Annotated in this window: 349 protein-coding genes, 5 tRNA genes, 1 other RNA gene and 7 pseudogenes (1 of these 362 running past the window's edge); 178 read left to right on the top strand and 184 right to left on the bottom strand. The window is 35.4% G+C overall.

Features of this window, described 5'->3' with window-relative positions; genetic code table 11:
* A partial coding sequence (locus tag QWY91_RS18980) for an AIR synthase related protein (protein ID WP_290237042.1) occupies positions 1 to 545 on the bottom strand: 545 nt, incomplete at its 3' end.
* A 192-nt stretch (positions 546 to 737) separates the two neighbouring features.
* Positions 738 to 2,924: a glutamine synthetase III family protein gene (locus QWY91_RS18975; RefSeq protein WP_290230537.1), complete on the bottom strand. Its 2,187-nt coding sequence runs from the start codon at positions 2,922 to 2,924 to the stop codon at positions 738 to 740.
* A gap of 224 nt (positions 2,925 to 3,148) precedes the next feature.
* Here QWY91_RS18975 and QWY91_RS18970 point away from each other — a divergent pair, with 224 nt between their 5' ends.
* Complete coding sequence (locus QWY91_RS18970; RefSeq protein WP_290230535.1) at positions 3,149 to 4,159, top strand: glutamine synthetase beta-grasp domain-containing protein; 1,011 nt, start codon at positions 3,149 to 3,151, stop codon at positions 4,157 to 4,159.
* 245 nt (positions 4,160 to 4,404) lie between these two features.
* Here QWY91_RS18970 and QWY91_RS18965 read toward each other — a convergent pair whose 3' ends face one another.
* Positions 4,405 to 5,352: a calcium/sodium antiporter gene (locus QWY91_RS18965; protein WP_290230533.1), complete on the bottom strand. Its 948-nt coding sequence runs from the start codon at positions 5,350 to 5,352 to the stop codon at positions 4,405 to 4,407.
* A 112-nt stretch (positions 5,353 to 5,464) separates the two neighbouring features.
* Here QWY91_RS18965 and QWY91_RS18960 point away from each other — a divergent pair, with 112 nt between their 5' ends.
* From QWY91_RS18960 to QWY91_RS18940, 5 genes are all read left to right on the top strand, one after another.
* On the top strand, positions 5,465 to 6,460 hold the full coding sequence (locus QWY91_RS18960) for a carboxypeptidase-like regulatory domain-containing protein (RefSeq protein ID WP_290230531.1): 996 nt from the start codon (positions 5,465 to 5,467) through the stop codon (positions 6,458 to 6,460).
* Between the two features lie 79 nt (positions 6,461 to 6,539).
* Positions 6,540 to 6,905 carry a BlaI/MecI/CopY family transcriptional regulator gene (locus QWY91_RS18955; RefSeq protein WP_290230530.1) on the top strand — a complete coding sequence of 122 codons (366 nt, stop codon included), beginning with the start codon at positions 6,540 to 6,542 and terminating at the stop codon, positions 6,903 to 6,905.
* A gap of 470 nt (positions 6,906 to 7,375) precedes the next feature.
* Positions 7,376 to 7,726: a hypothetical protein gene (locus tag QWY91_RS18950; RefSeq protein ID WP_290230528.1), complete on the top strand. Its 351-nt coding sequence runs from the start codon at positions 7,376 to 7,378 to the stop codon at positions 7,724 to 7,726.
* A 17-nt stretch (positions 7,727 to 7,743) separates the two neighbouring features.
* Positions 7,744 to 9,873: a M56 family metallopeptidase gene (locus tag QWY91_RS18945; RefSeq protein ID WP_290230526.1), complete on the top strand. Its 2,130-nt coding sequence runs from the start codon at positions 7,744 to 7,746 to the stop codon at positions 9,871 to 9,873.
* 71 nt (positions 9,874 to 9,944) lie between these two features.
* On the top strand, positions 9,945 to 10,097 hold the full coding sequence (locus QWY91_RS18940) for an SsrA-binding protein (protein WP_290230524.1): 153 nt from the start codon (positions 9,945 to 9,947) through the stop codon (positions 10,095 to 10,097).
* Here QWY91_RS18940 and QWY91_RS18935 read toward each other — a convergent pair.
* The 4 genes from QWY91_RS18935 to QWY91_RS18920 all read right to left on the bottom strand — a co-directional run bounded on the left by QWY91_RS18935 (position 10,094) and on the right by QWY91_RS18920 (position 14,151).
* On the bottom strand, positions 10,094 to 10,750 hold the full coding sequence (locus tag QWY91_RS18935) for a response regulator (protein ID WP_290230522.1): 657 nt from the start codon (positions 10,748 to 10,750) through the stop codon (positions 10,094 to 10,096). The two genes, QWY91_RS18940 and QWY91_RS18935, sit on opposite strands and share 4 nt — an antisense overlap.
* Positions 10,735 to 12,762, bottom strand: coding sequence for a tetratricopeptide repeat-containing sensor histidine kinase (locus QWY91_RS18930; protein ID WP_290230520.1), 2,028 nt, complete (start codon positions 12,760 to 12,762; stop codon positions 10,735 to 10,737). The genes QWY91_RS18935 and QWY91_RS18930 overlap by 16 nt, the downstream gene beginning before the upstream one ends.
* 148 nt (positions 12,763 to 12,910) lie before the next feature.
* Positions 12,911 to 13,099 (bottom strand): hypothetical protein, encoded by a 189-nt coding sequence (locus QWY91_RS18925; protein WP_290230519.1) that lies wholly within the window; start codon positions 13,097 to 13,099, stop codon positions 12,911 to 12,913.
* 200 nt (positions 13,100 to 13,299) lie between these two features.
* Positions 13,300 to 14,151 (bottom strand): M57 family metalloprotease, encoded by an 852-nt coding sequence (locus QWY91_RS18920; RefSeq protein WP_290230517.1) that lies wholly within the window; start codon positions 14,149 to 14,151, stop codon positions 13,300 to 13,302.
* A gap of 194 nt (positions 14,152 to 14,345) precedes the next feature.
* Here QWY91_RS18920 and QWY91_RS18915 point away from each other — a divergent pair, with 194 nt between their 5' ends.
* The gene (locus tag QWY91_RS18915) at positions 14,346 to 15,572 is read left to right on the top strand and encodes an MFS transporter (RefSeq protein ID WP_290230516.1); all 1,227 of its coding nucleotides are present in this window, start codon (positions 14,346 to 14,348) and stop codon (positions 15,570 to 15,572) included.
* 64 nt (positions 15,573 to 15,636) lie between these two features.
* Here the strand turns inward: QWY91_RS18915 and QWY91_RS18910 are convergent.
* From QWY91_RS18910 to QWY91_RS18880, 7 genes and pseudogenes are all read right to left on the bottom strand, one after another.
* Positions 15,637 to 17,738, bottom strand: a pseudogene (locus QWY91_RS18910) (protein-disulfide reductase DsbD family protein).
* 20 nt (positions 17,739 to 17,758) lie between these two features.
* The gene (locus QWY91_RS18905; RefSeq protein WP_290237041.1) at positions 17,759 to 18,904 is read right to left on the bottom strand and encodes an alpha/beta hydrolase family protein; all 1,146 of its coding nucleotides are present in this window, start codon (positions 18,902 to 18,904) and stop codon (positions 17,759 to 17,761) included.
* A gap of 41 nt (positions 18,905 to 18,945) precedes the next feature.
* Positions 18,946 to 19,164, bottom strand: coding sequence for a hypothetical protein (locus QWY91_RS18900; protein WP_290237040.1), 219 nt, complete (start codon positions 19,162 to 19,164; stop codon positions 18,946 to 18,948).
* 6 nt (positions 19,165 to 19,170) lie between these two features.
* The gene (locus QWY91_RS18895; RefSeq protein WP_290230509.1) at positions 19,171 to 21,150 is read right to left on the bottom strand and encodes a TlpA disulfide reductase family protein; all 1,980 of its coding nucleotides are present in this window, start codon (positions 21,148 to 21,150) and stop codon (positions 19,171 to 19,173) included.
* Between the two features lie 51 nt (positions 21,151 to 21,201).
* Positions 21,202 to 22,617, bottom strand: coding sequence for a RagB/SusD family nutrient uptake outer membrane protein (locus QWY91_RS18890; RefSeq protein ID WP_290230506.1), 1,416 nt, complete (start codon positions 22,615 to 22,617; stop codon positions 21,202 to 21,204).
* A gap of 9 nt (positions 22,618 to 22,626) precedes the next feature.
* A complete protein-coding gene (locus QWY91_RS18885) occupies positions 22,627 to 26,175 on the bottom strand; it encodes a SusC/RagA family TonB-linked outer membrane protein (protein ID WP_290230505.1) in 3,549 nt (1,182 codons plus the stop codon).
* 93 nt (positions 26,176 to 26,268) lie between these two features.
* Positions 26,269 to 27,402: a FecR family protein gene (locus tag QWY91_RS18880; RefSeq protein ID WP_290230503.1), complete on the bottom strand. Its 1,134-nt coding sequence runs from the start codon at positions 27,400 to 27,402 to the stop codon at positions 26,269 to 26,271.
* A gap of 100 nt (positions 27,403 to 27,502) precedes the next feature.
* Here QWY91_RS18880 and QWY91_RS18875 point away from each other — a divergent pair, with 100 nt between their 5' ends.
* Positions 27,503 to 28,069: an RNA polymerase sigma-70 factor gene (locus QWY91_RS18875; protein ID WP_290230501.1), complete on the top strand. Its 567-nt coding sequence runs from the start codon at positions 27,503 to 27,505 to the stop codon at positions 28,067 to 28,069.
* A 126-nt stretch (positions 28,070 to 28,195) separates the two neighbouring features.
* Here QWY91_RS18875 and QWY91_RS18870 read toward each other — a convergent pair whose 3' ends face one another.
* The 8 genes from QWY91_RS18870 to QWY91_RS18835 all read right to left on the bottom strand — a co-directional run bounded on the left by QWY91_RS18870 (position 28,196) and on the right by QWY91_RS18835 (position 39,845).
* Positions 28,196 to 28,636: a DoxX family protein gene (locus QWY91_RS18870; RefSeq protein ID WP_290230499.1), complete on the bottom strand. Its 441-nt coding sequence runs from the start codon at positions 28,634 to 28,636 to the stop codon at positions 28,196 to 28,198.
* A 115-nt stretch (positions 28,637 to 28,751) separates the two neighbouring features.
* Positions 28,752 to 29,951 (bottom strand): redoxin domain-containing protein, encoded by a 1,200-nt coding sequence (locus QWY91_RS18865; protein WP_290230498.1) that lies wholly within the window; start codon positions 29,949 to 29,951, stop codon positions 28,752 to 28,754.
* 104 nt (positions 29,952 to 30,055) lie between these two features.
* Entirely contained in the window at positions 30,056 to 31,564 is a 1,509-nt protein-coding gene (locus QWY91_RS18860; protein ID WP_290230496.1) for a RagB/SusD family nutrient uptake outer membrane protein, read from the bottom strand.
* Positions 31,565 to 31,607: 43 nt separating this feature from the next.
* Positions 31,608 to 35,021, bottom strand: a complete 3,414-nt coding sequence (locus QWY91_RS18855; protein ID WP_290230494.1) for a SusC/RagA family TonB-linked outer membrane protein — start codon at positions 35,019 to 35,021, stop codon at positions 31,608 to 31,610.
* Between the two features lie 164 nt (positions 35,022 to 35,185).
* Complete coding sequence (locus QWY91_RS18850; RefSeq protein WP_290230492.1) at positions 35,186 to 36,331, bottom strand: FecR family protein; 1,146 nt, start codon at positions 36,329 to 36,331, stop codon at positions 35,186 to 35,188.
* Positions 36,332 to 36,505: 174 nt separating this feature from the next.
* A complete protein-coding gene (locus QWY91_RS18845; protein ID WP_290230490.1) occupies positions 36,506 to 37,060 on the bottom strand; it encodes an RNA polymerase sigma-70 factor in 555 nt (184 codons plus the stop codon).
* 406 nt (positions 37,061 to 37,466) lie between these two features.
* The gene (locus QWY91_RS18840; RefSeq protein WP_290230487.1) at positions 37,467 to 38,327 is read right to left on the bottom strand and encodes a glycerophosphodiester phosphodiesterase family protein; all 861 of its coding nucleotides are present in this window, start codon (positions 38,325 to 38,327) and stop codon (positions 37,467 to 37,469) included.
* 126 nt (positions 38,328 to 38,453) lie between these two features.
* Complete coding sequence (locus tag QWY91_RS18835) at positions 38,454 to 39,845, bottom strand: purple acid phosphatase family protein (protein ID WP_290237039.1); 1,392 nt, start codon at positions 39,843 to 39,845, stop codon at positions 38,454 to 38,456.
* A 507-nt stretch (positions 39,846 to 40,352) separates the two neighbouring features.
* On the opposite strand from QWY91_RS18835, the gene QWY91_RS18830 reads away from it, so the two are divergent.
* Positions 40,353 to 41,201 carry an AraC family transcriptional regulator gene (locus QWY91_RS18830; protein ID WP_290237038.1) on the top strand — a complete coding sequence of 283 codons (849 nt, stop codon included), beginning with the start codon at positions 40,353 to 40,355 and terminating at the stop codon, positions 41,199 to 41,201.
* Positions 41,202 to 41,262: 61 nt separating this feature from the next.
* Here QWY91_RS18830 and QWY91_RS18825 read toward each other — a convergent pair whose 3' ends face one another.
* Positions 41,263 to 42,225 carry a metallophosphoesterase family protein gene (locus QWY91_RS18825; protein ID WP_290237037.1) on the bottom strand — a complete coding sequence of 321 codons (963 nt, stop codon included), beginning with the start codon at positions 42,223 to 42,225 and terminating at the stop codon, positions 41,263 to 41,265.
* Between the two features lie 519 nt (positions 42,226 to 42,744).
* Between QWY91_RS18825 and QWY91_RS18820 the strand changes: the two genes are divergently transcribed.
* The gene (locus QWY91_RS18820; RefSeq protein ID WP_290237036.1) at positions 42,745 to 44,988 is read left to right on the top strand and encodes a ligand-binding sensor domain-containing protein; all 2,244 of its coding nucleotides are present in this window, start codon (positions 42,745 to 42,747) and stop codon (positions 44,986 to 44,988) included.
* Positions 44,989 to 45,272: 284 nt separating this feature from the next.
* Here the strand turns inward: QWY91_RS18820 and QWY91_RS18815 are convergent, their stop codons facing one another.
* The 3 genes from QWY91_RS18815 to QWY91_RS18805 form a co-directional block, all read right to left on the bottom strand.
* The gene (locus tag QWY91_RS18815) at positions 45,273 to 45,530 is read right to left on the bottom strand and encodes a hypothetical protein (protein WP_290237035.1); all 258 of its coding nucleotides are present in this window, start codon (positions 45,528 to 45,530) and stop codon (positions 45,273 to 45,275) included.
* Between the two features lie 246 nt (positions 45,531 to 45,776).
* The gene (locus QWY91_RS18810; RefSeq protein ID WP_290237034.1) at positions 45,777 to 47,465 is read right to left on the bottom strand and encodes a SusD/RagB family nutrient-binding outer membrane lipoprotein; all 1,689 of its coding nucleotides are present in this window, start codon (positions 47,463 to 47,465) and stop codon (positions 45,777 to 45,779) included.
* A 16-nt stretch (positions 47,466 to 47,481) separates the two neighbouring features.
* Complete coding sequence (locus QWY91_RS18805) at positions 47,482 to 50,841, bottom strand: SusC/RagA family TonB-linked outer membrane protein (RefSeq protein WP_290237033.1); 3,360 nt, start codon at positions 50,839 to 50,841, stop codon at positions 47,482 to 47,484.
* A gap of 739 nt (positions 50,842 to 51,580) precedes the next feature.
* Between QWY91_RS18805 and QWY91_RS18800 the strand changes: the two genes are divergently transcribed.
* The 14 genes and pseudogenes from QWY91_RS18800 to QWY91_RS18740 all read left to right on the top strand — a co-directional run bounded on the left by QWY91_RS18800 (position 51,581) and on the right by QWY91_RS18740 (position 65,961).
* Positions 51,581 to 53,089 (top strand): sodium:solute symporter family protein, encoded by a 1,509-nt coding sequence (locus QWY91_RS18800; RefSeq protein WP_290237032.1) that lies wholly within the window; start codon positions 51,581 to 51,583, stop codon positions 53,087 to 53,089.
* Position 53,090: 1 nt separating this feature from the next.
* Positions 53,091 to 53,306, top strand: coding sequence for a hypothetical protein (locus QWY91_RS18795; protein WP_290237031.1), 216 nt, complete (start codon positions 53,091 to 53,093; stop codon positions 53,304 to 53,306).
* A 17-nt stretch (positions 53,307 to 53,323) separates the two neighbouring features.
* Complete coding sequence (locus tag QWY91_RS18790; RefSeq protein WP_290237030.1) at positions 53,324 to 53,566, top strand: hypothetical protein; 243 nt, start codon at positions 53,324 to 53,326, stop codon at positions 53,564 to 53,566.
* A complete protein-coding gene (locus QWY91_RS18785) occupies positions 53,553 to 56,171 on the top strand; it encodes a glycoside hydrolase family 2 protein (RefSeq protein ID WP_290237029.1) in 2,619 nt (872 codons plus the stop codon). The genes QWY91_RS18790 and QWY91_RS18785 overlap by 14 nt, the downstream gene beginning before the upstream one ends.
* Positions 56,152 to 57,438, top strand: a complete 1,287-nt coding sequence (locus tag QWY91_RS18780; RefSeq protein ID WP_290237028.1) for a DegT/DnrJ/EryC1/StrS family aminotransferase — start codon at positions 56,152 to 56,154, stop codon at positions 57,436 to 57,438. Before QWY91_RS18785 ends, QWY91_RS18780 begins: the two co-directional genes overlap by 20 nt.
* Before the next feature lie 184 nt (positions 57,439 to 57,622).
* Positions 57,623 to 58,627: a Gfo/Idh/MocA family protein gene (locus tag QWY91_RS18775; protein WP_290237027.1), complete on the top strand. Its 1,005-nt coding sequence runs from the start codon at positions 57,623 to 57,625 to the stop codon at positions 58,625 to 58,627.
* Positions 58,628 to 58,630: 3 nt separating this feature from the next.
* A complete protein-coding gene (locus tag QWY91_RS18770; protein WP_290237026.1) occupies positions 58,631 to 59,596 on the top strand; it encodes an ROK family protein in 966 nt (321 codons plus the stop codon).
* A 98-nt stretch (positions 59,597 to 59,694) separates the two neighbouring features.
* Complete coding sequence (locus QWY91_RS18765) at positions 59,695 to 60,234, top strand: glutathione peroxidase (protein WP_290237025.1); 540 nt, start codon at positions 59,695 to 59,697, stop codon at positions 60,232 to 60,234.
* A 390-nt stretch (positions 60,235 to 60,624) separates the two neighbouring features.
* On the top strand, positions 60,625 to 61,428 hold the full coding sequence (blaOXA, locus tag QWY91_RS18760; protein ID WP_290237024.1) for a class D beta-lactamase: 804 nt from the start codon (positions 60,625 to 60,627) through the stop codon (positions 61,426 to 61,428).
* Between the two features lie 28 nt (positions 61,429 to 61,456).
* Positions 61,457 to 61,677 (top strand): annotated as a pseudogene (locus QWY91_RS19410) (transposase); the annotation flags it as partial.
* A 437-nt stretch (positions 61,678 to 62,114) separates the two neighbouring features.
* Positions 62,115 to 63,266, top strand: coding sequence for a hypothetical protein (locus tag QWY91_RS18755; protein ID WP_290237023.1), 1,152 nt, complete (start codon positions 62,115 to 62,117; stop codon positions 63,264 to 63,266).
* A 131-nt stretch (positions 63,267 to 63,397) separates the two neighbouring features.
* Entirely contained in the window at positions 63,398 to 63,808 is a 411-nt protein-coding gene (locus QWY91_RS18750; protein WP_290237022.1) for a Fur family transcriptional regulator, read from the top strand.
* Between the two features lie 97 nt (positions 63,809 to 63,905).
* Complete coding sequence (locus QWY91_RS18745; protein WP_290237021.1) at positions 63,906 to 65,099, top strand: GTP-binding protein; 1,194 nt, start codon at positions 63,906 to 63,908, stop codon at positions 65,097 to 65,099.
* Positions 65,100 to 65,151: 52 nt separating this feature from the next.
* A complete protein-coding gene (locus tag QWY91_RS18740; RefSeq protein WP_290237020.1) occupies positions 65,152 to 65,961 on the top strand; it encodes a hypothetical protein in 810 nt (269 codons plus the stop codon).
* A 205-nt stretch (positions 65,962 to 66,166) separates the two neighbouring features.
* Here QWY91_RS18740 and QWY91_RS18735 read toward each other — a convergent pair.
* Positions 66,167 to 67,578 (bottom strand): annotated as a pseudogene (locus QWY91_RS18735) (alkaline phosphatase).
* Between the two features lie 1,203 nt (positions 67,579 to 68,781).
* Between QWY91_RS18735 and QWY91_RS18730 the strand changes: the two are divergent.
* From QWY91_RS18730 to QWY91_RS18705, 6 genes are all read left to right on the top strand, one after another.
* Positions 68,782 to 69,921: an efflux RND transporter periplasmic adaptor subunit gene (locus QWY91_RS18730; RefSeq protein ID WP_290237019.1), complete on the top strand. Its 1,140-nt coding sequence runs from the start codon at positions 68,782 to 68,784 to the stop codon at positions 69,919 to 69,921.
* A 13-nt stretch (positions 69,922 to 69,934) separates the two neighbouring features.
* Positions 69,935 to 73,063, top strand: a complete 3,129-nt coding sequence (locus QWY91_RS18725; RefSeq protein WP_290237018.1) for an efflux RND transporter permease subunit — start codon at positions 69,935 to 69,937, stop codon at positions 73,061 to 73,063.
* A gap of 3 nt (positions 73,064 to 73,066) precedes the next feature.
* Positions 73,067 to 74,470 carry an efflux transporter outer membrane subunit gene (locus QWY91_RS18720; protein ID WP_290237017.1) on the top strand — a complete coding sequence of 468 codons (1,404 nt, stop codon included), beginning with the start codon at positions 73,067 to 73,069 and terminating at the stop codon, positions 74,468 to 74,470.
* Entirely contained in the window at positions 74,471 to 75,568 is a 1,098-nt protein-coding gene (locus QWY91_RS18715; RefSeq protein ID WP_290237016.1) for a sensor histidine kinase, read from the top strand.
* Positions 75,569 to 75,623: 55 nt separating this feature from the next.
* On the top strand, positions 75,624 to 75,998 hold the full coding sequence (locus tag QWY91_RS18710) for a DoxX family protein (protein ID WP_290237015.1): 375 nt from the start codon (positions 75,624 to 75,626) through the stop codon (positions 75,996 to 75,998).
* 204 nt (positions 75,999 to 76,202) lie between these two features.
* On the top strand, positions 76,203 to 76,958 hold the full coding sequence (locus tag QWY91_RS18705; RefSeq protein WP_290237014.1) for a LytR/AlgR family response regulator transcription factor: 756 nt from the start codon (positions 76,203 to 76,205) through the stop codon (positions 76,956 to 76,958).
* A gap of 364 nt (positions 76,959 to 77,322) precedes the next feature.
* Here QWY91_RS18705 and QWY91_RS18700 read toward each other — a convergent pair whose 3' ends face one another.
* The 5 genes from QWY91_RS18700 to ric form a co-directional block, all read right to left on the bottom strand.
* Positions 77,323 to 77,967 carry a tetratricopeptide repeat protein gene (locus tag QWY91_RS18700; RefSeq protein WP_290237013.1) on the bottom strand — a complete coding sequence of 215 codons (645 nt, stop codon included), beginning with the start codon at positions 77,965 to 77,967 and terminating at the stop codon, positions 77,323 to 77,325.
* A gap of 828 nt (positions 77,968 to 78,795) precedes the next feature.
* The gene (locus tag QWY91_RS18695) at positions 78,796 to 79,392 is read right to left on the bottom strand and encodes a Crp/Fnr family transcriptional regulator (RefSeq protein ID WP_249601812.1); all 597 of its coding nucleotides are present in this window, start codon (positions 79,390 to 79,392) and stop codon (positions 78,796 to 78,798) included.
* Positions 79,393 to 79,438: 46 nt separating this feature from the next.
* Positions 79,439 to 80,662, bottom strand: coding sequence for a hypothetical protein (locus QWY91_RS18690; RefSeq protein WP_290237012.1), 1,224 nt, complete (start codon positions 80,660 to 80,662; stop codon positions 79,439 to 79,441).
* 81 nt (positions 80,663 to 80,743) lie between these two features.
* Complete coding sequence (locus tag QWY91_RS18685; protein ID WP_290237011.1) at positions 80,744 to 83,002, bottom strand: nitric-oxide reductase large subunit; 2,259 nt, start codon at positions 83,000 to 83,002, stop codon at positions 80,744 to 80,746.
* A gap of 83 nt (positions 83,003 to 83,085) precedes the next feature.
* Entirely contained in the window at positions 83,086 to 83,814 is a 729-nt protein-coding gene (gene ric, locus QWY91_RS18680; RefSeq protein ID WP_290237010.1) for an iron-sulfur cluster repair di-iron protein, read from the bottom strand.
* Between the two features lie 406 nt (positions 83,815 to 84,220).
* Here ric and QWY91_RS18675 point away from each other — a divergent pair.
* Positions 84,221 to 84,447: pseudogene (locus QWY91_RS18675) on the top strand (IS3-like element ISLbl1 family transposase); the annotation flags it as partial.
* A 107-nt stretch (positions 84,448 to 84,554) separates the two neighbouring features.
* Here QWY91_RS18675 and QWY91_RS18670 read toward each other — a convergent pair.
* The 8 genes and pseudogenes from QWY91_RS18670 to QWY91_RS18635 all read right to left on the bottom strand — a co-directional run.
* The gene (locus QWY91_RS18670) at positions 84,555 to 85,337 is read right to left on the bottom strand and encodes an ABC transporter permease (RefSeq protein WP_249601816.1); all 783 of its coding nucleotides are present in this window, start codon (positions 85,335 to 85,337) and stop codon (positions 84,555 to 84,557) included.
* Complete coding sequence (locus QWY91_RS18665; protein WP_290237009.1) at positions 85,330 to 86,037, bottom strand: ABC transporter ATP-binding protein; 708 nt, start codon at positions 86,035 to 86,037, stop codon at positions 85,330 to 85,332. The genes QWY91_RS18670 and QWY91_RS18665 overlap by 8 nt, the downstream gene beginning before the upstream one ends.
* Positions 86,034 to 87,302, bottom strand: a complete 1,269-nt coding sequence (locus QWY91_RS18660; protein WP_290237008.1) for a nitrous oxide reductase family maturation protein NosD — start codon at positions 87,300 to 87,302, stop codon at positions 86,034 to 86,036. The genes QWY91_RS18665 and QWY91_RS18660 overlap by 4 nt, the downstream gene beginning before the upstream one ends.
* Positions 87,295 to 87,705: a nitrous oxide reductase accessory protein NosL gene (locus QWY91_RS18655; protein ID WP_290237007.1), complete on the bottom strand. Its 411-nt coding sequence runs from the start codon at positions 87,703 to 87,705 to the stop codon at positions 87,295 to 87,297. The genes QWY91_RS18660 and QWY91_RS18655 overlap by 8 nt, the downstream gene beginning before the upstream one ends.
* 5 nt (positions 87,706 to 87,710) lie before the next feature.
* A complete protein-coding gene (locus tag QWY91_RS18650) occupies positions 87,711 to 88,316 on the bottom strand; it encodes a hypothetical protein (protein WP_290237006.1) in 606 nt (201 codons plus the stop codon).
* A gap of 75 nt (positions 88,317 to 88,391) precedes the next feature.
* Complete coding sequence (gene nosZ, locus QWY91_RS18645) at positions 88,392 to 90,359, bottom strand: Sec-dependent nitrous-oxide reductase (RefSeq protein WP_290237005.1); 1,968 nt, start codon at positions 90,357 to 90,359, stop codon at positions 88,392 to 88,394.
* 109 nt (positions 90,360 to 90,468) lie between these two features.
* Positions 90,469 to 90,981 carry a c-type cytochrome gene (locus QWY91_RS18640; RefSeq protein ID WP_290237004.1) on the bottom strand — a complete coding sequence of 171 codons (513 nt, stop codon included), beginning with the start codon at positions 90,979 to 90,981 and terminating at the stop codon, positions 90,469 to 90,471.
* A 353-nt stretch (positions 90,982 to 91,334) separates the two neighbouring features.
* Positions 91,335 to 91,594, bottom strand: a pseudogene (locus QWY91_RS18635) (methionine synthase); the annotation flags it as partial.
* A gap of 6 nt (positions 91,595 to 91,600) precedes the next feature.
* Between QWY91_RS18635 and QWY91_RS18630 the strand changes: the two are divergent.
* The 7 genes from QWY91_RS18630 to QWY91_RS18600 all read left to right on the top strand — a co-directional run bounded on the left by QWY91_RS18630 (position 91,601) and on the right by QWY91_RS18600 (position 101,205).
* Positions 91,601 to 91,900, top strand: coding sequence for an Lrp/AsnC family transcriptional regulator (locus QWY91_RS18630; protein ID WP_290237003.1), 300 nt, complete (start codon positions 91,601 to 91,603; stop codon positions 91,898 to 91,900).
* Between the two features lie 1,509 nt (positions 91,901 to 93,409).
* A complete protein-coding gene (locus QWY91_RS18625; RefSeq protein WP_290237002.1) occupies positions 93,410 to 94,015 on the top strand; it encodes a TetR/AcrR family transcriptional regulator in 606 nt (201 codons plus the stop codon).
* 119 nt (positions 94,016 to 94,134) lie between these two features.
* Entirely contained in the window at positions 94,135 to 95,484 is a 1,350-nt protein-coding gene (locus QWY91_RS18620; RefSeq protein ID WP_290237001.1) for a TolC family protein, read from the top strand.
* A gap of 7 nt (positions 95,485 to 95,491) precedes the next feature.
* Positions 95,492 to 96,556: an efflux RND transporter periplasmic adaptor subunit gene (locus tag QWY91_RS18615; protein ID WP_290237000.1), complete on the top strand. Its 1,065-nt coding sequence runs from the start codon at positions 95,492 to 95,494 to the stop codon at positions 96,554 to 96,556.
* Between the two features lie 7 nt (positions 96,557 to 96,563).
* A complete protein-coding gene (locus QWY91_RS18610) occupies positions 96,564 to 99,695 on the top strand; it encodes an efflux RND transporter permease subunit (RefSeq protein ID WP_290236999.1) in 3,132 nt (1,043 codons plus the stop codon).
* 59 nt (positions 99,696 to 99,754) lie between these two features.
* Positions 99,755 to 100,816, top strand: a complete 1,062-nt coding sequence (locus tag QWY91_RS18605; RefSeq protein WP_290236998.1) for an adenylate/guanylate cyclase domain-containing protein — start codon at positions 99,755 to 99,757, stop codon at positions 100,814 to 100,816.
* Between the two features lie 2 nt (positions 100,817 to 100,818).
* A complete protein-coding gene (locus tag QWY91_RS18600; protein ID WP_290236997.1) occupies positions 100,819 to 101,205 on the top strand; it encodes a hypothetical protein in 387 nt (128 codons plus the stop codon).
* Between the two features lie 207 nt (positions 101,206 to 101,412).
* Here QWY91_RS18600 and QWY91_RS18595 read toward each other — a convergent pair whose 3' ends face one another.
* The gene (locus tag QWY91_RS18595) at positions 101,413 to 101,931 is read right to left on the bottom strand and encodes a nitroreductase family protein (protein ID WP_290236996.1); all 519 of its coding nucleotides are present in this window, start codon (positions 101,929 to 101,931) and stop codon (positions 101,413 to 101,415) included.
* 101 nt (positions 101,932 to 102,032) lie between these two features.
* On the opposite strand from QWY91_RS18595, the gene QWY91_RS18590 reads away from it, so the two are divergent.
* Positions 102,033 to 102,386: a winged helix-turn-helix transcriptional regulator gene (locus tag QWY91_RS18590; protein ID WP_290236995.1), complete on the top strand. Its 354-nt coding sequence runs from the start codon at positions 102,033 to 102,035 to the stop codon at positions 102,384 to 102,386.
* Positions 102,387 to 102,460: 74 nt separating this feature from the next.
* Here the strand turns inward: QWY91_RS18590 and QWY91_RS18585 are convergent, their stop codons facing one another.
* The 5 genes from QWY91_RS18585 to QWY91_RS18565 form a co-directional block, all read right to left on the bottom strand.
* Positions 102,461 to 103,342: an aldo/keto reductase gene (locus QWY91_RS18585; protein WP_290236994.1), complete on the bottom strand. Its 882-nt coding sequence runs from the start codon at positions 103,340 to 103,342 to the stop codon at positions 102,461 to 102,463.
* 80 nt (positions 103,343 to 103,422) lie between these two features.
* Positions 103,423 to 103,983 carry a Crp/Fnr family transcriptional regulator gene (locus QWY91_RS18580; protein ID WP_290236993.1) on the bottom strand — a complete coding sequence of 187 codons (561 nt, stop codon included), beginning with the start codon at positions 103,981 to 103,983 and terminating at the stop codon, positions 103,423 to 103,425.
* Positions 103,984 to 104,176: 193 nt separating this feature from the next.
* Positions 104,177 to 105,259 carry an alkene reductase gene (locus tag QWY91_RS18575; protein WP_290236992.1) on the bottom strand — a complete coding sequence of 361 codons (1,083 nt, stop codon included), beginning with the start codon at positions 105,257 to 105,259 and terminating at the stop codon, positions 104,177 to 104,179.
* A 104-nt stretch (positions 105,260 to 105,363) separates the two neighbouring features.
* Complete coding sequence (locus tag QWY91_RS18570; protein WP_290236991.1) at positions 105,364 to 106,116, bottom strand: pirin family protein; 753 nt, start codon at positions 106,114 to 106,116, stop codon at positions 105,364 to 105,366.
* A 53-nt stretch (positions 106,117 to 106,169) separates the two neighbouring features.
* A complete protein-coding gene (locus tag QWY91_RS18565) occupies positions 106,170 to 107,114 on the bottom strand; it encodes an NAD(P)-dependent alcohol dehydrogenase (RefSeq protein WP_290236990.1) in 945 nt (314 codons plus the stop codon).
* Positions 107,115 to 107,312: 198 nt separating this feature from the next.
* Here QWY91_RS18565 and QWY91_RS18560 point away from each other — a divergent pair, with 198 nt between their 5' ends.
* Together QWY91_RS18560 and QWY91_RS18555 are read left to right on the top strand one after the other, a co-directional pair.
* Positions 107,313 to 107,759 carry a Crp/Fnr family transcriptional regulator gene (locus tag QWY91_RS18560; RefSeq protein ID WP_353958657.1) on the top strand — a complete coding sequence of 149 codons (447 nt, stop codon included), beginning with the start codon at positions 107,313 to 107,315 and terminating at the stop codon, positions 107,757 to 107,759.
* 190 nt (positions 107,760 to 107,949) lie between these two features.
* Entirely contained in the window at positions 107,950 to 108,753 is an 804-nt protein-coding gene (locus tag QWY91_RS18555; RefSeq protein ID WP_290236989.1) for an SDR family oxidoreductase, read from the top strand.
* Positions 108,754 to 108,825: 72 nt separating this feature from the next.
* Here the strand turns inward: QWY91_RS18555 and QWY91_RS18550 are convergent, their stop codons facing one another.
* The gene (locus tag QWY91_RS18550; protein ID WP_290236988.1) at positions 108,826 to 109,704 is read right to left on the bottom strand and encodes an IS982 family transposase; all 879 of its coding nucleotides are present in this window, start codon (positions 109,702 to 109,704) and stop codon (positions 108,826 to 108,828) included.
* A 162-nt stretch (positions 109,705 to 109,866) separates the two neighbouring features.
* Complete coding sequence (locus tag QWY91_RS18545; protein WP_290236987.1) at positions 109,867 to 110,592, bottom strand: helix-turn-helix domain-containing protein; 726 nt, start codon at positions 110,590 to 110,592, stop codon at positions 109,867 to 109,869.
* 289 nt (positions 110,593 to 110,881) lie between these two features.
* Between QWY91_RS18545 and QWY91_RS18540 the strand changes: the two genes are divergently transcribed.
* Complete coding sequence (locus tag QWY91_RS18540; RefSeq protein ID WP_290236986.1) at positions 110,882 to 111,835, top strand: bifunctional helix-turn-helix transcriptional regulator/GNAT family N-acetyltransferase; 954 nt, start codon at positions 110,882 to 110,884, stop codon at positions 111,833 to 111,835.
* 6 nt (positions 111,836 to 111,841) lie between these two features.
* Complete coding sequence (locus QWY91_RS18535; protein ID WP_290236985.1) at positions 111,842 to 112,255, top strand: DUF2000 domain-containing protein; 414 nt, start codon at positions 111,842 to 111,844, stop codon at positions 112,253 to 112,255.
* A 526-nt stretch (positions 112,256 to 112,781) separates the two neighbouring features.
* Here QWY91_RS18535 and QWY91_RS18530 read toward each other — a convergent pair.
* Both QWY91_RS18530 and QWY91_RS18525 read right to left on the bottom strand, forming a co-directional pair.
* Positions 112,782 to 113,573, bottom strand: a complete 792-nt coding sequence (locus QWY91_RS18530) for an SDR family NAD(P)-dependent oxidoreductase (RefSeq protein ID WP_290236984.1) — start codon at positions 113,571 to 113,573, stop codon at positions 112,782 to 112,784.
* 51 nt (positions 113,574 to 113,624) lie between these two features.
* Positions 113,625 to 114,206, bottom strand: a complete 582-nt coding sequence (locus tag QWY91_RS18525; RefSeq protein ID WP_290236983.1) for a TetR/AcrR family transcriptional regulator — start codon at positions 114,204 to 114,206, stop codon at positions 113,625 to 113,627.
* A gap of 156 nt (positions 114,207 to 114,362) precedes the next feature.
* Here QWY91_RS18525 and QWY91_RS18520 point away from each other — a divergent pair, with 156 nt between their 5' ends.
* A complete protein-coding gene (locus QWY91_RS18520) occupies positions 114,363 to 115,103 on the top strand; it encodes an SDR family oxidoreductase (protein ID WP_290236982.1) in 741 nt (246 codons plus the stop codon).
* A gap of 17 nt (positions 115,104 to 115,120) precedes the next feature.
* Entirely contained in the window at positions 115,121 to 116,035 is a 915-nt protein-coding gene (locus QWY91_RS18515; RefSeq protein ID WP_290236981.1) for a helix-turn-helix domain-containing protein, read from the top strand.
* Between the two features lie 80 nt (positions 116,036 to 116,115).
* Here the strand turns inward: QWY91_RS18515 and QWY91_RS18510 are convergent, their stop codons facing one another.
* The gene (locus tag QWY91_RS18510) at positions 116,116 to 116,976 is read right to left on the bottom strand and encodes an alpha/beta fold hydrolase (RefSeq protein WP_290236980.1); all 861 of its coding nucleotides are present in this window, start codon (positions 116,974 to 116,976) and stop codon (positions 116,116 to 116,118) included.
* Between the two features lie 64 nt (positions 116,977 to 117,040).
* A complete protein-coding gene (locus QWY91_RS18505) occupies positions 117,041 to 117,601 on the bottom strand; it encodes a TetR/AcrR family transcriptional regulator (RefSeq protein ID WP_290236979.1) in 561 nt (186 codons plus the stop codon).
* 582 nt (positions 117,602 to 118,183) lie between these two features.
* Here QWY91_RS18505 and QWY91_RS18500 point away from each other — a divergent pair.
* The 6 genes and pseudogenes from QWY91_RS18500 (at position 118,184) to QWY91_RS18475 (ending at position 122,640) form a co-directional block, all read left to right on the top strand.
* Positions 118,184 to 118,522: a single-stranded DNA-binding protein gene (locus QWY91_RS18500; protein ID WP_290236978.1), complete on the top strand. Its 339-nt coding sequence runs from the start codon at positions 118,184 to 118,186 to the stop codon at positions 118,520 to 118,522.
* 77 nt (positions 118,523 to 118,599) lie between these two features.
* The gene (locus QWY91_RS18495; protein ID WP_290236977.1) at positions 118,600 to 119,049 is read left to right on the top strand and encodes a JAB domain-containing protein; all 450 of its coding nucleotides are present in this window, start codon (positions 118,600 to 118,602) and stop codon (positions 119,047 to 119,049) included.
* 15 nt (positions 119,050 to 119,064) lie between these two features.
* A complete protein-coding gene (locus QWY91_RS18490) occupies positions 119,065 to 119,262 on the top strand; it encodes a hypothetical protein (protein ID WP_290237131.1) in 198 nt (65 codons plus the stop codon).
* A 373-nt stretch (positions 119,263 to 119,635) separates the two neighbouring features.
* The gene (locus QWY91_RS18485) at positions 119,636 to 120,211 is read left to right on the top strand and encodes a BfmA/BtgA family mobilization protein (protein WP_290236976.1); all 576 of its coding nucleotides are present in this window, start codon (positions 119,636 to 119,638) and stop codon (positions 120,209 to 120,211) included.
* A pseudogene (mobB, locus tag QWY91_RS18480) lies at positions 120,174 to 121,207 on the top strand (MobB family relaxase). Before QWY91_RS18485 ends, mobB begins: the two are co-directional and overlap by 38 nt.
* Positions 121,204 to 122,640 carry a type IV secretory system conjugative DNA transfer family protein gene (locus QWY91_RS18475; RefSeq protein ID WP_290236975.1) on the top strand — a complete coding sequence of 479 codons (1,437 nt, stop codon included), beginning with the start codon at positions 121,204 to 121,206 and terminating at the stop codon, positions 122,638 to 122,640. The pseudogene mobB and the gene QWY91_RS18475 overlap by 4 nt, the downstream one beginning before the upstream one ends.
* 211 nt (positions 122,641 to 122,851) lie before the next feature.
* On the opposite strand, the gene QWY91_RS18470 is transcribed toward QWY91_RS18475, so the two are convergent.
* A complete protein-coding gene (locus QWY91_RS18470; RefSeq protein ID WP_290236974.1) occupies positions 122,852 to 123,184 on the bottom strand; it encodes a YegP family protein in 333 nt (110 codons plus the stop codon).
* Positions 123,185 to 123,602: 418 nt separating this feature from the next.
* On the opposite strand from QWY91_RS18470, the gene QWY91_RS18465 reads away from it, so the two are divergent.
* Positions 123,603 to 125,615, top strand: a complete 2,013-nt coding sequence (locus QWY91_RS18465) for a sensor histidine kinase (protein WP_290236973.1) — start codon at positions 123,603 to 123,605, stop codon at positions 125,613 to 125,615.
* 94 nt (positions 125,616 to 125,709) lie between these two features.
* Here the strand turns inward: QWY91_RS18465 and QWY91_RS18460 are convergent, their stop codons facing one another.
* The 9 genes from QWY91_RS18460 to QWY91_RS18420 all read right to left on the bottom strand — a co-directional run bounded on the left by QWY91_RS18460 (position 125,710) and on the right by QWY91_RS18420 (position 132,064).
* A complete protein-coding gene (locus QWY91_RS18460; RefSeq protein ID WP_290236972.1) occupies positions 125,710 to 126,279 on the bottom strand; it encodes a hypothetical protein in 570 nt (189 codons plus the stop codon).
* Between the two features lie 227 nt (positions 126,280 to 126,506).
* Complete coding sequence (locus QWY91_RS18455; protein WP_290236971.1) at positions 126,507 to 127,100, bottom strand: HEAT repeat domain-containing protein; 594 nt, start codon at positions 127,098 to 127,100, stop codon at positions 126,507 to 126,509.
* A 253-nt stretch (positions 127,101 to 127,353) separates the two neighbouring features.
* Positions 127,354 to 127,500, bottom strand: coding sequence for a hypothetical protein (locus QWY91_RS18450; protein WP_290236970.1), 147 nt, complete (start codon positions 127,498 to 127,500; stop codon positions 127,354 to 127,356).
* Between the two features lie 30 nt (positions 127,501 to 127,530).
* Positions 127,531 to 127,740 (bottom strand): hypothetical protein, encoded by a 210-nt coding sequence (locus tag QWY91_RS18445; protein ID WP_290236969.1) that lies wholly within the window; start codon positions 127,738 to 127,740, stop codon positions 127,531 to 127,533.
* Entirely contained in the window at positions 127,737 to 128,312 is a 576-nt protein-coding gene (locus tag QWY91_RS18440; protein ID WP_290236968.1) for an NAD(P)H-dependent oxidoreductase, read from the bottom strand. The genes QWY91_RS18445 and QWY91_RS18440 overlap by 4 nt, the downstream gene beginning before the upstream one ends.
* 70 nt (positions 128,313 to 128,382) lie before the next feature.
* A complete protein-coding gene (locus QWY91_RS18435) occupies positions 128,383 to 129,204 on the bottom strand; it encodes a helix-turn-helix domain-containing protein (RefSeq protein ID WP_290236967.1) in 822 nt (273 codons plus the stop codon).
* 51 nt (positions 129,205 to 129,255) lie between these two features.
* Positions 129,256 to 130,233 carry a helix-turn-helix domain-containing protein gene (locus QWY91_RS18430; protein ID WP_290236966.1) on the bottom strand — a complete coding sequence of 326 codons (978 nt, stop codon included), beginning with the start codon at positions 130,231 to 130,233 and terminating at the stop codon, positions 129,256 to 129,258.
* Positions 130,169 to 131,041, bottom strand: a complete 873-nt coding sequence (locus QWY91_RS18425; RefSeq protein ID WP_290236965.1) for an SDR family NAD(P)-dependent oxidoreductase — start codon at positions 131,039 to 131,041, stop codon at positions 130,169 to 130,171. Before QWY91_RS18425 ends, QWY91_RS18430 begins: the two co-directional genes overlap by 65 nt.
* A 279-nt stretch (positions 131,042 to 131,320) precedes the next feature.
* On the bottom strand, positions 131,321 to 132,064 hold the full coding sequence (locus QWY91_RS18420) for an SDR family oxidoreductase (protein ID WP_290236964.1): 744 nt from the start codon (positions 132,062 to 132,064) through the stop codon (positions 131,321 to 131,323).
* Between the two features lie 109 nt (positions 132,065 to 132,173).
* On the opposite strand from QWY91_RS18420, the gene QWY91_RS18415 reads away from it, so the two are divergent.
* Positions 132,174 to 132,530 (top strand): winged helix-turn-helix transcriptional regulator, encoded by a 357-nt coding sequence (locus tag QWY91_RS18415; protein ID WP_290236963.1) that lies wholly within the window; start codon positions 132,174 to 132,176, stop codon positions 132,528 to 132,530.
* Positions 132,531 to 133,068: 538 nt separating this feature from the next.
* Here QWY91_RS18415 and QWY91_RS18410 read toward each other — a convergent pair.
* The 5 genes from QWY91_RS18410 to QWY91_RS18390 form a co-directional block, all read right to left on the bottom strand.
* Positions 133,069 to 133,800, bottom strand: coding sequence for an NAD-dependent epimerase/dehydratase family protein (locus QWY91_RS18410; RefSeq protein ID WP_290236962.1), 732 nt, complete (start codon positions 133,798 to 133,800; stop codon positions 133,069 to 133,071).
* A gap of 43 nt (positions 133,801 to 133,843) precedes the next feature.
* Complete coding sequence (locus tag QWY91_RS18405) at positions 133,844 to 134,269, bottom strand: ArsR/SmtB family transcription factor (RefSeq protein ID WP_290236961.1); 426 nt, start codon at positions 134,267 to 134,269, stop codon at positions 133,844 to 133,846.
* A gap of 147 nt (positions 134,270 to 134,416) precedes the next feature.
* A complete protein-coding gene (locus QWY91_RS18400) occupies positions 134,417 to 134,638 on the bottom strand; it encodes a hypothetical protein (RefSeq protein ID WP_290236960.1) in 222 nt (73 codons plus the stop codon).
* Between the two features lie 67 nt (positions 134,639 to 134,705).
* Positions 134,706 to 134,984, bottom strand: a complete 279-nt coding sequence (locus tag QWY91_RS18395) for a type II toxin-antitoxin system RelE/ParE family toxin (protein WP_290236959.1) — start codon at positions 134,982 to 134,984, stop codon at positions 134,706 to 134,708.
* Positions 134,985 to 134,986: 2 nt separating this feature from the next.
* On the bottom strand, positions 134,987 to 135,226 hold the full coding sequence (locus QWY91_RS18390; RefSeq protein ID WP_290236958.1) for a hypothetical protein: 240 nt from the start codon (positions 135,224 to 135,226) through the stop codon (positions 134,987 to 134,989).
* 454 nt (positions 135,227 to 135,680) lie between these two features.
* Between QWY91_RS18390 and QWY91_RS18385 the strand changes: the two genes are divergently transcribed.
* Complete coding sequence (locus QWY91_RS18385) at positions 135,681 to 136,172, top strand: hypothetical protein (RefSeq protein ID WP_290236957.1); 492 nt, start codon at positions 135,681 to 135,683, stop codon at positions 136,170 to 136,172.
* 273 nt (positions 136,173 to 136,445) lie between these two features.
* Here the strand turns inward: QWY91_RS18385 and tnpC are convergent, their stop codons facing one another.
* The 3 genes from tnpC to tnpA form a co-directional block, all read right to left on the bottom strand.
* Positions 136,446 to 137,996, bottom strand: coding sequence for an IS66 family transposase (gene tnpC, locus QWY91_RS18380; protein ID WP_290233132.1), 1,551 nt, complete (start codon positions 137,994 to 137,996; stop codon positions 136,446 to 136,448).
* A 75-nt stretch (positions 137,997 to 138,071) separates the two neighbouring features.
* Positions 138,072 to 138,413 carry an IS66 family insertion sequence element accessory protein TnpB gene (gene tnpB / locus QWY91_RS18375; RefSeq protein WP_290232202.1) on the bottom strand — a complete coding sequence of 114 codons (342 nt, stop codon included), beginning with the start codon at positions 138,411 to 138,413 and terminating at the stop codon, positions 138,072 to 138,074.
* Positions 138,413 to 138,691: an IS66 family insertion sequence element accessory protein TnpA gene (gene tnpA / locus QWY91_RS18370; RefSeq protein ID WP_290233135.1), complete on the bottom strand. Its 279-nt coding sequence runs from the start codon at positions 138,689 to 138,691 to the stop codon at positions 138,413 to 138,415. The genes tnpB and tnpA overlap by 1 nt, the downstream gene beginning before the upstream one ends.
* Positions 138,692 to 139,386: 695 nt before the next feature.
* Between tnpA and QWY91_RS18365 the strand changes: the two genes are divergently transcribed.
* The gene (locus QWY91_RS18365) at positions 139,387 to 140,352 is read left to right on the top strand and encodes an IS110 family RNA-guided transposase (protein ID WP_290236956.1); all 966 of its coding nucleotides are present in this window, start codon (positions 139,387 to 139,389) and stop codon (positions 140,350 to 140,352) included.
* Positions 140,353 to 140,364: 12 nt separating this feature from the next.
* Here the strand turns inward: QWY91_RS18365 and QWY91_RS18360 are convergent, their stop codons facing one another.
* The 3 genes from QWY91_RS18360 to QWY91_RS18350 form a co-directional block, all read right to left on the bottom strand.
* A complete protein-coding gene (locus QWY91_RS18360) occupies positions 140,365 to 140,664 on the bottom strand; it encodes a hypothetical protein (protein ID WP_290236955.1) in 300 nt (99 codons plus the stop codon).
* 6 nt (positions 140,665 to 140,670) lie between these two features.
* Positions 140,671 to 141,234 (bottom strand): hypothetical protein, encoded by a 564-nt coding sequence (locus QWY91_RS18355; RefSeq protein WP_290236954.1) that lies wholly within the window; start codon positions 141,232 to 141,234, stop codon positions 140,671 to 140,673.
* Positions 141,235 to 141,458: 224 nt separating this feature from the next.
* Positions 141,459 to 142,253: a cation efflux transmembrane domain-containing protein gene (locus QWY91_RS18350; protein ID WP_290236953.1), complete on the bottom strand. Its 795-nt coding sequence runs from the start codon at positions 142,251 to 142,253 to the stop codon at positions 141,459 to 141,461.
* Between the two features lie 191 nt (positions 142,254 to 142,444).
* On the opposite strand from QWY91_RS18350, the gene QWY91_RS18345 reads away from it, so the two are divergent.
* The gene (locus QWY91_RS18345; RefSeq protein ID WP_290236952.1) at positions 142,445 to 143,986 is read left to right on the top strand and encodes an IS1182 family transposase; all 1,542 of its coding nucleotides are present in this window, start codon (positions 142,445 to 142,447) and stop codon (positions 143,984 to 143,986) included.
* Between the two features lie 94 nt (positions 143,987 to 144,080).
* Here the strand turns inward: QWY91_RS18345 and QWY91_RS18340 are convergent, their stop codons facing one another.
* Together QWY91_RS18340 and xerA are read right to left on the bottom strand one after the other, a co-directional pair.
* Entirely contained in the window at positions 144,081 to 145,115 is a 1,035-nt protein-coding gene (locus QWY91_RS18340) for a phospholipase D-like domain-containing protein (protein WP_290236951.1), read from the bottom strand.
* 62 nt (positions 145,116 to 145,177) lie between these two features.
* Positions 145,178 to 146,269 (bottom strand): annotated as a pseudogene (xerA, locus tag QWY91_RS18335) (site-specific tyrosine recombinase/integron integrase).
* A gap of 102 nt (positions 146,270 to 146,371) precedes the next feature.
* Between xerA and QWY91_RS18330 the strand changes: the two are divergent.
* On the top strand, positions 146,372 to 146,740 hold the full coding sequence (locus QWY91_RS18330; RefSeq protein WP_249603631.1) for a hypothetical protein: 369 nt from the start codon (positions 146,372 to 146,374) through the stop codon (positions 146,738 to 146,740).
* 111 nt (positions 146,741 to 146,851) lie between these two features.
* The gene (locus QWY91_RS18325) at positions 146,852 to 147,091 is read left to right on the top strand and encodes a hypothetical protein (protein ID WP_290236950.1); all 240 of its coding nucleotides are present in this window, start codon (positions 146,852 to 146,854) and stop codon (positions 147,089 to 147,091) included.
* A gap of 15 nt (positions 147,092 to 147,106) precedes the next feature.
* Here the strand turns inward: QWY91_RS18325 and QWY91_RS18320 are convergent, their stop codons facing one another.
* Positions 147,107 to 147,364, bottom strand: coding sequence for a helix-turn-helix domain-containing protein (locus QWY91_RS18320; RefSeq protein ID WP_290236949.1), 258 nt, complete (start codon positions 147,362 to 147,364; stop codon positions 147,107 to 147,109).
* Between the two features lie 1,147 nt (positions 147,365 to 148,511).
* Between QWY91_RS18320 and QWY91_RS18315 the strand changes: the two genes are divergently transcribed.
* Genes QWY91_RS18315 through QWY91_RS18305 form a run of 3 tightly spaced genes read left to right on the top strand, consistent with a single transcriptional unit; the run spans position 148,512 to position 155,780 of the window.
* Positions 148,512 to 151,508 (top strand): SusC/RagA family TonB-linked outer membrane protein, encoded by a 2,997-nt coding sequence (locus QWY91_RS18315; RefSeq protein WP_290236948.1) that lies wholly within the window; start codon positions 148,512 to 148,514, stop codon positions 151,506 to 151,508.
* A gap of 11 nt (positions 151,509 to 151,519) precedes the next feature.
* Entirely contained in the window at positions 151,520 to 152,905 is a 1,386-nt protein-coding gene (locus QWY91_RS18310) for a RagB/SusD family nutrient uptake outer membrane protein (RefSeq protein ID WP_290236947.1), read from the top strand.
* Positions 152,906 to 152,915: 10 nt separating this feature from the next.
* Positions 152,916 to 155,780, top strand: coding sequence for a M16 family metallopeptidase (locus tag QWY91_RS18305; protein WP_290236946.1), 2,865 nt, complete (start codon positions 152,916 to 152,918; stop codon positions 155,778 to 155,780).
* Positions 155,781 to 155,840: 60 nt separating this feature from the next.
* On the opposite strand, the gene QWY91_RS18300 is transcribed toward QWY91_RS18305, so the two are convergent.
* The 4 genes from QWY91_RS18300 to QWY91_RS18285 all read right to left on the bottom strand — a co-directional run bounded on the left by QWY91_RS18300 (position 155,841) and on the right by QWY91_RS18285 (position 158,062).
* Complete coding sequence (locus tag QWY91_RS18300; protein ID WP_290236945.1) at positions 155,841 to 156,107, bottom strand: DUF6520 family protein; 267 nt, start codon at positions 156,105 to 156,107, stop codon at positions 155,841 to 155,843.
* 86 nt (positions 156,108 to 156,193) lie between these two features.
* A complete protein-coding gene (locus tag QWY91_RS18295) occupies positions 156,194 to 156,655 on the bottom strand; it encodes a MauE/DoxX family redox-associated membrane protein (RefSeq protein WP_290236944.1) in 462 nt (153 codons plus the stop codon).
* Positions 156,656 to 156,756: 101 nt separating this feature from the next.
* Positions 156,757 to 157,674 carry a helix-turn-helix domain-containing protein gene (locus tag QWY91_RS18290; RefSeq protein WP_290236943.1) on the bottom strand — a complete coding sequence of 306 codons (918 nt, stop codon included), beginning with the start codon at positions 157,672 to 157,674 and terminating at the stop codon, positions 156,757 to 156,759.
* Between the two features lie 19 nt (positions 157,675 to 157,693).
* A complete protein-coding gene (locus tag QWY91_RS18285; protein ID WP_290236942.1) occupies positions 157,694 to 158,062 on the bottom strand; it encodes a DUF7793 family protein in 369 nt (122 codons plus the stop codon).
* Positions 158,063 to 158,275: 213 nt separating this feature from the next.
* Here QWY91_RS18285 and QWY91_RS18280 point away from each other — a divergent pair, with 213 nt between their 5' ends.
* The 17 genes from QWY91_RS18280 (at position 158,276) to QWY91_RS18200 (ending at position 174,848) form a co-directional block, all read left to right on the top strand.
* Positions 158,276 to 160,690 (top strand): aminotransferase class I/II-fold pyridoxal phosphate-dependent enzyme, encoded by a 2,415-nt coding sequence (locus tag QWY91_RS18280; RefSeq protein WP_290236941.1) that lies wholly within the window; start codon positions 158,276 to 158,278, stop codon positions 160,688 to 160,690.
* Between the two features lie 106 nt (positions 160,691 to 160,796).
* Positions 160,797 to 161,630, top strand: a complete 834-nt coding sequence (locus tag QWY91_RS18275) for an RteC domain-containing protein (protein ID WP_290236940.1) — start codon at positions 160,797 to 160,799, stop codon at positions 161,628 to 161,630.
* 267 nt (positions 161,631 to 161,897) lie between these two features.
* Positions 161,898 to 162,176: a helix-turn-helix domain-containing protein gene (locus QWY91_RS18270; RefSeq protein ID WP_290236939.1), complete on the top strand. Its 279-nt coding sequence runs from the start codon at positions 161,898 to 161,900 to the stop codon at positions 162,174 to 162,176.
* Positions 162,176 to 162,715 carry a hypothetical protein gene (locus QWY91_RS18265; protein ID WP_290236938.1) on the top strand — a complete coding sequence of 180 codons (540 nt, stop codon included), beginning with the start codon at positions 162,176 to 162,178 and terminating at the stop codon, positions 162,713 to 162,715. The genes QWY91_RS18270 and QWY91_RS18265 overlap by 1 nt, the downstream gene beginning before the upstream one ends.
* Positions 162,712 to 163,380, top strand: a complete 669-nt coding sequence (locus tag QWY91_RS18260) for a P-loop NTPase family protein (RefSeq protein ID WP_290236937.1) — start codon at positions 162,712 to 162,714, stop codon at positions 163,378 to 163,380. The genes QWY91_RS18265 and QWY91_RS18260 overlap by 4 nt, the downstream gene beginning before the upstream one ends.
* Positions 163,381 to 163,750: 370 nt before the next feature.
* Positions 163,751 to 164,707 (top strand): nucleotidyltransferase family protein, encoded by a 957-nt coding sequence (locus tag QWY91_RS18255; protein ID WP_290236936.1) that lies wholly within the window; start codon positions 163,751 to 163,753, stop codon positions 164,705 to 164,707.
* Positions 164,707 to 166,374 carry a ThiF family adenylyltransferase gene (locus QWY91_RS18250; protein ID WP_290236935.1) on the top strand — a complete coding sequence of 556 codons (1,668 nt, stop codon included), beginning with the start codon at positions 164,707 to 164,709 and terminating at the stop codon, positions 166,372 to 166,374. Before QWY91_RS18255 ends, QWY91_RS18250 begins: the two co-directional genes overlap by 1 nt.
* On the top strand, positions 166,371 to 166,838 hold the full coding sequence (locus QWY91_RS18245) for a Mov34/MPN/PAD-1 family protein (RefSeq protein WP_290236934.1): 468 nt from the start codon (positions 166,371 to 166,373) through the stop codon (positions 166,836 to 166,838). Before QWY91_RS18250 ends, QWY91_RS18245 begins: the two co-directional genes overlap by 4 nt.
* 1 nt (position 166,839) lies before the next feature.
* Positions 166,840 to 167,655 (top strand): DUF6602 domain-containing protein, encoded by an 816-nt coding sequence (locus tag QWY91_RS18240; RefSeq protein WP_290236933.1) that lies wholly within the window; start codon positions 166,840 to 166,842, stop codon positions 167,653 to 167,655.
* Between the two features lie 293 nt (positions 167,656 to 167,948).
* Positions 167,949 to 168,236 (top strand): hypothetical protein, encoded by a 288-nt coding sequence (locus QWY91_RS18235; protein ID WP_290236932.1) that lies wholly within the window; start codon positions 167,949 to 167,951, stop codon positions 168,234 to 168,236.
* Positions 168,237 to 168,268: 32 nt separating this feature from the next.
* Positions 168,269 to 168,553 (top strand): hypothetical protein, encoded by a 285-nt coding sequence (locus QWY91_RS18230; RefSeq protein ID WP_290236931.1) that lies wholly within the window; start codon positions 168,269 to 168,271, stop codon positions 168,551 to 168,553.
* A complete protein-coding gene (locus QWY91_RS18225; RefSeq protein ID WP_290237130.1) occupies positions 168,540 to 170,945 on the top strand; it encodes a TraG family conjugative transposon ATPase in 2,406 nt (801 codons plus the stop codon). Before QWY91_RS18230 ends, QWY91_RS18225 begins: the two co-directional genes overlap by 14 nt.
* A gap of 17 nt (positions 170,946 to 170,962) precedes the next feature.
* A complete protein-coding gene (locus QWY91_RS18220) occupies positions 170,963 to 171,559 on the top strand; it encodes a TrbJ/VirB5 family protein (RefSeq protein ID WP_386270441.1) in 597 nt (198 codons plus the stop codon).
* 17 nt (positions 171,560 to 171,576) lie between these two features.
* The gene (locus QWY91_RS18215) at positions 171,577 to 172,425 is read left to right on the top strand and encodes a hypothetical protein (protein WP_290236930.1); all 849 of its coding nucleotides are present in this window, start codon (positions 171,577 to 171,579) and stop codon (positions 172,423 to 172,425) included.
* 31 nt (positions 172,426 to 172,456) lie between these two features.
* Positions 172,457 to 173,068, top strand: a complete 612-nt coding sequence (locus tag QWY91_RS18210) for a conjugal transfer protein TraK (RefSeq protein ID WP_290236929.1) — start codon at positions 172,457 to 172,459, stop codon at positions 173,066 to 173,068.
* Between the two features lie 23 nt (positions 173,069 to 173,091).
* Positions 173,092 to 174,036, top strand: coding sequence for a conjugative transposon protein TraM (gene traM / locus QWY91_RS18205; protein ID WP_290236928.1), 945 nt, complete (start codon positions 173,092 to 173,094; stop codon positions 174,034 to 174,036).
* A gap of 11 nt (positions 174,037 to 174,047) precedes the next feature.
* Positions 174,048 to 174,848 carry a DUF4138 domain-containing protein gene (locus QWY91_RS18200; protein ID WP_290236927.1) on the top strand — a complete coding sequence of 267 codons (801 nt, stop codon included), beginning with the start codon at positions 174,048 to 174,050 and terminating at the stop codon, positions 174,846 to 174,848.
* 131 nt (positions 174,849 to 174,979) lie between these two features.
* Here QWY91_RS18200 and QWY91_RS18195 read toward each other — a convergent pair whose 3' ends face one another.
* The 7 genes from QWY91_RS18195 to QWY91_RS18165 all read right to left on the bottom strand — a co-directional run bounded on the left by QWY91_RS18195 (position 174,980) and on the right by QWY91_RS18165 (position 180,320).
* Positions 174,980 to 176,206, bottom strand: a complete 1,227-nt coding sequence (locus tag QWY91_RS18195; RefSeq protein ID WP_290236926.1) for a site-specific integrase — start codon at positions 176,204 to 176,206, stop codon at positions 174,980 to 174,982.
* 224 nt (positions 176,207 to 176,430) lie between these two features.
* Positions 176,431 to 176,504: transfer RNA gene (locus QWY91_RS18190), tRNA-Arg, on the bottom strand.
* A gap of 103 nt (positions 176,505 to 176,607) precedes the next feature.
* The gene (locus tag QWY91_RS18185; RefSeq protein ID WP_290236925.1) at positions 176,608 to 176,877 is read right to left on the bottom strand and encodes an ATP-dependent Clp protease adaptor ClpS; all 270 of its coding nucleotides are present in this window, start codon (positions 176,875 to 176,877) and stop codon (positions 176,608 to 176,610) included.
* A gap of 56 nt (positions 176,878 to 176,933) precedes the next feature.
* Positions 176,934 to 177,767, bottom strand: coding sequence for a 50S ribosomal protein L11 methyltransferase (prmA, locus tag QWY91_RS18180; RefSeq protein WP_290236924.1), 834 nt, complete (start codon positions 177,765 to 177,767; stop codon positions 176,934 to 176,936).
* Positions 177,768 to 177,769: 2 nt separating this feature from the next.
* Complete coding sequence (tpiA, locus tag QWY91_RS18175) at positions 177,770 to 178,522, bottom strand: triose-phosphate isomerase (protein WP_290236923.1); 753 nt, start codon at positions 178,520 to 178,522, stop codon at positions 177,770 to 177,772.
* Positions 178,523 to 178,652: 130 nt separating this feature from the next.
* Complete coding sequence (locus QWY91_RS18170) at positions 178,653 to 179,747, bottom strand: BT_3928 family protein (RefSeq protein WP_290236922.1); 1,095 nt, start codon at positions 179,745 to 179,747, stop codon at positions 178,653 to 178,655.
* A gap of 24 nt (positions 179,748 to 179,771) precedes the next feature.
* Entirely contained in the window at positions 179,772 to 180,320 is a 549-nt protein-coding gene (locus QWY91_RS18165; protein ID WP_290237128.1) for a DUF1599 domain-containing protein, read from the bottom strand.
* Positions 180,321 to 180,410: 90 nt separating this feature from the next.
* Here QWY91_RS18165 and folP point away from each other — a divergent pair, with 90 nt between their 5' ends.
* Entirely contained in the window at positions 180,411 to 181,235 is an 825-nt protein-coding gene (gene folP, locus QWY91_RS18160; RefSeq protein WP_290236921.1) for a dihydropteroate synthase, read from the top strand.
* A 36-nt stretch (positions 181,236 to 181,271) separates the two neighbouring features.
* Positions 181,272 to 182,051 (top strand): diadenylate cyclase CdaA, encoded by a 780-nt coding sequence (cdaA, locus tag QWY91_RS18155; protein WP_290236920.1) that lies wholly within the window; start codon positions 181,272 to 181,274, stop codon positions 182,049 to 182,051.
* 219 nt (positions 182,052 to 182,270) lie between these two features.
* On the opposite strand, the gene QWY91_RS18150 is transcribed toward cdaA, so the two are convergent.
* From QWY91_RS18150 to truA, 4 genes are all read right to left on the bottom strand, one after another.
* The gene (locus QWY91_RS18150) at positions 182,271 to 183,149 is read right to left on the bottom strand and encodes a hypothetical protein (protein ID WP_290236919.1); all 879 of its coding nucleotides are present in this window, start codon (positions 183,147 to 183,149) and stop codon (positions 182,271 to 182,273) included.
* Between the two features lie 10 nt (positions 183,150 to 183,159).
* The gene (locus QWY91_RS18145; protein WP_290236918.1) at positions 183,160 to 184,038 is read right to left on the bottom strand and encodes a hypothetical protein; all 879 of its coding nucleotides are present in this window, start codon (positions 184,036 to 184,038) and stop codon (positions 183,160 to 183,162) included.
* A 62-nt stretch (positions 184,039 to 184,100) separates the two neighbouring features.
* Positions 184,101 to 185,873, bottom strand: coding sequence for an ABC transporter ATP-binding protein (locus QWY91_RS18140; RefSeq protein ID WP_290236917.1), 1,773 nt, complete (start codon positions 185,871 to 185,873; stop codon positions 184,101 to 184,103).
* Complete coding sequence (gene truA, locus QWY91_RS18135) at positions 185,863 to 186,615, bottom strand: tRNA pseudouridine(38-40) synthase TruA (RefSeq protein ID WP_290236916.1); 753 nt, start codon at positions 186,613 to 186,615, stop codon at positions 185,863 to 185,865. The genes QWY91_RS18140 and truA overlap by 11 nt, the downstream gene beginning before the upstream one ends.
* 102 nt (positions 186,616 to 186,717) lie before the next feature.
* Between truA and QWY91_RS18130 the strand changes: the two genes are divergently transcribed.
* Entirely contained in the window at positions 186,718 to 187,215 is a 498-nt protein-coding gene (locus QWY91_RS18130) for a metallophosphoesterase family protein (protein ID WP_290236915.1), read from the top strand.
* 193 nt (positions 187,216 to 187,408) lie between these two features.
* On the opposite strand, the gene QWY91_RS18125 is transcribed toward QWY91_RS18130, so the two are convergent.
* The gene (locus tag QWY91_RS18125; protein ID WP_290236914.1) at positions 187,409 to 187,819 is read right to left on the bottom strand and encodes a DUF4293 domain-containing protein; all 411 of its coding nucleotides are present in this window, start codon (positions 187,817 to 187,819) and stop codon (positions 187,409 to 187,411) included.
* Between the two features lie 192 nt (positions 187,820 to 188,011).
* On the opposite strand from QWY91_RS18125, the gene rho reads away from it, so the two are divergent.
* From rho to QWY91_RS18110, 3 genes are all read left to right on the top strand, one after another.
* The gene (rho, locus tag QWY91_RS18120; protein WP_290236913.1) at positions 188,012 to 189,694 is read left to right on the top strand and encodes a transcription termination factor Rho; all 1,683 of its coding nucleotides are present in this window, start codon (positions 188,012 to 188,014) and stop codon (positions 189,692 to 189,694) included.
* A gap of 118 nt (positions 189,695 to 189,812) precedes the next feature.
* Positions 189,813 to 190,526, top strand: a complete 714-nt coding sequence (locus QWY91_RS18115; protein WP_290236912.1) for a response regulator transcription factor — start codon at positions 189,813 to 189,815, stop codon at positions 190,524 to 190,526.
* Entirely contained in the window at positions 190,510 to 191,868 is a 1,359-nt protein-coding gene (locus tag QWY91_RS18110; RefSeq protein ID WP_290236911.1) for a HAMP domain-containing sensor histidine kinase, read from the top strand. The genes QWY91_RS18115 and QWY91_RS18110 overlap by 17 nt, the downstream gene beginning before the upstream one ends.
* A 376-nt stretch (positions 191,869 to 192,244) precedes the next feature.
* On the opposite strand, the gene QWY91_RS18105 is transcribed toward QWY91_RS18110, so the two are convergent.
* Positions 192,245 to 192,317, bottom strand: a tRNA-Gly gene (locus QWY91_RS18105).
* Positions 192,318 to 192,366: 49 nt separating this feature from the next.
* Positions 192,367 to 192,795 carry a GNAT family N-acetyltransferase gene (locus tag QWY91_RS18100; RefSeq protein ID WP_290236910.1) on the bottom strand — a complete coding sequence of 143 codons (429 nt, stop codon included), beginning with the start codon at positions 192,793 to 192,795 and terminating at the stop codon, positions 192,367 to 192,369.
* Between the two features lie 65 nt (positions 192,796 to 192,860).
* On the opposite strand from QWY91_RS18100, the gene QWY91_RS18095 reads away from it, so the two are divergent.
* Positions 192,861 to 193,409: a ClpP family protease gene (locus QWY91_RS18095; protein ID WP_290236909.1), complete on the top strand. Its 549-nt coding sequence runs from the start codon at positions 192,861 to 192,863 to the stop codon at positions 193,407 to 193,409.
* Positions 193,410 to 193,413: 4 nt separating this feature from the next.
* Complete coding sequence (locus tag QWY91_RS18090; protein ID WP_290236908.1) at positions 193,414 to 193,701, top strand: GNAT family N-acetyltransferase; 288 nt, start codon at positions 193,414 to 193,416, stop codon at positions 193,699 to 193,701.
* 56 nt (positions 193,702 to 193,757) lie between these two features.
* Here the strand turns inward: QWY91_RS18090 and QWY91_RS18085 are convergent, their stop codons facing one another.
* Complete coding sequence (locus QWY91_RS18085; RefSeq protein ID WP_290236907.1) at positions 193,758 to 194,519, bottom strand: murein L,D-transpeptidase catalytic domain family protein; 762 nt, start codon at positions 194,517 to 194,519, stop codon at positions 193,758 to 193,760.
* Between the two features lie 379 nt (positions 194,520 to 194,898).
* Between QWY91_RS18085 and gpmI the strand changes: the two genes are divergently transcribed.
* The 6 genes from gpmI to QWY91_RS18055 all read left to right on the top strand — a co-directional run bounded on the left by gpmI (position 194,899) and on the right by QWY91_RS18055 (position 199,665).
* Positions 194,899 to 196,419, top strand: a complete 1,521-nt coding sequence (gene gpmI, locus QWY91_RS18080) for a 2,3-bisphosphoglycerate-independent phosphoglycerate mutase (RefSeq protein ID WP_290236906.1) — start codon at positions 194,899 to 194,901, stop codon at positions 196,417 to 196,419.
* A gap of 10 nt (positions 196,420 to 196,429) precedes the next feature.
* On the top strand, positions 196,430 to 196,978 hold the full coding sequence (locus tag QWY91_RS18075) for a thioredoxin family protein (RefSeq protein ID WP_290236905.1): 549 nt from the start codon (positions 196,430 to 196,432) through the stop codon (positions 196,976 to 196,978).
* A 55-nt stretch (positions 196,979 to 197,033) separates the two neighbouring features.
* A complete protein-coding gene (locus QWY91_RS18070; RefSeq protein ID WP_290236904.1) occupies positions 197,034 to 197,444 on the top strand; it encodes a BT0820 family HAD-type phosphatase in 411 nt (136 codons plus the stop codon).
* A gap of 12 nt (positions 197,445 to 197,456) precedes the next feature.
* Complete coding sequence (gene map / locus QWY91_RS18065) at positions 197,457 to 198,272, top strand: type I methionyl aminopeptidase (RefSeq protein WP_290236903.1); 816 nt, start codon at positions 197,457 to 197,459, stop codon at positions 198,270 to 198,272.
* Positions 198,265 to 198,831, top strand: a complete 567-nt coding sequence (locus QWY91_RS18060) for an HNH endonuclease signature motif containing protein (RefSeq protein ID WP_270060593.1) — start codon at positions 198,265 to 198,267, stop codon at positions 198,829 to 198,831. The genes map and QWY91_RS18060 overlap by 8 nt, the downstream gene beginning before the upstream one ends.
* Positions 198,832 to 198,897: 66 nt before the next feature.
* Positions 198,898 to 199,665, top strand: coding sequence for a methyltransferase domain-containing protein (locus QWY91_RS18055; RefSeq protein ID WP_290236902.1), 768 nt, complete (start codon positions 198,898 to 198,900; stop codon positions 199,663 to 199,665).
* On the opposite strand, the gene QWY91_RS18050 is transcribed toward QWY91_RS18055, so the two are convergent.
* The 8 genes from QWY91_RS18050 to QWY91_RS18015 form a co-directional block, all read right to left on the bottom strand.
* Positions 199,662 to 200,690: an FAD:protein FMN transferase gene (locus QWY91_RS18050; protein ID WP_353958656.1), complete on the bottom strand. Its 1,029-nt coding sequence runs from the start codon at positions 200,688 to 200,690 to the stop codon at positions 199,662 to 199,664. The genes QWY91_RS18055 and QWY91_RS18050 overlap by 4 nt on opposite strands.
* Complete coding sequence (locus QWY91_RS18045; protein ID WP_290236901.1) at positions 200,668 to 201,027, bottom strand: DUF8840 domain-containing protein; 360 nt, start codon at positions 201,025 to 201,027, stop codon at positions 200,668 to 200,670. Before QWY91_RS18045 ends, QWY91_RS18050 begins: the two co-directional genes overlap by 23 nt.
* 95 nt (positions 201,028 to 201,122) lie before the next feature.
* Entirely contained in the window at positions 201,123 to 202,409 is a 1,287-nt protein-coding gene (gene nqrF / locus QWY91_RS18040) for an NADH:ubiquinone reductase (Na(+)-transporting) subunit F (protein ID WP_290236900.1), read from the bottom strand.
* A 16-nt stretch (positions 202,410 to 202,425) separates the two neighbouring features.
* Positions 202,426 to 203,040, bottom strand: a complete 615-nt coding sequence (gene nqrE / locus QWY91_RS18035) for an NADH:ubiquinone reductase (Na(+)-transporting) subunit E (protein ID WP_290236899.1) — start codon at positions 203,038 to 203,040, stop codon at positions 202,426 to 202,428.
* Positions 203,041 to 203,064: 24 nt separating this feature from the next.
* The gene (locus tag QWY91_RS18030) at positions 203,065 to 203,823 is read right to left on the bottom strand and encodes an NADH:ubiquinone reductase (Na(+)-transporting) subunit D (protein ID WP_290236898.1); all 759 of its coding nucleotides are present in this window, start codon (positions 203,821 to 203,823) and stop codon (positions 203,065 to 203,067) included.
* A gap of 2 nt (positions 203,824 to 203,825) precedes the next feature.
* Positions 203,826 to 204,569: a Na(+)-translocating NADH-quinone reductase subunit C gene (locus QWY91_RS18025; protein ID WP_290236897.1), complete on the bottom strand. Its 744-nt coding sequence runs from the start codon at positions 204,567 to 204,569 to the stop codon at positions 203,826 to 203,828.
* Positions 204,570 to 204,571: 2 nt separating this feature from the next.
* Complete coding sequence (locus QWY91_RS18020) at positions 204,572 to 205,762, bottom strand: NADH:ubiquinone reductase (Na(+)-transporting) subunit B (protein WP_290236896.1); 1,191 nt, start codon at positions 205,760 to 205,762, stop codon at positions 204,572 to 204,574.
* An 11-nt stretch (positions 205,763 to 205,773) separates the two neighbouring features.
* The gene (locus QWY91_RS18015) at positions 205,774 to 207,120 is read right to left on the bottom strand and encodes a Na(+)-translocating NADH-quinone reductase subunit A (RefSeq protein WP_290236895.1); all 1,347 of its coding nucleotides are present in this window, start codon (positions 207,118 to 207,120) and stop codon (positions 205,774 to 205,776) included.
* A 167-nt stretch (positions 207,121 to 207,287) separates the two neighbouring features.
* Between QWY91_RS18015 and QWY91_RS18010 the strand changes: the two genes are divergently transcribed.
* Genes QWY91_RS18010 through apaG form a run of 3 tightly spaced genes read left to right on the top strand, consistent with a single transcriptional unit; the run spans position 207,288 to position 210,047 of the window.
* Positions 207,288 to 208,541 (top strand): type IX secretion system plug protein, encoded by a 1,254-nt coding sequence (locus tag QWY91_RS18010; RefSeq protein WP_290236894.1) that lies wholly within the window; start codon positions 207,288 to 207,290, stop codon positions 208,539 to 208,541.
* A gap of 17 nt (positions 208,542 to 208,558) precedes the next feature.
* On the top strand, positions 208,559 to 209,653 hold the full coding sequence (locus QWY91_RS18005) for a DUF3667 domain-containing protein (protein ID WP_290236893.1): 1,095 nt from the start codon (positions 208,559 to 208,561) through the stop codon (positions 209,651 to 209,653).
* Positions 209,654 to 209,660: 7 nt separating this feature from the next.
* On the top strand, positions 209,661 to 210,047 hold the full coding sequence (gene apaG / locus QWY91_RS18000; protein WP_290236892.1) for a Co2+/Mg2+ efflux facilitator ApaG/CorD: 387 nt from the start codon (positions 209,661 to 209,663) through the stop codon (positions 210,045 to 210,047).
* Here apaG and QWY91_RS17995 read toward each other — a convergent pair.
* Positions 210,039 to 210,758 (bottom strand): NRDE family protein, encoded by a 720-nt coding sequence (locus QWY91_RS17995; RefSeq protein WP_290236891.1) that lies wholly within the window; start codon positions 210,756 to 210,758, stop codon positions 210,039 to 210,041. The genes apaG and QWY91_RS17995 overlap by 9 nt on opposite strands.
* 138 nt (positions 210,759 to 210,896) lie before the next feature.
* Here QWY91_RS17995 and pruA point away from each other — a divergent pair, with 138 nt between their 5' ends.
* Both pruA and QWY91_RS17985 read left to right on the top strand, forming a co-directional pair.
* Positions 210,897 to 212,525, top strand: coding sequence for an L-glutamate gamma-semialdehyde dehydrogenase (gene pruA, locus QWY91_RS17990; RefSeq protein ID WP_290236890.1), 1,629 nt, complete (start codon positions 210,897 to 210,899; stop codon positions 212,523 to 212,525).
* A gap of 292 nt (positions 212,526 to 212,817) precedes the next feature.
* Positions 212,818 to 221,268, top strand: a complete 8,451-nt coding sequence (locus QWY91_RS17985; RefSeq protein WP_290236889.1) for a DUF8693 domain-containing protein — start codon at positions 212,818 to 212,820, stop codon at positions 221,266 to 221,268.
* 84 nt (positions 221,269 to 221,352) lie between these two features.
* Here QWY91_RS17985 and rsmG read toward each other — a convergent pair whose 3' ends face one another.
* Positions 221,353 to 221,982, bottom strand: coding sequence for a 16S rRNA (guanine(527)-N(7))-methyltransferase RsmG (gene rsmG / locus QWY91_RS17980; RefSeq protein WP_290236888.1), 630 nt, complete (start codon positions 221,980 to 221,982; stop codon positions 221,353 to 221,355).
* Between the two features lie 103 nt (positions 221,983 to 222,085).
* Between rsmG and QWY91_RS17975 the strand changes: the two genes are divergently transcribed.
* Complete coding sequence (locus QWY91_RS17975) at positions 222,086 to 223,192, top strand: fatty acid desaturase family protein (RefSeq protein WP_290236887.1); 1,107 nt, start codon at positions 222,086 to 222,088, stop codon at positions 223,190 to 223,192.
* A 25-nt stretch (positions 223,193 to 223,217) separates the two neighbouring features.
* Complete coding sequence (locus QWY91_RS17970) at positions 223,218 to 224,408, top strand: pyridoxal phosphate-dependent aminotransferase (RefSeq protein WP_290236886.1); 1,191 nt, start codon at positions 223,218 to 223,220, stop codon at positions 224,406 to 224,408.
* 81 nt (positions 224,409 to 224,489) lie between these two features.
* Here QWY91_RS17970 and QWY91_RS17965 read toward each other — a convergent pair whose 3' ends face one another.
* Together QWY91_RS17965 and trkA are read right to left on the bottom strand one after the other, a co-directional pair.
* Positions 224,490 to 225,986: a TrkH family potassium uptake protein gene (locus QWY91_RS17965; protein ID WP_290236885.1), complete on the bottom strand. Its 1,497-nt coding sequence runs from the start codon at positions 225,984 to 225,986 to the stop codon at positions 224,490 to 224,492.
* Complete coding sequence (gene trkA / locus QWY91_RS17960) at positions 225,986 to 227,335, bottom strand: Trk system potassium transporter TrkA (RefSeq protein WP_290236884.1); 1,350 nt, start codon at positions 227,333 to 227,335, stop codon at positions 225,986 to 225,988. Before trkA ends, QWY91_RS17965 begins: the two co-directional genes overlap by 1 nt.
* A gap of 138 nt (positions 227,336 to 227,473) precedes the next feature.
* Between trkA and ubiE the strand changes: the two genes are divergently transcribed.
* Both ubiE and porT read left to right on the top strand, forming a co-directional pair.
* The gene (gene ubiE, locus QWY91_RS17955) at positions 227,474 to 228,205 is read left to right on the top strand and encodes a bifunctional demethylmenaquinone methyltransferase/2-methoxy-6-polyprenyl-1,4-benzoquinol methylase UbiE (protein ID WP_290236883.1); all 732 of its coding nucleotides are present in this window, start codon (positions 227,474 to 227,476) and stop codon (positions 228,203 to 228,205) included.
* Between the two features lie 4 nt (positions 228,206 to 228,209).
* Positions 228,210 to 228,929: a type IX secretion/gliding motility protein PorT/SprT gene (porT, locus tag QWY91_RS17950; protein WP_290236882.1), complete on the top strand. Its 720-nt coding sequence runs from the start codon at positions 228,210 to 228,212 to the stop codon at positions 228,927 to 228,929.
* A gap of 34 nt (positions 228,930 to 228,963) precedes the next feature.
* Here the strand turns inward: porT and QWY91_RS17945 are convergent, their stop codons facing one another.
* Positions 228,964 to 229,686 (bottom strand): TrmH family RNA methyltransferase, encoded by a 723-nt coding sequence (locus tag QWY91_RS17945; protein ID WP_290236881.1) that lies wholly within the window; start codon positions 229,684 to 229,686, stop codon positions 228,964 to 228,966.
* 38 nt (positions 229,687 to 229,724) lie between these two features.
* Between QWY91_RS17945 and tamL the strand changes: the two genes are divergently transcribed.
* From tamL to QWY91_RS17915, 6 genes are all read left to right on the top strand, one after another.
* Positions 229,725 to 232,292: a translocation and assembly module lipoprotein TamL gene (gene tamL, locus QWY91_RS17940; RefSeq protein WP_290236880.1), complete on the top strand. Its 2,568-nt coding sequence runs from the start codon at positions 229,725 to 229,727 to the stop codon at positions 232,290 to 232,292.
* Positions 232,293 to 232,337: 45 nt separating this feature from the next.
* Positions 232,338 to 233,405 (top strand): class II fructose-bisphosphate aldolase, encoded by a 1,068-nt coding sequence (gene fbaA / locus QWY91_RS17935; protein ID WP_290236879.1) that lies wholly within the window; start codon positions 232,338 to 232,340, stop codon positions 233,403 to 233,405.
* Between the two features lie 119 nt (positions 233,406 to 233,524).
* Entirely contained in the window at positions 233,525 to 234,388 is an 864-nt protein-coding gene (accD, locus tag QWY91_RS17930) for an acetyl-CoA carboxylase, carboxyltransferase subunit beta (protein ID WP_290236878.1), read from the top strand.
* Positions 234,389 to 234,500: 112 nt separating this feature from the next.
* Entirely contained in the window at positions 234,501 to 234,770 is a 270-nt protein-coding gene (gene rpsO / locus QWY91_RS17925; RefSeq protein ID WP_290236877.1) for a 30S ribosomal protein S15, read from the top strand.
* Positions 234,771 to 235,011: 241 nt separating this feature from the next.
* The gene (locus QWY91_RS17920) at positions 235,012 to 237,207 is read left to right on the top strand and encodes a polyribonucleotide nucleotidyltransferase (protein WP_290236876.1); all 2,196 of its coding nucleotides are present in this window, start codon (positions 235,012 to 235,014) and stop codon (positions 237,205 to 237,207) included.
* A gap of 291 nt (positions 237,208 to 237,498) precedes the next feature.
* Positions 237,499 to 238,362 (top strand): sigma-70 family RNA polymerase sigma factor, encoded by an 864-nt coding sequence (locus QWY91_RS17915; protein ID WP_013070425.1) that lies wholly within the window; start codon positions 237,499 to 237,501, stop codon positions 238,360 to 238,362.
* Between the two features lie 268 nt (positions 238,363 to 238,630).
* On the opposite strand, the gene QWY91_RS17910 is transcribed toward QWY91_RS17915, so the two are convergent.
* From QWY91_RS17910 to padC, 3 genes are all read right to left on the bottom strand, one after another.
* A complete protein-coding gene (locus QWY91_RS17910) occupies positions 238,631 to 239,398 on the bottom strand; it encodes an SDR family NAD(P)-dependent oxidoreductase (protein WP_290236875.1) in 768 nt (255 codons plus the stop codon).
* A gap of 26 nt (positions 239,399 to 239,424) precedes the next feature.
* Positions 239,425 to 240,291 (bottom strand): MBL fold metallo-hydrolase, encoded by an 867-nt coding sequence (locus tag QWY91_RS17905; protein ID WP_290236874.1) that lies wholly within the window; start codon positions 240,289 to 240,291, stop codon positions 239,425 to 239,427.
* 67 nt (positions 240,292 to 240,358) lie between these two features.
* Entirely contained in the window at positions 240,359 to 240,871 is a 513-nt protein-coding gene (gene padC, locus QWY91_RS17900; RefSeq protein ID WP_290236873.1) for a phenolic acid decarboxylase, read from the bottom strand.
* 102 nt (positions 240,872 to 240,973) lie between these two features.
* Here padC and QWY91_RS17895 point away from each other — a divergent pair, with 102 nt between their 5' ends.
* Positions 240,974 to 241,747 carry an AraC family transcriptional regulator gene (locus QWY91_RS17895; RefSeq protein WP_290236872.1) on the top strand — a complete coding sequence of 258 codons (774 nt, stop codon included), beginning with the start codon at positions 240,974 to 240,976 and terminating at the stop codon, positions 241,745 to 241,747.
* A 358-nt stretch (positions 241,748 to 242,105) separates the two neighbouring features.
* Positions 242,106 to 242,519 (top strand): BLUF domain-containing protein, encoded by a 414-nt coding sequence (locus tag QWY91_RS17890; RefSeq protein WP_290236871.1) that lies wholly within the window; start codon positions 242,106 to 242,108, stop codon positions 242,517 to 242,519.
* Here the strand turns inward: QWY91_RS17890 and lplA are convergent.
* A complete protein-coding gene (gene lplA / locus QWY91_RS17885; RefSeq protein WP_290236870.1) occupies positions 242,516 to 243,514 on the bottom strand; it encodes a lipoate--protein ligase in 999 nt (332 codons plus the stop codon). The two genes, QWY91_RS17890 and lplA, sit on opposite strands and share 4 nt — an antisense overlap.
* Positions 243,515 to 243,645: 131 nt before the next feature.
* Between lplA and rpe the strand changes: the two genes are divergently transcribed.
* Positions 243,646 to 244,308: a ribulose-phosphate 3-epimerase gene (gene rpe / locus QWY91_RS17880; protein WP_290236869.1), complete on the top strand. Its 663-nt coding sequence runs from the start codon at positions 243,646 to 243,648 to the stop codon at positions 244,306 to 244,308.
* Positions 244,295 to 245,269 (top strand): YpdA family putative bacillithiol disulfide reductase, encoded by a 975-nt coding sequence (locus QWY91_RS17875; RefSeq protein ID WP_290236868.1) that lies wholly within the window; start codon positions 244,295 to 244,297, stop codon positions 245,267 to 245,269. Before rpe ends, QWY91_RS17875 begins: the two co-directional genes overlap by 14 nt.
* 80 nt (positions 245,270 to 245,349) lie before the next feature.
* Here QWY91_RS17875 and QWY91_RS17870 read toward each other — a convergent pair whose 3' ends face one another.
* Positions 245,350 to 245,706 (bottom strand): hypothetical protein, encoded by a 357-nt coding sequence (locus QWY91_RS17870; RefSeq protein ID WP_290236867.1) that lies wholly within the window; start codon positions 245,704 to 245,706, stop codon positions 245,350 to 245,352.
* A 272-nt stretch (positions 245,707 to 245,978) separates the two neighbouring features.
* Here QWY91_RS17870 and QWY91_RS17865 point away from each other — a divergent pair, with 272 nt between their 5' ends.
* On the top strand, positions 245,979 to 247,301 hold the full coding sequence (locus QWY91_RS17865; protein ID WP_290236866.1) for a sugar porter family MFS transporter: 1,323 nt from the start codon (positions 245,979 to 245,981) through the stop codon (positions 247,299 to 247,301).
* Position 247,302: 1 nt separating this feature from the next.
* Here the strand turns inward: QWY91_RS17865 and QWY91_RS17860 are convergent, their stop codons facing one another.
* The 10 genes from QWY91_RS17860 to QWY91_RS17815 all read right to left on the bottom strand — a co-directional run bounded on the left by QWY91_RS17860 (position 247,303) and on the right by QWY91_RS17815 (position 260,393).
* Positions 247,303 to 248,271: a glycoside hydrolase family 43 protein gene (locus QWY91_RS17860; protein WP_290236865.1), complete on the bottom strand. Its 969-nt coding sequence runs from the start codon at positions 248,269 to 248,271 to the stop codon at positions 247,303 to 247,305.
* Between the two features lie 5 nt (positions 248,272 to 248,276).
* A complete protein-coding gene (locus QWY91_RS17855; RefSeq protein ID WP_290236864.1) occupies positions 248,277 to 249,281 on the bottom strand; it encodes a glycoside hydrolase family 43 protein in 1,005 nt (334 codons plus the stop codon).
* A gap of 3 nt (positions 249,282 to 249,284) precedes the next feature.
* Positions 249,285 to 250,370 (bottom strand): glycoside hydrolase family 43 protein, encoded by a 1,086-nt coding sequence (locus tag QWY91_RS17850; RefSeq protein ID WP_290236863.1) that lies wholly within the window; start codon positions 250,368 to 250,370, stop codon positions 249,285 to 249,287.
* An 86-nt stretch (positions 250,371 to 250,456) separates the two neighbouring features.
* Positions 250,457 to 251,593, bottom strand: coding sequence for a glycoside hydrolase family 43 protein (locus tag QWY91_RS17845; protein WP_290236862.1), 1,137 nt, complete (start codon positions 251,591 to 251,593; stop codon positions 250,457 to 250,459).
* 9 nt (positions 251,594 to 251,602) lie between these two features.
* The gene (locus QWY91_RS17840; RefSeq protein ID WP_290236861.1) at positions 251,603 to 252,829 is read right to left on the bottom strand and encodes a DUF2264 domain-containing protein; all 1,227 of its coding nucleotides are present in this window, start codon (positions 252,827 to 252,829) and stop codon (positions 251,603 to 251,605) included.
* Complete coding sequence (locus QWY91_RS17835) at positions 252,741 to 253,679, bottom strand: glycoside hydrolase family 16 protein (protein WP_290236860.1); 939 nt, start codon at positions 253,677 to 253,679, stop codon at positions 252,741 to 252,743. The genes QWY91_RS17840 and QWY91_RS17835 overlap by 89 nt, the downstream gene beginning before the upstream one ends.
* A gap of 92 nt (positions 253,680 to 253,771) precedes the next feature.
* Positions 253,772 to 256,939, bottom strand: a complete 3,168-nt coding sequence (gene lacZ / locus QWY91_RS17830) for a beta-galactosidase, LacZ type (RefSeq protein ID WP_290236859.1) — start codon at positions 256,937 to 256,939, stop codon at positions 253,772 to 253,774.
* 30 nt (positions 256,940 to 256,969) lie between these two features.
* A complete protein-coding gene (locus tag QWY91_RS17825; RefSeq protein WP_290236858.1) occupies positions 256,970 to 258,217 on the bottom strand; it encodes a glycoside hydrolase family 88 protein in 1,248 nt (415 codons plus the stop codon).
* Between the two features lie 12 nt (positions 258,218 to 258,229).
* On the bottom strand, positions 258,230 to 259,537 hold the full coding sequence (locus tag QWY91_RS17820; RefSeq protein ID WP_290236857.1) for a BNR repeat-containing protein: 1,308 nt from the start codon (positions 259,535 to 259,537) through the stop codon (positions 258,230 to 258,232).
* A 262-nt stretch (positions 259,538 to 259,799) separates the two neighbouring features.
* Positions 259,800 to 260,393, bottom strand: coding sequence for a RagB/SusD family nutrient uptake outer membrane protein (locus tag QWY91_RS17815; protein ID WP_290236856.1), 594 nt, complete (start codon positions 260,391 to 260,393; stop codon positions 259,800 to 259,802).
* Between the two features lie 8 nt (positions 260,394 to 260,401).
* On the opposite strand from QWY91_RS17815, the gene QWY91_RS17810 reads away from it, so the two are divergent.
* From QWY91_RS17810 to QWY91_RS17800, 3 genes are all read left to right on the top strand, one after another.
* Entirely contained in the window at positions 260,402 to 261,193 is a 792-nt protein-coding gene (locus tag QWY91_RS17810; protein ID WP_290236855.1) for a response regulator, read from the top strand.
* Positions 261,194 to 261,220: 27 nt separating this feature from the next.
* Positions 261,221 to 262,405 (top strand): BT3233 family polysaccharide utilization protein, encoded by a 1,185-nt coding sequence (locus QWY91_RS17805; RefSeq protein WP_290236854.1) that lies wholly within the window; start codon positions 261,221 to 261,223, stop codon positions 262,403 to 262,405.
* Between the two features lie 95 nt (positions 262,406 to 262,500).
* Positions 262,501 to 263,394: an alpha/beta hydrolase gene (locus tag QWY91_RS17800; RefSeq protein ID WP_290236853.1), complete on the top strand. Its 894-nt coding sequence runs from the start codon at positions 262,501 to 262,503 to the stop codon at positions 263,392 to 263,394.
* 47 nt (positions 263,395 to 263,441) lie between these two features.
* On the opposite strand, the gene QWY91_RS17795 is transcribed toward QWY91_RS17800, so the two are convergent.
* The 6 genes from QWY91_RS17795 to tgt form a co-directional block, all read right to left on the bottom strand.
* The gene (locus tag QWY91_RS17795; RefSeq protein WP_290236852.1) at positions 263,442 to 263,864 is read right to left on the bottom strand and encodes a secondary thiamine-phosphate synthase enzyme YjbQ; all 423 of its coding nucleotides are present in this window, start codon (positions 263,862 to 263,864) and stop codon (positions 263,442 to 263,444) included.
* Between the two features lie 47 nt (positions 263,865 to 263,911).
* The gene (locus QWY91_RS17790) at positions 263,912 to 265,159 is read right to left on the bottom strand and encodes an asparagine synthetase B (protein ID WP_290236851.1); all 1,248 of its coding nucleotides are present in this window, start codon (positions 265,157 to 265,159) and stop codon (positions 263,912 to 263,914) included.
* Positions 265,160 to 265,205: 46 nt separating this feature from the next.
* Positions 265,206 to 266,762, bottom strand: coding sequence for a replicative DNA helicase (gene dnaB, locus QWY91_RS17785; protein WP_290236850.1), 1,557 nt, complete (start codon positions 266,760 to 266,762; stop codon positions 265,206 to 265,208).
* Positions 266,763 to 266,930: 168 nt separating this feature from the next.
* Complete coding sequence (locus tag QWY91_RS17780) at positions 266,931 to 267,884, bottom strand: acetyl-CoA carboxylase carboxyltransferase subunit alpha (RefSeq protein WP_290236849.1); 954 nt, start codon at positions 267,882 to 267,884, stop codon at positions 266,931 to 266,933.
* Between the two features lie 85 nt (positions 267,885 to 267,969).
* Positions 267,970 to 269,046, bottom strand: a complete 1,077-nt coding sequence (locus QWY91_RS17775) for an LptF/LptG family permease (protein WP_290236848.1) — start codon at positions 269,044 to 269,046, stop codon at positions 267,970 to 267,972.
* Between the two features lie 12 nt (positions 269,047 to 269,058).
* A complete protein-coding gene (gene tgt, locus QWY91_RS17770; protein WP_290236847.1) occupies positions 269,059 to 270,189 on the bottom strand; it encodes a tRNA guanosine(34) transglycosylase Tgt in 1,131 nt (376 codons plus the stop codon).
* Between the two features lie 174 nt (positions 270,190 to 270,363).
* Between tgt and QWY91_RS17765 the strand changes: the two genes are divergently transcribed.
* From QWY91_RS17765 to QWY91_RS17755, 3 genes are all read left to right on the top strand, one after another.
* Positions 270,364 to 271,209: a transketolase gene (locus QWY91_RS17765; protein WP_290236846.1), complete on the top strand. Its 846-nt coding sequence runs from the start codon at positions 270,364 to 270,366 to the stop codon at positions 271,207 to 271,209.
* A 25-nt stretch (positions 271,210 to 271,234) separates the two neighbouring features.
* Complete coding sequence (locus QWY91_RS17760) at positions 271,235 to 272,188, top strand: transketolase family protein (protein ID WP_290236845.1); 954 nt, start codon at positions 271,235 to 271,237, stop codon at positions 272,186 to 272,188.
* A gap of 220 nt (positions 272,189 to 272,408) precedes the next feature.
* Complete coding sequence (locus QWY91_RS17755; protein WP_290236844.1) at positions 272,409 to 273,002, top strand: outer membrane beta-barrel protein; 594 nt, start codon at positions 272,409 to 272,411, stop codon at positions 273,000 to 273,002.
* A 65-nt stretch (positions 273,003 to 273,067) separates the two neighbouring features.
* Here QWY91_RS17755 and QWY91_RS17750 read toward each other — a convergent pair whose 3' ends face one another.
* The gene (locus tag QWY91_RS17750; protein WP_290236843.1) at positions 273,068 to 274,072 is read right to left on the bottom strand and encodes an FKBP-type peptidyl-prolyl cis-trans isomerase; all 1,005 of its coding nucleotides are present in this window, start codon (positions 274,070 to 274,072) and stop codon (positions 273,068 to 273,070) included.
* Positions 274,073 to 274,153: 81 nt separating this feature from the next.
* On the opposite strand from QWY91_RS17750, the gene QWY91_RS17745 reads away from it, so the two are divergent.
* Positions 274,154 to 274,552, top strand: a complete 399-nt coding sequence (locus QWY91_RS17745) for an RNA-binding S4 domain-containing protein (RefSeq protein WP_290236842.1) — start codon at positions 274,154 to 274,156, stop codon at positions 274,550 to 274,552.
* 11 nt (positions 274,553 to 274,563) lie between these two features.
* Complete coding sequence (locus QWY91_RS17740; RefSeq protein ID WP_290236841.1) at positions 274,564 to 275,064, top strand: phosphoribosyltransferase family protein; 501 nt, start codon at positions 274,564 to 274,566, stop codon at positions 275,062 to 275,064.
* Here the strand turns inward: QWY91_RS17740 and QWY91_RS17735 are convergent.
* Entirely contained in the window at positions 275,061 to 275,582 is a 522-nt protein-coding gene (locus QWY91_RS17735) for a shikimate kinase (RefSeq protein ID WP_290236840.1), read from the bottom strand. The genes QWY91_RS17740 and QWY91_RS17735 overlap by 4 nt on opposite strands.
* A 126-nt stretch (positions 275,583 to 275,708) precedes the next feature.
* Here QWY91_RS17735 and QWY91_RS17730 point away from each other — a divergent pair.
* The 9 genes from QWY91_RS17730 (at position 275,709) to QWY91_RS17690 (ending at position 282,021) form a co-directional block, all read left to right on the top strand.
* Positions 275,709 to 275,781 (top strand) — tRNA-Lys (locus tag QWY91_RS17730).
* Positions 275,782 to 275,814: 33 nt separating this feature from the next.
* Positions 275,815 to 275,887, top strand: a tRNA-Lys gene (locus QWY91_RS17725).
* Between the two features lie 65 nt (positions 275,888 to 275,952).
* A tRNA-Leu gene (locus QWY91_RS17720) sits at positions 275,953 to 276,036 on the top strand.
* A gap of 256 nt (positions 276,037 to 276,292) precedes the next feature.
* Positions 276,293 to 277,054: a DUF481 domain-containing protein gene (locus tag QWY91_RS17715; protein ID WP_290236839.1), complete on the top strand. Its 762-nt coding sequence runs from the start codon at positions 276,293 to 276,295 to the stop codon at positions 277,052 to 277,054.
* A gap of 140 nt (positions 277,055 to 277,194) precedes the next feature.
* A complete protein-coding gene (locus QWY91_RS17710) occupies positions 277,195 to 278,088 on the top strand; it encodes a MerR family transcriptional regulator (RefSeq protein WP_290236838.1) in 894 nt (297 codons plus the stop codon).
* Between the two features lies 1 nt (position 278,089).
* A complete protein-coding gene (gene crtID, locus QWY91_RS17705; protein ID WP_290236837.1) occupies positions 278,090 to 279,553 on the top strand; it encodes a bifunctional phytoene desaturase/3,4-desaturase in 1,464 nt (487 codons plus the stop codon).
* Between the two features lie 4 nt (positions 279,554 to 279,557).
* Positions 279,558 to 280,397 (top strand): phytoene/squalene synthase family protein, encoded by an 840-nt coding sequence (locus QWY91_RS17700; protein WP_290236836.1) that lies wholly within the window; start codon positions 279,558 to 279,560, stop codon positions 280,395 to 280,397.
* A gap of 16 nt (positions 280,398 to 280,413) precedes the next feature.
* Positions 280,414 to 280,869, top strand: a complete 456-nt coding sequence (locus QWY91_RS17695) for a sterol desaturase family protein (RefSeq protein WP_290236835.1) — start codon at positions 280,414 to 280,416, stop codon at positions 280,867 to 280,869.
* Positions 280,870 to 280,878: 9 nt separating this feature from the next.
* Positions 280,879 to 282,021: a lycopene cyclase family protein gene (locus QWY91_RS17690; protein WP_290236834.1), complete on the top strand. Its 1,143-nt coding sequence runs from the start codon at positions 280,879 to 280,881 to the stop codon at positions 282,019 to 282,021.
* Here QWY91_RS17690 and QWY91_RS17685 read toward each other — a convergent pair.
* The 5 genes from QWY91_RS17685 to QWY91_RS17665 form a co-directional block, all read right to left on the bottom strand.
* Entirely contained in the window at positions 282,018 to 282,581 is a 564-nt protein-coding gene (locus tag QWY91_RS17685; protein ID WP_290236833.1) for a TlpA family protein disulfide reductase, read from the bottom strand. The genes QWY91_RS17690 and QWY91_RS17685 overlap by 4 nt on opposite strands.
* An 84-nt stretch (positions 282,582 to 282,665) precedes the next feature.
* A complete protein-coding gene (locus QWY91_RS17680) occupies positions 282,666 to 284,933 on the bottom strand; it encodes an aconitate hydratase (RefSeq protein WP_290236832.1) in 2,268 nt (755 codons plus the stop codon).
* Between the two features lie 388 nt (positions 284,934 to 285,321).
* Positions 285,322 to 286,275 carry an AAA family ATPase gene (locus QWY91_RS17675; RefSeq protein ID WP_290236831.1) on the bottom strand — a complete coding sequence of 318 codons (954 nt, stop codon included), beginning with the start codon at positions 286,273 to 286,275 and terminating at the stop codon, positions 285,322 to 285,324.
* 13 nt (positions 286,276 to 286,288) lie between these two features.
* A complete protein-coding gene (locus QWY91_RS17670; protein WP_290236830.1) occupies positions 286,289 to 287,740 on the bottom strand; it encodes a peptidylprolyl isomerase in 1,452 nt (483 codons plus the stop codon).
* Positions 287,703 to 288,563 carry a peptidyl-prolyl cis-trans isomerase gene (locus QWY91_RS17665; protein ID WP_290236828.1) on the bottom strand — a complete coding sequence of 287 codons (861 nt, stop codon included), beginning with the start codon at positions 288,561 to 288,563 and terminating at the stop codon, positions 287,703 to 287,705. Before QWY91_RS17665 ends, QWY91_RS17670 begins: the two co-directional genes overlap by 38 nt.
* A 251-nt stretch (positions 288,564 to 288,814) precedes the next feature.
* Here QWY91_RS17665 and QWY91_RS17660 point away from each other — a divergent pair, with 251 nt between their 5' ends.
* Entirely contained in the window at positions 288,815 to 289,372 is a 558-nt protein-coding gene (locus tag QWY91_RS17660) for an OmpH/Skp family outer membrane protein (RefSeq protein WP_290236827.1), read from the top strand.
* 68 nt (positions 289,373 to 289,440) lie between these two features.
* Here QWY91_RS17660 and guaB read toward each other — a convergent pair whose 3' ends face one another.
* The 5 genes from guaB to QWY91_RS17635 form a co-directional block, all read right to left on the bottom strand.
* Positions 289,441 to 290,913 carry an IMP dehydrogenase gene (gene guaB / locus QWY91_RS17655; RefSeq protein ID WP_290237126.1) on the bottom strand — a complete coding sequence of 491 codons (1,473 nt, stop codon included), beginning with the start codon at positions 290,911 to 290,913 and terminating at the stop codon, positions 289,441 to 289,443.
* A 75-nt stretch (positions 290,914 to 290,988) separates the two neighbouring features.
* Positions 290,989 to 292,800: a tetratricopeptide repeat-containing sensor histidine kinase gene (locus QWY91_RS17650; RefSeq protein ID WP_290236826.1), complete on the bottom strand. Its 1,812-nt coding sequence runs from the start codon at positions 292,798 to 292,800 to the stop codon at positions 290,989 to 290,991.
* 132 nt (positions 292,801 to 292,932) lie between these two features.
* Positions 292,933 to 293,796 (bottom strand): hydroxymethylglutaryl-CoA lyase, encoded by an 864-nt coding sequence (locus tag QWY91_RS17645; protein ID WP_290236825.1) that lies wholly within the window; start codon positions 293,794 to 293,796, stop codon positions 292,933 to 292,935.
* Positions 293,797 to 293,905: 109 nt separating this feature from the next.
* The gene (locus QWY91_RS17640) at positions 293,906 to 294,520 is read right to left on the bottom strand and encodes a LysE family translocator (protein WP_290236824.1); all 615 of its coding nucleotides are present in this window, start codon (positions 294,518 to 294,520) and stop codon (positions 293,906 to 293,908) included.
* Positions 294,521 to 294,557: 37 nt separating this feature from the next.
* Entirely contained in the window at positions 294,558 to 295,586 is a 1,029-nt protein-coding gene (locus QWY91_RS17635) for a quinone-dependent dihydroorotate dehydrogenase (RefSeq protein ID WP_290236823.1), read from the bottom strand.
* Between the two features lie 239 nt (positions 295,587 to 295,825).
* Here QWY91_RS17635 and pepT point away from each other — a divergent pair, with 239 nt between their 5' ends.
* Positions 295,826 to 297,061 (top strand): peptidase T, encoded by a 1,236-nt coding sequence (pepT, locus tag QWY91_RS17630; RefSeq protein ID WP_290236821.1) that lies wholly within the window; start codon positions 295,826 to 295,828, stop codon positions 297,059 to 297,061.
* Between the two features lie 114 nt (positions 297,062 to 297,175).
* On the opposite strand, the gene yajC is transcribed toward pepT, so the two are convergent.
* The 4 genes from yajC to QWY91_RS17610 all read right to left on the bottom strand — a co-directional run bounded on the left by yajC (position 297,176) and on the right by QWY91_RS17610 (position 300,145).
* Positions 297,176 to 297,484 carry a preprotein translocase subunit YajC gene (gene yajC / locus QWY91_RS17625; protein ID WP_290236820.1) on the bottom strand — a complete coding sequence of 103 codons (309 nt, stop codon included), beginning with the start codon at positions 297,482 to 297,484 and terminating at the stop codon, positions 297,176 to 297,178.
* Positions 297,485 to 297,502: 18 nt separating this feature from the next.
* Positions 297,503 to 297,970, bottom strand: a complete 468-nt coding sequence (locus tag QWY91_RS17620; protein ID WP_290236818.1) for a DUF1573 domain-containing protein — start codon at positions 297,968 to 297,970, stop codon at positions 297,503 to 297,505.
* Positions 297,971 to 298,012: 42 nt separating this feature from the next.
* Complete coding sequence (locus QWY91_RS17615) at positions 298,013 to 298,957, bottom strand: transcription antitermination protein NusB (RefSeq protein ID WP_290236817.1); 945 nt, start codon at positions 298,955 to 298,957, stop codon at positions 298,013 to 298,015.
* A gap of 84 nt (positions 298,958 to 299,041) precedes the next feature.
* Positions 299,042 to 300,145 carry a Glu/Leu/Phe/Val family dehydrogenase gene (locus QWY91_RS17610; RefSeq protein WP_290236815.1) on the bottom strand — a complete coding sequence of 368 codons (1,104 nt, stop codon included), beginning with the start codon at positions 300,143 to 300,145 and terminating at the stop codon, positions 299,042 to 299,044.
* Positions 300,146 to 300,283: 138 nt separating this feature from the next.
* Here QWY91_RS17610 and QWY91_RS17605 point away from each other — a divergent pair, with 138 nt between their 5' ends.
* The 5 genes from QWY91_RS17605 to QWY91_RS17585 all read left to right on the top strand — a co-directional run bounded on the left by QWY91_RS17605 (position 300,284) and on the right by QWY91_RS17585 (position 307,804).
* Positions 300,284 to 302,041, top strand: coding sequence for an ABC transporter ATP-binding protein (locus QWY91_RS17605; protein ID WP_290236813.1), 1,758 nt, complete (start codon positions 300,284 to 300,286; stop codon positions 302,039 to 302,041).
* 76 nt (positions 302,042 to 302,117) lie between these two features.
* A complete protein-coding gene (locus tag QWY91_RS17600; protein WP_290236812.1) occupies positions 302,118 to 302,495 on the top strand; it encodes a PUR family DNA/RNA-binding protein in 378 nt (125 codons plus the stop codon).
* A gap of 78 nt (positions 302,496 to 302,573) precedes the next feature.
* Complete coding sequence (locus tag QWY91_RS17595; RefSeq protein WP_290236811.1) at positions 302,574 to 305,093, top strand: M14 family metallopeptidase; 2,520 nt, start codon at positions 302,574 to 302,576, stop codon at positions 305,091 to 305,093.
* 232 nt (positions 305,094 to 305,325) lie between these two features.
* Positions 305,326 to 307,089 carry a TrkH family potassium uptake protein gene (locus tag QWY91_RS17590; RefSeq protein WP_290236810.1) on the top strand — a complete coding sequence of 588 codons (1,764 nt, stop codon included), beginning with the start codon at positions 305,326 to 305,328 and terminating at the stop codon, positions 307,087 to 307,089.
* A gap of 7 nt (positions 307,090 to 307,096) precedes the next feature.
* Entirely contained in the window at positions 307,097 to 307,804 is a 708-nt protein-coding gene (locus tag QWY91_RS17585; protein WP_290236809.1) for a potassium channel family protein, read from the top strand.
* A gap of 6 nt (positions 307,805 to 307,810) precedes the next feature.
* Here the strand turns inward: QWY91_RS17585 and QWY91_RS17580 are convergent, their stop codons facing one another.
* Positions 307,811 to 308,146, bottom strand: coding sequence for a tRNA-binding protein (locus tag QWY91_RS17580; RefSeq protein ID WP_290236808.1), 336 nt, complete (start codon positions 308,144 to 308,146; stop codon positions 307,811 to 307,813).
* A gap of 67 nt (positions 308,147 to 308,213) precedes the next feature.
* Between QWY91_RS17580 and QWY91_RS17575 the strand changes: the two genes are divergently transcribed.
* A complete protein-coding gene (locus tag QWY91_RS17575; RefSeq protein ID WP_290236807.1) occupies positions 308,214 to 308,774 on the top strand; it encodes a thioredoxin family protein in 561 nt (186 codons plus the stop codon).
* Between the two features lie 150 nt (positions 308,775 to 308,924).
* Complete coding sequence (locus tag QWY91_RS17570; RefSeq protein ID WP_290236806.1) at positions 308,925 to 309,566, top strand: peroxiredoxin; 642 nt, start codon at positions 308,925 to 308,927, stop codon at positions 309,564 to 309,566.
* A gap of 66 nt (positions 309,567 to 309,632) precedes the next feature.
* Here the strand turns inward: QWY91_RS17570 and QWY91_RS17565 are convergent, their stop codons facing one another.
* From QWY91_RS17565 to QWY91_RS17545, 5 genes are all read right to left on the bottom strand, one after another.
* Entirely contained in the window at positions 309,633 to 310,565 is a 933-nt protein-coding gene (locus QWY91_RS17565; RefSeq protein ID WP_290236805.1) for a peptidylprolyl isomerase, read from the bottom strand.
* A 44-nt stretch (positions 310,566 to 310,609) separates the two neighbouring features.
* Positions 310,610 to 312,235 (bottom strand): amidohydrolase, encoded by a 1,626-nt coding sequence (locus QWY91_RS17560; RefSeq protein ID WP_290236804.1) that lies wholly within the window; start codon positions 312,233 to 312,235, stop codon positions 310,610 to 310,612.
* Positions 312,236 to 312,330: 95 nt separating this feature from the next.
* Positions 312,331 to 313,455 (bottom strand): hypothetical protein, encoded by a 1,125-nt coding sequence (locus QWY91_RS17555; RefSeq protein ID WP_290236803.1) that lies wholly within the window; start codon positions 313,453 to 313,455, stop codon positions 312,331 to 312,333.
* A 219-nt stretch (positions 313,456 to 313,674) separates the two neighbouring features.
* The gene (locus QWY91_RS17550; protein ID WP_290236802.1) at positions 313,675 to 315,408 is read right to left on the bottom strand and encodes a TonB-dependent receptor; all 1,734 of its coding nucleotides are present in this window, start codon (positions 315,406 to 315,408) and stop codon (positions 313,675 to 313,677) included.
* A gap of 33 nt (positions 315,409 to 315,441) precedes the next feature.
* A complete protein-coding gene (locus tag QWY91_RS17545; RefSeq protein ID WP_290236801.1) occupies positions 315,442 to 318,465 on the bottom strand; it encodes a tetratricopeptide repeat protein in 3,024 nt (1,007 codons plus the stop codon).
* Between the two features lie 253 nt (positions 318,466 to 318,718).
* Between QWY91_RS17545 and QWY91_RS17540 the strand changes: the two genes are divergently transcribed.
* Positions 318,719 to 319,402, top strand: coding sequence for a cell division ATP-binding protein FtsE (locus QWY91_RS17540; protein ID WP_290236800.1), 684 nt, complete (start codon positions 318,719 to 318,721; stop codon positions 319,400 to 319,402).
* 253 nt (positions 319,403 to 319,655) lie between these two features.
* Here the strand turns inward: QWY91_RS17540 and QWY91_RS17535 are convergent, their stop codons facing one another.
* From QWY91_RS17535 to QWY91_RS17490, 10 genes are all read right to left on the bottom strand, one after another.
* On the bottom strand, positions 319,656 to 320,663 hold the full coding sequence (locus QWY91_RS17535; RefSeq protein WP_290236799.1) for a transporter family protein: 1,008 nt from the start codon (positions 320,661 to 320,663) through the stop codon (positions 319,656 to 319,658).
* Positions 320,641 to 321,699, bottom strand: coding sequence for a cytochrome-c peroxidase (locus QWY91_RS17530; RefSeq protein WP_290236798.1), 1,059 nt, complete (start codon positions 321,697 to 321,699; stop codon positions 320,641 to 320,643). Before QWY91_RS17530 ends, QWY91_RS17535 begins: the two co-directional genes overlap by 23 nt.
* Positions 321,692 to 322,489, bottom strand: a complete 798-nt coding sequence (locus QWY91_RS17525; protein WP_290236797.1) for an MbnP family protein — start codon at positions 322,487 to 322,489, stop codon at positions 321,692 to 321,694. Before QWY91_RS17525 ends, QWY91_RS17530 begins: the two co-directional genes overlap by 8 nt.
* Before the next feature lie 32 nt (positions 322,490 to 322,521).
* Complete coding sequence (locus QWY91_RS17520) at positions 322,522 to 323,577, bottom strand: cytochrome-c peroxidase (protein WP_290236796.1); 1,056 nt, start codon at positions 323,575 to 323,577, stop codon at positions 322,522 to 322,524.
* Positions 323,578 to 323,680: 103 nt separating this feature from the next.
* The gene (locus QWY91_RS17515) at positions 323,681 to 324,484 is read right to left on the bottom strand and encodes an MbnP family protein (RefSeq protein ID WP_290236795.1); all 804 of its coding nucleotides are present in this window, start codon (positions 324,482 to 324,484) and stop codon (positions 323,681 to 323,683) included.
* A 125-nt stretch (positions 324,485 to 324,609) separates the two neighbouring features.
* Positions 324,610 to 324,981: a hypothetical protein gene (locus QWY91_RS17510; protein WP_290236794.1), complete on the bottom strand. Its 372-nt coding sequence runs from the start codon at positions 324,979 to 324,981 to the stop codon at positions 324,610 to 324,612.
* 21 nt (positions 324,982 to 325,002) lie between these two features.
* Complete coding sequence (locus tag QWY91_RS17505) at positions 325,003 to 325,440, bottom strand: hypothetical protein (RefSeq protein WP_290236792.1); 438 nt, start codon at positions 325,438 to 325,440, stop codon at positions 325,003 to 325,005.
* Between the two features lie 65 nt (positions 325,441 to 325,505).
* Entirely contained in the window at positions 325,506 to 325,841 is a 336-nt protein-coding gene (locus QWY91_RS17500) for a hypothetical protein (RefSeq protein WP_290236791.1), read from the bottom strand.
* 276 nt (positions 325,842 to 326,117) lie between these two features.
* A complete protein-coding gene (typA, locus tag QWY91_RS17495) occupies positions 326,118 to 327,920 on the bottom strand; it encodes a translational GTPase TypA (RefSeq protein ID WP_290236790.1) in 1,803 nt (600 codons plus the stop codon).
* A 118-nt stretch (positions 327,921 to 328,038) separates the two neighbouring features.
* Entirely contained in the window at positions 328,039 to 328,230 is a 192-nt protein-coding gene (locus tag QWY91_RS17490; RefSeq protein WP_290236789.1) for a hypothetical protein, read from the bottom strand.
* Positions 328,231 to 328,316: 86 nt separating this feature from the next.
* On the opposite strand from QWY91_RS17490, the gene kdsA reads away from it, so the two are divergent.
* From kdsA to QWY91_RS17435, 11 genes are all read left to right on the top strand, one after another.
* Positions 328,317 to 329,135, top strand: coding sequence for a 3-deoxy-8-phosphooctulonate synthase (gene kdsA, locus QWY91_RS17485; RefSeq protein WP_290236787.1), 819 nt, complete (start codon positions 328,317 to 328,319; stop codon positions 329,133 to 329,135).
* A gap of 234 nt (positions 329,136 to 329,369) precedes the next feature.
* On the top strand, positions 329,370 to 331,289 hold the full coding sequence (locus QWY91_RS17480) for a TlpA disulfide reductase family protein (RefSeq protein ID WP_290236786.1): 1,920 nt from the start codon (positions 329,370 to 329,372) through the stop codon (positions 331,287 to 331,289).
* A gap of 149 nt (positions 331,290 to 331,438) precedes the next feature.
* On the top strand, positions 331,439 to 332,602 hold the full coding sequence (locus QWY91_RS17475; protein WP_290236785.1) for a porin: 1,164 nt from the start codon (positions 331,439 to 331,441) through the stop codon (positions 332,600 to 332,602).
* 208 nt (positions 332,603 to 332,810) lie between these two features.
* Positions 332,811 to 333,896, top strand: a complete 1,086-nt coding sequence (locus QWY91_RS17470; protein ID WP_290236784.1) for a putative porin — start codon at positions 332,811 to 332,813, stop codon at positions 333,894 to 333,896.
* A gap of 17 nt (positions 333,897 to 333,913) precedes the next feature.
* On the top strand, positions 333,914 to 335,539 hold the full coding sequence (locus tag QWY91_RS17465; protein ID WP_290236783.1) for a BCCT family transporter: 1,626 nt from the start codon (positions 333,914 to 333,916) through the stop codon (positions 335,537 to 335,539).
* Positions 335,532 to 336,389 carry a universal stress protein gene (locus QWY91_RS17460; RefSeq protein WP_290236782.1) on the top strand — a complete coding sequence of 286 codons (858 nt, stop codon included), beginning with the start codon at positions 335,532 to 335,534 and terminating at the stop codon, positions 336,387 to 336,389. Before QWY91_RS17465 ends, QWY91_RS17460 begins: the two co-directional genes overlap by 8 nt.
* A gap of 200 nt (positions 336,390 to 336,589) precedes the next feature.
* Entirely contained in the window at positions 336,590 to 337,192 is a 603-nt protein-coding gene (locus tag QWY91_RS17455; RefSeq protein WP_290236781.1) for a hypothetical protein, read from the top strand.
* Between the two features lie 22 nt (positions 337,193 to 337,214).
* Positions 337,215 to 337,520: a winged helix-turn-helix domain-containing protein gene (locus tag QWY91_RS17450; RefSeq protein ID WP_290236780.1), complete on the top strand. Its 306-nt coding sequence runs from the start codon at positions 337,215 to 337,217 to the stop codon at positions 337,518 to 337,520.
* Between the two features lie 172 nt (positions 337,521 to 337,692).
* A complete protein-coding gene (locus QWY91_RS17445; RefSeq protein WP_290236779.1) occupies positions 337,693 to 338,466 on the top strand; it encodes an oxygenase MpaB family protein in 774 nt (257 codons plus the stop codon).
* A gap of 53 nt (positions 338,467 to 338,519) precedes the next feature.
* A complete protein-coding gene (locus tag QWY91_RS17440; protein ID WP_290236778.1) occupies positions 338,520 to 338,996 on the top strand; it encodes a Coq4 family protein in 477 nt (158 codons plus the stop codon).
* 106 nt (positions 338,997 to 339,102) lie between these two features.
* Positions 339,103 to 339,444: a hypothetical protein gene (locus QWY91_RS17435; RefSeq protein WP_290236777.1), complete on the top strand. Its 342-nt coding sequence runs from the start codon at positions 339,103 to 339,105 to the stop codon at positions 339,442 to 339,444.
* 69 nt (positions 339,445 to 339,513) lie between these two features.
* On the opposite strand, the gene QWY91_RS17430 is transcribed toward QWY91_RS17435, so the two are convergent.
* From QWY91_RS17430 to QWY91_RS17420, 3 genes are all read right to left on the bottom strand, one after another.
* Positions 339,514 to 340,338: an endonuclease/exonuclease/phosphatase family protein gene (locus tag QWY91_RS17430; protein WP_290236776.1), complete on the bottom strand. Its 825-nt coding sequence runs from the start codon at positions 340,336 to 340,338 to the stop codon at positions 339,514 to 339,516.
* 157 nt (positions 340,339 to 340,495) lie between these two features.
* A complete protein-coding gene (locus QWY91_RS17425; RefSeq protein WP_290236775.1) occupies positions 340,496 to 342,520 on the bottom strand; it encodes a M13 family metallopeptidase in 2,025 nt (674 codons plus the stop codon).
* 66 nt (positions 342,521 to 342,586) lie between these two features.
* Positions 342,587 to 343,786 (bottom strand): NAD(P)-dependent oxidoreductase, encoded by a 1,200-nt coding sequence (locus QWY91_RS17420; RefSeq protein ID WP_290236774.1) that lies wholly within the window; start codon positions 343,784 to 343,786, stop codon positions 342,587 to 342,589.
* 432 nt (positions 343,787 to 344,218) lie between these two features.
* Between QWY91_RS17420 and ssrA the strand changes: the two genes are divergently transcribed.
* Positions 344,219 to 344,620: a transfer-messenger RNA gene (ssrA, locus tag QWY91_RS17415) on the top strand.
* A gap of 64 nt (positions 344,621 to 344,684) precedes the next feature.
* Here the strand turns inward: ssrA and QWY91_RS17410 are convergent.
* From QWY91_RS17410 to QWY91_RS17375, 8 genes are all read right to left on the bottom strand, one after another.
* On the bottom strand, positions 344,685 to 345,704 hold the full coding sequence (locus QWY91_RS17410) for a family 43 glycosylhydrolase (RefSeq protein ID WP_290236773.1): 1,020 nt from the start codon (positions 345,702 to 345,704) through the stop codon (positions 344,685 to 344,687).
* Between the two features lie 81 nt (positions 345,705 to 345,785).
* Positions 345,786 to 349,892, bottom strand: a complete 4,107-nt coding sequence (locus QWY91_RS17405) for a hybrid sensor histidine kinase/response regulator transcription factor (protein WP_290236772.1) — start codon at positions 349,890 to 349,892, stop codon at positions 345,786 to 345,788.
* The gene (locus QWY91_RS17400; RefSeq protein ID WP_290236771.1) at positions 349,852 to 352,773 is read right to left on the bottom strand and encodes a glycosyl hydrolase 115 family protein; all 2,922 of its coding nucleotides are present in this window, start codon (positions 352,771 to 352,773) and stop codon (positions 349,852 to 349,854) included. The genes QWY91_RS17405 and QWY91_RS17400 overlap by 41 nt, the downstream gene beginning before the upstream one ends.
* Positions 352,774 to 352,822: 49 nt before the next feature.
* Positions 352,823 to 353,890, bottom strand: a complete 1,068-nt coding sequence (locus tag QWY91_RS17395) for an acyltransferase family protein (RefSeq protein ID WP_290236770.1) — start codon at positions 353,888 to 353,890, stop codon at positions 352,823 to 352,825.
* Positions 353,891 to 353,967: 77 nt separating this feature from the next.
* On the bottom strand, positions 353,968 to 356,196 hold the full coding sequence (locus tag QWY91_RS17390) for an alpha-N-acetylglucosaminidase (protein ID WP_290236769.1): 2,229 nt from the start codon (positions 356,194 to 356,196) through the stop codon (positions 353,968 to 353,970).
* A 128-nt stretch (positions 356,197 to 356,324) separates the two neighbouring features.
* Positions 356,325 to 358,634: a GH92 family glycosyl hydrolase gene (locus QWY91_RS17385; RefSeq protein WP_290236768.1), complete on the bottom strand. Its 2,310-nt coding sequence runs from the start codon at positions 358,632 to 358,634 to the stop codon at positions 356,325 to 356,327.
* Positions 358,635 to 358,740: 106 nt separating this feature from the next.
* On the bottom strand, positions 358,741 to 360,372 hold the full coding sequence (locus tag QWY91_RS17380) for a RagB/SusD family nutrient uptake outer membrane protein (protein ID WP_290236767.1): 1,632 nt from the start codon (positions 360,370 to 360,372) through the stop codon (positions 358,741 to 358,743).
* Between the two features lie 17 nt (positions 360,373 to 360,389).
* Entirely contained in the window at positions 360,390 to 363,449 is a 3,060-nt protein-coding gene (locus QWY91_RS17375) for a SusC/RagA family TonB-linked outer membrane protein (RefSeq protein ID WP_290236766.1), read from the bottom strand.
* A gap of 590 nt (positions 363,450 to 364,039) precedes the next feature.
* Here QWY91_RS17375 and QWY91_RS17370 point away from each other — a divergent pair.
* From QWY91_RS17370 to QWY91_RS17305, 14 genes are all read left to right on the top strand, one after another.
* Positions 364,040 to 365,536, top strand: a complete 1,497-nt coding sequence (locus QWY91_RS17370) for a GFO_1087 family putative carboxy terminal peptidase (RefSeq protein WP_290236765.1) — start codon at positions 364,040 to 364,042, stop codon at positions 365,534 to 365,536.
* 185 nt (positions 365,537 to 365,721) lie between these two features.
* Positions 365,722 to 366,438 carry an energy transducer TonB gene (locus tag QWY91_RS17365; protein ID WP_290236764.1) on the top strand — a complete coding sequence of 239 codons (717 nt, stop codon included), beginning with the start codon at positions 365,722 to 365,724 and terminating at the stop codon, positions 366,436 to 366,438.
* A gap of 144 nt (positions 366,439 to 366,582) precedes the next feature.
* Positions 366,583 to 367,005 (top strand): hypothetical protein, encoded by a 423-nt coding sequence (locus tag QWY91_RS17360; protein ID WP_290236763.1) that lies wholly within the window; start codon positions 366,583 to 366,585, stop codon positions 367,003 to 367,005.
* 89 nt (positions 367,006 to 367,094) lie between these two features.
* Positions 367,095 to 367,718, top strand: a complete 624-nt coding sequence (locus QWY91_RS17355) for a TetR family transcriptional regulator (protein WP_290236762.1) — start codon at positions 367,095 to 367,097, stop codon at positions 367,716 to 367,718.
* A complete protein-coding gene (locus tag QWY91_RS17350; protein WP_290236761.1) occupies positions 367,708 to 369,036 on the top strand; it encodes a TolC family protein in 1,329 nt (442 codons plus the stop codon). Before QWY91_RS17355 ends, QWY91_RS17350 begins: the two co-directional genes overlap by 11 nt.
* A 14-nt stretch (positions 369,037 to 369,050) precedes the next feature.
* Positions 369,051 to 370,133, top strand: a complete 1,083-nt coding sequence (locus QWY91_RS17345) for an HlyD family secretion protein (RefSeq protein WP_290236760.1) — start codon at positions 369,051 to 369,053, stop codon at positions 370,131 to 370,133.
* A gap of 3 nt (positions 370,134 to 370,136) precedes the next feature.
* A complete protein-coding gene (locus tag QWY91_RS17340; RefSeq protein ID WP_290236759.1) occupies positions 370,137 to 371,732 on the top strand; it encodes an MDR family MFS transporter in 1,596 nt (531 codons plus the stop codon).
* A 195-nt stretch (positions 371,733 to 371,927) separates the two neighbouring features.
* Positions 371,928 to 372,341, top strand: coding sequence for a response regulator (locus tag QWY91_RS17335; RefSeq protein WP_290236758.1), 414 nt, complete (start codon positions 371,928 to 371,930; stop codon positions 372,339 to 372,341).
* 4 nt (positions 372,342 to 372,345) lie between these two features.
* Complete coding sequence (locus tag QWY91_RS17330; protein WP_290236757.1) at positions 372,346 to 372,906, top strand: heme NO-binding domain-containing protein; 561 nt, start codon at positions 372,346 to 372,348, stop codon at positions 372,904 to 372,906.
* Positions 372,884 to 375,253, top strand: a complete 2,370-nt coding sequence (locus QWY91_RS17325; RefSeq protein WP_290236756.1) for a PAS domain S-box protein — start codon at positions 372,884 to 372,886, stop codon at positions 375,251 to 375,253. The genes QWY91_RS17330 and QWY91_RS17325 overlap by 23 nt, the downstream gene beginning before the upstream one ends.
* Positions 375,250 to 376,389, top strand: coding sequence for an FIST signal transduction protein (locus QWY91_RS17320; protein WP_290236755.1), 1,140 nt, complete (start codon positions 375,250 to 375,252; stop codon positions 376,387 to 376,389). The genes QWY91_RS17325 and QWY91_RS17320 overlap by 4 nt, the downstream gene beginning before the upstream one ends.
* A 1-nt stretch (position 376,390) precedes the next feature.
* Positions 376,391 to 377,461, top strand: coding sequence for a sensor histidine kinase (locus tag QWY91_RS17315; protein WP_290236754.1), 1,071 nt, complete (start codon positions 376,391 to 376,393; stop codon positions 377,459 to 377,461).
* A complete protein-coding gene (locus QWY91_RS17310; RefSeq protein ID WP_290236753.1) occupies positions 377,445 to 377,771 on the top strand; it encodes an Hpt domain-containing protein in 327 nt (108 codons plus the stop codon). The genes QWY91_RS17315 and QWY91_RS17310 overlap by 17 nt, the downstream gene beginning before the upstream one ends.
* Positions 377,772 to 377,781: 10 nt before the next feature.
* Positions 377,782 to 378,492 carry a LytR/AlgR family response regulator transcription factor gene (locus QWY91_RS17305; protein WP_290236752.1) on the top strand — a complete coding sequence of 237 codons (711 nt, stop codon included), beginning with the start codon at positions 377,782 to 377,784 and terminating at the stop codon, positions 378,490 to 378,492.
* Between the two features lie 516 nt (positions 378,493 to 379,008).
* Here the strand turns inward: QWY91_RS17305 and QWY91_RS17300 are convergent.
* The 7 genes from QWY91_RS17300 to QWY91_RS17270 form a co-directional block, all read right to left on the bottom strand.
* The gene (locus QWY91_RS17300) at positions 379,009 to 379,425 is read right to left on the bottom strand and encodes a hypothetical protein (protein ID WP_290236751.1); all 417 of its coding nucleotides are present in this window, start codon (positions 379,423 to 379,425) and stop codon (positions 379,009 to 379,011) included.
* A 190-nt stretch (positions 379,426 to 379,615) separates the two neighbouring features.
* On the bottom strand, positions 379,616 to 380,464 hold the full coding sequence (locus QWY91_RS17295; RefSeq protein ID WP_290236750.1) for an exonuclease domain-containing protein: 849 nt from the start codon (positions 380,462 to 380,464) through the stop codon (positions 379,616 to 379,618).
* Positions 380,461 to 382,899: an NAD-dependent DNA ligase LigA gene (ligA, locus tag QWY91_RS17290; RefSeq protein ID WP_290236749.1), complete on the bottom strand. Its 2,439-nt coding sequence runs from the start codon at positions 382,897 to 382,899 to the stop codon at positions 380,461 to 380,463. The genes QWY91_RS17295 and ligA overlap by 4 nt, the downstream gene beginning before the upstream one ends.
* A 12-nt stretch (positions 382,900 to 382,911) precedes the next feature.
* Positions 382,912 to 383,580: a VOC family protein gene (locus QWY91_RS17285; RefSeq protein WP_290236748.1), complete on the bottom strand. Its 669-nt coding sequence runs from the start codon at positions 383,578 to 383,580 to the stop codon at positions 382,912 to 382,914.
* A gap of 1 nt (position 383,581) precedes the next feature.
* Positions 383,582 to 384,190, bottom strand: a complete 609-nt coding sequence (locus tag QWY91_RS17280) for an LOG family protein (protein WP_290236747.1) — start codon at positions 384,188 to 384,190, stop codon at positions 383,582 to 383,584.
* An 11-nt stretch (positions 384,191 to 384,201) separates the two neighbouring features.
* Positions 384,202 to 385,053, bottom strand: coding sequence for a peptide chain release factor N(5)-glutamine methyltransferase (prmC, locus tag QWY91_RS17275; RefSeq protein ID WP_290236746.1), 852 nt, complete (start codon positions 385,051 to 385,053; stop codon positions 384,202 to 384,204).
* 215 nt (positions 385,054 to 385,268) lie between these two features.
* Positions 385,269 to 385,754, bottom strand: coding sequence for a GNAT family N-acetyltransferase (locus QWY91_RS17270; RefSeq protein ID WP_290236745.1), 486 nt, complete (start codon positions 385,752 to 385,754; stop codon positions 385,269 to 385,271).
* A 29-nt stretch (positions 385,755 to 385,783) separates the two neighbouring features.
* Here QWY91_RS17270 and ribD point away from each other — a divergent pair, with 29 nt between their 5' ends.
* The 3 genes from ribD to QWY91_RS17255 are packed head-to-tail and all read left to right on the top strand — an operon-like array spanning position 385,784 to position 388,079.
* Complete coding sequence (gene ribD, locus QWY91_RS17265; RefSeq protein ID WP_290237125.1) at positions 385,784 to 386,824, top strand: bifunctional diaminohydroxyphosphoribosylaminopyrimidine deaminase/5-amino-6-(5-phosphoribosylamino)uracil reductase RibD; 1,041 nt, start codon at positions 385,784 to 385,786, stop codon at positions 386,822 to 386,824.
* A complete protein-coding gene (locus tag QWY91_RS17260) occupies positions 386,817 to 387,428 on the top strand; it encodes an HAD family hydrolase (protein WP_290236744.1) in 612 nt (203 codons plus the stop codon). The genes ribD and QWY91_RS17260 overlap by 8 nt, the downstream gene beginning before the upstream one ends.
* Before the next feature lie 33 nt (positions 387,429 to 387,461).
* A complete protein-coding gene (locus QWY91_RS17255) occupies positions 387,462 to 388,079 on the top strand; it encodes an IMPACT family protein (RefSeq protein ID WP_290236743.1) in 618 nt (205 codons plus the stop codon).
* Positions 388,080 to 388,425: 346 nt separating this feature from the next.
* On the opposite strand, the gene QWY91_RS17250 is transcribed toward QWY91_RS17255, so the two are convergent.
* Positions 388,426 to 388,830, bottom strand: coding sequence for an acyl-CoA thioesterase (locus QWY91_RS17250; RefSeq protein ID WP_290236742.1), 405 nt, complete (start codon positions 388,828 to 388,830; stop codon positions 388,426 to 388,428).
* Positions 388,831 to 389,037: 207 nt separating this feature from the next.
* Between QWY91_RS17250 and dnaA the strand changes: the two genes are divergently transcribed.
* From dnaA to QWY91_RS17235, 3 genes are read left to right on the top strand one after another with little or no spacing between them, the layout of a single operon-like run.
* Complete coding sequence (gene dnaA, locus QWY91_RS17245) at positions 389,038 to 390,465, top strand: chromosomal replication initiator protein DnaA (protein ID WP_290237124.1); 1,428 nt, start codon at positions 389,038 to 389,040, stop codon at positions 390,463 to 390,465.
* 54 nt (positions 390,466 to 390,519) lie between these two features.
* Positions 390,520 to 390,990: a low molecular weight protein-tyrosine-phosphatase gene (locus QWY91_RS17240; protein ID WP_290236741.1), complete on the top strand. Its 471-nt coding sequence runs from the start codon at positions 390,520 to 390,522 to the stop codon at positions 390,988 to 390,990.
* Positions 390,990 to 391,715 carry an SAM-dependent methyltransferase gene (locus tag QWY91_RS17235; protein WP_290236740.1) on the top strand — a complete coding sequence of 242 codons (726 nt, stop codon included), beginning with the start codon at positions 390,990 to 390,992 and terminating at the stop codon, positions 391,713 to 391,715. Before QWY91_RS17240 ends, QWY91_RS17235 begins: the two co-directional genes overlap by 1 nt.
* 11 nt (positions 391,716 to 391,726) lie before the next feature.
* Here the strand turns inward: QWY91_RS17235 and QWY91_RS17230 are convergent, their stop codons facing one another.
* From QWY91_RS17230 to dapF, 4 genes are all read right to left on the bottom strand, one after another.
* On the bottom strand, positions 391,727 to 392,398 hold the full coding sequence (locus QWY91_RS17230; protein WP_290236739.1) for a peptidoglycan-binding protein LysM: 672 nt from the start codon (positions 392,396 to 392,398) through the stop codon (positions 391,727 to 391,729).
* Positions 392,399 to 392,611: 213 nt separating this feature from the next.
* Positions 392,612 to 393,655 carry an endolytic transglycosylase MltG gene (gene mltG, locus QWY91_RS17225; RefSeq protein ID WP_290236738.1) on the bottom strand — a complete coding sequence of 348 codons (1,044 nt, stop codon included), beginning with the start codon at positions 393,653 to 393,655 and terminating at the stop codon, positions 392,612 to 392,614.
* Complete coding sequence (locus tag QWY91_RS17220; protein ID WP_290236737.1) at positions 393,645 to 394,178, bottom strand: GNAT family N-acetyltransferase; 534 nt, start codon at positions 394,176 to 394,178, stop codon at positions 393,645 to 393,647. The genes mltG and QWY91_RS17220 overlap by 11 nt, the downstream gene beginning before the upstream one ends.
* Positions 394,172 to 394,963 carry a diaminopimelate epimerase gene (dapF, locus tag QWY91_RS17215; RefSeq protein ID WP_290236736.1) on the bottom strand — a complete coding sequence of 264 codons (792 nt, stop codon included), beginning with the start codon at positions 394,961 to 394,963 and terminating at the stop codon, positions 394,172 to 394,174. The genes QWY91_RS17220 and dapF overlap by 7 nt, the downstream gene beginning before the upstream one ends.
* A gap of 137 nt (positions 394,964 to 395,100) precedes the next feature.
* On the opposite strand from dapF, the gene QWY91_RS17210 reads away from it, so the two are divergent.
* The 7 genes from QWY91_RS17210 to QWY91_RS17180 form a co-directional block, all read left to right on the top strand.
* Positions 395,101 to 396,498: a S1C family serine protease gene (locus QWY91_RS17210; protein ID WP_290236735.1), complete on the top strand. Its 1,398-nt coding sequence runs from the start codon at positions 395,101 to 395,103 to the stop codon at positions 396,496 to 396,498.
* Between the two features lie 340 nt (positions 396,499 to 396,838).
* Positions 396,839 to 397,939, top strand: a complete 1,101-nt coding sequence (locus QWY91_RS17205; protein WP_290236734.1) for a DUF748 domain-containing protein — start codon at positions 396,839 to 396,841, stop codon at positions 397,937 to 397,939.
* Between the two features lie 130 nt (positions 397,940 to 398,069).
* The gene (locus QWY91_RS17200; RefSeq protein ID WP_290236733.1) at positions 398,070 to 398,660 is read left to right on the top strand and encodes a hypothetical protein; all 591 of its coding nucleotides are present in this window, start codon (positions 398,070 to 398,072) and stop codon (positions 398,658 to 398,660) included.
* A gap of 45 nt (positions 398,661 to 398,705) precedes the next feature.
* On the top strand, positions 398,706 to 399,386 hold the full coding sequence (trmD, locus tag QWY91_RS17195; RefSeq protein ID WP_290236732.1) for a tRNA (guanosine(37)-N1)-methyltransferase TrmD: 681 nt from the start codon (positions 398,706 to 398,708) through the stop codon (positions 399,384 to 399,386).
* A 117-nt stretch (positions 399,387 to 399,503) separates the two neighbouring features.
* Entirely contained in the window at positions 399,504 to 399,857 is a 354-nt protein-coding gene (gene rplS, locus QWY91_RS17190; RefSeq protein ID WP_290236731.1) for a 50S ribosomal protein L19, read from the top strand.
* A gap of 200 nt (positions 399,858 to 400,057) precedes the next feature.
* Complete coding sequence (locus tag QWY91_RS17185) at positions 400,058 to 402,280, top strand: NADP-dependent isocitrate dehydrogenase (protein WP_290236730.1); 2,223 nt, start codon at positions 400,058 to 400,060, stop codon at positions 402,278 to 402,280.
* A gap of 164 nt (positions 402,281 to 402,444) precedes the next feature.
* Positions 402,445 to 402,745 carry the start of a multidrug effflux MFS transporter gene (locus tag QWY91_RS17180; protein WP_290236729.1) on the top strand. The gene runs 932 nt beyond the window's last position, so only the first 301 of its 1,233 coding nucleotides appear in the window; its start codon is at positions 402,445 to 402,447; its stop codon lies beyond the right edge, outside the window.

Genomic DNA, 402,745 nt, shown 5'->3' with positions numbered 1-402,745 from the left:
TTCAATTTTTTATTGTCGATTACTTCACTGCGCTTCATTCTAGCAGTTACCGTAGAATCTACAATAATAGTTCTTACCAAATCTCCAACATCTGCAGTTTCCCCACCGGTAGAATGAATTTCTACACCAAATTCTTTAAGATCGGCAATCAATTCTTCAGTTCCGTTAATAATTGCTGAAATTACTTCTCCCGGAACCAAACTTTTATTTCTACCAATTGTAGAAGAAAGTAAGATTTTATTAGTTGCACCAACACAAAGTAAGTCGTCAATATTCATGATCAAGGCATCTTGTGCAATACCTTTCCAAACCGAAAGATCTCCGGTTTCTTTCCAGTACATGTAAGCTAGTGAAGATTTTGTACCTGCTCCGTCGGCGTGCATAATTACGCAGTAATCTTCATCACCAGTTAGGTAATCGGGAACTATTTTACAAAATGCTTTAGGAAAAAGTCCTTTATCTACATTTTTAATCGCGTTGTGCACATCTTCTTTACCTGCTGAAACACCACGCTGACTATACCTTTTACTTACGTCCTGACTCATGAATTTGGTTTAGACGTCAAAGATAATCAGTTTTAAATTCTTTAAGAAGTTTATAAAAAGAAAAAGCCCTGCGTTTCGCAGAGCTTTTATGATTAAGTTATCTAATCCTATCTAGTAAACCACCTATAGGCGATCCCATGAGACTTTTGCTAGATACTTATTGCAAGGCAAGCCTTATATTTTTATTCTCGATTATCGAGTAAATAACAACTCTCTATATTTAGTAAGTGGCCAGATTTCATTATCAACCAGTAATTCTAATTTATCGCAATGGTAGCGAATTTCATCAAAAAACGGTTTTACTTCGTGACAATAAGATTCTGCTTTCTTCTGAATATCTTCGTATTTGTTCGCTACTTTTCGAGCTTCGATCATAGCGCTCACTTTACTGTTAATTACTGCGATATGGTTAGAAACTTTTTCAACCAAGTCTAATTGTTCTTCAGCGTACTTTTTAAAATCTTCGCCGTAGATACTTTTTAAACCAGTAACGTTTTTAATCAAAACATTTTGGTATCTAATTGCGGTTGGGATTACATGATTTCTTGCAATATCACCTAGCACTCTGCCTTCGATCTGGATGCGCATTGCGTATTCTTCCAATTCGATTTCGTGGCGAGCTTCAACTTCTACAGTATTCATCACTCCTAATTCTTCATAAAGCTTAATCGCTTTTTTAGAAATTTGAGCTTTTAATGCTTCTGGAGTGTTTTTATTATTGCTTAAGCCACGTTTTTCAGCCTCTTTTTCCCAAGCTTCTCCGTAACCATCACCTTCAAATCTAATCTTTTTACTTTTCTTGATATACTCTCTAAGAACATTGAAGATAGCATCGTCTTTCTTCATTTTCTTATCCTTAATCAGCTTATCAACCTCAACTTTAAAGTCTTTTAACTGCTTAGCCATTATCGCATTAAGTACTGTCATAGGATTTGCACAGTTGGCAGTAGATCCTACGGCTCTAAATTCAAATTTATTACCTGTAAATGCGAAAGAAGAAGTACGGTTACGATCGGTGTTATCTAAAAGAATTTCTGGAATTTTCCCTACAACATTTAGTTTCAATTCTGTTTTTTCCTGCGGAGATAATTTCCCGGAAGTTACTTTTTCCAACTCATCCAAGACAGCCGTTAACTGACTACCAATAAATACTGAAATAATTGCTGGTGGTGCTTCGTTCGCTCCTAAACGGTGATCGTTAGATGCACTTGCAATAGAAGCTCTTAATAATTCTTCATTATCGCAAACTGCTTTGATCGTATTAATGAAGAAGGTTAAAAACTGAAGATTCTTCATAGGAGTTTTACCGGGAGATAAAAGATTAATGCCCGTATCAGTTCCTAAAGACCAGTTATTGTGTTTTCCACTTCCGTTTATTCCGGCAAATGGTTTTTCGTGCATTAACACCACAAAATGGTGACGCTCGGCAATCTTATTCATCACATCCATAATTAATGAATTATGATCTACCGCAAGGTTAGCTTCCTCAAAAATTGGTGCTAACTCAAATTGATTTGGAGCAACTTCGTTATGTCTGGTTTTCACCGGAATTCCTAAACGCATACACTCGATCTCCAAATCTCTCATATAGGCTAAGACACGTGATGGAATAGATCCAAAATAATGATCGTCTAATTGCTGCCCTTTTGCTGGAGAATGTCCTAAAAGTGTACGACCTGCTAATTGAATATCTGGTCGAGTCGCTGCTAAAGCTGAATCTACAAGAAAATATTCCTGCTCCCAACCTAAAGTAGCATTCACCTTAGAAACATTTTTATCGAAATATTTTGCAACATCTGTTGCCGCCTGGTCTACTGCTTGTAAAGCTCTAAGAAGTGGTGTTTTATAGTCTAAAGCCTCGCCCGTATACGAAACAAAAACTGTTGGAATACATAAAGTTGTTCCCCAAATAAATGCCGGTGAAGTAGGATCCCATGCGGTATATCCTCGAGCTTCAAAGGTATTTCTAATTCCACCGTTTGGAAAACTGGAAGCATCTGGCTCTTGCTGAACCAAAGATCCTCCGCCAAATTTTTCTATCGCTAGTCCATCACCTATAGTTTCAAAAAATGCATCATGCTTTTCAGCTGTTGCTCCTGTTAAAGGCTGAAACCAGTGCGTATAATGAGTAACTCCCTTATTAATAGACCATTCTTTCATTCCAGCAGAAATATGATCGGCTACTGTTCGGTTAATTTTCGCTCCGGTCTTCACAGCATCCATCACATTATTATATGCTTCTTTGGTTAAATACTGCTTCATAACCGACTCATTAAAGACATTACTTCCAAAAATCGCTGAGCGCCTTCCTGGCTCTTCGATATTTACAGATTTTCGGTTAAAGGTTTCTTCTATTGCCTTAAATCTAAGTGTTGACATGTTAAGCTATTATGATTAATAAAATATTACGATCAAATTTAAATATTTCTCACTACAACACCTTGAAAAACATTAAATAATGTTTACCCCCTAAAAATTAGGGGGTATTATTTACAAATTGAAAATTCTCAATAAATGCACCCTAAAAAAATATACATTTTATTCAAAAAATTATATTTTTGTTAACCTTAGACGTTCAATTTTATAAAAAAACGAATTAGATTATGACCAAATCAAAGTTGGAGTATATATGGCTTGATGGTAGTAAGCCAACTCAGAAGTTACGTGGTAAAACAAAAGTAGTAACTGATTTTTCAGGAAAGTTAGAAGATTGTGAGGTATGGTCTTTTGATGGTTCTTCTACAGGACAAGCTGAAGGAAATGCTTCTGACTGTTTATTAAAGCCAGTATTTATATGTCCAGATCCACAACGTAAAAATGGATTCTTAGTAATGTGCGAAGTACTTAATTCAGATAGTACACCTCACGAAACTAATGGAAGAGCTACTATAGACGATGAGGATGATGATTTCTGGTTTGGATTTGAACAAGAATACTTCCTTATTGATACTGAAACAGGTAAACCTTTAGGTTTCCCAGCTAATGGATATCCACGACCACAAGGACCTTATTACTGTTCTGTAGGTGCAAACAATGCCTATGGTAGATCTATCGTTGAGGAGCATTTAGATGTTTGCCTTGAAGCTGGATTAAACGTAGAAGGTATTAATGGTGAGGTTGCTGCCGGACAGTGGGAATATCAAATTTTCGCTAAAGGAGCTGCAGCTGCTGGTGACGAGATTTGGGTTGCAAGATATTTGTTAGAAAGAATAGGTGAGCAATACGGAATTGCAATTGATCTTCATCCAAAACCATTAGGCGATTTAGATTGGAATGGTAGTGGTATGCACGCCAACTTCTCTAACTCAACTTTAAGAAATGCTGGAAACCGTGAAACTTACGAGAAAATTTGTGAAGCTTTCCGTCCAGTTGTAAAAGAACACATCGACGTTTACGGTGCAGATAACCACATGCGTTTAACTGGTAAGCACGAAACTGCTTCTATCCACGACTTTAGCTACGGAATTTCTGATCGTGGAGCATCAATCCGTATTCCAATCGCAACTGTAGAGCGCGGATGGAAAGGATGGTTAGAAGATAGAAGGCCATCTTCTAATGGTGATCCTTATAAAATTGCAAGCCGTATTATTAAGACGGTTAAAAATGCAGAATAAATAACAGATTTAGGCTAGATTGTAATAATCTTAGATTAGGCGTTTCTTTCAGAAACGCCTTTTTTATTGCACTAATTTTATTAAATACTGAAATTAGGCTGTTTGAAACAATTTTTCAATAAAGGCCAAAAATTGAAACAGAAGTACTAAAATCTGCAATCAGATCACCAAATAAGAATCAAGATTGGTGATTCAGACGACTAATTTATGGCGTCTCATGCTCTATTTTCTATTATCAAAAGCTGTTACCTAAAAATAGTGATATAAAGAAATACCGAATATCCGGTTAGAATAACTAGGCCTTTAACTCTTCCAAATAGAAATTTCTTCGGAATAAAAGCCATGGGAACTAGTATGAAAGAAAAGGCAATCATCCAATAAATATCATTGCTCAAAACTTCCTGAGATTGCATCACGATCGGTTTAATTAAAGCAGTTATACCTAATACTGAAGCTATATTAAAAATATTGGAACCTATCAAATTACCAAAAGATAGGGCTTTCTCTTTCTTTAAGGCTGCTATTACCGATGCAGCAAGCTCGGGAATACTGGTACCTATAGCGATCATTGTTACAGAAATAATTCTTTCACTAACGCCTAAGTCTCTCGCCAACGCAACCGATCCATCTACTAATAATTCTGATCCTCCATACAAGGCCGCTCCGCCAATTACTAACCAGATAATAATCTTAAACCAGGAAGTGCCTTCTAGGCTTTCATCTACCTCTTCTACTACATTTTCCTTTACCTTTCTACTACGAATAATCAAGAAAAGTAGATAAATTAGTAGTCCAAGTACTAAAGCTCCACCTTCTAACCGGTCTATATCTTCCCCATTAAGTAAGAAGAAAAATAATGCAAATGAAAAGATCATCATCACCGGCCAATTAAACTTATAGAAGTCACTATCTACCGCAATGGGAGAAATAAGCGCTGTGATCCCTAAAACCAAACCAATATTAGCAATATTAGAGCCGATAATATTCCCTAAAGAAATATCTGAAAATCCTTCCATCGCTGCCTGCAAGCTCACTAATAATTCTGGTGCTGATGTCGCAAAAGAAACTACCGTTAGCCCAATGACCATACGAGAGATATTCATCTTAAAAGAAAGAGCGACAGATGATCTTACTAAAAACTCACCACCTACCACTAATAACACTAAACCAATTAGTATGTAAACAATATCCATACACTTTTTTGTGCTAATATAACTTAAACTTTAAAGCTATTCTATTAATGAAATACTGAATTAAAAACTACACATATAGTTTAAAAACTAAAAAAACCGTTATATTTAATTTATGAAACGACTTTTACTCTTAGCTATTTTATTTTCATTTCATATTCAGGCTCAGGAAGTGTATACTGGAAGAGTTCTAAATGCAAAAGATTCAACAGCTGTTCAGTCGGTTTCAATTTATTTTGACGGTACCAGTCTTGGTACTGTTAGCAATACGAAAGGTTACTTCAAAATCGAGAATTCATCTTCTAACATTTCACCATTAATTTTTAGATCCATCGGATTTAAAACAAGGACAGTACCTAATATTTCAGTTTTCAAGGATAAAAATTATCCAATTGTTTTTCTTGAAGAAAGTATGGATGAGCTGGGCACGGTAGTCCTGGAAACCGATCCCTGGTCTCGCAAAAGAAAACTTAATTACTTCCGCAGAGAATTTTTGGGGCATACAACTGCTGCGTTAAAATGTAAAATATTGAATGAAGATGCGATTAAACTTAAATATACCCCTTCACAAAACGAACTCATTGCGTATGCGAAAGAACCGCTAATAATTAAAAATAATCATCTGGGCTATTTTATAGAATATGAGCTTATAGATTTTACTATCAAATTTAGTACAGGAAGTTCTGGTCTTTATTTGATTGAATACACCTTTTATGAAGGAAGCAGCTTTTATAAAGAACAAAATGAGAAACCAAGAAGACGCCATTTAAAAAATCGTGAGGAAGCTTTTGAAGGATCCTTGCTTCAGTTTATGCGCTCCCTATCAAAGAGAAACCTTGCTCAAGATGATTTTAGAATTTTCTACGAGAGATTTGAAGTACCACAATATAAGTATTTCGATATTCAGCAGGCAGATCAATTTACAAAAGTGGCAATGACAAAAGACACGATTAGCATACTGCATAAAAACCAGCAATCTGGTCTTATATATAAAAGTCCGTTTTATATTGACAAATTTGGAAACTTCACTCCTACTCGAGCTTTCAATATTTCTGGCGCAATGGGACAGGCGAGAATGTCCTTATCCTTACCACTAAATTACGCGCTTTAAAATAATTACTACTTTTTTAGTTTGAAAACTATTTTTTTCGTTATATTTATCATCTACATATCTGAAGATAGACATCGACATGGAAAAGTTAACGAATAAAGAAGAAGAAATTATGCGGATTATATGGAAGCTCGAGGAAGCTTTCGTTAAAGAAATTATCCCGCATATTAAAGAACAAAAACTTCATTATAATACGGTTTCTACCATCGTAAGAAATCTTGAAGAAAAAAAATATGTTTCTTATAAAGCCTACGGTAAAACGCATCAATATTATCCAATTATTACCAAAGAAGCGTATAGGAAACAGTTTATGAATATCGCTACTAAACGTTTTTTTGACAATAGTTATAAAAGCATGGTTTCCTTTTTTGCTAAAGAAGAAAAAATTAGTGCTGAAGAATTGAGAGAAATTCTAGAAATTATTGAAAATAAAGAGAAGCAATAAAACGTGCAATTTTGGATTTACATATTGAAACATTTTCTAATCCTGGCGTTATTTTTTGCCAGATATGAACTGCTTCTCAAAAATTCTATAAATTATACTGAATTTCTTTTATCAATATATCTACTTATAAGTTTTGGGTTTCTAATACGATGCTGTGTTAAGCTATTTCAGTTGAAGTGGCTTATTGCTTCTGCAGAAATCATTTCAGAAATAAAAAAGATCAAGCATTTCTTCATCCTGAAATCAAAAATTAAAGTTGCAGAAAAGAAAATCAAAAATCACCAATATCAATTATTTTCTAAGCCATTTAAGACGTTAGAATTTCCAGTTTTATTACTCATCAATCAAGAAACCGAACTATCATGATTAATCAACATACATTCGCTAGATTACGATCTCTAAAACTAAGTTTTCTGCTTCCTCTTCTTAGCATAATGTTTTACAGTTGCAATGTCGATGAAATCGAAACTATGGAACAATCGTCCCAATATTCTTTCTATTTTGAAAATGATATTAGTAAAAAAGAGCTGCAAAACCGGGTAAAATTATTTAACCAATTTTATAGAGACTCGGTTATTATAAAGATCTCAGAAATCTCTTATCTTAATGGTCAATTAGATAGCTATACTATTAGTAGAAAATTTCCCGATGAGACTAATTTTAAAATTGGTGCTACTTTAGAAAATCAGGCTTATAAAGACAAACGCCCTAACCTTTTAAGCTTTAAGAATCAGAAAATTATTTTAAGAACCAGCAGCAATTTTCGATTTGAATTATCAAAAGATCTTAACGCCGGTATTTACAAGACAGAAGATAAATAAAATATAAACCAGTAAGCATGCAAGAATTAATTTTCCATCTTTTAAAATCTTCAGCTTTAATTGCTATTTTCTATTTGGCTTACTTTATTTTGCTGAAACAGGAAACAAGTTTTATGCAAAACCGTAAGTTTCTTTTAGTAGGTTTGGCGACTTCTTTAGTTTTACCACTTATTTATCTCACTCAGCAAGAATACATAGAATTGCCGTCCACCGAGATACCATATACTGTTATGAATGGCGATTTTCAGCAGGAAAACACGGTAATCGAAGAACCAACAGATTGGTGGCAAATTGGTTTTTATGTTTACTTATTTGGTGTTTCAGTAATGAGCTTACGATTTGCTTTTCAGATCTACAGCCTAAAGAAGGTTATTAATTCTGGATTCTTAAAAAAATACAAGAATTTAAAATTGGTGAGAACGACTAAGGATATTAAACCCTTTTCATTCTTTAATAATATCGTTTACAATCCTAAAAAACATCAACAAAAAGACCTAAAATTAATCCTGAAGCATGAGCAAATCCATGCAAGACAGTGGCATTCTTTGGATGTGATCTTCATTTCTATACTCTGTGTGGTATTTTGGTTTAATCCGTTTATCTGGTTATACAAAAAAGTTATCGTCCAAAACTTAGAATTTCTAGCCGATCAAGATGCAGTAGCTACAATAGCCAGCAAAAAAGAATACCAAAAAGCGCTAGTTATGGCAAGTGTTGGTATGCAGCCGGCCATGACTAATCAGTTTTATCAATCATTCATCAAAAAACGTATTATTATGCTTAACAAATCGAAAAAGAAAAACACCTCGTGGAAGACTATTTTAGTAATTCCATTTTTATGCCTATTCCTTTATAGTTTCAATTTAAAGAAAGAAAGTGTAGTGCTCAACTCTTCAAAGGGAAATAGATCTCAGTATACTGATACCGTAGATAATCCTGAAATCACGGGAATTGGAAGTTATACTGAAACTGAAAAAAATAACACTTACAAATCACCAAAACGATCAATTTCACTTGAGGATTTAGGTGAAAATGCCTTATATATTTTGGACAACCAAAATTATAAAAGAGATGAACTTGAAGGTAAAACTATAGTTTATAAATCTATCCAAGTGATAGCACCCGAAACTGCAGTAAAACAATTTGGTGAAAAAGGAAAAGATGGCGTAGTTAAACTTTCTAAAACCGAATTTATTGAAGATTTTCAAACCTATTTAAAAGATATAGATAAAAAACAGGAAGCAATCCAACTTAAGTTTTTGAAATTCTTAGATAAGAAAACACCTTCTATTATTACTCTAAATAAAGAAAAAAGTACTGAGAAGACGGTTGAAGAAAGTTCGAAAGATAAAGAGCGTAGTACGATTAATGGCAAAGGTAAAGTAGCGACTACTTCTTCTAATATTTTAAATGATACTCTTTATATTCTGAATGGAGTTCCACAGAAGAGCAATGCTTTTCTTAATGATATTGAGAAAAATGACATAGAAAACATCACTTATCTTGAAGGTAAGAAAGCTAGGGCTCTTTACGGAAGCCGAGTTTCTAAATACGGTGTTAAACTCTATACCACAAAAGTTCAGGATAATTCACTGATTATAAAAAATCAAAAACAAGCAGATTCTAGCCATATTATAATCTTAAGAAATAATCACTTAATTGATGGAAAACCATTATTGGTTATTAACGGAAAAGTTGAAGAGCAAAAAACTCTTGAAAACATCAAGCCAAATGATATCATTTTTATTAATGTTTTGAAAGATAAAAAAGCCTCAGAAAAGTATAAAAATGATCGTGCAGTTAATGGTGTTATTGAAGTTTACACTAAAACCTTTAAAGGTAAATTACCTCAAAAATCAACAACTTTCGTATATACTATTCATCCTAATGAAACAGATGCCGCCATTCAGAATATCATCAAAGCTATCCAAGAGACCTATGATATTGAAATTAATATTAAAAAATTGAAGCGTGATGATTCAGGAATTCTTACTAATGTAAAAATCAAAGCCAGACATAAAGGTGCTTCTTTTTGGAATGTGACGTATAGCGCTTCCAGTAGTGATTCGATTGATGAGTTTTATATGATAATGGATACTGAAAAAGACGATTTCAAGATTACGAGTGAGAAACCTAAAAAGAAATAAAAATTCTAAAAAACAGCTTCTTTTTTACTGAATATCAATATTTTAATATCTTTGATAGAAACTGACTAAGAATGAAAAAGAAGCTGTTTACATCATTAGCGAAATTGAATAAAAAAATACTGCCAAGTTATTCTAAGAAGCAATTAGACCTGGCTAATGCTAGTAAATTACAAATGGCTATTATTGGTTGGAAAACGTGGGTTACTAAAAATTCTTTAGATTAAAGAAAACCATATTCTTCTGCTTTGTCCAAAATTAATTTATCCCCTAATTCTTCTATTTCAAAAAGCTTCCTAATATTTCTTTTTCGCTTTTCAATAGCAGCTAAGGAAAGCGGAATATAATCGACCAGATTTTTTGTTTTGGTTCCTTTAGAAAGATAATATAAGATTTTCCTATCGTTTTCATCTAAGGTAATATCTCGTGTCATTTGGCTTCTAAACAATTCGCGTACCGTCTTACTGTAAAAAGGAATACCGTTGTTTATCGATAGAATTGCTGCGCACAGTTCTGTAGAACCTACATCGCTTTTGATCATGAAAGCCTCAGGATTTATGCTTTTTAGAATATTCTGAAGTCTATATTTCTCATTGAACATCGTAAGCACAACCAACTTAGAATGTGGTGTGATTTCGCGAAATTTCATCCCCAAATCTTCCCCAGAAATTATTCTACCATCCTTGGATGCAGGGATTTTAATATCCAATATGATAATATCGAAAAATTGTTCGGCATTACGCACTTGTAATAAAGCAGTATCCACATCGTTGGCGGTCTGCACGAGAATCTCGTGCTTACAGGATTGCAACGTGCTTTTATAACCTTCTATAATTATCGGGTGATCATCTACAATCAACACTTTTAAGCGGTTAGCCATATTTTACGATTTTGATTAATAGGTATCTGTATACTTATCGCTGTGCCTTCTTCACTAGACTTAAAGTTTATTTTACCATTTAGATTATTAATTCTGGATTTCATATTTTTTAATCCTATACCTTTTGGTGTCGCATCAATGTCAAAGCCTGTTCCGTCGTCTTTGATCATTGCAAAAAGATGCGTATCCTGATTTTTGAAGACTACAATAACTTTTTGAGCCTGGGCATATTTCGTTACGTTATAAGTAGACTCTTGCAGAACTCTAAACAAGTTAATTTTAATTTTGCTACTTACCTTATCCCATTCGATATTAGGGTCATTATTTAAAACCACTTCGTATTTTCCTATTATAGACTGCTCATTTAATAGCTCGTTAAGAATACTTATAAATCCAGATCGAGAATCGAATATATTGGCATCCAAATCATGAGAAATACTGCGAACCTCTTCCCCTAGCTTTTTCAATTCAGCAATATAATTTGATCTGGTTTCCACCGACTCGGTATCCACTTTGCTATTCAGACTACTTAATATTAACCGAATTCCGAATATTTTTCCAAGTATTCCGTCATGCAATTCCGCAGCAATACGTTTTTTCTCCTTTTGACGACCTTCCTCTAATTTGTTTTGCTGGTCGATAAGCAAATTGTAGATTTCTTCGTTAGATTGTTGCTGTTGTTTCTCTAATTTCAACTGTTTGTTTTTAATCTTTTGATGGCGTACTACAAATCCAAGTATTACAATAATCAGCAGAAATCCTGCACCTAAGATTATCCATTTTCGCTGTGCATTCAAATATTTGTTCTGCTCAATAAATTCATCGGTCTCATAACGTATTCGTGCGAATTGATTACGAGCAGCTCGCTCTTCTTTTTCTAAGCTATCTTTTAAGTGTATATATCGCTCAAGATGCGCATAACTGTTAGCCTTATCTAATCGTGCCTGTAATCTTAAAGATTCCATTAAACCTTGCATATGCTCCCTTCGCTGAGCTAATATTCTGCTTTTATCGGCATATTTTAATGCCTTATTTTTGTCAATACCTTCGTAATATTCGGCAAGATGCATACTAGAAAAAATAGCACCGTCTTCATCACCTATAGCTTCTCTTAGATGCAGTGCTTTAAAAAAGTCTTCAGGAATATGTTCTTTCTTTCCTATTTTAAATTCAGCAAATGCACGGTTATCGATAATTTTAGCATAAACCTGAGGTTCTTCTTTTTCTAATTCTGAAAATTCTAATGCTTCAGCATAAACATTTATCGCATCGTCAAATCGCCCCATGTTTTCATAAAGCACACCTATATTATTTAATGTTGAAGCTTTCTGGTAGGTATTATTGCCTAATTCCTGCTGAATCTCGTAGGCTTTTTTATGGTAGTCTAATGAATTTTCAAAATCATTCATTTGGTTGTAAGCCACCGCCAGATTATTATAACAGCGATAAATGTATTCTTTTGCATCCAAAGGCTTTAAAACTTTTAAAGCTCTAACCGTAGTTACTTCGCTTCCCACATAATCTTTAATATCAGATTGAAGAATCGCCATATTTATTAGCAATCTCCCTCCCAATACTGGCTTGTCGTTTTTTAAATAAAGTTCACTTGCCTCTTGATAGGCATCGTAACTTTGACGATATCCACCAATTTCTGAATAAAAATATCCACGATCCCAAAAAGCGCCGGCAAGCCCTAAACTATCTTTTAGTTGTGTTGCATAAGCTATAGCCTTGGAATTGGCTTCTAAAAATAAAGCGGAATCTATCGAAGCTGCGTAATAAGAAGCATGCAGGTAATTTTTCTTTTTAAGCGTATCATCATTAAGTTTTGAAGTCTGAATTAAATATGCTTTCAGTTTCTCCTTTCTAACTTCTAAATCTAGAGAATCCAGCTTAAAATCGTCTGAAATTTCGATAGCATCCTTAGAAAAGGACTCATCCTGTGACTGGTATAGATCACAGGATGAAAGCATTAAGACTAATAGTAAAAATAAAAAATAATTCTTCTTCAATATTCAGTTGTTTAGATGCCCAAACTCTGAATTAAAAAATATTAATGTTGTCTCGTATTGATATATAGATTTGGGCATCGATCAATTTAAGAATTTAATCATAAATTTCTCAAATTTATTTTTGTTTAGAAGATTAATCTTGCTCTTCTTATTCAGGCGGATCTCTTCTTTCCTGTTCATTTTCCTCTCTTCCAGAAGAATCAGCATAAGTATCGATATCTATTATTTCAGATTCTTCAAGTGTTTCGGCATTAGATACAGGTAGAGCTTCAGGTTCGCAAGAATAAGTGACTGCCATTAGCGTTCCCAAAATTAGAAGTGTAAATAAATTTTTCATGGATGATTGTTTAATGTATTATTAAAAAAGTGAAGACATTCTCTTACAAAAGGATATGCTTGCGAGAGACAGAAAGGATAAATAAGAACACCCGGCACTTAGACATACATGCCATATTAATAAGTAGGTTTGGAGATTCTAAGAAAGTTTTCTCGCCGGGTGACTTTGGGCTAATTACATTTAAAAATAATGCTCTGTGGTTAGTATAAATATTCTAGAGCCTTCTCGTCGTCACCACCAAAATTTCCACTTTCGTTGGCGCTAAAACATGCTAACATTACAGAGTTCGCATCATACCCCGTCTCGGTACCCGGGATATGCACCGCTCCGTCTGGATTTGCAGATTCACCACTTTGGCCACAGCTCTGTCTAGAAAACCAATCGGTATGGCGCAATCCTAAAGTGTGTCCAATTTCGTGAGTGATTACATGTTCGTTGGTTGATGTACTATAGCTTTCCATTCCTGAAAAAATCTGTACAAATTTGTATGGATTTCCGCCTGATGGAAAACCGGCTACTCCACCAGCCTGTCCATTGCTAGTTTTATAAACAACAATGTCTGAAGAACTATAATTAGTACCGAAACTAAGATTGAAGGTTAGACCAATACTTAAATCGTTATAATTCGCTACAGCTCTTTGTAATGCCTGTTGCATTTTGTTGGAAAGATTTTGTCCATAGCCTGTACCCGTATAACCAATAACATTGATGGTTCTGGGACTACTAACCAAATTGTAAGTACGATACTGCTTACTGGTAATATCTGCGGTGCTAAGCTTATCTAATTGATCGGCAGACATTGCAATATCATTTTCAATTAAATAAGTGGTTTCTGTAGCACCTCCAGGTAAAGTAAGTTCGAAAGTTTCAATATAATCTGAATTGAAATGTAAATTGTTTACCTTTTCTATTACCTCTTTAGGAATTTGTGATGAACTTGGAGCCTCATTATTCAGCAATTCTTGAGTCTCTGGTGCTGTTTCATCTTTTTGACAGGAAGTAAAAAGCAGTCCTGTCGCTGCCAAAACGAGTGGTAGTTTGTTTAATTCCATTTAAGTAGGTTTTAAATTATATCTCAAATTTAACCTACTAGTTTCCAGTTGTTTGAAATTTAACCGTAGAATAAGTAAGGGAAAACCGTAATATAATATTCTCCAGTTTATACTAAAACTGAAAGCAAAAGCACCAATTTTCGACTATACTTCAAAAATTTATAAATCCCCTACCCCGCCAACTTTTCTAACTAATGCACCTAAGACAAGCTTCTGAAAGACAAAAACAAATTGCAACGATAATTACCTTTTTCACCATTCCACTTTCTGGGTTTATGACAGATATTTATTTGCCATCATTTCCATCGATGGCCGAGAATTTATCGGTTTCAGAAAAAAGTATTCAGCTTACGCTTACTTGCTTCTTTTTAAGCTATGGTTTTGCGCAATTGTTCGTAGGAAGTTTATTGGACAGTCTTGGGCGCTACAAACCTGTGTTATTTTCATTAATTGCTCTAATTATTAGTAGCCTTGCTATTACATGGACAGATCAGGTTTGGGTTATTTGCTTTTGGCGAATCGTACAGGGATTAGGAACATCGTTTATCGTGGTCGCAAAGCGAGCTTATTTTGTAGACCTTTATGATGAAGTAAAACGAAAACATTTTTTAAGCTTTTTTACCATCGTATGGTCTTGCGGGCCGATAATTGCTCCTTTTCTTGGTGGTTATCTGGAAAGCTTGTTTGATTGGCAGGCAAATTTTTACTTTTTAGCGATATATGCCGCAATTCTATTTTTTGCTGAATTAATTTTTAGTGGAGAAACGATTAGAAATGTCAAGAAATTTAATCTGAAAAAAACATCAATGCTTTATGCCGTAATGCTGAAGAATAAGGCGTTTGTTTTAGGAATCTTGATTTTAGGATTAGCTTATTCAACCGTGATGGTATTTAATATCGCTGGCCCGTTTGTGGTAGAACATCATTTTGGATTTGATGCAGTAACTACGGGGTATTGTACGCTAATCTTAGGAATATCCTGGATGATTGGCGGAATTTTAAGTAAGACCTTTGCTAGCCAAAATTTTCCTCAGAAATTACGAATTTCAGCTTTCGCACAAATTGTGCTTTTACTCGTGTTTATAGCCGCGGCAACGCAATTAGATCATCTTTACCTTTTAATTGCTTTTGCTTTTGTGATCCATATCGTTTCTGGGTTTATTTTTACCAACTACTTTACCCAAAACATGATTTATTTCCCTAGCAATGCTGGTATCGCTGGTGGACTTATTGGTGGATTGCTCTATATTATTACATCAATCTCAAGTTTCGTAATATCTTCTTCAGGGGAAATCGCCACTACTTTCGATATGTCACTGCGTTACCTTGGCGTGGGAATTCCATTAATTTTGGTTATTTTTTACTCAACTTTTTTAATTCTGAAAAACAACAAAAGAAAGGGAATAGCAAAAAATCATTAAAAAAAAAGGGATCGAAGCTTAAAAGCAACGATCCCTTTTTTTATATCTAAAATCGATTATTCTTTTACTTATAATTCTCTAAACCTTCTTGTAGCCATCCCAAATAAGATTCTATATCTGGATCGTAAGCTGTTGGTTTATTCAAGTTATTCCCCTCATTATCGATTAACACGTAATAAGGTTGAGCATTTGCTTTATAATTTTTTATCTGAAAATCACTCCACTTATTCCCTATAGTTTCAATTTCTTTTCCTGTAGTTTCAGAAACATATTTTTCTTCTTCAGGCAATTCTTTTTTGTCATCAACATAAAGCGAAATAAGTACCACATCGTTTTTAAGGACTTGGCTAACCTGAGGATCTGGCCAAACGCGTTCTTCCATTTTACGGCAATTAACGCACGCATAACCTGTAAAATCCAACATCACCGTTTGTTCTGACTTTTTGCATAAGCCATTCCTTCTTCATAATCCTTAAACATAACGATGTCTAAAGGACCAAGCTCGGCATTTGGAGGAAGTTCTTCGGCTGGACCACTAATACTTCCTTTGCTATTTCCTACACCGTAAGGAGATTCGCTATACTGCATTGGTGGAGGGAAACCACTAATCCATTGTAATGGAGCACCCCAAAGACCAGGAATTAGATAAACTACAAAAGCTAAAGTTAATAATCCTAAAGTTAATCTTCCTACTGAAATATGTGGTAAAGGACTATCATGCGGCAATGTGATTTTCCCGAATAAGTATAATGCAAGTCCGGCAAAAACTGCAATCCAAATCGCTAAAAAGGTTTCTCTTTCTAACAGATGAAGTTGTAAAACCAAATCGGCATTACTTAAAAATTTAAATGCTAGTGCAAGCTCTAAAAATCCTAATACTACTTTTACTGTATTTAGCCATCCACCAGATTTGGGAAGCGAATTTAACCAACCTGGGAATGCTGCAAATAAAGCAAATGGCAATGCGATTGCAGTTGAAAATCCAAGCATTCCTACAATAGGTGCAATACCTCCTTTAGATGCTGCTTCTACAAGTAAAGTACCTACGATAGGTCCTGTACAGGAGAAAGAAACAATAGCTAATGCCAGCGCCATAAAAAAGATACCTACAATCCCACCTCGATCGGCTTGAGAATCAATTTTATTAGCCCAAGAATTTGGTAACATGATCTCGAAAGCTCCCAAAAATGAAAAAGCAAAAAAGATCAATAAAATGAAGAATATGACATTGAACCATACATTTGTAGAAAGGGCATTAAGCGCATCTGCTCCAAAAATCCCGGTTACTACAGAGCCTAAAATCACATAAATTATGATAATAAATAATCCATAGAAAATGGCATTTCTAATTCCCGAAGCACGACTTTTACTTTGTTTGGTAAAAAAGCTTACCGTCATAGGAATCATAGGGAAAACACATGGGGTAAGTAAAGCCGCAAAACCGCCTAGAAAACTTAATATAAAAATTGACCAAAGGCTTTCTGAATTTTCACTTTCTCCATCTACTTCTTCAGTTGTAATAGTATCTTCATTAGCATCTTCAGCGCTATTATCAGTTTTGGCAACAGCATCAACCATATCTCCAGACACCTGCGGACTAATATTTTCTTCAACGGATTCTTTATCTTGTTCTACAGATTTTTCGGAATCAGTAGTCTCTCCATCGGTATTTGGTTCTTCATCTAAATCTGCCGCGGAAGCAACTTCCGTATTATTCAATTTAGAAAATTTAAATACTACATTTTTCTGTGTAGGTGGCAAACAACTTTCGTCGTTACAAACCATAAATTCGACCGAACCTTTTATTTGAAAAGCACCTTGAGACTTGCGTTCTATAATTTGCTTAAAAGTGGCTTTATCTGAGAAATATTTGATTTCCATTTCAAAAATAGGATCGTCTATAACATGACCTTCAGGCTCGATAACTTCGCCTTTTAGAGCATAGTTATCATTAGATGAAAATTGAAATGAAGTAGGAATAGGACCACCAGAAGGTACATCTTGCGAATATAAATGCCAACCGGGTTCGATAAAAGCATTAATTATTAAGGCGTACTGATTTTCGTTTACTTTTTCAACAGAAGTTTCAAAAGATACAGGATCATAAATTTGCGCCTGTGAGAATGTTGAAAAAAATAGAAGGATACTGGCAATAACTATTTTCATTGAAGACTATTTAATTGAAATTACTTTGTTTGATAAACTTTATGTATCCACTTAGTGATATCTGCAAGAACTTCTGGCGCGAAAACTTCTTCAAGTTCGCTTTGTTCTGAAGCAATACAGGTATGACAGTGTTGATACATATGGTTTAGGTTTGGATAGATTTTCGATGCAAAATTAGTTGATTTTGATAGATATTTCTGGAATCCAGCGACATTTTCTTCGGCGGGCACCTGAATATCCTCTGCTCCATTTAAAACCATTACAGGAATTTCAATTTTGGGCAAATAATCTTTAGGATTATAACGAATCATGTATTGATACGCATCTTTTTTTGCTTCCTTGTGAAATCTATAAATCAAATTTTTTTCACGGCCATTGGCCAATCCCATACTTTTTAGTAAATCTTCATCTTTATCCTGCATCCAATTATTTACCGCTTGTTCTAACTGCAGCTTTAAACTATCCTCTTCTTGGAGATTATAAACCGTTTTAAATAAAAAATTATACAATTCCATGTGATGTTCTACCAGGGAATCTTCAATATTCATAGATTTTAGTATCGCGCTGTTCTGTAGATCCAGAATTTGTAGTCCGTTAACTCCCACGCCAGAGAGACTCAGCATAAATTCAAAATCCTTATTTCTGGAAGCAGCAATAGAAGCCACTACTCCGCCCTCACTATGACCAATTATTCCCAAAAAGGAATGATCTATTTTATCCTGAGATTTTATAAAAGACTTTGCAGCTTCAAGATCCTGGACAAAATCTTCAATTGTTGAATGCTCAAAATCTCCGGTAGTTTCTCCAATGCCGCGATCGTCCATTCTAAAAGAAGCTATTCCTTCTCTGGCTAAAGCATCCGCAAGCACTGTAAAAAACTGATGCCCGGCATAGGTGTAGTTCCGTTCTTGTTGTCCACTTCCATTCAGCAAAAAAACTAATGGATAATGCTTTTTATGTTTAGGTAGCACCAACGTTCCACTATAAGTTACATTTGTTTTCTCACTATAAAATGTTACTTCTTTATTAATGTAAGGTAATATTCCTTTGGGATGCTGCGGAAAAGTAAGCGACTGTAAACTATCTGTTGAAATTAACTTTACTTGATGGATCCCAGTGTAATCGATATAATTAGCTCGCAAAGAATCCTGACTCAAATCACCCAATATCGTCTCGATTTTGAGACTGATATTATAATTCTCGTTCACTAAAAAAAGAGAATCCCCCTTCTTTTCTTGTTGAAGGGGAGTTTTTTATACATATGTTCCGGACTACTTAAATAAAGTGAGTCTAAACCCTCTGAAATCGTTACTTTTTCTAACAAAATCCTTTTTGAATTGTACTGTCCTTGCCAAAGTTCCTGAGAATGACCAACAGCTGCAATAGAAAAGATTGAAAGGATTACAAGTTGCTTTATTTTAAGCATTAAGGTTTATTTTTCAGATTTCAAATATTCGATTATGATAGAAATTTCGTCTGCAAGCTCGCTTGGGCTTCCTGAGTAACCAGTAGATCGCCATCTTAATTTTCCATGTTGATCTATGATCATTTTTTGTGGAATTCCTGAAAATTCGAATGCTTTTGAATATTTAGCATAAGTATCGTCGAACTTACCTGATTCGGGATTTTTAGCGTCGTAAAGAATCTCGAAAGGATAATTGTTTTCCTCGATAAATTCTACTGTTTGCTTTTTATAATCTGAAATGTATTCCTGAGTATCTAGGAAGTAAAATTGTACATTTTTATCTTCAGAATATTTATCTACCGCCATCTTCATGCCGGGCATTGCTTTTTTACAAGGGGCACACCACGTAGCCCACATATCGATAATTACGATTTTTCCTTTTTGAGCAGACAACTTTACTGTTCCTCCTAAAGAGCTTTCCAGTTCAAAATCTTCAATAGGTTTATTAATTATTTCAGCAATCAATTCTTCTTTAAATTGATCTTGAGAATCGCCAGATTTAATAGCGCTTACGTAATCTTCAAAATTGGCGTTGCTCCCATTCTGTGCTAAAAAATCTTCCTTAAGTATAGAAAGCATTTGCGCTGTAGCATTATTACGCGAAAGGCTTTCTTTAATAAAATTAATCGCTGCTTCTTTATTACCCTGTCTTAGTAAATAATCTGCATAAAGCTCATTAAAATCTGTATTTTCATAAATATAGAATGATTTTACTTTTTCTAAATAATGATCTTCAGCTTCGTAATCTTTTAATTCATCAAGAATTTTAGCGTAGGTTAAATATTCTCGAGCAGATGCTTCCTGTGCTTTTTGTTTCCATTCCAGAATCGATAATTTCCCTTCGTATCTTTTAGGAATCTCTTTTTCTCGAACTTCTAATTCAGGTATGATTTTGCTTGCAATAGTATTTAAACTATCCACTGCTATAGACTCGTTATTATACGGAATACTTACAAAATGCCAGCTATAATCTACCAGATTATAAAAACCTGCATCTTTTAGATTGTCGAACACAAAGCTATAATTTCCGTTTTCTGTAATGTATCTATAAGCTATACTTCTGTATAATTTGTCGTAATACAAATCTTCAGTAAATGTAAAGACATCTTTAAAATCCTCTTTAGGAAAATTAGATTGAAATTCTTCAAATTCACGGATCTTTTTCTGAATATCACTTTCAGTAAACAAACGCTTCATCTCATTATCCCTTGCTAAAACTCCTTTAGGATATGTTTTCAGTAAAGCATCATTTACAGAATCAATAAAAGATTTATACTTTTCTGTATCTAATAACTGAAGTGATTTCTGAATTTTATATTGCTGAAGTTTAGTAAGATCCTGCTCTAAAATATGCTTAATTTCATTCTGAATTCGATTGCTATGATCACCTTCTTTCGAATCTTGCATTAATTTTAGTCCTTCGTAAAAATATAGATTTCGGCTTTCAGGAAATTTCTGTATTTCTTTATTGATCCACATTAATCCAATCTCGCTAGAGATATAAGCGCTATCGTCTACTATTGCAATACTTTCCTCTTGGAAAATTTTAGATCTTAAAATACCCCAGCTAGCATAAGAGCCCGGCTCTTTATCGAGTAACCAGGAATAAGTAGTTGTGCCACCTCTATCTACTAAAGTATCCGATTTAAAAACACAGCTTATAAGGGCTGTATTTTCAGGTAACGTAAAGGAGGTTTTCCAATGATTATCTTCGGTTTCCTGAAAAGTTAGATCGCTAGCCGACCATTGATGATCTGCATTTACATAGATCACCGCCTGAATGTCTTTAGCGTCTTTTAATACTGTATTCTCTGAGTTATAGTTTAACGCAACCTGATCTCCTGGATTAGGTAGTTTTGGACTTACAGAAAAAATTGGTTCGGTTTGCTGGGCATTTATAGTGAACTGCACTAATAGTATACCTAGCAATATTTTTATTTTTCGCATATTTTTATGAATCTAATTAAGTCCCCGGCTAATCCCGGGGACTATTATTTTTTATGGATTTTGCTCTAGGTTAGGCGCGTATTGGAATAAGGTTGAAGCAAAAGGAAATTGATATCTATCACCTCCCGGCTCTAACGTGTAGGTTTCATTTAAATACTCATGCTCTACTGTTCTGGCAAATCTTGGGTCTTTGTTTAGACGTTTTAAATCGAATAATCTAAATCCACCTTTTCCCATAAGTTCACGTCTTCTCTCTGCCAGAACTTTTATTAAAGCATCTTCAGGGTCACCAGCCCTTAAAGCGATATAATCTTCAGCTCTAAAACGCGCTTCTCTTAACGTATTTAATGCATCCATAGCAGCTTCTGTATTCCCAGCACGAGCTAGACATTCTGCTTTAATCAAATACATTTCTGGCACCGTTGGCCCGGCATTACGATTCTCTCCAGTTAACCTTGCTATACAGTAAGATCTTCCTTCTGTAATATCCCCATAAGTAAGCTCTTCGTTAGGTCTTGTATAAAGTTGATAACGCAAATCGGTGCTATCAAAACTATTCAACAAGTCGTCACTTAGAGATAACAATGTTGGTAGATAATTATAAGACCTCATCGTTTTTTTCGATAAAATAAGCTCTGGATCTTCTATTCGTCGTGGCCAGCTAAAATCTGGAGTTTCCGTATAATTCTCTAGATTTAGCAAGGTGTTTTGTAAAGCAAGGCTTTGCTCTGCATTTTCTAAAGCTTTGCTATAATCGCCCATATATAAATAGGTTCGCGCAAGCAATGCATGAGCACTGGATTTAGACGGAAAACCAACTTCTGTACCACTGCGAACTCCAGGTAAGCCTGAATTGGCTGCTGAGGTTAAATCTGTAATGATGCGATCGTAAACTTCCTGTACTGTCGCCCTTTTAATATCTTGATCTACGGTTGGTTCGATAAACATTGGAATTCCTAAATCTGTACTCGCCGTATTAGCATCATAAGCTTTTCCGAAAGTATTAACCAGGTTAAGAAATAAATAAGCCCTATGAACCATGGCTTCACCCTGCAAAGCATTTTTTTCCTGCTCTGCACCACTTGTGCTTTCTAAAACTTCAGTAATCACCACATTGGCGCTATAAAGTCCTTCGTACATCGCTTTTATCTCACTATCCATCTCACCAGTACGGTAAATGGAATCAGCAAAAATATAAGTATCCTTAAAGGGGCGATTGAACTCTGAATTTGCCGCATTAGTCTCAAAATATTGGGCATGATCATAACGCATAGAAATATCGTCTGTAGGTATATCTACCAGACTATAAGAGAGATCATAAATAGGAGTATTATTTAATAAATACCTGTAATTTTCGGTATCTTCTGGATATAATATTCCTTCTGTTCTTATATCGACATAATCATCACAACTCACTAAAGTTGTAGCTATTATAAATAAAAAGGTATATATATAATTTAGTTTCATAGTATCGAATTAAAAGTTAACATTTAAGCCTATAGAATACATCGCTGTAGGGGTAGGTCTTATTTGGTTTCCTGTTGTATATGGTAAGAAATCTGGATCTATATCATCGTTATTCGCGCGCCATAAAAGTCCTAGGTTACGAGCGGTGAATGATAATGAAGCTCCTCTAATAAAGCTTTCTGGTAAAACCTCAGAAAGGTCATAACTAAGAGATATTTCACGTAATCGAATATGATCTCCAGAGATTACCTTATCTTCACTTAACCTATATCTAGGATAAGAGTATCCTCCCAATCCTAAAACACCCGGTACACTGGTAGAATTTTCGTCTCCCGGTTCGCGCCATCTATCTGCAATATCTGTATTCAAATTGTAGCCGGTGAACTCATTGAAACGAGAAATATAATTATCAAAAGTAGGTTTGAATAGTTTATACCCCATCTTATAGGTCGCTAATACAAATAGTGAGAATTGCTTGTACTGTAATGTTGTATTTAAACTTCCATAATACCTAGGCGTGCTAGTTCCCATATATTTCATATCCTCGATATCGGTTAATAATTCATTAGAACCAACAATATCTCCATTGCGATCATAGACCTGAAAGGCTCCATTTTCATCTAATCCAGCAGAGCGAAATGCAAATACACTATTTAATGGATAGTCTACAATTGGCGGAGTACTTCCTGAACCATTTAGATATGTTGAATAATTTTCGAAACGAGAATCGGTTACTTCGTTCGTATTATAAGTAAAGATAAAATTAGAGCTAGCCGTAAAATTTTTAGATTGAATCCAAATACCGTTTAGGCTAAGATCTACCCCTTTCCCTTCTAAAGTTGAAGTATTTCTGGTAAGTGCGCGGTTGGGAACTCCATAAAATTCTGATACCGGGAATTCCTGAATTAAATCATCACTATTCTTTTTATAATATTCCAAACTACCTGAAATTCGATTATCCAACAATCCAAAATCAATACCAATATTTAATATTCCCGTTTTCTCCCATCTTAGTGAAGGATTTGCTGCTGCCGATACAAATGCGTAAGGTAATTGAGAAAGATTATAATCGGTATTAGCAATCGAAATTTTGGTAAAAGGGAATGTCGTTAAACTGATATTTCCGTTAAAACCATAGGAAGCTCTAAAACTCAGATTATTAATCGCTTCAACATTTTTTAAGAAAGATTCTTTACTGGCATTCCATTTAACACCAGTAGACCATAAAGGTGTTCTTCTATAACTTTTATCAACTCCAAAATTGTTATAATCATCCAGTCTAACACTACCAGAAACCACATATTTCTTTTTATATGTATAAGCTGCATTTCCGTAATACGATAAAAATCTTCTTCTTTGGTCGGTTAACTGATTGCCATAATTTAAAGTTGAGTTCCACCCTTCTACTGTAGTGTAATTTAGAGAGACTACATCTACCGAAGTTTGCGTTTTTTCGTTATAACCATATAAAGTTCCTGATGATACCTCTTCCCGAGTTTCTCTAAATTCTATACCAGCAATAGCATCAATTGAGTGATCTTTGAAACGTTCATTATAATTTAATTGTGCTCTAGTAGTCTGGCTTGTTAAAATATTTCTGTTTCTTCGATAAACTGAACCTAAAGGCAATCCTCTAGTAATAGTGTTAGTAGAAGGATCTAAATAAGTAGCATTGTTTATAAGGTTTCTGGTGTAATATGTATCTTCATTGTATAAGATTGGTCTGCTTCTGTTAGAACGTTCTATCAAATAAGTTCCCGATGCATTCAATCCTTTGAAAATTGGTAGAGAGATCTGGATATTAGCAGAATAGTTTTGCTCCTGAGCAGTTGAGTTTTTGTTTTCTAATTCATCTAAATAACTATATTCCCATGGTAGGTATCCAGCATCTTCAAAATCAGCTATTTGATCACGATAAAATTCACGAGCAAAACTAACATTATTACCATTTTCATCACGAAGTCTATCGTAAGGTAAATAAGAATAACGCTGCCCGGCTAATGGTTGCAAACCTATCCCGTTCTCATCAAAATTAAAAAAGGAACCTTTAAGGCTAGTGCTTACATCAGCATAATCAAACAGTTTAAAGTTTTGATTTATGGTAAACGTCATCTTATCACCCTCAGAACCTTTTCGCTGTGTCTTTTCATTCGAATAAGAAGCCGAAGTGAAATAACTGTAATTATTGCTACCTCCGCTTAGTGATAAATTATAGGTAGTAGCCGAAGCCTGCTGCATTAAGTATCTGGTTAATTGATTATAATTATTTCTTCCACGTAAATCATTTAAACGTGCTTCGCGCTCATCTAGACTTATATTTCCTCGTTTATATTCTAGCATACTTTCTACCCCATCACTTACAGGATAGGAACTAAAAAGGGCCCCTGACTGTGCAGGATCTGCAATAATATTTTTATCTACCAACTCCTGTTCTAAATCCAGCACCTGGCTAGAGTTCATTAAAGGAAGACCTGATATAGAAGGTTTTGTTGAGAAAGTATTGGTATGAGAAAAGTTAACCCTCATTTTTCCTTTAGTGCCTTTTTTTGTATCGATCACAATTACTCCATTTGCTGCTCTTGCTCCATAAATGGAAGCAGCGGCAGCATCTTTTAGAAATGTTATATTCTCGACATCAGCACTATTAATATTTTTTATATCCAGCTCGGTTGGGGCGCCATCGATAACAATAAGCGGACTTTTATTACCATCAATAGTCGACTGGCCTCTAATTTGAAAATTATAGCTGGTATTCCCCTCGGTTTCTCTTTCAAGATTGTCGTAAACAAATGTATTATCAGATTCTAAAATTTCGATTTGTAGACCAGGAACTCGCCCTTCCAACTGATGCATCACATTGTTTACCGGTACTTGTTGTAACTCTTCTCCGCTTATGGTAGAAAACGAACCTGTTGCACGCTCTTTATTGATTTTTTGATAACCGGTAGAAACCACCGTAACCTGATCTAAACCACTAATATCGGTTTCCAGCTTAATAGCTAAGTTTTTTTCGTTACCCAGCACATGTTCTTTGGTTTTAAAACCTATAAAACTAAAAACCAAAGTATCTCCGGTAACAGCCTGCATTCTGAACTTTCCATCTTCATCTGTAACAGATCCTACGCGAGAACCTTTTAACCAAACGGTAACTCCCATAATTGGGAAATTAGATTCGTCTTTTACCGTACCATCAATATAACGCTGTATATCGATACTACTAGTTTCAGGAGACGAAACTGGTTCTTTTTCTTTCAGAATAATTTGCTTTTTCTGAATGACAAAACTCACCGGTAAATTTTTGAACAGCTGCTTTAAAACATTAGTAATCTCTTCACTATCGCTATGAATATTGACCTGCCATTCTTCATTAATCACATCGTCTTTGTAAAAAAACTTATAATCACTTTGTTGTTTGATCTGTTCTATAACGTGGGTAACCTTAGCCCCATCCAGATCAATATTAAATTTTTGAGCAAGGGTTTCTAGTGCAGAAACCTGCAAAACACAAAACAAGGTTAAAATGAATGAAGCTTTCATCTTCAAATACTTTATTTTCATAATTTTGAATAACTTTTAATTGTTTGAGGAAATAGTTAATTGTTTGAGGGAATGTTGGCGCATTCCCTTTTTGTTTAAGCGCTAAGTCATCGTTTATTTTTTAATGGTTACTATATTATTTTTATAAGTATATTCGAAAAAGTCTACTGCTTTAAAGGCATCTAGTACATCCTCGATAGTTTCTGATTTGATATCGAAATCCCCGTTAAACCGTACGTCATTTAAATGGGCATTTTTATTAATAATTTGAACTCCGTAACTGCGCTCAATTTTCTTTTGAATTTCTGCAAAGGACTCGTTAATAAACAATAGACGATCGTCTACCCAAGCCATTTTATTAGCTACATTTACTTTTTCTACGCTCAGCACATCTGTATTTTGGCTAAGTATTCCGGCTTCACCTGGTTCTAGTTTAAAAACTTCATTGTCGTAATTTATCTGTACCGATCCTTCTGCCAGTGTAGTCGAAATTTGTTTAGATTGAGGATAGGCATCTACATTAAATCGTGTTCCCAAAACTTCTATATTCAGCATACCTGCCTCTACTATAAAAGGTTTTAAAGAATCTTTATGTACTTCGAAAACTGCCTCGCCGGTAATACTGACCTTTCGTAACTGTTCTGTTTTTGGAAAGTGAGAAGGAAATCGTAGTGAACTTTCAGAATTAAGATATACTTTCGTTCCATCTGATAACACTAATTGGATGCGCTTTCCTTTAGGTACATTAATCGTGTTATACGCTAACCTATTATTGTCTTTTTCGCTAGTATTTGGATTCTTTTTTACTTGTGATCCCAAATTTGAAACTTCTCCTTCTTCATTATATACGATCTGTTTAATTTGATAGTCTACGGTTATTTTTTCACCATTTTCATTCGTGATAATAATTTCTCCGGGCGCATAAGTAGTTTCTGCCGGATTAAAAAAGTAGAAGTATGCCGTACTGGAAGCTATAAGTGCAACAATAAAAATAGCTGCAAATTTCATCAAATTAGCACGCTGTTTTTTCGAATTTAGAGCAATTATTGGTTTTTTCAGATTTGATAAATTCGGAATTTCTTCTTGCTTTCGATAAAAAGATGAAATTAAATAGTCGGTCTGAACGCTCTTTATAAAATAATCGTTATTATCTTTACTATCTTTTACCCAATTTTCAAGCTCAGACAATTCTTCATCACTAATGCTTTTATTTTGAAATTTTGATATTAAATTATCAATATTACCCATCGTATATACACTATTTTACACATTAATGACGAAAAAAAATAAAGCTACCCTTAAAGAAAAATTAATTTTTTTTTAACCTTTATCGTTTCTTGCAGTAAATATGACTAATTCTGAATTGAATAATTTATGGGAAAAGGGGGATGAAAAGTCGTTCACCCTACTTTTCAATGAATTATACCAACCCCTGGTAGCCTATCTTTTACAGTATGCTGATAAGACTGCAGATGCCGAAGACATTGCTCAGAATACCTTTATTAAATTATGGGAAAAAAGAAATCAGATCAATTTAACAACTTCAGTAAAAAGTTATTTGTATACTTCAGCATATAATAGATTTGTTGATAATTTCAGAAAAGAAAAGAAAAACAAAAGCTACTTAGAGGGTCTAAAGCATCAAGCGCTTCAACTTTTAGTAGAAGAACCTGAAGAAGATTTTCAGAAAAAAATAAAACTGATTGAAAAGACCGTAAATGACCTTCCCGATCGATGCAAAATGATATTTAAAATGCATAAGCAAAAAGGCTATTCTTATAAAGAAGTTGCGGAAAAACTACAGATTTCTGTAAAAACTGTGGAAGCACAGATGAGTATTGCTCTTAAACGTATTAGGAAAGAATTTAAAGAGGAAACAGACCTATTGCTTATACTCTGTTTCGGAAGAATTTAATCAAAAAATGGCAAAGCTCAATTAAATAACATCCAGCAAAATAGCAGGCTCAATATCATAGTAGCTACTCCGCTGAATTTTTTATTTAAATCGTAGTGAATTAATGGATTTTGAGTTTAAAGTCTTCTAATTTTTAAGACACTTTTGAAAATCGCATTTCTCTATCAAATATTTGTCTGCACCGGTAGTCCATAATGCTCCATAAATTAAAACGGGTTGAAACAGTAATCGAACAAAACGTTTAGTGTCGCTATCTAAGCTAAATGCATCAATCTTATTTTGATATTGTGAAATATTGCCAGGAAAAATAAGTACATAGAAAAGCGCCAACATTAGACCGGTAGTTATCCTCTTTTCTTTCCATAAAATCATTAACAAGCCTAAAGTAATTTCTGTAATACCAGAACTAAGCACTGTCAAATCCATTGTTTTTTGGTCTGTTGGCAACCATCTTGGCACCTGTGCCTGAAATTCTTTTCGCTTAAAAGATAGATGAGCGATACCCGCAAAGACCATCGCAGATCCCATCAAAATTCGTAAAACACTTTTAACTCCTATCTTTCTCATACCTCTTTTTCATCTAAAAATACTTAGGATTTAAGGTATTAGCAATTATAGAGCAGGCTTTATCAAATCTTTGACAAAATTGTTAAGTTAAATGAAATAGAATATGATTCAATACTTACTCGTATAAATCTGCCAACTTCTTATCCAAAGCTTCCTCATCTGCTTTACTTCCGTCGTAACGCCCAACTATTTTTCCATCTGGATCTACTAATATCTTAGTCGGTAAAGAAGAAATATTGTATCCTTCTGTGATACCTTGATTGACTATTTTGAATCCTCCACTGGTGGTATCCACCTCCATCCCTCTTAAGATATGACGCCATACTCCTATTCTATCTTTTTTTACTGCTTTTAGCCATGCATCAGGATTTCTATCATCATCAGAAACACCTATTATTTCAAAACCTTTGTCATTATAATTATCGTATATCTTCAACAAATGCGGATTTCCTTTTCTACAGGGAATACACCACGAAGCCCAAAAATCTAATAATACATATTGTCCTTTAAAATCTTCTAATTTTAGAGGTTTGCCATCAATATCCACCTTACTAAAATTTTCAGCAGTTGCACCTACGATACCTTTTGACTTATCGTCGATTTGTTTTTTAATCACCGATCCAAGTTTTCTTTCTTTAAAGCTCTCTGGAAATTCATTATAAACTTTTCTGGCTTCTTCCTGAGTGAATTCCTCTATCATATAAAGTATATTTTCAAAGCTTATATACGATTTTGGATGTGTTGATATAAATTGTTTGACAAGCTCTTTTTCTTCTTCGAAATAAGGTTGAAGCTCACCTCTCAATTCGTCATCCTTCCATTTTAATTCTTCTTTTTTTTCAGGGTTTTTGGCTTTTTTTAGTCGCTCTCCATTAGCTGAATAAGCGCCAAGCTCATTTTTATATTTTAACCGCAGTTCCTTTTGCTTTTGCTGTAATGCTTCAGCGTCCTCCTGTGTTTGAGAACCTGTTAATTCAACACTTTCAAAATCACTGGTATTAAGTTGTAATTGCATACGAGTTGGTTCTATATAAATGCTGGCTTTATTATTACTTGAACGATAATTAGGCTGATCTGCAATATATGCTTCTAGTACATCATTCTCCAGACTGTTTCTGAAATTAAAATTTCCAGACTTTACATATAAAGTATCAACCTGAATTCCGCTCGGCTTTTTTGAAATAAGAAATAATTTTCCAGTCTCCATTCCTCGAACTTTACCAGAAATTTCATACTCACCAGGCTTTAATTTTATATCATCTCGACAAGCTATGAGTATCAGGATAACACAAAACAGTGCTATAAGCTTTTTCATTTCTAAGTGTTTTAAAATTTAATATTAGGTATTTCTGATTGCATAAGGATTATGGCAAATCACGGGTTTTAAAAGCCAGTGCATTATCCATACTTTTATTAAAATTAATCGTCATAACCTGGATTTTGAACAATCATATTCCCTCCTGCATCTATAGTCTCAGTTGGAATTGGTAAAATAAATTTTTCTGGATCTGTGGCTGATGCTTTAACATCAGATACCTGAAAACCTGAATTAAAACCATCGCTATAATCGTAGCGAATTAGATCGTACCATGTCTCCCCACCTTCTGAATACAACTCTGCTAATTTTTCATAACGAACAGCCGTAAGAAATTGATCTAAACTTATAGTTGTCGTATACTTCTCAAAACCGCCTTCACCAGTCGAAGTTGCCCCTGCCCTAAGTCGAATTGTATTTAATGCTTCCAAAGCTTCTGGTTTTACCATATTATTTGCTCTGGCATTTGCTTCGGCAAATATTAAATAAACTTCAGCCATACGCATATGGTAAATCATGTCATAATCTCCGTCTGTGAAATTTGAAGTGTATTTTGTTGAATAATATCCTCCATACGATGAGTTCGGAAAAAATATTTCTTCTGTTCGTTCTGAACCACCAATATTAATTGTCTGTCCATTAACATTCAACGATCCATTAACTGCATCTAAATAATCCTGAGTAATAGTGGCAAAAAAACCACTGTAATAAGATCCCATACCAATAGTAGCTGCAGGTTCCCCTCTTGTCCCAAATAAAATTTCTGAACTTTGAAATATTACGGATGATTCATGATCATCAAAAATAGATAAAAAAGTAGGTTCTAAACTGAAGTTACTATTGGAACTCTCAATTATTTCTTTTGCTACAATAGCCGCTTCGCTATAACGCTGCATATATAATAATACTCTAGCTTTTAATCCTTTTGCAAAGGTGCTATTAGTATAGCCTTTAGTTCTTAAACTAGGACCATTCTCAATACCATATTCCAAATCATTTAATATCGTTTCGTAAGTTTCTAAAACTGAATCTCTAGAGTATGCTTCAGCCGATTTGGCGGGCTCTAATCTTGTATTTATACCATATTTTGAATTAATATCGTAAAACTGACCAAAATTGCGTAACAAATAAAAATGTCCTAAAGCTCTTAGAATTTTAGCTTCAGCAATTATTTCTGTACGTCTTACTTGAGGTTCAAAAATATCATCGTCAAGTCCTTCTACAGTACTTATTATCCAATTTGTTCTATTAATAAATTCATATAAACCAGTATAAATGTTTAATGTTCTAACCGTACCAGTTGAAATTGGATCGTTTTGAATAAAGGCCGCTTCTTCTGGATCTGAAGAAAATATGCGCCCTACAGTGCTATAGCCACTTAAAACATCTGGAATAATAAACATATCTGGAAATGGGCTACCTAAACTTCTTTGTGTAAAACCAGAATATGCTCCAACTAACGCTAATTCTGCAGTCTCTTGTGTATCAATTGCATCTTCGGCGTCTAATGAATATAAGGGTTCATAATCGTCCAGCTCTTCGGTTAGTTGGCAAGAATATATAGTTACCAAAATCGTTAAAACGCTTATATATTTGTATAGTATTTTTTTCATCTTTTAAAATTTTTGTTTGGGATAATATGCTCTTGCATTCTATTTAAAAGGTCACATTTAGAGCAAATGTGAAAGTTCTAACATTTGGATACGAAAGTCCATCATCTGAGTTGAAATTGGTACTTCGGTTTGCAAAACCAAAACTAGAAACATCTTCAGGATCTAAACCGGGATAATCGGTAATAGTGATTAGGTTATTTCCACTCAAGGTTAATCGAGTATTAGAAATTCCTGTATCTCCAAACCATTTTTTAGGCAAATTATAACTAATAGAAGCAGATCTAAGTTTAATGTAAGATGCATCTACAATTGATTTTGAACTTGGAGTAGAGCCGTGACTTCTTGAACCGTGTCTGGCATAAGTTGCATCAGTATTATTTTCTGCCCATGTATTACTTACTAGATTGGTGATATTTGAGTTAATATCGATAGACCTTAATTTTGTTATCATTTCATATTCTCGTTGCGCTCCACTAACAAAATTCCAATTCATGTTTAAACTCCAATTTTTGTAAGAAAGTCGGTTGTTCCACCCCCCAAAGAAATCGGGATTAGGATTACCAATAGGTGTTCTATCATTTGTATTAACTTTACCGTCACCATTTATATCTTTAAAAAGATAATCTCCTGGTTGTCTTAGTGAAGATTGATAGCGACCATCTAGCGTACTATTTAATTCATCTATTTCTTCCTGTGTCTGAACAATTTTAATTACATCGTACCCCATTATTACGCCAATAGGCTGACCTTCTACAATACCAGTTTGATCTCCTGAATTTGAACCATACAAATGATCCACATTATTTTTAACAGTTGCGATATTAAGTGAAGAATTCCAAGTGAAATTTTTATTTCTGATGATATCTCCTCCTATTGTTATCTCCCAACCTTTATTCGAAACATCTGCAATATTAGTATTCCAAGAGTTGAATCCAGTTTCTGCAGGGATTGGGGAAAATAAAATTATACCGGAAGTATTTTTTTCATAATAAACAATCTCACCTTCTAAACGATTATTGAATAAACTAAATTCTGCACCAAGATCTAATTGATCGGTTTCTTCCCATCTAATTCCTGTATTTGGCACTCCTGTAACAGCTATACCGTTTTGGCCATCATAATAAGAATCTCCATTTTCTAACGCTTGATAGTAGGACAAGTAGGTAAAAGAAGGTAAATTGTCAGACCCTACGCGCCCCAAAGAAGCTCTTAGCTTAAGTTGATTAACAAAACTTACTTCTCTTAAGAAATCTTCGTTATGCATATTCCAGGCAAGAGCACCAGAAGGGAAAAATCCAAATTGATTATCTGGACCAAATTTTGTTGATCCGTCCCTACGTGCAGTAAATGTAGCTAAGTATTTGCTTTTATAATTGTAGTTTATTCTTCCAAAAATAGAGTTTAAGCCCTGCTGTAAACTCTCACTATTGGCATCATCAAAAAAACTTGCTGAAGCTATGTTAGTTAAAATATCATCGTCTGGAAAACCTCTATAAGTTTGTGATTCTGCATCATAACGACTCCGATCCCAAGAAACTCCAACAACAGCATCGATTGTATGATTTTTATTAATTGTTTTGTTGAAGTTTAGCGTATTTGTAAATGTCGTAGACCAGTTATTATTAGTTTGTACACCTAAAACAGCACCAGGTCGACTATAATATAAACCTTCATATAAAGCCTCTGTAGATTTTGAAGTGTAAAACTCATCGATATTATCTTCTTTCAAGCCAATACTAATTCGAGATTTAAACTTTAAATCATCTATAATCTCATATTCCCCAAAAATCGTGGCTAAAAGGTTTTTAGAAATTCTTTTATCCCTCATTTGGTTTCCATTGCCCAAAAGTGTAAACTGCTCACCATATTCGCCATCAAAAGTTGAATATGATCCATCATCATTATAAGGAGTTAAATCGGGTCTAAATTGTCCTTGACTTAAGGAAGTAAACCCCTTATTCTTATTAATGGAATAATTATAATTAATAGACGTCCCTACTTTTAAAAGATCGGTTACATTGGCATCTACGTTTGTACTTAAATTGTAGCGCTTAAAATTATTACCTATCATAGCTCCATCCTGATCTGAAATACCAAGAGAAGTGAAGTAACTGGCTTTTTCTGTACCTCCGCTAACGCTAAGACTATACTTTGTCCATAAAGCATTTTTATTCTTTATAATATCCTGCCAGTTTGCATCTGCATTTCCAAAATAACTATCTGGATTTTTTAAGATCCTATTTTGTACTGGGTAAGCAGATTCCCAATTTTCTTCAGGAACACCACTTAATATACGACGAGCATTGCCCTGAGTCCAGGATATATAATCTGAGGCATCCAAATAATCATAAGTATCCACCGGATTTTGAATGGTAGAACTTACATTAAAAGATAATCTTGGTGCTTCACCTCGTTTACCACGTTTTGTAGTTACTATTACAACACCATTTGCGGCTCTTGATCCATAGATCGCAGCTGCTGAAGCATCTTTTAAAATATCTACACGTTCAATATCATCCGGATTTATAGATAAAAGCGGATTTTCACGCGAACCATAATTAATAATCCCAAGAGATTCGGTATTTGGTGTGATATTTATTGGAACTCCATCAATAACATATAATGGTTGATTGTCTCCTCTAATTTGGCTGAGCCCTCTAACTTGCACAAAAGCTCCGGCTCCTGGTTGCCCTCCTCTATTTTGAACATAAACTCCGGCAACTTTTCCTATTAAAGCCTGATCTACCGTTTGTGTTTGAATCTGCCCTAACTCTTCAGCCTTCACAGATCCTACAGATCCTGTTAAATCCTTTTTTTTTGTTGTTCCGTACCCAACCACCATAACCTCTTCTAAAGAATTCATTTCTTCCTTCAAGGAAATAGAAACATTTTTCATTGTAGATTCTACTTTTTGGTAATACATTTCATACCCTACACCCGTAATAACTAAAAACTGTCCTTTGTCTGCTTGAATTGAAAATTTGCCATCAAAATCGGTAACAGTGCCTCTTACCATAGTTTTGCTTCCATTTTCACCTTGCTCCATATTCGGCTGGGTACTGGAAATATAAACAGTCAATCCAGGTAAAGGCATTCCCTGCTCATCGGTGATTGTTCCACTAACAAGCAGCTGTTGTTGAGTTGTGTTCGGTTTTTCTTTAAAAATAATTGTATATTCATTATCATATACAAAATCAAAGTTGCTATCTACCAAACTAGAATTAAGCAAATTGTTAGCCTTGATAATTCCTTTTTTTAATTCGACTTCTGGCAAGTCTTTGAACAAATCGGACTGATATACAAAAACATAATCAGTTTGACTCATCACTAAATTAAGTACCTCATCTACTGAAATTGTTTTATCAGAATCGATGCTAATATTAGCATTTTGAGATAAAATGTTAGTAGACGTAAAACTGAATACAGTTGTACAGAATAAAAAAACGAAACTTTTCATTAGAATTTTAATGTACCTCCTAAACTGAACAGTCGAGTTAGTAGTTAATTTTATTTTCATAAATTTAGAGGGTGTTAATTAGTTAATATATTTAACTGGTTATTAATTGAAGGGAGAAAGCATCAACTTTGGCGAGTGCAGGCTTTACTCCCTTTTTTATTATGTTATTTCAGTATAACTACGTTATTTTTTACTTCATAATTCGTTATAAAATTTGTGTTTTTAAACAATTCTAAGATATCTTTTAACTCTTGGTCTTTTCGAAGTTGTCCATTAAATTTTACTTCCTTCAAATTTTCATCCTCATAAATAACCTGAACGTTATACCATCGTGATAATACGGTCATAATTTGCTCTAGGTTTTTATATTTGAACTTGAATACACCTTCTTTCCAAGAAACTTCATAAGATATTTCGACGGGCGAAATAATTAGATCCTTATTTTGTTTGCTGAAGATTGCCTGTTCCCCAGGAACTAAATTTTTACTTTGGCTATCGGTACTATTCAATTTTACAACACCCTCGACTAAAGTTGTATAGATATTAGTATCTTCTTTATAAGCTTTTACATTGAATTGGGTTCCCAAAACCTCGATATCCTGTTCGCCCGTTTTCAAGACAAATCTTGATCCTTTATGTTCTGAGCTTGGAGAGACTTTAAAATATGCTTCCCCATAAATCAATTCTACTTCTCTTTTTTCTCCGTCTTCGAAATTTTCTGGAAAGGCAATTTTTGAATCTGAATTTAACCAAACCTCCGTACCATCGGCTAATTCAACAAAAAACTCTCCTCCTATAGGAACACTTAAATAATTATATGAAACCTTTGAAGCCTGATTGTCTTTTTCACCGTGATAGATTAGCTTCTTCCCATCACTATAAACCGATGCTGAATGATACTCTTTTCCATTTCCTAAATTAACACTACAACCATTTGCAAGGATTAGAGTTGCTTTATCACCCCCTATTTGCACATTAGAGTCCCCAACTAAGTCAATCTCATTTTTTTGATTATAATAGTAAAAGTTAATTGCTGCAAAAAATGCTATACTGGCAGCTATAGCATATTTAAAGAAACTTTTCGTATAAAGCGGTATTGTCTTTGTCTCCGGTTCATATTCCAATGATTGGAGAATAGAAATAAGCATTTTACTTTTAAGTTCCTTCTCCTCACCCATTTTATCAATCCAAACATCGTCTTTCTGAAAACTTTCATAATAATTTATAAGCTGCTGAAGCTCTTCACTATTAATATCACCGCTTAGATATTGTTCTATGAGTTTTTGGAACTTTGTATTATTAATCTCCAATATTTTTAAAATCTAATTTAAGTTTCTCTAAGTATAGTGTCATAAAGACTAACTACCCCCCTAATAGATTTTAATATTTTTATTAAATTTAACATAATTTAATAAAAATAACATTCAATAATTAACATTTAAAACACTAACATCAACCAATAACAAAGGTTTAATAATAGACTTTTATAGATGAAAAAGTAGTACTATAAAGTATATATCCCCAAGAGATGAGCGAAGAATTTTAAGAGCTATTGTAATGTGATTTTCTACTGTTTTAGTTGAAACACCTAACTTTTCTGAAATCTCCTTATGAGTCAGTTGCTCATATCTACTCAGTTTATATACGTTTTGGCATTTTTCAGGAAGATTATTTACTACGACTTTTATATGTTCTTTTAATTCCTCGTGAATAATCTTAGATTCGGGAGTAACTTGTTGTAATCTAGAGTCTATATTTTCAAATAACTCAACGTGCAAAGTTTTACTCTTCCTAAATTCTGAAAATACTTTATATCTCACGCATGCAAAGAGATAACTTTTTAATGAAACTCTAATCTCAACCTTAGATCGGTTATTCCATAGATCAATGAACACGTCTTGAATAATTTCTTCACAAGTCTCTCTTTTATTTAGAAGATTAAAAGAAGATATATATAACATTTTCCAATACTTATTATATAAAGCTGTTAATGCTCGCTTGTCTCCTTCTTTTAGTGTTTTAAGTAATTCATCATCCATGAAACGTTGTTTTGTACAAAAACAATATTTTTAACAAAAATAGCTATTTTGTTTACAAGAATTTAATGCTGTGATGATTTTAGTAAATTAATAATAGAACAGTTTTTAGATTTTGAATTAGGAATTCTCTGCGCTAAAACTAATACATATCTAAAAATTGATCTAAATCATATATTATAGTACACCACTAAATTTCTCCATTTTTAGAACAACAGTTATCCTACATAATGCATTAAATTTTAAAAAATTATAAAAGAAGAATGATTTTGAAAGATCATCAAAGACATGAAGTCTATAAAAAGTTATTGCAGAATAATTCAAAAAATGATTTCGTATAAAAAAAGAAAAGTTTATAAAGGATACTAGTACCCTTTATAAACTATAACTCAAATTATAAAAAATTAGTCTAATTATGTAGATTCTTAGATTTTAAAAACTCCAATAATTTTTCAGGTTCATCGGTCTGTATAATATTGGCTCCGTTCTTAAGTATTTTTTTCATTACATTTTCTATCTCTCCTTCTCGAATTTCAGAATCAAATTTCCCTAAAGTGTTTATCCAAATTTTGGCATTATTATTTTTAATTAATTCTACCACTTTACTAGTATAAAATTTATCATCTATATGAATTACAGCGGGCTTAAACCGAGTAATTGCCGAATCTGCCATCTGATATGAATATGCACGAGGCATCAATTGTGCTGATTTTTTTAAGTTTTGAATTTTATTTAATTGATTATAATCATTATCAAAATATAAAACTTCATTATCAATAGCATTTTTCGCTACATTAGTAAGAATTCCTTCCACATTATCAGTTTTCATATCTAGATCGACCATAATTTTACCCTTAGTTATCTTTAAGAACTCCTCGAAAGTAGGTACAGACTCCTCACTTATTTTTCCAGAAGATGATTTTAAGTGATATTGACGAATTTCTGCTAAAGTCATCTCCTCTACTTCCCCATTACCAGTAGTGGTTCGATCTATTTTAGAATCGTGCATTAAAACTAAATGTCCATCTTTAGTGGTTCGTAAGTCTACTTCTATGATATCTACGCCAATTTGGATAGCTTTTTTTGTGGATGCTATAGAATTTTCAAAATTATTTAAATGTGCTCCCCTATGGGCAGCCACCAAAATCATTTTTGAATTAGCATCGTTAAAAACTTCTATAGTGTCTTTGAGATTACTAGAAATTTTGGGTGCTGCACAAGAAATAAAAAAGGAGAATATCCCTACTATTACCAGCTTAAAAATCTTCATAACTTACTTGATTTACTTTACTACTGATTATTGAAAGTTGCTTTTTGATTACTGTTTTTATTTTTGTATTCAAGCTATGAAAATATGAACTAGAAGTATTTATATTTTCATAGCTCGCGGGAATACTTAATCTGGCTTCACAAAATCTTCTTTTAATCTTGTAGGAGTTTTTGGCATCATATTTATCAATTTCTTTTTACCATTTTTTTTGATGATTTTAAAGGAATCGTAAAGTGTACCTATTGGAGTATATGCTCCATAACTAATCGAATTCTCTGCAACCGTAATAATCTGAAAAAGTTGAGTATATTCTCCTCTTCTCACCATCCAGTTTTGGTCTTTTGATTCATACATTTTTGGTCCACTTACCGATACTGCATACACAGTACCTATATCTTTCACAACTGTTAGCCCTTTACCCTTATTTTCAGGAAAACCTCTTGCATATGTATGATCATGCCCTTGTAATACCAAATCTACTTTGTATTTATCTATAAGTGGTTTTATAGCTTCTCGTAGTTCCCAATTATCACGCCCTTCAGCAGTTGAATATACCGGATAATGTGTAAAAATAGTTATCCATTTTTTTGTATTTGACTTTAATACAGATTCCAACCATTCTATTTGTGCATTTCTTGATTCCATACTTTCATCAAAAGCTTCACTATCTATCGAAATCAATTTCATATCCTGATAATCGATAGAAAAGCAGGTTTCTTTCAAATCCTCTGTAGGTCCATTTTCAGGAAGTGTAAATTGAGGTTTCCAAAGAGAAGTTAAAACACCATCCCTGTATTCATGGTTACCTGGAGTCATTACACTAGGTACTGTGGCATGAATAAAGCTACCTGCATAAAACCATTCTCCCCATTCTAGATTAGAGTCTCGGTCATTAATCAAATCTCCTGCATGAAGCATAAAATCAACTTTTGGAAATTTACGATATGAACTGCGTATAACTCTAGACCATAATGACTTTATATTGTTTTGAGCATCTCCAAAATAAATAAAGCTAAAGGGCTCTTCGCTCCCTGTTTTAGCGGTTTTAATTTGAAACCATTCGCTCCAATAGTCATCATTTTTTTCGCCATTACCTACTCTATATACATAGGTCGTATTTGGCAATAAATCTGTAACCAAAGCAGAATGGTAAGTAGCTTTAACCAGCGCTTCATTTCTATTTTGATTTTCAATTTTCTCTGATATGGCATCTATTCTACGAACACCATCTAGTAAAAACTCCGGGCCATCAGTTGCTAGCGCTACTTCTACTACCCCATTTAAAACCTGCTGATCTGTACGCCAATTCACAGCAAAGGTATGTGCTTGATCTTCTGTAAGATTAGATATAATACGATCTGGAGTGCTTGAAGGAAATATTAATTTGTGAGCCGGCGTTTCAACATGTTCTGTGTAATGTGAATGATGATGGGTTAAGCTATCTGAGTGCTTATGTTGTGCATGTAGTGTAAAATTAAGCAATATCACCACTGATAATGCTTGTAGACATTTTTGCATTTTAAATACTATTTTATTGAAATTTAATACCTCTATTCTATTTGTTTAAAAACCGTTTTATTCTGATGAAAAGATTTTAAACATATTACTGTCTTTAGGATAAACGGGCTTCAATTGTACATTACTATTTTGTGATAAATTAATTACCATAAGGTTATTTAAGGAATAATTCTAAAAGCTAGCGTAACACCTTACCTTAACAACGAATTCAAATAATCTTTATAAAAGAGATAAGCTTCAATTTTCTCACTTAAATAAGTTGAATACCTATAACTAGATAATTTAAAATAATTTATAGCTGAAAATTAATTCCAAGCCGTATTGCTTTCAAAAATTTAAACTCCGAATAATGGAATATTAGCCTAGATCTCACCCTCTCTTTCAAGAGCAAAAGAATATAAAAGCGAATAAGATTAATACAATTATTTTACGATTATCTCATAGAATCTTAACCATTAGGGATAAATTTTATATGTAATATTGAACCAAGAGTTAATATTACAGCACATGGAATTTATTTTTGACAAAATATATATCCCAAATAACCACTCATTTATTACCAGAGAAATTGCGCTTTCTGGCGAAACTATAATACACTCTCATAAAAACATTGAACTAAATTATATAGCATCTGGGACAGGCAGAAGAATTGTTGGCGATAACATTTCTAATTTTGAAAAAGGAGATCTAGTGTTGTTAGGTGCTGAGTTGCCACATTGTTGGGAACTTCTAGATAGAGAAAAAAATGAAGAGCCTAATTGCATAGTGACTCATTTTTCAGAAGAATTATTATTAAATGAGTATTTCAAAATGCCAGAACTCCAAAATATTCTTCTCTTAATCAAACAAGCGAGTCGAGGTATTCATTTTAAAGTCGAAAATGATTATGAAATACGTGAAATCTTAATAGGACTTTCCCAAAGTGAAGGCTTGGAATATTATATAGGATTATTGAGGATTTTTAATCTCTTATTAAAGATTAAAGACCGAAAAAAATTATCGAATCCTTTGAATCAATCTTCTGTATTCTCAAAAAATATTGAAAAAATCAATAAAGTTTATGAGTACGTGTTTTTAAATATTCAGGAAGGTATTAATCTGGAAGAAGCATCCTCTGTACTAAATATGGCTCCAAGTTCTTTCTGTAGGTTCTTCAAGAAAAAAACAGGTATTACATTTATGGAATATGTTAAAAATGTACGAGTAGGAATGGCGGCCAAACTTTTAGCTAAAACAGATAAGCAAATCACTGAAATTTGTTACGAAAGTGGCTATAATAATCTAGCTAATTTTAACCACTATTTTAAGGTAAGTATGGGTGTAACCCCTACAGAGTATAGAAAAAACTTCAGATAACATCTATTTAAGAGATACGTATTTCAAAACTAGGTTCTTACTTTTAAATTGTCATTGCATCTCATATTGCACGGTTCTCTGCTTTAAGCCGTTCATCTTCCCAACCGTGATCAACATATTCCCACGAAAAATCCTCGCTTTCTACCTTTATTTTCACAAAGCCCTCTTTGGTATTATGTCTGCGGCCTTTCCAACCATTTCCTGCTATAGAACCTCCAGTTAAGAATTGGAATCTATCATTCACATCTCCGTATTCCTTCCAATGAATATGTCCTTGTAATACTAATTTCAAATTATAAGCTTCTAATATTATAAATACTTCAAAAGCATTAGCAACTGTACGACTACCTCCCTCTCCGTTCAATTGGGAATATGTACAAATCATAGGTATATGGGTGGTAATCACAATAGGGGTAGAATTATTGACTTTTTTGAGATCCTCTTTTAACCATTCTAACTGATCTTGGTTAAAAAACCCTTTATATTTTTTATCATGGGTCACGTCTAAAGAATTTAACGTAACAAAGTGCCATCCTTTGTGATCAAAAGAATAATAAGAATCTCCAAAATGTCTTTCCCACATTCCATATTTATAATCTGGGTGGTTCTCATCTTCAGGACTTTCTTCATATATACCAAACAAATCATGATTTCCTATACAATTATATACTGGCATTTTAAATCCCTGAATCAATTGTTTATATAAATCAAAAAGTGATTCGCTCTTCTTATGATCTCCACGCATAACATCGTAAACCAAGTCTCCTCCGGTTAAAACAAAGTCTGGATTTAACTCGTTTACTTTGTTTATGGCCATTTGAAAACCTTTAGGAGCATTCATTTCAGGTTTGATATGAATATCCGTTAAAAAAGCAAATTCAAAAGAAGTTTCACTTGATTCTTCTTTAGGCTCTTTAGATGAATTTTGGCAAGATTTAGATAAAAATGGAAAAGAAGCTAAAGCTAATCCTGAACGAGTTATAAATGCTCTACGCCCAGAATTTTTATTTTTAATATTGGTCATTATTTTGAAAAAATTAGATTTTCTATTTTTTGAAGTGAAGTATCCCTAATGCTTATAGTAAATCTAAACTTAGATATTTCTGAATCTAAATTCATCTATCTACTTCAATACAAATATAATGGTCAGCTTAGCACTTACACTACATTTATTTTGACTGGTCTACATAGAATACTACCCAAGGGACTAAAATCACTATAATTATGATCACCACAAAATGATTTTGAATTCTCAAAATGCCCCGAATCTAAAATAAAAAAAACATTAGATCGCGCAGAGAGTTCAAGAATAGAATTCAATATCTAGAAATCATTCTGGTAACAATCAAAAAATAGAATACACTTTTATAATTAGTTCACCCTGAATTTAAAAATCATGAATTTTAGTCAAAATTCTATGCAAACCATATAAAATATAAGTGGCAGTACACTTTTTAAATTAGTTAATTTGTTTGCAGACGTTGCAATATTTGATTGTTGATAGATAATTCGATTCAAGTATGTACTATAAATTATGACCCCTATGAAAAAAAATAAATCATATTATCTTTTATTTATTTCTATACTTCTTTTATCCTGTGGTGATTCTATTAACAAAACAAAACCAGATCAAGTAGTTAATGTTTCAGCTTATAAAGACACCCCCTACCAGCAAGATTATAGTATAAAATATAATTCCGCAGATGATCAAAAGATTTCTGAAGCTTATATGGACAGGAATGGGGTGATACAATTACTTTCTAGTGATGGTATTTTACGCACCCATGATGGACAATTTTTATACCCCGGCACGCTAGTTAAAGATAAAACTTATAGACCTCTTACAAATAAAAAAATAAGTAGCTTTTTGGTATATAAAAATCAGTTTGTGTATTTAGATGATAAATCAGTATTTAGCAATGCTTGGGCGGGCGATCTATATATAACTCATGATCTTACCCAAGCGAAACTTTTTGCTGGTAGCGATAACTTCGAGTTTTTAATCAGCGATGGTAAAATATTACAACTTCTTTCAAAAGATGGAGCGGGATGGAAAGGAGATATCGGTGATGAAGTTTTAGAGATATTGTACGATTCTTCTAACAAATTATTTTGGATTTTAGGAACCCATAGTGTTTCAAGCTTCGATCCAAATAAAAATATATTAACAACTATAGAACAAGAGGAAGAATTAACATCCTTCACACTATTCAGCGGTAAATTAATTGTAGGAACATCACATGGATATGCAGAAATAGATACAACAACCAGCAAAATAGATGGAACGATAAAAAATAAATTACCTGTAAATGATATAACATGTATTAGTACCATTAATGAAAGTTTATGGTTCGGTTCTTCTCAAGGTGCCTTCAAATTGCGTAATGATGGCAAATTTGATTACTATTACGGTAAGCGCTGGTTACCAAGCAACAATGTAAAACACATCTCGCAAGGAAAAGATGAATCTATTTTGATTGTAACAGATGCTGGTTTAGGCCAAATTGAATTTAAAAAAATGACTCTTTTTGACAAAGCTCAATACTATGAAGATCAAGTAAGAGATCGACATATTCGATTGGGTTTAAATGCTACTCTTGTCGATATGAACAATGGGAATATAGACTCTGGTAGATTATCTGATTCTGACAATGATGGGTTATGGACATCGATGTATCTCGCTGCCGAAGCTTTTAGGTATTCTGTAACAAAATCAGATGAAGCATTACAAAACTGTCGTGAATCCATGGAATCCATGGAACGCTTATTCAGTATTAATCCCGTTCCCGGTTTTCCTTCTCGATCTTTCGAGCGAAGTGGATATATCGAAAAACTTAACAATCCAGATAGATGGCAACATGCTACTGATCCTGAATGGGATTGGAAATCGACCACAAGCAGCGATGAAGTTATAGGCCATATATTTGCTTACAGCGTTATTGCCGAATTAATGGATGACGATTTAAAAGATCGTGCAATAATCCTTATCGATACCTTAATGAATCACATTGTAAGTAATGATTTATATATGGTAGATTTTGATGGAAAGCCAACTACTTGGGGAAAATGGAATCCAAAATATATAAATGCCAGACCAAAAATGGTAGGAGACAGAAAAATAAACTCCTCTAATATTATTGGGATGCTACAAACAGCTTACCATTTTACCGGAAAAGAAGAATATAAAGAAAAGGCGCTCAACCTTATAAACAAGCACGGATATTTAGAAAACTTAATGAGGCCTATGGATCAAATTGCTTCAGCACCAAGCGACGCCGATGATTGGAGTAAAATGCTTTCAGAATCATGGAACCATTCTGATGATGAAATGTACTTTTTAGGATATTGGGGTCTATATAAATATGCCTTCAATGATACCTTGAAAACGAAATACAAAAAGGCTATTCTTGATCATTGGGAAGTAGAACGTCCAGAAAAAGATGGCGCTTGGAATATTATAACAGCTTTGACCGGCACTTCTAAATTTGACCTTGATGAAGCCGTGTGGTACCTAAAAGAACATCCTTTAGATTTAATTTCATGGGATGTAAAAAACAGCCATAGAGAAGATATTGAATTCATTGCTCCTAATTTTAGAGCACAAAGCATTAAAGAAGTGCTGCCACCAGATGAACGACGTGTGCAACGGCATAATTCCAATATGTTCAGCTTAGATAAAGTAGGTAGCGACGGCAACAAAGAATATTCAGCGGGTGATATTTGGCTTCTTCCCTATTGGATGGGGCGTTATTTAGGAGTGATTAGTGAACCTCAACAACTCAACTAGCAAAATACTTTATTTATGCTGAATCTAATATTGAGATAGTTATCAAACCATATTAATACCATTATCTATACCAAGAATTTTTATAATACTGAATACTTCGGCTGAAACAGTTAATTTTAATGTACCTAAAACCACTCTAGATAATTATAAAAGAAGGAGTTAAATAAATTGTGTAGTTCTTTCAGCGCTGAGGTTTTAGTCGAGTCACTACAACTTATTTTCGCCCTACGAATACAAAAAACCTATCCAAATTTTACATTTTCAATAATTAAAAACCGGTTGTTTTAGATTGCTTTCTCCCAATTTAAATCTTCTTCTTCTGGATCATCAAAAGTGATTTTAAGCGATCTTATCTTTTTTATTTTTTCTAACGATAACTTAGATTGTAACTTTATGAATTTGTATTTCACTTCTTTTAAAATCAATATAATTACTTCAGAAAGATTTAGGCATCCCAATTTTTCATTTTTTGCATAGTACAGGTAAAATTTAAAAAATTGTATTAGTAAAAATGACATGACTACTGAAGTTCTTTGTTTCATACTACTTATTTGAATTTCAGCTATAAAAGAAAAAAAATTATTAAACCTATAATTGAATATTAAGCAAGGTATCTTTTAAAAAAATCTAACTTCTAGAATATTGGATGTTATTAACCCAGACTATTATTTCAATATAATTAATTCGAAGTCTGAAATTTACTTATTGAAATCAACAAAAATTGCCTGAGAATTCCCAGGCAATTTTAAGTAAACAACTATTCAAATCACACAATTAAACTATAAAAATTACCATGGTTCTGTTACATCTTGTACAATCCAAGGACGCGCATACGGACTATCATTTGAATCTGTACTGCTGTAAGGAGTCGCTTCTAGAGAAGCAGCCCCCAGCGAATTATTCACACTGTTGTTATTAATTTCATCGTCGGGATAAGTAAATCTTAGAGGCATCACTTCTTCTCTAGCAAATGGCCCAGGATTTAGATTGGGGAATCCTGTCCTTCTCCAATCCATATAAGCTTCATCCCCATTAAACATATTGGCAATCCATTTTTGCTCCATTATCTGTGCTAATGTTCCATTAAAACTAACTTCGGTATTATTAATATAATCGTCATAATAATCTGCAAGGCCCCACACCTCTAACGATGCTTTAATACCTTCTAGATAATTTTCTTCTGCACTAGAACCCCATCCTTTTAAGGCTGCTTCTGCTTTTAAAAAAGATAATTCAGCATAAGAAAACAACCTTGCTTTTAAGAGATTTCCTCCATCGTCTTTTTGATTAAAAACTTCATTCATATTAGAAACATAAGCGTTAGTTCCCCCTCTTGAACCTTCAGAATTTAAGTTATATTGATACGGATCTACACCACTAACAGCTACGGGCAAACCAACATATACACTACTGGTGTCGATTAGGATTTTTCCATCCTTTAAATCGTCGCTATAAGATTCTGGAGTATATATTGCATAATTATTAGCTTCCAAAGTTTCTTCCTTAATGTATCGAATACCACCGGTTTCTACGATATCCTCTTCGCCGGGCATTTCATTAGCTGATACAATTTTAGTTGGAACCTCGACAGGTGCAAACCAGATTGAAATTCTAGGGTCTTTTAAGTCTTTTAATTTATCTGTTAAAGTAGTACATGGTTTAACTCTGTGAAACTCTGAAGCTGAACCAAATTGACCGCTATTTGGCCAAGATTGACTTTCTATACCTCCAATATAGTCCAATACAAGTTCGTCCTCAATATTATTCATCAATGGTTTAGAAAGTGTCTTAACCGCTCCCTCTCTAGCAAAAGAAGGTAGTTTCTCCGATAAACGCATATAGTAGCGTAATGCTAGAGAATTTGCTAATTTTTGCCATTTAGAGGCATCTCCTCCATAAAACAAATCCTGACTTTCCATAACACCTTCAAAATTAGATCCTTCTAAAAGATCTGAAGCCAGCTCTAAATCTGCTATTATAGCTTTATAAACAGTTTCTTGTTTATCGTATTCTGGTCTTTCTCCGTCTAGATCTTTACCATTTAATGCTTTAGAATATGGAATATCACCATAAAAATCGGTCAAATTACCAAATAACATTGATTTTAAAATCAAAGTAACTCCTTCATGAAAGGGTAATCCTAGAGCTACAGCTCTTTCGCGAGCTACTTTATTAGTTCGTAACAAATTGTAATTAGAAGACCATATACTACCTGTTTGCCAGTCGTAACGATTATCAGACCAAGAGTCTTTTTGTATGTATTGGGAGCCAGCTCCTGTATCACCAGCATATCCTCGTGCAGTTGAACTTGTAGCTAACCCTGTCATGACAGAGCTAATTAGTAAATTTGGATCTACCACACCAGATTCTACCCCGTTGGGGTTTTCATTTATTTCCATAAGTTCATCGTTACATGAAACGATTGTTAGTAATGGAACTATAAGAAAAAGAATAACTATATTTTTAACTAATTTCATATTCTTATTTTTTGATTTAGAAACTTGCATTTAATTTAAGACCAACTGGAATAGCCCAAGGTTGAATATTATATCGTTCAACACCCTGAGAAAGACTTCCTCCTGAATATTGAAAAGCCGATTCTGGATCGATATTAATACCCGCCTTTGTCCATAAAATGATATTTCGGCTAAACAATGAAAGTGATAAATTTTGCATTGCAAACTTCTCTGCTATTACTCTAGGAAAAGTATAGCTAATAGAAATTTGTCTAAGCTTTACATAATCGGCATCAAAGGTAGAGGCTCTTGTAAAATCCCAAGCATAGTTATCACCGTAAGTATGATACTGGGTACCGGGACCACCAATATTTTCTTGTTGAGCAATAAAATTCCCTTCATCGTCATACTCACCAATAACTCCAGGTAAAAATACGCCATCGTTTAAACCATCTATAGGGAAACCACCATCCTCTGCAGTTGGACCTCCTACCAATGGGTAAAATTCACCATCGGGAGATAGGTATACATCTGCATTGTTTTTGATATACGTTGGGATATCTCCTACATCACTCAAGTCATGAACTTTATTCAACCATCTTGTGGTTTGTAAATCAGATTCGGCATATCTATGAGTCTGAGATACAAACTGCCCTCCGCTTCTCCAATCAAAATTCATCGATAGATTCCAATTTTTATATTGGATAGAAGTTTGTAAGCCCATTTTAAAATCTGGATTATAATTCCCAATTACAGCTGCTGCTCTATTACCATCTTCATTAGATAAAGTTCGATCACTATTTTCCCAACCTTCATCATCTAAAAGAGGCCATCCGTAATATGGAGAGTTTTCATCTTCTACTCTAACAAATTTTCTATCTACTATTTGTCCTACTTCTTCCCCTACCCAGGTATAAGCGCCCCCTTTTGCTTCGCTCCAAAAATTCACATAATCAGTTCCCTCTGCTAATTCAGTAATAATCGTTTTATTGGTAGTAAATGTTAAGTTCATATTCCAACGAAGTTTCTCGCTATCTACTAGAACTCCGCCTAAACTAGCTTCAAAACCTTTACTATTTAAGTTTCCTGCATTAAAGAGTTTACTAGTAGCTCCTGATGAAATTGGTAAAGATTTCTGAAATATTTGATTTTTGTTATTAGATTCGTAATAGGTAAAATCCATATTAAAACGGTTTTTAAAAAGCGATAAATCGACACCATACTCTGTTGATGTATTTAATTCTGCTTTAATTTTATCGTTTTTTAAAGCCTGACTAACCGCTAATTGAGATGCCGATCCCCAATCGCCAGAGTTACTTAAGATAGCATACAAATTATGGGGACTAGTATCATTTCCTGCTTGCGCCCAACCAACACGTAGCTTAAACAGAGATACATTGCTACCCATATCGAAAATTTTATTGGCTAGTATACTGGTAGAAACCGATGGGTATAAAAAACTATTTTCGCTTTCTGGTAATGTACTAGACCAATCTTTCCTAACGCTTGCATCTATATACACCATATCCTTATAACTAATATTCCCTAAAGCGTATAAACTATTTACGCGCTCTTTTGATAATGATTCGCTATAATCGATATTCTCGGAAGCAATATTTGATAAAATAAATAAGTTGGGTACAATTAAACCAGCTCCTCCATTTTTAGTTTGGGTAGATACAAAACTATTATCTACATCCCTTACATTACCACCAGTAGATAGGCTAAAATCAAAAGCCTCGCTCAATTTATCTGTATATGTCAATAAAAAATCAGCATTACTTTCTACACCGTTAAGATTTTGTAAGCCGTAAGCTCCATTCATTTCTCTATTGAAACCACTAGATATTCTTGTTTCTCTATCTTCATGAGAATCATTATAAGTAAATCGAGCCATCAAAGAAAGTTTATCGGTAAATTGATAATTTGCTTGAATATTACCGATCAGTCTTTTTCTTTTAAATCCATTATTGATCTCATAAGCCATAAAGTACGGGTTGTTATATTCAAAATCAGATGGACTATCGCCTAAATTATAGGGTGCATTCTGAGTTTGGCCTTCTACTAACCAGTAATCTCTCATATCCCGAATATCAATATGAGGATTTATATCATACAAGGCTTGTAAAGGATTGGCATTTCTATCTGTTGTAGATGGTCTATTATCTGCTTCTGATATAGAGTACTTTATACTTGCTGTAACTTTCAGTTTATCATTAATATCAAAAGTACTATTGATACCAAAATTATTACGCGTTAAATCAGAATTAGGAATAAAACCTTCGTGTTTCATATTGGTATAGGACATCCGATAATTCATTCTTTCAGAATTATTTTCTACAGCAACAGTATTTGTTAAAGTATATGCCGTTTCAAAGAAATTCTCTGCATTATTTGCCCCTCTAGACGTTAAGGGTTTAGCTACTCCCACGCCACTGGCAATTTCTGCATCGGTATATGGCCATTGGATTGCACTTAAACCTTGATCTAATGCTGGCCCTACCCATCCTGAAGAAGTTTCATCGATCTGAGTTATACTTGGATCTGGTCTACTACCATTTGCAAAACGAGTGCTTTTTTCCAAAAACTTATAAGGAGTTTCGAACACATTACTAGAGGTGAAAGATACTCCCAATCCCTTGCTTTTTTTACCTGATTTTGTAGTAATCATGATAACACCATTAGCTCCTCTAGATCCATAAAGTGCTGCAGCACTAGGCCCTTTAAGTACAGACACATTAGCAATATCATCTGGGTTTATATCACTAATACCTCCACCATAATCTACTGCAACGCCACTACCCGTACTTCCAATATTAGTTAAACCACTGGTAAGCGGAACACCATCTATAATATATAGAGGTTGGTTGTCTGTCGTTAAAGACGATGCGCCACGCAATACTACACTTACCGTAGAACCGGCACCACCTGTTGAATTAATTTGGACACCTGCAACCCTTCCATTTAATGCATTTAAGGCATTTTCTTGAGTTACGGTAGTAAGGTCTTCCCCATCTACCTCGGCAACCGAATAACCAAGAGATTTCTTTTCTCTTGAAATTCCCAGTGCGGTAACTACAACTTCATTTAATTGCTCGGAAGAAGTCTCTAGCGTCACATTTAATACTTGATTATTCCCCACTAGAACCTCTTGTGTGATCATACCTGTATAAGAAAAAACAAGAATTGCATCACTAGCCGGCACCTGAATATTATAATTTCCATCAAAATCTGTAGAAACTCCTTTTTTAGTTCCTTTCAGGACTACAGAAACTCCAGGCAACAAATATCCATCATCACTTTTGACGACGCCCGTAACCTCTTGCTGGGCTACCATATTCCCAACAAACATGCTGAAAATAAAAAGTAGTAATACATTTGTTTTTCTTTTCTTCATAATTAAATTACTCTTTTAAAAGTTTGATTATTAGGTTATTTTATATGAATGAATCACAAATCTATTTTATTGTCTCCTTTTGAATACACGGTATATTATTAATTATGCATGTTTTTTTGACCCATTTTTTCTATCCTTTAAATTAAGAGCAAGTAAAAGTTAAGATATCATTAAGCAGATTCCAGTACTGAATTTTATGAAGTAAAAAAAGACGCTAATTCATGGTTTTTTTTCTAAAATATTGTCCTGTTTACAAGCTTTAAAAAGCTACAACTCTGCGAAAATTTTTTCTGAAAAGATTTATTCTGATTTACTTCAAATCCTACTTATAAGATATCTCTTAACTACACTTTAATTAGACTATGTTTACCTAAAGCCTTGTATATCAAAATAGCATATTTAATTACTTCATTGTAAAATTCCACAATCTGAGTAAGAATTATTTGGTGATCTACCTTAATTGATTGCCCACTAAATTTCGTATCCTATTAATACTACACTTACAGGTTTAGAAAGTAGATTCACTACTATTGAAACCAACTGAAAGTTCTTGTTTAAGAATGAATGATGACAGGATCCACTTCCTTAAGAATTTAAGTAAACATATATCAACACTATTGATGTTGCTATAGAATAAAATCTAACGTTTAGGTTGATATATCATGCAAATCGAACAAAATATGATAACAATTTAAAACGCATTTAATTTTAATTTGTATTTCACCGTATAATAATTAATATGCTTTTAGGGATAGATTATTTTATAGTAATCGCCTACATCGTAGGAATGTTATTACTAGGACTCTATTTTAAAAAATTCGTCAATAGCTCAGAAGATTATTTTCTTGGGGGTAAAAGCCTACCTTTTTGGGCAATAGGCATGTCTATTGTTGTATCTGATATTGGTGCTTTAGATTTTGTAGGTGTATCTGGCCAAGCATATCGGTATGGTATATCGGTAGGAAATTTTGATTGGGTTGGATCTGTACCTGCCATGTTATTAGCTGCTTTTATTTTTATACCATATTTTTGGCGCGGCGGTATGTATACCATTCCAGAATACTTAGGGCGACGGTATAATAAATCAGTACGTACCATAGCTTCTGTTACATGGATATTATTTTTCGCATTAGATCTAGGTGTGCTATTTTGGGCTAGTGCTGTATTATTAAATGTTCTTATGGGATGGCCAATTTGGATCTCGATTATTTCTACTGCGGGAGTAGTAGGTTTATATACATATTTTGGTGGTATAACCGCAGTAATAATGACAGATGTCGTCCAATTCGTTATCATGTTTATCGGTGGTTTTGCTCTCGTTTTCTTGAGTCTTTATGAAGTTGGAGGTTGGGATAATATGGTGGAAAAAATAGGCGAAATGGGACCCGAATATCAAAGCCATTTTGATATTATACAACCACAAGACACCAGCTCTCCCTTTCCTTGGACAGGAATTCTATTTGGTTTAACATTCGTAATGGCTAATGCTTACATGATAGGTAATCAATCTATAGTACAACGTTGCCTAACGGCTAAAAACGAATGGCACGCAAAAGCGAGTATGATTTTTGGTTCAGCGCTAAAAATGTTTATCCCTATATTAGTTTTGTTTCCTGGACTAATGGCTGTTGTAGTTCATCCAGAATTGGCAGATGGTGACCAAGCACTACCAATGATGATTAAATCTATTTTACCGCCCGGCTTAATTGGTCTTATGTTCGCCGCATTCTTTGCAGGACTAATGTCTAGTGTAGACTCATTATTAAATTCTACTGCAACCTTATTTACTAAGGACATATACGAACCATTTATTAAAAAAGGTGCAAATGATAAACATTATTTAAAAGTTGGTCAAATTACAACTCTAATATTATTATTTATAGGTGTAGCCACTTCACCAATTAGTAGCGATTTCCCAGGTATTTATGTGGCCATTCAAACATTTATGTCTTATTTCCAAGGACCTTTGTTTGCCATTCTGCTATTAGGTATTTTCTGGAAGAGAAGTACGCAATGGGGAGGCCTCTCTTCATTAATCATAGGAATCGGTTTCGCTGTATATCTAAACGTTTTTAAAGAGAATTTCTTCACTATCGAAGATCCATTCCTTTACATATCATGGTGGTCCTTTTTATTAGCTACAATTACAAACCTAATCGTTAGCTTAATAACAAAGAAACATTCTGAAGAACAATTACAAGGCTTAGTGTTTAGTTCAAAAATTTTGGTGAAAAATAAAACTCTATAATATGTTGAATTTTGATTGGCTCTCTGGCGTATCTCAAGAAACTGCTAAAATTATATTTCTAGCATTCTATGCAGTTATAGGTTTTTTAGTATTACTACTTCCTAAGGAATATGTATATCAGGGAATCCCTGAAGAAGATCGCCACTGGTGGAATAATCTCAAATTATGGTCTATTGTTGTTCTTCTTATTTTGGCATCGATCTACAGTAATTTTTAATCCAACAAGAATTAAGCATGAAAGCAAATGAAACAAATGCAAGAATAAAGGCTGCGCAAATTAATAATGCACTTGGTTTTTTCATTATAACTTTTGGTGTAATCATACTTTTCGCAATGATATTCACAGAAACTTTTTTACAACATATGGCAGATATGGTTGCTGGTTTACTTCTAATAACTATCGGAGGTGGTATGATGTGGAAAGCGAAATCTACCATCAAGAAATTGACATTAAATAATACTGATGATAACAAGTAACGAGCAGATGAAGTGCTATAAAATTGAATTACGAGATAATTGGAAAATTCAATCATCTAAAAAGGTTTCACAGACCGGTGTTGAGCTCTCATTAAATTCTGCAATTACAGAACATTGGATACCTACTCAAGTTCCTTCTACAGTTTTAGGTACGTTGACCATTAACCAGATCTATAAAGACCCATATTTTGGTGAAAATCTAAAACAAATTCCTGTAGAGGAGTTTGAAGTTCCTTGGTGGTATATAACTTCTTTCAATATTGATAATAACAAAACAAAACTCAATACTTCTTTAGATTTTGATGGTATAAACTATAAGGCAAATGTTTGGTTAAACGGAGAATTAATTGCCCATAGCAATGAGATAAATGGCGCTTATCGCACAGCTTCATTCGATATTAGCGAATATATCAAAACTGGCAAAAATCTATTAGCAATAGAGATTATCCCACCAAAGCCAGGAGATTTCAGTACTGGGTTTGTAGATTGGAATCCTGCCCCGCCCGATAGAAATATGGGCATCATTAGGCCTGTCAAACTACATTTATATAAAGGAGTAAAAATAAAACATCCCTTTGTCCAATCCAAAGTAGATCTTAAAAGTTTGAATTCTGCAGAACTTAAAATTACAGCTGAATTACAGAATACAACCAACAACACAATTTCAGGTAGCTTAATTGGTCAAATAGAAGATATATGGTTCGAAAAAGAAATTACTATAAAAGCAAATTCTTCTTTATTTATTGAATTTGAACCTTCAGTTTATTCTCAATTAAAATTAGAAAATCCAAGACTTTGGTGGCCATTTCATTTAGGAAATCCTGATCTCTACGACCTCAAGCTTTATTTTGAAATCGATAAAGAAGTAGCTGATACCGACATAATAAGGTTTGGCATCAGAGAAATCGAAGATTTTTGGCTTAACGATATTCATCGTGGTTATAAAATTAATGGTAAGAAAGTACTCATTAAAGGAGCAGGTTGGACCGATGATCTTTTTTTAATGGACACAGATTTTACTATAGAAGCTCAAGTAAAGTATGTGAGACAGATGAACTTAAACACCATTCGATTAGAAGGGATTTGGGGGAAAGATCATAAGCTATATAATCTGTGTGATGAACTCGGAATTTTAATAATGGTAGGATGGAGTTGTCATTGGGAGCACGAAATTCATATGGGCGTCCCCGTAAATGAGCGTTTTGGAGGTGTTTATAAACCAGAAGATATCGATCATGTAGCTCAAGCCTGGGAAGATCAAGTTATTTGGTTGCGCAATCATCCAAGCATATTTGTTTGGACCGTTGCTAGCGATAAAGTTCCAATTACTAAGTTAGAGGAAAAATATATTGATACGTTTAAAAAATATGATCCAACACGACCGTATTTAAATTCAACAGGAGGAGTTGGAAGTGATCTGCATATTATAGGGACTGAAGAGGTAGTAAGCGAAATTAGTGGTTCTTCTGGCGTTAAGATGTTAGGTCCTTACGCTTATACCGCACCTGTATATTGGTTTACCGATACCAATTTTGGTGGGGCTTATGGTTTTAATACCGAAACAGGCCCGGGAGCACAAATTCCTCAATTAGAAAGCTTAAATAAATTTATTCCAGATGACAAACTTTGGCCAATAAACGACGTTTGGAATTATCATTGTGGTCGCTATGAGTTTGCCGATCTGAGTAGATTTACAACTGCAATTAAAGAACGATATGGAAAGCCTTTAAATCTTGAAGAATTCAATATAAAGGCACAAGCCATGAACTATGAATTAATGCGCCCAATGTTTGAAGCTTTTCAAGTAAATAAAGAAAATTCAACTGGTATTATTCAATGGATGTTAAATGCTGCTTGGCCAAAGATGTATTGGCAGCTATATGATTATTATCTTATGCCGACAGCTGCTTTCTATGCCACACAAAAAGCCTGTTCTTCGCTACATCTAATCTATAATTATGGAGATCATCATATTTATGCGATTAACGATCAGTACCAATCGTTTAAAAGTTTAAAAGCTCGAATTCGTATTTATGACATTACATCTAAAATATTTATAGATCAAATTATTGAATTTGATATAGAAGCAGATGCTTCTATTCCTTTATATAAACTTTGTAATTTAGAAAATATTTCCACAACCTACTTTGTTGATTTACGAATTATTGAAGCAAATAATAAAGAACTTGATGTCAATTTTTATTGGTTATCTACCAAGGAAGAAGAATTAGACTATGAGGCTAATTTGGGAGAGTTTGCATTCCATACACCTAGTAAAGTCTATTCCGATTTCAATATGCTTAATAGCATAGAAAAGGTTGACATCGTTGTAGATTATCAACTAAAAGAACTTAAAAATCAACAAGAATTAACGGTTACCATAAATAACTCCAGCAACCTAATTGCTTTTTTTATAAATCTTAAATTACAGGATAAAGTTTCAGAAGCACCTATACTTCCTGTTTATTGGGAAGATAATTTTATTAGCCTACTTCCCCAAGAACAAAGAGTACTAAAAGTAAGATTTAAACATGACTCGGATGTAGCTCTAAAAGTCGAATCATGGAATTCAAAAACTATCAAATATGGAGAAATTAGCGATTAAAGGCGGTACTCCTTGCCGGGATATCACTAAACAACCTTGGCCTAAATGGCCTGTTTGGGGCAAAGAAGAAGAAACTGCACTTCTAGAAGTACTTCATAGTGGAGTTTGGTCTTATAATGGACCAAAAGAGACAGAGTTTAATAAACTTTTTGCCGAGTACACCGGTGTGAAACATGCTATCTGTACTGTAAATGGCACTATGACTTTACAAATTTCTCTTGAAGCTTTAGGCATTGGTATTGGAGATGAAGTAATTATTCCCGGTTTAACATGGCAAGCAACTGCAGCTACGGTAATAGATGTAAATGCCACACCTATATTAGTAGATGTCAACGAAGATAATTGGTGTATTGATCCGAAGGAAATTGAAAATGCAATTACACCTAGAACTAAGGCTATAATTCCTGTCCATTTATATGGAGCTTTTGCAGATATGGATGCTATTATAAATATTGCAAAAAAGCATAAGCTTTATGTAATTGAAGACTGCGCTCATAAACACGGAGGAGAATGGAATGGTAAAAAAGCTGGTAGTATCGGGGATATAGGAAGCTTTAGCTATCAGTTATCAAAACACTTAACAGCTGGCGAAGGCGGATCTGTAACCACAAATAACCCTGAATTAGCCGATAAATTAGATGCGTTAAGAAACTGCGGAAGAAAACCTGAGACTACTATTTTTAATCCTTTAGATAAAGGCGCAGGAGATTATGGAGACGACGATGGCAATTTTATTCAATCCGGTAATCTTCGAATAACTGAATTTCAAGCAGCAATTTTAATTGAAGGTTTAAAACGACTGCCTGCCCAAAATGCGAGGAGAAATACTAATGGGGAATATTTAAATTCACTCCTTGATCAAATACCTGGAATAGCTCCAATTGCTCGTGATAAAAGAGAAACTAAAAAAGCATACTTTAATTATGCTTTTAGATATTACAAAGATGATTTTAATGGTTTACCCGTTGCTACATTCAGGAAAGCATTAGAAGCTGAATTAGGGATTATTGTAGGTGCTAGTTACGAGCCACTTAATAATTGTTCCTTATATGTCCCTCACACGAAACCATCAAGATATAAATTAAACGACTCGTACTGGAAAGCTATCGACCCTAAAAGATTTTCATTACCCAAATGCGAACGTATTTTTAAAGAGCAATCGGTATGTATTCATCATAAAGCTTTGATGGGTACTAAAAAAGATGTGGAATTAATAGCCAAAGCAGTAAAAAAGATATATAATAATTCAAAAGAATTACTAGATTAAAAAATAAACTTCCCCAATTGTAAAAATAATTTTAAAATAGAAAAAGTATAAATCGAAATCCCACTTCGTTTAGGTATTTACTATATATCTTTTATCATTTTTCAGAAAACTCCTTCACATAATCAGGATTCGTTAAAGCATAGGTCGCAAATGAAAGAACAGATACTTGCAAAATAACCTAAGAATGAAAAGAATAAAAATTGCTCTTATAGGAACGGGTTATATATCCAACTATCACATTCGTGGATTAATGACGATACCTGAAGTAGAGATAGCAGCAGTAGTTTCTAAGCATTTAAGAAATGCTAAAAAATTTGCTGAAAGTTATGATATAGAAAAAGCATACTCTTCCATCATTCCTATCATTAAAGATACCAGCATTGATGCTGTTATCATTAGTACTCCTAATGTTTTCCATGCACCATATGCCATTGAATTTCTTAAAAACGGAAAAGATGTTTTTCTAGAAAAGCCGATGGCTATGAATACTGAAGAGGGGGAAAATATTTGTACTACAGCTAAAGAAACAAAACATTTAGTAATGATTGGCCATATGTGGCGCTTTGATGAGGATGCTAAATTTATCAAGCAAAGTATTGCTAATGGAAAACTTGGCCGAATATTTAAAACAAAGGGATATGGAATTCATGAAAATTGGGGACCTAGTGGCTGGTTTATAGAGAAAAAACTGGCTGGAGGTGGTGCTCTGGCCGATATGGGAATCCATGCTATTGATACTATTAGATATTTGCTTGGTGATCCTAATCCTGTACAAGTATATGCAAAAATCACTACTAATTTTGGCGATTATGATGTTGATGATACAGCAATAATACTTATCACCTGGGATAATGGAACAGAAAGTATAATAGAAAGTGGATGGTGGCAACCACATATGGACGGTCCTGAAGCAAGTAGCGCTATTTTTGGCACCAAAGGATATGCAAGCCTTTTTCCTACATTCTTAAAATTGAAAAAAGGAGAGGCATCCGAGCAATTAATTTCAAAGACTACTAGAAAAAAAGAACATTGTGATCAATTAATATACACCCGGCAAATGCAATACTTTATAGAATGCATAAAGACAAGAACACAACCTTCTCCTGGCTTAAAAGAAGGTTTAGTTACACTTAAAATTATTGATGCAGCTTATGCATCAGCAAAAAAAAGAACGGTTATAAACTTATAGAAAATGAGTATTGTAGATAATTTTAAATATGCTATTGGTATAGATTTAGGTGGAACTTTTGTTAAATCGGCCTTAGTATGTGAAACAGGAGCCATTAGATTTACTGATATACTTCCCATTGGTACGCAGGCTACAAAAGATGATATTTTAGATACCATAGAACAAATTATTCAAACAACGCTTTTCGAGTCTTTTGAAAAGAAACTAGAAGTAGTTGGTATAGGGATAGGCACACCTGGTATAGTATTTAAAGGTATAGTTATTGGCGCAGCAGATAATCTTCAAGGCTGGGAAAATATAGATCTAGCTGGACATTTTTCGAATCTTTTTAAGCTACCTGTAAGTGTAGATAATGATGCAAATTTAATGGGATATGGCGAATTACATTATGGTGCTGCAAGAGGATCTAGTGATGTTATATGTCTAACAATCGGTACAGGTATTGGTGGCGCAATCATTATTAATGGCGCTATATATAGTGGTTATAAAAGTAGAGGAGGTGAACTAGGCCATATCGTGGTGGAACATAATGGAATAGATTGTAATTGTGGCGGCAAAGGCTGTCTTGAAGCATATGCTTCCACTTCAGTAATGATTAAGAGGTATATTGAATTATCAGGAAATCAAGAAGATAATATAGACGGACTTTACATCATTAAAAAATTTAAGCAGAATGATAATTTTGCTATTGAATGTATTAAAGAACATACCGAATATTTAGGACATGGTATAGCATCTTTCATCAATACATTTGCTCCTCAAAAAATTGTTATTGGAGGAGGAATTTCTGATGCTGGCCAGTTCTATATAGAAATGATAAAAAAGGTAGCATTCAAAAACATGATGCCAGATTGTGGAGGTCATACAGAAATCGTAGGTGCTCAACTTGGAAATATTGCCGGCAGTTTAGGAGCAGCAGCTATGGCATTCGCAAAAACAGACGGAAAGCATCGATTTAGTATCTTTTAATAGTCAAGACGCGTTTTGCAACAATTCTATCTTTTAATATTTTGTTTTAACTGCTTTTTAAATAAATAATTACTTTAGATTTAAAATAAAATTTAGAGATGCGAAAAATATTCATATTAATGGCAATGGTTTTAGGTAATCTTGTTATAGCTCAAAATGAACAAGTAATTTATGATTACCAGGTAGAAGATATTAGCGGAAAAGAATTTGATCTTAGCTCTTTAAAAGGTAAAAAAGTAATGATAGTAAATACCGCTAGTAAATGTGGTTTCACTCCGCAGTACGCTTCTCTACAGAAATTGTACGAACAATATAAGTTTGATGATTTTGTGATTATTGGTTTCCCTTCTAATGATTTTGGTAATCAAGAACCTGGAAGTAATGAAGAAATCGAAGAATTTTGTCAGCAAAATTATGGAGTAGATTTTCCGATGATGTCGAAGATTACTGTCAAAGGAAAAGACATGCATCCACTATATAAATTCCTAACACAAAAGAAGAAAAACGGATTTAAAGATTCTGAAGTAAAATGGAATTTTCAAAAATATTTAATCGATGAGAATGGAAAATTAGTGGCTGTATTGGAGTCAAACAAACTTCCAAATGATCCTGAAGTTATCAACTGGATCAGTGAGTAGAAATTCTCCTTAAAATCATATTTTACTTTTTAAATATGGCTGTCTTTCAAAAGCACTCAGCAGAATTCAAATTACCAAAAATTACCCACCCTAATTAAAATATACTTTCATTAAGATTTGTGAAATAAGTTCAATTCACGAATATCTTTTTCAACGAACAGAAATAATATCAGGGAAGCCACATATTACCGGAGCTGCTCCACCTATTCATCATATCATAATCGGCAAAAATCAATGTTTTTTTTTTGAATGATCGGTGGATAATTTTTCTTTTTGACTACTAAATAAATTAAATGCGTCAAGCGAAAGGTTATGGGAATAAACGATTATTTATCTAAAAAGAATGACTTGAAATCCTATTTTCGCACCTATTTATAATATAATTAAGAAATGAAAATAGCACCATTTTTTACGGTATTAGCTTTAAGTCTCCTATTCGCGCGTAAAGAAAATAAATCCCAAGAAATATTTAAAACCGAATTTCAATCTATAATTGACTCAAATAATGTAAAAGGTTCTATTCTAATTTACGACCTAAAAAAAGATTTATTCTATTCAAATAATTTTGACTGGGCCAAAATTGGGCGTTTACCTGCTTCAACTTATAAAATTCCACATTCTATCATAGCTTTAGAAACTAATGTTGTAGAAAATGATAGTACACTTTTCAAATGGAATGGTGAAAAGAGAGCTTATAAAATATGGGAGCAAGATTTAATATTGAGAGATGCATTTCAATATTCTTGCGTCCCTTGTTATCAAGAAATTGCTAACAAAATTGGTGAAAAAAGAATGAATGGATATCTCAACAAATTACAATTCGGAGATATGGATGTTAATTCAGTAAACTTGGATCTTTTCTGGCTAGAAGGAGAATCAAATATCACTCAGTTTCAGCAGATAGATTTTTTAAAACGGTTTATTAATTCAGAATTGCAAATTTCGAAAAGAACTGAACAGATTCTAAAACGAATAGCAATTATTGAAGAAAATGACGAATACGAGTTTTACGGAAAAACTGGACTATCGATTAGAAATGGAAATAATAACGGTTGGTTTGTAGGTTATCTTAAATCTGAAGAGGATACTTATATTTTTGCTACTAATATAGAACCTATCGAAAATACGGACAATGCATCATTTCTAAAGGCAAGAAAGAATATTACACTCGAAGCTTTAGAATATATTAGATAAAGCCAATTGACGGTATGGATTTCATAATACCCAAATCAATATCGATGACCGCCCCCCCAATCAAAAAAGATCATTTTTAAAAGAAAATATTTGGCAGTCTTTAGGCTGATTAAGACTACATCTCTAAGAAACTGATTACATTACTATTTGATCAGGGACTAACATTTATTAACTGTAATACGCAATAATATGAAGAATGTGCAGATGATTATGCGCGATAAAATCCTATTGCGAAAGAGTTCAGTCATTTGAATAGGACTGGAAAGCTAATACTACAGCACACAGAAGCTGACGATGGTTGCACTGTCCAACCCTATTGGATACTTGGGGTAATGACGGAGAAAAAACTAGGCAATATTTTCCTTTTAATTCCTAATTTTTGAAAACATTCTTGATACACGCCAAAACCATTTTGATAGTGGATTTACTGGAAATCTAAATGATCCTGATTTTCGGGATATTTACGCTCCATTTGATGGTTTCGTAATTACTGCTAGATTTAAACTAACATTACAACCCCACATTTTGATTATAAGCGATTTATAATAATTCACTTTCCTATCCTGTAAAATTACATAAAACTTACATTGAAGCTACTATGTTTTAAACGCAACAAAATTGCATTTATTATTGCATTTTTGTTGCGTTTATGATTAAGAAAAACTATTCTTGCAAAAAAATATCCGATGACTAAATTTTATTTAAAAAGCATTTTCCTGCTGGCAGGTATGCTATTGTTTTTCGCTTGTGATAGCGATGATGACTTCATGGTAGATAACTCCAAAAAAGATGAGCCTGAAAAATTAGATCCAGTAGGCTATCTCGCGCCATTGCAGATTCCAGATACCATCAAATTAACCTATGGTAGTAATTTCAGAGGTTCATTACCTGAAGAATATCAATCTCAAAATGTACATTTTGAACTAAAATTTGAGAATGAAAATATTGCCATTACTACTGAAAAAACCTTGCAAGATGTTCTTCCGCAAGGAATTTATATTGATTCTACTGCTAACGAATTAATTATGGATAGTCAGCAGTTATATCCTAATAAATTTAGTTCTTCTATTAACGGTAGTAGATTGCCAGAAGCCTATATTATTACACTAACGGCAAATGCAGAAACATATTTACCAGTTAGTAAAACATTTTATATTAAAATACGTACTGCTTCCCTTCAGATTGAAGAGTTGGATAACGATCTTGATATTCCTTTTTCCTATCAAATGTACAGTGATGCAGCTTCAACAGCATTTCACATTTCTGCGGAAGATTTAAATTTAGAAAACACACAATGGAATTTACACCAGAATGGTAGACCCGATCAAAAAGTCTTACTTAATGAAAATGTAATTACCTTTGCGGAAAATCCAGGAGATCCGGAACAAAAAGCAGAATGGACTTATGATTTAATTTCTTCTTTAGAACGTGATGGATTTACACTGGCCAGAAGACAATTTCGTGTGAGATTTATTCCCGAAATAAAATTTCTATACGGAATGTATTATCCCGATCTTGATTTAACCATATCAACCAATAGGTTGCATATAGGTTTACACCAAAACTATCAATCTGCTGCTCCGCAAATTTATCCTGAAAAATATAAAGAATCTTTTTCCATACTTTCCATAGAAAAAGATGGAAATAATTTTGACAATTCAGAAGGAGTAATTTCTATAGATGCTGAAACAGGAAAAGTTAGCGTTGCACATAACCATAGCTTAACTGAAGGCGAATATATAATAAAGATAGAAGCGCAAACAACAACAAGTTTTACTTTTGAAGCGGAGCTAATTTTAGTGATGACCGAGGTGAATGATGATGGTCACCAGCATTAAAAGTTCATTTCTATAATTTTAAACAAAAGCAGGCAATATGCCTGCTTTTGTTTTTATACTCAGTAGATGATCTATCAGGACTTTTTTTTGATTAATATAAAGCTTAATTTTACATTATAAATTTCAAGAAAATGGGCACTGTTGAAGAGAAGAAAACTAGAAATACTAAACATCAACAAGCAGTATTAGACCTTTTACAAAGAGCAAAGAAAACACTTACTGCAGACGAAATAAAAGAACAAATAGAAGCAAATATTAATAAAACTACGGTCTACCGAATGTTAGATCGTTTTATAGATGCCGGTAAAATTCATTTTGTTACAGGACAAAATGGAAAATCATACTATGCACTATGCAAAGATTGTAAAGAAGAGCCAGTACAGCATATTCATAATCATTTGCATTTTCAATGTGAAAACTGCGGAAATGTAGAGTGCCTACCAGAAACCTTAGACGTTCCTAGACTTAAAGATTACAAAATTAAAGAAACACAACTATTGCTAATTGGCATCTGCAAAACTTGCGTGACTAAGAACACTTAAACTTCAATAGTAAAATAAGTTCAAAATAATATTAATGCAACTTAATTGCTTTAATTAAAAATCTTTTATACATTTGGTATACATTACACCAAATAGTATGAAAAAACTCCCGGTTACAGTACTTAGCGGATTTTTAGGAGCAGGAAAAACGACACTTTTAAACCATTTACTTCACAATCGTGAAGGAATGAAGCTCGCCGTAATCGTAAACGATATGAGCGAAATTAATATCGATGCTCAACTTGTCGAAAATCAGCATACACTTTCTAAAACGGAAGAAAAGTTAGTTGAGATGAGTAATGGTTGTATCTGCTGTACACTTCGGGAAGATCTAATGATCGAAGTAGAACGTCTGGCTGGAGATGGTAGGTTTGACTATTTAATCATAGAAAGTACAGGTATTTCTGAACCTATTCCAGTAGCCCAAACATTTAGTTTTGAAGATGAATTAGGTCATTTCAATTTAAAAAATATTAGTTATATAGATTGTATGCTCACTGTAGTCGATGCATTCAACTTTTTAAACGATTTTTCTAGCGCTTCTCTTTTAAGAGATCGTCAATTAGCCAGCGATGAGGAAGACCAAAGAAGCATAGTTAATTTACTAACCGACCAAATAGAATTTGCGAATGTCATTCTTATTAATAAGATAGACTTAGTCACCGCTGAAGAATTGCAGCGTATTAAAACCTTCGTAAAAGCACTAAATCCAGACGCTAAAATAATACAAGCGAAAAACGCTGAAATTGATTATAATGAGGTAATCAATACTGGAAGCTTTGATTTTGAAAAAGCCGAAGCTTCTGCTGGATGGATAAAAGAACTGGAAAATGAACATATTCCAGAAACTGAAGAATATGGGATCACGTCACTAACTTTTAAGCAACACCTCCCCTTCCATCCAGAGCGCTTGTTTCAGTTCTTAATGCATAATTTTCCGCAAGGAATTATAAGAAGTAAAGGTTTATTTTGGTTAGCATCCCGTCCCGAACAGGCATTGATTTGGAGCAGCGCCGGAGGATCATTTAAGGCCGACCCTGCAGGTGTTTGGTGGGCATCCATGCCATTTACTGAGCTTATCGATCATCCTGCATTTATGGAAAATCAGGACACTATAGAACAAGATTGGGATACCGATTTTGGTGATCGTAAAAATGAATTGGTTTTTATCGGAATAAAATACGATAAAAGCGAATTAGAAGATAGTTTAAAATCTTGTATTCTTAGTGAAGATGAATTAGAAGCATGGCAGTTAGGCAATCTTCAACTTCATGATTGCTGGCCCGTTTAAATCAAATAACACAGTACAAGGTTATCATTAAATAGCAAAATAAAATCTAGATATGAAATATAGAATCTTAACAATATATGCCGCATTAGCTCTAATTAGCTTTTCGTCTTGTAAGAATGAGCAAAAAGAAGAAAAGGAAAAGGATAAAACTGAAGAATTATCTAAGAATAATGCAGAACAGCAAATAAGTATTGAACCTTTAGAAGAATCCCCGGCATATAAGGATTCAGGTTTAAAACTTACTTTTCCCGAAAACAATCAATTCAGTAAGAATAATATTGCATTTAAATTTGAAGTTGAAAATTATCAACTAGGAGTACAGACATCAAAGAATGAAATAACTTCCAAACTTGCGAATTCCAACAAAGGACAACATATTCATTTTATTGTAGATAACGATCCATATTCTGCTCATTACGAAACTGAATTCTCTAAAGATTTATCTGATGGCACCCACCATATTGTAGCCTTTTTAAGCAGATCTTATCACGAATCGGTAAAAAACGACCAATCATTTATTACTAAGACAATCAAAATTGGTGATAATCCTGATACAAGATCTAAGGTAGATTTCAATAAACCTACATTAATTTATAGCCGACCTAAAGGAGAATATGTTGGAGAAGACACTAAAAATGTATTACTCGATTTCTTCTTATTGAATACTTCCCTTGCTGAAGATGGCAATTATGTAAAAGCAACAATTAATGATTCAACTTTTGAAATCACTAAATGGCAACCTTATATTATAAAGGGATTATCTAAAGGTGAGGTTCATATTAGACTTCAGCTTTTTGACCAAAATAATCAACCTATTGAAGGGGAATATAACGACGTTGCTAGAAGCGTAGTATTAAAGTAAATCATCTTTAAAATGCCGGTGAAGTTATATATATGGTTGGTTTTGTGATTATTACTCGACCACCTTCGCCGGTTATTTTTAAATGAAAAGTAAAGTATTTCAAGAAACCCTTCTACTTTTTAAATTTTTCATTAAAATCTTTTCAGTTAGTATATCAAGATATAATACTCATGATAATAAAATCTTGATATACTCTTCGTTAAGATCAAAAGTTATCTTCAACTTCAGCAGATTGTAGCATAAAATCATGAAGTTCATAATTTTTAACGAAAGGTTTGAGCTGGTCGCTTCCAGGTCCAAAAGCTGCCTACTCTACATAATCTCCAGAGTGATCCATACTTATCCATCCTATAGAAGTGTACTTCTTTTGCATTTCAGCAATCGGAACGTAAGGCAGATTCCCTGTATTATATAAGCCACCGTTATTCTTATTGTAATAATTCAGTAATACTTTGGCTTCTTCTTCAGTAATCGTCTTATCTCCATTGGCATTAGCTACAATTTCACGAATGGATGAAAAAGAATTCGCACTTCTTTTAATTTGCTGAAGCAACCAATCATTAGTATGTGTGAAATTTTGCAAATGGCTGAAATTTTTATCCACTTCGTGACTTTTAATAAGACCGGGATTGGCGTTTCCGTGGTCTGTTGTAATAATTACCAAAGTTTCACCATCTGCTTCAGCAAAATCCATAACTTCTTTAATTGCTTCATCAAATGCAATTTGATCGTAAAGTAAAGCTGCTGCATCATTAGCATGTGCAGCCCAATCAACTTTCCCGCCTTCAATCTGTAAAACAAAACCTGCTTCATTTTTTTGAGAAAGATGCCTGATTGCATATTTAGACATTTCAGCTAACGTTGGGGTTGATTTTTCTAATTCATGATCATTCGATCTATCCAATGCATATGGTAGTCCGCCATCAGCAAAAACTCCAAGGATTTTTGTTCTGATTTCGATTCGATTAAATCTTTCCGATTTCTAAAAACAGAAAAGTCTTTCTGTTTAAAACTTGCGTAAACATTCTTTCCGTCTGCTCTTCTATCTGAAGAAAAATATTCGTTACCTCCACCCATCATCACATCAAATTCCAGATCAAGATATTTTAAAGCGATAGCCTCTTGATCTCCACGCTCCTTTTGCATCACAGAAAAACCTGCTGGCGTAGCATGAGTAATCGGTACCGTAGTCACGCAACCTACTTTTTTTCCAGATTTCTTAAATTTCTGAAGAATCGGCAAGTGTTCTTCACCATTTGCCGAAATATTTAATGATCCATTAGGCACTCGCTTTCCACCACCCCATGACGAGCTCCCCGCAGCAGAATCAGTTACCAACGAGTCCGCAGAAGCTGTATCCATTAAGGCCCTACTTATTTTTTCCTCACGATATAAATCTAACCAGTAACTTCCTTTTCCATTCTTAATTTGCAAAAGCCTATCTGCCATCTTCATAGTACCCGTACTCATCCCGTCACTTACCATGAATATGACATTCTTTGCCTTTTTAGAATTGAAATTATTTTCGCCTTTCATCAAAATATCTGGATGAAATTGGCTTATAAGGCTTCCAAAAGCAAAAAAGCTACTGTTTTTAAAAAAATCTCTTCTTTTCATTTAACGCATTTTAGTTGCGTTAAATATAATCTGTTTTTTACTAGTTTATATTAACTAGAGGTTAAATTAGATTTGTTCGTTATTATCTAAAAATTCTTAGCTCAAATAATATTTTTCCATAATCTAATGTGCATAAGCATATTGCGACCATTTTTCATTAAGGAAAACGAATCATTATTTTAGCGCACTTTTTGAATGAAATCGCCTAAAACATGGTTCTAAAAATTAAAGGTGAATTGAAATAATATCCAGTAGTTTTTGCTTGATACATCGCATAGCTGCTCCATTCTAACTTACACTTAAAGCCCATTATTTTACGAGTTTTAAAGGGAAAACTGCTTAGTGGGAGTTATAGATTATTTGTTTTTAATTATCTCTTTTACAGCAATAATTCACGCATTCAAAATGCAAATAGATACTGGATTAAAATTGCACTGTGGAAAAATTGGATATTTATCCCTCACCATCATGGATGAATCACTTCAAACCGAATACCTAAAAGAGTGGTTTATTTGTTTACCTACCGTCATCCTGATCGCTCTTCATTTTTATAATCTGAAAAATTGTAAATGTGCTACAGATAAATGTTGTGCAATATATTAATAAGGTGCGGCCATACAGGATAAAGATTAATAAATGAAATACCTTATATTTCATTTTTCTTTTAACATCTCTAATGAGATAAGGCCCTGCAAATATAGCCGCATACAGAGAGGATTGGAGATTGGCTTAGTTTCAATATAACTCCTGGAATCTAAAATAAATGTATTGGATTTGCGAATATTATATTCTTTGAAAATAGACAAAACTAAAAAAACCACACAATTCCTAGGATTTGCGTGGTTTTGTAATCATTTATCTTCTTCAAAAGTGACCTCGGCAGGATTCACCGCTGTCTGTAAAGCCCCATAAATGCTAGTGTCTATTTTTCATGTTGACGATCTGTGAACTTTAAAATTGAATTCATTTGATTCGTCTTGATAAAGATAGTAAACTATTTTCCTCCGAAATAATTTCAATGAATTTAAAATAATATTTTCGTTTTTTTAAAAGTTAAATACTTAGAAAAGTAATTCAAAAAGAAAAGCTTACTTCCCAATATCTGCATTTCAGTTTTCAATTTCCGCACTTCAATAAGATTACGCCCAATATAACCAGGAAAGGACTCTAGTTTTGGCGTGGATAATCGTCAAAAAAAAGCAAATGAAGTGCTTAACGCATAAAAAACAAAATATGCTGCTTTGGTTGTTAACAGTGCTATTTTTCATTCAAAGCTGTAAAAACTCCAACAGTGAACCAGAACAACAAGCTGAAGCAATGCAGGCAGAGCTAATAACCCTACAGCCCTCTGATGCCGTCATTGAGAAATCATTCCCGGCAAGTTTACAGGGAAAAGATAACATCCAAATCCGCCCACAGATCAGTGGTTATATTGATAAGATCTTAGTGGACGAAGGGGCTTACGTAAACCAAGGGCAAACTTTATTTCATATCAACGCAAGTGTATATCGCGAACAAAAAAATAACGCGTTGGCCGCTTTGTCTATGGCAAAATCGCAATTGGAATCCGCACAACTTGAACTAGACAAATATAAAATCCTTAGCGAAAACAAGGTGGTCGCCGATTTTCAATATCAAAAGGCTAAAGCCACTTATGAAAATGCTAAAGCAGCCGTCAATCAACAGCAGGCCCTGGTCGCTTCTGCTGATGTTAATCTTGGATTTACAGTAGTGAAAGCCCCGGTAAGTGGTTATATAGGTCGTATTCCCAACCGTCAGGGAGCTCTTGTAGGGCCTAATGACACCCAGCCGCTGACCACCCTTTCGCAGGTGAGCGAAATCTATGCCTATTTCTCGCTTCCAGAAAATGAAATCCTGAAAATCAATGCCAATCGTTCGGGTGAAAACTTACTAGAGAAACTGAAAAGTTTTCAGGATGTAAGCCTGTTACTCGCAGATGGAAGCCTTTACAAGCATCAGGGTAAAATAGATATGATGGACGGACAATTCGATCCGACCACAGGTTCCGTGATGCTTCGTGCCTCATTTCTCAATCCGGAGGGCTTGTTAAGAACCGGAAATACAGGAAGGATTGTTTTAAAAACAACAGAACACAACGTTTATAAGATTCCGCTTCTGGCAACCTATGAATTACAGGACAAACTTATGGTAGGCCTACTGGACAAATCTAACCAAATGCAACGTGTAGCCTTGAAGGATTATGTGAAATCAGGGGATTTTTATATTGTAAAATCTGGCTTTAATCCCGGCAACCGAATTATCGCCAATGAACTGGCATCAGTTCCTGAAAATGCCACCATAACTCCAAAAACCAACCCCTAAGATCCGGTAAAAAATGTTAAACAAGATTATAAAAAGACCTGTACTCGCTACAGTGATCTCAATCATCCTGGTGCTTTTAGGAATTTTGGGGTTAATGCGCATTCCAATGACCCAGTTTCCCGATATCGCACCGCCTACGGTATTCGTATCAGGCACATACCCAGGGGCTAACGCTGAAAGTGTCATTCGCTCGGTTATTACGCCTTTAGAGCAAGCCATTAATGGGGTGGAAAATATGCAGTATATGACCTCCAGTGCCGCAAACGACGGAAGCTTCTCTACGACCATTATTTTCAAACAAGGCGTCGATCCCGATCAGGCTGCCGTCAACGTACAAAATCGAGTGGCACAAATTAATGCTCAACTACCACAGGAAGTAATCCGTCTTGGCCTAACAACCACCAAACAGCAGTCAAGCTATTTGATGATTGTGAATGTCAACAGCGAAAAGCCCGAAAAATATGATGAGGGTTTTCTTTCCAATTATGCAGAAATAAACCTTGTTCCCGAGTTAAAACGTATTCCTGGTGTGGGTAATGTGAGCTTATTTGGTTCCAAAGAATATTCGGTGCGTATTTGGCTTAACCCCGTCAAGTTATCGTCTTATGGCTTAGTTCCTGCTGATGTGGAAACTGCCATACAGCAATATAGTTTTGAAGCCTCACCGGGAACTCTGGGCGAAGAAAGTGACGCTTCGTTACAATACACCTTGCGTTATAAAGGCAAACTCAATACGCCTGAAGAATTTGAAAAGATCATTCTCCGTTCAAAAACCGATGGTGCTGTTTTACGTTTGGGAGATATTGCCCGTATTGAGTTTGGACTATCTAATTATTCGAGTGATACCTATACCGATGGAATGCCTTCTATTGTATTTGCTGTTATTCAGGCCAGTGGCTCCAATGCCAATAACATTGCCGTTGAAGTAAAAAAATCATTGGATCGTTTTCAAAATAATGCTCCTGATGGTATCAAATACGATCTTATCCAAAATATGAAAGATCGCTTAGACACGTCTGTTTCTCAGATGAAATCCACGCTAATAGAAGCCTTCCTCCTGGTATTCATTGTGGTATTGGTTTTTCTTCAGGACTTCCGCTCCACCATTATCCCTGCCATAGCGGTTCCGGTGTCCATTATTGGTACCTTCTTTTTCATCTATCTCATCGGGTTTTCGGTTAATGTATTGACGCTGTTCGCCCTGGTACTGGCTATCGGTATCGTAGTGGACGACGCCATTGTGGTTGTTGAAGCGGTACACGCCAAGATGCAGCAAACCGGGGAATCGGCAAAAAATGCCACAATTTCAGCTATGAGCGAAATCAGCGGAGCCATTATTTCCATCACACTAGTCAATGCAGCCGTATTTTTGCCGGTAGGGTTTATGGAAGGACCTGCCGGTATATTCTACAGGCAGTTCTCTTATACCTTAGTTATTGCCATATTGATTTCTGCCGTAAATGCCCTTACCCTGAGTCCGGCCCTGTGTGCTTTATTATTAAGAAATCATCATAACGAAGAAGGGGGAGAAAAAAAGAAATTTACCCAGCGCTTCTCTGATGCATTCAATGCCAGTTTTGAGCGGCTCACAGATAAATATATAAGGGCAGTAAGGTTTTTAGGAATGAAAAAAGTTATTGCCATAGGAGCATTATCATTGGTTTCTTTCGTAGCCTTCTTTTTGATGAACAATGCACAAAAAGGATTTATTCCTGCAGAAGATGATAACAATCTGAGCTTTGCGGTGAACCTGCAAACTGGTGCGAACCTGCAGTTTATTACGGCAGAAATGGAAAAGGCTACAAAAATCATTTCAGCATTACCGGAAGTAAAAAGTGTCAGTACCGTTTCTGGTTTTAGTATGTTTTCATCAGGGGCCTCTCCCAATTCCGCAATGGGCTTTATTACCCTTAAAAAACCAGAAGACCGGGGTGCAGTATCAGACATCAATAAGGTGATGCATAAAATTGAGTCTTCACTGAAAAATAAAATAAAGGGCGAACTAATGGTCTTCCGTAATCCTGCGGTCGAAGGCTTCGGAACGACAGGTGGTGTAGAGTTTGTTTTGCAGGATAGAACTTCCGGTGATATCATAGATTTTGAAAAGGTAAGCAGAAAAGTCATTGATGCCTTAAACAAGCGTCCTGAAATTAGTACCGCATTTACCAGTTTTCGCAGCGATTATCCGCAATATGAGGTAAAACTTGATGAAGACAAAGCACAGCAACTGGGATTAACTCCTAAAGAAGTAATGGATGCTTTGCAACTGTATTTGACGGGTTCACAAACAACCGATTTTATACGCTTTGGAAGGCTTTACCGGGTAAACGTACGTTCTGAAGCCGATTACAGGAGAGACGAAACTTCTCTGGCAAATATTATGGTTCGAAATAACCTGAATCAAATGGTGCCGATTTCCACTTTGATAACACTTAAAAAAGTATTTGGCCCACAGAACATCAGCCGCTATAATCTCTACAACAGTATATCGGTAAATGTGAATTCCGCAGGTGATGCCAGTACAGGAAAAATAATGAATGCTGTAGATGAAGTTCTTAACCAAGAATTGCCAAAGGGTTATGGATATGAGTACAACGGACTAAGCTTACAGGAAAAAAAGTCAGGCTCTCAAATGATTTTCATTTTCAGTTTGAGTATCCTCTTTATTTACTTCCTGCTTGCGGGTCAATATGAAAGTTACCTGTTGCCACTGCCTGTGATACTGTCGCTTCCTACTGGAGTGCTGGGCGTTTTTATCGCGACCGGTTTTGCGGGGCTCGACAATAATATTTACGTGCAGATCGCGCTGATTATGCTGATGGGCTTATTAGCCAAAAATGCCATTCTGATTGTGGAATTTGCCCTGCAACAACGCAAGGCAGGACTGTCCATTTTCGATGCTGGAATTGCGGGAGCCAAAATGCGCCTACGCCCTATTTTGATGACCTCATTAGCTTTTGTTGTGGGATTGATACCGCTAATGTTTGCCAAAGGAGGAACGGCAATCGGCAATAAATCCATCAGTATCAGTGCTGCCGGAGGAATGGTAAGCGGGGTTCTTCTCGGCGTATTGATAGTTCCTGTTTTGTACATGATTTTCCAAAGCTTACAGGAGAAAATTTCCGGTAACCAAAACGCATAACCGATGAAGAATTCAATGATAAAAAATATCTCTACAGGTCTAGTTCTAATGGTATTGGTCCAGTCTTGTAAAATAACTCAGGATTACCAGCGTCCAAAACTGAATATTCCGGATACTTATGATGAAGCACTTTCAGAAATTGATAGCAGCATAATAGAAATCCCTTCTTATAAGGAGTTTTTTAATGATGATAAGTTGATTGATTTATTAGATAATGTCCTGGAAAACAATCCTGATTTATTGATAGCTGCCGAAAATTTATTAGCTACAGAAGCAGTTTTAAAGAACGTAAAACTCAATTACCTTCCCGAAGTCAATCTGCAAATTAGTGCGGGTGTTCAACGGCTTTCAAAAAATAGTATGACGGGTTCGTTCGCTGGAAGTTCCATATTTGAAGAATATAACCTGGCTCCCTCATTGTCTTGGGATCTCGATTTTTGGGGAAAATTAAAAAGACAGCGAGAGGAAGCCTTAGCCAACTATTTAGGTCAGGCTGAAAACCGAAGAGCTTTACGTGTACAACTAATTGCACAAACGGCTCAGGCTTATTATAACTTGCTTGGCCTGGACAAGCAACTGCGCATCACGCAGGAAGTAGAAAAAAGTATGCAGGAAACATTGAACATCTTGCAAGTGCAATATCAGGTAGGAGATATAAGCTCTTTGGCGATCCGACAATCTGAAGCACAACTGGCAGAAACCCGTGCGTTGATCCCTGAAATAAAAGCCAGCATAAAAGCACAGGAAAATGCTTTGCAAGCGTTGGCTGGAAGTTACCCGGCTATAGTAGAGCGTTTAGATTCTTTGACCAAAGCAGCATTTTTGGCCCCATTAGTGACGGGGGTTCCGACCGATATATTACAAAACCGACCAGATGTAAAACAACAGGAATTAGTATTGCAGGCTGCCAATGCAAGAGTGGGTATTACCAAAGCAGATTTTTACCCAAGCCTGAAAATTACAGCACAAGGTGGGCTAAATGCCATCAAAGCAAGCAATTGGTTTTCTATTCCCACTTCCCTATTTGGAACCGCCACGGCAGGGTTAACCCAGCCTATTTTTAATAAAAGAAGCATAAGGTCGTCTTATGAGCAGGCATTGCATCAACGAGAAGCAGCGGTACACGAATTCAGGAAATCAGTGATAAATGCCGTAGAGGAAGTAAGTACCGCTATGAGCAATATCAAAAGGATTAAAGAACAAATGATAGAGGTTAATAACAGAAAAGCTGCATTGGACCAGGCCATTACAGATGCTCAGATTCTTTATAAATATGGAGAAGCTAATTATCTGGAAGTCCTGACCATACAACAAAGCTATTTGCAGACGGAATTGGCACATACGGCGACGATGCAGAAAGAAATAAATGCTTACATTGCTTTATACAAATCTTTAGGAGGTAATTAAATGAAGGAGAGGGCATCATCTCTGGTTCATCAGCAGTGGAAACCTTTTTTCCACTGGAGTGCAGTGCTGGTTTCATTAGGTCTGGCTAACCTTATACAATACCTTTTAAACCCCAAAAGCAGTTGGTGGGACTTTTACACGGAAGCAAAGTGGATAGAAATTCTTACGACTATTCTGGTTGGTGTGGTTATCTATGCTGTTCTTTTTGGGGTTGTTGATTTGCTTTCGCGTTATGCAAATAAACACCTCATTTTGCGGGACAACATTTTAGTGCACTTTTTTGCCACGACCCTAGTAGTCATAGGTGCAATGTTTTTTTTGCTATATGTTGAAAGTTTTGTTTATGCGATCTTTTGGCCCGAAACATCAGAATCCAACCCTGACCTGGAACTTAGGCAATATCTTGTCGTCAATATGATCATAGCTGCCTTTGTAAATAGTTTTTACCATTCTTATTTCTTTTTTGAAAATTGGAAAGCTAAAGTAATTGAAAGTAAAAAACTTGAGCTTCACGCTCATCAACTAAAAGAAAATGCTTTACAGTCGCAACTGGAGATACTGAAATTACAACTCGACCCGCACTTTTTATTTAATAACTTCAGCATCCTCACACAATTGATTGAAACCAATCCGAAGGATGCTCAGGAATTTCTTTCAAACCTTTCCAGGGTATACCGTTATATTTTAACGACCGGAAAAAAAGATATCATTGCTTTAGAGGAAGAGTTGAAGTTTGTCGAAATGTATTTCCACTTGATTAAGATACGCCACGGAAAAACAATGTTCCTGAACATAAATATCAATGAAGCGGATAAACGCAAAGGGATACCGCCGGTAACTTTACAACTGCTCCTGGAAAATGCCATTAAGCACAATATTGCTACGGCAAAGCAACCTTTGTATTTAACTATTGAGAGCGACCAGGATGCATCAATTATCGTGAAAAATAACCTTCAGCCGATCAATATAGACTATAAAAGCACTGGAATGGGTTTAAAAAATATCAAAGAAAGATATCAATTGCTGCAAGGGAAAATACCAGAAATCAGGAAAACACATACGAGTTTTGAAGTACAATTACCTTTGTTAAGCCTTTAGTATTGTGGAAAACAATAAGTATTAACCTTGTAAGAAAAACTAAATAAATTTTATAATGATGAAAAAAAACTTTAACGATTTAGCACTTTTAATATTAAGAGTTGGTTTTGGTGGCTTCATGCTTACTCACGGAATTCCAAAAATAAGTATGTTATCAAACCCTTCCGATTTTGGTAACATCATAGGTGTTGGTGCTACACTATCCTTAATTTTGGCACTTATTGGAGAGGTTGTCGCTCCGATTATGTTGATTATAGGTTTTAAAACAAAATGGGCTGCAATCCCGGCTGCCATTACTATGTTTGTTGCTGCATTTGTAGTACATGCTAAAGATGATTTAGCAACTAAAGAACATGCTTTATTGTTTTTTATAACCTTTGTTGTGCTATTTCTAGCAGGAGCTGGAAAATATTCAATTGATAAAGCATAAATAAGTTTTGTTAATTCAAAATTGAAAATTAGTGTTAATGAAGATTCGGAATTATTAAACTATAAATAATGGTAAAAAAATACTTCTCAACTCAACAAACATTGGAGCTTAATGGATTATTCAAACATTATACTACGCAACAAGATGGTGAAACTGGACAAGTAAGTACCATTCATCCTTAACGATTTCATGCATCCATCCGTTATGAACTACCTGATCATAGAAGACGAACAGTACAATGCAGACCTGCTAAGAGGGCTAGTCCAAAATTATGACCCTACAATCACGCTGCTGGCAGTATTGCCAAGCATCCAGGAAAGTGTGGAATGGCTGAATACCCATCAACATCCTGATGTTATTTTTATGGATATTCGCTTGGAAGATGGATTATCATTTGAAATTTATAACCAGATACACATTCAATCTCCCGTGATTTTCACTACGGCTTACGATGAGTATGCCCTGCAGGCATTTAAGGTTTATGGTGCAGCTTATCTGTTAAAGCCTATTATGAAAGAAGAATTGGAAGAGGCTTTAGACAAGGTATTTAAATCTCGCTTATTGACCTCCGCGGAGGACATAAACGGTATTTTGACCATGCTGCAAACACAGCAGAAAGAATATAAAACCCGTTTCTTGCTACATTATCGCGAAAACTATAAGATAATTCCTGTGAAGGATATTGATTTTGTTTTTCTGGAAAATAAGAATGTCTATTTTAAACTTCTTGACGGCACTGCTATCGCTGTTCCTTACAATCTGGAAGAATTGGAAGACCAACTAGACCCGCAGTATTTCTTTCGTGTTAACAGGCAGTTTATTCTAAACATCAACAGCATTGAAAATATCCAAAAATATTTTAATGAAAAAGCAAAGGTCATCTTAAAAAGAAGCCGTGATAAGGAAGTAATTGTTAGCCGCATTAAAATGCCGCAGTTTAAATTGTGGTTGGACAGATAACGCTGAAATTAATTTTAACTTCGATAAAATAAGGGTAAAAGTCTTCCAAAAATAAAAATATATATAATTTGAAGTGTTTAATATCATACACCTTGAATAGGTTCGAATCCAATCATCTTACCTCACTAGAAAAATCGAACCGTTTATAAAAGACTAATAATTGATAGTTTAAAAGGAATAAGGTCTAAATTCCTTAATAAAATAGACGATAAATAAAAAAGAGATACTATTAAAGCACCTCTTGTTGTGACCCCGATGGTACAAAACTCGAACCAATTAATAGAGGATTTAAAGCTTTTGGCAGGTATACTGGCTGTTTAACAAATTAATATACCCCTTTTAATTACTGCTTGCTATTTTGAATTTAGACTAAAATTTGCTGAAAGTTTTGGTTGCCGGGATTTAGCGTTATTAATTGGCTACAAACTTTTTCGGCTTCGTTTACTTTATTCAATTTCATCAATCCAATTAACTTTACATACAATAATTCGGAATTATTTGGCAGTTTTTTTAAAGCCTTTTCAATCACTTTTATTGATTCTGAAAATTGCTGCTTTTGTTGCAATTTTAGGGCGTAATTGTAATAAGCTCTAAAATTAAAGGGTTCTCGCTCACTCGCTTGTTTTAAGTAATTTAACGAAGCCTTGTCTTTTCCTAATTCATTAAACAGCAAACCTAACATATAATACGGGTAACTATTATCGGGCTCTTGTTTAATCACTTTATCGTATAATCTAGCTGCTCTTTTTATATCGTTTTGTTGATAGTATAAATAAGCAAGATTTAAAGGTGCATTATTGTTATAATCATCAAAGGCTAAAGCGGTTTCATAGGCTTTAATAGCCTTCTTTGGATTATTTTTTAGATACTCGTATTCTGCTATCTCTTCTTGTCCACCTGAAAAATCGGCATTCATCTCTAAGAAATTTAAATATTCGGTATGCGCTTTTTTAAATGCTTTTTTGGTAGAATCGCCTCCAAAAACTGATACATATTTGGCACTAAGCATTCGAACCAAACGAGATGAATCCTTTAACTTGAATATTTATACTTGAAAGAGAGAAAAATAAATTTTATTAATAATATCCTGGAAGATCAAGAAACATTTTAATCTTCAAAATTAATTATGAAGATTAAAATATTCACAATGAATCCACAGTAAATCATCATTGCGGTAGAGATGCAAAAAAGGGCGAACAATTTTTCTAAGACCTGTGCTACATTTTTAAATTGATAAAATTGTTGTTCCACTTTTTTAGTAAGGAATTTTATGAAGTTGCTACTTTTACTCGGATATAATTAATTTATGCCCCATACTGGTTTCTATTGACTCTTTTTGCCCCTTAGATGATAGTTTCGTTTCTTATAGATGAGCAGCCAAAGATTTTGATCGTTTTTTTAAAACTTTTTATTGATTCAAAAATTTCTTTAGCTCCAACTCCAAAATCACCAAATTCTTTATCAATACTTTTGGCATAGTGAAAATTCAAGTCGACATTGTGTTTGGTTAAAAACTGATTTGCTGAAATTTCCTTTTGGTTTTATATAAAAGATGAAATAAATGATAATACTATCAAATTTCAGTTACATCCCCTTAAAGACATCTTTTTTAGATTATTAGAATTTGGAAAAGATGAATTTCATGGGAGATATTTCCATACCCTTAACTGACGAGTAATATTAAGCAAAAGGACATCGCTTGATAATTCCGTAGTTTTTGTAAAGAATGTTACTAAGCTAATAGATACGCACGCTTTTTTTAAATTTAAATACCTTCTAATAAATTTAATAGCGTTCATTGTATTTTACAAGCATATCATATTATCCAATTTCCATTTTATCGATAAACCTTTCTCGAAATAATTTTAAGTTCTCCTTTTTTCTCTAATGACTTCATGGCCCGGATCACCGTTTCTACACGTAAACCTGTCAAGTCAGCAATTTGCTGGCGGGTTAGATTTACTTTAAAACTGAAGGGAACTTCCTTTTTATGAACATGGTTTTTAAAATAATCAAGAATTCTTAAAATACGATGCTCTGGCTCTTGGCTAGAAATTTCTGAAACCATAATCGCTTTGTAAAAAAGTCTTTTAGCTAGTGTCTGGGTTATTTTAAGATGAATTTCCGGGTTTCTAGCAAGTAAATCGAGAAAATGTTTTTTTGACAATTTGAAAACTATAGAATTTACAATAGCTTCAGCATTAGCAGGATATTTTACATCTGCAAATAAAGGGGGTTCCCCAAAACTTTGCCCGTCTTTAAAAATTCCTTGTATAAATTCTTTTCCGTCTAAATTATAATTATTCATTTTAATTTCACCGGAGATCACCTGGTAGTAATTTTGGGCCATCTCGCCTTCTCCAAATAACCGATCCCCTTTATTATATTCGCATTTTTGAGCACCAAATTCTAAAAGTATCCCTGTTTCGATCATTTTTTAGTTTTTATAAAAATAACTTGTTTTAGTATAAAATCACATCTCATTTTTCATTATCTCCAGTCGCTTTTCTTTTTAAATTCTGAAATAAAATAACCCCTATAGAAACAGGAATCAGCGCGCTAATCCCAACCAGTATCTCAAAATAATTGTTAAGTAAGCCCCATCTCATCCATAAGAATACACCTTTATAAAAAATTAAACCTTCCGATAATATAAAACCGGTAACATACAACCAAAATTGCCCGCGATTTATTTTTATAAAATTGAAATGATTTAAAAAACCGAATAGTGCTAAGCTTATAACACCCAAGAAGGTCCAGTGTAAATATCCGATCACAAAATCGGTATACTTAAAGGATAATTCAGCGAAAAAAGGCAATGCACTAAATAACTGAAGTAAAATTTTTATGCTTAAACATCCTGCGCTTATCTTCAATAATAAAGCGCTTATGACGGTAAGTTGATCTTGGAGGTATTTCCATATCTTTTTAATTATGTAAAAAAACTCAAAAAAAGCGGCCACTTGTAACATTGCGCCAAGTGCAGCAAGCCAGTAAAATATAGCAGGAGGTTTCAGCCATAAAACCGATAAGAAAAAACTGAAAACAATACCTGCATTTATTAACCAGAAAAAACGAAAAAATTTTTGTTTGGGAATATCGATTTTAACCCTTTCTGCAATAAAAAATAGTACTCCAATCAGCGCCAGGATAAACCATCCGTTATATTGAAAATGCAAATAAAAATAGATCGCTAATTTATACCATATCGAGGATTTACCCAGAGTACCCATTATCCCACCAACAGCCCAAGGACCAAGACTCGACAAAACCATATAGCAGAGTGCGGCCTTAACACACCAGTAGGAACAGCTTTTTTTAAAATTAGAGGGAACCTTTTTTAAAAAAAACCATGCCAGCAAATAAGAAGCAATTAGAAAAAGTGTTGAAAAAATAATAGAAAATAAAGCATAGCCCTGGAAGGGAAAGGAAAACATCATTCCTAAAATGCTCATATTGGTTAGCAGAAATATCTTTTGATAAGCTTTATCTACTACTTTTTCTGAAAAATACATTCTGTAAATAATGGTCGATATCGCCAAATATACCCAACCCAGTAAGGCTACGTGAGAATGTGCATGAACGATATATCGATAATTTACTAATACAGGCGTTACATAAAAAAGCCGAAGCAAGACCCCCATAGCTCCAACCATCAAAAAGTAAAGTAGTGCAATATTTATATGTTTCTTTAATTGAAGCATTCTCTAAAATATCCAAAAAAACCTGAATTCAATTCTTGTGATTTCAACAAGAATTGAATTCAAATTTTTTTATTATAATCATTATTCCAGCCTGCTTTTATTATCAGGAATATTTTTATCCTTTTTAAGACTAAATACAAAGCAAACAAAAGTTACTAAGCCTATGGCAAAAATAGTATCTCCTATCACTCTTAACCATTTAAGAACAGCCATTTCTGGTTGTTGCATAAATTCTGCCGACCTTGCATACCACATCCCGTGGTTTACACTGGCTACAGTTTGTAAAAGCCCAATTGGGAGCACACTTAATACAACCATCAGCAATAAACCTATATTAATACTCCAAAACGAAAAACGAAGTAATTTATCATTCCATATCTGGAAACGGTAAAGGCTGCGCAACACAAAAAGCATCAAACCAATTCCCAGCATTCCATAAACTCCAAATAAAGCGGTATGAGCATGGACGGCCGTGGTATTTAAACCTTGCATATAATATAAAGCAATTGGCGGATTAATCACAAATCCAAATATTCCTGCTCCCAGAAAATTCCAGAATGCTACAGCAATTAAGCAGTAAATAGGCCATTTATAATCTTTAATCCACCGGGTGGCGCGGCTTAATTTATAATTTTCATAAACCTCGTAACCAATAAGTACCAGCGGAACTACTTCTAACGCACTAAAGGTAGCACCCAGCGCCATTACCGCAGTTGGAGTCCCGCTAAAATAGAGGTGGTGAAAAGTACCTATAATCCCACCAGAAAGAAAAATAATAGTAGCTAGCAACACACTTAAAGTTGCAGTTTTTGTCCGTAACAATCCTAATCTTACAAATAGAAATGTCGAGACGACCGTAGCAAAAACCTCAAAAAAGCCTTCTACCCAAAGGTGAACCACCCACCACCGCCAATATTCTGCAATTGACAGATTGGTTTGTCTACCCCACATAAGCCCTGCACCATAAAATAAAGCAATAGCGGCAGAAGATACCAGAAACATAATAAGTAGATTTTTTTCTGAAGTTTTTCTTCTTAAGACCGGTATTAATGGTCTCACCATAAGCGCAAGCCACACAAAAAGGCCCACAAATAAAAATATCTGCCAAAAACGTCCCAAATCTACATACTCATAACCCTGGTGGCCAAACCAAAAGTTTTCTACTAGCCCCAGTTTCTGCATAATTCCCATCCATTGTCCTGCCATAGACCCCAGTACAATAATAAGCAGGCAGATAAATAAGAAATTAACTCCAAAAACCTGGAATTTAGGGTCTTTCCCAGAAACTGCGGGGGCTATATACAGTCCCGTGGCAAGCCATGCGGTTGCGATCCATAAAATCCCCAGCTGTACGTGCCAGGTTCGGGAAATGGAATAAGGTAAAATATCAGCCAGGTCAAGACCATAAAAAGCATCGCCTTCTACCCCATAATGTGCGGTAATCACTCCAAAACTTACCTGAATAAGAATCAATAAACTCACTACCCACATATATTTTTTTACAGCATACATCGATGAGGTAATATTTTGCCGCATTAGCGGATCTTCTTTGGGTATTTCTGGAGTTTCTTCTTCCTTAAGACGTGCATGATGAAAGATCATCACCCCCACTCCAAAAAGTAATAAAATGATACTGAATCCCGTCCAGATTATTAAATCGCCCGTAGCTTTATTCCCAATTAAATCATCTGCCGGCCAATTATGGGTATAGGTTACTTCACTATCTGGGCGTTCTGTAATTGCAGCCCAGGATGCCCAAAAGAAAAAGGCATTCATTTTATACATTTTATCCTGGTCTTTTATAGAATATTTTGGGATCGCGTAATCCGATCTTAATTCATCCAAATCAGGATTTCCCATAAATAGCCCCGCATAATAATCGCTTAAAAATGCAATTGCTTTGGCTCTTAAAGGAGAAATAGTAATCGTCCTATTTTTTTCGTCATAGGTGTTTTTCCTTATTTCTAGTTGTAAGCGCTTTTGCAGTGCAGCCTGCTGCTCTTCCCCTAACTGATCATAAGCATTGCCAAAATCTTCTCTAGCCCAATGATTTAAAAAAAATAATGCTTCCCGGTGAAGCCAATCTGCCGTCCAATCTGGAGCGGTATAAGCACCATGACCCCATATTGATCCTACTTCCTGCCCGCCTATACTTTGCCAGACATTCTGCCCATCTTTAATTTCTTGTCCATCAAAAATTTTTTCTCCATCAGTAGTTACAATTTTATTTGGTAGCGGAGGCGCTTCCTGATAAATTTTAAAGCCGTAATAGCCCAAAACTGCGAAAGATGCAATCATCACCAAAATAAAGGTGAGCCACAATTTTTTCTCTTTAGTCATATAAAAAGTTTAAAAAGAGACAAAACCAAAAGTTTTGCTTCAGATTAGGTATTTAATAAGTGAACCCAGCCAAAAAGGCTATATTATTCGGAATACTGAATCGTTTTTTCTAATTGAAGGGCTTTAGGAAACAAAATATTATTTTCCAGATGTATATGATGGTGAAGATCCTGTTCAAATTCATCTAATTTAGAGAAAAAAGCACGATAGGTATTGCAGGCACCTTCAGGTGGTGTATAGTTATTACTAAGCTTGGCAATTTTTCTTAAAATTTCGCCCGCTTCTTCGTGTTCAGCCTCCATCATTTTTATAGGATTATCTACTTTCTCAAATTGTGGATGGGCTAATTCGGTATTCTCAGTTTTGGACTGAAGCATTTTTTTGATAAAAGGAAATAAAATGAGCTCTTCTTTTCGTAAATGCCCGCTAAGCTCTGTAGCGACCATTGCAAAAAGCGCTTGGATTTCCAGCAATTCAGGATGGCCATCACCGTGTACTTTAGCTACTTTTGTACCGTATTGCACTAACATTGGGATACTTTCTTCAACATATCTATGATGGATATTGATAATATGATCGATTAAAAAATCCAACTCCCAGTTATTATAATCTGTAGCACGATCTTCAATATGATCAAGGTTTTGTAGATCTTGTGCTACATCTTCAAAAGAAACATTAGCACGATCACAGGCTTTTTGGATGCTAATCCCGCCACCACAGCAAAAGTCGATATTATACTTTTTGAAAACATGTGCGGCTTTAACATTTTGAGTAACCATTTGACCTACTGTTTTTGTTTGTAACATATTCATAACGATGATTTTTAAATTCTACGTTACAAAGTTGAAGAACTGCTGGCTTTTAAATTATGAGTGAACTCATAATAATTCTTTTAATCTAAAATATTTTAGGATAGATAGCCTAAAAGTTATTTTGGATATTTTTAGAGCAAAAAAAATTCTGTAAACATAGCAGTAAAAGAATTGTAACCGTTCCCACTGGAGAGATGACTATCTTCCACCTTAATTCATAATGAAACTGCTGATATACCCGAATCTTCCTGAGAAAATTATTTCATTTTCCATTGACTTGAACACAGAAGTTAAAAAATTAAATTATAGGTCAATTAGATAACTGAGAGCTTACTGAGCAGTTAGAGTCAGCAGCTCAGTTCACTCTAAAACATCTAAAAGAAGTATATTAAAATAGTATTAGGGAAAAGGAAACTGCTGGAACAATGCCGAAGCGGAATCCTTTTTTAAATCTCTAAAAGTAGATTGGGTATATTGGCATAAATATAAACTTAGATCAAAGGCATAATTATCTATCTTTCATTTCAATGGAAAGAAACCTGGTACAATATCAGAAGAAGCCATTCCTATTTAGGAAACAGAACCATTAAAGAATTTGAAATAGATATGCATCATCAAAAACTAGCAACATAGTCACTCAACTTAAAGTCCAGCTTTTTGTTGCAAGTTCATATAAAAATTCACCAAATTTTCAACTAGTTTGTTCAAGGTTTATAAGACTTCCATCTGAGGTAGTTTAGCTAAAAATCTTTTTTTTCAGAAATATATTTTATTCGCCAAACCGGTAAAATAACCCAACAAATTAATACTGAAAAAGATATGATAGTTCCTAAAGCTGTTCCAAAAAAATCTTTAAAAACAGCTCCGGTATATCCTAATAAAGCCGAGATGTCCAACTTCAGCAAAATAAGAATACGCGAAAGATCTATTGGATTAAGCATAATCGTGATTAAAGAAAACTTATCTAATGGATAATCCTGAAAATAAACTAATGCCACCAAAAAAAGTCCGTCATATACTATAGCCATAAACAACCATAGTAGAATCGCCAACCCAAAACCTTTTATCTTGTTTTCGTTGGATAAAGCGATATTTAAAGCCAATGCGGTAAATATTAAACTTAAAAATACTCCTGAAATTAATAGTGAGGCAAAATCCCAAATTGCACCAGATTGTAACACTCCATAAGCTATAAAAGGTAGGCCAAGGCCCAAAATAAGGCTAGTTGATAAGGATATGGCCAAACCAAAATACTGTCCTAAAAATATGCTGTTTCTACTAACTGGTAAGGCTAAAAGAAGTTCTGTAAATTCGCGCGAATTGTAAAAATACATCACCCCAAAAATGGTACTGATAAGCGGTACTAAAATAATGATAACATTCATTAAGGTAATTACCGCATTAGACAGATCGTTATTTAAAAAAAGTAATACAACTCCTAAAAGCAAATAGAAAAAGAAGTATACGTAACTCCAGCGGCTACGGGATAAATCGTAAAAGCTATACTTTAATATTTTAAGCATGATTACTGGTTAAAATTTTGGCAATTGCATGTTCAAAATTTGGCTCTCCGGTTACGGTTTTTAAATCGTTCACCGTGCCTTTAAAATAAATTTTACCTTCCAGTAAGAAAATAATTCTATCTGATATTTCTTCCACAAAACTCATAATATGGGAAGTAATAAGTATGGTTTTCCCTTTTTCTTTTTCTTGCTGAATAAGCTCCCTTAACCGGATAAGTGAAACAGGGTCTAGTCCAGAAGTTGGTTCATCCAGAATAATTAGAGGGCTATCAAACATAAAGCATAAAACTAAATTTACTTTTTGCCGGCTCCCACCAGAAAGCTTACCAAGCTTTTTATCTAGATAAGGTTCTAACTTAAAAAGTTGAATTAATTCCTTATCTCGTGGGGACTGGCCACGAAGATCCTTTACCATTTCGATAAGTTCTTTCACCTTTAAATTGCTAGGGAAATTAGCAATTTGCGGTAAATAATCGATTTTTTGTCGGTAACCATAGCGTTTATGCACTTTACTATCAATTACTTTTATTTCTCCCTGCTGTGGCAACACCATCCCTAAAATGCTTTTTATTAAAGTAGTCTTTCCAGAACCATTAGGGCCTAAGATAGCGATAATTCCGGCTTCGGTAATCTGGAGGTTTAAGCCATTTAAAACCTTTAAATTCCCAAATTGTTTATGAAGATTTGTAATTGTTATCATTCTATCTTTTTCATTTTAGGTTCTGCATCGATAAGATCTGCCGGAGTAAAAATAGGAGAGACTTTTTCTGAAAAATTAAGCAAATCGATAAACATACTTCTTAAAAGTATAATTGCTTCAGGAGTTTTATTTACCACGTAAGAGAATAAACTTACCGGCCTAAAAGGAACATCACCAATCCCATCTTTATCCAAATCGTAACCAGAATAATTACTCCAATAATTGTTCTGAAATTCATTATTATTAAGTTTCCCGGTGTAAGCAACATCAAAAGAGTTGTATAAGAAATTGTTTCGCTTAAATTTATTATCGTAAACCGCACCACGTATTCTTACGGCATAACCATTATTTCTGAAATCATTTTCCAGAAAATCTATGCGATTAGTATTATCGGCACTAATTGCAATGGTATTATCTTCAAAAATATTGTTTTTTAAAGTTGAATCTGTTATTTCTTTAAGTAGAAGTCCGTACGAAGCACTACCCCAGTTTTTCCTGAAGTGATTATGCTCCATATCAATAAATTTTGAATACATTACTGCTACACCGGCACCATTATTTTCAAAAACGTTGGATTTATATAAATCATTATTCGAGAACATAAAATGCAGTCCATACCGTAAATTATTTTTACAGGTATTATTGATAATTTTCGATTTATCTACAAATTCAAAATAAATACCATCTCTTAAACCTTTTACCGTATTATTTTTTACAAGTATATTTTCAGATTTCCAGATATGTATACCGTTGCCAGAAGTTGCCTGGTCTTTTGAATTGCTTTCAATTCTATTCCCTGAAATAATTCCTTCTGAAGATCTTTCAATTAAAATTCCAAAAAAAACATTATCCAAAATGTTATTTTTCAATTCAAATTTTTTGCCTTCAGAAACAAGAATGCCTGCAAAATCCTTAGTATGACTGGTGCCTACATTGATAATTTTCAAAGCTTCAACAGAAAAATTCTCAGTCTTAATTTTTAAACCCATCCCCTCCATTTCAGCATCAATCACCGGATAATTTTCGCCTACGATATGTAAAGCCTTATCAATAATAACATCGTGTTCTTTATAAATTCCGTTTTTTATGAAAATCGTATCGTTTGCTTCGGCTTGTTGAATGGCTGCCTGTAGACTATTAACTTCACAGTTTTCACAAACTATTATTTTTTGTGCTGCACTATTTTCAATCATAAAAACAATAAGCGCAACACATAGAAATTTAGATTTCAGATAAAAAAAAACACGATGTAATTGTTTAATCATGGTCGCTATATTTTTCCTGAAGTTCATCCCAACTCCACAATTTCCCTGCTTTATTGCTTTTATCCTTAAATGCTGCAATGTTACCTCCCATTGGTGATTTTATACTGTCGTTTATTACAAACATCGCTTTATAAGCATTTAGCATTTCCCCAGGATTTTTATAATCTGAAACTAGATTCGTAGCGATTGTATATTGATTTTGTAATTGATCCTGTAGCATGCACTCTATGGCATCGTATTTATATTGTTTGCCTTTATCTGTTACTGCCTGGCTTGCAAAAGATTGGTCTACAATCGTCATTTCACAAAAATCGCAATGATCGTTACCATAATTAATAGCCTGCGGTTTGGTATTACAAGCGGCCAAAATCAGTAAAATGCTTATAAAAAATAGCTTTTTCATCAGTTTCAGTTTTTTACACGTTTACCGGTCCACCACGAGATTAAAACGCATAACATCCCTAATAACATAAAATAAGCTCCTCCACGAGGATAAGAATGTGCCGTAAAATTCAGTATTTTTTGGGATCCAAATAGGGGTGGCTTGTAACTTAAAGGATTACCCTGAGCATCGGTTAACTTAAGAATCGCTTTAGGATCTAGATTGGTTCCATAATTGATAAGCCAGGTATTAAAATCTATCATTCCTAATATTCCCAACACTAGCATTAAAATAAACCACCCTAAAAACCAGTTGACATTTATTTTTTTTAAATATCCTAAAATACCTAATAAAATCCCCAATGCTGCCATAATTCCAATCACTATGGGAAATATGTTGAACTCCCACATTTCAGATGGAGTTGGTATTTTTTTCATACCGATATAATGGTTCACTCCGTCTATATTCTGGATATCGAATTCTTCTTCTCCTTGAATTCCGCCTATGTAAATATCCATTCCCAAAGGATCGGGATACTGTGGTGCCTCAAGTTGGATATTCCAAAGCGGAAATACAAAGAGGCCAAGTAATAAAGCAGAACCAATAATCATTAAAATTCCTGATTGCTTCATGAGTAAAAGTTTTTAAAAAGCAGGCAAACCGCAATTTGCCTGCTTTTCCCTCTAACTAAATTTCAACTAATTAGATTACTTAATTTCTTCGTCATCTAATGTCCATTTTAATGGAACATTGGCATTTTTACCAGAAACCCTTATATAACCCTGCATTTCCTGATGAAGTGCCGAGCAGAAATCGGTACAATAAAACGGCCATACACCTTCTCGTTTTGGTTCCCAGATAATGGTTTTTGTTTGCCCCGGCATAATTAAAAGTTCAGATGTATTTGCTCCAATCATGGCAAAGCCGTGCGGAACATCAAAATCCTGTTCTAAGTTTGTTACATGAAAGTATACTTTATCCCCTACTTTAATACCCTCTAGGTTATCTGGGGAAAAATGGCTTCTTACGGTAGTTAAATAAATATGCACTTCGTTGCCATCCCTTTCCATCCTGGTTTCAGATTCCTGTTTTGCGGCATATTTGTGTTCGTTTTCATCTAAGCGATAAATTTTTCTGGATTTCGATTTAATAATTTCAGCTGGGATACCTGCGGCGTAATGAGGTTCTCCATGAGTTGGAAAATCTAAAAGTAGTTCCATTTTATCCCCAGAAATATCAAATAATTGTGCAGAATGTTCTAATTCTGGGCCAGTTGGTAAATAGCGATCTTTTGTGATTTTATTTAGAGAAATCATGTATTTACCAAAAGGTTTTCTGGAATTCCCACCGGGAATCATAAGATGCCCTACACTGTAATAGCTGGGTTGGCGATCTAATACTTCAAAGGTTTTAAGGTTCCATTTTACAACTTCAGAAGAAATAAAAAACGTAGTATAGGCATTTCCTTTCCCGTCAAACTCGGTATGCAAAGGTCCTAAACCACCCTCTTTAACGGTGCCTGCTAAAGTCGATTCAAAATTAAGGATAGGAATACCATAAGCATCACCATCAAAATCTTTATTTTCTATAGCTTTTAGCATTTTAGAAAAAGAATGTACGGTAAGATTTGTTGATAGTTTCCCGTTACCTACAATATATTCGCCAGAAGGATCTACATCACAACCGTGTGGAGATTTTGGTGTAGGCATAAAAAATACTGCATCTTCTACCTTTCTTGGATCTACACGCAGCACCTTTTTTTCAATCGTACTGGTTGCGGTTTGCGTATGATGATCGAAAACATTGTGTGCATATTTCGCATCAATTTCTTCACCACCACCATCTTTTACGTATTGCTGAATTTTCTTCCAGTTAATCGCGGCAATAAAATCTTTATCGTTTTGGGAAGCATTTACTTCCTGCATGGTGTGCGCTTCTTCTGTATTATAGGTAGTAAAGAAAAACCAGCCATGAGAATCGCCACGCCCGGGATGAGAAAGATCATAATTAAAACCAGGCATATCCAATTGAAAATCGATATTCATCCTACCTTCATCATTAATAGCAATAAAAGTAAGTGGTCCTTTAAAATTGCCTTTCATTTTATCGATAGCCATATCTTCCTGTGGGTAAGGAATAGAAAAACGGGTACCCGCAACGATATACTCCGTATTTTCTGTAACATAAGCAGAAGAGTGATTCCCAGCGCTATGCGGAATTTCAATGATTTCTTCAGTTTCAAAAGTTTCCAAGCTAATACGGGCTATTCTTGGCGTATTATTTTCATTTATAAAAATCCATCGCCCGTCCAGCTCGCCATTCGTTTGCGAAATATCAGGGTGGTGCGCATCTCCCCATGGCACCATACCAAATGAGGTATTTAGCATAGGTGCTGTTTCTTCTGAATAGCCATAACCATTGGTAGGAAATTGCGAAAAAACAGGAATTTCTTTAAGCATTCTTCCGGAAGGCAAACCATAGACGGTTAAATTACCGCTGTAGCCCCCAGATAAAAATGCATAATATTCATCATGTTCTCCCGGGGCTACATAAACACGTTCTGCCGCATTAGAAGTAATAGCGCCAGATTTTTTTGAAGCCGAATCCTGGTTGCCGCAGGATTGTAAAATAAGCCCAATAATACCCAAGATCGTGAGTGAAATATATCTTTTCATTAGGTTTAATTTTTAAAATAGTTTGATTAGTGAAATAGGTATGTAAATTTTAGCTACTCCATGGAAGTGGCCAAACGGGGATTATTATAATTGCTGAAAATGGCTAAAATTAATTAGCTTTATAGTGTTCTCTAAAGTATTCTAAGATTGCTCGTGCTTCCTCTTCATTAAGACCTTGGTCAGCCATCATTGCCATGTTCGATTCTACCATAAGTTGCTTGGCAATAGGATCTTCTTTTATCATTTTTTCAGGGCTAAGGATCATGTTCATAATCCATTCTGGCGAGCGGCGTTCTGTAACTCCGCCTAAAGATGGACCTACAAATTTCTTATCCATTTTATGGCAAGCGGTACACATTTTACTAAAAACCTCGCTGCCGGTTTTGGCCATTTCAGTATCGATATTAGAAGAAATTGATACCGATTTTATGGGACCAACTCCCTTATTGGACATGTCGACCTCAGCCTTGGCAGAAGATTTTTTTTCTACTTTTTCGGTCCCGGGAGTACCATAATCGTTAAGACGGATGCCGTCTTCGTCCTTTTTTTTATCTGAATTTCCGCAGCTTGCCAAACAAAGTGCTAAAACAACGCCCAACCCAGTTTTTACAATTGATTTCATAAATAATCTGTTTTTAAAATCTGATAGTAAAACTAAAGGATATGTTAATTTTGTTTTATGATTTGAGTCATAAAGGAATAACAGCTAAATAGAGGCTATAAAACAAAAAAATCAATGCTACGCCTGTACTGACCATCTCCCCCAGCGAAACAGGTTCTTTAACCAATCCAAGCTGGAGTAAAAATAGGCCAGTAGAACCATCATGCCTATCATTAACAGAAAACTGTCGAAACCTACTTTACTTAATATTACTAATAACTTCTTCAATGTCCTCTTTCTATACTTTTTGGTTGATCCTAAATTATTTATCAATTCATACATTAGAACTAAATCCCAAATTCTTTGCGTATAATTTAAGCTTCTGTACTCAAAGCACTTAACTTCACTCTAGCTACGTTTCTGAACGAAGGTGCCATACCACAGTTGGTACAGGGATAAAGGTTTTCGATATCTACAAACTCAAGAACTTTACGCAATGTATCGGCCACTTCTTCGGGGGTTTCGATAGCATTCGTTGCTACATCAATTGTGCCCACCATAACTTTTTTTTCGCGCACAGTTCAATTAAGTCAATAGGTACGTGTGAGTTATGACATTCCAATGGCACCGCATCAAACGCTTGGAAAGGGAAGGAATAATCAAAAAATACGTGGCATTGGTGGAAGCAGAAAAAGTTGAAAAAGGACTTATCTTTTTCTGCGATATTACTCTAAAAGAGCATACTAAAGAAATAGACCATCAATTTGTTATAGATATCACGGCTTCCAAGTATGTCTGTGAGTGTTATAATATTTCAGGGGAATATAATTTTAGATTAAAGGTGATGGTAAAGGATATAAAACATTATCAAGATTTGGTATTCAATGATTTAGGTTCAATTAAAACATTGGAAATGCCCAAAATACATTTGAGGGTGTAAAACACGCCTGTGCTGTGCCACTTTAAATTGTAATACCATTCACGAATCAGCTATTAGATCTTGTTTTACGTAAAGAGCATAATTAAACACTTCAAATATGAGGTTTCTTATACTGTATCATCTTTGTCTATTGTATTGAATGGTTTCATTGTAGTTTGCTACAATCGTATAATTTTATAGTTTCCAATCATTGATGTTGAATTTTATTCAGTCAAAACAGCAATCTTTGTCACTTTTTGCTTTTTCAAAACATTCCCGACCTTCTTTAAAAACAAAATAGGAAAGGCTGAGTGTTCTTTTACTGTAAATGTATGGAATCTCGAACAACTCATAAATACCTCTGCTTACAAAAAGGATTATGGAAATGTATACACAGATCACGATACAATTCGTATCGACCAAAATCGGTGCAAAATTAAGTTGTCTTTCATTCAACGCTTCTTTTCCACATCCCCAAAATCCACCTCATTAGGATTGAAATTATTGAAATAACTACACCCCAGAATATTGTGAATGGTTTATGCATTGTTCAAATATTGTAAATCCTGGTAATGACAAGCCAAAAAACCAAAATATAAAACGCAATCCCCATAATTCTTAATGCTGTTCGTTCGAAATTATCTAGTTTGCTATGGGAATAATTCTGAATTCTTACGTTCATATGGGCTATTCCAAATCCTAAAATAATCTCGATAAAACTATCGGATCCGAAACCAAAAGTGCAAGGCTTTCATCTTCAAATCCCAGATATGTCGAAATTAAATCTTCTGCAACATTATAAACTATCGTAAACAGGGCCAGGCCAAAAGCTATTTTGTATAAGGTTTTGTTGTTCATCATATTAGTCATCTTCACAGTATTCTCTTTAATAATTACTCCGTGAATGAGTTCATAAAGTAGACAGAAATGCCACTAAAAGGATACAAAAACTTTGGTTCGAATACCATGAGCTCATCCTTTTGAAAAGTTCGAACCATACTAAAAAAAGTAATAAATAGGAGTTTTGAGATAAAAATTGAAGAATTTACTAACGAAAGAGAAGGTTTTAAAAAAAAGGGATGCTAAAATAGCATCCCTTTTTGTGATCGCGACAGGATTCAAACCCATCTGAAAAACCTTGTATTTATTGACTTTATCAAAGTTAACCTTGCAATTGTTAACCGAATTGTGAACCGTTTTAAAAATTTACTTTCGTCAGGTTTAAATTTTTATAAATATAGTTATTTTTTTTCCTTCCAATGGTTTGTCAATTGTATATTTATTTGCTCTTTAAAGGTACTTTTCCTCTTTACCCTTGGGAGAATATAATTTCAGTATACCTTTCTTAAAAATCCTTTTAAGTCCTCAAATTATTATTAAAGCTAAAATGAATTTACCATTATAGAACACGTTTTCTTATGCTTTTATACTTTATAGGTCAACAGAACTACCTCTATAAAATATTAAAATGACTTCTTTTGGTTGATATTAAAAATTTTTCCTACATTTGCATACCAAACGTTCGGTTTTATGAAGGACTCTAAAGGACAAATATTAAAAACCTCATTACTACTTTTTTTACAAAAAGGTTTTAAAGAAGTGACGATGAAAGAAATTGTAAAAAGTTCAGGGTTTTCAAAAGGAGCTTTTTATCATTATTTCAGTAGTAAAGAAGAGGTGTTTAAAGAAGTGATAGATGTTTATTTCAGTCAAATGCTTCATTTTGATTACAATACTTTACCCTCCAATTCTTTACAATCATTTTATCAGGCTAATCTGAAAATTCTTCAAGAGCGGGATAGCATATTGCAAAGTTGGTATAAGGAAACTTTCGAGGGAGATTTCCCAAATAATATGTATTACATTCTATTTGATGCCCTTCGCTTATTACCCGAAGTTAAAGAACAACAGACCAACAGGATTCAGGAAGAATTGAAAGCCTGGGAAAAAGTCATCACCAATGCGATGACTACCGGAGAAATCAAAACTACGTTTTCACCTAAAAATTTAGCAAAGCAATTTGTATATAGTAGTGATGGAATTGCAATGCATATGATAATGATAAGCAGTTCTGAAAAACTTTTTAAGGAGGTAAAGGAAATCTGGGACAGTCTTTACGAAAGTGTAAAAGCTTAAAAAATTTTATAATAACACATACCGAATGGTCGGTTCAATCGATAGAATAATGACCTTCCATAAGGATGATTATTTTTTAATTGTAAACATACCGAACAGTCGGATTAAATATAAATAAAATGATAAAATACAGAAAACTTTTACTCCTTTTCGGAGTACTCCTTACTTTTCTACAAGCGAATGCGCAGAAATCCAAGGAGCTATCTTTAAAAGAGGCACTAAATTATGCACTTGAACATAAAGCGGATGCTAAAAAGGCAGCGTTGGATATCTCCAAAAGCGACTATCATATTCAGGAAAAAAGGGCGGAAATATTGCCTACCATCGCATTGGATGGCAACCTGATTAATAATCCTATTCTTCAGGAAACCGCCTTACCCGGTGAAATTCTTGGAGAACCCGGCACCGTAGTAATGGCGCCTTTAGGTCAAAAATGGAATGCCGATGGGGGAATTAATTTAACTCAGAAATTATTTGATCAATCGGTTTTTATCGGATTGAAAGCAGCAAGATCCAGCCGGGAGTTTTACCAGATCAATCAGCAACTTACCGAAGAAAATCTAATCGAAAAAGTAGCTTCACACTATTACCACACCCTCATTTTACAAGCCAATCTGACCGCGGTAGATACCACGTATCAAAATACCGTAAAGATTCAGCAAATCATTACAAGTCAATTTGAAAACGGACTGGCGAAAGGGATAGATGTGAAGCGTATTCAGGTAAAAGTGTCTAACCTTCAGGCGCAGCAACAAGAACTTCAGAATTCCATTCAAATCAGTAAAAACACCCTTAAGTTTTTAACCGGTTTACCTATGGAGATGATGATTACTTTAACGGAAGAGTCCTCTCCCCTCTTACCTCAAATTGAAAAAGAAACTTTTGACGTCAGTTCACTCAACGCCTATCAATCGCTGACGAAAGAGAAAGAATTACGCAACTATGCGTTACAGGAAAGCAAGGCGGCCAATTATCCTACACTTGGTCTTAGCGCTCAATATCATTACCAGGGTTTAGGCGATACCTTTCCCATCGGAAAGGATGAAACCCAGCAGGTGTACTGGACAGATTATTCCAGTATCACCCTTAACCTGCATATCCCCATTTTTTCAGGGTTGAAAACACGCGCCAAGGTAAGACAGGCACAACTAGATGTGGAAACCATTCAACTGGACATAGAAGATAAAGAACTATCGCTTCGGGCAGATTTCGAAAACGCGAAAAATCAAATCAGAACTAGTGAGATTACGATAGAAAATCAGCAGCAAAATGTAGTGCTGGCAAAAGAAGTGGTCGAAGATATTCAGAACAACTATACGAACGGACTCGCTCCACTAACTGATGTACTGGATGCCGAAACTTCCCTGATCGAAGCGCAAAATAATTATAACAAGGCGGTACTCGATTATCGCCTGGCACAACTAGACTATTTAAAATCAAAAGGCGAATTACAAACCCTCTTAAAATAAGCAGAAAATGAAAAAAATAATATACAGTATCATCATTGGCGCCATAGTCCTTGGTGGGGCTATTTACCTCCTTCTTTCCAACAAAGCACAAAATCAGCAGGAAACCGCTTTGATTACTCAAAAGAATGATGCCATTAGCGTTAAGGTCGATACGGTAAAACGCATTACCCCACAACTCAGCTATAGTAGTAACGGAACCTTTAAACCGGAACAGGAACTCATCGTCACCCCAGAAACTTCAGGCACCATTTTAAAAATTATGGTCAAAGAGGGCGATCAGGTACGCAAAGGCCAAACCCTGGCCTATCTCAAAAAAGATCAGGCCAATGTATCCTATCAGAATGCCAATGCCAATTACGAAAATGCCTTAGAGAATTATGAACGTTATCAACGGGCATACAAAACAGGCGGGGTAACCCAGGAGCAATTAGAACAAATGAAATTGCAGTTGGATAACGCAAAATCAAGTTTGGAAAATGCCAATTTGGATATTGAGGATACCCGCATTAAAGCTTCGATAAATGGTGTGATCAATAAAAAATTCGTAGAAACGGGAGCTGTTGTAAATACGGGTACATCCCTTTTTGAAATTGTAGATATCACTACTTTAAAACTTCGGGTAAGCGTCCCAGAACTACAGGTTTCTAATATTCGTGCAGGTCAGGAAACGCAGATTCAATTAAACGTTTATCCCGATACCACATTTACCGGCAGCGTATCTTTTGTGGCCGCAAAAGCAGATGGTTCCCTTAATTTTCCGGTAGAAATCACCTTACAAAACAGCCAAAATCATCCTTTAAAAGCCGGAATGTACGCCACGGCCATTTTCAATTTCTCTTCCGAAGAATTACAACCAATCAGCGTTATTTCCCGCAATGCCTTTACGGAAGGTTTGGGCGAAAGTGAGGTTTTTGTGGTAAAGAATAACAAAGTTCACCTGCAAAAAGTACGAACAGGAAAAAACTTCAATAATCAGGTAGAAATTCTTGACGGTTTACAGCTTGGGGATGTGATCGTAACCAGCGGACAGATCAATTTAGAAGATCAATCTGCTATACAAATTATTCAATAAAAAAGATATGAAATTAGCAGCAATACCTATCAAACGTCCCACGATTGTAGTGGTTCTTTTCACCATTCTTATTTTAGGTGGACTTTATAGCTACAGTAGGTTGGGCTATGAATTGTTACCAAAATTCAGCCTCAATTTAATTACTATTTCCACTCCATATCCCGGAGCTTCTTCCAGCGAAGTGGAAAATTCGGTGACCAAGAAAATCGAAGATGCCATCTCTTCGGTAGAAAATGTCAAAAAAATAGAATCGAAATCTTTCGAAGGGCTTTCCACCGTAAGTTTGACCCTGACTTCGGATGCCGATGAGAATGAATCTTTAAATGATGCGCAGCGTAAAATAAATGCGATTGAAAAAGACTTACCGGAAGATGTAGATCCGCCTTCGCTTAGTAAATTTTCGCTTAGCGATTTGCCCATTATCACCATTGGTGCTACTGCCAATATGGAAGAAACCGAATTCTACGATTTACTGGATAAAAAGATAAAACCAGTGCTTTCCAGCACCAAAGGCGTAGGCCAGGTCACTGTAATTGGAGGTTCTGAAAGGGAAATACAGGTAAATATTGATCCTGAAAAAGTAAAAGGTTTCAATCTGACCTTGCCCCAGGTGGTCAGCATTATTTTAAGCTCTAATATTGATTATCCTACCGGAAATTTAAAGACACGGCACAATCGGGTGCTCATCCGTTTATCAGGTAAGTATGAAAATGTGGAGGAGCTACGCAATTTGGTGGTGAGCTCCACCGATGGAATTCAGGTTCGGGTACGCGATATCGCTGAAGTAAGGGATACCCAAAAAGAGGTCAATAAAATTGCCCGTGTTAATGGCAAAGATGCCATTATAATGCAGGTGATGAAACAGTCAGATGCCAATGCTGTAGAAGTGAGCGAAGCCATTCACCGCAGTTTACAAGAAATGGAGGCGCAGTATGCCGGCAATCAGGTAAAATTGCCCGTTGTAGATGACAGCAGTGAATTTACCTTACAAGCTTCTGATGCGGTAATGCACGATTTAATATTAGCAGTGGTATTGGTCGCCGTGGTAATGCTGTTTTTCTTGCATACCATACGTAATGCTTTTATTGTAATGGTTTCTATTCCCGCATCGCTTATCGCTACGTTTATCGGGATGTACCTCTTGGGATATACGCTCAACCTGATGAGTTTATTAGGCCTTTCACTGGTGGTGGGTATTTTGGTAGATGATGCCATTGTGGTACTGGAAAACATTTACCGCCATATGGAAATGGGGAAAAACCGGGTTCAGGCCGCTTATGACGGGATGATAGAAATCGGATTTACCGTTTCTGCAATTACCCTGGTAATTGTGGTGGTATTTCTTCCTATCGCAATGAGTACCGGCTTGGTTTCCGATTTAATTTCCCAGTTTTGTGTTACCGTTATCCTGGCAACCTTATTTTCCTTACTTTCTTCCTTTACCATTGTTCCCTGGCTTTCTTCCCGGTTTGGGAAACTAGGAAAAATCACGGGTAAAAATTTCTTTGAAAGAATCATTTTAAGCTTTGAAAAAGGACTGGATAAATTCACCCATTTTGTAAGTGGTTTATTAAAATGGTCGTTGGTTCACAAAGGAAAAACCACCCTCATTGTGATGGTATTATTTATAGGTTCGTGTTCGCTTTTGGTAATGGGATTTATCGGTGGGGAATTCCTTCCTCCGGTAGATCGCGGACAGTTTGTGGTACAATTGGAACTCAACAAAGATGCCTCTTTGGAAACCACGAATCTGGCTACTCAAAAAGCGGAAAAAATACTGAGTCAACATCCTGAAGTTAACCGCTTAGTCACTACTGTGGGGCAAAGTAGTGACGGAACTGTGGGCACTCAGGAAAATCCTTTTAAATCTGAAATTACGGTAGCCTTAGTCGATAAAGCCAAGCGGAAAGATAAAACCACCGTATTTGCCGCCCAGGTGAAACGGGAATTACAACAAGCCCTGGTGGGGGTGAAAATTAAAACCGCTACGGTAAGTATTGTAGGAGGCGCTGATGACGCCCCGATATCCCTGACCATTACTGCTCCCAATTATACAGATGCCTTGGAATTTTCTAAAAAAGCGCTGGATTCTTTAGCCAAAGTTTCAGGGGCTACCCAAATAAAAAGCAGTGCAGAAAAAGGGAATCCTGAAGTACAGGTTTCCATAGACCGGGATAAAATGGCGGCTTTAGGGATTGGATTACAGGATGTGGGAATGGCTATGCAAACCGCTTTTAACGGCAACACCGATGGGAAATTTCGTTCCGGTGCTTATGAGTATGACATCAACATTAAATACAATGCAGGGCATCGGTTGTCTATTCAGGATGTGCGCGATATTTCTTTTGTGAATGCTGAAGGCAAAAGGGTGAAATTATCACAATTTTCGACTATTACGGAAGGTACTGGGCCTAGTTTTTTGGAACGTCGGGACAAAAGTGCCGCAGTGACTATTTCTGCACAAGCGGCAGGAAGACCTTCCGGCGATATTGCCGCCAATTGGGAAGAAGCTTTTGCCAAGATTCCACGAGAAAATGGCGTAAGTTATATCTGGGGTGGCGATATGGAAAACCAGGCGGATAGCTTCGGAACCTTACTCGTTGCTTTATTAGCCGCTATTATACTGGTCTATCTTATTTTGGTGGTGTTATATGACAGTTATCTCTACCCATTGGTAGTGCTATTTTCCATTCCCCTTTCCTTTATTGGCGCTCTTTGGGCCTTGGCGCTTACCAATAATGCACTGAACATATTTACCATTTTGGGAATCATTATGCTTATTGGATTAGTGGCAAAAAATGCGATTCTTCTGGTCGATTTCACCAATCATCAGAAAGCCGAAGGGCAAGATACTTTTACGGCCCTGGTGAATGCCAATCACGCCCGCTTACGCCCTATTCTAATGACGACCATCGCAATGGTGATTGGGATGATTCCTATTGCCCTGGCCAGTGGTGCCGGTGCTGAATTGAACAATGGATTGGCCTGGGTAATCATTGGCGGACTTATCAGTTCACTGCTGCTCACCCTGATTGTTGTACCGGTAGTTTATGCTGCTTTTGATAAGCTGGCTCTAAAATTCAAAGGAAAAAACCACAATGCGGAGGCCATCAATAATTTGGTCACCTCGAAAAATTAAGGGAATGCCCACACGGCTTAAAGAAAAAAACGAAACGAATAGGATAATCTGGCACAACGATGTATATCAACAAGTATAAAGTAACCGAAATTGCTATCATTGTATGTAGTTGGGTGCTGGCGCTTCTTCTTTTTGCTTATTTAAAATTTGGAGATGGCAATGATGCTTTTTTAACCGAATGGTACGATAAACAACTATTTTTTAATAAGAATATCTATACTGTTGCCCTGGCATACGGCCTTTTGTTGGGATCGCTTTTAAGCATTATACATTTATATGTTTATCCTAGAATTATCCAGACCCCTTCTTTTACCAAAAACATCATTGCGAGGAGCGTATCTTTTTTAGTCTGTTTTAAAACCGCTGAAATTCTTATCGGCTTATTTTACAACGGACTTAATGATTTTCATTTAAGCTATTCCAACCCAAATAGCATTTTAAGAAGCTTATTCCTATACGCTGTAATTATCAATTTTCTAACTGATTTTTTCCTATTAATGCGAAAAAATTTAGGGCCGGGTTACTTTTTCAACCTTATAAGGGGGAAATACTATAGACCCCGGGAAGAAAACAGGATTTTTATGTTTTTAGATTTAGCTTCTTCCACTACAATAGCGGAAAGAATAGGCCATATTGCTTATAGTTCTTTGCTACAGGACTGCTTTAGAGAGCTTACGCCCTTACTACTTAAAAACAAAGCTAGCATATATCAGTATGTGGGCGATGAAGCTGTGATCACCTGGAAAATCAATAAGCATACGAATAGGGAGCTATGTTTAGATTTATTTTTTTCCTTTCAGCAAAGATTACAGGAAAAGAAAGAGGATTTCTGGCAAAAATACCATACTACTCCTTTTTTTAGAGCATCCATCAATGAAGGCAGGATCGTAATGTCCACCGTGGGGGAACTAAAAACGGAAATCGTTTATCACGGCGATGTTCTAAATACCGCCGCCAGAATACAGTCCCTTTGCAAAACTTACAATTCTGCTCTTTTGATTTCTGAAAATTTCTATGAAAAAATCAACGACAAAAAAATATTCCAATTCAAGTGCTTCAATAATATAGCTATTACCGGAAAAAATGAAAAAATCAATATTTATAGTGTAAATCGTAACTAATAATGAAAAATATAAAATGGAAAAATAGTTTGGCCATAGCCAGTGGATTTTTTACAATTGTTTTTCTTTCCATCGCCTTCGCATTGCTGGAAAGTCAAGTATATCCGGAATCCACTGAATTATTTGGCAGAACCGATCTGAACATTCACGAGTGGTATTTACTTCTTTTAAAATTAAGTGCGAACCTTTTTAGTTGTTTTTTAGGCGGGTTGGTCATCGCTTTTATCAGTAAGAAAATCCAAAATATAATTTGGGGCTGTGCCTTTATCACCCTAATTATTATTTGGTTATGGTATAGCACAAAGAATCCAACCCTATTTTGGATGGTTTCAATTCTTGGGATTTTTCCCAGTATGTATTTGGGGCACCGTTTGATAAGAAAAAACTGAGAGATTTTTATCTAATTAGATCAAATCAAAAAGCCTTCAAAATCAATGAATTTGAAGGCTTTTATTAATTAATAGTAACAATATCTTTGAAAAGTTTTTAATCTATCATCTCTACAAATTCATTTAAAGGAAGGCGTACTTTTTTCTGGTTGGCAAAAGAATCCTTCTCTTCATCCCTGTACCCAATAGCCATAATTACAGCGGTGGTTAATCCTTTTTCTTTAAATGTAAGAGCCTGTCAAATTTCTTTGCGTCAAAGCCTTCCATTGGTGTTGCATCAATCTTCAGTTCGGCCGCAGCAATTAATGCCGTTCCCAGAGCGATGTAGCTTTGTTTTATGGCCCACTTTTCTTTTTCTTCAGGCGGCATATTCAATAAACCATTCGATAAACTGGTTTTAAAATCGGTTAAAGATTCCAAGGGAATATTTCTTATAGTGGCAATTCGTTCTATATAATCATCTATGTGCTGTTGGGTTATAGTATTAAATGCTGCAAAAACCAGTAAGTGTGATGAATTTACTATTTGAGGGTTAAAAGAACCTTCGCCAAGTTCTGCTCGTAATTTATCATTCTCAATAACATATAGCCGGTAGGGTTGCAAGCCGGTAGAGGACGCTGATAAATTGATTGCCTCCAGCAGTTGCTCCATATCTTGCTCGTTTACTTTAGTTTCTTTAAACTTTTTAGTGGCGTACCTCCAATTTAAATTTTCTATTAATCTCATAACATATAAATTATTTTGAGCAAATTTACATCACCTTTATTTACATTTGTAACTTTGTGACAAAAAGTAATAGTGACTTTTAAGTAACCAAGTAGCAACTTATGAAACCTAAAGAGGAATTTCACTTAAAACAATGCCGACAAAAAATAAGGGCTATCCACGATACCTTAGATGTGCTTAACGGAAAATGGAAAATTTCTATCATTTCGTGTTTATGCTATGCTCCAATGCGCTATTCTGAATTATTAAAAGAAGTACACGGAATCTCGGGAAAAATGTTAAGCAGGGAACTTAAAGATTTAGAAATGAATAACCTGATTAAACGAAATGTGCTGGATACTCAGCCAGTTGTGGTAAAGTATGAAATTACCGAATATGGTTCTTCCTTAAAAGAACTTACCAATGTAATCGCAGATTGGGGAATAAAACATAGAGAGAAAATAATAAATTCTTAAACCTCCTCATCCGATCAACGAATACAGGTCAAAATCACTTCTTCTAAAAGTTCTACATCCAATCTGAGATAACCTTATCCTAAAAAAGCCATATCTTCTTCTGAAAGCTGAATATCAAGTGCTTTTATATTTTCGTTGAAATGAGCCAGCTTAGAAGTTCCGGGAATGGGTAAAATCAATTCGTGATAGTGTAATAACCAAGCTAGATTTATTTGTGCGGGTGTGGCATTGTATTTCTTTGCAATCTCGGCGATTTTGTTTTCATTCTTAGGCAGGGAATTTTGCAAAGAAAAGAAAGGAATCATTGGAATATTATTTTCTATACAGATATCCATCACCTCCTGCATTCCCCTTACTTGCTGACCGTAAACTGAAAAACTACTACGTTGCCCATAACCAAATGCATTTTCTACACTTGCTACATTCCCCATAGAAAGCGCTGTTTCCAATTCTTCTGGCGTAACATTACTTACCCCTACGTGCAAAATTTTCCCTTCCTTTTGCATTTCAAACATCGTACTGAGTGATTCTTTAAAAGGGGTATCTGTTTCAGGCATTACGCGAAAATGTACCAGCGGTATCTGTTCAATTTTCAGTGTTTTTAAATTATTCTCAATACTTGTCCTTAAATTTTCAGGTTTGTCATACACTCTCCAGCTCTTATCTGCTCCCCTCGTGGCACCCACTTTTGTACAGATTACCAAATCTTTTTGATAAGGATATAAAGCTTCAGCAATAAGCCTATTGGTAACATCGTCACCATAATAATCGGCCGTATCCAGAAAATTAATCCCGTTCTCTAAAGTTGCTCTTAAAATACTCAGCGCTTCTTCCCTGTTTTCAGGTTCACCCCAAACTTCTGCGCCGGGAAGTCGCATAGTGCCGTAACCCAATCTTTTTACCGTTAGCGGTTGTGAAGTATTCGCACCAATGGTAATTGTTCTTCTAGTATTCATTTTATTTTCGTTTTTATGTTAATACTACAAAGGTGTGATAACCGTGGTTGAAAACAGTTGCCATTTGGCAAAAACGTATTTTAATGAATATTTTTTCTAATCCTGCTTAGGGAGGATTGGGTGATCCCTAAATAGGAAGCGATATAGGAAAGGGGAATGCGATTAGCAAGGCTTGGAAACTTTTCTAAAAAAGACAAATAACGCGTGGTAGCATCTTCAGCAACCAGAGAACTTCTCCTGTCCATCTTTTTCATTATAGCGTTATGAAATATCTTATTCATAATTTTATCCCAATCCAATATCGTATTAGAGAGCTCTTTCCATTGTGAGGTTGAGAATACAATCAGTTTACAGTCGGTAGCTGCCTGAAGATATTCTGTGAAGGTTTCGTTGGGATATGGATTTGCTACAAAGTGGTTTTCTTCTAAAAAATATTTTGTTATTTCTTCTCCTTTGTTGTTGTAATAGCAAATTCGCAAAACCCCTTCATTCACAAAAGCAACTTCGTTAAAGGGTTTACCTGCTTCAGCAAAATATTCGTCTTTTGGCAGGGTGGTTTCTGTTGCATTTTTTGCAATCAGTTCAATTTGCTGCCGATTTAAATTGCCGAACTGTAAAATGTATTCAATGAGTTTTTCCATTTTGTAAAGTTAATCATCCTGGCTGTGGCTGTATTTGTCATTTGGTAAAATAATAGATACTAATTAATGAAGTTATCTGCACATTTGTCTATTTGCGACAGGTACATAAAAAAACTCGTATAAGAGTACTAGTTTTTTTATAGAATATGAAGTCAAGCCATTTATCGCTTTTTTTACCGGAGAACGATAAAAGTTAGTTTTCTAAGAAGGGATAGTCAATATAACCCTGCTTGTTACCACCAAACATCGTTGCCCTATCCGGCTGGTTAAGCGACGCATCTTTTTCAAAACGTTTGGGCAAATCTGGATTGGCCAGGAATAATGTCCCGAAGGAAACCATACTTGCAATGCCTTTTTTAATTTCTGTTTCTGCTGAAGCTTTATCATATCCTGCATTTGCTATAATTTTTTGACGAATTTTACTGCCAAAGAATTCAATCTCATCTTCAGAAGGATAATGCGAAGGCGAAGGAAAATTAGGGTTGCGTCTCATCAATTCTACATAGGCAAACTCTAGTTTGTTCAGTTCTTCAATCAAATAAAGGTAGGTACCCGCCGGATCATCCAGAATTATGTCGCCGTATGGGTGGAAGGGTGAAATTTTTATTCCTACTTTATCGCCTCCGATTGCATTAATGAGTTCCTGCATTACTTCCAGCTTAAAGCGGGTTTTGTTAGGAATGCTTCCACCGTAATTATCCGTTCTTTGATTAGCACTTTCTGCCAAAAACTGGCTGGGCAAATAGCCATTGGCAGCGTGAAGTTCTACCCCGTCAAAGCCTGCCGTAATAGCATTTTTAGCTGCCTGCCCGAAATCTTTTATGGTTTGCTTTATTTCATCTACAGTAATTTCCTGGGGTATTTCATAATCTTTCATTCCCTGGGATGTAAAATGTTGCATAGTTTTTATTGGAAGTGGAGACGGCGCAAGTGGTAATTTCCCGTTTCTGTCTATTGAATGCGCTACCCTACCAGTGTGCCATAGTTGGGCGATAATAACTCCCCCTTTCTCGTGAACTGCCCTGGTTACTTTTTTCCAGGCTTCTATTTGCTGATTAGTAAAAATTCCCGGGGTAAGCGGGCTTCCAGTAGCTTCTTCACTTATCCGGATGGCTTCCGTAAAAATAAGTCCAGCACTCGCTCTTTGGGTGTAATACTCAACGGTCATATCCCCCACTACTCCGTGAATATCTGCCCTGCTTCTGGTCATCGCGGCCATTGCCATTTTGTTCTTTAACTCTAAATTTCCTAAATGTATTTTCTCTAAAAGTTTCATTTTTATTTATTTTTAATTGTTATTATTTATTTACACTACAAAGATGCGATGATGCTTTCCCAAAAACTTGTATCAAATCACTGTTCTGAGATTGCTCCAGTGCTTTAGTGGTGCAAATTCCCACTGTACATTCCCCCTTCAAAATATGGTGCATCTAGTTGTGTAATGAAAAGTAGGATGTCGCTAGTTTCATCTGCGAAGAATTTGGGGCGATCACTTTCGATTAAAACGCTTTCGCCTGTTTCAAGAGTCATTTTATTCTCAACTTCTATTTTTCCATCAAATACATAGAACAAAAACACGCAACTTTCAGCTGGTGGGTTGGGTAGCGAGATTTCCTTTCCTTTTTCCAGCCTTAGGTCCATAAGCCAGGTATTGCTTCTTATTTGCATAGGATAGGCTTCACTTTTACCTGCTATTTTTCTCCATTGATTGATGCTATAGGTATTTTGTAGCCGGTGAAACTGTACTTTTGGTTTTAAGCCTTCCACCTGCGGTCTTAAAAAGATTTGTAGGCCTTCCAGGATATCATCCTCTTTCAAGGTTCTTTCTTGATGGTAAAAACTGGAACCTGCATTCATCATCATCAACCTTTGATTTGAAATGGTTTCAATATGTCCTTCAGAATCTTTGTGTTTTACTTTCCCACTTCGTAAATAGGTAAGTATCTCATCATCCTTATGGGGATGCATAGGGATGATTGTGCCCGGGGTAATTCGGGTGTGATCAATTCTTCCGATGGTAGAAAAGCCACTGTCATTTAATTCGGGCTTCACCAATCCAGGATATAAGATCTGTATTCCGAAGCCGCCGCGCTGTTTACCATATTTAATGGTATTGTCTATTTTAGTTAACATTTTTCAGGTTATTAATTGATTATGTATGGGAAGAGCTCCTGTGAAGGATTATTTCAATGCACTTCTACGACAACTTTCCCCACATATCCGCCCTTCTCTGCATATTGGTAGGCTTCTTTATACTGAGCAAATGGAAATACTTTATTGACTTCAATCTCTACCCCCTTATGTATGCTATTTAATAAAACCTCTGTCTGTTTTGAAGATGGGCTGGCTAGAATAACGATATGTTTTTTTGAAGTAAATAAATTGTTTAAAAATGAAATTGGGATTTCAAGTGGAGTTGGTATTGCATTTAAGAATTTACCTTTTGCTTTCAGTATTGATTTGGCATTTCTATAGCTCATTTTACCTGATAAGTCAATCACAATATCATAGGTTGTTTTCTGTGTGAGTACATTTTCCTTGGTATAATCCATCACCGTATTTGCTCCCCATCTTTTTGCAAACTCAATTCCCCTGGTACTTGCAACGGCCGTCACAATAGCATCCCTTTCCTTTAATAACTGAAGTAAAAACATCCCAAAACCTCCTGTAGCTCCGTTCACTAAAACTTTTGTTTTTGATGTGATGTTTCCCATTTTTTTTAATGCTGTAACTGCAGCGGTACCTACTATAGGAATAGCTGCCGCTTTAGCAAAGCTGATGTGCTCAGGTTTCTTCCATACCAATGCAGCGGTTACAGCAACATACTCTGCCGATACTCCTTCTTTCATAAAGTTTTTAACTACGCCAAAAACTTCATCACCTTTTTTTAGATTACTAACCCCGATGCCTACTTGTTCTACGATTCCGGCAAAATCGGCTCCTGTATGTTTAGGGAATTTTGAGCCCGACATTAATTTCATATTCCCCTTTCTAATTTTCCAGTCCATAGGATTAATAGAAAATGCTTTCACTTTTATTAGAACCTGACCTGCCTTTACGGTAGGTTTTAGCTGATCTATGAGTTGTAAAACATCTATACTTCCGAATTGATTATAAACGATTGCTTTCATAATATTACTTTATGGTTTAAAATGATAGTACAAAGTTGGGTAGAAAGACCCGGGCAAACTTGTATCAAATCACTTTAGTGCACGGCTGTAGATTTTTTTTTCAGTTTACTTTCATCTACATCCTGACAAAAAACCTTCGCCACCACACTTTTTACCAAATGATAAATGATTTGAAATTGCTATGTTTACTTTTGTGTAATGGAGGAATTTATCGCATACCTTTTACAGTTTGGACACTTGAACTCTCGGCAAATTGACTTGATTTCAAGCAAATCAAAGGTCATAGATCTAGATAAGGACGACTATTTCGCGGAAGCTGGAAAAGTGCTCCACCAAGTTGGTTTTATCATTGACGGGGTACTTCGTATTTGTTATTACAACAACAAAGGCGAGGAAATCACGAAGATTTTTATGGAAGAAAACCATTTACTCTATAACTTGAAAAATGTGCCTTCTACAGAATATATTCAAGCGGCCACCCCTTGTAACCTATTGGTATTTTCTAATAAGGATTTGGAAGAAATTTCAAATACTATAATTGCCTGGGATAGTATCATTCAGAAAATTGCAAATAAAGCGCTTGTCCAAAAATTGCAAGGGGTTAGCCCTCTTGTCTCCCAGGATGCCACTACACGCTACTTGTAATTTTTACAAAAATACCCCACACTGGCCAATCGCATCCCTTTATCTTATATCGCTTCCTATTTAGGAATTACACAACAATCCTTAAGTAGAATTCGGAAGAATATCCGTTGAAGTACTATTTACCAAATGGTAAATGGGTTCATTTTTTTATACGGGAACTTTGTCCTGTAACTTTTAAAAATAAAGAAAAATGAAAAAGACCATTTTTATCACAGGGGCTTCATCAGGATTAGGAAAAGAAACAGCAAAATTATTTGCCTCACAAGGCTGGACAGTGATCGCTACGATGCGAGAACCGGCAAAAGAAACTGAACTTACACAAATTCAAAATGTTCATCTTTTAAAATTAGATATCAGTGATGTCAAGCAAATAGCTCAGGTTGCAGCAAAGGCAGAAGCCATAGGTCCGGTAGATGTGTTGTTGAATAATGCCGGATATGGTTTAATGGGACCTTTTGAAGGAACCACTGATGAGCAACTAGCCCAGCAGATTAACACCAATTTTTTAGGAACCATACTGGTCACTAAGTCTTTTCTTCCTTATTTGAGGGAAAGAAAAAACGGAACAATCATTAACGTAACATCTTCAACAGCCAATATTCCATATCCCTTTGTGGCTGTTTACGCGGCAACCAAAGCTGCCTTGGAAAAGTGGACAGAAGGTATGAGTTATGAATTGAACAACTTCGGAATAGCTATTAAAACCATTGTACCTGCTTATATGCAAACCAATTTTGGCAGTAAGTCTCAATTGGTTTCACATCCAGATTATCAAGAACTTTTTGATGAATATATAAAAGCGATGCGGGCAGATGCTTCCGCTAAGCGGGATACACCCGAAAGCATTGCCGAGGTCATTTATGAGGCCACTCAAAACAACGATAAACAATTGCATCATACGGCCGGCGACCTTTCTACCAAAGAGTATCAGTGGCTACGAAAAGAAGGTATAGAAGAAATAATGAATAAAATGAACCAACGCTTTTTTGAATAAGAAGTTTAAAATCATCTTGATAACAATTACCTAATTAAACTAGGTAAAATAGTTATATAACCCGTAGTGCATTTAGGATAAATTAATTTTAATGTTGTTTATATTCCTGTTATAAACGAATTGATTTAGGTATTGTATAATTGTTAGTGCGGTAATCTTGGAAAGTATCCTAGTTTTAAACCCTTCGAAAGATTTGGCATAATTTCTACGGATCATAAACTGGTCACATAGCTGAGAGAATAGTGTTTCTATCCTTTTACGGGATTTTCTGAAAATATAAGGCTGCTGTTGATAGTTATATTGATTCTTTCTCATAGGGGTTGATAATTTGATGTGATGCTTATCAAACAGGCTAAGCTGTATATCGGCAGACAGATAGCCTTTGTCCCCAATAAGCAGACAATCATTTAACTGCATCTTAATGTCTTTCAAATAGTGAATGTCGTGTACAGAGGCAGGACTAATATCGAGGCTTTTAAAAACCCCTTTTACAGAACATACCGCATGAAGTTTATAGCCATAATAAGATGTTGATTGCGTAGCACAATATCCTTTATCAGGAGTGCAATACGATTGCTCTTTACAAATTTTCGAGCGACCACTACGGGATAATTTACATACTTCTAAAGGCATACTATCGACAATAAAGCAATCCTCAAACTCGTTGAAAAGATCGGATAATCGCTCCCTAGTAAGCTCTATGGCACCAAACAATTTTCTACGTCTACGGTTATAAACACTACGCTCTATTTTTACAGATAATTTTTCAGGAAGTATCCGAAAAAGCTGATGTTCACTATCTATGCTCATAAACTCGGATGTTAAATTGATGGCAATTAATTCTTTATCTGTAAGTTTTGGTTTTCTTATTTGGTGTAAGAAATTGGATTTTGGCTCAATATTATTTAAAACCTCTAAAATTTTGTCGTAATTTGTTTGAAAGTTGTGCATGGAATTGTTTGTGTGATAACTACAATTTTACTGCTATTTAGCAGTTTGCACAACTTTTTATAAATGCACTACGGGTTTATATAGTTTATTTTAAATGTATTCTCCCAAAATCTACCTTAGGTGGATTTTGGGATTTATTGCTCATTAGGGACAACGTTTAAATTAATAATAGATCTGAATTAAATCACTATTTTGTTTTAAGGCTTTGGGAGGCATCCCAAACATTTCGTACATATATTTATTCAATTGCGGAAGATCGTAAAAGCCGGTATCGTAAGCAATATCCGTAAGGCTTCTCTCTTTATCGGAAAGCGTAAGATAGATGGCCTGTCGTAATCTGGTCCATAATAAATATTTAGACAGGCTACTACCGGTTTGTTGCTTAAAGAGCGATGCTAAACGGGAAGGAGAGAGAAAAACAATTTCGGCAAAGGTTTGGGGTGTAATATCAGATTGAAAGTAATTTGCCTTGATGTAATCTACTATTTTTGTCACCCTTTCATCATAATCTGTTGAGGGTAATTTTGCAATCAAGGTATCAATAATCTTTTTAAGGTCTAAACTTTCTCTTTCAGTTCCGAAAAAAGTATTGGTTTCTGATGGTGAATTGAAAACTATATAATCTTCGTTTTCTTTAAACCTCCTTGCCAATTCCAAACCTATAGTTGAATAAGGCTCAATGTTTAAAACATTAATAGTTCCATTTTCGGCAATACAAAAATGACTTACGTGTGGTTTTATCAAAAAACCGTGAATACGTTCTTTTAAATTCCCATCAAAAGTAGAATTAAAAGGAGTATCGTTGGACATTACAATTTGATATGCTGAATGATGATGAATTTCAACGGTTAGGTTACGGGCTATTAAGGCAAGGATGAAAGGATTCATTGATAATGAATTAGTATGAGCTAGTGTAGTAAAGCTATTTAAAATCTTTTAATCGAAGGCACATAGTAATTATAATTTATGGGCTACTATCAATTAAAAGGACTGTCGATTATAAAATAATTACTAATAGTTGAGTAATAATTCAATTTATATTCTAACTATATTTTGATTTTACAATCAATATTAGCATTTATAACACGATACTATTTTTAAATAGTATCTTGATATTTTATTTCATTCAACTAAAACTTTTTTATATTTGTAACCAGTTACGTAAATAAGAACATATATGAATTTTGATAAAATTGGACCAATAGCCCTAGGGAGCAGATTAAGAGCCTTAAGCAATACCGTAACCGAAGATGCCCAACAAATCTATCATCTTTATGATGTTGAACTGAAACCAAAATGGTTCCCCATTTTTTATTTCCTCTCTACTCAAAAGACTGGAGAATCCATTACATCCATTGCCAACGAAATAGGGCAATCTCATCCATCTGTTATCAAAATTGTTCGGGAAATGTCTAAAGCTGGATTAGTAGCCGAAAAAAAAGACAAAACAGATGGACGGAAAAACAATATTCTATTAACTAAAAAAGGAATGGATATCACCTCTAAAATTCAAACTCAATATACTGATGTGGAAAGTGCTTTGAACGATATTTTAGCACAGACAAAGCATAATATCTGGCTGGCTCTGCAAGAGTTTGAGTATTTATTGAGTGAAAAATCGCTTTTTACACGAGTTGCAGAGCAAAGGAAGATTCGAGAATCCTCGCAAATAGAAATCGTTGATTATTTACCGGAGCATCACTCCGCATTCAAACAATTAAATGAAGATTGGATTACCAACTATTTCAAAATTGAAGAAGCCGACAGAAAAGCTTTGGATAACCCACAAGAATACATACTGGAAAAAGGTGGGAAAATTTTGGTCGCCCTTCAGAATGATACCATTTTAGGCGTTTGTGCCCTTTTAAAAATGCAAGACGAAAAATACGATTACGAATTAGCTAAAATGGCAGTTTCTCCCAAAGCAAGGGGAAAAGGTATTGGACTCCTTTTGGGTAATTCTATTATCGAAAAAGCCAAATCACTAGGTGCATCAAAATTATACCTTGAAAGCAACACCATATTAAAGCCTGCTATATCGCTCTATGGAAAACTCGGATTTAAAAAAGTTGTAGGACATTCCACGCCTTACGAGCGGTGTAATATTCAAATGGAACTTCACTTAAAATAACGAAAAATGCAATTTGAAAATAAAATAGCAATCGTAATAAAAGATGACTTATTGGACTGGCAGAAATTAAATGTAGCATCTTTTTTGGCAAGTTCGGTAGCCATTCAATTTCCTGAAACCCACGGAAGGCCTTTTGTAAATGCTTCGGCATCTGAATATCTACCTTTTATCAAACAGCCTATTCTTATTTACAAGGCTGATGACCAAGCTCAAATTGATAGAACCTTTTCAAGGGCCAAACAAAGGGAGTTAAAAATTGGAATATATACAGAGCCACTTTTCGCAACCAAAAACGAAGATGAAAACCATATCGAAATCAGTAAGTTCACGGACGATAACCAAACTCTTGTAGGAATCATAGTATATGGTAAAAAAAGAAAAGTGGACAAAGCGCTAAACGGAATGAAATTTCACAAATAAACAATTTAATATTATTTATTCTTCATCATCAATTAGAACTTTAATAATTTTCTTTCAAATGTAATAATATAACTGGGTTTGAATCCTGTAACCTTAACCCTTCAGAAAAATCGAACCGTTTATAAATATCTTATTATTCATAGTTTTAATAGAAAAATACAAGAATTTTTAAATAAAAGATGGAATTAAACAAAAAAAGAATACTAAAATAGCATCCTTTTTTGTGAACGATATGGTACAGAACTCGAACCAATTAATAGAAGATTTAAAGCTTTTAGCTAATATTTTGGCTGCTTAACAACTGATAGGGGATTTTTAAATTACTAAAAAACAATATGTTATATATAATTAGTGAATTAATGACCCCATTGTGGTTCCTATTGCCCCTTTATTGCCCCTTTGGAGGTATTTTTGTCTCTTTATTGCCGCTTTGTAGAAACAATAATTTTATCGTACTATATTATAGCCTTTTTAATATTGAAATTTCTATCATCCGGATTCAGATCTGCATCATAAAACTAAAAAATTAAACTGTCTTTAATACTCCAGAATCTGCTCTTACCGAAGCTCCATTGGTAGCAATAGATAACGGACTTGCCAAGTAAGTTACTAGGTTAGCAATTTCTTCAGGCTGGATAAAGCGCTGCAATAGAATATGCGGATTAGATTGTTGAATAATGGCTTTTTTCATTTCTTCAACCTCTATATTTTGATTAGAAGCTATTTGCTCAACTGCTTTGGAAACGCCATCAGAATAGGTTGGCCCGCCCAAGATGGTATTCACGGTAATTTCTGTTCCTTGGGTGAGTTTGGACAGTCCGTTGGCCACCGCTGAAAGAGCTGCTTTAGTCATCCCATAATGAATCATATTTTCAGGGACATTAACGCCAGATTCACTACTAATAAAAATGATTCGTCCCCAGTTTTTTTGTTGCATCTGTGGTAGCAGTTTTCTGGATAGCCGAACGGCACTCATCACATTAATCTCGAAATAGCGGTACCATTCGGCATCAGGGATTTTTTCAAATTCGGCGATATCAAAAATACCCAAATTATTTACCAGAATATCAATTTCGGGTAGCTTCTCAAGTAATCGGGAAACTTCATCTTTGTTTTGAAAATCTGTGGCTATGTCTGAAATTTCAGCTTCTGAAAATTGTTTCTCAAGCTGTTTTTTGGCCTTTTCAGTTTTCTCCTTATTTCGTCCATTGATAATGACCGAAGCGCCTTCTCTCAAAAGTTGCTGTGCGATGGCAAATCCAATGCCCTGCGTTGAACCGCTAATAAATGCTTTTTTTCCTTTAAGTTGTAAATCCATTATATGCGTATTTATATTTGTAATGATCGTTCAAAAAATGAATAAAAAAATTTAATCGATGATCTGTAGTTGTAATTCGATCTGCTGCTGGAGAATCTTTTTATCAGGATACATCCTACGCAGTGAATTAATGCCACACCATAAGCTAATTAAATGCTTTGCCAACACATCTGCGGGTATTTTGGATTGTAAGCTCCCGTTTTTCTGGGCTTTAAGAATCGTTGTTTTATAAAGGTTTTCCGTTTGCTTCAATATGTTGATTGCTTCTTTTTCCAGTTCTTCATCTACAAATGACATTTCGACTAAGGTATTAGCAATAATGCATCCTTTAGCGTGTGATTTTTGAGGTTCTGAAGCTAGACTTAAGAAAAAATCTTTGATGAGTTGAACAGGGGCCTCGCTACTTTCCAGTTTTATTTTAAATGTCTTAAAGTCTTCTCTTCGTTGCGCCAGTGCTTTTTTAAAGAGTTCCTTTTTTCCACCCTTAAAGCTGTTGTACAAACTTCCGGCGCCGGCTCCCGTTGCTTTGCTCAAATCTGATAAAGAGGTAGCACTATAGCCTTTTTCCCAAAATACTTCCTGAGCTTTTAAGATCAATTCCTGATTTTTATAGATATGAGGACGTCCTTTCATTTTTTGTAATATTCGTTACAAAAATAAAAATCTTTTTTTAAATACCAACAGCGCTGAAGATTTTACCAGCATAGCGAAGTGATTTACCAATCCGGCTAACTGCTAGCGATTGAAAATGTTGACTTTTGAATGTTCATTTTTAAAAAGTCAAAAGTTATGAATGAAAGTATAAAAGATAAAGTAGTCGTGGTTACCGGAGCCAGTAGTGGTATCGGAAAATCGATCGCCATTCAGTTGGCATTAAAAGGAGCAAAAGTTGTTTTGGCCGCCCGAAATGAGAAAAAATTAATACGCATTAAGCAACAGATTCTTAAAGAAAATGGAGTGGCCGCATATGTGGTTACCGACGTTACTAAAAAGCAAGATCTTATGGAATTGGTTGATATTGCCATCAAAAAATACGGTCAACTGGACGTAATGATTAATAATGCCGGGATAAGTCAATTGAGCCGATTGGACGAACTGGATGTTGAAGGATGGGAAGAAATGATAGCGACTAATTTAAACGGAACCTTATACGGAATGGCTGCCGCAATTCCCATTTTTAAAGGGCAGGATTCGGGGCATATTATTAATATTATTTCTACGGCAGGTCTCAAAATAACGCCGACAATGGGTGTCTATTCAGCAACAAAAAATGCGGTCAGGACTCTATCTGAAACGTTTAGACAAGAATCGGATGGAAAAATTCGTATTACCGGAATTTCCCCGGGATTTGTTGATACTGATTTTGCTACCAATATAAAGAATGAAGAAATGCGAACAGCTATTTTAAAAAGCAGGGACGAAATAGCGATTCCTCCTGAATCGATTGCCGATTCAGTTATTTTTGCTATGGAACAGCCTAAGGAAGTGGAGATTGGGGACATTGTTATTCGACCAGCTGTTCAGAATTAAAATCGTATCTTCAAATAATGGGCGAGCATCATTCAGAAATAAAACAGTTTAAAAGTATCCAGGCGTTGATGGACTACTTAAAACTGCCTGCACCCAAACATCCGTTGTTTACACTAGTTGATTATCGTAAAAGTCCGTTACTTTCTGTGGAAAGTCAACAAAAATTAGTGCTGGATTTTTATAAAATCTCTTTTAAAAGCGAATTTAGCGGAAAAATAAAATATGGGCAGGACTTTTATGATTTTGCTGAAGGAGGGCTGGCTTTTTTAAAACCTGGTCAAATCGTAAGCCCTAATAGTGATTTGAAAAGTTATGAAGGTTATGCGCTATATTTTCATCCTGATTTTATTCGGAAATCCCCTTTGGGCAATGCAATGAGAGAGTATGGTTTTTTCTCCTATGAGGTAACAGAAGCCCTTTATTTGTCAGCCAAAGAGAAGTCCATTATTCAACAATTATTTGAAACGATACAAGCAGAGTTACACGAAAACATTGATCAATTTAGTCAGGACGTTTTGGTGTCGCAACTCATCTTATTACTGAATTACAGCAAACGTTTTTACAATAGGCAATTCATAACCCGGGCAACTTCCAATCATCAACTCATTCAAGCATTGGATGAGTACCTGGAAGATCATTTTCAAAATAAAAATGCATTTGCTAAGGGCTTTCCTTCCGTACACTTTATCAGTAATCATCTTGGCGTGTCACAGCGCTATTTAAGTGATTTGCTACGCGTACTTACCGGTAAGACGACGCAACAATATATTCAATATCATATCATTGAAAAAGCAAAAAGTTTGTTAGGGACTTCAAGTCTTTCGATTTCAGAAATAGCCTATATACTGGGCTTTGAACATCCACAATCCTTTACCAAATTATTCAAATCTAAAACGAAAATGACCCCTTCAGAATATAAAAGCAGTGTTTGAATAATGGTAAAAATTGCTACATAAAAAACAGGACTTGTAACAATAAGTCCTGTTTTTTTATTTTAGAAAGTGCATATACTTTAAACAACCTTTCGCATAAATTTTTCAATTTCATCGATGATTTCATCACCACATTCTTCCATTGCAAAATGTCCGGTATCATAAATATGATATTCGAGATTTTTGACATCCTTTTTAAAACCTTCGGCACCGCTTTCAGGGAAATACTCGTCATTTTTACCCCATACCACCAGTACCGGTGGTTGGTGTTCTCTTAGATAAGCCTGCCACTCAGGATATTTTTTTAAGTTGTTCTGATAGTCAAACCATAAATCGATATTCACTTTTTTGGCGTGAGGACGTTGCATTCTCAGATAATCGAGATGCCAGCAGTCAGGATTGATTAATTCGGCATTTTGCGTACCGTGCGTATAGTTCCATTTTAAGCCTTCTAGGCTGAAAGCGTCCAATAAGGCTTCTTCATTTTCCTGAGTGCGGTTAGCCCACAGCTCTTTAATCGGTTTCCAGGCTTCTCCAATACCTTCTTCGTAAGCGTTTCCATTTTGAGTGATAATAGCTGTAACCCTTTCTGGATGAGCAATCGCAATCCTAAATCCTACAGGGGCTCCATAATCTTGCATCACCATAGCGTAGCTGTTAATTTCCAGTTGTGCTAAAAAGCGATTGATCGTTTCTGCAATAGTATCAAAAGTGTATTCATATTGATCAGGGGCAGGAAAATCACTCAGCCCAAAACCCGGATAATCTGGCGCTATCACGTGATAGGTATCGGCCAGTCGATTAAAAACTTTTCTATACTGATGGGCAGAGGAAGGATAACCGTGTAATAATAGTAGCGTTGGTTTATGAGGATCTCCTGCTTCACGATAGGCTATCTTGATTCCGTCTACAAGTGTTGTCTTAAATTTTGTCTTTTCCATTTTCATTGTTTTAAGATTAATTTTAAATTACCGAACGTTCGGTAAAATTTATAAGTAAAATTTTTTATCTCAGATATCTGCTTGTAATTCGTTGTAATGCCTCATCAAAAATTTGAGGATTATTTAATGCTGTCGTCAATATGAGGCTACCCTGGATATCGATCATCGACTGATAAGCATATGATTTAGCGGTTTTTGAATCCAGCTCTAGTTCTTCTCCAATGGTTTCAAAAGCCTTTAACCACTCCTTCATTCCTTTTTCTATCTGAAGTCGAAATAAATTAATGCCGGTTTCCATTGAAAGCGCACGGAAGATACAGGTATTTTTTCCGTCATTGTATAACACCTTTATTTGAACCATCGCATTTTTTAATCGGATTTCCGGTGAATGTTCGCTATTACGAAGTACCTGAAATACATTCTCCCCTACCCACTTGGCCAGATGCTCTAAAACGGCTTCGGCCATTTGTTTTTTTCCTCCCGGAAATCGATGATACAAACTGGCTTTTTTTAGACCTGTGGCAGTGGCCAGATCTTGTAAACTTGCGGCTTCATATCCTTTGGACTGAAAAATCTCGGTTAATCCTACAAGTACATCTTTGTCCAGTGTTTTTTGTGGTCTCATACTACAAAACTATAAAAAAGATAGTTTTTTACCAAACGTTCGGTTAATTCAGGTTTATACTAAGTTACCGAGATATTCCTGATTTCAAAATACATTAGACCTAACAAAAGGAAGCTTCAATAAACTTTAAAGATATTCTTAGTTCTGTTTCCAATTACTGATACAATTATAGTGAATACTATTTCTTGCATTTAGTTTCCCTTCCTGAAGGTTACCGATTCTTCATTTTAGGTTTTTGATTCCCTACCACGCCGTACAGTTATTCTTTTTTTGGTTGCAAAACACCAACATTTTGGAGTTGAACCGCACTGCATAAGCCGCTCCCCTACTCGCTTTTATAAGTCCTTATCAATCCAAAATATTGAAATCGTGTAAGCATCAAAAAAAGATAACAGCTATACGGCGCTATGGGAAGTAAATCAAAACAGTTTAATATGAAATCATCAATAACATATCGATCCGGAAGGGAAACTAAAAAAAATCAAAAAAAGAAAAACGCTACCGGATATAATAAGTAAATCAATTTTTTTAATCAATGTGTAACCGTCTGTCTTTAAAGGCAGACCTCTAAAACTTTTAATTATGAGTAATCTAAGAAACAAAGTACAGTTAATCGGAAACGTAGGTCAAGAACCTAGCACCACCAATCTTGACAATGGCAAAAAAGTAGCCCGCTTATCATTGGCGACCAATGAGAACTACAAAAACAATAAAGGTGAAAAGGTACAGGCGACTTCCTGGCATACCGTGGTAGCCTGGGGAAAGACTGCTGAAATCATTGAAAATTATGTTAGCAAAGGCAAAGAAATTGCCGTAGAGGGAAAATTAACTTCCCGTTCCTATGAGGATAAGGAAGGAGTGAAACGATATGTTACCGAAGTTTTAGCTTCTGAAATCCTATTATTAGGTGGTAACGCTTAATTCTGAAAAACAAAGAGGGTGTAAACCGTCGAAAGTCCCACCCTCTTTTAATTATTAACCCATTAAATAAGCTAATAATGAAATACAAAGTTAATGAAATAAAGATCAGTTACCGGGAGAAAGTTGCAACACTAAAATCTGACCCGATTAAAAGTTCTAAGCACGCAGCGAAATTACTTTATAATAATTGGGATAAGGGAACTATAGGTTTACAGGAAAGCTTTAAAATCCTGTTATTGAATAATTCCAATAAAGTGAAAGGGGTTTACCCCTTATCCGTTGGAGGTATTACAGGTACTTTAGTTGATATTCGCATCCTTTTTGCGATTGTATTAAAAACCTTATCTGTGGGAATCCTGCTTGCCCATAACCATCCAAGCTATAAACTTGAACCCAGTGAAGCGGACAAACGATTGACCCGTAAAATTAAAGAGGCGGCACAGCTTTTTGATGTTAAAGTCTTGGATCATATCATTATCGTTCCTAATGGGGACTATTATAGTTTCGCCGATAATGGATTGTTATAATTTAAAATTTCGATGATGGTCTATTTGAATTATACCAACCTCGATAAGGAAACACAGGAACGTTTGCTCTCGATGTCAAAAGAAGAAGTTGAAAATCGTTTCGGAAAGCAATTAAAGAACGATGCCCAACAACACTACATTAATTACGATACCTTGTTGGAAGAGGAAGCCATACGAAATCTATACAATTATGATTTTGTATTCAATATGTAACCACTAAACAACATCAAACAAGCCCTTATTAAATGAGGGCTTTTTCTTTTGCCCATTTCTTTTAAATCGTATCTTTAGATTATTGATTAATAACACTTTGGTCATTACCTTTTTAGATTTGACTTTCCTTAAATGACCAATCCATAAAATAATAAAGGCGTTCCGCTTTAGTGGAATGTCTGGAAATTTGGGTCCCTGCGGGACGGAAATTGAAGAGCAAGAGGGTGACACGCAAAGCGGTGTCTCAGCTGCCAATTTCTATGCAAACAACTAATAATCAGCTATTTAAATATATTTTATTTATACTGATTTTCAGGACTTTGCAGCAAAACCCTTGGAACCCATTGTAAACAGGCACTTTTTTGCAGTAAAAATGAAGAAATTTTCAACATACGGGTTTTCAGGGATCAATATCAAAAAAGATATTGCCGAGCGATTTCGGGCATTTTCCAAAGAAATTTCCAAATCACATTCGGAAACCCTAGAGGCGATGTTGAACTTCTTTAAATGGAACAATCTTGACCCTAATGATAATCTTGGCGTAAAAACGGATGCGACCAAAAAAAGGATTAATGCCCTGATTGCTATTGTACGGAATATTGAAAAGCAACAGACCCTGCCAACCAAGGCGATGCTGGACACGCTATTTCAAGAAATAAACAAGGTAGACGAGGAAGAAAAAGAAGTGGAACAGTTTGATTTTGGAACGCCGGAAACCCTTTCAAGAGATACCGAACTAGAGCATTACAAAAAACGCTATGACCAGATGCTGCAAGAACTGAGCACCTACCGAAATAACACGAAAAACCTACTGAAACATTTAACCTATGTGAAAGGAACTTTTGGGAAGGGATATTACAAGCTGAATATGAATACAGAAGAATTAGAAGAACTTCAAAAAGAACTCGACAATGTACATCACCATCACCGCTCAGAAAGTGCAGGGTAATTATGCACAAAGTGCTGCCGATTTTGTGGATTACCTGGAAAAGGAAAATGAAGGCAAACCGCTTCCCGAACTGGAACATTTTTTTGATCAGCAGCACGATGAAATAACTGCCGAAGAAGTCATCCGGGAAATCGATGGCAATACAGCCAAACTTAAGAACAAAGAGCCCAAGTTCTATTCGATTACCCTAAATCCAAGCGGTCGGGAACTTAAAAGTATTCAGGATTCCCCGGAAGCCCTCAAACGCTATACCCGGGAAGCAATGAAAGAATACGCCAGGGCTTTTCACCGGGAAATCGATGGTCGTCCGGTGGCTATTACGGATATTAAATATTATGCCAAGGTAGAACGCCAGCGCACGTTTAAAGGTACCGATAAACAGGTGCGGGAAAATCAGCCCTATGCAACGAAGATTTTGGCGTTGAAAAATGATATCCGAAGTATCAACCGGGGGGAGCGCGTTGGGAATACTAAGACACTTCAAAAGGAAATCCAACGACTGGAAGCAGCAGCACCCCATCAATTGGGCGGAAAACGTATCGTGCGGGGAATGGCCAAACCGGGACCGCAGAGCCATATCCATATCATCGTCAGCCGAAAGGATGCCTCCAACCGGTACAGCCTTTCCCGGGAAGTAAGCACAAAGCCTCGGAAGTAGAAATGCACGGAAAGATGGTTAAACGAGGTTTTGACCGTAATGCTTTTATCAAAAATTCAGAAAAAACCTTTGATCAACTATTCCGTTATAAACGAAATTATGTAGAAAGCTATACCGCCCGAAAAACGTTTCTTAAAGATCCGAAATTGTATTTTTCTACGATCACCAAGCTCCCGGCCAATGAAAAGGCAATGGCGTTTAAATTATTACAGCAATCAGGAGTGAATACGGCGGTATTAAATATCCCTACAAATAAATTTCAACTGGCTATAAAAGCGCTGAATCAATTGAAAAAAGGGGTGGGCAAGGCGATTGAATCAGGATCGATTGGGATATGAACTGGCAATGGGAACATATTACCCTTTATATCATCGTCCCAGCTTTGTTCGTGGGTGCGGTGGTATACGGACTGTTTTTCGCGGAACGCAAAGTACCAAAGAATAAAAAATACCAGGTGCGTTTTCAGTTGAGTAACGGACATTTTAAAGCGGATAATATCCGTCGGGGTGCCTCCATCATTGGATCGGCAGGAAGTGGAAAAACCGAAAGTGTGATCTATAACTTCTTGCAGCATTTTAGTCACTATGGTTTTTGTGGGGTGATCCACGATTATAAAGATTTTGAACTCACAGAAATGGCCTATCCCCTATTCAAAAATAAAAACTTGAGCTTCTATACCATCGCTTTTGATAAAATCCATTACCGGGTCAATCCTATTGCCCCAAAATACTTGCCTAATGAGGAAAGTGTGAATGAGGTCTCCCGGGTGCTGATGGAAAACCTGTTGGAACAGAACCTCTCGGCAAACACCGGTAGTAATAAGTTTTTCTCGGATGCCGTGGAAGGCTTACTAAGCGGGATGATCTGGAAGATGAAAACCGCTTATCCTGATTGCTGCACCTTGCCCCACATTATTGCCCTGTTTCAAGTGGTCAGTACTAAAAAACTGGTGGCATTTTTAAAATCAGATTTAACCTCGCTCGGTATGGCCAGTGCCTTTATCAATGGAATAGAATCAGAAAAACAGACTGCCGGGGTAAAAAGTACCCTGGCCAATGCCTTTAAAAAGATCAGCTCCCAAAAGCTGTTCTATGTGCTCTCCAAAGATGAAGTGCCTTTGGATATCAACCACCCGGAACATCCGGCAGTGGTATCACTGGTGAACCATCCAAAATATGATGGGGCTTATTCTCCCGTTATTGCAATGATCATACATACGATGATCAAACAGATGAGCATACGGGGACGCGAAGCTTCTTTTTTACTCCTGGAAGAAGCGTCGACCCTCAAACTGCCCAATATGCATCGCATTCCGGCCACGCTGCGCAGTTATGATATTTCTACGGTTTATGTGATGCAGGACAAGGTGCAGAACGATCTGTTGTATGGCGATAAAGCGAGCAAGGCGATCCTAAGCAACCTGTCCTACCAGTTTTTTGGGAAAGTGAATGACCCCGATACGGCTAAATATTATGAACGCTTTTTTGAGATCATCAAAACCCCGACCAAAAGTGTTAGTAAAAGCAGTGGACTTAGTTACGAAAGCCGGATTACCAAAGGGGAAAAAGAAGTCTCCAAACGAAGGGCTGATGCTTTTTTTCGATTGAAACAAGGGGAATTTGTGGCCTTTGCCGATGGGAAGGATAAAAAGGTACGGTTTACACTTCAAGATATGCAAAGGGAAATTCCTATTGCTAAGGCGAACATCACCCCAGAAGATTTACTGTTCCATCAGCAACAGATTTATAATGATATTAGAAGAATTTTGTAACTAAATTACTGACGAAGTAGATTTATAATTTTCAGCAGTAGAATACGCTGTACAAACAACTTTATAAAGCATAAAATCAAAAAAAGAATTAAAGCTTAAGATAGATTTTAGTTTATAATACCACGATCAGCTTAGTCAAAATATTATAGCAAAAAAAATGCCTCTTAAAATGTATAAAGAGACATTCTCAAATATTATTAAAAAGCAATTACTAAGTTAAATCCTCTGTAGGCGCATCTGGAGCGTCACGTTTAACTGCTTCAATACCATTATCACGTGCCGCTGCTGTGGTATAGGTTTCACTTACACCGATGATTTCCCCATTGGTAGCCTTCAGTACAAAATAGTATTGATTATTAGTAGCCAGCTTTCGCTCATAACGGGAATCATAAGGTGCATTAGCTTTAACGGAAGCTATACCATTTTGACACCCTTGTTTACTTGTGTAGCCTTCACCTTGAAGGATAATTTCACCATTTCTGGCACGTAAACGATAGCGAAATTCGCTACCAGATTTATACATTTGGAATTTTGGATTTGTCATAATTATTTGATTTTAAAGTTTAAACTTATTTTGTTTGATTAAAATTTAAGTTCAAATTTCAATTATCCTACTCAAATTTCCTTATGGTTTTCCGTAATCAAACCTTATTAAAAAACTATTTCAAATTTATCTATTCTAAGGTTCTAAACTTTTTATTTCAACTCCATCCACTTTCAACTTCATTTTCACCTTAAAATACGTTTTAGGAATCCTTATTTTCAGAAAACGCAATATCATTATCAAAAAACCGCGTATACTCACCCAACGAACCCATCCCGAAAATAAGCACTACTATAATTTTCTAAGAATAGGTATCAATCAAAAGGAGAAATTCAACTAAATCATTTTGCATAATCATCGATTAAGTGAGTTTATACTTACTTTTTTAATAAAAAAACAGTATTTTACAATAAAAACTATGAAAACTCCGCCCATTCCATTCAATGATGCTGAGCGATCTAGAGAAGCTTCTGAGTATGATAAGTACACTATAGAGGAAGAAGATCTGAATTTTTTAAGTGCTATGGTTGCCGAAATCTGTAACACCGATAGCGCTCTTATATCCCTTATTGATAAAGAAACGCAATACATTCAATCCACTTTTGGGATGGAACTGGAAGTACGGGAATTTCCCAGGGAATTTACCTTTTGCGCTCATACCATCAATAATGTAGATCATCCTACCGTTGTAACCGACGCCAGAAAAGACGAACGATTTAAAGATAATCCCTTTGTTACTGGTGAAAATCCGGTGATATTTTATTCCGGCTATCCGTTAATAAATAAAAACGGTTATGCTTTAGGAACCGTTTGCGCCATAGGCGGAGAGCCAAAGGAATTAAGTGAGGAGCAGAAAAACAAATTGGTTTTACTCTCCAAACAGGTAATGAATGTACTGGAACTTAGAAAACAATCGGAAGTTCTTACCCAAACCAATAAAGAACTTTCTAAGTTAAATAAACGATTTCAGTACATTACCAATAGTACAAATATGGGTACTTTTGAATGTGATATCACCGATTATTCACTCGAAATTAATGAAGCCTGGTGGACAATTACAGGCTATCCCAATGAACAAAACCCTTCTTTAGAAAAATTCCAAAAGCTGGTTCATCCGGAAGACCTTTCTGGCTTAAAGGAGAAAATTAAAAAACATTATAATGATAAGGATCGTTTTGAGTATCAGTTTCGACTTTTGCACAACAATGGCAAATACATCTGGATAAGTGCTAATGCCCAATTTAATTTTGGTGCAGATAAAGAGGAACCTAGTCACATTTACGGAACACTTACGGATATTACCAAACAGAAAAATAAAGAATCTGAAGTTCTTTATAGGCAAAAACTTCTGCAATCATTATATGAGCTCTCCCCAATTGGCATTGCCCTTAATGATTTTGAAACAGGGGCATTTTTAGAATTGAACCAAAAACTCTTAGATTCTACCGGTTACACCCGAGAAGAATTCTTAAAATTAAATTACTGGGAGGTCACCCCGAAGGAGTATGAACTGCAAGAAGCACAACAGATAGAATCGATGAACGAAAAGGGTTCATATGGTCCTTATGAAAAAGAGTACATTAAAAAGAACGGGGAAAAATACCCTGTTGTTTTAAGAGGTATTTTGGTAGAAGATATCGACGGACAAAAAAAGATATGGAGTTTTATTGAAGATATCTCTGAACACAAAAAAGATGAACTTGAAAAGGCACAGCACTTAGAAAAGATTCAAAGTTTATTACAAATAAAAAACGATCAAAACGAACGGTTAGAAAACTTTGCCCATATTGTTTCCCATAATTTACGCTCCCATTCTAGTGCTATCAATACGCTAATACATTTTATGCAAGAAGAGAATACTACGTTAAATGAAATGGAAACATTTAAATATTTAATTCAGGCAGCATCAAATCTCGAAGACACCATTGAGGATTTAAATGAAATTGTGGAAGTGAATTTATCAGACCCTAAAGATTTTAAACCAATTGATATCTATCCATTGATAAAAAAGAATGTGGAAAGTGTACTTCCACTGGCCAAAGAAAATGGCTTAGAAATCGTTACTGATGTTGAACCGAAAACCTATATGATTGGGGTACGCTCCTATTTAGAAAGTATTTTTCTAAATTTTATGACCAATAGCATTAAATATAGTGCTGTAGACCGGGATAGCTATCTCAAAATTTCTGCGCAATCGGAAGGAAATTTTACCACGGTAGTTTTTGAAGATAACGGACTGGGAATAGAAATGGACACCTATGGCAATAAACTGTTTAAAATGTATCAAACCTTTCACAGCCATAAAGATGCCCGAGGCATCGGACTGTATATCACCAAAAACCAGATAGAAACGATGAACGGAACTATTGAGGTAAACAGTGAAGTGAATGTAGGTACTACTTTTAAAATTAAAATCCCTAATAAAAAATAAAGAATAATCCTCTTAGAATCAAATTTTAAAAAGTTCAAGTAGTAGTGCTTTTTTCCAAAGTCTAATAAATCAGTATGAAACAGAAAACGCAAAACTATATCGGTGAAACTCCACTCGGCATTAAGTATTGATTATTATTCCCGTTTTTATCGATGATGAAGAATATCCCGGTCACTTGTGGATCACCAATGGTAATAAAATACCATTGTTCTCGTTCGAATTCCATTGGGCAGGTGGATAACCTTTTCAATCCTGCACTTAACGGAAGTCGATTTTTTCCGTCAACGATTTCCCTCCCTAAACCTTTATGTACGTATTGAAAATCAGCTGTATTTTCAATCCACCAATAGTTACCTTTTTTGTGGAATACAATTTTATCTAGTGGCTCTGGTGGTCGCCCTTTGGGGTGATCAATTATACAGCTAGTCACATAATTTACCTTGTATTTAGCAGGCAATCCATTTCCGCCGATGGAATCTACAGTAATTTTTTCAATGGTTACCCCGTTTATAAAATCTCTATTTGTCGAAATATAGTTTTCGGTAATTTCAATTTTTGGAGGCTGCAAGGATGTAAAAAACTGGTATAATAGAACTCCTGAGCCAAGTACTAAAATGAGCACGACTGCACTTATTATTAATAATATCTTTTTCCAGGGTTTCATTTTGATTTCCATAAACAAATGAATACCTATAAAAATAGTATTTCTTTTCAGGGCTAGCTATATCGGAATATTATTTTTTATAGCCTTTTAGAGACTTGTATGGGTATTTCCAATCTAGATCTAACATAGGTTTACCAGAAAATATCTTTTAGCATTTTTCAATTATTACCTATTAAGGCTGTACTAAATCTTAGTTTCTATTGCTAATAATTGCGATTGGGCCAAACTTATTTTTGAATTAATTTTTTTAGATCACCAAACCGTGGATCATTAACCCAATGAGATATTTCCCGGTCTACGACCTCCTGGTGCTTTTTTCGAATATCCCGTAAGGAATTTCCAATAGAATTTCTTAAATACTTATTTTCATTCTCCCGGTGTTCGCTTATCAGGGCTATCGCAACTTGTGGATTTTCTTTAAAATAAGGTCTACCTGTCCATATTCTTAGCCCTTCGATAACTGCTCTTTTAGTATTGGGGTTGGGTTGTGATAGCCACTCTTTAATAGTGGGTAGACTCTTTTCATAACCCAAGCGAGCACAAAAGTGATCAAAGGCTTTGGCTAACATTTCCTGAACCCTCCAATTCTGGTCCTGCGCCACTGTTGTTCTCAGGATTTCTAAGGCTTGTGGATGATCGGTTGAAAGTTCCCCTAGCATATAAGTGCCCAACATTCTTACCTGATAACTTTCATCTGTCAAAAATTCTTGTGCGAGCTCTAAATGATGTTGACTCTTATCGTTTAGGATACTATTTCCAGCTTCTATGATATGTTTGAAGCCGTGTTCAATTGTTTTAATATGTGCAAGGATCTCTTTCATTGGTTGAAGTGGCTCCTTCCCTACCGATAAAGGACTGGCAAGAAGCTTTAGGTTTATACTCCTAAAATTAATTAAAATCATTTATTTAAATAGTATAAAAATGTTCTATGTCCTGATATAATGAACTCTAAGGAATAACAAAAAATGATTTTCAATTGCGACAGATATATTAGCTTGTAGTCATTAGAAAATTCGCTCCTTCCCATCGTAATAAATTATTTTATCTAAATTATTGGCAGCTGGGCTTTTTCTATTATTCCCAAGCCATAAATCCTTCATAAGCAAAATACAGTAATAATATATACAAACTGTATTTTAGAATTTTTTTTGCTACTTTATAACCCTTAATAAGAAATGGATTATAGGTCGTTTTATCGAAGATGTTTTTTCTCTGATTCATTCGTTTTTGTTTTAGCTATTTTGAAATTTTCTAATGTAGTTCTTGGCAATGAATTTTTTGAGACTTCAGGTAAGAAATGGTCTCGTCCCTTTGAACCCTACTAACATCTAGGCGTAAAATATTATCGCTGTCTTCAAGATCAAAATTCCACTTTCCATCCACAAATATTTTGTCAAGCTGAGACTTTAGTCGATGCACCAGTTCTTTGGAACTAACCGAAGTTTTGAAGACATAAATCATTCTACGAATAGAGATTTTATTTGATTCGTCCATTCTTCAATAACTTCGGAATTTGCCCTGTCTGCTTTGTCAAAGAAAAAATGCTGCTTCACTTCTAAACCGCAATAAGAATAAATACCTTTATCGGATGTTAACGAAAGAGCCGTGTCCATTCCCAAATTGTGATATTCGGTACGTGATTTCCCGTGTGTATTAATGATGACGGTTTGTTTGTCTACAAGTAAGCCTTTTTGAATACCCTGGTCATATTGATAAGCGAAGCCATAACTGAAAACCCGGTCGATGTAGCCTTTTAGTATCGCAGGTAAACCTGTCCACCAAATCGGATGTATAAATGTAATACAATCTGCCCATACGATATAATTCTGCTCAGTTTTTACCTCTTCATTAACCCGTCCTATTCGCTGGCCTTCCATATCTTCCAGTGAAAGAACAGGATTAAAATTCAATTGGTATAAGTCCCTAAGGATTACTTCGTGTCCATTTTGGGTAAGGTGTTCTGTAACTACTTTTTTCAGATGCCCATTCAAACTTTGCTCATTAGGATGAGCATAAATCACTAAATGTTTCATTTTCTACTTTTTGATTTGTTATAACAAAAGTAGAATGTTGCTTTTCCCTAAAATTGTAAGAAAACGAAAATCAATGTATAGGATTACAAATATCTTGTTGGAATTTCAGGTATTTTGTGGGGCTAAGATTTAGGTAATGTTTAAAGTCCTTAATAAGTTGGCTTTGGTCGTAGTAACCACAATTATTGATGATAGTAAACCAATCTTCCTTCGAAGCCTTTGAAGCAATATTTTCAATATATTCAATGGCTTTTAAAAATCGTTTATAGCGGTTAATTTCTTTTACCGAATACCCGAAATATTTTTTCTGTTTAATTTGAATATTCCGCTTAGTTTGTTCATTATCAATAGCAATTGCTTTAATAGGATTTAGCGACTGCCCTTTAAAATTTATTAATTGTTCAGCTATTTTGTCCCGTGGTTGTAAATAGGATTTGCAAAACTCAAGGATATAGTTTACCTGTCCCTCTGCATTATCATTTTTTTCAAGTTCATACCACAATGAAGTAAAGCAATTTTCATCCAAGAGTTCATCAGGATGTATTGGTGAATGATTAGCTAACGAAATATTGCCAAAGAACCGATAAAACGCATCGTCTTTGAAATTGGCAACCAAAATTTTTGATTGGGGTGGTAACGAATATTGAAATGCTTTTCTGATTGTTCCCAACACAAGACATTTGTCCATTTCTATTTGCGTATTTTGTTTGGAATTGAATAATGCTTTTGTTCCGAAATTGAAAATGAAAATGGTTTGATAAGAAGGTAATAACGTTTTTGTTATCGTTTCATTGGATTTATTTTCGGCACAATAGAAATGAGAAAATATGTTTTTAAATTCTGTCGGAACAGCTATCCTGAAATTGTTGTATGTTTCACCGTTTTGTTTCATTCGCCTTATTACTAAAGGTATTATAAATTTTTTTGAGTGGTAATATTTTTTTCAATTAAATGATGCTCGGAATTGTAAAGGTGTTTGTTGCGTATTCCTTTTAAACATCGTACTAAAGGATTGAGGGTATTCAAATCCTAAATCATAGGCTATTTCCTTTATACTTAAATTGGTAGTCGAGAGCAGTTCTTTGGCTCTTTCTACCAGGGATTCTTGAATATGTGCTTGCGCATTTTTACCGGTGATATTTTTCAAGAGATCACTTAAGTAATTGGGAGAGAGATTGAGTTTTTCGGCAAAAAAATTGACGGTTGGAACACCCAATTGTGTAGCCTCGCTTTTTAGATATGCATCCATTAATACTTCCATTTTTATTACGATGTCGTTATTGATGGAACTTCTCGTTAGAAATTGCCTGTTGTGAAAACGCTTTGCGTAATTGAGAAGCAGGTCAATATGCGAAACTATTAAATCCTGGCTATAATAATCAATATTAGTTTTTATTTCTTCCTGTATTTGATGCATCAGGGACATAATAACCTTGTCCTCTTTTTCAGAAAGGTGAAGTGCCTCTGCGGTAGCATAAGAGAAGAATCCATAATTTCCAATCTTCTTTCCTAATTCATAATGACGTATAAGGTCTGGTTTAAAAACCATCATATATCCAGACACAGGGTCATCTGTAGGATTCGTAACAGAAAAGATTTGACCTGGTTTGGTAAAACTCATTATGCCTTCATCAAAATCATAATCCCCTTGACCATACCGAAACTTGCCGGAAGCACCTTTTTTAATGGCTACGCAATAGAAATCATAATAAAAGCTGCTCCAAATTTTATTGGCATCGAATTTTATATGCTCAAAATCAATCACGCTTATTAAAGGATGGATTGGTGTTTGCAAATTGAATAACCTATGAAGTTCAGCTATGGACTCAATTTTATATGGAGCAGCTTTTTTCAACTTATTTTTTCTTAAAATCAGTAGATAAAGATAAGGTTTTCCATTCTTCCATTTCTTTCTTTTCATTTTTACGAACTTCTACAATGGCGCTATAACTATCAGAACCTAATGGAAGGTGCAAAGGAGGATTGGGCATTTCTGGAAGTTTAATGACGACTAGTGCTAATTTTTTAGGATTTCCCAATTGTTTGCCATCCAACCCCGTAAACTGTTCTACCTGTGTATCTAAATTATAGGCGTCTATTTTATGTTGCGCCACATTTAGGGTGTCCTCATTCATAAAATTGGTGCGAAAGGTTCCTGGTACCAAAATGGTCACCTTAATGCCAAATGGCCTAACTTCTTGTGCCAAAGCCTCGGATAATCCTATAACTGCATATTTGGAAGCACTGTAACTTCCATTGCACGGATAGCTCATATACCCCATCATCGAAGCAGTGTTAATAATATGTCCAGATTGTTGCCTTCGTAAATGGGGCAACACGTATCTAAGGATATGAGCCATTGCAAAAACATTCACATCCATTGTTTTTCGAAACTCGGCATCACTTAGTTCTTCCATATTCCCCAACAGGTTATATCCTGCGTTATTGACTACAACATCTATTCGTCCAAATTTCTCTATGCCTTTTAAGATAGCGCTTTCTACGGCGGTTTCATTGGTGATATCCAATTTTAACGGGAGCAAATTATCCTCGAGTTGTAATTTTCGTTCTTTTAGGATAGCGTTAAGCTCAATTTTTTCTAAAAGCGTGTCCGTATTTCGAGAAGTTGCAATGACTTTATCGCCATTTTTCAAAACTGCTTTTGTGATTTCAAGTCCCATTCCTTTAGAGGCGCCGGTAATCAACCAAACTTTTTGTGTACTCTTCATAATTGTTTTTTTACAAAACTATAGGGTACATCGCTTTAAAAAGTTTGCAAATCAAGGATAAGCGTATTTAAATTCAAGATCCTGCTAATTGCCCTAGGCTTTGGTCTTAGCCTTCTATTTAAATTCTATATATTTTTTAGTCCTTAGTTCAAGTTCATTGATGATCGGTCTAAAATCGTAAGCAAGATGGTAGGCTAACTTACACCTGCCAATGGAATAACAAAAACCACTAACAGTTTTATTGTCAGCGGTTTTTATTGAATAAGATGTTTAGCGAGATTATTTCATTAAGTTGTTGATGGCACCACCATCTACCAGCAGTTCTGTTCCTGTAATAAAACTAGCTTTGTTAGAAGCTAAGAACAAAACAGCGTTTGCAATCTCATTGGGATTGCCCAATCTTTGTAAAGAGGTGGTGGAAGCTAAGTAATCCTTTGCTTCGCCGGATACAACTCCATCAAGACCTTCGGTTTGCGTTGGTCCTGGGCTTACGATGTTTACCCTGATTTTCCTTGGCGCTAACTCATTGGCAGCAACCTGGGCAATTTTATTGAGTGCTCCTTTGGTTGCAGCATAAACACTTGATTCTAGACTGGCCGCTGTTGCTACAGTTGACGAAGTAAATAGTACAGCTCCACCATCGTTAAGATGAGGAAGTAATTTTTGTAACGTGAAGAAACTTCCTTTTACATTAGTGTTGAATTGAGCATCAAAATCGACTTCAGTTACCTGCTCAATAGAATTGAATACCGCTATTCCTGCATTTAAAAAAAGTACGTCTATTTTGCTTCCGCTTTCTGCCACTGCTTTTTCTAAAACAGTAATCCCTGATAAACTGGAAGTGTCTGAAACCACTGTTTTCAGTTTAGCACTGCTAAGGTTTTGTGCTGCTTTTTGCAGGTTATCGGCACTTCTGCTAGTTATCCAAACGCTTGCTCCTGCCTCGATAAATGCTTTTGCTGTTGCAAAACCTATACCTGTGGTTCCCCCCGTAATCACTACATTTTTATTGGTAAAATCCATTTTTTTTTAATTTAGTTATGTTTATGGGAACAAAGGTAAATTAGGGAAGTTATTTTAAGTAACTTTGTGTCTAAAAATAACAGTAACACCGGTGTAACAAAGTAACATTATGAATTGTCATACAAATGATTTTGGAAAGGAACACAAGAAAGAAATGAGAGCCGTACAGGATTCAATGGACGTATTGAGTGGAAAATGGAAAATACCTATTCTCTCCTCAATGTGTTATTACAACCAAAGGCGTTTTTCCGATATTTTGAATGACATCGATGGGATTTCCAACAGAATGTTGAGTAAAGAATTAAAGGAATTGGAAATTAACCAATTGGTCAAACGTAAAGTTTTAGATACCCATCCCGTGACTGTTCAATACCAACTTACTGAACACGGAAAATCACTAAAAACCATCATTAACAATCTTACAGATTGGGGAATAGCACATCGAAAAGTGATCATTGGAAAATAAGCTTTACCTGAAATCTAGAATGGCCAACTGTTCTTTTGTTTTTGTCAAATACAGGATACGGAGAAGCAACCCTAAACAGCCTTAATTTCAAATATAAATCCACTTTTTGTAACCCATATGACTTCTAAACGTACACTAAAAAAGTAAATAACAGCTACGCCTTCAGAATAAGTTCAAAGATTATCCGGATTATAAAATTTTTCCCGTTCACTGCCCTATTCTTCAGCACTAATACTGAAGCATTTTTAATTTCTAGAGAAGCTTTTTCAATTTCTGGGGGTTGCAGCGAAGTTAAAAACTGGTATAATAGAAATCCTGAACCAACTACCAAAATGAGCACGACTGCACTTATTAATAGTATCTTGTTCCAGGACTTCATTTTGATTTCCATACACAAATGAATACCTATAAAAATAGTATTTCTTTTCAGAGCTACCTATATCGGAATATTAATTTTATAGCCTGTTAGAGATTTTTCCCATTGTTATGTATTGAAGTTTTAAAACACCTTTTTATCGGATGCATTCCCCTCGCTGTTTTATTCTTTTACAAGGTTAAACAATTCAAACGCATCAGCTTTTGGTTGATATCCAACTTTTTCTTTTGCTTCCGATATATCCAATCGTTTATATCTGTTATCTGATATGGCATTCAGAACTTCATATTGTAACTTTTTTGTTTCGATACACCCAATCAATAATTGATTAAAGTCGTCAGGATGTAAAAAAGCACTTAAATCTCTTGCATTCATTTCGGTAAAGTCTTTTGGAAATTCGTAAGCTCCAATTCTCAAACAAATCGCAGAAATACCATTATTATACGCGTGATAGGCTGCTAAAGCCTCTCCAAAACATTTTGAAACTCCGTAAATGTTTTTTGGCTTTACGAGCATATTTTTGTTTACCTGAATATCAGTCGGATAACTTTCGATGGTCTGGGCACTACTGGCAAAAATTAGTCTTTTACATTTTGCTTCTACGGCTGCTTTAAATATATTTTGAGTTGTTTTTATATTGGTCTCCAAAATTTCGTCAGATTCTGAAATCGGATCGACTATTCCTGCCAAATGGATAACGATGTCCATTCCATCGCACAGTTTAGAGCACACTGAAAAATCCATCAAATCTGCCTTTTCGATTTGCACATTGTCCGTAAAGACATCATTGTCAGTAACAATATCCGCAACAGTTATTTCATATGTATGGTTGAAGTTTTTGACAAAATGTTTTGCTATTTTTCCTAATCCTCCAGTAATTAATATTTTTTTCATTTCGTTATATTTAAATATATAGATATGTTCAGATAATTTTTTTTTATTTTAGAAAGTCTGAATATTCTTTTATTAGTTTTTCATTTCTTTTTAAGTATGAAAATTTTCCGTGTCTTATCATAATAAGTAATCCGCACTTTTCCATATTTGTCAAATAATTTGAAATAGTAGATTGTGAAAGACCTGATTTATTTTTGATGCTCGTTACGCAAACTCCATCATCAAAATTCCTTAACGAGTCGTGTGGCGGGAAATTCTTATTAGGGTCTTTTAGCCACTCCATAATTTGAACTCTAGTTTGGTTTGATAAACACTTCCCTATTTCTGTGGCCAATTTTAAATTCATTTCACAAACATATCGATATTTTCCGATATATAAAAGTATCGATACATATTTCTTAAATATGCTACAACTCATATATAAACCAAAAAAGGGTTTCTTTATATACATTTTAGCTAAAGTACTCATCCAGCCGATTTTAATTATTTCTATAGAAGAATCTAATTTTTGAATAAGATCGGTTTTAACCTTAATAGACCATTCTGTAAGTAAATACCCAAAAAGTTGAGCTAATTTCTTTTGGCTGTTTTTGAAATGACAATTTTCCCGCTCAATTTATCTATGTTTTTGCATAAAGGTGTCGTAATCTGTTACTTCACCATTTTTAATTTCTAGAGAAGCTTTTTCAATTTCTTCAGGTTGCTCCACAGATAAGCTATCCCAAAAGTCTGGGCTTTGTTCTTTTTGGAAGATCTTTTTTATAGACTCAATTATTTTTGGATTTTCAGTATCTAAAAGCATTTTTGCAAAGGCTATTTTTTCAGCCTGAATATTCATCGCTATCTATTTATAATCAAAAATTTAAACTATTATTGAAGTTTTAATAAATTACAAAAATCAATTTCTAATTATTAGCTTTGGTACAAACCACATTTAGGATATACACCATCTCATTTTGGTGTTTATAAAGCAATTTGTAATCCCTAACGATTATTCTGCGATAGTTTGAGAAGATTTCATCTTGCTGGTACTGCTCTGCAAATACAATTTTTTTGGAAGCCTCAATGATATCTTTTCTAACGATTTTTCTGGCAGCGGGTAGATCTTTGTACCTATAATCTAAAATGCTTGTAAGCGCTTCTCTAGCTTGTCTTGTCCAAACTACTTGAGTAATTTTGCCCAACACTAATTCTCTTCTTTTTCAAATTCTTCAGCGGTAATAAAATCTCCCTTTTCTATTTGACTTTCAGCAACATCTAAAGCCATTTTATAGTCTTGACGAGTCATAGGGGTGCCATCTGGATAGTAGGCAACCACTTCATTTTTAAAATAACCTTCATATAAGGCATCTACCATTTGAAGAAAACGTACATCTACCGTCTTAATAGATTTTTTCCATTTTTCCCTTAATTCTGTGGCTCCCATAATCTCAGCTTTTATTACAAATATAACAAATCTCTTGAATCCTGTACTCAATGTTTGTTAGCGTTAGTTAATATTAAAGTTGAAATTTTTAGTTAATGTACTAATCTGATAGATGATCTTAGAAATTCTTAATAGCTAAGATCAATAATATTTTGCGCTTATCTTTCCTTCTTAATCTAACCAACAACCTATTACCTTTTCTTTCTAAAATTTTTAAGACCCTTATTAGCAAGTCTCCAAATAGTTCAGTTATAATAGAAAAACCGCTTGAAGCAACTTAGTTGAGTAAGGTTTTCGGACCTCTTAATTCCTAAAAGATAACCAGCGATAGTCCGAGTATATTTATTTACACACGTTTATATACTACACATAAACAACAAGTTACAAATAAAATTCAATTCTTTTTACTATCTTTAGTTCTCAAATACCATCATCAATACTAATTGGAAACTGTATGAAATACTTACTTAGTTTAATATTTTTTTTGACCGTTTCAATCAATTCTTTAGCTCAAGTACAAACAGATGCTCCTGTTAAATCTATTGACGGAATTATTGATGAACTACTTGATCAAATAACCATAGAAAAAGGAGAACAGATGGATACAACAGCCATTAGAAATTTATTTCATCCCTCTGCAATATTCACTGTTGCTGATTCTACAATGGCTGAAACGGTATCCCTTGATGAATTCCTTAGTCTTTTGAAAGACCCATACTATGAACAAGGATATCTTGAAAAAGAAATTCATAAAGTTGTCGATGAATACAATGGAATTGCTCAAGTATTCCAGAGTTTTTATGGTAAAGATTCTGAAGGTACTGAAGAAAAAGGAATAAACAGCTATCAATTAACTTACTATGGTGAACGATGGTGGATAGTGAGCCTCTTATGGACTATAGAATCTAAAAGTGTGGGTATACCTGCAAAATATGGCGGAGAATAAGTAAAATACTGCGGTAAAAGACTATAAGTAATTCTTGTTTCTCCCCTATCCTAAATCTAACTATAACCCCCTAATGCCCATTACGGTCTCCCTTAAAATACTTCCAAGAAGCTCTATTACCCCATAAACAAACACACCAATCTTTACTTATATAAACCGCTATAAATGTTATTTTTTAAAAATTACAGGCTAGTACAACGTATGCGGCCCACCAACCACATCTACTAACTTAGCATAATTTTATTTACCGGATTCCCTTCTTGTAAACTTGATCTAAACTTGCTGTAATTTCTTGTAATTCTGTGGGTAGAGATTTCGGATGTTCTTATGGTTGATGGACATAATATTCTCTAGGGTATATTTAAGCCACTCAAATGGATTCACCTCGTGCTTTTTGCAGATGGCAAAGAAGGAATAGATTCCTGCGGCTCTTTCTGCTGCTGAATGAGAACCTGCAAACAGGTAATTTTTTCTGCCCAGTGCCAATGGCCTGATGGCATTTTCCACTAAATTATTATCGATCTCCAGAATACCATCAAAAAGATAGGCGCTAAGTTGGTCCCAACGATCCATAGAATACTTGAAGGCCTTTCCGATAGGACTTTTGGGAAGGATTAGCCGATGCTTCATCTGATCGAACATCCATTTGCCAAATTCATTGATGACAGGCAGTGCTTTTTCCAATCGCAGGGACTTACGCTGCTCCGGGCTTAAGTTTTGCTCTCGTGCCTGGGCTTCTACCGCGTATAGTTTCTGGATAAAGCCCAATGCTTTTTCAGCGCGCTCCCTATCATTATCTTTTGCCTTGTCAAATTCCCTTCTGGCGTGGGCCCAGCAGTTCAGGTGGGTAACCCCTTCACGCTTGCCGATTTTATCATAAGCGGCATAGCCATCACTTTGAAGGTAGCCTTTAAACCCGGCCAATACATGATCGGCAGCCTCACGGCTACGCCCGGGCCTGTAATCAAAGAGTACGCTGCCATCCATGGGACAATGATGTACCCAATAATACCCTTGATGTGTTTTTCCTTTTTTAGCGGGATCCATTACCCTTATGGGGGTTTCGTCACTTTGCAGATATCCTTTGGAGCGAATATCCTCCAGTAGGTGTTGGTAAAGGATATCGATGATTTTAAGGCTTTGCCTGGTCCAGCCTTCCAGTGTGGAGGAGGCTATGGGGATATCCGCCCTTTTAAAGCGTTGCAGCTGTCGGTAGAGCGGGAGATGGTCCTGGTACTTATCGACCAAGATCGAAGCTAGGAGTCCGGCCCCCGGGATTCCCTTTTCGATCACCCGCTCGGGAAGTTCCCCGATGATTACTCCTTCTTTATTGGTTGGAGCATACTTATAGCGGATGTAGCGTTTAATATAGTATCTGGCAGGCTCGTATTCCAGCTCGTCGGTCACTTCCTTGCCAATACAAACCATATCGGTAATATCTTCTTCAGGATAGATCTCGATCTCTTTGACCTCAAGATGCTCCGGAAGGGCCATTCTTCCTTTGTGGTTGGAAGTTTTTTTGCGACGCTGGCCACTGAGCTTTTCTTTTAACCCGGATTCTTGTGCCGCTGCCTTTTGGGGCTCCATTTCAAAGGGAAGGCCCAACTGGTTCTTATCCCCTTCGAAACGTTCCCTTTTTTGGCCAAAGGCCAGACGTTTGTAGTACTCCACCTGGAATTTCAGGTCAGCAATCTCATGCTGTGCTTTTTTAACTTCTTGCTCCCTTTTGGAAACACTTTTTTCAGCTTTTCCCCTCTTTTTCGTCTCCTTCTTCAGGAGGACCAAAAGCTGATCTTTAGTAAGGTTTTCTAAGGGTTCTTGCATGGGTTAAAGATACAAAAACAGACCTGTTAAACCTACCGTGAACCCCTGTTTTTACTAATAAAACACGATTATTTTCTAGTGGGAGTAGCGCAGTTTCTGAACACTTTTTTCAACCGTAATACCCTCTATCATCAGTACCAATTGCGGCCAGGTAAAACTGGTCTGATCTTCTTTAATTACAGGCGGAGTAAAGCTTCCGCGCTCCAGACGTTTGTAGTATAAAACAAAGCCGCCCCGCTCCCAGTGAAGCAGCTTGAGATGGGTGCGGTTACGGTTAAGAAAAACGAACACATCACCGCTGGTAGGCTTCCGGTTGAGCTCATTTCTCACCAGCCCGCTCAAGCCATTAAATGATTTTCGCATATCACAAGACTTACGATAAAAGTGATAATTATGGGAGGAACCTAAGGAGAACATTAATACAACTTAACTAACCGGGCAATAAGTCCCAGGTCCGCAGCATTCATTTGGAGTTTGACCCCGTTGGGATAAATAAGTTCCAGCTCACCCGATGACGACTTTAATCCCTTGGTAACTTCTACAAATCCCCCGGGCCGATCTTCATCTTTCTTTTTGCGGATCCAGTAACAAAAGGTGGAAGGACTGATTCCTTTTTCTTTGCTAAAAGCTTTTGCCGAAAGACCGCTATTACGATAGTCATTAACTAAAGTGTACATTTCTCCCTGTTTGCTCATAATAAATATTATTTTAGAGCAAAGCTATCGGTAGAAAGTTAACTAATCAAGATGCAGTTGGTGGGGTGGATACGTATAGCCAATAAATAGGTAACTGCTATACTCTTTAACCCCGTGCGATACTTCGTGGCTTTTGACAGGATGTAGCAACTTCTCGACACCTCAGAAGGGGTTCACTTTTGTTCATCTCTCTTAATCATACCTGACCAATTCTTGACTGGCCGTTTCCTAAACGCTCAATACCTTGGCTCTTTACCAAAGCATCTTTGGGTGGTTTGATGCCTTCTCCTATAAGACGACACCGGTAGGTCGATTCTACCATCTTAATTATAGTTCACAATGACTATTTATTGCCGGTCATTGTTTGCTCGGCACACTAACGCAAGTTGGCGGAGTAGGGGACGCGAATTTGTCGGCTTAACGATTTTATTTGTTGATCAAGTTAAATATTTTCTTTAGAATTTTACCGCCTATTTGCGATATACGTCTTAAGTTTGATTTCTTAACTTTTATCCGTTAATATGAAAGAACAAAAGAGAGGAGTAAGGTTATAATACGCGTGGGAACTTGAGATTCCGTCAACATTGATAATCCCGTCTCTTTTCTACTTTAATTTCGTTTAGTTCTATGAGACCTGGATCTCGTTTTTAAGTCGATGAAAACCAAAGTAGGTGTCCTTTCTCAATCATTTTTCTATGAATAAAAATAATGAAATTTATGGTGTAGACATCAGTAAAGGAGTATTTGATGTGGCCAACTCAAAAGGGAAGTATTTTCAGTATGAAAATACTGGCTCTGGTTTTAAAGGCTTTTTAAAGATTCTAATTAAAGAAGACTTGGTGGTCATGGAAGCTACAGGGTATTATCACTATAGACTAGCACAGTTTCTTTATGAGCAAGGAATAAAAGTCTCAGTAGTAAATCCTTTATCAGTAAAGCGTTTTATCCAGATGAAGCTCTCTAAAGTGAAAACGGATAAGTCCGATGCCAAAGCGATATGCGAATATGCATGTATCAATGAGGTACCTTTGTACATGGGAAGAGACAATAGCCAGGCGGAAGCCCTTCAGTTACTTCGTTTAATAGATATTTATACTAAGCAGAGTACAGCACTAAAGAATAAGCTTCATGGAGAAAAGGTACTAGGCAAACCATCAAAAGTCGTTTATCATTCCTTAAAAAGATCACTTAAAGTGCTACAAAAGGAACTATTAACTCTTGAGAATCGATTAAGTGAGATTGTTAAAGATGAGCAACAAAAGCAGCTTACACTTCTAAGAAGTATTCCAGGAATAGGCAACAAAACAGGTATTATGTTATTAGTATTAACTAATGGTTTTACCAATTTTGAGAATGGGAACCAGTTATGTAGCTATGCTGGAATTACTCCAATTATTCGTCAATCAGGATCCACTGTGCGGGGCAAAAGTAGAATCAGTAAAATGGGTAATCCAAAGCTTAGAAACCTACTGTTCATGTGCAGCTTTACTGCCTGTAAACATAATAAGGCCTGCAGGGATATCTACGAGAGAATAATAGCAAAAGGAAAAAGTAAGAAGCTCGCGCTAATTACCGTATGCAATAAACTGCTAAAACAGGCTTTTGCAGTGGCAAAATCGGGTTTACCGTATGATGAAAATTATGTATCAAAATTGGGATAAAATGCTTGGAAGTTAGCTTAGTTCTTTGTTAGCCTGCGTTAATTCAAGAATTGTGGAATCTAATTTTCTTCTCAAATCAAGTAGTTTTGCAACATTAATATCCGGGCAGTTTTCGAACATTGTCTCATTAAATTCAAAAACAGTTCCTTCTTTCTGTTTTTCTGACCAATCTTTCCATTTATCAGAAGTTGAAAGTTCAATCATAGATCCGAAAATCACCTTGTCAATATCTTCTAATTTTTCTACAATTTTATCCAATTTTCTATTGTAGTCCTTTTTGATATTGAGGTCGATTACTTTGCTTTTATTCATTTTAATCTATTTATAAGATTGAAATATTAATAATTCTAAAGCACGTACAGAACTTACGTCATACTTGAGTAATTCATTGATCTTGTTATGAATTTTAGCAAATTCTTTGTGTTGAATAGTTTTCTTAACCTGGTTGGTAAATTCTAAATAATTTTCAGGTTTTTGAATTCCGTATGTTGTTTTATTTCCGGACCAATATTTGAAAATTTTGCTATCCCAAATTGGATAAATTTCTGGATTTATGAAATGAAGCAGTTTTGATGATCCTACCAAAGAATTATTAATTGAAATTCTCAATTTTTCAAGTTCTTTATAATTTAAAATTTTGTCTGTTTTGGCTTTGTTTAGAATTTGAAGTACTTCTTCTAAATTGTTCAGTTTTAATTTTAAAATTGTTGGCATCCACCCATAAACGAAATGACTTGAAATTATCAAATGATGTTTTTCGATTTTTGGTATTTTACTGAAATACTGGATGAATTCTTGGTAGCTATTTAAATAGGAATTTTCTTCATCAACTTTGAAATTCTCAATTTCCCTTTTTAAATTTTCTATTTTTAGTTGTCTCACGATATTAATGCTGGCTAACGGTCTTGTATATGGCTCGTAGCGTGCAAATTATCAATATTTTTTTCGGTTAAGCACTAGCCGGATTTTTTAATTTTCTTATTACCTTTTTTTCTCAATAAGTCAAATTAAAAAATTTGGCGGACTTCGCAAATATGCCTAAACTTCGATTAAGCAACTGCCCAGCTATGAGCTATATACGGTGTTGTAAGTAGTGCTTTTTTCATTCACTTACTTAATTTCAAAATCCTAAACGCTCCTTGAATTACCAATATAAAAACGATTGTTCCAATAATCAAATCAGGTTTATTAGAACTCAAATAATGCACTAAAATTCCTGCAATTATTACTCCTAAATTTATAATCACGTCATTCGAGGTGAAAATCATACTCGCTTTCATATGTGCTTCTTCTTTACTTTTTGACTTTTGCAAAATATAAAGACAAATTCCGTTTGCGATAAGTGCGAAAATCGAAACGATAATCATTGTCGAAAAATCGGGAAGTTTCTCGTCTCCGAAAAATCTTCTTAAAACTTCTACAAATCCAATAATCGCAAGTATTATTTGAAAATATCCAGCAAGTTTGGCAATCCGTTTTTTCTTTATTACTGTTCCGCCAACCGCAAACAAACTAATTCCGTAAACAAAACTGTCCGCAAGCATATCTAAACTATCGGCAACAAGTCCCATAGATTTTGAGATAATTCCTGTTGTCATTTCGATTATAAAAAACGCAAAATTTATAACGAGTACAGACCAAAGTAGCTTTTTTTGGTTTTTGTTTTCTTTAAATTCCGTTTGGTCGGTTTGTTTAGTCGAGATTTTCTTTCCACCTAAATTTAGTTCGATAACTGACTTTTCGATTTGGTCAATTTCTCCGCTGTGAAAAACGGTCAATTTTCGATTCGGAATATCAAACTCCAAATTCGCAATGCTTGAAATTCCATCTAATTTCATTCGGATTAGATTTTCCTCTGAAGGACAGTCCATTTTGGTAATTTCAAATATTGTCTTTTTCATTCGGTTTCTGGGTTTTTCGGCATTACTTACAACGTGTTTGTGTATGATTAGTGGCGTGTTTAAGCATCTAATTTAACAAATAAAAACCGAATAGAAAATCCGCGAGGATTTTCGTAAGTAGGCGAGAACCAGCCATTAATTATACACGGTGTGTCTGTTGCACAAGTTAGTAAAAAGAGCTAATTTACTGCATGCAGGGCAAAAAGAATTATCAGGAAAAACTCTTCACCTCCTTTCGGTTAAGTGACCGGATCCCCGAAGAGAATTTTTACAGGCGTTTAAAAGACGCGCTATCTCTAGATTTTCTCTATAGACTTACCCAAAAGTTTTACGGTACCAGCGGTCAAAAAAGTATTGACCCGGTGGTATTTTTTAAACTTTGTTTGGTCGGCTATTTGGAAAATATGATTACCGACCGCGGTGTTATAACTCATGCTTCAATGCGTTTGGATATCCTCTATTTTCTGGGCTATGATGTGGATGAAGAACTTCCTTGGCATAGTACCCTAAGCCGTACCCGGCAGTTATTTCCGGATGATATCTTTGAAGAAGTCTTTACCAAAGTGTTGCAGCTTTGTATCGAATCGGGACTGGTCAAGGGACATACCCAGGCGATAGACTCAGCTCCGATAAAAGCCAACGCCTCCATGGATAGCCTGGAGATTAAAGTTCCGGCCGAAGAACTGGCGAATCATCTTGCTAAGTTACGGGTACAAAGCCAGCGTGACCGCAAAGCCAAGATCAATAAAGCCCCAAAGCAGCAACAACAGATCAGCGCCAGTCCAAAGGAACTTCAGGATATTGAGAGCCGAAACAAAAAGTGGAGCCAGGACCAGGATATGCGTCCCGGGGCTAAAAATAAGGGAAGCCGCTATACTAGTAATAAAACACACTACAGTCCTACAGATCCTGATGCCCGTATCAGCGTAAAGCCCGGCAAGGCCAGGAAACTGAATTATCTCTGCAATATGGCAGTGGATACCGGTTTCCATGTGATCACTGATATCCATGGATATCATGCCGATAAGAAAGACAATCAATATTTACAGGATACCACCATGCGTTTAAACCGCCGCTTACGTCGGGAAGGCTTGATTTGGAAACATCTGTTGGCCGATGCTGGTTATAGCAGCGGGGAGAACTACCATTACCTGGAAGGTAAAGGGATCAAAAGTTACATTCCTGCCCATGGTACGTATAAAGGTGGCCCTGAAGGCTTCAAGTATGTAAAAGAAGGGAACTACTGGTTGTGCCCAAAGGGCAAGAAAGTAACCTTCCGGAAACAGAAGTTGGAGAAAGGTACGCTTAAGGATAACTATTTTACCAAACGCAGTGATTGTAAGGGCTGCCCCATCAAAGCGGCTTGTATTGGCAAGAGCCATGAGAAGCGGATCAACATTACCGCCTACCGTGAAGAATATGAACGCAACAACCAACGAGTAAACAGCAGGCTTGGCCGTTATATGAAAGGTAAGCGCCAGAGCACGGTAGAACCTGTCTTTGGTATTTTGAAAGAACATCTAGGACTTCGGAAGATTCACACAATTGGGATCAAACAGGCCAATAAGTGCATGCACCTGGCTGCCATTGCCTATAACCTGAAGAAGTACCTCAAATATTCGGGTAAACGTATAAAAACTGGGGCAGCCCAGCTTGCCCAGTCCATTTATTATCAAAACCTTGTAGGAGCACTAAAAAGTAGCCTTCTAAGCACTCCAATTTTTGGAGTATAGGCTACCAACTTTAAACAATAAAACCGCTTAAAGCGGCTTATTTAAATCAGGATTTTTTGAAATTATTGGCTTGTGCAACGGTTACCGGTGTTACCTACAGTTTTTTATAAATTTCCAAAACAATATTGTCGTTTAGGAATGGTTCGAAATTATTAATCCAAATATAGTTTTCTTTAATAATATCAATTTCTTTGTTTAAAATAGCTTTTAATTTTTTCTTACTGAATGTTTTTTTAAACTTTCTGGTATAATATCTGTCAACTGCAATTTCTAATTCCTCGTAATCCTTTCCAAATTGTTCGTAATCAATTTCTGATTTGTCATAGTGTGCAGTTTCTTGAAGAGTTGAATGATTAAAGTCACTAATTTCTGTTATGATATGGCTTTTAATTAACTCCTTGTCAATCGGTAAATTAAATTCTTGATTGAAAGGGGAATCCATATCTTCAAATGATAATTCTCCTTTATTTCTCTTTTTAATTGTCTTCACTAATTCTTTATGCAACGTGTATTTTTGATTAAAGATAAGTCCTGGTTCATAATGGATTTCGTCATATAATCCATTTGGGTATGTATAACATTCTCCTATTTTAATTTTATCTTTTAATTTATTAAATAGTATTCGGTTAAAAGGATAATATGTTGATATTAATTTGTTTGCAAATTCAATATCTTCAAATAATAACTCTACATTTTCATCAATATATTTTTCTTTTGTTAAAAACTTAAAAATTCTGAGATAATAAGATGCTATGTTTTTATTTTTAAAAACAACGATATTTTCTAGATTTTTGTTTGCTTTAACTGAATAATTGTATGAACCAGTAATAATTTTTTTCTTGTCAATTATTGAAAATTTATTATGATTGAATTTTTTAATATTTTGTTTTTTTATTAAAATTCCAGCGTTTAGTAAATTTTCTTGATGTTTTTCGAAAAAATATTTTTGATTTATATGATTATCATCAACTAAAATTTCTATATCAATATTAGATTTGTTTTTAATGCTGATAAGTGATTCAATAATTTTAGAATTTGTAAACCAAGCAACTATAATAGTTATTGACTTTTTTGCATTTGAAAAGTTTTCAATTATAACACTTTCTATGTTTGTTGTGTATGCAATCATCAAATTGTAGGTAACGTACGGATAACACAACAAGTTGTGTTATATCCATTTTAGTTAAAGTACTAATCTAGTGGATTTTTTATTGTTTTAAAAGTATTTGTAGCCACGTGCGTATAAATTTCTGTGGTTTTTGTGGATTGATGCCCCAGTATAACTTGTATTTGTCTCAAATCGACCCCTGCCTCCAACAAGTGCGTCGCAAAACTATGCCTTAACATATGCGGGGTTACTGGAACAGAAATTTTAGCTTTTAAAGCCGCGTTCTTTATGATATTTACTACGGCCTGGCCAGAGTATCTTTCCCCTTTTTGACCTTCAAAGAGATAGTCTTTGGGTTTCCAGATTTTATAATAGCTGCGTAAATTTAATAATGCATTATGGGATAATAGGCTTAGTCGATCCTTATTCCCTTTGGCCTGTTTTATCCTTACCAGCATTCTCTTGCTATCGATATCATTAATTTTTAAATTCAGTAATTCACTTCTGCGTAAGCCGGAACCATAGATAAGCTGGACTATTCATTTATGTTTTAGATTGTTGGTATGGGCTATTATGGATAGCACTTCCTTTCTAGAAATAACCTGTGGGAGTCTATATGCTTTTCTGGGGCGTTCGATTTCATAAAAACGGTTGGGCATACCCAATACCACTTCATAATAAAATTTTATAGCATTGATGGCCTGGTTGAGATAGGAGTTTGACTTTTCTTGGTGAATGAGCCTTTGCAGGTAAGCGCGTATATGCGTTTCATTTAGTGTATATGGGTCTTTATCGGGATAGTAATTGATAAACTGTTCAAAAAAAGTCACATAGGTTCGTACTGTATTTATGGCATAACGTTTAAGTTCTAATTTAAGCAGGTAATCTTCAGGACCACGGCGATAATTATCGGGGAGGATTCTGTGACGAAACCAATCCGCATCTACCTTTTCATTACCGGTATTTATAAGCCTGTTGGTTAAGAAACGATTATAATTGATCCAGGCAACTCCTTTAAACGTATTATTCAATTGTGCCAGATTTTCTTTGCTATTGGGAATATAGACCAAATGGTACTTAGGGCTCCATTTTGGGCTATCCAGACTTTTTATAAGTGCCTGTATAACCTTATCTGGAGCGAACCGGATACCAATCACCTTCTGATTATTGATCATCAGATTATACAGTGTAATATTTTTAATCGAACCCATTGTTCAATATTACAGCATTTTAAAAATATTAGCGGTATATTAGTCGTATAATATACGTTTATTGCTATGAAGAGATGCCCGGTTTGTGAATCACGTATTATTGGTAGGTCGGATAAGAAATTTTGTTCGACCAAATGTAAATCCGTTCACCAGTATGAAACACGACAAAAAACAGAGGCTTTTTATCTCGAGATCGATCGTCAACTAAAAATAAACCGAAAGATTTTAAAAACCTATAATTACAAGGGCTATACTACGGTAAGGAAATCAGCACTCCTAAACGACGGTTTTAATCCCGGTTTTTTCACTCATTATTGGAAAAATTCCAGAGGGGATGTATACTTTTTTGTTTATGATTATGGTTTTCTAGATCTAAAAAAATCAGGTAAAAATAAATATCTGATTGTACAATGGCAGGAATATATGCGTAAATAGCTTATTATAACCAAATCATTACACTCCTGGATTTGTATTAATGCTAGAAAATTTTGCTAATAGCAACAGATATTAACATGCTTCATTACTTTTATTAATAGATTTTTGATTATGAAGGTTTTGACGCTTTACCAATATAAACTATTATCAGATCATGAGCAATACGATTTATTATTTACCCAAGGGGATTTCTTGGATATGGTTACAGCGGGGAATTCCCGATTTGCTGTATACGCGCTTTTCAGGTTTTTTGTGGAAGTAGAATATAATAGTAAGGAGAATAAAATAATTGGTCTTAAAAGTTTTGTGACCGGTGAAATTATGGATAAGTACAGTAAACTAAAACTTTAATTTTTTAATAGCTAATCAACTTTTCTTTAAACTCTTTTTAAACTCCAAATAAGTAGGGGCTTTGCTTTCTGACCAATCACTTTTATTTAAAAGATTTCGAACATCTATTCTCAATAATTCCGCAATTTTGTTGAGTTCGTTCATAGAAGGTTGTCTTTTATTATTTCGCCATTTTGAAACAGTTCCTTCAGATCTTTTAATATACTTAGCAATAACTCTATTAGTAATTTTATTTTCCTTAAATACTTGATCTAATCTATTTATGATACTCATCTATTTTTTTAACTTAAAAAGTTGGTCGTTTTATGACAAACTTTTATATTTGTGTTATTAATGATATGCGACAATTAAGTGATGGGATAGAATTTACATCACTAACGATGTCACTCATACAAGAAAACCGCTAATTTTCCCTATGAGTTGATCATGAGCTCGCAGTCTATTGGATTTTGTATCTTCGCGATATAAACCAATAGGGCGGGTCTCATGTAAGTCTTTGGGGAACCAAGTGATCAACTTGGAGGTTCTTAGCGGTACCACTTGCAAAGCATTGAGACTCGCTTATTGGTTATCCAAAACGGTCTCACCTTTGTTTTCCGAGTACACATCGTTTACATAACTATTAGAATTATGAAAACGAGAACTCTATATCTTACAAAAAACCTTTACGGCTTATTGCCGCATAGATGTTTTTTCTCTTTTCATAACAAAGAACCACAGCCCCGATCATTGCAACCTATTTCAAAAAACATTAAGCGTCCACCAGAATAATTTGGGCGTAGCCGGTAGCAAAATGCCCTGCCTTTTGCCCGGTGTTACCGGCCTGGCTCCTGCGCAAACCACATAGGCATAGCACAGGGATAACCATTGTATTCTTTAGTACTCGCAATGCTAAAAATACAGGGTTTTCCTTAGTTGTGCAAATCCAATATTTGCTATTACAGGCAAGCTGGGCCGGTTTTTAAAAAATGAGTAGGAAAGTTTAAAAGTAGAAAGTGAAAATCAGGATGAAATTTTGAATTCTCAATTTGGAATTATTTTGGATTGAAAGAGGAGATTTCTCCATTCCACTACGCTACAGTCGAAATGACCATTGAAATTGGGAAGTATGAAAACGTAAAGTAGAAAGTGAAGTGTGAGAGGTGATAATCAAAACCAGGAATCAGTTCAAACCTTGAATCTTGAATCTTGAATCTTGAATCTTGAATATTAAATTTTGAATTATTTGGAGCTGTAAACCCTTAATATTAATATAACCTTTAAAACCAATAGCTATAAGAGAAAAAACAAAACCACACCATTTGAATGAGCCGTAATCGGCTAGGCTAAAGCTAAAAGAGCCTTCCCACAAGTTTGGAAGCAGAGGGAAGGCTTATGGCTTGATGAACTATTTAAAGACAAACAAAACCACAGCGAAATTATGAAAAATAATTACAAGTGCTGCAATATTGCAGTGCTAATCCCCCTATTATCCCTTTTTTTTCAATTAGGCATCGTCCCGGCCTATCCCGAAAATCCCCTAACCCAACAAATCATATCGGGAACTATTAGTGACCAGGAAGGCTTGCCCCTACCAGGCGTTAACGTGATCGTAAAAGGAACCTCAACGGGTACGATGACCAATTTGGATGGAAAGTACAGTATTCGGGCTTCCATTGGTGATACCCTACTCTTCTCTTACGTAGGTTATCAAAGCCTACAGAAGGTTATAACGCCTAGCTTTAAAGGAGACTTGCAAATGCAACCCGCTAACGATGCATTATCTGAGGTCGTTATTAACGCCGGCTACTATAATACCACCGAGCGGGAACGAACGGGAAATATAGCAAGAGTATCAGGTGACGATTTAAAACGTCAAACCGTTATTAGTCCTATAGAGGCGCTTCAGGGAAGAATGGCGGGAGTAGAAATTACACAAAGAGGAGGAGCCCCGGGTGGTGCCCCGATAATAAGAATAAGGGGCCAAAATAGTCTAAGAGATACTCAAGATGATAATGGTAATCTACCGCTATATATTATTGATGGGGTTCCTATCAATTCTTCGCCGGTATTTAGCTATTCGTCAAGTATATCTACTAATGGTATAGACCCTTTAAATACCATTGGTCTTTCTAATATCGAAAGTATTGAGATTTTAAAAGATGCTGATGCTACCGCTATCTATGGTTCCAGGGGCGCTAATGGCGTTGTGTTGATTACAACTAAAAAAGGCTATATCGGTAAAACGAGGCTTAATACTAGGTTTTATACCGGTATCGGTACGGCATCTGGTAAAATGGATTTATTGAACACCACAGAATATTTAGATATTCGAAGGAGCGCTTTCTTAAATGATAATGTAGAACCTACAAACTCCAACGCTTACGATCTATTAATTTGGGATAAAAATAGGGATATAGATTGGCAAGAGGATTTTTTTGGTGGACAAGCTGAAATTCAAAGTGCCCAGGTTACCCTTAGTGGCGGACAAAAAAATACCTCTTTTAGACTAGGCAGCAATTTTTATAGAGAGGGTACTATATACCCGGGAGATTTAAGCTATTGGAAACTCTCTAATTCCTTACAGGTTAACCATAACTCAAATAACAATAAGTTTAACATTAACCTTTCTATAAACTATGGTGTAGATACCAACAATCTTCTCCATTCCCTTGGCCAATCACTGGCCTCTGCCGCTATCAACCTTCCCCCTAATGCGCCCGCCATATATAACGATAATGGATCCTTAAACTGGGAGGATTGGAGCATTGCAAATAGGGATAATCCCCTTGCAGGGCTCAATAATAGCAGCACAATTACATCCCGTAATTTAATCTCAAACCTAAGTTTATCCTATAAACTATTCGATGGATTAGAGGTGAAAACAAGTGCGGGCTATACCAATTATAATAGTGATGAGCTTTTAAAAATGCCGCTTCGTGCTTACAATCCCGATAGTTGGGAATCCCTGGCAGCGCGATCCATTAATTCTATAATCGATCGAAATTCATGGATTATCGAACCCCAGTTAACGTACCATAAGACCATAAAAAAACATGAAGTAAACATACTTATAGGAACCACATTTCAGCAAAATAAAGATTCAAGAATTAGCCTAAGCGGATATGGATATAGTGCCGAATCCCAAATTGGGAATTTAATGAATGCTGAAGATGTTACGGTAAACAATGATCGTACGGCTGAGTATAGATATAGCGCAGCGTTTGCACGAATGGGATATAATTGGGACAAAAAGCTGTTTTTAAACCTTACCGGTCGCCGGGACGGCTCTTCCAGATTTGGTAAAAATAACCGGTTTGCAAACTTTGGAGCCATTGGTGCGGCATGGATTTTTTCAGAAGAAAAATTTTTAGACAACCTAAACTTTTTAAGTTTTGGGAAACTCAGGGCCAGTTACGGCACCACAGGAAATGATCAAATAGGAGATTACGGATATCTTGATGCCTACGAAGCTACGCAGGCTCCCGGAGGATTGCTACCCTCCCAGCTTACTAATCCCAACTATTCGTGGGAAGAAAACAAAAAAACGGAAGCCGCAATTAATGTTGGGTTTATTAAAAATAAGTTGAATTTTGAATTGAGCTGGTACAAAAACAGCTCTTCTAACCAGCTTGTAGGTTTTCCTTTGCCTAGCACAACAGGTTTTAATTCCATTTTATCAAACCTTCCCGCCACAGTAGAAAATTACGGCTGGGAGTTGGTAGCGGATACAAAAAATATTAGTACCGATACCTTCAAATGGCAAACAAGTTTTAACATCAGTATTCCTAAAAATAAACTGGTGGCGTTTCCAGATATCGAACAAACCTCATACGCCAATATCTATAGAATAGGTCATCCGTTAAACATTAGTTTGCTCTATCGTTATATAGGAATTAATAGTGAAACAGGCTTATACGAGGTAGAGGACATTAATGAAGACGGAAGCTTCGATTACGCCGACAGGCTTTCAATAAGAGACAATAGCCGAGCGTTTTACGGTGGTTTGGGGAATACGCTTATCTATAAAAACGTCACCATGCAATTTCTGTGGGAATTTGTAAAACAAAACGGTCGAAAGGCCCTATTTCAAACCGGTAACATTGGGAATATTATTAATCAAATCGATGAAGTCACAAAGAATGATAATCTTCAAAAACCTTCTCAATTATCTGCCGCAGGACGGGCAAATACGCTAGCTGCCAACAGCGATTTTTCGACGACCGACACTTCATTTTTAAGACTTAAAACAATTTCTATCGTCTATAACCTGCCCCAGACGCTTACGCAAAAGCTCAGGATAGATAGGGGTAGTTTGTTTTTAAACGGACAAAACCTTGTAACCTTTACCTCGTATAAAGGATTAGATCCACAGGTCTCTGGAACCTATATTCCTGTTCTTAGAACCTTTACAGCAGGAATAGAATTCAATTTTTAAAGAACATTATAATGAAACGAATATTTTATATAAAAATCATCATCCTTGCCATACTAAGCACATTCTTACATGCCTGTGAAAGCTTTGTAGAAATAGACGTTCCTGATGATAAAATGGTCACAACAACTGTATTTTCATCTACTAAGACCGCCCAAAGCGCTATGCAGGGAATTTACTATCAACTATTTAATGCTGATTTTTCTGGAGGAACTATAAATAGCATATCTGTTTTAAGCGGACTTTCAGCAGATGTATTAGAACCTATAAACCGTAATAATACCACACTGGATCAGTTTACAGAAAATGAGCTTTTTAATGATAATGCCGGTATATTAGGGATTTGGTCCAGCAGTTATAATACCATCTATTTAGCCAACAACCTTCTTGAAGGCCTACAAAATTCAGATGCTATTCCCGAAAATGTAAGCCTTCGTTTAGAAGGACAAGCACTGTTCATTCGCGCTTTTTGCCATTTTTACCTGGTTAATTTGTTTGGCGATATTCCTTTGGTCCTAACCACAGATTATCAAGAGAATGCATTAATTCCTCGCGGAACATCAGAGGATATTTATCGTCAAATTGTGTTAGATCTTGAACGGTCCAATGAAATTTTAGAAGAAGATTATTTTGATAACGAAAAATATACCATCAATAAATTTGCCGCCACTTCCCTGCTTGCAAGAGTGCAATTATACCTGGAAAACTGGAATGAGGCTGAGCGTTTAAGCGCTGAAGTCATTAACAGCTCCCATTATGAGTTAACGAAGCTCAATGAAACCTTTCTTGCCAATTCCGATGAAGCGATATGGCAAATTTCTCCAGCCGGCCGGGGGAATATACTAACATCAACTTCAGAAGGGTACACCTTTATCGGTACTTCTACAACCAGGATCAAACTAAACGAGAATTTTGTTTCAGACTTTAAAGATCATGATTTACGCCTTTTAAATTGGATCGCTGAGTTTTCGAATTCCTCTAATAAATACAGCTATGTATATAAATATAAAGATCGTTCCAGCATAAATAACATCACAGAATATGCTATGGTGCTTCGGCTGGCGGAACAATTTTTAATTCGTGCAGAAGCGCGTGCTCAAATGGGAAATATCTCTGGAGCTCTGGAAGATCTTAATACAATAAGGCAGCGCGCTGGATTAACAAATATAGAAGAAAGCGACATTAATGCTTCACACACACTAGTGGACTTTATTCTGGAAGAGCGAAAAAAAGAACTGTTTGCGGAATGGGGCCACCGCTGGTTGGATCTTAATCGCCTAAATAAAACCAATGAGGTGCTCAACGAAAAAGAACATTGGGACCCAACGGATGGGCTATATCCTATACCTAGCGTTGAAAGAAGTAAAAACCCAAACCTGACTCAAAACCCTGGATATTAAATTTCTCACTATGCATCTAAACGTATATAAATACTTTTATTTTCTAAGTCTCCTGATGGCTTTAGGGACAAATGCTCAAACTACGAATGAAGTCAGCTTCCAGAACGATTCACTGAATACGAACTTTATGTATGAAAAATTACAAAACGGCTTTTCTTTTTACGTAAAACCTCTTGAAGAACATAGCAAAAAAATACATTTAAAGTTATTCATCAAAGGTGGAGGTTCTCAGGAAAAACCCAAGGAGCGACAATTAACTCATGCGGTAGAACATTTAGTCACCAAGGGGAGCACTCATTTCCCAAAAGGAATGAAAGATTATGAAAAATTAGAAGGTAAGGGCATTAAAATTAGTCACATAAGTCCCGGAACAAATCATACCGAGTACAATTTGATCGTGCCCGCAAATAACAGGGAAGCTATTTATACAGCATTACTATTTTATCGGGATATACTCTCTGAAGCTTATTTTAGAAAAAAAGACATAACATCGGAAAAAGAGGTGCTCAAACAAGAACACATTATCAGAAGCAATGATTATAACAAAGAGGACTCGTTGAATTTTGAACTTCGTTCCAGAATAACACCTTGCATTTCGAATAATGGCAATCTTATGTCCATATATCAAAACCTGAACAGGAAGAAGCTTAAAGCATTTTATAGAAAATGGTATAGGCCGGATTTAGCGGTAATTATAGCCAGTGGAGATGTACATAGCGATTCCGAATTTATTAAGAAAACAATAAAAGAACTTTATTCGAATCTGGACAATCCGAAGAAGAAACCAAAAATTCTTAATTGTGATTCTATTTACCTGAATCAGCCCGAAAAATTCATTGTTCTGGATAATAGTGTGACACAAAACAGAAACAGCGAATCATGGGTGCAAATAAAATTATATTACCGAATTAAGAATGCGTTGGAAAATTCGAATACATTTCAAAACGCTAAAGAAAAAATGCTGTGGAATAGTATTACTCAGGTATTGAACAGACGTTTTAAAGAAGCTTCTAACTCTTATACAGCAAAGAAATACAACCTCTTTTCCAGACATACCATGCGAGGTAAACCGGCCTTTGAATTAAACCTAAATGCGCAATCAGGACAAGAACTCGTTGCTTTAACAAAGGTGATTCATCAATTAAAACAATTAAAAGAATATGGGATACTTGAAAATGAGTGGCAATTGGCAAAGAAAAATTTGCTTGAAGAAATGAATAGAGAAGATCGTTCCAAATCATTTTACTGGCAAAATCAAGTTGTGGCTCATGAGACCCAAGGGGATGTGTTAGAGGAAACACATTTATTACGCAAGGAAGAATGGTTATACCATTGTACGCTAAAAGAAGCGAACAGTCGCATTAAAAAAATGATTCCTGTTTTACCTGATGACGTAGGTATTTTGGCTCCGAAAACAAGTAAAGCTTTTACGTTAACTCGAGAAAATTTAATACAAGAGATAGCAAATATCTGGGATGAACCTGTTGTTCCCTATAAACAACCAGAAATACCCAGTCATTTAATACATCCAGATACCGTAGCAAATTTTAATACAGGAAATTACACGTTATTAAAGACCGAGAAAACGGGAGAAAAGATCTATAAACTATCAAACGGAGCTCATATCATTCTTAAAAACTATACGGCTTCCAACGGCTATGATAAAGAAAGAATTATAATCCATGGTTTTAGAAAAAAAGGGGCATCATCTTATTCGCCTAAAGACTATTTTTCGGCTGTAAATGCCCCAAAAATAGTGAAGCATTCAGGTGTAGGGGTATTTGATAAATTTACATTGGATAGCTTTTTAAAAAATACAAGCTTTTGGCAGGGAGTTCAACCCTACATTGATTTCAATGAATCAGGGATAAAAGGAAGCGTCAAAGTAAGTGAGTTGGAAACCTTCCTTCAATTACTATATCTTACTTTCAGTGATATAAGAAAGGATTATAGCGCATTCACCAATTGGAAAAAAATACAAAAAGAGTTCTATCAAAATCCTCCTACAAGCCGATTTTATTCAGATCTAAACGATGGCATCATAGATTTTTTTGGTCATCAAATAGATCACTATTCAGGATATCGCGCACTGGAGGGAATCGACAGTACGAGTTTTCACAAATCTTATGAGATATATAAAAATCTATTTAGGGATCCCTCTGCATTTACATTTGTAGTGACGGGCAGTTTTAATGAAAAACAAATCATTGGATTACTAAATAAATATATAGGTAAGCTCCCTAAAAACGAATCCGAATTCTCTGAAAAACAACATATGGAATTTGATTTTCCAAAAGGACCTGTCTATAAAGAGCTGAACACTACCCTTCCCTATGCGAATGCCAAATACGCCGCATGGTTCATTAATCCCATAAAAAGAAGTAAAGCGATGTGGAAAGAAGAAATCTTATTGCAAATTCTAGGACAGTTAACCAATCAAAAAATAAGTCAGCTTCGATATAAAGAAAAATTCGCCGTATATTCTAGTGGTGCAAACGGCAAGTATGAACCGCAATCCGATATGCTAAAAGTCAATGTTTATATTGATTGTAAGCCCTTAGAACTGGAAATTATTAGAAAAAAATGCCAGGAATATTATCAACAACTAAAAGAGGGTGATTTTTCTGAGCAATATCTAAGGGACGCTAAAAAAAAGGTACTATCACTTCATAGTAAAAATCACAACCATCAAAATAAAAACATGAATGAATTATTATATCTTAAATATAGATATGACCAAGTATATCCAGAATTTGAAAGAGTTTCTGCTTTTATAGAGGACCTTAGTAAAAAAGATCTTATAAATACAGCCAGAACCTATTTTCAGGATAACAATACCTATGAGTTTGTGTTACGAGAAAACAATGACCTGTAAATAAGGTAAAAATAAGAATACCGGCGTTTGCCGGTATTCTTTTTCTAATAGATGAATTGATTAGTCTATTAAAATAGCCTCGCCGCTTCCTGGACGTTCTGTTTCTAAATCTGAATCATAGACTTGATATTCTTGTCCGTTTTCAGAAAACTTCACTAAACAAGCATTTTCTTCTTGTGTATCACAACTAACGTTTACTTGTTCCCAGGTATTATTCCTAAACACGTAACCGGTAGATTGTTCTGCAACAAAATTACTTGATGCAAAGGACATTCCTATGGCACAGATAAACGCCATTAACGGTAATACTAACTTTTTACTTTTCATAATATAAAGTTTTAAAATTCATTAAAATGCCTACTTTTTTTTTCAGGTGTTCGGCCTCCATTCCTGTCTTCATCGCGATAAAATCTTTATTCCTTATGGTTATTTTCAAGGTATAATCCGCCAGATGCCAATACTAGACTTATACTATTCAGTAGCAAATGTTGCTTCCATGTAAAAAGACTTAAAATACCTCCGCACGTACAGGGTTGATGAGGGCTTACAAATACAATCCATAATGTATAAGCAGTGAATAGGGCGAGTAGTATAATACTACTTAATAATCCAATTTTCCGAAAGTCCTCAAATATAATGGTAGCGGCAATACCTATTTCAGCCAAAGGAATGAACCAGGAAAACACTTCGGCAATTTGTTTCGAAAGAAATAAGGGAGCATTCCTTAAGGTCGTAAAAAGCACATCGGTATCTAACAGTTTTGAAAAACCGGTATATCCAAATAGCAGAATTATATATAACGCCATAGTAACTCTAAAAAAGTTTCTTATTGATCCATTGAAACGCCAATGATATTGATTAGGTATTCCTGTCATTTCTCTCAAAGATTTTTAAATTCTATGAGTTAAAGTTCCCTATAATACGGCTAAAACATTTGCCTGAAACCATTTTCAATTTGAACGAAGGACTATAATTTTTATAATTCTCTAATTTTACTTGGTGGGACACCAAAGTGTTTCTTGAAAGATCTAGAGAAATGGGCTAAACTGATAAAACCACATTCTTCTGAAATTTCACTTATGGATAATGAAGTATCCCTGATAAGAAAATAGGCTTTCTCTAAACGTTTACGAAGATGATATTCGTTGATAGATTCATCGTAGGTTCTCCTAAACAATAAGGTCATTTTACTTACGCTAGCTCCCACCTCCCTGGCTATCAAAGACAATTTTGGTAGGGGACGATCCAATCTTTTAGTGATATAGGCATGGAGTTTTCTCACCAAATCTCGTTGATCTTTTAAAAGAAGACTACGGTATTCACTTGGATATTTAATTTGTCCCTCCTTATGGTCTTTCAGCTCATTCTTGAGGCGCTCATTGCAATACACCGCTTTAAAAACAGAAAGACAATACCCCGATTGTTCTTCTGAAACTAAAGGGTGAAGATAGCCATATCCTAACCATGAATACCCACAATGATGCTTCAACTCAATTTTAATGGGGATCCTGTATTGGCCTACGTCACTCATAAATTTATCCAACTGCTCATTTAAACCAATACGGTCTCCAAGTATAAACTTCAACGGTTGTTTCAAAAGATGTTCATTTTTAAACATCAGTATTTTTCGAACATTTTCAGAAAAAGATGTAATATGTAAGTTTTTATCCAGATTAATAACCATATTTTCAATCACTTCTTTACTTTTTTCATGATTAATCTGATGCACTACAGTGTTTATTTCCTCAACCATAATATTAAGGGATATCGCAATTTGTTCGAGTTCATCTTTCTGATTTCGAAGAGGCAAAATATAGGTATAGGTCCCAAGAGTGATTTCTGTAATAAAATTAAGAATCTCCTTTACCCTCGCCTTAAAAGTCGGGATATTCATAATCTGGGGGGTTATTAAGTTATTTAAATCGCTTCAAAAAGCTTAAAGCTTCTGCAGTCGTCGTGAAAGCCCTGGTGGGGACTGTAGGCTTACTAATTTTCATAAAGGCTGCTACCATAGTTCCGGAATATGCTTCTTCCATGACAAATGCAATGGCTAATGCTTTCAGGCAGCCGGTTACGGCCATATACTCCCGTGCTGCTTTGCTCGAGAATTTCAATTGTCTTATATCACATAAAATTGGATATGTTTTTCCTTGCTGAAGCCGCAATCTTGCTTTCACCACAGCCTTTGCTTCATTTAAATCCAGAATGATATTGGGCTTATAAATGAAATTTAGAATACCCTCCTCAATCCAGAAGTGTGCATAATCTTCACCTTTAAACATTTGTATCCCTATTTCCTCTCTAAAAATAATAAAAAATTGATAACCTTAATTTAACATTGAGAATCAAGAAATGATAACATTCCATATAAAACCTTGGCAAATACCCCCATTTGACTTTAAATTTTATGATTTGCCTACAAGACCATATTAATGTTTTGACTGGAAAATAAAGCTGTTGTTTTTTTAGCTTAATAGGAATTTAAAAGATGACGTATGGCTAAAATTAAACATAACAACATACTGAATACCATAATCTCGGTGATGACCAGCGCCAAAGAATCTGGAGCACTTCACCTTTATGCTGATGGAAATTATAGCAATGGGAGAAAACTTCAAATTGATGGCAAAGAACTTTTTAACTTTGGTACGACGGGTTACCTGGGACTTGAACAGGATGCGCGTTTAAAGCAAGGAGCGATTAAGGCAATACAAGCCTATGGAACAGAATTTCCAATGTCGAAGTCCTATGTTTCCCATCCTTTATATCGCGAACTGGAATCCTTAGTGTCAAAAATTTATAATAATCATTATGTAGTGATTACAAAGAATAGTACGCTCGGGCACTTGGGGGTTATTCCATCGGTTGTGGATGATGGTGATGGGGTCATTTTAGATCATCAGGTACACTGGAGCGTTCAAAGTGCCGTACAACCGCTCAAATTGCGATCCGTTCCTATTGAAATGATTCGCCATAATCATCTTAATATGCTTGAAGAAAAAATAAGGCAATTACAATCCAGATGTAATAAAATATGGTACATGGCTGATGGTATGTACTCCATGTTCGGTGATTACGCTCCTATAAATGATCTTATTGCTCTTTCAAAGCAGTATAGACAACTTTATTTATACTTTGATGATGTTCACGGAATGAGTTGGAAAGGCACTAACGGTAGTGGGTACATAATGAGTATTTTAAAGCGATTACCCGAAAAAGTTATTCTCATCTCTACATTAAGCAAAACTTTTGGCGCTAGTGGTGCGGTAATGATTTGTAAAGATAAGAAGGTACAAGAAAGAATTAAAAATTTTGGTGGACCACTCACTTTTTCTATTCAATTAGATCCAGCAGCCGTTGGCGCCGCTATCGCCTCCGCAAAAATTCATCTCAGCCCGGAAATCTATCAATTGCAGCAAGAACTTTCAGATCGTATTGCCTATATGGATCAATGTATTAAAACAACCACTCTTCCTTTAATTACCGATAATGATTCCCCAATATTCTATATAGGCACCGGCATGCCGGATACTGGCTTCAACCTCATCAATAGGTTAATAGCGAAAGGGTTTTACACTAACCTTGGTATTTTTCCTGCTGTGCCTATTAAAAACACCGGATTACGCATTAGTATATCCCGGCATAACTTAAAAGAAGATATTGAGCATTTTGTAGCAGTCTTAAGCGATGAATATCCAAAAGCTCTAAATGATACAGGCACTAGTTTAGACCGTGTATATTCGGCGTTTGGTCGCTCTTTACAGCAGTCTGAAAAATTTAATAAATCCGCTACCACACTTAGGGTGGTCACCTATAATACCATAAAAGAAATTCCAATGGATTTTTGGAATAAACGCGTGGGGCATAATAGTTTTTATGACTGGAACGGTTTAAAGACTTTAGAAGAAATTTTTACACGAGAAAAAACGCCGGAGCATCAACTTCAATTTTTTTATTGCAACGTTCTCGATCAAAATGAGAAATGTATCCTTTCTACCTTTTTTACATATGGCTTATGGAAAGAAGATATGATTGCCCCAGAATCAGTTTCCGACCGAATAGAAAAGGAAAGGGAATCAAATCCATATTTTCGTACTAGCTATTGTCTTTGCATGGGATCTATGGTTACTGAAGGCAAACATCTATTTCTTGAAAAGGAGCATAAGGAATGGAAAAAAGCTTTCGATTTGTTGCTGGAGTATGTAGAAACCTTAGAAAAAAAACTAAATCCAGCTTATATCATCCTACGTGATTTTGAAAAGGAAGATACCGAAATTAAACAATACCTGCATAAAAAAGGATTCATTCAGGTCACCATGCCAGAAGCTGCAATATACGATTCTTTTGGATGGAAAGATCGGAAGGAATACATGCAAAGTTTAAGTAAACGATCCCGTCAACATTTTAGAAAAGATATCCTTGCTTTTGAAGAAGATCTGATAATAGAACATAAGAAATCTGTTAGTGCTGAGCAGCTGCTTCGTTGTTATAAATTATACCAGTATGTAAAAAAACAAAACCTGGGCCTAAATACCTTTAGCTATCCCTTTAATTTATTTACTATTATGAATGAATCTCTCCAATGGGAATTTATATTGACTTACTTAAATGATGAGAATCAAATTTTAGCAGGAGTCATGTTTTGCTATAAAAATGAAACCGGTATTTACACCCCTGCCATTATCGGTATGGATTACGAATATGCATATAAGTACAACATCTATCGCCAGTTATTGTTTCAAACCATACAAAGAGCTAATGTCCTAAATTATAAACGTATCGATTTTGGACTGACAGCAGGCTTTGAAAAACGAAAGCTCGGAGCGAAAATCATTGAAAAATGTGCATATATACAAGCCAAAGACAATTTTCCCATGGAATCCATGGAATGGTTAAGAACAAATGAATAGAATATACCTCTTACAAACGTCAAAATTTATTTGATAAAACTTATACTATTCAAATTTGAAACTAGCCCAGCAACGCCACTATTTGTTATCCATAAATATTCAGCTCATGATCGAGAACATTATGTCGGCCTTTAGCGAAAACATCGATAACCTGATTCATTCCGGGGATTCCGATCTTAAAAAAGCGGAATCTGGGATACAGCTTTCCGTCAAAACCTTATCGAAACTTCAAAAACACGTGAATAAAGAGGATTTTGAAGATCCTCAGTCAGAAATAGACTTCTTTCGTAATATTAAGCCCCTTCCCATGAGCTACCATATCTATTTCTCCCAGATCCGTAATTGTGAAATTAACCTGCCTAAAATTGGCAATTCCCATAAAGTACGCTTTTTGGAGAAAGAGATTAAAAAAATCAATCAGTTCTTTTCAGAAAACAACAGCTTTGTAAGCTATATGGAACAGGGCCATACCTATTTGGATCACCTGTTCTTTAGTCGGCATGGAAAAAGGGATTTTTCCTTCAATCCCAATATTCACTATTACCAATATCCAGAATTCTCTACTTCACACGATATGCTATGGTCACAGGTACAGGCCCTCTACCGTTACATCCATTATATTCGTGAGAAGTTAGAATTAATACAACCCGGAAGCAGTGGAGAATTCAGGGAACGACAGCCTAACCTTTTGGTATGGTCTGGTACTAAAACAAGCCTGGTGGAAATTATCTATGCCCTTTATTTTAAAGGGGATATCAATCACGGCACCGTAGATTTAAAAACCATCGTCGCTGCCTTCGAAGATTTCTTTAATATCGAGATCGATAACTTCTATAAAACCTACGGAGAAATAAAATCACGTAAAGATCCGCGTACCAAATACCTCCACACTATAGCCGCTAAACTTGAAGCTAAAATGCGCGAAGACGACCAAAAGTAGTTTTTCGTAGTTAACCGTTACTTCGAAAATTGCATCTACCACGTTTTTTCGATTCTATTTCTTCTGAATACCTCTTTTCACTACCTCAAAACAGGGCAATTCGTCCTTTTTCACAAGAAAAGTTAAACTTTTTCGTACTACGAACCATCTACCGAAAAAAATCCATCAAAGCCACGCAATTTTACAAAACGAAAGTCAAATCATGGAAAGGGCTGTCATTTAAAATATTTTAACCTTGACGGCCCTTTCTTTTAAACACATTTTGTTATGCCAACAGCTATTATTACCACCGACGATCTTCGGGAATTCAAAATGGAACTGCTTGAAGACATTAAAGAATTACTACAAAGCCAAAATGGTCAGCCTAACAAGAAATGGCTGAAATCCACTGATGTTCTCGAACTGCTCAAGATCTCCCCGGGAACACTCCAGAACCTGCGTATCAATGGTACCATCCCCTATACCAAAATGGGAGGTGTACTTTATTATAATTACGCCGACATAATGGAAGTACTGGAAAATAACCGCGTACATCATAAATTCTGATGGCCGAAGGAATTAATTACATCAAGCATCTAAACGGAGTGTTTGAACATTTTTCTAAAGACAACCGATTGAACCCTACACATATTAGCCTCTACATTGCTTTATTTCAATTGTGGAACGGTAATTTTTTTCGACAGGAATTCTATATCAACCGCGAAGAAGTGATGGAGTATGCAAAGATTGGTTCTAAATCCACCTACCATAAATGTCTTAAAGAGTTGAGCTATTGGAGCTATATTGTGTATATCCCATCACATAACCCTTTTAAAGGAAGTAAAATCAAGATGTTCGATTTTGGGACAAGCTCTGGACAAGTAGTGAACCAAAGCTGTACCAATATCGAGACAAGTAATGAACAAGCAGTGGTATCTATAAATAAACATATACAAACTATACAAAACGCTAAAAACAAAAACAAACAGCGAGATTTTAAAAATTTAAATTTTCAAGATTCAAATGGGAACAAACAAATCGCAACTGTCCCATATCAGGACAACCTTAAGACCAGTACCGATAAAAATTATGATGACCCCCTATGAAATATAAAGCTCCGCATATCATTACCGAAGGTGGCGTCGCCTACCAACTTGGGAAACTACGCAACCAGGAGATCCAGTATGATTTTAAAAAGATGCTGATCTATTTGGATGCTAAAGGGAAAATATTGTTTGGCAAAAAATTTAAAATCTATAAGGAAGATCAATCAACTTTGTATAAGCTTTGCTCCTATTTTATCAGAGACCGTGAGCTCTGTGAAAAATTTGATTTAGATATCGAAAAAGGCCTATTGATTTCCGGTCCGGTAGGCTGCGGAAAAACAAGCCTAATGAAGCTACTTAAGTATATGGTGCCACATCAGCGCCCTTATGAAATGATCCCCTGCCGAAATGTAGTGTTTGGTTTTAATCATTTAGGATATAAAACCATTGAGGATTATGGCAATTCCAGTTTTTTCTGTTTTGATGATCTGGGTGTGGAACCTCCCGGCCGCTTTTATGGAAAAGATTGCAATGTAATAGGTGAAGTTCTGTTATCACGCTACGAGCTTTTTTTAGATACCCAACGTAAAATCAAAACCCACGCCACTACCAATCTTAATGCACAGGAACTGGAAGAACGCTATGGTAACCGCGTTCGTAGCCGTATGCGAGAGCTTTTTAATTTGGTGGCTTTTGATAAGGAAAGTAGGGATAAACGGGTATGATAACCGAAATAAAATCAACTTTAACTATAACTATTTCTATTTGGTTTTCTGAATAAAACAGATAGTGATGAAAGAGCTGAATAATAAATCTAGCTTATGAAAAGAACTAATTCAAAAAAATATAAAATTCTGAGATTCTTTTTGTCTCTTAATTTATTTATTCAAAAAATCAGAAGGGAAGACAATTCGGGTATGTTTTACTTAATTAATATTTTAAGAAACAATAGAGCAATAAATTAACCAAAACTGCCAATATGTCTGGTTAATTTATTTATTTATAAATATTATTGTCAATTTGACTAAAAATTTTAACAAAAAACAAACGGTCTATTTATTGACTATTTAATTTAAACGTTAAAAAATTAAGGATTTGGATAAAAGTAACTATTTAAATGAGGTACTAGATACTCACAAAATGTCTCATATCTCATCTTTATTAAATAAGTATAGAGACAAAAGGCAATTAATAAAAGAAGCTATTGAGGAAAAGCATAGAAATCAGATATATAGCCCTTTAAATTCTGGTTCTTACGCAAAACATACTGCAATTAATACGAAGTTTGATCTTGATGTGGTTATCCCGTTCAAAAAAGATTCTTTTTCTACCCTTGAAGAAATGTTTGAAGATATTTTCGATTTTCTTTACCACAAATATTCTGATGAAGCTACTGTAAGAAAACAAAAAGTATCAATTGGCATTGAGTTTTTTGCAGATGATGATGGCGATGTTATTAGTATTGATATTGTACCTGGCAGAGAATTAAACAAAGATCAGTACGATGAAGATTATAAGCTGAACCTGTATGTTAATTCCAAATATGGCCTTATATCTGAAAAGAGCTACATCCAAACCAACATCAAGGCGCAAATAGACCATATAAAAAATAGAGAGAATGAAAGAAAAATAATCAGGCTCTTAAAAATATGGAAGTCTTCAAATAATGAAGATTACAAATCTTTTTTGTTCGAGCTTATCACCATTAAGGCTTTTGATAAAGCGAACATTAGCGGAAATTTATGGGAAAAATTAGAAGCAGTGATGAAGTATATCAGGGATAATATAACCAATTACGATTTTTCTCTTAAAGACCCAGGAAATAGTGGTAATGATGTTGCAGATACTCTAGAGTCTTGGCAAAAGGAAAATCTTTCAAACAAAATGAACAATATGCTTGATAGAATTAACGATAATGAAGATAATTTAAAAATATATTTTCCAACCAATGAAGTTTTTGAAGAGGACGATGATGAAAGTAAAGCTGGTTATGGTGTAAAGGAAGGAGCAAGTACCTTTTCGATTCCAACTCAAAATCAAAGATTTGGTTAATGAAACAAAGCAGAATCAAGAGAGTAGAAAAGACCGTTGAGACTATACCGTATGTGTCAATTGTAAAGGCATTTTCTGAAAATGAAACTAGTATTGAAGGCGTTGTATCTGTAAATCTTGATGATCTAGAATCCCCTCTCGAATTCAATATTGTTATCTACCCCCAGTACCCTTTTAAAAGTCACGAATCCGAAACTATTAAGTTCTTCAATATAAATTTGTTGGAGTACAATCACGTTATGGGGGATGGAGTGATTTGTATTCATACATCAAGCAACCCTATTATTGAGAAAAAGTTACTGATAGATTTTGAATCCCTTAAAAACTGGATTGTAAAATATTACCTCAATAATGACAAAGACAGCCATTACGAACATTTGATAGTTCCAGAATCTACTGTTAACGATGAAACATATGCATTTTCCTTTACGGAAGTTGACTACAAATTTTCAAAAGGAGAATATGGCTTTGTAAACTTAACATTCCTATCTGTTGGGAAGTACAGAGAGACAAAAATAAACAATTACTTAACCCAAGGCTTTGTAAATGCTTTTGGAGGCAATCTTGCCTTTTGCAATTGGAATGAAGCTTACAAAAAAAGTAAAAATTACAGTCACGGAATTTTTGTATTCTTGGAAGAACCTCCAGCAAAACATAAAAGATTTATAATCACAAATTGGATAGACTTTTCAGAGGTATTGAGCGATGAGTTTTTAAAGTTTCTTCACAACTGCGAGAAAGAATATCTCAAAAAGAAGAGAAAGGGACAATATGTCCCACTTTACGTGGGGTATAAAATTTCAGATGTCGAAATTCATTGGCAAACAGCGATGATTGAAATCGGAAACTTCCCAATCACTGGAGTCAAGGAAAATCAAAAGTGGTATAGTCGCTTAATAGAGCAAGAAATAAAATGGGGACTCACTAGAAATGCATCTTATAAATACTTCTTTGGAAGAGGCAAATTTACGGATTCGATAGCTGATAAAAGGATTTTAATAGTTGGAGTAGGTGCCATTGGTAGTATTGTGGCTAAAACCTTAGTAAGATGTGGATGCAGGAAAATTGATTTAACCGATTATGATAGGAAAGAACCTGAAAACATATGTCGTTCAGAATATGAGTTCTTACCGGGAGTGACAGATAAGGTTGAAGAGTTAAGCAATCACCTTTATCACGTCTCGCCATTTGTTCACATAAATCATATTAACCAAACATATTTTGAAGTTGTTTCAAAGGCATTGTTTGATCAGCCGAAAGCAAAAAAAGAACTGGAAGATTTTCTGAATTCCTATGATATTATTTTTGATTGTACTACAGATAATGATTTAATGTACGTCTTAAATTCTTTGTCCTTAAAAAATCAAATGATAAATCTTTCAGTGACAAACCATTCCAAGGACTTAGTATGTGCCTTTTACCCCAACATTTACAACTTCGTGACAAATCAGTTTTCTAAAATACTGAACAATAACGTTGAAGATTTGTACAATCCCACAGGCTGTTGGAGTCCCACATTTAAAGCTTCTTATAACGACATTAGCTCTCTAGTTCAATATGCCTTAAAACAGATAAATTTAATCTTTCAGGAAAAAGCTAGCAGAAACAACTTTGTAATAACTAGTCATATTGAAAATGGCTATCAATTAAAATTAAAACAATATTGATATTTTTTAATCAGCATAAAAACGTAAAAGTGGTGCTCTCAGACTACCTTCTTCAAGAAATAGGAGTTTATGGAACTAAATGTTACCCTAAAGAATTCGGCGGAATTTTAATTGGGGAGTACACTGAAGATTTTAAAACATTAAATATAAGAGATACAATCTTGCCCAAAAAGTATAAAGGGGAAAGCTATTCTTTTGAAAGAAGCATTACAGGTTTGGTTGAACATCTTAAAAAAATCTACCAGTTAAAACCTAGTCAATATTATGTTGGTGAGTGGCATACTCATCCAGACGGCTCAACTCATTATAGCAATACAGATTTGAATTCAATGATAGAGATTGCCGATTGCAAAACTGTTAATATCCAAAATCCTGTGCTACTAATCTTAAGTGTTAATAAGTCAAAAGTAAATGACTTAAGCCTATATGTATATGACAATAAAAAACTTCTAAAATATGAATAAAATGGACCTTAAGTCATTATTTTTTGGTCTTCAGAATCAAATGACAACCCAATTAAATAATAATAGAGACTTTATTTTACATCCTGGCTCAAAAGGAGAAGCCTTGGAAAATGCTTGGATAGAATGGTTACAAAAATATCTACCCAACAGGTATAGTGTAGATAAAGCTATAGTTATAGATTCTGACGGATATATAAGTCATCAAATGGACATAGTTATTTATGATAATTGGTACACGCCTTTTATTTTTTCACAAAATGGATTCCATTATATACCAGCAGAAGGTGTTTATGCAGTCTTTGAGGTGAAGCCAGATATTCAAGGAAACGTTGGCGAGAAAACTTACATTGAATATGCTGCGGAAAAAATCGAGAGTGTAAGAAAGTTAAAAAGAACTAGCACTAATATGATTAATTCTGGAAGAAGATATGCCCCACGGCCATTGACAAAAATTGTGGGAGGTATCTTGACAAGTACAAATACATTTACCCATTCCAACAATACCACTATTAAATCACATCTTAAAAAGCATACTGGTTTAAAAGGTATTGACTTGGGATGCATTGCAGATTATGGCTCTTTTGTTATTGACTATGAACCCAACAAAGAAATTAAAGAGTTAGGCAATGATAAGTTCATTGAATATTATGAAAACAGAAGTGTTAAAGAAATTCGGTTTAGTAAATCCGAGAATTCTCTAATAACATTTTTTTTACAGCTAACCAGATATTTACAGCAAGCAATTGGAACAGTACCTGCAATTGATTTAAAAGTTTATTTAAACAAAATAGGAGAAAAATTAGATGAGGAAATTTGATAAATAGGTTAATTAAAACAACATTTACTCATTTTTATACCGTGTAGAAGTTAATCTTCCATAACCAAAATCCCAAATCTGACGTTTTCAGACACTCTTTCCATTTCCTCTTTTCGAGTTATCAACAGCATCCCTTCCAAATTTCATAAAATTTAATGGCAAATCATACCATTGAAAATCAATACCATATAAATAATATTTTATTCACAATAAATTGATTTTCAATTATTTAAAACCTTAAATCATTAATTTTCTCATAACGAAAACGAATCAAAAATTTAAAACGTTCCGTTATGAAAAAATCTATTTACCTGGCGAGTTTGTTTTCGCTATTATCTACTTCCTTATTTGCCCAAATTGGCGGTATTGAAGATTCCGTCAATGATATTTCCAACACCATCCGGTCCATATTCCCCATTATCCTGGGGGTCATCTTTTTGGTCGGTTTCCTATTTAATGCCGGGCATTTCTTTGGGGAAAATGCCGATCTGAAAAAAGGGATTACCCGTGTGCTCGTGTTTGTACTCATCGCCGGTGCCGTAGTGGGCATCTTTACTTATCTCATCGGAATAGTGGTGTAAGCCTCTATCATTCAATAAAAATAAACTTCCTTATGAAAAAGTTTATTCCCTATAAAAACATTCGAAAACGGGCAATGATTTTAGGGCTCCCCCTCTCCTTTTTTGCCTTGCAAATGATCTCGGTGATCGCCTCCCTACTGCTCATCATTTTCTCTTTTAGCCTAGGGATGATTGCAACGATACTGCTATGGAATATCGCCCTGTATGTTTTGCTGAACAAACTTGTTCAGCATCCGGGACTATTCCATTTCCAGAAAGTATTTCCACGAAATATCAGCAACAAGAAATTAAGCCCGTTCTATGATGAAAAAGATTAACCTTTCGGCTTACCATCCCATCCTGGATATTCAGAATAATGTACTTTTTGCATCCAATGGCAATATCGTGCTCGGTTACCAGGTATCGCTGCCCGAAATTTATTCCCTCTCGGAAAAAGATTTTGAAGATCTGCACGCAAGTTGGTTTCAGGCCTTCAAATCACTGCCGGCTGGAACCGTTATCCAGAAACAGGATAATTACCGAAAATCAACTTATACGGCTGAAGAACTTCCTTGCGACACCTTCCTGCAAAAAGCCACCCATTATTATTTTAAAAATCGGGAGTACTTACAGCACCAAAGCTACCTGTTTTTTGTGCTTCCTCTGGACAAGCATCTAAAAGCTTCCAAATATGTCAACCCGTTTCGGAAGACCGAAAAAGGCATTCATAAAAAGTTGGATCACCAGGTCAGGGAATTTATTGGGGCGGTGAACGATGCTGTATCCTTTATTAATAACAGTAGAAAAATAAATATTTCCCCTTTAGGTCAAGATGCTATTTTGGAATTCACCCACTCCTATTTCAACGGGTTCCACCAGGACGTAGATACGGATATCAGGCTGGATCAAAACGGAATTGCCATTGGTGAACACCATTTTGATATACTGGCAATCAATAGTGAACAGTGCTTTGGGGAAAGCCTGCAAAGTAGCAAAGTCAATGAAAAATTCACTTCTGATCATTTCACTTTTCATCAGGGCTTTATCGATGGCTTAGGATTGGATTTGGAAGAAGACCATATCATCAACCACATCCTTTACCTGGATGATAAGCACAAATGGCGAAAAGTATTGGAAAAGAAAATCGAGGAGCTTTCCAAGAGCTCCAACTTCGGAACCCAAAACAAAGTGGTATTAAAGAAAATCCGTGAGATCGTTAATCGCATCAATGAAGATGAAAGTTCACGGATTATCCGTGGCCATTTCAACATTATTTTTTGGTCTGAGGAAGCAGAACAACTCAGTAGGATAGCTTCTAAAATCAAAACAGAATTTAAGGAACTGGATATGCTTCCATACTATCCCAAAGGAGAAGAGCGTAAGCATTATTTTTTAAATTCCTATCCTTGTTTTGCCTCCAATTTTTCTAATGAAGATCTTTACGTAACCGATCTTAAGCACGCCCTATGCTTATACATCAATAATACCAATTACCGCTCAGATCATACCGGGATTATTTTTAATGACCGCCAACATAATATCCCGGTCCTAAAGGATGTATGGGATGAAAAAAAGAAACGTATCAAGGCACGCAACTTTGCCATCTTCGCTCCCACGGGGGAAGGAAAATCCTTTTTGGCCAATAACATCCTGCGCCAATATTTTGAGAGCGGTGTACGCTTGGTCATCATCGATCTGGGCGGTTCCTATTCCAAATTCGCCAAACTCTATCCCAACGATCATACTATTTTACGCTACGAGCAGGGAAAAAACTTAGGGATTAACCCATTTTATATTTCTAAGGAAGCAGATCTTACTCCCGAACGTCTGGAAGATCTTTCGGTATTCCTTCTGGAACTTCTGGCTGAAGGTCAAAAAGTATCCAAAGGCAAGGAAGTAGCAATGAAAAAGGTGCTCTTACAGTATTACCAGCAAATCCGGGATAAGCATTCGCTAGCTTCTTTATACCACTTTGTTGATAAAAATAAAGATACGCTCATACAAAGATTAGGAATCCGGGAGGCGCATTTCAGTACATATGATTTCCTGCATATTCTTTCGGAATATGTGGAGGGAGGCCTTTACAGCTTTCTATTTAACGTGGGGGCCGATCAAACCTATAAGATCGAAGACAAACGGATGATCGTTTTTGAACTGGATGAAGTCCGTGACAATAAGGAAATCCTCTCGGTAATGCTCAAACTGATCAAATCAGCCATTGAGCGTACGATCTGGCAAAACCGGTCTGAAAAAGGCATTATCCTTTTTGATGAATTTGCCAAGCAACTGAAGTTTGACAATGTTTTGGAAAGTGTGGAATTCTATTACCAGGCCATCCGAAAACAAAACGGGGCTATCGGGATTATCCTGCAATCCATCAACCAGTTGCCCAACAATTCAACTTCGGCCAGTATTCTGGAAAACACCCAGGTGATCTATAGCCTTCGTAATGAAAAAGGTTATGGCGAATTGCAGAAACGCCTGAACCTCTCTGCTCACGATCTGAACCAGTTATATTCCATTCGTAACAATCTTACCGGCGAGCGGAAATACACCGAAATGTTTATCAAAATAGGTAAAGAAAGCAACGTGTTCCGTTTGGAAGTCCCCCCAGAAGTCTATGCGGCCTACCTGACCGATGGTAGTGAGAACCAGACCATAATGGCCATTTATAAACAAACCAATGATATGGAAAAGGCCATTGAATTCTTCCTAAAAGAAAAAGTATAACCCTAAATCAACATTCTATGAAATATCCTCTAAATCGAAACATCAAAAGATTCTTGGTAACCTTATCCCTTGCTCTCTTTTCATCAGGCCACATGGTGGCCCAGGGAATGCCAGTGTATGATAACACGAATTTTATCAGCCTGGCCAAACAGCTGATCGAATCCGCAAAACAAACCTCGAACTTACTAAAGACCGTCGAGTTTCTTAAACAACAGAAAGAACGGATCGAACAGGTAAGCAATGTGATTCAGCAATTGGATGCCGTAGGAAAATTGATTCAGAATAACCAGTACCTCTTTAATATGGTGCAGGGCGATTTGCAAGAAATCCTCAACTCCCCGTATATCAAACCCGATGAAATCAACCGGGTGACAGCCTCCTTTGAGGAAATTATTGACCGTTCGATGGAAAGCGTGGATTATGTAAACAAAATCCTGACCAGTGATTATCTAAAAATGAGCGATGCGGAAAGAGCTACCGTATTAAAAGATTATGAAACAAGATCCAATGAGATGGTCGCCGAGGTGCAGAACAAAACACGTCGGTACAAGGAAATCATTTCCTTTCGGAAAATGCAGGATCATATCAATAACCGCCCACTAAGTGGGATTTAATAAAAAGCCTAAATGAAATGACGAATACTGTGATAAGTCCAGGTTTAGGATTGGAATATATAGATACGGTCTTTCAAACGATCAAAGACAGTGATTTTTCCCAGTATACCATTACCGGGATGAAAACACTGGCCGTATTGTTTTTCCTGATCAATATCCTTAAAAAATATAATGAAGGGGTGGCTGCGACCGATGGACATACCTGGGGATTACACCCGACCGAACTTTTTAAAAACTTTGCCATTGTCCTGCTGGTTATTTTCTCTACACAGGTATTGGATGTATTTGATACTATTCTCGTGGCTATAGAAGACCAATACCGGGATACGGCCCCGGCACTCCTCCCCTTGCAGCTTAGTGATGTTGATCTTGAACGGGATGTGGGTGCCGTGGCGGCCGCCAAAAAAGCACTGGCACTGTTATACGAAGCCTTGGTAACCCCGCTATACGGACTTAAAATTCTTGCTTTTATCATTGGGGTAGTCCTATGGCTGTTGGATCTGTTTATCTATCCGCTCTTTTTGGCGGAGCGCTATTTTCTATTGGGAATAATGCAGGCTTTTTTTCCGCTGGTGATAAGCCTGGCGGTATTTGAGAAATTCCGTTCCCTGGCCTATACCTTTTTTAAGCTCTATGCCGGGGTATATATGCTTGTGCCGGCCTTCTTTCTGGTCAATATTTTTATCAATAACCTCTATACCGAAATCAATAGCCATTTTTGGAGCGACCTATTCGGAACGGACTGGGGAGGCGAGTTTTTTGCACCTGTCATCGAATGTGCCTCCATCGGTTTTATCGTCCTGCTCAAATTTAAGCTCTACCGCAAGGCAAGCACCTTTACCCTGCGACTCTTTACTGGAGATTAATGTTTTAAGAACCGTATAAATCTAACACAAAATGAAAATACCCTATCAAAATATTTACAAGGTCTTACGGACCAATCGTTTTATCGTCCTCTCCTCGGTATTTTGCTCGGCCGTGGTCTGTATCATTTCCGTACTAATGGTCATCAAACTCCACCGGGAATCCCAGAACAATGCTTTTGTGGTTAATGGGGACGGTAGCGTTATTCCCCTGAAAGTGTTGAAGCAACGGGAAAACCTGAAGGTCGAAGCCCTGGCCCATCTGGAACTGTTCCATCGCTATTTTTATGGGCTTAATGCCAACAATTACAAAAGTAATATCGAAAAGAGCCTATGGCTGGGAAACAGTTCCGTATCCGACCTCTATCAGCAAAAACAGGCCGAAGGGGTCTATAACCGGCTTTTGCAGTATTCCCTGGTACAAAAGGTCATTAGTATTGATTCGCAGGTTGACCTTCAAAATCAACCCTACCAATTTAGCACCACCACCGTCTTTGAGATTAACCGTGGATCGGTAACTGACCGCTATGAATTGAAAACGACTGGAAAACTGTTGCAGGTCGACCGCAATTTTCCGCACAATCCGCACGGACTGCTCATCACCGACTTTTTTGAAAATAGCCTTCGCAAAATTAACCCTGAATAATACTTATTACTAAATCCATATGTATGAAACTTCAAAAGAATAAAATCGTAATGATACTGATTGTGGCCAGTGTCGTCCTGTTTATCGTTGCCTATTCCATCATCACTTTTGGCAAGGACGAAGAAACCACTATCGATAACCATCAGGTACCGGTTCCCAAATTAGGGGGCGACCAAAAACAATATGAAACAAAAATGGAAGCCCTGGAAAGCATCAAAGAGGAACGTCAGATCAATGCACCAAGCGTCTATGATGAAGAGCTGCTGGACGCTACCGGAAATTATGATCCTGACCTAATGGATAAAGAAAAAAGACGGATGATTGACAGTATTTATTCGCAAGGGAATATTGATTACACCAACAGTACCTACCGGCAAGACCAATCAGTTCCCCTAACCCCTGCTTCATCCCAAAATGATACGTTATCCAAAAAAATCAATAAAAAAGAACGGGAAGAAGCCGCCAAAGAAATGGGGTTGGAACATCAACTCTTTTTTGCCTCGGAGCCAAAAGAGAATTTAAATATCCTATCCCAAAACACAGACGGGCAATTGTATGTCCAAGTTGATGGTACACAGACCATCAAACAACATTACCGGCTTCGAATGCGGCTTTCGCGAGCTGCCCTGATCGATGGAAAATGGGTGTCCAAAAATACCCTTCTGTATGGCTTTGTGAGTTTTAAACCCAATCGCACCCTACTTACTATCGAGCATATTAATGGCAGACCGGTTTCCTATGAGGCCTATGACCTGGCCGATGGCAGTGAAGGGATTTATATCGAGAACAGTTTCCGGGAAGAGGTGCGCCGTCAGGTAATAGGTGATGTCGTGGATGAACTTGAAGTGCCGGGAGTACCACAGGTGAGCGGTATCAAACAGCTTTTTAGAAGGAGTAACCGTCAGGTTAAAGTGACCGTACTTGACGGTTATCAATTACTATTAAAAATACCACAAACAAATTCTTAAAATCAAATCTTATGAGAACATTTACTATTATATTATTACTGGCTTTGATAAGTCCAGTCAATGCCCAAAAGGCGTTAGATACCTTATATGCGAATGATAAGAAGAACGTAGCCTTGTTTTTCCCCAGTGCTATCCGACAGGGCATAACAGGAGCATCTCATTTCGTGTTTACCTATAACCGCGAAAAGCAGCAGTATTTTGGTTTATTACAGGCTCAATCCGGAGAAGAAAGTAACCTTTTGGTGGTCACCGATGATGGGAAAGTCTACTCATATATGCTGAAATATACCAAAGAACTTTCCAAACTGAATTATTTTATTTCCACAGACGAAAATATTGGAACGGAAATCCCGGCCAAAGTGATCCTCAAGCTTTCAAAAGAAAAAAAGGATGGTTTGGAAAAGCGACAGGAATATTTTCAGCGGTTTTCAGAGTATCTGATGAAATCAGGAAAAAAACAGTCCAAGACCAAACGTAAGAGAGGCATCAAGCTTCAGTTACAACGGATCGCCTACAATGCATCAGAAACCTATCTGGTAATGGAACTTACCAATACTTCGGGAATCACGTTCGAAATAGATTTTCTGAAGGTATACCGCGTTAGTGGCAACAAAAAAAGAAAATCATCCTTTCAAAAACTGGAAATGAAACCAATCTATGCCTACAAAATGCCTTCGAAGATCTATAACAGCCAATCGGTACCCTTGGTGTATGTGCTGCCCAAATTTGTATTAGGAAGTAAGGAGAAATTGCAATTGGAATTGCAGGAGTTAAATGGGAGCAGGAAGGTATTGCTGAAAAAGAGACTTTAGATTTTTTATAATAGTTTACTTAGTGTTTTTGTCATATCAATAGAAGATTATGCTAGCTTACATCGAAATTTAAATCAACGAAAAGGATAGCTTCTTATAACTATCCTTTTTGTATGGAAGTTTTATCCAATTTATATTCCCCGTAATTTCTTACTAAGATCAGACATATCCTTACTCAACTTATCCTCTAAGACTCTGGCATAAATTTGAGTGGTTGCAATCTTAGTATGTCCTAATAGTTTGGAAACTGTTTCTATAGGAACACCATTTGCCAGTGTTACTGTGGTGGCAAAAGTATGTCGAGCCATATGAAAAGTAAGATTCTTTTTTATATCACAAATTTCTGCGACTTCTTTAAGATACAGATTCACTTTTACATTGGTAATAACAGGCAAAAGACTCTCAGTAATCTGAACCATTGGATGATCCTCATATTTCTCAATAACCATTAATGCTTTATGCAGTAACGGAATTTTGACTTTGGTCTTTGTTTTATTTCTAAAGGTAAATATCCATTTCCGACCATCTAAACCTATCATAATATTATCCCTAGTCAAATTATTGATATCTGAAAAACTAATTCCGGTATAGCAACTAAACACAAATAAATCCCTTACTCTATCCAATCGCTCATTACAAAAATTGAAATCCTCAATAACTTTAAGTTCATTCGGGTTTAGAAAATCCCGCTCTTTTTTTTCAAAAGTGGGCTTCCAACGGATAAAAGGATCTTTGTCTACCCATTCCAAATGAAATGCTAAGGTAACTATTTTTCGTAAGCGCTGTATATGCTTCATTACTGTATTATGACTCATAGCATTGACATGCCCCTTTGGCCAATAGGTGAAAAGAAAATTTGCAAAATCATTGATGAACTTATAATTAAGCTCACTGAGATAAATAGAATTCGTTTTAAGCTCCTCTCTTAAAAACCGATGAATATAGTTCTCGGTAACCTTAAAATTACGAATTGATCCCTTCGCAAGGGTTCCTTTAATCTTTTGACCATGATATTCTAAAATATCAAGCAATGACTTGTCTTTTGGACCTTCTCCTAAAAAATTGGCTTTTAAAAGTTCTGCTGTCACCTCTTTATTCTGGAATCGCAAATCCTGATAGTTCTGGAAAATTTTTGTTCGGGTCTCATCTATTAATTGATTCAATTCTTTGGCTAGTCTCGAATTACCATTTAGCCGTTGGGCTGAGGCATCCCATAAGTCATATGGAATTTTCGATTTTAAGCTCACGTTAACCCGCTTGTTATTCAGGGAAATTCGTACATAAAGATTGGTTAGATTGTTTTTTACTCTGGAGGAGTACACCCAGAATAAAATTGAAAAAGTTTTTGGACTACGCATAGTTGTCGTCTTTAAGTTAATACTCAGTAAAGACGAAAGTCAAATTAACAAATTTTAAGTCACTGGTAATCAAAGTGTCAACATGTTGACAGAATAAAATTATGTTGACGATCTGTGAACTATTAAAGGTAATAAATCGCTCACAAATAAAACCCTCTAAAAACATAAAACCCTGTAAATCATATCGTTTACAGGGTTTTAGTTCTTTCTATCTTCTTTAAAAGTGACCTCGGCAGGATTCAAACCTGCAACCTTCTGAGCCGTAATCAGATGCGCTATTCAGTTGCGCCACGAGGCCTTAAATATTTGCTTAACCCTCTACAGCGCTAAGCGGGTGCAAATATATTATTAATTTTAAATTGTGAAAAGTTTTTTTAATATTTTTTCCGAAGAAATTAATCTTAAACAATTTCTGCGCTCAAACCTGCATCTAATAACTTAGAACATCTAGGTCTTAAATCTTCAAAAGCGCCGGTTTTAACGGTACACTTGCCTTTGTAGTGCACCAAAATAGAGCATTGCTCTGCCTGCTCTGGAGTATGATCGCAAGCGTAAATTAAGGTTTCAATTACGTGATCAAATGTATTATAATCATCATTAAATAAGACGATCTCGTTCTCTTTATCTACTTTGGTTTCAACCTTTTCTAAAACTTCTTCTTGAGTACTCATGGGGATAAAAATTTTATTCAAACACTACAAAAATACAAATTCTATCTTTAATACGCTCACTTCGAAAACTTTACTGCTACCCACTTGTCTTTTTCCAGATTTTCCTGGAATTTCAATTCAAGTTTTTCACAAGCTTCCCGGATAATAGGAATGTCTTCTTTATAAAATCCACTGAGATACAAATCTCCACCAGATTTTAAAACTGAAGCGTATTTGGACATATCATTCAGCAAAATGTTTCGGTTAATATTCGCTATTATAGCATCATATTTATTGTCACCTAATAGTTCTGCTCCTCCTTCTTTAACTTTAATGTTAGGAACATTATTACGTTCAATATTTTCAAGCGTGTTTAAGTAGCACCAGTTATCGATATCTATAGCTTCTACCGGAGTTGCTCCTTTTTGTGCACTAAGAATCGCAAGAACACCAGTTCCACAGCCCATATCTAAGACTGATTTGCCTTTCCAGCTATTCTTTAAGATAAACTGAATCATCATATGCGTAGTAGCATGATGTCCCGTCCCAAAACTCATTTTTGGTTCGATTACAATATCGAATTCAGTTTCTGGTTTTGGATGAAACGGTGCGCGTACGCTACAAATATCATCAACCACAATGGGTTGAAAATTTTTCTCCCATTCTTCATTCCAATTCACCTGTTGGATTTCAGAAGAAGAATAGGAGATTTCAAATTCCTCGGAATCTAATATCTGAACTTCAGCCAGCATATCTTCCTGAAATTCTTCTTTCAGAATATAAGCTGTAACGCCATCTTCATTTTCTACAAAACTTTCAAATTCCAAAGACCCTAATTCAGCAATTAATATTTCTGAAGCAGGTACTGGTGGATTTATTTTAAACTGAAATTCGAGATAATTTGATGCCATTCTTAAAATGAGTTCACGATTGCTAAAAAGTCTTCTGCCTTAAGGCTAGCTCCACCTATTAACCCACCATCTACATCTTCATTTGCGAAGATTTCTTTAGCATTTCCAGGCTTACAACTGCCTCCGTAAAGGATAGAAACCTCATCGGCAATTTCGCTACCAAATTTATCTGCCACACTTTTTCTAATAAATGCATGCATTTCCTGAGCTTGCTCTGGCGATGCAGTTTCTCCCGTACCAATAGCCCAAACCGGTTCGTAGGCAAGGATAATATTTTTCCAGCTCTCTTTAGAAAGATGGTATAAACTTTCTTTAAGCTGACTTTCAACTAAATCAAAATGCTTTTCTGCTTTACGATCTTCTAATTCTTCACCAAAACAAAAGATAACCGTCATCTCGTTTTCTAAAGCTACATCTACTTTTTTTGCTAAAAGCTCGTTGCTTTCTTTAAACTGAGCGCGTCGTTCACTGTGTCCTAAAATTACGGTCTCTACTCCTACACTTTTAAGCATCGCTGCAGAAATTTCTCCAGTAAAAGCACCGTTAGCTTCCTGATGCATATTTTGTGCGGCAACGATAACAGGTGTGTCTTTTAAAGCTTCGAATGCAGGATATAAGTTGGTATAAGTTGGCGCTACCATTACTGTTGCTGCTGGCTCACCAGACATTTGCTTTTTAAGATCTGCAATAATTTCCTGGGTTTGTGCGAGGTCGTTATTCATTTTCCAGTTTCCGGCTACGATATTTTTTCTCATAATGTAATGTTCTAAATTATTTAATTTTAAGCTGATTTCTACAAATATACCGATTCAATCACACAAACTTCCGTTAGACGAAAGGCATTTATAGCTTTTTATCATTCTTCTAAGACTTTTTAGAAATTGATTATAATTTTATAGCTGAAGCATCAGACCAGTGCTTTTTTTGTGTAATTGTACCGTGTTGTAAAATCAATATTCCGGGATTAGCCCTTACTACTGTTTTAAGTGCAGTAGCATCGGTTTGATAAAAAGGAAAATCAAGATTGAATTGTTCTTTTATCTGAGATTTAAGCGCATCTCCTGAAGCTGTTAGCCCTACAACTTTATAACCCTTTTTATTCGCTTCAGATTCTAAAATCTCGATATTTTTATATCCTTCTTTTTCAGTAAGGCTTAGATCGTAAGCTACAATTAATAAAACTTTTTCTGCTGCAAGAATTTCATCGGTAATATCTTCTCCATCATCCAGAATCTGAAAATCGTGAATTGGCGGCTCGTAGCCTTCCTCGATCATTTCAGTATTTACTTCTATAAACTCACCTTCGTGCTGCGGATAATTACCGTTGGTTACTACAATTTCTTCTTCTCCGTTTACATTAAATTTCCAGTGATATTCAAAAACATCGCTAGCAGCATCTTCTGGAACATCACGAAGCTCTGGTATATTATTCCCTACTTTATAAGGTCTAAAATCGAACACCGGCAAATGCATTAAGACGTAATACGTATATAAAAAACAAAGCATATAACTTAAGAAAATGATCCAACGATGACTTGCAGGAACAAAAACCGGATTTATCATTTTCTTATTAAAGAACAATATTAAAATGAAAACCAGTAGAATAACATCTTTCGTAAAACTTTGCCAGGGGGTGAGCGGAATTGCATCTCCAAAACATCCACAATCGGTCACTTTATTGAAATAAGCCGAATAAAAAGTTAGAAACGTAAAGAAAATGATCATTAAAAGTAAGCTCCATACCGTGAATTTTGGCAAATAGCCTATAAGCAGCATTATTCCTAATACCAGCTCAAAAATGCAAATCAAAATGGCGATTACTAATGCAAAAGGTGAAAGAAAATCAAGCCCCAAAACTTCTGGTGAAAAATATTCCTGAAGTTTAAAAGAGAAGCCAATAGGATCATTCAGCTTTATAAATCCTGAAAATATAAAAAGTATCCCAACAAAGATCCGGGCAAATTTCACTAATAACTTCATCTTAATATTGGTGGTTTTTCGAGATTATTTTTCTTCAGCTTCCGCAAAATGAATCATGGCAAATACCGAATAATTAATCATATCCTGATAATTGGCATCGATGCCTTCACTTACTAAGGTTTTCCCTTTATTATCTTCAATTTGTTTTACGCGTAATAATTTCTGAAGAATTAAATCCGTTAGCGAACTAATTCGCATATCACGCCAGGCTTCACCATAATCGTGATTTTTATCCATCATTAACTCTTTGGTAGCCTTTATTTTTTCATCGTAAAGCTTTGTAGCTTCTTCGGCCGCTAAATCCGGCTGATCTGCAATACCTTTTTCTAACTGAATAAGCGCCATAATGGAATAATTGATAATTCCAATAAATTCAGATTTCTCATCTTCATCTACTTTTCTTACCTCATTTTCCTGAAGTTTTCTTATTCGCTGTGCTTTAATAAAGATTTGATCGGTTAACGACGGTAATCTTAAAATTCGCCAAGCGCAACCGTAATCTTTCATTTTCTGGGTAAACAAACTGCGACAAATTTCGATCACCGCATCGTATTGTTTCGAGGTATCTTGCATAAAACCGTGGTAATTTGCGTAAATTTCGGGCAAATATTCCAACTGGTCAAAATTATTTTAAAACACTCCAAATCTTAAAATTCTAATTGCATGACGATCAATTGCAAAGGCAAGCTTATCGACCTTTCTACTCCCAAAGTAATGGGAATATTAAATACTACACCCGATTCTTTTTTTGAAAATAGCAGAACGCAGAACGAAACTGAATTGCTGAGGAAAGCCGAAATTATGCTGAGGCAGGGCGCCACTTTTATCGATATTGGCGGCTATAGTAGCAGGCCAGATGCTAATGATGTTTCAGAAACTGAAGAATTACAGAGAGTAATACCTGCGATTGAAGTATTAATAAAACATTTTCCTGAAATTTTAATTTCTGTAGATACTTTTAGAAGCAAAGTAGCTGCGGAAGCTATCGAAAGCGGTGCTGCAATCATCAACGACATTGCTGCCGGAAATTTAGATGATAAAATGATGCACGTAATTGCCCAATATCAGGTTCCGTATATTATGATGCATATGCGTGGTACGCCAAAAACCATGAAGCAATTAACCGATTATGAAGATTTAGTAACCGACATAACTTTTTATTTTTCAGAAAAAATTAAACAGGCAAGGGCTTTAGAAATTAACGATCTTATATTAGATCCTGGTTTCGGATTTGCTAAAACTATAGATCAAAATTTTGAATTGCTGAAAAAATCTGATCTTTTTACGCCATTTGATCTTCCGCTTTTAATCGGAATTTCAAGAAAAACAATGATTCATAAAACATTAGATATCCAACCTACTGAAGCACTTAACGGCACAAGTATTTTAAATACATTAGCGCTAACTAAAGGAGCTTCTATTCTTAGGGTTCATGATGTTAAAGAAGCAATGGAATGCATAAAATTAGTAGCACATTTCAACAAATAATCTTTAATTTTCTATTTTTACATAAAACCTCGCAATTTGGATATATTAAGTATTCGTTTTCTGGATATTCTCGATATTTTACTTATCGCCATGTTACTCTACTATGTTTATAAACTGGTAAGAGGAACGGTAGCGGTAAATATTTTTATTGGTATCGTGATTATTTATCTGGTGTGGCGACTTACTCAATTACTCCAAATGGAGCTTTTAAGTAGCGTGCTAGATCAATTTGTAGGAGTTGGAATGTTTGCTCTAATTGTTGTTTTTCAGCAGGAAATTAGAAAATTCTTACTCATGATCGGCTCTGCTAATATTACTAAAAATGGTCGGTTTTTTAGAAGTCTTAAGTTTACACGTAATGATGACTCTGATGATAGCGCTACCAAAGTAGACATCGTAGTCGATGCTTGCGAAACGATGGGACGCAGTAAAACAGGAGCCTTAATCGTAATTAAAAGAAGTAACAAACTAGATTTTGTAAAGAATAGCGGAGACGAGATGAATATCGAATTGAACCAACCTATTATCGAGTCGATTTTCTTTAAAAATAGTCCGCTTCATGATGGTGCGATGGTTATAGAGGAAAATAAAGTCACTGCTACTCGTGTAATCCTACCGGTTTCGAACGACCGCTCTATCCCACTCCGTTTTGGTCTGCGTCACCGTGCGGCTGTAGGAATTACAGAAAAGACCGATGCACTTGCTTTAGTAGTTAGCGAAGAAACCGGACAAATCTCTTATATCCGTGACGGAGAATTCACCATGTTTGAAAGTAACGACGAACTTAGAGAGCGATTAAAAGAAGATTTGAGGTAAGATTTTCTCTTTTATATTCTGAAAAAAATTAGATTGGAAAAATTCTGAATGCTGATTTTAAGTTGAAAATCATTGGGAATTGAGAAGTCTAAATTCAAGTATCAAAAGCAGAGGTCAGGAATACTGAAGGCGATAACTGAAAATGAAGAAATTTTGCTTTAGTTTTTAAATCTTGAATTTCAAACGCTGATGGCTGAGAACTATAAAATGAAAGCTACATTACGGTAATAGAATATCTTCCAACCTAAAATCGATCTTTTTAACGGCATCTTCATTATCCATTTTAATTTCAATAAAACTATTTTCAGAAAGTTTTTCACTTAAGGTAACTTGATACAAACCTTCAACATAGGTAAAACCTGTAGATATAAGTTTCTTATCTTCAGTAAAAACTTCGATACTATAAAAATCTTCCGGTTTCTTGTTCGTTTTAAAACTTAAGATGGTTTCAGGATTCGCTTTCGTCTTCCTAATCATCGATCCTAAAATTCCGCGTGTAATTTCTATTTCTTGCTTTTCTTCTCTACTCAATTCCTCTTGTGGCTCGTTTAATTGCTTTAGAAAGTTTTTATCAAGTTTATCGTAGGCTTCTAAAATCTGTGCTGTAGTCAAGGCGATTAATTCAGCTTCATTACCTTGATTATCGAATAGATTTTCTCCTTTCCGGTCTAAAAAATTAGTAATAACTATAAAACCATTATTAGACGTATCTGGATTAAAATATAATACTTCTCCACTAAGAGTTAAAGATTTTGCTTTCCGCTTAGGCGCTTCCAATACAATTTCTTGCAATTTGCTAGTGGTATACTTCCTCTCTTTTGAAGATTCCATTTCTCTCACCACATTTCCCTGATCTTCAACAACTTTTAAATCATTTATTTTCACCAGATGATCCTTATCTAGCTGTAAGCCATTTAAGCTAGTTGATAATTTAATCTGATTTTTGGGTTCTCGCCAGCCGCCTATTGGAGTTTGATCATTGAACACTATAGAACGATTTTCTTTAATATTGAATAGAAATATTTGAAATTCCTGCGCTATAATTTCTTGAGGAAACTGGCTCGTAATTAAGAGTAAAAAGAATATTATTTTTTTCATTACAAATGCCTTAAGGAAGCGGTATATTTTTTAATTCTAATTTGATCTCTTCAATCGCATCGGGATGCTCATATTTCACTTCAAGTCGACATTCTGAGGTCACTTTTTCTGATAGATGAAGTACAATCTTCTCTCCCGTGTACGAATATCCTGTATTTATTTTTTCGCCTTCTGCGTTATATACATTCAACTTAAAAATTTTATCCTCGGGATCTTTCTTATAAAAGAATAATTGCCTACCAACCTCATCGTAAGAAAAGTAAAACAACTGATCCACAAATTTTCGCGCCTCTTCTAATGAATCACCAATACCGACTTCTTTATAAAGTTCCTTAATATAATCCTCAAACCCAGGTTGATCTTTTAAAGTCTTCAGCTTCTGAAAATCGATCAAAATCAGCTTTGTATCTACATCAAGTTTCGATAAAAGATCGGTGTCTTTTTTATTGGTAATATTATTAATTTGAAGCAGTGATTTTTTCTCTTCAGAAATAGTAAAATAAGAAACCACTGTAGAAATCTCAGTCAACTTCGTGGCCTCTCTACTGGGTGCGAAAAAATTTAATTTGAACAAACTATTGCCGCTCCATTGGCCCTTGTAAGGATAATTTTCGTGAGGAGATAAGATCGTCCCTGTATCGTCTTTTACCGTTCCTATATTTTCAACTCTTAAGAAATGATCCCAATCAGCCTCAAAATCTTTGGCTTTCAGTTCGATTCGAAGCAGGTTTTTTCTTGCATCGATATATCTAAATTCTTCGATTTTATCTAAAACTATAGTGCCTTGAGAAAATGAAGTAAGTGGCGAAAAATTCAGAAATAAAATCGCTAAAAAAGGAATAAACCTCGTCTTATTTAGTGCTTTTTCCTTAATGGAACAATATTGCATACGTGATTTCTATAATTCGGAAGATGTTTAATGCAAAAAAACTAACGTAGGATATAGAAGATTTATTGTAAAGGCTCTTCTGCCATAAACTGTACTTCGTACAACTTACGATAATGACCGTCGTCTTTTAGCAATAACTCGTCGTGAGTTCCCATTTCTACGATCTCTCCACTATCCATTACCATAATTTTATCAGCTTTCTTAATGGTTGCCAATCGGTGGGCAATCACAATCGAAGTTCGACCTTTTGTAATTTTATCTGTAGCGTCTTGGATAAGCTGCTCACTATACGTATCTACTGAAGAGGTCGCTTCATCTAAAACCAAAATACTAGGATTACTTACGTAAGCTCGTAAAAACGAAATTAACTGGCGTTGCCCAGAACTTAACATCGCACCGCGCTCTTTTACATTATAGTTATAGCCGTTTGGCAAACTACTTATAAAATCATGAATACCAATTTGCTTTGCTGCAGTAATAACATCTTCTTCGGTAATGTCTGGATTATCAAGTTTGATATTATGCATGATGGTATCTGCAAACAAAAATACATTCTGAAGCACTACTGCAATTTCAGATCTTAAAGATTTTAAAGTAACATCTTTGATATCGATACCATCCACTAAAATTGTACCGCTATCAATTTCGTAAAAACGATTCAGTAAATTTATAACAGTAGATTTCCCAGCTCCGGTGGCTCCCACAATCGCAACTGTTTCTCCAGTATTTGCCTTAAAGTTTACACCGCGCAAAACTTCTTCTTCTTCCACATAACTAAAACGAACATTTTTGAATTCGATTTCTCCTTTAATAGAATGAAGCTCTTTTGTACCATTATCTGAAATTGTAGAATCTGTATCTAAAATTCCAAATACGCGATTTGCAGCAACCATTCCCATTTGTAATGTATTAAACTTATCTGCAATTTGGCGTAAGGGTCTAAATAGCATCTGTGATAATTCGATAAAAGCGATAATAACCCCCAATGTGATATTTGGATTATCATTAACCGCTTGCAATCCACCAAACCACACAATCAGACCAACGGTTATAGAAGTAGACATTTCTGCAATTGGAAAAAATATAGAATTATACCAAACCGTAGTCACCCAGGCTTTGCGATGCTTATTATTTATTTCTTTAAAATTCTCATATTCTGCTTTTTCACGATTAAAAAGTTGCACAATCTTCATCCCTGTGATTCGTTCCTGAACAAAGGTGTTTAGGTTAGCCACTTGTGTACGTACTTCTTCAAAGGCAATTTTCATTTTCTTTTGAAAAACCCGAGTAGCATAGATAATAAAAGGTAAAACGGTAATTACCAACAGTGTTAATTGCCAGCTTTTATAAAACATAAACCCAAGAACGACGATCATTTTTAGTAAATCACTAATGATCATAAATAACCCCTGACTAAAAATACTGGAAATTGTTTCGATATCACTTACAGCACGAGTTACCAGACGACCAACGGCAGATTTGTCGTAATACTTCATCTTAAACTGAAGCATGTGTTTAAACAAATTCACACGTAGATCTCTAACTACATTTTGTCCTAGTAAATTCGCAAAATAGATAAAGAAAAATTGAGATGTTACCTCCAGAATTAAAAACCCAATCATCAAAGAAACGTAGAAAATTAAATTCCCGTTATCCTTTGGTGTGATAGAATCATCGATCGTCACCTGCAACAAATAGGGTCTTGCAACGGCAAAAAACGATAATAATATCGCGGTTATTGCTACAAAATAAAAAGTTAGTTTGTAGGGATTGGTATATTTAAGCAAGCGCTTAAAAAGATCAAAATCAAATGCATTTCCGGTTTTAGAGGCCATCAAAAAGTGCTGTTTTAGGGTATTCTATTTTGGTTAAATATAAACCATGGGCAGGAACCGAAGATCCAGCCATACTTCTGTCTTCACTTTTAAGGATTTCTTTCAAAAATTCAACTGAATTTTTATCATATCCGATTTCTAATAATGTTCCAACAATCGCTCTTACCATGTTTCTTAAAAAACGATCTGCGGTGATGTGAAATATTAGCTCGTTTTCAGTTTGTTCCCAAAAAGCTTCAGCAATAGTGCAATTATAGGTTTTTACATCGGTTCGGCTTTTCGAAAAGCACTTAAAATTAGTGTAATCTTTCAACATTGCCGCTGCTCGATTCATCTTTTTAACATCTGGTCGCTTCAAAAGGTAATAAGCGAGATCGATTTTAAAAGGATCCTTAGAATTTACAATATGATATTCATAACTTCGGCTAGACGCATCAAATCTGGCATGCGCCTGTGGCTGAACTTTAAATAGTTGCTGAATAGAAATGTCCTTAGGCAAAAAAGAATTCAGTTTAAATTGAAGTGTTTCTTCATTTAATAGAACTTCACTATCAAAATGAGCATATAATTGCGTAGCATGTACACCGGCATCGGTTCTCCCCGCTCCTACTACTTCTATATTCTGCTGAAGTATTCTAGAAAGTGCCTGCTGAATGACCTGCTGTACACTTATAGCATCTGGTTGAATCTGCCAACCGTGATACGCAGAACCCAAATAGGCTAAATCTATAAAATACCTCAAAGCTAAACTGAATTTTCTAAATTTGCAGCGTACAAAGATAAGGTATTTATTCTGCTAAATTGTACTTAAGCAAAAGCTTTAACCCCTCAAAAAAGAGCTATTTTGAAAAAGATTTTATTATTAAGCGATAACCATAGTTATATTGACGACAGAATTCTTCATTACGCTGAACAAGCCGACGAAATTTGGCATGCGGGTGATATTGGAGATTTAGATGTGACCGATAAACTGCAGGCTACTGGCAAGCCACTTATTGGCGTTTATGGCAATATCGATAACGCTGAAATTAGAAAAGAATTTCCATTGCATCAACGTTGGATGTGCGAGGATGTTGATGTCTGGATGACGCATATTGGCGGCTACCCCAAGAAATATAATCCTGCAGTTAGAGATGAGATTCGGCAAAATCCTCCTAAATTATTTATTTGCGGTCATTCTCATATCTTAAAAGTGATGATGGACAAAGATCTGGGATTAGTACATATGAATCCTGGCGCAGCAGGCAAACATGGATGGCATAAACAACGGACCATGCTTAGATTTACCATCGATGGCAAAGAAATTAAAGATCTGGAAGTTATTGAGTTGGCATCGAAATAAGGCTCAGTCTAGCATGCAGTTGGCAGCTTCAGTTTGCAGTGTTCAGGGATAACGTAAAAAAATAGGCCGTTAAAATGTCTAATCTTAGCTCGAGCTTCAGCAAAAACTGGTTGTCATTAAAAAATTGAAAATAAAAAAACCCGAAGTCTTCACTTCGGGTTTTCAACGCACTAATACTACTAAGATTATAGGCTTATCGTAATCGATCTACAGATTTTACAAGATCTTCGTCCTTTTTAATGGCTTTATTCGCCAGAACTAGAAAAACGATAGAAATGATAGGAAGAAACATCCCAATACCCTTCTCAGAAATATTCATTTCTCCGGGTAAGCTTAGTGACCAATAAACAAACACTCCTAGTAAAATAAAGTTTAATAATATATTGATACGCCCCAACACAAATTGAAGCTTTCTATTTTTGAACATAAAAATACTCACCAAAGATAATAATCCGGATGCAATAAACATAATAAATACGGTTATTTGATCCTGAGCGTAAACTGGGCTACCTTCAGCAGTTTGCCATAAAGCGAATAAAAAAATAAGCCCAAGGCTGACTATAGCTGCGATTAGTAAATAAATTGTCTGTATACGTTGTAGCATTTTCTCTTCAATCTGGCGACAAAAATAAAATAAAGTTTTCAGAAAAAACAGATAATTTTGTAAATAAAGTTGTATAATTGCATTCACATTTCGTAACCAGTTCTTTACAGGTTACTTATGACTCCAAAAAAATTCTATTCTTCCAAGAGAAGTTTATCATTCAATCCAAACAAAATTTATTCTTGACTATTCATGTTTGAAATTTCTGATTTAAAAGCTAAAAAGCTACCTGAGCTTCAGGAGATTGCCAAATCCCTAAACGTTCCAAAGTTTAGAAGTCTTAAAAAATTAGATCTAGTGTACCAAATTCTAGATTACCAGGCTGCTAACCCAAAGAAAACTCAAGAAGCGCTACAAGAAGAAAAGGCCGAAGAGAAAAAAACCGAGGATAAGCCAAAAAGACCAAGAAAAAAGATTGGTAGTGAAAAGAAACCTGGTAGACCTAAAAAGGCTGAAGTAACACCTTCAGAAAAAAAGGAAGAAACTACCAAGAAAGAAAACACAGATAAACCTCAGCCTGCTGCAGCTAAGCAGCCGAATAAGGTTAAGAGAAAAGAGAAAGAAAAGGAGCAGGTTTCACCTAAAAGCGACGATAATAATTCTGCGAAGAATAATAACCGCGGAAATAACAATCGCAAGGAACCTCGCAACACTCCTAACAACAATAAAAAAGATAATCGCAATAACGATAACAACAATAATCATAAAGGCAGTGGTAATCGCGACAATCGCAACCGCTACCGCCAGCCAGATTATGAGTTTGATGCGATTATCGAAAGTGAAGGTGTACTGGACATCATGCAGGATAACTACGGTTTCTTAAGATCTTCAGATTACAACTACCTTACTTCTCCAGATGATATTTATGTATCGCAGTCACAAATTCGTTTATTCGGATTAAAAACAGGTGATACCGTTTTAGGGCAAATTAGACCTCCAAAAGAGGGAGAAAAGTATTTCCCTTTAATAAAAATCAGTAAAATTAATGGCCTAGATCCTCAAGTAGTGAGAGATCGCGTTTCTTTTGAGCATCTTACGCCGCTTTTCCCAAAGGAGAAATTTAACCTTGCTGATAAGCAAAGTTCTATTTCAACCAGAGTGATGGATATGTTTGCTCCTATTGGTAAAGGACAACGTGGTATGATCGTTTCCCAACCAAAAACTGGTAAAACGATGTTACTAAAGGATATTGCAAATGCTATTGCTGCCAACCATCCTGAAGTGTATCAAATTGTACTGTTAATCGACGAACGTCCTGAGGAAGTTACCGATATGCAACGTAATGTACAGGGTGAAGTCGTTGCCTCTACTTTTGATAAGGAAGCGCACGAACATGTTCGGGTAGCCAATATCGTGCTAGAAAAAGCAAAACGTCTTGTAGAATGTGGTCACGATGTAGTGATTTTATTAGATTCTATTACACGTCTTGCCAGAGCTTACAACACTGTACAGCCAGCTAGTGGTAAAGTTTTAAGTGGTGGTGTAGATGCCAATGCACTACACAAACCTAAGCGTTTCTTTGGTGCCGCTCGTAATATTGAAGGCGGTGGTTCTTTATCTATAATCGCAACAGCGCTTACAGATACAGGATCTAAGATGGACGAGGTTATCTTTGAAGAATTTAAAGGAACCGGTAACATGGAACTTCAATTAGATCGTAGAATTTCTAATAGACGAGTATTCCCTGCAATCGATCTTATTTCTTCCAGCACGCGTCGTGATGATCTTTTATTAGATGAAAACACCATCCAGCGTATGTGGATAATGCGTAAATATCTTGCCGATATGAATCCTGTAGAAGCTATGGAATTTATTCAGCAAAAAATTAAACAAACTAATAACAATGAAGAGTTTCTTATTAGCATGAATGGCTAATCATATAAATCTCTTTAATTTATAGAAAAAGCGGCTAATTTTGGCCGCTTTTTTATTGTTCCTATTTTTCTACTTAGTTGAAGAATTTCTTATTATTTTAGACTTCCGATGAAATGCTATGGATACTAAAAACGCTAAAATATTACTTGTAGAAGACGATGCGAAAGTTTGTTCTTTTATTAATAAAGGACTTTCTGAAGAAGGTTTCGAAATGAGCATTGCCCTAAATGGCAAAGAAGGCTATCAGATGGCAACTTCTAATAATTTCGATCTTCTTATCCTGGATATCATGTTACCTGAAATGAACGGTATGGAAATTTGCAAAGCCGTTCGTGAGGAAAACAACCAAGTCCCTATTCTATTTCTAACCGCATTAGGAAGCTCTGAAAATATCGCTATTGGCTTAGACAGCGGGGCAGATGATTATCTAGCCAAGCCTTTTAAATTTATTGAACTTACTGCGAGAGTAAAAAGTCTTTTAAGACGATCTAAGAACTTTAATGCGGCAACACCCGACGACAGCTTTAGATTTGCTGATATCAAGCTAAACGACACCTCTAAAACTGTTACAAGAAATGGGAAAAAGATTGCACTAACAACTACAGAATACAAACTACTACTAGCTTTTTTAAAAGCCCCGGGAAGGGTTATTTCTCGTACCGAACTACTGGAAAATGTTTGGGGTGTAAACTACGATATTGGCACCAATGTCGTCGATGTTTACGTAAATTATTTGCGTAAAAAGCTTGAGAAAGATGATAACGCCAGACTAATACATACCATTATTGGTATGGGATATGTTTTAAAGGAAGACGATGAAGACACAGAATAAAATTATTCTTTTTCTTACCTCTATTTTTCTAGCTTATATTCTAGTATTTAGCGGATTCATTTACTTTTCTATTAGTGATTACTCTTACACCGATTTTTATAAGCGACTAGAAATTAGAGCCATCACTATGGCGAAGATCGAATTAGAAGACGATCAGGATATTAATGCTGTTAAAGAAATTCGGCAGGATTTCCTGGAAGAATTACCTAACGAAAAAATTACTATTATCGATCTTCAAAAGTTCGATATCCACACCAAATCTAATTTAAGCCTTTCTAAATCTTTTTTAGAAGATATCGATTCTCAAGAAAGGGCATATTATAAAGAAAAGAATACATTTTATTCGGGAATAAAATATCACAATCGCGGTAAAGATTACCTCGTTATTGTTTCTGCTGAAAATTACTACAATACGCATCATATCGTTTACCTGAGAAACCTACTTTTAATTGCATTATTAATTTCAATCTTAATAATTGTATTTATTGCATGGTTTTTTTCAAGACGGGTTTTACTGCCAATACAGACTATCATTGGTGATATGAAAAAAATTAGTACTGAAAATTTAAATTTTAGACTAAAAGAGACCGAAGACAATGAAGAGCTGAGAAGCCTTACCGCTACCTTCAATAATATGTTGAATAGATTAGAAACTTCATTTGAAACCCAAAAGAATTTTATTAGTAACGCCTCTCACGAGTTAAATACTCCTTTAACGTCTATTATTGGCGAAGCAGATGTTACCCTTGCCAAAGAAAGATCTAAAGAAGAATATATATTATCCTTAAAAACGATTCTGGAAGAAGCTGGTAAGCTTGACAAAAAAACCAAAGCTTTGTTATTTTTAGCACAAACCGGTTATGATGGTAAAGCCCAAACGCTTAGCCCACTTCGCATTGATGAGCTGGTTATAGATGTAAAAGAAACAGTCGAAAAAATCTATCCAGAGGCTGTGATTCATCTGGATTTTGACTTGTTACCTGAAAACCCTGAAAAACTTTCAGTTAATGGAAATAGCCAATTATTGCATTTAGCAATCTCTAATGTGGTAATGAATGCATGTAAATATTCTAAGAATGAAAGGGTGATTTTTGCGCTTTCAGCATCAGATCAAGAAGTAATTATTAGAGTTGAAGACAACGGTATCGGTATTCCTGAAGCCGATCTTCCTTATATTTTCGATCCCTTTTTTAGAGCAAGAAATACCGAAAATTTTCATGGCTACGGGATTGGATTACCATTAAGCCGAAACGTGATTAACATGCATAAAGGCAGCTTAATTGCTACATCAAATACAACCAGCGGAACGTCCATAGAGATCAGGCTTCCCGCGACTTCTTAAATTCTAATGCAATTTTAATCTGTTATTAATCGCTTTCTAACAATCAAAGAATAAGTTTGTTACAGATCAAATCGTTATGAAAAAGATTTTGGTTGTTAGTTAATAGGTTAATTTTCGGCTGGGGTAATCGCTGTTATTTCTTTCATCATATTTTTTGCGTTCACTTCTTATACTTTGAAATAGCATTGCCCTAAGCCGAGAATTTTAAAGACAAGCATTCCTCAAATTTGGCCATATAAAACATTTTGGGAAATATAGAAAGCCACGCATCATGCGCGGCTTTTTTAATTTTACGCGGTATTTAAAGAATCTTATCTAGTAAGCCAATAAGAATTAAAATAAGAAACCCTGCTGTCTGATACAGCAGGGTTTTGAGAGCGGGAGACCGGGTTCGAACCGGCGACATTCAGCTTGGAAGGCTGACGCTCTACCAACTGAGCTACTCCCGCCTAAAGCGGTTGCAAATATAAATTAGTTTTATAGTTTTCTCCAAATTTTTCAGTAATATTTTTTCTGAAAATGATACCCCCTAATTACATAACCTTGATTCATGTAAAACTTATGAGATTTGAAGTTTTCTACATAAGTATTCAATTCAACTGTAGCTGCGTTATTTTTCTTTGCAAGATCATCTATAAAAGAGAATAGCTTCTCACCTATTCCCTGCCCTCGATGTGCTTCAGCAATAACAATGTGATCTACTTCGTAAATTTTACCGGCATAATGTCTCGTCATTTCCCACAAACCAAATACTCCTATAATTTTGCTGTCCATAAATATTCCGAAACATTGATAGTTTTGCTTCAACATTTGCTCAAAACGTTCTTTTAAAACTTCAGCAGGAATGGGATCTTTTGCAAGGTCTTGGATAAGCGGAATAATTAAATCTAGTTGGTCTTTTAAAATCCTGTTAAATGAAAGGTCCAAATTTTATTTTTCTTCAAAATTAATCATATTTTTATGTGATAATAATTTTTTGAAAAGAAAGCATAATGAAAGATAAGCCAGGAAAAATTCAGGATAAAATAGATGCAAAATTCTTAGAAGAACGTAAAATATTCTTGTGGGGTGCTGTAGATGATAAATCTGCTAAGCACGTAATTGATCGTTTGCTTTATCTTGATTTGGAAGGAAAAGAAGAAATTCAACTTTATATCAATAGCCCGGGTGGATATGTTACCGACGGTTTTGCGATTTATGATACTATCCAGGCGATTGAAGCTCCTGTATCTACTATTTGTACAGGACTTGCAGCTTCTATGGGATCTATACTACTTTCTGCTGGTAAAAAAGGTAGACGTTTTATACAACCACGCGCTAAAGTAATGATCCACCAGCCATCTGGAGGTGCAAGAGGTCAAGCTTCGAATATAGAAATTCAGGCTACAGAAATTTTAAAAACTAAAGAATTAAGTGCTGAAATTTTAGCGAAGAACTGTGGGCAGACTGTAGAAAAAGTAATGAAAGATTTTAATCGTGATTACTGGATGGATGCTGAAGAATCTTTAGAGTACGGAATTGTAGATGATATTTTGAAATAAAACAATGGAAAATCCTATAAAACATAAGGAGAATGATCGAATGGGCATGTTTTACATGGAAGGTGAAAAAGGTATTATTGCTGAATTAACCTATACCAAGAAAAACGAACAGATAATTACCATAGATCATACTGAAGTAAAAAGACAATTTGAAGGACAAGGCATAGCCAGTCAATTGGTTGAAAAAGCCGTTACATTCGCTAGAGAGAATAATTTAAAAATTGATCCGCTCTGCCCTTTTACTGAAGTCATGTTTGACAGGAATCGAGAATACGCTGATGTTAGAGCATAAAAAAAGCCTCAAGTTTTTAACTTGAGGCTTTTTTTTTATAAACTTGATTATTCTATTTACGCCTTCTTACTATTTAAATAAGAGCTACCATCTAGGTAATCTTCGTAGCTTTTATTTATAAAAACAACAGAGTTTCCTTTTATGGTATTAATGATTTTCTTGCTAATAACTCTTGGTACTGCAGGACATCCGTAACTACGACCAGCTCTACCTCTACTGGTAACGAAACTCTCATTCACATAATCAGACCCGTGAATAACAACATAACGCTTTCTAGCATTACTGTTGAAGTTCTTTTCCATACCATCTATAAAAAGAGAAAGTCCGTTTTTACCATAATAAGTTTCGCCAGTAACATAAAAACCTAAACTACTTTTATGACTGTTTACCGCGTTAGAAAAACTTTTGGCAAACTCCATTCCAGAATTTTTGCCGTGCGCTGTGTAAGTATTAAAAAGCACATCCTGATTTTTCATATCTAAAACCCAGAATCTTTTCTTTTTAGAAGAAAGATCAAAATCTATAATGGTAAGTAATTTATTTTTAACTCTCCCTTCATCTTCCAATTTATAGTAACCTTTCATTGCATTCTGAAAAGCCTCTACCTTTGGCATACTTTCATTTCTATCTTTAAAAGTATCGTAAAGCATTCCTACTTTCTCTTCGAAAGAAAGTTCTGTCTTCTCAATTTCAAAATGATCTAATTCAGCTAATAAATTTTCATCTTTTGTTAGATGAATTTCTGTGCTTGGGGTAGAACCCGAAAAGGCGGTTGAAAACATTAAAATTACCGCTACAGCCATCAATCTTCTCGTCATATAGGTGTGTTTGTTAATTTTTTCTAAATATTTTGCCAACATACAAAAAATAATAAACCCTAACAATTTATAAGATAATTATTTGATATTTAACACTTTGCCTCTTGGATTCATTAAAGACATAAATGAATCATATTAACGTTGATTTCACTACAATATTGCAAAAGCTACGCCAAGAAATGTTAAATTTTAAATCACTGAGCCCTATATTTATTTCTAAAATCAAAAACTTGCGATTTTATATCGTTTTCGTAAAGATTTATTCTTAGTTGTCAATTTTATTCCTCAAAAAGTGCTTAACTTTAATAAAACATTAAGGTCACAGCATTTATCAAAAATTTATTTTGTTTTTATATTTATCAAAAATTTACACCAAACAATGAATAAGAAGGTATTATTAATGATTTTGGACGGTTGGGGACAAACTCAAAATGCAGAAGTTTCTGCCGTAGCAAAAGCCAAAACTCCATTCATAGACGAAATTTCAGAAAAATATCCTCACGCACAACTTAGAACCGACGGTATGAATGTTGGTTTGCCAGAAGGACAAATGGGTAACAGTGAAGTTGGCCATATGAATTTGGGCGCTGGTCGTGTAGTATACCAGGATCTTGTAAAAATAAATCAGGCAGTAAAAAACGAATCTCTTATAGAGGAGCCTGCTTTACGTGAAGCTTTCGAATATGCGAAGAAAAACGATAAGCCTATACACTTTATGGGGCTATTAAGTGATGGTGGTGTTCATTCACATATTAACCATATCAAAGGACTTTTAACTGCAGCAGAAAGCTACGGGATAAAGAAAAAATACCTTCACGCATTTACAGATGGGCGTGATGTAGATCCACATTCAGGAAAAGGTTTTGTAGAAGACATCCAACAGCATTTAGAAAAAACTAATGGAGAGTTAGCTTCTATAATAGGACGTTATTTTGCGATGGATCGTGATAAGCGTTGGGAACGTGTAGAAAAAGCTTACGACCTGATTGTTAAAGGAGAAGGTAAAGAAACACAGGATCCAGTACAGGCTATACAAGAGAGTTATGATAACGATGTTAGTGACGAATTTATAGAGCCTATCGTAGTTACTAAAGAAGATGGCACGCCTGTTGCTAAATTACAGGAAAAGGATGTAGTGATTTTCTTTAATTTTAGAACAGACCGTGGACGCCAGCTTACTCAGGCTTTAAGTCAGGATGACTTTGCAGAGTATGAAATGAAGAAAATGCCATTTTATTATGTTACACTAACAAAATACGATGACAGTTTTGAAAATATCAATGTGATCTTTAAAAAAGATAACATTAAAAGTACACTAGGAGAAGTTTTAGAGTACGTCGGTAAAAAACAAATTAGAATTGCTGAAACTGAGAAATATCCACACGTAACATTCTTTTTCTCTGGTGGCCGTGAAGAGCCGTTTAAAGGAGAAAGCAGAATTATGTGTAATTCTCCAAAAGTAGCTACTTACGATTTGCAACCAGAAATGAGTGCTTATGAAATTAGAGATAAAATTATTCCTGAATTGAATAAAAAATCGGCTGATTTTATTTGTTTAAATTTCGCAAATCCAGACATGGTTGGGCACACAGGCGTTTTTGATGCTGCCGTTAAAGCTTGCGAAACTGTAGATGAATGTGCTAAGGATGTTTGCACGGCTGCTATGGACAATGATTACTCTGTTATTGTTATTGCAGATCATGGTAACAGTGAAACAATGATCAATGCAGATGGGTCTCCAAATACAGCTCACACTACAAATCCGGTTCCATTAATTCTTTTGGATAAAGATATTAAAGAAATCAAAAGCGGAAAATTGGGTGATATCGCACCTACAATATTAAAACTGATGGGAATAGAAAAGCCAGAATTAATGACTCAAGATTCCCTCGTAGATTAAATTAGAAAGAATGATAAAATTTATTCCATTTTTAGCTGCCGTACTTTTAGGGTGCGGCAGTTTAGTAAATAGTTCGTCTAAGAATAGCGATAGTAAAGAAGAGATCGTTACTCCTCAGCAGAGTATGCTTCTTGGTAAGTTTGAGAAAACAGATCTTATGCAAAAGCCCTATTCTTCCTGGTTCGAGCCGCGCTACAAGCAGTTCTCTCCAAAAGAAGATGCAATGGCTACCATCAAAGAGAACATAAATGATTATGAAATAAAGATCTTTATGGGTACCTGGTGCGGTGATAGCAAAAGAGAAACTCCTCGATTTTTTAAGATTTTGGATGAAGCGAATTACGATATGAGTAATCTTGAAGCAGTTGCGGTAGATTATAGCAAATCTACACCAGAGAAATACGAAGCAGAAGTAGATCTAAATCGTGTTCCTACAATGATCTTTTATAAAAATGGTAAAGAAGTAAATAGATTTGTAGAGTTTGCTCAAGAGAGTCTGGAAGAAGACATCGCTAAAATTGTTAGCGGAAAAGAATATGCCAATTCGTACGCCGAATAAATAAGTATTTAAAAACGGATAATTAGCTGTTATTCATTTAATTTTGCTGAACGTTATGTCCCCTACACTAACAATAGCGATAGATTTTGATGGTACTATTGTAGAAAATAAGTACCCAGATATAGGTAAGCCTATGTTGTTTGCTTTTGAAACATTGAAAAAGCTGCAAGATGATGGGCATAACCTTATTCTATGGACTTACCGTAAAGGCTCACGTTTAGATGAAGCCGTAAACTTTTGTAAAAAAAATGGTATTATATTTTATGCCATAAATAAAAGCTATCCTGAAGAAAATTACGATGAAAGCATAAGTCGCAAGATTTTGGCAGACATCTTTATTGATGATCGTAATATTGGTGGCATGCTCGGCTGGGGGGAAATCTATCAGATGCTCTCTAGCGACGATTCTAGCAAAAAAACAAAACCAAGTAAAAAGAAAAAAAACCGATTTTTCGGTAGATTATAAAGATTAATACTGATGATTATACCTAAAACAAGGGAACAGATTGAATTAATGCGGGAAAGCGCACAAATCGTATCAAAAACTCTTGGTATGTTAGCACCAGAGGTTAAGCCTGGGGTTACTACCCTTCAGTTAGATAAACTGGCAGAAGAGTTTATTAAAGATCATGGAGCCCACCCGGGGTTCCTAGGAATGTACGATTTCCCAAATTCATTATGTATGAGTCCTAACGCACAAGTAGTGCACGGGATACCTAACGATACACCCCTTGAGGAAGGTGATATTATTTCTATTGATTGTGGTGCCTTAAAAAATGGTTTCTACGGAGATCATGCTTATACTTTCGCAGTTGGAGAAATCGCCCCTGAAACACAAGAGCTACTGAAAGTTACCAAGGAATCGCTTTATATAGGAATAAGAGAATTCAAAGCCGGCAATCGTGTCGGTGATGTTGGCTATGCCATTCAGAAATATACTGAAGACCATGGCTACGGAGTTGTTCGTGAGCTAGTTGGCCACGGCCTTGGCGCTGAAATGCATGAAGACCCTGAAATGCCCAATTATGGTAAAAGAGGTCGAGGAAAAAAGTTTGTAGAAGGAATGGTCGTTGCGATAGAACCTATGACTAATTTAGGTACACGTCGTATAAAACAGCTTCCCGATGGCTGGACTATTTTAACCGCAGATAATAAACCAAGTGCTCACTTTGAACATGACGTAGCTTTAATTGACGGCAAACCGGAGCTGTTGTCTACCTTCAGTTATATCTATGATGCCTTAGGCATAGAGAGTAATGAAGAAGATGAATTTAGAGCAAAAACCTATGATTAAAAATTTCAGAGGAGAGGTTTGGAAAACCCTACACAAAGAAGAATGGGAAGACCGTTTTGTCTACAAAGTATCAAACTACGGTAGACTGGTTAGCTTCCTAAAAAACAAAGAAGAAGGCGAATTAATGCGTGGCGGCCGTGTTGGCGGCTACCTTAATTTCGCGGTAAAATTGAAGTCTGGAAAATCCAAGACCTATTACATACACCGTATAGTAGCAGAATTATTTCTGGATAAAAAAGAAGGTGATAAGTATGTAATTCATAAAAACTTCGAAAAAGATGACAATCGCGTAGAAAATATTGCCTGGGCTACCAAAGAAGAATGGGTAGCACACCAATATAACAGCCCTAGCGTAAAGGAAAACAAGAAGAAACGTAAACTTAGAAAAGTAACGTCATATTCTAAATTGACTTATGCACAGGCCGTGATTCTTAAAAAGAAACTCTTAGATCCAAACAGAAAAACAAGAATTCGGGTTCTTGCGAAACAGTTTGGTGTTTCAGAAATGCAATTATACCGAATCAAATCCGGTGAGAATTGGGGAGATATCGAAGTTTAGATTCGATATAAAACCCCAAGAAAGCATATAATTTCAATATCTTTGGCTCCGGAAAGATATGAATTAATGAAAAAGCTTTTTAAAAAAATTCTTAATACAGTACCCAGACCGTTACTAATACGTCTGAGCTATTTAGCCAAGCCTTTCTTGGTGCTTTCGCTAAAGGGTACAACTTATACAGATCCTATTGATGGTAAAAGCTTCAAAAAGTTTTTACCCTACGGCTATGAGCATCAAAGAGAGAATGTACTCTCTCCGTCGACGCTTTCTTTAGAGCGCCACAGGCTTTTATGGCTTTATTTAAAGGAGGAAACTAATTTCTTTACAGCAGATATTAAGGTCTTGCATTTCGCCCCTGAACAGGCTTTTTATAAAAGATTCAGAAAACTAAAGAATCTTGATTATACCACAACAGATCTTAATTCCCCATTAGCAGATGTAAAAGCCGATATCTGCAATTTACCGTTCAAAAATGACCAATATGATTTCATTTTATGTAATCATGTATTGGAGCATATTCCTGATGATACGAAAGCCATGCAGGAAATTTTCCGCGTTCTAAGGCCTGGTGGAACTGCGATTTTACAAATTCCGCAGGAATTAGATAGAGCAACTACTTTTGAAGATGATAGCATAACCAATCCTAAAGAAAGAGCCCGCATTTTTGGACAATATGACCATGTACGTGTTTACGGTAGAGACTATTTCGACAAACTAAGAAACCTAGGCTTTAGTGTAGAGGAAGTCGATTATACCGCTCAAATTTCTTCGGAAGAAGTTAATAAATATCGCTTAGCTAAAGGCGAAATTATTCCGGTTTGTAAGAAAATCTAGTCAAAAAGAACGTCACTAAAACCTTCCGAAGTATACACCTTAGTTGAATCATTTTCAGCATAGATAAGATACACATCGATATTATCTAATTTCGCTGCAACTTTTTTAGACTTTTCTAAACCGAGAGCCATAAATGCTGTGGCATAACCATCAGCAAACATACAATTTTCAGCAAGTATAGATACACTGAGCAAATTACTGCGTTCGGGTTTACCAGTTAAAGGATTAATAGTATGTACAAATCTTTCTCCTGTAATAGAATCTATTCTAAACTTCCTATAATTACCAGAAGTAGCCATGGCTTTATTTTTAAGCTCTAATGTTGCCTGGAATGTTCTTTCACCTTCTTCCTGTCTTGGGTCGTCTATGGCTACGATAAAGGGCTTCTGTTTAGTGATATGCTCTCCCCTACTTACTAATTCTCCACCCAATTCAATTAAATAATTCTTCACCCCTAGATTGTCAAAAAATTCGGCAATAACATCTAATGTGTATCCTTTTGCGATAGCATTAAAATCAAGATAAACTTCAGGATATTGCTTAATGATTTTTCCTTCAGAAGATAACTGAATTTTATCTAAGCCCACATATTTCAATAATGAATCTATTGTGTCATTTTCTAAACGCTCTAAACGTTTATCCGGTCCAAAACCATATGCATTAACCAAATTTCCAACAGTTGGATCAAAATATCCATCGGTTTCCTCATAAATCTTTTTAGATCCATTGAAAACTCTTTGAAAGTTCTCGTCCACTTTAATGGAATCTACTCCTTTATTGATAAGTGTAATATCTGAATCTTTCCAGTAAGTACTCATAGACTTATTGATAACCTGAAAAATACTATCAAGACCTTTATCAACTTTTAGATCTTCTTTTCCGGTAAAGATTTTAATATGATAGGTAGTTCCTAATGCAGATCCCGAGTAATTCTTTTCTTCAAATTCGTTCCCCTCACATCCAATTAACACAAAACCAATAGCTATTATTAGTGCTGTAAATTTAAACTTCTTGCCAACCATCATAGTTTATTATATAATTATCATCGTGAGTTACTGGTAATTCGTAATCTTTAGCATTTGCGATTCCTACGCCGGCATAAAAAGCACGAGCTTCAAATTTAGACGCATGCTCTCTCATGGTTTCCATATAGATCCTATCCATAATTTTAGGATCCTTTGGATATTGAATAGCCCGAACAACAACAAAATGCAGCTTTTTATTTTTTAAAGCTACAAATTGTGGATTCGCTTTTATACTACTATTTACTCCTAGGAATTCGTATCCATTCTTCTCCAAATCTTCCCCAACTACATTCATTGCAAGGTTATGTAGTTCTTGTTTTGTCAATTCGTTCGCCATAGCACAAAATTACAAATAGATGCATAAAGCTGCACCAATTGAACATAAAAAAAGCCGACTAAATTAGTCGGCTTTTTTATAATATTAATTAAGGATTAACCTCCAAAATCATCGAATCTTACATTCTCTCTTGGAACTCCAAAATCATCGGTCATTTTTTCTACCGCTTTATTCATTAATGGCGGTCCACAGAAATAGTATTCTATTTCTTCAGGCTCATCGTGATGACTTAAATAGTTATCGATAACAACCTGGTGAATAAATCCTACAAATCCGTCTCCTTCACCATCGATTCCTTCTTTCACTTTCCAGTTGTCCTCCTCCATTGGTTCTGAAAGGGCAAGATAAAACTTGAAGTTAGGGAAATCTCTTTCTAATGCTCTAAAATGCTCTGTGTAGAACAATTCACGCTTAGAACGACCACCATACCAATAAGTTACTTTTCTTCCGGTTTTTACAGTACGGAATAAGTGATACAGGTGAGAACGCATTGGTGCCATACCAGCTCCACCACCTACATAAAGCATTTCCGATTCACTTTCGTTGATAAAGAATTCACCGTAAGGTCCTGAAATTGTTACTTTATCTCCTTTTTTCCTTGAGAATATATAAGAAGAAGCAATACCAGGATTTACAGACATCCAATCGTTTTTACCACGATCCCATGGCGGAGTAGCAATACGAACGTTCAACATAATTTCACGCCCTTCAGCAGGATAAGAAGCCATAGAGTAAGCACGCTCTACAGTTTCATTATTCTTCATTACTAGTGGCCATAAATTAAATTTATCCCACTCAGCCTGGAATTTATCCGGAGTTTCGTGTTCTTCCGGGTGCGCTGTAATATCTATATCCTCGTAAGGAACTTCACATTTAGGAATTTCAATCTGGATATAACCACCAGCTTTGTAATCCATATCTTCCGGAATCTCAACTACAAATTCCTTAATAAAAGAGGCTACGTTGTAATTCCTAACAACGGTAGCTTCCCATTTCTTAATACCAAATACTTCTTCAGGAATCTGAATTTTCATATCCTGTTTAACTTTTACCTGGCAACCTAATCTCCATCCGTCAGCAATTTCTTTACGGGTAAAGTGTGGTTCTTCAGTAGGTAAAAGTGTTCCTCCTCCTTCTTTTACGATACATTTACATTGAATACATGTACCACCTCCACCACAAGCAGATGGAAGGAAAAGTTTTTCTGAGCCTAAAGTCCCTAAAAGTGTTCCTCCTGAACTTACTTCTAGATCTTTTTCTCCGTTTACATTAATTTTAACAGGTCCCGAAGGTATAAGCTTCGCTTTAGCTCCTAAAAGGATAGAAACTAAAAGAAGAACCAAAATTAAGAATACAACGATACTTGCAATTATAACTGTCATTGTTGTTGTTTTTCTTTTATAATTTAATACCCATAAAACTCATAAAACCAATCGCCATTAATCCGGTAATGATAAAAGTAATACCAAGACCTTTTAATGGTGCAGGGACATTAGAGTAGGTAATTTTTTCTCTAATTGCGGCAATAGCTATAATAGCAAGGAACCATCCGACTCCACTACCTAAACCATAGGTTATTGATTCCGAAATTCCTCCAAAATTCTTCTGTTGCATAAAAAGAGATCCTCCTAAAATCGCACAGTTTACAGCGATAAGCGGAAGAAATATTCCTAATGCACCATAAAGAGCAGGAGCGAATTTTTCAACAATCATTTCTACCAATTGTACCATTGATGCAATTACCGCAATAAACATGATAAAGCTTAAAAAGCTAAGATCTACGTTTGCATATTCAGGACTTAACCATGCCAATGCACCAGGACTTAATAAGTACTGATCCAATAGAAAGTTGATAGGCACTGTTACAGTAAGTACAAAGATAACTGCCGCTCCAAGACCAACAGCTGTATTCACCGTTTTCGACACTGCTAAATAGGAACACATTCCTAAAAAGTAGGCAAAAATCATATTTTCTATGAAAATACTTCTAACAAATAAATTTATATATTCCATAATAAGATATTTCGCTGTTGCTATTTATTCTTCGATTAGTTTACGGTTTCTTGCACGTTGTGCCCAAATAATGATCCCAACGATAATTAGAGCCATTGGCGATAGAAGCATCAAACCATTATTTTCGTAACCTAAAGCGTACAGTCCGGTAGACTCTGCCATCGTTGGAGCTTTATGTCCTAAAACTTCAAATCCGAAAAGTTTTCCAGAACCTAATAGTTCTCTAAAGAAAGCTACTAAAATAAGGATAAAACCATATCCTGCGCCGTTTCCTATTCCATCCAAGAAAGATTTATATACTCCGTTACCTAAAGCAAAAGCTTCCAAACGTCCCATCACAATACAGTTGGTAATAATAAGACCAACGAAAACTGAGAGCTGTTTACTAACATCGTAAGAATAGGCTTTTAAAACCTGATCCACCAAAATTACAAGAGACGCTACAACTACAAGTTGTACGATAATTCTAATTCGGTTTGGAATAAGGTTTCTAATTAAAGAAACAATTACGTTAGAAAAAGCAACTACCACAATTACCGCAAGTGCCATTACTAAAGCTGGTCTTAATTGCACTGTAATTGCTAAAGCCGAACAAATTCCTAATACCTGAACCGTAATCGGGTTATTGTCGTCAAACGGGTCTGATAATAATTTTCTGTTATTCTTAGACAGAAAATGTTCCTTCTCTTCTGAACTTGATAAGAACAGAATCATTTCATCTTTTTTCTTCTCAGCAGCACTTTTAGCTGAATCTGTAGAAGTGTTTGTGTTATCTGTCTTCATAATTACTTAGTTGCTACTTTTACGTCAGTTTGTTGCTTAAAATAAGGAAGATAATGTTTAAGTCTTTCTGAAATCATATCTGAAACTCCGTTTCCGGTAATTGTAGCTCCAGAAATAGCATCTACCTCATTATTATCCTTACTTGAACTAGCGTTACCGCCTTTTACAACAGACACTCCGACCAAATTTCCATTTTCATCGAAAATCTTTTCGTCAGCAAAACGTTCCTGAAACCATGCCTGTGTAATCTCTGCTCCCAAACCTGGTGTTTCCCCTTTGTGATCAAACACAGCTCCTTTGATTGTATTTACATCATCTTTAAGAGAAATATAACCCCAGATCGCGTCCCAAAGTCCTTTACCTCTAAGTGGCACGATATAATATTTAGCACCTTCTATATTGGCAACATATAAAGGATATACCTGGTCATTTACAGGTTTACGTAATTCTTTACTTAGATCTACTTCAAAAGCATCAGCAGACTCATCAACAGAACCATCTTCAGTTAAAGCAACTGTTTCTGTAATATATTGATCATATAATGCCTGCGCGCTATCTCTACTCGTCTGGATACCTACCGTAGCTAGAATATTTTGCATTTTTTCATTACGAACATTTTCTGTCTGTAATGGTTTCAGCGAAGTCGCTGTAAACGCAAGTACACTGGCTACCACTAACACCATTATGATGGCGAATAAAAAGGTATAACCGTTAGTATTCGTTTTATTAACTGTTTTCTCTTCCATAACTAAGCTGTTTTCACTTGTTGTTCTTTAACTGTAGCTAATCTTTTCTTTCTCTTCTTCACATTGCCCTCAACCACATAATGATCGATTACCGGAGCAAATACGTTCATTAACAAGATAGCTAACATAATCCCTTCTGGATATGCAGGATTAAAAATCCTGATCATCACTGCAAATAATCCAATCAAGAATCCGTAAATCCATTTCCCCTTCATTGTTTGTGACGCAGAAACAGGATCGGTCGCCATAAATACAATTCCAAATGCCAAACCTCCTATCACAAGATGATTGTACCATGGGAAATTCGTAAGCGGATTTCCTTCTATACCTAAAGATGGTAGTGAATTAAAAATTAAGCCCATTACTGCTGCTCCAGCGAAACCACTTAAGATTATTCTCCAACTTCCTACTTTTGTTAGTATTAATATCAAAGCTCCTGCCAAAATACATATTGTAGATGTTTCTGCAACAGAACCTGGTATTAATCCAGAGAACATATCTAGCGTACTATATGGAACATCTGTATCTGAAGCTAACTTACCTAAAATAGTTTCTCCAGAAACTCCATCCACCTCATAAGCATTATGAACCCAAACGGTATTACCAGACATATAAGTAGGGTACGCAAAAAATGCAAAAGCACGAGCCGTTAATGCAGGGTTAAGAATATTCATCCCTGTACCTCCAAAAGCTTCTTTACCTATGATTACTGAAAAAACTACAGAAATACCTACCATCCATAATGGAATATCGATTGGCATTACCATAGGAATAAGTAAACCTGTAACCAAGTAACCTTCGTTAACTTCGTGACCTCTGTAAATAGCAAAAGCAAACTCGATACCAAGACCTACTACATAAGAAACTATGATCATAGGAACAATCTTAATAGCTCCTTCTAAGAAGGCATCCATAAAAGGAACACCGTCTGCATATTCTGGCAATTGATGTAAGTATTGATAACCTCCATTCCACATACCAAAAATCAAGGCAGGAATCAAAGCTAATACTACAGTTATCATTGTTCTTTTTAAATCTACACCATCACGAATGTGAGCACCAGATTGAGTGGTGTGATTAGGTGTAAACAAAAAAGTGTCAAGAGCATTTACGGCTGGGGCATACTTTTCAAGTTTTTTCCCCTTACCGAAAGGCTCTTTAAATTTATCTAATCGTTGTCTTATCCATTCCATAATTAAACTTTTTATCCTACTTCAGTAATCATTAAATCTAATCCTAGACGAATAATTTCCTGAGCTTCTAATTTAGAAGTGTTAACATAATCTATCAACGCAAAATCTTCAGGCGCTACTTCGTAAATTCCTAAGTTTTCCATTTTTTCGATATCACCAGCCATACATGCTTTTAGCAATTGCATTGGATAAACATCCATTGGTAAAACTTCTTCCATTTCTCCGGTAACTACAAGCGCACGCTCCTCACCATGAAGGTTTGTAGTTGGCTCATATTTTTTGTTAGGGAATAACCAGGATAATGAAGTCTTAGAATTAGAGTGGATATTGTTGTAAGTAAATGGCAACCATCCAAACATTCTATAGCTATTACCTTCAGGAATTAGCGTTAAGGTATTATGGTAAAAACCTAAGTAATGGTTATTACTAATACGATCACCGGTTAACACATCACCAGAAATAATTCTTACATCATCTGGGATTTGATTACCAATTAAATCGGCAGAATTAGCACCCATAACTACGTCGTAGTATTTTGGATCTTTTGCTTCACTACCAGCAACAGCTACTGCTTTCTTAGCAATTACCTTTCCTGTTAAAAACAAATTACCAATTACCGGCACGTGATCTGCACCCACAACCCAAACACGCTCACCTGCATTAACAGGATCGATTTTATGGATTTGAATACCAACATTACCTGCAGGATGAGGACCGCTAACTTTATGTAACTCTACACCTTTAATATCCTTAAGAATTGGATACGAAGAATCATCTACTGATAGATGAACCTTACCTGGTGTAAGTTTTTGTATAGCGTAAATTCCTTCCTGAAAAGATTTTACTTTATCTTTTAAAACAAAGCCTAGATCTGCTGCTAAAGGTGCGGTGGTTACTGCTGAGATAAAAATAGCCTTAGGCGTATCTTTAGGGTCTGCGACAACATCGTAGGGACGTTGCATAAAAAAAGCTCCGCAGCCACTTGCAAGGATTTTTTCACTAACAGCTTCAGCCGGAGCGGTTGCTGCATTAAGTGTTCCAAAATCTTTGTAAGAATCTGTAGCATCGGCTTCGATAATCACCTCTACTATTCGGCGCTTTTCAGCTCGTTTAATTTCTTTCAGGGTTCCGCTAACAGGCGATGTAAACTTAATCTCTTCAGCATATTTTGAAAAGAAAAGCACATCTCCGGCTAATACTTTTGCTCCTTCTTTGAGCACCATTTTTGGAACAACTGAATGAAAATCTGGAGGTTTAATCGCATAGGTCTTGGACCTTGGGGCCTCAACTATTTGTTTTTCCGCCTCCCCTTTTAATCGTAGAGTAAGTCCTCTTTTAATTCGAATGTCTTTTGACATAGGATGGAGTGTATATTATAAAGTTTATTTAAAGTCGTGCAAATTTATGTTTTTCACGCCATTTTTCCCAATAAACTGATCTTTTTTCGAGCTGCTGAATTGTTAAAATAAACACCTTCCAAATCAGGTATATAATTTGTAAGTACATTTACCCATATTATTTTAAAATGAAGCGATTAATTTTTCTTATTTTCAGTGTTGTTTCTACTATTCCTATGTTTAGCCAAATAGCAGAAGAAACAATACCTCCCAACTTTATAAGAACCATTCGATTATTTGGTGACTCTAACGGCACCAAGGGAAATCCTGCTATCTCGATCAACGGAATGTTAAATTTAACATTTGATGACATTATCGGAGACGAGGCCGATTACTATTATCGTATCGAACATTTTGACTATAACTGGAAACCTACACAGCTTTCTAAAAATGAATATTTGGATGGTTTGGACGATATTAGAATAATGAATTATAAGAATTCGTATAATACACTTCAACCCTACTCGCACTACCAATTACAGATTCCCAATCAGTACACCAAGGCGCTGAAAGTTTCAGGAAATTATATGATTCAAATTTATAATGAAAATGATGAATTAGTATTTTCCAGAAAGTTTATGATCTACGAAAATAAAGTGACCGTAGCTGCCGCCATAAAACGTGCTCGAGATCTTAATTATATCAATACCAAACAGGTAGTGAATTTCAGTATTAATTCTCCTAATTTATTACTTCGGAATCCTAATGAAACCGTAAAGCCTATCATCATTCAGAATTATAATTTAAAAAATGCCATCAAAGATATCGAACCTCAATACACTGTTGGTAATGAGCTCATTTATCGATATGACTTACCACTATCTTTTTGGGGCGGTAACGAATATCTTCAATTCGACACCAAAGATTTGCGCGCAACTACAGCAGATATTGCTAAAATAGATATAGATCAGCTTTATCACCATTATTTAAACATGGATTTATCCCGAGAAAGCACGCCATATACTTACAATCCTGATATTAACGGGGATTTTGTAATTAGACAATTAAATGCTGATAATTCTAATATCGAAGCAGAATACACGTGGATTCACTTCACTTTAAAAAATTATGAGCCAATAAAGGGCGGGACACTACATATTTTCGGAAATTTTAATAATTTCACCCCAGATAATAGCACCGCTCTTCATTATAACGAAGAAACCGGGTATTACGAAACTGCACGATTATTCAAACAAGGATTTTACAATTATAAATATGTACTTGTAAATGATGACGATAGCATTGATGAAGGTTTTATTAGCGGCAATTATGACGAAACTGAAAATGAATACACCGTATTAGTCTATTATCGTGAAATTGGAGGAAGATATGATAGAATCATAGGCCTGGGAAGCGCAAACTCCAAAAATATTAGCAACTAACCAATTGCCAATAAATAATGAAATCTAAGCGATCTTTAATTGAGTATCGCGGTGAGGAATGTCTTAACTGCGGAAAACCTTTAGAAGTAGAACAAAAATACTGTCCCAATTGCGGACAATTAAATTCTACAAAAAAGTTAGCCCTTGGTGATTTCTTCTCAGAGTTCTTTTCGGGATTGTTTGCCTACGATTCCAGGTTTATAAGAACGATGAACATACTTCTATTTAAACCCGGAAAGATTTCCAAAGATTATATTGAAGGTAAGCGTATGCGTTACGTAAACCCCTATAGATTCTTTTTAACTACCTCTATCATCTTTTTTATTATCTACGGATACGATTTTTCTTTTGAAGGAATGAATTTAGATCAGGAACCTGAAGAAGTCGCTAGAAACCTGGAAGAGTTTAATGAGAAAAATAATACAAATATTGAAGTTGAATTTGAAAATCCTTTTCAAAATCTTGATTCAATCATCAATACCAATTCTAAGAACAACTTAAAAGAAGAAGAAAACTATAAAGATCACCTTATTACCGAGCAAGAATTGGATACCATGTCTTTTATGGATGCTTTAGATGCAAAATCTAAGCTCTTTAGTTCCTATTTCGAAGAAACAAAGAACAATGTCCCGGTCGATGCCGTTACAAAACTTGATCTTAAGAATTCTGGATACAATCACTGGCTTTACAAGAAAGTAGTCGATTATAATTTGGTAAAACAAAACCCGCAATTGTTTATCAATTATTTAATTAGTAAACTTCCGTTTATCATTTTTGCTTTCTTACCTATCTTTTCTCTTTTTTTAAGCTTGTTGTATATTCGTTCTAAGTACAATTACATGGAGCACCTCACTTTTGCATTTCACACGCAAAGCATGTGTTTTATTTTGTACAGCATTGCTTTAATTATAGATTTGATTACCGGGGATAGCTTCGGAGTGAATTTTGCGCATCTTATTTTTATAGGGTATTTATTTCAGGGATTACGTAAATTCTATCAACAGGGAAAACTAAAAACCACTGTTAAATTTGTGATTCTCAACATTATATTTTTTACCTTAGCCTTAATTGTAGGGCTAATCTCGATATTCGGCTCTTTTGCAGTTTTTTAAAATTCCTATGGTTCAACAAATAACAAAAGGCATAAAAATCTCGGTTCATACTTTTTTTGACGGCATCATATACGATCGCTATCAGGTAAAATATGCTTTTGGTTACCGTATTACCATCGAAAATCAAAGCAATGATTCGGTACAGCTAAAATCAAGGTTTTGGAAAATCAAAGATGCTTTAAATAATACAGAAACTGTAGAAGGCGAAGGAGTAATAGGTAAAAAACCGGTTATAAAACCAGGAGAAACACATTCTTACCAAAGCGGTTGTCTTTTAAATACGCCATTTGGAGCAATGAGCGGTCATTACAATATGGTTAATTTCACTTCTACCAGAAAGTTTAGAGTTCAGATTCCTTCTTTTAAATTAAGTGCTCCTTTTGCCTTAAATTAAGTCGTCAAGATTTACAATCTTAGTTTTTCCAGAAGCTAATTCTTTATATTTAAATAGCTTTTCGTCGTCATTTACTATGATCTGCGAAATACTCTGCGTTTTCAAAAATCCTCTATCCACAATAAGATCAATATTCTTATCACCGCTTCCTGCTTCATGATGAAATTCCCAAATTGTGCTTGCTGTAATTTCTTCTTCAGTTATAAATTTCTGAAACCAGTTCTCTCTTTTCAATTTCATACCTGAATCATATAAAGGTGAAGAAGACCATATTCGAGGTTTATGAGCTACATTTTTTATATGAAGCTTTTTTGCATCCCAAACCAATTCAGTAATAATTAAGCTAGAAGACCATTCTACAATGATCATGGTGAAAGGTTCGATACCTTCAAAATTATATTGATCTGCATAATCAAAAACATCTTCTACTGCTAAAAATTCTTTTACTACTACTCCTCTACTCTTGCGGTAAGGCGGATTGCGTTTATGCGCTGTAAATTCTCCATTCATTATCCCAATTAGCCTTTTTTGCGCACTTACCCCCAGCCATGTACCCCCAGCGACCCCATCTTTTGGGAAAATCATTTCACATCTGTTAACATTTTCAAATTTTGGCGCAAAAGTTTCACGATCAAAGGCCTCGTCCCTATTAAACGTAAGCACAAAGGATAATGAATTCTTATTTTCAGGAAAAATACTTACTGTACACATAATTTTTTCTTAAACTAAAAACGGAATGTACAAAAAAAGTTAAGCTTACCTAAAAGCCTGCTCTGATTGGTTTTAATCCTTATTATTTTTTTACCTTTAAAATGTTTAAAAACCAATAAAAACGAGAAAAACAATAACATGGGAAAAGGATTTTTTCACGTTCCTAAAGCGGAAAATGAGCCAGTAAAATCATACGCTCCGGGAACTCCAGAAAGAGAAGAAGTATTATTAACATATAAAGAGTTGTACAATACAAAAGTAGATGTACCACTTTACATAGGTTCTGAAGAAATAAGAACCGGAAAAACGTTAAATATAAATCCACCTCACGATCACCAACATGATTGTGGTGTTTATCATTTAGCTGAAAAAAAACACATCGAGCAGGCTATCGATTCTGCTTTAGAAGCTCGTAAGAAATGGGCTAAATTAGAGTGGGAACAAAGAGCTGCAGTATTTTTAAAAGCAGCAGATTTAATTTCGGGACCTTACCGTCAGAAAATGAATGCTGCTACAATGATAGGACAGTCTAAAACTGTTTATCAAGCAGAAATCGATGCAGCAGCAGAGATTTGCGACTTTTTACGTTTTAACGTAGAATACATGTCTGAACTTTACAATGAGCAACCAAACTCTTCAGACGGAAATTGGAACCGTATCGAATATCGCCCACTAGAAGGTTTTGTATACGCGATTACACCATTTAATTTTACAGCAATTTCAGGAAATTTACCTGCTAGTGCTGCGTTAATGGGTAATGTTGCGATTTGGAAACCAAGTGATAGCCAAATGCTTTCTGCACAGGTTATAATGGAAGTATTTAAAGAAGCAGGTGTACCTGATGGTGTTATCAATATGGTAATGGGTGATCCTGAAATGATTACCGATACTGTATTAGCTAGCCCAGATTTTGCAGGGATACACTACACTGGTAGTACAGCGGTATTTAAAAATATTTGGACTAAGATTGGTAATAATATTCATACCTATAAATCTTATCCAAGAATCGTTGGAGAATCAGGTGGTAAAGATTTTATCATAGCGCATCCAACTTCGAATGCAAAACAGGTTGCTACAGCAATTACTCGTGGAGCATTTGAATATCAGGGGCAAAAATGCAGTGCTGCATCCAGAGTTTATTTACCAAAGAGCTTATGGCCAGAAATTAAAGATTATGTTATTGAAGATGTGAAGTCTATCAAAATGGGCTCTCCAGAAGATCTTTCTAATTTCTTCGCTGCAGTAATCCATGAAAAATCATTCGATAAATTATCTTCTTACATCGAGAAAGTAAAAGAAGATAATGATGCTGAGATCGTAGTTGGTGGTAATTGTGATAAATCTAAAGGTTATTTCGTAGAACCTACAGTAATTTTAGCTAAAGATCCTCACTACACGACTATGGAAGAAGAATTATTCGGTCCAGTAGTAACGATTTATGTTTACGAAGATGATAAATGGGACGAAACATTGCATATTGTAGATAATACAAGTGCTTATGCATTAACTGGTGCTGTATTTTCTGCAGATCGATACGAAGCTGCAAAAGCTACAGATATCCTTCAAAATGCTGCGGGTAACTTCTATATTAACGATAAACCAACCGGAGCTGTTGTAGGCCAACAACCATTTGGTGGAGCAAGAGCTAGTGGTACAAATGATAAAGCAGGATCTAAACTGAATCTAATGCGTTGGATTTCTCCAAGATTAATCAAAGAGACATTTGTTCCAGCAACAGATTATAAGTATCCTCACATGAAGGAATAATAATCTTTCAAAATATATTTTTAAAAGGCTACGTAACTGTAGCCTTTTTTTATGCTCGACATTTAAGGGAGTGCTCAAATTTCCTAATTCTATTTAGGCACGGACTTTGCTATACAAACAAAACAAAGTCTTTATCGTTAAAAGTCAACCTTTTATCGATCTTTTACAAAAAAAGACTAGATTTGCAAAGTGGAATTATGATGAGAGAAAATTTGAGTGTCCTAAACATCTTTGAAATTAATGTACCCTACATAAAGATGGCGACAAAGAAAAGTGTTAAAGGTATATGCCTATGAAGAAAACTACTTTTCCTGGAGCCGCAATTATTTTAGGGCTATTTCTAACGCTTTTCTTAATCAACCAATCTGAATCTTTCGGATTGGAAGAGGATCTTATTATAACATCTTCATCACAGGATCTTACCTGTTATAATGCCGATGATGGTGCTATAGATATTGAAGTTTCTGGAGGGAACGGCAATTATTCTTTTCAATGGACTGGCCCCAGCTCTTTTACTTCTACTAATGAAGATATTTTCAATCTTTCGGCGGGAACTTATACAATTACCATTACAGACGATGCTGGAAATTCCGGCAGTGAGTCCATAATTATTTCGCAACCCGACCAATTAATTCTAAACAATTATTCTACTTCTAACGTTAGTTGCAACGGATTCAATGACGGCACTATAATAGCCGAATCAGTTTCTGGCGGCACTGCGCCTTATCAATATTCGATAGATGGAACTAACTTTTCTACGGAATCCAATTTTGATAATCTAACAGCGGGCAATTATACGCTGATCGTACGTGATCAAAATAATTGTTCGATTACTACCAATATTGAAATTACGCAGCCAGATCAACTCCAAATGACGGCTCCGAATTCCACAAATGTTTCTTGTTTTAGTGTAAACGACGGAAGCATTTCAGCAGGAACGATTTCCGGTGGAACAGCGCCTTATCAATATTCGATAGACGGAAATAATTTTTCTACGGAATCCAACTTCGATAATCTAACGGCAGGTAATTATACCTTGACCGTTCGTGATCAAAATAATTGCTCGATTTCAGCAAATATTGAAATTACGCAACCGGAACAACTTGAAATGATAGCTCCAAATTCCACAAACGTTTCTTGTTTTGGTGGTAACGACGGAAGTATTTCAGCAGGTTCAGTTTCAGGAGGCACAGCACCGTATCAATATTCGATAAATGGAACTAACTTTTCTACGGAATCCAACTTCGATAATCTAACGGCAGGGAATTACACCTTGACCGTTCGTGATGCAAATAATTGTTCGATTTCTACCAATATTGAAATTACACAACCGGAACAACTCGAAATGACGGCTCCGAATTCCACGAAAGTTTCTTGTTTTGGTGGAAACGATGGAAGCATTTCCGCAGGAACCGTATCTGGCGGTACAGCTCCTTATCAATATTCAATAAATGGAACTAATTTTTCTACGGAAGCAAATTTCGATAATCTGTCGGCTGGGAATTATACCTTGACCGTTCGTGATCAAAATAATTGTTCGATTTCTACCAATATTGAAATTACACAACCAGAACAGTTGGAAATGACCACTCCGAATTCCACAAATGTTTCTTGTTTTGGTGGAAACGATGGAAGCATTTCCGCAGGGACAATTTCTGGCGGCACAGCGCCCTATCAATATTCGATAAATGGAAGTGATTTTTCTTCAGCCTCAATCTTTGAAGATTTATCGGCTGGGAATTATACCTTGACCGTTCGTGATCAAAATAATTGCTCTATTTCAACAACTATTGAAATTACACAACCGGAACAGTTGGAAATGACGGCTCCGAATTCCACAAATACTTCTTGTTTTAGTGGAAACGATGGAAGCATTTCCGCAGGTATGGTTGCAGGAGGAACAGCACCTTATCAATATTCAATAGACGGAACTAATTTTTCTACGCAAGCAAATTTCGATAATCTAACAGAGGGGAATTACACCTTGACTGTAAAAGATCAAAATAATTGTTCGATTTCTACAACAATTGAAATTACGCAACCGGAAGAACTAGAAATGACCACTCCGAATTCCACAAACGTTTCTTGTTTTGGTGGAAGCGATGGAAACATTTCCGCAGGGACAATTTCCGGTGGCACAGCGCCTTATCAATATTCGATAGATGGAATTAACTTTTCTACGGAATCGAATTTCGATAATCTGGCGGCAGGAAATTATACCTTGACCGTTCGTGATCAAAATAATTGTTCGATTTCTACAACTATTGAAATTACGCAGCCAGATCAACTAGAAATGATGGCTCCGAATTCCACAAACGTTTCTTGTTTTGGTGGAAACGATGGAAGCATTTCCGCAGGGACAACTTCTGGCGGAACAGCGCCTTATCAATATTCGATAAATGGAAGTGATTTTTCTTCAGCTTCAACCTTTGAAGATTTATCCGCAGGGAATTATACCTTGACCGTTCGCGATCAAAATAATTGTACGATTTCAGCAAATATTGAAATTTCACAACCGGAACAACTCGAAATGACCGCTCCGAATTCCACTAACGTTTCATGTTTTGGTGGAAACGACGGAAGTATTTCCGCAGGAACAATTTCCGGCGGAACAGCGCCTTATCAATATTCGATTGATGGAACTAACTTTTCTACGGAAGCAAATTTTGATAATCTAACAGCGGGGAATTACACCTTGACGGTGCGTGATCAAAATAATTGTTCGATTTCAGCAAATATTGAAATTACACAACCGGAACAGTTGGAAATGACTGCGCCGAATTCCACAAACGTTTCCTGTTTTGGTGGAAATAATGGAAGCATTTCCGCAGGGACAATTTCCGGTGGCACGGCACCTTATCAATATTCGATAAACGGATCTGACTTTTCTACGGAATCCAACTTCGATAATCTAACAGCGGGAAATTATACTCTAACTGTTCGTGATCAAAATAATTGTTCAATTTCAGCAAATATTGAAATTACCCAACCGGAACAACTCGAAATGACGGCTCCGAATTCAACTAATGTTTCTTGTTTTGGTGGAAATGATGGAAGCATTTCCGCAGGTAATGTTTCGGGAGGAACAGCGCCCTATCAATATTCGATAAATGGAACTGACTTTTCTACGGAATCCAACTTCGATAATCTTTCGGCAGGGAATTATACGTTGACCGTGCGTGACCAAAATAATTGTTCGATTTCAACGAATATTGAAATTAAGCAGCCAGCTCAACTTGAAATGACGGCTCCGAATTCCACAAATGTTTCTTGTTTTAGTGGAAACGATGGAAGCATTTCCGCAGGAACCGTTTCCGGAGGAACAACGCCTTATCAATATTCGATAAATGGAAGTGATTTTTCTTCAGCCTCGAGCTTTGAGTACTTATCGGCAGGTAATTATACGTTGACCGTTCGTGATCAAAATAATTGTTCGATTTCAGCAACTATTGAAATTTCACAACCAGAACAGTTGGAAATGACGGCTCCAAATTCCGCAAATGTTTCTTGCTTTGGTGGAAATGACGGAAGTATTTCCGCAGGGACAGTTTCGGGTGGAACAGCACCTTATCAATATTCTATAGATGGAAATACTTACCAGCCTAACAAAAAATTCAGCAATATTTCTGCTGGCACATATAATTTTAGTGTTATTGATAATAATGGATGTATTATTCAACAAGTCATTCAGATATCGCAACCAGATATCATCAGCGCATCTTCTCCATCTGTCACAAATATCAATTGTTATGGAGCTTCAAACGGAGTTATTACGGTAGGACAAATTGATGGCGGAACAGCTCCTTTCGAGTACTCTATAGATAACACCAACTTTCAAACCGACAAAACTTTTTCTGGCTTACCTGCTGGTGATTATACAGTATTTATAAAAGATAGAAATGCTTGTGCTTTGCAACAAAATGTAACTATTACAGAGCCAGCAGAAATTATTTCTAATTTTCAAAAAAAGAATGTCAACTGCTTTGCTGAGAATTCAGGTAGCATCTCATTTACTGGAGTCTCTGGAGGAAGTGAGTCTTTTCAATATAGTATCGATAACGGATTGAATTGGTCTGATTCTGCATCTTTTCCAAATCTTCCAAAAGGAATTTATACTTTAAAATTAAGAGATAAAAACAGCATAGACTGCCAAAAGATAATTGCAGAAAATATCGTTATAAGCGAACCAAGTGAGCCGGTTACTGTATCAGTTAGCACTACGAGAACGATGGTTTACGACTCAAAAACAGGGAGTGCAGACGCTAATCCATCGGGAGGAACACCGGGCTATACTTATGAATGGAGATCTTCTGGAAGTTCTACCATTATCGCTACAACCAAGAAAGCAACTAATCTCGCTGCTGGCAATTATACTCTTAGTGTTTTCGATAAAAATGGATGTAGCGAAGTAGTAGATGTTGTTATTAATGAAATATTGAAGGCTGAAGTTTTACCTACTTCAATTTGTGAAGGAGATAATAATGTACGTGTGAGTTATTTCGAAGTAGCGAATAATACAGCTTTTGGCGGAGTTCCTCCGTATTCATACAGTTGGGACTTCGATACCGATGGAACTTACACCACCAATACCGGTTTGGGTTCTCACAGAGTGAGCTATCCATCAGAAGGAAACCGAAATATAACGCTTACTGTTACCGATGCAGAAGGGTTTAGCCGTGATTTTATATATCAACAATATGTTGGTGAATGTTATGTAGATAATTGTGGATCGAATGATTTCGGAATTGCAGGATATTATATTGGTGATTCTTCAGGAAAAAGAATTACATCTGAAAATTGCAGTAACGGAGATCAAAAATATATTTACGTTGAATTAGACCAGAGTGCAACACGCTATTCTCTATATACCGAGTTTACCTATAGTGTAAAAAGTTTAGAGACCGGTAACACAACGATTAAAAGAGAATTTGGGTGTTTTTATGAAAAAGAAGGTATACCTGCGAATGCCAAAACTATCCCCATTAATTATCAATGTGGAGATGAAGTGTCGGTTGATAATATTTATTTGACTTTTTCGAATAATAAGAAAAATGCATGTGGACAAAGTAGTAAATCTAAATGCTTCTCTACCAATAATCAAGAAATTATTTTTACGCCTTTATATGCTAAAGCAACGCCGAATAAACTAGAATGCTTCGATTCTGAATTGGGAACAATTCAGGTTCAGGCTTCTGGCGGGAGGGCTCCTTATAGCTATAGTATTACCAATGAAAATGCTGGATATCAAAAAGAAAACTTATTTGAAATACTAAAGGCAGGCGATTATGATGTTTGGGTGAAAGATTCTGAAGGATCTGTTTTTAAAATTCCTTCCGTAGTAATTACTCAGCCAGATTCGCCGATTACAATGAATTTTGAAATTCAGCAACCAGTTTGCCCTGGTGAAAAAGGCACAGTTACTGTAAATCCATTGGGAGGAACACCTAAGAGTGAAGACGAAAGCACAGCCTATGAATATCTCTGGAATGATGCCTCTGGTTCTACAACTAAAACATTAGAAAATCTTGAACCGGGAGATTACACTATAACTGTTATCGACGCCAATCAGTGTCAGGCAATTCGCAGCATTAGCATAGATGATCCTGCGCCGTTAACTAATGCTATTACCGGAGAGGATGAAGTTCTTGGCTGCGGCTATTACCAGACTACTCTGGAGGCAAATACACCAGAATTTGGCTCAGGTATTTGGAGCGTAGTTAGCGGACCTTCGAATTTTAATTTTGTAGACCCTACCGATCCAAATACAAAGTTTATTGGAGATGAAGGGCAGTATGTTTTAAGATGGACTGTTTTTAATGAAAACTGTTCGAATTACGACGAGCTTAATCTTACAATTTCTGCGAATTGCAACAGCTTAGATTTTGATGGGATAGATGATCATATCTTAATTGGCGATTCTTTTGATATGCACGATAAAGAAGGATTTACTATTGAGGCATGGATCAAATCTGAAAATAACGTAGGACTAAAAACAATTCTTGCAAAGCGAGATATTAAAAACCTAAATAGTGGCGGATATGATTTTGTAATCAATTCAGGTTCTCCAACTTTTAGGTGGAATGGAAATTCGGTTTCTACATCTTATAAAATTAAAGAGGACACATGGCACCACATTGCAGTTATTTATAAAGATGCAAATATCAGATTATATGTAGATGGTATTCCTGTTGCTAATAAAAGCGCAAATCTTCCGGGCAATGTACCGCATCCATTTATTATAGGTGCAATATATGATAGCGATCAACCTGATGTTCCTTCTAATTACTTTGATGGTTGGATTGAAGAATTAAGAATTTGGAATAAAAGCCTAACTGAAAAACAGCTACGCTTTTTGATGAATCAGAGTATAGCGGTAGCAAGTAATCCACTGCGTGGAAATGTTATACCTGTAGATGTTCCCGGTACTTTAAATTGGAATAATCTTGAAGCCTATTATCAATTAAAAGGTAACCCTGAAGCAATTGCTGAAGGATTAACTCCTGAGATTACCGGCAATCATAGCAACGGTTTAATTCGAAATATTACCTCAACGCAGGAGAATACAGCTCCTACTCCTTATATTTTGAATGAAGAAAATCAAGATTGGACAAATCAAACCACATGGTTTTTACCTCCTACGGTGAATGATAGTAAAGTTTCTGAACGGGAAGTTTGGAAAGTTCCTGGAAGTTATGGTATAGATGGACAAACTACCATAGATTGGAATATTGTTGAGATTTCGAACGATATATTTTACCCTCACTCTAATTCAACAAAACCTCTACAATTACTGGGACTAATCTCTAATTCCGGCACGTTTAAGATGACTGGAACAAATCCTACTGAAGGAGGTACAGGAAACCCATTAATTATAACAGATTACCTAAAACTGAATGGGATAATAGACTTAAACGGAGAGTCTCAACTTATCCAAACTGAAGGAAGTATTTTAGATCCAGAAAGCAAAGGAGTTATTCATAGAGATCAACAGGGTACTGCAAATTCTTACAATTATAATTATTGGTCTTCTCCAGTTAGTACAAACTCTCCAAACTCAGGATTCACTATTGCTGATGTTCTTAAGGATGGGAAAGATCCAGAGCAAGTGCGAGATATTTCTTTTAAATATCAATTTACCTGGGCAGATTCAAAGAATTATTCAGGATTAACAAGAGTTAGTACCTATTGGTTAAATAGATTTCATAGAACTTCTGGTTATGCGGGATGGAGCCAGATACGCGAAAACACAAAATTGGAATCTGGAGAAGGCTATACTATGAAAGGAACCTCGGGTAGCGTTGATATTTTTTCTTCTCATAATTATACATTTGTTGGTTTACCTAATAATGGAGACATTAAACTTCATATTAAACCTCAGGAAACATTCTTAATAGGAAATCCATATCCTTCAGCTATAGATGGACAACAATTCATTTTGGACAATCTGGATAAGAATTCTGTGAACGGAGCTAATGGAGAACAGAACCTTTTTAATGGAGCTATCTATTTTTGGGATCATTTTGGACAAAGTAACTCCCATTATTTACAGGATTATATAGGTGGTTATGCTACGCTAAATTTAATAGGAAGTGTTCCTGCCGTAGCGACAGATGAACTTATTAATGCAAATAATTCTCAAAGTAATAGAAAACCGGGTAGGTATATTCCAGTAGGACAGGGATTTTTTGTGAATAGCTTTCTAAACTCACGAAACAGTGGTAATATTACATTGAGCGAAGGTGATATTTTATTCAACAATTCTCAACGTGTTTTTGCAAAAGAATCAAATTCTGTGCAATCTCTATTCTTGAAACCTGAAAATGTTTCCAAGAAAATAGCTCAGAATAAAACTGCGGCACAAGAAGATAACAGAGAAAAAATTCGACTGAATTATAAGTCTCCGGGAGGAATGTACAGACAAATCGTTGTAGGTGCAGATAAAAATGCGACCTCTCAATTCGACCTTGGTTACGATGCTCCTCTTTATGATATGCAAAATGAAGATATGTTTTGGCTAATGGACGACCAGGCATTGGTAATACAGGGCGTGCCAGATTTCAATAATGACCGGGTTTTAGATCTCGGTGTCATTGTTCGATCTAATACCGAATTTTATATTGAAATAGATACTTTAGAGAATATTTCTTCAGAAAAGAAAATTTATCTTATGGATCGAGCAGATAGTACCTATTATGATTTAAAAGCTGAAAAATACGTTGCAACTATCGATAGTGGATATTACTCCAACAGATTTGCCATAACTTTTCAGAAGACGGAAAATGACGTAGATGAAGAGGAAAACGATCAGGAAGAAGAAGTAGGCGATACCGATGATAATCAGGATCCTGTAGATAATGAAGATGAAGAAACGGATAGTGATCCAGATGAAGATAATGAAGATGAGGAAACAGAAAGTGACCCAGATGAAGATGAAGCTATAGATGATGTTGAAAAACCTGAAGCTCCTGAAGTGCCAGAAGAAGATGTCAGTAATTTAACCGGAAAATTCCAAATTGTATACTTACGTGATGATGATGCCGTTTTTATTGAAAATCCAGAACTCATAAATATAGACAGGATTTTACTTTATGGTATTAATGGTAGTTTTATCAAGGAATTCAATAATATTGAGTTGAAAAATAAAATTTATGTTCCGCTAGAAAAAGATATGAGTAGCGCGGTTTATATTCTTAAAATTTATACTGAAAGAGGAATAACCAATATGAAGTTTGTCCGAAAATAATTTTAGATAGAAGTAAACTACCTCGGGGTATTAAACCCTTTGGCGGTGCCAATAAAAAAGTGGAGCTAATAGCTCCACTTTTTTTTATCCTTTATATTTTAGTGGTAAATGAACCACCTTTTTTGTCTCGAAGAAATCTTCTTCAAAATAATCTGTTAGATTGTATATTTTCGCAGTTTGATAATCATTAAGCTCTTCAGATAAATCACCACCTTTTAAATACAATATTCCGTTTTTAAGGTCATGATTATTTTTTTTAGCAATTTTCCCCTTGGTCCATCTTACAAAAGTTGGCATGGCCGCTACTGCTCTACTTATAATAAAATCGTAATGTCCATCAACATTCTCAACCCTATCGTTCGTTGTTTTCACGTTCTGCAATCCTAAACCAGCTGCGACTTCTTCTACAACTTTCATTTTTTTCCCAATAGAATCCACTAAATGGAAATTAGTTTCAGGAAAAAGTATGGCCATTGGAATTCCAGGAAATCCACCGCCTGTACCTACATCAAGAATGTTAGAATTTGGATTGAATTTTTGAACTTTCGCTATTCCTAAAGAATGTAAAACGTGACGTAAATATAATTCATCTATATCCTTTCTACTTACCACGTTAATTTTAAGATTCCAATCTTTATAAAGATCTTCTAATTGTTCGAAATGAGCAATTTGCTGCGGACTAAGTCCGTCAAAATATTTCCTTATTAATTCCAACTGATTTATTTTTAAACAAAATTAGAAATTTAGTATTAAAGTGACTATTTAATTCGTTTCGAAAGTTTAATATTTTACCTTTGAAGATAGTTTAATTTTACAGATGGATTTATCACAACCAAATATACGATTCTCGAGAATAGATTCTGCTAAGTTTTTCAGAACCTTAAATAAACGAGTAAATACTTATTTTAAAGAGAATAACATTAAAAAAACAGGAAACTGGCAGTTGCATTTAAAAACAGCAGTGATGTTTCTCATGTTTTTATCTCCATATTTTATAATTCTAACCCTAGATATCTCACAATGGTGGATGCTTTTACTTACTGTTGTAATGGGTATTGGTATGGCTGGCGTCGGAATGAATATTATGCATGATGGAAATCATGGATCTTATTCTTCAAAAAAATGGGTTAATAAATTTATGGGCGGGACTATTTATATTCTTGCCGGTAATGTTTATAACTGGCAGGTACAGCACAATGTACTTCACCATACATACACGAATATCCACGGCCATGATGAAGATCTGGACGCCGGTAGGATCATTCGTTTCTCTAAACATGCAGAGTGGAGAAAATTCCACAAATTTCAGCATTATTATTCCATATTTCTATATGGGCTGTTAACGTTCAACTGGGCAATCACCACCGACTTTAAGCAGTCTAGAAGGTATTTAAAAAGAAAACTTTCTTACGGAAAAATGCCTAATCCTGTTAAACAATGGAGTACGGTAGCTATTACGAAAATTATCTATTTAGCGATTTGGATTTTGCTCCCTATGTTGATTTTATCAATTTCGTGGTGGAAAATTTTAATAGGATTCTTTGTAATGCATTATGTTGCTGGACTAATCCTTAGCATTGTTTTTCAATTAGCTCATGTGGTTAAGGATACCGATATGCCATTACCAGATGACACCGGATCTATGAAAAACACCTGGGCAATACACCAATTATTCACCACAGTTAACTTTTCAACAAACAATAAAATTGTAAACTGGTTTACCGGTGGGTTAAATCACCAGGTAGAACATCATATTTTCCCTAATATCAGTCATATTCATTATGATAAGATCGCACAAATAGTGAAACAGACTGCACAGGAATGTAATTTACCTTATAACGAATACAAAACCACACGCGCAGCGATTATGGCTCATTTTAAATATTTAAAAGAAATGGGAACTAAACCTGCAATATCGTCTTAATACTTATTTTATTAATCATTTTAAAATGCAAGAAAAACTCTCTAACAGAATAAACAATTTAGCAACTTCGCAAACGCTGGCTATGGCAGCTAAAGCGCGTGAATTAAGAGCAGAAGGTAAAGATATTATTGGCCTTTCACTTGGAGAGCCAGATTTTAATACGCCAGATTTTATCAAAGATGCCGCAATTCAGGCTATCAACGATAATTACAACTCTTACTCTCCCGTAGATGGTTATGTAGAGCTTAAAGATGCTATTATTACCAAATTCAAAAGAGATAATAACTTAACATATACTCATCCACAAATCGTTGTTTCTACAGGTGCTAAGCAATCGCTAGCCAACGTAGCCTTAGCGATGTTAAATGCTGGTGACGAAGTTATTTTACCATGTCCTTACTGGGTAAGTTATGCTGAAATTGTAAAGCTTGCAGAAGGTATACCAGTTGAAGTGCCAACAACATTGGAGTCTAATTTTAAAATGACTCCTGAGCAACTTGAAGCAGCTATCACTCCTAAAACTAAAATGCTTTGGTATAGCTCTCCTTGCAATCCAAGTGGAATGGTATATACTAAAGAAGAGCTTAGAGCTTTAGCTGATGTATTAGCAAAACACCCAGATATTATTATAGTAAGTGATGAAATCTACGAACACATAAACTATATTGGTGGTCACGCTTCTATGGCAGAGTTTGAAGATATGTACGATCGTACCGTTACTGTTAATGGTGTTGCAAAAGCATTTGCTATGACGGGATGGAGAATTGGATATATTGGCGCACCATCTTGGATTGCTCGTGCTTGTAATAAATTACAGGGCCAGGTAACCAGCGGTGCAAACTGTATTGCGCAAAGAGCTGTAATTACAGCTTTAGAAGCTCCCGTTAGCAAGATTAGCTATATGGTAGATAAGTTTAAATCTAGAAGAAAATTGATCATAGATTTACTTAATACTATCGAAGGATTTGAAACTACCGAGCCAGAAGGTGCTTTTTATGTATTCCCTAATATTTCTCATTACTTCGGGAAAACTATTAAAGGACATGCAATAAATAATGCGACCGACTTTTCTATGTTCTTATTAGAAGAAGCATTGGTAGCAACGGTAACTGGTGATGCGTTCGGAAATCCTGAATGTATTAGAATTTCTTACGCGGCTAGCGAGGAACAAATTGAAGAAGCAATGAAAAGAATTAAATCAGCTTTAGCTGAATAATATTTTCTAAACATAAATTTAAAAAACCGGCCTAGTGCCGGTTTTTTTATGTGAAATATCTGTTAGTTATAAAATTTGGAACTAACGATTCCTCCAGAAGAATGGAGTTAAAATAATAAGTACTGTAAAAAGTTCCAGCCTACCGATTAGCATTAAAAAAGAACACCACCATTTCCCAAAATCTGGTAACAAATCGAAGTTATTTACCGGGCTAAGTGCTCCAAACGCCGGGCCAATATTCCCTAAAGAGGAAGCTGCGCCACCAATTGCAGTTTCAAAATCTAAACCTAAAGCAGCTAAAACAACCGCTCCGATAATGAAAGACAACATATAAAGGATAAAAAATCCCTGAATATTAAATACAATATCGCTGTTAATTGACTTTTTATTGAAGCGTACCGGCAAAATTGCATTAGGATGAAGCGTACGCTTAAATTGAATAAATCCGTTACGGATCATAATTATATGTCGCATAACTTTTACACCACCAGCTGTACTTCCGGCAGAGCCACCCAAGAAAAACATTCCGAAGTAAAAAATAGTCAAAAACGGTGTCCACATGGTAAAATCTGCGGAAACAAAACCGGTAGTTGTAATCACGGTTAACACCTGAAATAAGGAATGTCGAAACGCACTTTCACCTTCTCCCCAAACCATAGGATGATCTATGGAAGACAAAGAAACATCTGCCTGAAAATATACTATTAGAGAAGAAATTAATGTAAAAATACCTACAAACCAGAAATACCATTTAAACTCATCGTCCTGAAGCACACGTTGCACTCGGCCTTTAAATGCAAAGTAACTCATCACAAAGTTACTTCCCGCCAAAAACATAAATAGGATAATAATGTATTGGATCATTGGATTATCATTCCAATAGGCCATGCTTGCATTTTTAGTAGAGAATCCTCCGGTAGAAAGTGTACTAAATGCATGGTTTATAGCATCAAAGAAATCCATTCCTGCCAGCATAAGCAATACAGTTTCAGCAGCAGTATAGCTTACATAAATAAGCCACAATCGTTTAGCAGTATCGGTAATTCTCGGCTTTAATTTATCGGCACTTGGCCCGGGAGATTCCGCAGCAAATAACTGCATCCCTCCTATTCCTAAAAGCGGTAAAATAGCAATAGCAAGAACTATAATTCCCATCCCGCCTATCCAATGGGTAAGACTTCTCCAAAATAAAATTCCTTTTGGAATCGACTCAATATCATTTAATATCGAAGCTCCTGTTGTGGTGTAACCCGACATGGTTTCGAAAAAAGCATTCGTAAAATCGGGAATGGCTTTGGTCATCACATAAGGTAAACAACCACTTAAAGCCATAAAAATCCAGCCAAAACTTACAATAATATAACCTTCCCTAACCTTAACTTCTTTGCTGTGTCCACGTGTCGTAAACATCAATAAAGTACCGATAAGCAAAGTTACTAGTGCCGCAGAAGAAATACCTAAAGTAACACCATCTTTGTACACAAAACTGATAAGTACTGATAAAAGCATAAAACCGCCATTACAGAGTAACAGTAATCCCATGACATGTAAAATAACCTTAAAGTTAAGTTTCGGCATTACAGGAATAATTTTTCAACCTTCTTAATCGAGCGCGGTAAACAACAAACTACAATACGGTCGCCCGGCTTTATAAGGAATTCGCCTAAAGCAATAATTCCCTCCCCGTGACGAATAATACCACCGATAATTGCTGAACGAGGAAAATCAAGATTCTTAATTTTTTTACCGGCTACCTGAGAGCCAGGTTTCACGATAAATTCTAAAAGCTCAGCATTCATGTTGTTGAGCTTGGTCATCGCAACCACTTCTCCTTTTCGGATATATCTAAAAATATTATTTGCGGCTAAGAGCTTTTTGTTAATAAGCGTATCGATTCCTATAGAATGGCTTAGCTGAAAATAATCCATATTTTCGACCAAAGAGATTGTTTTCTTCACACTCTTGGATTTCGCAACCAGGCAGGACATAATATTGGTTTCAGAATTACCGGTTACTGCGATAAAAGCATCCATATCGTGAATATTTTCTTCTTCCAGTAATTCTACATTTCGGCCATCACCGTGAATGATCAATGTATTTGGCAATTCGTCTGCCAGATCGTAAGCTTTTTCTTTATTCGCTTCAACCAGCTTTACGTTAAAATTGTTTCGGCATAAATCTCTGGCAGTTTTTCTTCCAATCTTACTACCGCCAAGGATCATCACACTTTTTATTTCCTGTTTGGTCTTTCCGGTAAGATTATATAATTCTTCTACTCCACTTTTCAGTGTAATAAAATATACCTGATCGCCTTCTTTAAATTGTGTATCTCCGCGAGGTATTAAAGTATACTGCGTACCAAAACGTTGTATCGCAATAGGAACAAAATTAAGCTGCGGAAAAATACGTGCTGCTTCTTTTACGGTTTTCCCTACAAAACGTGCCGTTCTGGATAAGCTTAAACCAATCATGGTTAGCGCGCCTTCTTCAAACTCGTAACTATCATTAAAAGCAGACTGATTCAGTAATAAAGCGATTTCTCTTGCTGCTAAAGCTTCAGGAGAAATAAGTTCATCTATACCAAATTGGGTAAATCCAATCTCTTCTTTCTTCTCTAAAAACTCAGTATTAGAAATACGAGCGATGGTTCTTAAGGCACCAAGCTGTTTAGCTAGTACGCATACCGTAATATTAGTGGCTTCGCTAGATGTCACACTAATTAACATATCGGTATGCTTAACCTGGGCTTCTTTTAAAATTGCGATCGAACTGGAGTCACCCTTAATAGTTCGAATATCCAAATGTGTATCTGCATATTGCAATCTATCTCTATTAGGATCGATCAGGGTAATATCCTGGGATTCAAAAGATAGTAATTTAGCTAAATGAAAGCCCACTTCACCTGCACCGGCGATAATTATTTTCATATAACAGCTTCAAATTGTAAAGAGGTGCAAAGGTAAGTTATTTTTGAATAAACCTAAAACTGAGTACATAAGAACAATTCAGAAATCTTTATCTACTAATTATTCTATAAAACTTATCTTTGAACCAAAATTGCAGAAATGGGCAAAAAAATTACTCCTTACGATGGTTCTTCCCAAACTAAAAAGCAGCAGGTAGAGCAAATGTTTGATAAAATCTCTGGAAAATACGACGGCATGAACCGCGTAATTTCTATGGGAACTGATGTAAGCTGGAGAAAAAAGGTTGTACAAATGGCCAAATTCCATCAACCAGAAACGGTTTTAGATATTGCTACAGGTACCGGAGATCTTGCGATACAAATTGCTGAAGCTGCCAGCGCTAAAAAAATTGTTGGATTAGATTTATCTGAAGGAATGTTAAAGGTTGGGCGTAAAAAAATTATGTCTAAAAATCTGCAAACTCAGATAGAAATGATTCAGGGAGATTCTGAAGCCTTACCATTTGAGGATAATTCTTTCGATGTAATTACTGTAGCTTTTGGTGTTCGTAATTTCGAGAATTTAGAACTTGGCTTATCAGAAATTTACCGTGTCCTTAAAAAAGGAGGTTTATTTATCGTGCTAGAAACTTCTGTACCTACTAAATTCCCTTTTAAACAAGGATATAAATTTTACTCTAATATGGTTCTGCCTACTTTAGGAAAACTTTTCTCTGAAGATAAAGATGCCTACAGTTATTTAAGCAAAAGTGCTGCAGAATTTCCTTACGGAGAACAATTCAACAATATTTTAAAGAAAATTGGGTTTATATCTGTAGCAAGTGCTCCACAAACTTTAGGAGTTGCCACAATATATAATGCATCAAAGTAATTGTATGAAGCGATATTTTATCCTATTCATCATCATCTTTTCGTTAAAACCAGCACAAGCCCAGCTCTTTTCTAAAGAAAAAGTGCAGCAAAGTGTCGATATCGACAATAAAAGATGGTCTTGGGGTTATTTTCTTGGATTTAACAGCTACGACTTTCATTTCGATTATAAAAATTATGATCGCAGTCCACGTACCGGTCGTGAAATCGCTGTAGATAGAAATATTGGCTTTAATGTTGGATTATTAGGAAATCTGAAGCTTCATAAAAATGTAGATTTACGCCTTCAACCAGGAGTAAATTTCAGCTCTAGAGGATTTTATTTTACTCCGGGAAATGGTGTTACTGAAGACAACAGATATCGAGAAATCAATTCTACTTATATTCACGTTCCGTTATTATTAAAAATAAATACGAATCGTTTAAATAACTTCAGACCATTTATCGTAGGTGGCGTTTCCTATTCTACCAACTTGTCGAGTAACGAAGATAATGCTGATGATAATTACGATGGGCAGTTTAGAATGACTACTAATAATTATAATTGGGAAATTGGCTTTGGGATTGATTTCTACCTTTATTACTTCAAATTTACGCCTTCCATTCGTGGAGTCTTTGGTTTAAATGACGAACTGGTTCGTGATGATAATCCTAATAGTATTTATACAGGAAACATCGATCGCATGACTACTCGTGCCGTGTTTTTAAACTTTACATTTCAGTAAAAATAAAACAAGCTATTTTCTTCTTCCGAAGAAATTATTTTCTGCGGAATTCACTTAAGAAAATGGCAGTAGCCGTTGCTACATTTAAACTTTCGGTTTCCTGAGATTGGCCAAATTGCGGAATACTTATTTTTTCTGAAATGAGCTTTTCAATTTCTGAAGTGATACCATTTGCCTCGTTCCCCATTACCAAAACAGATTTTTCCTGAAGTTGCTTTTGGTAGACATTCTCACCTTCCATAAAAGTGCCATAGGTTACCAAATCCTGATCTTGTAAAAATTCAGCTAAATTTTCATAGATCACATTTACACGAGTAATCGATCCCATGCTAGACTGTATAACTTTTGGATTGTAGCAATCTACGGTATCTTTAGAGCATACCAGATTTTTAACTCCAAACCAATCGCAAAGTCTAATGATCGTTCCTAAATTCCCTGGATCTCGAACACCATCCAAAGCAATGGTAAGATCATCCAGAGTTTCTAGTTTTGGCTGCGGAATTTTAAAAAGCGCCAATGCAGTTTGTGGCGTTTTTAGAAAAGTAATTTTCTTTAACTCGCGCTCATCTGCTAAAACAAATTGATCTTCAGAAATATCGAAAATCGCTTCAGAAGCAAATAATTTTTCTAACTGAAAATCAGAATTTAAAAGTTCTCGAATCACTTTGATTCCTTCAACAACAAATAGTCCGTTTTTTTGACGGTACTTTTTTTGTCCCAGGCTCGTTATTAATTTAATTTGGCTTTTACTAACCATCCAAAAAATGTATTTTTGATCACTTTAAAACCTACTGTTTGAAAAGGCTTTTCGCAAAAATATCATTATTTTTTTTAGCAACCCTTTTTCTGTTTTCCTGTGATGCCGTAAAGCGCTTAGAGGAGAATCAGCAGCTGTTGGAGCAAAACCAAATTTACGTTAATGGCGAAAAAACGAATCAAACCAGCGTTTACGGGCAGTTAGATCAAGAGCCAAACACAAAATTACTGGGTATCCCATTACGTTTGCATTTTTATAATCTGGCAAGACCTCATATCGATTCGGTTTTAAATGAAAAATATATTCAAGATTCGGTAAAATTTAGACGCCTTGTAAATCGACTTTCCAGAAAGCAGTTTGATCAATTAATTCAGAATAAAAAAGACTTTAATGCCTGGTTAAAGCGAACTGGTGAGGCTCCGGTTATACTTAAAAACAAGGATATAGAAGATTCCGAAGAAAAATTAAGGTCATATTACTGGAATAACGGTTGGTTTAATGTAACAACATCTTCAGAAATTATTCCTTTAGAGGAAGAAAAAAAAGCCCGAGTAGAATACTTTGTAGAAACCGGGAAAGCTTACGATGTAGATTCAATTAAAACAAGAATTAGTTCTCCTGTTTTGGATTCTATTTATAATGAGCACGATCAAAATTCGGTTATTAAATCTGGCAGGCAATACAAAACCTTAGATTATAATGCGGAAAGGGATCGATTAACATCTCTTTTTAGAAATAATGGTGTTTATAATTTCGAACAAGAATACATTAGCTTTGATGCCGATACCATTAACACCAATTACAATGTGAATACTAGTGTGATTATTGGAGATCTACCGACGGCTGAAGAAGACACTGTAAAAAACAGCTTTAAAATTCATAAAATTAGTCGGGTTAATATTATAACCGACTATAAATTCACTAATAAAAATAAACCTTTATTAGACAGCGCACAGGTAAAAGGAGGTTATTATCTTTATTCTTACGATGAGCTAAATTATAAACCTGAAGCGATTACCGATGCAGTTTTTATTAGACCGGGTAGAATTTACAGAGATATTGATCGTACCAGAACGTACAGCCGTTTAAATTCTTATCGAGTTTTTAAATATCCGAATATCCAATACATGCCAGATCCCGAAGATAGCACGGGGACAGATTTAATCACCAATATTTTTCTAACGCCGCAGCAAAAGTATTCTTTGGGATTCAATTTTGATCTTTCTCAATCGAATATTCAAAAATTCGGGATAGGATTTGGTGGATCGTTATTAATAAGAAATGTATTTGGTGGAGCTGAAAATTTTGAAATATCAGCAAGAGGAAGCATAGGTTCTTCAAAAGACGCGGTAACCAATAGCAGCGAAGATCGCTTTTTCGATATTACTGAAATTGGCGCAGATGTTAGTCTAACTTTTCCACGAATTTTCTTCCCTATTAATACCGAAAAGTTAGTTCCTAAATACATGTCACCGTTCACATCGCTAAGCATTGGCGTGAGTACGCAAACCAATATCGGGCTCGACAAACAAAATATTACCGGAGAGCTAAACTATAAGTGGACGCCTTCTAAAAAACTTACCAATAGTTTTGATTTACTCGATATCCAGTATGTAAGAAATTTAAATGCTGCCAATTACTTTAATGTTTATAGAAGTTCTTATCAAGATTTAAATGAAGTCGTAAATTCGGTAAATGTAGTCACCGATCCTGCTTACTTAAATGGTAGTGGAAATCTTACTATTCCTAAAGGCGCTAATGCTTTTATTAACGATATAAATAATAACCGAAGTACAACTACGGGGCTCACTACAAATCAATCTCAAATCGTAAGAAATATTGGTGAGCGAAAACAGCGATTAACAGAGAATAACTTAATATTTGCTTCTAATTTCACTTATTTGTGGAATACGAAAGACAATCTTTACGATCGTGAGTTTACTCGTTTCAGAATAAAGTTAGAAACTGCTGGTAACTTTTTATATGCAGCGTCCAGTCTTGCTGGTTTAGATAAAAATTCTAATGGAAACTATGATGTTCTTGGTGTAAATTTCTCTCAATATGTAAAACCAGAGATCGATTTTATTAAGCATTGGGATTTAGGACATCAAAACATTTTTGCGATTAGAGCTTTTGGTGGTATTGCCATCCCATACGGAAATGCTAACAGCATTCCCTTTACCAGAAGTTTCTTTGCCGGAGGTCCCAACGATAATCGAGCGTGGCAGGCTTACGATCTTGGTCCCGGCAGCAGTGGCGGACGTAATGAGTTTAATGAAGCTAACATGAAATTAGCACTTAACTTAGAACATCGATACAATCTATTTGGTTCTTTAAATAGTGCGTTTTTTGTAGATATTGGGAATATTTGGAATGTTTTGGATATAGTAGAGGATGATGCTTCTACATTCACTTCTTTTTCCGATTTAAAAGACATCGCTGTAGGCTCTGGTTTTGGTTTACGCTACGATTTCAATTTTTTCATTTTAAGATTCGACGTTGGCTTTAAAACCTATAATCCAGGCAGATCATTAGGCAACAGATGGTTTAAAGAATACAACTTTGGCCATGCGGTTTATAATGTTGGGATTAATTATCCTTTCTAAGCCAGTTTATTTTATTATTTTTGTAAACCTAATTCAACTTAAATTATGAGTCACAATATCAAACCTGGTGTAGCAACCGGAAAAGAAGTACAAGAAATATTCAATTACGCTAAAGAGAAAGGTTTTGCCCTTCCTGCAGTAAACGTAATAAGTTCTAGCAGTATTAATGCTGTTCTAGAAACTGCTGCAGAGCTTAACTCTCCAGTTATTATTCAGTTTTCTAACGGAGGCGCACAGTTTAATGGAGGTAAAGGTCTTTCTAACGAAGATCAAAAAGCTGCTATTTCAGGTGGTATCGCTGGTGCAAAGCATGTACAAACTTTGGCTGAAGCTTATGGTGCAACTGTAATTATGCATACAGACCATTGTGCTAAGAAACTTTTACCTTGGATTGATGGATTATTAGACGCTAGTGAAGAGCATTTCGAAAAAACTGGAAAGCCGCTTTATAGCTCTCACATGATCGATCTTAGTGAAGAGCCTATCGAAGAAAATCTTGAGATTTGTAAAAAATATCTTGAGCGTATGAGCAAGATGGGAATGACTTTAGAGATTGAATTGGGAATTACCGGTGGTGAAGAAGATGGTGTAGACAACTCCGATGTTGATGCTTCTAAACTTTACACTCAGCCAGAAGAAGTTGCTTATGCTTACGAAGAACTAAGTAAAGTTAGTGATCAATTCACTATTGCTGCCGCTTTTGGTAACGTTCATGGTGTTTATAAGCCAGGGAATGTTAAACTTACTCCTACTATCCTTAAAGATTCTCAGGACTATATTACTAAGAAATACGGGGTTGAAGAAAATCATATTGACTTTGTTTTCCATGGTGGTAGTGGTTCTACTGTAGAAGAAATTAGAGAAGCTATTGGATATGGTGTAATTAAAATGAATATCGATACAGATCTTCAATATGCCTATTTAGAAGGAATTAGAGATTATATGAATGACAAGAAAGAATATCTTGCCACTCAAATTGGTAATCCTGAAGGTGAAGATTCTCCTAACAAGAAATATTACGATCCTAGAAAATGGGTTCGTGAAGGAGAAGTTACTTTTAAAGCTCGTTTAAAGAAAGCTTTCGAAGATCTTAATAACGTAAATAGTTTATAATAACAATTTTCAAAAACAGCTGAGATTATATAATTTCAGCTGTTTTTTATTTTTTTGATATTAATTGCTCCTTGGTAAATGAAGATGACTGAACTTAGGAGATAAAAACTTGAAATACTATGGCTGCTGCTTGGTTTAAGAGAACGCAAAAAGGTATCCAAACCCCTACTGAAGAGAAAAAAGATGTTCCAAAAGGCTTATGGTATAAGTCTCCTACAGGAAAAATCGTTGATGCTGAACAATTAGAAAGCAATTTCTATGTAAGCCCAGAGGATGGTTATCACGTTAGAATAGGAAGTAACGAATACTTCAAAATTCTTTTTGACGACGATAAGTATAAGGAACTTGATAAAAACCTTCTTGCTAAAGATCCTTTAAACTTTAAGGATACCAAAAAATATACTGATCGCCTTAAAACCGCTCAGGAAAAAACTGGCCTTAAAGATGCTATTAGAACAGCAGTAGGTAAATCTAAAGGAAGAGAATTGGTAATTGCCTGTATGGACTTCAAATTTATTGGAGGTTCTATGGGATCTGTAGTTGGTGAGAAAATAGCTCGTGCTGCAGATTACGCTATACAGAACAAACTTCCATTTATGATTATTTCTAAATCTGGTGGTGCAAGGATGCAGGAAGCTGCGCTTTCACTTATGCAGCTTGCAAAAACTTCAGTAAAACTGGCACAACTTGCTGAGGCTAAATTACCATACATCTCACTTAGTACAGATCCAACTACCGGAGGAACAACAGCTTCTTTCGCAATGTTAGGAGATATTAATATTTCTGAACCTGGTGCACTTATTGGATTTGCTGGTCCTCGCGTAGTTAAAGATACTACCGGAAAAGATTTACCGAAAGATTTTCAGACTTCAGAATTTTTAAAAGAACACGGATTTTTAGACTTTATTACTAAAAGATCTGAACTAAAAAATAAAGTTAATCTTTATATTGATCTAATTCAGAATCAACCTGTAAGAGCTTAGTAAGCTTAGAAATAAAATTTAGGCAATAAAGCAATTTTGTACAAAAAAGTACTACATTTGCAGCCTGATAGAAAAACTGTCAATACATAAAAATCATTTAAATAATATTGGAATGTATTTAACTAAAGAAAAGAAGGAAGAAATCTTCGAAAAGTACGGTGAAGGAAAATCTAACACTGGTTCTGCTGAAGGACAAATTGCATTATTCACTTACAGAATCTCTCACTTATCTGAGCACTTAAAAAGTAATCGTAAGGATTTTAACACAGAGCGTTCTCTAGTAATGCTAGTAGGTAAAAGAAGAAGCCTTCTTGATTACTTAATGAAAAAAGATATCATGAGATATCGTGCTATCATTAAGGAATTAGGATTAAGAAAATAATTTTCAGGGGGCTTTTTGCCCCCTTTTTTTATACAGAAGGATAACTGTAAATATTCAAAAATAAGTTCTTTATTTTATAGGATCACTCCTATTTTAAGAAATTGTCACCCAACGAAGGGTAGTTTTTCATTGGTCTGCCTACAACGACAACAACACAACTCTCGGCCGTCCATTATGACGGAAGACCATTGTTTAACTAAATAGATCTGGTGAAGTTATTCAGATCAAATATTCAAAATTTATGATTCCACAAACTTTTAAAGAGGTTATCGATCTAGGAGATGGAAGAGAAATCTCAATCGAAACCGGAAAACTAGCAAAACAGGCACACGGCTCTGTTGTTGTTAGAATGGGAGACGCAATGCTTTTATGTACTGTAGTGTCTTCTTATAAACCTACGACGATGGATTTTTTCCCTTTAACATTAGATTATCGGGAAAAATTTGCAGCTGCAGGTCTTTTTCCTGGCGGCTATTTTAAGCGTGAAGCAAGACCAAGTAATGATGAGATTTTAGTAATGCGATTAGTAGATCGTGTACTAAGACCTTTATTCCCTAAAGATTATAAATTCGAAACTCAGGTTATGATTCAGTTAATGTCTCATGATCCTGAAGTGATGCCAGATGCACTTGCTGGTTTAGCAGCATCGGCAGCCATTCAATTATCTGATATTCCTTTCGAAACACCAATTTCTGAAGCACGTGTGGCTAGAGTTGATGGTGAATTTATCTTAAATCCTAGCAAAGAGAAACTTGCTGAAGCAGACATGGATATGATGGTTGGAGCTTCTGCAGATTCTGTTATGATGGTAGAAGGACAATTTGACGAATGTTCTGAAGAAGAAATGGCTGAAGCTATTAAATTTGCTCACGAGGCCATCAAAATTCAGTGTGAAGCGCAAGTAAAACTTGCTGAAGCATTTGGAAAAAAAGAACAAAGAGACTACGAGGTAGCACCTTCAGATGAGGATCTTGAAAAGAAAATTCTTGATGCTACTTATCAAAAAGCCTACGACATTGCAAAAAGTGGGACTAGCAAAAAAGAAAGAAGCACTGCTTTTTCTGATTTAAAAGAAGAAGTAAAAGCAATGTTCTCTGAAGAAGAATTGGAAGAGAAAGGTAAAATGATCTCAGGTTATTTTGCAGATGCACAGAAAAAAGCTGTACGTGATCTTACCCTTAAAGAAGGAATTAGATTAGATGGCAGAAAAACTGATGAGATTCGTCCAATCTGGTGTGAGGTAGATTATCTTCCTTCTCCACATGGTTCAGCATTATTTACTCGTGGAGAAACTCAGGCACTGGCAACAGTAACTTTGGGTACATCTCGTGAAGCAAACCAAATAGATCTTCCAACCCATCAGGGCGAAGAAACATTCTACCTTCATTATAACTTCCCTCCTTTCTCTACCGGTGAAGCTTACCCTATTAGAGGAACTTCAAGAAGAGAGATTGGACATGGTAACCTTGCTCAAAGAGCGCTAAAAGGAATGATCCCTGCTGATTGTCCTTATACTGTTCGTGTAGTATCTGAAGTATTAGAATCTAATGGTTCTTCTTCGATGGCTACGGTATGTGCAGGAACAATGTCTTTAATGGATGCTGGTGTACAATTAAAAAAGCCAGTTTCTGGTATCGCTATGGGATTAATTTCTGATGGTGAAAACTATGCTGTACTTTCTGATATTCTTGGTGATGAGGATCACTTAGGAGATATGGACTTTAAAGTAACTGGTACTACAGATGGTATTACTGCCTGCCAAATGGATATTAAAATTAAAGGGCTTTCTTATGAAATCTTAGTTAACGCTCTTAAACAAGCTCGTGAAGGTAGACTTCATATTCTTGAAAAACTAACCGATACTATTCCTCAGCCAAATACGAATGTAAAAGCGCACTCTCCAAAAATCATTACCAGAAGAATTCCTGGTGATTATATTGGTGCTTTAATTGGTCCTGGTGGAAAAGTGATCCAAGAACTACAAAAAGAAACCGGAACAGAAATCGTGATTAACGAAGATCCTGTTACTGAAGAAGGAATTGTAGAGATTCTTGGAACTAAGCAGGAAGGTATCGATAAGGTTCTTGCTAAGATCGATTCGATTACTTTTAAACCTGAAAAAGGAAGTGTTTACGAAGTGAAAGTAATAAAACTTCTAGATTTTGGTGCAGTTGTAGAATATCTTGACGCACCAGGAAACGAAGTATTACTTCATATCTCTGAACTTGCCTGGGAAAGAACCAATAACGTTACAGATGTTGTTAATCTAGGTGATGTAATTGATGTAAAATACTTTGGCGTAGATCCAAAAACAAGAAAAGAAAAAGTTTCAAGAAAAGCTTTACTTCCAAGACCAGAGCGTCCAGAACGTAAAGAAGGTGATCGTGAACAACGTGGAAATCGCGAAGATCGTAAACCAAGAAACGATAAAAAATAATCCTTAAGATTATATATTTTCAAAAAAGGCATCGAATTTCGATGCCTTTTTTATTTTATTTTTATCTTTTTTTACATTTTTATTTCAACTTATTAATTTCTCTCTTATTCACTGCTAAAACCTTGGTATTGTTGGAATACTGGAGATCATTCTTTACTCCCATGAGTTTTAAGAAACACCTATCGCCATCCCTCTCAATAAATTTTTATAGCACTTTTGTAACATTTTAAAGTCTTCTTACGTATAAATATATACAAGAGCTATTCACAATTAAAATCCAGGAGAAGATAGATGAGACAACTTAAAATTACGAAGCAGGTAACCAACCGTGAAACTGCTTCGCTAGATAAGTATTTGCAAGAAATAGGTAAGGTAGATTTAATTACCGCCGATGAAGAGGTAGAATTAGCACAGAGAATTAAAGCAGGTGATAACCGTGCCCTAGAGAAATTGACAAAAGCAAACTTGCGTTTTGTTGTTTCTGTGGCAAAACAATATCAAAATCAGGGATTAACCCTTCCCGATCTTATTAACGAGGGTAACTTAGGACTTATTAAAGCTGCGAAACGTTTTGACGAAACTCGTGGTTTTAAATTTATATCTTATGCTGTATGGTGGATTAGACAATCTATCTTACAAGCACTGGCAGAGCAATCTCGTATTGTACGTTTGCCACTTAACAAAATTGGATCTATTAACAAGATCAACAAAACCTTTGCTTTTCTAGAACAATCGCATGAGCGCCCACCAAGTGCTGAAGAAATTGCGAAAGAACTGGATATGACGATTAATGACGTTAAAGAGTCTATGAAAAACTCTGGCCGTCACGTATCTATGGATGCTCCATTGGTAGAAGGTGAAGACTCTAACTTGTACGATGTATTACGATCTGGTGAATCTCCAAACCCAGATAAAGATCTACTTCACGAATCACTTAGAACAGAGATTGAGCGTGCTTTAGAAACCCTAACTCCTCGTGAAGCTGATGTTATTCGCTTGTATTTTGGATTAGGTGATCAACACCCAATGACTCTAGAAGAAATTGGTGAGACTTTTGATCTTACTCGTGAGCGTGTAAGACAAATTAAAGAAAAAGCTATTAGAAGATTAAAGCATACATCACGCAGTAAAATTCTAAAAACCTATTTAGGTTAAAATATTTAAGATGACAACAGTTTAGTGGTGGGAGTGATGACCCAACCATGTAAATGACTGTTCGTTTTTTGATTGATGAATGACCCCGGAGTGATGACCGGGGTCGCTTCATTTTTGGGCATATCTTAATTGTTATCAACAACTCATATAATTAGTTTTCCATTTCAATTTTAAAAAGAACTTTTACTGCTAGAAATAAAAAAAGCCCTTCATATTTTTGAAGAGCTTTTTATTCAATAATAGGATTTGTATTATAAACGAAACTAGTTTAATGAGCGGTTTGACCACCATCTACCGTAAATACACTTCCATTAACAAAAGAAGCTTCAGGAGAACATAAGAACAATACTGGATGAGCAACCTCATCTGGTTCGGCTGGACGCTTCATAGGACTGTTATTCATCAAGGCGTCACTAATTTCTGGATCATCTAACCAGCGCTCTGTCATTGGTGTTCTAATTAATCCAGGTGCTATTGCATTAACCCGAATATTCTTTTGTGCATAATCTAAAGCAGCAGCTTTTGTTAATCCAATTACTCCGTGTTTAGCTGCAGCGTAAGGTGCCATTCCCGGATCTGCAACCACACCAGCAACAGATGCTGTATTTACAATCGCTCCACCACCAGTCTTTAACATCGCTTCAATCTCATATTTAACTGAAAGGAAAACTCCTTTTAAATCTACATCAATAATTTTATCAAAATCTTTCTCTTCGACTTCAGCAAATGGAGATGTTGGAGGTAAAAGACCGGCATTATTGAAAGCAAAATCGATCTTATCATACTTTTCTACAGCATAACCAATAAGGTTTTTCACTTCCGCAGCTTTTGAAACATCAGTTTTTACAAAATCAGCTTTGAAGCCAAGATCATGAATCATTTTCATTGTTTCTTCAGCACCATCACTAATATCTCCTATAACTACGTTAGCATTGTTTTTTGCAAAAGCTATAGCTGTAGATCTACCAATACCTGAAGCAGCCCCGGTAATAACTACTGTTTTATCTTTATAATTAAATTTTATATCATTTTCCATAATTCTGTCTTTTATAGGTTTTACTATTAAATTTCTGGTTCAAGATCTCTTAATTCCTGAGGATATTCTCCAGGCCAGGGATAACGATCTTTCAAAATTTTAGCACTCATTTCCAAGCAAATTTTTGCAGCAAGTCCTGGATATTTCTCCTCCATTTTCTCTACAATTTCATCACTTGAATTGGCATTTCTCCAGACTTCTTCAAAGTCTTCAATATACTTCCTTGTAAACTTCACGTTCTTAGGATCAAAATATTTAGGATCATTAGAAGGAGAATGCCCTGGCACTACAACTTCTGGTTGCAAAGCTTCAAATTCATCTAAAACTTTAAACCAATCATTGCGAGATTCGATGGTTTTTGCATCTGCAATCCAAACGTAAGCATCAGAAAACACAGCATCTACCGCAAGTAAAGTTTTTATCGATGGAATCCAGAGCGCTGAAGCATCATCAGAATCTCCTCTTAAAGGTCCTAATATTTCAATTTTTTCACCTTCTAGTTCTAAATAGGGTTCCGAAACAGGTTTTACTTCTACCTTTTGTTTGGCTCCATCTAATTTTAGAACCTCTTTCCCCCAGTAATCAATTTTAAAATCGAATGCGCCATTTACTAAATCTGCTATAGTAGGAAGCGATAATACCTCGATATCCGGAAATTCTTTTTTTATAACATTTAAAGCTAAAAAGTGATCGGGATGAAAATGACTTATATAAATACGAGATGGTTTTACACCATTTTCGGTTACCATAGCTACAAATCTATGAGCGCTACTTTGTGAGAATTGCGTGTCTAGTAGTACTGCATCGTTTTCGCCATAAATTAAAACAGAATTTACAGCAAAACCGGCAAGAGTATCTCCGCCGTTAAAAACCTTAATCTTTAAATTTGACATAACTATTTTTTTTTGTTTGAAGATTAAAAAAAACCAGAATAGCTTTACACTATTCTGGTTTGCACCATTATGAAAAGCTTAGCTCTCCACTTACCATTTCATCTATCATTCCTTCACGAGGAGCTTCAGCAATTACTTTTTCATTATTCTGGCCTTCATTCTTTTTGAAGAAAATCTTACCAAATTCTGGCACCACATATTTTGGATACGTTTCGTATTTCTCTCTGGATTCTTTCATTAGATCGATATGATCATTCTGGAAGCAAACCGTAATATCAGGTCGCTCGTGTACCCACTTCGGAAAAAATATTACGCCGTGTAACTTATTTTCATTCGGTATAAAATCTAAGCTAACATCTGTACCTGTAGGCTCTGTCCAGCAAATTTTAAAAACCCCATCTACTATTTTCACTATATCTACTTTCTGATCTCTTACCCAACGGCCGCCAACCATACCAGTATGTATTCTATAGTCTATGGTAGTTTCATTCTTCACATACATTTCATAATTCCATCCATTATCGTAGGTATAAAGAAAGTGACCACCTAAAAATTCATCTAAATCTTTTATAATATCCATTTTTATTTTTTTTGCTAAATTAAATAGATCGGATAAGGTCTATATAGTAAATAAAGCCTATAATTTGACAATTTTGGCCATTATGATTAGTTTTGGTTTCTTATGAAGAAGAATGATATTTATACAAATACGACTGAAATTGAATATCTAAATATGGATAGCCATATCCATAAGAATCATCATCAGCTTATTTTGATGCTAAGAGGCACCCTTCATATTCGTGTAGACGAAAAACAATATTTTTTACCAGAAAGATTTATCGGCCTTATTCCAGCCAATCAGATCCATAATTTGGAAAGTAGAAATGAAATGGTAAAAATGCTCCTAATCTATTTTCCATCCACTATGCCGCTGAATAAGTTTCTATTGTTAAGCTCCAATGATTTTGTTCTGGAAAACCTGCTGTTTATAAGTCAGCGCCATCATCACCAAACGAAAAAATTTCATCCAGAATTATACAGTTTCAGCTACGCTTTTCTTAAGATGATCAAAACGATGGATAATTTGCGGGCGTTTCCTTTAAAAGGCATCATAAAAACAAATAATCAAAGATTACAACAAGTGATTCAATACATAGATGAAAATTACAGCGAGCAAATTTCACTTGAACATGTTGCAGCAGAATATGGATTTTCGGTAAGAAATTTAACCCGGCTCTTTAAAAATGAACTAATTACTTTCAATTATTACTTAAATTACGTGCGCATTATACGTGCTATAGAAATGTTTACAGACCAGAAAGAAAACATAGAAAAAGTAGGTTACGCTGTTGGTTACAATACATTAAGCAATTTCAGTAGAACGTTTAAACGCTTTACGGGACAATCTCCAAAATCATTCATTAGAAAGAATAAAACTACTTTATCTTCTGCCTAAAAAATTAAAATAAACTTCAAACAGAGATTTTAAAATATTAAACTTAAATTAAAACCTGTTTTTTCTGAATAAAACTTTTTAAATTTGCAGACTATATTTATTAGCTGTTCTCTTTTTAATAAGGGTTTTGCTTTTAAATTTATTTGAAAAAAGATTGAATCTGAAAATATTTAAGATGACAACAGTTTAGTGGTGGGAGTGATGACCCAACCATGAAAATAACTGTTCGTTTTTTGATTGATGAATGACCCCGGAGTGATGACCGGGGTCGCTTCATTTATAAGCATTTCTAACATATCTTTAATACCTGCAACAATCTTAATTGCTTATTTTTACCAACTAACCTATTATAACCAATATGAAAAGATGGGCAATTTGTTATGTTAGCTCGGCTGCACCGCTTCTTACAGACAAAGATGTAGACGAAGTACTCTCTTGGACGCAATCCTGGAATTTAGATCATAACCTCACTGGTATGCTTTTATATTCAGATGGGAATTTTTTTCAGGTAATAGAAGGAGAAACTGAAACTGTAAAAGGTATATTCAGCAATATTTACAACGACACTCGGCATCGTAATCTTATAAAGATTTTTGACAAGCAAATTGACAAAAATTCTTTTGAGTTTTACGAAACGAATTTTATATCCAAGCGCTCTAAGAATTTAATTCACGATGACGTTCCTTATCTTAAATGCTTAGAAACTTTAGATAAATCCTCACAAATTGTGGTTCGTAACATTTTAAGCGCTTTTCTTAGCGATAAGTTCTAATCTTCACCATAAATAAGATCGATAAAGTCTTCTTTTGGCAAGTCTCCAAAGTAAAATTTAGTATCAATATCTGCTAATAAGGATTCGATTTCTGGTTTATCGTATCTCGCACCGATTAATCTATTTTCGATGTTTGACACCGGTTCTTTTCCGAAGAAATCACCATAGATTTTAAATTCTTCGATACGTCCTTTTTCTACAAATATTCTTAGATCTATTTCTCCTACCGGAAAACGCTTAGTTCGTTGAATGTTAAATTTAGGAGAACGCCCATAATTCCAATCCCAAGAATCGTATTTTTCGGCTTTCAATTTATGTACACCTTGCCATTCTTCTTCAGTTAAATGGTAGGTTTCAAATTCTTCGCGCTCCTCATATAAACCTTTTAGAATTTTACTTCGGAAGGTTTCAATATCCATCGGTTCAGTTAAAAATTCACTAATATTAGCAACACGACTACGTACCGATTTATGCCCTTTAGACTGAATTTTACTCATTTTCACCTGAAGCGCTTTAGTAACCTCATCCAAATCTGAATCCAGCAATAGCGTACCGTGGCTAAACATTCTTTTCACACTACTAAATTGTGCGTTGCCAGATATTTTACGATCATTCACAACAATATCATTACGGCCTTTCAACTCCGCAGGAACATTCATTTTGTTTAGTACTTTAATAACAGGCTCTGTAAACTTTCTAAAATTATTCAGACTTTTTACATCGTAATCGGTAATAAAGCTAAAGTTTAAGTTTCCGAAATCATGATAGACCGCACCGCCACCAGAAATTCTTCGTACCACTTTAATGTCCTGCTCCTCAACATAAGAATGGTTAATTTCCTCTAGCGTGTTTTGATTTCTACCGATAATAATCGAAGGTTCATTAATGTAGAATAACAAATAATCCTGACCACGATCAAAATTCCGAAGTATATATTCTTCTAGTGCCAGGTTTAAAAAAGGATCATTATTTCCCTCATTTTCGATAAAAATCATAACATATATGCTTTAGATTTTCCAAAGATATTCAATTATAAATCGAAATTAAAGTTCACCAAGCTTTTCCTGTAAATCCTTAGCCATAAGACTTATTCTTAGTATTTTTGTTAGAGAAACATTCAGTAGAAATGAGAGAAAAAATTATAGCCCCTTCCCTACTCGCCGCAGATTTTGCCAATCTACAACGCGATATCGAAACTGTAAATAATAGTGAAGCGCAGTGGTTTCATATAGATATTATGGATGGTGTTTTTGTCCCAAATATTTCTTTTGGAATGCCGGTAGTAAATGCGATTAACAAGCATGCAAAAAAAACGATGGATGTTCATCTTATGATTGTAGATCCAGATCGCTATATTAAAGAATTTGCAGCGTTGGGAGCGAATAATCTTACCATTCATTACGAGGCATGTACTCACTTGCATAGAACCTTGCAAGCTATTAAGGCTGAAGGTATGAAAGCGGGTGTTGCTTTAAATCCTCATACTAATGTAGATTTATTGAAAGATATTATTAAAGATATCGACATAGTACTTATAATGAGTGTTAACCCCGGTTTTGGCGGACAATCTTTTATTGAAAACACGTATACTAAGGTTCGTAGATTAAAAGAAATGATACTTAATCAAAATGCTGAAACTTTAATCGAAATCGATGGTGGGGTAACCAATAAGAATGCTGAAAAACTAATTAAAGCGGGAGCAGATATACTCGTTGCCGGCAGTTATGTTTTCAAGGCAGAAAATCAATTAGAAACCATTAAAGATTTAAAGAATCTTGCAAACTCCTAAAGATACTTACGATATTGTTATTATAGGCGGTGGCCCAATAGGTATTGCCTGCGGTATAGAAGCTGAAAAACAAGGCCTGTCTTATGTAATTCTCGAAAAAGGCTGCCTGGTAAATAGTCTTTACCACTACCCTACTAATATGACATTTTTTTCTACTTCAGAAAAATTGGAGCTAGACGGGATTCCTTTTATTAGTAACAATCCGAAACCCAGGAAAGCGGAAGCTTTAGAATATTACCGAAGAATTGCAACTTCAGATAATATCAATATTCATTTATTTGAAAAGGTTACTGAAGTTAAATCAGATTCAGAAGTAAAAGAAGTCATTTCTACCAAAGGTAGGTATAAAGCTAAAAATGTAGTAATTGCTACAGGTTTTTACGATATCCCCAATTACCTTAGGATTGATGGAGAAGAACTTCCAAAGGTTGCTCACTATTATAACGATCCTCATTACTATGCAACGCAAAAAACAATTGTAGTTGGCGCTAGCAATTCTGCCGTAGATGCAGCATTAGAAATTTATCGAAAAGGTGGTGATGTAACCATGGTGGTTAGAAAAGAATACATTGGTCCGCGTGTAAAATACTGGGTACGACCAGATATTGTAAATAGGATTGAAGAAGGAAGCATCAAAGCTCTTTTTAATTCCAGCATTAAAGCAATACAAGAAGACAAAGTTATTGTTGAAACTCCGGAAGGTGAGCAACATATTGAAAATGATTTTGTACTTCTACTAACCGGTTATCGACCTAATTTTGAGTTTTTGGATAAGATTGGTGTTTCGCTAAAAAATGAAGAAAAGCGCATCCCGATGTACGATGAAAATACGATGGAAACGAATATTCCGGGAATCTATCTTGCCGGGGTTATTTGCGGTGGAATGGAAACTCACAAATGGTTTATAGAAAATTCCAGAGTACACGCAAAACTTATTGTTGCCGATATTACCAGTAAATAAAATACGACAAATTTTGCATAGACATAAAAAACCCGGAAGCAGGCTTCCGGATTTTTTGTATTACAACATTAAGTAATATCTTAGATCAATACAAGCTCTGATGAGCTGATCACTTCATTTCTATTTAGTAATTTTCCGTAAAATTCAAGGTCATTTTTATCGCTTTTAAACGATTTATCCAACCAATCTGTATCGTTTACCGGGAAACTAAATACTTTTATATTTGGATAACCAGAAGGCTCAGAACCCTGATTAATTCCTATTTCAATTTTTTTATCTGCTTTATTATAAAAAACAAATTTTGCTAAAAAGTTATGACGCAATAAATCGATAAAGTCTTGCGGAATTACTTCGCAATTTTTGCACTCCTCGATATATTGATTTACCAATACCCTCAATGATGTTTTTACCTCCTCCGTTCTTAAATAAGATGCCATAATTTTAGTTTTTTTGTTGTTAATACTCAGCGAAAATAGATTCAATCCATAGACTTGAAAAAGCTTTTATATAAGGTTTAACTCGAAGATATAAAAATTTCACAATATCGTTTTCGTAACTGTCTCAATTTTTACCCTTTTAAAATTAGAATCGAATAATTACATATTTTCATAAAGCGCTGAAATACAAATTTCTGAAATTTTAAAGTGTAAATTATCATTTCGATAAAAATGGCTATATTCTAAAAAAATTTGAATTTTACTTTAACAAAATGAACAAAATAGTTCTCTGGTCACTTTGCGCAGCATTCGCAGGATTTTTATTTGGTTTTGATACCGTAGTAATTTCGGGAGCTGAGAAGCAATTACAACAAATTTGGCAAAGCTCAGATGCTTTTCATGGCACCTATGTTATTGGGATGGCACTATGGGGAACGGTAGCCGGAGCCCTTTTTGGTGGTTTCCCAGCTAATTTCTTCGGAAGAAAAAAAAGCTTATTTTTTATCGGAATTTTATATGTGATCTCTGCACTGGGGTCTGCTTTAGTGGACGATCCTTATATCTTCGGAATTTTTAGATTTATTGGAGGTTTAGGAGTTGGTGCTTCAACAATTGCCGCACCTGCTTATATTTCTGAAATTGCTCCTGAAAAAGACCGCGGACGCCTGGTAGCATTTTATCAATTCAATATCGTTCTTGGGATGTTAGCCGCTTATGCTTCAAATTATCTATTAAGAGAAACCGGAAGCGAACCCTGGCGCTGGATGGTAGGCATGGAAGCTCTACCCGCTTTAATTTACACTTTCCTTGTATTAATAATTCCGCAAAGTCCACGTTGGTTAATTTCACAAGGTAAAATTGCAAAAGCAAAATCTATTCTTTCACAAATTGATACCTCAAAAAATTTAGATGCTAAAATTGCTGAAATAAAGCGACAATCAGATCATGGAAAATCAAGCAATGAAAATATCTTCATGAAAAAGTATCGAAAACCACTAATATTAGCTTTTCTCATCGCGTTTTTTAATCAATTTTCCGGGATTAATGCACTTCTCTATTATGCACCTCGCATTTTTGAAGAAGCTGGTTTAGGAGAAAGCGCTTCCTTAATGAGTAGTATTGGTGTAGGGATTACCAATATCATTTTTACTTTTCTTGCTTTATTTCTAATTGATCGATTAGGCCGAAGAACTTTAATGTTTATTGGATCTGTTGGTTACATTATTTCATTAGCGATGGTATCGGCTGCTTTCTTTTTAGATTGGGGCGGGCTGAGTGTACCTATATTTATATTCATCTTTATTGCAGCCCATGCTATTGGACAGGGATCTGTAATTTGGGTATTTATTTCTGAAATTTTCCCTAATCACCTACGTGCCGATGGCCAGGCTTTTGGCTCTTCGACACACTGGGTGTTAGCTGCAATCATACCATCACTTGTACCTGTGCTATTTGCAAGCATTGGCCCTGGTTGGGTTTTTGCATGTTTCGCCTTTATGATGATACTTCAATTGTTGTATGTAAAATTTATGATGCCAGAAACAAAAGGAAAATCATTAGAAGATTTAGGACTGGGGTTATCTGAAGGAGAATAACTCATTCTCCTTCGTAAATTCCCTTTGTTGTCATTTTTATTGGTCTAATAGTACCATCTGGATTATACTTCATTTTTTCTATACAAACAGATCTACTATAACTAGATCCATCAGTTTGGATACCTCCGTTATGATAAATAAAATACCAATCGTTATTAAAATCTACGATAGCCTGATGATTGGTGTTACTATTTCCTGCAATTTCGTTTAATATCCCTTTATACTCGTATGGTCCTTCAATATCTTCTGCCATTGCGTAAGCGATCTTTTCAGGAAAACCTGTTGCATAGGTTAAATAATACATACCGTCTTTTTTGTGTACCCAAGGTGCTTCGGTAAATTCGAATCCTTCAAAATCAATTTTTTTGATCTCTCCATCTATCTCAATCATATTATCCTTCAATTTTGCATAGTAACACACGCCATTTCCCCAAAAAATCCAGGCTTGATCGTCCTCATCGATAAAAATTGCAGGATCTATACAAGTCCAGGAATGTGTAGAAGCAAAACAATCTTCATTAGTAAGAAGTGGTTTCCCTAATGCATCTTTATAAGGTCCCTCTGGACGATCGGCTACGGCAACGCCAATTCCCGTCCAATTGGTGCTAATATACCAGTAGTATTTCCCATTTCTTTCCATAACATGGCCAGCATAAGCATCACCACTAGTAGCCCATTTAAAATCGGTTATTTTTAAAGGCACAGGATGTTCTTTCCAGGTCTTCATATCCTTAGTAGAAAATACTAACCAATCTTTCATTTTATATCCTTTTTGCCCGCCTTCATAATCGTGACCGGTAAATAACCATAAGACATCATCTTCTACAAAAGCTGCAGGATCTGCCGTATATTTATATGTAATGATCGGATTTTGTTCAGCCTGAAAAACAAATGATGAATCTTTTACTGTTTGTGCTTTAAGGCTTACAAAACAGAATAGTATTATAATAAGACTTGCTTTAGTTCTCATAAACTTTATTTTAAAAGCGTTTTAGGTACGCCGCCCCATTTATCGTTAAGTCGTTTTGCTTCTTTACTAGTAATTCCAATTACACTTCCGTGTCGTGGATGAAAATCCTTGGTAAAACTTTCTGTTTCTTCTGAAAAATTAAAAAGATCTTTACTTCTTTGAAATTCATATTTACCACTAGAATACAGATCGTACATCAGTATATATTCTTCCGAATCATTCAATTTAAAAACTGAAGAACCTTCTACATTAATTTTTGAATTTGCATAAGCATCTAAATACTCAAAATCTTCTTTCCAAGGTCCATCCAAAGATCTACTAATAGCCTGCTGAATTCCATTTTTAAATTCTTTGCCTTTTTGGTCTTTGGTATTTCCTTTATAAAACAAATGGTAAATTCCATCTTTATAAATTATATCGCCGTCTATAGCTCCATATTTAGCACGGAACATTAATTCTGGTTCATTTTCAAAACCACTAAAATCCTCATTAGCATAAGCACTGTAGAAATCCAGATTTTCTTGTCCTTTAAACCGAATGGTAAAATAGATCAAATACTTGTCTTTCTCTTTATCATAAAAAGTTTGGGGCGCCCAAACCCATTGTACATCTTCAAATTTTTCAGGGTAAATTTGCCTAAAATCGATTGCAGTAGCTTCCCATTCAATAAGATTATCAGAATGCATTAGAATAATTCCAGGATTTTCGTCCCAACCATTTTTAACCGTAAACATATCTGTAGCCACCATATAAAACCGATCGTTAGATCTTAATATATGAGGATCTCGTATACCTCCTGTATTTGAGATTCTAGAAGAATTTAAAATTGGCTGATTATTATTTAAGGCTTTCCAGGTTTTAGCATCGGGACTAACGGCAAATCGTAATTGCTCTTGCAACTCAGCTTCTCCACTTCCCTCAAAATAAGCAAAAAGATAAGCTTCCATGTTTTTCTGGGAAAACGTAATCTGAACAAATAATAGCAATAGCGTACTGCAATAGTATTTCATAGCTTATGCTTCAAAATCAAAATTCCAGTATGCAGCTAAGTTTTCTGCCTCAGATTTAGTAAGATGAATTACCGCCCCGTGTTTTGGCGAAGAGAAATTAGTCGCTTTCATAACACCTTCATTAAAATGCCCTAAGTCTTTAAAGTTCTTAAAATCGGTAGTTTCCAAAAATCCAAAATTATGAGGCTGAATTCCGTAGATATCATACATTAAGATCCATTTATCCTCGCCGATAATCTTCCAAACATTTGGAGCTTCACTAGCTTCAGCTTCTTTGTCAATCCACTCTTCCTGATATTCGTAACCCTGATTAATCTCAGAAGAAACTGCTTGTTTTATTCCCGGTGTACCATCATGTGGTGTGTAAAACATATGGAATTTATTACCAATTTGAGTAATATCGGCATCGATATAAGAAACATCCTTAGGATAATCGAAAATCAATTTAGGCTCGCTTACTAAACTATCAAAATTATCATTCACGTAAGAGTAATACATTTGATTACGCTCATTCCCCATTCGCATCGTATAATACAGCATCAATTTACCTTCTTTTTTATCAAAAGTAGTTTCTGGTGCCCAAGCCGCTCCTACTTCTTCGTAGCCGGGAAAAGACTTATCAATTCTAACATTTGTCTTTTGCCAGTTTATAAGATCATTAGATTTCATTAAGACAAAACCACGATTATTACCCCATCCATATTTTTCGCCTGCTCGTTGCCATTCGGTTTCTCTAAGTCCGTCTCTCTTAGCAAAAATATGCAGATCTGTCATCGCCAAGTAAAAATTACCGTCTTCCCCGCGATAAATATGCGGATCTCGGATTCCTTGCTGTTCGGCAATTGTATCTCCGGCAATTACTGCTTTGCCCTTGTTAATATCTGTAAAACTTTCGCCATCATTACTTAAAGCCATATGCAAACTATGGTCGTCATCTTTAAAATAGACCATTAGGTAAGCAGCCATTTTTTCTTTTTCAGCTTTAGATTCTGCTGCGTTCTTATCACTTTTTTCAGAAGTTTGTTTACAAGAAAGCAATGACATAATGATCGCAAACAATGCAAAAACGGTAATTTTATTTCGTATCATTTTTTATAAGTAAAAGTAGATTTTTGATTGTTATCCAATTAAATTATAAACTGCCAAAGTATCAAGTAATCTGAAACTAATTGTTTTTAAAAGGAAGATAGATCCCACTCCTTTTTCCAACGAATGATTGGTTTTTCGTTCTCCCATTCTATAGGCAACCAGATATAGCGGCCATTAATATGATTTTTAGGTTTCCAGCGGTCTGCCATAAAGATAAAACTATCTTCTTTTCCCTGTACTGGTAACACAAAAGTACTTTGTGAAAAGAAAGTTTTGTCGGCATTTTCTCCAACTGCAGGGTTTCCTAGTTTTTCCCATGGTCCCATGATAGATTTTGCTCTAAAAGAACGCGCAGCATTAGGCGCCCAGCCTGTTAATCCTGAAGTAATCATATAACAATAACCATCTTTCTCGAAAATAGCAGGTGCTTCATTTTGTCCACCGGGTTGCATCCTCACCCACTCTCCGGTAAAATCAAGATAATCATCGGTTAATTTAGAAATATGTAAAGTCTGATTTTCTTCAGAAGAAGTAATATGGTACGCTGTATCATCTTTATCCATATACACCGTCATATCTCGTGACATCTGCCCGTTTTCAAAATCACGCCGAACAAACATTCCCTCTTTTAAAGCTTTACGCCACTTTGGCGTCCACCATTCTTCCGGGTCTCCATTTTTAGCGGTTTCTTTCCAGTCTTCTTTAAAATTTTGTGGCCATTGTTTCGAATTTGGTCGATATGATTTTAAGTAAGTAAACGGTCCCAGTGGCGAATCACTAATCGCAATTCCTGTCCTCGCTGCGGCATAACCCTGATCTTTTAATTCAAGATGAAACCACATTACGTATTTATCGGTCTTTTTGTTATAAACCACCTTTGGGCGCTCCATAACACTACCAGAAGTTATTTCTGAATCTGGATCTTTTGCTACAGAAAGTGCTACACCTTCATTTTTCCAATTGTATAAATCTTCAGAAGAATAAACTGTAATCCCTACTCGTGCTAAGCTGGATTTGCCCTTATGCTCTCCATACCAGTAATAAATTCCGTCTTTAAATAGAATCCCTCCACCATGTGCATTAATATGATTCCCTTCGTTGTCTTTCCAGATTTCTCCGGGGCGGAAAGCGGTATAACCGGGCGAAGAGGATTGAGAACTTAAATTAAATTTCGCAAATAATAATATTAAAACAATGAGGTATTTAGATTTCGGATATTTCATTTTCAAATTTTAATAGTGATGATCTATAGGAATGCTTTGTCCACTCCATATTGCCTTTTGCGTCCAGGCTTTTGCAGGAGCTGTCCAAAACTCATCTTCCGGAGAGAGTCCTAAAACCAAAAATGCTTCAGTACTTAGATAAAGACTTCCGGTAGAAATATAAGCTTCTCCGATATTGTTTTGATTTCCTACAAGCCCAACCTGAAGCCATCCATTTTTATCAAAAGTTCCTTTAGCTTCAATTTGATTTTTGATTACAGCGTATAATGCAGATCGTACTTGAGCAGGTGCTACTTCTTCGCTTAAATTCTTCCAAAGTGCCACCTGAGAAAGCGCCTGAAAAGCTCCAAAACGATACGCTAAAGATCTACCAATTGGCGGATACGTTCCGGTAGGAGAAATTAATCGTTCCTGAATGCTAGCGTAACGTTGTGCTCGCTCTTTTACCTTTTCAAAATCTTTTTCGCGGCCTACGCCGGCTTCTTCCATCGCTTTTAAAATGTCTAACAACATTGGCTGAATCACGAAACTATTGTAGTAATCCCAATGAAAATTTGGACCATCACCATACATCCCATCACCAAGATACCATTCCATATGTTTGTTAATAGGATATGCCAATCGAACCATATCTGCGCCGTCATCAAATTTAAGCAGCGCTGCTTCTACCATTCCGGTAAATAACAACCAGTTACTATAGTAAGGTTGGATATCTCGAGACGATTTTAGAGCCGCGATTACATTCTTTTTAATTTCTTCGGAAAGTGGATCCCACAACTGCGTAGGTGCTCTTAGCAGACCTTGTGCAAAAAATGCAGCATCTACTAATGGCTGACCATCCTTATTGAAATTCATGAAATCTGCTGAATTAGGATTGGTTGCTTTATCAATTCCTTTTCGAGCTAATTCGATATATTTTTTTCTCAGTTTTCCTTCTTTGGTATTATCGGGCCCTAATTCTAACCAAGGTGCTATTCCCGATAGTGTCCTTCCGAAGGCTTCTAAATAAGTTACATGAGTACGATCGTCCCAGGCACCTGGAGATCGTTCTACCGGCATTTTTTCTTTTAGTTTTCCTTCTGCAAGATTAGTTAAAACTGGATCTGAAATTTTAACTAATGATGCCACATAAAATTCACGTACTTCTTTAGGCTCTGGCTGGTTTAAATCCTGAGCATAAAACTGACTTGAAAAAAGTAGCATTACTAGTACTAATTGAAGCTTGGTTATTTTCATAATTTGTTATTTTTTTTTGATAAACTCGTACATAATCAATCTCGTATTTTTTTGGAAACAAAGTAGCTGAAGGATCACCTCCATTACTTCCGATTGCTAGATTTAATAAAATATAATGTGGTTGATGAAAAGGATTAAAACCATCGGGATTCTCTGTTTTAGAAAGATCTATTGTATTCAGCAATTCTTCATCTAAATAAATCTTAATCACTTCTTTTGCCCAATGCATTCTCCAAATGTGAAAGCTATCTGCCCATTTTGGATCTTTTTCTAGGAATTTTGAAAACGGAATCTTTTCACTATCCCAAGCGACATAATCGGTTTTTCCTTTCCAGGCAGCATTTGCTAAAATTGCAGGTTTTTGATCGACTAAATAATATTCCGTTACATCGATCTCTCCATTATACGGCCAGCCTTTTTCTATACCCAACGTCCAAATTGCCGGCCACATTCCTAAGGCAGTATCGATTTTAGCCTTTACTTCTAAAATTCCGTATTTAAAGCTGAACTTATCTTTAGTATTAACACTGGCAGAAGTATAATTTGCAAATTCTCTACGTTCATACCATTTCTCACTTTTGGGCTTATATTGACTGTTTTTAATTCTTTCTTTCCTAGCTTCAATTACTAATAGACCATCATGAATTGATGCATTATCATCCTGATACCACTGTAATTCTTCGTTTCTAACGAAACCTTTCTCATAAGACCAAAATTCAGAATCAGGTTTGTTGCCTTTATCAAATTCATCTGACCATACTAATTTATAATCAAATAAGGTATCAGTACTTTTTTGCGAAAAGCAATGACTGAAAGTGGATAAAAGAAAAAACAGAAAGAATTTATTCATGTTTTCGAAACAGTTGATATCGCATATAAAAAACTATCCCTAGACGTTTAAATTTCTAAGGATAGCTTCAAATCACACTTATATTTTATTTTTTATTGAAATAATGATACAGTATAGGAATAACTATAGTTATTTTCCTCTAGGCGATATTGCTTATGCGGATAACGTCCCCATGAATTATCACCACCTAAACCACGTTGTTTATAATCGACATGCAAAAATACTTTGTCCTGAACTTCAAGATCTGTAGGGTGTCTTTGCGCTTTCTGTTCTCCCGGATCTAAATCTTCAGTAGCAATGTCTAAAGCACTAAACCCTAGAGGTTGTTCACCAACTATTTTTAATCCAGTGCCATTACTATTTTTAAGCTGAATCCAACGCGCATCGGTTTTATAACCGGCCTCTTGCGGACGAATATAACCCCACGTAAACTGATTTTCGACTTTATCTTCGTAGATACCTAAAAACGCTGAAGTATTTCTATCTGAATAATTTTCCCAAGGCCCACGACCGTAATATGTCAGGTTCTCGTAATCGCCAGGTAAGATCATGCGCATTCCAAATCGTGGGATTTCAGGTAAATCTTTTTCAGATTGTAAACTTGCGGTTACTTTAATTTTTCCGCTGTTTTCAATTAGATATTCAACCGTGTATGGAACATCGACTCCGGCTAATTGATAGGTCACTGTAATTCGCTGTCCAGATTTGTCTTTTTTGGCAACCTCAACATTTGTTATTTCTGAATTATGCGTTGCCTCTTTCCAAGCTTTCAATTTTTTCGGCATGCCATTTCCAAAATCATTATCAGTAGGCGCTCTCCAAAAATAAGGCTGCGGAAATACCGAAATTGGTGATTTCTCGCTGTCTTTTAAATGATACGCTTCAAAACTTCCGGTTTTGGTATTGAAAGTACCTTCAATAGTTGCCGTTGAAAATTGAAGTTTGTCGCCTTGTTTTTTTACTTTTAAATCACCTGAAGTCTCTGTATGATTTTCAGCAAAATAAGTAGTTTCCCCGATTTTGAATTGTTCTCTGGCAATTTCGTGTCCCGCAGGAACCATCGCTTTCGCTTTTTTAGTGTACGCATACACGCTTAAGAAATATTCTTTATCCTGAAGTTCCAGCAAAGTAACTGAAATCGATTTTGAAGTATTTGGAGCGACTTCAATATTGAATTTTTCAGATTGTACCACTTCTCCGTCAGCAAGTAATTCCCATTTGAAATCGAACGCATCCAAATTCGTGAAATTGAACTTGTTTTTTATAGAAAGGTCATTGCCATTAAGCTCAAATTTGATGTTTTGATATACTTTTTTCACTTCCTCTAAAGCTGGATGTGGTTCACGATCCGCAGTTACAAGTCCGTTAGCATTAAAGTTTTGATCATTTTGCAATTTTTCAGCGCCAAGATCGCCGCCATAAGCCCAAAACTCACGTCCGTCTTCGGTTTCCGTTCGTAATCCCTGGTCGACCCAATCCCAGATAAAGCCACCTTGCATGTGATCGCTATTATCGATAATATCCCAGTATTCCTGAAAGTTTCCGTTACTATTTCCCATCGCATGAGAATATTCACACATAATAAATGGGCGTTCTTTGCTATCATCCTCAGCATATTCTTTCATGTGATTCATGCCAGGATACATAGGACAAACGATATCGGTATTTCTATTTTCCCCTGCCTGCTCAAACTGAACTTTACGGGTAGTATCTCGCTCTTTAATCCAATCGTAAGCATCGTAGAATACGGGACCATTTCCACTTTCGTTTCCTAAAGACCAAACAATAATAGAAGAGTGATTTTTGTGAAACTCAACCATACGCCGAATTCTGTCCATGTGCGCTGCGGCCCAATCTTTAAGGTAAGCTGGGTGCTTTGATTTATCAAAATTGCCTTGCCACTCTGCTCCCATCTCGTGAGTTTCGATATTGGCTTCATCTACAACATACATTCCGTATTCATCAGCCAATTCATAGATATAAGAATCGTGCGGATAATGACTCATTCGGATTGCATTTACGTTGTTCTTCTGCATCACCTCGATATCTTTGCGCATCATTTCTCGATCGGGCGTGTGACCTTTATCAGGATGATGTTCGTGCAAATTCACTCCGTTTACTGTAATCGCCTGTCCATTCACCATTAGCTGCGCATTTTTAATTTCCACTTCACGGAAACCTGTTTTTCCTGAAATTGCAGCCACTTCATTGTCTTTTTTATCTAATAGACTGATCGTGTATTTGTAGAGATTCGGAAATTCATTACTCCATTTTTTAACCTCAGCAAGATTTTTACCGAAGCTCACTTCAGTTGCTTTTTTATCTAAGGATTTAGTTTCTGAATACACTTCTTTACCAGAAGGATCCATTAATGTGAATTTCACTTTTGGCTTTTTGATACTGCCTTTACCAAAATCCTTCAGTTTTACATTGACGTTTAATTCGCCATCGCTATAATCGTTACTCAAACCACTGGTTACAAAATAATCCCATATTGTAGTTTTTGGAACCGCTTGTAAATATACATCGCGCTCCAAACCACTCAAACGCCAGAAATCCTGGTCTTCCAGATAACTTCCGTCGTGCCATCTAAACACTTGGACAGCTAAAAGATTTTCTCCATCCTTTAAAAATTCAGTAATATCAAATTCAGCCGGCGTTTTAGATGCTTTGGTCATTCCCGCTTCTTCGCCATTTATAAAGATTCTAGCGTAACCAGAAATTGATCCAAATCGAAGAATAATCTCGTGATCGTCCCATTGCTGCGGAACAGTAAAAGTTCTTCTATATGTTCCTACTGGATTATAAATTTCTTCATCACCATCTTTTGAGTTTTTGTTGATGATCTCGCCACTCTCGGTTTTTTCTTCCGAAGGAAATCCGATATAAGGTGGATTTTTAGGATGCGGATAAGTCACATTGGTATAAATCGGCAAATCGAAACCTTCTAATTCCCAATTAGAAGGAACCTTGATATCGTCCCATTCACTGTCGTTCAATGATTCCTTGTAAAAATCTAAAGGGCGTTCACTAGGATGTTGAACAACATTAAATTTCCAGGTCCCGTTTAAACTATGGTATAAATCTGAAGATTTAGGTTCGTTCTTTAAGGCTTTAGAAGCGGAAGAATAGAGCACAAAATCGCTATGGCCTTCCAGTTTGTTTCGATCTAAAGTTGTAGGGTCTTCCCATTCATTTTGCTGAGCAAATGTTGCAGTAAAAACCAGCAAACTAAGAAGGCTAAAAAAATTCTTTTTCATATTTTTAATTAATCTATTTCTGATTTTGGTTTACAGTTCCTGGTATCTTTTTAGAGCTTCTACAAAATAGTAATCACCGTAGGTAAGTGGCACATCTACTTCAGAGTTTGCAGGCTTACTACCTACACCATGTTTCAGTAAGAATCCACCTAATTCATCTTGTTCAGCTAAATATTCATCAGACATTAGGCTAGACAACATTTTTTCAGCAGAATTAAAATAGTTCTCGTCCTCGGTATACTCATGTAACTCGATTAATGCTGAAGCGATTACTGCGGCCGCAGAACTATCTCTAAAATCATCTGGAATATCTTCAGCATCATAATCCCAGTAAGGCACCATATCTTCTGGCATATTTGGATGCTCCAAAATGAACTTTGCAATATTCTTCGCCTGATCCAGATATTTTTGCTCTTTAGTTTCTCGATACATTAAAACGTAACCATAAAGTCCCCAAGCTTGGCCACGAGCCCAAGACGATTCGTCTGCAAAACCTTGTGCTGTTATTTTGGATTTGGCTTCTCCCGTTTCTTCATCATAAATTAACTCATGATACGTACTATAATCATCTCTAAAATGATTTTTCATGGTAGTGTTGGCGTGATTAATAGCTATTTCACGATATCGCTCATCACCGCTATGATCTGCAGCCCAAAAAAGAAGTTCCAAATTCATCATATTATCAATTATGACTACCAAATCTCCTTTTTCTGCTTTATTCCAAGGGGCACTATCCCAAGATCGGATTGCTTTTACGGTATCGTTATAGCGTATGGCCAAAGACTTAGCGCTCTCCATTAAAATATCTTTATATTCTTGTTTTGGATCTAGACGGTTTGCGTTACCAAAACTGCAAAACATCATAAAACCAAGATCATGCGTACTGGTATTTTTCGCTTCTCTTTTTAGATGCTCCAAAATATGTTCGGCTTCTGTTTTTAGGGTATCTTTCCCTGTTTCTTCATATAAATAAAGCAAAGTACCTGGATAGAATCCACTAGTCCACCAACCAGAATTACTAGCTTCAAATTCGCCTTTTTTAGGGTAAAATGTTTTAGGGTATTCTCCTTCTTCAATCTTACCTGCCATAGATATATATTGGTTAGCTGCCAGTTGAGTGACTGAATCAATTTTTTCTTCGGAAATTTTCTTATCTATACTTGTTTCTTTTGCTTCAGACTGATCTATCTCGGTTTTATTATCTTCCTGATTATTTTTACAGGAAACTCCTGCCGACAGCAGTAGTGAAAGACTTAATACTTTTAATAATGGTTTCATTTTATATAAAATTTATTTTAATGGTAAATTTGAAATTTCTAATACACGTACTTTAGTTGGCTCTGATTCTGCGATTCCTTCTCCATCCACTTGCGTTACTTTTTGAACAAAAACATGCAATTCCCCCTCTCGTTCCCAAAGTCCCAAATCATAATTAGGCTCCCATTCTCCAACAGATTCCTTAGTTAAATCGATTACATTCCATGGACTTTCATTATTTAATTGATGGTAAGCCATCGAAACTTTGTTTCCTCTCTCTTCATCTCTAAAGAGAAGATAGATCACAGGATCATCTTCGGTTTCTTTCAATAAAATTTCAGGACGGGAAATCGGAATCTTTTTTGTTCCCCCTCCACCTAGCTGAAAAGTTGAATTCCTAAAGTTTGTGTTTTCGTGCTTCCATTCTCCTTTTTCCAGATAAATTAACTGATAATCAGTTTTATTATCTTCTGTCCAATAGGTTACAATATAAGGATTTCCATTTTTATCGGCAGTCATTGAAGTTTGATTGATCAATTCGCTGCTTTGTGGAATTTTCCAAGCATACTCGGCCGTACTCGCTGTGATGGGTAGTTTATATCGTTCTCCATTGGATTTTTCCCATGTTATGCCACCATCTTTTGATCTCGCATACGCCATATCATGATTGGTAGAAACATCCCAACTTTCACGCCACACCCAAGATAGATGAATAGTTCCATTTCTATCTACACTAGCCTGCCAATAAGCATTTCGTTCTCCTTCGCCATCGATTAAATTATCGTGTAAATCTTCCCATTCTCGATTATCAATATTGTATAATTTTGAAACCAATTTTCCTTTCCCTGATTGCCCAGATCGGTATAAGAAAAATAAATTTCCGTTTTTAAGATTATAAAATTGAGGATAGGATAGCTTATTTTCGTCTTTACCTGTCATTGCTACTTTCTCCCCTAATGTTGTACTGAATGCAGATTCACTAACTGCATAATTTAATGGATTATCATGATGATCCCAGCTAGCGTGGAGTCTATTGTCACCATCTAAGGCGATGCTAATTGCGTTATGAGCATCCTTGGTGTTACCTGTAAAATCTGAAGTTTGTAGTTTCCATTTTTTGCTGTTAAGCTTTCTATTACCCAGTATTACTCTTGAGGAATCATCGTAATATGCTATAAATTGAAAATCTCCGGAAGAGACTAAAGCATTCTTCCGGAAAATCACTGTATTTACTGAATTATTTGCCCAACCTTCTCCTACTTCTATGTCTTTAACTTTTGTAGAAGAGCAACCTGTTAGGAGCAGTATTAATAAATTAAAAAAACATACATACTTCAGCATTTTTATAAAGCTTCTTTTTCTTTCACAATATTCATTTTTTTTAATAAATCGAGATGGTGCTAATTGACTTTTTTTGAGGGTCTGATGATTCAGTTAAAATTTATTGGTTTAAGATTCAATATTTTAAGCAAAATATTAAAAAGTAGAGAATGCCAAGTGTACTACTTTGACGTTCTCTACTCAAATTCATCAAATATTGAAATATAAATAAAATAAGAGTACTTGTTAGAGTTATTCAAACCCTATATTTTACAAATTGAAATTACTCAACGTTCCCTTCATCTTCAACGGCATTTTCCCAACTATCCCATACTTTCGTACTAGGATCATAACCGTCGTAACCATAATTCTGACTTAATTGTCCTTGTATATTAGCAGCTATAGCACTGTTAGGTATTGGCCAAAATACGTTTCGCTTATCCATCGTATAATAATTGGTACCATTCGGAATTACAATCCCCTCCGGATATTTATTGTAGAGTGTATAATGAACAATTCGTTGATACCAATAGCTTCCTCCAGATTCATCGGTTCCAGATTGTTGATCCCATGAATCAAGATTGTAAGTATTCCCCCATTCATCTGGCATTCCACTCATTGCTAAGCAATGAGATATTCGAGTTAATTCAACATTTCTCCATTCTTCCAAGTAAAGTTCTCTACCTCTTTCAGCACAAATATCTCCAATAGTAACATCTGTATATAATTGAGAAGCATCTGCTCTTTCCCTTATAGTATTAACATCCTGAGTAGCTCCTGCAATATTGCCTTGATAAAATCTAGCTTCTGCTCTCAATAAATAAGTTTCTGCTAATCTATACAGATACCAGTGGGCAAAATAAAGAATTAGAGACACGCGCCTTATTGAACCCCAACACCGATAGAGAACTTATCTTACTAATCGACGACAATCCTGATATTCATCATTATCTTTCTTCAATATTAAAAGAAAAATATGATTTGCTACATGCTTTAAATGGTCAGGAAGGAATTAATATGGCGATAAAACATGTACCAGATTTAATAGTTTCAGACATCATGATGCCCGAAAAAAGTGGTATTGATTTAACCAAAATTCTAAAAACGAAAAATGAAACTACGCATATTCCTATAATTTTACTATCTGCGAAAGATACTTCAGAATCTATCATAAATGCTTACGACGAGGGGGCTGATGATTATATCACTAAACCCTTTAGTACTGCTATTCTAAATGCCAGAATTAGAAACCTGTTGGACAGAAAACTGAGGTTGCAGAAAGATCTACTTCAGCCTGAAGAAAATGCGTCTGTTAAAAGTGAAACAGAATGTAAGCAGATTGAAATAGAGAAAAAATTTCTTAATAAGTTTGAAAAAACTGTTCTGGAACATATCCAATCTCAAGGAAAAATAGTTGAATTAATTGCAAAAGAAATGGGGATGAGCCGTGCTTCTTTATATAGAAAAATAAAAGCACTCACAGGAAAAAGCATTAATGAATACATAAGAGATATCAAATTAGAAAAATCCTTGTACCTAATTCAGAAAGAAGGCTTAACAATTTCTATGGCTGCTTTTGAAGTTGGTTTCAACAATATGAAGTATTTCAGGAAAATTTTTAAAGAAAAATTTGGTAAATTACCATCAGAGTTTTCTTTAAATAAAGACCTCACCTAACGAAATCCTAATCTAAACCTCAACAAAATGAATAAACTAATTACCACTACCATACTTGGTCTTCTTTTAGCCACTGGATGCAAATCTGATAAAAATGAAGAAAATCAAGTTTCAATAAAAGTTACAAACGATCTAGATTTCAAAAGAACTGAAATTGTAAGTTTTGATGCTGAAAAAATACTTTCAAAATTTAAAGATTATTCCTTAGAAAACATCCATATCAAAGATAGCTCGGGACAGGTTTTAAGAACACAGTGGATAGATTATGATGAAGATGGTACTCCGAAGGAATTTCTGTTTCAAGCCCAAATTGGGCCTAATGCTTCTTCTAAATACCAATTAGTAAACGATAGTACGCTTACAACCGCTAAAAAAGAAGCCGAAGCCTACTCAAGATTCGTCCCTGAAAGAACTGATGATTACGCTTGGGAGAATGATAAAATTGCATTTAGAACCTACGGCCCTACGGGGCAAAAAGAAGCTTTAGAAGGAGTTGCCGGCAGCACCCTTTCTAGCGGAATTGATATCTGGTTAAAAAGAACCGAAAAACCGATAATTAATAAATGGTATGCTGAGCATGTTAAAAATCCCGGATATTATCATATAGATCATGGTGAGGGTTATGATCCATACCATGTGGGAAAAAGCCGCGGTTTAGGCGGTATAGGCGTTTTTGAAGATGACAGTCTTTACGTGTCTCAAAATTTTATGGAATATAAAACCATCGCAAGCGGTCCTTTAAAAACCGTATTCGAATTAAGTTACGATCCTTGGGGACCTTATAACGTAAAGGAAACTAAAAGAATAAGCTTAGCATTAGGCGACCACTTTTCTAAATTTGAAATATACTTACAAGCCGATGATAGCATTCCAAACTATGCAACCGGTATAACTTTACACGATAACAATGGGGAATATGAAATTAATAAAGAAGAAGGCTGGATTATGCATTGGGAACAAATTGATGATGCTAATGTGGGTGAAGGAATCGTTATAGCACCTAAAGCAATCGATTCTGCTTTCGCCTATAAAAGTGATATTCCCGATCAAAGCAACTTATTAATCACTACCCAACCAAAAGACACCTTTACCTACTATGCTGGTTTTGCTTGGGAAAAAAGCGGAGATGTTGCTAATAAGAAAGAATGGCAACAAATGTTAGAGAAACAGTCTAAAATCATTGCATCTCCTTTAAAAGTTACTTTGGATTAAGATAATTTCTGAAAAGTTTAATATTGAATCCATAAAATTTAAAATTTCGTTATCAGCTCGTTTTTGAGTTTAAAGTTAATTTGTCAAAAAAAAGCATGACTACAAACACAGATGAAATTCTTGAAATAGATAACCAAAAAGTTGAAGTAGCCGCTTATGAAAATATCACGTATTCTCAGCCTATAGGTCGCTTAACTGACAGATCGATTAATCTGAAAATGGATATTTTAAAACCACGTGTAGATAGAAAGCTACCCGCAGTTTTATATATCCCGGGTGGCGGATTTATACGCTCCCATAAAGAAAGTTCGATACAACAGCGATTAGCGTTAGCAGAAGCAGGATATTTGGTAGCTAGCATCGAGTACAGAACGGTTCCTTCGGGTAAATTTCCCGATGCGCTGGTGGATGTTAAAAGTGCCATTCGTTTTTTAAAAGCCAATGCTGAAAAATATGGATTATCACGAAATAAAATCGCGGTGATGGGAGCTTCAGCCGGCGGCTATTTGGCAGCGCTTACTGGTACTACCAACGAACATACGAGTTTTGATTTAGGTGATTTTTTAGAAGAAGATAGCAGTGTAAATGCAATAATCGACCTTTACGGTGTATCCAATTTGGGGAACATCGCTAAAGATTTTTCAGAAGAAACTCAGAAGAAACATGAATCTGCGGCATCATCTGAAGCTCTATTTCTAAACGGAATTCCACCTTTCGACGATCCTCAGGATGATTTATCTAAGCTTATACAAAAAAGCGATCCTGCGGTTTACATTTCTGCAGACACCCCTCCTTTCTTAATTATGCACGGAGATAAGGATCAAATTGTATCTCCCAGCCAGAGTTCTTATTTATATGATGCTCTTAAGGAAAGCGGCATATCAGCAAAAAAATATATCGTGAAGAATGCAGAACATGGTGGCTCCTATTGGGTACAACCAGAAATTATTAAAATTTTTGTCGATTTTTTAGATGAACATATCAATTAAAAAAAGCCTGGTGATGCCAGGCTTTTTTTCTAATTTCTTTCCAATCACTAGGATCCCATAACGGTCAAAACCAATTTTCTTGATCCGCCGTGATTTCTATGTTCACATAAATAAATTCCCTGCCAGGTTCCCAAATTCAATTTTCCATCGGTAACAGGAATTTGTACTGAAGTTCCCATTAGTGAGGCTTTAATATGCGCTGGCATATCGTCTGATCCTTCAAAAGTGTGACGATAGTATGGCTGGTCTTCTGGCACCATTTTATTGATATGACTTTCAAAATCATCTCGTACTGTAGGATCTGCATTTTCATTGATCGTTAATCCTGCGGAAGTGTGCTTTATAAAAACCTGAAAAATTCCTTGCTTAATTTCACCAATCTCAGGAAACTGATCTATAATTTCGTCAGTTACTAAATGGAAGCCTCTGGATTTAGACTTCAATGCTATTTGTTTCTGAAATGTCTTCATACTCTATTTTTTATAATTAAATAAGCAGAAAAATATATTATATCCACTTATGTCTTCTTCTTTTTCTTCTTAGCTGCGGGAAATAATACATTATTCAGTATTAATCGATAACCGGGAGAATTTGGATGCAATTCTAGCTCGGTTTTAGGATCCCCTACCCTATGTTGATAATCTTCTGGATCGTGACCTCCGTAAAACGTAAAGAAACCTTTCCCTTTTACTCCGTGGATATATCTTGCTTCGCCATTCACTTTATTCTCTCCCATTACCAATACATTAGCTTTTATATTTTCGGGATTATAAGCTGTAGTTTGCCCCATGAAGCCTTTTACTAATCTTGTATGATTTTGGGTTAACATTGTAGGAATTACATCCCATTTTGCCGAATAATCCATCAAGGTAAAGTAATCTTTCTCCATAGGCACCGCTCGCTTAGCAGTCATATCTATAGAAGAAAATTCATAAACCATCGGACTTCTTTCCAGAACAAAATCGGTAAAAGCGAAAGAACTTGTAAAATCCAATTTTGATTGATAACCGGGATCACTTGGATCTCCATCAAACATTGGCTCGGCAATATCTGTATTTTCAGCAGCAAGTGCGATATCAAAACTGTCGGTAGCACTACACATAGCGAACATAAATCCGCCCCCAACTACATAATCTCCAATTTTTAATGCTACAGCAAGCTTCTCTTCTGAAACTTTATCGTAACCCAAATTGGCGGCTAGTGCTTCAGCATTTTTTTTATCCTCAATGTACCAAGGTGTGGTTCGATAAGCTCTGTAAAATTTCCCGTATTGCCCTGTAAAATCTTCATGGTGCAAGTGCAACCAATCGTACAAAACGAGAGCATCGCTTAAAACTTCCGTATCGTAAATGGTTTCGTAAGGAATTTCAGCATAAGTTAAGGCCATAGTTACCGCATCGTCCCATGGTTTATTTCCTTGCGGAGAATACACCGCAATTTTTGGTGCCTTTTCTAAAATTACGCTTTCTAGGTTTTTAGAAGGACTCGAAATTTCATCCAATATTGCTTTAGCATCATTATCGGTTAAGATTTCAAAAGAAACACCCCTAATCTTACATTCTCGCTGTATGCTTTCTTCAGCATCAAAAAGAAAAGAACCACCACGATAATTTAACAACCATTGTGCTCTTATCTGATTTTCCAAAGCAAAATAAGTTATTCCGTAAGCTTTAAGGTGATTTTGCTGCCCATTCGGATCCATAGGAACCAAAATCTTATTCGCAAAACCTGAACTTCCTAAAAAGAAAAAGACAGTAAAAAGCATAAAAGCTTTAAACTGTCTTTGGTTATTTTTTATAGTATTTCTTAATTTAGAACGGCACGTCACTATCATCATCCTGATTAAAATCATTCATCGAACTTCCAAATGCTTCATTGGCACTTGGGCTAGGAAGATTTGCACTTCCAAATTCGTTATTATCATCACCATCATTCATTTTAGAATGGAATTCGAATGGCGAATCAAAGTCTTCTAAGTTATCAAATTTACCAAGATGACCAATAAATTTAAGTCGGATATTTTCTAAACCACCATTACGGTGTTTCGCGACGATAAATTCACCTTGTCCTTCGGTCGGAGAGCGTTCTTCATCATCCCACTCTTCAATTTTATAATATTCTGGACGGTAAATAAACGATACAATATCGGCATCCTGCTCGATCGCTCCAGATTCCCTAAGGTCAGACAGTAAAGGTCGTTTACTACCTCCGCGCGTTTCTACCGCACGAGAAAGCTGAGAAAGTGCAATTACCGGAACACTCAATTCTTTTGCCAGCGCTTTAAGGTTTCGCGAAATCGTAGAAATTTCCTGTTCACGGTTTCCTCCTTTTTGCGTTCCACCGGCGGTCATTAACTGCAAGTAATCGATCACTATCAGTTTAATACCGAATTGGGAGGCTAATCGACGCGCTTTTGCCCTAAGGTCAAATATTGATAAAGAAGGAGTATCGTCGATAAAAAGCGGCGCCTTTTCAAGATCTTTTACCTTTACGTTAAGCTGTTCCCATTCGTGTTTTTCTAGATTCCCTGTTCTTAATTTTTCTGAAGAAAGTCCTGTTTCCGAAGAAATTAAACGCGTAATTAACTGTACTGAAGACATCTCTAAAGAGAAAAAGGCAACAGGAATTCCTTGCCCAACAGAGATGTTTCTCGCCATCGACAAGGTAAGTGCCGTTTTCCCCATACCAGGACGTGCTGCAACAATAATTAAATCTGAAGGTTGCCATCCTGAAGTTAGTTCGTCTAATTTATCAAATCCTGAAGGCACACCACTAAGCCCTTCTTTATTTGAAATTTCCTGAATTCTACTTTTTGCCTGTATTACCAGACTTTGCGCAGATTCGGTTGATTTTTTAATATTTCCCTGGGTAACCTCGTAGAGTTTAGCTTCAGCAGAATCTAAAAGATCAAAAACATCTACACTTTCATCGTAGGCTTCTTCAATAATTTCCGCAGAAATTTTTATTAAACTACGCTGTATATATTTCTGAAGAATGATACGCGCATGAAATTCGATATGCGCCGAAGATGATACTCTTTGTGTAAGCTGAATTAAATAATAATCCCCACCAGCTTTCTCGAAGTTTCCATCTTTCTTAAGTTGATTAGAAACGGTTAATAAGTCGATTGCCTCGGTATTTTCAAAAAGTTTGAAAATAGCCTCATAAATCAGTTTATGCGAATTTTTATAAAACGCATCGGGATGTAAAATATCGATGATCTCGTCTACACCTTTCTTATCGATCATCATAGCACCAAGCACAACCTCCTCTAAATCAACAGCCTGTGGAGGAATCTTTCCTTTTTCCAGACTAATGACATTAGTGTTTTGATTATTATATCCTTTAGATGTTGCGGTTTTTTCCATAGCACGAAAGTAACCAATTTGCCCACTAGAGCTTAAGAAATTAGAATTTTCTAGTTCACTAGTAATGAACAATCTGGTTGTTGAAAACTTTATTTTTTTGTTGATAAGGCCAAAAAAATCCGAAACAGATGTTTCGGATTCTTCTAGTATCCTATGATAATGAACCGGTTAGTCTTTGTAGACTCCCATGTCCAAATATTTATCCATTCTTGAGCTTATCAAATCTTCCTTTGATAAGTTTTTAAGTTCTTCAAAAGCACCTAAAATAGATTTTTCTACTTCTTTAAAAGCTCCCTCACGATCGCTATGTGCACCACCTAGTGGTTCCTTTACAATCTCGTCGATAAGCTTTTGCTTTTTCATGTCTTCAGCAGTAAGTTTTAAAGCTTCTGCAGCGGTTTCTTTATATTCCCAGCTTCTCCATAAAATCGAAGAACAAGACTCTGGAGAAATTACAGAGTACCAAGTGTTTTCTAACATTAAAACCTTGTTACCTACACCTATTCCTAAGGCTCCTCCACTGGCACCTTCACCAATAATCACTACGATAATTGGAACACTAAGGCGAGTCATTTCTAAAATATTACGAGCAATCGCTTCGCCCTGTCCTCTTTCTTCTGCCTCTAAACCAGGATAAGCTCCTGGAGTATCTACGAAGCAAACTACAGGTAGATTAAATTTTTCAGCAGATCTCATTAAACGTAAAGCCTTACGATAGCCTTCTGGATTTGCCATCCCGAAATTTCGATACTGGCGAGTTTTGGTATTGTATCCTTTTTGTTGACCAACAAACATAAAACTTTGATCGCCAATTTTACCAAGACCACCAATCATGGCTTTATCGTCTTTTACACTACGATCTCCATGCAGTTCTAAAAACGTATCTCCACAGATAGCATTTATATAATCCAGGGTGTAGGGACGATTAGGATGTCTTGACAATTGTACACGTTGCCAAGCCGTAAGATTTTTATAAATCTCTTTCTTCTTTTCCTTTAATTTTTTCTCGATTTGCTTGCAGGTAGCAGTCACATCAACTTCACTCTCTTCGCCAATATTACAGGCGCGATCGTACTGCTCTTCAAGTTCTTTAATCGGTAATTCAAAGTCTAAATATTCCATAAGTAGCTATGGTTGTTTTATTTTGAGCCTACAAATATAACAAACTTTAAATCGAAGAATTAAAGCCTTTGCTCAATTATTTTTATTAACGTTTCGCTTTTAACAAAAGAAAGACTGCTAATATCCCAAAAGAAATATTAGGAATCCATACTGCAAGTAATGGTGAAAATGTTGATTGCTCGGCAATTGTACCAAATATTTTATCAAAAAAGATAAAAAGGAAGGCTAGAGAAATTCCTACTGCAAGATTAATTCCCATTCCGCCGCGCCGCTTCATTGAAGAAACAGCCACGGCAATAATTGTAAGAATAAATGCTGAAACAGGAATACTTACTCGCTTGTAAGCAGCCACTAGATACATATTCATATTCCCCGATCCTCGCCTACTTTCTTTATCTATAAATTCTTTTAATTCTGAAAAGTTAAGCGTTTCTGCAATATAGGTTTCTGGTGTTAGCTCATCAAACTCGAATGGCAAAACAGTATCTAAGATGGTTTGCTTTGTAATTATATCTCCATTTTTACCTACTACTCTTTTATCGACATTGGATAAAGTATAGGTAGAATCTTCTGTATTAAATTTCAATCTGGAAGCACTAATTTTAAACTTCATCTCATTACCTTCAAAATGTTCTAAAGTAAAATTACTAGCTGTATGCGTTTTTGGTCTAAAATGGCTTGCGTAGATCACCTCATTATCATTAACCTGACGATAAACGTCTTTGGTTTCTTGGGTTTCATGCCCTCTTTTTAGATATTCATACTTAAATTCGTTAAATCCCTTACTTGCTTTAGGCGCAAGAAACATGCTTAATCCTAAAGCAGCGATACAAACAATTGTCGCACCTATTAGATAAGGTCTTAAAAATCGATAAAAAGAAACACCGCTACTTAAAAAAGCAATAACCTCTGTATTATTAGCCAATTTTGAGGTAAACCATATAATAGATAGGAATAAAAAAAGCGGAAATAAAAGATTTGCGAAATAGATCGTGAAATTCAGATAATATTCGGCTACTTCAACAAAAGGAACTTCATTATCAAGAATCTTATCTATTTTTTCAGCAAGATTTACAGTTATCCCGATGGGGATAAACAATAACAACATCATACTGAATGTTCCTAAATAGCGCTTTAAAATATACCAGTCTAAAATTTTCAAACTATGATCTTTTTATAATCTTTTATCCATCTGTTTTACCATCATATCTTTCCAGACTCTAAAATCTCCTGCTAAAATATGCTTTCTAGCCTCGCGTACCAACCAAAGATAAAAACCAAGGTTATGAATTGTTGCAATTTGCTTGCCAAGCATTTCATTAACGCTAAATAAGTGACGAACGTATGCTTTAGAATATTCCGTATCTACAAAGGTGATTCCCATCTCGTCGATTGGCGAAAAGTCGTCTACCCATTTTCTGTTTTTAATATTTATAGTACCATGTGCCGTAAACAACATTCCGTTTCTAGCATTCCTGGTTGGCATTACGCAATCAAACATATCTATACCTAACGCAATATTTTCTAAAATATTAATCGGCGTCCCCACTCCCATAAGATAGCGCGGTTTTTCTTCAGGAAGAATTTCAGTAACTACTTCAGTCATTGCGTACATTTCTTCCGCAGGCTCGCCTACCGATAATCCTCCAATCGCATTCCCTTCCGAATTTCTAGAAGCGATATATTCCGCAGATTGCTTTCTTAGATCTTTATAAGTACTTCCCTGTACAATTGGAAATAAGGTTTGGTTATATCCGTAAAGTGGTGGAGTATCGCCAAAATGCTTAATACAACGATCCAGCCAACGATGCGTCATATGCATAGATCGCTTAGCGTAATTGTAATCACAAGGATATGGTGTACACTCATCAAAAGCCATAATGATATCAGCACCAATTTCACGCTGAATCTCCATAACGTTCTCTGGCGTAAAAACATGATAAGACCCGTCGATATGAGATTTAAACTTTACGCCTTCTTCTTTTATTTTTCTTCTTTCTGAAAGGGAATATACCTGATAGCCACCACTATCGGTAAGAATATTGCGATCCCAGTTCATAAATTTATGAAGGCCGCCGGCTTTTTTTAGAATTTCGGTTTGTGGCCTCAAATAAAGATGATAGGTATTCCCTAATATAATATCAGGATTTATTTCCTGTTTTAATTCTGTTTGGTGCACTCCTTTTACCGATGCAACAGTACCCACAGGCATAAAAATAGGTGTTTCTATAACACCGTGATCTGTGGTGATTTTACCGGCCCGGGCTTTACTGGCGGGATCGGTCTTTAAAAGTTCAAATTCCATATAAAAATTTAATGGGTGCAAAGATACTTAACATTTCTGCAAATTAAAGGATTATGATATTTCAAAAATAAAGTGTAAATTTAACACTTATAATAATACTCATACGCTTTCGTTTTGAGAAAGCATATTATTGACTTATTTTAGCAATAAATATTCACAACAATAACTATATAAATGGCAAACATTGAAGAATTAAAAAGTTTTGCTACCCAGGTACGCAGGGATATTGTAAGACAAGTTCATAAAGTAAGCTCTGGCCACCCGGGAGGATCTCTTGGCTGTACAGAATTTTTTGTAGCGCTTTATCAAGAGATTTTAGAGCACGATCCTAGCTTTAATATGGACGGGGTTGGTGAGGACTTATTTTTCCTTTCCAATGGTCACATTTCCCCAGTTTTCTATAGCGTTCTAGCACGTAGCGGGTACTTTCCAGTAGAAGAGTTAAGCACGTTTAGAATGATCGATTCTCGCCTGCAAGGTCACCCAACTACTCACGAGGGGCTTCCAGGAATTAGAATTGCCTCTGGATCTTTAGGACAGGGAATGTCTATAGCTTTGGGTGCAGCACAAGCTAAAACATTGAATAAAGACAGTCATTTAGTTTTTTCTTTGCACGGTGATGGAGAATTACAGGAAGGACAAAACTGGGAAGCTATCATGTATGCCGGTGCAAATGGTGTGGATAACCTAATTTCTACAGTAGATGTAAACGGCCAACAAATTGATGGTAGTACAGATACTGTTCTTAACATGGGCGATCTTAGAGCTAAATTTGAAGCTTTTGGATGGGATGTTTTAGAAATTGCTGAAGGAAATGATATCGAAAAAGTAATCGAAGGACTTAACGAGGCTAAAGAACATACCGGTAAAGGAAAACCTGTTTGTGTGCTAATGACAACCGTAATGGGTAATGGTGTTGATTTTATGATGCATACGCACGAATGGCACGGTAAAGCTCCAAACGATGAACAATTAGAAAGTGCACTGGCACAAAACCCGGAAACTTTAGGCGATTACTAAACTCGTTTTCCCAAAAAAGAATACAATGAAAAAATATACATATACAGAAAAACAAGATACTAGAAGTGGTTTTGGTGCCGGGCTGGCAGAGCTTGGTAGAACCAATGAAAAGGTTGTTGCTCTTTGTGCCGACCTTACTCCTTCTTTAAAAATGGCTGATTTCATTGAAGCCAATCCAGATCGTTTTTTCCAAACAGGAATTGCAGAAGCGAACATGATGGGCATGGCTGCCGGATTTACTATTGGTGGATACATCCCATTTACTGGAACATTTGCAAACTTTTCTACAGGCCGTGTTTACGACCAAATTAGACAATCTATTGCATATTCTAATAAGAACGTAAAAATTTGTGCTTCTCACGCTGGTCTAACGCTTGGAGAAGATGGTGCTACCCACCAGATTCTTGAAGACATTGGTTTAATGAAAATGTTACCGGGAATGACAGTTATCAATCCGTGTGACTACAACCAAACCAAAGCAGCAACTATTGCTATTGCTGAACATGAAGGACCGGTATACTTACGTTTTGGACGTCCAAAAGTGCCAATATTCACTCCTGAGGATCAAAAATTCGAAATCGGGAAAGCGATTATGCTGAATGAAGGTACAGATGTTACCATTATTGCCACTGGTCACTTAGTATGGGAAGCTATACAAGCTGGTGAAGCTTTAGCTGAAAAAGGCATTAGTGCTGAAATTATTAATATACATACTATCAAACCTCTTGATGAAGAAGCGATCATTAAATCGGTTAAGAAAACAGGATGCGTAGTTTCTGCTGAAGAGCATAACTTCCTTGGTGGTTTAGGAGAAAGTGTTGCCAGAACTTTGGCAGAGCACCAACCAGCTCCACAAGAGTTTGTTGCAACTAAAGATACTTTCGGAGAAAGTGGTACTCCTGAGCAACTAATGGAGAAATACGGACTTAACGCTGACGCGATAATCGCAGCTTCAGAAAAAGTTATTAAACGTAAGTAAACTACCTCGGGGCGAGTTCACGAGATATTCGTTAGAAACAAATTTTCTGTTTCGAGGCAAAGCCATATGGATTAAACCTTTTGGCGGGCCAATAAAAGCTTAAAAAGCGTTAAACTTTTATAAAACAAAGCCTTTTAAATTCATTTTAAAGGGCTTTGTTATTTTCTGCCAAAATTTAAGGACTTATTTTGCGTTCGATATAGAAACTAAAACTATTATTATGAAGAAAATTTTAATCATTATGCTGTGTTTAGCATCAACCGGGGTATGGGCACAGTCGTCAGAGTTTGGAATAAAAGGTGGATTAAATTATGGATCTACGGGAGATATTAATGGATTTTCTGAAGCGAGAGAGGATTTCCCAGATTTGAAAGATGGTGAATCCAAAGCTGGATATCACTTTGGTGTGTTTGGAAAATTTGAAATTTCAGGAGTTTTTATTCAGCCAGAACTTGTTTACACTAAATTGACTACCGATTATGGAGCTTTCGACTATAATCTAGATAAAATTGATTTACCGGTATTATTAGGTGTCAATATTTTAGGTCCGCTAAATATTAAAGCAGGTCCATCATTCCAGTACATCACCAATAACGAAATAGAAGACGGAACATTCAAAATAGGGAATGTTGATAAAGATGTTACCGTGGGTTATCAATTAGGCGCAGGATTAAATCTTGGTAGTTTAGGTATTGATGTTCGCTATGAAGGTGCTTTTACGGATAACACTGCATTTAACGAAGCTGCAGACAATAATTTTTCTATAGACTCTAGACCTTCACAATGGATTTTGAGTTTATCTATAGCGCTCTAAATGTCATTTATATAATTATAAAAAGCTCCTAAAGAAGGAGCTTTTTTTATTTATCGGTTTAAGATCTAGTCTTCATCCTCACCTACAGGTTGAAAATAATCTGGATCCAAGTAATTCACAGTTCCGTTATTATTGGTGTCTGGTAAAGTAATAGTACCGTCAGTATTAATAATAATTTCTCTCCTGGTTAATAAACCATCACCGTCATCATCACTATCAGAGAAGTTTGGCAAACCATCACCATCGGTATCATCATCATATAAATTTCGATTACCATTTATATCTTCCATCCAGCTAGGTACGCCATCACCATCATGATCGGCTTCATTAACGTTCAGGAGATGAAAGGTAAAAACAAGCGGGCTATAAGAAGGTCCAGCCGTTGTACTATTAAAATATCCCAAACCAGATGGAGCAAATAAAGCTCCTACTCCGTAATCCTGCGACCAATTAATGGTATTATCTGCATTCACAGTATAGTTAGACGCTGATTTAAATTCCGTTAAAGCTTCTCGAAATGCAGGTACTGTTCCTGGACTTTGCCTTAAAACCTGTTGCCCGTTGTTTCCGATATCTGTATAAATAAAGCCTACCAAATCAAACCACACCGGCGAGTTGATACTACTATCAAATACATCTGAAGAAAGAAGTTCGCCTTTGTAACGTACAAAAGTAGAATCTGAAAAATGAGGTTGCTCTCCTGCTCCTTCTCTTACTTTTAGAATGTAAAGATTATAATCCAGTTCAGTTTCATTTACCTGATACTTTACAACCTTTGTGGTCAAATTATCTGAACCCCAAATTGGTTCTTTATCACTATTATCACCAGCTATTGTATCAATATCTATCTGATAGTCGAAATCTTCACTTGGGCTATCAAATTCTTCGTAATTATAAAAATGCGTTTGTAGATATTCGATAATACTGTCATCTTCTTTTAAAGCTTGATCTGTCTCATCTCTAAGTTCCTCTTGAGGAATAGTTCTATTATTATCGTCGTCGTCATTACAGCTGGTAAAAGAAAGGCTAGCCACAGTAATTCCGGCTAAAAAGTATTTATTCAATCGCATTGTCTCGTTTTTAAGGGCGCAAGATACAATAATCTTGTATTTTTGTTTATGATAATAGAACAGTTTTAAGGACCATTTATTATGAGAGTTGATAAATTTTTATGGAGCGTGCGGTACTTTAAAACCCGAAGCATAGCAACAAATGCCTGCAAGCAGGGTAAGGTAAAAATGAATACCAGCAATGTTAAACCCTCTAAGGATATTTTCCCTGGCGATAGACTGGTTGTTAGGAAGAATCAAATAAACTACGAAATTGAAGTTTTAGACCTTCCAAAGAGCCGAGTTGGAGCCAAACTCGTGAATATTTACGTACAGGATCACACCCCAAAAGAAGCTTTTGAAAAACAGGATCTTCTAAAATATTCTAAAGATTATTACAGAAAAAAAGGCACAGGACGACCAACCAAAAAAGACCGAAGAGATATAGACGATTGGTTTGAAAATGCCGATGATAAAGAAAACAAAGACCAAACTACCTAAGACTTTTTAAAATGAAAGAAAGAGTTCAGATTTTAAACAATATTGAAATTGCCCAGAAAATCAAAAGAATAGCATTTCAGATTTACGAAAGTAATATCGACGAAGAAGAAATTGTACTAGCCGGTATCGCCCGAAAAGGATTTAAATTCGCTAAAAGAATTCAAGAAGAACTTGAAAAAATATCTCCTTTCAAAATTGTTCTGTGCGAAGTTCATGTCAACAAAAAAAGTCCTAGAAATAAAGTAACCACTTCTATTCTTTCTGAAGACTACAGCCATAAGTCCATAATCTTGATTGACGATGTATTAAACTCGGGCACCACTTTAATTTACGGTGTAAGGCATTTCTTAGACGTTCCACTGAAGCAATTTAAAACGGCAGTACTTGTAGACCGTAATCACAAAAAATACCCTGTAAAAGCCGATTTTAAAGGAATCTCACTTTCCACCTCCTTAAACGAAATGGTAAGAGTAACCTTCGAGAAAGGAGATGATAGAGCAGAGCTAATTTAGGTCAGTTTAGCATTCATTTTTTCAAGAATCTCTGTGGATGTAGCATGATCTACATCCACAATAATTTTAGATTGGTTGTAATAAAAAGCACGCTCGAACAAATGCTTCCTAATAAACTCTTCTAACTGCTCTTTAGTTTCCAAATGACTAATAACCGGTCGATGTACTTTCTCTAAAAACAAACGCTCGGTTAATACTTCTACGGAAGCTTTTAAGTAAACCGTTCGGCTTTCACTATCCTCTTTTATGAGATCAAAGTTATTTCCGTAGCATGGAGTTCCTCCTCCTAAAGAGATAACCATATCAGATTTCGAAGCCAAAATATCCTTTAATACTTCATTTTCGAGTTTTCTGAAATATAATTCTCCTTTTTTTTGAAAAATTTCATGAATCGTCCTCCCCTCCATAATTTCTATCTGACTATCCATATCTACGAAAGGATAATCCATTGATTCAGAAAGTTTTTCACCTATATAAGACTTACCGCATCCCATGTAACCATTCAGGAAAATTTTCATGTTGTAGCTGTTTTTTTTAAGTTAATTTCTACGAAAAGCAAATTTATATTAAAATAAGCTTGAAAAATAAAAAATAGATTATATATTTGCACCCGCATTCGCAAAAAAGATGAGTGCTTATTTAATGATCTGGTAGCTCAGTTGGTAGAGCATCTCCCTTTTAAGGAGAGGGTCCTGGGTTCGAGCCCCAGCCAGATCACATAAATGTTCTTATTTTATAAAATTTAAATTTGATCTGGTAGCTCAGTTGGTAGAGCATCTCCCTTTTAAGGAGAGGGTCCTGGGTTCGAGCCCCAGCCAGATCACTTTTTATTTTATAGTTCTTACAATTTTTTGAACACAAAGGCCCGTTATTTTTAATGGCGCATTTGCCCAGGTGCTGGAATTGGTAGACAGGCATGGTTGAGGGCCATGTGTCCATTAGGGCGTATGGGTTCGACTCCCATCCTGGGCACATATTAACCTACATTCTCTTCATTTAAAGTTAATTACCGCAATTTTAGTCAATATTTAGTCAACGGTACGATTTAACTTTCAATATCTATAATCTTATTTAATTTCATATTCATAAAGCATAAGCTCTCAGTTATTGTGTTTTTCCGAATGCTTACCACCTTTCAAGTTTTCATCTGAATAATTAAAATTCTAATCTTATATTGTAGTTTCCAATTAAAGAAAGCTATTACATTTGCCTGATTTTAAATTATCTTATGTTTAAAAATTTATTTTTATTCTTCTTATTAGTTACTCCTTGTTTGTTAAGTGCACAACTGGTAAATATAGAAACCAAACGCATACAATCTGATTCTACCCGCTTTGTATTAAATGCCGATTTTGGTTTTGATCATTCTAACAACGACGGCGTGACGGTAAATCAGATTGAAGCTGCAGCCACCACTCAGCTACGCTCAAAAGATCTAAACAAAACCTATCTATTTGTAGGGAATTATAATTATATAGATTCTGACGATGGAAATTTACAAAACTCTTGGTTTTTACATGGTCGGTTTAATTATAGCCTAAGCAAACTCTTGAAATTGGAGGGTTTTATACAGGGCCAGTATAACGAATTACTGGTGGTACGTCAAAGAAATTTAATTGGTGCAGGATTAAGAATTAATTGGATTAATCGCGAGCATTTTACCGGGCATTTAGGGAATAGCTATATGTACGAAATGGAATACAGCGACAATACCGGCACTACAAGCTATAATCATAGAAACAGTACTTATTTCAGCCTTTCCTATACTTCCCAATCTAGAAATTTCACAATTACGAATACCTTTTACTACCAGCCTTTATATCAAGATCTGGATGACTATCGCATCCTGGAACAGTTTAGATTTGATTTTCCGCTAAGTCGCTGGTTTAGGATCTTTACTATTTACGATTATTATTTCGACAGTAAAACTCCTCTAAATACGCACGAATATACTTCAAAACTACAGATGGGATTTGGGATTAGTATTTAAAGATTACTTCTGTATTTCATAAATTCTCATGAAAAATTTGATTTTGTTTAATCAATTAACGCACCGGTTAAACATTTTAACTTTTCCCTGTATTTTCTACCGGGATGTTTTACTTAGATTTGTTTAGTATCATAGTGTATATGGAATTAATCAAACAAAGCTTTAGTATAAAAGATCTGGAAAACCTTAGTGGCATAAAGGCGCACACTATTAGAATGTGGGAAAAGCGCTATAATATTTTAAACCCTAAGCGTACAGAGACCAATATCAGGATGTATGACAGTTCTTGTCTACAAAAGATTCTAAATATCGCTTTTCTTAACGAAAATGGTTATAAAATTTCTCGAATTTCTAAACTTACAGAAGAAGAAATTTCAGGAATGGTGCATAGAATTACTTCAAGCATAAGCGAAGAAAATCGGGCTATCAATCAATTTAAGATGGCGATGATGAACTTTGACGAAAACCTTTTCAACCAAACATACGATGCATTACATAAGAAAAAGAGTTTTAGATCCATTTTTAGTGATATCTTTCTTCCTCTTCTCAACGAAGTAGGACTGTTATGGCAAACCGACACTATAAAGCCTATACACGAACATTATATTGTTGATTTAATTAAACAAAAATTATATCTAAATCTGGCCGATATAAAAGCTTCAAAAAATCCGACAAAAGAAGATCTTTTTATATTATTCCTTCCAGAGAACGAAATCCATGATTTAAGCATTCTGTATATTCAATATTTACTATTGCATGCTGGATACCAAACCATATTTCTTGGGCCAAGTTTGCCGCTTTCTAATATGAAATTTTTAATAGATCGCTATCCTAATGTAAAGTTCTTAAGTTATTGCACTATAGCTCCTTTAGATATAGAAGATTTTATCAAGGAGTTTCAGGAAATTATATGCGAAAATCGACAATATGAGCTTAATTTATTTGGACATAAAATAAACAACATTAAAGAAATGTCTTTACCCGAAAATGTAAAAATTTATAGAGAATTAAATAACTTCATTAAAACCCTATAACATGAAGCAAAAAATTGCCATAATAGGATCTGGATTTGCTTCTTTAGCAGCTTCATGTTACCTGGCAAAAGATGGTTACGATATTACCATTTATGAGAAAAATGCTGAAGTTGGCGGCCGAGCCAGACAATTGAAAAAAGATGGTTTCACATTCGATATTGGACCTACCTGGTATTGGATGCCAGATGTCTTTGAACGTTTTTTTGCTGATTTTGGTAAAAAACCTGAAGACTTTTATACGCTTATTAAGCTGAATCCTGCCTATCGTGTTTATTTTGAAAAAGGACATTATATAAGTATTGAAGATAGTCTTGAAAAAATATATGCCGCTTTTGAAAAGGAAGAAGCTGGAAGCTCTAAAGCCTTGAAAAAGTTTATCAAAGAAGCGCAGGAAAATTATGATATTGCCATAAAAGATGTAGTTTATCGACCTGGTGTTTCCCCATTAGAACTAGTTACTCCCGAGACTGCTACTAGAATTGGACAATTTTTCAGCACCATATCAAATAAGGTTCGTAAAGAGTTCAACAATCAAAACTTAATTAAGATTCTTGAATTTCCGGTGTTATTTTTAGGAGCAAAACCTACTGCCACTCCGTCTTTTTATAGTTTTATGAATTATGCTGATTTTGGTTTGGGAACATGGCATCCTAAAGGCGGAATGTATGAAGTTATAAAAGGTATCCAATCCCTTGCTGAAGAATTAGGCGTTAAAATTCAAACAAATGCCAATGTAACGCAAATTGCTGTCGAAGATAATACTGCAAATGGTCTTTATGTAAATGATGAATTTATAGCAAGCGATATCGTTCTAAGTGGTGCCGATTATCATCATAGCGAACAATTATTACCAAAATCGTCTAGACAGTATTCTGAAAAGTATTGGGAAAATCGAACTTTTGCACCTTCTGCCTTATTGTTTTACGTAGGCTTTGACAAAAGACTCGAAAATAGTGTACATCATAGTTTATTCTTTGATACCGATTTTGATGTACATGCTCAAAATATCTACGATAATCCTAAATGGCCAAAAGATCCATTGTTTTACGCAAGCTTTCCTTCAGTAACAGATAAAAATATTGCTCCCGAAGGAAATGAAGCCGGAATATTCTTAATACCGCTTGCGCCAGATATCGAAGATACACCAGAACTTAGGGAAAAGTATTTCAATAAAATTATAACGAGATTTGAAAGTCTAACAAATCAAAGTGTTAGAAATAATATTATATTTAAAGAGTCTTTTTGTGTAAATGATTTCAAAGAAGCTTATAACTCTTACAAGGGGAATGCATATGGGCTTGCCAACACTTTACTTCAAACCGCATTTCTAAGGCCAAAACTAAAAAGTAAGAAAGTAAAAAACCTATTTTTCGCAGGACAACTTACGGTACCCGGCCCTGGTGTCCCGCCATCATTGATCTCGGGAAAATTAACCGCAGGTCTAATTAAAAAGAATAAAATTTAATGCTATGAAATCTATTTTTGACGTTGTCTCGCGAACGTGCAGTAAAGAAGTTACCAATGCCTACAGTACTTCTTTTTCTTCTGCAACAAAAATGCTAGCACCTACTATACGACAAGATATTTACAACATTTACGGCTTTGTGAGATTTGCAGACGAAATTGTGGACAGCTTCCATGGATACGACAAAGAAGTACTTTTTAACGATTTTGAAGAAGATTTATATAAAGCTTTAAATCAAAAGATCAGTTTAAATCCTATTCTTAATGCTTTTCAGGAAACGGTGCATAAATATGATATCGACGAGAAATTGTATATCGCCTTTATGAAGAGTATGCGACTAGATCTTCACAAATCAGATTACTTAACGGTTAGCGAGTATAAAGAATACATTTATGGCAGTGCAGATGTAGTGGGTTTAATGTGTTTAAAAGTATTTGTAAAGGGAGACCAGAAAAAGTATGACGAGCTTAAAGAATCGGCGATGAGTTTGGGTTCTGCTTTTCAGAAAGTAAATTTCCTTAGAGATTTAAAAGCCGATTTTGAAGACTTAAACCGAAGTTATTTTCCAAATACTAATTTAGATGAATTAGATGAAGAAAGTAAAAAAAGGATTATTGATGAAATTGAAGAAGATTTCAGAAAAGGATTAAACGGAATTATTCACCTTCCGGTCGAAGCAAAATTCGGAGTATACACCGCCTACATTTATTATAAAAAACTACTTTACAAACTTAAGCAAACACCATCTTTAGAGATTAAGACAAAAAGAATTAGAGTATCAGATTACCAAAAAGCAGGCTTGCTGGCAAAATCTTATATTTCATGCCGCCTTAATCTTATATAATTTGTAAATTTAACCTATGACTACAATTTTTTGGATCGCAATATTTCTAGCCACATTTATAGGGATGGAAGGGATGGCCTGGTTCACTCATAAATATATTATGCACGGTTTTCTATGGAAACTGCATAAAGATCACCACCAAAAAGATCATAGCAGCTGGTGGGAGCGTAACGACTTATTTTTCGTTTTCTATGCCGCGGTGAGTATCGGTTGTTTCCTTTTATGGCGCTACGAAGATGTTTGGTACACCTTACCTATCGGCTTAGGAATTTTAGCCTATGGGATCGCTTATTTTAGCGTTCATGATATTTTTATTCATCAACGTTTCAAAATTTTTAGAAATGCGAATAGCACCTACGCTAAAGGAATAAGAAGAGCGCATAAAATGCACCATAAGCACATCGGTAAAGAACACGGCGAGAACTTTGGAATGTTATTCGTTCCTTTCAAATATTTCAAGAAATCCAGATAATTTTATTGTATGCTAGGCCCGGTATATTATTATGTAATCGTTGGCGGCGGGTTAGCGGGACTTCAATTAGCCTTACGCCTTAAAGACGACGTATTCTTTAAAGGAAAAAAGATCGCCATTGTAGATCCTTCCTTCGCGATTAATAAAGAGAAAACCTGGTGCTATTGGGAAAAAAACCGTGGTCGCTGGGATTTTTTAATTTCAGCAGAATGGTCTAAAGGAAAATTCATTTCAACTTTTACTGAAAAAGAGCTCGAACTAACTCCCTATTCCTATAAAATGTTGCCTTCGGAAGCGTTTTTTGAATACGCTCTAGATGAAATTCGAAAATCTGAAGATATTTCTTTAATTGAAGACGAGATTACTGAAATCGATACGGTTAAAATGAAGGCTGTAGGGAAGAGTAAATCTTACAACGCCACTCATTTTTTCGATAGCCGAGTATCCTCAGAATATCTAGAAACTGAAGATTACACCAAAATTTATCAGCATTTTAAAGGCTACCATATAAAAGCGAAGAAACCTGTTTTTAATCCAGATGAATTTACAATGATGGATTTTAGACTTACCTATAAAAATAGCACAAGCTTTACTTACATTTTACCATTTTCAGAAACCGAAGCTTTAGTTGAATACACTTTTTTTACGCCCTATATTACTGAAGAAGCTATCTATGATGAACAGCTAAAAAAATACATAAAAGATTACCTTAAACTAGATTCCTACGAGATTCTTAGGGAAGAACAGGGAATTATACCAATGACGGATTTTCCTTTCGATAAAGAAAATGCTGCTGAAATTACCAAGATCGGTACTGGCGGCGGTTGGGTAAAAGCTTCAACCGGTTATTCCTTTAAGCATACTGAAAAGAAGATTTCAAAGATTATCAAAAATATCAAATCCGGACATTTACCTTCAAAAGATCTCTTCAGAAAAAAGTTTAAGCAATATGATCGTATTTTTCTTGATGTTCTGGCCAGAAGAAATGAAAAAGGAGAACAGATATTCACCAATTTCTATGAAAAGAACTCAGTAGAAGAAATTTTTGCCTATTTAGATGAAGAAACTTCGAGAAAAACAGACTTAAAAATCATGTTTAGCCTTTTTGACCCTGAATTTATTACGTCATTTTTCAGAAAACTAAAGCCCTAATTTTTTAAAAGCTTGTCTAGTGTATTTCTGAAATTAGTGCTATTCCAGTCGGCAGCGCCTTCTTTCTTAATCACTATTGCGCCATTTTTATCGATTAGATAAGACGTAGGCAGTTTGTAACCCTCTAGAGGATCGGGATAATTCGTTTTCATTCGATAAACAGGTAAATTATAGCCTTTAGCATTCATAAATCCCTGACTTGTTTCTAGTTCTTCTCCGCTTATAAAAAGAAAAACCACCTCATCTTTATAATCTTGATAAACGTTCTGCAAACTCGGCATTTCCGCAATACAGGGCGGACACCAGGTCGCCCAATAATTAATTAAAATAACCTGATCTTGATATTGGCTAAAATTAACATCATTCCCAAAACGATCTTCCAAAGTCCAGTTATAAGATTCAATTTTTTGTCGGTCTTCTTCATCAGTCAATTTGGGACTGGAGGCAATAAGTTTATTAAAAACAATAGCAATAGGCTTTCGCGTTTGCGGTAAGACCATCGCTATTATAATAACAACTAGAATAATATTTACCCACTCGTTTTGAAAAAGCTTCTTCATTCTCTAAAATTTCAATGTAAAAATAGCTGAAAACAAAAAACTCCCGCAGTATGCGAGAGTTTTTTAAAAAATTCAATAACTTAATTAAGCAGCATTTTGCTTTTTGATTAAGTTTAAAGCAGAACCATGCTTATACCACTCAATTTGTGGTTGATTGTAAGTATGCTCTGTCTTAATTGTATCTTTAGATCCATCTGCATGAACGATCTCTACAGTAATGTCCTTGTCTGGAGCAAAATCCTCAAGATCTATAAAGTTGAATGTATCGTCTTCCTGAATTAGATCATAATCTTCTTCATTTTTGAAAGTAAGTCCTAACATCCCTTGTTTCTTAAGGTTTGTTTCGTGAATACGAGCGAAAGATTTTACAATTACCACTTTAACACCTAAGTGACGTGGCTCCATTGCAGCATGCTCACGAGAAGATCCTTCCCCGTAGTTATGATCTCCTACCACAACTGTTGGAATTCCTTCTTTTTTATATTCTCTCTGTACAGCCGGTACACCGTCGTATTCGCCGGTAATCTGACTTTTTACAAAGTTTGTTTTCTTATTGTAAGCGTTTATAGCTCCAATTAAACAGTTATTAGAGATATTGTCTAAGTGCCCACGGTAACGTAACCAAGGTCCAGCCATAGAAATATGGTCTGTAGTACATTTACCCCATGCTTTGATTAAAAGTTTAGCACCTGTTAGATTTTTACCATCCCAAGGCTCAAAAGGAGTAAGCAATTCTAATCGCTCACTATCTTCCGCTACTTTTACTTCTACGCTACTACCATCTTCTTTAGGAGCAACATAACCTGCATCTTCTACAGCAAAACCTTTTGTTGGAAGTTCTATCCCTTTAGGCTCGTCCAACATCACTTCTTCTCCATCTTCGTTAATCAACTTATCTCTAGTTGGATCAAAATCAAGACGACCTGAAATTGCAATTGCGGCAACCATTTCTGGAGAACCTACAAAAGCATGTGTGTTTGGATTACCATCGGCACGCTTAGAGAAGTTACGGTTAAAAGAATGTACAATAGTATTCTTTTCTTCACCTTTTCTATCGCTACGATCCCATTGTCCAATACATGGTCCACAAGCATTTGTAAATACAGTAGCATCTAAATCTTCAAAAATCTGAAGCAATCCGTCACGCTCTGCAGTAAATCTAATCTGCTCTGAACCTGGGTTGATACCAAAATCAGATTTTGCTTTTATCTTTTTATCTACCGCCTGTTGTGCAATAGATGCAGCACGAGTTAAATCTTCATAAGAAGAGTTAGTACAAGAACCAATTAGTCCCCAATCTACATTTATTGGCCAGTCGTTTTCTTTTGCTTTTACTCCCATTTCAGAAATTGGAGTCGCTAAATCTGGAGTAAAAGGTCCGTTTAAATGAGGCTTTAATTCTGAAAGATTAATTTCGATAACTTCATCAAAATATTGTTCAGGATTTGCATAAACCTCATCATCACCAGTTAAATGTTCTTTCACAGCATTTGCTGCGTCGGCCACATCTGCACGGTTTGTAGCTTTTAGGTAACGCTCCATAGACTCATCATAACCAAAAGTTGAAGTGGTTGCACCAACTTCAGCTCCCATGTTACAAATTGTACCTTTACCAGTACAAGACATAGAACGAGCTCCTTCACCAAAATATTCTATAATTGCTCCGGTACCACCTTTTACAGTTAAGATACCTGCAACTTTAAGAATTACATCTTTAGGTGCTGTCCATCCAGAAAGGCTACCGGTTAACTTAACACCGATAAGTTTAGGAAATTTAAGTTCCCAAGGCATACCTGCCATAACATCTACAGCATCAGCTCCACCAACACCAATAGCTACCATACCTAATCCACCTGCGTTTACAGTATGAGAATCGGTACCAATCATCATCCCACCTGGGAATGCATAATTTTCTAAAACTACCTGGTGAATAATCCCGGCTCCTGGTTTCCAAAAACCAATTCCGTATTTATTTGAAACAGACTCTAAAAAGTCGAAAACCTCACTACTTGATTTATTGGCACTTTGAAGATCGATTGCAGCTCCCATTTTTGCCTGGATAAGGTGGTCACAGTGCACTGTGGTAGGTACGGCAACTTTCTTTTTACCAGCCTGCATAAATTGCAATAAAGCCATTTGCGCAGTTGCATCCTGACATGCAATTCTATCTGGAGAGAATTCAACATAATCTTTCGCTCTCTCGTAAGCCGTAGTTGCTTCACCATCCCATAAATGAGAATAAAGAATTTTTTCTGCAAGTGTTAAAGGTTTACCCACAACATCACGTGCTTTAGTAACACGATCTGCCATATGGCCATAAACCTTCTTGATCATATCAATATCGTATGCCATTGTTTTTATAATTTTTTGTTCTAAAAAAGTCTAGCAAAAATAAGAAAAATAGCCGGATATCGAAAACGAAAACGGTTCCTAAAAGGTTTGAGTAAAAGGGCTGAAGGAAGAACCTGCAAATAAACGATCTTCAATTATAGCCAACAATAAACAGGATCAATAACTAACTTATTAAAAATAAAACACTATTAATACGAATTCAGCAAATTTAAAGCTGTTATATTACTAATCAGTTTTATTTATAGCCATTCTTAATTATCTATTTATAATTTTTTTAAGAATTCGGAATGAGCGAAAATGAATATGCCGTAGAACTAGTAAACACTTCAAATTATAATACTGGCTAATTTAAAATGAAGAGATTCTGAATAATAAGCCTTCGATATTTCTAGAATAGTTCTTTGATTAGGGCTTCTAAAGTAACTTCTTCGGCTTCTGCTTTGTAGTTTTTTATAATACGATGGCGTAGTATACCTATCGCTACAGCCTGAACATTCTCTTTATCAGGAGAAAACTTACCGTTGACTGCTGCGTGAGTTTTCGCCGCTAGAATAAGGTTTTGTGATGCTCTTGGTCCTGCACCCCAATCCAGGTAATTTTTCACGAGCTCTGGTGCCGCCGTTGTATTGGGGCGAGTTTTGCCAACCAGTTTTACAGCATACTCAATAACATTATCTGCAACAGGCATTTTTCTTATCACCTGCTGAATATCACTTATCTCATCCGCAGTAAATAAAGATTGAATATCATATTTTTTGTCTGTGGTTGTATTCTTAACCACATTTACTTCTTCTTCAAAACTTGGGTATTCTAAATTTATGGCGAACATAAATCGGTCTAATTGAGCCTCGGGTAAAGGATATGTTCCCTCCTGCTCTATGGGGTTTTGTGTTGCTAACACAAAATAGGGTGAAGAAAGATCGTACCGCGTTCCCGCTACTGTAACCGATTTTTCCTGCATAGCTTCCAACAATGCGGCCTGAGTTTTAGGCGGAGTTCTATTAATCTCATCTGCCAATAAAATATTGGTAAACACAGGCCCCTTTAAGAATTTAAACTCTCGCTTTTCATCCAGGATCTCTGATCCTAAGATGTCACTCGGCATTAGATCTGGAGTAAACTGAATGCGTTTAAAATCCAATCCTAGCGCCTTTGCAATGGTGTTTACCATAAGGGTTTTAGCCAATCCGGGCACACCTATTAACAAAGAATGCCCCCCGGAAAATACGGAGAGCAATATTTGATCTATAACTTTTTCTTGTCCAACAATTACTTTTGCTATTTCATCTTTTAAGCTTTGATGCTTTTTTACAAAATTTTCTAGTAAGCTAATGTCAGACATTCAGTAGTAAGTTTTATTTTTTTAACCAATTGCTAGTATACTCACAATCTCGGTATTTTCCGCTGATTTTAACGTAAGTATCCTGAATTTTTTCTTTCTGCCACTCCTGGATTGCTTTGATTCTTTTATCCTGAAGTGCCAGATCTTTAATTTTCATATAATCTGTACCGTAATCTGCAGTATGCTGAGGAATTCTTTTATCCATTTTTATAATCTTATAAATTGGACGCCCCATGTTATCCTGCTCTGTAATTCTAAAAGAAATTTCTCCTTCTTTTAAATCTGAAATTTGATTATATAATTTGGTATCTAATTTTGTTTGCTCAAATCTAGAATCACCAGTAGTAGGATTTCTCATTTTACCACCGTCAGATTTTGTTTCCTCTCTATCTGAAACTTCTCTGGCAGCTTGTGCAAATTCGATATCTCCGTTCTCAATTTTCTCTCTTACTTTATCAATTTTTTCTTTTGCTTTTTCTACAGCAGCGTTGTTTACATCTGGAATTAACAAAATATGACGAACGTCGATTTCCTGACCTCTCACTTTTACCAACTGAACGATATGATAACCATATACCGTTTCAAAAGGATCACTTATTTCTCCTTCTCTTAAAGAAAAAGCTACATCTTTAAATTCCTTTACAAAAGGATCTTTTCTTCCTAAACTTAAAATATCACCACCGGTTTGTGTGTCATCAGAATAAAGAATCGCTTTGGTTGCGAATTTGGAATCGTTTTCTAAAACGTCGGCTCTAAACTGATTTAAGCGATCGATCGTTTTTTGCTTTTCTTCTTCAGGAACTTCAGGTTTTATAACAATTTCAGAAATCTCTACCTCATCACCGAATACTGGAAGTGAATCTTTAGGAATCTCATCAAAATATTGTCGAACTTCTTCAGGAGTAACCTCAATATTTTCTACGATCTTCTGTCTCATTTTTTGAGCCAGCTGACTTTGCTTATTCAGCTCGAATAATTCATTTCTAAATTCTGCTTCAGAGTCTCTTTTATAAAATTCTAAAACATCTTCCATACCTCCTAATTGCTGAACCATTCCTGCAATTTGCTGATCGATATAATTATTGATCTGCGCATCTGGCACTACAATACTATCCTGAATCGCTTGGTGAGCGTATAGCTTATTCTCCATTAAAGAACCTGCCAATTGGCAGTCGGTTACATTGGCTGTACTACCACCCTGAGATTGAATATCTTTTCTTGTTAAATCTACGTCACTATCAAGAATAATATAATCTCCTATTACCGCGGCTATCCCGTCTACTTTTCTACGAGAACCTTCATCCTCAGATATAGGTTGGTTTTGCACCAACTCATCTTCTGGCTGTATCGATGTACTATCGGTTACGATAATCTCTTGTGCTCCTGCATTTATGCCCATCAGTAGCGCTCCCAACATCAAACCTTTTTTAATTGTAAATCTCAAATTGATTGTTTTTAATTGCATCTTTAGTAATATCCTTTTCCAATTGCTTAACCAACTCCAACTTTTGCTTATTAAGCAAAATCTGTTCCACGGTTCGTCTTGCATATTCTAACGGCGCTTCGTCATTTTTCTTAAGCGCTTCGTTCACATAGATTAAATACGTTTCTAGTGAATCCTTTAATTCTATGTATTTGTCTTGCTGCAGTAATTTCGCTCGATCTCCTACACTTAATGGCACGATCTTGTCGTAAACAGTTAAGGTTTTTACCCAAACAGAATCATTAAACGAATAATTTTTAAACTGAAGTGCATTTTCCTGCAACTTCTTTTTATCCTCTTCTTTAAAACGAACAAACCACTTTTTAATTTTATCAAGATTCGTATTATTCGCCTCTAAATTTATATATCGCAATTTAACGAGATCCTGACTTAATTTAAAGGTTTCTTTATGCTCTAAATAATAGTCTGAAATTACCGAATCATTAAAGACAGAATCTAATTCTTGTGAAACTATAGCATCGGTGTACGCATTGGTATACAACTCATTTCTATAATTCTCTACTAAATCATTAAACTCGCGCTGCTTTTCCTCAGGGAGATTTAATTTAGCCCTATCTATAAGCAATTGCTGTGTTGCCCAACGATTTATATAACCGTTTACGATAATCGAGCTATCTTCTTTAGATATCCCATCGCCTACAAGATCTGCTATATCTTCTTCATACAAATAAGAATTATTTACCCGCACCACTACCTTTCGGTCATCCTGAGATTTAAAAAGATCACAAGAAATCACCAAAACCAATATAAAGCTTATAAAAATTGCTTTAAATACTATTTTCAAACCAGGTAAACAATTCTTTCAACTTCAGTAAAAACGTTTTTTTCTGAAATTTCTTATTAAGTGGAGCAAAAATAAGAATTCCTAGAGGTTCTGCAAGATATAACATTACTGATTATCAAGCAGTGCTTGTTTTTTACTGAATATAATCTGAAGTGAAACTAATTTGAAGTAACACAAAGTACCATTTTCGCAAAAATTTCTATGTTTTATTACTACTCCCTATTATATTTGCGCAAAACAAGAGACAAAAAATGAAGAAATTTAGCGTATTAATTACATTTTTATTTTTAGCAATAGCCGCTAACGCACAGAGTAAAATAGGCACTATAGATGCAGAATATATTATATCTAAAATGCCTGAAATCAATGATATAAATAACGGAGTTAAAGCATATAACGAGTCTTTACAGACCGATGTTGAAAATGCGATACAATCTTACGAAGGCCTTATAAAGAATTATCAGGATAGCACGGCTGTTTTTACTGAAGACGTTAAAAAACAACGTGAAAATCAAATACTTGGTTTAGAGAACGAAATTAAACAATTTCGCCAACGCTCACAGGTAATGATGCAAATGAAGCGTAATGAACTTACCCAACCATTATACAAAAAGATCGACGCTGTAATGCAAGAAGTGATTAACGAAGAAGGTTACACACAAATCTTCCATGCCGGCGGTGGTGCTTTAGCATACTCACAACAAGGAAGTGATATTACCGAAAAAGTAATGGAAAAATTAGGAATATCGATAGAAGAAGTAAATACTACGCAACCTTCTGCAGATAGTAATAATGCAAATTCAAACTAAAATTTTGCAGGAATAAAACAAAAAAGCCCGCAATTGCGGGCTTTTTTTATATCTAATAATAAAAAAACTTATCGACTATAGTTTGGAGATTCTTTGGTAATCGTAACATCATGAGGATGACTTTCGTGAATACCTGAAGAGGTGATTTTCACAAATTTAGCATGTTCTTTTAAAGCTTCTATATCTTTAGCTCCACAGTAACCCATTCCGGCTCTTAAGCCTCCTACAAATTGATGAATACTCTCTTCTAGCTCTCCTTTGTACGGTACACGACCAACAATTCCTTCAGGAACTAGTTTTTTAATATCATCTTCTACATCCTGGAAGTAACGATCTTTAGAACCTTTTTTCATTGCTTCTACAGATCCCATTCCGCGGTAAGATTTAAATTTTCTTCCTTCGTAAATAATAGTTTCTCCCGGGGATTCTTTAGTACCTGCTAAAAGTGAACCAAGCATTACGCAATCTGCACCTGCAGCTAAAGCTTTTGGAATATCACCTGTATAACGAATACCGCCATCTGCAATTACAGGCACTCCTGTACCTTTAATCGCTGCTGCAACTTCAAGCACTGCAGAGAATTGAGGAAAACCAACACCGGCTACAACTCTAGTTGTACAAATAGAACCTGGCCCTATTCCTACTTTTACAGCATCAGCTCCTGCTTCTACTAAATATTTAGCGGCATCTCCAGTGGCTATATTTCCTACCACTACTTCTAACTCAGGAAATTTAGTTTTCACTTCTTTCAAGACATAAACTACTCCTTTGGTATGACCGTGTGCGGTATCAATGATAATTGCATCGACGCCTGCATTGTAAAGTGCTTCCGCTCTTTCTACAGCATCACCGGTCACTCCTATTGCCGCAGCAACTCTTAATCTTCCGTAGCTATCTTTATTAGCGTTAGGCTTCTGAGTTAATTTAGTAATATCTCTAAAAGTGATTAAACCAACCAGTTTTTTATCTTTATTGATTACCGGAAGTTTTTCAATTTTATTTTCCTGAAGAATATCTTCTGCCTGATCTAGGGATGTTCCTTCTGCAACAGTTACAAGATTTTCTGAAGTCATCACCTCAGCAATAGGACGCTTATTATGCTTCTCGAATCTTAGATCACGATTAGTCACAATACCTATTAGCTTTCCTTCATCATCAACGATAGGAATACCACCAATGCTATGCTCTTTCATCAAGTCTTTAGCATCTTGTACAGTAGAGGAAATTGGCAAGGTTACAGGATCGATAATCATACCGCTTTCAGCACGTTTTACTTTACGCACTTTTAAAGCTTGTTGCTCTATCGTCATATTTTTGTGTAGAACACCTATACCTCCCTCTCTAGCCATGGCAATCGCCATACGAGATTCTGTCACGGTATCCATCGCTGCTGAAACAATAGGAACGTTGATCGTAATGTTTTTGGTAAATTTTGTCTGGATATTTACTTCGCGCGGTAAAACCTCAGAGAAGGCAGGGACTAAAAGAACATCATCATATGTTAGCCCTTCTCCCAGAATTTTGGATTCGTGTGCAATCATGGCAATTAAGAATTTAATTGCATGCAAATATACACAGTTTTAGGCAGAATGCATTAGGCTAAAGTGAATAAATCATTAATCTGTCTTTTTTCTGAAACGAATAATAAATTCTGACCCCTCATTGGTATAGCTTTTAATATCGAGAGTTGCATTATTCATTTCTAAAAATTGCTTTACTAATAGCAACCCAATACCCGTTCCGGTTTCCATATTTGTGCCTAATTCAGACATTAACTGGGTATTAAAATTTTGTATTTGCGCTATTCGCTCTTCAGAAATCCCCTCGCCACCATCTTTTATTTTAAAATAAACAAACTCTTCATCCTCCTCGTAATGGATTTTAATTTCTTTATGCTGATGTGTGAATTTTATGGCGTTACTTACTAAATTATGAAGTATGATAGATAAATGACCTTTGTCAACAATAATAGCACTTAAACTCGCCGGTATATCGTGTTTTATCTGAATGTCTTTGGATTTCGCTACCAAATAATGAGCTTCCATAATTTCTCGCACTCTTTTTGGTAGCACCACTTCTTCCAAATGCATTTTAGAACCTTCTAATTGCGAATTAGCCCATTGCAATAAATTTTGCAGCATGGTAGAGGTTGCCGATACCTGTTTAAGCATTTCGTCAAGCAGCTCTGCTTGTTCTTTCTCAGAGAATTCGCCTATTTTAATAAGTTCAAGCAATTTCTGAATAGAACCAATAGGCGACTTTAAATCATGAGACAAGATTGAAAATAATCGATCCTTGCTTTTATTAAGATTGGCCAGCTCTTTATTACGTTCTGTAATTAATTCGTTTTTCTGAACGATTAATTCGTTCTTCTCTTCTACTGTTTTTCTAAATTTCTCTTTTTGTCGATACGTTTTTATCCTGAAAAATAAAATAACCTTCAGCACAACACCAACGCCAAGTAGAATAGCAATGATTAATTTATTACGGGAAAGTTGTCTATCCTTCTCCATTCTTTCCAATCGCAACCTACGATTATCCTCTTCTTTACTTTCCAAATTAAGAAGATCGATAGATCTTAAACGCTTTTGATTGTATAGCGAATCCCCATAAATATTATGCTGTTTCGAATATTGTAACGCTTTATTTGATTCTCCTTTTTGCTCGTAGATATTGAAAAGAATTCCTGTAATTTTTTCTAACTCATAAAACGAATCGTTTATTTCAGCAAAATTTAAAGCTTCAAGTGCATTTCTTTCAGCTTTAGCCAAATTCCCCAAATAAAAGTAACTCTCTGCTAAACCGAAAAATGCGAAAGATTTCTCCCAGTTATTTGGTGCAGATTTATCATTCAATACACTATCGAAGTAATTTATTGCGGTAGAAATTTCTTCCTTTTGATACGCTAAATCTCCCAGGTGATTCATCGTTAAGTGTTCAATATCTTTTCTATTTGCTGCTCTAGACATAATTAGCGCACTATCCAGAACTGCCTTGGCATCATCCAAATGCCCCAATTGTAATTTAGATACACCGATATTGATCACCGCCGGTGCGGCTGCGTATTTATTTTCAGATTGATTGTAATATTCAATTGCCTGGCGAAAATATTCAATGGCAATATTGTGTCGCTCCATACCTTGCTGGATAAGGCCAAGACCATTTAAACATTTTCCGATACCTTCATAGTCATCTATCGATCTGTATATTTTTTCAGCCTTTAAAAAATCTTTTAGAGACTTATAATAAACTCCTTTCACGTAATACGCGATAGCCCACTTTCGAATAATTTCTGCCTTAAGTTTAGGATCATCAAGATCTTTTACAAACTCATCACACTTTTTTAGACCGACAATCGCCTCATCGAAATCATTAAATAAAGATTTATTAGCTTGCTCCAGATAATACAATACTGAATCTGCTTTCATCTGATTAGAATAATCAGACTGCGCTAAAGAAGAAAAATTGATAAAAAGTAGGAAAATTCCTAAGAAACTGATTTTCAAAACAGAAATTATAAATTGAAGATGGCAATGATAAGAAGAAAAGTTAAAATATCATTATTGATATTTACTGAAAATTTCTGTAGCCTTATTAAAAGAAGCCTCAAAACTACCCATTCTGATATTTGAATTTTGCTTTTTTGTGTTGAAGTAGGAAACCATTTTTTCGGTAGGCATATTACCGGTAAGTTCGTCTTTTGCCATTGGGCATCCGCCAAATCCCTGTATCGCTCCATCAAAACGATAGCAACCTGAAGTAAAGGCAGCATCAACTTTCTCAAACCAGGTGCTTGGTGTTGTATGCAAATGCGCACCAAACTCAATATTAGGAAATTTCGGAATCAATTCTGAAAAAAGATAACTAATCACATCTGCTGTTGAAGTTCCCACCGTATCCGAAAGCGACAATATCTTTACGCCCATATTCGAAAGTCGCTCGGTCCATTCTCCCACAATATCCACATTCCAGGGATCACCGTAAGGATTTCCAAATCCCATAGATAAATATGCCACAACTTCTTTGTTAGACCTCGCTGCAACATCTAATATTTCTTTTAGAATATCAACAGACTCCTCGATGGTTTTATGCGTATTACGCATTTGGAAATTTTCTGAAATTGAAAATGGATATCCTAGGTAATCTATTTCAGGAAATTGAGAAGCATCTTCAGCTCCGCGAGTATTCGCAACGATAGCCAATAATTTACTTTGGGTTCTACTAAGATCAAGCTTAGAAAGCACCTCTGCAGTATCTCGCATCTGCGGAATAGCTTTTGGAGAAACAAAACTACCAAAGTCGATGGTATCAAAACCGCACTGTAATAAGGATTGGATGTACCTTGCTTTAGCTTCCGTAGGAATAAATTCTTTAATTCCCTGCATTGCATCTCTAGGACATTCGATAAGTTTAATCTCTCCCATATTCCCAAAGATACCTTTTAGATTTTGATTACGAAATCTAAATCTTATTCAGAAATATTAAAATGATGTGAATATTGAAATACTCTTTTCAATAAAAATGGAATATTAACTACAGAAGAATAAAAATCCCTATTCCGATAAAAACCACGATCTGAGTCCATTTTAAAACGACCCCCGCATTTTGATGTTTTTGAAGATATCGTGAAATGCTTCCGGCTAAAATCGCTACTAATACAAAAATCAAAAATCCCTGAAGCATAAAAAGTAATCCCAAAATATAGAATTGAATTACCGTGTTCCCTTCTGGTTCCCACAAAAATCCCGGTAGTAATGCTAAAAAGAAAATCGTAATTTTAGGATTTAGCACATTCATTATAAATCCCTGTCGATATAAAGCAAACAGACTTTTTTGCTGAATTCCTTCCGCAGAAAAAGCAATATTTGGATCGCTTTTAAAAACTTTATAGGCGAGGTAAAACAAATATGCAGCGCCAAAACATTTAATAATTAAGAATATGCTTTCCGATTGCTTAATAATTGCTGAAACTCCAAAGGCCACCAAAGTGGTATGCACTAATACACCTGAAACCAAACCCAAAGCCGTGATGATTGCGTGTTTCTTACCATTCACCATGCCCTGCACTAACACATAAATATTATCTGGCCCGGGTGCTAAGGTTAGTAAGATTGTAGCCGTAAAAAAAGGTATAAGCTGTTCTAGCAAATGGTTTTAATTTTAATCTTGAATAGAATTTTTAAAATTATGATTTTGGATACTTTTCGAGGATCTTTTTATTAATGGCTTTGATTAGCGCAGGTCCTTCATAAATAAATCCTGTATACAATTGTACTAAACTTGCCCCGGCTTCTAACTTTTCGATAGCATCATCTGCGCTATGAATCCCACCCACACCAACAATAGGGAAAGACTTATTGCTTTTCTCTGAAAGAAATCGAATCACCTCTGTTGATCTTTTGGTTAAGGGTTTTCCGCTTAAACCACCAGCTTCATCTTTATGTTCAGAAACTAATCCTTCGCGACTTATGGTGGTATTGGTTGCAATAACGCCGTCGATTTTGGTCTCCTGCACAATTTCAATAATATCTAATAACTGAGAATCGGTAAGATCTGGTGCAATTTTTAGCAATATTGGCTTTTGCTTTGGCTTAGCGATGTTTAGATCCATTAAAGTTTTAAGCAAGTGCGTTAATGGTTCTTTATCCTGTAGCGCTCTTAAATTAGGTGTATTTGGCGAACTAACATTCACTACAAAATAATCTACGTAATCGAATAAGGCTTCAAAACAAATCTTATAATCTTCAACAGCTTTTTCGTTTGGCGTTACTTTATTCTTCCCAATATTTCCACCAATAAGTACATCGGCATTCTTTTTAAGACGTTGAATCATTTCTTCAACTCCGCCATTATTAAAACCCATACGGTTGATAATAGCCTGATCGTCTTTTAACCGGAACATCCTTTTTTTCTCATTACCGGGTTGTGGTTTAGGAGTTACCGTGCCCACTTCTACAAATCCAAAACCAAGATTCGATAATTCTTTGTATAATTTCGCATCTTTATCAAAGCCCGCTGCCAATCCTACAGGGTTTTTAAACTTCAACCCAAAAACTTCACGCTCCAAACGCGGATCATTATTACTGAATTTCGATTTTAAAATTGGAGAAACACCCGGAATTTTATTCAGGTTTCTTATACTGTTGAAAGCGAAATGATGAATCGTCTCTGGATCGTATTTAAAAAGAATCGGACGAATTAAGGACTTATACATAAACGGCTGGTTTGTGCAAAAATAAATGAATTGTAAAAATGAACACACTAAATCTTAAAAGGTTTTGCACCCGATAGCCAATTCGCTAATTTTGAATCTATAATCGAAATTCGATGTTTCGAGACAAGCCTTGAAATAAAAAATAGTTTACCAATAAGTACCTAAGGAGTTTATTCAGAATTTATTTCAGGAATAACTTCGAGAAATCAACCAATTTTAGACAACTAACACCAAAAAATATGATCAATAAACAAGAAGTTTTAGATCGATTCATCAGCTACATTAGTATCGATACACAAAGTGACCCTGAAAGTGACAGTACTCCCAGCACCGAGAAGCAATGGATTCTCGCCAATAAATTGGCTAAAGAACTAGAAGAAATGGGAATGCAAAACGTGAGTATCGACGAGAATGCTTATGTTATGGCTACTTTAGCTAAAAATATAGAGGAGGAAACGCCAATTATAGGTTTTGTTTCTCATTTTGATACTTCACCAGATTTTAACGGCGCAAATATCAATCCGCAGATTATAGAAAATTACGACGGTGGTGATATCATTTTAAATGCTGAAAAAAATATTATTCTTTCTTCGGAATACTTTGAGGATTTAAAGCAATACGAAGGACAAACCATTATCACTACAGACGGAAACACGCTTTTAGGAGCCGATGATAAAGCAGGAATTACTGAAATTATGACTGCGATGAAATATCTTATTGATCATCCTGAAATTGAACACGGCATTATAAAAGTATGTTTCACTCCAGATGAAGAAATTGGTCGAGGGGCACATAAATTTGATGTCAAAAAATTTGGAGCCGATTGGGCGTATACAATGGATGGAAGCCAGATTGGTGAATTAGAATACGAAAATTTTAATGCTGCCAGCGCCAAAGTTACCATTTCAGGAAAGAGCGTCCATCCCGGTTATGCGAAAGACAAAATGGTAAACAGCATGTATATCGCTCAGGATTTTATCAATTCCTTACCACGATTAGAAACTCCCGAACATACTGAAGGTAGACAGGGATTTTTCCATCTTAGCAATATTAAAGGTGATGTAGAAGAAACGATTCTGCATTATATAATTCGTGATCACGACAAAAAGCATTTCGAAGCACGTAAAAAAGTAATTGCAGATCTAGGTATAGAAATATGCAAACAATACGAAAGTGACTGCGTTAATGTTGAAGTAAAAGATCAATACCGCAATATGCGTGAAAAGATTGAACCGATGATGCATATCGTAAAGTTGGCGAAACAAGCAATGGAAGAAGTTGAAGTAAAGCCAATCATAAAACCAATAAGAGGTGGTACTGATGGATCTCAGCTAAGCTTTATGGGACTTCCCTGCCCTAATATTTTTGCCGGCGGTCACAATTTCCACGGAAAATACGAATATGTGCCATTAGAAAGTATGGTCAAAGCGACTGAAGTAATTTTAAAAATCGCCGAACTTAATGCCAAAAATTAAGATTCGATAATTTGACACTGTTTTTAAGAAATTCATTTTAAAGAAATTTCAGCATAAAAAAATCCCTTCAGAATTATTCCTGAAGGGATTTTTATTTATTCGAAATAAATTGAATTATTTCTTCTTTTCTTCTTTTACAGGTTTAGCCGGCTCGTTAAGCTTTTGGCTCAATTCATTTGAAATCGAAGATTTATCGAAAGTGATTTTTCCTGCGCCAGTTTCGATAATTACCGCATTATTTTTATCACTAAAATCGATAATTTTACCGTGCATACCGCTTTTGGTAACTATTCGATCTCCTCTTTTTAATTCTTTAATAAAATTCTTTTCCTGTTTAGCCTTTTTCATTTGCGGGCGTATCATAAAAAAATACACGACCGCGAACATTAAGATTAAAGGAAGAAACTGTTGTATTTGCTCCATATATAGTAATTCTCGCTTTTAGCTTGCGTTTTCTGGGGTTTCGACAAAAGCTTTAATTTTAATTTTCTCTTGTCCGTTTTCTGTATTTGCAGAAATTGTTACTGTTTTTTGTACTTGTCCTCTACCAGATCCATTATATTTTACGAGAACCTCACCAGTTTCTCCTGGTTCGATAGATTCATTTTTGTGATAATCTGGCACTGTACATCCACAAGTACTTTTCGCATTAGTAATTACTAAAGGTGCTTGACCAGTATTGGTAAAGGTAAATACATGTTCTACTGGATCTCCCTGTGGTATGTTTCCAAAATCAAACTCAGTTTCATCAAAAGATAACTCAGGATACACAGTTGCTTTAGAGTCTCTGGCTGCTGCTGCATCAACATTTTCAGCCTTCACTTTTTCTGAAGCATTACTACCACTGTCTTTGCAGGATGTAAAGAACATTGTTCCCACCGCTGCTATTAATAAAATTCCTTTTTTCATAATATGAATTATTTAAGGTTTAAAATTAAGAAAAAATCTAGACTACATAAGGCCACGCCCCATTTTATTTAGTTTTCCGTCGTTTTTATACTCCTTAGAAAGCTTATCCAGAATTCCGTTTATAAAAATACTACTTTTTGGAGTACTATATTCCTTACTAATTTCCAGATATTCGTTTATTGTTACTTTCACCGGAATCGAAGAAAATTCTAAAAATTCGCAAATCGCCAATTTGATAAGGATGGTATCGATCTCTGCAATTCGATCCTTATCCCAATTTGGTGTTTTTCCCTGCATTTCTTCAGAAAGCATGCCATCTTTTAAATATGTTTTTCTGAAAAGACTTACGGCAAAGTCCTTATCATCTACAGATTTAAACAATTTTGGAAGCTTATCCTCTGTATCTGCTGTTTCTTTAAGCTTCTGAAGCATTTTTACCACCGCAGTATTTACTATCGGAAGATCGTCCAACCACGTAAGTTTCTTATCCTCAAAATAATCGTAGATCTTGTCATTAGGCGCAATTACTTTTTTGAAGATCGCTACAGCAAAGTCTTTATCTTCTTTAAAAGAATTGTCACGAGTTTCCATATAATCGGCAAAAACTTCGCTTTTCTTTATCTCTTCCCAAAGGATTGCGATATACTCATCATCAAACTTCCAGTGGTTAAGCTTACGGTCGTCGATTAACTGCTCCAATTGCGTATTTTGCTCTAAAATTTCAAAAACTTTATTCTGAACAAATTTTCTATTTGGATCTTTATCTTCCTGGGTAGCAAGATGTTTTTGCTGGGAGCGCTCTAAAAAAGTTTGGGCGTGTGCTTTAATTTCGATAAACAAACTTAGCTGAAGCAGAAAAAGATCGTACATCTCTTCCATGCTTTTTAGCAGGAATTTCTCCTCGCTAGCAAGATTATCATTTTCACTTTGGATGAATGCGTATAAGGACTGCATTACCTTAACTCGAATATGTCTTCTTGTCAACATAATTGTAAAAGAACTTTTTTAGAATTTAAAAAGGGCGAAAGATTATTCTTTCGCCCTGCAAAAATATCAATATTTTGATTCTGGCTACTTCAAACTTGATTTTTTTCTATCATCTATTCTTTGCTTCGCTATTTTAAGCGCTGCAAAATGTGTCGTCATGTCTTCTTTTGCCGCTGTTTCAAGGATTTGCAAGGTGGTATTATAAATATTTTCTGTTTTAGAAATTATTTCTTGTTTGCTGTATTTTTCTAATTCAGCATAAACATTGATTATTCCTCCTGCATTAATTAAAAAATCCGGTGCATAAACAATTCCACGTTCTCTTAAAATCTGCCCGTGTCTCACCTCATCTGCCAATTGATTATTAGCCGCTCCGGCAACAACTTTACAGTTTAGACGATTTACAGTTTCATCATCGATTGTAGCTCCTAAAGCACATGGTGCGTAGATATCTACTTGTGCACTATAAATATCGGCTTCATCAAAAATAATTGCACCGTATTTATTACGTACTTCTTGCAAACGTTCTTCGCTAATATCTGTAATATAGACTTTAGCGCCATCGTTTGTTAGATATTCAACTAAAGCTTCACCTACGTGACCTATCCCCTGTACTAATACTGTACGATCTTCAAGTTCATCTGTACCAAATTTATATTTAGCGGCGGCTTTAATTCCCATAAAAACACCGTAAGCGGTAACTGGTGAAGGATTTCCTGTTCCTCCTCTTTCTTCAGAAATTCCGGCAACATAAGGAGTTACATCTCTTACGATATCCATATCTGAAGTTTCCATACCAACATCTTCGGCTGTTATATATTTTCCGCTTAGAGAATTTACATATTCACCAAATCTTCTCATTAGCTCTGGCGTCTTCTGAGTTTTTGCATCACCCATAATTACCGCCTTACCTCCACCAAGGTTTAAACCAGTAATTGCACTTTTAAATGTCATCCCGCGAGATAAACGTAATACATCATTTAATGCCTCCCATTCGCTGGTGTAATTCCACATTCTTGTACCACCAAGAGCCGGTCCCAAAACTGTATTATGAATACCTATTATTGCTTTTAATCCTGTATCTTTGTCGTTACAAAATACAACCTGTTCATGATTATCGAACGAAAGCTGTCCAAACACTGGTGCAGCTTTTTTAAGTTCTTTAGCATTTAAAACATCAACTTGCATAATTTGCGGGTTTTTAAAATTAATGTCATTTTTGAATTTCATAAAAATGACGCTGCAAAAATAAGAATATTTTAATTTCACATCATTAAATAATGGTTAAAATATCATATTCTTAAAAATAAGAGATCTATTTTAAAGATGAAACATTTAAGAACACTCAATAAATTCTTTCTAAAATACAAGTGGAAATTGCTAATTGGATTAGTGGTTACCATTATTTCGAGGATATTCGGACTATATTTTATTCCACTTGTTGGTAATTCTACCGATGCTATCGAGCAATATGTTAATGGAGAACTTACCAACTATGATGCGTTAAAAGCAGAGCTTATTAAGAATATTTTATTGCTGGTTGGTTCTACCCTAATTTCCGCATTTTTCACCTTTTTAATGCGACAAACATTTATCGTCGTTTCCAGACATATCGAGTATGATCTAAAAAATGTGGTTTTTAAACATTATCAGGAATTATCACTTAATTTCTATAAGAAGAATCGTACCGGCGATTTAATGAATCGTATTAGCGAAGATGTTACCAAAGTAAGAATGTATCTTGGCCCTGCGATAATGTATACGGTAACCACGCTTACCTCAACTATTGTGGTATTAATCTTTATGATACGGGCCGCACCAATTTTAACGCTATATACGGTAATTCCTCTACCAATACTTTCTTTTGCTATCTATAAACTTAGTGTTTCGATACAAAAGCGCAGTACGGTTGTTCAGCAGTATTTATCTAAATTAAACACCTTTACACAGGAAAGTTTTAGCGGAATTGCGGTTATCAAATCATACGGATTAGAGCAGCAAACCGACGATAATTTCACCGATCTTTCGAATACCAGCCGAGATAAGAATATTGATCTTGTAAAAGTTCAGGCATTCTTTTTCCCGCTTATGGTGTTACTTATTGGTATTAGTAATGTACTTGTAATCTACGTTGGCGGGCGACAATATATTACCGGGCAAATTGATAATCTTGGCATTATTGTAGAATTTTTACTTTATGTAAATATGCTTACCTGGCCGGTAGCTTCTATTGGTTGGGTTACTTCTTTAGTAAAACAAGCTGAAGCCTCACAGGAACGTATCAACGAATTTTTAGATAGTGAGCCAGAAATTAAAAATCATAAAGAAACCGAAGACGAAATAACAGGTAAAGTCAACTTTAAAAATGTGACCTTTACTTATGATGATACTAATATAACCGCCTTAAAAAATGTCTCTTTTGAAGTGAACCAGGGAGAAACTTTAGCGATTATTGGTAAAACAGGTTCTGGTAAATCTACCGTGCTCGATCTTATTGGGCGTCTTTACGATGTAGATAAAGGTGCTATTGAAATAGATGGTAAAAATGTTGAGAACTTAAATTTAGATAATCTAAGACGCAGCATTGGTTATGTTCCACAAGATGCTTTTCTATTTAGTGATTCTATTGGTAATAATATCAAGTTCGGAAAAACAAACGCTACCGACGAGGAAGTTGTAAAAGCTGCAAAAACGGCTTCTGTTCACATAAACATCGAAGGATTTAGCAAAGGATACGAAACTGTTCTTGGAGAACGCGGAATCACCTTATCTGGCGGACAAAAACAAAGAGTTTCGATCGCAAGAGCTATTATTCAGGATCCACAAATCTTGTTATTTGACGATTGTCTTTCAGCAGTAGATACAGAAACTGAAGAAGCTATACTTAGCAATCTGTTCCAGATTTCGAGAGAAAAAACAACAATTATTGTGAGCCACAGGATTTCTTCAGCTAAAAATGCTGACCGAATAATTATTCTTGAAGATGGCGAAATTGTAGAACAGGGCACACACGATGAGCTAATTAAAAAAGAAGGCTATTATAAAGAACTGTACGCAAAACAGTTAAATGAGAAAGAAATGTGAAAATTTCTTGTAAAATGTTAATTTTTTTTAGATTTTTGAAGTCAACTATACTAAACCATTTAAAGAATTTTATTTTATGAGCGACAAGGGATTGATGGAGAAAGAAGAAATATTCTCTAAAGTATTAAGAGCAGGGAGAAGAACTTATTTCTTTGATGTTAGAGCGACTCGTGCCAACGATTACTACTTAACTATCACAGAAAGTAAGAAATTCACAAATGATGATGGATCCTTCTATTACAAGAAGCACAAAATCTACCTTTACAAAGAAGATTTTGCAGGATTCAATGAAATTCTTCAGGAAATGACAGATTTTATTCTTGATGAAAAAGGTGAAGAGGTAATTAGTGAGCGTCACCAAAAAGACTTCAAACCAGCTTACGAAGGTACCGGTGCAGTAGAAGCAAAAGCTGCTCCAGAGAATTTTACCGATGTTAGCTTTGATGATATTTAAAAAAAGTTTCTATAAATTACAAACCGCTTCCCAACCAGAAGCGGTTTTTTTGTTTCATACCTCAAACCAAATAACATTATGAGCAGAGTTATTACGCTTTTACTACTAATTTTCTCAGTTGTTTCGCAGGCGCAAGACTTCGATACCTTAAGCCTCGATTACTATTTACCAAAAGACATTACTTATAATCCTGAAATCCCCAAACCTCAGAATATTATCGGTTTTGTACCCGGCCAATGGCATGTAAGCCATGATCGCCTTGTAAATTATATGACTAAACTTGCTGAAGTTTCCCCACGCATCAGCTTAGAAAATCGTGGTACGACTTACGAAGGCAGACCTTTATTATTACTGACAATATCTTCGGAAGAAAACATTAAAAACATAGATCAAATTCGACAAAATCATAAAGCTTTAGTTGAAGCAGGATCAGAAGATGTGGACATCAAAGAAATGCCGGTTGTCGTAAATCAGGGTTTTTCTATTCACGGAAATGAACCTAGTGGAACCAATGCTGCTTTAGTTGCTGCTTATCATTTAGCTGCTGCCGAAGGTGAAGAAATTCAAGAATTGCTAAAAAACACAATCATTCTATTTGATCCTTCTTTTAATCCAGATGGTCTGCAACGTTTTGCATACTGGGCAAACACTAATCGAAGTGCCAATATTAATGCAGATCCACAAGATCGCGAATACGACGAAGTTTGGCCTGGTGGGCGTACTAATCATTACTGGTTTGATCTTAATCGGGACTGGCTGCCAGCACAGTTACCAGAATCTAGAGCGAGAATCAAAACATTTCACGATTGGTATCCTAACATTCTAACCGATCATCACGAGATGGGTTCTAATTCTTCATTTTTCTTTCAGCCGGGAATTCCATCAAGAACACATCCGCTAACGCCAGATCTAAATCAGGAATTAACTCGAGAAATTGGGAATTATCATGCTGAAGCTTTCGATAAATTAGGAAGTTTTTATTTTACTGAAGAAAGCTACGATGATTTTTACTACGGAAAAGGCTCTACATTTCCAGACATCAACGGAAGTATCGGAATCTTATTCGAGCAAGCCAGTTCTCGCGGTCACGCCCAGGAAACCGATAACGGATTATTAACTTTTCCTTTTACCATTAGAAACCAATTTACTGCAGCACTTTCTACTTTAGAAGCTGCTAAAAACATGCGAGTAAAATTGTTGAATTATCAGCGTGATTTTTATAAAAATGCCAGAAATTCTGCCGGCAAAGGAGAATGGGCTTTTGGGAGCAGCAAAGATGCAAATTCAGCTTATTATCTAGCTGAAATTATGAAAAGGCATCAAATTGACATTCACCCTGTAGAAGAAGAATTTACCGAGGACGGAAAAACCTACAAACCGGGTTCTTCTTATATCATTCCGAAAAATCAACGCCAGCATCGTTTGGTAGAAGCCATGTTCGAAAAAAGAACCAGTTTTGAAGATAGCTTATTCTATGATATTTCAGCTTGGACGTTTCCATTAGCTTTTAATGTAGATTATACCGATAGCGCTTCTTTAGCAAATGCAGGAGATAAAATTTCAGCATTAGAAAAACCAGAGATTCCCTCCGTAGAAAAAAGCGATTACGCTTACGTTATGGAATGGCACGATTACAATGCGCCAAAAGCGCTAAATATGATCTTAAACAAAGGATTACGAGCTAAAGTGGCGATGCAGGAATTTGGAACTGCAACTAATAAATATGACTACGGAAGTATTATGATCCCGGTTCAGAATCAAAAGCTAAATAAACAAGAGCTTTTCGACTTTATAAAATATGTTGCTGAAACATCCAATATTGAAATCGATGCAGTCGGTACAGGGTTAACTTCAGGAATTAATTTAGGAAGTCGTTTTTTCCTTCCGTTAGAAAATCAGGAAATTGCGATTATCGTTGGTGAAGGTATAACTCCTTACGATGCAGGAGAAATCTGGCATTTATTCGATCAACGCTATGATATTAAAGTCACAAAATTGAATACCCGTAATTTTGGCCGTGCCGATCTTAGTCGTTACACCGATATTATTTTAGTGAATAGTTGGAGATCTGCACTAGACGAGCGTAATACCGAAAAACTTAAAACCTGGATAAGAAACGGCGGGACTTTAATCGCTTATAGAAATGCTTCTAGATTTTTGACCACTAATAAACTACTTGACTTAAAAATAAAAAGTAGTGATATAGAAGCTAAGAATGTGAGCTTTGAGCAACGTCGTGATTTTTATGGCGCACAGGGAATTGGTGGAGCTATTTTCGAAGCTAAATTGGATCGCTCCCACCCTATAGCTTTTGGATATACCAGCGATCATTTAGCTTTGTTTAGAAATACAACTACTTTTATTGAAGCAGACGATCAAAGCTATAATAATCCAATCCAGTATACCAATGATCCGTTATTGAGTGGATATATAAGTGAAGAAAAGAACGAAGAAATTAAAAACACTGTTCCTTTCAAAAAAGGCAGTCTTGGTAGAGGAAACGTCATCTATTTTACAGATAACACTAACTTTAGAGCTTTTTGGTACGGAACCAACAAATTACTGATGAATGCCATTTTCTTTGGTGATCACATGTAAGAAGAAGTTAGAAAACTACAATCCTGAAAACTCAAATTAGATAAATAGGGAGCTCTTTTTATAGCGCTCCCTTTTTATTTCTACTCCTATAGCCGAGTTTCGAAATAAATTTTGGTTTTATTTAAAGCAAACTTCCTCGCTATTTCTGCATTTCTATTTATCTTGCGCTGAATTTAAAGGTCTTCTAAGCACTTATTAGAAACCACTAAATACTACCTAATTTAAGTAGTGTATGAGTAAATTTAAGATTTTAAAGTACCTAAGAAGATTTTCTTTTTGGCTAAGCTTTTTTGCGGTAGTTGCGGTAATTTTCGATTTAGGTTTTTCACACGATAAATTTATTAAGGTTGAAATAAGGACGTTTTATTTTATCGCTCTTCTTTTAGGAATTCCCTCGATAGCCGTAAGATATTTTATCTCTAACGAAACATTTCATAAGAAAGTAAAGGTTTTTGATACCATTATTTTCAGTCTTTTTACTTTGCTTGCACTTGCTCAAATTGATGGAATACGAGAAAACATTACGTTCTTTGAATTCTTCAATAAAATGGGCTGGATCTATCTGGTTCTTATCGTTTATTTTGTTCGGGAACTTTCTCGATTCGAATTAAAGATAAACCGGAAAGATATTAACCCTGCGCAATTATTTATATTAAGCTTTTTTATATTAATTTTATTGGGCACCCTTTGTCTAATGCTACCAAAAGCTACGCACGACGGTATTTCTTTTCTGGATGCTTTATTTACATCTACCAGCGCTGTTTGCGTTACAGGTTTAATTGTGGTTGATACCGGAAGCTATTTTACCCTATTTGGACAATCCATTCTCTTAATATTAATCCAGTTAGGCGGATTAGGAATTATGACTTTTGCCAGCTATTTCAGTTACTTTTTTAGAGGAAGTACTTCCTACGAAAATCAATTAATGATGAAAAATGTAACCGATTCTGAAACCATTGGCGAAGTTTTTTCAGCATTAAAAAAGATTATATTTATCACCTTTATATTCGAGTTTATTGGCGCTGTTTTTATTTATTTCAGCCTGGATTCAAAATTATTTGATACCGTTGGGGATCGCGTTTTCTTTTCTATTTTTCATACAATTTCGGGATTCTGTAATGCAGGTTTCTCTACTTTAGAATATAGTTTGTATCAACCAGAATATCGCCTAAATTTTCCATTGCATATTATACTTGCCGTATTGTTTATTTTAGGTGGTTTAGGATTTCCTATTGTTTTGAATATCTACAAATTCGGAAAGTATTTTATAAAGAAGAATTTTCTGCGTTTTAAAAGACCAGACCAGCCGGTAAATATGCCTTGGGTTTTAAATTTAAATTCAAGAATTGTACTGGTTACCACTGCTGTTCTATTGGTGGGCGGAATGGTATTTTTTATGTTTTTTGAATACAACAATACTTTAAAAGATTATAACTTCTTTGGAAAGTTAGCGGCATCATTTTTTGGGTCTTCCACTCCCAGAACAGCCGGTTTTAACTCGGTAGACATGGGAGCGCTTAATTTTTCTACCATCATGGTCATTATGTTTTTAATGTGGGTGGGAGCTTCACCGGGATCTACCGGTGGTGGTATAAAAACAAGCACCATTGCCATCGCGACGCTTAACTTTTTAAGCTTAGCAAAAGGAAAAGATCGTGTAGAAGTTTATAACCGAGAAATTGCACATAACTCTTTGCGCCGAGCTTTTTCTATAATGAGTTTATCGATGCTTTTTGTTGGTCTTTCGATTTTAATGATTTCTTATTTTGATCCAGAAATGCACCTTTTGGATGTTGCTTTCGAATGTATCTCGGCTTATAGTACCGTTGGATTAAGTTTAGGAATTACCGCAAGTTTTTCCAGCGCTTCAAAAATAGTACTGGTAGCAACCATGTTTGCCGGTAGAGTAAGCATGCTAACGATTATGGCAGCATTCCTTGCCGATGTAAAACACTTAAATTATAAATACCCTACAGAGGAAGTTTTAATTAACTAATAACATTATGAAATATATCATTATTGGATTAGGAAATTTTGGTTCATCCTTAGCTCAAAAGCTAACCGCACTAAATAATGAAGTTATTGGTGTAGATCTACGCATGGATCGTATAGAAGCCATAAAAGATAAAATTACGCATGCCATTAATCTTGACGGAACCGACTCTGCCGCGGTATCTAACTTACCTTTAAGAGATACTGATGTGGTGGTCGTAGCGATTGGGGAAAACAAGGGTGCTAACGTAATGGCGACTGCATTAATGAAGAAGCTGAATGTAAAAAGACTTATTAGCCGGGCACAACAAGGTTTGCAGGAAATGGTTTTGGAAGCGATGGGTGTAGATGAAATTATACATCCTGAAGAAGAAACTGCCGAACGTTGGGCTAAAAAACTGAACATGCGAGGTGTTATCGACAGTTTTGAGCTTAACGAAGATTACGGGATTATCGAAATTCAGGTGCCTAAGCAATACGACGATAAGATGCTAAAAGATATTCGTTTTAGGGAAGATTATAATTTGATAATTCTTACCACAATGAAAATCACCGAAGGTAAAAACGATCTTGGAGCGACGAAAAAAATCACCAATATCAAAGGAGTTGCTTCCGCAGAAACAAAACTCTATAAAGATGATATTATGGTAATCTACGGAAACAAAAAAGACATCAGAAAACTCTTAGAAGATCAAGAGAAAAACGAGAGACATCAATAATCCATTTTAGCCAATTCTTAATCCATTTTCTACATTTAAACCAGGTTCTATTAACGTGATATCATTATGTTCGCCAACGGCGCCCATAACCAAACATTCGCTCATAAAATTTGCAATTTGCTTATCAGGAAAATTAACTACCGCAATGATCTGTTTGTTCATTAAATCTTCTGGTTTGTAATTGGTGGTAATTTGGGCAGAGGTTTTCTTAAAACCAATATGTTTACCGAAATCGATTTTCAGTTTATAGGCTGGTTTTCTAGCCTCTGGGAATTCGATAACCTCAATAATTGTCCCCACTCTCATATCTACTTTCTCAAAGTCTCTCCAACTTATTTCCATAGCATTTGTATTTCTCTGGAAATTTAAATATTCTAGAATAGAAATTTGTAAATTTAAAGTAAAAAATATGTCACGCACACCATCAAATATGCTGGAACTTGGAACAAAAGCACCAGCTTTCGAATTACCAGATACCGTTACCGATAAAACTTTCGATTTAGAAGCGCTAAAAGGACCAAAAGGAACTTTAATAATGTTTATCTGTAACCACTGCCCTTTTGTGAAACATGTAAACGAAGAAATCACAAAACTAGGTGAAGAATATCAGGGAAAAGGATTCGGAATTGTAGCAATTTCGAGTAACGATGTGGAAAACTATCCACAGGATGGCCCTGAATTAATGAAGCAAAATGCTAAAGATGAAGGCTATACTTTTCCTTATTTATACGATGAAGATCAAAGCGTAGCCAAAGCTTACGATGCAGCCTGCACACCAGATTTCTTTCTTTTCGATGAAAATTTAGAACTTGCCTATCGCGGTCAGTTAGATGATTCCAGACCTGGAAATGAAAAACCCGTTACAGGCAAAGATTTAAGAGATGCTATGGACGCTATTTTGGCGGGCAATAAGGTTTCTGAAGACCAAAAACCAAGCATCGGCTGCAATATTAAATGGAAACAAGCTTAACTAGTCGAAATTTGATATAATTCAACTAATTTTTTACTGAAATATGAAGCGCAGGTTAAACTTTTCATAAACAGTAATTATCCTATAGATTTAATAGGTTAATTAATTTGATTTTCTTTAATTTTGAATAGGTTTAAAAAAGATGAAATTATGAGCAATATAAGATTAGGTGATACAGCACCAAATTTCGATGCTGAAACTACTGAAGGGAAAATAAACTTTTATGATTATCTAGGAGATAGTTGGGGAATCTTATTTTCTCACCCATCAGATTATACACCGGTGTGTACAACCGAGTTGGGTACTGTAGCGAATTACAAAGCTGAGTTCGATAAGCGAAACACGAAACCAATTGCTTTAAGTATAGATGATTTAGAATCGCATAAAGGTTGGGTTAAAGATATCGAGGAAACTCAGGAAGTTAAGCTGAATTATCCAATCATAGCAGATGAAGATAAGAATGTATCTAGCCTTTATGGGATGATTCATCCTAACGAGGATAATAAAGCTACCGTAAGATCTGTTTTCATTATCGATCCAGACAAAAAAGTAAAGTTAACGCTTACTTACCCACCAAGTACTGGTAGAAATTTTGAAGAAATCTTACGTGTAATCGATTCTTTACAATTAACTGCTTATCATAAAGTAGCCACTCCAGCAAACTGGAAACATGGTGAAGAGGTGGTAATTAGTCCTGCGGTTTCTAATGCAGATGCAAAAGACTTATTCCCAAAAGGATTTAAAGAAGTAAAACCTTATTTAAGATTAACTCCACAACCAAATTTGGATTAATTGAAATCATAGAATAAAAAAAAGGCTGTCAAACGACAGCCTTTTTTTATTCTATGATTTCATGAATTATTTTACATCCATCAATTCAACATCAAAAATTAAGGTTGCATTTGGCGGAATTACACCACCTGCACCACGCTCACCGTAACCAAGATGAGAAGGAATTACAAATCTTGCCTGGTCACCAACTTTCAGCATTGAAATACCTTCGTCCCAACCTGCAATTACGTGACCTACACCAATAGGAAATTCTATAGGCTCATTTCTCTTATACGAAGAATCGAAAACAGTACCATCTGCCAAACGACCTTTGTAATGCACAGAAACAGTTTTTCCTTTTTCTGCTTTTATACCGTCTCCTTGTTTTTCAATTTTATAACGTAATCCACTTTCCGTTTTCTCAAAACCTTGTGCTAATTCACCAAGCAATTCTTCTTGCTGTTTTTTAGCTGCTGCTTCACGCTCAGCTTTCGCACCATTAAATTTACGAAAGCTTTCCACTGCATTCCAGTTTTTAGCCGCTTCTCCTTCGCGAATAATCTCTAGCTTTTCAATCTTATCGCCTTGCGCAATTTTATTTACGATATCCTGTCCTTCTACAACGCTACCAAAAACAGTATGTTTACCGTCTAACCATGGAGTTTCTACATGCGTAATAAAAAACTGACTCCCATTAGTACCAGGACCAGCATTAGCCATTGATAATTTCCCCGGTGCATCGTGCACAAGATCTGGGTGGATTTCATCTTCAAATTTGTATCCAGGACCGCCAACACCTGTTCCCTGTGGATCTCCTCCCTGTACCATAAAATCTGGTATTACACGGTGAAATTTCAATCCATCATAATATGGTGTTCCTTGTGGTTTTGCTTCGTTTTCTAAATTCCCTTCAGCAAGACCTACAAAATTCCCTACCGTTCCTGGAGCCTTTTCGTATTCTAATGCAACTAAAATTTCACCTTTTGTAGTATGAAACTTAGCGTATATTCCGTTATCCATTTTTTAGTTTTTTAATTTCAGCAAAGATACTGTTTTCTGTTTTTTTAATATACTTTTTCTCCGCCTACATAAGTTCCCTTCACTTTTAGGTTCGGGATCTCAGTTGCTTCGACTTCCATAATATCTTTGTCAAGTATGATAAAATCAGCAAACTTTCCTTTTTCAATACTTCCTTTTTCATTTTCTTCAAAATTCGCATACGCTGCCCAGATGGTCATCCCTTTTAAGGTTTCTTCGCGACTAAGCGCTTCTTCCATCATAAAACCGCCCTCGGGATAATTCTTGGTATCTTTTCTGGTAACCGCAGCATAAAAAGTCAAAAACGGACTCACCTGCTCTACCGGAAAATCTGTCCCCAACGCTACTATTCCAGACTGGTTTAACAACTTTTTATACGCATAAGCGCCTTCTTGTAATCGTGCTGATCCCAATCGATCTTCTGCCCAATACATATCACTGGTGGCATGAGTTGGTTGTACTGAAGGAATTATATTTTTACTGAAATATTTAAAATCTTCGTCATCAATTATTTGTGCATGTTCTACACGCCATCTGCGATCGGAATCATTCTTCAGTAAAGAATCATAGGTTTTTAATACCACGTAATTTGCAGAATCACCAATCGCATGCGTGTTTAATTGATATTTTGATTTTGCTACTCTGGCAGCTACATCTTTGAAATCCTCGACAGGAGAAAGCAAGGCTCCAAAATGATCGTGACGATCACTATATTCTTCCTTTAAAGCTGCACCTCGAGATCCTAGTGCTCCATCTCCATAAAATTTAACCGAACGCACATTCAGGCGATCAGATTTATAAGGCTCTTTATCTAGAAAAAAGTCGAGATTCGCCTCGGTATTGCTAATCATCGCGTAGATTCTCATCTTGAAATTATCGTGTTGCTGCAGGCTATCCATTAATTCGATTACAGGACGATCGATCCCAGCGTCCACTACCGTAGTTAAACCATACTCGAAACACATTTTTTGTGCAGTCATAAGTGCCTTCGACATGTCTTCTAAACCAGGTTTTGGTTGAGCATCAAAAATTAACTGCATAGGGTTGTCCACTATTATCCCGGTTAATTCACCATTCTTCTGTTCGATATCGCCTCCTTCAAAAGGAGTTTCTGTAGTAATTCCTGCTTTGTCTAAGGCAGCCTGATTCACTAAAAGCGCATGTCCGTCAATTCGGCTTATAGCAATAGGGGTATCGGGGAATAATCGATCTAAAGTATCCTTGGTTGGGAATTCTTTATTCTCCCAATCGTTTTGATCCCAACCGCCACCGGTAATAAAATCTTTTCCATTTTTTTGCTGAAATTCGACGATTCTCGCTACGACATCTTCAAATCTTTTAGTACCAACAAGATTGACCATTTGCTGCTGAAGCCCCAATCGATAAAAATGTGCATGTGCATCTATAAAACCTGGATATACTGCTTTTCCTTCAGCATCTACAGTTTCCCGAGCCTCGTATTTTGAAGTAATTTCTGAAGTAGTTCCAATTGCTTCAAATTTGCCATCTTTCACTGCAAATGCTTCAGCCATAGAAAAACCCTCATCAACAGTATATACTTTGGCATTAGTTACAATCAAATCTACTTTCTGTTTAGAATTACAGGCAAAGAGACCAATTGCTAATATTAAAATTGTAAAAAATTTATGCATAGTTTAATTTTAGATAAGTGTAAAAATAAAAAATGCACCTCAGCTAAGGTGCATTTGATTAAAATTATATGTGTTAGAAATAATTAATTATATTTTTAACCTGTTATTCCCTGGAAAATCGCATCGCGAATACTCTTATTTGCTGCTGCGGCAAGCGCTACAGAAATAATTAATCCTAAAAAGGCATAGGCAAAATCTCTTCCTATTAATCTGAAAGCTTTGTTTCGATGTTTTTTACCTTTTTTCTTACGAGCCAGACTTATTGCGATTTCTCTACCTCCAATAACTCCAAGAAATACCCATGTAGTACTCATAGGAACGGTACTGATAAAAAGCTTATAAATCAATAATATCACATAGGTTAAATCTACCAAAGTCGCTGCACGAATATCTGAGATTCTTGATTTTTCGCTTACCACTTCCTGAATACGATCTCCACGTAAATAGAACAACAAACCAAGACCTAAGAATATGGTGGTTGCAAATATGATAAACTGAAATACACTTTGATGTCTTGGTAAAAATACCGCAATATTAGCACCATCCTGCATTACCCAAACGGCCCAAAGCGAACCACTAACGATCCACTGTACTGCCATCCAACCGGTATGTGCTTTCCTGCTTTTAAAGAACTTTCTAATGGCATTATACGATAAATACCACACCGCAAAAGACAATACAAAGGCCATTACGTAACCCGATAAACTTTTACCTATAACTGATGTAATTCCGGACGTATCGGCACTAAAAACGCTTAAAATAAGGAATGTGGTTGAAACCGGCATTCTCATTCTGGTAAGTATCAGCAACACTAAAGGTGCAATAATCTGGAAGAAGCTAAACTTATCTGGATGTGGATAATCTGAAGTACCATCGGGATTTAAGAGTCGTTGGTAAGTAACATCACCATCATTAATAACAAAACTCCAGGTGACAGTCACTAAGAAAATACTTCCTACAAAAATCCAGAGAATCCACCATTTTCGTGTCTTATTACTTTCAATAAAAGTTCCTAAAGATTGGATACTGTCGTTTGCTACGGTCGCATAAGCTGCAAAGAAAAAACCTACCCACATTGCTGCTCTACCGTAACCAGTAGAAATTCCCGCAACGATAATTCCTACCATGATAATCCCTAAGAATGTTCTCTCTTTTACAAGAAAGTCCAGGATGTTTAGATAAGGTCGATCCCGGTTAATTCGTTTGAATTTTTTAGCCATTAAATTCTATTACGTTATTGACAAATTTGGATACAAATTAACAGACAAACCTCGTTAATTTTAGTGATCCAATGTTTTGTTATTGTTATCAATTTAGTAAGGCAAAACTAAGAAGTTTTTAAATTGATTGTAAGAATTATAGCAGATATTTATAGTCTTTTAAAATAAAAAAGGCGACCAGATAACCTGATCGCCTTTTATTACTTATATAACTAAATCTTAATTATAATCGAATTTATAAGTGACACCCCCTAAAATCTGAATGCCCTGAACCTGAAAATCGCTCCATCGCTGATAATCATTATTTAAAAGGTTGCTCCCTTTAACAAATGCGGTAAATTGATCGTTAATTCGATATCCTACATGTGTATTAGCATCAAAATAACTATCTAAAGTAATTGGTTCTCTATCGATTCCGCCATCTACTGGTCGGTTATCTACAATACTCATCGCTTCTCGTTGCCCCACCAAAAATAAATTAGCTCCTGCATACCATTTATCTGTGATCTGATAATCGGCGGTTAATTCGGCGTTATATGTTGGTAGATTCCAAGCTTCTTGCTGAACATCGGTATCATAATCAAAAAATTCTCCGGTGATTCCTAATCTAAAATCATCGCTTACATCTACACTTACATTCGCAAAAAACGAAAGCGTTTTTACATTATCATACACTACTCCGAATGAATTTCCATAAGCATAGCCTTCCATTATGGTAGGATCGTAAGCATTTTTCACAAAAAGTGGCTTTACATCTTCAGCATTATAACCTCCTCTAAAATTATAAGAAACAGTATTGGTTAATTTCCCTTTAGCTCCTAGATAGAAGTTATATAGATTATCTGTTGGTGCTACCGCAGTCGTTGGAGATACATATGGATTTTGCTGCACAAAGTTGTAATATGAATTCTGCTTTAATCCACCTTCTAACCCAGCATAAGGCGTAAAGTAATCTTCTAACAGTTTATAACTAGCAGTTACTTTTGGATAGATATAAAAGTTACCATCACTATTTTCTATATCTGAACTATAGAAAAATGCAGCACCTAAATTTAAAGTTAGGTTATTTCTCAAAATTAGTAAGCTTGGGTTAATTCCTAAGTTTAAAAAGCTATACTTATTTTCTATATCTGCAGTATAAAATCTATCTGTAGATCCATTTACAAAGTTAGCCTGAACATCGGTAGTAATTAATTCATCTAAAATATTAAATTCAAGCGTACTGTTTAGATCAATTTTTTGTTCTGAAGTTCCAGAAGCATCTCCGGTTTGACGAATTTCCAGATCTGCACCTTTAAAGAAAGAATCATAAAATTCGATATTACCGCCACCAAAAACTGAATAATAGTTTTGTTGAGGATCGATAGAAAGAATTTCAGAATCAGTCATTGGTAATGCGTCAGAAACACCATACCAGTTAAATAACTGATGTTCTACTCCCAGTTCTGTATTCCAGGCAAAGTCACGATCTTTGCTTCCGTAGTTAAGATTAAGCGATGTATCATAGAATTTATTATCTAATAATACTCCGTCTATTCCTCCTTGCGAGGAGTTATGAAGCAAATAAACGCCAAAATTTTGATCACGATTTACTTCGATATTGCTATAGAATTCAGCTAAAACATTAGTGTAATTCCCAATACCTAAAGTTGCATAATTATCGTACGCTTTTGGTGCGCGTTCTCGCTCTACTCTGGTTGCTCTACCCTTTACCGGTGTAAAGGTTGATGCTACCGGAACAGAGAAAATGTTATATTTTACTGATCTTTTTGTGGTGCTTACCGAATCGGCTTTTCCCGGTACCGCTTTTATTTTAGAAGCTTCCCTAACCGATGGTGAATATGGTTTTACCACCGTTACTGTTTCACTGTCGATTGGATCCTGAGCAAATGCAAAGCCGCTCACTAAAAACAGACATAAAAACAAGCTTCTTTTTATTGAAACAAATTTCATATATGATTGCTTAAATTGTTGTTGGGTTATATTTTAATTGTTTCCGGTTTGTACTGAAGAATTTGTTTTAGCCTCTTCAGCTTTAATTTTAGAAAGCTCTTGTTTTGCTTCCTGAACGATTTCCGGATATTGGGCAAAATTCTTAACTACGTTATCTAAAACATAAGTTGCCTGATAAGCATCCCCAAGAGCATAAAAGTTTTTTGCCATAAGCACTAAACCTTTCGCTCCCCATTTTTTATATCCAGAGAAATCTTTAGCCAATATCTGTACTGCAGCATTTGAAGCTTCGTAGTTATTGCTTTTATTTTTGAAATAAGCATCATAGTATAAAGACTCTGCCGCTAATTCTCCCGTTGCCGTTTTCTGAACTTCAGCATAGGCTTGTTTCGCTTTAGCTTCATTACCAGATTTAATTGCAGATCTCGCAACGATTAGCTGTGCATCTGTTTTTGCCTGTTTATCTGCTTCAGTATTCGATAGCACTTTATCTGCATAAGCTGCAGCCTCGCGAGGCTGATTCATCTCATCATAAGATTTCATCAAATTCGACTGTGCATAAATGGTATTTTGGGTATCCCCTGCTACTTTTTCTAAACGCTGCAATAATGGTACTGCTTCCTGATATTTAGACTTTTCAAGATAAATTTGAGAAAGTCGTGCTAAGGATTGTTCAGTAAATTCATTATTCGGTTTATCAATCACATATTTAAAATGCGAAACCGACGCATCTTTTGCTCCTTCACGATACTGAATCTCTGCTAAATAAAAATTAGCGTTAATGGCATGGATTCCGTTAGGAAAGCTTTTTAAATACTTTTCAAAATTTGATTTTGCCTGCGAAGTATTATTTGCCAAATATTGATTTTCGGCAGCTTCGTAAGTAGTATTATCCAAATCGGCATCGGTTACTTCAACAAAGTCGATATTCTTTACCCAACTTGCATACTCGTCGGTTCTTCCTAAATCTACATACACATTTCTAGCTGTAGAAACTGCTTCCATAGCTTCCGGAGTATTTGGATAATCATTTACTACTTTTTTAAATCGGCTTAAGGCTTTTTCGCCTTCATTTCCGTTATAATAAATTAATCCCTGTCTCAACATTGCTTTTGGTACCAAAGCGCTTCCCGGCACTTCTCTAATCAAACGATCGTAAGTTGAAATTGCCTGAGAGGTATTATTGGTAGCTACGTAGGTATTTCCTAATTCGTATAACGCATCGTCTCGAAAAGCAGATCTTGGATAACTGCTATTAAATCCTGAAAGATCTTCAATTTTACGTTCATTACGATCTACAAATCCATAGCTAATTGCTTTTTGAAATGCTGCATAATCTGCATTACTAACACCATTTGCGATCGCCGAATTATACGACTCCATTGCCGGCCAATACTGGCTATTCACAAAATAGCTATCTCCCAATCTTAAGTAAGCGTCATTTCTTTTAACCATGTCATTTTGGTTATTTTCAGCATACTTTTTAAAATAATCGATGGCACGTGCGTATTCGTTTTTCTTGAAATACGCGTACCCAATATTGTAATCTAAATCGGCTTTTTCTTCGGTTCCGGCTGCGGCGCTCATTCCGCTAAATTCCTTATATCCGATAATTGCATCATCGATTTTATTCACATTAAACTCGCTTTCCGCTTTCCAATAAGTTGCTTTTGCAGTTATTTTTGGGTCACGCGGTTCTTTTAAAGCTTTATCTAGGTTCTTAATCGCTTCATTATAATCACCTTCTTCGTAAAGTTGGATTCCGTAGTAATAAGCAACTTTCTGATAGGCTACTTTATCAGCAAAATTTCTGTTATTTTCCAAAAGCTGCATCGCTTCTTCGAAATTCCCGGAGGTTATAAACGAATTAATTAAAAGTTCTTCTGCTTCAGCCTTATTTGCCGAATTTGGATACGTTTCTAAGAAAGTGATTAGCACCTTCGACGGACTCTCGTAACTATTCCCTATTTCGTAACCCAGCTTTGCGTAATTCAGCATCGCATCTTCTTTAATTTTCGCATCAAAATCCATTTCACTGGCATTTTTAAATGCATTTAAAGCTTGCTGTTTTTGGCCAGATTCTAAATAAGATTGTGCTAAATGATAATATGCGTTTTGCGCAATCGCGTTTTTCCCGTCAATAATTTTATTGAATTCTGAAATAGCATTGGCATAATCACCCTGCTTATAGTACGCGTAACCTAATTGGTAATAATCGGTATTATTCCATTTTCTTCTTACGCCTTCGTATTCCTTTAAATAAGGAATTGCCTGATCGTATTGTTTAAGGTTGAAATAGCTTTCCCCAATAATTTTATTAAGCTGTGATTTTTCCATCACATTAGATTTTGGAAGCTGCTCTTTACCAAGCTGTATCGCTTTCTCAAAATTCCCTAGCTTAAAATTCATGTCGGCCTGGTAGTAAGAAAGTTCTTTACCATAACGGGAATCACCTTTTACCTCATCAAAATATTGATTCGCCTGATCATAATCATTAGCCTCATAAGCCATGTATCCTATATAATATTTTGCCTGCGCGCCATATTCTTTAGAATCGATAACACGGTTAAAGTAATTTTTAGCCTGATCTAGATCATCGGTTTGAAAATAAACATATCCTTTATTAAAATAATATTTATCCATGTCGCCACGGCTAATACTCTTTTCGTCTACCATATCGTACCACTTGCGTGCTTGTGGATATTTACCGGTATTAAAATAATACGTGGCTACATCCTGATAAGCAGAATTTGTTTTTGTACTGGTAGGGTATCGGGAAACAAAGCGCTGCATAAGTTCATCTGCTCCGGGCTGGTTAAGCCTTACAGCAGCATTAGCCACATAGTATGCACAGTCGCCTTGAATTTTCTCGTCAGTTGCTTCTTCTTTCACATCTGCAAAAATCTTTTGGGCTGCCAGATACTGCTCATTATTGTACAGTTCTAACGCCTTATTAAATTTTACAAGATCATTGGTGTAAATGGCCGATTGCTGGGAAAAACCAAGGCTGGCCACGAATAAGAAAACAACAAATAGGTAAGATTTGCCAGTTGTCATTTATAGTTTTTTAAGTTTGATGATCAAAGATAATTTAATGCTTTATTTCTAAACGCGATTTAAACACTATAATTATGTTAATGATAAAAAAAGTAATTGCGCAGTGCACTAAAACTGTATATTTACCCGTAATTTTATATTCTGAAGTCACTTTTTCGACTTCAAATATTTAAGGCTGAAACATCATTAAGATTAGAAAAATTAGCAATGTTTTTTTTAGCCTGAATTATTTATACTGAAAAGTTTTTGATCTATGTCTAATGTTGTTCTTGAATTGAAAAATGCCGCTATCTACCAAAGAGAGAATCTTATTCTTTCTGAAGTTGATGTGACTGTAAATAAAGGAGAATTTGTATATCTTATTGGGAAAACCGGTACCGGTAAAAGTAGTTTTATGAAAACGCTTTACGGAGATTTGCCGCTAACTGAAGGTGAAGGGAGCATCGTAGACTTTAATCTTAGAAAACTTAAAGAAAAAGACATTCCTTATTTGAGACGAAAATTAGGAATCGTTTTTCAGGATTTTAAATTGCTTACCGATCGTAATATTAAAGACAACCTATTGTTTGTACTGAAAGCTACCGGTTGGAAAGACAAAGCCAATATGGATCAAAAAATTGATTTTGTTTTAGAGAAAGTAGGCATGAAAACCAAAGGATTTAAATACCCTTATCAATTATCTGGTGGAGAACAACAACGTGTTGCCATTGCTCGTGCCCTTTTAAATGACCCTGAATTAATCCTGGCCGATGAGCCTACCGGAAATCTAGACCCACAAACCTCTGTTGAAGTGATGCAGGTTTTACAAGAAATTAGCCGAAACGGAAACACCATTTTAATGGCAACTCATGATTATGCGTTGTTATTAAAATATCCTTCAAAAACACTTAAATGTGATGGGCAACGCGTCTTTGAAGTGGTACAGAAAACAGTGTAAGTTAGAAATTAGATGTTAGATCGCTTCGCTGTTAGAATTTAGAGGATAGACTATTATTTTAAAAAATTAATTTCGGTGTCATCTCGACCGCAGTGGAGAGATCTTTTTTTAGTTTGCGGTTAGAACGGAGAAAATAGAATAGAGAGAAGTTAGAAAACTTTTTATTCTAACCTTCTAAATTTGGGAGACGATTTTATATAGAAAAAGCTGCTAATATTAATATTAGCAGCTATTTTTATTCAATATTATGAAATTACAATACGTAATTAAGATGGATTCCTAATCGCATTTTAGCTTCAACATTTCCTGCATTTAAGTTTTGACTCACAGGAAGCATAAGATTTACTCCTCCTGAAATTTTACCATAATTCGATTCGACTCCTATTCGGCTAAATAAAATATCGCCTTTGGTATCTTTAACAGGCATACCATAACTTTCATTTTCCCCAAAAACTTCTCCTGAAAGACCCAAAATCGGTGTTATAGATATTGGCGTAAACGTTTTTGCATTCATGGTCATGAAGCTACGGTAAAGATTTAAGCCATAAGTAAACTGATCTCCAAAATGGTAATTTTGTTCGTTTTCAGTCTTAATAGTATAATTCGCAAGTGCTCCCAATCCCCAATTATTATAGGATATAGAATAGTTACTTGCCAAAAGAATATCCCAGCTTCCTGTTCCTACCTGAAAACTTGGATTTACACTTCCCTCATTATTGGATCTTTTGTATTCTCCTGTAGGTAACTTCACTCCTGCTCCAACTTCAAGGTTATGTTTAAATTTTGTTTGTTGTTCAGGTAAAAATCCATCTAATTTTGGTGAGATCAGCTTATAAAAACCAAGAATACTAATATCTCCCAAGCCATTAATATCCTGAGTGCTTCCGTCGTCAAATTCACGATTGTGAAAATGGTAAGGCACAATTACATTGACTTTAATTTTTGTAGTTACCGGAATTCGTGTCCAGGCTTGCAGCGTATTAAAATTTTCATCGATCCATGGGGAATTATTATAAATTCCATCTTTAGATTTATATTGTTGATGGATATAACGTAGGCCTGCAAAATCACCATTTCCGATAGTACCGTAACCCATACTACCGCCACTACTACCGCAGCCGCATACATCACAATCATCGTATTCAAAATTGAAATTCGAGAATACGGCAGTAGAATCTTTTGATGTTTCTGCTTTCACTAAAGAGAAGCAAAACATTATTATTATCGATAGTGTATATTTAGTACTCTGTAAATTCTTCATTATTCAAAAAAGTTTCATCTGTTAGGGTATTTAAGAATGCGATCAATGCTTTTTTATCTTCTTCATTTAAATCGACTCCCAATCGTCCATTTTCTTTCAAAATTGGATCTAAAGTTTTAGAATCTTTTATTTCAGTAGCATAAAAGTCTAGAACTGCTTTTAAGTTATCTAAACGGCCATCATGCATGTAAGGTCCTGTGACCGCAATATTTCTTAGTGTTGGAGTTTTATATTTTCCAATATCATCGGGATTACGCGTAACACGAAATCTCCCTAAATAAATTTCATCCTCGCCAACATCGGTAAAATCTTCATCCAAACCATTATTATGATAGTCATTATCAGTAAAGAGTTCGGGTTTGTGGCACGCTGCACATTTTTGATTGAAAAGTTGAAATCCTCTTTCTTCTACTTCATTAAAAACCGCATCCTTTTCTCCCCGTACCACATAATCATATTTACTATTTGCTGAAACAAGTGTGCGTTGATATTGCGCCAATGCTTTCATCACCAAATTAATTCGAATCTGACTATCGAATGCATCTTGAAAAAATAAAGGATAATATTGATCATTTTTCAAATCCTTTTCCAATTCATCCAAATTCTGAAACATTTCGTCTTTATGTCCTAATGGAGCAAATGCCTGAGATTCCAAATTTGCCGAACCTCCATCCCAGAATAAACCATTGTCGGCCCATGCAAGATTTATTAATGCTGGTACGTGCCGCAGCAATGGATTTCCAGAGATTCCTTTAGTACTAAGCGTGCTCCCTTCTGTAAAAGCTAAAGATGGAACGTGGCAACTTGCACAAGAAACCTGATTATTACCAGAGAGTCGAGTATCAAAAAATAGTTTTCTACCAAGAGCTACTCCAGCTTCAGTAATTGGATAATCCGGTTGTTGTGGTAAAGGAGGAAAATTAGCAGGAACCTGAAGTACATCATCAGGTTCCTGCGGTATATAAATTTCATCTTTATTACAGCTAAAAAGGATACAACCACTTAATACTATAATAAATAGAGATTTTCTACTCATTACTTAATGACATCCAGGTAAAAACTTTAGTCTCGAAATTTGTTGCCATCAATTCCATAGCTTCTGGAGTAGCAGCACCAATTACTGGTGTTTCCTCTATATCAATTCCATCTAAAATAGCAGCTATATCTGCTTTTAACTGGATCTTACCTGTGCTAGTTCCATCGATTTGAAGCGCATCTTCTAAATCTATTGTAACTGTTTTATAGTTATCGTTTAATCCTGTTTCAAAAACTAGATTATTGTCATTACCCGCTTTATTCCCTTTAATTGAAGCGAAAATGTAACTAGTATGCCACATCCAAGAAATATTAGTCATTCCATTTAATTGAGATAGTTCTCCTGCTTGTAAACTTAAGTTATCATTATACACCTGATCTACACCAACAGAAAATTCTATATCGGTATAAGTACCACCAGGTACACTTGCAATATTGATTACATCTCTATTTTTAGCTGGATACTCGTACGCCCCATCCTGAATGCTAATTGCACCCGTTTCCTCGATTAGAAAGTAGGACTCTGGAATTTCTATACTTTCACCATCGTCATTAATTAATTTAATATTACTTATCCAGTAACGAACCTGAGATAAACTTACATCTTCTCCGTTTACTGAATATTCTTTATCAAGCTGAAAATCTTCATCTCCAACCATATTATTAAAAGTAATATCCAAACTCCCAGCACTTACGGAAGCGTCTAAATTATTAACATCATCATCACTGCTGCATGCCGTGAATGCTATTAATAATGAAAATAAGATTGCTGATTTTATAATTGATTTCATGTTTTTGTGTTTTTGTGTTTTTATAATTTGCCTTAATATTCTGCAAATCGTTTATCATTTAAATATTCGTCGTCGGTTAGTGTGTTTAGAAAAGCAATTAATGCTGCCTTTTCCTCACTATTCAAATCGATTCCTAATCGACTGTTTTGTTTTAAAATAGGATCTAAAGTTTCCGAATCCTGCACACCGTGATCGTAAAAATTAAGTACAGATTCCAGACTCCCAAACCTGCCGTCATGCATATATGGCTCGGTAATCGCTACATTCCGTAAGCTAGGTACTTTAAATTTATAATTATCGGCAGCACTTCCGGTAACTTCAGCTCTTCCAATATCATTGATTCCAGGATATGGTGGTAATCCATTGTTTCTAAAAGCATCATCAGTAAAAAGATCGGTCTTGTGACAGGTGGCACATTTCTGTGTAAAAATATCAAGACCTAATTTCTCGGTTTCAGAAAATGTACCTCCTTCTTCTTCTCTAACATATTTATCATATTTAGAGTTCGAAGAGATCATCATCACCATAAATTGTGATAAGGCTTTAAAGAAATATTCGTTATTTACCTCGCCGTCTTCAAAAGCCTCAGCAAATAATCGAGGATATTCGCCATCAGACTTTAGTTTAGCGATCACATTAGAGACTGTTTCTCCCATTTCTACCTCGTTAGTAATCGGTATGATGGGAAATAAATCTAAATGTGACGTTGCCCCGTCCCAGGCAAATTCTTTCTGAAATGCCATATTCTGAACTGCAGGAGCATTTCTTGTTCCCTCCAGATCATCAATACCGTGGCTAAATTGATGGCCGTGGTGCGTAAAAGCAAATCGCTGTTCGTGGCAAAAACCACAAGAAATAAACCCATTTGTGGACAGTTTCCCATCATAAAACAACTTTTTACCCAATTCGAAACCTTTCTCTGTTGGTGGGTTAGCACTTAGATCATATTGAATTTCAGGAAAATTTGAAGGTATATTTACCTCCAACGACTTGTTGATCGCAATGTAATCTTCGCTATCGTCACTACTACACGAGCAATTCCCTAAAAGAAATAAAAAAAGTACTAGTATTTTTAGATTTTTGATCATAGCTATATATTCTTAAAGGAGTTTAAGCCATTCTGAAAAACCGATATGATTTTGTTGAATGAATTCAATCTCCTCATGTAATTAACAAGCGAAATACCTGTAATTAATGTTGAACATTTTCACCATTATGAACATGATCTACCCGAAACATCCCAGTTGCATTTTCTGAAATTTGCGGACTTTTAACTTCATCGATCATCACTACCGCTTTCTCTGAAAGTTTAATCTTGTTTTGACCGTCTAAAATTCTATTCGCATCTACAGCCATGTGAATCACCGGACTCAACTTATCGCTAACCAAGGCTCTCGATGGTAAATCTAAAGTTACTTCACGATAGTTATCTAAACTACTACCGTGGCTTCCCATATGGATTTTAAAGTTTGTAGCTTCAGCAACAGTTTCTGAGGTAAAGGTTCCTTCAAAATTTAAAAATTTATAACCCGCTTGCCACGACCACATCATCTCGTTGTTCTCTGCAATCTCTAAAAAATCACCTTGTCCTTCAGCACCTTGCTGGTATTTAGCCTGATCTACTCCTACACCAAATTTAATAGCCACATATTCTGCCGCAGGAATGTTTTTTAAACTTACTTCAGTAAGATCATTTTCTTCGCTTACCACAAAATAACTTTCATCTTTAGGATAAGTATATTCATTTCCTTCAGCATCGATTAAAACAAAATTACTTACGATGTAATTAAAACGATTTATAGTTAAAACTTCATCATTAGAGTTTATGTAAGTAGACGCACCTAATAAAAGATCATCTCCATTAACGCCATTATCAAACCCGATTCTAACTTCATTTTCACCCGTTGCGGTATCCACAGCATCATCGTCTGATGAGCATGCAGCAAGAGAAACAACTAAAAAAAGAAGACTTATTTTTATATAATTAAAATTCATTTTTTTCAATTTATACTGCTATCGATTTTATAGGTATAGCAGCGATTGTTTATTAAAATTTGGACATACCAGTGGCTCTCGACTCTCAATTTAAGAATCAATATTGCCAATTTTATAAATGAATTTTAAGCAATTGGAGGCTTAGTCTCGTCTTTGGAAAACAAGAAACTATAAGAAGCAAAATACGGCATCGTCACTTTCGCTTTATTTATTAAAACATCAGTCAGATTATCGAAAATTGACTGATGATCCTCAAAATAAAGCACAGGAAGCTTATACCTGCTTTCTAAGTTTGCTTGCTTTTTGTCGTGCTCTTTATTTGCCTGTTCTGCCAGGGATTGCATTAAATAGCATTTACCGTTACAAGCCAAATCGGGGCGATCACGGTTAATACATAATTCGGTGGCTATATAATCATAATTGAAAATATAGTCCACAACCGGCAATACTGGTTTCAACAGGATAAATAAGACCACAAAAAGGCCTAAATATCGCATGTAGAATCGATAGAAATAGGATTATTGAATAAGATTCTCTGCGTTTTCGATACTGGAATCTACTTTTTCCTGCATCGCTTTAACGTCGTCTAGCTCTTCTTCTAACGCATCAATTCGTTCTTGAAGTTGCTCATTGTTCATTTTCTGAACTTCAGCTTTATCCTTCACAAATTCATCACTAAAGCTATGCATCCATTTCATCATCACTTTGTCTGCTTCTTGAAGCTTTTTTTCAGCTTGCATATATTTTTCTGCGGAAGCACTAGTGTCTGCAATGGTTTGAAGTTGTTTCGACAATTCAGGAATATCAGCCATCTTAGGCATTACTTCGTCGTGAATATCCAAAACCTCATGGAATAGATTATCGTATTCTTTTTTCTTTGCTGAAGTATCTTCTGCACAAGAATAGGCAAGTGTTGCAAAACTAAGTAGTAATGCTGCTTTGTAAATAAGTTTCATTGAGAATATTTAAGTTTAATATTGAATAAAAATGGCACCGAATTTTAGAAATTCAGCATTTAAACTTAAACAATTGGAGGATGGAAAAACTCCTGTGAATTCTGGAAATGGTAAAACTGAGGCTGAAATCTAAAGTTATGCGCCACAGCTTCAGTTTCCTGATTGTTATTTATTAGTACGACTTTCTCTGTATAGAAAAGAGGAATGTCAACTTTTTTAATTGAAGATTCTTTTTTCTGTTCAGACTCCTCTTCTGAAGCTTCTGCAAGCGCCTGCATCAAATAACACTTCCCGTTACAGGCCAGTTCTGGACGCTCTTTGTTCTCGCATAACTCTTTAGCGATATAATCGTAATTAAGCACGTAGTCCACCACCGGAAAAACAGGCTTTACCAAGATCAAAAAAGCGAATATGGGAAACAAATATTTCACGCTGCAAAAATAGGTAAATCGGTATTTCTATTCAACATAAACACTGATTTTGTAGACTTCATATTAGTTAAAATTTGGGTCTTTTTTTCTAGAGATTAGAAGTGAGAATTGAGAGAAGAGAGAAGAGAATTTGCAGATATAGTCATGCGACGAACTTTTTATGTGAAAGATATGAGCGCTAAAAACAAAAAAACCTCACGAGTTAAGAACTGTGAGGTTTTTTCTATTTCAGTATAAAACTATCGATTAGATAATTTTATTTCTTTTTCTGTCATTCTCAGTTAGATAAATCTTTCTAAGTCTTAAGTGATTTGGTGTAACTTCAACATACTCATCTTTCTGAATATATTCTAAAGCTTCTTCCAAAGAAAACTTAATCGCAGGTACGATCTTCGCTTTATCATCTGCACCAGAAGAACGTACGTTAGAAAGTTTCTTAGTTTTAGTGATATTCACCGCCATATCATCCTGACGTGAATTTTCTCCAATTACCTGACCTTCATAAATATCTTCACCTGGATCTACAAAGAATTTACCACGATCCTGAAGTTTATCAATAGAATAAGGAATTGCAGATCCTTTTTCCATAGAAACTAACGATCCATTTAAACGCTCTGGGATACCACCTTTTAATGGCTGATATTCTTTAAAACGGTGTGCCATTATTGCTTCACCTGCCGTAGCGGTTAACAATTGGTTACGTAAACCAATGATCCCACGAGATGGAATTAAAAATTCACATACCATACGGTCACCTTTGGCTTCCATACTTAACATTTCACCTTTACGTAAAGTTACAAACTCTACCGCTCTACCAGAAACATTTTCTGGAAGGTCGATCGTTAATTCTTCAACCGGCTCACATTTAACACCATCAATTTCTTTGATGATTACCTGTGGCTGCCCAATCTGTAATTCGTAACCTTCACGACGCATCGTTTCGATTAGTACAGATAAGTGAAGTACACCACGACCGTAAACCATAAACTTATCGGCACTATCGGTATCGTGTACTCTAAGCGCAAGGTTCTTTTCTAATTCTTTAGTAAGCCTGTCTTTAATGTGTCTTGAAGTCACAAACTTTCCATCTTTTCCAAAGAAAGGAGAATCGTTAATTGTGAACAACATACTCATTGTAGGCTCATCGATTGCGATGGTTTTAAGACCTTCAGGATTTTCTATATCAGCAATAGTATCACCAATATCAAAACCTTCTAATCCTACAACCGCACAAATATCTCCTGCCACAACTTCATCAATTTTTCTACGGCCTAAACCTTCGAAAGTATGAAGTTCTTTAATTTTTGTTTTCTTGATGCTTCCATCACGTTTTACCAAAGAAACCTGCATTCCTTCTTTAAGGATTCCACGTTGCAAACGTCCAATAGCAATTCTTCCTGTAAAAGAAGAAAAGTCTAAAGATGTAATAAGCATTTGTGGTGTACCAGTAGTATCTACTTTTGGAGAAGGAATATGTTCGATAACCATATCTAATAATGGCTCGATATTTTCAGTTTGGTTTTTCCAGTCTTCGCTCATCCAGTTGTTCTTTGCAGAACCGTATACTGTTGGGAAGTCTAACTGCCACTCCTCTGCTCCAAGTTCGAACATAAGATCGAATACTTTTTCGTGAACTTCGTCTGGAGTACAGTTTTCTTTATCTACTTTATTTACAACAACACATGGTTTTAAACCAAGGTCGATTGCTTTTTGTAATACGAAACGAGTTTGTGGCATAGGCCCTTCAAAAGCATCTACTAAAAGTAAAACACCATCTGCCATATTTAACACACGCTCTACCTCTCCACCAAAATCGGCGTGACCAGGAGTATCAATAATGTTAATCTTTGTATCTTTATATACTACAGATACGTTTTTTGAAGTAATGGTAATACCACGTTCTCTCTCAAGATCGTTATTATCCAAAATAAGGTCACCAGTATTTTCGTTTTCTCTAAATAAACGACAATGATACATGATCTTATCAACCAGGGTAGTCTTACCGTGGTCAACGTGTGCAATAATTGCAATATTTTTAATATCTGCCATAAAAGCCTGTTTTTAAAGGGCGCAAATATACAGCTATTTTTCGCTATATAAAGCCTAAATATATATTATTGAAAAATAATAATATAAAAGTAACAAATTGTAATACAAATACTTAGAGTTAATCTAGAGCTTTCAATTTAAAATAGCTAAAAATTACCAGATAAATAAATCCGATAAATAGAAATAAATAAGCAAAAAAATTAATTTCATCATTCTGATTGTAAGCTAAAAAGCTCCCAATACTCACTAATACAATTCCGCTTAATAATAGACCTTTACCGGTCAAAAAGCTTTTTATGCCCTTTTTCATAAGAAGATTCGAATTTGGCCATATATACGGTAAATTATAAATCGTGGATTTTAAAATCTTATCTTTGCTCACTTAATTAGTCGAAAATGAAATTAGAAAATATACCACAAATCCATAATGCTGATGCTGATAACTTTTTTCTTCTAGCCGGTCCTTGCGCTATTGAAGGTGAAGACATGGCGTTGAGAATTGCTGAAAAAGTTGTTGAAATTACCGATAAACTGAAGATTCCTTACGTTTTTAAAGGAAGTTTTAAAAAGGCAAATCGATCTAGAATCGATAGTTTTACGGGGATTGGTGACGAAAAAGCACTGAAAATTCTTAGAAAAGTTTCAGAGACCTTTAAAGTTCCCACAATTACCGATATTCACGAAATAAACGATGCTAAATTAGCTGCGGAATATGTTGACATTCTACAAATTCCGGCATTTTTAGTAAGACAAACCGATCTTGTAGTCGCTGCTGCTGAAACCGGCAAAACTGTTAACCTTAAAAAAGGACAGTTTATGAGCCCTGAAGCTATGCAACATGCCGTGACCAAAGTTACCGATTGTAATAACGAGCAGGTAATGGTTACCGATCGCGGTACCATGTTTGGCTATAAAGACATGATCGTTGATTTTAGAGGAATTCCTACCATGCGAGAATTTGCACCAACGGTTTTGGATGTAACCCATAGTTTGCAACAACCTAACCAGACCAGTGGTGTTACTGGTGGTCGACCAGATATGATAGAAACTATTGCCAGAGCCGGAGTTGTAAATAACGTAGATGGTCTATTTATCGAAACACATTTTGATCCTGCAAATGCAAAAAGTGACGGCGCAAATATGCTTGATTTAAAATATTTGGAAAAGTTGTTATCGAATCTAGTCGCTATTCGCCAAACCATTAATACATTTTAGTATTCGGTATTTAAAAACGTTTAAATTTTCATTGAAGTATATTAGATAAAGGCTCTAAGAAATTTAGAGCCTTTATCTTTTTATCAAAAATCGAGTCTATTTTTAATTGTTATTCATCTAGCATAATTAATTTTATTGAAAATTCAGTCTAAATGTTAAATAAACGCTTATGCATAAAATAGTTATTCATTTTAACTATTTTCAATCTTAAACCACTTATAAATAACCAACAGAATGAAAAAATTAGCATTACCAGCTTTGGCTTTATGTGCAGCTCTAACTTCTTGCGAGAATAATGAGCCCGAAGATCAAGGAAAAGATATTGGTGCGCTGCATATTTCTAAAGAATTCCCGCAACCGGGAGACGACATAAAAATTAGCTACACCGCTAAAGATAGTATCCCACAGGCCGAAGACGAAAAAGTAAAAGGCACTGTTAACTTTATGACCGGCAATGGCATTTACCCACAAGATTTAGAGCTTAAAGATTCTGCTAAGATGTATTCTTCAAGCATAAAAATACCAGATTCTGTCACTGCAATTTCTTTTCAGTTTAAACAATATGGTGTAGAAGATAGTAATAAGAAAGCGGGATATGTTCTTCCTCTTTACGATGAAGAAGGAAATGCGCTTACCGGCAGCAATGCTCAAATTGCAAATTTGTATAGCCAGGGTGATCGCTACGGGAATATTGACATGCCAGAAGATTCAATTACTTCTAAATTTGAAGCAGATTTTAAAAAAGATCCCAAATTAGAGAAAAAATGGAGCAGTAATTACGTTAGCCTAATAAAATCTGATAAAGAAAAAGCAACAGCATTTGTAGACAAACAAATGATGGCTTCTAAAGAAAATGATTCTTTAACAGAAGACGATTATACCAATTTGTATAGAATGAATTCTATTGTTGGTAATAAAAAAGCTGCCGATTCACTTCAAAATTTAATTCCTGAAAAATTTCCAAAAGGAAATATTGCTAGCCAGGCTTTTTATTCAAAAATGTACCAGGCAAAAGGAGCTTCGGAAAAACAAAAAGTTTTTGAAGATTATCAGGATAAAATCGGCAAAGACAATATGTTTAGAGATTACATGCTGTCTATGCTTGCCAACGAATTAGCTACTGAAGGTGATATTGATAAAGCACAGGAGTATGCTTCAAAAATCGGAGCAAAAATGAGATCGGCTTCAGTTTATAACAGTATTGCGTGGAAACTAGCCGAAGAAGATGAAGAATTAGATAAGGCACAGAAATTATCAAAAAAATCACTCGATCTTTTAGATAATATTGATGCTAAAGATAAGCCCAATACACAATCTGCTTCTCAACACGCAGCAAATTTAGATTATAGCAAAGCGATGTATCAGGACACTTATGCAACCATCATGTATAAGCAGGACCAGTTAAAAGAAGCGATTAAATATCAAGAAATGGCCACAAAATCGAAAATGGCCGATGCTGAGATTACTGAAAAATACATTCAATATTTAGTAGAAGACAAACAATATGATGTAGCTAAAGAAAAAGCCTCCGCATTTATTGCTGAAAATAAAGGTTCTGAAAAATTAAAAGATTACTATAAAGAAGCCTATACCGCAACTGGAGACACTTCTGGATTTGAAGAAGAACTGGCGATGCTGGAAGAAAAAGGGCATGCTAAAGCTAAAAGTGATCTTGAAAAAACCATGATCGACGAAGATGCTAGCAAATTTAACCTTAAAGACCTTGACGGTAATGAGGTTGCTTTAAGCGATCTAAAAGGTAAAACTGTTATTCTAGATTTTTGGGCAACTTGGTGTGGGCCTTGTAAAAGCTCGTTCCCGGGAATGCAAAAAGCGGTAGTCGCCACAAAAGATAATCCAAACGTAGAATTTCTATTTATAGATACCTGGGAAAGACAAGCTCCTGATGCTCGTACGAAAGCGGTAACCGAATTTATCGAATCTAACGATTACGACTTTCATGTTTTGATGGACGAAAAAGTTGAAGATAGCAATGATTTTAAAGTTGTCGATGCGTATGGCGTATCTGGAATTCCTACGAAATTTGTTTTAGGACCAGATGGTCGTATCAAATTTAAATCTGTAGGATATAATGGAAATCCAGATAAACTTGCCGAAGAAATTGCAATCATGATTGAACTTACTCAATCATAAAGAAATTGGGATAAATTCTTACCAAAACTTATATCAAGGCCTTCTTTTTAGAGGGCCTTTTTTATTGCTGAAAGTTTAATTAAATATTAAAATCAAACATTTAATGCTGAATTAATTTAATTCAATGTAACTTAAAAAAAACCGAATAAATGAAACAAAAACTACCTCTAACTAACTATTGCATTGCTTTACTTATTTTATGCTTTTTACCACTTCAGGAAAGCAATGCCCAAGAAAAAAGCGATGAAAAACCTAAGCCAAAATTAGACATTGGCGGTGCCCTCCGTTTCAATTACAACCTATCTTCCTGGAAACCCGAGATGAAAGAACGAGGAGGCGATTTTGGATTTGATCTATTTAGACTTGCCGTACAAGGAGAATATAAAGATCTCTATATAAATGCAGAATATCGATTTTACTCTGAAGCATTTGGTGGAAACTTCTTAAAACAAGGCTGGCTAGGTTATCACTTAAATGAAGAGCAAGAAATTCAAATTGGTTTATTACAGGTTCCTTTTGGGATCGAGCGTTATAATTCTCACAACTGGTTTTTAAATCTTCCTTACTATGTTGGTCTCGAAGACGACTATGATATGGGAGTTCGATATTCCTATAAAGGTGATATGTTTGAGTATTATGCCGCTTTTTTCAAGAATGGTGAAGAGTTGACATTTGGAAATAACTCTGCTGCATCGTCTAGTCGATATTCTTATGATATCGTCGGAAAAAATAAGGAAGTAAACCAAATCAACGGAAAATTAGTTTACAAACCGAATTTAGATGGAATGCATAAGATTGGACTTTCTGCGCAATATGGCGGCATTTACAATATAGAGACTCAGGAAACCGGAGATCGCTATGCCCTTGCAGTTCATTATGAATTTAGAACCGAAGACTGGTTTATAAAAGCACAGGCAACTAAAGCCGAATTTAATCCTGAAAACGCCCCGGGCAATTCCAGAGATATTATTCAAATGGGCGCTTACGGTACGCCTTACGAAGTTGCTACAGATTTTGAAATTTATAACTTTGGTGTTTCACGCCTAATTAATGTCGATAGGGATTTTGTAGAAAAAATTGAGATTTATAATGACTTTGGATATATGCACAAAAGTATTGATGGCTTTGCAGAATCCTATATGAATGTCTTTGGAGTACTTATAAATTCTGGACCTATTAGTACCTATATCGATTATGCCGCCGGATATAATCATTCTTGGCTGGGTGGTGATTTTGATAATGAATTTTCTACCGGTGATCCGGGTGTTAAATGGGAAGCTCGTTTTAACATTAATGTGGGTTATTACTTCTAAAAACTCGGTTTATAATGTTTATTTGCAAATAATTCTATAAATTCCTCATAAAGATGATTTAAGAGTTTATTAATTTTTAGTTTATTGAGGCAGTTTTTTATTGTTTCGCAAAAATCCATTTAAAACCATAGTGAATGAAAAAAAATTTACTTTCTAAAACTTACAAATTATTCCTGAGCGCTGCATTTCTTTTTTGCTTTTCCCGGTGATGGCACAAGATGACAACGAAGCCGAAAAACCGAAGTTGGATATTGGTGGCGCATTGCGTTTTAATTACAATCTTTCTAGTTGGAAAGAGGGACAAAAGAAACGGGGAGGCGATTTTGGTTACGATATATTTCGTATCAACGCAAAAGGATCTTACAAAGACATCTTTCTAAATGTAGAATATCGATTGTATTCTGAATCATTTGGAGGTGGATTTCTAAAACAAGGTTGGGTTGGTTATAATTTTAATGATCAGGACCAAATCCAGGTTGGATTAACACAGGTACCATTTGGACTTCAGCAATATAATTCTCATAATTGGTTTTTTAATATTTCATACTACGTGGGATTAGAAGACGATCATGATATGGGTATTAAGTATATGCACGATTCAGAAGATTTCCAGTATCAGTTTGCTTTCTTCAAAAATGCCGAAGAACTAAGATTTGGAAGTAATACTGAAGTATCTCCTTCTAGATACTCCTACGATATTGCTGGCAGAAATAAGGAAATTAACCAGTTCAACGGAAAATTTATTTATAAGTTTGGCAAAAATAAAAATCACCAGATAGGGACATCGGTACAATATGGTGGTATTTATAATATTGATACTGAAGAAACAGGAGACCATCATGGTTTCGCGCTTCATTATGAATACTTGGGTGAAAAGTGGAATGTAAAGGCACAAGGGATGATTATCGAACATAACCCCGCTACACCAGATACCGTGAATAGCAACGTTTTAAAATTTGCTGCCTACGGTGCTCCATACGAGGTCGCAGCAGATTTCAATATGTATACGCTAGCAGTAAGTAGAAAAATTCCTGTTGAAATAGGACCAATATCAAATTTGGAATTCTATAATGATTTTGGTTTTATGGACAAATCTGAGGATACTTTTGAAGATTCTTTTATGAACGTGACCGGAGTTTTGGTAACGGCTGGTCAAATCTATACATACATCGATTATGCCGCAGGGTACAATCATTCCTGGCTGGGCGGAAACTTTGTAGATGATTTCTCTGTAGGAAATTCTGATGCAAAATGGGAAGCCCGCTTTAATATAAACATAGGATATTATTTTTAAACAACTAACAATTTAATATGGCAGAAAAAGTAAAAAGAAGTGATGAAGGAAAGTCCTTGTTCGGACTCGAAGTTAACGGACCTGTTTTCTTTACTTCGACCATCATTATTATCATAAGTATCGTCTTAACGCTTATTTATGAGGAAAAAGCAGAAAAAATATTCGAAAATGTTCAAAATTACGTAGCCAACAACGGAGGGTGGTTTTTTATACTTGTAGTAAACATTTTCCTTGGCTTTATGCTCTATCTTGCATTTAGCCGGTTTGGAAACCTAAGAATTGGTGGCCAAAATGCTAAACCTGAATTTAAAACAGGTTCGTGGTTTGCGATGCTTTTTAGTGCAGGTATGGGAATTGGATTACTCTTTTGGAGTATTGCAGAACCTATAAACCACTTTAATACTCCACCAATGGCAGAAGGCGGTTCTGTTGAAGCCGCGCGTGAAGCAATGAGCTTTACCTTTCTTCACTGGGGATTTCATGCTTGGGCTATTTATGCTTTAGTTGGTTTAGCCTTGGCTTATTTCACCTATTCTCGTGGGTTACCACTAACAATTAGATCGGTATTTTATCCCTTTATCGGTGATAAAATTCATGGATGGATTGGTAATGTTATCGACATTTTCGCTGTTTTAGCAACTCTTTTTGGACTGGCAACCTCTTTAGGTTTTGGAGTGCAACAGATTGCAGCGGGTATAGAACACGTTTTTGGAATAACCAATGATATCACAACTCAGGTAATATTAATTGCAGGGATTACCGCCGTAGCAACCCTATCTGTAGTTTTAGGTGTAGATAAAGGTGTACGAATTTTAAGTGAATGGAATATGCGTATAGCAGTTGTTCTATTAATATTAGTTTTAATTTTAGGACCAACTATTTTTATATTTCAATCTTTTGTACAAAACACAGGAAACTATTTTTCTGATTTCTTAATGATTTCTACCTGGACAGAGAGTTTTACCGGCACTAAATGGCAGAACGACTGGACCGTATTTTACTGGGGTTGGTGGATTGCATGGTCTCCTTTTGTGGGAACTTTTATTGCACGTGTTTCTAAAGGTAGAACCATTAGAGAATTTACATTAGGTGTACTTATCGTTCCTTCTATCATTACTTTTTTCTGGATTTCCGCTTTTGGTAGTGCTTCAATCCAACAGACATTATTGGGTGAGACTGCTATCGTAGATGCTGTTAACGAAGATGTTGCTACGGCGCTTTTCGTTTTCTTAGAACAGTTTCCATTAGCCACCGTGCTTAACGTAGTTGGAGTGATCTTGATTGCTGGATTCTTTGTAACCTCTTCCGATTCTGGTTCTTTGGTAGTAGACAGTCTAACTTCAGGAGGAAAAATTGATTCTCCAATTAGTCAACGAATTTTCTGGGCATTCGCCGAAGGTACGATTGCAGCAGTTTTACTTATTGGAGGTGGATTACAAGCATTGCAGACCGCCTCGATTGTAACAGGTCTCCCCTTTGCTTTTATTCTGCTCGTAATGTGCTACTCCTTATATAAAGGACTTAGCGAAGACATGAAAAAACTGAATAAAAAGAAAGAGCAAAAGCAAAAAGAAAATTACGAAGAAGTCGTTAAAAATATAGTACAAAAAAGAAACCTGAAAAAAGCCGATCAAAATGACTAATATAAATAATATACTGGTAGGGCTTGATTTATCACCAATGGATGATCACCTTATTAAATATGCTTCCTTTTTAGCCAAGAAGCTGAACATAAAAAAGGTGTACTTTACGCATAACGTAAAGAAATATGCAATTTCTGAATTATTTCAGGAACAATTACAAGATTTAGATCTTGAGCAGATCATAGGTGATGAACTTACTGAAACTATTACCAAAAGCTTTGATGCAGATGTAGAATGGGATACGCTTATCGCAGAAGATCCTTATACTGAATCAATTTTTAATCATATCGTAAATAAATATTATATCGATATGATTCTAGTTGGTAATAAAATCGATTATGAAGGGGCGGGCGCGCTGACCGATAAATTACTTCGAATGGTTAAATGCCCATTATTAATTATTCCGGAGACCACTCAAAATAAAATTGAAGATATTTGGATAGGTACCGATTTTTCTAGAAGCTGTATGAAAATTTACAATAATGTAGATTACATTCGGGATAATACCAACGCCAAAATTACTGCTGCACATGTGTATCACATACCAGCGCAGTTTTCACCTTACGTATCAGACGAGACATTAAAGTCTAAGATTAAAAAGCATAGTGAGGAGCGCTTAGAAAAATTTATCAAGCGCTTGCATAAATCCTATGATATCCATCAACATGCGCTAGAGAGCAAAGAATCTAGTGTTGCAGAAAAACTTGTGGAACATTCACAAGCTCGTGGTGCAGATTTGCTGATGGTTGCTGATAAAGGAAGTAACAATATTTCATCTTTAATGCTAGGTAGTGTTACTAATGAACTTTCGACTTCTAATGCCCGAATTCCGATTTGGGTAGTTAAGTAAAGTACTTTTTTGCGAGTCCATGAGGTTTCTATGAGAACTTTCTGTGGCTAGCATTAAATTTCGACTATCGCTCAGAGCGAGAAGATATTTAAAATTATGCAATTGTTTTTTGGATTTATATTTTAAAGAATATAAAATTCTAAAATTCAGTTGCATAATTTATTTTTATACACTTACTTTGTAATTCAAAGTACTTTAATATGAATAAAGATTATTCACAGGATTTATCTGAAATCCGGAATTTAATGAATCGCTCTTCGCGGTTTCTTTCTCTCAGTGGCACGTCGGGAATTATGGCAGGAATCTATGCAATCCTTGGAGCAGGGGTTGCTAAAATATTCTTTTTGTCTAATGTTTTGGAGCAGCAAAATGCAGCAAACCCAGAAGTTCTATTACCAATAGTCATTATATTAATGCTGGTTCTAATTTCTAGTTTAGTTACCGCCTACTTTCTATCAGTAAAAGAAGCTAAGAAAAACGAAGAAATGATCTGGGATGAAACTGCAAAACGATTAGTATTTCATTTTCTGATTCCGTTACTTACCGGTGGCGCCTATATCCTTTTAAAATTGAATCAAGGCGAAATTGAAGCCGCTCCTTCGCTGATGCTTATTTTCTACGGACTGGCCCTTTTAAATGCTTCAAAATATACGATCGGGACAATTAAATATTTAGGAATTTCAGAAATAATAATTGGATTAATTTGCGCTTGTTTCCCTGGATTTGGATTTTGGTTTTGGACTATAGGATTCGGACTTTTGCATATTATCTACGGAAGTTTAATGAATATTCAAAAACAATAATTTCCGAAGAAAAATTCTGCAAGTGAGCATCATAGAAAACATAAATAAGCTTTTTGATCACCGAATTCGTTTGGGCATCATGTCCATTCTCGCAGTGAACGAAAATGCAAGTTTTAAACAGTTAAAAGAGCTGTTAGCAGTGACTGATGGTAATCTTGCCAGCCATATAAAAGCATTGGAAAAAGCCGAATATCTTGAAGTACAAAAGTCTTTTATAGACCGAAAACCAAACACAAAATATCGAGCGACCAAAATTGGAAAACTCGCATTTAAGAAACACATCGATGCACTCGAAAATATCATAAAATCGAAAAATGAACTAAAATAATTTTTTTATTTATTCACTTTGAAATTCAAAGCAAAAAACAAGAAAATATGACTATTAGAAATCCTTGGAAATTAAATTATGGATTAGCTGGTCATCGTGCGGTAACTCACAGCGATGTTTAAGTCTTGTCTTTGACCAAAACCTGGTTGGATGGTGAAATTAATTTGAAGCTATGGAAACTACGTATTTTACAGAGAAAGGATCTATTGTCAGGGAAATTTGGGGTAAGGCAGATACGATCCTATTTATTTTTGCGGGAGCTGCTGCAGAATTTGCCTTGAATAAAGCGGTAGATTGGCTGTATTTTACCGGGCGTCTTCCTAAAGATCCACTGGGACGCCTCTTCTCTACCGTAAATTATGCGAAATTGATTGTTTTTGCTGAAGAAAAATCTGCCATCCATGCGATCGATCAAATGAATAAAATTCATGGTCAAGTTGAAGAAAATCGCGGTGCTAAAATTCCAGATTGGGCATATCGGGATGTACTTTTTATGCTCATTGATTATTCGATAAGAGCTTTTGAAGCGCTGGAACGACAGCTGACTTTAGCTGAAAAGAATGAAGTTTTTGAAGTATTCTTAAGAGTGGGTAAACAAATGAAGATTGCCGGTCTACCTGAAGATTTTTTGGCCTGGGAAGAACGACGCGAGCTTCAGCTTCAAGAGAATTTTGAATATAGTAAATACACCAAAGACCTTTTTATTCAGTATAAAAAGCATTTAGGCGCCATTCGCTATGCTTTATTATTAGAGGCGCAAACCTTAATGGCTCCTGCCAGGGTAAAATATTTACTAAACTTCAAAAATAGATCGCTGCTTATTGGTGTAATTCCTTTATATCGCCTAAGCAAAATTTTAAGGATGGATTATGTATTAAAAGAACTTCTGCTTCCGAAAGATTATAAAAAAGATATAAAAGCCTTAGATCAATCAACAACTCATTAATCAAAAAATTTTATTCATGTACTTTGAATTTCAAAGTACTTTAATTAATCACTATGCGAAAGAAATTAATTCATTGGTTATTCGATCAAACTCAGAAGGTTTATACTAAATGGTTAAAACGCGATCACATTCCGTGGAATATTAGTACCACTGATCTACTGAAATACCCCGAAGAAAGTTTTGGATATCATCTTGGTCAATTTCTGAATAAAAATAATTTTGAGCTAATCGCAAAAGTAGAGCGTCATGATGCCTACCATACACTTTGCGGTTACGGAACCAAAGTTGAAGATGAAATCGCGTTACAATATTTATGTTTAGGCAACGGAAAACGAAGTCCTTATATGTTCGGTGCGATTCTCTTGGGAACATTAATTCTACCCGATTACTTTCGGTATTACTATCGCTCATACCAGATTGGTAAAAATGCGAATACTTTTCATCACCTTGATTACAAAGAAATTCTTCAACTTAATTTTGAAGATTTTAGGCAAAGTATTTTTCAAACATCGGTAATTTTCAATAATTGACAGGTAATTTGACAAAACAGAAATGAAACTATTTAACGAAATAAGTCTACCATATCACTTAATAATTCCAAGTCTTATTTCAATTCTGATTTTGGGAATGATAATTATGAAAAGAAAAAAAATATTCCCGAATGGAAAATGGAAATGGTTTTGGATAAGCACAACTGTATTTTTCGGAATTTATCTTCTAATTGTTGGAGGAGCGACTTATTGTGATATCTCATCGGAACTGACTCTACAAAAATTTGACTTGGATAGAGACGAATTTATTAATGGAGAAGAAATCACTGTTGAACAAAAAGAGGCTATGAGCAAAGCGATTTTAGACACCAGACGAAATTTCTCATCTATAACTGGACTTATATTATCTGGAATTATAGCATTGTTTGTTTTAGTTGGCGGAAAACTCATTGAATATATAAGTATCAAGATAAAGGATAAAAACTAAAAACAAGACATTCAGAAAATAAAAAAAGCTGTCCAAAAGACAGCTTTTCATATAAATTCAAATTACTTTTTATTCCAAAATCACCATCACCGGTAAATGATCTGAGGGATAGTGTAAATCCTTAGAGTCACTTAAAACAGCATGTTTCTTCACTTTAAATCCATTTTTTGAAACAAAAACATAATCAAGCTTTGTGATTACCGGTTCTGAAAAATTAAATCCGTTATAAGTTCCTGTGGGACCAAATGCAAGTTCAGCCACACTTTTAGCATCAAGCATTTTATCAGATAAATACTGAATACTCTTTGTTTCTGGAGTTAGATTTAAATCGCCAGTTAATACCACTGGGTAGTCTTCGGTATTCAACTCCTGAATCTTATTGAAAATCAGCTTAGCACTTTCCTGTCTTGCTTTTACGCCAACATGATCAAAATGCGCATTAAAATGCCAAAATTTTTCTCCGCTTTCTTTATTTTCAAAAAGTCCGTACGTGCAAATTCTTGGCAAAACCGCATCCCAACCTTTCTTGATTTCGGTTGGATTTTCATTTAACCAAAATGTGTTGCTTTTTAATACTTCCAATTTGTTGGTATTATAAAATATCGCACTGTATTCTCCTTCTTGCTTTCCGTTATCACGACCTACGCCAATATACTTGTAATTCGGCATTTGCTCATCGAAATATGCAATCTGAGTATGTAGCGCTTCCTGAACTCCAAAAATATCGGGTTCGTAAAACTTAATTTGATTGGTAATCCAATCTTTGCGATACGACCAGCTATTTTCACCATCAGTTTCATTGGCGTATTTGATATTGTAGGTCATCAATTTAGTTTGAGCAAAAGTGCTGGTTAAGCAACAAATTAGCGTTAGGGCACTAAGAATTTTCTTCATTGTTTTGGGTAAATTTCAACTATATAAAAATTACGAATAATAATAAACAAGGACTGGTTTATTCTACTTTAACCAATCCTTATTTTTTTGCAAATTATGATCTATTTTTTTTCTTGGTCATCGTTTTCGTGTTAACGGAAGATTAAGTCTGAGGAAATTACCAAATCACAATTCTGTCCTCTTTCTCTACATATAACGAATCCTCTGGTTTCACGTCGAATGCTTCATAAAACGGTGTACTATTCATCAATGGACCATTAACTCTCCATGATGGTGGCGAATGCGGATTATTATTGATCCATAATCGTAGAAATTCATCTTTCATTTTTACACGCCATATTTTAGCTACGGAAAGGAAAAAACGCTGATCGGGAGTAAACTCACCAATTTTAGTTGTATCCTGTCCTTGCTCTGTCATTTTAAATGCATCGTAAGCAACGGCTACTCCGGCAATATCAGCGGTATTCTCTCCAACCGTCATGGCGCCTTTTATATGAAGCGAATCTAACACCGTAAAATCACTGTATTGATCGATCACCTGCTGAATCTTAGATTTGAATTTCTCGTAATCGCTATCTGCCCACCAGTTTTTCACATTCCCCTCTTTGTCGAATTGCGCTCCCTGATCGTCGAACGTATGCGTCAATTCGTGCCCAATTACCATTCCTATACCACCATAATTTAAAGCATCATCGGCTTGATTATCAAAGTAAGGCGGCTGTAAGATTCCTGCTGGAAAAACAATTTCGTTTGCTGAAGGATTATTATATGCCGTCACCGTTGAAGGTGTAGTAAACCATTCCGATTTATCTACCGGTTTTCCTAACTTTTCCAGATTACGTTGATATGCTGCGGAAGAAGCAGAAACAATATTCTCAAAATAAGCGTCCCTATCGATAGTCACATTATCGTAATCTTTCCAATGATCTGGATATCCTATTTTCTTAGTGATCGCAGCTAACTTTTCTTTTGCTTTTATCTTGGTGCTATCACTCATCCACTCCAAATTTTCGATTCTTGCCGCATAAGCTTTCTGTACATTATCAACAAGTTCCTGCATGCGCTCTTTAGCTTCTTCGGAAAAATATTTCTTTACGTATAATTGACCTAAAGCTTCACCAAGGTATCCATCCACAGCACTTGCCATGATCTCTCCGCGAGTTTTCTGAACTGCCTGTCCCGAAATCACTTTAGTAAATTCGAAAGCAGCATCTACAAAAGGTCTACTTAAATTATCGGCGTAATTCTCTAAAGTATGTGCTTTTAAATAAACCTTCCAATCTGCTAAAGGAACAGATTTTAAAAGTGAATTCAGCTTTTCATAATATTCTGGTTGCCCGATGTCTATTGAATCGGTTTGTGCGTTGAAACCGTCTAAAACAGATTTCCAACCAATATTAGGTTGTTTTCGAGCAAGATCGTTCACCGCCATCTTATTATAATTCGCTTTTACATCTCGGCGCTCGATCCTGGTTCTATGTGATTCGGCAATCTGCTTATCGATATCGTATACCAAATCGGCTTTCTTTTTAGCTTCGGCTTTATTAACTCCGGTAAGTTTAAATAAGTTTGAAAGATATTTTTTGTAAGCCTGCTGAATCGCCACGGTTTCTGAATCTTCACTGAAATAATAATCCCGATCTGGCAGGCCAATTCCTGTTTGACCGGCATGCGCAATGTTCATCTGACTATTTTTATCATCTGGCCCAACATAGAAACTCAAAATTGAAGTATTTCCAGATATCGTGGCCTTAGTCACGAAATTCATCAGAGAAGAAACATCACTAATAGCATCAATATCATTTAAAATTGGTTTTACTGGCTCGAATCCTCTTTGATTGATTGTTAGCGTATCCATCCCCGAAACATAGAAATCACCCACTTTTTGAGCAATACTTCCTTTAGGATTTTCGCTTTTTGAAACGCTATCCAGAATTCCCTGCAAACGAAGTCGCTGCGGATAGTTCATAAACATGTACGCTCCTGCCCCAGCCTGTGTATCTGGAATCGATACCGTATCATACCATTTGCGATTTGCATATCTAAAGAAATTATCGCCAGGTTCTAAATTGTGATCGACACCGGTAATTTCGATAAATTCTTTTTCGGTAGGTTCTTCCTTTTTACAGGAGGCGAGGAAAAGCAACCCCAGAAGAAGTAACGTAGTTTTTTTAATTTTCATAAAACTAAGAGTGATTAAAATAATGTTCTTATAAGTTACAATATTGGATAAAATAGCTTTCCATTTTTAGCTCACAAAATCCTGTAGGTAGCTGTATCTAGGGGTTAGTTTACCATCTTTGGTCATTCTTGCGCGTTCTAAAATTCCGTTTTCATCATTATTAAAAAATGCCGGTAAGACATTTTCCAAGAACATTTCACCAAAACCTTCACTAGCGTCTTTCGGCAATTCGCAGGGTAAATTATCGACCGCCATCACTGTAATCGCATCAGGATTCTTGTAATCGGTTTCGGTTTCGGTTTTAGGATCATAGCCATAAATAGGATCGGTGATGGTAGAAGCACGTATGGTACTCGGGATCGGTTCGGCAATATCACAGGAAATATCTGCAATATATTTTATTCTGAAATTAGGGGTTTTCGCCTCTTCTTTTGTAAAGAATACAGGAGCGCCCTGACCGTAAAAATGGCCTGCGATAAAGAAATCGCTACTTACTGCAAAACGCCAAAAATCTGATTCGTACAACTCTGGATTTTTAAAAAATTCTGGAATGCTACCTTCGTTGCCGTCCAGGCGCTTGTTATAATCTAACACATCGATATGGCAATAAACCGGCTCTTCAAATTCTGAAGCTAAATATTCGGTAACCTCAACTTGTCGTATTTTTAGGTGATCCAAAATTTCTTTAGCGCCACGAGAAACTTTTCCGCTACCGGTGAGCACTATTTTTAAATTTGGAACTTTAATTTTATCCAATTGGTCCAACATTGCATTTAGATCTGGAAGATCATCGGCTTTTGGTAAATTGAAAATATCGTTTTTGAGTCCGATTGCTCGAAACCCATTATACGCACCTACCAACCCGGCATATCTACCAAAACCAATAAGTCGCATTCCGCTTTCACTGGTAATCACTTCATGATCAAAAAGCTCGATGTTTTTATCTAATATCGCCTTCAATAAATCGCGATTATAAGGTTGCTTTTTGATGGTATGGGAGAAGAAAAAATATTTTTTATTCGGAATTAGACTATCAATCGGCACTTCTTTTACACCAATCATCACCTCACAATCACTGATATCTTCTGAAACCTGAAATCCTTCGTTTTGATATTCTTCGTCTTTAAATATTCGAATAGCTGAAGTCTGGACCTTAAATTGAGCTTCGGGAAATTGATTTTTTGCTTTTTTGAGATGTTTTGGGGAGAATACTACACGACGATCTGGTGGTGTTTTTTCTTCTCGAATGATAGCGAATTTAAGCATAGGTTGGTTTAGGTTTTGTTCAATTTTTAGATGGTTTTAAAGTCCGAATTTGCAAAAAAAGCCAACTTTTTTTAATCTAGTATTGTTTTTTAAATCTATTAAGTTTAGTGTATCTAATTTGAAATTAGTGATCTAAACTTTCTGTTTTGAGATCGAATGTTTTTGCGGCTTTTTAAAATGTTACAAAATATTTAAAATCTCGATTATTAAGTAAAGATATAAATTTAATAGTACCTTTGCAGGCCTTGCTGTTTTATAAACGGTAAGATGAATTAATGTTCTTTGTTTGATTGGATTTCAATTTTGCGTTAGGGATAGCAGCGGTTAGCTTTTTGTGAGGCAACGAACAAAAACTAAAAGCGAATAGCCCGCCGTTTGGCCGAGAGGACAAACGGAACGCCCACAGACAAAGTGCAATGTTCTTTACATAATGGGGTCGACTTGGTTTTGACAGCGAGTCTAATTGAGTTGTAAGCACGTCGAGCGCTGGGATATAGCTCGTAAATCTCATATTTCACACTTTTATAAACGGCGAGAATAACTACGCCTTGGCTGCATAACCGAATCATAGTAGGTTTGCTTAGTCCCTACTAGGTAGGGAGCCGAGATGTCTCGTGGAAGCCTTGATTTACGGCGTCCACACCAGAGGCACCGATAAAGTAAATATAGGAACTGCAGGACCTTGATGTAGTTTCGAAACTTAATTGAGGGTACGGAAAAAATTGGGTCGTTTTCAGCCAGATTTTTTCCCGACAATCCAAGTGAAAACTAAACGTGTAGAAAGCTTCTGAATTGCTTGTTTGGACGAGGGTTCGAACCCCTCCGACTCCACAATAAAAAACTCCCGAAATCTTTATAGATTTCGGGAGTTTTTGGTTTTATGAGTTCGTAACCGAAATTACATCTTCGGCATAACCACACCTGAAGGGTTTACTTTTTCTATTTTGCCGTTTTTATCGAAATTTAAACTATCGATAGCAAGCTCTCTAAATAATTCATCTTCGTTATTTTTTATTCTATGGTAAAGAATATAGTGCTGATCATCTTGTTTAAAAACAGTATGATGCCCAGGCCCTAATGTTGTTTTATCATCTGATGTAGTTAATACAGGACTATTTTCTCCTTCCTTCCATGGTCCATACGGTGTATCGCCAATTGCATAACGTACTTTATAAGTTTCGTTAGTACATTTGCCATCAGAATACATTAAATAATACTTACTGTTTTCTTTTAGCATTAAAGGGGCTTCAAAATAATTTGGAGGGGTTACATCTTTTATTTCATCTTTATTGAAACTCTTCATATCGTCTTCTAGCTTTACCACAAAGCAATGGCCATTAACCCAATTTAAACCCGAGCCCCAATAAAGATATACCTGCTTATCGTCGTCGATAAACACCTCAGCATCGATCATGTGATATTCTGGAAACATATCTCCCTTTATTAGTGGTGAGTTATCTTCTTTCATGTTTTTCCACGGTCCCAGTGGATGCTCACTAACTCCTGCCCAAACTTCACTTCCTACTGAAATATACATGTAAAACTTCCCATCTTTACCCTGAATTACCGAAGGCGCCCAAACTTTACTATCATTTGAAGTAGGACTTGTACAAAGTGTTTTAGTAGGCCAATCTATATGTTTTTGTTCCCAATTTTTGAAATCTGAAGATTCTAAAACACCTAACTCCTCCCCGCCCCAGGGATCGATGGTTGCATAGATATAGTATTTACCTTCGTACTTTACTATAGATGGATCTGCAAAATCGCCATCTACTATTGGATTATTTATCATTACAGTTTCCGGAGATTCCTTTACCTGATCCTCGGATTGTTTTTCTTCAGTAGCTTGCTTGCACTGAATTAATGATAGCGATATTATAAATATCGCAATGGAACTTAAATAAGATTTAGTATGCATTTCTTTAAATTTTAGATTTTGTGTTAGGTTTATTATTTAGAGTAAAAGATTTACAAATTGGCTTTTAGGGTTACCGGATCATTATTTTTTAAAATTACTAGGAGATTTACCGAATTGTTTTTTAAAACATCGACTAAAGTATAGAGGATCATTAAATCCAACCATTGTGGCAACTTCACTTACATTATAATTTTTTGTTTTTAAAAGTTCTACCGATTTTTTCAGCCTAATAATCCGAATCAGCTCGTTTGGAGTTACATCGGTAAGCTGTTTTATTTTTCGGTAAATCTTAGAAGAACTCATTGCCATTGCATCACTTATAAACCCAGGCGTAAGTTTAGGATTATTAATATTCTTATCGATTAATTCTTTAATATCTGTTATAAGATCAATATCTATTTGTGAGTTAGCGAGCTTTAAGATATCTATGTCTTCATCTCCAGAAAATTTCTGTTTGAGATCATAATATATCTTAATTATATTCTCAATTCTGGTTTTTAATAAAGAGGGATCGAAAGGTTTTACTAAATAACCATCCACACCAATCTTATATCCTTTGATGCGATTTTCATTTTCTGCCAAGGCGGTTAGTAAAATTACTGCAATATGACTTGTATTTTCATCTGCCTTTAAGGCTTCTACAAATTCGAAACCATCCATTATTGGCATCATAACATCGGCAACACATAAAATGGGCTTTTCATTTTTACATATTTCCAATCCTTCTTTTCCATTTTCTGCTTCGTACACTTTATAGAAAGGAGATAGATACTCAGCAATGTACTTTCTCAATTCAGCATTATCATCTAAGATTAATATTTTGTGTTTGATAATAGGTTCGGTCGTTCGTATTGAAGGCTGAAATGAATTTTCTATTTGTCGTATTGGAATAAGCTCTTCATTAACAACTTCGTTAGGCACAAAATCGAAAACTTCTTCTTTCTTGTAAGCACTTTTTTCTACAGGAATTTCTATTGTAAAAATACTGCCTTTACCTGGCTCACTTTTTACTAAAATAGTTCCCTTGTGAATTTCTACTAAGGCTTTTACTAAAGACAATCCAATACCTGTTCCCGTAGTATTATTTTGACCATTCTCTGCCTGATAAAATCTTGAAAATATTTTTTCCTGACTTTCTGCGGGTATACCTATACCGTCGTCACTTATCTCTAAAAATAGAAATTCGTTATTTTCCCCTTTATAACTTAGATAGAGATCTACATTCCCTTGATTATTGGTAAATTTAATAGCGTTAGACAATAAATTATAAAGCACCTTCTTATACTTATCCATATCGATCCAACAGATCATCTGTTCTTCTTCGACATTTAAATTCAGATTAATGCTTTTTGCATGCGCCATCTCCAAAAATGAATTGAAAATATTCTTGGTACTTACTAGAATTTCAGACTGTCGAACTCTTAGTTTTAGTTCACCGGTTTCTGCTCTCCTAAAGTCTAAAATCTGGTTTACCAATCGAAGGAGTCTATTTGCATTTTGATAGATAAGATTAGCTCTGCTTTTTAAATACTCATCTTGATTATTTATATCTAATATTTGTTTTACAGGACCTAGAATAAGCGTTAAAGGAGTTCGGAGTTCGTGAGAAATGTTAGTGAAAAACCTAAGTTTATCATTATTCAGCTTTTCGTCTCTTTCTCTTTTTACTTTTTCCAATAGCAATTCACGCTTCAGCGCAATTCTAATTTTCACCTGCTTTCTTATAAAATAAAAAAGTGTAGCTAGAAGAATAAAAATAAGTAGCAATCCCTTTAAACTTAGCCAAAAAGGATGATTTACTTCAATATGATATTCAGCAGTTTCGCTCCATAATCCATTACTATTACTAGATCGCAATTTAAAAATGTAATCTCCGGGATAAAGATTTGTATACTGAACAGTTCTTACATCACTAGTGGTTTCTATCCAGCCTTTATCAAAACCTTCTAGTTTATATTTGAATTTATTAAGACGTTCGTTAGTGAATGAAGGTGTTGCAAACTGAATTGAAAAACTTCTATTGGCATATTGCAATTCTACAGTCTTACCAGTATTTATATCTTGGTGTAAAGGGATATGCCCATCTATTTCAGTTCCCGGTAAGATTTCTTTATTCTGAACTTTAAATTCAGTAATAATAGGTTTTGGGCTGTATTGATTTTCAGTAATTTCATAGGGTGTGAAATAAATAATTCCATCTTTCCCCGCCAGGTATATATTCTCGTTATTGAAATTGAAGAATCCATTCGAACTAAAAATATCTAATCTGTTACCGCTTTTTACATTATAAATCTTGGTCGTATTTTGTGCAATATTATATTTTGCTATACTATTATTATTTTGGTTAAGCCAAAGATCTCCTTGGGGTGTAGCTACAATATCTGTAACCCATTTGTTAGTTAATGCCTTAGGAATTTCCTGATTAGAAAAGCGATCTCTGTCAGCATCATAACGAGTTAAACCCAAACGTGTAGCTGCCCAGATAGTATTGTTCTTTTCATCAATTAGTATATCACTAACATTATCATATGGCATTTCTGGGGTATCTGTAATTTGCTCGTATTTTTTAATTGCCCTGGTCTTCAAATTGTAGGCAATTACTCCAGCCTCTGAAGCTATCCAAAGCTCATCTCTATACTTTTTAATTTTGTTAACATCGTAATTAGGCAATATAGGATCAATATCTTTTGGAGTATAAGAACTAGCATCTATAAACCTTACTCCTTCACCAAAAGAACCAATAGCTAAGGTTTGCTCATATTTTAATATGGTAAGGATCGGTGCATTTTCGAACCCTACATCTACGACTCTTTTATTACCAGTTTCATAATTATAAACAAGCAATTTACCATTCCATAAACCACAGTAGAAGTTGATACCATCTTCGGAATAAATACTCGCTATATTCTCACGAATATCGCCTAGAGGTTTAACACCATCGTTTTCGTGAATAAATAAGCCACTATGCCAAGTTGCAATGATAACCTTATCATCGTTTGTACTAGCAAACCCTCTTATTCGTGGCGCCTGACCATTGATGAATTTAGAGATATCTCTATTAATCTTAAATTCATTTACAAATGGGTCATATTTATCTAAGCCATCTTCTGTCCCGATCCACAAAACACCAGATGCATCGAAATAAAGGGAATAGATTAAATTATCAATTAACGAAGTATCATCTGTAAGTGTCTCATAATTCCAAGAAAAATCACCATTCGGAATATCCTCAAGAGCATCACATACCAATAGACCACCCAAAGTACCAAGCCAGTATTTACCATTTGTTGCTTGGGCAATTGATAGAAAATATGGTCCCAACTGCTCTCTGGTTACCGGATCTTCTATATAGAGATTTTCAAATGCATTCCTCTCTTTTATAAACTTATATAATCCATTACGAGTACCTGCAAAAAGATCTCCCTTAGCATCTTCGTAAATGAAATTGATATATGGATTTATTTCTTTGCTGTTTGCAATCGGTAAATTGTAATACTTGATTTCATGAATATTACCATTCGGCTCTAAAACAATTTTAGCAACACCTACTTCTCCAAAACTACCAATCCAAATATTACCATTGCTATCTTCGAAAATCTCTTTTACATATTCGAAGCCTGATAATGGTACTTTTTTAAATTCACCTTCAGCAGTGTTTAGAAGGTATAACCCTGCTGTTTTAGTGCCAACCCAAACCCGATTAAGCTTATCTGCATAAACTGCTCTTATTTCTTCATCTGGCAAACTATTAGCATCTGTACTATCAGGGAGAAAAGTTGTGAATTTTTGTTTGCTAATTTCAAACAAGGTTAATCCCTTACGGGTGCCAACCCACAAGTTTTGGGTGCGTTTATTAAATTCTAATGCAGTTATATCGTCGTGTAATAGACTATTTTCTGCATTTTCATTACTTATATAAGATTTAAACTGATATCCATCAAAACGATTTAAACCACCAAATGTTCCCAACCAAAGAAAACCTTCATCATCCTGCACAATATGTCTTACAGAATTATGAGATAATCCATAAGTATCATTGTAATGCTCAAATTTGATATCCTGAGCAAAACAAATTCCAAAAGAAATAAAGTAAAAAAATAGAAAGTTCTTTATCATCTCATTGCAACCACATTCGAAATAGCGTTCCCTATTTGCGCTGTCGTGTTTCAGCAGGAAAACCATAAGCATTTTTAAGTCCGCCTAAATCTATTAAAATTTGATCAATCATAAGACCGGGATCAATGATATAAATTTTTAAAGTATGCTTTCCAGGCTTATTTAAAATTGAAGATATTGATTTAATCGTTCTGTTTCTTAGAACATTTTCTTTCCACTCTTCACTTCGTCCTTGTGTTTCAAAATCTATTATTTCTGGAGAGTTGTCATCTATAGCGACCGCACATCGAACTCCATAATTTTCATTTAAAGGATGAGTGGGTAGACTTGCTAAACGGATAGCTACCTCCCCATAATTGAAGGTGTAGAAATCATAAGATAAGACCGCGCTGTTTTTTAATACTGAATCGTTTATTGCAATTGATTCTGCTTTATAAGGTTTCGACTGCATTACTTTTCCACTATAACCCAGGTTCTGAATTGGCTCCCAGAAAGTTTCAGTCCCTTTTTTGTTTCGAGTAGGATTTTCAGCATTTATAACCACAAAGCCTTTATCTTCAATAAAACCATCGTATTTTTTTAGCTCCTCGAATTTTGGATTAAAAACAGATATTCCTACTGTTTTTGTATCCTTCGTTGTCAAAAAATCTACAGAACTACTTATTTTATAACTAGGTGGTATAAGTTGGTAATCATGACCCAGTGGCGGTTCTTTTCTATTTTTAGCTTTGGGAACTAAATCCCAATCAATACTTACTATTATTCGATTTTCAGGATTTTCAGCAGAAAGTTTTCCTTCAGTTTTAGATAATTTCAGCCACGGAACTGTAGTTTTAGTACTCCAGCTTTGTGCTTCTTTTCCTTTTAAAAAAACATCTAAATAATAAGAATTCTTGGTATACGCATTAAAAACAGGTAACACATCAGAATGTGCATTGGTTATGTTTTGATTATACTCCATTTCGTGACCTTCTAACGCAAGACCTATACCCGATTCTTGCGAAGAATTTGCTCCTGTGTACACGGGCTGATCGAAAACCGGAAGGTTACGAGGCGACTTGTTCATTATATATTTCCATTTCCCATGTTGAATGGAATCATTGTAAAATGATGTCATCTGCTCTATAGCTTGATAAGCTTCCGAAGATTTTTGCGCATAATATTTAGCACTTTCTCTATTTTGTTTCGCAACAAATTTATTTTTATAAGCGTAAAGCCACATATTGTTTAGAGCCGCAGCTGCTTTTACCGGATAATAAACTAGTTCATAAAAAGCATCTTTTCTATTATTAGTTATCTGATCTTTAATGCTATCTACGGAAGCAACTAATTGCTCATATCCATTTATTCTCGTAGTAACCTCATCACCATAATGTATCGACGATAACTGCGTTTGCTTATTTTTGGTTACCGGCTCCACCTGGCTCCACGCCATAAACTCCGGTTTTCTCTGAAATGCCAAATGATAATAGCTGTTCATAATATCACTAATGGTGGAAGAAACTTCTTTACCGAATTCTCTTTTGGCCCAAGAGATCTGGTGACCTTCAACTTTTTCAGATTTCTCAAATGCTGAAATATTCCAGCCCATATCCATAAAAAGCTCAATATTATATTCGTGTGGTTTAATGTCTCCACTATTTAAAATCCACATTTCTCTGGCATTTAAAGAATAAGCTTTATGAAGCTCTTCCCACATAAGTACCGGATTGGTAGAATTTAACCACAAATAATCGTGTGGTCTTCCCCAATATGAGGTATGATAGTAAACACCCGATCCTCCTTTACGATTTTGCTCGCTTTCGGTACTCAGTTGTCTTATATATCCATAATTATCATCTGTCCAAATTAGCGTTACATCATCTGGAACTTTTAATCCGTTTTTATAATAATGCAGCACTTCTTTATAAGGAACAAAAGCCTGAGGAGTATTTGGATAATCTGCTTTATATTTTTTCAGGATTTCTCGCTGATCGCCAATTACATTTTCCAATAAACTTACTTGTGAAGCTACATCCTCGTTACCCACAATCATCGGAGAATCGTGTTCACCACGCATTCCCAGCGTATAAATACCCTCGTAATTTGCAGTAGCTTTTGTTCTTTTTTCGAAGAACTTTTTTATACTCGAAGCATTGGTATCGTAGCGATAATCTCCCATCGTCTCGCGATCCCACTCCGCATTGATATTGCTTAACATAGGCTCGGCATGAGAACTCCCAACAACTATTGCATAATCGTCGGCTACTTTTTTATTTTCTGGATAGTGATAGAAAGCTTTGGTGCTAGAATGCATTGCAGGCCAAATGGTATTAGCACGCAATCTTAATAACAATTCAAAAACTTTAGCATAGGTTTTAGGGCCAATATCATTAGTTTCAGGTTCGAAAGTATTCGCAGCCCATGGTTGAAGTCCCCAATCTTCATCGTTTAAAAAAATACCACGATACTTTACTGATGGTTCTCCAAAAGTTTCCGAAGCGATATTTAGCTGAATATTTTGACTTTTCTCTGGAACTACATCGGCCCACCATTCCCAGGGAGAAACTCCTATTTTTCTTGAAATTTCTAACAAACCATAGGCAGTTGCTCTTCTATCTGAACCTATAATAACTAATGCCTTTTTTACCTCATCAAATGGATTCTCTACGACGAGAATTTTATAAGTTTCCCACTTTCCTTCAATATCAGAAACCTTTATTTTATTGGAATGAACGAGTTGCTTAATCCACTTGCTTTTGCTTAAGGTTCCTGCTAATATTATATTTTCTTCAAGTGAATTTCCCAAATTTGGGGTTTTTCCGCTAATATTCTTGATATCATTTTTCAGAAGATTTCCTGCAATTTTAATCACTTCGGCTTCAGAATCATCTATAACAATTGTCGATATTTCATTTTCATTTACTAAACTAAATGAATTGACTTTTTGCGCCCAAATCTGTATTTGAGACATGAAAATGAAGATTGTAAGAAATAGATATACTTTTTTTAAAACCATCATATTATAGTTTTATATATATTTTATTTTTATCTAATATCCAGCCCAAAAGCCAACAAACACCCATTATAAATAATGCGGTTAGCAAAGCTCCAAAACTTCCTGAATAAATATTCTGAAAAACATGCTGACTTAACCAATCGAAAACTCGTTCTCCTGAAGGGGTATGAATTAAACACAGGCTAATAAAAAACAATTCTGAAAATAGATAAATAAACAAAGGATTTTTACCAAAAACGGTAAAAAAATAAGTGCCTGTCTTTATATTTTTGAGTTCAATAATAAATATTAAAAAACCAATAATACATAAATCGATACCTACAGTATAAAGCGTGAAAGAGCTTGTCCACAATTTCTTTGAAAATGGCAAGAATTCATTCCAAAATAAGCTTAGACTAATTAGCACCACTCCAATAACTAATAATTCAGCAACAGTTTTATGCGTTTTTTCATGCTTTCTGATTAAAACGCCTGCTAAATAGCCACCAATTACGTTAACTATGGAAGGCAGCGTGCTTAAAATTCCTTCAGGATCAAAAACTATTCGGTCTTTTTTGTACATATGGGCTTCACCAAGAATCTTTTGATCTAACCACGTAATTCCATTAGTTGCCATTTCTAATTCCTTGCCGGTTTCGCCTAAGAGATATAGTAAGACCCAATAAACAATTAGCGTTACTACAGCAATGATTGCTATCGTTTTTCTCTTGAAATAATAAACCAAAACTGCTACCACAAAATAACAAATAGCGATGCGTTGTAACACTCCCATTATCCGAGTTTGGGATATTGGTTTTAAAACTAATTCGTTTTCCCGGTCAAACTCAAAAAGCGGAAACCAGTATAGCAAATAACCAATTAGAAAAATCAGTAAACTTCTTTTAATCGTTTTCTTCCAAAAATTTTTTAAACTATCATTTTTGAACTTAGGAATAGAGAATGCCATCGCATTCCCCATGGCAAAAAGAAAAGAAGGAAAAACCAAGTCTGCTAAAGAAAAACCAAACCAACTTACATGAGTTAATGAGTCATAGAATGGGGCACCTGTTCCCGGAGAATTAACAATAATCATGAAACAAATCGTTATTCCCCTAAAAACATCAAGCGATAAAAAGCGTTTGGATATTTTATTTTTCAAAAGCATTCCTTCTAATAGTTATATTCTATCGGTTTCATCTTTTGTGTTAGCGGTACAATATCATTTCGATACTTTTTATAAAGTTCCTTCGCTTTACCTATAGAGCTTCCAGATGGTTGAGTAGGAAATTCTTCTTCGGTTTGCACCCATTCCCATTCCCAGTCTTTGATTTTCTCATCGAACTGGGACTGATTAAACTTCGACCAGTCTTTCTTTACAGATTTAAAATATTGTTCCCATCTGTGCTTGTAGAAGTCGGCCATAAGCCCGCTCCATTGTCGGTTACTATATTCATGCAACTTGTTATCTTTTCCTCCCCAAAGCGTAATAAGATCTCGGGCATTTTGCTCGTACAACGCTTTTTCTTGCGGATCTGTTCCCCATTCTCTTGCACTAGCTAACCAAGGGCCTAATAAAAAATCTTTTTGAGTAGCCAACAGACCATCGAGGTCGTCAATAAGGTCTAAAAACTGACTGCTATATTTATCAAAATCTTCCTTATTATTATTTTGATAAGCGTAGCTAATTTGTTGTTGTAACGGTAATGCATAATTAGCCAAGATCTGGCGTGTTAGATCTACAAGATCATACTTAAAGCCTTCAGAATCCTTATAATTATCGGCTACTTCAATAAATCTATCCCAAGCCGGTAAAAGTTCCTCGGGTTTATAATTTAGTTTTGTTCTTGCCCATCGTCTATAGCCTTCCATAGTTGGACGCGCCACGATTATAGATTCAGCTCCATCTCTAATCACTTTTCCGTTGTATGCCGTATTTACTAAAGTATCCCAAGCCTGTAAAAGTTTTTCATCTTCTTTTCCGTAGCGATTTTTAGTATATTGTTTTAACCAGTCTTTTAAATCTATTGGTTTATTTCGCCAAACATTATCGGCCATTAATTCATATAAAACAGGGTTTTGCTCTATCGCCTCCATAGTTAGCCCCAAACCTTTTAGTTTCCCCGAGTCTTTACTATTTAAAGCTTCAGCCGGAGCAGTAGCTACCGTTTCTATACGACCAAACATGGTGATATTACCACCAAAATTATGTAGCATATTCCAAATCCATTGTTTTCCGTAGAAAGCATCAGTTCTTTTCCATACAGGTTCTATTTCTGTAGCCAGATCTAAAATAATCATAGAATCATCGGGTACAGCATCTAACAATCCTTTAATTTGTGGAGCTTCCCAAAAATCACGGTGACTATAAAATAGCCACCCCTGCATTACCCAGACCGCATCTTCATCTACAGCCTTCATACTTTCGTAAACCTTTTTACTTAGTTTGGCTAAATCTTCAGGATCATTAGATGGTGGCGTATTTTCATTAAAAGTATCGGCAGAGTATAAATGATCGGTACCATAAACCTCTGTTTGAACTTCTAAAAATCGTTGACCAATTTCTGAAAACAAAGGATCGTTACTATCCAAAATAAAAGTATCCTCAAAATCGTTTCCCCAATTGGTTTGCTTTAAAGTAGCATTAGGAAAAACCGTTTTAAAAGATGCTGGCACATGGCCTGTAAAAGCAGGCAAAACAGGCGTCATTCCTAATTCACGTGCTCTTTTTAATATTTTAAGCTGAAGATTTTTATGACTTTCTTTCCAGCTTTGAGGTAAAGGACCACCCCAACCGTCTAGATTTCCCATCCAAAACCAGGAAAAATAAGAAGGCCCGCTAAAAAATGGATCTAAATCTTCATCTTCAAACCCATAAGATCGATATACTTTATCCCAAATATAAGATTCGCCCGTGATGGCTAATGGCATATTGATTCCATGAAGCGCCATCCAGTCTAATTCTTTTTCCCATCGCTCCCAATCCCACCAGCTCATCGTGTAATTAAACGTGCAATAATTTAGATAATATCGATAATCGTAAGGTGTTTTCTTATAAATAGGTTGAGAAACTAAGGGTAGTTGTTCTGGTAAATTTAGATTAACACCGTTCCATGTAATTTGTCCATTAGTAACGTTTTTGATGTAGTAATAAAGAGCAGAAGCAATTGACACTCCATTATTTCCTTTCAACTGAATTTTGTCTTCAGAAGCAGAGATTTCAAAATAATCATCTTGGCTTGTGCTATCAATAACTACTTTAAATTGAGAAGCATGATCGGGAAGTACTCTGTTTAATAATTCGTATTCTGCTGTGCTTTCGTGATGCTTTTCTTCTTTTTGAGTACAACTAAAAAAAACTGTGCATAGAATTAATGAAAAAGTATAAAAACAACGTCTCATATTACTTATTTTTTGTCTCAATTTGAATTTCTTTAATCAGTAATTTTTCCCTTAAAATATCACTGAAACCTACTAATTCTAGGATTAACTAAAATTTACTTATTACTAGCTTAAGAATTATTTGAAAATTACTTTTCGTTTTCTGAACCTGTCATTTGCAATTTAAGCGCTCCACCTTTTATTAAATCGCTATGTTTAATTTCAAAAGAATCCAATTTTAGGTCATTAAATTCAGCTTTTTCTACGTATACGTTTTCCTTGGAATTATTTGTAGAAATGATACTGAGTTCTTTCCCTTCGTAAAAATCGGAATTTAAATCGATCGTAATTTTGTCGAATATTGGGCTTCCTATTTGGTAAGCAGGATCTTCCTCTGTTCCTCCATTCATCTGAAAAAGACCTATTTTCATTAGTACTGCAAGGCTCCCCATTAAGCCCTGATCTTCGTCACCATTATATCCTCTAGATGGAGATAAATCTGAAAAGACTGTATTTACAATCTTTCTAGACCAATATTGGGTTAATTCAGGATTTCCTAATTTGGTAAAAACAAAAGCAGTTTCTATTGAAGGTTGATTTCCGTAATTAATAGGAATTCTGCTATATTCAGGATGTAATTCTGCATCGTGCGAAGTTCCCGAGGTAAAACCTAATTTCTTCGCTTCTTTAAACTGATTATTCAGTTTAAAAATTGCTTCTTTTTTTCCTCCCATAAGTACAGAAAGACCTTCTAAATCGTGAGGAACAAACCAGGTTGCTTGCGCAGCATTAGCTTCTACAAAACCATTCTCGTATTGATAAGGATCAAAATCATTACTATAACTACCGTCCACCTTCCTAGGGGACATCCAACCTACATTTTGATTAAATACGTTTTTATATTTTTTTGATCTTTCAGTGAAATAATTATAATCCTCTCGTTTCCCTAATTTCTTAGCGAGTTGTGCTAGCGTATAATCTTGATAAGCATATTCTAAAGTCATACTAGAACCGTCTTTATGAATTCCGTATTCGTCTTCTGGTACAGGTAATGGATAAGGAACGTAGCCTTTATCTAAATAATAATCTAAGCCACCACCAATAGAAGTTTCATGCTCATAACCCGCCTTAGCCATAATGCCGCCAGGCATATGGTTCAGCTTTAATGCCTGGTAAATTTCATCTAAGTCTTCAGAAATTAATCCTTTTTGTATAGCACTTACTATAAAGGGTGTTGAAGATGCGCCCGTCATTACATGTGTGTAATTACCTCCTGAAGGTCCTCTTGGAATATAACCGCCATCTTTGTAATACTGCATTAAGGACATTGTAAATTCTTTCATAACCTCCGGATAAACCAATCCCCATAAGGTATTAATAGTCCATTGTGCTCCCCAAAAAGAATCTGAATTATAATGATTAAAAAGGGGCATACCGTCTTCACCTACTGGAAGTTTTCCTATTCTAAATTTATCGCCTGTTTTATCTGGGTAATTGCCATTATAATCGCTTATAATTCTTCTTCCCTGCAATGCATGCCACAAATCGGTATAAAATCGATTTTGCTCTTTTTTAGTCCCTCCTTCTAAGCGGATTTTTCCTAGCATTTTATTCCATTGGTCTCTTGATTCTTGTACTACGCTGTCAAAATTCCAATGATCTAATTCAGCTTGAATATTTAAATTGGCATTCTCGGGAGAGGTATAAGAGATTCCAACTTTAGCCATCAGCTCGCCAGATTCCTCTTTAAAATTCACCAAATAATTACCTGTACTTTCATCTTTTTTAATTGAGCTTACCGGTTTATTAAAAAGAACTTTAAAATAAGTAATTAAAGGTTTTGGGCGCCTGCTGGTTGGCGTCATAATAAATGACCCTGATATTTCTCTTTCGTTATCTAGAACGAAAGAACCCTCGGCATTATCACAAGGCCCTAAAGCGGTATTGAGATTAAATAACAAAGCCTGTGAAGTAGCATTCTGATAATTATATTTGTGAAATCCAACCCGAGTAGTACTTGTTAATTCAGCTTCGATTTTAAATCGATCTAAAAATAGCTTGTGATATCCGGGATGTATTTCTTCAGTTTGATGATCGAATTTTGAGTAAAAATCCGTGAAAATTTGATCATCATCGGTTTCGGCTGTAACAGGCATTATAGAAAGTCCTGCCATTTGCCAAGCATGCACGTGACTAAATCCTTTAATGGTATCGGTATTGTAACGATATCCACTACCCCACGCACCATCAATCTGTGTATCGGGACTGAGATTAACCATCCCAAAAGGTCTACTTGCAGAGCTAAAATAAAACCATCTAGAATTTTCTGTATCTAATAAGGGGTATACTTTATCGACATAATCTACTGAAGCTGTTTTTTCTGTTTTACTTACTTTGCACGAAAGCATCAATAGTAATAAACAGACCGTGAAACAATATCGAGTATTTTTAAAATCCATATTCAAAAGTATTGGGGTACCAATGTACTAAACTGATATAATAATTCTTCCTTTAAAATAGAAGCAGGTATCTCTACCTGCTTCCATCATCCAAATTAAACAACTATTAGTATCCTGGATTTTGCGTTATCGATCCTCCAGTGTTATCTATCTCTGTTTGTGGAATTGGTCTTAAAAGATGTTTCTCCATCAGTGCATTATTTAATGCCGCATGTGGATTGTGCTCTAATACTCTCTCTATCAAAGTTCCTGTTCTTTTTAAATCCATCCAACGATTTACTTCTCCAACAAGTTCTCTCGCTCTTTCATCAAGAATAAGATCAATATTTACATCATCTGACGATATAGATGAATCTAAACCTGCTCTAGATCGTATTGTGTTTAAACGTTCTGCAGCTGTAGATTTATCATTAAGTTGCAAGTAAGCTTCGGCAGCAAATAGATATGCCTCACCAGAACGCATTATAACCATATCTCTTTCTCCTTGAGATGTTTGATCGGGCTGCGTAAAAGGTATTGTAGGATCATCGAACTTTCTAAACATTGGATAATGTACTGGAGTAACTCCATCATTCTTAAAATAAGTCCCTGGATTAATTACTGCATAAGGTACGGCATCAATTTCAGCTTGTGTCCACGCTGTCTTTGGAAAATATATAGCAGTATCACCAACGGCAATATTAAATTCAGTATCATTTACTTCGGCTACATCTGCTTCCGTAGCATACAAAACTCTTTTATAAGTTGCTGCTGCACGCTCATCTTCTTCAGAAAAAAGACTATAGAAAAATGGAGTTGGCATAGGTCCTAAACCTTTTACGCTTCTTGTTAAACCAGGATAATCGAAGAATCGAAACTTATATAGCATATGTTTAGAATTTCCCCATCCTCTGGATACCGAATTCCCTCCAAATAAATAAGAAAAAATAACTTCTGAGTTTCTTTGATTTTCTATACTTACCAAGCTCTCAAATGAAGAAACAAGTTGGTGATTATTAATTACGGTTTCAGCATAGGCAGCTGCCTGAGTAAAATCACTATCATCTCCAAAAGATTTATAGCCCTTAGTTAGTAATACTTTAGACATAAAATGTCTGACAGCATCTTTGGTAAGACGACCGTAAACTTCTGTACTTTCTGGAACTCCTGCAAGAGCTTCTTCAAGATCCATTACTATTTGATTATAAACCTCTTCTTCAGTATTACGCGGATAATCGGTAGATATATCAGTTACTGCATTCAAAATTAATGGTACTCCGCCGTAATTTTCTACAAGTTTAAAATAGGCCATGGCTCTAAAAAACTTAACTTCTGCAAGACCTTTTGTTTTTTCACCTTCTGGTACATCCATGATAAGCGGAGCATCATCTATTGCTAAATTAGCTGCAGCGATCACGCTATATTGATTGGCCCAATATACACCTACCGCCCAATTCAAAGAATTGAAATTAACGTAATCATTTAGATCACTCGTTCCGATAATAGGGGTGTTACGTGTAACAATATCTGTCCCTAAATCTTCCAAAGCATAGTAAAGATTTGAAGTATAAACTGTAGTTGTTTCTCTTGCTCTTTCGTAAACCGAAGCTACTAATTGATTAAATGTCTCTGGATCTAAATTTGCTGATTCTATACTTAAGGAAGTATTATTTTCCTCTTCTAGATAGCTATCACAGCTTACACTTACAGCGCCTAAGGCTAGTAATAGTATAATTTTTTTATAGTTAAAATATCTCATTTTCAATATATTTTTTATTAAAATGTAAGGTTAATTCCAGTCATATAAGTACGTGCCATAAATGCAGCGCCGTACTGATTTCGACCAGCGTTCTCTGGATCCCATCCGTCATAATCGCTAAAAACAAATGGATTTTGAACAGTTCCATAAACACGCAGACTTCTCACACCTATTTTTTCGAGCAGATTGCTAGGAAGTGTATATCCCAATGTCATATATCCAACTTTTACGAAAGAAACATCCATATAATGCGCGGCACCTTGATAAATACCGCCATTTCCAGGCTGATACCAATCGTTAGTAGGATTTTCGGGAGTCCAATAATCAGTTCTATACCCATTAAATAATCTGGACGGTTGATCTGCATAACCCCATGCGTAATTACTATGGAAAACACTTCTATAAGTGTTACCCTGGCTGAAATTGATCAAAAATCCAAAATCAAAATTTTCGTAAGTCATATTACTAGTAATACCACCTGTCCATTTTGGCGTTACCTGCCCAATAACTTTACGATCCTCATCGGCTGTAATTTCACCATCACCGTTAACATCGGTTACTCTTACCTGCCCAGGACGTTGCCCATAAACAGCAGCTTCTTCAACCTCATCTAATTGCCAAATTCCATCATACTCAAAGTCGTATACGGCACCGATCGGTTCGCCAACACGATGAATTAGATTCGTTCCGTTCACATTAAAGATGATTTCTTCCAAACCTCCATATAGCTTATCTAATGTATTCTTATTAGATGCAAGATTGAAGTTGGTTGTCCATCTAAATTTTTCAGTATTAATATTGGTAGTATTTAAAGCTATTTCTATACCGCGGTTCGTAGATTCACCAACGTTATCATATGTTCCTCCATATCCAGTAACACTAGGAAGCGGAGTATAAAATATGATATCGGTGTTTTTTCGTTCGTAAAGGTCTATGGAACCTGAGATTCTGTTATTCAAAAATCCAAAATCGACACCAAGATTAATCTCTGTTGTACGTTCCCAGGTTAAATCTTGGTTTGCTAGTCCAGTTAAATACGCTGTAGAAACTGAAGCATCTCCCAAGTTGGTAGCGCTTGCTCCTAATAAAGACTGGGATGCTAGTGGAGCCAGGCCGCCACCAGAACCATTATTTCCTGTTTGTCCATAACTCAATCTTAATTTAGCGTTAGAAAAAACATTTTGTTCTTGCATAAAATCTTCATCAATTACTTGCCAAGCAAAAGCTGCAGAAGGGAAAAATGCCCATTTATTATCAGCAGAAAGTATAGAAGAACCATCATAACGTCCTGTAGCAGTAAATAAATATTTATCAGCTAAGGTATAATTAACTCGTCCCGTATAAGACTCTAGTGTTTGTTTAGAAAAACCACTAGAAAGATCTCTAATATCTAAACCAGCACCTAAATTATAAAAGGTATACTCATCTGTAGTAAAATTACGTACCTGGTTGTAATAACCTTCAGATCGTTCCATAAAACGCGAAACCACACCTGTAAATTTCAAGGCATGCACGCCAGTTTCAAAATCGTAATTAAGAATGTTATCCCATGAATATGAGAAGTAGTTTGAATTATCTACCTGGGCTCTTCTATTTGCTACGTTACCACTACTACTTTTTGTATATAGTCCGCGATATTCACCATAACGCTGATATTTAATATTTGGTGAAAATTTCGTAGTTAAACTTAGATTTTCTATTGGTTCAATTTTTAAGGCAATATCCCCTATATATTGTAAAAAGCGAGTTTCTCTTGTTTCATTCTGAACATCGAATAAAGGATTTGTTATCTGTGTTTCTTTTTCAATTGGTCTAAAACGAAGAGAACCATCTTCATTATAAGGTCTTCCTATTGGTTTTAAACGATAAGCACTTCTAAACGCCTCATTACTTCCTTCATTTTGTTTTGCTGAAGTTAAGTAATTGCTCAAACTTATATTTAACCAATCTGTAAGATCACTATTTAAACTAGCTCGAACATTATACCTGTTGAAGTCTTCTCCATCAAAATTCCCCTCATCTAACGTATAAGCCAAACCGGCTGAATAGGTTGTTTTTTCTGTACCTCCACTTAAGTTAATAGTGTGATTAGTTTGTAAACCTTTTTTAAGTAATAGATCTACATAATCTGTACTTACACCATCACTTATATTCTGAAGTTCTTCAGCATCTAGATAATCTGATATATCTACATCATTACGACGTGTACTCAAGTCACCGTCACTGCTGGCAAAAACCTGGCCTACCGCTACGTCTCTCAATAACTCAACATAACCCGGACCATCATAAACTGGAGGCAAATTATAGGCTTCTCTAAACCCTACATATCCACTATAGTCGATCTTTAACTCTCCGTTTTTCCCTCTTTTAGTTTCAATTAAAACCACTCCGTTACTACCTCTAGAACCATATATTGCTGTAGCTGAAGCATCTTTTAGAATATCCATACTACTTATATCCGCAGGATTTAAAAAAGAAATATCATCTACAAATATTCCATCTACAATAAACAATGGATTTTGGCCTGGATTAAATCCTCCACCACTTGCTGTTTCACTAGAATTTATAGTACTCGCCCCTCGAATTCTAATATTAAATCCACCAGAACCGGGTTTATTATCAGTTCGCTGTACAACTACACCCGGAGCTTGTCCTTGCAATGCAGATACCGCATCTACTTTATTAGCTTTCTGTATATCCTTAGAACCTACTGAAGCAACAGAACCCGTTAAATCCTTTCTTTTTACGGTACCATAACCAATAACAACTACTTCCTCTAGCTCTGCACTATCTTCTTCTAGTTGTACATTTATAGTTTCCTGCCCAGTGTATGTAACTTGAGAAGACTTATAACCCAAGAAACTAAAAGTTAAGATATCGTTTTCGTAAACTTCGATAGAAAAATTACCGTCAAAATCGGTAACCGCACCAACAGTTGTTCCCTCGCGAATAACGTTTACTCCAGGGATAGGAATATCATTAGCATCTGTAACAATACCTGTTATCGTTTCCTGCGCAATTCCAGGAGTAACTACACCAAGTAATATGACAATTAATAATAGTTTAAGTTTTTCCATTATCATTTATTTAGTTAATCGTTAACATTAATAGATTAATTCACGATGTGAAATTACCGACATAATGCTTCCAAATAATGGATAAATTGACCAAAAACATAGAAAATTAGACTAAACTATAACGTTGTAAATTTTACGATGCAAGTAAATAAATGATATAAAAATTACTATACGATAATTTAATATACAACCGTTTAGCAAAAAGGTGTGATTAAAAAATCCATACTTATACATTTATATCCATGCCCTCTAGATTCTATAGAAATAGATATTTATGGAAAACAATAGTAATAATTCTGAAAAACAGAATTGAATTAACAAGAATTGTTAATTAGATATAAATCTTGTTATCTGTTTTCACGAATAGAAAAATTTCAAAGACGTCAAAGTTGGATTCAGAAAGGAAAGTATATCGATCAAAATTTTTAAATAATAGCCTTCTTTAATTGATGACAAAGTAAAGAGTTTAGCACCTTTTTTGAGATATCAATAATTTTAATACAACCAAAATCTAAGTTTTATCGTATCTTAATTAAGAAAGATTAATATATTGGCATAATTGCTGATAAATTTTACAAAAAATAAGATCAATGAAAAAACAGTTTTTAATAATATTATTTCTAGGTAGTATATTTTCATTTACTGCATGTTCTAGCGATGATATCGAAGAGGATATTGAAGTAGGAGAAACTGAAAACCCAGAGCCTGAGGTTGATGATGAAGTGGACGATGAAGAAAGTACAGATCTGCAAATAAAAAGTTTCATCTATCGTGGTCTGAATGATGTTTATTTATATAAATCTGATGTTGCTGAATTGGATGATGATTTCCTAGAAGGCGATGAAGAAGAAAAAGAGTTTTTAGACAATTATAGTTCTCCTGAAGGACTTTTTAACTCATTGCTATCTAATCAGGATAGATTTAGTTATATAGTGGATGATTACCAGGAGCTGGAAGATCAATTCGACGGGATTAGTGGCGCTACAGGTATAGACTTTGGTTTAGGGCGAATAAGTGGAACAAACAATCTTTTTGGATTTATTAGATACATCTTACCCGAAACTTCTGCTGAAAAAGCTGGTCTTGAACGTGGAACTGTTTTTACGGAAGTTGATGGAATCGCACTTACTGAAGCAAATTACTTTGAATTGTTATCAAGAGAAACGTTTACTATCGATATAGCCTATGTAGAAAATGGAGCACTTCGATTGACAGATGAAACTGCAACTTTATCTGACGATCCCTATACAATGAATCCAGTTTTTATAACTAAAGTATTAGAAATTGAAAATAGAAAAATTGGTTATTTAATGTATAATAGTTTCATTGCCAACTTCGATGAAGAATTAAATGCGGCCTTTGCAGAGTTGAAGTCCGAAGGAGTAACAGACTTAGTATTAGATCTTCGTTACAATGGTGGTGGATCTGTAAATACAGCTACCGCTTTAGCAAGTATGATTACAGGCCAATTCGAAGGGCAAGTATTTGCAAAGGAAAGATGGAATGAAGACTATCAGAATTATTACGAAAATTTTTCACCAGATCGCTTAGTTAATGAATTTGACTCAAAATTAAATTCTGGAGAGAACATTAATAGTCTTAATCTAAATGAAGTTTATATTCTCACAACAGGATCTACGGCTTCCGCTAGCGAATTAATTATTAATGGCTTAAGTCCGCACATTAATGTAGTTCAAATTGGTGGACAAACAACTGGTAAATTTCAGGCTTCTATAACACTTTACGACAGTCCTAGCTTTGGTGAAGAAAACCGAAGCGAAGAGCATACCTACGCCATGCAACCTTTGGTTTTGAAAATGGCTAATGCTGATGGATATACCGATTTTGTTGACGGCCTTACTCCAAATATTGTTCTAGAAGAAGAGCTGGGCAATCTTGGAACTTTAGGTGATCCTGAAGAACCTTTTCTAGCCAGAGCAATTGATGAGATACTTGGGAGAAAAAGTGTACAATCTAAAAGATTTTCTACTAACAGTTTTAATTTTACACAAATTGGGGAAAGCGGTATGATGAAACCTAACTATCAAAAAATGTATATCGATAAGATTCCTGGAATGAGAGAATAATTAAAATATTTATGATGATTGAAAGCGACTTCTTAAAAAAGGAGTCGCTTTTTTAGTTTAAATGCTGAATATTTTTTATTCGGCACGCTTGTTGATTTTGTGATTTAGTCCCCACTCCCCTGTTTACTAGCACTTCTAGTGAGTTCAAGTTGTAACATTTTTTTATTAACATAAATACTTTTATTATGAAACCAAAAAAAAATCCGAAGGCCGATCTTAGAAAAAAAACGGTACTTTTTTTACAACTTGGGTTAATCGCCGTCTTACTCCTTTCCTATTTTATGATTAATCTCAAAACGTACGAAAAGGAGCAGGCTACTACTGAAAAATGGGAACCCTTAGAACTCACTACTGAAGAAGCTGTACCCATTACAAAAGTTAAAGAACAATTACCGCCGCCAAAACCAAAGGATCCAGTAGAAATCGAACCAATAGAAGATGAATCACCTGAACCGGAGGATACCATCGAAACTACAGAGACAAGTCTTGATGATATAGTTGATGTCGAAGATATCATCGAAACACCAGATTATGAACCTGTTGTTGTTCCTTTCGATTTCATTGAAGATGTTCCTATTTTTCCTGGATGCGAAAGTTTGGATGATAACGAGGAACGCAAAGCGTGTATGAGTGAAAAGATTTCAAAATTTATAATGAAAAGATTTGATACTGGGCTTGGAGAAGATTTAGGCCTAAACGGTATAAATCGTGTAACCATAATGTTTGAGATTAATAAAAATGGAGAAGTTGATAATGTTCAGGCAAGAGGACCACACAAAGATCTGGAGAAAGAAGGGATAAGAGTAATTAATCTTTTACCCAAAATGGAACCAGGAAAGCAACGCGGTAAACCAGTATCTGTTCGTTATACAATTCCAGTGAATTTTAAAGTTCAAAATTAAGCAATATCGAATTAGATAAATACATCAACTATTAAGGCCGTTAAGTTAACGGCCTTTTTCAATTATAAATTTCTAAGCAGTGTTTTTACAATTTTCAGTTATTAAAATAAAATAGTATTTTAAGGTGTGTAAAATGAATAACAAATGAGATTAGAGGATTCAAAATACGCAGACTTAATTTTAGAAAAAATAGAATACGATTTTGGAAACATTTATTTTCTAGAGGATATTCTTGTTTCTGAAATTAACCAAGGCGTAGTATTCAATTGGGAATGTGCTGAAAAGGTTATAATAGATGCGCAACGCCTATTCGGTAATGAGTACACACCACATTTCATTTCCAATAGAATTCATAAATATTATACAGTGTATCAGGATTGGATACATTTTTTCAATAATCGATATTTTGTAAAGAGCTTTTCGGTAATTTCCATTCACTCCTACGAAATGATGAATCTTGTTTTCGAAAGAATGTTCTACAAACGAAAAATTCATGTCGCAAATTCATTAAATGAAGCCTTTCAAAATATTTACACTCTTCAGAAATTAGAATCCAACAATAAATAATTACGAAAACGTTTTACGTTAAAAGTGAATTTAAACAATCGTTTAAATTAAACATTTGTTTAAATTTGTGCTCTTTTTCAAAAATCCTGATGATACAATTGAGCGAAAAACAATTACAAATACTCAAAATAGCCGAAGAACTTTTTTCTAAAAATGGTTTTGATGGCACTTCAGTAAGAACTATTGCTAAAATGGCTAATATCAATATTGCCATGATCTCTTACTACTTTGGGAGTAAAGAAAAACTTCTAGAGACGCTGGTTTCTTATAGAATCTCCAATTTTCAGGTCGCTATAGGTAAAACTATCGAAAACGAGTCCACTTATGTAGGCAAAATAGATGCGATTATCGCTCTTTTGATAAAGCGTATACACGAAGGAAGAAAAATTCACAAATTAGTACATTTTGAATTATCAAGAGAAGATCAAAAAATTGATTTTTCTAATTACCTAAAGAAGAAAGATGAAAACATTCAGCTTTTCACAAATCTTATAAAAGCTGGGCAAGCCGATGGTTCTTTCAACAAACATGTAGATATCGAACTTATCGTTCCTACAGTTTTGGGCACCTATTTTAATCTATACTACAATAAAAAAATCTATAGTGAAGCTCAAGGCCTTTTTGATGAAGAGAGCTTCGATCACTATGTTTTAAATAATCTAACCCAACATATTCAAAAAACAATAAAAGCACTTTTAACTTATGAAGCGTAAATTTCTACTGCTCGGAGTTTGTTTGTTTATTGGCTTGTCTGGATTTTCCCAAAAACACCAGACTTTAAGCATTGAGGAAGCGGTAAGCGTTGCACTTAAAAATAGTGATGACGCTAAACTTGCTGAAACAACGATTAAAACAGCTTCGGAAGAACTTAAGGTTACTAAAAACAAGCAATATCCAGATGTTTCAATTTCTGGGCAATATCAATATTTAACCAGTCCTGATATAGATCTTCAACTGGCGCTAGGGAATCCTAATCCTACTGAAGGTGAAACGCAGGAAACAGGAACTCCCGACATCAACCAAATTCTTTTTGGGCAAGCAAGCGTGTCTATGCCAATTTTCTCAGGATTCAAACTACAAAATGCCGTGAACGCTGGGAAAAATAATTTAGAAGCCACAACACTCGAAGCTGCAAATACTACAGAAAAGATTGCCTTACAAACGATCGACATTTATCTAAACCTTTATAAGGCGCAACAAATGGTAGAGGCTATTAAAGAAAATCTTAAAAGTGCACAGCAACGAGTGAAAGATTTCAGTGCCATGGAAGAAAACGGACTTTTAGCAAGAAACGACTTATTGAAAGCACAATTACAGGAATCCAATATTCAGCTTAGTTTAAAAGAAGCAGAAAAAAATGTACGAATCTTAAATTATCGTTTGGCAATTTTCCTGAAAATGCCTGAGAACTCAACCTTCGAGCTACCAACTGAAACTTTTGCGATAACCCCTTCCGTAGAAAAAACAGGCATCAATAGAGCAGATATTGAAGCTTTAGACTTTAGACAGCAAGCTTCAGAAAATAATATAAAAATGGCAAAAGCCGCCTACTATCCCTCTGTTGCTTTACTAGGTGGTTACGTTGCACTAGATGTACAGAATGCGCTTACAATTTCTAACGCAATGAATATTGGTGTTGGTGTAAGCTATGATCTATCAGATATTTTTAAAGCCAAGAATGATGTAAAACTTGCCCAACATAAAGCAGAAGAGCTAAACTATCATATTTCTAAAGCTAAGGATGAGGTTAAAGTACAGGTCGAAAATGCTGAAGAAGAATACCAACTTGCCTTAAACAAATTTGAAGTTTATACCCAGTCACAAGAACAAGCCGAAGAAAATTATCGCATTGTAAAAGATAAATATGATAATGGTTTGGTAGACACCAATGATCTTTTGGAAGCCGATGTAGATCAACTTCAGGCAAAAATAAACAAGACAAATTCGCAAGCAGACATTAGTTTAAAATACTACCAATTATTACAAGCTAAAGGTATGCTTACCAATAAATTCAATATTAAAAACAACTAATCTTTTTTACTAAAATGGAAGAAAAGAAAAAATCCAATAAAAAGTTCATTATCATCATCGGTGCGTTAATCCTTGTAGGAGTTGTATATGGTGGTTACAAATTTATCCATTCGTTATCGCACGAAGAAACCGATGACGCGCAAGTAGAAGCCAACATGAATCCTATCATACCACATGTTAGCGGTTATGTGGAAAAAGTATATGTAAGCGATAATCAAAAAGTGAAAAAAGGCGACACTTTATTAGTTGTTGATAATCGTGATTATAATGTGAAATTACAGCAGGCCAAAGCAAATCTGGCTGCAGCAAAAAGTCAGGTTGGCGTTGCAAAAGCAAGTATTGGGTCTTACCAATCGAATGCAGCAGCATCAACTTCTCAATTTAAATCTGCCGGAGGAAGTATTAAATCTGCGGAAATTAAATTGTGGAGAGCAACTCAGGATTTTAAACGTTATGAGAATCTTTTTAAAAATCATTCAATTACCGAGCAGCAATACGAACAAGCCTCGGCTGCTAAGCAAGAAGCTGAACAGCAATTGGAAATTCTGAAAAATCGGGAGAAAGCTTCTGCCAGCCAACGCAATGCAGCTATTTCTCAAACTGAAATTTCAGAAAATCAAGTAAGTGTCGCTGAAGCAAACGTAGCAAGTGCTGAAGCTGCATTAGATGCTGCAAAATTAAGTATGGACTATACGATAATCACTGCACCAATAGATGGGCAACTATCTAGCGTAGATATCGAACCCGGCCAGTACATTCAACCTGGGCAATCTCTGTTTTACCTAGTAAACACTAAAGATAAATGGGTTACTGCAAACTTTAAAGAAACGCAACTCGAAAAGATGCGAATTGGGCAAAAAGTAGGGATTGAAGTAGATGCTTATCCAGATTACGAATTTGAAGGAGAAATCACTGCTTTTTCACCGGCAACTGGCGCACGTTTTTCTTTACTACCTCCAGATAATGCTACCGGAAATTTTGTAAAAACGGTACAGAGATTACCAGTGAAAATTGAATTTTCTAAACAAAACGACAAAGAAAAAATGCAACGTCTACGTTCAGGAATGAATGTTTTGGTAGATGTACATTTAAAATAAATTATGGCTGAAGCACAAGCTCAAATACAAGACGAAGACAGCCTGGTTGAATATGGGTTTAGAAGAGTAATTATTACCATTACTGCAGTTTTATGTGCTCTTCTAGAAATCATTGATACCACCATTGTAAACGTTGCTTTAAACGATATGCGTGGTAGTCTTGGGGCGACACTCACAGATATTGCATGGGTAATTACAGCTTATGCTATCGCTAATGTGATTATTATCCCAATGACAAGCTGGTTATCTAAACAGTTTGGCCGTCGAAACTATTTTGCGGCATCGATTATTATATTTACGGTCACCTCTTTTCTTTGTGGAAATGCGACCAATATTTGGGAACTCGTAGCCTTCCGTTTTATACAAGGTATGGGTGGTGGTGCACTTTTGGTGACGGCACAAACCATAATTACTGAAAGTTATCCCGTTGCTAAGCGAGGAATGGCTCAGGCAATTTATGGAATGGGCGTAATTGTAGGACCAACCTTAGGACCTCCATTAGGTGGTTATTTAGTAGATCATTTTTCTTGGCCTTATATTTTTTACATCAATATCCCACTAGGTATCATTGCAACTTTCCTAACGATATTATTTGTAAAAAGTCCTAAGTATGGAGATAAACTAAAAGCAAATCAGGTTGATTGGTGGGGGATAATATCATTGACCACATTTATTGGATCGCTTCAATTTGTGTTAGAACATGGGCAGCAAGATGACTGGTTCCAAAACGGAACTATTGTAACCTTATCGGTGATGGCTGTTTTTGGTCTAATTTTATTTATTTGGCGAGAGCTAACTTATGAGCACCCAATCGTAAATCTTAGAGTGTTGCGAGACACTAACCTCAGCATAGGTACAGTACTCACATTTATATTAGGATTTGGCTTATTTGGCTCTACTTTTATAATTCCTATCTACACACAATCTATCTTGGGCTGGACAGCTACAGACGCAGGCTTATTACTCATTCCAAGTTCGATTACTACCGGTTTGATGATGCCAATTATTGGAAAACTATTAGAGCGAGGCGTTCCTCAGAAAATTCTAGCAGCCGCAGGTTTTGGAGTATTTTTCTTATACAGTTTATGGATGTATTTACTAATGACTCCAGATACAGGATCTGAACACATGTTTTGGCCACTTGTAGTTAGAGGTGTAGGTTTAGGCTTATTATTTGTTCCTATTACGACGCTTTCTTTATCCACACTTAAAGGAAAAGATATAGCCGATGGTGCTGCTTTTACAGGAATGATGCGCCAGTTGGGTGGATCTTTTGGTATTGCAATTATAACCACATTTGTTTCAAGATTAACACAACAACATCGTGTGGATTTAATTCCAAATATTAGCGAAATTAACTTTCAGGTGCAACAAAGAATACATGCTTTACAACAGAATTTTATTCAAAAGGGATTCAGTATAAATGAATCTTTAAATAAAGCATATAGCGTTCTGGACGGAAGCATTATGAAACAAGCTACCGTACTTTCTTATATGGATATATTTCTATACCTGGGTATTTTGTTTCTTTTATGCGTCCCTTTCGTTTTAATGATTAGAAAGGGAAAAGGTAAAGTAGACACTAGCGCGGTGCATTAAAAATATTAAATTTTCTGCCTTTTATTAGGTACTTCAAAGCCGTCGGATGCCCCCAAATTCCGGCGGCTTTTTGTATTACATTCCATTCAACTATCCAAATCAACCGCTTAACGACACTAATATATAATTAGACGAATACTGTATTTTCTTTCCTTAAAATATGGCAAATTTGTTCTTATAAGACACCAAAACAAAATGAAAAACAAGCTAACAATCCTTTTTATCGAAGACGATATGATCGAAGTGATGAAATTGAATAGAACAATTTCGTCCTTGTCCTTACCTCACCATATCATTGAAGCGAAAAATGGTGAAGAAGCGCTGCAAATCCTAAATCAAAAAGATCGGTTACCTGATATTATATTTTTGGATTTGAATATGCCTAAGATGAATGGAATAGAATTCTTAAAAATCTTAAAGGCCGATGATGTTTTAAAATATATCCCAACAATTATCTTAACTACCTCTAGTAACCGAAGAGACTTACTAGAGTGCTATAAAATTGGTATTGCAGGTTATATGATAAAACCACTTCGTTATGAAGATTATGTTTCTAAATTGAGTAGCGCCTTAGATTACTGGAGCCAAAATGAACTGATTAAAGGATAAAACTATGAAAGGTATTGTATTTACAGAGTTTCTTGATATGGTTGAAGAGAATTTCGGGATCGAAATTGTAGATTACATCATTAATGAGTCTAAACTTCAATCTGAAGGTATTTATACTTCAGTAGGAACTTATGATTTTGTAGAAATGCAAAGCCTTTTAGTGAATCTTAGTAAAAAGGTCGAAATCCCACTTGATGACCTTATATATAGTTACGGCCTTTACTTCTTCAGAGTGCTTACCACATTGCACCCCGCCATATTTGCATTATACAAAGATCCTATAGAATTGGTATCTTCTATAGAAAATCATATTCACGTTCAGGTTCGTAAATTATATCCGGGAGCAGAGCTTCCTACGTTTAAAGTTGAGAAAAAAACAGAAGATCATCTTGAAATTTTGTATTTTTCAGATAGAGCAATGTATATGTTCGCCAAAGCCCTAATGGAAAAAACTTTTGAACACTACGACCGTGATTCCGAAATTAAGATGGAAAAATTAGCAGAAGACGGAACGCAGGTCAGATTCCTCATCACTAAAAAACATGGAGCCTACCAAAAAAATTGAAGTATTAGAAAGAGCACTAGAAAGAGAAAAGAAAGCAAGAAAACTTGCAGAGAAAATTTTGGAAGAGAAATCTACCGAATTATATGATCTTTCTGAAGCTTTACGACAATCTAATAATCGCCTAAAAGAATTACTGAATGAAAAAACCTCGCAACTAGAAGGGGTTTTTGTTAATATTATCGACGCGTATGTAATCATGGATATTGAAGGCAATGTCCTAAAAATGAACCATGCCGCAAAGCAAATGTTTGGATACGATAACGAGGTGGAGGCTGTAAACCTTCTTACCATGGTACATCCAGACTATGTAGACTATACAACGGCAGCTTTTAAGCAATTATATCATACTGGCAGCTATAACGATTACAAAGCAATGGTAATCACTAAAAGCGGATCTGAAAAGATTGTGCAAATTAACGCCAGTATTATTTATGACCGTGATGGAAAACCGGTTGCTGCACAAGGTGTTGCCAGAGATATTACTGAAGAGATTGCTATCAAAAAGCAGCTTGAAGATCAAAATAAACAACTCGATCTAATTTTCGATAATTCCCCTATTGGTATTTCTCTTACCAATAACAATTTCAAAGACCTTATTAAGATTAATAAGTCACTCATTAATATGTTTGGGTACTCTATCGAAGAGTTTAGAAACCTTACCATTGCCGATGTCACTCATCCGGATGATGATGATCATGGTCAAAATTTAAGAGAAATGGTAGAAGGAAAAATCGATTTCTATACCATCAACAAACGATATATTAAAAAGAATGGTGAGACCTTATGGGCCAAAACCAGAGTTGCTGCTATCCGAGACGAAAATGGGAAAATCCGGCATCAAGTAGCTACTATAGAAGACATCACAAAAGAAAAAATAGCGAAAGAGAAAATTGAAGAATCTGAAAATAGACTTTCAACCTTAATCGTTAATCTTCAAACCGGAATATTACTGGAAGATGAGAATCGTAAAATTCTTTTGACCAATAAAAAATTCTGTAATATTTTCGGTATCGATGCAGATCCTAATCTATTGAAAGGTGTAGACTGTTCGAATTCTGCTGAAGAAAATAAAGTCTATTTTAAAGATCCAGAGCATTTTGTTGCTAGGATCGAAAATCTTCTTCATGAGAAAAAGACTGTTATCGCTGAAGAATTAGAACTTGTAGATGGCCGAATTTTTGAACGAAGCTATATTCCTATTTACTACGATGGAAAATACAAAGGTCATCTTTGGAGCTATGACGATGTAACTATTCAGAAAAATTATAAAGACAGCCTTAAGGCGCAAAAAGAAAAATATAGCAGTATTATCGCTAATATGAATTTAGGTCTTATGGAAGTAGACCTAAATGATAATATTCTTATGGTTAACCAAAGTTTCACCGATATGAGCGGTTATACCAAAGAGGAATTAGCAGGTAAAAAAGCTTCTGATGTTTTTCTAATTCCAGAATCTGCAGCTGAATTTACCAAGAATGATAAATTTCGCAAAAAAGGAGTGTCAAATTCTTATGAAGTTAGAGTAAGAACCAAAGACAATAAATTAAAATATTGGTTAGTAAGTGGTGCACCAAACTTCGACGTTAATGGTAAACTGGTAGGTTCGATAGGAATTCATTTAGACATTACCGAAATGAAACTGCTAGAAACCCAGAAAGAACAACTTCTTAAAAATTTAGAGCAGCAAAACGAACACTTAAACGAATATGCCCATATTGTTTCTCACGATCTTAAATCACCATTACGAAATATTTCAGCCCTTTTGAGCTGGACAAAAGAAGATTTCAGAGAAAAATTAGGAGAGGAGAGTTTGATGAATCTGGATCTTATGCAAGTGAAGGTCGAAAAAATGGATCATCTTATCGAGAATATTCTTAGATATTCTAGTATTGAAGACGGCAATATCCAAAGTCAGGAACTTGATCTGCAAGAATTAGTATCAGAGATTATTGAAATGATTTATATCCCAGATCATATCAATGTAAGTATTTTAAGAACCCTTCCGGTTATTGAAGGTGATCGCACAAGAATTCAGCAGCTGTTTCAAAACCTTTTAAGTAACGCAGTAAATTATATCGATAAGGAACAAGGTTTTGTGGAGATTGATTATACTGAGAATACTACGCATTATACATTCAGCATAAAAGATAACGGTATAGGTATCGAAAAAGAACATCACCAACGCATTTTCAAAATTTTTAATGCTTTAGGTACCCACGAAAAATCTACAGGTGTTGGTCTAAGCATCGTTAAAAAAGTAGTAGATCTATACGAGGGCGATATTTGGTTAGATAGTGAAGTTGGGCAGGGAACTGTATTCTTCTTCAGTTTAAAAAAACAATCATGAAAGTAATTCAGGGTCTAAAGACCAGAAACGCAGCTTGGAAATATACGGGCGAATCTTCAAAAGATGATTTAAAAAATCCACTGGTTTTTATTTTTGGAGAGCGAAAACTGCTGGAAGATCCTGAAGTTATAGAAGATATTCGAAAAGAATTTCCGTATCCAGATCTAATTTTTGGAACAACTGCGGGAGAAATTCTTGGTGAAAAAGTGACCGATAATTCTATCGCAGTAACACTTATTCAATTTGAAAAATCTCATTTTGAAGTAAAAACTGCAAATATACTTGATTACGATAAAAATGGTGAAGCGCTTGGATTTAGCTTGGCAAGCCAGTTCAGTAAAAAAGATCTCAAACATTTATTTATAATTTCTGAAGGTAGTTATGTAAACGGAAGTGCTTTAATAAAAGGAGTGGAAAAATTTACAAAACAAGAAATTATATTAACTGGCGGACTATGTGGAGATGGCTCCAGATTTGAAAAAACAATGGCCTCTTATAATCAAAATCCTAAAGAAGGGGAAATTGTAATGATTGGGCTGTATGGTGAAACACTAGAAGTTAGCTACGCCAGTTATGGCGGTTGGATTCCATTTGGACCAGAACGTCTAATTACAAAGTCCAGAGACAATGTTCTAATAGAGCTCGACGACTTACCGGCGTTAGATCTTTACTCTAAATATTTAGGTAGCAAAGCGAATAAACTTCCCGAAGCGGCATTATTATATCCCTTAAATGTAAAAGAGAAAGACGATAATTTCAGCTTAGTCCGTACGATTTTAAATATCGATAAAGACAACAAGAGTATGATTCTGGCTGGTGACATTCCAGAAGGTGCACATGCACAACTAATGATGGCCACAGTAGATGGCATTGCTGAAGGAGCTGCAAAAGCAGCAGCAGATGCGATGAAAAATCGTTCCAAAAATCCGCAACTTGCATTATTAGTAAGTTGTATTGGTAGAAAGATTGTAATGGATCAACGCGTTGAAGAAGAAATTGAAGAAGTTTCTGAAATTCTAGGAAAACAAGCCCATATTGCCGGGTTCTATTCTTACGGCGAAATTGCGCCTTTCTCTACGAGCACAGCGTGTAATCTTCACAATCAAACCATGACTTTAACCCTAATTAGCGAATAATATGAATTCTCTATTAAAACGGCAGATAAGAAAATATTTCCCTTCAGAATTTATGGATGATGAAAGATTCGAAGATTTCTTTAATGCCGTAGAAGAATCATATAAGACAAATGATGAGCAGCTAAGCATGATCCAGCTGGCGATGAAGATCAGCTCAGACGAATTATTTAGCGCCAACCGAAAGTTAAAATCAGAAGCTGAAAGTCAGAAAGAAATCTTAGATCGTCTAAAATCTGTAATGGCAACTTTAGACATCAATAATAGAGCAGAAAAAGATCAAACTGATGAGGAAATCAATGTATCTAATCTTGCTACTTATATCGAAGAACAATCCAGAGAAATCGCTAAAATCAATAAAGATCAGGAGAAACTATTAAAGAAATTAGAGAAAAAAAATCAGGTCTTATCTGATTATGCGCATATGGTTTCCCATGATCTAAAATCGCCTTTAAGAAGCATTAATAGTCTGGTTACCTGGATGCAGCAAGATTATGCCGACAAAATTGATAAGCACGGAATAAAGAACCTCAACATCATATTACAGAGTGTAGAGAAAATGGATGCACTAATTACGGGCATCCTAAATTATTCTACAATAGATCAGGAAGATTTAGATATTTATGAAGTAGACACTCACCATCTTGTCACTGAAATAAAACAAATAATTTATTGTCCGTCAAACATCAAAATTGAAATTTTAAATGAACTTCCTATAGTAAAAGGGGATAAATTTCGATTGCAACAACTTTTCCAGAATTTGATCCAAAATGCCGTGAAAAGCATTGATAAACCTGAAGGATTAATTAAAATTGGAGTTGAAGAAAATAGCAATTATTATAAATATTCCATAGAAGACAACGGAAAAGGCATTGAAAAGGATCATTTTAACAAGATTTTTCAGATATTTGAAAAAATTGATAATGATTTCACTTCAACTGGAATTGGTTTATCTATCGTAAAAAAGATCATAGATTTTTACGGCGGAAAAATCTGGTTGGAGAGTGAATTATCTAAAGGCACCATATTCTACTTTACATTACCTAAACAAAATTATTATGGAAGAGAAACCTAACTACTCTTACATTAGCCAGTTATCTGGTGGCGATAAAGATTTTGAAGAACAGTTGCTGGATGTAGTTCGATTAGAACTTCCTCAGGAAATCGAAAATTATAAGAAGCATCTTCAAACCAAGATTTTCGATCGTGCTGCAGACGATGTTCATAAGATTAAACATAAAATTAGTATTTTAGGCTTAGAAAAAAGTTATCAGGTCGCTATCGATCATGAAGATCGACTTCGTGAAGAAGTTTTAGATGAAGAATTATATCTAAAATTCGAAGAGATTCTAGAAGCCATGATGACTTTTATTAAGAAAGCCTAAAATATATACTATGCAATGTATTATTGTAGATGATGAAGCAGCAGCGAGAATAATTTTAAAAAGATTAGGTTCTAATAATCAAAATCTAGAAATTCAGGCCGATTTTTCTAATGCCATTGCGGCTATCAAGCATTTGAACCAAAATGAGGTGGATCTAATTTTCCTGGATATTCACATGCCAGATTTTAATGGTTTTGATTTTATCCAAACTATAAAAAATCCTCCTAAAATAATATTATCAACTTCAGACCGTAATTTTGCTATAGAAGCTTTCGAATACGAATGCATCGTAGATTACTTGGTGAAGCCGGTTACCCAGGAACGTTTTGACAAGGCTGTAAAAAAGGCCTTAAATTTTACCGCTCCAAATATTCCTGCAGAAGCTGTAGATGCCAATCCTAAAGAGTCCGGAAATGATCTTTATGTAAATATTGATCGTCGATTAATAAAAATCGATATTCCAAGTATCTATTTAATCGAAGCGAGGGGAGATTATATTTTAGTAAAAACATCTGGTAAAAATTATACGGTACACTCTACCATGAAGAAAATCGAAGAAAAATTACCAGAAAATCTATTTTTAAAAATTCACAGATCTTTTATCATAAACGTAGATAAAATTATCGATATCGAAGATAATAGCGTTTTGATTGAAAAGGACGTAATTCCTGTTAGCCGTTCTAATAGACCTGAATTAATGAAGCGGCTTAATCTTCTATAATTAAAAGTTTAATATCAGATAAACGAAACTTTTTTACCATCCGTCTACACTTTAAAATTCTTCATCGATTAACCAAAAGTTCAGCTCTAAACCTAACGTATATTTGAGGTGTAGTTAAGTGATAAGCTTATCATTTCTCTACCAGTTTTTTGAAATAAGTTTTGTTTTTGAGTTTTAATTTTCAGAGTCAATTATAATTTATTTAAGCCCTACTAAAAATAAATAAATTGACTTCTGAAAAAGGTTTTGGAATCAGCCCGGGATTTAATCTCTGGTACGATAAATGAAGAATAGAATGGTGTGGCTGATACAATACCTTTATGATTGGTAAAGAATATCTAATAATATTTATATTACTATAATTCTAAAATAAAGCGATAAGATTTATTGAGAGATTATGAATTAGTTGGATTATAAGATTGGTTAGTTAGTTGGTTAGGTTAGATTGAAAATGCCGGGAGTGGTTACCCGGCATTTTTTTTTATACTTTTAAAGAAGCTCAAGAGGATTCCTAAATCAGATATAACTTTTAGAAATCTTCCCTATTTCCTTGAAAAGGATATCTCTATTTACTTTACTTTTCAAGTCTAATTTTTTAGATATTTCGCTATCGCAATCCATTGCCATGAATGTTTTTTCTGTAAGTAAAGCTAGCAAATCACGATGAGCTCCATTCATCTTCATAGTATTTACATATACTACGTTTGAACTTGCTTTCATTCTGTTCTTAGATAAAAAACTGAAGAAGGTTTTAACTGAAATTTCCTTGTTGTATTCGAGTATCGTTTTAAAAGATTCGTAATAATCGCCTTTTCCCTGCTTCACTAAATAATTTCTTATTTCATTTTTGTAAAAAGGACTTACAAATAATTGATTAGCACGATGAACAAGACGTTTGGTTTTTAAATGACTTCCGGAATATTTTAACTCCATATAGGGTGGTGGTATTTAGATTTTCAAAAAAAATAATACCATAAAACAAGTAGGTTGTATAGGGCTACTAAATATAGAAAGAGTAGAAAGAGCATACAATACCCATTCGAAGAATTAACCTAAATATATTTACCTCTTAAAATTTTTGATCTTGTAGATCCAGTAATAACTAATCTACAATTAAAAAACTTCAGCTAATTTTCATGATTTTTAATAAGTCTTCTTCAGAAATAATCTTAGTCCCGGCAGATTTTGCTTTAGCCAATTTCGCTTGTCCTGCATTTACACCACAAACTAAATAATTGGTTACTCCTGAAACTGCACTGGTAACACGACCGCCATTTTGGATAATAATGTTCTGCATTTCAGTTTTGGAGAAATTCTGGAAATTTCCGGAAATCACAAAACGGAATCCGCTAAATAATTGCCCAAAACTAGCTAAAGCTTTCCGCCGAATTTGGATATTTTGGCCTTGCTTTTCGGCCATCCAATCTAGGTAGCTTGACGGAAAATCTACACCATGCTCCTGCTGCAATTTCAACTCTTCTTCTACCCTATTCAGTTTTAAAAATAATTCACCGCAAACAAAAGCATCTTCAAGGGCATTGTGATGCTGAAATTGGGGCACTTCAAAAAAGTTAGCTAAAGAACTTAACTTATAACTCGGCAATTGCACCAACTTTCGGGCTCGTTGTAGTGTACAGAAACTTGTATAAGTTGGTAAGTCTAATCCATAACGTTGCAGCGAATAAAGCAATACAGCATTATCGAATTTGGCATTGTGTGCTACTAAAGTTTTCCCTTCAATAAAAGGAATCATTTGTTCCCATAATTGCTCAAAATTCTTTTCATGCTGTACATCCTCATAAGTAATACCATGAATTTGTACCGCAAAAGGATTAAAATAAGCAACTTCAGGATTTATTAATTCGTAAAATTCATCATATTTTTTACCGTTTTTGTATTCTACCATTCCCAACGAGCAGGGATTTTTTCCACTCGCGGTTTCAAAATCAAACGCTACAAAGTCTTCTATCATTCAACCATTTTAAAGAATTCTTCTTCACTAATCATTTTAATGCCTTCTTTTTCAGCCTTCGCTTTTTTACTTGGACCCATTTTTTCACCCACAATTAAATAATCGGTGCTTTTAGAAAGTGCGCTTAAATTTTTACCGCCATTTTCTTCGATTTGTTTTTTAAGCTCATTTCTAGAAACAGAAAATGTCCCAGAAACCACAAAACTTAATCCCTCTAGCTTGTCTGAGGAAGTTTCTTTCGCTTCCATTTCAAACTGTAAGCCTTTTTCTCGTAATCGGTTTACAATCTTTAGGTTTTCTTGGTCGGCAAAAAATTCGGTAATGCTCGTGGCAACGCGTTCTCCAACATCACGAAGTTCGATTAGTTCTTCAGTGGTTGCTGCCATCAATTTATCGATATTCCCAAAATGCTCAGCGATTTTTCGGGCACTTACTTCTCCTACGTCGCTAATTCCTAATGCGAACAGCACTTTATCGAACGTACGTTGTTTAGATGCTGAAACGGAATTCAGGATATTTTCAGTTGTTTTTTTCTGAATACTTATTCGGCTTCGGTCTGAAATTTTACTTATAAAATTATCGAATTTCGGATAATGCTGAAAGCTTTCATTCCGAAGTAATTCGTCAATATAATCTGCATTTTTCAACGCTTCTTTTGCCGGCTGATTTTCCTGATGATCTGGGAATTTTAGATCGATTACTAAATTTACCGAGACACAATCTTCCATCGACGTGTACGCAGAAATATCTACACGTTGCATCGCTGAATTTAAGTCATTCAGAAATCGCTTAAATTTCTTTTCGTCAACACCTTCAACTTCAGCAATATTTAAACTAAAAAGTTCCTCTAATTGTACAATTTCACTCCCTATTTTTTCTGAATCGGCACGTGTAATACTCCCCCAACCCTGGCTAAGCGCATAAATTGCTTGTCCTAATTTTACTTGAAGTTCACCATCTTTTTTAATACCGGCTTCCTCGTTATCTAACCAACGCTCCTGCCCGATTATATCGTCGTACGTAAGAAAATAGAAATCAGAATAATTATTTATAATCTTGTTATAGTAAAGTATTTCGATAGTTCCTTTTCCTAGACCATCAATATCCATGGCTTTACGAGATACAAAATGCTCCATCCTGCCGATAATTTGAGGAGGGCATCCTACGTAATTCGGGCAAAAATGCTGTGCTTCCCCTTCATTACGTTGCAATTCAGTTCCACATTCAGGACAATGGGTAGCATATTTTGTAGGCTCAGAATTTGGATCTCGTTGTTTAAAATCGACTCCCACAATCTTCGGAATAATCTCTCCTCCTTTTTCAACAAAAACCTTATCGCCTTCTCTAATATCTAATTTTTCAATTTGATCGGCATTATGTAAAGAAGCTCTTTTCACAATAGTTCCTGCCAGTTGTACCGGCTCTAAATTGGCAACCGGAGTAATTGCTCCTGTTCGCCCAACCTGATACTTAATTTTATGAAGTTTGGTATTCTCTTGTTCCGCTTTAAATTTATAAGCCATTGCCCAACGTGGCGATTTTGCAGTATAACTCAACTCTTCCTGCTGGCTAAAATCATTTACTTTCACCACCACACCATCTGTCTCGTAAGGCAAATCGTGGCGATGAATGTCCCAGTAATTAATATATTCTAAAACCTCGTCGATATTGTTTTTAAGTTCTGATTCTGCCGGAACTTTAAATCCCCAATCACGGGCTTTTTCTAGACTTTCATATTGAGATGATATTGGAAGATTTTCGCCGGCAATATTATATAATAAACAATCCAGAGGACGTTTCGAAACCTCAGCACTATCTTGCAATTTTAAGCTTCCTGAAGCAGTATTACGCGGATTCGCATACGGTTCTTCTCCGTTTTCTACACGTTCAGCATTTAACTTCGCAAATCCTTCAAAAGGCAAAACGATCTCCCCACGAATATGAAATTTTTCTGGATAATCACCACGCAATTTTAAAGGTACCGATCGTATGGTTTTCACATTGCTAGTCACCTCATCTCCCTGAAAGCCGTCGCCTCTAGTCACCGCCTTTATTAGTTCACCATTTTCATAAGTAAGACTCATCGAAGCGCCATCGTATTTCAACTCGCAGGTGTATTTTATATCGCCATCTACTAACTTGCGAATACGCGTTTCCCAATCTTGCAGTTCTTCTTTAGAATACGAATTAGAAAGCGAATACATGCGATATTCATGAACAATGGTCTTAAAATTTTTAGTCACCGCTCCTCCCACACGCTGGGTTGGAGAATTAGGATCTTCAAATTCTGGATATTTCTCTTCCAGTTCCTGAAGTTCCTTCAGCTTCATATCAAAATCATAATCACTAATTTCAGGATTATCCAAAACGTAATACTGGTAATTATGATGCTGTAATTCTTCACGAAGTGCGATAATTTTCTTCTCGATATCCATGTGATCTCTATGCTAATCTTCTAAATAAATACGATCATTCTTAAATAAAAACGATCCTGTTTTCTCGTTATGTCTAAATGTAATGTCAAAATCTGCTTTGTAAGCAGGATCTTGTGTAGGAAACCAATCTTTTTGTTCGCGATTAATACAAATAATGAGTCCGTTTTCATCACCAATGGCGCAAAAAGGATCTAGGCCTCCATCAAAAATTTTTAATTCAAATTCGTGATGTAATTTTTTATAATACACTTCTATATCACGTACCGCCATGCCGATTTCTGCAACACCCATAAAAGAAGAGGCATTAAATTCATCGTTATGAGTTAAGAACAAATGTCTTCGCGAAATACATTCCATAATATTACTATCGGGATCTTTAAAATAAACCGATTTTGCATTCCAATTGCTAAAATCTATAATTTCTTCCGCTTCATCTTTTTCAATCTTCACTCGTTTCTTAAGCCATTCTAAAGCTAAAAATTCCTGATGAGCCGGAATATGAAATGCGATATGATAAGGTTTCGAATCTTTTTTTTGCTGAAAAAGCATTCTCGTGTACCCCATCTGTAATTGAAAACTGTCTTCAGAAATTTCTATACTACTAAAACCTAGTACATCTCGATAGAATTCCAATTGCTCCTGAAGCCTTGAAGTATATATTTTAAGAAATTCAAACTTCATTTTAAGTCTGACTTTTAGTTATCCATTTAGGAGTAGGTAAAGGTTTAAAAAACTTCATTTTCTCGTACAATTCATCGATTGTTTCAGCAATAATCAATAAATCGTAGTTTTCTTTTTTCAGCAAACCTATATCAACCATCTTGCGCAACATACTAATCAAATCATCATAAAACCCATTGATATTTAGTAACCCGATTGGTTTTTGATGCAAACCTAATTGTGCCCAGGTAATAATTTCAAAAAGCTCTTCAAAAGTTCCAAAACCTCCCGGAAGGGTAATAAAGCCATCACTCAATCGATGCATGGTAAGCTTGCGCTCGTGCATATCTCTAGTGGTGATCAACTCATCCAAATTGGTGTGCACTACCTCTTTGATTTTTAAAAATTCAGGGATTACGCCGGTTACTTTCCCTCCATTTTCCTGAACTCCGGCTGCTACATGCCCCATAAGACCACGTTTACTACCGCCATAAATCAGACGAATGTCATTTTTGGCCAAAAATGATCCAAGTTTTTTTGAAGTTTTAATAATTTCTGAATCTACACCATCGCTGCTAGCGCAAAAAACAGCGATACTTTTTATAGAATTTTGATCTTGTATTTCTTCCAAAATTGCAGGTTTTAAAGTTTACGGGCTTTTAGCATTCTAAAGTTACCAAACATATCTTTTCGAAGCGCTGTTTCAAAACCATGATCTGTCACCATCATTTCGGTTTCAACTCCTAGATATTGATTGATTTCAAAGAATAACAAGCCATTTTTGGCGAGCCCTTCTTGTGCTAATTTCGTGATTTTCTTATAGAAAAGTAAAGGATTTTCGTCTTTTACGTACAAAGCCGTTTCTGGCTCGTAGCGAAGTACATTTTGATGCATTTCTGCTTTTTCTAATTCCCGAACATACGGCGGATTAGAAACGATAAGATCAAATTGTAGTGGCAATTTTTCTGCGGAAAGAATATTCTGCTGAATAAATTCTACGGAAACCTCATTTTTTTCCGCATTAATTTTAGCGATTTTTAAAGCTTCTTCTGAAATATCTATTGCTGAAATTTGAGCTTTTGGCAGATGTTTTTTTAAACTAATCGGGATACATCCACTGCCAGTTCCTATATCTAAAATTTGCAAATCTTGTTTCTGCTGAAGCGAAATCTCATCTAAAATCCATTGCACCAATTCTTCAGTTTCTGGCCGCGGAATTAGCACTCCGGGTGCGACTTTAAAATTCAGGCTAAAAAATTCAGTTTCTCCAATGATATACTGGATGGGTTCAAATACTTTAAGTTTCTCTAAAGCATCTTTAAATTGGCCAATTTCGGCATCGTTTAAAACCTTGTTGGGTTCTAAAGCCATTTGCAATCTGCTTAGTTTTAAATAATGTTCAGCCAACAAATGAAAGAACGACAACACTTCCTCCATTGGATATTTCTCCTCCAAATGTTCTAAGAATTGTTTTTTAAGTTGAGTGATGGTCATTATTGCAGTTTACAGTTATCAGTGGACGGTTTACAGTTTTATTCAGCATTCAGCATTCAGCATTCAGAATAAAAAAATCTATACTCAAATTATAAACACCTTCCTGCATCTTAATTCTTGGTTCTTATTTCAGTTGAAAATAGAAGTCTCTTCTCTCTTTTCTCTTTTCTATTATCTAAATTCTAAAACAAAGCGATCTAAAATCTTATTCAAAACTACAAATCCTTAATCATCCACACCGTACAATTATAATGTCCCGTATTGCCTAAAGGTTTTTCTAATTCTTCAAACCCGGTTTTCTTGTACAACTTACAGGCGTCCTTCATGTAAGGCAAAGTTTCGATATAGCACTTTTTATAGCCTTGGCTTTTACCAAATTTGAGGCAGGTTTCCATCATCTGGGCGCCAAGTCCTTTTCCGCGAGCTTCCGGTAGAAAGTACATCTTTTGCAATTCACAGATTTCATCTTCAAATCCGGGTAAAGGTCCTATTCCGCAGCAACCAATAATCTTATTATTTTCTTCGATCACAAAATAAGCTTTGCGCTGCGCATTATATTCCGCAGTCATATCCTCCAAAGCTTTATCTTCATAGGCGGTTCCCACTTTAGGAACGCCTAATTCTACCAAAACTTGCTGAATAACTTTTTTAACCTGTTGATTGTCTTGCTGCTGTATTTCCCTTATTTTAAGCCCACTCATTCTTACTAATTAATTCTATTTTTGTGGCTGTGAATATACAGGAAAAATATATAAAGCGTTGTTTGCAACTCGCCGAAAACGGACTGGGAAGTACCTACCCAAATCCTATGGTTGGTAGCGTTATTGTTTACGAAGACGAGATTATAGGCGAAGGATGGCATCAAAAAGCCGGCGAACCTCATGCCGAGGTAAATGCGATAAACACGGTTAAAAAACCCGAACTTTTAAAAAAATCGACCATTTATGTGAGTTTAGAACCTTGCAGTCATTTTGGAAAAACGCCACCTTGCAGCGACCTTATTATTGCCAAAGGAATTAAAAAAGTGGTCGTGGCCACCGTCGATCCTTTTGCTGAAGTTGCCGGCCGTGGTATTAAAAAACTAATGGAGGCGGGTTGCGATGTCACTTTAGGCGTTTTAGAAAAAGAGGCGCAAGACCTCAACAAACGCTTTTTTACCTTTCACAATAAAAAACGTCCTTACATTATTCTAAAATGGGCGCAAAGTGAAGATGGTTTTATCGCACCACATAAACGTGAAGATCGCGCTCCTGTATGGCTTAGCAATCGTTATTCCAAACAATTAGTACACAAATGGCGCGCAGAAGAGCAGGCTATCCTTGTAGGCACCCAAACCGCTATCGATGACAATCCCAAGCTGAATACAAGATTACACGCAGGTCCAAATCCCGTACGGGTGGTAATCGATCGTGAAGGCAAAATCCCGAAAGATTCTGCTATTTTCGACGGAAGTATCAAAACGATTATTATTACTGAACATATTCCTGAAATTACTTCGGAAAATATCGAATATCGAGAAGCAGATATTAAAAAGCATTTGCCAGAACAAATTGGAAAAATCCTGCATCAGGAAAATTTACAATCGGTAATTATTGAAGGTGGGCGGCAAACGCTTCAGAGTTTTATTGATGCTGAAATATGGGATGAAGCTCGAGTTTTCACCGGAAATGTTCAGCTTAAAGAGGGAATTTCAGCTCCTGAATTTCAGGGGAAATTAATTTCCGAAGAAAAAATAGAAGACAATCAACTAAAGATATATTTAAATGATTAAAACCATCATTTTCGATTTTGGCGATATTTTTATCAATCTTGATAAAGCAGCCACTCCAAGAGCGCTTCAGCAATTCGGGATCGAAAATTTACCCGAATCTATCATCGCATTAAATAAAGAATACGAAAAAGGTTTAATTTCTTCGGAAGAATTCTTCAATTCCTATAAAACTGAATTTTCTAAAGTTGAAAAAGAGGCTTTTTTGCAATCCTGGAATGCTATTCTAGTGGATTTCCCTGAATATCGATTGGAATTCATAAAAAAGCTAGCTTCAGAAAAAGATTATCAACTTATTCTTTTAAGCAACACCAACGAAATTCATATTGATTGGGTGAAAGAAAATGTGTCGTTTTTTAACGAATTTCAGCAATGTTTTGATGCGTTTTATTTGTCTTACGAAATCAATTTTAGAAAACCCGATGCTAATATTTACGAATATGTGCTTAAGCAGCATCAGTTAAAGCCTAACGAATGTCTTTTTATCGATGATACTAAAGAAAATACAGATGCGGCAGCGGCTTTAGGTATTCATGTTTGGAATTTAGATCCGGTGAATGAAGATGTCGTCGATCTTTTTACTGAAAAGAAAGCATTATTCTCTTAGGCTATTTTTAAAGAAAATTCTTAGTTTACCAGAATGAAAGACACCTATAAAACCATTACCAAAGCTTCTGAAGAAGTGTTATTTAAAGACCGAAATTCGAAGTTTTTTGGTTATGCTTTTCCCATTAAAAATGAAGAGGAAGCTAGTGTTTATCTGGAAGAGTTGAAAACGAAGCATCATAAAGCGCGGCATTGGTGTTATGCCTGGCAAACCGGAAAAGAGGAACAGGATATTTATTATCGCGCTAATGATGACGGTGAACCATCTAACTCGGCCGGAATGCCAATTTACGGGCAAATGCAGTCTTTTGAAGTGACCAATGTTCTTATTGTAGTGGTTCGGTATTTTGGCGGTGTAAAATTAGGTGTGGGCGGACTCATAAACGCGTACAAAACAGCGGCGCAAATGGCGCTGGAAAATTCAAATATCGTTAAACGTACAATTGACGAAATTTTTGAAGTGCATTTTGATTATCCCGAAATGAATATCGTAATGCGACTAATCAAAGAAAATAACCTGAATATACTAGAACAAAAATTAGCGTTGGATTGTAAGATTTATATTTCAGTACGCAAAAATGACGCTGAAGCCATATTCGATAAATTCGATACTACTTATAAAGTGGCAATTAAGAGAATTGATGCTAATTAGAAGTTGGCAGTCGCAATTAGCAGTTGAAATTCCGTAACAATCAGCATTCAGCATTCAGCATTCAGCATTCAGCATTCAGCATTCAGCATTCAGCATTCAGCATTCAGCATTCAGCATTCAGCATTCAGCATTCAGCATTCAGCATTCAGCATTCAGCATTCAGCATTATAAGCTATTCTTTTTTCTTCAAATTTGATTGAAAACAAAAAATCTTTACTTAAATTATAAACACCTATCTACATCCTGATTCTTGGTTCCTAACCTCATTCAAAATTTAGAATTCAGAATTAAAAATAAAAAATCTATTTTCTAATATCTAAGAGCAAAGCGATCTAAATTCTAACTGCTAAGCACTAATTTCTAATTTCTCCAAAACATATTCTGGGCATCGCATTGGGCGTTTAGTTTTAGCATCCATAAAAACCAAAATTGTACTTGCAGTTGTTAACAACTCATCCTCTTGATTGTATATTTTATAGTCGAAAATTATCTTGACATCGGGCGTCTTTCTTAGGCTCGTATGGATCTTCAAATTATCATCAAAAAAAGCTGATTTCTTAAACTTAAAATTCATTTCATAAACAGGCAGCATTATCCCATTTTTTTCCATACTTTTATAGGAAATACCTATTTTTTCGAGCCACTCAATTCGCGCAATTTCCAGATACTGAGCGTAGTTACCGTGATGCACAACACCCATTTGGTCTGTCTCTGCATATCGTACTTTTAGTATGGATATATGTTCTGTCATTGCTGAATTTTGAAGCTTTAAATAAAAATAAATTTTGTGATTTGATCCTTTATAAGTATGCGTAAATTATTCTAAAAATTCAATACCCAATCGGTTTTTTTTTTACATTTTTTGTTCACATATTTGTCCTCCTTAAATTTGAAAGGAATACTCTTATCAGGAGATAATTCGAAAGAACTAATAACCCATAATAACGTCACACGAAGCATGTCGAAAACTGCGCAATCAGTTTGGAATAGCTGTCTAGCTTTTATTAAAGATAACATCTCGCCACAGGCCTACAAAACCTGGTTCGAGCCAATCCAAGCAGTAAAACTTACAGATTGTGCTCTAAGCATACAGGTACCATCTAAGTTTTTTTATGAATGGTTGGAAGAGCACTATGTTAAGCTTTTAAAAGTTTCTTTAACTAGAGAGCTTGGAGAAAAAGCCAAACTAGTGTACGTTATAAAAATGGAAAATACCTACGGTAATAAATTGCCCTTTACCGAGAAAATTCCAAGTACACAGCGATCAAATATGTCTTCACAGGAAGTAGATGTTCCCGTGAAGAACAAAAACCCGGAACTTAAAAATCCATTTGTAATACCGGGGATTAGAAATGTGAAAATTGAATCACAACTAAATCCTAGTTATAATTTTGAAAACTTCCTAGAAGGAGACTCTAACAGGTTGGCAAGATCTGCTGGTTTAGCAGTAGCTAACAAACCAGGAGGAACTTCTTTTAACCCGCTTCTAATTTTTGGAGGTGTTGGTCTGGGAAAAACACACTTAGCACATGCTATTGGTGTAGAAATAAAGGATAAGTATCCTGAAAAAACGGTACTCTATATTTCTGCGGAAAAATTTACACAACAGTACATCGAATCGGTTAAAAAGAATAACAGAAACGACTTTATTCATTTTTACCAGATCATAGATGTTCTTATTGTAGATGATATACAGTTGTTATCTGGTAAAGCAGGAACTCAGGATGTATTTTTCCACATTTTTAATCACTTGCATCAAAACGGAAAACAAGTAATTCTTACCAGCGATAAAGCTCCGGTAGATATGCAGGATATCGAGCAGCGTTTGCTTTCTCGATTTAAATGGGGATTATCGGCTGAATTGCAGCATCCAGATTTTGAAACTCGTGTATCGATCATTAAAAACAAACTCTATCGCGATGGTGTAGAGATGCCAGAAGATATTGTTGAATTTTTAGCGAATAATATCAAAGCTAATATTCGAGAATTAGAAGGCGCAATCATTTCTTTAATTGCCCATTCTTCTTTCAACAAAAAAGATGTTACTATAGAGCTTGCTAAAAAGATTGTTGACAATTACGTTAAGAATACCAAGCGAGAAGTAAGTATCGATTACATCCAAAAAGTTGTAAGCGATTATTTCCAAATGGATGTTGAAACACTACAATCTAAAACAAGAAAAAGACATATTGTACAGGCAAGACAATTAGCAATGTTCTTTGCCAAGAAGTTTACCAAAGCTTCGCTTGCAAGTATTGGTTCACAAATTGGAAGTCGCGATCATGCTACAGTGCTTCATGCTTGTAAAACGGTAGATAATCTTTCTACAACAGATAAGCAGTTCAAAAAATTTGTAGAAGACCTCAATAAGAAATTAACGATTTAAAAATATAAAGAGCTCTTTTTAAGGGCTCTTTTGCTTTATAAAATCCTCTAAAATATGGAAAAGAAAAGAATCTTAATGGTTTGCCTTGGCAACATTTGTAGATCACCCCTTGCAGAAGGACTCCTAAAATCTAAGGTAAATCCTGAAGAAATTTATGTGGACTCTGCCGGCACAGGAAATTACCATGTTGGTGATCTTCCTGATCGCAGATCGATCGCAACAGCAAAACAACATCATCTTGATATAACCGATCAAAGAGGAAGACAGTTAAGCACTGAAGATTTAAACTCGTTCGATCACATTTTCGTGATGGATAACTCTAACTATCGCGATTCTATTGCGCTAGCAAAGACTGAAGATCAGAAAGAAAAAATAAAACTCATTCTAAATGAAATCTTTCCGGGAGAAAATGTAGATGTTCCCGATCCTTATTTTGGTGGTGACCAAGGTTTTGAAAATGTGTATCAAATGCTTGATGAGGCGACAACTAACATCGTAGAAAAATTAAATAACGGAACGTATTAATGGCTTCAAACTTTTCATTTTCAGGTAAACTATATTTAATTCCAACAACTTTGGGAGAATCCAATCCTATTGAAGTGCTTCCGCTTACCGTAAAAAAGCATGTTGAAAGAATTGATCACTACATCGCTGAAAATGAAAAAACAGCTAGAAGAGCTATCAAAAAATTAGTTCCGCAGAAAAAACAACAAATCTTAAAGTTTAAGACTTTAAATAAATTTACTGATGTTGCTGAAATCCCGAACTTTCTTGATGCCTGTAAAGAAGGTTTCGATATGGGACTAATTAGCGAAGCCGGAGTTCCCGGGGTTGCCGATCCTGGTGCTGAAATTGTAAAACTAGCCCATCAAAATGGGATTCAGGTTGTTCCGCTTGTAGGTCCTTCTTCTATTTTATTAGCAATGATGGGCAGCGGAATGAATGGACAAGCTTTTAGTTTTAACGGTTACTTGCCTATCGATAAAAAAGAAAAGAAGCAGGAATTAAAGAATCTTGAGCGTATTTCTTCTGAAAAGAATATGGCGCAACTTTTTATTGAAACTCCTTACCGAAATAATAAACTTTTAGAAGATCTTATACAGACGCTTCATCCTTCTACTCGCCTTTGCGTTGCTTGCGATCTTACTTTGCCAACAGAATCTATAGTTACGCTTGCTATAAACGAGTGGAAACAAAAAAAGGTAGACCTTCACAAAAGACCTACCATTTTTGTTATTCAAAAAGATTAAATCCTTTTAAACTATATTTTAGATAATTTTGAAAAATCAACTCTAGGATTTTTCACTGGTTCAATAAACGAAGTGTCGTAACCGGCAAAACGTTTCATGTAATATTTAATACTTGTACCAAATGCATCATTAAACATTTGAGCACCATAACTTCTTAAATATTTTTTCACACTACCAGGACCAGCTAAATGTGCAGCTGCCAGAATACCAGATTCTGTAACCTCTACCCCATTAATAGTTTTTCCTGAAAAGCGCTTAATATCACGAATCAGGATCCATTTGTTACGAGAAGCATTTGTATAAAATGTTGCTTCTTGAAGTTCTGGACTCTCCAAAAACTCCTGAGTATTATAAACGCCTAATAGATTTAAGGTTCCTTTACCAAACTGGTATTTCCCCATGTACCCATATTCGTTAATACTGCTGTAATCTCCTCTCGACTCTTTAAAGCCGATAGCTTCTTTAAAACCAGTATACGACTTCCCTAATTTAGGGAGTGCCTTAGCCGGCGCCTTAGAAGCTTTTAACGGTAATGCATCTACAGATACCGTATAATTTAATTCAAGATGAGGAGTAGTAAAACCTTCTATCTCTAGATCGGCTGCTTTCTTTGTGCTGAAACTAAAAAATAATGATCCTGCAACAACGGGCAACCAGGAAAGCTTAACAATTTTCTTACTCATTCCAATTTGTTTCTGAAGAGTTTTTATAAATCAAATATTATCTCTATATTTATAAACTTGACTTCTCTTCAAATTTGCGAGTGCAAATGTACAACAAATATTAATAATCTGAACTACAAGCTGTTAAACCTTTTTTAAAGCTAGGCGCTGACTTAACATCGCACTAAGATTCAGGCTCCCATAACGTTAGACTTTCCTTAAATTCAGTAATAATTATCTTTTTATCCCTTTTTTATTAATCCAGCGAACATATTCTTGCTTGTTGCGGTTATGCTGAGCAAGGGTTTTAGCGAATTTATGATACCCAAAATTTTCTACGTTGGCGACAAAATAGAAGTAATCATGATCCTCGTAATTTAATACGGCATCGATAGAAGAAATATCGGGCATTGCAATAGGACCGGGTGGAATTTCACGATACTTGTAGGTATTATATGGAGAATCCAACTCTAGATCCTTATATAAAACTCTTTTTATGATCGTATCAAAATTTTGTGTTTTCTCTTTAATAGCGTAAATCACTGTAGGATCTGCATCAAGCTTCCAGCCGTTCTTATAACGATTCATATAAACGCCAGCTACTTTTGGACGTTCATCTACTTTCGCAGTTTCTTTCTGAACAATAGAAGCAATAGTAATAACCTGTCCCGGTGTTAAGCCTATTTCTTCAGCTTTTTGTAAACGGCTTTGTGACCAAAAACGATCGTACTCGGTTTTCATTCGTGCTCTAAATTCTTCAGCAGAAGTATTCCAGAAGAATTCATATTTATTCGGGATATACATTCCTAGAGCTGTTGCCTCATCTAAATTATTTTCAGCAAGAAATTCCTCATCGCGCATTGCTTCTAGTAAACTTAAACTATCAGCTTCAATTTGATTAGAAATTCGACCGGCTAGATCTTCCACTCGCTCCTGGTTGTTAAAACTTATATTAATAGGAGCATTGGTACTTCGCAGTGTATTTACAATGTCATTATTATTCATCCCTTTTTTCAGAATAAATCGTCCTGCTTTAATATTACCCGGATACTGTTTTTTTTCAGCAACGATATTAAAACTGCTAAGGTCTTTCACCAATGGGCGAAGACTATCTAAAACAGTTCTATAATCAGCATTCGTAGGAATTAAAACTATTTCTTTTTCTGAAGCGAATTTGGTGTTTTCTCCTAAAATGCTTTCGTAGATATAATAACTAAATATACCTACTCCAACAAGTCCTAAAATCGCTACGGCTACTAAAATCTTTTTAATGTACATTCTTATTTATTAGTTGATATAAATATTCGTCTTTAAAACGTCCATCTATAAACGTCCATTCTTTTTTTAAACCGGCTTGTGAAAATCCGCGATTTTCAAATAGTCGCAAACTTCGCTCATTATCTGCAGTGATATTTGCATACACCTGATGCAGGCCTAAATGTTTGAAACAGTATTTACATACTAAAGACAAACTTTCTGCTCCAAAACCCTTTTGGCGTTCTTCGGGCTTTGCTATTAAAATACCTATTGCTGCTCTGCGATCTCGAGGTTCGAAATCGAAAATATCAATTAAACCGATAGGTTGTTGCTTTAGATTACAAATTACCAAACGTAATTGTTTTACTTCGTAAATATCTAAATGAGAATTCTCCAGATATTTTTTTAGGATGAATTTTGAGAAAGGAGCTTGCGTTGCACTAACTTCCCAAAATTCTTCGTTATTTTCCAATTCATGCAGAAATTCCAGGTCTTCTGGCTCTAGCGCTCTTAAGTAAAGCTTTTCTCCTTTTAAGGTTAGCATTCTATCTCTCCTTTAAAAACTAGTTTTGCCGGACCTTTAAGCCAAACATCTGTATAATTTTCTCCGTCTGCTTTAAAGCTTACCGATAAATTACCCCCGGGAACCTGTAATTTCACTTCTGCAGCTTCTGTCCTATGACTATGATAAGCAGCAATAGCTACTGCTGTAACTCCGGTCCCACAGGCTAAAGTTTCATCTTCTACGCCACGTTCGTAAGTACGAACGATAAAAGTATCATTCTGCTCGGTTTTTTCAACAAAATTTACGTTAGTTCCTTTTTCTTTATAATCTGTAGAGTATCGAATTGCTGCTCCTTCTTCTTTCACATCTAGATCTTTTACATTTTCAGTAAAAACAATATGGTGTGGAGATCCCGTGTCTAGAAATGCAATATTCCCAGATTGGTAAATATTCGATACATTTTGCATTTGTAAATTCACAATTCCGCTACTGTCTATCGATGCTTTGTGAGCACCATCAATAGCTGTAAAATTTGCATCAACTTCAATAATTCCCAGCATTTTCGCATAGGCAACAAGACAACGACCACCGTTACCGCACATAGAACTTTGATTTCCGTCGGCGTTGAAATAAACCATTTTAAAATCGTCGCCTTCTACTTCAGGATTTTCTAGTAAAATTAATCCGTCTGCTCCTATGCCAAATTTACGGTCGCAAAGCCTGTTGATCAATTTGGTATCGTTTTTGGATAGTACATTATCACGATTGTCAATCATTACAAAATCGTTTCCTGTACCCTGATATTTGAAAAACTGAAGTCTCATTTTTAGCAGATTTTAACGTCTCAAATATACAATTTTAGAACTGACTTCTGCGTTTTTAACTATTAGCTGACTTACAGGAAACTAAAGTCTAATTAGTATTATTATAAAAGTTGAACAAATAAATTTTTCTAAAGAAGATGAAAAAATTAGCAAGTTTACTTATGGTATCCATCCTTGGTGGAGCAATTACATTGGGTAGCTATAAGCTATTTTTTGATGAAGAAAATGGAACTTTCTTTTCAGAAGAGCCAACTGCTACAGAAAGCCTTATCCAGGCAAATTATAATGCGGAACGCACCTACGGCACAAATGTAGATTTTACTACAGCGGCAGAAAATACGGTACACGCCGTAGTACATGTAAAAAATGTTGCGGTTTATAATGGCCCTCGTAGTTGGGCAGATATTATGCAAGGCAGAACAGAATCTAGCAAAGCACTACGCGGAACAGGATCTGGAGTAATTATAACGCCAGATGGTTATATCGTTACTAATAATCATGTTATCGATGGTGCCAGCGAATTAGAAGTTACCTTAAATAATAACAAAACCTACAAGGCGAAAGTTATCGGGGCAGATGCAATTTCAGACATTGCTTTAATTAAAGTAGAACCTGAAGAAGAACTGGATTACATTCCATTCGGAAACTCAAATAACGTAAAAGTTGGAGAGTGGGTTCTAGCGGTAGGAAATCCATTTAACTTAAAATCTACGGTAACTGCCGGAATTGTTAGTGCCAAATCAAGAAATCTAAATCCTGCGGCTACCGGACAATCTTTTATACAAACCGACGCGGCAATTAACCCTGGAAACAGTGGTGGTGCTTTGGTTAATATAAACGGAGAGCTGGTTGGAATAAATACTGCCATTACTTCTATGACGGGTAGTTATGTTGGATACGCATTTGCAGTACCTTCTAACAACGCCAAAAAAATTGTTGATGATATTATGGAATATGGAAATATCCAACAAGGGATTTTAGGTATTCGTGGTAGTGATTTTACTAGAGCTCCAGAGATGAGTGAGGAATATGGTACAACCCAAGGTGTATTTGTAAGCGAAGTTACTAAAGGAAGTGGTGCAGAAAAAGCTGGTATCAAATCTAACGATGTGATCAAGAAAATTGATAATATTAGCGTAAACAAATTTTCAGATCTCACCGGCTATATTAACACCAAACGACCAAATGATACCGTAAATGTGGTTGTTTTGCGAAACGGTACAGAAAAAGAAATTGCTGTAAAATTGACCAAACTTAATGTTACGCAGTTACCTATTGGTTTAGAGGTGACCAACGCTACAAAAGATGAACTTAAATTTTACCAAACAGAAAATGGGGTAAAAATAAGTAAAACCTTAAGTGATCAATATGCTGAAGAAGAATTTGTAGGATCGATTATTACTGAAATAAACGGAGAAAAGATTTACGATATTCGTGATGCAGATGAAGCTTTTAAATCTATAGAAAGAGGAAGTGGCTTAAGCATGACGTTTATAGACAAAACAGGCCAAAAGCAGCGTGTAATCTTCAGATAGTCCGAAAAAAATATTCAATAGCTTTAAAAACTCCCGAAAATTCGGGAGTTTTTTTTGGATTTTTTGAAAAAATTAAAGATAAAATTACTCAATTTCAACCTTCGTTATTTTAATTGATACTTTCATTTTTTTTGAGTTTCTACGGAAATGCAATTCATTTTTAAAATGAGTTTTTTCAATATTGATTTTTACTTTTTCGCATCTTCATGGTGATCTAATTCTGAAGCCACCTTTTTAAGGATTATAAATGCGTATTCCTAAACCTTTTCCAAATCGATTTTTGTGATATCCTTAACCTGTTGATTTAAAGTGATTATGCAATTTTGCCGAAAATTTTAGTATGACTTCTGAAAAAAAGAAGAGAAAACCGCTGAAGAAAAAGAGATATGTTGTTCCGATAACTATCATAACGCTTCTTATTATATTAAGGTTATTTCTTCCACTTATTGTAAAAAACTATGTCAATAAGACGCTGAATAATATCCCGGGATATAGTGGCCATGTTGAAGATATCGACATTGCGTTATGGCGCGGTGCCTACGCTATAGATGGTCTGGTGCTTATCAATGAAAAGGCAGAAACCGAAACTCCGCTTATCGATTTCCCGAAAACAGATATTTCAGTAGAGTGGAAATCACTTCTTAAAGGAAAAATTGTGAGCGAAATCGCAATGCATGGCCCCAAATTCAATTACATTTTCGAAGATCAGCAAGATAGCAGCGCTACAGGAAATGCTGATACCGAAGATTGGACAAAAGCACTAACAGATCTTGTGCCTATTGATATTAACCATTTACAAATTAATGATGGTACTGCGAATTTTGTACAGCTTTCTACCAATCCTCAGATTGATATGTTTATGGAAAAAATTAATCTACAGGCGACCAATCTTAGCAATGTAGTAAATGGAGAAAAGAAATTACCATCAAATATTAAAGCTACTGCAACATCTATTGGAGGCGGACAAGTGAATCTAAATGGTAATATGAATTTACTGAGAGAAATACCCGATATGGATTTGGATTTTTCTCTGGAAAAAGCGAAAGCAACCGGAATTAATGATCTTACAAGACGCTATGCCGGTGTAGACTTTGAAAGCGGAACATTTGAGTTATACTGCGAGGTTGCAATTAGCGATGCGTATATGAAAGGTTATATAAAACCGATGTTTATTAATACTAAACTTATTGCAAAAAACGATGAAGGCGGTATTTTCAAGAAACTTTGGGAAGGCTTTGTAGGGGTTTTTAAATTTGTACTGAAAAATCAGGGTACCGACACGCTGGCCACCAAAGTACCATTAGAAGGCGATCTAAGCAATGTAAAAAGCGGAATTTTCTCTACCGTTATAAATATTTTTGAAAACGCATGGATAAATGCATTTCAAAATGATGTTAACGAAGAAATCAATTTTGAGGATGCTCAGAAAAAAGATAAATAGATCTTGTATTGGTTGTGAGTAAATTTCAAACTTCAGACATTTGCGCGCTAAAAAACTTTACCCCAAAAACAATAAAATATTATTTGAGAGGTTAGGTTGATACTAACAAACTAGAAAACTTCATTTAAAAATGAATAAGCTACTAATTACACTATTATTTTTTTCAGGATTTACACTAACAGCGAATGCACAAGATAGTATTCCAGCAAAAAATCCGATTCAGGATAAATTTCAGGAATTAATCGAATCTTCTAATAACTATCAAGAATATAAGGTTGTAGATTACGATGAGTTAACTAATCTGCGTGACAATACTAATGCTTATATTCAGGAATTAAAAGATCAAATTACGGTAGGTAAGAACACTGCCAGCCAACAGGAAGAAGAGATCAAAAATCTGGAAGCCGAGCTTAAAACCACGCAGCAAAATCTTCAAAAAGTTACAGAAGAAAAAGACAATATCGTATTTTTAGGATTGCCTTTAACCAAAGGAACTTACATGGCGATGATGTGGGGAATTGTTGCCATCCTTATTTTAGCGCTACTTTTCTTTATCTATAAATTTAAGAACTCTAACGTGGTTACCAAAGAAGCAAGAAAACGTCTGGATGATACCGAGAGAGATTTTGACGATTACAAGAAAAAGGCCCTAGAAAAAGAACAACGACTAGGACGTCTTTTACAAGATGAAAAAAATAAGCAAAATAGAATGAATAGCTAAACTAAGCTATTATTAGCATCTTTGCAGTCCAAAAAATTGAGTGCCATGCGTATTGATATTATTACCGTAGTTCCCGACATCCTAAAGAGTCCGTTTGAAGCTTCTATTTTAAAAAGAGCCATAGAGAAAGGACATGTAGAAATTCATCTTCATAATCTGCGGGACTATGTTACCGATAACTATAAGCAAATTGACGATTATCAATTTGGTGGTGGCGCTGGAATGGTAATGATGATTGAGCCAATTGATAAATGTATTTCTAAACTCAAGGAAGAGCGTAACTACGATGAAGTTATTTATATGACTCCAGATGGTGAAACTCTAAATCAAAAAATGGCCAATCGCATGTCAATGCTAGAAAACATTATTATTCTATGCGGCCACTATAAAGGTGTAGATCAGCGAGTGCGCGATCATTTTATAACCAAAGAAATTTCTGTAGGGGATTATGTGCTTTCAGGCGGAGAATTGGGAGCCGCTATATTGTGTGATTCTATAATAAGGCTAATACCCGGAGTACTAGGAAACGAAACTTCAGCATTAACCGACTCTTTTCAGGATAATTTATTAGCGCCTCCTGTTTTTACAAGACCCGCTGAATATAAAGGATGGAAAGTGCCGGAAATTTTAACTTCAGGAAATTTTCCGAAGATTGAAGAATGGCGTGAAAATGAAGCATTTAAACGTACAAAACAGCTTCGACCAGATCTTTTGGATGATGAATAAAATTATTCAGAAAAAACTCATTTTATAAAATAAAATTTATAATTTTGCATCCATTCTAAAATAACCTCTGGCGAAAACCGTGAATGTTGTTTTAGCCTGTATCTTAAATATTTAACTATGGAATCGTTAATTAAATTCGTTCAAGACGAATTCGTTACCACTAAAGATCTTCCTGAATTTTCAGCTGGAGATACTATTACAGTTTATTACGAAATTAAAGAGGGTCAAAAAACCCGTACACAGTTTTTCCGTGGAGTTGTAATCCAAAAAAGAGGAACTGGAAGCTCACAAACTTTCACCATTAGAAAAATGAGTGGTACAGTTGGTGTAGAGCGTATCTTCCCTGTTAACTTACCTGCGATCCAAAAGATCGAAGTTAACAAAAGAGGTAGCGTTAGAAGAGCTAGAATTTTCTACTTTAGAGAACTTACTGGTAAAAAAGCTCGTATTAAAGAGGCTAAAAGATCTTAATAATACCGCTTACAATACATTACTTAAAAACTCCGTTCTTCAACGGAGTTTTTTTATGCCTTTATTTTAGCATTTCTTAACAGGCTTTGCAGCGCGTTTTCTAGCAAAAATGCCTAAAAAATAGTATATTGCGAATACATCAAACCCTTCTAAAACCAAAGGGTTTCTTCGATAATTGACAAATCAAAAAAAATTAAATAATGGCAGAAAACACCAAGATTTTTTATACAAAAACAGATGAAGCTCCGGCTTTAGCCACATACTCATTACTTCCAATCGTTCAAACCTACACCAAAGCAGCAGATGTTGTTTTAGAAACAAAAGACATCTCTCTTGCAGGACGTATTCTTTCTCAGTTTCCTGAATTTTTAGAGGACGATCAAAAAGTTAGCGATGCTCTTGCAGAGCTTGGTGAACTTGCAAAGAAACCAGAAGCTAACATTATTAAGCTTCCTAATATTAGTGCTTCTATTCCGCAGTTGAAAGCGGCCATTAAAGAACTTCAGGAAAATGGTTACAAACTTCCTGATTATCCAGATGAGCCTGCTACCGAAGATGAAAAAGAAATTAGAACAAAATACGATAGAGTTAAAGGTAGTGCTGTAAACCCTGTTTTACGTGAAGGTAATTCAGATCGTAGAGCTCCAAAAGCTGTAAAGAACTTCGCTAAAAAGAATCCTCATTCTATGGGAGAATGGAGTGCAGACTCTAAATCTCATGTTTCCACAATGGATAGTGGCGATTTTTATCATAATGAAAAATCGGTTACTTTAAATGAAGGTGATAGTGTAAATATTGTTTTCACTTCAGAATCTGGCGAGGAAACTGTTTTAAAGAAAGATATTAAATTACTGGCGGGAGAAATTATTGACGGTACTGTGATGCACGTCGATAAATTACAGAAATTCCTTCAGAAACAAGTACAAGACGCTAAAGATAAAGGAGTACTTTTCTCTTTACACATGAAAGCTACCATGATGAAGGTTTCAGACCCTATCATTTTTGGTCATGCTGTAAAAGTGTTTTTTAAAGATGTTTTTGAAAAATATGGAGAAGACATTAAGAAAGCAGGCGGAAACCCTAATAGTGGTTTAGGTGATGTTTTAAGTTCTCTTGATAACCTATCAAACGATAAAAAGAAAGAAATTAACGATGCGATTCAGGCAGATTTAGAAAACGGTCCTGACATTGCAATGGTAAATTCAGACAAAGGAATTACAAATCTACATGTTCCTAGTGATGTTATTATTGACGCGTCTATGCCGGCAATGATCAGAACATCCGGACAAATGTGGAACAAAAATGACAAAACTCAGGATACCAAAGCTATTATTCCAGATAGTAGTTACGCGAGTATTTACCAGGCTACTATAGACTTCTGTAAAGAGAATGGCGCTTTTGACCCTACAACTATGGGAACTGTTCCTAATGTTGGATTAATGGCTCAAAAAGCTGAAGAATATGGTTCTCACGATAAAACTTTCGAACTTCCTGAAGCGGGAACTGTGAAAGTTGTTGACCTAAAAGGTGAAACACTAATCGAACACGAAGTTGGTGCCGGAGATATTTGGAGAATGTGCCAGGTAAAAGATGCACCAATTCAAGATTGGGTAAAATTAGCCGTAAATCGTGGTAAATCTAGTGGGATGCCTATTGTATTTTGGCTGGATAACGAAAGAGCTCATGATGCGCAACTAATTCAAAAAGTTGAAAAATATCTTCCTGAACATGATACTGAAGGAATTCAGATAGAAATCATGGCTCCATTAGAAGCTACAGAATTTACGCTTAAAAGAGTTAAAGAGGGAAAAGATACAATTTCAGTTACCGGTAATGTACTTAGAGATTACCTAACCGATTTATTTCCTATTTTAGAATTAGGAACCAGTGCCAAAATGTTATCTATCGTTCCTTTAATGAACGGTGGAGGATTATTTGAAACCGGTGCCGGTGGATCTGCTCCTAAACATGTTCAGCAATTTTTAGAAGAAGGACATTTAAGATGGGATTCTTTGGGTGAGTTCTTAGCCTTAGCAGTTTCATTGGAGCACTTAGGAAACAAATACGATAATAAGAGAGCTTTAGTTCTTGCGGATGCTTTAGATGCTGCTACAGAAAAATTCTTGGAGAACGGTAAATCTCCTTCAAGAAAAGTTAATGAACTTGATAACCGCGGAAGTCATTTTTATTTAGCGATGTATTGGGCTGAAGCCTTAACAAATCAAGATAAAGATGCCGATTTAAAATCTCATTTCGAAAAAATAGCTTCAGAACTTAAAGAAAATGAAGATAAAATTCTTGAAGAACTTATAGGAGCTCAAGGATCTTCTCAAAATATCGGTGGTTATTACAAAATGAATGATGAAAAAACTAGTAACGCAATGTTACCTAGTGAAACTTTAAACCGAATTTTAGGAAACTAATTTTCGCTTAAATATTAAGTATATAAAGAGCCGGAATATCGCTATTCCGGCTCTCTTATTTTTAAGCATATGTGAATCACTACCTAATACGTTTTGCATATTAATCTTTCGTTAAACCTAATATTACTTATCTACAAAAAGATTTTCTTACCGAAATTTGCAAGATGAATTATACCCCAGGAGAACGGAATAAAAAGAAAGAATATATTATTTTAGTCGTTCTAGGAACACTTATCGCCCTAGGACCCTTTTCTATAGACTCTTATTTACCGGGATTCGAGAATATCGCTAAAGATTTTAATATCACAGTTTCTCGAGTTGGATTAACGCTTACCAGTTATTTTATTGGAATTTCTTTAGGGCAAATGGCTTACGGACCAATTATGGATAAATTCGGAAGAAAGCGCCCACTACAAATTGGCTTACTTCTATATATCCTAGCAGCTGTAGCATGTTATTTTTCCG

This window comes from Zunongwangia endophytica, assembly GCF_030409505.1.
In the GTDB taxonomy this organism is placed as follows: Bacteria; Bacteroidota; Bacteroidia; order Flavobacteriales; family Flavobacteriaceae; genus Zunongwangia; species Zunongwangia endophytica.
The sequence above is the reverse complement of the archived record's forward strand: the minus strand, read 5'-3'. Positions and strand labels throughout refer to the sequence as shown.

What these genes read in the sequence shown, in the direction of transcription:
- QWY91_RS17210 (WP_290236735.1), top strand. Translation starts at nt 395,101, where the DNA reads ATGAAAAAATTAGCAAGTTTACTTATGGTATCCATCCTTGGTGGAGCA.
- pepT (WP_290236821.1), top strand. Translation starts at nt 295,826, where the DNA reads ATGATCAATAAACAAGAAGTTTTAGATCGATTCATCAGCTACATTAGT.
- QWY91_RS17400 (WP_290236771.1), bottom strand. Translation starts at nt 352,773, where the DNA reads ATGTCTCAAATACAGATTTGGGCGCAAAAAGTCAATTCATTTAGTTTA.
- QWY91_RS18965 (WP_290230533.1), bottom strand. Translation starts at nt 5,352, where the DNA reads ATGGATATTGTTTACATACTAATTGGTTTAGTGTTATTAGTGGTAGGT.
- fbaA (WP_290236879.1), top strand. Translation starts at nt 232,338, where the DNA reads ATGAGTCACAATATCAAACCTGGTGTAGCAACCGGAAAAGAAGTACAA.
- prmC (WP_290236746.1), bottom strand. Translation starts at nt 385,053, where the DNA reads ATGACCATCACTCAACTTAAAAAACAATTCTTAGAACATTTGGAGGAG.
- QWY91_RS18870 (WP_290230499.1), bottom strand. Translation starts at nt 28,636, where the DNA reads ATGAGAAAGATAGGAGTTAAAAGTGTTTTACGAATTTTGATGGGATCT.
- QWY91_RS18825 (WP_290237037.1), bottom strand. Translation starts at nt 42,225, where the DNA reads ATGACCAATATTAAAAATAAAAATTCTGGGCGTAGAGCATTTATAACT.
- QWY91_RS18950 (WP_290230528.1), top strand. Translation starts at nt 7,376, where the DNA reads ATGGAACAATCGTCCCAATATTCTTTCTATTTTGAAAATGATATTAGT.
- QWY91_RS17530 (WP_290236798.1), bottom strand. Translation starts at nt 321,699, where the DNA reads ATGAGTAGAAAATCTCTATTTATTATAGTATTAAGTGGTTGTATCCTT.
- kdsA (WP_290236787.1), top strand. Translation starts at nt 328,317, where the DNA reads ATGAAATTAGAAAATATACCACAAATCCATAATGCTGATGCTGATAAC.
- QWY91_RS18530 (WP_290236984.1), bottom strand. Translation starts at nt 113,573, where the DNA reads ATGGATTTACAACTTAAAGGAAAAAAAGCATTTATTAGCGGTTCAACG.
- tpiA (WP_290236923.1), bottom strand. Translation starts at nt 178,522, where the DNA reads ATGAGAAAAAATATCGTAGCCGGAAACTGGAAAATGAATAACGACCTC.
- QWY91_RS18405 (WP_290236961.1), bottom strand. Translation starts at nt 134,269, where the DNA reads ATGAGTACTTTAGCTAAAATGTATATAAAGAAACCCTTTTTTGGTTTA.
- QWY91_RS17920 (WP_290236876.1), top strand. Translation starts at nt 235,012, where the DNA reads ATGATTCCACAAACTTTTAAAGAGGTTATCGATCTAGGAGATGGAAGA.
- QWY91_RS18915 (WP_290230516.1), top strand. Translation starts at nt 14,346, where the DNA reads ATGCACCTAAGACAAGCTTCTGAAAGACAAAAACAAATTGCAACGATA.
- QWY91_RS18665 (WP_290237009.1), bottom strand. Translation starts at nt 86,037, where the DNA reads ATGATAACAATTACAAATCTTCATAAACAATTTGGGAATTTAAAGGTT.
- QWY91_RS18350 (WP_290236953.1), bottom strand. Translation starts at nt 142,253, where the DNA reads ATGAAAAAGACAATATTTGAAATTACCAAAATGGACTGTCCTTCAGAG.
- QWY91_RS17780 (WP_290236849.1), bottom strand. Translation starts at nt 267,884, where the DNA reads ATGGAATATTTAGACTTTGAATTACCGATTAAAGAACTTGAAGAGCAG.
- QWY91_RS17330 (WP_290236757.1), top strand. Translation starts at nt 372,346, where the DNA reads ATGAAAGGTATTGTATTTACAGAGTTTCTTGATATGGTTGAAGAGAAT.
- QWY91_RS18835 (WP_290237039.1), bottom strand. Translation starts at nt 39,845, where the DNA reads ATGCAAAAATGTCTACAAGCATTATCAGTGGTGATATTGCTTAATTTT.
- QWY91_RS17525 (WP_290236797.1), bottom strand. Translation starts at nt 322,489, where the DNA reads ATGAAATCAATTATAAAATCAGCAATCTTATTTTCATTATTAATAGCA.
- QWY91_RS18940 (WP_290230524.1), top strand. Translation starts at nt 9,945, where the DNA reads ATGAAAAAGAAGCTGTTTACATCATTAGCGAAATTGAATAAAAAAATA.
- QWY91_RS18805 (WP_290237033.1), bottom strand. Translation starts at nt 50,841, where the DNA reads ATGAAGAAAAGAAAAACAAATGTATTACTACTTTTTATTTTCAGCATG.
- QWY91_RS18975 (WP_290230537.1), bottom strand. Translation starts at nt 2,924, where the DNA reads ATGTCAACACTTAGATTTAAGGCAATAGAAGAAACCTTTAACCGAAAA.
- QWY91_RS17890 (WP_290236871.1), top strand. Translation starts at nt 242,106, where the DNA reads ATGAAAAGATGGGCAATTTGTTATGTTAGCTCGGCTGCACCGCTTCTT.
- QWY91_RS18715 (WP_290237016.1), top strand. Translation starts at nt 74,471, where the DNA reads ATGAAGGAGAGGGCATCATCTCTGGTTCATCAGCAGTGGAAACCTTTT.
- QWY91_RS17285 (WP_290236748.1), bottom strand. Translation starts at nt 383,580, where the DNA reads ATGAAGTTTGAATTTCTTAAAATATATACTTCAAGGCTTCAGGAGCAA.
- QWY91_RS18720 (WP_290237017.1), top strand. Translation starts at nt 73,067, where the DNA reads ATGAAGAATTCAATGATAAAAAATATCTCTACAGGTCTAGTTCTAATG.
- QWY91_RS17270 (WP_290236745.1), bottom strand. Translation starts at nt 385,754, where the DNA reads ATGAGTGGGCTTAAAATAAGGGAAATACAGCAGCAAGACAATCAACAG.
- QWY91_RS18830 (WP_290237038.1), top strand. Translation starts at nt 40,353, where the DNA reads ATGGAATTTATTTTTGACAAAATATATATCCCAAATAACCACTCATTT.
- QWY91_RS18885 (WP_290230505.1), bottom strand. Translation starts at nt 26,175, where the DNA reads ATGAAAATAAAGTATTTGAAGATGAAAGCTTCATTCATTTTAACCTTG.
- QWY91_RS18460 (WP_290236972.1), bottom strand. Translation starts at nt 126,279, where the DNA reads ATGAAACCCTGGAAAAAGATATTATTAATAATAAGTGCAGTCGTGCTC.
- QWY91_RS18970 (WP_290230535.1), top strand. Translation starts at nt 3,149, where the DNA reads ATGACCAAATCAAAGTTGGAGTATATATGGCTTGATGGTAGTAAGCCA.
- nqrE (WP_290236899.1), bottom strand. Translation starts at nt 203,040, where the DNA reads ATGGAATATATAAATTTATTTGTTAGAAGTATTTTCATAGAAAATATG.
- QWY91_RS18800 (WP_290237032.1), top strand. Translation starts at nt 51,581, where the DNA reads ATGCTTTTAGGGATAGATTATTTTATAGTAATCGCCTACATCGTAGGA.
- nosZ (WP_290237005.1), bottom strand. Translation starts at nt 90,359, where the DNA reads ATGAAAAGATATATTTCACTCACGATCTTGGGTATTATTGGGCTTATT.
- QWY91_RS18485 (WP_290236976.1), top strand. Translation starts at nt 119,636, where the DNA reads ATGAAGAAATTTTCAACATACGGGTTTTCAGGGATCAATATCAAAAAA.
- QWY91_RS18785 (WP_290237029.1), top strand. Translation starts at nt 53,553, where the DNA reads ATGATAACAAGTAACGAGCAGATGAAGTGCTATAAAATTGAATTACGA.
- QWY91_RS17605 (WP_290236813.1), top strand. Translation starts at nt 300,284, where the DNA reads ATGAAACATTTAAGAACACTCAATAAATTCTTTCTAAAATACAAGTGG.
- QWY91_RS18495 (WP_290236977.1), top strand. Translation starts at nt 118,600, where the DNA reads ATGAAATACAAAGTTAATGAAATAAAGATCAGTTACCGGGAGAAAGTT.
- QWY91_RS18365 (WP_290236956.1), top strand. Translation starts at nt 139,387, where the DNA reads ATGAATAAAAATAATGAAATTTATGGTGTAGACATCAGTAAAGGAGTA.
- QWY91_RS18015 (WP_290236895.1), bottom strand. Translation starts at nt 207,120, where the DNA reads ATGTCAAAAGACATTCGAATTAAAAGAGGACTTACTCTACGATTAAAA.
- lacZ (WP_290236859.1), bottom strand. Translation starts at nt 256,939, where the DNA reads ATGAAAAAGAATTTTTTTAGCCTTCTTAGTTTGCTGGTTTTTACTGCA.
- QWY91_RS18595 (WP_290236996.1), bottom strand. Translation starts at nt 101,931, where the DNA reads ATGAGATTAATAGAAAATTTAAATTGGAGGTACGCCACTAAAAAGTTT.
- accD (WP_290236878.1), top strand. Translation starts at nt 233,525, where the DNA reads ATGGCTGCTGCTTGGTTTAAGAGAACGCAAAAAGGTATCCAAACCCCT.
- QWY91_RS18515 (WP_290236981.1), top strand. Translation starts at nt 115,121, where the DNA reads ATGGGCGAGCATCATTCAGAAATAAAACAGTTTAAAAGTATCCAGGCG.
- QWY91_RS17260 (WP_290236744.1), top strand. Translation starts at nt 386,817, where the DNA reads ATGATTAAAACCATCATTTTCGATTTTGGCGATATTTTTATCAATCTT.
- QWY91_RS18360 (WP_290236955.1), bottom strand. Translation starts at nt 140,664, where the DNA reads ATGAATAAAAGCAAAGTAATCGACCTCAATATCAAAAAGGACTACAAT.
- QWY91_RS17615 (WP_290236817.1), bottom strand. Translation starts at nt 298,957, where the DNA reads ATGTTGACAAGAAGACATATTCGAGTTAAGGTAATGCAGTCCTTATAC.
- QWY91_RS17620 (WP_290236818.1), bottom strand. Translation starts at nt 297,970, where the DNA reads ATGAAAAAAGGAATTTTATTAATAGCAGCGGTGGGAACAATGTTCTTT.
- tgt (WP_290236847.1), bottom strand. Translation starts at nt 270,189, where the DNA reads ATGGAATTTGAACTTTTAAAGACCGATCCCGCCAGTAAAGCCCGGGCC.
- QWY91_RS18615 (WP_290237000.1), top strand. Translation starts at nt 95,492, where the DNA reads ATGAAAAAAATAATATACAGTATCATCATTGGCGCCATAGTCCTTGGT.
- QWY91_RS18425 (WP_290236965.1), bottom strand. Translation starts at nt 131,041, where the DNA reads ATGAAGAGTACACAAAAAGTTTGGTTGATTACCGGCGCCTCTAAAGGA.
- QWY91_RS18610 (WP_290236999.1), top strand. Translation starts at nt 96,564, where the DNA reads ATGAAATTAGCAGCAATACCTATCAAACGTCCCACGATTGTAGTGGTT.
- QWY91_RS18725 (WP_290237018.1), top strand. Translation starts at nt 69,935, where the DNA reads ATGTTAAACAAGATTATAAAAAGACCTGTACTCGCTACAGTGATCTCA.
- QWY91_RS18770 (WP_290237026.1), top strand. Translation starts at nt 58,631, where the DNA reads ATGAGTATTGTAGATAATTTTAAATATGCTATTGGTATAGATTTAGGT.
- QWY91_RS17750 (WP_290236843.1), bottom strand. Translation starts at nt 274,072, where the DNA reads ATGCGATTGAATAAATACTTTTTAGCCGGAATTACTGTGGCTAGCCTT.
- QWY91_RS17455 (WP_290236781.1), top strand. Translation starts at nt 336,590, where the DNA reads ATGAATAAAGATTATTCACAGGATTTATCTGAAATCCGGAATTTAATG.
- QWY91_RS17310 (WP_290236753.1), top strand. Translation starts at nt 377,445, where the DNA reads ATGGAAGAGAAACCTAACTACTCTTACATTAGCCAGTTATCTGGTGGC.
- QWY91_RS18895 (WP_290230509.1), bottom strand. Translation starts at nt 21,150, where the DNA reads ATGCGAAAAATAAAAATATTGCTAGGTATACTATTAGTGCAGTTCACT.
- QWY91_RS18765 (WP_290237025.1), top strand. Translation starts at nt 59,695, where the DNA reads ATGCGAAAAATATTCATATTAATGGCAATGGTTTTAGGTAATCTTGTT.
- QWY91_RS17850 (WP_290236863.1), bottom strand. Translation starts at nt 250,370, where the DNA reads ATGATACGAAATAAAATTACCGTTTTTGCATTGTTTGCGATCATTATG.
- QWY91_RS17395 (WP_290236770.1), bottom strand. Translation starts at nt 353,890, where the DNA reads ATGATTATTGTTAATTCTCCGGGAACAGGTGCCCCATTCTATGACTCA.
- QWY91_RS18670 (WP_249601816.1), bottom strand. Translation starts at nt 85,337, where the DNA reads ATGCTTAAAATATTAAAGTATAGCTTTTACGATTTATCCCGTAGCCGC.
- QWY91_RS18110 (WP_290236911.1), top strand. Translation starts at nt 190,510, where the DNA reads ATGAAGACACAGAATAAAATTATTCTTTTTCTTACCTCTATTTTTCTA.
- QWY91_RS18325 (WP_290236950.1), top strand. Translation starts at nt 146,852, where the DNA reads ATGAAGGTTTTGACGCTTTACCAATATAAACTATTATCAGATCATGAG.
- QWY91_RS17480 (WP_290236786.1), top strand. Translation starts at nt 329,370, where the DNA reads ATGAAAAAATTAGCATTACCAGCTTTGGCTTTATGTGCAGCTCTAACT.
- prmA (WP_290236924.1), bottom strand. Translation starts at nt 177,767, where the DNA reads ATGGCATCAAATTATCTCGAATTTCAGTTTAAAATAAATCCACCAGTA.
- QWY91_RS18655 (WP_290237007.1), bottom strand. Translation starts at nt 87,705, where the DNA reads ATGAAAAAGCTATTTTTTATAAGCATTTTACTGATTTTGGCCGCTTGT.
- QWY91_RS18230 (WP_290236931.1), top strand. Translation starts at nt 168,269, where the DNA reads ATGAAAAAGTTTATTCCCTATAAAAACATTCGAAAACGGGCAATGATT.
- QWY91_RS18115 (WP_290236912.1), top strand. Translation starts at nt 189,813, where the DNA reads ATGGATACTAAAAACGCTAAAATATTACTTGTAGAAGACGATGCGAAA.
- QWY91_RS18270 (WP_290236939.1), top strand. Translation starts at nt 161,898, where the DNA reads ATGCCAACAGCTATTATTACCACCGACGATCTTCGGGAATTCAAAATG.
- QWY91_RS17340 (WP_290236759.1), top strand. Translation starts at nt 370,137, where the DNA reads ATGGCTGAAGCACAAGCTCAAATACAAGACGAAGACAGCCTGGTTGAA.
- QWY91_RS18555 (WP_290236989.1), top strand. Translation starts at nt 107,950, where the DNA reads ATGAAAAAGACCATTTTTATCACAGGGGCTTCATCAGGATTAGGAAAA.
- QWY91_RS17490 (WP_290236789.1), bottom strand. Translation starts at nt 328,230, where the DNA reads ATGAAAAAGGGCATAAAAAGCTTTTTGACCGGTAAAGGTCTATTATTA.
- QWY91_RS17475 (WP_290236785.1), top strand. Translation starts at nt 331,439, where the DNA reads ATGAAACAAAAACTACCTCTAACTAACTATTGCATTGCTTTACTTATT.
- QWY91_RS17695 (WP_290236835.1), top strand. Translation starts at nt 280,414, where the DNA reads ATGACTACAATTTTTTGGATCGCAATATTTCTAGCCACATTTATAGGG.
- QWY91_RS17820 (WP_290236857.1), bottom strand. Translation starts at nt 259,537, where the DNA reads ATGCTGAAGTATGTATGTTTTTTTAATTTATTAATACTGCTCCTAACA.
- QWY91_RS17760 (WP_290236845.1), top strand. Translation starts at nt 271,235, where the DNA reads ATGAAAAAATATACATATACAGAAAAACAAGATACTAGAAGTGGTTTT.
- QWY91_RS17790 (WP_290236851.1), bottom strand. Translation starts at nt 265,159, where the DNA reads ATGCTTTTTACTGTCTTTTTCTTTTTAGGAAGTTCAGGTTTTGCGAAT.
- QWY91_RS18330 (WP_249603631.1), top strand. Translation starts at nt 146,372, where the DNA reads ATGAAGAGATGCCCGGTTTGTGAATCACGTATTATTGGTAGGTCGGAT.
- trmD (WP_290236732.1), top strand. Translation starts at nt 398,706, where the DNA reads ATGCGTATTGATATTATTACCGTAGTTCCCGACATCCTAAAGAGTCCG.
- QWY91_RS18580 (WP_290236993.1), bottom strand. Translation starts at nt 103,983, where the DNA reads ATGGAAAAACTCATTGAATACATTTTACAGTTCGGCAATTTAAATCGG.
- QWY91_RS18620 (WP_290237001.1), top strand. Translation starts at nt 94,135, where the DNA reads ATGATAAAATACAGAAAACTTTTACTCCTTTTCGGAGTACTCCTTACT.
- QWY91_RS18945 (WP_290230526.1), top strand. Translation starts at nt 7,744, where the DNA reads ATGCAAGAATTAATTTTCCATCTTTTAAAATCTTCAGCTTTAATTGCT.
- QWY91_RS17445 (WP_290236779.1), top strand. Translation starts at nt 337,693, where the DNA reads ATGGAAACTACGTATTTTACAGAGAAAGGATCTATTGTCAGGGAAATT.
- QWY91_RS18445 (WP_290236969.1), bottom strand. Translation starts at nt 127,740, where the DNA reads ATGATTTATGTCTTCAAAACTTCGGTTAGTTCCAAAGAACTGGTGCAT.
- QWY91_RS17370 (WP_290236765.1), top strand. Translation starts at nt 364,040, where the DNA reads ATGAAAAAACAGTTTTTAATAATATTATTTCTAGGTAGTATATTTTCA.
- QWY91_RS18400 (WP_290236960.1), bottom strand. Translation starts at nt 134,638, where the DNA reads ATGAATATTCAGGCTGAAAAAATAGCCTTTGCAAAAATGCTTTTAGAT.
- QWY91_RS18090 (WP_290236908.1), top strand. Translation starts at nt 193,414, where the DNA reads ATGGAAAATCCTATAAAACATAAGGAGAATGATCGAATGGGCATGTTT.
- QWY91_RS17405 (WP_290236772.1), bottom strand. Translation starts at nt 349,892, where the DNA reads ATGCTTATGGTTTTCCTGCTGAAACACGACAGCGCAAATAGGGAACGC.
- QWY91_RS18085 (WP_290236907.1), bottom strand. Translation starts at nt 194,519, where the DNA reads ATGACGAGAAGATTGATGGCTGTAGCGGTAATTTTAATGTTTTCAACC.
- QWY91_RS17375 (WP_290236766.1), bottom strand. Translation starts at nt 363,449, where the DNA reads ATGGAAAAACTTAAACTATTATTAATTGTCATATTACTTGGTGTAGTT.
- QWY91_RS17390 (WP_290236769.1), bottom strand. Translation starts at nt 356,196, where the DNA reads ATGAGACGTTGTTTTTATACTTTTTCATTAATTCTATGCACAGTTTTT.
- QWY91_RS18880 (WP_290230503.1), bottom strand. Translation starts at nt 27,402, where the DNA reads ATGGGTAATATTGATAATTTAATATCAAAATTTCAAAATAAAAGCATT.
- rpe (WP_290236869.1), top strand. Translation starts at nt 243,646, where the DNA reads ATGAGAGAAAAAATTATAGCCCCTTCCCTACTCGCCGCAGATTTTGCC.
- QWY91_RS18410 (WP_290236962.1), bottom strand. Translation starts at nt 133,800, where the DNA reads ATGAAAAAAATATTAATTACTGGAGGATTAGGAAAAATAGCAAAACAT.
- QWY91_RS17565 (WP_290236805.1), bottom strand. Translation starts at nt 310,565, where the DNA reads ATGGATAACGGAATATACGCTAAGTTTCATACTACAAAAGGTGAAATT.
- nqrF (WP_290236900.1), bottom strand. Translation starts at nt 202,409, where the DNA reads ATGACAGTTATAATTGCAAGTATCGTTGTATTCTTAATTTTGGTTCTT.
- QWY91_RS18710 (WP_290237015.1), top strand. Translation starts at nt 75,624, where the DNA reads ATGATGAAAAAAAACTTTAACGATTTAGCACTTTTAATATTAAGAGTT.
- QWY91_RS18165 (WP_290237128.1), bottom strand. Translation starts at nt 180,320, where the DNA reads ATGCAAGATACCTCGAAACAATACGATGCGGTGATCGAAATTTGTCGC.
- QWY91_RS17735 (WP_290236840.1), bottom strand. Translation starts at nt 275,582, where the DNA reads ATGAAAATTTTCCTGAATGGTTACATGGGATGCGGTAAGTCTTATATA.
- QWY91_RS18640 (WP_290237004.1), bottom strand. Translation starts at nt 90,981, where the DNA reads ATGAAATCAATTGTAAAAACTGGGTTGGGCGTTGTTTTAGCACTTTGT.
- QWY91_RS17345 (WP_290236760.1), top strand. Translation starts at nt 369,051, where the DNA reads ATGGAAGAAAAGAAAAAATCCAATAAAAAGTTCATTATCATCATCGGT.
- QWY91_RS17510 (WP_290236794.1), bottom strand. Translation starts at nt 324,981, where the DNA reads ATGCGATATTTAGGCCTTTTTGTGGTCTTATTTATCCTGTTGAAACCA.
- QWY91_RS18200 (WP_290236927.1), top strand. Translation starts at nt 174,048, where the DNA reads ATGAGAACATTTACTATTATATTATTACTGGCTTTGATAAGTCCAGTC.
- yajC (WP_290236820.1), bottom strand. Translation starts at nt 297,484, where the DNA reads ATGGAGCAAATACAACAGTTTCTTCCTTTAATCTTAATGTTCGCGGTC.
- QWY91_RS17420 (WP_290236774.1), bottom strand. Translation starts at nt 343,786, where the DNA reads ATGCTTAAATTCGCTATCATTCGAGAAGAAAAAACACCACCAGATCGT.
- QWY91_RS18310 (WP_290236947.1), top strand. Translation starts at nt 151,520, where the DNA reads ATGAAACGAATATTTTATATAAAAATCATCATCCTTGCCATACTAAGC.
- QWY91_RS17690 (WP_290236834.1), top strand. Translation starts at nt 280,879, where the DNA reads ATGCTAGGCCCGGTATATTATTATGTAATCGTTGGCGGCGGGTTAGCG.
- QWY91_RS17645 (WP_290236825.1), bottom strand. Translation starts at nt 293,796, where the DNA reads ATGGGAGAGATTAAACTTATCGAATGTCCTAGAGATGCAATGCAGGGA.
- QWY91_RS17965 (WP_290236885.1), bottom strand. Translation starts at nt 225,986, where the DNA reads ATGCCGAAACTTAACTTTAAGGTTATTTTACATGTCATGGGATTACTG.
- QWY91_RS17795 (WP_290236852.1), bottom strand. Translation starts at nt 263,864, where the DNA reads ATGAAGACATTTCAGAAACAAATAGCATTGAAGTCTAAATCCAGAGGC.
- QWY91_RS17360 (WP_290236763.1), top strand. Translation starts at nt 366,583, where the DNA reads ATGAGATTAGAGGATTCAAAATACGCAGACTTAATTTTAGAAAAAATA.
- QWY91_RS17560 (WP_290236804.1), bottom strand. Translation starts at nt 312,235, where the DNA reads ATGCATAAATTTTTTACAATTTTAATATTAGCAATTGGTCTCTTTGCC.
- QWY91_RS17680 (WP_290236832.1), bottom strand. Translation starts at nt 284,933, where the DNA reads ATGGCATACGATATTGATATGATCAAGAAGGTTTATGGCCATATGGCA.
- rpsO (WP_290236877.1), top strand. Translation starts at nt 234,501, where the DNA reads ATGTATTTAACTAAAGAAAAGAAGGAAGAAATCTTCGAAAAGTACGGT.
- QWY91_RS18095 (WP_290236909.1), top strand. Translation starts at nt 192,861, where the DNA reads ATGAAAGATAAGCCAGGAAAAATTCAGGATAAAATAGATGCAAAATTC.
- QWY91_RS18860 (WP_290230496.1), bottom strand. Translation starts at nt 31,564, where the DNA reads ATGAAAAAAATACTATACAAATATATAAGCGTTTTAACGATTTTGGTA.
- QWY91_RS17670 (WP_290236830.1), bottom strand. Translation starts at nt 287,740, where the DNA reads ATGCAATTAAAAACAATCAATTTGAGATTTACAATTAAAAAAGGTTTG.
- QWY91_RS18450 (WP_290236970.1), bottom strand. Translation starts at nt 127,500, where the DNA reads ATGAATCAGAGAAAAAACATCTTCGATAAAACGACCTATAATCCATTT.
- QWY91_RS18920 (WP_290230517.1), bottom strand. Translation starts at nt 14,151, where the DNA reads ATGGAATTAAACAAACTACCACTCGTTTTGGCAGCGACAGGACTGCTT.
- QWY91_RS17205 (WP_290236734.1), top strand. Translation starts at nt 396,839, where the DNA reads ATGACTTCTGAAAAAAAGAAGAGAAAACCGCTGAAGAAAAAGAGATAT.
- QWY91_RS17505 (WP_290236792.1), bottom strand. Translation starts at nt 325,440, where the DNA reads ATGAAACTTATTTACAAAGCAGCATTACTACTTAGTTTTGCAACACTT.
- dnaB (WP_290236850.1), bottom strand. Translation starts at nt 266,762, where the DNA reads ATGGAAAAAACCGCAACATCTAAAGGATATAATAATCAAAACACTAAT.
- QWY91_RS17595 (WP_290236811.1), top strand. Translation starts at nt 302,574, where the DNA reads ATGAGCAGAGTTATTACGCTTTTACTACTAATTTTCTCAGTTGTTTCG.
- QWY91_RS17240 (WP_290236741.1), top strand. Translation starts at nt 390,520, where the DNA reads ATGGAAAAGAAAAGAATCTTAATGGTTTGCCTTGGCAACATTTGTAGA.
- QWY91_RS18820 (WP_290237036.1), top strand. Translation starts at nt 42,745, where the DNA reads ATGAAAAAAAATAAATCATATTATCTTTTATTTATTTCTATACTTCTT.
- QWY91_RS17230 (WP_290236739.1), bottom strand. Translation starts at nt 392,398, where the DNA reads ATGAGTAAGAAAATTGTTAAGCTTTCCTGGTTGCCCGTTGTTGCAGGA.
- QWY91_RS17860 (WP_290236865.1), bottom strand. Translation starts at nt 248,271, where the DNA reads ATGAGAACTAAAGCAAGTCTTATTATAATACTATTCTGTTTTGTAAGC.
- gpmI (WP_290236906.1), top strand. Translation starts at nt 194,899, where the DNA reads ATGAATAAGAAGGTATTATTAATGATTTTGGACGGTTGGGGACAAACT.
- QWY91_RS17535 (WP_290236799.1), bottom strand. Translation starts at nt 320,663, where the DNA reads ATGAAGAATTTACAGAGTACTAAATATACACTATCGATAATAATAATG.
- QWY91_RS18690 (WP_290237012.1), bottom strand. Translation starts at nt 80,662, where the DNA reads ATGCTTCAATTAAAGAAACATATAAATATTGCACTACTTTACTTTTTG.
- QWY91_RS18010 (WP_290236894.1), top strand. Translation starts at nt 207,288, where the DNA reads ATGAAGCGATTAATTTTTCTTATTTTCAGTGTTGTTTCTACTATTCCT.
- QWY91_RS17970 (WP_290236886.1), top strand. Translation starts at nt 223,218, where the DNA reads ATGCAAGAAAAACTCTCTAACAGAATAAACAATTTAGCAACTTCGCAA.
- QWY91_RS17465 (WP_290236783.1), top strand. Translation starts at nt 333,914, where the DNA reads ATGGCAGAAAAAGTAAAAAGAAGTGATGAAGGAAAGTCCTTGTTCGGA.
- QWY91_RS18865 (WP_290230498.1), bottom strand. Translation starts at nt 29,951, where the DNA reads ATGAAAAAGCTTATAGCACTGTTTTGTGTTATCCTGATACTCATAGCT.
- QWY91_RS18505 (WP_290236979.1), bottom strand. Translation starts at nt 117,601, where the DNA reads ATGAGACCACAAAAAACACTGGACAAAGATGTACTTGTAGGATTAACC.
- QWY91_RS17805 (WP_290236854.1), top strand. Translation starts at nt 261,221, where the DNA reads ATGAATAAACTAATTACCACTACCATACTTGGTCTTCTTTTAGCCACT.
- QWY91_RS18535 (WP_290236985.1), top strand. Translation starts at nt 111,842, where the DNA reads ATGCAATTTGAAAATAAAATAGCAATCGTAATAAAAGATGACTTATTG.
- QWY91_RS18465 (WP_290236973.1), top strand. Translation starts at nt 123,603, where the DNA reads ATGAAAACTCCGCCCATTCCATTCAATGATGCTGAGCGATCTAGAGAA.
- QWY91_RS17430 (WP_290236776.1), bottom strand. Translation starts at nt 340,338, where the DNA reads ATGAAGAAAATTCTTAGTGCCCTAACGCTAATTTGTTGCTTAACCAGC.
- ubiE (WP_290236883.1), top strand. Translation starts at nt 227,474, where the DNA reads ATGGGCAAAAAAATTACTCCTTACGATGGTTCTTCCCAAACTAAAAAG.
- ligA (WP_290236749.1), bottom strand. Translation starts at nt 382,899, where the DNA reads ATGGATATCGAGAAGAAAATTATCGCACTTCGTGAAGAATTACAGCAT.
- QWY91_RS17570 (WP_290236806.1), top strand. Translation starts at nt 308,925, where the DNA reads ATGAGCAATATAAGATTAGGTGATACAGCACCAAATTTCGATGCTGAA.
- crtID (WP_290236837.1), top strand. Translation starts at nt 278,090, where the DNA reads ATGAAGCAAAAAATTGCCATAATAGGATCTGGATTTGCTTCTTTAGCA.
- QWY91_RS18605 (WP_290236998.1), top strand. Translation starts at nt 99,755, where the DNA reads ATGTATATCAACAAGTATAAAGTAACCGAAATTGCTATCATTGTATGT.
- QWY91_RS17715 (WP_290236839.1), top strand. Translation starts at nt 276,293, where the DNA reads ATGTTTAAAAATTTATTTTTATTCTTCTTATTAGTTACTCCTTGTTTG.
- QWY91_RS18575 (WP_290236992.1), bottom strand. Translation starts at nt 105,259, where the DNA reads ATGAAACTTTTAGAGAAAATACATTTAGGAAATTTAGAGTTAAAGAAC.
- QWY91_RS17685 (WP_290236833.1), bottom strand. Translation starts at nt 282,581, where the DNA reads ATGAAGAAGCTTTTTCAAAACGAGTGGGTAAATATTATTCTAGTTGTT.
- QWY91_RS18275 (WP_290236940.1), top strand. Translation starts at nt 160,797, where the DNA reads ATGATCGAGAACATTATGTCGGCCTTTAGCGAAAACATCGATAACCTG.
- QWY91_RS17800 (WP_290236853.1), top strand. Translation starts at nt 262,501, where the DNA reads ATGACTACAAACACAGATGAAATTCTTGAAATAGATAACCAAAAAGTT.
- QWY91_RS18660 (WP_290237008.1), bottom strand. Translation starts at nt 87,302, where the DNA reads ATGATTAAACAATTACATCGTGTTTTTTTTTATCTGAAATCTAAATTT.
- tnpC (WP_290233132.1), bottom strand. Translation starts at nt 137,996, where the DNA reads ATGCAAGAACCCTTAGAAAACCTTACTAAAGATCAGCTTTTGGTCCTC.
- guaB (WP_290237126.1), bottom strand. Translation starts at nt 290,913, where the DNA reads ATGATTGCACACGAATCCAAAATTCTGGGAGAAGGGCTAACATATGAT.
- QWY91_RS18525 (WP_290236983.1), bottom strand. Translation starts at nt 114,206, where the DNA reads ATGAAAGGACGTCCTCATATCTATAAAAATCAGGAATTGATCTTAAAA.
- QWY91_RS18455 (WP_290236971.1), bottom strand. Translation starts at nt 127,100, where the DNA reads ATGAAAGAGATCCTTGCACATATTAAAACAATTGAACACGGCTTCAAA.
- QWY91_RS18005 (WP_290236893.1), top strand. Translation starts at nt 208,559, where the DNA reads ATGAAATCTAAGCGATCTTTAATTGAGTATCGCGGTGAGGAATGTCTT.
- QWY91_RS17585 (WP_290236809.1), top strand. Translation starts at nt 307,097, where the DNA reads ATGAAATATATCATTATTGGATTAGGAAATTTTGGTTCATCCTTAGCT.
- QWY91_RS18025 (WP_290236897.1), bottom strand. Translation starts at nt 204,569, where the DNA reads ATGGAAGAGAAAACAGTTAATAAAACGAATACTAACGGTTATACCTTT.
- QWY91_RS17635 (WP_290236823.1), bottom strand. Translation starts at nt 295,586, where the DNA reads ATGTATAAGTCCTTAATTCGTCCGATTCTTTTTAAATACGATCCAGAG.
- QWY91_RS18500 (WP_290236978.1), top strand. Translation starts at nt 118,184, where the DNA reads ATGAGTAATCTAAGAAACAAAGTACAGTTAATCGGAAACGTAGGTCAA.
- QWY91_RS18340 (WP_290236951.1), bottom strand. Translation starts at nt 145,115, where the DNA reads ATGATTGCATACACAACAAACATAGAAAGTGTTATAATTGAAAACTTT.
- QWY91_RS18045 (WP_290236901.1), bottom strand. Translation starts at nt 201,027, where the DNA reads ATGGCGAACGAATTGACAAAACAAGAACTACATAACCTTGCAATGAAT.
- QWY91_RS18490 (WP_290237131.1), top strand. Translation starts at nt 119,065, where the DNA reads ATGGTCTATTTGAATTATACCAACCTCGATAAGGAAACACAGGAACGT.
- QWY91_RS17855 (WP_290236864.1), bottom strand. Translation starts at nt 249,281, where the DNA reads ATGAAATACTATTGCAGTACGCTATTGCTATTATTTGTTCAGATTACG.
- QWY91_RS18250 (WP_290236935.1), top strand. Translation starts at nt 164,707, where the DNA reads ATGAAACAAAGCAGAATCAAGAGAGTAGAAAAGACCGTTGAGACTATA.
- pruA (WP_290236890.1), top strand. Translation starts at nt 210,897, where the DNA reads ATGGGAAAAGGATTTTTTCACGTTCCTAAAGCGGAAAATGAGCCAGTA.
- QWY91_RS17550 (WP_290236802.1), bottom strand. Translation starts at nt 315,408, where the DNA reads ATGAAATTTGTTTCAATAAAAAGAAGCTTGTTTTTATGTCTGTTTTTA.
- QWY91_RS18195 (WP_290236926.1), bottom strand. Translation starts at nt 176,206, where the DNA reads ATGCGTAGTCCAAAAACTTTTTCAATTTTATTCTGGGTGTACTCCTCC.
- QWY91_RS18840 (WP_290230487.1), bottom strand. Translation starts at nt 38,327, where the DNA reads ATGAAGATTTTTAAGCTGGTAATAGTAGGGATATTCTCCTTTTTTATT.
- QWY91_RS17515 (WP_290236795.1), bottom strand. Translation starts at nt 324,484, where the DNA reads ATGAATTTTAATTATATAAAAATAAGTCTTCTTTTTTTAGTTGTTTCT.
- QWY91_RS17200 (WP_290236733.1), top strand. Translation starts at nt 398,070, where the DNA reads ATGAATAAGCTACTAATTACACTATTATTTTTTTCAGGATTTACACTA.
- QWY91_RS18345 (WP_290236952.1), top strand. Translation starts at nt 142,445, where the DNA reads ATGCAGGGCAAAAAGAATTATCAGGAAAAACTCTTCACCTCCTTTCGG.
- QWY91_RS17220 (WP_290236737.1), bottom strand. Translation starts at nt 394,178, where the DNA reads ATGCTAACCTTAAAAGGAGAAAAGCTTTACTTAAGAGCGCTAGAGCCA.
- QWY91_RS17365 (WP_290236764.1), top strand. Translation starts at nt 365,722, where the DNA reads ATGAAACCAAAAAAAAATCCGAAGGCCGATCTTAGAAAAAAAACGGTA.
- QWY91_RS18145 (WP_290236918.1), bottom strand. Translation starts at nt 184,038, where the DNA reads ATGCAATATTGTTCCATTAAGGAAAAAGCACTAAATAAGACGAGGTTT.
- QWY91_RS18730 (WP_290237019.1), top strand. Translation starts at nt 68,782, where the DNA reads ATGAAGTGCTTAACGCATAAAAAACAAAATATGCTGCTTTGGTTGTTA.
- QWY91_RS17325 (WP_290236756.1), top strand. Translation starts at nt 372,884, where the DNA reads ATGGAGCCTACCAAAAAAATTGAAGTATTAGAAAGAGCACTAGAAAGA.
- trkA (WP_290236884.1), bottom strand. Translation starts at nt 227,335, where the DNA reads ATGAAAATAATTATCGCCGGTGCAGGTGAAGTGGGCTTTCATTTAGCT.
- QWY91_RS18185 (WP_290236925.1), bottom strand. Translation starts at nt 176,877, where the DNA reads ATGAGTACTCAAGAAGAAGTTTTAGAAAAGGTTGAAACCAAAGTAGAT.
- QWY91_RS18685 (WP_290237011.1), bottom strand. Translation starts at nt 83,002, where the DNA reads ATGACTAAAGAGAAAAAATTGTGGCTCACCTTTATTTTGGTGATGATT.
- QWY91_RS18695 (WP_249601812.1), bottom strand. Translation starts at nt 79,392, where the DNA reads ATGATCGAAACAGGGATACTTTTAGAATTTGGTGCTCAAAAATGCGAA.
- QWY91_RS18435 (WP_290236967.1), bottom strand. Translation starts at nt 129,204, where the DNA reads ATGAAACAAAACGGTGAAACATACAACAATTTCAGGATAGCTGTTCCG.
- QWY91_RS17470 (WP_290236784.1), top strand. Translation starts at nt 332,811, where the DNA reads ATGGCACAAGATGACAACGAAGCCGAAAAACCGAAGTTGGATATTGGT.
- QWY91_RS18625 (WP_290237002.1), top strand. Translation starts at nt 93,410, where the DNA reads ATGAAGGACTCTAAAGGACAAATATTAAAAACCTCATTACTACTTTTT.
- tnpB (WP_290232202.1), bottom strand. Translation starts at nt 138,413, where the DNA reads ATGTTCTCCTTAGGTTCCTCCCATAATTATCACTTTTATCGTAAGTCT.
- QWY91_RS17825 (WP_290236858.1), bottom strand. Translation starts at nt 258,217, where the DNA reads ATGAAACCATTATTAAAAGTATTAAGTCTTTCACTACTGCTGTCGGCA.
- padC (WP_290236873.1), bottom strand. Translation starts at nt 240,871, where the DNA reads ATGGATATTATAAAAGATTTAGATGAATTTTTAGGTGGTCACTTTCTT.
- QWY91_RS17910 (WP_290236875.1), bottom strand. Translation starts at nt 239,398, where the DNA reads ATGGAAAATGATATAAAATTTAATTATAAAGATAAAACAGTAGTTATT.
- QWY91_RS17660 (WP_290236827.1), top strand. Translation starts at nt 288,815, where the DNA reads ATGAAGAAATTTAGCGTATTAATTACATTTTTATTTTTAGCAATAGCC.
- QWY91_RS17305 (WP_290236752.1), top strand. Translation starts at nt 377,782, where the DNA reads ATGCAATGTATTATTGTAGATGATGAAGCAGCAGCGAGAATAATTTTA.
- QWY91_RS18600 (WP_290236997.1), top strand. Translation starts at nt 100,819, where the DNA reads ATGAAAAATATAAAATGGAAAAATAGTTTGGCCATAGCCAGTGGATTT.
- QWY91_RS17380 (WP_290236767.1), bottom strand. Translation starts at nt 360,372, where the DNA reads ATGAGATATTTTAACTATAAAAAAATTATACTATTACTAGCCTTAGGC.
- QWY91_RS17895 (WP_290236872.1), top strand. Translation starts at nt 240,974, where the DNA reads ATGAAGAAGAATGATATTTATACAAATACGACTGAAATTGAATATCTA.
- QWY91_RS18050 (WP_353958656.1), bottom strand. Translation starts at nt 200,690, where the DNA reads ATGATGGTTGGCAAGAAGTTTAAATTTACAGCACTAATAATAGCTATT.
- QWY91_RS17410 (WP_290236773.1), bottom strand. Translation starts at nt 345,704, where the DNA reads ATGCATACTAAATCTTATTTAAGTTCCATTGCGATATTTATAATATCG.
- QWY91_RS17255 (WP_290236743.1), top strand. Translation starts at nt 387,462, where the DNA reads ATGAAAGACACCTATAAAACCATTACCAAAGCTTCTGAAGAAGTGTTA.
- QWY91_RS17235 (WP_290236740.1), top strand. Translation starts at nt 390,990, where the DNA reads ATGGCTTCAAACTTTTCATTTTCAGGTAAACTATATTTAATTCCAACA.
- QWY91_RS17745 (WP_290236842.1), top strand. Translation starts at nt 274,154, where the DNA reads ATGAGAGTTGATAAATTTTTATGGAGCGTGCGGTACTTTAAAACCCGA.
- QWY91_RS18170 (WP_290236922.1), bottom strand. Translation starts at nt 179,747, where the DNA reads ATGAAGTTATTAGTGAAATTTGCCCGGATCTTTGTTGGGATACTTTTT.
- QWY91_RS17865 (WP_290236866.1), top strand. Translation starts at nt 245,979, where the DNA reads ATGAACAAAATAGTTCTCTGGTCACTTTGCGCAGCATTCGCAGGATTT.
- QWY91_RS18305 (WP_290236946.1), top strand. Translation starts at nt 152,916, where the DNA reads ATGCATCTAAACGTATATAAATACTTTTATTTTCTAAGTCTCCTGATG.
- QWY91_RS17440 (WP_290236778.1), top strand. Translation starts at nt 338,520, where the DNA reads ATGCGAAAGAAATTAATTCATTGGTTATTCGATCAAACTCAGAAGGTT.
- QWY91_RS18225 (WP_290237130.1), top strand. Translation starts at nt 168,540, where the DNA reads ATGAAAAAGATTAACCTTTCGGCTTACCATCCCATCCTGGATATTCAG.
- QWY91_RS17905 (WP_290236874.1), bottom strand. Translation starts at nt 240,291, where the DNA reads ATGTCAAATTTAAAGATTAAGGTTTTTAACGGCGGAGATACTCTTGCC.
- traM (WP_290236928.1), top strand. Translation starts at nt 173,092, where the DNA reads ATGAAACTTCAAAAGAATAAAATCGTAATGATACTGATTGTGGCCAGT.
- QWY91_RS18875 (WP_290230501.1), top strand. Translation starts at nt 27,503, where the DNA reads ATGACTAATTCTGAATTGAATAATTTATGGGAAAAGGGGGATGAAAAG.
- QWY91_RS18385 (WP_290236957.1), top strand. Translation starts at nt 135,681, where the DNA reads ATGAAATACTTACTTAGTTTAATATTTTTTTTGACCGTTTCAATCAAT.
- QWY91_RS18470 (WP_290236974.1), bottom strand. Translation starts at nt 123,184, where the DNA reads ATGACAAATCCAAAATTCCAAATGTATAAATCTGGTAGCGAATTTCGC.
- tnpA (WP_290233135.1), bottom strand. Translation starts at nt 138,691, where the DNA reads ATGAGCAAACAGGGAGAAATGTACACTTTAGTTAATGACTATCGTAAT.
- QWY91_RS18415 (WP_290236963.1), top strand. Translation starts at nt 132,174, where the DNA reads ATGAATTGTCATACAAATGATTTTGGAAAGGAACACAAGAAAGAAATG.
- QWY91_RS18900 (WP_290237040.1), bottom strand. Translation starts at nt 19,164, where the DNA reads ATGCTTAAAATAAAGCAACTTGTAATCCTTTCAATCTTTTCTATTGCA.
- QWY91_RS17835 (WP_290236860.1), bottom strand. Translation starts at nt 253,679, where the DNA reads ATGAATAAATTCTTTCTGTTTTTTCTTTTATCCACTTTCAGTCATTGC.
- QWY91_RS17840 (WP_290236861.1), bottom strand. Translation starts at nt 252,829, where the DNA reads ATGAAAATAACCAAGCTTCAATTAGTACTAGTAATGCTACTTTTTTCA.
- QWY91_RS17580 (WP_290236808.1), bottom strand. Translation starts at nt 308,146, where the DNA reads ATGGAAATAAGTTGGAGAGACTTTGAGAAAGTAGATATGAGAGTGGGG.
- QWY91_RS18550 (WP_290236988.1), bottom strand. Translation starts at nt 109,704, where the DNA reads ATGCACAACTTTCAAACAAATTACGACAAAATTTTAGAGGTTTTAAAT.
- QWY91_RS18650 (WP_290237006.1), bottom strand. Translation starts at nt 88,316, where the DNA reads ATGAAGCAATCAGGAATTTTAATGATTATTGGTTCTGCTTTATTACTT.
- QWY91_RS18295 (WP_290236944.1), bottom strand. Translation starts at nt 156,655, where the DNA reads ATGACAGGAATACCTAATCAATATCATTGGCGTTTCAATGGATCAATA.
- QWY91_RS18315 (WP_290236948.1), top strand. Translation starts at nt 148,512, where the DNA reads ATGAAAAATAATTACAAGTGCTGCAATATTGCAGTGCTAATCCCCCTA.
- porT (WP_290236882.1), top strand. Translation starts at nt 228,210, where the DNA reads ATGAAGCGATATTTTATCCTATTCATCATCATCTTTTCGTTAAAACCA.
- QWY91_RS17755 (WP_290236844.1), top strand. Translation starts at nt 272,409, where the DNA reads ATGAAGAAAATTTTAATCATTATGCTGTGTTTAGCATCAACCGGGGTA.
- apaG (WP_290236892.1), top strand. Translation starts at nt 209,661, where the DNA reads ATGGTTCAACAAATAACAAAAGGCATAAAAATCTCGGTTCATACTTTT.
- QWY91_RS18285 (WP_290236942.1), bottom strand. Translation starts at nt 158,062, where the DNA reads ATGTTTAAAGGTGAAGATTATGCACACTTCTGGATTGAGGAGGGTATT.
- QWY91_RS18705 (WP_290237014.1), top strand. Translation starts at nt 76,203, where the DNA reads ATGAACTACCTGATCATAGAAGACGAACAGTACAATGCAGACCTGCTA.
- QWY91_RS17710 (WP_290236838.1), top strand. Translation starts at nt 277,195, where the DNA reads ATGGAATTAATCAAACAAAGCTTTAGTATAAAAGATCTGGAAAACCTT.
- QWY91_RS18925 (WP_290230519.1), bottom strand. Translation starts at nt 13,099, where the DNA reads ATGAAAAATTTATTTACACTTCTAATTTTGGGAACGCTAATGGCAGTC.
- QWY91_RS18220 (WP_386270441.1), top strand. Translation starts at nt 170,963, where the DNA reads ATGAAATATCCTCTAAATCGAAACATCAAAAGATTCTTGGTAACCTTA.
- mltG (WP_290236738.1), bottom strand. Translation starts at nt 393,655, where the DNA reads ATGTACATTAAAAAGATTTTAGTAGCCGTAGCGATTTTAGGACTTGTT.
- QWY91_RS17315 (WP_290236754.1), top strand. Translation starts at nt 376,391, where the DNA reads ATGAATTCTCTATTAAAACGGCAGATAAGAAAATATTTCCCTTCAGAA.
- QWY91_RS17295 (WP_290236750.1), bottom strand. Translation starts at nt 380,464, where the DNA reads ATGATAGAAGACTTTGTAGCGTTTGATTTTGAAACCGCGAGTGGAAAA.
- QWY91_RS18790 (WP_290237030.1), top strand. Translation starts at nt 53,324, where the DNA reads ATGAAAGCAAATGAAACAAATGCAAGAATAAAGGCTGCGCAAATTAAT.
- QWY91_RS18055 (WP_290236902.1), top strand. Translation starts at nt 198,898, where the DNA reads ATGAAAAAGCTTTTTAAAAAAATTCTTAATACAGTACCCAGACCGTTA.
- QWY91_RS17590 (WP_290236810.1), top strand. Translation starts at nt 305,326, where the DNA reads ATGAGTAAATTTAAGATTTTAAAGTACCTAAGAAGATTTTCTTTTTGG.
- QWY91_RS17975 (WP_290236887.1), top strand. Translation starts at nt 222,086, where the DNA reads ATGGATTTATCACAACCAAATATACGATTCTCGAGAATAGATTCTGCT.
- QWY91_RS18815 (WP_290237035.1), bottom strand. Translation starts at nt 45,530, where the DNA reads ATGAAACAAAGAACTTCAGTAGTCATGTCATTTTTACTAATACAATTT.
- QWY91_RS18540 (WP_290236986.1), top strand. Translation starts at nt 110,882, where the DNA reads ATGAATTTTGATAAAATTGGACCAATAGCCCTAGGGAGCAGATTAAGA.
- QWY91_RS18955 (WP_290230530.1), top strand. Translation starts at nt 6,540, where the DNA reads ATGGAAAAGTTAACGAATAAAGAAGAAGAAATTATGCGGATTATATGG.
- QWY91_RS17540 (WP_290236800.1), top strand. Translation starts at nt 318,719, where the DNA reads ATGTCTAATGTTGTTCTTGAATTGAAAAATGCCGCTATCTACCAAAGA.
- dapF (WP_290236736.1), bottom strand. Translation starts at nt 394,963, where the DNA reads ATGAGACTTCAGTTTTTCAAATATCAGGGTACAGGAAACGATTTTGTA.
- QWY91_RS18510 (WP_290236980.1), bottom strand. Translation starts at nt 116,976, where the DNA reads ATGGAAAAGACAAAATTTAAGACAACACTTGTAGACGGAATCAAGATA.
- QWY91_RS18795 (WP_290237031.1), top strand. Translation starts at nt 53,091, where the DNA reads ATGTTGAATTTTGATTGGCTCTCTGGCGTATCTCAAGAAACTGCTAAA.
- rplS (WP_290236731.1), top strand. Translation starts at nt 399,504, where the DNA reads ATGGAATCGTTAATTAAATTCGTTCAAGACGAATTCGTTACCACTAAA.
- QWY91_RS18320 (WP_290236949.1), bottom strand. Translation starts at nt 147,364, where the DNA reads ATGAGTATCATAAATAGATTAGATCAAGTATTTAAGGAAAATAAAATT.
- QWY91_RS18390 (WP_290236958.1), bottom strand. Translation starts at nt 135,226, where the DNA reads ATGGGAGCCACAGAATTAAGGGAAAAATGGAAAAAATCTATTAAGACG.
- QWY91_RS17740 (WP_290236841.1), top strand. Translation starts at nt 274,564, where the DNA reads ATGAAAGAAAGAGTTCAGATTTTAAACAATATTGAAATTGCCCAGAAA.
- QWY91_RS18565 (WP_290236990.1), bottom strand. Translation starts at nt 107,114, where the DNA reads ATGAAAGCAATCGTTTATAATCAATTCGGAAGTATAGATGTTTTACAA.
- QWY91_RS17185 (WP_290236730.1), top strand. Translation starts at nt 400,058, where the DNA reads ATGGCAGAAAACACCAAGATTTTTTATACAAAAACAGATGAAGCTCCG.
- QWY91_RS17675 (WP_290236831.1), bottom strand. Translation starts at nt 286,275, where the DNA reads ATGTCTGACATTAGCTTACTAGAAAATTTTGTAAAAAAGCATCAAAGC.
- map (WP_290236903.1), top strand. Translation starts at nt 197,457, where the DNA reads ATGATTATACCTAAAACAAGGGAACAGATTGAATTAATGCGGGAAAGC.
- QWY91_RS18140 (WP_290236917.1), bottom strand. Translation starts at nt 185,873, where the DNA reads ATGGCCTCTAAAACCGGAAATGCATTTGATTTTGATCTTTTTAAGCGC.
- QWY91_RS17385 (WP_290236768.1), bottom strand. Translation starts at nt 358,634, where the DNA reads ATGGATTTTAAAAATACTCGATATTGTTTCACGGTCTGTTTATTACTA.
- lplA (WP_290236870.1), bottom strand. Translation starts at nt 243,514, where the DNA reads ATGATTTTTATCGAAAATGAGGGAAATAATGATCCTTTTTTAAACCTG.
- QWY91_RS17575 (WP_290236807.1), top strand. Translation starts at nt 308,214, where the DNA reads ATGTCACGCACACCATCAAATATGCTGGAACTTGGAACAAAAGCACCA.
- ric (WP_290237010.1), bottom strand. Translation starts at nt 83,814, where the DNA reads ATGAATATGTTACAAACAAAAACAGTAGGTCAAATGGTTACTCAAAAT.
- QWY91_RS18585 (WP_290236994.1), bottom strand. Translation starts at nt 103,342, where the DNA reads ATGAATACTAGAAGAACAATTACCATTGGTGCGAATACTTCACAACCG.
- QWY91_RS17335 (WP_290236758.1), top strand. Translation starts at nt 371,928, where the DNA reads ATGAAAAACAAGCTAACAATCCTTTTTATCGAAGACGATATGATCGAA.
- QWY91_RS17845 (WP_290236862.1), bottom strand. Translation starts at nt 251,593, where the DNA reads ATGAAATATCCGAAATCTAAATACCTCATTGTTTTAATATTATTATTT.
- QWY91_RS18545 (WP_290236987.1), bottom strand. Translation starts at nt 110,592, where the DNA reads ATGAATCCTTTCATCCTTGCCTTAATAGCCCGTAACCTAACCGTTGAA.
- QWY91_RS17555 (WP_290236803.1), bottom strand. Translation starts at nt 313,455, where the DNA reads ATGGCTAAAAAATTCAAACGAATTAACCGGGATCGACCTTATCTAAAC.
- QWY91_RS17300 (WP_290236751.1), bottom strand. Translation starts at nt 379,425, where the DNA reads ATGGAGTTAAAATATTCCGGAAGTCATTTAAAAACCAAACGTCTTGTT.
- QWY91_RS18030 (WP_290236898.1), bottom strand. Translation starts at nt 203,823, where the DNA reads ATGAAGACAGATAACACAAACACTTCTACAGATTCAGCTAAAAGTGCT.
- QWY91_RS18430 (WP_290236966.1), bottom strand. Translation starts at nt 130,233, where the DNA reads ATGAAAAGAAAGAAATGGAAGAATGGAAAACCTTATCTTTATCTACTG.
- rho (WP_290236913.1), top strand. Translation starts at nt 188,012, where the DNA reads ATGTTTGAAATTTCTGATTTAAAAGCTAAAAAGCTACCTGAGCTTCAG.
- QWY91_RS18290 (WP_290236943.1), bottom strand. Translation starts at nt 157,674, where the DNA reads ATGAATATCCCGACTTTTAAGGCGAGGGTAAAGGAGATTCTTAATTTT.
- QWY91_RS17350 (WP_290236761.1), top strand. Translation starts at nt 367,708, where the DNA reads ATGAAGCGTAAATTTCTACTGCTCGGAGTTTGTTTGTTTATTGGCTTG.
- QWY91_RS18125 (WP_290236914.1), bottom strand. Translation starts at nt 187,819, where the DNA reads ATGCTACAACGTATACAGACAATTTATTTACTAATCGCAGCTATAGTC.
- QWY91_RS17600 (WP_290236812.1), top strand. Translation starts at nt 302,118, where the DNA reads ATGAGCGACAAGGGATTGATGGAGAAAGAAGAAATATTCTCTAAAGTA.
- QWY91_RS17320 (WP_290236755.1), top strand. Translation starts at nt 375,250, where the DNA reads ATGAAAGTAATTCAGGGTCTAAAGACCAGAAACGCAGCTTGGAAATAT.
- typA (WP_290236790.1), bottom strand. Translation starts at nt 327,920, where the DNA reads ATGGCAGATATTAAAAATATTGCAATTATTGCACACGTTGACCACGGT.
- QWY91_RS17610 (WP_290236815.1), bottom strand. Translation starts at nt 300,145, where the DNA reads ATGCAAGTTGATGTTTTAAATGCTAAAGAACTTAAAAAAGCTGCACCA.
- QWY91_RS18845 (WP_290230490.1), bottom strand. Translation starts at nt 37,060, where the DNA reads ATGGATGATGAATTACTTAAAACACTAAAAGAAGGAGACAAGCGAGCA.
- QWY91_RS18750 (WP_290237022.1), top strand. Translation starts at nt 63,398, where the DNA reads ATGGGCACTGTTGAAGAGAAGAAAACTAGAAATACTAAACATCAACAA.
- QWY91_RS17650 (WP_290236826.1), bottom strand. Translation starts at nt 292,800, where the DNA reads ATGAAAGCAGATTCAGTATTGTATTATCTGGAGCAAGCTAATAAATCT.
- QWY91_RS18070 (WP_290236904.1), top strand. Translation starts at nt 197,034, where the DNA reads ATGTCCCCTACACTAACAATAGCGATAGATTTTGATGGTACTATTGTA.
- QWY91_RS17520 (WP_290236796.1), bottom strand. Translation starts at nt 323,577, where the DNA reads ATGATCAAAAATCTAAAAATACTAGTACTTTTTTTATTTCTTTTAGGG.
- QWY91_RS18780 (WP_290237028.1), top strand. Translation starts at nt 56,152, where the DNA reads ATGGAGAAATTAGCGATTAAAGGCGGTACTCCTTGCCGGGATATCACT.
- QWY91_RS18570 (WP_290236991.1), bottom strand. Translation starts at nt 106,116, where the DNA reads ATGTTAACTAAAATAGACAATACCATTAAATATGGTAAACAGCGCGGC.
- QWY91_RS17985 (WP_290236889.1), top strand. Translation starts at nt 212,818, where the DNA reads ATGAAGAAAACTACTTTTCCTGGAGCCGCAATTATTTTAGGGCTATTT.
- QWY91_RS18265 (WP_290236938.1), top strand. Translation starts at nt 162,176, where the DNA reads ATGGCCGAAGGAATTAATTACATCAAGCATCTAAACGGAGTGTTTGAA.
- QWY91_RS18280 (WP_290236941.1), top strand. Translation starts at nt 158,276, where the DNA reads ATGGCTAAAATTAAACATAACAACATACTGAATACCATAATCTCGGTG.
- QWY91_RS18210 (WP_290236929.1), top strand. Translation starts at nt 172,457, where the DNA reads ATGAAAATACCCTATCAAAATATTTACAAGGTCTTACGGACCAATCGT.
- QWY91_RS18560 (WP_353958657.1), top strand. Translation starts at nt 107,313, where the DNA reads ATGGAGGAATTTATCGCATACCTTTTACAGTTTGGACACTTGAACTCT.
- QWY91_RS17425 (WP_290236775.1), bottom strand. Translation starts at nt 342,520, where the DNA reads ATGAAAATTAAAAAAACTACGTTACTTCTTCTGGGGTTGCTTTTCCTC.
- QWY91_RS17435 (WP_290236777.1), top strand. Translation starts at nt 339,103, where the DNA reads ATGAAAAGAAAAAAAATATTCCCGAATGGAAAATGGAAATGGTTTTGG.
- folP (WP_290236921.1), top strand. Translation starts at nt 180,411, where the DNA reads ATGACGATCAATTGCAAAGGCAAGCTTATCGACCTTTCTACTCCCAAA.
- QWY91_RS18075 (WP_290236905.1), top strand. Translation starts at nt 196,430, where the DNA reads ATGATAAAATTTATTCCATTTTTAGCTGCCGTACTTTTAGGGTGCGGC.
- QWY91_RS18775 (WP_290237027.1), top strand. Translation starts at nt 57,623, where the DNA reads ATGAAAAGAATAAAAATTGCTCTTATAGGAACGGGTTATATATCCAAC.
- QWY91_RS18440 (WP_290236968.1), bottom strand. Translation starts at nt 128,312, where the DNA reads ATGAAACATTTAGTGATTTATGCTCATCCTAATGAGCAAAGTTTGAAT.
- QWY91_RS18020 (WP_290236896.1), bottom strand. Translation starts at nt 205,762, where the DNA reads ATGGAATGGATAAGACAACGATTAGATAAATTTAAAGAGCCTTTCGGT.
- QWY91_RS17545 (WP_290236801.1), bottom strand. Translation starts at nt 318,465, where the DNA reads ATGACAACTGGCAAATCTTACCTATTTGTTGTTTTCTTATTCGTGGCC.
- QWY91_RS18420 (WP_290236964.1), bottom strand. Translation starts at nt 132,064, where the DNA reads ATGGATTTTACCAATAAAAATGTAGTGATTACGGGGGGAACCACAGGT.
- QWY91_RS17945 (WP_290236881.1), bottom strand. Translation starts at nt 229,686, where the DNA reads ATGGTTAGTAAAAGCCAAATTAAATTAATAACGAGCCTGGGACAAAAA.
- QWY91_RS18260 (WP_290236937.1), top strand. Translation starts at nt 162,712, where the DNA reads ATGAAATATAAAGCTCCGCATATCATTACCGAAGGTGGCGTCGCCTAC.
- QWY91_RS18150 (WP_290236919.1), bottom strand. Translation starts at nt 183,149, where the DNA reads ATGAAAAAAATAATATTCTTTTTACTCTTAATTACGAGCCAGTTTCCT.
- QWY91_RS18890 (WP_290230506.1), bottom strand. Translation starts at nt 22,617, where the DNA reads ATGAAACTAAATTATATATATACCTTTTTATTTATAATAGCTACAACT.
- QWY91_RS17995 (WP_290236891.1), bottom strand. Translation starts at nt 210,758, where the DNA reads ATGTGTACAGTAAGTATTTTTCCTGAAAATAAGAATTCATTATCCTTT.
- QWY91_RS18810 (WP_290237034.1), bottom strand. Translation starts at nt 47,465, where the DNA reads ATGAAATTAGTTAAAAATATAGTTATTCTTTTTCTTATAGTTCCATTA.
- QWY91_RS18935 (WP_290230522.1), bottom strand. Translation starts at nt 10,750, where the DNA reads ATGGCTAACCGCTTAAAAGTGTTGATTGTAGATGATCACCCGATAATT.
- QWY91_RS18475 (WP_290236975.1), top strand. Translation starts at nt 121,204, where the DNA reads ATGAACTGGCAATGGGAACATATTACCCTTTATATCATCGTCCCAGCT.
- blaOXA (WP_290237024.1), top strand. Translation starts at nt 60,625, where the DNA reads ATGAAAATAGCACCATTTTTTACGGTATTAGCTTTAAGTCTCCTATTC.
- QWY91_RS18740 (WP_290237020.1), top strand. Translation starts at nt 65,152, where the DNA reads ATGAAATATAGAATCTTAACAATATATGCCGCATTAGCTCTAATTAGC.
- QWY91_RS18755 (WP_290237023.1), top strand. Translation starts at nt 62,115, where the DNA reads ATGACTAAATTTTATTTAAAAAGCATTTTCCTGCTGGCAGGTATGCTA.
- QWY91_RS18700 (WP_290237013.1), bottom strand. Translation starts at nt 77,967, where the DNA reads ATGCTTAGTGCCAAATATGTATCAGTTTTTGGAGGCGATTCTACCAAA.
- QWY91_RS18960 (WP_290230531.1), top strand. Translation starts at nt 5,465, where the DNA reads ATGAAACGACTTTTACTCTTAGCTATTTTATTTTCATTTCATATTCAG.
- QWY91_RS17870 (WP_290236867.1), bottom strand. Translation starts at nt 245,706, where the DNA reads ATGGCATCTTATTTAAGAACGGAGGAGGTAAAAACATCATTGAGGGTA.
- QWY91_RS18590 (WP_290236995.1), top strand. Translation starts at nt 102,033, where the DNA reads ATGAAACCTAAAGAGGAATTTCACTTAAAACAATGCCGACAAAAAATA.
- QWY91_RS18235 (WP_290236932.1), top strand. Translation starts at nt 167,949, where the DNA reads ATGAAAAAATCTATTTACCTGGCGAGTTTGTTTTCGCTATTATCTACT.
- QWY91_RS18300 (WP_290236945.1), bottom strand. Translation starts at nt 156,107, where the DNA reads ATGAAAAGTAAAAAGTTAGTATTACCGTTAATGGCGTTTATCTGTGCC.
- QWY91_RS18855 (WP_290230494.1), bottom strand. Translation starts at nt 35,021, where the DNA reads ATGAAAAGTTTCGTTTTTTTATTCTGTACAACTGTATTCAGTTTTACG.
- QWY91_RS18060 (WP_270060593.1), top strand. Translation starts at nt 198,265, where the DNA reads ATGATTAAAAATTTCAGAGGAGAGGTTTGGAAAACCCTACACAAAGAA.
- QWY91_RS17765 (WP_290236846.1), top strand. Translation starts at nt 270,364, where the DNA reads ATGGCAAACATTGAAGAATTAAAAAGTTTTGCTACCCAGGTACGCAGG.
- QWY91_RS17915 (WP_013070425.1), top strand. Translation starts at nt 237,499, where the DNA reads ATGAGACAACTTAAAATTACGAAGCAGGTAACCAACCGTGAAACTGCT.
- QWY91_RS18215 (WP_290236930.1), top strand. Translation starts at nt 171,577, where the DNA reads ATGACGAATACTGTGATAAGTCCAGGTTTAGGATTGGAATATATAGAT.
- QWY91_RS17355 (WP_290236762.1), top strand. Translation starts at nt 367,095, where the DNA reads ATGATACAATTGAGCGAAAAACAATTACAAATACTCAAAATAGCCGAA.
- QWY91_RS17460 (WP_290236782.1), top strand. Translation starts at nt 335,532, where the DNA reads ATGACTAATATAAATAATATACTGGTAGGGCTTGATTTATCACCAATG.
- QWY91_RS17700 (WP_290236836.1), top strand. Translation starts at nt 279,558, where the DNA reads ATGAAATCTATTTTTGACGTTGTCTCGCGAACGTGCAGTAAAGAAGTT.
- QWY91_RS18520 (WP_290236982.1), top strand. Translation starts at nt 114,363, where the DNA reads ATGAATGAAAGTATAAAAGATAAAGTAGTCGTGGTTACCGGAGCCAGT.
- QWY91_RS17250 (WP_290236742.1), bottom strand. Translation starts at nt 388,830, where the DNA reads ATGACAGAACATATATCCATACTAAAAGTACGATATGCAGAGACAGAC.
- QWY91_RS18745 (WP_290237021.1), top strand. Translation starts at nt 63,906, where the DNA reads ATGAAAAAACTCCCGGTTACAGTACTTAGCGGATTTTTAGGAGCAGGA.
- QWY91_RS18240 (WP_290236933.1), top strand. Translation starts at nt 166,840, where the DNA reads ATGGACCTTAAGTCATTATTTTTTGGTCTTCAGAATCAAATGACAACC.
- dnaA (WP_290237124.1), top strand. Translation starts at nt 389,038, where the DNA reads ATGTCGAAAACTGCGCAATCAGTTTGGAATAGCTGTCTAGCTTTTATT.